Origin of the sequence: Rhodovulum sp. ES.010, assembly GCF_900142935.1 — a bacterium.
In the GTDB taxonomy this organism is placed as follows: Bacteria; Pseudomonadota; Alphaproteobacteria; order Rhodobacterales; family Rhodobacteraceae; genus Rhodovulum.
In genome coordinates, this window is the sequence record NZ_FSRS01000001.1 from 3,281,417 (window position 1) to 3,728,152 (window position 446,736).

Genomic DNA, 446,736 nt, shown 5'->3' on the forward strand with positions numbered 1-446,736 from the left:
CCTCCAGGACATTGCAGCCCTCCACGGGGCCGATATCCTTCTTGCCACGGTGGGCACGCGCGTTTCGCCTGCATTGGCGCTCGCGGTGATCGGGGTGGAGAGCGGCGGCCGATCTGCCGCGGTCAGCCCCAAGGGCGCGACCGGCCTTATGCAACTGATGCCGGAGACCGCGACCCGGTTCGGCGTCGCCGACGCGACCGATGCGGCGGCGAATATTCGCGGCGGCGTGGCCTATCTCGACTGGCTGATGGGGACGTTCGGCAATGACCCGGTTCTGGTGCTGGCGGCCTACAATTCGGGCGAAGGCGCGGTGCGCCGCCACGGCGGGGTGCCGCCCTTCGCCGAGACGCGCGACTACGTGCCCCGCGTTCTGGCCGCGTGGGCCGTGGCGCGCGGCCTGTGCCAGACCCCGCCGGAGCTGATCAGCGACGGCTGCGTGTTCCGGGTGATGGGGGCGGGGTAGGCGCATGGGGCCGGGCGAGCCGCTGGTTCTGGACGTCGAGCGCTCCTTTCTGGCCACGGAGCTGGCCCTCGAGGCGTTCTGGAGCGGCCTGCACCGGGCGCCGCGCGCGACGCTCGTGGCTCTCCTGCGCCATGCCGGGCAGCCCGCGGCGCTGCGCCGGGCGCTGACGCGTATCGCTCCGCCAAGGGTCGACCTGCTACCGGTGCGCCCGGAGGCCGCCGCACGGGCGCGCGCGGCGCGCGCAGCGGGGTGCGAGGTGGTTCTGGTGTCGGATGCCGATCCGGCCCTGCTGGCCGCGTTGGCGGCGCACCACGGGCTGTCCTGCCCGTTCTGGCCTGCCCAAGGGCGCGGCGGCCGGTGCGGGGATGCGCCCAAGGTCCCGGCGCGGCCCGCGGCCCGGGAAGGCCGACCGCGCTGGTCCCGGCGCGCGTTGCTCCACGCCCTTCGTCCGCATCAATGGGTCAAGAATCTCCTGTTGCTGCTGCCGGTTCTCGCGGCCCATGCCTTCTCGACGCCGATCCTGTTGCTTGCGCTGGCCGGGATCGTTGCCTTCTCGGCTGCGGCTTCGTCGATCTACATCGTCAACGACCTGCTCGATCTCGAGGCCGACCGGCTGCACCCGGTCAAGCGCAACCGTCCCTTCGCGGCCGGCGCCGTGCCGATCGGCACGGGTATGGCCGCAAGCCTGGGCCTCGCGTTTGTGGCCTTCGCGCTTGGGGCGGCATTGGGCCCCGCCTTTCTCGGGGTGTTGGGCCTCTACATGGTGCTCTCGCTTGCCTATTCGCTGCGGCTCAAGCGGATGCGCTGGGTCGACGTGGCGACGCTGGCCGCGCTCTATACTCTCCGGGTTGTGGCGGGTGCGGCGGCCACCGGGGTCGGGGCCTCGGTGCTGATGCTGGTCTTCGTCTTTCCCGTCTTCCTGGCGCTTGGCTGCGTGAAACGGATGACCGAGCTTGCGCTTGCCGAGGATGGGCGCAGGCTGCCGGGGCGGGGCTACGGACGGGCCGACCGGGACGATCTTCTGAACATGGCTGGGCTGGGCGTGGTGGCCGCCCTCCTGGTGTTCTTCGGGTACAGCTTCACAGACCAGGCCCGCGCCCTCTATCCGTCCCGGTGGATGCTCTGGGTCGCGCTGCTGCCGCTCGCGGCTTGGCTTGTTCGCATGGTCGTCTTGGGCTATCGCGGTGCGCAGGATTACGACCCGATCCTGTTTGCGGTGCGCGACCGCGTCGGGCTGGGCCTGATATTTCTGGCGCTGTGCTGCATGTTCCACGGCGCCGGGCTGTGGCAGCGCGGGCTTGGCGTCTAGATCGACATCTTCTTGAAGAACCGTTCCGGGATCGCCCGGATGATCGACATGATCCCCAGCCAGAACACCGGCGTGTAGATCACGTTACGCTTCTTCTCGACGGCGCGCAGGATATCGTCCGCGATCCGCTCGGGGTGCGCGACCAGGAACATGCCGCTGACGCCCCAGGTCATGGCCGTGTCGGTGAAGCCGGGCTTGACGGTCACCACATGCCCCCCGGCCCGCGTCAGACGGTTGCGCAGGCCCGACAGGTAGGTGGCGAAGCCGGCCTTGGCGGCCCCATAGACATAGTTGCCGATGCGCCCGCGATCGCCCGCGACCGAGCCGACGCCGACGACGGTGCTGTCGCCGCGCTGCTCCATCAACGGCGCGAGCATCTGCAGGATGTGCGCCGGGCCGGTGAAGTTGTCGACCACCATGCCCTCGATGAGCGACGGGTCGGCGTCGATCTCCGCTTGCGAGGGCATCGAGCCCACGAAAACCGCGGCCGAGATCGTGCCGCCGCAGGCGGCCATGCGCCCGACGAGCGGGGCAAAGCCCGCCGGGTCGCGGGCGTCGAAGCGGGCGACCTCGGCCAGCGCTGCGCCACGGATGCAGGCATCGGCCGCGTCGCGTTCCAGGTCGTCCATGTCCCGGCCCGCGAGGATCAGGCCGTCGCCGCGTGCGGCCAGCTTGCGTGCGAATGCTCGCGCCATCGCGGACGAGGCCCCGAGAATGATCCAGGTGTCGCTCATTCCTCCGCCCTCAGTTTGAGCCGCCGCACGAGGTCCGTTGCCAGCGCGCCCTCCGGGTCTGCCCTTTCGATCTCGGCCCGCCACGCGTCCAGTTCGGGGTACATTCCGCCCACGACCCCGGGCCGTGCAAGCCCGTCCTTGGCGAGGTAGAGTCGGCCCCCGGCGTCAAGCACCATCTCTTCCAGCCGTGAGTAAAGCGCCGGCAGCTTTTGGCGCGCGGGGAAATCGACCGCGAGCGTGTAGCCTTCCATGGGAAAGGACAGGTGCCCGGCGCGTCCGTGCCCCAAGCGCTTCAGCACGGCAAGCGGCGCGGCGACGCCGGCCTTGGCGATGGCCACGAGGATCTCCTTGAGCCGGGGCGCCGCCTCGGTTGGCACCACGCATTGGAACTGGTGGAAGCCCCTCTTGCCGTAGAGCCGGTTCCAGTCGTGCAAGCCGTCAAGCGGGAAGAAGAACGCATCCAGCGGCCGTGTGCGCTTGCGCCCGGTGTCGGGCACCCGCGACAGATACCAGCGATTGAACAGCGTCACGACCGGCCGGGAGAGGACGAGGCCCGGTGCGTTGAAGGGCACGGTTTTGGAGGTGCGTGGTGGCCCCGGGCGCGTCCCCTCCCGCAATGCGCCTTCCTCGAGGATGCCTCGGCCAAGGCATTTGCGCCTGGCGGTGGCGTCGACCCAGCCGACGGCGAACTCCGCCTTGGAGGCATTGAGCGCGGCGATGAAGGCGTCGAAATCGGGGATTCGGGTTTCGACGACATGGATGCGCTGGCCGGGGATCGGTTTCAGCTGCAGCCGCGCCGCGAGGATCGAGCCGGTCTGGCCAAGTCCGCCCATCGTTGCACGGAAAAGGCCGCGGTCGCTCTCGGGCGTGACCTCGCGCGGTCCGTTCCTCGTCATCAGCGTGATGGCCAGGACGTGCTGGCCAAAGCTGCCGGCCACATGGTGGTTCTTGCCGTGCACATCGTTAGCGATGCAGCCGCCGACGGTTGCGAAGCCGGTGCCGGGCATCACGGCCGGCATCCATCCCCTCGGGGCGAGCACGTCCAGCAGCGCGCCGATCGTGGCGCCGGCCTCCACCTCCAGCACGCCGGTCTCGGCGTCGAAGGCCAGCAGCCGGTCCATCCGCGTCATCTCGATCGCCGCGCCGCCCGAGTTCAGCGCCGCATCGCCGTAGGACCTGCGGTTGCCGATGGCCGGCCCCCCGCCCGCAAGCGCCGCCACAAGGGTGGAAACCCTTTCGGGCCGGGCCAGCGCCCCGCGTGCGGTCAGCGCCCGCCCCCAGCCGGAATACTCAGAGGTCTTCCATTGCATGCCGCGTCCTTCCTGCAAGCCGTTCCGCGAAGGGAAAGACCGCCGCCCCGACCGCGATCGCGAACCACAGCGTCGTGACGCGGATGATGGCGGTCGCGGCGATCGAGGTCTCGGGCGGCAGGCCCTCGAGCGTGAGAAGCGCGATCATCGCCGCTTCGGCCCCGCCGAGCCCCCCCGGCGCGCCGGTCAGCCCGCCCGCGAGCGTGGCGAAGACGAAGATCGCCGTTGCCGTCCAGAACCCGGTCTCCGCCCCGAGCCAGGCCAACAGCAGGTAAAAGGCGTAGCCTTCGGCCAGCCAACCGGCCACGCCAAGCGCCACAGCTCCCGCGATCGCGCCCGAACGGCCGGCCTGGCCCAGCATCCGGGCTATCCCGCGCAGGCGGCCGAAAAGGCGCGGCCAGCGTCCGAGGGTGCGGTACGCGAGGGTCGCCAGTGCCCCAAGCAGCCGCGCACGGGTCGCGAGAATCGCCGTTGCGAAAGCGATAGCAGCCACGGGGGCGGCGCCCGCGATGCCGCTTGTCGAAAGCGCGATCGCGGCCGCGAGGATCACCGCCATCGCCACCAGGTCGGCCGCGCGGTCCATGAGGAACAGCGGCGCGCAGCGTTCCAGCGGCATGCCCGTCTCGCGCCGGAGCCAGCGGATGCGCACCATCTCGCCCACGCGTCCGGGGGTGACGGACATGACGAGGCCGCCGAGGAAATGCCGCAGGTCGCGCCAGAGGTTCGCCGGCAGGCCGAGGCGGCGGGCGAAAAGGTGCCAGCGCAGCCCCCGCATCAGGTAGTTGACCAGCGATAGGGCAAGCAGAACGCCGATCTGGGCCAGCCCCAGCCGCATCATCTGCGCTCGCGTTTCGGCCCAACCCGTGGCCGCTGCAAGCGCGCCCAGCCCCGCCACCACCAGCAGCAAGAGGCCCGCCATCAAGGCCGTGTCCCGCGCCCGGTGCAGGGGGGCGGTCCGGGCCGGGGCGGAAGCGCGGTTCGTCATCATGTCATTGGCAATGCCAGCACATCGGGACAGGATTATGAAGCCTTTTCCGCGCCGGGGACCGTGTCCCCGCGCCGCCGCGTGCGCCCCTTATGTCGATTCGGTTCGGCGCGCGGCATGGTCCGCGCTGCCGTTTTCCGGTCGCGCGCTACTGCGTCCCGAGGGCAGATGCGCGCCGCAAGCCGGTGGGGCCACGCCCGATACGCAGGGAACCGGCAGCCGGGGTGCGTCTCAGGCCGGCCCGGCCACGCCCGCATCCTCGAAGCTGGCCATATCGTTGAGCATGGCCGTGGCGGCTTTCAGCAGCGGCCAGGCGAGCAGAGCGCCCGTGCCTTCGCCGAGGCGAAGGTTCAGGGAGAGCAGAGGATCGGCCCCGAGCGCCTCGAGCAACGCCGCGTGGCCCCGTTCAGCGGAGCGGTGGGCGAACACCATTGCGCCACGCGTTTCGGGCGACAGGCGCACCGCGGCCAGCGCCGCGGACGTCGCGATGAACCCGTCCACGATCACCACGCGGCCCGCCGTCGCCGCGCCCAGCATGGCGCCGGCCATCATCACGATCTCGAACCCGCCATACTCGGCCAGCGCCGCCTCCGGGGCGAGGTCGCCGGTGCGGGCGGCGGCGCGTTCCAGAACGGCCTGCTTGTGGGCCAGCCGACCGTCGTCAAGGCCAGTGCCGGGACCGGTCAGGATATCGAGCCCCACGCCGGTCAGCTTGTGGCCGAGCGCCGCGGCCGCCGCCGTGTTGCCAATGCCCATTTCGCCGAAGGCCACCGCATCCCAGTCGCCATCGGCGCCGAGCGTGCGGCCCTTTTCCAAGGCGTCGGTACATTGCTCCGCCGACATCGCGGGCGCTTCGAGGAAGCTTCGCGTGCCGGCCGCGACTCGCCGATCAATGAGTTCCTTCGCGTCGAAGGCCGGCCCGGCCACGCCTGCATCAACCACGCGCAGATCGGCGCCGACACTGCGGGCGAACACGTTGGCCGCCGCCCCGCCGGACAGGAAGTTCAGCACCATCTGCCGGGTGACCTCTTGCGGGAACGCCGACACGCCTTCGGTAGCGATCCCGTGATCGGCGGCGAAGATCGTCAACTGGCAGCGTTCCATCCGCGGTGTCAGCGTGCCCTGCACGGTGGCGATCTGGGCCGCCAGCGCCTCGATCCGGCCAAGCGCGCCGGGCGGCTTGGTCTTGAGGTCGATCTTGCGTTGCAGGGCGGTGGGGAAGCTGTCGGGTGCGTTCATGGGTCTCCTCGCGGGAATGGGTGGGCCGGTCTTAGGGTGCCCCCAGCGCAGCCGCAAGCCGCCGCGCCCGCCGATTGGAGGATTGCGACACCGGGGCCGGGGACCGGCCCACACCCAGCGCTACGGGGGGCGCGGTTCGAAGCCGGTCAATCTTGTCACCGGCGGCGCGGTCGGGCAATCGCCGCCACACCGAGGCGCGCGCTGCTCGGTGCCCCCGTCCATATCGTCATGGCCCAGCCGGGGGACGCGGGGTCACGCAGCGCGCATGACCGGGCGCAGCGGTGTGCGGGCTGGCTGACCCCCGAAGCTCCGCTCGACCGTACGGACGGGCAGGGCCCGCCGCGGGTCAATGGCCTTTCATGCCGGCTGTCGAACCTGATGCCAAAGGGGCTTGCATGCGCGCCAACGGTCAAGTCATTGGTCGCCGCTTTCGCGCACCAGCGCAGCCCGGTCGTGCTGGTCAGCAAAGCGGCGGATATGGGGCTCGTGCCGGAAACCGCGCTGGGCCGAACCTTTCGCGACATCAGGGCTGGTTGACCGGCGCGGCGCGCAGGTAGCCTTCGCGAGTCATTCGTCTTTTCCGGCCCTGCCGGTGTGGGTGAATTGCCGTCTCTTCAGGCCGACGGCTCCCGGCCCGCGCCGATGCGGCCGCGATGCGGGCCGAACAGGCAGGCGATCCCCAGAATAACGCCCGCGACGACAGCGATCATGCCCGCCGCGCTGACGGCGTTCTGGGCGCCGAACCACAGCGGACCGTAACCTGCCAGCACGTAGCCGAGGACCGCCGAGATCACGGCGAAGGCCACGCTCCACCCGATCTGCGTCTCCAGCCGGTTGGTCATCAGCCGCGCCGCCGCGGGCGGGCAGATGAACATCGCGATCACGATGATCGAGCCCACCGCGTCAAAGGCCGCCACCGCCGCGATGGCGGCGACGATCACCAGCCCGATGCCGAGCGCTCCCGCGGGAATGCCGAGGGTGCGCGCGAAGGAGTCGTCGAAGGTGGCGATCTTGAGCCAGCGCCAGAACAGCGCGGTGAGCACGCAGATCAGCGCACAGACCGCCGCGATGCGGCCGAGTTCGTCGGGCAGGGCCGCCAGCGCGGCAGGATCTGCGAGCGAGGACCACCCGTCGGCCTTGAACCAGATCAGCGACTCCAGGTTGCCCATCAGCGCGTGTTCGACGTCGAGATGCACGGTGGAGGTGTCGGACTGCTCCAGCAGCAGCACGCCGGCGGCGAAGAGTGTGGTGAAGACCACGCCCATCGCCGCGCCCGGTTCGATCCGGCCGAGCCTGCGCACGGCCTCGATCAGGATCACCGCGACGACGGCGGCGCCCGCCGCCCCCAGCAGCATCGGGACCGCCGCGACGACCCCGGTCAAGAGGAAGGCCACGACGATGCCTGGCAGCACGACATGGCTGATCGCGTCGCCGATCAGCGCCTGGCGGCGCAGGATCAGGAAGTTGCCCGGCAGGGCGCAGGCGACGGCCGCGAGGCTTCCGATCAGGATCGGCGTCAGGGAAAACTGTACGAATTCCGCCCCCATCAGGCCGGCCCTCCGACCGGCGCCGGGCCGCCGAGGCGGCGGTCGAACTCGGCGATCTCGTCGCGGGTGAACACGTCTTCGATGGGGGTGAGCCCGTCATAGCGCCCCGTCAGGCCGCTGTCCTGGTGGATATCGCGGGCGATGTACCAGCGGCGTTCGTCGCGGGCGACCTTGGCGGCCTGCGCCCGTCCGGCCTCGGTCGCCACGCCGTCGGCACGCGCCAGGCCCTCGGCGCGCAGCAGGCGCAGGGTGAAAGGTTCGCGAATCGGTTCGCCATGGGCAAGCGCCAGCAGCCCCTGGCGGCGATGCACCCGGCGCTGGAAGGCCCGGTGCCGGATCAGCGCGGCGGCGACCCCGCGTCCGGGGGCAAACAGGAGCGACGCCGCGAAAAGCGTGGCGGCCACAAGCACGATGATCGGCCCGGTGGGCAGGGCGGGCGCCGAGGCCGAAAGCGCCGCGCCCACGTAGCCGGCAAGACCTCCAAGGAACCCGGCGATCCAGATCACGTGTGCGCTCGTCTCGGTCCAGAACCGCGCCGTCACGGGGGGTATGATCAGCATGGCGACGATCAGGATCAGGCCAACCAGCTTCAGTCCGATCACGGTCACGGCCATCACCAGCCCCATCATCAAAAGGTCGATCCGCCGCACGTCGTAGCCGCAGGCCGCGGCGTATTCGGGATCGAACGCGACCAGCGTCATCGGCCGCCGCAGCAGCCATGTGGCCGCCACCGCGAGCGACCCGCCGATCGCGATCACTACTGCGTCCTGGAACAGCATCCCCGCCGTAGAACCCAACAGAAAACTCTCCAGCCCGGCCTGGCGGCCCGCGCTCATCGTCTGGATCACGGTCAGCAGGACGATGCCGAGTCCGAAGAACACCGACAGCACCGCCCCGATCGCCGCGTCCTCGGCCAGCCGCGTGCGCCGGGCGATCCATTCGACCAGCAGCAATCCGATCCAGGCCGTCAGGGCGGAGCCTGCGAGAAGTCCGATCAGGTTGCGCCCGTCGCCGCCCATCAGGACCATCACGATGAAGGCCAGCCCCACGCCGGGCAGTGTGGCATGGGCCACCGCGTCGGAGACGAGCGCGCGCTTGCGCAAGAACAGGAAGGTGCCCGAGGCGCCGGCGGCGAATCCAAGCAGCGCCGCGCCGGTCCCGACGAGCGCCGCGTTGTAGCCTGCCTGCAGGAAAAGGGCGTCGAGAAATGCGCTCACGCGAGGGCCAACTGGTCGATATGGGTCGCCGCGAGCCGACCGCCATAAGTGGCGTGAAGCGTTTCGGCGGTGAACGCCTCGGCCACCGGGCCTTCGGCGATCCGGCGCACATTGATCAGGAAGACATGGTCGAAATAGTCGGCTACGGTCGACAGGTCGTGGTGTACCGCCACCACCGCCTTGCCTTCCGATTTCAACAGCTTGAGCACGTCGATGATCGCCCGCTCGGTTGCCGCGTCGACACCGGCGAATGGCTCGTCGAGCAGGTAGAGGTCAGCGTCCTGCGCCAGCGCGCGTGCGAGGAACACCCGCTGCTGCTGCCCGCCCGACAGCTGGCCAATCTGGCGGTCGGCGAAATCGGCCATGCCGACCCGATCAAGGCAGTCAAGCGTCTGGTCGGTCATCGCGCCCGTGAGCCGACCGAACAAGCCCACCTTGCGGTAGAGCCCCATGCGCACGACATCGATGACCGTCGTCGGGAAATCCCAGTCCACGCTCGCGCGCTGCGGGACGTAGGCGATGCGGTCGCGCGCTCTTTCCAGCGGCGTGCCAAACACAGTGACCTCGCCCGACAACCGCGGAATCACCCCGAGCGTGGCTTTCAGAAGCGTGGACTTGCCCGCGCCGTTCGGCCCGATGATGGCCGACATCGCATCGGCCGGGAAGGTCGCGTCGACGGAGAAGACCGCCGGCTTTTCCGCGTAGGAGACCGTCAGCCCCCGGATCGCGAGGGCGGCATCCGCCGGGTCCGGTTCGGGCCGAAGCGTCCGGCCGTTCGCGGCCGCAAGGTTGACGGGCGTCTGCATCAGTTGAGCAATCCCTTCATGCCGCCGTCTGGGGCCTCGCCACCCAGGGCAGCGGCGATCGTGGTGGTGTTATGGTCGATCATGCCGAGATAGGTGCCCTCGTAGGTGTCGGGCGCGCCCATCGCGTCCGAAAACAACTCGCCGCCGATGGCCACCTCGTGGCCCCGCGCCGCTGCGCCTTCGATCAGCGCTCGGATGTTTCGGTCGGAGACCGAGCTTTCGACGAAGACGGCACGGATATCGCGGTCTGCCAGCAGCTCCACGAGATCGGCGATCCGCCTCAAACCCGCTTCGCTTTCGGTCGAGATGCCCTGGATGCCCACGACCTCGAACCCGTAGGCCGAGCCGAAATAGTTGAACGCGTCATGGGCGGTCACAAGCACCCGCGCCTCGGCCGGGACCGAGGACAGGACTCCCGCGGTGTAGCGCGCGAGCGCGTAGAGTTCGGCCAGATGCGCCTCGGCATTGGCGCGGAAGGTCGCCTCGGCCTCGGGCGCAGTCGCGATCAGCGCGTCGCGCACGTTCAGCACGACCCGCGCCCAGAGATTGGGGTTCATCCACACATGGGGGTCGAACTTGTCGTCGTAATCGTCGTGCCCGATCAGCAGGTTGCGCGGCAGGCTTTCGGCCACGGCGACGACGTTGTTGTCGTTGGCCAGCTCCAGCAGGAAGTTCTCCATCTGCGCTTCGAGATAAAGACCGTGCCACAGCACGAGATCGGCGCGCGCCAGTGCAACGATGTCGGACCGGGTCTGACGGTAAGAATGCGGATCGACCCCGGGACCCATCAGCGCGCGCACCTCGACGAGATCGCCCCCGACCTTGCGGGCGGCATCGGCGATCATGCCAGTGGTCGCGACGACACTGGCCCGCTCTTGGGCCGCGACCGGGCCAGGCCAGGCCATGCAGAGCGCAGCAATGGCCGCGAGAACGCTTCGTCTGGTCGCATGCATCGGCCGTGTTCCCCCGTGCGGTCGGAAATCCATACCTGCCCAATATTGCGACGCATTCGCAAAAGTCAACGCTAATGCGAGGCATTCGCAAATTTGTGTGCGCCATTGCACGTCCTTTGCTCGAAAACCAGGCGCTCTGGTCGCAAACCGGCCTAATCGGCGGCCCCGCCGCGAAACCGGTTCTCGCGATCATAGGCGCAGGGCGCGTCCTGCATCTCGAGGTGTAGCCGGTCGCCGGTATAGGGATGGGCGCGCGCAAGCGCTTCGTCGACCGCGATACCGAGGCCGGGTTCCTCGGACAGCAGGACATGCCCGCCCTCGACCCGGATCGCGCCGCCGATCAGCGCGTCGTGGAACGGGGTTTCGATGGTCTCGGCGATCAGCAGGTTCGGAAGCGTCGCGGCGAGGTGCAGGTTCGCGGCCCATTCCACCGGCCCGGCATAGAGATGCGGGGCAATCTGCGCGCCGTGGGCCTGGGCCAGCGCCGCGATCTTGACGCCCTGCCACAGCCCGCCCGCGCGCCCCAACGCCGGCTGCAGGATCGCGGCGGCGCCGGCTCTCAGCACCGCGGCGAATTCGGCAAGCGTCGTCAGTCGCTCGCCGGTCGCCACCGGGATCGAGGTGGCCCGGGCGACCCGGGCGAGGCCGGGAATGTCGTCGGGCGGCACCGGTTCCTCGAACCATAGAGGATCATAGGGTTCGAGGGTGCGGCCCAGCCGGATCGCGCCTTCGGGGGTGAACTGCCCGTGGGTTCCGATCAGGAGGTCCGCCCGGTCGCCCATGGCGTCCTCGACAGCTGCGCAGAACGCCTCGGAGCGGGCGATGTCGCTGCGCGAGGGTTGGTGGCCGCCGCGCACCGTGTAGGGGCCGGCCGGGTCGAATTTCACCGCCGTGTAACCGCGGCGCACCGAATCGGCCGCGGCCTCCGCCGCCATGTCCGGCGAGGTCCAGAAGGCATCGGGATCGTGCCGGGGCAGGGGATAGAGGTAGGAATAGCACCGGATGCGTTCGTTGACGCGGCCGCCGAGCATGGCCCAGACGGGCCGGTCCCGCGCCTTGCCGAGGATGTCCCAACAGGCGATCTCCAGCCCAGAGAAGGCGCCCATCACCGTCGGGTCGGGCCGCTGGGTGAACCCGGACGAATAGGCCCGGCGGAACATCCATTCCACGTTTTCCGGGCTCTCGCCCGCCATGTGGCGGGCGAATACGTCCGCGATGACCGCCCGCATCGCGTCCGGGCCGACCGAGGTCGCATAGCATTCCCCGTAGCCGACAATACCGCAAGCGGTGGTCAGCTTCACCACGATCCAGTAACGGCCGCCCCAACCCGGCGCGGGGGGCGCGATGACGAAGATTTCGAGGTCGGCCAGCCGCATCAGAATAGGATCACGTTGCGCCGCGCCGCGCCGGTCGCGGTATCGGCGATGGCCTCGTTGATCCGGTCGAGCGTCCAGCGCCCCGAAACCAGCTCGTCGAGCTTGACGCGCCCCTGCGCATATAGATCCACGATCCAAGGGATATCCCGTGCCAGCACGGTGTCGCCCATCATCGAGCCAAGCATGGCCTGGCCGGTCAGCGCCGCCACCACCGGCTCGTATCGCGCCGTCTGGCCCGAATGGGTCATGCCCACCATGACGAGACGCCCGCCGGCGCCCAGATACCGGGGGGCGGTATCGTAGGCCGGGGCCGCGCCCACAGTGACCAGCACCGCGTCCGCGCCCCGCCCCGCGATCTTGCGCACGCGGCGCCATGGCTTCTCCTCGGTCGCCAATACCGTGTCGGTCGCGCCGAACGCTCGCGCGCTTTCCAGCTTGTCGGGCAACATGTCCACCGCGATGACGCGCGCCGCGCCGGCCAGCCGTGCGCCCTGGATCGCGTTCAAACCGACGCCGCCCGCGCCGATCACCACCGCGACCTCGCCCGGACGGATACGAGCCGTGTTGATCGCCGCACCCATGCCGGTGATGACCCCGCAGGACAGCAGGCAGGCCACCTCCAGCGGCATGTTCCGCGGGACCTTTGCCACCTGGCTGTGATGGACGACGACCGCCTCGGCGAAGGCGCCGCAATCCAGCCCCTGTTTCAGGATGCCCCCCTCGGCGGTGCGCAGGGGGCCTGCGTCCTCGTAGGGTCGCACCTGGCAGAGCGAAGGCCGACCGCTGCCGCAGCTTGCGCAGGTCCCGCAGGCACGGATCAGCGTCACGATCACCGGGTCGCCGGCCGCGAGGTCATGCACGCCGTCGCCGATGCTGCGCACGCGCCCCGCGGCTTCGTGCCCATAGACCGCGGGTAAGGTGCCGCCCCAGGCGCCCTCGGCCAGCGAGATGTCGGAATGGCAGACCGCGCAGGCGGCAAGGTCCACTTCGACCTCGCCCGCGTGGGGCGCGCGCAGTTGCACTTCCTCGATGGTCAGCGGGGCTCCGAATTCGTGGCAGACGGCGGCGTGAATGGTTCTCATGGGGGCTCTGGGGCGGTCAGGCGGGCGCGCCGGCCGGCCGGCGCGCGGTAAAGACAAGGGCGCAGACGACCATCGTTGCCGCAGCCAGCACGAAGGGGGCGCCGGGCACGTTCGCAGGGGCACCGTCGCCCGTGAACAGGGCGAAGAGCTGCGTCATCACCAGGGGCGAGAGCACCATCGCGACGGACCGCGTGGAACTGACCACGCCCTGCAACTCCCCTTGCTGGTCGTCGCCCGCGGCCTTGGACATGATGCCGAGGATCGCCGGGGTCACGACGGCGCCCAGGGCCAGCGCCGGGGTCAGAACGAGGATGGCCGTGGAATTGTCGAGAAAGCCGATCACGAGGAAGGCGAAGAAATTGTAGGTTAGCCCGTACCAGACGGTGTTCCGCTCGCCGAGGGTGCGCAGGATCACCCGGATCAGCCCGCCCTGCACCGCGGCCACCCCGATCCCGAACATCGCCAGCGAGGCCCCGATCATCCCCGGCGTCCAGCCGAAGCGATACTGGGTGAAATAGGCCCAGATCGCGGGATAGATGAACATTGCGAACTCGTAGAGGAAGAACAGCAGCAGGAGCGGCCGCACCCCGGGCAACAGGCTCATCTGCCGGAACGCGCCGAGGGGATTGGCCCGTCGCCATTCGAACCGGCGGCGGATGCGGTCGGTCACCGTTTCGGGCAGCACCAGCCAGCCGAAGACCAGGTTCGCGGTGGCGAGCGCCGCAGCCGCCCAGAACGGCGCGCGGGGGCCAAGCTCACCAAGCAGCCCGCCGATGATCGGCCCGATCACGAACCCGACCCCGAAGGCCGCCCCCACCATGCCGAAGCGCGCGGCCTTCTGCTCGGGCGGCGAGATGTCGGCCAGGAACGCGCTAGCGGTCGCCTGGGTCGAGGCGGTGACCCCGCCGACGATGCGCGCGGCCAGAAGCAGCCAGATCGACCCCGCCACCGCCATCACGACGTAGTCGAGCGCCATCGTGGCCAGCGAGATCAGCAGCACCGGCCGCCGCCCGAACCGGTCCGACAGGTTGCCGATCAGCGGCCCGCAGAGGAACTGCATCACCGCGAAACTGGTCATCAGGATGCCGCCCCAGACCGCGGCATCCGAGACGCCCACGCCCTCCACGTCGCGGATCAGTTCGGGCATCACCGGCAGGATCAGCCCGATCCCGATCGCGTCGAGCACCAGCGTGATCAGGATGAAGAGGATCGGCAGGCGATTGCTGGGCTCGGTCATGGGGCGTCCGCAGGCTTCCGGTCATCAAAGGCTTAGCCGTTGAGAGGGGCGCGTTCAAACTCCAATCGCGGCCGTCGCGAAGCGGCGCGCATGTGCCGGCGCTTCGCCCATCTGCGCCGCCGGGGTGAAATGCGCGGCCCAGTCGGTGCCCGGCCAATCGCGCGCGGCCAGATCGGCCAGCGGCCGGCCGGCGTCCATCGCCTCGCGGCAGAGCGCCTCCACCGCCGCCTTGGCCTCCGGGCGCGGCATACGGTCGGCCAGCGCGAAACTCAGGGCTTCCGCATAGGCCAGCCCCAGCCCGCCGTCGATGTTGCGTGCCATGGCATCCGGCAGCGGTGCGATCCGGGGCACCAACGCCTCGGCCACCGTCAGCGCGCGCCCCGCACCCATCACGATCTCGGGCAGCGCCAGCCACTCAACCATCCAGGCCGCCGCGTCGCGCTGCTGCCGGTGCGCCGCCGCGCCCTGGATATTGGCGTCCAGCCCCGCCAGGTGGCGCGCCAGCGACGTCAGGAGCAGGGGATCGACCGGGTTCTGTTTGTGCGGCAGGGTGGAGGAGGCACCGCCAACGCCCAGCCGCACCTCGCCCACCTCGCTTTGCGCCATCAGAACCAAATCCTCGCCCGTCTTGGCCAGCGAACCGGCCACGCCCGTCAGCCAGCCCGACAACTCGGCAACGCCGTCGCGCGCCGCATGCCAGGGATCGCCCGCATTCCCCAGCCCCAGCGCCTCGGCCAGCCCTTTGCGCACCTCCGGCCCCTGCGGCCCCATCGCCGACAGCGTGCCGGCCGCGCCGAAAAGGCTGACGCGCAGCAGCCGCAGCTTCAGCGCCGCCAGCCGGTCAAGGTGCCGGATCAGGGGCCAGCCCCAGCCCGCCACCACCGCCCCGAACGAGGTCGGCGTGGCCACCTGTGCCAGCGTCCGCGCGGCCATCGGCAGGTCCGCATTGGTCTCGGCCTGCGCCCCCAGCGCGCGGATCACGCCGCGCAGCCGCCCCTCCAGGATCGTGATCGCCTGGCGCAGCCGCAGCACCAAGGCGGTATCCACGATGTCCTGGCTGGTGGCGCCCCAATGCACGTATTGCGCATGTTCCGGCGCCTCCATCGCCTTGCGGAAGGCGGCGACCAGCGCGGGCACCGGCACCGCGTTCTTCCCCGTCTCAGCGGCCATGCCGGCGGGGTCGAGCTGGAATTCCATCGCCGCGCGGTGGATGAAAGCACCCGAAACCTCGGGAATCACCCCCAGCTGCCCCTGCACCTTCGCCAGGGCGCCTTCGACCAGCAGCATGGCGCGCACTTCCGCGCTGTCGGTGAACAGTTTCCCGACCTCTTCATCGTGGAAAAGCCCGCGGTAAAGCGCGCTGTCGAACGGGCTGACGGCCATCAGGCGGCCCCCAGGCCGAGAATCTCTCGCGCCTGGGCGCAGGTGGCGACGGGGCGCTTGTACTTTTCGCACATTTCCACCGCACGCCGCACCAGCGCCGCGTTCGACGGCGCCAGCGTCTCGCGGTCCCACCGCACGTTGTCTTCCAGCCCGGTGCGGGTGTGGCCCCCGGCGGCGATCGCCCATTCGTTCACCTCGATCTGGTGCCGCCCGATACCCGCACCGCACCATTCCGCGTCCGGCGCGATCCGCGCCAGCGTCTCGACGTAGAACTCGAAGCTGGGCCTGTCCGCCGGCATCGCGTTCTTCACCCCCATCACGAACTGCACGTAAAGCGGCCGCCTCAACCGCCCGTCCGCACTCATCTTCACCGCCTGGAAGATATGGCTGAGGTCGAACGCCTCGATTTCCGGCTTCACATCGTATTTCTGCATTTCCGAAGCCAGCCAATCTACCAGATCAGGCGGATTCTCGTAGACCCGTGTGGGGAAATTGTTCGATCCGACGGACAGCGAGGCCATGTCGGGCCTCAGCGGCAGCATCCCGCCCCGCTCCTTGCCCGCGCCCGACCGTCCCCCGGTCGAGAGCTGAACGATCATGCCGGGGCAATGCGCGCGGATGCCGTCCATCAGCCGGGCGAAACGGTCGGGGTTCGAGGTCGGCGTCTGGTCCTCGTTGCGCACGTGGCAATGGGCGATGGACGCCCCCGCCTCGAAGCTCTCATGCACGCTTTCCACTTGTTCGGCGATCGAGATCGGGACGGCGGCGTTGTCCTCCTTGCGGGGGACGGAGCCGGTGATGGCGACGCAGATGATGCAGGGCTTGGTCATGTCTCTCCGGTCAGGGTGCGGTGGATCAGGCTGGCCAGCGCCTCGGGCGCGGTCAGTTGCGGCAGATGCCCGGTGGGCAGTTCGTCCAGCGTGGCGCAGGACGTTTCGGTCGCCATGGCGCGCTGCAACTCGGGGGTCACGGTCCGGTCGGCGCGGCACAGGATGTAGTGGCGCGGGACCCGGCCGAAGCGCTCGGCGGTCAAGGCAAGCGGGTCGACCTGCGCCTTGCTCGGCTGCGGGCCTAGCAGCGTCAGCGCCGCCTCCCGCTGCGCGGCCGAGGCGTCGTGGCAAAGGATTTCGTCGGCCAGGCTCGGGTCCAGCACCGTCGTCCCCTTGGCAGGCCCCGCGCGCACCGCCACCTGGATCGTCGCCGGCTCGCGCGACTTGAGCGAGACCAGGCTGTCGCCGTCCCGCGGCAGGAAGGCCGCGACATAGATCAGCCGCGTGACGCGCTCGGGCGCGGCCTCCGCCGCGGCCGAGATCGCCATGCCGCCCATCGAATGACCGATCAGCGCCGCGGGCGGGCCGCGTTCCAACTCCGCGACGATGCGGGCGGCATAGTCCTCCAGCCCCACGGTTTCGGGCGGTGTCGGATCCGCGCCGTGGCCCGGCAGGTCGATCGCTGCCGCGTCATGGCCCAGCGCGCACAGGCGGGCAGGAAGCTCGCCCCAGGCTTTCGCCTGGCCCCAGGCCCCGTGGGTCAGCAGCGCGCGGGCCATCAGAGATCGAAAAAGACGGTCTCGCCGTCGCCCTGCAGGCGGATGTCGAACCGGTACGCGCCCGCGTCGATGCGTCGGGCCAGCAGCGTCTCGATCCGCGCGCGATGTTCGATTCGTGCAAGAACGGGGCAGGCGGCATTGGCCTCTTCCTCGTCCTCGAAATAGATCCGCGTCTGCAAGCCGGTATTGATCCCGCGCGCCACGATCCAGAGCGCGATATGCGGCGCCATCATCCGCCCGTCCGGGGCCGGCGCGCGGCCCGGCTTGATCGTCTCCAGCCGCCATTCGCCGCTCTCGAAATCCGCCGCCATTCGCGCCCAGCCGGTCACGTTCGGGTCCGCCGGGCCACGCGGATCGCCGGGGTAGATCCCGTCCGCATCCGCCTGCCAGCTTTCCAGAAGCACGTCGCGCAGCACCATCCCCGCGCCATCCGTGACCGTACCGGTGAGCGTGATGCGCTCGCCCCGCGCGCCCTCGCGGATCGGCGCGGCGCCCAGGCCGCCCGGGTAAACCCCTGTTCTCAAGAGGTTGGGGGTCAGCCCGATATGGACGTAAGGCCCCGCGGTCTGCGACGGCGTTTCCTTCAGATAGGGCAGGTTCTGCATCACAGCCCCTCGGCGCGGTTCTCGAAAAAGGTCTGGCGGCGGCCGCGTAGCACGATGTCGAAGTGGTAGGCCAGTGCGTCCATCGGGATCGCCCGGTGCATGTCGAGCGGCGCCACCAGCGCGTCGCGTGCCTCCGGTGCGAGCGTGTTCGCGATGGGACAGCGGGCGATCAGCGGGTCGCCCTCGAAATACATCTGGGTGATCAGCCGCTGGCCGAAGCCCGTGCCGAAGATCGAGAAATGGATGTGCATCGGGCGCCAGTCGTTCACCTTGTTCGGCCACGGGTAGGCGCCGGGCCGGATCGTTCGAAATTCGTAAGTCCCATCCTCCCCGGTGACGGTCCGCCCGCAGCCACCGAAATTCGGGTCGAGCGGCGCGAGATAGCCGTCGTTCAGATGCCGGTAGCGCCCGCCCGCATTGGCCTGCCAGATCTCGATCAGCACGCCGGGCACGGGCCGCGCGTTCTCGTCCAGCACCCGCCCATGCACGACGATGCGTTCGCCGATGGCCGGCTCGCCGGTGAAGTTCAGCACGAGGTCGTTGTCGCGCGCCCCCAGCATGTCGCGGCCGAAGACCGGCCCGGTCTCCTCGCTGAGAGTCGAGCCCATCGCCACCAGGGGCCGCGACGGCGCCCGGGTCATCGAGGTCTTGTAGCCGGGCGTATAGGCCGGCGGGTGCCAGCCCCGGTCGCGCGGGTAAAGCGCGCCCCTATCCATCGCCCGCCTCCAGCTCGGCGAAGACCTCGCGAGCGATCCGGATCGCCGAATTGGCCCGCGGCACCCCGGCATAGATCGCGACATGCAGCATCACCTCCAGGATGTCCTCCTTGGTCGCGCCCGTGTTGGCGCAGGCCCTCAGGTGCAGCCGCAACTCATCGTGGTTCCCGAGCCCCGCCAGGAGCGCCACGGTCAGCATCGAGCGTTCGCGCGGCGGGATCGTGTCGCGCGACCAGACGCGGCCCCAAGCGGCCTCGGTGATCAGTTCCACGAAGGGCGGGTCGAGCACCGCGTCGCCCCGGCGCGAGCGGTTCACATGCGCGTCGCCCAAGGTGCGGCGGCGTGTGGCGTCGCCGGTGTCGAACAGGTCAGACATGGCCGATCTCCTTCAGGAAACTGCCCAGAACCTCGGCATATTCGCCGGGTTTCTCGACGCAGGGCAGGTGCCCCGCGCCCCGGATCAGGTGGAACCGCGATCCCTTGATCAGCGCCGCCGTCTCGCGCACGAGGTCGGGCGGGGTCGAACCGTCCTCGCTCCCTGCGATGGCCAGCGTCGGCAGGGTCAGTCCAGAGGTCGGCGTATAGAAATCCGTCCCCGAAATCGCCGCGCAACAGCCCAGGTAGCCCTCGACCGGCTGGCGGATCAGCATGTTGCGCCAGAGCGCGCAATCGGGGCTTTCGCGGAACGGGCGCGAGAACCAGCGCTCCATCGTGCCGTCGGCCAGCGCCTCGATGCCCCCTTCTCGCACCGCCGCGATACGGTCTTCCCACATCTCGCGGGTGCCGATCTTGGCCGCGGTGTTCGAGATCACCATGCCGCGCACAAGGTCCAGCCGCTTGACCGACAGCCCCTGCGCGATCAGCCCGCCGATCGAGAGCCCGACGAAGACGCAGTCCGATACGCCGAGAAAATCGAGGAGCCGCTCGGCGTCGGAAACCAGCGTGCCCATCGCGTAAGGCCCCCGCGGGCAGGCCGACAACCCGTGGCCGCGCTTGTCGTAGCGGATCGCGCGCACGCCCCCGGGCATCAGCGCCACCACCTCGTCCCAGAGCCGCAGATCGCAGCCCAGCGAATTCGAGAACACCACCGGCGCGCCGTCCGGGTCGCCGTCCTCGCGGTAATGCAGCGCCACGTCGCCCAGATCGGCGATCTTCATGCCCGTCCTCCTCAATAGGGCAGCCCGACGTAATTCTCGGCCAGCGCGGTCTGCGCCGCAACCGATGTCTCCAGCCAGGCCAGTTCGCTTTCCTGCATCCGCTGGTCGAACGGCGTCTGGTCGGGAAAGCGGTGCAGCATTTGCGTCATCGACCAGGAAAAGCGTTCGCATTTCCAGACCCGCGCCAGTGCGCGGTCCGAATAGCTGCCCAGCGCCGCATCCGACCCGTCGCGGTAGTGCGCGGCCAGCCCCTCGTGCAGGTAATGCACGTCGGAAAAGGCGAGGTTCAGCCCCTTGGCCCCGGTGGGCGGGACGATATGCGCCGCATCGCCAACCAGAAACAGCCGGCCCCAGCGCATCGGTTCGGCCACGTAGGACCTGAGCGGCGCGATGGATTTCTCGACCGCGGGGCCAGTGACCAGCCGGTCGGCCGCATCCTCGGGGATGCGTCGTTTCAGCTCGTCCCAAAAGGCGTGATCGGACCAGGCATCGACGGGCTCGCTCAGCGGCACCTGCAAGTAATAGCGGCTGAGGCCTGCGTTGCGCATCGAGCAGAGCGCAAAGCCGCGCGGGTGGTTGGCGTAGATCAGCTCCTCGGCCACGGGCGGGGTCTCGGACAGGACGCCGAGCCAGCCGAACGGATAGACCCGTTCGAATTCGCGCAGCACGTCCGGGGGAATACAGGTTCGGCTGACCCCGTGGAACCCGTCGCAGCCGACGACGAAATCGCAGGTCACGCGGTGCTCGCGCCCGTCCCGCAGATAGGTCACGGCGGGCGCCTTGCTGTCGAGCCCCCAGGGCGTCACCCGGTCGGCCCGGTCGATCACGGTGCCGCCCGCGGCGTCGCGTGCGTCGTAAAGATCCTGCGTGACCTCGGTCTGGCCATAGACCATGACCGACTTGCCGACGCGGGCCTCGAAGTCGATCCGGAAGCCGCGATTGGCGGCCGCGAGAAACGTGCCCGCATGGACGAACCCCTCGCGGTCCATCCGCGCGCCCACACCCGCCCGGCGCAGCAGCTCGACGCTGCCCTGTTCCAGCACGCCCGCCCGGATCCGCGCCAGCACATGGGCACGGTCGCGCTTTTCCAGCACGACGCTGTCGATTCCGTCGTTGTGAAGAAGCTGCGCAAGCAGCAGGCCCGACGGGCCGCCCCCGATGATGCAGACCTGCGTGCGCATGCCGTCCTCCCCCCGCGCGACAATGGCCCGCGCGGCGCGGGGCGTCAATCAGAGCAGCCGGATATGCGCCATGATCTGGCCGTGGTCCGAGGCGCGGATATTGCCGGGCGCCTCCGGGTAGGTGCCGTCGGCGATGTGGTCGTTGTAGACGCCAAGGTGGGTCATCTCGCCGATCCGGTCGGGCCAGTCCGGGTGGAAATGGCGCGACAGGAGGATCGCGTCGAAGGATTCGAAGTCGCTGCCGAAGGCATTGGTGTGGACCATGTCGCGCAAGGCCTTGCGGATGAAGAGGCGCTCGGCCGAGTGGAGCAGCACCCGCTCCACCTTCTCGCGGATCGCCGCGGCCTCCGCCTCGGTGTAGAGGTCGTCTGCGGATTTCGCCTGCGGTCGGCGCAGCCAAGTGTAGTCGGTGAAGGGGCGTTCGCCGACGATGATCGCCTGCGTGGCCGAGTGCAGCGTAGCGTTGAGATCGCCGAGCACGATGACCGGGTGCCCGGCCTCCAACTCGTCCACCACCAGCTTGCGCAGCACCCAGGCCTCGGCCATCCGCCGCACCGAGGCGCGCAGCACCCCCATCGCCCGGCCCGCGGCATCGTAGTTAAGTAGGTCGATTTCCGGCGAGTAGTGCATCTCCTTCGGCCGGACGAACTCGCCCATGCGCGATTTCAGGTGCACGTTGAAAACGGTGAGGATGTGCCCCCCCACCGGTATGCGGACCTTGAGGATCGGGCGGGTCACGCGGTTGAGCCGGTAACTGCCCGCATCTCCCCCACCGAGGTGAAGAAACGGGATCTCCAGCGGCGGGTCGAGCATCTGGATCGATTGCGGCTCGCCCTCGAAGCCGAAGCGCGACAGCACGGCCAGCCCAGGGCGCCGCCCGCCGGGCTCGGAATCGGCGAGGTTCGGGGCAAAGGCGAGGTCGGCCTCGGCATAGGGTGGCGCGCCGCCGGTGCCCCGCGCGTCCGCCGCCGCGATGATCTCGCGCAGCGGGTCGGGTTCGACGATCTCCTGGAAGCCCACGATATCGGGTTTCATCCGGTCGATCTGCCCGGCGATCCAGTCGCGCTTCGCCGCGTAATCCTCTGCAGAATAACGTTCGAAGCGCGAATAGTCCTCGTCGGGGCCAATCAGGTTCTGGGTGTTGAATGTCGCGATTCTGAAAGTCGTCACGGGGCGTCTCCGGCCCGGTCGAGGGCCATCCGGAAGGTCCCGGCGCCGACATTCCCGCCTGAGGCGATAGCGATGACCGTGTCGCCGCTTGCCGCCTGCGGATCGAACAGCGCGGCGGCCAGCGCGACCGCGCCGCCCGGTTCCAGCACGAGCCTCAGATGCGCGAACGCCGCCGCCATCGCGCGGAGCGCGGCGTCTTCGCCGACTGCCAGCCCCGGCCCGCACAGCCGCGCCATGATCGGGAAGGTCAGCGCGCCCGGCTGCGGGGTCAGGATCGCGTCGCAGATCGATCCCGCCCGCGCCGCGTTGCTCACGATCCGCCCCGCGGCCAGCGAGCGCGCGGTATCGTCGAAGCCCTCGGGCTCCACCGGCCGGGCGGTCAGCCCCGGCGCCCGTGCCGCCAGCGCGAGCGCCACGCCCGCGGTCAGCCCGCCGCCGCCGCAGGGGATCAGCACCTCGGCCCGTTCGACCCCGGCCGCTGCCGCCTGTGCGGCCAGTTCCAGCCCCACCGTGCCCTGGCCCGCGATCACCTGCGGATCGTCGAAGGGCCTGACCAGCGTCAGCCCGCGTTCCGCCGCAAGCGCCGCCACCAGCGCGTCGCGGTCCCCGGTCGCGCGGTCATAGGGCACGATTTCGGCGCCCCAGGCCCTTGTCGCCTCGATCTTTCCGCGCGGCGCATCGGACGGCATCACGATCACCGCCGGCACCCCGAACCGCGCAGCTGCGCGCGCCACGCCCTGCGCGTGGTTGCCCGACGAGACCGCGATCACGCCCTGCGCACGGGCCTCGGGCGCCATCGCCGAGAGCGCCGCCCAGCCGCCGCGCAGCTTGAAGCTGCCTGTTTCCTGCAGGCATTCGGCCTTGACCAGCACGCGGCGCCCGGCGATCCGGTCGAGCGCGGGCGAGGACAAAAGCGGCGAGACCAGCGCCTCGCCCCGCAGCCGCTCGGCGGCGGCCTCGATCATGTCGATGGTCACGCCGGCCTCGCCCCGGGCGCGTTCCGCCGCCTCGATGGTCATTCCAGCCGCTCCAGGAACGCCGCGATCGCCGCCACCGACTCGGGCTCGTCGAGAAACGGCACATGGCCCCGGTCGGCCACCTCGGCATAGATCATGTCCGGCCGCCGCCGGCGCATCTCGGCCGCGGTCCCGGGGGACAGGATGTCGGAATTCGCGCCCCGGATCAGCGCGAGCGGCAGCCCCTTCAGCGCGTCGAAAAGTGGCCAGAGATCGGGCATCGCCCCGGTGGCCGAGGCCTCGGCCACCGCGTTCCTCAGCCGCGGGTCGTAGCGCAGCGCCAGCCCGTCCTCCGCCTCGTCCCAGCAGCGCCGCGAAACGGCGCGCCACTGCGCGCGCGAGACGCCGGGGAAGCCTTCGGCCATCTTCGCCTGCAGCTTTTCGGCCGCCGCGTCGTGATCAGCCAGCCCGGGCCGGCGGCCCAGATAGCTCATGATATAGCCCATCCCCTTGGGGTCGATCATCGGCCCGATATCGTTCAGGCAGATGCCCGACAGCCGGTCCCGGTGGCCGGCGGCCAGCGTCATCGCGATTAGCCCGCCGCGCGAGGTGCCGAGGATCGCGGCGCGCGCCAGCCCCAGGTGATCCAGCAGGTTCAGCGCGTCGCGCCCCTCGCGGATCAGGTTGTAGTTCATGAAATCGGGATCGTGGTCCGAGCCCCCCCGCCCCCGCGTGTCCAGCCGGATGATCCGGGCGCGCTCGGCGAAGCGCTCCACCACCGGTTCGAAATCGTCCATGTTGCGGGTGAGCCCGGCAAGGCACAGAAGCGGCGTGCCCTCGCCCCGGTCGTCATAGGCCAGCCGCAACCCGTCATCGGCGGCGAAACGCTTCATCACCCGGCCTCCGCCAGCGCCGGGATGCCGGTCAGGTCGTCCAGCATGTGCGCCGGCCGCCAGGGCATCCGCTCGACTGGCGCGCCCGCGCGGTTCACCCAGGCGGTGACGAAGCCGTAGCCCGCCGCCGCCGCCGCGTCCCAGCCGTTCGAGGACACGAACAGCACCTCGCCCGGCGCCGCCCCGAAGCGCGCGCCGACCAGGTCGTAGACCTTCCGCGCGGGCTTGAACACGCCCACCGATTCCACCGACAGCACGTCGTCGAGCAGCGCCCCGATCCCCGCCGAGGCGACCGCGTCGGCCAGCATCCCCGGCGCCCCGTTCGACAGGATCGCCGTGCCCTTGCCCGATTGCTTCAGCGCCGAAAGGACCTCGGGCACCTCCGGATAGGCGGACAACTCGCGGTAAAGCGCCAGCAGCCGCGCCCGCAGCCCCTCGTCGCCCGCCAGCCCCGCCGCCTCCATCGCCCAGTCCAGCCCGTCGCCCGTGACCTGCCAGAAATCCGCATGCGCCCCGGTGATCGCGCGCAGCCAGCTGTATTCCAGCTGCTTGCGCCGCCAGTCCTGGGCCAGCCCCGGCCAGATTTCGGCCAGCCCCTCGTTGCCCGGCTCGGCCGCCGCCTCGCGCGCCGCGGCGGCGACGTCGAAGAGCGTGCCGTAGGCATCGAAGATGCAGGTCGTGATCGCCATGGACTCCTCCCTCCACAAAGACACTCGCACAGCCGCGCGGGGGCGGAAAGGCCACGCACGCTTTAGCATGTCACAGAACAGGGTTAACATGGCCACGACAGCAAAGGAGAGGCCCGCATGTCGCAACATCACGGCAAGGTCTGGTGGACCGAACTCATGACCCGGGACGTGCCCGGCGCACTGAAATACTACCGCGCCATCTGCGGCTGGCATTTCGAGCCGTTCCCGATGGGCGGAGCGGCCTATCACGTCGGCAGCCGCGGCGACCAGCCGGTGGTCGGCGTGATGGACCTGAACGACCTGCCCGGCACCGAGGACCTGCCGCCCCACTGGTTCAGCTATTTCGCGGTCAAGGACGTGGACCGCGCCGTCGAGGAAACGCTCGCCCGCGGCGGCGAGGCGATCCGCGCGCCCTTCGACATTCCCCATATCGGCCGGATCGCGATCCTGCGCGACCCCACCGGGGCGGCAATGGGGTTGATGACGCCCGCCTGACCGGGGCTTTACATCGTGGCCGTGGCCTTTAGGCTGTCCGGCACGTTGAGAGAACCCGCGCGCGCTGCGCGTGGCCTCTGCAAATCCACTCCCCGACACAATCGAAAGAGAGACGTATGACCCAGGTGAAGCCGGGCGACAAGGTTCGCATCCATTACACGGGCACGCTGGCCGACGGCACGACCTTCGACAGTTCCGAGGGACGCGATCCGCTGGAATTCACGGTCGGCGCGGGCGAGATCATCCCCGGGCTCGACGCGGCCCTGCCGGGCATGGAAGAAGGCGACAAGAAGACCGTCGAGATCCCCAGCGACGACGCCTATGGCGACCACAACCCCGAGGCCAAGCAGTCGATCCCGCGCGCCCAGGTACCCGAGAACACCCCGCTCGAGATCGGCACGCGGTTGCAGCTTCAGACGCCGCAGGGCCAGGTCGTGCCGGTGACCGTGGCCGCGGTGACCGATGAGGAGGTCGTGCTGGACGCCAACCACCCGCTCGCCGGCCAGGATCTGACCTTCGCGATCGAGCTGGTTTCGATCGACTGACCCGCCGGGGTGGCGCGCCGCCCGTTCCCATGCTCAACTGCCGGGAAAGAAGGAGCGCGCCATGCCCCAGGGGGTTGACCAAATGCTCGCGCGAATTCGCGAGCTGCAGCAGAGCCTCCGAGACGAACTCGAAGAGAAGCGGGACCGGTTTCGCTACAGTGTCGAGGCCGGCCGCGTTCGGTTCGAGGAAGAGGTTCTGACGCGCCATCGGGCGCTGCGCGTCAGCCTTCTGACCTTTTTCAAGCGCCCTCGGCCGCTCTTCATCCTGACGGCGCCGGCGATCTACGCGCTGATCCTTCCGCTTGCGCTGCTCGACCTGTTCGTGGCGATCTACCAGGCGGTCTGTTTCCCGGTCTACGGGATCGACAAGGTGAAACGGTCCGAGCATGTCGTGATCGACCGCCACCAGCTGGCCTATCTGAACGGGCTGCAGAAGCTGAACTGCGCCTATTGCGGCTATGCCAACGGCGTGCTCGCGCTCGCCCGCGAGGTGGCCGCCCGGACCGAACAGTACTGGTGTCCGATCAAGCACGCCCACCCGGTGCGCGAACCCCACGGTCTGTACGGCAATTTCACCGATTTCGGCGATGCCGACGGGTTCCTTGAGCGCCAGACGCAGCTGCGCGCCGACCTGCGCCGCATCAAGCGGCGATAGCGCTGCGGCGGCTCATGCCCGTTCCACGATAGTGGCGTCGCGCCCGGTTAGTTCCTGATCGACGAAGGCGTATTCGTCCCCCGTCAGCATCTGGTGGCGCTGGTAGATCGGGCGCGTCCGGTCGTTGAGGATGGGGGCGTCCCAGCCATCCGTCGTCTCGAAGAAGCGCCGCGCGCCGTCCTTGCCGAATTCGCGCAGATAGCCCTGCACGACCACGTCGATATAGCTCAACAGGATCGGGTGGCGGATGGTCGGCGCGGCGGCGTGGGTGCCGGGCACGGAATAGACCTGCACATACACCGGATGCCCGGCCTCGTGCTCGACGGTATGGCTGACGGCGTGGCGGTTATAGGCGCGCTCGCGTTCGTCCAGGGCGGCCCAGTCGTGGCCGGGCACCGAGGCGATCAGCCCATCGATGACGCCCCCCTCGGCGGGCACCGCCGAAAGGTAGGCCACGTCCCGCAGGGTGGTATGCGTCCAGGCGCGCCGCCAGCCGGTGAGGCGCGCGCGGGTGGCCCGCGGGTAATCGTGGGTGGCCCGGTTGACGAGCGAGCCGTAGCCGAAGAAGTACGGGTCGTGCATGCACCCCCAGATTGCGACACGGGGGCGCGATTGCAAGCCCTTGTAGCCAAGCGACGCATGATCTAGCGTCCGCGACATCCGCCCCCGGGAGAATCCGGCGCATGCGCCGGTGCCGAAGGAGCAACCGCCCCGGCAAACTCTCAGGCATCAGGACCGTGGGCGGAACACGAGCTCTGGAGAGAGGCGCGCGGGCCGCGCCCGCCGAAGGGATAGCGATCTCAGGCGAAAGGACAGAGGGGGCATCGGATCGGGCGGCGGGGCCGCCGCCTGCAAACGGTGCCCGGATGCGTGCGTGTCCGGCAATTTGAAAAGGGGCAGGATGTCGGAGCAGAGGCGCACGCCGCTATACGATCTGCATGTCGAACTGGGTGCCAAGATGGTGCCCTTCGCGGGCTACGAGATGCCCGTGCAATACCGGCTTGGCGTGCTGAAGGAACATTTGCAGTGCCGCGCCCGGGCGGGGCTGTTCGATGTGAGCCACATGGGCCAGGTGATCCTGCGGCCGCACTCGGGTGAGGTGGGCGATGTCGCGCGCGCGCTCGAGCGGTTGGTGCCGGTCGATGTGTCGAGCCTGAAACCGGGTCGCCAGCGTTACGCTATCTTCACGAACGCGGACGGGGGCATCCTCGATGATTTCATGGTGGCAAAGCGCGCGGGCGAGCTGTTTCTCGTGGTCAACGCGGCCCGCAAGGCGGACGATCTCGCCCATTTGCGGGCGCATCTGGCGGAGACATGCGTGGTCGATGAGATCACGGATCGCTGCCTTCTCGCGTTGCAGGGCCCCGAGGCCGAACGCGTGCTGGAGACGCTCGCCCCCGGGGTGGCCGCGATGCGGTTCATGGACAGCGCCGCCGTCGAAAGCGATTTCGGCCCGCTCTGGGTGTCGCGCTCGGGCTATACCGGCGAGGACGGGTTCGAGGTTTCGGTCGAGACCGGCCGGGCCGCGGCTCTGGCCCGCGCGCTGCTGGCCGACGAGGCGGTCGCGCCGATCGGCCTCGGCGCGCGCGACAGTCTGCGGCTCGAAGCCGGGCTCTGCCTTTACGGGCATGACATCGACACCGCCACGTCGCCGATAGAGGCCGGCCTTGCCTGGGCGATCCAGAAGGCCCGCCGCGCGGGTGGCGACCGGGCCGGGGGCTTCCCAGGGGCGGAGCGCATCTTGTGCGAGCTTGCCGAGGGGGCGGCGCGCCGCCGCGTCGGCCTTGCGCCCCAGACGCGTGCGCCGATGCGCGAGGGCACGCCGCTTTTCGCCGAGGAGCACGCGGAAACGCCCGTCGGCACCGTGACGTCAGGGGCCTTCGGACCCTCGGTCGGCGCCCCGGTCTCGATGGGGTACGTGCCCGTTGAACTCTGCCGGGAGGGGCGCCCCTTGTGGGGCGAAGTCCGGGGCAAGCGCCTGCCCGTCGCGGTCGCGGCCCTGCCGTTCATACCTGCGAACTACAAGCGTTGAAGGACAGCGAGATGAAATTCACCGAAGAACACGAATGGCTGCGCGTAGAGGATGACCTCGTCGTCGTGGGCATCACCGAGCACGCGGCAGAGCAGTTGGGCGACGTCGTCTTCGTGGAGCTTCCCGAGGCGGGCACGACCGTCTCGAAGGACGACGAGATCGTGGTGATCGAGAGCGTCAAGGCCGCCTCCGACATCCTGGCGCCGCTGGATGGCGAGATCGTCGAGGTGAACGACTCGCTCCCAGACAACCCCGGCCGCGTCAACGACGACCCGCTGGGCGAGGCGTGGTTCTTCAAGATGAAGATCGAGGACATGAGCGCGCTCGACGACTTCATGGACGAGAACGCCTACAAAGACTTCATCGGATAAGCGGGACCCACATGCCGTATACCCCCAGCACCTACCTGCCCTACGACTTCGCCAACCGCCGTCATATCGGCCCCTCGCCCGAGGAAATGGTCGAGATGCTGGACGTGCTGGGCCTGAAGACGCTCGAAGAACTGATCGACGAGGCGGTGCCGCAAAGCCTCCGCCAGGCCGCGCCGCTCGATTTCGGCAAGCCCAAATCCGAGCGCGAGATGCTGTGGTTCATGCGCCAGATCGCCAAGAAGAACCGCCCCTTCACCACGATGATCGGGCAGGGCTATTACGGCACGGTCACGCCCCCCGCGATCCAGCGCAACATCCTGGAAAACCCGGCCTGGTACACGGCCTACACTCCCTATCAGCCGGAAATCAGCCAAGGCCGGCTGGAGGCTCTGCTGAACTTCCAGACCATGGTCAGCGATCTGACGGGTCTGGAAATCGCCAATGCCTCGCTGCTGGACGAGGCGACCGCCTGCGCCGAGGCGATGACCATGGCGCAGCGCGTGGCGAAGTCCAAGGCGGGCGCGATCTTCGTGGACGAGAACTGCCACCCGCAGAACATCGCGGTGATCCGCACGCGGGCGGAGCCGCTGGGGATCGAGGTGATCGTGGGCGATCCCTTCGCCGATCTCGACCCCGAGAAGGTGTTCGCCGGGATCTTCCAGTATCCCGGCACCTATGGCCACCTGAACGACTTTTCCGACCCGATCGCGCGGCTGCACGAACACCGCGCGCTCGGCATCATGGTGGCCGACCCGATGGCGCTGGTGGTCCTGAAGGAGCCGGGCGCGATGGGCGCCGATATCGCCGTGGGCTCGACCCAGCGCTTCGGCGTGCCGATGGGCTATGGCGGCCCGCACGCCGCCTACATGACCTGCCGCGAGGCCTACAAGCGCGCCATGCCCGGCCGCATCGTGGGCGTCTCGGTCGATGCCCACGGGCACAAGGCCTATCGGCTGGCGCTGCAGACCCGCGAACAGCATATCCGGCGCGAGAAGGCCACCTCGAATGTCTGCACCGCGCAGGCGCTGTTGGCTGTCATGGCAGGGTTCTATGCGGTGTTTCACGGCCCCAAGGGCCTCAAGGCCATCGCCCAACGCATCCACCGCAAGGCGGTGCGCACCGCCCGCGGGCTGGAAGAGGCAGGGTTCAAGGTGGAGCCGGGCGAGTTCTTCGACACCTTCACTGTCGAGGTCGGTCCGATGCAGGGCGTGATCTTCAATGCCGCCCAGACCGAGCGGATCAACCTGCGCAAGGTGGGCGAGACCAGGCTGGGCATTTCGCTGGACGAGACCACGCGGCCGGCCAGCATCGAGGCGCTCTGGCGCGCCTTCGGGATCGAGCGCCGCGACGAGGGCGGCGACGGCCAGTACCGGTTCCCGGACGCGCTGGTGCGCCGGTCCGACTTCCTGACCCACCCGGTCTTCCACATGAACCGTGCCGAAACGGAAATGATGCGCTACATGCGGCGGCTGGCCGACCGCGACCTGGCGCTCGACCGGGCGATGATCCCGCTGGGATCGTGCACGATGAAGCTCAACGCCGCCGTGGAAATGGCGCCGATCACCTGGCCGGAATTTTCCAACATCCACCCGCTGGCACCGGCCGAGCAGGTCAAGGGCTATACCGAGATGCTGGCCGACCTCGCCGACAAGCTCTGCCAGATCACCGGCTACGACGCGATGTCGATGCAGCCCAATTCCGGCGCGTCGGGTGAATATGCGGGTCTGCTGACGATCGCCGCCTACCACCGCGCGCGCGGCGAGGCCGATCGGAACGTCTGCCTGATTCCGACCTCGGCGCACGGCACTAACCCGGCCTCGGCCCACATGGCCGGGATGAAGGTGATCGCCGTCAAATCCGCCGATAACGGCGATATCGACCTTGACGATTTCCGCGCCAAGGCCGAGGCGGCGGGCGACCGGCTGGCCGCCTGCATGATCACCTATCCCTCGACGCACGGCGTCTTCGAGGAAACCGTGCGCGAGGTCTGCGAGATCACGCACCGGTTCGGCGGGCAGGTCTACCTGGACGGTGCCAACCTCAACGCGCTGGTGGGGCTGGTGAAGCCGGGCGAGGTCGGCGCGGATGTCAGCCACCTGAACCTCCACAAGACCTTCTCCATCCCCCATGGGGGCGGCGGGCCCGGCATGGGGCCGATCGGGGTCAAGGCGCATCTGGCGCCTCATCTGCCGGACGATCCGATGGGAGGCGGGCAGGCGGCCGTGTCGGGGGCGATGCACGGCTCGGCCTCGATCCTGCCGATCAGCTACGCCTATATCCTGCTGATGGGGGGCGCGGGGCTGACCCAGGCCACCAAGGTCGCAATCCTGAACGCCAACTACATCGCCCGCCGGCTGGAGGGTGCCTATGACGTGCTTTACAAGGGCACGGGCGGCCGGGTCGCGCATGAATGCATCATCGACACCCGGCCCTTCGCCGACAGCGCGGGCGTCAGCGTCGACGACATCGCCAAGCGGCTGGTCGATTGCGGCTTCCACGCGCCGACGATGAGCTTTCCGGTCGCCGGTACCCTGATGATCGAGCCGACCGAGAGTGAGACCAAGGCCGAGCTCGACCGCTTCGTCACCGCGATGCTGGCGATCCGCGAGGAGATCCGCGAGATCGAGGAGGGCCGCGCCGACCCCGAGAACAACGTGCTCAAGCGTGCGCCCCACACGGTCGAGGACCTGGTCGCCGACTGGGACCGGCCCTACTCGCGCGAACAAGCCTGCTTCCCGCCCGGCGCCTTCCGCGTGGACAAGTACTGGCCGCCGGTCGGCCGGGTCGACAACGTTTATGGCGACCGCAACCTGGTGTGCACCTGTCCCCCGGTCGAGGAGATGGCGGCGGCCGCGGAATGACCCGGCCGTGACAGTTTCGCAACGCGCAGGTGCGGAGTTGCCGGGCGTTCAGGCGTCTCCCTGCACGTTTAGGTTCTGTTAACCCTGGTGGCGCTGTGGTGCCCGTGACGGTTAGCGGCCAGGGAGGCCGCCCGTCGGGACACACATCAGGGTAGTACCGTGACAAAGACACTCTTCATCGGAGCCGGCCTCGCCGCGCTCATCGCCACCGACGCCGCCGCACAATCCGCCGGCTGCGCCGATATCGACGGGGACACCATCGGTTTCGGCATCGGCAGCCAGGATTTCACCGCGCTTGCCTTCGATGCCGACGAAACGATCACCTTCAAGGCCGACAACGTGACCTCGGGCGCGCAAAACGCAAACGCGGCGGCGTTCGTCCTGCGCGATGGCGGTGGCAACCCTCTCTCGCCGGTCTTCGTGTATGCGATTTCCGGGCCATTCGCGCCTGACTCGGGCCCGGTCGCCGAAACCCTCGTGGTTCCGGACGGCGGCTTTACCGGCCTGGGTTGGCGGGAAGACGTTGGGGCCGGCGGTTCGGCCACGCAGTTCAACAACATTTCGCTTTCCTGCGCCGTCGCGGCCGTCGCCGCCACTTACCAGCCCCGCGAGGCGGCCCAGGTCACCACGGTCGGTCAGCAGCGCAGTATCGCGACGACCCTGGCGCGCAACAGTGCCGGCCGGCTCGGCGGGGGCGGCACCCCCGTCGCGACGCGGGATTCGGTTTTCCTGTCCACCCAGAACCTGTTCTCCGGCAGCGGAAGCGACCCGGACGCCAATCTCTGGGTGTCGCTCAGCGCCCGGTCCTATTTCGACGGCTACGAGGGCAATGCGGCCGACCTGCTGGCGGGGGTCGATTTCCGGCTGAACGGCGACACGCTGCTGGGTGTCATGGTCGGGGCCGGCGTGGCCGACCTGGAGGACGATGCCGCCGCCACCCGGACGGACGTGGATTCGCGGCTCTTCGGCCTTTACGGGGCGCATCGCTTCGGCGGCACCGTGCTGACCCTCGACGGGTACCTCGCCTATGCCGATCTGGATTACGACACCGGCGCGGACCGGTTCGGCACCGAGCGGGTGCTGGCCGGCCTGTCGCTGAGCGGCACGCACGAGATGGCCGCCGGCACCCTCACGCCGCGGGCGCGGCTCTGGGGCACCTGGGAGGATTTCCCCGCCGGTGCCGTGGCCGTGACCGGCGGCACGACGCGGCAGGTCCTTGCCTCGCTCGGCGCACGCTTCGACTGGGGAACCGCGATTGCGGGCACCGCCCTGACGCCGTTCGCCTCGTTCGACGTGGAATACGGCGCCCTGGACGAGATCGGGGGCACGACCGACGATTTCCTGGCGCCGCGGGTCGGACTGGGCCTTTCGGGCCGCGTCGGCGGCGGGGATCTGGCGCTGGCGCTCGATGCCGGCCGCTCGGCGTCGGACGTGCTCGATGCCGGACTCTCGGTGTCCTACGAAATGCGGTTCTAGATACCGCCGGGGCCGCGGCTCACCCCCCGCGGCCCTGTCGTCCGGGCGCGCCGACCCCGCCCGCCAGGGCGTGAAGGCGCTGACGGTCCTCCTCGAGCGCCAGCGCCCGTTCCGCGTGGTCGAGCGCGCGCGCGATCATGCGGTCGGCGCCCCGCGCGAAGCCGGCATCGTCGCCCGCGCGCAGCGTGTTCAGCGCCGCCACCAGCCGCCGCATCACCTCGATCATCCCGGCCCCGTCCCGGGCGATGGCGTCAAAGGCGTCCTCGACAAGGTCGTCGGAGCTTATGCTCGGTGCCCAGAGGGCGGGGTAGCGCACCTCGTCGTCGGGCGGGTCGCACTCGGCGAGCAGCCGTTCCAACCGGCTGATCACGTCGATCGCGGTGCCGGGATCGTTCAGCCCCGGCGACAACGCCCGAGAGGCGATTTCGGACAGGACGAGCAGGGCGAATCGTGCATCCTGGTCGAAGCTGCGGATCGCGTCGATCTCGTAGGCGCTCTGGATGGCCCCGGCGTCGGCCCCGTCGGCGGGGCGGACATGGGCGATCGGGGCGCCTTCGACCACGAAGGTGCCGGGCGCTGCGATCACGTAGATCTCGGCGCCCGCCGCCTCGGCGATCGCCGAAAGCCCGGCCATGTCGACGAATTGCACATAGCCGCCCCGCAGCGCCGGTACCGGTGCCGCATCCTCCGGGATCGTGGATGGGCCGGGCAGCGGGCGCGCGCCCAGGCTTGGGGCCGCCCTCTGGCGGCGCAGCGTGCTGCGCGTCCGGGCCTCGACGCGGGCGATGGTCTCGTCCACGCTGCCCAGGCGCGACAAGTGCTCGATCCATCGCAGGATCGCCAGCACCACCAGTGCGACGACGAACACGGTGAACAGGAAGACCACCACCGGCGCCGCGCCCCCGTGGAAGCCCGCGCGGAACAGGATGATCGAGACCAGCGCGAAGATGAAGGCGCCGAGGAAGGTGGCCAGCACTGTCTGGGTCGTCGTATCCTCCAGAAGCAGGCGGTGCGACCGGGGCGTGACCTGGGCCGAGGCCGCGCGGTGCGCCGAGACCATGACCGACAGCGAGAAGGTCGTGACCGCCAGCATCGAGGAGGCAAGCACGTTGAGGATCGGCATGACCGCGTCCTCGCCGATGCGCTCGGCCAGAAAGGCGGGGATGATCGGGTCGAGGATCACCGCGGCGATGGCCGCGAGAATTGCCAGAAGCGCGATCAGCGTGGCCCGGACCCACAGGCGCCGGGACAGGCGGATCAACTGCCAGAGGCGTTTGGAGCGCATTGCCGGAGCCTTTCCTGCGGGCGCGTCCAGCCTAGCACGCCGCGGGCCCGGGTCCAGCCGTGACGTCAGCTGTTTCGCGCGGGGTGCAGGTCCAAGTCCGATAATGCGATGCCGCGTTCGGCGCGCCAGTCGGCGAAATGCGCGGGCTTGGAGTCCAGCGAATAGGTCCCTGTGAGGCAGAGCGGTGTCCGCCGCGTAGGCTTCGCGCAGTTGCGTCTGCGGTTCCGGGGCGAGTGCGGCCCAGTGCGTCAGGGGTACGCCATTTGGTGTATCCATCGCGCAAGTTTGCCTTGCATTGCGAGGCGATCAAGGCGATATATTCAGAAAGCAGAATATGATAGGAAGACCGAGCCATGGGCGCTGTGCTGAAGCTGATCTGCCACGACTGCGGGACCGCGAACCGGGTGCCCGCCGACAAGCTGGACGCGGGGCCCAAATGCGGCACCTGCGGCGCAAGGTTGGCCGACGGCCGCGTACGCGAGATCGACTTCGCCACGTTGCAGAAGGCCGTGAAGGGCGACGATGTGCCGCTCTTGGTGGATTTCTGGGCGGCTTGGTGCGGGCCGTGCCGGATGATGGCGCCGCAATTCGCCAAGGCCGCCCAGGCGCTGGCGCCCCGGGTGCGGCTGGCCAAGGTTGACACCCAGGCCAATCCCGATGCCACGGTGCGTTACGACATTCGCGGCATCCCGCTGTTGATCCTGTTTCACCGGGGCCGCGAGGTCGCCCGGTTGTCGGGCGCGCGGCCCGCGGCGGATATCGAGGCCTTCGTGCGCAGCCATGTAGGCGAGACCGCTTGACAACCTCCCCGCCATGGGCCACATGGGCGCGCACCGGGGCCGTAGCTCAGTTGGGAGAGCGCGTCGTTCGCAATGACGAGGTCAGGGGTTCGATTCCCCTCGGCTCCACCATATCAAACTTCAGAACAAGAAATCCGTAAGCGCCTTGGGAAGAGGGCGGCTTGGGCGCGTCGTCCGCCGGTTTCACGGCCTGATGGCAAAGACTTCGGGGATGCCCTGTCCCGCACGGTCCTCTTCGGGGCTTTGCCGTTTTCTTGTCGATGGGCCAAAGGTTTGCCAAGAGCGTCAGCGCGTGGCCGGCACGGCAGGTGCCGCGCCCAGACCTTCTGACACGAGAGCAAGGATTGAACGGAAGGCCGCCTCGTGTGACCCTTGCAGCGGATGGAAACAAGGCCCGGCAGGCCGTCGCCGCGGCGCGTCCGTGTCGCGGCGACGGCCTGCGGCACCGGCGTCAACAGGAAGGATTGAAGATGTCCCTTGAGATCGAAACCGCAGCGGTCCTGGACAGGCTTGGCGTCGAGACCGCCGCAGGGGGCGGCATGCCCGTCTTCACCCCCCTGACCGGCGAACAGGTCGCCGATCTGCCGGCCGCGACCGCCGAAGACACGGCCGCCGCGGTCGCGCGTGCCCGCACGGCCTTCACGCGGTGGCGCGACGTTCCGGCGCCGCGGCGGGGGGAACTCGTGCGGCTCTTCGGCGCGGAACTGCGCGCGGCAAAGGACGATCTCGGTCGCCTCGTCTCCATCGAGGCCGGCAAGAGTCCCTCGGAAGGCGGCGGCGAAGTGCAGGAGATGATCGACATTTGCGATTTTGCCGTGGGGCTGTCGCGGCAGCTTTACGGGCTGACCATCGCTACCGAGCGCCCGGGCCACCGGATGATGGAGACCTGGCACCCACTCGGCGTGGTGGGCATCATCACCGCCTTCAACTTCCCCGTCGCGCCCTGGGCGTGGAACGCGGCGCTCGCGCTGGTCTGCGGCGACCCGACCCTCTGGAAACCTTCGGAAAAGACGCCGCTGACGGCGCTGGCCTGCAACGCGGTACTCGACCGCGCGCTGGCCCGGTTCGGGACGGACGCGCCGGCGCACCTGTCGCAGGTGCTGGTGGGCGGGCCCGAGGTCGGGGCGGCGATGGTCGACGATCCGGGCGTGTCGCTGGTCTCGGCGACCGGGTCCACCCGGATGGGCCGCATGGTCGGGCCGAAGGTCGCCGAACGCTTCGGGCGCTGCATCCTGGAACTCGGTGGCAACAACGCGGGCATCGTCTGCCCCTCGGCCGACCTTGACATGACGCTCCGCGCCGTCGCCTTCGCCGCGATGGGCACGGCGGGGCAGCGCTGCACCACGATGCGCCGGCTGATCGCGCATCGCGACGTCTACGACCAGATCGTGCCGGCGCTGAAGAAGGCTTATGCCTCGGTCAGCATCGGCAACCCGCTGGAGACCGACGCGCTGGTTGGCCCGCTGATCGACAAGGCGGCCTATGACGGGATGCAGGCCGCGTTGAAGGAGGCCGAGGCAGCGGGCGGCACGGTCCATGGCGGCGAGCGCGTGTCGGTCGGCCCGGAGGCGGCATATTACGTCAGGCCCGCGCTGGTCGAGATGCCGGACCAGACCGGGCCGGTCGCGCAGGAGACCTTCGCGCCGATCCTCTATGCTATGAAATACGACGATCTCGACGCGGCGCTCGCGATGCACAACGCGGTGGGCGGCGGGCTTTCGTCGTCGATCTTCACCACCGATCTGCGCGAGATGGAGCTGTTCCTGTCGGCGCGCGGGTCGGATTGCGGCATCGCCAATGTCAATATCGGCACCTCGGGGGCCGAGATCGGCGGGGCGTTCGGCGGTGAGAAAGAAACCGGTGGCGGGCGCGAAAGCGGCTCGGACGCGTGGAAGGGCTACATGCGGCGCGCGACCAACACCATCAATTATTCGCGCGAGTTGCCGCTGGCGCAGGGGGTCGTGTTCGACATCTGAGGCGCCCGGCCGGGGCTCAGAACTCCTGCGACGGCAGCCCCTTCAGCGCCGACTTCAGCGCATCGCCCCAGCGTTCGGAGATCGTCTGGAAATAGACATCGTCGGCCTCGATCCGCCCGGTGCGGCCGAGCCGGAGACTGTCGGTCTCATAAAGGTGATAGTCGAAGGGCGCCCCCACCGTCAGGTTCGCCTTCAGCGTGGAGTCGAAGCTGACGAGCAACAGCTTCATCGCGTCGGCGTAGCTGAGCGCGGGGTCATAGGCGCGCACCAGGATCGGCCGGCCGTATTTCATCTCGCCGATCTGGAAGAACGGCGTGTCCGCGCCGGCCTCGATGAAATTGCCCTCGGGGTAGATCAGGAACATCCTGGGCGGCCCGCCCTTGATCTGGCCGCCGAGAATCAGCGTGGCGTTGAAGGTCGATTCCGCCCGAGGGCCGCCATCGCGATGCCGGTCGATCACCTCGCGCAGCGTCTCGGCCACCAGCCGCGCGGCCTGGAATATCGAGGGCACGCCCAACAGGCTCGGCTCCCGCTCGTCGGGCGCCTTGGGGCGTTCGTTCAGAAGGCTGATCACCGCCTGCGTGGTAGCGAGGTTGCCCGCGCTCATCAGGGTGATCACCCGGTCGCCGGGGGTCGCCCAGTGGGTCATCTTGCGGAAGGTCGAGAAATTGTCGAGCCCGGCATTGGTGCGGGTGTCCGACATGAAGGCCAGCCCGCGCTCGAGCACCATTCCCACACAATAGGTCATCCGCCGGCCCTTACTGCTGCGCCACCTCGATCTCGACCGACAGCGCCTCGCCGGACCCGCCGTGGCGCAGCCCAGTCACCGGCGCGGCCTCGGCATAGTCGAGCCCGGTCGCCACGCGGATATACCGGATATCGGGCGAGATGCCATTGGACACGTCGAAGCCGACCCAACCCAGCCCCTCGACATGGGCCTCGGCCCAGGCATGCATCGCGTCCTGCTCCTCGCGGTCGTCGAGCCGCAGATAGCCCGAGACATAACGTGCCGGCAGGCCCAGCTCGCGGGCGCAGGTGATGAAGATATGCGTATGGTCCTGGCAAACCCCGCGCCCGGCGGCCAACGCCTCTTCGGTGCCCCACCCGGCGTCCGAGGTGCCGATCTCGTAGGCGACGCGCGCGCGGATCAGCGCCGAGAGGGCGTGAAGGCCGTCCAGATCGGTCGCGCCGTCGAGATCCCGCAGCAGGGCGCGCACGCCGGGGCCGGGTTTCGTGCGCGGCGTGTAGCGGCGGAACAGCCACAGCGGTGCGGGCCCGATATGGCGGCCGACGATGCCGTGGGTTTCCCGCATCTCCACTTCGCCCTCGCAGGTGACGGTCAGTTCGGGCGCCGCGCCGCCAAAGCTGATCAGGTCCACCCGGTTGTGGTGATGGTCGTCGAAGAACAATTCCTGCGTGCCGCCGGTCACGGTTGTGGTCCAGGAAAGCACCTCCTGCTGGCGGCCCGATTTCGGGGTCTTGCGGAGTTGCTGCAGGCCGAAGGTGACGGGGGCGTCGAACCGGTAGCGCGTGGTGTGGGCGATTCTCAGGCGCATGGGCTCACTCGTAGAACCGGTAATCGGCCTCGATCTGCCGTCCGATCACGACGAGCAGGCTCAAGAGCTTCTGGATGTATTCGTGCAGGCCGTAGTCGAAGATCGCGTCGATCTCGTGGCTGAGGTAGAATCGCTCCATGTGGTCCACCATCTCGAAGCTCTTGGGCCAGCAGCCGTAAGTGGAGCAGAGATAGCGCAGGTTGTCGCGGATCTTGCGCGTGCAGAACGCCAGGCTGCGCGGCATCCGCTTGTCCAGGATCAGGAAGCGCGCGATCTCGCGCGCGCCGCCGCCGCTGCCGTATTCCATGCGGAACCCGCCCCGCGCCGAGACCGAGCGCAGGATCGTTTCCCACTGCACGTTGTCGATGGAGGAGCCCACGGCCGCGATCGAGGGCAGCAGCACGTAGTATTTGACGTCGAGGATCCGCGCGGTGTTGTCGGCGCGTTCAAGGAAGGTGCCGATGCGGGCGAAATCGTAGATGTCGTTGCGCAGCATCGTGCCCATCGTGGCCCCCCTGACCAGCGCCGTGCGCTGGCGGACCGTGTCGAGCACATGGGGCAGGTCGCGCTCGTTCAGCTTGCGGGCCAGTAGGTCCGACACCGTCATGTAGGTGGCGTTGGTCGCCTCCCAGACATCGTTCGTCAGCGCGGTGCGCACGGTGCGGGCGTTCTGCCGCGCGGCGGCCACGCAGGACAGGACGGAGGAGGGGTTGCCCTTCGCCCGAAGCATCCAGTCGATGGCCTCCTCCTTCGTCACCTTCTCGTTTGCGGCGTCGAACCCGTCGCAGACGCCCGCGGTCTGCAGCACCGGACGCCATTCCTCGTCGCCGCCCGAATTGGTCAGCGCGATCCTCTGGCCGGTCTCGGTCAGGCGCGCGACATTCTCGGCCCGCTCCAGGTAGCGGTACATCCAGAACAGCCCGTTGGCGGTCTTGCCCAGCATGCGCTAATCCTCGAGCACCCAGGTGTCCTTGGTTCCGCCGCCCTGGGAGGAGTTCACCACCAGCGACCCTTTCTTGAGTGCGACCCGCGTCAGTCCCCCGGGCGTGATCGACACGCCTGCCGGGCTGACCAGCACGAAGGGGCGCAGGTCAACGTGGCGCGGCGCCAGCCCCTTGCGGGTGAAGATCGGCACGGTGGACAGCGACAGCGTGGGCTGCGCGATGTAGTTGCCGGGCCGCGCCTTCAGCTTGCGGCGGAAGGCGGCGATGTCCTTCTTGGTCGCGGTCGGGCCGATTAGCATGCCGTAGCCGCCCGAGCCGTGCACCTCCTTGACCACCAGATCCGCGAGATTGTCGAGCACATAGGCCAGCGCGCCGGGCTCCGAGCAGCGCCAGGTCGGCACGTTCTCCAGCAGCGGTCGCTCGCCGGTATAGAATTCCACGATCTCGGGCATGTAGCTGTAGATCGCCTTGTCGTCGGCGATCCCGGTGCCCGGCGCATTGGCGATGGTGATGCGTCCCGCGCGGTAGACATCCATGATGCCGGGCACGCCGAGCGTGCTGTCGGGGCTGAAGTTCAGCGGGTCGAGGAACTCGTCGTCCACCCGGCGGTAGAGCACGTCGATGGGCTTGTAACCCTGCGTCGTGCGCATCGCCACGCGGCCGTCGACCACGCGCAGGTCATGCCCCTCGACCAGGTCCACCCCCATCTCGTCGGCGAGGAAGGCGTGTTCGAAATAGGCGGAGTTGTAGAGCCCCGGCGTCAGCACCGCGACCGTGGGCGCACCCTCGGCGGCATCCGGCGCGCAGGCGGTCAGCGAGCGGTGCAGCCGTGCCGGGTAGGTCTGCACCGAGGCCACCCGGTTCCGCGCGAAAAGCTCGGGGAACATCTGCAGCATCGTTTCGCGGTTCTCCAGCATGTAGCTGACCCCGCTCGGCGTGCGCGCATTGTCCTCGAGCACGTAGAATTCGTTGTCCGAGGTCCGCACCAGGTCGATGCCGACGATATGGGTATAGACGCCACCCGGAGGACGCACCCCGATCATCTGCGGCAGGAAGGCGTCGTTGCGGTTGATCATCTCCTCGGGGATGCGGCCGGCGCGCACGATCTCCTGCCGACCGTAGATGTCGTGCAGAAAGGCGTTGATCGCACGCACCCGCTGCTCGATCCCTTTCGAGAGCTTCTGCCATTCCCGGCCCGAGATGATCCGCGGCACGAGGTCGAAGGGGATCAGCCGCTCCTCCGCCTCGGCGCGGCCGTAGACGTTGAAGGTGATGCCGGTCAGCCGGAACAGCTCTTCCGCCTCGCGCTGCTTGGCCCGAAGCCGCGCGGGCTCTTCGCCGTCGAACCAGGTCTTGAACGCGGCATAGGGCGCACGCAGCGTCCCCTCCCGCCCCCACATCTCGTCAAAGGTTGCTGCCTCACCCATGGCGCGATGCTATGTCCGGGTCGCCGCTCGGCAGACGAGATGCTGCGTTTGCGACCCGATGCGGGTCGATCATGCCTAAATGGCGGGCATAAAGCACATCTCATGGCCGCTTTCAGGGCGATTTGCGTATGGCGTGTCGGATGGGGCAGGGGCTAGTCTCGGCGCTTCGGAGGGGTACGGGGAGGACGCGATGAACCTGGCAGCATTGGCCGCCGAGGCGGCGGCGCGGGGCGCGCCGGTCAGGGCGGGGCTGATCGGCGCGGGCAAGTTCGGCTCGATGTTCCTGGCGCAGGTCCCGACGATTCCGGGTCTGGAAGTCACCGCGATCGCCGATCTGGACCTGGGCCGCGCGCGCGCCGCCTGCCGCACCGTGGGCTGGGACGACGCGCGGATCGCCGCCACGGTCTTCGACGGCGACGGCGACGGCACCCGGCTCGCCGCCCGCGACGACGTCGACGTGGTGATCGAGGCCACCGGCCACCCGCGCGCCGGCATCGCCCACGCCCGCGCGGCGATTGCGGCGGGCAAGCATGTCGTCATGGTCAATGTCGAGGCCGACGTGCTGGCCGGCCCGGCAATCGCGCGCGAGGCGGCGGCGGCCGGCGTGGTTTATTCCATGGCCTATGGCGACCAGCCGGCGCTGGTGGCCGAGATGGTCGACTGGGCGCGCGCCGCGGGGTTTCGCGTGACCGCCGCCGGTAAGGGCACGAAATACCTGCCCGCCTATCACCGCGTCACGCCGGACGACGTGTGGTCCCATTACGGGCTGACGCCCAAGGAAGCGGCGCGGGCGGGGATGAACCCGCAGATGTTCAACTCCTTCCTCGACGGCACGAAAAGCGCCATCGAGATGGTCGCCATCGCGAACGCATGCGGGCTGGATGTGCCCGCCGCGGGGCTGTCCTTCCCGGCCTGCGGGGTGGACGACCTCGCCCACGTGCTGCGCCCGCGCGACCTCGGTGGACAGCTCGAGGGGCGGGGCATGGTCGAGACCGTGTCCTCGCTGGAACGTGACGGCCGTCCGGTGTTTCGCGACCTGCGCTGGGGCGTCTACGTGGTGTTCGAGGCGCCCACAGATTATGCCGCCGCCTGTTTCTCCCAGTACGGGCTGCCGACGGATTCCACGGGCCGCTTCGCCGCGATGTACAAGCCCTTCCACCTGATCGGGCTGGAACTGTCGATCTCGGTTCTCAGCGCCGCGCTGCGGGGTGAGCCAACCGGATGCGCGCGCGAGATGCGCGGCACGGTCGTCGCGGTGGCCAAGCGCGACCTGAAGGCCGGCGAGGTGCTGGACGGCGAGGGCGGTCATACCGTCTGGGGCAAGGCGCAGCCGGTGGTGGCGGCACCTGACGCGCTGCCCATAGGGCTGGCCCACCGCGTGACGGTGAGGCGCAACATCGCGCGCGGCGAAGTGCTGGCCATGACGGACGTCATGCTCCCCGACGATCCGGCGGTCGCGCTCTACCGCGATCTCGTCGGGGCCGTCAGTCCGGGCTGACCCGGATGTCGAGCAGGGCCAGCCGGCCTTCAGCGACAGTTGCGAGTGCCTCTGCGATGTTTCCTTGCAGATCGTCGGCGCGCTCGACCCGCCGCGCCCAGGCCCGGCTCGCCTCGGCGACCTTGACGAAGTCCGGGCTGGGCGAAAGCCCCGTCAGCGGCATCGCGTTCGTCCGCGCCGCGACCCCGTCGGGGTAAAGCTGCGAGACCGAGCCGCGCACCGCGCCCCATTCGCCGTTGTTCAGCACGACGACCAGCAGGGCGAGCCCCAGCGCCTCGGCGATCTGGTGGCAGGCGGTGGGGTTGGAAAAGATGTAGCTGCCGTCGCCCATCGTCGCGACGATGGTGCGGCCCGGGGCCGCCAGCGTCGCCCCCATCGCCGCCGGAAAGGCCCAGCCGAGCCCGCCGGAATGAGGCTCCTGGAACCAGCTCAGATGCGCGCGGCGCGGCAGGTGCCAGAGCGGCACGCCGAGTTCCGAGAAGACCGTGGAGTCCGCGTCGCCGAGCGCCCGGCCCAGGGCCTCGGCGACATGCGCCTTGGTCAGTCGGCCCTCGGTCAGCGGCGGCGGCGCGGGACGGTCCTGCAGGGTTTGCCTGCGCGCGGCGAGGGCGTCGTCGGGCGCCGGGCCCATCGCCTCGATCAGCGCCATCAACGCGGCATCGGTTTCGCCGGTGAGGGCAAGGTCGGCGGGGAATGTGCGGACGGGCGCCCGCGCGAAAAGCGGATCGGGGCCAAGCTGGATGACCTTTGCGCCCGGGTTCAGCGGGTGTTCGTCCGGCCACCAGGGCGCGAGCGCATTGACCACCAGCACCACGTCGGCCTCGGCCAGCCACGGCCCCGGATCGGCGCCCACGTGGCACGGATGGTCCGTCGCGATGGCCAGATGCGTCGCCCACCACGAGGCGACCGGCATCGCCCAGTCCCACGCCCAGGCCCCGAACGCGTCGAAGGCCGCCGCGCTGCCGCAGCCGCGTTGGGCGATGACCAGCGGGCGTTCCGCCGCCGCCAGCCAGCGCGCCGCCTCGGCCACGGCGCCCGGGTCGGGCGCCGCCCGCGCGGGGCGCATCGACGGGCGCACGTCGAGGCCCTCCGCCGCCACCGGCGCGCACAGCACCTCGCGCGGCAGCGACAGGTAGACCGGCCCCTCGGGCGTGGAATTGGCGATGGCATGCGCCCGGTCCAGAAGCGGCCCGATCTGCTCGGGGAAGCGCAGCTCGTAGTCCCACTTGCAGGCCTCGCGCACCAGCGCGGCCTGGTCGAACATCTCCTGCCCCCAGCCGATGGGCACCGTCCGCGCGCCGAACCGGCCCGCCTCGGTCACCGGCGTCCGGCCCGACATCAGGATCATCGGCACATGTTCGCAGGCCGCGTTGATCGCGCCGATCGCCCCGTTCGCCAGCCCCACATTGGTGTGCAGCATCACCGCCTGCGCGCGCCCCGTCATCAGCCAGACGCCATGCGCCATGCTGACCGCGGCATGTTCATGCGGGCAGGTGATCGCCCGCGGCAGGGTCAGCCCCCGGGCCGCGGCTTCGGTCACCCCCTCGATCACCGGCGGGAAATCGGTGCCGGAATTGGCGAAGACATAGTCCACCCCCAGCGCCTTCAGCCGGGGAAAGATCGCGCCGCCTGCGGTCAGCCCGCCCATCTACCCGCTCAACAGATGCGGCAGCCAGAGCGTCAGCGCCGGAAACGCCAGCAGGATGCCCACCCGCACCAGCTCTGCCCCGAAGAAGGGCGCCACGCCCTTGAAGGTGTCCAGCATCGGGGTGTCCTTCGCAAGCGACGAGATGACGAAGACGTTCATCCCCACCGGCGGGGTGATCAGCCCAAGTTCCACCACGATCAGCGCGAGGATGCCGAACCAGATCTTCAAATCCTCGGTGCTCATTCCGAAGCCCGCGCCCTCGGCCCCCTGGTAGAGCCCGCCATTGATCTCGACCAGCACCGGCCAGAAGAACGGGATCACCAGGAGGATCATCGACAGGCTGTCCATCAGGCAGCCCAAGAGGATCAATGCGAGCAACAGGAGCAGCATCACCGTCATCGGTTCCATGCCCGCGGCGACGATCCACTCGGCCGTGGCCTGGGGCAGTCCGGCGCGCGACATGAAGATCTTCATCAACTCGGCGCCCAGCAGGATCAGGTAGATCATGCCGGTGATCGACGCGGTCTCCAGCAGCGAGTCCCGCAACTCGCCCAGCCGCAGCCGTCCCCGCAGCGTGCCGTAGAGCCAGACCAGCGCCACGCCCACCGCCGCGCCCGGCGTGGGGTTGTAGAACCCCGCGTAGATGCCGCCCAGGACGATCGCGAAGATGCCCAGCACCGGCATCACGCCGAGGGTGGCCGCGCGGAACTCCGCCCCGTCCAGTGCCCCTGCGGCCGGCCCCGCCTTGGGCCGGATCGTCACGTAGGCGGCGATGGTCAGCAGGAACAGCACGACCGCCAGCGCGCCCGGCAGCATCGCCGCCATGAACATGGTCACGATGTTCGCCTCGACGATGATGGCGTAGATGATCAGCACCACGGAAGGCGGGATCAGGATGCCGAGAACGCCGCCCGCGGCGAGCGTCCCGGTCGCCAGCGCGCCCGAGTAGTTGTAGCGTTTCAACTCGGGCAGCGCGACCTTGCCCATCGTCGACGCGGTCGCCAGCGACGACCCGCAGACCGCCCCGAACCCCGCGCAGGCCGCGATGGCCGCCATCGCCGTGCCGCCGCGCATCCAGCCGAGCCAGGCGTTGCCCGCCCGGAACAGCGCCGCCGACAGCCCCGCCCGCGCGGCAAAGGCCCCCATCAGCACGAACATCGGCACCACGCTGAGGTCGTAGATCGAGAACTGCCCGTAGGCCAGCGTCTTGAGCTGGTTGAGCATCAGCGCCGGCCCGTTCAGCGCCGTGATCCCCAGCCCGCCGACCAGGATCATCGCATAGGCGATGGGCATGCGCAGCGCGATCAGCACGACCAGCGCGGCAAGCCCTGCCAGCCCCACCGACAGGGCCTCAGCCATCGGCGGGTCCGCGCGCGGCCCGTGCGTCCTCGGCCAGCGTCACCGCGCTTGCCAGCACGAGCAGCACCAGCGAGACCAGGATTGGCAGGAAGGCCAGCCAGACCGGGAATTGCAGGATCGTGGTGGTGTAGCCGTATTGCCGCTGATCGGCCATGCCCTCGGACATCCGCCAGACCAACAGCGCCGCGAACAGCAACGCCACCGCCGAAGCGACCAGGCGCAGCCGCGCGATCCACCGGGGGGAGGCCCCCATGGTGAAGATGTCGGCGCTGACATTGGCGCGGGTGATCTGGCACCATGGCAGGAAGGCGAAGGCCGCGACGGCCACGCCCACCTGCGTCATCTCGAAATCGCCGGGAAAGGGCTTCCAGGCAACGCCGCCGATCACCGAGGCCACGTTCATCGCGACCACGGCGAGAAGGACCAGCCCGCCCAGAAGCGCCCAGCCGGTGACGAGGCCGGCCACCAGCGCGGCGGGGCCGCTCCGCCCGGCGAACGCGGCCTCCATCATCACATGGACCCGTGGGTGGCGATCAGGTCACGCGCCTTCTGCACCAGCGCCGCCCCGTCGATGCCCTTGGCCGTGACCTCCTCGATCCAGCGCTCCACCACCGGTTCCAGCGCCTGCCGGAACGCCTCGGTCTCTTCCTCGGTCAGCGTGACATGGGTGTTGCCGGACGCCACCGCCATGTTGATGCCGAACTCCTCGGTCCCGCGCCAGACCTCGCCGACCTCGCGCAGCCAGTCGGGGCCCGAGGCGTCGCGGAAGGCCTGCTGCACATCCGCGGGCAGGCTGTCCCATTTCGCCTTGTTCATCGATACCTGGAAGGTGGTCGTGCCCAGCCGTGTCTTGTCGGCCAGTTCGATCTGGACGTCGGTCTGCTCCTGGATCTTCAGGGGCGGGATGATCTCGAACGGGATCAGCGCGCCGTCCACCACGCCCTTCTGCAGCGCCTGCGGCAGGTCGGGCACCGGCATCGCCACCGGCGTCGCCCCCAGCGCCTCGAGCACCCAGGCGCCGGTGCGGGTGGGGATGCGGATCTTCTTGCCCTCCAGATCGGCGGGGCTGCGCACCTCGGTTTCGCGCATCTGGATCGCCTGGCCCGAATGCACATGCAGGAACATCACCTCGACGCCCTGGTAGTCCTCTTTCAGGTCGCTCTCGAACATCTCGTAGAGCGCGAGGTTGGTCGCCGCTGGGTCGTTCAGGTAGACGAAGGGCAGCTCCACCACCTCGGTTCGCGGGAACAGGCCCGGCGTGTAGCCGTTCACCGTCCAGATGATGTCCACCACCCCGTCACGCACCTGGTTGATGAGTTCCGGGGGGCGGCCGCCCAGGGTCATGGCGGGGAAGATCTCGATCTTGACCTTGCCGCCCGAGTTCTCCTCGACCGCGCGGGCCCAGGGCACCAGCATCTCGGTATGCGAGGGCGCCTTGGCGCTGAGGAAATGGTGCAGCTTGAAGGTGTAGTCCTGCGCCCAGGCGGCCCCGGCCCCAAGCGCGGCGATGCCCGCGGCCAGCGCGGCGGCATAGCGTTTCAGTCCCATGGTTTCCTCCCTGTCCGAGACCGGACCTGCGACAGGCCCGGCCCTCGTGACGGGGCGTTGGGGCGTGCGCGGTGTCCGTGTTCAACGCCCTCCGGGCGTACACCGAACCCCCCCGGACGGTCAACGAGAAGGGGCGTGCGCGAACGCGAAAAGGGCGCCCACCGGGGCGCCCTTCGTCAGCGATTTCAAGGGCTTGTCAGGCCAGCGCGAGGTTTGTCGCGGACTCGCGGCCGTCGCGGCCGGCTTCGATGTCGAAGGTCACCTTCTGGCCGTCGTTCAGGCCGGTCATGCCGGCGCGCTCGACGGCGGAGATGTGCACGAACACGTCGCGCTTGCCGCCTTCGGGCTCGATGAAGCCGTAGCCTTTGGTGGAATTGAACCATTTCACGGTGCCAGTGGCCATCCGTCTGTCTCCTATGGGTTTTTCCGCTCGCATCATGCAGCGGACCGGCGCAGTCAGGGGTCGATCGAGGGACTGCAGCCGTAAGGAAGACAGTGGTCGAAAGTCGTAACGTCGCTTGTTTCATATGGCCCATCGTCCGAGTCGTTGCAAGCGAATTCGGCGGATCGGAAAACCGTCGGACTTCCATCGGACTTCCATCGGACTTTCGTCGGACCGCTGCGCACGGCCCGGACTCGCGGCGTTAACCCGCGGCTGGCACCTTGCCCCGCATGTCAGATCCCGCCGATATGTTCGACCCCCGCCACCTGGGCGACCCGCACCCGATCCGCCCGCGGGCGGAGCGCAAGCTGACCAAGGGCGACCTCAAGCAACTGGCCGCCGCGCAAGAGGCGATCATGCGGCTGCACATGTTCGTCTATGGCCGCGAGATGGAGGCGCTGCACGTCCCCGAGGCCTGGCACCTGCTGCCCGAGATCTACCCGGCCAACCCGAAGAAGGTGAAGATCACCCTGCTGCTGGAAGAGCCGGTGGCGAAGTTCTACCGCGCCAACGGGAAGGGCTACCAGGCGCTGATTAACGACGTGCTGAAGGCCTATGCGCAGCTGCGGCTGGCCAAGGTGATCGAGGGGCTGGAGGACAAGGGGCCGAGCGGGGAGCCGGTGTGAGGATACATCGCCACGCCTTACTGAGGGCCTTCTATATGGTCCAAAATACATTCAGCATGTTTCTTGCAGCAAGATTTGTCTAACTCTTTAATCTCCCGGAGCAATTGACTAATGTCTTTCTCTATATCGGACCGCGTATAAGACTTTTGGATGCCAATTCTATGCGCGACACTTCCTCGCTTCTCTGCAAAAGAGTCTAGAAGGTCAGGCAGTTGTGCGCTAATGTCCCTAATATATACTCCAATCGGGAATAATAGCCTATTTTGATGTGCTTGCTTAATACCGTTGTTGTCGTTGATGAGCTTTTTGTGTTTCTCAAGTGTTTCGCGGGACGCAAAAAGCAAAGCCTCACGAAAAGCAGCCCCCCTATCGCTAGCCCGAAACTTTTCTGCAAGACTCGGCTTGTGATACGTTACAAGTGATAAAAGTGCAGCGTTAATGGAGTTGTTTTGTTGAAGGTCGCTGACAGCAGCTTCTGCAATTTCCCTACTTAATGACTCTAGGTATTCTTCAATCGCGGAGTGAGCAAGAAGGATAAGGGCGCGAATTTTGAGTTCGTGCAAGTCCGTTTTTACATCGTTCGCGGGAACTCTCGCAACGACCTTCTTGCACTTGAGAATGGATTTCTTTAGCTCCTTAAATGAGCGTGTTGGATGCCTCATGTCGGGATATTGGGAATCTCAAGCTTGATTTGACTTATTTCCTCGACTTTTTTATACCACGTGCTGAATCGCTTGTGGCTTGCCGTGATGCTTTTGGTTGTACTTTCCACGGATGTGACAAACTCAGAGTCGGTCTCGTACAGTTCGACAAAGGCATTCACGACAGCGTTCTTTCTCTGTTTGCTCGCTGTCGCCCATTCTCTGAAAGCACTGTTGCTCATCGAGCCAATTTGAATGTCGAAGATCGCGCGATTGAAGCGATTGTCAAACCTTTTTTCCGACCTCTGCCACCGGCGACAAACGGCTTGATGTCCCCAAACTTCCCTCGCGGCCGATACCGCGCGGAGTAGGTTTTCGAGCTTGCCTTGAACAATGTCTTCGTCATAGTTCGCATTCATGTGGGCACAATACTGGTCGAGGAAGTCTTTAAGATTGCCCTTGTACGGAATGGCCGAGTCCTGAAAGGCCAAATGCCGAACTGTCAACTCGACATCATTCATTCTTTTGTCTGGCATTTTTAGTCTAAGCAGTGAATGAAGTTCATTTAGGGTTTCAGTCCATTTGATTACCTTTTTCAGGAATGGCCCGCGGAAAAGAGCCATTCGCAGCTCCATTGGCGAAAGCTTGACCGATCCCGAGTTGAGGCGATAGAAGATTTCGTATAGGACTGACTCGTTTTTCCAGTTCTTCAATATTGCTGTACGGATTGTTGCTGATTCCAGGGCCCTTCTATAGTCCTCATTGGCGCTAAGGTCTTCCCAAGACCTGTTGTTGAGTTCAGTTAGATTATCGAGGCCTGAAAGGGTGAATGTACGCCCATCGTCGAGTCTACCATCTAAGAACTCACGTATTGTGGTGAGGCGTTGCTTTCCGTCGAGAACAATGTAAGCCCCCCTGCGTTTCTGTTCCTCTGAGAGCAATATTTGCGGAATTGGGATGCCGAGGAACAGAGATTCAATAAATCGTGACTTCGCTGTTTTGTTCCATACGCCGCGCCTCTGGAAGTCCGGATCAACGTTGATATCGCCTTTGAGATGCTGTGCAATTGTTGAGACTGTCCAATCCGATGGAATAATTACAAGATCCTCGAAGTCTTCTTGCGAGACCTTGTAATCATCAGTTCCTTCCGACTGATCCTCGTACTCAAACTGTTCGTCACGAAAATCCATTGTCTACCTCGCGAACTTCTTGTACTTCACCCGCTTCGGCTCCACCGAGTCCGGGCCGAGCCTCCGAATTTTGTCTTCCTCGTAGGCCTCGAAATTGCCCTCGAACCATTCCACATGGGCCTCGCCCTCGAAGGCCAGGATATGGGTGCAGAGGCGGTCGAGGAAGAAGCGATCGTGGGAGATGATGACGGCGCAGCCCGCGAAATCCTCGAGCGCCGCTTCCAGCGCCTGCAGGGTCTCCACGTCGAGGTCGTTGGTGGGCTCGTCCAGCAGCAGCACGTTGCCGCCGGATTTCAAGAGCTTCGCCATGTGGACGCGGTTGCGCTCGCCCCCCGACAGCAGCCCCACCTTCTTCTGCTGGTCGCCGCCCTTGAAGTTGAAGGCCGAGCAATAGGCGCGGGAGTTCACCTCGGCGTCGCCCAGCACCACGATGTCGAGCGCGTCGGTGATTTCCTCCCACACGGTCTTGTTCGGGTCGAGCGCGTCGCGCGACTGGTCGACGTAAGACAGCTTGACCGTGTCGCCATAGGTGATGCTGCCCTCGTCGGGCTGTTCCTGCCCGGTGAGCATGCGGAAGAGGGTGGACTTGCCCGCGCCGTTGGGGCCGATCACGCCGACGATGCCGCCTGGGGGGAGCGCGAAGGAGAGGTCCTCGATCAGCAACCGGTCGCCATAGCCCTTCTTCAGCCCCTCGACCTCGATCACGCGGCCGCCGAGGCGGGGGCCGTTGGGGATGATGATCTGCGCGCGGGAGAGTTTCTCGCGCTCGGACTGGTTGGCGAGGTCCTCATAGGCCTGGATCCGGGCCTTGGATTTCGCCTGGCGGGCCTTCTGGCCCGCGCGGATCCATTCCAGCTCGCGTTCCAGCGTCTTCTGCTTGGCCTTGTCCTCGCGGGCCTCCTGGGCGAGGCGCTTGGATTTCTGCTCCAGCCAGTCGGAATAGTTGCCCTCGTAGGGGATGCCCCGGCCGCGGTCGAGTTCGAGGATCCAGCCGGTGATGTCGTCGAGGAAATAGCGGTCGTGGGTGACGATCAGGATGGTGCCCTTGTAGTCGATCAGGTGCTGCTGCAGCCAGGCGACGGTTTCCGCGTCGAGGTGGTTGGTGGGCTCGTCGAGGAGCAGCATGTCGGGCGCTTCGAGCAGCAGCTTGCAGAGCGCGACGCGGCGGCGTTCGCCCCCCGAGAGGGTTTCCACGTCGGCGTCGTCGGGGGGGCAGCGCAGCGCCTCCATCGCGATGTCGATCTGCGCGTCGAGATCCCAGAGGTTTTCCGCGTCGATCTGGTCCTGCAGCGCGGTCATCTCCTCCATCAGTTCGTCGGAGTAGTTCTCGGCGACCTGCATCGCGATCTCGTTGAACCGGTCGAGCTTGGCCTTCTTGGCGGCCACGCCCTCCATCACGTTGCCGCGGACGTTCAGCGCGGGGTCGAGCTCGGGCTCCTGCGGCAGATAGCCGACGCGCGCGCCCTTGGCGGCCCAGGCCTCGCCGGAGAAGTCCTTGTCCCAGCCGGCCATGATGCGCAGCAGCGTGGACTTGCCCGCGCCGTTGACGCCGACGACCCCGATCTTGACCCCGGGCAGGAAGTTCAACCGTATGTTTTCAAAGCACTTCTTGCCGCCCGGATAGGTTTTCGAGACGCCGTCCATGTGGTAGACGAATTGGTAGGAAGCCATGCGGAACCGCCCTTGTGCGTGGGGTGTGAGGGTTGGGGCGTGACATAGCGAGTCCGGGGGGCGAGGGCAATGAGGGGGGAGGCGAGCGACTGGGGTATCGGGCCCTTTCGGCCCTAACCGGACTAATTTCGTCAGATAAGCAGCAAAATGACTAGATGTCGCGGTAGTGCAGATTAATGGTGACAGATTCCGCTATATATGTGAAGATTCGATGCGTGGGAAACGCCGGGATGCCCCCATGTTAGAGCGCATCAAGCGGCTCTGGCGGCTTTAGGTACGGTTGTCCAAATGGATGACAGCCTAGCAGACTTGAGGCAACTTGGGGCCGGGGCCCACGCGTCCTAAAACCGATAGCCATAATGTACGAAAACCAGCTTCTGTTCGTCGGTCAACTTGGCCTTCCACGGCGGGGACGGCTGCAATACTAGCCCATAGTCAGCTATGACACCGGCCTCGCGGCCCATTCTGGGCTCAAGCGCTAAGGCCGGCTCAACCGCCCATTTCGGCCCCAAGGCATCTGCAGCTTGGTAAAAGGAACTTGCCACGGCATCCGACAGTTGCAGGCCAGCGATACTGTAGTGCGGCACATACTCGACCAAACTAAATCTGAGCACCTGGTGTGCAATCTCGCGCTTGTTTAGGAATGTGGACCCACCCGCTGCCTGCGCTTTGATTACTTCCCAGTATGCCTTGGTCTGCCCGTAAGAGTGTCCACCGCGTGCACTGAATATCACCTTCACATAACGCGGCTCTCCGAAGCGCTTCACGCTATCCCTCAAGCAGAAGTCGGTAACGCGCTCCATCAAGAGCCTCACGCAATAGTTGTAGTACCACTGTTTCCCGTGACCTGCCACTGATCTTTCATCCAGCCGCGACCGGAGCCCGGTTGGTGTTTACGCCAAATGGCGCGGGTTGAGCAATCGCCCGACGCGCGGAGCTCTCATCTCGCGCAGCGGGTCGGGCGATTGCGGTGGTCAGGGTCTGCGCGTAGTCAGCCGGGGTCTGATAGCCCAAGGCCGAATGGGGGCGCTCGGTGTTGTAGTCGGCGACCCAGGCGGCGATCAGGTCGCGGGCATGGGCGAGGTTACGAAACAGCGTCTCGTTCAAGAACTCGTCCCGCATCCGGCCGTTGAAGCTCTCGACAAAGCCATTCTGCATCGGCTTGCCCGGCGCGATGTAGTGCCATTCGATCCGGTTCTCGGCGCACCACTTCAGGATCGCGTTCGAGGTCAGTTCCGTCCCGTTGTCCGACACGATCATTCCCGGCTTGCCGCGACGTTCGATCAGCGCCGTCAGCTCCCGCGCGACGCGCCGGCCGGAGATCGACGTGTCCGGGATCGCGGCGAGGCATTCGCGCGTGACGTCATCGACGATGTTCAGCACCCGGAACCGCCGCCCGCACGCGAACTGGTCATGGACGAAATCCAGTGACCAACGGGCATTTGCGCGCGCCTCGACCAGGATCGGGGCGCGGGTGCCGATGGCCTTGCGCCGCGCGCGCCGCTTGCGGACGGTCAGCCCTTCCTCGCGGTAAAGCCGGTAGATACGGTTGATCCCCGAGGGCTCGCCCTCCCGCCGGAGCAGGACGAAGAGCCGCCGGTAGCCGAACCGCCGACGCTCGTTGGCAAGCTCCCGCAATCGGCCGCGCAGTTCCGTGTCGGGTGCGCGTTGCGACCGGTAGCGGATCGTCTTCCGATCCGCGCCGGCAATCTGGCACGCCCGTCGTTCCGACAGCCCGAACCGGGCCTTCAGATGCGCGACCGCCTCGCGCTTCACGACGGGCGTCACCACTTTTTTGAAACCAGCTCGCGCATCGCGGCCAGATCCAGCATCTGCTCCGCCAGCAGCTTCTTCAACTTGGCGTTCTCGTCCTCGAGCGCCTTCAGCCGTTTGGCCTCTGACACCGTCATGCCGCCGTATTTGGCTTTCCAGTTGTAGAACGTCCCCTCCGACATGCCGTGCTTGCGGCACAGATCGGCACACTTCGCCCCGGCCTCATGCTCGGCCAGGATGCCGATAATCTGCTCTTCGCTGTATCTCGTTCGCTTCATTGTCCGTCCCCTCCTTGGGTCGGACTCTAATCGCAGGTGGAGGAAAAATCCCGTGGCAGGTCACCAGCCCCCGACAGGCTACTCCACCCCCATGCGGGCTGGGTTTCCGAAAGCGAGCGTGGGCCAGACGGTCGGCCTGTTGGGCGGGTCGTTCGACCCCGCCCATGAGGGGCATGCGCATATCACGCGGGCGGCGCGCGACCGCTTCGGGCTGGACCGGGCGTGAGGCGGGCCTGTATGGTCGCCACAGGTGATTTCACGCAGGCGAGGGTATTTCGAATATGTTGGGATTGGGTCTGAAGGGGCGCGTCCGCCGGGCGATGCGGCGGTCGGAGCAGCGCCTGCAGCATCTGGCGCGGCCGCGGCTGGTCTTGCGGCGGGGGCGCGAAAGGGTGGATGTCGTGTTCTCGGAACCCCAGCTCATGCCGATGGGCGACCGGATCGTGCTGTACGGGCTGATCCGCGGCCTGCAGCCGAAATCCTACCTGGAGATCGGCATCCGGTTCGGCGGGGCGGCGCGCATCGTGGCCAGCGCGATGGAGGCCAACGGCTTCGGCAAGGCGGTCGGGCTGGACCCGGACCTGAGCGAGTTCCGCCCCGGCCCGAAGGAGCTTTACGGCCGCTACTCGACGGTCCGCGGCTACTCCCCCGAGGATATCGGCAAGGCGGTCGCCCTGCTGGACGAGCCGGTCGATTTCGCCTTCATCGACGCGGTGCACACCTACAGCGCCGCGAAGCAGGACCTGGCCGGCGTGCTGCCCTACCTGGCGGACTCCGCCCATATCCTGTTCCATGACGCGTTCCACCAGGGGGTCAACCAGGTGGTCGAGGAATTCCTGGCCGAGAACGAGGGGTTCCACGATCACGGGATCGTCTCGCGCAACCCCAATGTCGGCCTGCCGGTGAGCTATGACGGGATGCGCCTGATCCGCAAGGGGCCGGTCGATTTCCGGGCCGCGCTGTCGGAGGCCCATGCCCGGGCGGGCCAGCCGGAGCCGACATTCGACCCCGCCACCTGGGATTACGACTCCTACGCCAACCGGGTCGGAAACCCGCTCGGCCGGCCGGGGCAGCAGGGTGCCGGCGCCGGGCCCGGCAGCTAGCGCGCCGGCCGTCGGCGGGCCTCTCGGGGGCGGCGGCCCGGCCCGGCCCGCCGGGCGATTGCCGCTTCGGGACTTCCCCCCCGCCCCGCGACAGGCTATGCGCGTGCCATGCGGGCGGGGTTTCCGAAAGCGAGCGTGGGCCAGAGGATCGGCCTGTTGGGCGGGTCCTTCGACCCCGCGCATGAGGGGCATGCGCATATCACGCGGGCGGCGCTGAAGCGGTTCGGGCTGGATGGCGTGTGGTGGCTGGTCTCGCCCGGCAACCCCCTGAAACCCGACGGCCCCGCGCCGATGGAGCGGCGGATCGCCGCCGCCGAGCGGGTGATTCACCATCCGCGCGTCGCCGTCACCGATATCGAGGCGCGGATCGGCACGCGTTACACGGCGCAGACGCTGGGCAAGCTGATGGCGCTTTACCCGGGCGTGCATTTCGTCTGGCTGATGGGGGCGGACAACCTGACGACGTTCCACCGCTGGGACAACTGGGAATGGATCCTCGACCATGTTCCCGTGGGCGTGCTGGCCCGGCCCGGCCAGGGCGTCGCGGCGCGGCAGTCGAAGGCGGCCATCGCCTATCGCGACCACCGGCTGCCGCAGGCCCGCGCCCGCGCGCTGGCCACCCATGCGCCCCCCGCCTGGTGCTACCTGAGCGTGCCGATGGTCGATATCTCGTCGTCCGAGATCCGCGCGCGGGGGGAGTGGCGCTAGGCGGGCGTTCCACACTTGCCCGCACGGGGGCATTTTGGTTCACTCCCGGTCATGGGAAAGCCCGCCTCGATCCTGACCCGGCGTTTCGTCCTGGGCGGCCTTCTGGCCGGCGCCGGGGCGCCGGGCCTTGCCGAGCCGCTGACGCGCAGCCTGCGCCCCGTGGCGCGCCCCGAGGCGGGGCGGCGTGTGGCCGAGGCCGAGATGCTGGTCGCCCGCGCCGGGCTGAGCGGCAAGATCGGCTACGCGGTGGCCGATGCGGCGACCGGCGAGGTGCTGGAGGTGAGGAACCCGCTCTTGGGCCTGCCGCCGGCCTCGGTCACCAAGGCGGTGACGGCCCTTTACGCGCTGGAGACGCTGGGGCCGGAGCATCGCTTCGTCACCCGGCTGCTGGCGACGGGGCCGGTGCGGGACGGGCGGCTGGACGGCGACCTGGTGCTGACGGGCAGCGGCGACCCGGTGCTGGACACCGACATGCTGGGCGCGCTGGTGGACCGGCTCGCCGAGGCCGGCGTGCGCGAGGTGACGGGGCGGTTCCTGTATCACGCCGGCGCGTTGCCGCGGCTGGCGGCGATCGATCCGCGCCAGCCCCCCCATGTCGGCTACAACCCGGCGATCTCGGGGCTGAACCTGAATTTCAACCGCGTGCATTTCGAGTGGAAGCGCGCGGGCGGCGGCTATGACGTGACGATGGATGCGCGCGCCCGGCTTTACGCGCCCACGGTCAGCGTGGCGCGAATGCAGGTCGTCGACCGCAAGGGGCCGGTCTACACCTATTCCTCGAAGGGCGGCGTGGACGAGTGGACGGTGGCCCAGGGGGCGCTGGGCAAGGGGGGCGCGCGCTGGCTGCCGGTCAGGCGGCCCGCGCTCTACTGTGCCGAGGTGTTCGAGACGCTGGCGTCCGCGGCCGGGATCGCGCTGCCGGGGGCGGAGGAGGTGGCGGCGATCCCCGGCGGCACCGCGCTGGCCGAGCATCGAAGCGCGCCCCTGCGCGACATCCTGCGCGGCATGCTGAAATACTCCACCAACATGACGGCCGAGGCGGTGGGGCTGGCCTCGACCATCGCGCGCGGCGGGCAGCCGGCGACGCTGGCGGAGTCGGCCGAGGCGATGTCGGGCTGGGTGGCCGGGCGGATGGGCGCGCGCAAGGCGCGTTTCGTCGACCATTCGGGGCTGGGCGACGCCTCGGAACTGTCGGCGATCGAGATGGTGCGGATGCTGGTCGCGGTGGCGCCCGAGGGCACCTTGCGCGGGTTGATGAAGCAGGTGCACCTGCGCGACGGGCGCGGGCGGCCGCTTTACGACCACCCGGTGGAGATCCGGGCCAAGACCGGAACGCTGAACTTCGTCTCGGCGCTGGCGGGCTATGTCACGCCGCCCGCGGGCCGCGAGCTGGCCTTCGCGATCTTCACCGCGGACATGGAGCGCCGGGCAAGTCTGAGCCCGCAGGAACTGGAACGCCCCGCGGGCGGGCGCAGCTGGATCACCCGGTCGCGGCGGCTGCAGATGGGTTTGCTGGAGCGCTGGATCGGGCTTTATGCGTGAGGGGTGGCGGAATGTCGGCTGAGCGGACGAAGCGGGCATTGACGTGCGCCAATTGAATGGCCGCTCTTTCATGTGCTACGAAACAGTCCGTCCTCAAAACCGACGTCGGAACCAAGGTAGCTTTTTGTCGCGGAATTCGTTTGGAAACTGGTCCCGTTTCCCTTCCAAAACCGACCAGATATGATCTGGGACAGAGAACGGAAATTCAAAGAGCCCGTAAGAATGACCATTCTGCGCGTCGGTCTGAATGAAGCCGCGCTTGTAAAGCGAAGACGCATGGCCACCGTCCATTTCCGCTGTAAAGCTCTTCTGACTATGCGTAAGCAGATAGCCGAAAATTGCCCGTTCGTTTTCTGTCATATAGGGAATGTGCTCCACAAATTTGCGTTGGTGTTCCTCTATTCTTCGCTTTCGCTCTATTGCTTCACGACGGTTGCTCATCGCAGCTGCCGCCCATTTTGTGACCTGTTCAACTAACGAAGCAAGTCCAAGTCCGGCTGTAGTCAGAATTGCTAAAGGCAGGCCGTAGACAACAATGGGAGATTCCGAAGGAGGGAGGATTTCAGCCCTTAGTAAGAGCCAAAACACGCTCAACGCAAGACTGAGTCCAAGTAGTTGCCAAGCACTTGCCTTAAGGATCGCCAACCAACCTGAGTCCAAATCATTTCCTCCTGACGCTTGAGTGCTTTGACAGTGGCTCTGCCTTGTTGTCTACCATGAACAACAAAGTAGGCGAATTCGATTTCCATCGTTCGCATTGCTGCCGTTGGCTCAGTGCGCAGCATCCGACACTTCGGGCTCAATCCGCCTTTCCGGGCCGACGCGAGCCGCCCGCTAAACCCCCTCCGGCCGCACGACCAGCGCCCCCGCCACCCAGTCGGCCTGGTTGTGGAAGGCGCGGATGGTTTCCATTTCGTCGGGGGTGCAGCCGAGCAAGAGCTTCAATTCGCCGTCGCGCTTGGTCAGGTCGAGCGACGCGATCACCCCGGTCACGCGCGCCCGGTCGCCCGAGCCGCACCAGACGTCCACGCCGTCGCCGTCGATCGCCCGCGTGCCGTCGAGATAGCCGTAATCCAGCGGATAGGCGATCTGCGGAAAGCGGGGATGGGCGGAGCCCTTGGGCCGGTCGATCACCAGCCGCGCCCCGGCGACGAAGCCGTCCGCGAAGGGCCAGAACCGCGCGTCGGGGCCGGTCACAGGGTCATGTGGCGGGCCCGCGCCGCGCGCTCGATGGCCGCGCCGGCCAGCCGGTCGATGTTCAGCTCGTAGCGGATTTCCTCGAGCAGGCGCAGCTCCGGCTCCTTCAGCAGCCCGTCGGCCGCGGCCACGTCGCAGGCCAGCACGTAGGCGGTTTCGAACAGCTTTTCCGGCAGCGCCTCGCGCACCAGCCCGAACAGCGCGTCCAGCCCCTCGTATTCCTCGAACAGGTCGAGCACGGTGCGCGCGACGACGGAAATGCGGTCCGCGTCGTAGTCGGCGAAGACCGGCAGGTGGTTCACCATGCGCTCGATCGTCACGAGTTCCGAGGTGCGGATATTCTCGTCCGAGGCGGAGACCGCGACCATGATCGCGACGAGCGCGTCCTGGGCGGTCAGGGGCATGTCCGGGCGCATGGGGCACTCCTTGGGGTGATGTCGCGGCGCACAATATTGACGCGGGCAGGTGCGGGCAATAGGACACGGCCCACGCTTGCCGGGCATGGGGTCCGGCACGCCGAAGAGAGTGCAGACGATGCCCGATCTCCGCGACGCCGCGATGACTTCCAAGGCCTGGCCCTTCGAGGAGGCGCGCAAGCTCGTCAAACGCTATGAAAAGGCGCCGCCCGAGAAGGGATACGTGCTGTTCGAGACCGGCTACGGCCCCAGCGGGCTGCCCCATATCGGCACCTTCGGCGAGGTGTTGCGCACCACGATGATCCGCCGCGCCTTCGAGGCGATCAGCGACATTCCCACCCGGCTGATCTGCTTTTCCGACGACATGGACGGGATGCGCAAGGTGCCGGGCAACGTGCCGAACCAGGAGGTCCTGGCCGAGCATCTGCAGAAGCCGCTGACCGCGGTGCCCGACCCGTTCGGCACCCATGAGAGTTTCGGCGCGCATAACAACGCGATGCTGCGGCGGTTCCTCGACACCTTCGGGTTCGAGTACGAGTTCTACTCGGCGACCGAGTTCTACCGCTCGGGGCAGTTCGACGAGGTGCTGTGCCGCGCCACCGAACGCTATGACGAGTTGATGGCGGTCATGCTGAAGAGCCTGCGCGAGGAACGCCAGCAGACCTATTCGGTGTTCCTGCCGCTGCACCCCGAGACCGGCCGCGTGCTCTATGTGCCGGTCAAGGAGGTGAACCCGCGCGACCACACCATCACCTTCGACGACGAGGACGGGCGCGAGTGGACGGTGCCGGTCGCGGGCGGCAACGTGAAGCTGCAGTGGAAGCCCGATTTCGGCGCCCGCTGGGCCGCGCTGGGCGTCGATTTCGAGATGTACGGCAAGGACCATTCCACCAACACGCCGATCTACGACCGGATCTGCGAGATCCTGGGCGGGAAGAAGCCCGAGCATTTCACCTACGAACTCTTCCTCGACGAGAACGGCGAGAAGATCTCCAAGTCCAAGGGCAACGGGCTGAGCATCGACGAGTGGCTGACCTATGCCGCGACCGAGAGCCTGTCCTACTTCATGTACCAGAAGCCCAAGACCGCCAAGCGGCTGTGGTGGGACGTGATCCCCAAGGCGGTGGACGAGTATCACCAGCAGCTGAGGGCGTTCCCCGGCCAGGACATCAAGGCGCAACTGGCGAACCCGGTCTGGCACATCCACCGGGGCGACCCGCCCGAGAGCCGCATGGTGGTGCCGTTTGCGATGCTTCTGAACCTCGCCTCGGTGGCGGGCGCCGAGGACAAGGACGGGCTCTGGGGCTTCATCAGGCGCTACGCGCCCGAGGCGTCGCCCGAAACGCACCCGGATCTCGACCAGGCGGCCGAGTTCGCGGTGCGCTATTTCCGCGATTTCGTGGCGCCGACGCGGGAATTCCGGGCGCCGGACGCCAAGGAACGCGCGGCGATGGAGGATCTGGTCGCGCGGCTGAAGGCCTGGGAGGGCGGCCAGGACGCCGAGGAGTTGCAGACGCTGGTCTTCGCCGTGGGCAAGGACCACGGGTTCGAGCCGCTCCGCGACTGGTTCAAGGCGCTTTACGAGGTGATCCTCGGCGCGAGCCAGGGGCCGCGCTTCGGCGGGTTCGTCGCGCTATACGGCGTGGACGAGACCGTGAAGCTGATCGAGGACGCGCTGGCGCGCGGGTGACGGGCGGGGGCGCCGCCCCCCGTCCTGCGGACTCCCCCCGGGATATTTCCGGCCAGAAGAAGGCCGGGGCGGCCGGGTGGGGGCGGCGTGGCATCTTGGCGCTGGACAGAGGGGGCCATCGCGGCTATGCCGCCGCCCATGACGCCCGGTTTCGATCAGCCCATCCGCCGACGCCGCCGCCGGTCCTGAGGACCGGCCGCCCGCGCGTGCGCCGACGCGTCCCCCTTTCCATTCGTTGACTTGACCCGCAGCCTGGGGCACCTCTCGGGCTTCCGACCGAAGGATTTTCACGATGATCCCCTCCGTCCTGCCGACCTACAACCGGGCGACCCTCAGCTTCGAGCGGGGCGAAGGCACCTGGCTGATCGCCACCGACGGCACGCGATACCTGGATTTCGGGGCGGGGATCGCGGTGAACGCGCTGGGCCATGCGCATCCGGCGCTGGTGGACGCGCTGACGCGCCAGGCCGGACGGCTGTGGCACCTGTCGAACCTCTACGAGATCCCCGAGCAGGTGGCGTTGGCCGATGCGCTGGTGGACAAGACCTTCGCCGACACGGTGTTCTTCACCAATTCCGGGACCGAGGCCTGCGAACTGGCGGTCAAGATGGCGCGGAAATACTGGCACGACAAGGGCGCGCCCGAGCGCGTCAAGATCGTCACCTTCGAGGGCAGTTTCCACGGCCGGTCCTCCGCGGCGATCGCCGCGGCGGGGTCGGAGAAGATGACCAGGGGGTTCGGCCCGCTGTTGCCGGGCTTCGTGCAGTTGCCGTTTCCGACCCATGGCGCGGCGCTGGAGGCGGCCATCGACGAGAGCGTGGCCGCGGTGCTGGTCGAGCCGGTGCAGGGCGAGGGCGGCATCCGGCCGCTGCCGGATGTCTGCCTGAAGGGGGTGCGCGCGCTTTGCGACGCGACCGGGGCGCTCCTGATCTATGACGAGGTGCAGTGCGGCATGGGGCGCACGGGGCGGCTTTTCGCCCATGAATGGGCCGGCGCCGCGCCCGACATCATGATGATCGCCAAGGGAATCGGCGGGGGCTTTCCTCTGGGCGCGGTGCTGGCCACCGAGGCGGCGGGCGCCTCTATGACCGCGGGCACCCATGGGTCCACCTATGGCGGCAACCCGCTGGCCTGTGCGGTCGGCAAGGCGGTGCTGGATATCGTGTCGGACCCGGCCTTCCTCGACGACGTCGCGCGCCGGGCGGGGCTGTTGCGCCAGCGGCTGGAGGGGCTGGTGGCGAGCCACCCCGACATGTTCGAGGAGGTGCGCGGGGCGGGGCTGATGCTGGGGCTGAAATGCCGGGTGCCGAACGCGGATCTGGTGGCGGCGGGCCATGCCGAGCACCTGCTGACGGTGCCGGCGGCCGACAACGTGGTGCGGCTGTTGCCGCCGCTCAACGTGAGCGAGGACGAGATCGCCGCGGCCTGCGCGCGGCTGGAGGCGGCCGCGGCGCGGCTGGCGGGCAAGGAGGTTCAGGCATGACCCATTTTCTCGACATCCACCGGACCGAGGCGGCGGCGCTCCGGGCGATCATCGACCAGGCCCGCGCGATGAAGGCGGCGCGGAACGGCCGGCCCAAGGGGGCGCCCGACGACGTGCGGCCCCTGGAGGGGCGGATGGTGGCGCTGATCTTCGAGAAGCCCTCCACGCGGACGCGGATCAGCTTTGACGTGGGCGTGCGGCAGATGGGCGGCGAGACGATGGTTCTGTCGGGCGCGGACATGCAGCTTGGCCATGGCGAGACCATCGCGGATACCGCCCGGGTGCTGTCGCGCTATGTCGATCTGATCATGATCCGCACCTTCGAGGAGGCGACGCTGCTGGAAATGGCGGAATATGCGGACGTGCCGGTGATCAACGGGCTGACCAACCGCACCCATCCCTGCCAGATCATGGCCGACGTGATGACCTATGAGGAGCACCGGGGACCGATCGCGGGGCGCAAGGTGGTCTGGTCGGGCGACGGCAACAATGTGTGCGCCTCCTTGATCCATGCGGCGGGGCAGTTCGGCTTCGACTTCACCTTCACCGGGCCGCCGACGCTGGACCCGGAGCCCGCCTTCGTCGCGGAGGCGCGGGACAAGGGCGTGCGGGTCGAGATCGAGCGCGATCCGATGCGCGCGGTGGAGGGGGCCGATCTGGTGGTGACCGACACATGGGTCAGCATGCACGACCCGCAATCGGCGCGCGAGCGGCGGCACAACCAGCTGCGCCCCTACCAGGTGAACGACCGCCTGATGGCGGCGGCGAAGCCCGACGCGCTCTTCATGCACTGTCTGCCGGCGCATCGCGACGACGAGGCGACGGGCGCGGTGATGGACGGGCCGCATTCGGTGATCTTCGACGAGGCGGAGAACCGGCTGCACGCGCAGAAGGCGATCATGCGGTATTGCCTCGGGGTCTGAGGCGGGCGCTCCCGCCCCCGGCCGGCGCGGGGCTGACGCCGCGCTTGTCCGGGGTTGGGCGTGGCCGCGCGCTGATGCGCGCGGCGCCTCCGGCGGGGATATTTCCGGCCAGAAGAAGACGATGGCGGCGTGCGCACTCGCCCCGCCCGAGGGGCCGGCCGCAGGGCCGGACCCGAGATGAAAGGTGTGCGCCGCAGGCGCGCCGCTGGATCACGCCTGCGTCTAGAGCGCGTCGCATTTAATCGGCCTCATAGCCGGCCGCCTTGAAGTAGTTGTAGCATTCTTGGTCTGAGACGAGGTCGCAGACATGGCCGACGGCCGCCCAAAGTTGATCGTAGGTTCGCGCGGCTGCCTTCCTTATGAGCGACTTCAGCTTTGAGAACGCCATTTCGATGGGGTTCAGGTCCGGGCTGTAAGGCGGCAAGAACAGGAACCAGGTGCCAATCGCACGCAGGGACGCCGCTGCGGCCGGGGCCTTATGGCTCGACAGGTTGTCGAGAATGACAACGTCGCCTTTGCGCAGCGTCGGCCCCAGCTGGGTTTCGATGTAGAGGGCGAACATCTCGGCGTTCATCGCCCCGTCGATGATCCATGGTGCGTCGAGCCGGTCGTGGCGCAGGGCCGCGACGAAGGTCTGGGTGCGCCAATGTCCGAACGGCGCGTGATCGACGAGGCGCTGCCCGAACGGGGCCCAGCCGGTCGTCTTGGCCATGTTGGTTTTGACCGAGGTCTCGTCCACAAAGGCCAGCCGGTCCAGATGGTTGGCCATGAAGGGCTGGCGTTTCGCGATCCAGATGCGCCGCAGATCGGCGACATCCTTGCGCTTCTGCTCAAGCGCCTGCAGGTCTTTTTTCGTGCGTCAGACCAAGCCCGCGCAGCACCCGCCAGATCGTGCCGCGATGGACCTCGATGCCATGGGTTTCGGCCAGCTCAACGGCCAATTCATCGAGCGTGATCTCGCCCTTGGCGGCGACGCGGGCTTCGATCCAGCCGGTCACGCCCGCAAGCTTGCCGTGCCCGCCGCCATTGCCTTGGGGCCGGGGCTTGAGTGATCCGGTCTCGCGACGCAGTTTGATCAGCTCGTTCACGAACTTCGGCGATACCCGGAAGTGCCGTGCCGCTTCGCGATGCCCATGACCTTCGTCCACGAACGCGACGACACGCTCGCGTAGCTCTATCGGATGTGGTTTGCCCATCTATGACCCCCATATCTACCTCAAAGAGACGGAATCACATCACGGCCAATCTGGGAATCCTGAATCCGAAAGCCGGCGACACGCTCTAGCAGGCCGCTGAAATTCTCTTGCGGCCGGACGGATTTCCCTGACCCTCACCCGTGAGGCCGGCGTCGTCTGTTCTGTGTGCTTGGTCTCGGCCCTGCCTTTGGCGTCAGGCGGCCAGCAGCTTCGGCAGTCTGGCGAGGTTGCAGGCGGCCATGGTGAAGGTGAAGCGGGCGGCGACGCGGTCGAGGCCGCGGTATACGGTCTGGGCCATGCCGCCGACGGTCTTGGCCCAGCCGAAGGGCTCTTCGATCTTCTTGCGGCGCGTCTGGGACAGGGCGTAGCCGGGGTGGCGGGTGGTTCTGCCGTCGATGGCGGAGTGTCGGGCCTTCTGGGCGACATGCGGCGTGACGTGGGCCTGTCGCAGATCGGCGACGAAATCTGCGCTGTCGTAGCCCTTGTCGGCGCCCAGCGTGAGGCGGCGGGTCGAGCCGGGGGAATGGCGGTGGATCATGTCGAGCGCGGCGCGGCGTTCGGCATGGCCATCGGCGCGGGTCAGGTCGGCCTGGACGACGAAGCCATTGCGGTTTTCCATCAGCGCATGCCCCATGTAACAGAGCAGCGCGCCCGTCCCCTGCGACTTGCGGAACAGCCGCGCGTCGGGGTCGGTGATCGAGGCATGGGTGGCGTTGGAGCGCTTCTCGCCGCGGAAGTCGACTTCGGCGTTGCGGTGGCGGCGGCTGGGGCTGGGCATCGGGACGGTCTCGGCTTCGGGCTGGGCAGGGGCGGTGTCGGGGCTGGTATCCTGATCGGTGTCCCCCGGCGGGTCACCCGGCCCGTCCGCGCCGGGCGGGCTGCCCTCGGTCTTCGGCTGGAAGCTCTTCATGGAAGCCCAGGCCTTGATCAGCGTGCCGTCCACCGAGAAGTGCTCGTCTGACAGCAGCGGTGCGACCTCCCGGTGAGCCAGGATCGCGCCCATCACCTTGCGCGCCATGTCGGTGGTCAGCAGCCGGTCACGGTTCTTCGTGAAGACGGTGGGGACCCAGACCGCGTCGTCGATCCCCAGGCCCACGAACCAGCGGAACATGAGGTTGTAATCCATCTGCTCCATCAACTGCCGCTCCGAGCGTACCGAGAACAGGATCTGTAGAAGGCTCGCCCGGATCAGCCGCTCCGGCGGGATCGAGGGCCGGCCCTCCGGGGCGTAGAGCGTCTCGAACTCGGCATCGAGGCTGGCCAAAGCCTCGTTCACGACCCGCCGGATCTGCCGCAACGGATGCCGCGCCGGGATCCGCGCCTCGATGTCAACATAGCTGAACAGCGACCCGCTCGTCTCGTCCGCGCCCCGCATCCCAACCCCTCCGGCAACCGCCCAAGGGGTGAATCACGTCCCTCAACCGACGTCCAGAGCGAGGTTTTTCAGCAGCCTGTTAGAGGCGGCGCTTGGCGCGGAGGGTCGGTGCGGCGGCGTTCGGATCCTCCGGCCAGGGGTGCTTGGGGTAGCGGCCGCGCATGTCCTTGCGGACCTCGGTATAGCTGGTGGCCCAGAAGCCCGGCAGGTCCTGCGTCACCTGCACCGGGCGGCCCGCGGGCGAGAGCAGGGTGATGCGGAGCGGCAGGCGGTTCGGGCCCACCGTGGGATGCGCGGTCACGCCGAAGAGTTCCTGCAGGCGCAGCGCGATTTCGGGGGCGTCGCCCGCATAGTCGATCGGCACCTGCCGGCCGAGCGGGGTTTCGAACGCGGGCGGGGCGAGGCGGTCGAGGGTCTGTTTCTGGTCCCGGGAGAGCATCGCGCGGAGCGCCAGCAGCGGGTCGACGCGTTTCAGGTCTTCCGCGGTGCGGGCCCCGGCCAGGTACGGCAGGAGCCAGTCCTCCAGCGCGGCCATGAGGCCCGCGTCCGAGAGGTCGGGCATGGCGGTGCCCTCGCCGCGCAGCAGCTCCACCCTTGACCGGAACCGGCGGGCGGCGTCGGTCCAGGGCAGGCCGAGCGCGCGCACCCCGTCGAGCGCGGCGCGGGCCAGGACATCGGAGGGGGCGTCGGTCCAGGCGCGGTCGTCGAGGACCAGGGCGCCGAAGCGTTCCTGTCGCCGGGCCACCACCCGGTTCTCGCGGCGCGACCATTCGCAGATCTCGTGCCAGCCGATGGCGTCGCCGTGGATCGCGCGCAGCTCGGCCTCGGCCAGCGGCGCGGCAAGTCGGACCTGCGCTTCGCGCGCGTCGCCGTCGAGGTCGAGGGCGACGGTCAGGCGCTGGCCGGCCAGCGGGTCGCCCGCGTCCAGCGCCGCGCCCTTGCCGCCCGAGAGCACATAGCGCGGCGCGTCGCCCTTGCGCCGGAGCCCGACCCGGTCGGGATAGGCGAGCGCGGCCATCTCGCCCGGCGACATCGGCCGAGGCGCGCGCGGCGCGCGGGCGGCGAGCCGTTTCGCCTCGGCCCGGATCCGGGCGAGCGCCGGCTTGGCGGGGGGCACGGGCAGGGGCGCGCGCGGGTCGGCGATGGCTTTCAGGCGCAGCGCCAGGTCGCTGCCGGCGCCGCGGAGCGGGTCGCGCTCTTCCAGGAGGGCGGCGAGGGGCGCGGCGGGTTTGCCCGCGCGCGTCAGCATGTGGGCGAGGCGCGGATGCAGCGGCAGCGCGGCCAGCGCCCGGCCGTGATCGGTGATCCGGCCCTTCGCGTCGAGCGCGCCGAGCGCGGCCAGGAGCGCGCGCGCCTCGGCGAAGGCGCCGGGGTTGGGCGGGGTGAGGAAGGCCATGTCGGCGGGGTCATCGGTGCCCCAGAGCGCGAGGTCGAGGGCGAGGCCGGTCAGGTCGCCCGCCGCGATCTCGGGGGGCGGGTAGGGCGCGAGGCCGCCTTCCTCGCCCTTCGTCCAGAGTCGGTAGCAGACCCCCGGCGCCACGCGGCCGGCGCGGCCGCGGCGCTGGTCGGCCTCGGCCTTTGTCACCCGGTCTGTCACCAGCCGCGACATGCCGGAATTGGGGTCGAAGCGGGCGCGGCGGGCGCGGCCGGCATCGACGACCACGCGGACATCCTCGATGGTCAGCGAGGTCTCGGCGATGGCGGTCGCGAGCACGATCTTGCGGGCATCGGGATCGGGGCGGATCGCCGCGCGCTGCTCGGCGAAGGGCAGCGCGCCGTAGAGCGGGCGGATCCGGGTGCCCGGGGGCAGGCGGGGGGCGAGGGTCGCGGCGGTGCGGCGAATCTCGCCCTCGCCGGGGAGGAAGACGAGCACGCCGCCCTGGGTTTCGCCGAGCGCCCCTGCCACCAGATCGGCGGTGGCCTCGGGGAGGCGCGTGCCCTTGGGCAGCGGGCGATCCAGCCATCGTGTGTCGACGGGGTACGCTTTCCCCTCGGACGTCACCACGGGCGCGTCGTCCATCAGTGCGGCGACGGGGGCGGCGTCGAGGGTGGCCGACATCACCAGGAGGATCAGGTCCTCGCGCAGCGCGCCGCGCAGTTCCCAGGTTAGCGCCAGGCCCAGATCGGCGTTCAGCGAGCGTTCGTGGAACTCGTCGAAGATGACCGCGCCGATGCCCTCGAGCGACGGGTCGGCCTGGATCATCCGGGTGAGAATCCCTTCTGTGACGACCTCGATCCGGGTCGCCGGGCCCACCTTCGCCTCGCCCCTTATGCGGTAGCCGACCGTCTCGCCCACCGCTTCGCCCAGCGTCTCGGCCATGCGTTCGGCGGCGGCGCGGGCGGCGAGGCGGCGGGGTTCCAGCATGACGATGCGGCCCGGCGCGAGGCCCGCGTCGAGCAGCGCCAGCGGCACGCGCGTCGTCTTGCCCGCGCCCGGCGGCGCCTGCAGCACGGCGCGGCCCGCGCGCCCCAGCGCGGCGATCAGATCGGGCAGGGCGGCGTCGATCGGAAGCGGCGTCATGGGCCGCGTTATGGGCGAATGCGCGCGGCTTCGCCAGAGGGGTGGACAGCCCCGCCCCGCCGGGGCAAGAGAGAGACCGCCCCTGACCGGAGCCGCAGATGGAGACCGACGAGCTTGCAGAGCGCATCCGCGCCGGCGAACGCCGGGCGCTCGCGCGCGCGATCACGCTGGTGGAGAGCGGCCGGGCCGATCACCGGGCGGCGGCCGAGGCGCTGCTGGAGCGGCTGACCGAGGCGCCCGGCGAGGCGCTGCGGCTGGGCCTGTCGGGCACGCCCGGGGTGGGAAAATCCACCTTCATCGAAAGCTTCGGCACGCTGCTGACGGGGCAGGGGCACCGGGTGGCGGTGCTGGCGGTCGATCCGTCCTCGGCGCGGTCGGGGGGCTCGATCCTCGGCGACAAGACCCGGATGGAGACGCTGAGCCGCGATCCGAACGCGTTCATACGGCCCTCGCCCAGCCAGTCGGCGCTGGGCGGTGTGGCGCGGCGCACGCGCGAGGCGGTCGGCCTCTGCGAGGCGGCCGGGTTCGACATCGTGCTGATCGAGACGGTCGGTGTGGGCCAGTCCGAGACGATGGTGGCCGAGATGACCGACCTCTTCGTGCTGCTGATGGCGCCGGGGGGCGGCGACGAGTTGCAGGGGGTCAAGCGCGGCATCATGGAGATGGCCGACCTGATCCTCGTCAACAAGGCCGATGGCGATCTGAAACCGGCGGCCGAACGCACAAGGAACGACTATGCCGGGGCGCTGCGCCTGTTGCGCCGGCGGCCGCAGGACCCGGAGGGATTCCCCAAGGCGATCTGCGTCTCGGCGCTGGCGCGCGACGGGCTGGAGGGCGCCTGGGACGAGATGCGGGCGCTGGCCGACTGGCGCCGGGAGCACGGCCATTTCGAGGCGCGCCGCGCGGCGCAGGCGCGCTACTGGTTCGGGGAGGAGGTGCGGCGCGGGCTCTTGGCCCGGCTGGAGCGCGACCCGGAGATGCGCGCGCGCATGGACGACCTGGGCGCGCAGGTGGCCGCGGGCGACGTCACCGTGGCGCGCGCCGTGGCCGAGATGCTGGACGCGCTGGGGGCGGCCCCGTGAAGCCGTTCCTGGTGCTGCAATTGCGCCCCGAGACCGAGGCCAGCGACGACGAGTTCGCGGCGATCCTGCGGAAAGGCGGGCTGGCGGAAGGGGACACCCACCGCATTCGGCTGGATTGCGAGGCGATCCCGGCGGACCTGTCGCTCGATGTCTATTCAGGGGTGATCGTGGGCGGAGGCCCCGGCTGCGTGTCGGACCCCGAGGCCGCGAAAACGCCGATGGAAAGGCGGATCGAGGCGGGGGTGATGGGGCTGATGCCCGAGATCACCGCGCGCGATCTGCCCTTCATGGGCTGCTGTTACGGCATCGGCATCCTCGCCCATCACCTGGGCGCCGAGGTCTCCAAGCGGCGCTTCTCGGAACCCGTGGGCGCCACGACCTGCGTGCAGACCGAGGCGGGCCGGGCCGACCCGCTGCTGGACGGCTTGCCGGGGATGTTCCGCGCCTTCGTCGGCCACAAGGAGGCGCTGCAGCACCTGCCGCCGGGCTGCGTGCACCTGCTGGCCTCCGAGCCCTGCCCGTTGCAGATGATCCGTTACGGCGAAAACGTCTATGCCACCCAGTTCCACCCCGAGGCCGACAGCGACGGGTTCGAGGTGCGCATCCGCATCTACAAGGACCGCGGCTATTTCCCGCCCGAGACAGCCGCCGACCTGGTGGCGATGTGCCGGGCCGAGGATGTGCATGTGCCCGAGACGATCCTGCGCCGCTTCGTGGAGCGCTACGCGCGTGATTGAGGCACGGGCGGGGCGCCGGGGCGTGCCATGAATCGCTTGACGCCCCGTGCGATTGCGCTTATGGCAGCGCGACGGAATTCGCGGCGCTGCGTCGGCGGCGCCGATTGCATTATCGAGACAAGGAAAATCCCCATGTCGCGCGTCTGCGAACTGACCGGAAAAGGGCCGATGGTCGGCAACAATGTCAGCCATGCCAACAACAAGACCAAGCGCCGGTTCCTGCCGAACCTGAACGACGTGACGCTGATCTCGGACGTCCTCGGCCGGCCGTTCAAGCTGCGCGTCTCGGCCTCGGCGCTGCGCACGGTGGACCACCGCGGCGGTCTCGACGCCTTCCTCGCCCGCGCGAGCGCCGACCAGCTCTCGGAAAAGGCGCTGAAGATCAAGAAGGACATCGAGAAGGCGCAGGCGAGCGCCTGAGCCCGTCCCGCCGGTGACCGGCTTCGACGGCCCTGCCAGCTGCGCGGGGCCGTTTCGCGTTTCCGGCATGCGATTTCGCTTTGCCGCCGGGGCCGGCGCGCCTAGGCTCGCGCCGATGCGACGCGTTCCCGGAGTCGCGCCCGCCCTCGTGCCGGCGCCCAGCACGCCGCGCCTCGCCGCCGCGCGGGGCGGGGCGGCGATCCGCCCCGGCCCGCCGCATCCCCGCCCGGACGGCCGCGCCGCGCGCGGCGCCCTGCCGGGCCTTCGCGAAATCGAGCAAGAGGAGGGATGGATGTCCCTGAAACCGATGATCCTGGCGGGCGCGCTGGCCCTCGCCTCCGCGCTGCCGGCGCTTGCCGGCGACATCGTGATCGAAGACCCCTATGCGCGCGCCTCGACGATGATGTCGAAATCGGGTGCGGCCTTCATGACGCTGGTCAATACCGGCGCGGAGGACGACAGGCTGGTGGCCGCGTCCTCGGACATCGCGGCCAAGGTCGAGCTGCACACCCACCGCGAGGATGCCGGCGGCGTGATGCGGATGGTGGAGGTCGAGGAGGGCTTTGCGGTGCCCGCGGGCGGCCGCCACGAGCTTGCGCGCGGGGGCGACCACGTGATGTTCCTGGGCCTGACCCGGCCGCTGGAGCAGGGCGACACGGTGACGGTGACGCTGCGCTTCGAGACGGCGGGCGAGATCGTCGTGGAGATGCCGGTCGACCTGGGGCGCGGCGCGATGGGCGGCGGCATGCAGATGGGCAACTGAGCGGGCCCGCGACGCGAGGCCGGGGTGGGGGGCTCGGCCCCCCGTCCTGCGGACTCCCCCCGGGATACTTGTCGCCAGAAGAAGAGGGGCCGAGGCGCGGGGCGGCTAGTCTCGCGCGGGGCGGGTGGCCAGGACCTGCTCGACCCAGGCGGGCACTAGGTCCGTGGCCGGCCCGTGGCGTGCCTCGGCGAAATCGCTGACGGTGTCGGAGGGCGCGAGGTTGAGCTCGATCGTGTGCGCGCCCGCCCGGGACGCGTCCTGCACGAAGGCCGCCGCCGGGTAGACGCTGCCCGAAGTGCCGATCGCGACGAAGAGCTCGGCGGCGCGCAGCGCGGCCCAGATCTCCTCCATGTGGTGGGGGAACTCGCCGAACCAGACGATGTCGGGGCGCGTCGCGGGGGCGCCGCAGGCCGGGCAGGGGGCCTCGGCGCGCATCTCGGGGGGCGCGTCCCAGCTGCCGGCGCAGGCCGCGCAGCGGGCGCGCGTGATCTGCCCGTGCATGTGCAGCACCGATCGGCTGCCGGCGCGTTCGTGCAGGTCGTCGATGTTCTGGGTGACGATCAGCACCTCGCCCGGCATCGCGCGTTCCAGCCGGGCCAGCGCGGCATGGGCCGCGTTGGGCAGCGCCTCGGCGGCGTTGCGGCGCCGCGCGTTGTAGAAGTCGTGCACCCGCGCGGGGTTGCGGGCGAAGCCCTCGGGCGTGGCCACCTCCGCGAGGTCGTGGTGCGCCCACAGCCCGCCCTCGTCGCGGAACGTCCCCAGCCCGCTTTCCGCCGAGATCCCGGCGCCGGTCAGAATCACGATCTTGGCCATCGCGTCCCCCTTCGCTATCACTCTGGACCAAAGGAGCCGTCGATGACCACCCGTATCCTGTTCGTCTGTCTCGGAAACATCTGCCGTTCGCCCACCGCGCAGGGCGTGGTCGCCCGGATGGCGGCCGAGGCGGGCGTCCCGGTCGAGCTGGACAGCGCGGGCACCGGCGGCTGGCATGTGGGCGAGCCGCCCGATGCGCGCGCCACGGGCGAGGCCGCGGCGCGGGGGTACGACCTCAGCGCGCAGCGCGCCCGGCAGGTCAGGGCGGCGGATTTCAAGGCGTTCGACCTGATCCTGGCGATGGACCGCTCGAACCTCGCGACCCTGGAGCGCCTGCGCCCGCCCGGGACCGCGACGCCGGTGCGGCTGTTGCTCGACTATGCCGACAGTTCCCGCGACGAGGTGCCGGACCCCTATTACGAAGGGGGGTTCGACCTGGTGCTGGACCTGGTCGAGGATGCCGCGCGCGGGCTGCTGAGAGAGATCGCGCGCTAGCGCGGCCGGCCATGGGCCGGGGCGCATGGCACCGTTTTCTGCGCGCGCGCCGCGCGCCGGAGGCGGCGGGTCCGGGTCAGCCGCAATAGGCCGCGGCGGTGTCGCCGAAGCGCTTGTAGCGCTGCCAGAAATCGGCGTCGCGGCGCCGGTCGGACTGGCGGATCACCTGGGCCTGGTGCGGGTCGCGGAAGAAGCGCGCGGCCTGCCGCTGGTCGCCGCGGGTCAGCGTCAGGTCGGCGGCGTTCTGGATGCAGCCGCACAGCCCGCGCGAGGTGCCCGGCCGGTCCGAGGACAGGCAGGCGCGCTCGATCGGGCCGGCCTGGGCCGGAAGGGAAAGAACGGCCAGCGCCGCCGCGAGTGCGAGAGTTTTCATGGGACTGTCCCGATCTGGTGCCACTGGCCGCGGCTTTCGGCCCTTCACGGGCTCTTCGCGTCCGCGACCTGCCGCAAATCATGCCAGATTTCCCGCGAAAACTCAATCGCCGGCGGTCGCCCCGGGCGCGGCGCGCCGGTCAGGCGGTCTGGACCACGTGGGTGGCGACGGCGGCGAAGAACAGGATCGAGGCGATCAGCACGAAGACATGCCAGATCGTGTTGTGATGGGGCAGGCTGCGCCAGAGGTAGAAGGCCATGCCGACCGTGTAGAGCACGCCGCCCGTCACCACGAGGCCCATGACGAGGGGCGAGAGCGTGGCGAACAGGCTCCAGCCCGCGACGGCGCCGGCCCAGCCCATGGCGGGGTAGAGCGCGAGGTTGACGGCGCGGAAGCGGTGGGGGGCGAGGATGCGCAGGCCGGTCCCGGCCATCGCCGCGGCCCAGAGCCCGGCCACCAGCCCCGCGCCATGGCCGCCCGAGAGCAGCGTGAAGGGCGTGTAGGTGCCGGCGATCTTCCAGTAGATCGCGGAATGGTCGAGCCGGCGGAAGATCGGCGTCCAGTCGGGGTGGTGGACCATGTGGTAGAGCGCCGAGAACCCGATCATCGCGAACAGCGCCGCGCCGTAGATCGTGATGCCAAGGATCGCCGCGCCGTCGCCGCGGAAGACGATGGCGAGCACGACCAGAACCGGCACGCCCACGGCGACCGCGGCCAGCCCGGTGACATGCACCACCGCGTCCGAGATCCGTTCGGCGCGCGTGTAGGGTGGGTAGAGATCGCTCATGACAGCCCCGACAGATTTCCCCAGAGGGCGATCAGGCTAGCACGGGTGCGGGCTTGCGTCAAAATGGCGCAAGCGGGCCGGCCGCTGCGCGCCTAGCGCTCGGAGGAGAAATGCGTGGTCAGGTAGTCGAGGATCGACGCCTTCAACTCCTCGCCGTAGTCGGGCATCCCCTGTTCGCGGATCATCCAGCCCCAGAGATAGCTCCAGCGTTCGTCGGTCAGGCGCTGCTGCGCGAAGGTCTGGGCCGAATGGCAGGCGGTGCAGGTGTAATAGGTGTCCTCCAGACCCGGCCCGATCGGCAGGTTGCCGAGTTCGGGGGCGCGCGCGACGCCGGTTTCGGGCTGCGCGCCGAGCCCGCCCAGCGGCTGCATCGGGGCCACGCTTAGCGGGCTCATCGGCTGGCCGGGATTGGGCATCATCGGGTTGGGGGTGGCCATCGGGTCGGGGATTTCGCCTTGCGCGCGGGCCGGGCCGTCCGTCGCGACGAGCAGCAGGAGGGCGGCCAGCGACGCGGGCGCGGCAAGGAACGGGGAGGGTCTCGACATGACTTCCGGGTTTCTCGCATGGGGCCGGGCGGCAGCGTCGCCCGGCCCGCGGGGTGCCTCAGCCGGCCAGCACCGCGATGCGGTGGACCATGTTGTTGCCATAGCCGCGCGGGTTCCAGCCCGGCGTGGTGACGGGCTGGGTGCGGCCCTGCGTGTCGGTCGCGCGCGACCAGATCTCGTAATAGCCCGCCTGGGGCAGGTCGACCGTGGCCGAGAAATGCTGCCAGGCATAGCGGTTGGCGGGCGCCTCAAGGTTCGCCTCGGCCCAGGTCTGGCCGAAATCGTGCGAGACATGCACCGCCGCGACATCGCCATCGGCCCAGGCATGGCCGCGTATGTCGAGGGTGAGGCCGTCCACCTGCGCGCGCGTGGCCGGGCTGGTGATCAGCGATTTCACCGGCATCGTCTCCATCACCACCATGTCGGACTCCGGCACCTCGGTGCCGGGCGCGACCGGGTAGGCGGGCAGGCGGTAGGAATAGCCGCCCATCTTTGGCCCGTCATGGACCTGGTCGCGCACCCGGATCCGCGTGAGCCATTTCTGCGAGGCCGAGCCGGGATAGCCGGGCACCACCAGCCGCAGCGGGAAGCCGTGGATCGCGGGCAGCGGCTCGCCGTTCATCGCCCAGGCGATCAGCGCGTCCTCCTCCAGCGCCTTGGCGATCGGGATCCCGCGCGAGATCGGCAGCTTTTCGGGATCGCCCGAGAGGTGCGGGTCGGTGCCGAAATGGCCGGTATAGACCGCCGTGTCCCTGACGCCGGCGGCGTTCAGCACGTCGCGCAGCCGCACGCCGGTCCATTCCGGGCAGCCCACCGCGCCTGTCGTCCACTGGTTGCCAGAGGCGCCGGGCACAAAGAAGGCGCGCCCGTTGCCGCCGCATTCCAGCGTGAGCTGGCGGGTGATCACCTCGAAGTCGCTCTCCAGCTGGTCGAGCGTCAGGTCCAGGGCCTGGTCCACCTCGCCATCCACGGTCAGCGTCCAGCCCGAGGCGTCCATCGCGAGGGCATGTTCCGGCACGCGGCCATTGTTGCGGATGAACAGCCGGTTGGCCGGCGTCACCTTGTCGTCGAGCAGGTGCGCCGGGGTTTCGGCGTTGATCGGCCGGTCGTTCAGCAGGGTCAGCCCGTCCTTGAACTGGTAGGCGTCCATGTCCGCGCCCGCCGCATGGGCCATGCCGATCGGCGCCATGCCCTCGGGCAGGAAGCGTGCGAAGGGCACGGCCACGGTTGCGCTCAGCGCCGCGAGGCCCGTCGTTCTCAGAAACCGGCGCCGGTCGCGATCGTTCGGTCCGCCCGCGCCGGCCGTGTCGTCAGTGAAGTTCCCGTCCATGACGTCTTGTTCCTCCCCAGGTTCAACGTCCTTGCGTCGATGCGTGCGCGAAAATGCCGCATCGGGGAGATTAGTTAGGCGGGGCGTTAACGATTTCCAGAGCGCGCCGTGCCGGGGTGCGGTGCGGCGTCAGGCGGTGCCGACGGGTGGCGGGTGTCCCTCGGGGTCGAGCCCGGAATCGGGCAGCCCGTCGCGGGACAGGAGCACCGCGACCGGCCGCAGCCCGCCGATATGCGAGCAGACGATCATGATCGACACCATGATCGGCACCGCCAGGAACATCCCCGGCACGCCCCAGACCGCCGCCCAGAAGGCCAGCGAGATCAGGATGCCGAAGGAGGACAGCCGCAACGTCTTGCCCAGCAGGAGCGGGTCGAGCACCTGCCCGATGGTGAACTGCACCGCGCTGACGATGGCCAGGACGCTGAGCGCGGTGATGTGATCGGAGGTCTGCACATATGCGACCAGCGCCACGACGAGGGTGGACACGATCGAGCCGATATTCGGGATGAAGTTCAGCACGAAGGCGAAGACGCCCATGGCGAAGGCCAGTTCCAGGCCGAACAGCTCCATCACCAGGTAGACCAGCGCGCCGGTGACGGTGCTGATCACCGCCTTGACCACGAGGTAGCGGTTCAGCCGGTGCCGGATCGAGGCGACGATCTGCTCGACCCGCGCGGCGCTGTCCTCGTCGCCCATGAGGCTTGTCAGCTTGGCCGAGAACCACAGCCGTTCGAGAAACAGGAAGCCGACGAACAGCGTGACCAGGACCGCGCCCGACGCGATGTTGCCGGCCTGCCCGGCCATCGTGGTGAGCCAGGGCCCGAGTTGCACGCCCTTGAGCCAGTCGAGCACGGCCTCCTCCACGTCGGCGCCCAGCCAGCCGAACATTTCGGCCACCGCGCGCTGGGCGGGTTCGGCATATTGCAGGGTGGTGAACACGACCGCGTTCGCCTGGCTCAGGATCACCGCCGAGACCGAGATCAGCACCGCCGCGATCAGCGCCACCGCCAGCGCCGAGGCCGCCCAGACCGAGAACCGCGCCTTACCGATGCGCAGCCGCAGCAGGTATTCGATCGCGTCCGAGGTCAGCGAGAACAGCATCACCGCGATCGCCAGCGAGATCAGCAGGAACTTGGCCTGCACCAGCAGGAACAGGATCACCGCGAAGGCGATGATCCCGAGAAACCAGACCTCGGGCCGCCTGGGGCCGAAGGGTCTCCCGTGCCGGGGCCGGTCGGGGGCGGTCGGGTCCGGCATGCGGCGCGGCGGGTCGTGCTTTTGCGGGACGGTCTGCATGGGCTCTCAGGTTAAGGACAGTGCGAAATCGCGGCAAGCCTTGGCGCGGCGGCGGGCGCAGGGGCCGGGCGGCGCGTGCTGCCGGGCCGGCCTTTGCGTGGTCTTGGACCGCTCCTATATCTTTCCCGATCGCCGGTCGAGGGCGGGCAACCCGAGGGTGGAGCGATGAGCTATTTCAAGACCGCACTGCTGATGGCGGCGCTGACGGCGCTGTTCATGGGGCTTGGGTATCTGCTGGCCGGAACGGGCGGCATCGCGATCGCCCTGGTCGTGGCCGCCGGGATGAACGGTCTGGCCTGGTGGAACTCCGACAAGATGGTGCTGCGGATGCACAACGCCCAGCCCCTGGGCGCGGGCGACCGGTTCGGCCTGACCGACATGGTGGCGGGGCTGGCGCGCAATGCGGGGCTGCCGATGCCGGCGGTCTACCTGATCGACACGCCGCAGCCCAACGCCTTCGCCACCGGGCGCAACCCGGAGAACGCCGCGGTCGCGGTCACCACGGGGCTCATGGGCAGCCTCTCGGGCGAGGAACTGGCCGGGGTGATCGCCCACGAGCTTGCCCATATCCGCAACCGCGACACCGCGATCATGACGGTGACGGCGACCTTCGCCGGGGCGATCTCGATGCTGGCGAATTTCGCGCTGTTCTTCGGCGGGCGGCGCGAGAACGGTCTTGGCGTTGTGGGGACCATCGCGATGATGATCCTCGCGCCCCTGGCCGCGGCGCTGGTGCAGATGGCGATCAGCCGGACCCGCGAATATGCCGCCGACCGGGCGGGGGCCGAGATCTGCGGCCAGCCGCTGTGGCTGGCCTCGGCGCTGGCGCGCATCCAGCAGGGCGCGGCGCGGATCGACAACGACGCGGCCGAACGGCATCCGGGCACGGCGCACATGTTCATCATCAACCCGCTGCACGCGCACAAGCGCGACAACCTCTTTGCCACGCACCCCGCGACGGAGAACCGGATCGCGGCGCTGCGCCAGTTGGCCGGGGCCGCGGGCGGCGCGCCGTCCGGCCCTGCCGCCTCCCGGATGCCGGCGGGCCGCGACGCGGGGCCGTGGGGCTGACGCCGCGCGGACGCGTCAGGCCCACATCCGGGCGACCACGCCGTCGCGCCGGATCGCGCCGTGGTAAAGCGCCGCGAGCAGGTGCAGGCCGATCAGGGCGCCGAGCGCGAGGGCGCCGTAGTAATGCACGCTCTTGGCAAAGGTCGCGAGCGCCTCGGATTCGGGCACGAGCGCGGGCACGCCCCAGGCATCGAGCGTCTCGATCGGGAAACCGCCCGCCTTGACGCGGACATAGCCCGCCACCGGCATGAGCACGAGCAGCAGGTAGAGCAGGCGGTGGTTGAGGTCGGCCACCCGGCGTTGCCAGCCCGGCACGCGGTCGGGCAGCGGCGGCGGCGGCGCGATCTGGCGCCAGACGAGCCGCAGGAGCACCAGCGCCAGCACCAGCAGGCCGGTATTCTTGTGAAGGATGAACAGGGTGTTCTGAACCGGCTGCGGCAGACCGTCCTGGATCATCACGGCGCCCGCCGGGATCATCAGCAGGACCAGCAGCGCCACACTCCAGTGGAACGCCCGCGAGAGAAAGGAATAGCGTATCGACCGGTCCGGCATGGCGCGCTCCCACCGTTGCGGGCAGCGTAGCATCCCTTCGCCGCAGGTCAAAGCCCGCGGCGGGCCGGCCCGGCGCGAAGGCGCCGGCGCACGCCGCCCCGCCTTGTTCACGGCGCCGCATCGCCTAAGATGAAGGCGGCAAGGGGAGAGCATGGATGACGCGAGGATTTCTGACCCGCCGGGCGGCGCTGGCCAGCGGAGCGGCGGGGCTGGGCGCCCTGGCCGCGGGGCTCGGGCCGCGCCCGGCGCGGGCGCAGACCGCCGTAACGCTGCAGCTGTCGTGGCTGCATTCGGTGCAGTTCGCGGGCAGCTACATCGCCCGGCACGAAGGCTGGTGGCAGGAACGCGGGCTGGAGGTGGTGCTGGCCCCCGGCGGACCGAACGCGCCGGTGGAACCGCCGGTCGTGTCGGGCAATGCCCTGGTGGGGATTTCGGCCGCCGACTACACCGCGGCGGCGGTGGCGCAGGGCGCGCCGTTCCGGATTCTCGCGGTGGCGATGCAGAAGAACCCGTTCGCGATCGCCTCGCTGCCGGGCAACCCGGTCGAGGCGCCGGCCGACCTGCGGGGCAAGCGCATCGGCATGGCCATCGCCAACACCCCCGTTCTGCGCGCGCTGTGCACGCTCAACGATGTCGATTTCGACGCGATCGAGATCGTGCCCACCCAGTATTCGGCCGCGCCGCTGCTGGCCGGCGAGGTCGATTGCCTGCTGTGCTGGGCCACCGACCTGCCCGTGGCGATGGCCATGCAGGGGGTGGAGAGCGTGACCATGCTGATGGCCGACCATGGCTATGCGCTGCATTCGCAGACCTACATCGCCACCGAGGACAGCCTCGTTCACCGGCGCGACGCCCTAGTGGCGCTGCTGGCGGGCGAGGTGCGGGGCTGGGAGACCTGCAGGCAGGACACCGACGCCGCCGCGGCGCTGACCGTCGAGATGTTTCCCGATGCCGGGCTCGACCTGGAGACGCAGAAGCTGCAGGCCGAACGCCAGGTGCCGCTGATGTTCTCGGACGTGACCGACCGGCACGGGTTCGGCTGGTGGACCGAAGAGGCCGTCGCGCGGAACATCGAGACCCTGGCGCTGCTGGGGCAGAGCGTGACGCCCGATCTGTGGGACCGCTCGATCCTCGAGGAGGTCCATGGCGGCTGAAACAGGCCCGCCGGAGGTGCGTTGCCGCGCGCTTGCCAAGACCTTTCCCGGCGGGGTCGAGGCGGTGCGCCCGCTTGATACGGCGTTTGCGGCAGGGCGGACCACGGCGCTGGTCGGCCCGTCGGGCTGCGGCAAGTCCACGATCCTGCGGATGATCGCCGGGCTGGAACCGCCCACGGGCGGCGAGGTGACCATCGGCGGCGCCCCGCCCGCCGCGATCCGCCGTCGGGCCGGGCTGGCCATCGCCTTTCAGGACGCCTCGCTCCTGCCCTGGCGCACGGTGCGCGGCAATATCCGCCTGGCGCGGCGCCTGGCGCGCCAGCCCGCCGATCCGGCGGCGGTGGACCAGCTGATCCGGCTGGTGGGGCTCGACGGCTTTGCCGAGACGCGGCCCGCGGCGCTGTCGGGCGGCATGCGCCAGCGCGCCGCCATCGCGCGCTGTCTCGTGACCGGGCCGGAACTTCTGCTCCTCGACGAACCCTTCGGCGCGGTGGACGAACTGACCCGCCGGCAGCTGGCCCAGGACCTGCCCCGCATCTGGCAGGCGCGCGGCACCACCACGCTGCTGGTGACGCATTCGGTTACCGAGGCGATCCTGCTGTCGGACCGGGTGCTGGTGTTTTCGCCCCGGCCCGCGAGGCTGGTCGCGGATATCGAGATCGACCTGCCGCATCCGCGGACGGATGCGATGACGACCGGCGCCGGGTTCCTGGATCCGGCGCACAGGGTGTCGGAGGCGTTGTCGCGCGGGATCGCCGGCGGGCGCGGCACGCTGGCGGCGCAATGACCGCCCGCGCGGACGCCCCGCCCGGCGCGCCGCGCACCGTCCTCGGCGTGCTCGTGCTGGTCCTGGGCTGGGAGCTTGCGGCCCGCGCGCTGGCCGGCGCCTACCTTCTGGCCGGGCCGAGCGATGTGCTGGCCTACCTGGCCGGGAATGCGGGGCTGATGGGGCGCGCGCTGCGGGTGACGCTGGCCGAGGCGGCGGCGGGCTTCGTCATCGGGAATCTCGCGGCCGTCGCGCTGGCCGCGCTCGCGCTGATCCTGCCGCGGGCCGAGCGCGCGATCTCGTGGCTGGCGCTGCTGGTTTTCTGCCTGCCCATCGTGGCGACCGGGCCGATCCTGCGGGTGGTGTTTGGCCCCGGCCCGGGGCCACAGATCACGCTGGCCGCGCTCGCGGTCTACTACACCACGCTGATCCCGCTTCTGGTGGGGCTGCGCGCCGCCCCCGCCACCTGGTTCGACCTGGTGCGCAGCTATGGCCGCGGGCGCGTGTCGACGCTGGTGCATGTGCGGGCGATGGCGGCGTTGCCCTACCTGTTCGCGGGGCTCCAGATCGCCGCGCCGGCGGCCGTTCTGGGCGCGATGGTGGGCGAGTTCACCGGGGCCGAGCGCGGCCTGGGCGTGCTAGCGATCCGGGCGATGCGCGCGCTCGACGTCGAGGCGACCTGGGCGCTGGCGACCGTGGCGACGGCGGCCTCGATCCTGGTCTACGCCGCGGTCGGCTGGATCGCGCGGCTGGTGTTGCGCGACCCGCCGCCGCTGATCCTCGCGCCGCCGCCGGCGGCCGCGGGGAAAGGCGGCTGGCGCGCCACGCTGGCCACTGTCGCCGCCGTTGGCGGGCTGGCGCTGCTGCTGTGGTGGGGCGCGCTGGAGCTTGCGGGTCTCTCGCCCTTCCTCGGCAAGCGGCCGGGCGATGTGCTGGCCTTCCTTTTCACCGATGCGCAAGCCGCGCTGCACCGGGCGACGCTGGGCACGGCGCTGGCCGAGACCGCGCTTTACGTCCTGCCGGGCTACCTTGCCGGGCTCGCCCTGGGGGCGGGGCTGGCCGCGGCGCTTGCGCTTTTGCCCGGTCTTGCCGGCGTCGCGATGCCCGTTGCCATCACGCTGCGCTCGGTGCCGATCGTGACCACCGCGCCGCTGATCGTGCTGCTGCTGGGGCGGGGCGCGGCGGGCACGGTGACGCTGGTGGCGATCATGGTGTTCTTCCCGACCTTCGTGGCCTGCCTGCACGGGATGCGGCAGGCGCCCGGACAGGTGCTTGACGTGCTCGACAGTTATGACGCGGGGCGCCTCGACCGGCTGGTGCATGTGCAGTTGCCCGCGATGCTGCCGGCCTTCTTCGCGGCGGCGCGCATGGCGGTTCCGGCGGCGGTGCTGGCGGTGACCGTGGTGGAATGGCTGGCGACCGGGGCGGGCATCGGGGCGCTGATGGCGCTGTCGGCGTCGGTGTCCGATTACGGCATGCTGTGGAGCGCGCTCGTCGTGCTCGCGCTGGTGTCCTGCGCGGGCTATGCGGCGGTGGCGGCCGTGGAACGCCGTGTCCTTGCCGTCTTCGCAAGCGAGCAACTGGCATGAGTGCGCCCGCTACCGGACCCGGCCGCGACCTGCGGATCGACCTGTTCCGCGGGCTCGCGATGTTCATCATCCTGATCGACCACATCCCCCGCAATCCGTGGTGGCACTGGATGATCGGCCGGTTCACCTTTTTCGACGCGGCCGAGATCTTCGTGTTCTGCTCGGGCATGGCCTCGGCGCTGTCCTTCGGCCGCACCTTCGAGCGGGCGGGCTGGGCGATGGGCACGGCGCGCACGGCCACACGGGTCTGGCAGCTTTACTGGGCGCATCTGGGCCTGTTCTTCTTCGTGGCGATGATGATGGTGGCGTTCGACATGCTCGGCGCGGTCGAGCGGTCCTATGTCGAGCGGCTGAACCTCGACCGGTTCTTCGACGGCCCCGGCCCGCCGCTGGTCGGCCTGTTCACCCTGACCTACGTGCCGAACTATTTCGACATCCTGCCGATGTATATCGCCATTCTCGCGCTGATCCCCCTGGCCGTGGCGCTGGCGCGGGTCGATCCCCGGCTGGCGATGGGGGCGAGCGTCGCGGTCTGGCTGGCCTGCAACGCCGGCCTGCTGGGCCTGCCGGCCGAACCCTGGTCGGACCGGGAATGGTTCTTCAACCCGTTCGGCTGGCAATTGCTGTTCTTCACCGGCTTCGCCTTCCTCGCCGGCTGGCTGCCTGCCCCCCCGGTGCGGCGGGGGCTGGTCCGGGGGGCGGTCGCGTTTCTGATCCTGACAAGCCCGCTGTCCTCGCCCCATGTCGTCACGCTGCTGAAACAGGTCTGGATGCCCGCTGCGGACTGGGCGATGGAGATCTATCCGCGCATCTTCGAACTCCGGCGCAAGACGGAATTCGGAATCCTGCGCTACCTTCATTTCCTGGCGGTGGCCTACCTGTGCTGGGTCGCGATGGGGCCGCGCGGCATCCGGCTCGTGCCGCAGGGCGCGGGCCTCGCCCGGCTTTGGCGCGGTGCCGTGAGGGTGACCGCGCGGGTGGGGCAGCAATCGCTGGCGATCTTCGTCTTCTCGATGGCGCTGGCGCCGCTGATCGGGTTCGGGCTCGACATCGCCGGGCGGAGCGCCGTCAGCGTCGCGCTGGCCAACCTGGGCGGGCTGGCGCTGCTGGTCGGGGCGGCCTACGGGATCGGCTGGGTCAAGTCGCAGCCGTGGAAGCCCCGGCCCGCCTGAGCGTGCCTGTTCACGCCGCCGTCTCCAGCACGCCGCGCGGCGCGGCCGGCGGATCGGGCTGGCGATCCTCGGGGATATCGAACAGCCCGACGGCGCGCGACCAGGTGCCGAGGCCGGGCAGCGTCGAGACCACCGCGAGCGGGATCGCGAAGCCCAGAGACAACAGGAACGGCGCGGCGAACCACAGCGTCCAGGGTGCGAACGCCCCGAGCCAGCCCGCCAGCGCAAGTCCGGCCAGCGTTTGGGGCCAGAGCGAGCGCGCCGCCTCGCCCCAGCCGAGCCGCGCCCGGCAGCGCTGCTGCGCGGGCCAGCCGATGCGCCGGCCGAGCGCGAGGCCCGCCATGAATCGCGCCGTCGCCAGCGCCACGGCGGGCGCGATCAGCATCGAGACGGCGATTTCCGCCATCCCGCCCAGCGCCACGCGCGCCCGGCCGCCATAGGCCGCGGCGCGATCGCCCCGGGCGAGGATCTGCGCCAGCCCCATGAGTTTCGGCGCGAGGTTGATGCTCATGATCAGCGCGAAGAAGCCGAGCCCCAGCCAGATCGACATGCCGGCGAATTGCTGCGGCCAGGCCGCGAGTCCGGCGCCCAGGAAGATGAACGCCATCCAGGCCGGGGCGGCCAGGTACATCTGGATCGCGAGGTAGAGTTGAAGCCGGCTCAGCGGCTTCAGCCCCGGCAGGCCGAGCAGGCGGAAATACTGCATGTTGCCCTGGCACCAGCGCAGGTCGCGCCGGATGAAATCCACAAGGCTGGGCGGGTTCTCCTCGTGGCTTTCGCTTTCTTCGGCGATCACCCGTACCTCGTAGCCCGCGCGCCGCATCAGCACCGCCTCGACCTGGTCGTGGCTGAGGATGTGCCCCCCCAGCGGACCGTCCCCGGGCAGGAGGGGCAGCATGCAGTGTGCGTGGAACGGTTCGGCCCGGATCAGCACGTTGTGCCCCCAGTTCGGCCCGCAATCGCCCTGCCACCAGGCCGAGCCCAGCGTGTAGGAGCGCATGCCGTGGCGCATTCCGAACTGGAAGGCGCGGGTGAAGAAGCTTTGCGACGGCAGGCCGGTGATCAGGCTTTGCAGGATGCCGATCTCGGGGCTTGCCTCCATCACGCGGACCATGCGCAGGATCGTGTCGGCGCCCATCGTGCTGTCGGCGTCGAGCGGCAGGAAGTAGTCGTACTCGCCCTCGGTCCGGTGCAGGAAGTCGGCGATGTTGCCGGCCTTGTAGCCCGCGTTGTCGGTGCGCCGGCGATAGGCGATGGCGACCCCTGGGGCGGCCTTGCGCCAGCGCGCCACCAGCGCCTCTTCGCGCAGGGCGGTTTCGGGGCAGTCGGTATCGCTGAGGACGTGGAAATCGAAGCGGCCAGCCCAGGGCGTGCGCGCCAGATCGGCCTGGATGGCGCGGAACCGGGCCAGCGCCGCGGCCGGGTCCTCGTTGCGCAGCGGCATGACGAGGGCGACGCGCGCGGCGATGGGCTCGTCCCCCGTCACGCGGGCGAGCGCCGGGGTGACGACCGCGGCGGCCCCGGTGCCGTGGCGCAGGTCGAGCGCGAACCCGATGATCGCGTTCCACAGCCCGATGGTCAGCCAGGGCAGGGTGACGGCGAAGGCCGCCAGCATGACCCACTCGGCCACCAGCAGGCCGCCATGGGACAGGATCGCCGCCATCCCCGCGATCAGCGCGCCCATCGTCACAAGGTTGAGCGCCAGAACCAGCCGGCGGCGCCGGGCCACGCGGCGGGGTTCCGGGCTGGACGCGGACGGCCCCGGGGGCCGGGCGGCGGCCGGGGCGTGCGGCGCGGGGCGGGGCAGGGTCGACGGCATTGGCTCGGGGCCTCTCGGTGGTCTACAAGCCACTGCAATTGGCTGCATTCCGGCGGAGGTCCAGTGAAAACTTCGTGTCCCGGCGCCCCGGCCCCCCGGTCGGCGGCCCCTCGCGCAGGGCGGCGGCGGAAATGAGCCGACGCGCGGTCTTTGCGATACCCGGCGACATCGACACCGTCACCGGGGGCTACGTCTACGAAAAGCAAGTGCTGCTGGGGCTGCGCCGCGCCGGGTGGGAGGTGGTGCACCTTCCCCTGCCGGGCAGTTTTCCAGACCCGACACCGGAGGACATGCGGGTGACGGGCGACGCCTTCGCGGCGCTCGACCCGGATGTCCCGGTGATCCTGGACGGGTTCCTTCCGGGCGCGACCGATCCGGGGCAGCTTGCCCGCCTGCGCCCGCCCTTCGTCGCGGTGACGCATCACCCGCTGGCGCTGGAAACCGGGCTACCGCCGGCCCGCGCGGGGCATCTTTACCGGGTGGAGCGGGCCAACCTGGCGCGGGCGGCCCATGTCCTGGTGCCGAGCCCCGAGACGGCCCGGACGCTGGTCGCGGAGTACGGCGTCGCCGCAGGGCGGATCACCGTGGCGCCGCCGGGGGTGACGCGGCCGCCCACGGATGCCCCGGGGCGCGCGACGGCGCCGCCGCTGATCGTCTCGGTCGGGCTGCTGGTGCCGCGCAAGGGGCATGACGTGCTGCTGCGCGCGCTGGCCGAGATCGCTGACCTGCCCTGGCGCGCGGTCATCGTGGGTGACGCCCCCGACCCGGCCTGCGCGGCCGATCTCGAAACCCTGCGCGCCCGCCTCGGGCTGGCGCGGCGGGTGCAGTTCGCCGGGCTGGTCGCGGAGGACGACCTGGCGCGGTATTTCGCGCAGGCTTCCGTCTTTGCCCTGGCGACCCGCTACGAAGGCTACGGCATGGTCTTTGCTGAGGCGCTGGCCCATGGCCTGCCGATCGTGGCCGCGCGCGGCGGGGCCGTGGCCGAGACGGTGCCGGCGGGGGCGGGCCTGCTGGTGCCGCCGGACGACGTGGCCGGCTTTGCCGCCGCGCTGCGCCGGGTGCTGGGCGACCCGGCCGCCCGCGCGGCGCTGGCGGCGGCCTCGGCGCGCCACGGCGCTGCGCTGCCCGGCTGGGACGACACCGCCGGGATCGCCGCCGGCGTGCTGGAGCGCATCGCCCCCGCGTGACCGCGCGGGGGGCGGGCGGGCCGCTCAGACGACCAGAACGGGGATGTCGGCGAGGCCCGTGACCTTGTGCGAGACGCTGCCCAGCAGGTAGTTCTCGATGGAGCCGAGCCCGCGGCTGCCGATCACGATCAGGTCGTTGCCGTGCTCTTCGGCGAAGCGGACGATGGTCCGGGCCGCGTGGCCGGACTTGACGAAGGCGCGCACGCCCTCCGCCCGCTCTTCCTGACAGATGCCCTTGGCATGCTCGGCCACCTCGCGGGCGTGTTCGCGCATCACGTCGTCGAGATTGCCGGGCTCCACCGAGCGCACCATCGACAGCGACGCCTCGAGCATCGAGTGATGGCGGTAGACCGTCAGGATCGAGAGATCGGCCTTGCACAGCCGCGCGAGGTCGATGGCCTTGCGCAGGGCTTGCTCGGCGCCCTTCGAGCCGTCGAACGGCACGAGGATCGACGTGAACATGTACGCTCCTTTCTCCGCTCAGTTGACGGGATCGGCGAAGGCGAGGTCGCGCAGGAACAGCGCGATCTGCGGGAAGAAGATCAGGGCGACCGACACGCCCAGCAGGATCACGATGAAGGGCGGCGTGCCGCGGATCACCTCCATGTAGGGCCGCTTGAACACCGCGATGGCGGTGAAGATGTCGCATCCGAAGGGGGGCGTGGCCGAGCCGATGGCCACCTGCAGGGTGATGACCACGCCGACCAGCACCGGGTCGAGCCCGACCTGGTCCACCACCGGGGCGAAGATCGGCACGAGGATCAGGATCACCACGATGGGGTCGACGAACATGCAGCCGATGAAGAAGGCGATGGAGATGACGAAGAGCACCCCGATCTGGCCCATCTGGTCGATGCCGACGCCCGACAGGATCGCCTGCGGGATCTGGGCGAACGAGATCACCCACGAGAACGCCGCCCCCGCGGCCACCAGGATGAACACCACGCCGGTGATCAGACCGGTGGATTTCGCCGTGTTGTAGACGCCCCTGAGGTCGAGTTCGCGGAACACGATCACCTCGAGGATCAGCGCATAGAGTACGCAGGCCGCCGCGGCCTCGGTCGGGCTAAAGATGCCGCCATAGATGCCGCCGATGATGATGACCGGAAAGCCCAGCGGCCAGAGCGCCGCGCGGGTGGCGCGGAAGCGTTCCTTCCAGCTCGACTTTTCCTCGACCGGCACGCCCATGCGCTTGGCGTAGATATAGGCGTAGATCGAGAACAGCAGCAGGATCAGCAGCCCCGGCCCGATGCCGGCGATGAAAAGCTCGGCGATCGAGGTGTTCGAGACCACGCCGTAGATGATCATCCCGATCGAGGGGGGGATCAGGAAGGCGATGTCCGAGGCGTTGACGATCAGCGCCAGGATGAAGCTGTCGCCGTAGCCCGCCTTCTGCATGCGCGGGCGCAGGGGCGACCCGATGGCCACGACGGTGGCCTGCGTCGACCCCGACACCGCGCCGAACATCGTGCAGGCCGAGGCGGTGGCGATGGCCAGCCCGCCCTTGAGGTGGCCGACGAAGGCCATGACCATGTCGATCAGCCGCGCCGCGGACTGGCCGCGGGTCATGATGTCGGCGGCGAAGATGAACATCGGCACCGCGATCAGCGAGGCGGGCCTGATGCCGGCCATCATCTGCTGGATCATGGTTTCAAGCTGCGAGAGTCCGCCGAACAGCGAGAAGAACCCCACGAAGGCCCCGACGATCAGCGGGATCATCATCGGAAAGCCCAGCAGCAGGAGGACGATCATGATGGAGAAGATCGTGACAGCCATGGCTCAGACCTCCATCTCGTCTTCCTCGTACCCTTCGAGCACGACGGTCGAGAGGTAGATATCCTTGGAAATGATGTTCTTCACCGCGGTCAGCAGGTACTGCACGCCGGTCATGAAGAACCCCACGGGCACGATCAGCAGCGTCGTCCAGACCGGAATCTGCAGCGACGGCAGCACCCGGCCGCGCCCGGCCTGGGTCAGGATGTACTGGAAGGAATACCAGCACAGGCCGAACATGAGGACCGCGGTGACCAGCGCGATCACGATCATCAGCCCCTTGCGCGCGCGGGCGGGCAGCGCGTCGTAGATCGCCGACATGCGGATGTGCCGGCCCTGGCGCGCGGCGTAGCTGATGCCGGCGAAGGTGATGACGATGATCAGGATGCGGTTCAGTTCCTCGCTGAAGAAAAGGCTTTCCTGAAACACGTAACGCCCGACCACGTTGGCGATGGTGTTCAGCGCCATCAACAGCACGCCCGCGGCCAGCAGGACCGCCTCCAGCCGCGCGATGATCACGTCGAACGTGCCGAGAACGCCGGGGAGGGTCGAGACATAGGCGGTTTCCGACCCGTCGTCGGTGGATGTCGTATCGGTCTGGGATTGCGTCTGGGAGGAATGCGGCTCTGACAATGGCGTGTTCCCTGGAAAGGCATAGAAGGGCGGGCGCGCCGCAACGCGCCCGCCGGACATGCGTGCCGCGTCAGCTCGAGGTCGCTTCCTGCGCTTCCTCGAGATCCTCCTTCATCTGGTCGAGGATCTTCTGGCCGCTCTCGCCGGTCATCTCGATGAAGGCGTCCTCGACCTCCTGCGCGGCCTCCTTGAAGGGCGCGCGTTCTTCCTCGCTCAGCGTGGTGAAGGTCATCGAGGGCTTGGCTTCCTTGATCTTCTCGATCGAGGCCTCGTGCAGGCCCTCCTGGTAGTCGATGATGTGGTCGAAGGCCACGTCGATGGCGTTCCGGATCACCTGCTGCTCGTCCTCCGACAGTCCGTCGAAAAACTCCTTGTTGGCCATCACCGCGGTGGTGAAGTTGTTGTGGCCGATCATCGTGACGTGGTCGGTGACCTCGTACATCTTGGTCGACTCGATGAAGAACATCGGGTTTTCCTGGCCCTGGATGATGTTGGTCTGCAACGCGCCGTAGACCTCGCCCCACGGCAGCGGCGTCGGCGTCGCGCCGAACGCCTTGTAGCTTTCCACCAGAAGCGGGTTGGTCATGGTGCGCACCTTGACCTCGTCCAGTTCACCGGGGCTGGCGAAGGGCTCCTTGGTGGTGATCGCCACCTCGCCCTCGGGGAACATGGTCAGCAGCTCCAGCCCCTGCTCGGCGTAAAGCTCGGGAAACATCTCGTTGATCGCCTCGGAATTCTCGAAGAAGCTGGCCAGCGTCTCGGTGTCGGTCGGCAGCAGGTAGGGCACGAAGAAAACCTGCGCCTCGGGGATCAGCGAGCCGGTGAAGCCGGGCGACTGGTCCACGAACTGCAGGATGCCGGCCTGCGCCTGTTCCATGATGTCGGCGGATTCGCCGAGCGTGCCATAGGGAAAGAGCTGGATCGTGTGGTCGGAATTGGCCTCCACCTCTTCCTTGAACTTCTGGGCGAAGACCCCCTGGACCTCGTCGATGGCCTCTTCGAAGGCATAGCGCCAGGTCTCGGCCTGCGCGGCCGTCGCCGTCAGGGCAAGGCCAAGCGCGGTCGTCGCCACAAGGCGGTGGAAGTTTCTCATGGGATGTCTCCTCTGGTTGCTTTCGCACGGACCAAGCAGGGTCCGAACCTTCGGGTGAAGCGTGCGGCCGCTCATGCGCCCGCGACCTCAGCCAAGCGCCACGGGGGCCGGGGTCAGGCCGAACGGACGCCCCGGCAAGGCTGCCGTGTCAGCGATTTCATGTGGTTAACGGTCGCAAGTCGCAGCCCCGCTGTCAAGGAAACCGGCGGGTGCGGGGTTTTCCGCTTGGGAATCAATGGACAAGCGCCGAGGCGGCTGCGGGCGCGCTCGCGGGCCGCTTTCGGGCCGGCCGGCATCCGCGGGGCGCGATTTTCGCAGAACGCGGCGCCGGTCGCCGGCTCGCCGGGGCCTGTGCGGCTTTGCCGGTTTGCGTCGCGCCCGTTTTTCGGTATGCGGGGGGCGACCCGCCCGGACCCGGCGTTGCGCCGGGTAGTGGCTTTCACCCCAGCCAGCCGGACCATCGCCAACCCAGACCGCCGCGCTGCCCTGCCAGAGCGCCGACGGCCCGCCATCGGAGTGACCATGAACGCACTCTACGCCTATCGCGACCAGTGGATCGGAAACGTCCGCGGCGACATTCTCGCCGGGCTCGTCGTGGCGCTGGCGCTGATCCCCGAGGCGATCGCGTTTTCGATCATCGCCGGCGTCGACCCCAAGGTGGGGCTCTACGCGTCCTTCTCGATCGCGGTGATCGTGGCGATCACCGGCGGGCGGCCCGGCATGATCTCGGCGGCGACGGCGGCGACCGCGGTCCTGATGGTGACGCTGGTCAAGGAGCACGGGCTGCAATACCTGCTGGCCGCGACGGTGCTGGCGGGGCTGATCCAGATCGGGGCGGGGTTCGCGAAGCTCGGGCACCTGATGCGCTTCGTTTCGCGCTCGGTCATCACCGGCTTCGTCAACGCGCTGGCGATCCTGATCTTCCTGGCGCAGGTGCCGGAGCTGACGGGCGTGACCTGGGTGACCTACGTGATGGTCGCGGCGGGGCTGGCGATCATCTACCTGTTTCCGATGCTCACGACGGCCGTGCCCTCGCCACTGGTCACGATCATCGTGCTGACCGCGGTGACGATGGCGCTGGGGCTCGACGTGCGCACGGTGTCGGACATGGGCGCGTTGCCCGACACGCTGCCGATGTTCCTGATCCCCGACATCCCGTTGACGTTGGAGACGCTGCAGATCATCCTGCCCTACTCGATCGGGGTGGCCGCGGTGGGCCTCCTGGAAAGCCTGATGACCCAGACCATCGTCGACGACCTGACCGACACCCCCTCCGACCGCAACCAGGAATGCATCGGGCAGGGGATCGCCAACACCGCGACCGGCTTCATCGGCGGCATGGCGGGCTGCGCGATGATCGGCCAGTCGATCATCAACGTGAAATCCGGCGGGCGCGGGCGGCTGTCGACCTTTACCGCGGGGGCGATGCTGCTGTTCCTGATCGTGGTGTTGGGCGACCTTGTGGGCCAGATCCCGATGCCGGCGCTGGTGGCGATCATGATCATGGTGTCCATAGGCACCTTCTCGTGGTCGTCGCTGAAGAACCTGCGCGAACATCCCCGGTCCTCGTCCATCGTGATGCTGGCGACGGTGTTCTTCGTGGTCTACACCCACAACCTCGCCATCGGGGTTCTGGTGGGCGTGCTGCTGTCGGGCATCTTCTTCTCGGCCAAGATCGCGCAGCTGTTCCGCGTGACTTCGGAGATTTCGGCCGACGGGCGCGAGCGGACCTACAAGGTCGAGGGGCAGCTGTTCTTCGCCTCGACCGAGGATTTCATGCGCGCCTTCGACTTCAAGGAGGCGCTGGAGCGCGTCACCATCGACGTCAGCGGCGCGCATATCTGGGACGTCTCGTCCGTTGCGGCGCTGGACATGGCCGTGCTGAAATTCCGACGCGAGGGCGCGGAGGTCGAGATCAAGGGCATGAACGCGGCCTCGGAAACGCTGGTCGACCGGCTGGCCGTCCATGACAAGCCCGGCGCGATGGACGCGCTGACGGATCACTGAGGGGAGAGAGATGTCCGGAATCCTGATGGCGCTGGTCGACGGATCGGCCTATTCCGAAAGCGTCTGCCACCACGCCGCCTGGATCGCGGGCCGCACCGGTGCGCAGGTCAAGCTCTACCATGTGCTCGACCCGCGCCGCGCGCAGGGGCAGCGCGACCTGTCGGGCTCGATCCGGCTGGGGGCGCGGTCGAACCTGCTGGAGAAGCTGAGCGCGCTGGACGAACAGCACGCGAAGCTCGCCCAGGCGCAGGGCCGCGCGATCCTGGAGGATGCCAAGGCGCTGATCGAGGCCGAGGGCGTGAGCGACGTGATCACCCGGTTGCGCCACGACGACATCGTCGCCACCGTGGAGGCCAAGGAAGGCGTGGCCGACATGATCCTGATCGGCAAGCGCGGCGAGGCGGCGGGCCTCGACAAGCCGCATCTCGGCTCGAATTTCGAGCGGATCGTGCGCGCCAGCCACAAGCCCGTCTTCGTCGCGAACCGCAGCTTTCGCCCGATCAACCGCGTGCTCATCGCCTATGACGGGGGCGTGTCCTCGATGAAGGCGGTCGACTACGTCGCCCGCGATCCGCTGTTCGCGGGGCTAAAGGTGGTCGTCGCCACGGTGGGCAGCGAGACGGCCGAACTGCGCAAGGCGCTGGAGAATGCCCGCGCGACGCTGAATGCCGGCGGGCACGAGGCCGAGGCGAAGGTGCTGAAGGGCGCGCCGGACAAGGCGCTGGCCGACCTCGTCGAGGCGGGCAATATCGACCTTCTGGTGATGGGCGCCTACGGCCATTCGCGCATCCGCACCCTGGTGATCGGGTCGACCACGACGGAGATGATCCGGTCGTGCAAGGTGCCCGTGGTGCTGATGCGCTAGCCCGGTCGGTCGGGCGCGCGATTTCCCCGTCCCGCCGGGTCCGCCCGGTCTTTCGCCCGTCGGGCGGCCTTGCCCGCGGACGATCACATCTTGGGTGTGGGGGATTGCTTGGGGGACCGCACGTCTGTTTCATGGAGGTCGGAGGAAAGCGCCCGGGACACATGTGGTGCGCGGACCCGATGCCGCCGCAGGGCCGGATCATGCCGGGGGGATGGCAGGCCGCGCATGGGAGACGGGAGGATCGCATGCCGGACAGGACCGACGCCGTTCGCTTCGCCGTGCTGCCGCTGGCCGGGAAGACCGCCGGCCCGAACGAGTTCGCGGGCACGATGGCGCCGCATCCGCTCGTCTACCAGGAGCTTGCCCACGACCCGGAATACACGGTCTACAATCGCCGGTTGACCGCCATGCGCATGTCCAACGGGTCGGCGGAGGATGCCTACTGGACGCTTCGCCGCCGGGCGATCCTGCGACATACCGGCGAATTGCCGATCGAGATCCGCGGCCCGGACGCCGAGAGGCTGCTGAACCGCGTCTTCACCCGCGACGTCTCGAAGACGAGGGTCGGGCGCTGCAGCTACCAGATCGCCTGCTACGCGGACGGCGGCATGATTCTCGACGGGGTTCTCGTCCGTCTGGCCGAGGACCGTTTCTGGTACGGGCAGGCCGATGGCGACCTGTCGGACTGGCTGCGGGCGCATGCGCGGGCCCTGGAGGTCGAGGTGTTCGACCCCGAGGTGTGGGTCAGCCAGGTGCAGGGACCCGACTCGCTCCGCATCCTGGAGGCCGCGGTGGACGGGGACGTCCCCGACCCGTTCCGCTATTTCGATGCGGCACGCGCCGCGATCGCCGGGCAGCGGGTCGTCGTCACGCGAACCGGCTTCACGAACGAACTGGGGTGGGAGGTGTATTTCGAGCCCGACACCGATGCGCGGGCCGTCGGCGAGCGCCTGCTGGAGGCGGGCAGGCCCTACGGGATGACCCCCGTGGCCGTGGGCGGCGCCCGCCGGATCGAGGCGGGGCTGCTCAACGCCGGGTCGGACTTCGACCGGACGGTGACGCCCTTCGCGGCCGGGCTGGGCGGCATGGTGGACCTGGACAAGCCGGAGTTCATCGGCAAGGCCGCGCTGCAAGACCGGGATCGGCGGCGGCGGACCTGGGGGCTTCGCGTCGCCGGGGGCGTGGCCCGGATCGGCTGCGGGCTGAGCAGGGACGGCAAGCCGGCCGGCCGCGTCTGCTCCTCGGCGTGGTCCCCGTTCCAGCGCTGCGGCGTGGCGATCGTGCGGCTCGACGACCCGGAGGCCGGGCCGGGCACGGTTGTCGATGTGGTTTGCCACGATGCGCAGGTGCGCCCGGCGGAAACCTGCGGGTTGCCGATGTACGACCGCAGGCGCCGGATTCCGAAGGGGGAGCTTGTCGATATCCCGGAGAAACCCGCGCCGGGCGAGGGCGGGTAGGGCCGGTCGCGCCGGTCCGGGCCCGCGGCCTCTCGTTCCGATAGACGACGCCCGCGATATCGAGAAGGACCCCACGGATCATGCGGTGGTCTTGCCCCAGTTCGCGCCGTTCGCCGACGACCCGCCCCCGAAACGCAACGGTTCGGCTTGACCCGGCAAGGCCCTTGGACTACGCACCATGTGCCTTCGCGGGTATAGCTTAATGGTAAAGCCCCTGCCTTCCAAGCAGGTGATGTCGGTTCGATTCCGTCTACCCGCTCCAGCCCTTCCCGCCTGACAAGACTCTGGCCAGAACGCCTGCGTGGCGTAACGATGCGTCGGGCGTGTCCGGCGACGACGTCGGATTTCCCGGCCCGAGCGCCTTGTTGCCTGCCACCCCAGGCCCTACAACACCCCCGAAAGCGGAGGACAACGCCATGCCGCCCAAGGCCCAGCCGGAGCAGGACCGCGCGAAGTCGAAGCGCATCGGGGCGCTGAAGGCGCTCTGGCCCTTCGTAACCCCCTACAGGGGCCTCCTGGCCGCGGCGCTGACCGCGCTGGTGCTGACGGCCATGGTCTCGCTTGTGCTGCCGATGGCGGTGCGCCGCGTCGTCGATGCGTTCGAGACCGAGGCCGCGCGCCTTCTGGACAGCTATTTCGCCGCCGCGCTGGGCATCGCGGCGCTGCTCGCGCTGGGCACGGCGCTGCGCTACTACCTCGTGACCCGCCTGGGCGAGCGGGTGGTGGCCGATATCCGCACCGCGGTCTTCGACCGCATGATCGGCATGAGCCCGGCCTTCTATGAACGCCTGATGACCGGCGAGGTTCTGAGCCGGATCACCACCGACACGACGCTGATCCTCTCGGTGATCGGATCGTCAGTCTCGGTGGCGCTCAGGAACGTGCTGATCTTCTTCGGCGGGCTTGTGCTGATGCTGGCGACTTCGCCCAAGCTGACCGGCGCGGTTCTGGTCCTGGTGCCCGCCGTGATCGTGCCGATCGTGCTGCTGGGGCGCCGGCTGAGGCGGTTGTCGCGCGAGAACCAGGACTGGATCGCGGCCTCGTCGGGCAACGCCTCGGAGGCGCTGCTGGCGGTGCAGACGGTGCAGGCCTTCACCCACGAGGCGGCGAGCCGGTCGACCTTTCACGAGGTCACCGAAAACAGCTTCGTGGCGGCGAGGCAGCGGATCGCCACGCGGTCGGTGATGACCGTCATCGTGATCTTCCTGGTCTTCGCCGGGATCGTCGGCGTGCTCTGGATGGGGGCGCGGGACGTGCGGTCGGACGCGATGACAGTGGGCGAACTGGTGCAGTTCGTGATCTACTCGGTGATGGTCGCCGGCGCGGTGGGGGCGATGACCGAGGTCTGGGGCGAGTTGCAGCGCGCGGCCGGCGCGACCGAGCGGCTGGTGGAACTGCTGACCGCCGAGGACACGGTGAACGACCCGCCCCGGCCCGCGGCGATGCCCGCACGGGTGCGCGGCGACATCCGGTTCGAGGAGGTGCGTTTCTTCTACCCCTCGCGGCCCGGCGTGGCGGCGCTCGACGGGGTCAGCCTGCATGTGAAGCCCGGAGAGACGGTCGCGCTCGTCGGTCCCTCCGGGGCGGGCAAGACGACGATCATCCAGTTGCTGCAGCGGTTCTACGACCCGCAGGAGGGGCGTATCCTGCTAGACGGGGTGGACCTGCGCGCGACGACGCGCGCCACCTTCCGCCACCATATCGCGCTGGTCCCGCAAGACCCGGTGATCTTCGCCGCCACCGCGCGCGAGAACATCCGCTTCGGCCGGCCCGAGGCGACCGATGCCGAGGTCGAGACCGCGGCCCGCGCCGCCGCCGCGCATGGCTTCCTGTCCGCGCTGCCCGACGGCTACGACACCTATGTGGGCGAGCGCGGCATCATGCTGTCGGGCGGGCAGAAGCAGCGCATCGCCATCGCCCGCGCGATTCTGCGCGATGCCCCGGTGCTTCTGCTGGACGAAGCGACCTCGGCGCTGGATGCCGAATCCGAGCGCGCCGTCCAGCATGCCGTCGACGAGATGGCCGCGACCCGCACCACGCTGATCGTGGCGCACCGGCTGGCCACGGTGAAGAAGGCCGACCGCATCCTGGTGTTCGACGAGGGTCGGATCGTGGCCGAGGGGACGCACGAGGCGCTGGTCGCCCAGGGCGGGCTCTACGCCCGGCTGGCACGGCTGCAATTCACTGAGGGTATCGAAAGCGCCGCCTGAGCGGCATCGTTTTCGTTCCCTCGTCGCAAAACCCGGTCTAGTCTGCGTCATCGTTAACGATTTTTCGCGGAGGAGAAAGATATGGGTCTTTGGAAGTTCATGAAGGATGCCGGCAAGAAGCTGACCGGCCGGGCCGAGGCCGCCGAGGCGCCGAGCGCCGAAGAATTGCAGAAGGAAATCGCCGATCTGGGCCTCGATGCCGAGGGACTGGAGATCGAGGTCGAGGGCGACAAGGTCAAGGTAAAGGGCACGCCAAAGAGCCAGGAGGCCAAGGAAAAGGTCATCGTCGCAGTCGGCAACATCGAGGGTATTGCCGAGGTCGAGGACGAGGCGGGAGGCACCGATCCGGTGTTCCACACCGTCGTCAAGGGCGACTCGCTGTGGAAGATCGCCGAGGCGACGCTGGGGGACGGCGCGCGCTATACGGAGATCTTCGAGGCGAACAAGCCGATGCTGTCCGACCCCGACAAGATCTATCCCGGCCAGGTGCTCCGCATCCCGCAAGGCTGAGCCGGCAGCGCCCGCCCGCGATGGGTGACCCGGGCTGACGCTGCGTTTCCCGGGCCAACCGGCTTGCCGCCGACGGCATTTCCCGTCATCCTCGTCTTCCGACGAAAGGCCCGGGAACGCGGGTCCGAGGGAGGAAAGACGATGGCAGGCTTTGCCTCACGCGCCGATCGCGACGCGATCGAGGCGGAATCGCACTGGCAGGGGCGCGAGGTGTCGCGCAGCGTCTACGGGTTTCTCAGCCGGACGGCGCAGGCCCATCCCGACCGGCCCGCCCTGTCGTTCCAGTTGCTTTCGGACCCGAAGGCGCGTGCCGAGACGCTGAGTTGGGGCGAATTCCACGGCCGCGTTACCCAGGCCGCCAATCTCTTTCGCCGGCTCGGCATCGGCGAGGACGATGTGGTCGCCTATGTGCTGCCGAATTGCACCGAAACGGCGGTCACGCTTCTGGGCGGCGCTGTCGCGGGGATCGTCAACCCGATCAACCCGCTTCTGGAGGCCGAGACGATCGCGGCGATCCTGCGCGAGACGAAGGCCAAGGTCGTCGTCACGCTGAAGACCTTCCCCAAGACCGACGTGGGCCAGAAGGTTGCCGAGGCGGTGCGACACGCGCCGAACGTCGACACCGTGCTGGAGGTCGACCTTCTGCGTTACCTGACCGGCGCGAAGAAGCTGATCGTGCCGCTGATCCGGCCGAAGAACCCCGACAACCACCACGCGGACCTGCTGGATTTCCACAAGGAACTGGCCAAGGAGCGCGCCGACGGCCTCGATTTTCCTGACCATTCCGACGACCGGATCGCCGCCTATTTCCATACCGGCGGCACCACCGGCCTGCCCAAGGTCGCCCAGCACAGGGTCTCGGGCATGGTCTACAACGGTTGGCTGGGGCATCGCCTGTTGTTCACCGAAGAGGACACGCTGATCTGCCCCTTGCCGCTGTTTCACGTCTTCGCGGCCTATCCGGTGCTGATGTCGGTGATCGCGGCGGGGGCGCATGTGGTGCTGCCGACGCCCGCGGGCTATCGCGGCGAGGGGGTGTTCGACAATTTCTGGAAGCTGATCGAACGCTGGGGCGTGACCTTCGTCATCACCGTGCCCACCGCCATCGCCGCCCTGATGCAGCGCAAGGTGGATGCCGATGTCTCGACGCTGCGCTATGCCTTCTCGGGCTCGGCGCCCTTGCCGATCGAGCTTTACAACCGCTTCGAGAAGGCCACCGGCGTCACGATCTGCGAGGGCTACGGGCTGACCGAGGCGACCTGCCTGGTGTCGATCAACCCGCCCGAAGGCGGCAAGAAGATCGGCTCGGTGGGCATTCCCTTCCCCTACACCGATGTGCGCATCCTGAAATGCGACGCCGAGGGCAACGTGATCGCCGAATGCGACGTGGACGAGGTGGGCGAGATTTGCGTGGCCAATCCCGGCGTGCTGGAAGGCGCGACCTACACCGATGCCACCAAGAATCTCGGGCTCTACGCCGAGGGGCGGTTCCTGCGCACGGGCGACCTGGGCCGGCTGGATGCGGACGGGTATCTCTACATCACCGGGCGGGCCAAGGACATCATCATCCGCGGCGGCCACAATATCGACCCCGCCGAGATCGAGCAGGCGCTGGCGGGCCACCGCGACGTGGCCTTCGTGGGCGCCATCGGGCAGCCCGACAGTTTCGCGGGCGAACTGCCCTGCGCCTATGTCGAACTGGTCGAGGGGGCAATCGCGACCTCTGACGAGCTTCTGGACTATGCCCGTGTGCATATCCACGAGCGTGCGGCAATCCCGAAGCATCTGGAAATCCTGGACGAACTGCCGAAGACCGCGGTCGGCAAGGTGTTCAAGCCCGAACTGCGCAAGCGTGCGATCCGGCGCGTCTATGACCGTGCGCTGGCCGAGGCGGGGCTGGAGGCGCGGGTGGACGACGTGGTCGAGGACCGCAAGCGCGGCCTCGTCGCGCGGCTTGCCCGGCAGGACGGCACCGACGCGGAGTCGGTTCGCCATGTGCTTGGTAATTTCGCCGTGCCCTGGGAGTGGGCGGACTAGAAAAGCGGTGACGCGCCACCGGACGGAACCGGCGCCGATGGCGGCGGGCTGTGGCTGAACGCGCGCCCCGGGGCGCGGCGTGCAGTGGTTGCCGCGCGTCACCGTGCACGGGCGGCGGCGGGAGATGGGGCTGGCGGGCGCTCCAATGCGCATGGCTTCCGGTGCAACGTCCCCGACTGGTGCGTGGGGGCACCCAGGGCGCATTGCAACCGCGCCGAGCGGATACCACGCCGGTCACGGCGCTTGCGCGTCGTCTCCGGCGGAAGCGGACGCTGGGGTCGGACGTATTCGCCGCCATGGCGCGGGACGGCATGCCGATACCCCCGTCACAGATCGCATTCCGCCTTGAGCGCGGGCGCGAGCCCGCGCTCAAGCAGGATCGCCGGGCCAAGGCGAAGAGCGGCTTCGGCGTCCGACGTGACGATCAAGACCGCGGCCCCAAGGGAGGTCAGGTGATCAAGCAGTCGGCCAAGCTCCTTCCGTCCAAGTCCGATCTCGTCGGCATCGACGAGAGCGAGCTTCGGACGCGCCAGAAGCCCGCGCGCCAGGAGCAGTCCGGCCTGTTCCGACGCGGTGAGGTTGCGCCTGCCCTCGGCGACCTTGCCGGCCAGGCCGCCGATGCGGGCGACCGCCGCGCCAAGCGCCGCCGCCTCCAGGGCGCCTTGGATCTCCGCATCGTCCGGCCTTCGGCCTATCCCGAGGGTGGCCTCCCGCCTCAGCGATCCTGCAAGCCCTGGCGCCGGCCGGCCCAGGTAAAGAACCTCTCCCGGAGCAAGCGCGCCAGGCGCCCGGCCGAACACCTGGATGCGTCGCGCCGGGATCGGTGCGTCGAACCCGGCGAGGGTAAGCAGCAGCGCGCTTTTTCCGCTTCCCTGGGGGCCGGCGAGCCTGCGGCAGCCGCCCTGCTCCAGAACGAAGTCCAGCCGTGTGCCCCCCGGCATTTCCGCCGCGTCCACACGGATCGCGGGCGCATTCGGACGCCCGCCGGGGCGGCCCAAGGCCGGCATGCGCGGCGCGTCGAGCAGCCGGTCCAGTTTGGCCGACGCCACCAAGAAACCGCGCCGGCGGTCGGCGACGTCGGCCAACTGGCGCAACGGCCAGGCGACGAGCGTGAGCGCGGTCAAGGCGGCCACGGCCTCGGGGATGCCGAGGCCCAGATGCACGCAGGCGCCGAGGCACAGCGCGCCAGCCAGCCCCGCGCCCGCGTCGGGCAGCGCGCGCACCGCCGCGGCAAGCGATTCGCGCCGCACCCCTGCCTTCGCGACCTCGCCCGACCAGCCCTTCAGCGCCCGGAGTTCGGTGCGTAGCCGGCCGGAGCGGCGGAGTTGGATGCCCTGCGGCAACCGCTCGGCCATGGCGGCCGCGAGCCGCGCGCGCCGGCTGCGCAGGTCCGAATGAGCATGCCCCAGCGGAGCGCTCATCACGAGGATTCCGGCCATAACCGCGCAGAGCGGTCCGATTGCGGCAACCAGCAGCAGCGGCTCCAGAAGGTAGAGCACGACCAGCGCGGAGGGGATCGTGATCAAGGCCGAGATCAACCGTGACAGGCCGCGCGCGATCCAGCCCTTGAAAGCGGCAAGATCGCCGACATAGCGCAAGGCCAATGCCCCGGAGCGGCGGCGCGCCACGGCGCTGAGCGGCATCTGTGAGACGTGCAGGAACAGCGCGCGACGGATCTCGGCGGCATAGCTCTGGCCCGCACGCTCGCCCACCCGCCCCTCGAGCGCGCGGCAGGCAAAGAGCGTGAGACCGCCCGCCGCGATCGAGATCAGCGCACCGATCGGCATGGCCTCGCCTCCCCCGCGCAGCACGACGAACACGTCTCGGGTCGCGAAGGCCGTTGCGACCATCGCGCCCGCCTGCCCGAAGGACAATGCCACCAGCACGGCCAGGTCGCGCCGGCGCTCTCCTCCGAGGATTTTCGGCCGCCGGCTCATGCCGCGCCGCGGTCAAGGTCGGCGAACCTCGCCTCGACAGCCGATGCGGTGGCCGGGTCCGCCAGGGTCGTGCGGCACAGCACGGGCAGCCCGGTCGCCTCCGTGGCGTCCTGCGCGGCCAGCGGCGCGCGCGTCATCACACCGGTGAGCGCGAGGGGCGCGATGCCGCGTTCGGCCAGCCAGGCCAGGGCGCCGTGTGCGGTCAGCGCCTCGGGCGCGGCGAGGAGCGTCCCGTCGAAGCGGTCGACGAAGTCGGGCCGTGACAGCAGCGCGGCGGTTTCGACCTGCGCGACGCCGTCTGCCAGTTCCACCACGGCCACGTCGCATTCCGCGGCATGAGAGAGCAGCAGGTCGGTCGACGCGATCAGTCGCTCTGGCGCCTGGCGGTGGGTCGATGCCATTCCGGCGTCGGTGAAGTCCAGCACCTGCGCGGCGCCGGCCGCCTCGTATTCGTGCAGGTCCCCGAAGGATCCGGTGCCGGTGGCCTTGATCGCCGCCACGCGCCGCCCCAACCGGGCGAAGCCGTTGACCAGCCCGGCGGCGGCGGCTGTCTTGCCGGCATTCATGCCGGTGCCCAGCACCGCCAGCACGAGCGCCGGCCGGCGCGGCGCCGCCTGTGGCAGGGCGTAGCGGTTGACATTGATCGCCGCACCGTCGCCGTCGGCGAGCCGGCCCAGTACCGCCAGGCGTGTCCCGCGCGCGACACGGTTGTTGCGCGACAGGATTTCGCCGGCGATCCCGCCACCGGCCAGAAGGTCGGCGCCCTCGGGGGACAGGCGCGCGACGCCGTGGAACTGGTCCACGGCGTAGCGGTCAGCGCAGGCAACGACGATCCGGTCTCCGGGCCAGAGCGGCGAGAAACGGCCGTCCGCCAGTTGCAGGCGCTTGTGATTGCCGATGCGAGTGACTTCGGCCAGCACGAGGTCGCCCGGGCGTGCGGCGGCAAGATCGCCGTCCAGCGTCGTGGCGTCGGCACGCTGGACACGGCGGGTGGCGAAGCTCCACTTGGCGCCCAGGGTTGGGCAGGCGCGGAAGGTCCGGTTCGGGGTGAAGGCGGTCATGCGGAAATCCTTTCGATGGTGCGCGGGGCCTTCCCGCCGGCGCAGGTCAGTGCGTGCTGGCAGCCCGCGCAGCATGCGAGCGGCCGGATGAAATCGCGGTCGAGCCCGCCGCGGGCGACGCAATCGACGAAGCTGTGTCCGCAACCCTGGAGAAGCCGCAGCGAGATCGCGGGCGTGAGGCCCTCGTCACGGGCGCGGGCCTCGGCCGCGGCGCACCAGCGCCGGGCCCGTTCCACCCGGTTCGCACCCTGGCGTGCATCGATCGACGCGCCCTGGCGCAGGTTTGCATCGCGCGCGACATCGTCGCTGCCGACGCAGACAACGATCCGGCGATCGAGGAGTCGCCGCAGGTTCGCCCGCATCTGGAAGCCGTGACTGCTCTTCCGCGGCGCGGTGGCGATGCCCTCCGGCCAGGCCATGTCAGCATGGGGAAAGGTCCACCAGCCGGGCGCGGTGATGCAGAGCCGCTCCACCATGGAGGGGTAGAGCCAGGCAAAGCGGTGCGCGAACTGCGCGCCGCCGGAAAACCCCGACAGGTCGAAGGGCCCGGCATCGATCCGCCCTTCGCTGCGCAGGGCCGCCATCAGGCGAAGCAGCGCCCAGTCGGCCCGGTTTCGGCAGGCGGCGCGCTGGTAACGGGGCCAGTGCGCCGCGTCGAAATGGGGCACCACCAGCGCGCGGCCGGTCGCACGGGCGCGGGGAAGCAGATGCGACACCATTTCTTTAACGCCGCGGGTGATGCCGTGCACCGCGACGACGGCAGGGGCCGCCGGGCCGCAGTCGGACTCCACGATCCAGGCGTCCGGGATCAGGCCGGGCACGCCCGGCCGGAAGACGGGACAGGTCCTTTTCATGGCTCAGGCCGCCGCCTGCGCGGCCCGCCGGGCGCGTTCCGTCGCCGCCGCCGCCTTTTCCCGCATGCCGGCGGCCAGCAGGTCGAAGATGACGTGGATGCGGTCCTCGTCCCCGTCGTTATGGGCTTCGTGCATCTGGTCGTTGTCGAACCACCACAACTCGCCCTCGCGCATGCGGACCTCTTCGTCGCCCGCCTTCATCCAGGACCCGGCCGAGGATTTCAGCACCATGTGGTAGCGCCCGCGGAAGCGGTAGTATTCGCCGCGGTCGATATGGGGATAGACGGTGTTGCCGGCCGGCAGGCAGACGATCTTGGCCCGGCCGAGATCGGCATCGAGCCGCGTCGCCACGTCGGTGAGGAAGGCACGCGCCAGCGGGAAATCGGCCGAGGCGGTGGTCCAGCGGCTCTCGTGCACGTCGCGGCGCTTGCGGCCGAAGATCATCGACTTGCGCAGGCCGCGAAGCGGGATCGCCAGCGCCTCGCGCTGGACGGCGATCTTGTCCTGCCGGCCGGTCGCCTGCGCCCAGGCGTCATCGACCGAGGCGATCTCTTCGAGAAGCGGCTCGGTCGGGATATCGTGCAGGATGCGCTTGAAATACTTCATCTCTGGGTCCTCTTGTGGACGGCTTCGGATGAACCCAGTGGTAAGGCACCAGTCTGAGACGGTCCTTTCGCGATCATGAACCGGAGATGAACAGGCCGTTAAGCTGCGTTCATGATCGCCCGACAGGCTGGACTTGGCACGGTCCGGCAGGGCATCAAGATGCAGGGAGCCGCGCGCGGTCACGCGTCCGCGGACCGGTCGCCATGGAGGGTCGTCCAACGTGATTGCTTTCGGCGCCGCTGCACTGGCGCTTCTGGTCTTGGTTGCGGCCCCGACGTCTGCCGATGCCGGGCCGATCGCGCCGCGCGGCTGGGTGCCGGAACTGGCCGGACCGCCGGTGATCTCCGTTCAGCAGGACATTCCGGACGTCGTGCGGCTGCTGGCGCAGCGTGCCGTCCGTGCGGAACGCCGCGGTGACATGGAGACGGCGCAGGAACTCTACGACACCATACGCGAGTTCGGTTACGTGGTGCGCAGGCCGTCTCGGACATCGCGTCCGCAGGAGGGCGACGACAACCGGAGCGGCGGATCGTTCGGCGGCGGCCGGACCGACGAGGGTCGGGACGATGATGACGACGACCGGGACGGCGACGATGGTGACGACGGCGGCGGTGGCGACGATGGGGATGACGGTGGCGGCGGCGACGATGGCGGCGGCGATGACGACGACTGAGACCGCCGCGGCCCCGGCACGGACCTGAGCGATGCAGTTCCGCACCAAGATCGTGACCTTCGCCGTCCTGCTGGCCTGCGGTGCCGCAGTCTGCGCCACGCTCACTCTGGCCCTTGCGCGCGGCATCGAGCGCGATCTCGCCTCGGTCACGCTGGCCGAGGATCAGCTTGCCCTCTACCTGACGATGGAGACGAATATCAGCGACATGCTGCGGCTCCAGATCACGGCCGCCGCGGCGCAGTCGCCGGACACGATGGCCCGCCTGGCCGAAACGAAGTCCGCCGTCCGGCAGGACGTGGCAACGATCCGCGATATCGTCCAGCAGGAGATCGCCCTGCGCGGCGAAGAGGAAGCGCGCGAGTTGCTGACACTCGACCGGATCGAGCTTGTGCTGGACGATATCGAAGCCGCGTTCAACAGGATTGCGCCCGCCGCTATCGGCCCCCAACCGATCGACGCGCTGGCCGTGCCGCTGCTGGAAGTGGTCGAAGCCCTCGATGACAGGCTTGCGCCCCTGGTGGACCGGGCCGTGGCGGACGAGGCCGCCGAGGTGATCGCCGCGCGCAACGACATTGCCGAACTCAGCCGCCGCAGCGCGCAGGCGGGCACGGTGGCCGGAGCGCTGACGCTGCTGGCCGCGCTGGTCGGGACGCTGACCCTGTTGTCCTCGTTCATGCGCCCGTTCGGCGCGCTGATCGAGGGCGCCTCGCGCCTGGCGCAGGGGGACCTGTCGTTCCGCATCCCGGAAGGCGGGCGGGACGAATTGGGCCGGCTGAGCCGCGACTTCAACCAGATGGCCGTCCAGATCGAACGCTCGGACCGGGCATTGCGCGCGGAGGAGGAAGAGCTGCAGCACCGCGTCGCGGAGCGCACGGCGGAACTGGAGGAGGCCAACGCGCGGCTGGCTGCGCAGGACGCGACCCGGCGGCGCTTCTTGGCCGATGTCAGCCACGAGTTGCGCACGCCGCTGACCGTGATGCGCGGCGAGGCCGAGGTTGCGCTGCGTGCCCGCGACGCGTCGCTCGGTGACGGGGCCCGCGACGCGTTGGCCGCCGTGGTCGAGCAGAGCGAACACATGAGCCGGCTGGTCGACGACCTGCTGTTCGTTGCGCGCCGCGACGCGGGCGAAGCGCCCCTGCGGCTCTCGCGCCTCGCCCTTGGTGACCTGCTGGAACGGACCGTCACCATTGCCCGGCAGCTTGCGCCGGCCCCGACGATCACGCTCCAGGGCGAAGCGGACGCGCTTGCCACGCCGATCGAGGTCGACCGCGGACGCTTGCACCAGCTTCTGATGGTATTGCTGGACAACGCCCTGCGGTATTCGCCGGAGGGCGGCACCATTTCCATCGAGACCGAACGCGTGGGTCCGCAGGTCACCGTCGCCGTCCGCGATAGCGGCATCGGCATCCCGAGGGCGGACCTGCCGCATGTCTTCGATCGCTTTGTGCGCGGGTCGAACGCACTGCCCGGCGGCACCGGGCTGGGCCTGCCCGTCGCGAAGGCCATCGCCGAAGCGCATGGCGGCCAGCTGACCATCGACAGCCGTGAAGGCCGAGGGACCTGCGTCACGCTCACGTTGCCCATCACCGAGGAAGGAACAGCCCAATGATTCCCCTGCTGATGTTGGAGGACGAAGCCCGCATCGCGTCCTTCGTCAGGCGTGGCCTTGCCGCCGAGGGCTATGACGTGACCTGCCTGGCGACCGGCGCCGAGGCGCTCGAGGCGGGGCTCTCGGGCGATTTCGCGTTGATCGTGCTCGACGTCATGGTGCCGGACATGAGCGGCATGGATGTGTGCGAGCGGCTGCGCGCTGGCGGGGTGTCCGCGCCGATCCTGATGCTCACGGCGCGCGACGCGGATGAAGACGTGGTCGAGGGGCTGGAGCGCGGTGCCGACGACTACCTTGCCAAACCCTTCGCCTTCGACGTCCTTCTGGCGCGTCTGTCCGCGCTGCTGCGCCGCGGCAACGGCGCGGGTGTGGGCAAGCCTGCGGAAAGCGCGGGGATCGGCTCCCTGACACTGGACCGCAGCCGGCGGCAAGGATGCCTGCACGGAAAGGACCTGGCCCTGACGCGGCTTGAATTCGATGTCCTGTGGCTGTTCGTGGCCAACCCGGATCGGGTCCACAGCCGGGAAAGGATCCTGTCCCATGCCTGGGGCGCCGATGCCGACCCCCTGACCAACGTGGTCGACGTCTACGTGGCCCGCCTGCGGAAGAAGCTGGATCATCCCGGCGCACCGAAACTGGTCACGGTGCGCGGCGTGGGTTACCGATTGGATGTCGGGACAAAAGAAGCCTCGTGAGCGGCCGCGGCATGTCCTGCGACATGCCAGTTCGAAGGTCGGCGCTAGGCGCGAATGGCAGGGAGGTCGGCGGTGGGCATGGCGTATCCTTGCATCCGCCACGCCGCGCCACGACGCCAACGCGACGCTGGTGCGCTGCGCACAGCGGGTCGGCAAGGCCGCGAGGAGGGCTGCGTCTTCACCCGGCAAGACGCAGGAGCACCGACCCCAATCATCCCTGTCCTCCTCCAATGCGGCGAGCCTTCGAGCGTGATCTGGTCGCCGGCGCCAACGCCCCCTGGAAGATCGCAGTTGCGGAGGCGGTCTGGATGATCGGGATCGGCCCGCGTTTGGCTGGTTCGCCGGTACCGACGACCAGGCCGGCACCGGCGATCCTGTGGACCGGCGGCAGTCCGTTCGAACGACCTTGGCGTCACAAACGACCTAGACCGTTTCGCCGACATCCCGCGTCGCGCCAGAAGGTGCGAGGCACGCCTCGATCACCTTGAGCCAGGTCGCCCTGGTCTCGCCCGGCAAGGCCTCCGGGCCGCGCGCCAGCAGGCGGTCCCGCATGCGGCGGGCGAGGTCGAGCCGCCAGTCGGGGCGCAGGGGAACGCCGGCCGCCGAAGCCCAGGCCTCGACTTGCGAGACGAACGGAATGTCGGGGCGGAGCGTGTCGCTCAGCATGGTCTCGGGGCGCCGTTCCAGGCGGTCGACGATCTCTGCCAGCATGTCGGGCGGCATCAGGTCCTCGACGGTCGCACCGGGTCGACCGACCAGATCGGCAAGGCTGAGCACCCGGTCGCCAGCGCCGGCGGCGGGATGGTCCTGCACCAGGGTGGGGCGCCGATCCTTGCGCCCCGTCAGGACTTCGGCCATGCGCAGCGCAATGCCTGGATCGCCGGCCGGGGCGAAGAGGATGTCGCGGGCCGGTTTGAAGTCGCCGGCCCCGATCAGCATGGTCTTCATCGCCGTGAGGTAGATCTGTTCGACCACGCCCGGCACCAGCACGGTGTCCGCGCCGCCGAAGCTGGCCTCGGCCACGGCCATGTTGACCGCCGAGCGCACGGCGTAAGCGGCCCCGCCATCGCGCGCGCGGCCCTCCGGTGCGCAGAGATCCGAGGTGACCCGCGTCGAGCCGTCCTCGCCGACGAAGACCTTGCGCGCGCGTTCAAGCCGGTCGGCGTCGACAAGGAAGGGGGAATGGGCCGTGTAGACGATCTGGTGGTTGCGGGCGATCTCGTCGAAAAAGGTCGACAGGTCGCGCTGGGCGAGCGGGTGGAGCGACAGCCCCGGTTCGTCCAGCAGCAGCACCGCGCGCCGGTGCAGCCCCGCGCTTTCATGCAGGAACACGAGGAAGAAGCTCAGGAACCACTGCAGGCCGGTCGACCGCTCTTCCAGTTCGACCTCCTGCGCGCGCTCGGAATCCGACACCCAGATGCGGAAATGGTTGCCGTCGGCCTCGAAGCGGAATCGGTAATCGCGCACGCGCCACCACTCTCCGAACCGTTCGCTCAGCCGGTTGCCGGCCGATTGCAGCAGGATCGACCGTGTGCGCTTGGCCTCGGCGATCCGGGCCATGGGGTCCGGGCCGAGATCGGGTGAATTCGTCGACCGTATCAGATCGATCAGGCTTTCGAGCGGGTTGCGTTCCGCCTTCGCCCTGGCAAGCCGCCGACGCGCTTCGTCGCGGGTTTCGCTGAAATCACGGCCGAGCTCCAGGATCTCGGTCGGTTCGAGCCCGACGAAGCCGAACAGCACCCGAAGCGTGCGTGCCTTTGATGCCTCCTTCGGCCCGAGATCGCCGCGGCCAAGGTTGTCGACCACATGCGGCAGGTAGATTTCCGAGTCGAGGTTGCCCCAGCTGGAGTAGTAGACGAAGCGCGGCAATCGCGAGAGCACCGCGTCCCGCACCGTGTCGATCTGCCCCGGGTCGGGTGCGAGCATGTCGGTCATCCAGGCGCCGAGGTCGCGGCGCAGGGCGCGAAGCTCGGCCACGGTCGCGCTGACGATGCGGATCTCTTCTGGGATCATCGCGCTGACGCGGTTGCGCAGCCGCATCATGTCATTGCCCGTCAGCACCGGCTCGGCCTCGATCTCGGCCAGCATCGCAGAGATCCCGTCCAGAACGCTGGCGTGCAGCTCGTCCTCGCCGGGCTGCGTCTCGGCGGCCTCGATCCTGGCATGCGCGGACCGCAGGCGCTCGGCGGCGCGGCGCGCGTCGGTTTGGCGGGGGCGGGCGTAGTCCGGGAAATCGACGGTATAGCTGCCGTCGAAGAGCCGGCCGACCGCAACGCGCCGGGCCGCGTCCACGGGGATGTTGGCGCGTTCGGCGATTACGTCAGCCGCTTGCCCGGTGTCGAACTCGGCCAGGATGAAGCGATAGGCGTCAGGCGCGTTGCGGATTTCCGCGAACATCGCCTTGGGGTAGTCCGACACCGGATCGAGAAGACCGTCGGCGACCGGGTTCAGTTTCCAGAGCGGCAAGAGGAGGTTGGTCTTGCCGGATTCGTTCACCCCGACAAGGGCGGTGATACGGCCGAGATCGAGCCAATCGCTGTCCTTCACCGAGCGGAAGTTCGTGACGCGGTATCGCAGCAACGTCAACTGGTCCGACGACGTCGGTCCGGGCTCCGGCGGTGTCACGGCCTCGGGGGCGGGCGTGTGCGGAATGGAATCGTGGCGCATGGTCAGTCTCCTTCCTGATGGGTCGGTGTGAGCGTGGTGTGGGTCAGGGGCCGCGCTGTAAGGCGGGCGGCGCGGCGGTCGCCGGGTCGGCGGCGACGAGATGCTGGATCCCGTCCATCGCAAGGATGGCGAGCAGAAGCGCCGCGATGCCGGTCTGGCCGAGCCGCCGCGCACCGATCCAGGCGTCGAGGGCGGGGGGCAGGCCGTTTGCCTGCCGCACAAGGGCGCGTCGCCGGCGGGCCAGCGCGTCGCTGCCCCGTGCCGCGGCACGCTGGGCCGGGGCGGTCAGCGAGGCCAGGAAGGCGCTCCACCCGACGCGGCGCGTGTGCGCGATGACCGCCGCCGAAACGGCAAGGACGGCTCCGGCCAGGAGCGGCCAGGCCGGGCCCGGCGCAGCCCCGGCGATCGGCTGGGCGAGGCTGCCCGCAAGGGGCGGCCAGACCGCGGGGAGCGCCGCGACCCCGAGCGCCAGGAGACCGACGGGCAGCACCAGCGCCTCGGCCTCGACGCGCGCGGGCGCGGCCGGCGGTGCGCACCAGAGTCGCACGAAAAACCGCGCCATCAGCAGCGTCGTGGCTACGCCCGAGAGCGTCAGCGCAAGCGTCATCCAGGGCAGCCACAGGGCGGGCCCGGCCCCAAGGGCCGATTTCAACGCATCCTTGCCGAGCCCGCCGGAGAACCCCGGCAGTCCCGCTAGGATCAGGGCGGGCAGGAGAAGCGCCGCCGTCACCGTGATCCGCCCGGTGCGGCTGCGCTGTGTCGCGAAGGCGCCCGTGCCCAGGAACAACCCCGCCTTGGCAAGCGCGTGATGGGCGGCCAGGAATGCCAGAACCGGCAGCACGGCGCCCCAGGCGTCCGGTGCCATCAGCGCCATGCCCAGGCCAAGGGCGACGATCCCCATCTGGCTCACGCTCGAGAATCCGAGCACCGTCTTCGGGCAAGGCTCGCGCGCGCCCAGCAGCAGCGCCGCGAAGATCGTCACAAGCCCCGCCGTGGTCACTACCACACCGAGATCCGCATAGGCCGCGCCGCCCACCGGCACCGTCACCGCAATCCCGAAAAGCCCGGCTTTGATCATCGCCCCGGAGAGAACGGCCGAAGCCGGCGCCGGTGCGGCGCCATGGGCGGGCGGAAGCCAGAAGTGCAGCGGCATCACACCGAGCTTGATGCCGAACCCCGCCAGCAGCAGCGCGACGGTCCCCTCCGAGAGCGTGGCCCCGCGGAGATCGGCCAGCATCAATGAGCCGGTCTCGGCCGCGGCGAGCGCCAGCCCGGCGAAAAGCGCCAGTTCGCCGGCCATGACGAACCCGATGTAAAGCCGCGCCGCGACCAGAGCCGCCCTGCTGCGCGCGTGCAGCACGAGGCCGTAGGACGAAAAGCTCATCAAAGCGAAAAACGAGTAGAAGCTCGGGGCATCCAGGGCGAGAAAGAGGCTCAGATTGCCCGTCATGGCCAAGAGAAAGCACAGGCCGAAGCCGGTGGCGCGCGGATCATCGGCCATCCACACGCGCGCCGCCGCGGCCGCTGCCGTCCAGACCAGCGCCGCCGGGATCAGGAAGAGCCGCGCCGTCGGATCCAGGCCCAGGACGGCCCCCAGGATCAGCCATTTCTCCTCGACAGCAACCGTCTCTGGTGCGAACAGCGCCAGCGCAAGTGCGGGCAGGGGCGCGAAGGGCATGGCCCTCCAGACCACCCCGCGGGCGGGCGCGATCGTGAGCGCAGCCGCAAGAAGCAGCGGCGTTCCGATCGCGGCGGTCAGGGCAAGCGCGGGCATCAGAGACCTCCGGTGAATTCGCGGGCGACGATGAAGCGCGTCCATTCCAGCGTGCTCAACGGCGAGCCCGCCAGAAGGCCGATGGCCACGACGAATCCGGCGGTGATCATCGGAGGCGCGGCCAGCCATGGACTGATCCGCGGCCGGGCCGGGGCGCTGGCGGCCTCGGCGGGCGGGTCGCAGAACCAGGCGCGGTGCAGGAGCGGCAGGAAATACGCCGCGTTGAGCAAGCTGGAGCCAAGCAGCAGGGCGATCACCCAGTCCTGCCCCGCCGCTATGCCTCCCTGCGCGAGATACCATTTCGAGATGAACCCCGCGAAGGGCGGCAGCCCGATCATCGCCAGCGCGGCCAGCGAAAACGCCGCCAGGGTGCCGGGCATGGCGCGGCCGACCCCGTCCATCTGGCTGACCTTCTTGACGCCCAGCCCTTCGGCCAGGTTGCCCGCCGCCATGAACATGGTGATCTTCATCACGCCCTGGTGGATCAGGTGCGCCAGCGCCCCGATCGCGGCGACGGGCCCCGCCAGCGCCACGCCCAGCGTGATGTAGCTGACCTGGCTGACGGTCGAATAGGCGAGGCGCGCCTTGATGTCGTCCTGCGACAGCGCCCGCAGCGAGCCGTAGATGATGGTCACCGCCGCGGCCGCGATCAGCGGCCCGGTAACGTTGAGGCTTTGCGCGAGCTCGATGCCGAACACCTCGTAGACGACACGGATGATCCCGAAGGCCCCCGCCTTGACCACGGCGACGGCGTGCAAGAGCGCAGAGACCGGCGCGGGCGCGACCATCGCGATCGGCAGCCAGCCGTGGAACGGCACCAGCGCCGCCTTCACGCCGAGCGCTGCGATCAGCAGCACGAAGAGCGCCTGTGCGGCCCCGGGTCGTTCGGCCGCGACGTCGGCCATCACGCCGCCGGGCACGAAATCCGTCGTGCCCGCAAGGCCCCAAAGCGCCAGCGTGCCCAAGAGCAGCGCCAACCCGCCCGCCAGCGTGTAGATCAGATAGATCCGCCCCGCGCGCAGCGCCGCCGCGGTGCCGCGATGGATGACCAGCGGATAGGTCGCGATCGTCAGCAGTTCGTAGAACAGCAGGAATGTGAACAGGTTGCCGGCCATGGCGATGCCCACGGTCGCGGCGACGCAGAGGCTGAAGAAGCCGAAGAACCGCGCCCGGTGCGGCCCGCGCTCCAGGTAGCCGACCGAGTAGACCGTGGTGATCAGCCACAGCACCGCCGACAGCGCCACGAACATCAGCGCCAGCGGATCGGCCTGCAGATGCAGGTCGAGACCCGGCAGAACGCTCAGGCGCAGGTCGTAGACGACGCCATGGGTGGCCTTCCAGGCCAGCCAGAACACCAGCGCCACCTTTACCCCGGCGACGGCAAGGTTCAGCCCGGTGCGCAACCGCGCGCTGCGCTCGGGCAGGGCCAGCAGCACCGGCGCGGCGCCCAGCGAGGTCAGGAGGATGACGAGGGGCAGAAGCGGCATGTCGATCATGGAGTCACTCCGAACGGGCGGCCGAGGTCGAGGACGGCAAGGATGGGACCGGCGGCGAGGCCGAGGCCCACGGCCAGGCCCGCCAGCGCGAAAGGCGGCGCATCGGCCAGCGCCCAGCCGCGATGCTCGTCGAGCGGCGCGCGCACCCGGTCGAAGCGCAGGAAGCCGGTGAGTGCGCGGGTGAAATAGGCGACGCTGAGCAGCGTTCCGGCCATCGTCACCGCGACCCAGTGCCAGTTCCCGGCCATCATCGCGCCTTCCATCAGCGACCACTTGCCGATGAAGCCCAGCGAGGGCGGCAAGCCGATCAAGCTGATCGCGGCCAGCGCGAAGGCGAGCTGCGCCAGCGCCGGGCGCACCGCGCTCCGGTCAAGCTCGCTGATGCGGTCATGGCCGATCACGTCCTTGATCCGGCCGGCGGCAAGGAACATCGCCGCCTTGGCGATCCCGTGGGCGAGGATCAGGAGGGTCGCGGCGCGCCAGCTTTCGGACAGCCCCTCGGGGCCGGCGCGGGCCAGCGCGATGAAGATCAACCCCATCTGCGCCACCGTCGACCAGGCGACCAGCAGTTTCAGCCGATCGGCCCGAAGCGCCTGAATGCCGCCCCAAAGCACCGCGCCGGTGCCGAGAACGCCCAGCAGCGTCAGCAACGTCTCGTCGGGAAATGGCCCGGCCTCGGCCAGCCGCAGCAGGATGTAGAGCCCGGCCTTGACGACCAGCGCCGACAGCAGCGCGCTGGCGGGCGCGGTGGCGTTGGCATGCGCCTCCGGCAGCCAGAAATGCAGCGGGAACAGCGCGGCCTTCAGCGCGAGTCCGACAAGCAGCAGCGCAAAGGCCGCCGATAGCGCCACCGATGGCTGTGCATCGGCGAGTCCGGCGAAATCGAGCCGCCCGGTCTGGAGGTAGACGAAGCCGACACCCAACAGCATCATCAGAGCGCCGAGAAGGCTCGCATACATGTAGGCCAGCCCCGCGCGCAGCGCCGCAACCGTGCCGCCCAGCACCGCCAGCCCCACGGCGGCCAGCGAGATCACCTCGAGCATGACGTAGAGGTTGAAGAGATCGGCGCTGAGATAGACTCCGTTCATCCCCGTGAGCAGCAGCAGGCAGAGCGGCCAGAAAAACGCCCGCTGGCGCGACATCGGCTGACCCTCGGCGCCGGGATCGTCCGCAGGGCCGTCCTTGCCCGCAAAGGCGGCCAACGCGCCGAGGCCCACGGCTAGGGCGATCAGCGCGGTCAGGCCCAGCATCGCCAGTGCCAGACCGTCGGCCCGCAACTCGATCCCGAGCGGCGCCCCCCAGCCGCCGAGCGGCACGGAAACCGCCCCGGCCTGCACCACGGCGTGGCCCACCGCCGCGATCGCCGCCGCGGTGGCGACCACCGTCCCCAACCCGATCCCGGGCGCGCCGCGCGGGAGCAGGAAGGCCGCGATCGCGCCGAAGAGCGGCAGCAGGATCGCAAGCGTCATCGGGTCCGGCAGGACATCAGTCATCGGTTCTGGCCTCGAGGCTGTGCAGACGGCGGATCAGGGCGAGCGCCACGGCTGTGGCGCTGACCATCACGACGATGCCGGTGATCACCAGGGCGTGCGGCACCGGGTCGGCGGCGGCTGCGGGGCCGCGCCAGGCGGCGGCGACCAGCACCATCCCGGCGCCGACCGAGCAGAGTTGCAGCGCGATCACGCGGCGCATCCGGTCGATTGCGCCCAGCACGCCCATCAGCCCCAGGCCGAACACGGCAAGACCCGCAAGTCCGTATATCGTGGCTTCCGTCATCTCTTGCTCTCCACCTGGGCAACCGCGACCGGCTCGCGGCCATGGAACAGCGCGGCCAGGGTCGCGGCGATCGAGATGGTCACCATTGCTTCGATCAGCAGGATCAGGGTCTTGGCGTGCGCAGGCGGATATTCGAATGCCGCCCGTCCCGCCCCCGCGATGCCCAGCGCGACGACGGCAAAGACGGCCGTGCCCGCGACGAAGGCGCCGCGCGCCAGCGGGCGGTGGCCGGGCACGGGCCGGTATTGGCGCGACAGCAGCGCCAGCACGGCGACCGCGGCCAGCACCGCGCCGGCCTGGAAGGCGCCGCCGGGCACCTCGGCCCCGATCCAGAGCAGATAGCCGCCTGCGATCACGGCGACCGGCAGCGCGACGCGGGCAAAGCCCTGGTAGACGTCCCCCAGCGCCGGCACAGGCGCATCTGCCAGCCCGCGTTCCACCTGCCAGACGACGATCACGGCGGAGAGCAGCACTACCACCTCCATCAGCGTGTCATAGGCGCGGAAGTTCAGCAGGACCGCCGTCACCGGATGCGAAACCCCGCTTTCGGGCATGGCTGCGGCAACCTGCGCCTCCAGCCCCGCCCCGCCCTGCGGCGCGCCGAGAAAGGCGAGCCCCAGCGCAGCCGTGGCAAGCCCGGCGAGCACGGCGTTCATGCCAAGCGTGGGGCGGTGGGCGGCCGCGGCAACGGGCGCGTCGGCCTTCGCGGACAGGGCCCCGCCCCGCAGATGGGCAAGCGTCCGCAACAGGATCGCGCCCGTGATACCGGCGCCGATGGCGGCCTCCGCCAGCGCCACGTCGGGCGCCACGAGCCGCGCCCAGGCGAGCGCCACCAGCATGCCGAACACGACGAAGGCGACGATCATCGCGAAGGCATCGCGCACCAGAAGCGTGGCGGCGGCAAGCCCGACGATGGCCGTAGCCAGCATCAGGTCGAAGGCGAGGAACAGGCCGGTCATGCGCGCACCTTGAGCACCAGAGCCCCGGCCCGGCGCGCATGACGGGCCACGAGATGTCCGCCCGTGGCGCTGGCCAGGGCGACGAAGGCCCAGATCAGAACAATGCGCAGCGTCTCGCCCCAATCCGGCGCGGCGATGGCGGCGCCCAGGCAGATCAGCGCAAGACCCATCCCGTCGGCCTTGGTCAGGGCGTGCAGACGGCAGAACACGTCGGGAAAGCGCAGCAGCCCGATGGTGCCGGCGACGAAAAAGCCCGCGCCAAGGGTCATGAGGACGGTTCCGGCAAGCTCGAGCATCACCGCCCCCTCCGTGCCGAAAGCGCAACGTAGGCGACGAGCGTGACTGCGGCGAGCAGCGCCATCACAAGCGCCACGTCCAGCAACGCGGGCATCTCCTGTATCCGTGCCAGGACAATCGTGATCGCCACTGCGGCTGTTCCCAGAAGTTGCGCCGAAAGCATCCGGTCGGCGTCCGAGGGGCCGCGGATCACGCGCCATAGGCCGCCGAGCAGGCTGGCCAGGAGAACGAACAGAATTGCTGCAAGGATTTGGCTCATTTCGCGGTCTCCGTCAGATTGCGACTGTCGGTGGGGACATCGGGCAGCGCGAAAAGGGCGCGCACCCGCGCCTCGAGCGGAGCGAGTTCGGCCTCGAGATCGCTGTGCTTGTCGAGCATGTGCACCTCGATGCGATCATCGACGATCTCGGCCGAGAGCGTGCCCGGCAGAAGCGTGATCGCGTTGACGAAGACGAGGCGGGCGGCGCCGGGCGGCAGATCGGTTTCGTAGCTGCGAAACCCGGGCGCGAGCGGCATCCGCCACGCCAGCGCACGGCCGGCCACGTCGACCGACCCGCGCGCCGAGGCCACGGCGAACCACACGACGAAGTCCAGTGCCCCCTTGATCGAAAGGCGCCACGCGGGTGCCGCCGGAAAGCTCATCGCGAGCGCCGTCGCCGTGGCGACGGCAGGACCGCCGAAGACCCAACTGGCAAGGTCCGAACCGGTCAGCATGCCCCAGATCAGGGCAAGGGTCCCGGCCGTCAGGAACAGCTTGCGCCAGCCGCGGCTCCCTGTCCGGTCCGGCATCCCATCGGGGTCGGCCATGGCGGGCACGGCCTCCTGCGGACGCGCCGTGAAGGGCAATACGGGTGTTGACGAGACCACGTCCCGCGCGTCGCGAATGGCAGTCGGCATATCCTCGGCCCGGCGCAAACGGTCTGGCTCGCGCATGTCGTCCTCTCCATCGGCGGGAAGCGTTCCCGATACGCTGCGGCGGTGGCGGGGCTTGCGCGCGTCGCGCCGTGAGCGTGGGTGTCCCTGTTGTCGCGCCGACATCCCGTCGCCGCAATCCACCAAAGAACGCGCGAGGCAGCCGCTTAATCCCCGCAAAACGACGACAATCGGACCCGCGGCCTGGCAATTCGTGCCAGATCGGACCTGCCTTGCAATTTGTTCGGCGCGCGGGATTAAACCGGCGCCGAAGGCGTTTGTCGGACATCCAGTGAAGGAGGATGCCATGACGCACACCGAAACGACTCCCGAGAAGACCGAAGCGCCGGCGCAGGACCGGCTGGCCAAGCTGCGCGGGTTCTGGCGCGGCAGCCTCATCGAATCCGTCGCCGCGCTGCACTATCGCGATCCGGCGGCCTATGACGAATGGCTGGAGTCGCGTGACATTGTCGTGATAACGGCGGCGCTTTCGCGCCTGTCCGATCGGCAACTCGACCGGATCGGGCTCAATCGCGAGACCCTCGTTCTCGACGTCGAGAAGATGATGGAGATCAGCGCGCGGAACAGTTCGATCGTCAGCGAGGCGCTGGAGATCGTGGAGAAGAGCAATAACGCGCGGGATCAGCGCGAGATGGCTCACCAGGTGGCGGCCGAATAAGGCAGAGGCCCGAGCCGACTTGCGACGGGAGCCAGTGCCCGGCCCCTTGCAGACGAACCCGAGGAATGCGCGCCCGGTCACAGAAGCGCGCATTTCTTTTGTCTTGCTCTCGCGGTACCTGCATTTGAGGGATCCCCGGCGAGGGAAAACGTTGCTTCAAGACCGGAAACGGTGGTGACGCGGAACACATTCCCGCTCACGGAGGCGCACCGGAGGAGGATCGACCGGCGGGTTCCGCTTCGGTTTCCCGACTGCGGTCTGGGCGGTGCGGACACGCTTTGTTCCGTCGGTGCGATGGTCTGCTGACCCGCAAGGCTCAGGCCTTGAGTGACCTTCCGGCGGAGTTTGGGCCCGGGAAGGCCACGCTCGGCCGGTTCCGCGGCGCGCGCCTGACCGGACCATCAGAGAGGCTGTCACGGCTTTGAACGCGACGCCGGCCTCGAACGCGCGCCCGTCGACCGGACATCTCGAAAAAGCCCTGAAGGCCAAACGACCGGCCGCGCCCGTGGCGGATTGATGATCCGGGTTGGCGCGCCCGTTCGCGATGCGACGTGAACGAAACGGAGGGCCGAATAGCGGCCTGGGTCTTTCACGGGCCTCAAATGCACGCGCGGTCTCACTGCGAGGTTCCGGCAGACTTTGGTTGGCCGCGCGACGGGGTGTCTCCATGCAAGAAGACGCCGCCCCGGCCATGGCTCGGGGCGGCTCAAGGCGAATACGCCTCATCAACCGGCTTAGCGCGTGTTACGCAGCACGCGCACCACTTCGTCGAGCTGCAGGAGCGCGCGTTTCATGTAGAATCCCTGCAGGTGCAGGTGGTTCGCGAAGATGCTGCTCTCGCCCGAGGAATTCAGCACCGCGAGCGGACGTTGTGTCGCCGCCTGCCGCAGACTGTCCAGTGTCTGCGCCCAGACCGCCTCGATCCCGACGGTCGAGATCACGCGGTCGAAATCTCGGCCCAGTTCCCGAACCAGCAGATAGGTCGCGTAGCTGAGCCCCTTGTTGAAATAGAAGATGTCGTCGGACATCCCGTCGATGAGACCCGCGCCCTGCTGCGTGTGCTGTTCGATGACAGCTGCCCGTGAGCCGAGTTCGCCGATCATGCGCTCCAGGGTCAGAACGAGCGCGTCCGGCCGCGTCTCGAACGCGGCATGACCGGCCGCCACGCGCGCGTTGTAGGCGCGCAACGCCTCCGCCGCCGCGCGATACTGGCTGTCGGCCGGCTGAACCGGCAGGAAGGACTGCTGGAAATCGAACAGCCAGATATCGGTCGGGAATTGGAGCAGGCCGGCCGCCCGCTGGAGGTCGAGATCGATGGCCGAGGTGCCGTTAAGCCGGCCGATCTGGGTTTCGAGTTCGAGCGTGAAGCGGCTGACCGCCCGCATCACGCCGCGTTGGTAGTTGGCCATGTTGTCGTGAAAGGCGGTCGGGTAGAAGACCGGATCGTTCGGCGCCCAGCGCAGCGTATCCACCTCGCGCTCGATCAGGGAGGCGAGCATGTCGACGGCGTGGCTGCCATTCTCCGCCTGGACCGTCGGCATGAAGTCCGGGTCCGCATCGATGCGCTGCAAGGCCGTCCCGAAGACCCCGAAATAGAGTACGACCGCCGTGACTATCATCAGCGAAGTGCGCTTCAAGATGGTCTTGGGCTTCCTGCCGAAGACGATGCCCGAAAACGAGCCGTGCGCTCCGTCTTCGCGTCTCTCCGAGCGAATGATCAGGTCGTTTGCCATCTGGTCCTCCTTGATTGGCAAGGGCTGGGGCAAGGCGTTGCACCGGCGCAATCTGTTCACCGCTAACGACGCGCCACCCGGCGATTTCATCCCGGCGGCAACGAAAGATGCGTCTCCGGACGATTTCTTTCGACCGCGGGGGATGAAATCTGCCGCTCGCGCGTATGTGGTTCGAAAAGATGGAGGACCACGTGCTGCCAGGATCACCGAAGTCGGAAATTCGGACACACATCGCCAGCTTGCGCCGCTACGCGCTGGTTCTGACACGCGACCATCACGAGGCGGAAGACCTCGTGCAGGAAACGCTGGTCAAGGCGATCGCCAAGGCAGACACGCTGCATCCCTCGAGCGACCTGCGCCCTTGGCTGTTCCGCATCATGCACAACACGCATGTCAGCGGGCTTAGGCGCGCCCAGGTGCGCAAGGCCGCCGAACCCGACCTGCCCGAACCTGTAACGCCCGAGCGCCAGCACCGGCATCTCGAGCTTCAGCAGGTGCTCGATGCGCTTGAACAACTGCCCGAGGCGCAGCGCAGGCCGATCATCCTCGTGGCCCTGGAGGACATGAGCTACGCGGAGGCCGCCCGGAGCCTGGACGTGCCGCTGGGCACCTTCATGTCCCGGCTCGGCCGCGGCCGGCAGGCGCTGCGCAACCTGCTCGGCGAGGTGAAGCGCAGCAAGATAAGTCTTGTTTCATGAGGGACGATGACATGAACACCGACCAAGATATCCATTCCGAGGCCGAACTGGCGCTCGATCCCGAACTGCATGCCTTCGTCGATGGGAAACTGTCACCCGAGCGCATGGCCGCGGTCGAAGCGCGTTTGGTTGGAAACGCGGCCGATCGAGACGCAGTCGCCGGATGGGCGCGCGACCGCGACCTGATCCGCGAAGCGGCGGCCGCGGCCGACGACCGTCCGTCCGACATGCGCACCGAGTTGCTGGGCCGCGAACTCGAGCGCCGTATCCGCACGGCCCGGCTGCGCGGGTTCGTCATGCGGCCGGCGCTGCGGCAGGTCGCGGCAAGCGTTGCGATCTTCGTCGCGGGCTGGGGCGGTCACGCGCTCTACGTGTCCGATGGGGGGCCGTCGGCTGCGGGCCAGCCCGGCTTTGTCACGCAAGCCGCCATGCTGCACACGGTCTATGACCAGAGGGGCATCGAGGAATTCGATGTTTCGGAAGACAGGATGCAGGCCTCGCTTGCCTGGTTGTCCGACCAGATGCAGCGCAAGATCGAAAGTCCACGGCTCGAAGAGCTGGGCTTGCGTGTGATTGGCGGGCGCCTTGTGGAGGGCGAGAACGGCCCGCTCGCGCAGTTCACCTACGAGGAGATCGATGGCGGTGGCCAGATCACCGTGGCGATGAGTCCGCATCCCGAAAGCCAACCGTTTTATCCATATGCCGTGCAGTCGGTCTCCGGGCGATCCGTGGCTTATTGGACCAGCGACGGCATGGACTTCGCGGTCATCGGAGAAAGCGAACCCGCGCGTCTTGCCACGTTGGCCGGTGCAATACGCTGAGCGTGCAGCGCTGCACGTCCAGGGATCGCAATGCGGCCTCACCGGGTGGGCTCATTCGCCCGCTGCGGCCGGCGCAGAAAGTGCGCGGCCTTTCGGAGCCCACGCCCGGGGCGGCGGACGCGATGAACCGGGTCTCGGCGGGGCGATCCACGAAACGGGGTGGACGGCCGCGCACCGGGGTGCGCGGCCGTCTGTGGTATCCCAGGCGCACGGTTTTCTTCGACAGGGCGGTCGCGGCTTTCTAACATCGCCCAAGATGGTGCGCGGGCCCCGTGCTGCGGATGGGCGCGTGAAAAGGGAACGCGGTAGGGCACCTGTCCCGAAGCCGCGGCTGACCCCGCAACTGTATATGGCGCGCGGGTCCGGAGATGCCACTGGGCGATATGCCCGGCAAGGTCCGGACAGGCGACGACCCACGAGCCAGGAGACCTGCGATCTGCTTGGTGTCGAGAACGGGCGGGGTGCCCCGGGGGACACGGTGCAGATCGACCCCGGCCACCGGAACCATCCGCTGCACCATGCCACGGCCCCCCGCCGCCCAAGACGGAGACCGCGTGGATGCTCTCGACCGAAGTCCTTCCCGCACGGCGCGATGAAACGGGCGTTTTCAGGCTGGCGTATGTCAGCCGGTCCTGTTGCGACCTGAGCCGGTCCGAGGTGGAGCAGCTCGCCGCCGCATCGGCCGACGCCGGTTTTCCGACTGGTCGATGCGGGGCGGTCCTCCTGGGCCCGATGGCTGCCGGCGGTTCCGGTGGCCCCGGCGCACAGGAGGTCGCGCGCGCCTTTGGCGCCGCCGCCCGGCTCCACCTGGCGGACGGGCTCGGCGGCCCGGTCGCCGCAGACGTTCTCGCGGGCGTTCTCGAGAGCATTCGGTCAGACCCCCTCGGCATACCGGGCGAACACATCTCGTCAGCATTAGCAGGCTGCTGAAAAACCTCGCTCTGGACGTCGGTTGAGGGACGTGATTCACCCCTTGGGCGGTTGCCGGAGGGGTTGGGATGCGGGGCGCGGACGAGACGGGCGGGTCGCTGTTCAGCTATGTTGACATCGAGGCGCGGATCCCGGCGCGGCATCCGTTGCGGCAGATCCGGCGGGTCGTGAACGAGGCTTTGGCCAGCCTCGATGCCGAGTTCGAGACGCTCTACGCCCCGGAGGGCCGGCCCTCGATCCCGCCGGAGCGGCTGATCCGGGCGAGCCTTCTACAGATCCTGTTCTCGGTACGCTCGGAGCGGCAGTTGATGGAGCAGATGGATTACAACCTCATGTTCCGCTGGTTCGTGGGCCTGGGGATCGACGACGCGGTCTGGGTCCCCACCGTCTTCACGAAGAACCGTGACTGGCTGCTGACCACCGACATGGCGCGCAAGGTGATGGGCGCGATCCTGGCTCACCGGGAGGTCGCACCGCTGCTGTCAGACGAGCACTTCTCGGTGGACGGCACGCTGATCAAGGCCTGGGCTTCCATGAAGAGCTTCCAGCCGAAGACCGAGGGCAGCCCGCCCGGCGCGGACGGGCCGGGTGACCCGCCGGGGGACACCGATCAGGATACCAGCCCCGACACCGCCCCTGCCCAGCCCGAAGCCGAGACCGTCCCGATGCCCAGCCCCAGCCGCCGCCACCGCAACGCCGAAGTCGACTTCCGCGGCGAGAAGCGCTCCAACGCCACCCATGCCTCGATCACCGACCCCGACGCGCGGCTGTTCCGCAAGTCGCAGGGGACGGGCGCGCTGCTCTGTTACATGGGGCATGCGCTGATGGAAAACCGCAATGGCTTCGTCGTCCAGGCCGACCTGACCCGCGCCGATGGCCATGCCGAACGCCGCGCCGCGCTCGACATGATCCACCGCCATTCCCCCGGCTCGACCCGCCGCCTCACGCTGGGCGCCGACAAGGGCTACGACAGCGCAGATTTCGTCGCCGATCTGCGACAGGCCCACGTCACGCCGCATGTCGCCCAGAAGGCCCGACACTCCGCCATCGACGGCAGAACCACCCGCCACCCCGGCTACGCCCTGTCCCAGACGCGCCGCAAGAAGATCGAAGAGCCCTTCGGCTGGGCCAAGACCGTCGGCGGCATGGCCCAGACCGTATACCGCGGCCTCGACCGCGTCGCCGCCCGCTTCACCTTCACCATGGCCGCCTGCAACCTCGCCAGACTGCCGAAGCTGCTGGCCGCCTGACGCCAAAGGCAGGGCCGAGACCAAGCACACAGAACAGACGACGCCGGCCTCACGGGTGAGGGTCAGGGAAATCCGTCCGGCCGCAAGAGAATTTCAGCGGCCTGTTAGGCCCGTCGCTCGGAGCCGTTGGACTGAAAGGCGCTCAATGCCGCGCTCTGAGACCCAGCGGGGACGGAAGAGCGCGAAGCCGTGGCTTTTCTGCCGGTTGGGCCCGCCGAGGCTGACGCGCCTTACCAACGCCGGGTGTCGCCGCCGCACCGAGATGAACGTTGCACGCTTCCGGCAAGCCCGGCTCGATTGTCGAGGGCGCCCAATTCAGCGATTGCCGCGGCCGTCGCTGTCGGTCGGGGCGACGTCAGAGCAGCCCCTCCACCCAGTTCGCCACGATCAGCGCCGGCACGCTGTCATGCGCACGCTTGGCGTCGCGGTCGCCGTAGCACTGACGCGGCAGAACGGGCGAAGGAAGCGCTTTGCAGGTACTTCTGTTCGTTGAAGTCGCACTTTCGTTGCGGGTCTCGATTGCGGCACGTAGGCTATAAAAACCTCTCAATCGCGCAGCTTAAAAATACATCAAAATCAAGCATTTAATAGGGAGGCCGCCGAGGTGCGGCCAATAGGTCTGGAAAATACCAGCCCTGAGAGACCGTTTTCGCCCCTCCTGGCATCAAGGCCAATTAACGGCCCCATTCGCATAACCCTCGAAAACAATGAGAAAATCCGGCCGCAGCCGGACGGGAGAACGCTTTCGCGGGGGCAAGTGGCGGAGGGGACGGGATTCGAAGACCAGGGCTCTGTCCGGAGGCGGACCGGCCCGCGCGCAGGCGATGGTCGAGTTGCAGGCAAACATACTGTCCGGCCAAAGTCATACAGGTGAGCGGTAGGGTGGACAGGCCTCACCCTTGTTCGGCCATCACTTCTAATTTGAAGTGCTTTCCGAATTTCTGGTGGTGCCGCAGGGGAGGATTGAACTCCCGACCTCACCCTTACCAAGGGTGCGCTCTACCACTGAGCTACTGCGGCCTTCGCGTGGGCGGCTGATTAGACGCAATCGCCCCCCGACGCAAGCGCTATCTGGACGCAATTTTCCCCCTGCGCTAGACAGGACGCCATGAGTGAAAAACCCCCGAAAACCAGCGCGGGCAAGGGGGGCGAGACCCGCGAAGACCGCCTGAAAAAGGCGCTCAAGGCGAACCTCGCCCGGCGCAAGGCGCAGGCAAGGGCGCGCGGGCACAAGGCCGACGGGCAGAAAGAGCAGGGCTGATGGACCAGATCATGATCCGCGGGGGCGCGCCGCTTCACGGCGAGATTCCAATCGCGGGGGCGAAGAACGCCTGCCTTGCGCTGATGCCCGCGACGCTGCTGACCGATGCGCCGCTGACGCTTACCAACGCGCCGCGGCTGTCCGACATCCGCACGATGACGGCGCTTCTGCAATCGCTGGGCGTCGAGGTCTCGTCGCTGCACCGGGGCAAGGTGCTGGCGCTGTCCAGCCACGACCTGACCGGGCAGCGCGCCGATTACGACATCGTGCGCAAGATGCGCGCCTCGATTCTGGTGCTGGGGCCGCTGCTGGCGCGCTGCGGCCGGGCCGAGGTCTCGCTGCCGGGCGGCTGCGCCATCGGCGCGCGGCCGGTGGACCTGCACCTCAGGGCGCTGGAGGCGATGGGGGCCGAGCTGGAGTTGCGCGACGGTTACGTGCATGCGCGAACGCCCGGCGGGTTGAAGGGGGCGGTTGTGGAGTTCGAGAAGATCTCGGTCGGCGCCACCGAGAACGCGCTGATGGCCGCGACGCTGGCAAAGGGCACCACGGTTCTGAAGAACGCCGCGCGCGAGCCCGAGATCGTGGATCTCGCCCGCTGCCTGCGCGCCATGGGCGCCCAGATCGCCGGCGAGGGCACCGGGGAGATCGAGGTTCAAGGCGTCGAGCGCCTGGGCGGCGCGACCCACCAGGTGGTCGCCGACCGGATCGAACTGGGCACCTACATGCTGGCCCCGGCGATCACCGGGGGCGACGTCACCTGTCTGGGCGGCAAGCTGGAACTGGTGGCGTCCTTCGCCGAGAAGCTGGAGGAGGCCGGCGTGTCCTGCGAGGAGACCGCGCACGGCATCCGCGTGACCCGCAGGAACGGCCGCGTGGCGGGTGTGGACGTGGCCACGGCGCCCTTCCCGGGCTTTCCCACCGACCTGCAGGCGCAGATCATGGCGCTGCTTTGCACCGCCGAGGGCGAGAGCCGGCTGGAAGAAACGATCTTCGAGAACCGCTTCATGCATGCCCCCGAACTGATGCGGATGGGCGCGCGGATCGACGTGCAGGGCGGCGTGGCGACGGTGACGGGCGTCGAGCGGCTGAAGGGCGCGCCGGTGATGGCGACCGACCTGCGCGCCAGCGTCTCGCTCATCCTCGCGGGGCTCGCAGCCGAGGGCGAAACCATGGTGAGCCGGGTCTATCACCTGGATCGCGGCTATGAGAAGGTTGAGCAGAAACTTGGCGCCTGCGGCGCGCATATCGAGCGGGTGAGCGGAGAATGAGCCAGGACGCACGTTTCGAGGACGGGGCCGACCGGCCGCTGCACCTGCTGGCGCTGGGCGAAGACGATCTCGCCGTGATCTCGGCGCTCACGCAGGACGCGGTGTTGCCCGTGACCGAGATGCGCTGGGACCGCCGCGGCCGGCGCTTTGCGATGCTTCTCAACCGCTTCCGCTGGGAGGACCGCGCCACCGCGGACCGCCGCGACCGGCCCTATCAGCGCGTCCAGTCGGTGTTGACGGTCGAGGACGTGCTGGGCGTGGCGGTGCAGGGTGTCGACCGCAGCGACTCCGAACTGGTCCTGTCGCTCCTGTCCGTCGGCTTCGAACCCGGCGCCGAGGGCACCGGCCGGGTGCTGCTGACTCTGGCCGGCGACGGGGCCCTGGCGATCGACGTGGAATGCCTCGAGGTCACGCTTCACGACGTGACGCAGCCCTACGAGGCGCCGTCGGGCCGGGCGCCGCGCCACCCAGAGGGCTGACACCGGCCGCCGTCTGTCACTTCTGGATCGACTGCAGGTATTGCGCCAGCGCGAGGACGCGTCCGCGCACCACCAACTCGGCCCCGTAGTCTCCGGCCTCCGGTGCGGCCTTGGCCTTGAACCGGTCGCCCCAGATCGGCATGGGTTCGCCATGGCCGCGCACGCCGGTCCGCCCGTCGATGATCTGGATCACCTCCAGCATCGGGAACGCGCCGTCATTGGCGGCCGCAAGCCCCGTGAGGTCCGGCATCGGCACGTTGATCAACTCGGCCAGCGGCCCGTCGCCGAGGCCGGAGTCGCCGTGACAGGACGCACAGGCCTGCACGTATTCCTCCTTGCCCACGTCCTGGGCCAGTGCCGGGCCCAGCGTCAGCGGCACGGCAGCCAAGGCTGTATATATGAATCCGGTGCGGGTCATCTCGTTTCCTCCTTCCCCTGCGCCGCGACGATACTGTCAAGACGGCGCACTTGTCGTGCTTCTGGCAACGATCCGAGTCTACAGGGACCGGACGTCCCCACGCATTGACGGCGCACAACGGCCGCGCCGCGCGCGGCCGTTTGGGGTGTTTCCCCTGCGGGCAATTGCCGCTACACAATCCGCGACACGCGTATGAGGGACGACATGCCCCAATTTCTCGACAGCAGCTCCGCGACGTTCGAGGCCGAGTTCGAGGCCCTCCTGGGCGCCAAGCGCGAGGACAGCCCGGATGTCGACGAGGCGGTGGCCGCGATCATCGCCGATGTGCGCGCGCGCGGCGACGCCGCGGTGATCGAGTTGACCCAACGGTTCGACCGGCTGGCGCTGACGCCCGAGACGCTGGCGTTTTCCGAGGACGAGATCGCGGCGGAATGCGCCAAGGTGCCCGCCGCCGAGCGCGACGCGCTGGAACTCGCGGCCGAGCGGATCCGGGCCTATCACGTCCGCCAGATGCCCGAGAACGCGCAATGGACCGACCCGGAGGGCGCGACGCTGGGCTGGCGCTGGACGCCGGTCTCGGCGGCGGGGCTTTACGTGCCGGGAGGGCTGGCGAGCTACCCATCCTCGGTGCTGATGAATGCGCTACCCGCGCAGGTCGCCGGCGTCGAGCGGCTTGTGATCTGCGCGCCCACGCCCGACGGCAAGGCCAATCCGCTGGTCCTGCTGGCGGCAAAGCTGGCGGGGGTGAAGACGGTCTACCGGATCGGCGGCGCGCAGGCGATCGCCGCGCTGGCCTACGGGACGGAAACGATCCGGCCCGTGGACAAGATCACCGGCCCCGGGAATGCCTATGTGGCGGCGGCCAAGCGCCGGGTCTTCGGGCGCGTGGGCATCGACATGATCGCCGGTCCCTCGGAAATCCTGGTGATCGCAGATGGCGACAACGACCCCGATTGGGTTGCACTGGACCTTCTCAGCCAGGCCGAGCATGACGAAAGCGCCCAGGCGATCCTCGTCACCGACGATGCCGGGTTCGGCACAGCGGTGGCAAAGGCCGTGGAGCGGCGGCTGGACACGCTGGAGCGCCGCGCAATCGCGGGGGCGAGCTGGCGCGATTTCGGCGCGGTCATCAAGGTGCGCGACCTGGGCGAGGCGGCCGAGCTGTCGAACCGGGTCGCCCCCGAGCACCTGGAATTGTGCGTGGCCGATCCCGAGGCGCTGGCCTCGCGGATCACCCATGCCGGCGCGATCTTTCTGGGCCAATGGACGCCCGAGGCCATCGGCGACTATATCGGCGGGCCGAACCACGTGCTGCCGACCGCCCGCTCGGCCCGGTTCTCCTCCGGCCTCAGCGTCCTCGATTTCATGAAACGAACAACCGTGGCGCAGATGACGCCAGCGGCGCTGAAGGCGATCGGCGCCGCGGCCGAGACGCTTGCCATCTCGGAAAGCCTTGAAGCGCATGGCCTTTCGGTTCGCGCCCGGCTGGACCACCTGAACGAGGACGCGTCATGAGCACCGCCCGTCTTGTCCATGTCGAGTTGGACGATTCCAACCTTCCGCCGCCGACGCCGGAGATCGAGCAGGAGCGCAAGGTCGCGCTGTTCGACCTGCTGGAGGACAATTCCTTCGCCCTGCCGGGGCGCGAGGGGCGGCCGGCGCCCGAGGGGCCCTATCGGCTGACGCTCTCGATCCGCGAGAAGCGGCTGGTGTTCGATGTCCGCACCGACGCGGGAGAGCCCGCGGCCGAGTTCCACCTTGCGCTGTCGCCGTTCCGGCAGGCGGTCAAGGATTACTGGCAGATCTGCGAAAGCTATTTCGACGCGGTCAAGCGCCTGCCGCCCAGCCAGATCGAGGCGATCGACATGGCCCGGCGCGGCATCCACAACGAGGGCGCGCGCATCCTGCAGGAACGTCTCGACGGCAAGGCGGAGCTCGACATCGATACCGCCCGCCGGCTCTTCACCCTGGTATGCGTCCTGCATTACGGGGGGTGAGGTGCCGGGGCCGCTTCCCTCGTCGGTGCTGTTCTGCTGCGACCAGAATTCCGTCCGCTCGCCGATGGCCGAAGGGCTCATGAAGAAATTCTACGGCCAGCAGGCCTATGTGCAGTCGGTGGGCGTGCACAGCGACCGCGAGATCGACGGTTTCGCCGTCGCGGTCTGCGACGAGATGGGGGTGCAGCTGCACCGTCATCGCGCGCGGTCCTTCGACGAGATGGAGGACTGGGGCGACGACCTGTCGGGGTTCGACCTGATCGTCGCGCTGAGCCCGGCGAGCCTGCGCCGGGCGCAGGAACTCACCCGCTACTACCATCTCGACGTCGAATACTGGCCGGTGCTCGACCCCACCGGCCTCGGCGAGACGCGGGCCGACAAGCTGTCGGCCTATCGCCAGGCCCGCGACCAGATCGTCGAGCGGCTGCTCGACCGCTTCGGCCCGCCAACCCAGGGAGACGCCCATGTCTCGTGAGGTGATCCAACGCTATTTCGCCGCCTTCAACGCTGGCGACACCGCCGCCATGCTGGCAGAACTGGCAGACGACGTTGAACACCACGTCAACGAGGGCGTGATCCGGCACGGAAAGCCCGCCTTCGCCGAGTTCTGTGCGCACATGTCGCGATGCTACCGCGAGGAGTTGACCGACATGGTGATCTTCGCGACCGAGGACGGCACGCGAGCTGCCGCCGAATATGTCGTGGACGGCACCTATCTGGAGACCGACGCGGGCCTGCCCGAGGCGAAGGGGCAGACCTACCGGCTACCGGCCGGGTCATTCTTCACGCTGCGCGGCGGCAAGATCGCCCGCGTCACCACCTATTACAACCTCGCCGATTGGTTGAGGCAGGTGCAATGAGCCTCGATTACCGTGTCCTGACCGGAGCGGAGGTCGAGGCCGCGCTCGACGACCTGGCCGCGCTGCGCATCCGCGTGTTCCGCGACTGGCCCTATCTTTACGACGGCGACCCCGAGTACGAGCGCCGCTACATGGCCGGCTACCGCGACAACCCGCGCGCGATCCTGGTCGCGGCCTTCGACGGCGCGCGTCTGGTCGGGGCCTCGACCGGCACCCCGCTCGAGGACCATGCGGACGATTTCGCCGCCGCCTTCGCCGACACCGGGCACGATCTGGTGGACATTTTCTACTGCGCCGAAAGCGTCCTGCTGCCGGAGTATCGCGGGCAGGGCGCGGGCCATGCCTTCTTCGAGGCACGCGAGGCGCATGGCCGCCAGCTTGGCCGCCGGTTCTGCACCTTCTGCGGCGTGGTGCGGCCCGAGGATCACCCTTTGCGCCCGGCGGAATACCGCCCGCTCGACGCGTTCTGGCGCAAGCGCGGCTATGAAAAGCTGGCCGGGGTTGTTGCCGAGTTCGAGTGGAAGGATATCGACCAGCCCGCCGCCACCGCGCACACGCTTCAGTTCTGGATGAAACCGCTGTGAAGCTCGCCGCCGCCGCCTATCCTATCGACTGGCACGACAGCTGGGCCAGCTATGAGGACAAGATCTCGGGCTGGGTCGCTGAGGCGGCCGAAGAGGGCGCCGACCTTCTGGTGTTTCCCGAATACGGCACGATGGAACTGGCCTCGCTCGCCGGGCCCGCCGTGGCGGGGGACCTTGAACAGGCGCTCCGCACCGTGTCCGACCTGGCCGAGCCGGCCGATGCGCTGCACGCGCGCCTTGCCACCTCGCACGGCGTTCACATCCTGGGCGCCAGCGCGCCGGTCTGGTACGGGGAACGCCCGGTCAACCGCGCCCGGCTGTTCTGCCCCGACGGGCAGACCGCGTTCCAGGACAAGCAGATCATGACCCGCTTCGAGCGCGAGACCTGGGATGTACGCTCGGGCGGGCCGCTGACGCTGATCGAGACCGCGCTGGGCCGGATCGGCGTGCTGATCTGCTACGACGCCGAGTTTCCGCTGCTAGCGCGCGCCCTTGTGGCGGCCGGTGCGGAGATCCTGCTGGTGCCGTCCTGCACGGATGCGCTTTCGGGCTATTGGCGGGTGCGTGTCGGCGCGATGGCCCGGGCGCTCGAGGGTCAGTGCATCGTGGTGCAGGCGCCCACCGTGGGCCCCGCGGTCTGGTGCCCGGCGGTCGACGAAAATGTCGGCGCTGCGGCAATTTACGGCCCGCCCGATCAGGGATTTCCCGACACGGGCGTCCTGGCCGAAGGCGCGCTGAATGTGCGCGGCTGGGTGCACGCCGGGGTCGACCGGGCGGCGCTTGCCCATGTGCGGTCGGCGGGGCAGGTGCTCAACATGGCCCACTGGCCGGAACAGGACAGCCGCGCGGTGAAGGTTGTCTCTGTGGCATTCCACGCATTTAAGCCTTGAAATAGAGGTTAATCGGGCGCATCTACTAGCCCGCCTGCGCTCTGGCAGGCGACTCAACACGGAGTGACCATGGCCAAGGAAGAAATGCTCGAATTTCCCGGCGTCGTGAAGGAACTCCTGCCGAACGCGACATTCCGGGTCGAGCTGGATAACGGCCATGAGATCATCGCGCACACGGCGGGCAAGATGCGAAAGAACCGCATTCGGGTTCTGGCCGGCGACCGGGTTCAGGTGGAGATGACCCCCTACGATCTGACCAAGGGTCGGATCAATTACCGCTTCAAGTAAGCGTTGCGGCTGATTCTCGGATCGGCGAGCCCGCGCCGCAGGGACCTGCTGGCGCAAATCGGCGTCGTGCCCGACGCTGTGTGCCCGGCCGATATCGACGAAACCCCCGAAAAGAGCGAACTGCCGCGCCCCTACTGTGCGCGGATGGCGATGGAAAAGGCGCGCGCCGTCAGTGTGGCGGCCGACGAGCTGGTGCTTTGCGCCGACACCACCGTCGCGATGGGGCGGCGCATTCTCGGCAAGCCCGCCGATGCGGCCGAAGCGGCGGAGTTCCTTTTCGCGCTCTCGGGGCGGCGGCACCGGGTGATCACCGCCGTCGCGCTGCGGCTGGGCGATCATGTCTGGGAGCGCGACGTCGTCACCACCGTCAGGTTCAAGCAGCTTTCCGACGACGAGGTGAACGCTTATCTCGCCTCGGGCGACTGGCAGGGCAAGGCCGGCGGCTACGGCATCCAGGGGATGGCCGGGGCGTTCGTGCCCTGGATCAACGGATCGTTCTCGGCCGTGGTCGGCCTGCCGCTGGCCGAGACGGCCGCGCTTCTTTCGGGCGCGGGTTACCCGCTCTATGGCGCCGCGCCATGAAGGGGCGCAGCGTCATCCTGGACCGGCTCGGCGGCTGCAAGGCCGCGGCGCTGATGGTGGACGGGCGCCTCGACGACCTGCTCGTCGACCCGCCCGACGACCGGCCAGCCCCCGGGGCGATCTTCCGGGCGGTCGTGGACCGGCAGGTGAAGGGGCAGGGCGGCGTGTTCCTGCGTCTGCCCGAGGGCCGCGCCTTCCTGCGGCAGGCCAAGGGGTTGCGCCCGGGCCAGGGCCTACTGGTGCAAGTGACGGGCTATGCCGAGGAAGGCAAGGCGGCGCCGGTCACGCCGCGCCTGCTGTTCAAGGGCCGCTACGCGATTGTCACGCCTGACGCGCCGGGCCTTAACGTGTCGCGCAGCGTGCGGGACGACGCCGAGCGCGACCGGTTGCTGGAGATCGCCCATGACGCCATGGCGGGCGCGGTCGACCATCTGGGCGTGATCCTGCGCTCGGCCTGTGCGGGCGTCGACGCAGCGGCCATCGCCGGGGACATCGCGGTCATGCGCGGCCTGGCGGAGGACATCCTCGGAGAACCGTCCGAAGGCGCCGCCGAACTTCTGCTGGACGCCCCCGACGCCCATACCCGCGCCTGGCGCGACTGGGCGGAGGCCGACCCCGACGAGGTGATCGACCGGCCCGGCGGTTTTTCCGACACCGGCGTGCGCGAGGCGATCGACGCGCTTGCGGGTCCGGCGCCGCTGCCGGGGGGCGGGCGGCTGTTCGTGGAACCGACCCGTGCGCTGGTTGCCGTCGACGTGAATACCGGCCCCGACACTTCGCCGGCCGCGGGCCTCAAGGCCAATATCGCCGCCGCCCGCGCGCTGCCGCGTCTGTTGCGCCTCAGGGGGCTGGCCGGCCAGGTCGTCATCGACTTCGCGCCGATGCCCAAGAAGGATCGGACCTCTCTCGAACAGGTGCTGAAATCGGCGCTTCGCGGCGACCCGGTCGAGACGACCCTTGTGGGCTGGAGCCCGCTGGGGCACGCTGAACTGACACGGAAACGCGAACGCCTGCCCCTTGCCGACATTCTTCCTGCATGAGCTGCCCGATCTGCAAGAAACCCGCCGACCCGGCCTACCGTCCGTTCTGCTCGCGCCGCTGCGCGGATGTGGACCTGGGCCGCTGGCTCGGCGGCCGCTACGCGATCCCGGCCGACAGCCCGGAGGACCTCGAGGAGGCGGCCGACGAACTCTCCCGCAACCCGCCGAAGCCGCACTGAAATTCTGCCCGGAATCCTCTGGACAGTCCCGCCCCCTGCGTCTAAAACCTCGCCACCCGAAGCGGTCTCCGCTTCCCCGTGCCCGGGTAGCTCAGGGGTAGAGCAGTGGATTGAAAATCCTCGTGTCGGTGGTTCGATTCCGCCCCCGGGCACCATAAAAATCAATAACTTAGACCCCATTCAGCTCAAAGCGCTCAAGCGCACATGTAATTCGTGTGTAATCAGGCCAAACTTTTTGGCTCTAGCTTGCGGATGTTGTCTTCCCAGGTGCCGCTGACCCGGCCTTCAAGCCGATCCATTGCCGCTTCTATGTGCGACCCGCTTTGGTGCGCATAGCGCGCAACCATGGACAACGTCTTGTGACCGGAAATGCGCTGGACTGTGGGCAGATCGACGCCCGCCTGCACCAGATGTGTCACCGCTGTATGCCGAAGCGTGTGAGGCGTGATCTGGTCGGGATCAAGCCCAGCGCGTTCAGCGGAGCGACGAAAAGCCTTGCGGATCGTATGGACATGGCCGGTGGCGCCTCCCGGCGAAGGGAACACCCAATCGCAGCCCGGCGGCAACATGTCCATGCGTCTTTCCAGATACTCAGCCAGTTCGCGCGTGATCGGTTGCTCGCGAGACCCCGCCTTGGCCTGCGGAACCCAGATCACTCGCTTTCCGACATCGACATCTTCGCGACGGATCGCGAGGATTTCTGCATGACGCATCCCTGTGTGCAGTCCGACCATGACGAAAGCGTGGACGTTTTCGTTGTGATCCGATGCTGCCGCTTCCAGCAACGCGACGCACTGATCATCGGTCAGGTACACTATTCGCTGGTTGTCTTCTTTGAAGCGAGCGATTTTGACCGACTTGCTCTTGATCCACTTCCACTCGACAGCTTGGTTCAGCAGGTGGGAAAGCGTGGCTAGTTCTCGATTTACGGTCGCCTTTGCGGCGCCCGCAGAGCGGCGGGCCTTTTTGTAGCGTTCAACGTCGAAGGACTCGATGGCACTCAACTGACCTGCCACTGATCTTTCATCCAGCCGCGACCGGAGCCCGGTTGGTGTTTACGCCAAATGGCGCGGGTTGAGCAATCGCCCGACGCGCGGAGCTCTCATCTCGCGCAGCGGGTCGGGCGATTGCGGTGGTCAGGGTCTGCGCGTAGTCAGCCGGGGTCTGATAGCCCAAGGCCGAATGGGGGCGCTCGGTGTTGTAGTCGGCGACCCAAGCGGCGATCAGGTCGCGGGCATGAGCGAGGTTACGAAACAGCGTCTCGTTCAAGAACTCGTCCCGCATCCGGCCGTTGAAGCTCTCGACAAAGCCATTCTGCATCGGCTTGCCCGGCGCGATGTAGTGCCATTCGATCCGGTTCTCGGCGCACCACTTCAGGATCGCGTTCGAGGTCAGTTCCGTCCCGTTGTCCGACACGATCATTCCCGGCTTGCCGCGACGTTCGATCAGCGCCGTCAGCTCCCGCGCGACGCGCCGGCCGGAGATCGACGTGTCCGGGATCGCGGCGAGGCATTCGCGCGTGACGTCATCGACGATGTTCAGCACCCGGAACCGCCGCCCGCACGCGAACTGGTCATGGACGAAATCCAGTGACCAACGGGCATTTGCGCGCGCCTCGACCAGGATCGGGGCGCGGGTGCCGATGGCCTTGCGCCGCGCGCGCCGCTTGCGGACGGTCAGCCCTTCCTCGCGGTAAAGCCGGTAGATACGGTTGATCCCCGAGGGCTCGCCCTCCCGCCGGAGCAGGACGAAGAGCCGCCGGTAGCCGAACCGCCGACGCTCGTTGGCAAGCTCCCGCAATCGGCCGCGCAGTTCCGTGTCGGGTGCGCGTTGCGACCGGTAGCGGATCGTCTTCCGATCCGCGCCGGCAATCTGGCACGCCCGTCGTTCCGACAGCCCGAACCGGGCCTTCAGATGCGCGACCGCCTCGCGCTTCACGACGGGCGTCACCACTTTTTTGAAACCAGCTCGCGCATCGCGGCCAGATCCAGCATCTGCTCCGCCAGCAGCTTCTTCAACTTGGCGTTCTCGTCCTCGAGCGCCTTCAGCCGTTTGGCCTCTGACACCGTCATGCCGCCGTATTTGGCTTTCCAGTTGTAGAACGTCCCCTCCGACATGCCGTGCTTGCGGCACAGATCGGCACACTTCGCCCCGGCCTCATGCTCGGCCAGGATGCCGATAATCTGCTCTTCGCTGTATCTCGTTCGCTTCATTGTCCGTCCCCTCCTTGGGTCGGACTCTAATCGCAGGTGGAGGAAAAATCCCGTGGCAGGTCAATGACATCGACCTTCTGGTCGATGTTGAACAGGATTGACTTGGACGGGATCGAGACGGCCTTTTGTAAGGCCCCATTCAACATCGGCTGTCCTTGGCAACCGCATGCTCCAAGTCAGCGAGCGGCACGGTAAGCGTTCGGTCGAGCACGGGACGCGCGGCGCGCGGATGGAGGCGTACGAGAACCGAAGACGTCCATGTGCCCCGTTCAATCCAGTCCACGGGCTCGAGCAGCTGGGTCTCGATCTCGTATTCGCCCGGCGGCAGGGTCTCGTTGAAGCTCGGAAGCTGGAAGGGGCGGAAAAAAAAAGGCGGTCGTCTTGATCGAGGCGGTCATCTCGGTTCTCTAGGAGAATTGGTGACTTGGGATGCCATGACGGAAAATCGGCAGAGCGGCCGGCCTCGCGAGCCGACAACGTACGAACACATCCGTCCTGCGATGGGACGCTACAGTTTAATTGCTAGACACAGGCGACGTCTCGGCTGCGTCGTGTCTTGCGTCCCAGGTCCAGACGTCGAATTGCGTCAGGGTACTCGGCCCGAAAGTCTGGGTTAGCGGCACATCGGCTGCATCCCGGCCACGGGCGATCAGGATACGTCCCATGCGTCTTGAGTTGTTGCGCGGATCGAAAACCCACCAACGGCCGTCGAGATAGACTTCCAGCCAGGCCGCGAAATCGTTGGGCACATGCGGCTCGGGTTCGCCGAATTCGCTCAGATAGCCAGTGCAATAGCGGGCCGGAATGTTCATGCAACGGCAGAGAGCGATAGCGAGATGGGCGAAATCCCGGCAGACACCCTTCCGTCCGGCCAGCGTGTCAGACGCCGTGCGCGTTGCGCTTGCCTCCATGTAGTCGAATGAGACGGTAGTGTGCACGAAATCGCAGATCGCCTTCACGCGCGCCCAGCCCGGCGGTGTGTTCTCGAAAAGGCGCCAGGCTTCCGTCGACAGAAGATCGGTATCGCAATAGCGACTGCCGAGAACATAGACCAGCGTTTCGACGGGCAGGTCCTGAACGGCGTGCTGTGCGGCATCGGGTGCTGTCGGATCAGGCATTCCGCTGTCGCGGAATATCCCGTCAGTCGACAGGGTGAAGTCCCCCGCCGGGGCCATCATCCGCGTGCACCGGTTGCCGGAGCCGTCGCGATAGCTTTCCAGCGGGACGCTCGGCTGCGTCACGAGATCGTCGGCCCGTTCCAGGTCACCGAAACGCGAGTAGTGCACATTCAGCATGGCGATGAAGGGCGTCGGCTGGGTTAGCCGGTAGCGCAGGCGGCAACCGATCCGCATCCGTATGCCGGGCACGTCGTCACGCAATGCTTGTGGCGCGCTATCGTCCAAGAACGCACTCCCCGTCGGAGAGCTGAAAGCTGCGGTCGCAGCGCCAACGGTTTCCGGATCGATCGAGATGGGCGTTTGCGGGCAGGTCGATTGCGACGCAGGCATCGTCCACCGCCTCGAAGCCCCGTTTGCAACGCCATCCCGGTCCATAGGAATCCTGGTCCACAAAGGCATTCGCGGGAAGCGCTACAGGATTACAGCGGCCATCGACTTCGACGAAGCCCCGTTCACAGGCCCATTCGGCACCTTAGTCCGCATTGGTGAGATAGCCGTTTTCGGGAACCGCAATCGGAACGCAGGCGGCTTCACTCGCGGTGAAGCCGCGGTCGCATGCCCAGCCGGAACCCGAGGGATCGTCGGTAAGGTAGGCGTTCTCGGGAAGGACGATCAGAACGCATGTCTCCCGATCTTGCCGATATCCACGATCACACTGCCAGTCGAAGCCCGATGATCGGAGGAAGGCATTTTCGGGGACGGGGATCGCCTCGCAGGATGCACCGCCCACTTCTTGGTAGCCCCGCTTGCACGCCCACCCCGCGCCGTAAGACCGGCCAGTTGCGTAGGCGTTGTCGGGGACGTCGATGGCAACGCAATCCCCGGCATTGACGCGGTAACCGAGCGTACAGTGCCAGCCTCCGCCATAGCTCCGTACCTCTGCATTCTCCGGCAGAGGTCCTGTACCGTCCTGTGCGAGGACCGGAAACGCCCAGACGGTAAGCAAGGCGGTAATGGCGGCGCCGATCACCGCGCCGCAGCGGCCGGGTTTGAGCCACTCGGGGGTGTTCATGCTGTATCCTCCTGCGGAGAAAGCGCCGCCTCGCCATGAAAACATGTCCGGAGCGGCGTCAGCCGCCGACCCAGCACCTTCTTCCGCGTCAGGCGCGAAGCCGCCTGCCGTGTGCCGTCAAGCGGCCATCCGTTCCGGGCGTTGCGAAGACCGGCGGCGGCGACGGCGCCCTTTTTTCGCTTTCGGAGCGTTTCCGATCCCTTCCCAGGCTCGGCCTCCGGCGACTTCCACGCGCATGCCGAGCACCTTCTCGATGGCCTTGAGTTCCGACACTTCGTCGGCGGCGCAGAACGCGACCGCGCGTCCGTCGCGGCCGGCACGGGCGGTGCGCCCGATCCGGTGCACGTAGTTTTCCGGGACGTTCGGCAGATCGTAATTGTAGACATGGCCCACGCCGGGAATGTCGATCCCACGTGCCGCGACATCCGTCGCGACGAGGACGCGCACCGATCCGCCCTTGAAGGCGGCGATGGCCCGGTCGCGCTGACCCTGACTCTTGTTGCCGTGGATCGAGGTGGCCGCGAAACCGGCCCGCTCGAGCTGTTTCATCAGCCGCTCGGCCCCATGCTTCGTGCGCGAAAAAACCACCGCGCGGTCGTCGCGGTGCCCGTTCAGAAGGTTTATCAGTAGAGCCTGCTTCTGCTCCTTGGCGACGAAATGCACCGAATGGGCAACCTTGTCCGCGACTTTGCCCGGCGTCGAGACCTCCACGCGGATGGGCTTGTCCAGGTACTGGCGGGAAAGGTCTGCCATCGCCTTCGGCATCGTGGCCGAAAACATCATGGTCTGCCGATCCTTGCCCAGCATCGGCGCGATGCGGCGCAGCGCATGGACGAAGCCGATGTCGAGCATCTGATCCGCCTCATCGAGAACGAGGAACCGTGTTTCGCCCAGGTCGATGGCCCGGCGATCCATCAGATCGATCAAGCGGCCCGGCGTTGCCACGAGGATGTCCGTCCCGCGGGCGAGCTTCTGGGCCTGCGCATTGATCGACTTGCCGCCCACGACAAGCGTGATGCGGAGATCGGCCGTCAGCCCCTGCAGGCTCTGGACGATCTGGCCCGCGAGTTCCCGGGTCGGGGCGAGGATCAATCCCCGGGCCGAGCGGGGCACGGGGCGTTCCTGCTTCTTCGACAGCGATACGACCAGCGGGATGCCGAAGGCGGCGGTCTTGCCGGTCCCGGTCTGGGCGATACCCAGAATGTCACGGCCTTGCAGCGCCTGCGGGATCGCCTGTTCCTGGATAGGGGTCGGTTGAGTCAGCCCGAGGGCGTCGAGCCGCGAGACCATGCGGGCATTGAGCCCAAGTTCTTTGAAAGTCATGTCAATCCTTGACCGGACCTTTCGTCCGGTATCACCGACGAACGCAAATGCGTGCGGTCGGTCGGGGTGCACCCAAGCGAACACTCCGGCACCGCATTGTGTCCGGAACCGCGTTGGGCGGCGTCCCCCCTTCGTGATGTGGGAAAACGATGCGTCAAGGCCGGGGGCGGGAGTGAACCCGCCTGCTCACGCGGCAGGGCGATGGCGCCGTCGGTATATGGAAGGCCGTCGATGGCTTGTCAATGCCGTGCCGTCAGCGGTCATCGCCTGTGAAGCAATTTCGCGACGTCGCACGACAAACCTTGTAAGTCGCGATGGGAAGGCGCATGTTGATTGGGTAATCGTTTTTCTCTGCGACCTTCTGCTTCCGTTCATCCGGCTTCAGTGGATCTCTCAGTCTGACTTTGCCGGGTTGCCGCATCCTGCGGGCAGCACCTGAACAGGAGACCACGGATATGGCCAATGGCACCGTGAAGTTTTTCAATACCCAAAAAGGCTTCGGCTTCATCGAGACGGAGACGGGCGGCAAGGACGTCTTTGTCCACATCTCCGCCGTCGAACGTGCGGGTCTGACCGGCCTTTCGGACGCCCAGAAGGTGACGTTCGATGTGGAAACCGGCCGCGATGGCCGCGAAAGCGCCACCAATCTGGCGCTTGCCTGACCGCGCTGGGCGGGTGCTCCTTACGGAGCGCCCGGGCACCGTGACCGATCCCCGCTCCGGCACCGAAAATCCGGTCGATGCTCGCCAATGGTCCCGTGTTCCGACGCAGTATCGTGCGCCCGACTCCTTGCGCAGCGTCCTGGAACTGATCGTACCGCTTGCGCCGTTTCTCGCGACATGGGTCGTGGCCTGGTGGCTGCTGTCCTGCAGCACGGCGCTGGCGATGTTGCTCGCTTTAGGCAATTTCGCCGTCCTCGTGCGCCTGTTCATGATTCGGCATGATTGCGGCCACGGATCGTTCTTCCGCAACAAGCGAGTGTGCAACTGGCTTGGTCGCGTGATCGGCGTGGTGACGCTGACGCCATACCACATCTGGGGCGAGACGCACGCCATCCATCATCCCACCACCGGTAACCTCGACCGGCGCGGAATCGGTGACCTGCCGACCCTGACGGTCGCCGAGTATCGCGCGAAGGGGCCTTGCGCGCGGCCTCTATGGCCTTGTCCGTCATCCGCTGTTCCTGTGCGGTGTCGTGCCCTTCTACGGCTTTTTCCTCCGGAACCGGCTTCCGGTCGGTCTCATGCGGTCGGAATGGAGATACTGGGGCAGCGCCATGGCGACGAATGCCGCAATCGCCGCAATGCTGACCACGCTGGTCTGGTCCGGCGGATGGAACGTGGTTGTCTTGATCTTCTTTCCCACCGTGCTCCTCGCGGCCGGCACGGGGCTTTGGTTCTTCTACGTCCAGCACCGGTTCCAGCACACCAGCTGGAACAAAGAGGCGGATTGGGACATCCGAGACGCGGTCCTCGAAGGCAGTTCGCACGACGATCTTCCCTCGATCCTGCGCTGGATCACCGGAAACATCGGCGTCCAACACGCCCAGCCCCTGGCAAGCCCGATCCCGTTCTAGCGCCTGCCCGAAGTGCTTCGTGACCGTGGCGCACTTGCGAATTTCAGCCGAGTCACCTCGCGCGAAAGCCTCGGCTGCGCACGCCTCGCTCTATGGAATGAATCCGCAGGGCGGCTCGTGACATGCGCCGAGGCGCAGCGGTTGCCGACTTGACCCGGAATCGCACCCATTTCGCCAATCACCATTTTCGGAGAACACCACCATGACGCGTTTCAACACGGAAGTTCGAACGGCCACTGGCCGTAACCTGTTTAAGGACAAAAAGAAAAAGAAGGGCGCCGAACGCTCGTCGGATACGCCGTCCGCGGTCCGGCTGGGCGAACACGGCCGGTACCAGATCAAGTCCGGGCGCCTTTCCGGAGAATACGTGGCCCGCGCCTTTCCGAAACCGCCGACGAACGCGCGCGGGATGATCGCGGAAGCTAGAGGCGCGACGGAAGAGGCTGCCATCGCCGCCTTGCATGACGTGATCGATGCACGGGAAATCCGAAGAACCGACGATCGCCGGGCTGATCCGAAAACGGGTTTTCCTGTTCCGAGCACCGAGGAATTTGTCGAAGCGGTCGCCCAGGTAACCCTGTCGCGCCCGCAACGCGCCATGCTGACCGCGCTTGCCCTGGCTGATAATGAAGGGTTGTCCGAGGGGCGGCTTGCAAGCGAGGCCGGTTACAAGTCGAAAGCCTCGGCCAATCGCGCCTTGGCATCCGCCGGACTGTTGATCGCCAGTTACCTCTCCCTGGAAGCAAACCCCGGCGCGCTGACCAGCGAACACGACGGAATGATGTTTCTGGGTTGCCGAGGCCAGCAAACAAGCGATGACGACCCGGGAAACTGGATACTTCACACTGAACTGCGCGAGGCTGTTCTGACTGCCGGATGACCGAATCGCCATTCGCAGGCGGCCCGTCGCCTTCAGCTCTCTACGCTCTCCGAGACCGCGAGCGCATCTTCCAGTTCGACGCCGAGGTGGCGGACGGTGCTGTCCATCCTGGTGTGTCCGAGCAGACGTTGGACGGACCGCAGGTTGCCCGTCTTCCGGTAGATTTGCACGACTTTCGTGCGGCGCATGGAATGCGTGCCGTAGGAGGTCGGGTCGAGGCCGATGGAACGCACCCATTCCCTGACGAGGCGGGCGTATTTGCGGGGAGAGACATGCAGGCGTTCATGGAACCGTCCATGCCAGAGGTATTCGGATACGGTCATCAAGGCTCTTCCCTCCGGCGCGCCAGAGAGTTGCGCGTGCCCTCGGTGATCTCGAACCGGACCGGTCGCCGGGTCTTGCTCTGGAGGGGCGGGGCGCGCGCCTTGACCTGGCCCGCCGCGTAGACATCCGCGACCTTGAGTTTCACGAGGTCGCAGGCGCGGAGCTTGGCTCGTCGATGGCGAGGTTGAACAGGACGAGGTCGCGGTGGTTCTCGGCGATTTCCAGGCGGACGCGAATGGCCCAGACGTGTTTCGGCTGTGAACGGAGATGGAAAACTGATCCCGTAGCGGGGTGATCGGCGTCCCAAAGAGCCATGGCCGAAAATGTGTGATGCGGCCTGAGAAAGGTGGCGTATCGAGGCGACTGCCAAAGCCTGCCAGCACCTCCGAAGGGAGCGATACGCCGTCACGGAAGATGCAGGGATCATCCCGCTTCGTCGGCCGCATTCGGTGGACGACCCGTTGACCGAGATTGCCCGGGAGGGCGCGCGCCGGATGCTGGCGGCGGCGTTACGGGCAGAGGCAGATGCTTTCGTCGCAGACCTGGCCGGGGAGCGATTGCCCGACGGACGCCAGCGGGTGGTCCGACAAGGTCACGGGCCGGAGCGCGAAATTCGGACCGGGATCGGCGCTCCGACCGTACGGCGGCCGAAGCTTCGCGATCTGGGCAAGGGATCGTCAGAGACCGGGGTGATCGTGATATCGCCGCACATGGCGTATCGCTCGTTCGGGAGGTCCTGGCAGGCTTCAGCTCCCGCCACGATACGCCGCCTTCTCAAACACCGTCACCCGAGTTCACCCATAGCTCGACGCTCGTACCCACCGTTCCGTCCCCTCGGTTATTGCCGATGGACCGGAGGCCTTAGCCGCGCTTACAGTTTTGGCGGGAGCGGGCGGGAGAATCCCGGCCGGGGCATAGCGAGAGCTTGCCCGAACGAACAAAGGGAAACGTCATGCGTCCGGTATTCGGTGTCATCCTTGCCTGTCTTGCCGGGGGCGCCTCCGCGCCGGTATCGGCCGACTTGGCGTTCCAGCAGGCCGACCTGGCCGGTGTTTCCTCGGAGCGGTTGCTCGAAACCGGCACGGCGGAGATCGCGCGCAGGCTTGGCGTTCCAGAGGCCGACCTGGCCGGGCTCAAGGCGGGACGCGCGCGTGTCCTTGAAGGGATGAGCCGCACGGAACAGGCGGCCTACGACTATTTCAAGCGGTTCTACCCGGGCGATTTCGAGGCCGATTTCGTCGCCGATTTCACGCCGTCCTTCGCGACCAATTACGAGGCGGCGTGGTCGAAGATCAATCTCGAAGGGGACAGCGTCACCATGGGCACCGGGTTTTCCCATGCCGACCTGTCGACGCGGGTCCCCTCCGGAGAGCGTCTGCCCCAGAGCGTCCGGCTGGTTATCGACCCGCGCAGCGATTTTGCCCCGCGCGGCCTCCGGAGGGGCGCCGACCGGTCGATGCCGGTCGTGTTCTTCACCGATGACGGGCAACGCTGGTCGCTCGATCTAAGCGACGGCGGCCGCAACGAGTGGCAGGTGGACACCCCGACCGTCGCCGGGACCAGCGACGCGCTGGCGGTTGCGCCGGCGAGCATCGCCCGCGCGGGCGACCGCCTTGTCGGGGTATCGCAGGACGGCACGGCGATCTGGCTTTCGGAGGACGACGGCGCCCGGTGGCGCCGCATCGCCCGGAACGACCCTGCCTTCGACGAGGCGCGAAAGGACGTGCTGAGGGACAAGGGGTTCGACGATGCGGCGCTGCGCCGGCGGATCGTCGCGATGTTCGAGGCGGCCGAGGACCGGGAGATGCCGAGCGCCGAGGAGATCGAGGACCTCATCTGGAACCGGCGCCGGGAGGTGCGCAGCATCGTTTCCTTCCGGCCACACCTCGCCGATCCGGATCGGGTCTACGTGGCCTTCGCCAGGGGCGGGCTCGGCCTCCTGCGTCTCGACGACCTGGCCGAAGCCGGCGACACCTTCGCCACCGAGACCACCTTCATCTCCGTGCCGTTCGCGGAGGACTGGAACGGGGAAGACGCGCCGGTTGCCGATTTCGCGGTCCGGGAAGTGGACGGCACAGTCCCCGGCCGCGGCGCGGCCACCATGCAGCGGACCGCGGCGGTGTTGCCCGAACATGTCCGGCCGCGCAACATCGCCCGCCGCGACGCCGACGAGTTCGCCGCCTGGCAACGCGACGTTCTCGACAACTGGGGTCCGTCCACCGTCGCGATCTTCAACGACGACGATTCGTTCGGCGCCCTCGACCGCACCACCGCGCCGGAGTTCAAGCCGCGGTTCACCGGCGTCTTCCACGGCGGCGACGGGCAGATCGTCTTCGCGCTGGGCGATGCCGGACGGCTCTACTACGCGGTCGACGTGAACGCGCGCGCGTTCGATTTCGACGCCTACGACCTGGCCCGCGCCCGCGCGTCGGGGGAGGTCGAGCGCGCCCGCGAGGCGTTCAACGCCGGCGTCGCCGCGGCGAAGGAGGCCGGGCGCGCGTTGCCGACCTTCCGGTCGGGATTCGCCGAGATGCGGACCTATGCCGCGATCAGCCGGCTGCACTGGACGCAGCTCGACCGGGACATCATGGCCGCGGCGGGCACGAGGTCGGGGGCCTGGGTCCTGCTGCATTCCGGCCGGATGCGCCACTACCAGGCGCCGGAGCTGGCCGCGGCCGCCCCGGGAAGCCTGCGACCCTCGGCCGACGAACTGCTCGACCTCAAGGCCATGCTGGGGGATGCGATCCAGGAGCGCGACCTCCTCGGCGACCAGATGCGCGTGCATCTCGCGGCGATCGAGGATGCGCGTCGGCTGGCGCTTGCGGATGCGCAGAAATACCGCCTCGCGCTGCGGCTCGAGTCGGGCGGGTTCACCAGCAAGACCACGACCGTCGGGGGAAGCGATACGGCCACCGGGGATGCGATTCTCGGCGGGGTCGCGGCGCTCGCCTCCGAGGCTCCCTTTGCGGCGACCTTTCTCAACTTGGCCAATTTCGCCCTCGGCCAGGCCCGGCAGGCGGCCGACACGCCCCGCGTCATCGAAAACCCGCAGGCGGCCGGCTTCACCGCGCTCCAGGCCCTCTCCGCGCTCGCGACCGAGCTCAAGACGGCCTACACCGAGCAGGAACAAGCGATCCGCTTCAGCCGCCAGGTGTGTCTCTCGACCCCGCGGACCCGCGCGGCGTGCCTCGATCCCGGCGGAATGACGTCGCAGCCTGCTGAACCTCTCAGGGCCAGCGGATACGCCACCCAGTACCTGCCTGCCGCCTTTCCCCAGAACATAATGCAGGCCCGCTATGTCTCGATGGTCCGCCAGGCCCGCCACCGCGCCCGCTGCCTGATGTGGACCGAGCTGCTGCCGCGCGTGGGGTTTCTCTATGGCGGCGCGTTGACGCCCGGCTACCGCAATAACGAGGTCGACGATCGCGACACGTTCACCGGTACGGATGACGGAACGCCGTTCCGCTTCGGCCTTCTCGGCAGCGACACGAAATCCCTCCCGATCCTTGCCACGATCGCGACGCCCGACATTCTTAACAAAATCACGGTCGCCACCGCCTGGTCCCTGAGGATCGGAACGAAGGACATCAACGACACCCTTGTACGGACCGAGATCGATGGCGACGGGTTCGCCGGCGACTTCGCCGAAGGCCCGGTGGTGCTGCCGCTCGAAGGGCCCGGAACGCTCTCGCTGGGCGATATCTTCTTAACCTGCGGGAGGGAGGCGGGGCGGGCGCTGTTCCTGTCTCTCGACCGCCTGACGACCGGCGTCCGGGCAATCGAGTCCTTCACGGTCAACGGGGGAAAGAGCTGGTCCTTGCCACTCCTGGCCGAGGATTACGGGTTCCCGACGCGGGAGAATGTGCGCGAGAACCTGTTCTCTCCGGATTCCCTGACAGGGTTCCAGCGGGCCAGCAAGGGGATCGCGATTCCGGTTGCAGAGCACAGGTTCTATTTCGGGGGCGACCCGGTCTGGCTCGACGACTGGCAGCGCCTCGCGGCCTTCGAGGACCTCCTGTAAGGCCCGGTGTTCGGCAGCCGGAGAAGGGACACCGGGCACATGCCTGCTGCTGGGTCGGCCACATTGGACGAGGCGACAGAGGCGCTCCAAACGCGTCATGGCGCATCGCCGGTGGCCGTGTCGTCGAAGTCCGGGACGCTGGCCCGCGCCCGAAGCGCTGGGCTGCCGGGAAGCGTTCACGGGCTGCCCAGCCCGCGCAAACGGAGCCTCGCGGCCCAGGGCTCATCCGCCCCGGCAGGGAATATGGGGCCTTCTGTCCGGAGCGAAACGCGCCCAAGCGAGAGATTCTGCGGACCGTGCGGCCCGGGCCCGCCAGCCCTTCCCCACGAGCAGGATCGGGGTCTTCCCCGGGGTAAGCCCCTTGCCAAATGTGTTGATAGTCGCCGACGGGCTGCGATCGCGATCATCGACGGGGCGGTCGTCCGCTATGTACCTCTCCTGCCAATGACGATCGGGAAACTGGCCGGGATGGCGGCGTAAAATCCAGCCAGTCCCGATAATGCATCGATTGGGTGCAAGGGCCACGCGCCTTCCGGGATGCTCTGCTGTTACGGTCGTGTTTCGAGAGCGTGATCTGGCCCTGGTCGTCGACGGCCTTCTGCGCGGTGTCTTCGCCCTCGTCATCGACCGTGCCGTTGAGGTTCATGCTCTCGACCCAGCTCAGGATCGCCTCGAACCGGTGCATGATGAAGCTGTCCTTGCGGTTGGCGTCGTCGCGGGTCAGCGTCGGGTAGGTCAGCCAGATCGGCACCGGCCGGAACGGCATGTAGACGCGCGGCGCGGCGATCTCGGGCAGGCCGGCCTCGACCTGCCCCTCCAGATGCGCGCGCACCGCCCGTTCGATATCGACTTCCGCCGGCGGCAGGATCGGGCGCTTCCGCGCGGTGGCGTTGGCCGCGATGGCCGCAAGGTCGCGCACGGCCGCGGTTTCGGCCGGCTCCGGCAGATCGGTGAGCGCGGCCACCGCGGCGAGCCAGAGACAGGCCGCCCGGCTCAGCCGGATTTCGGGGAAGGTGTCGATCACCGGCGGAAGGCGCCGGCGCTGGCCGTCGAAACGGGGGAGGTATCCCGAGGCGCTCCGCGATCGCAACAGAACCGCGCTCGAGGCCCTCGCCTCCGAGGAACAGGAGAACAAGGACGGCCGCCACGAGCAGGAGGTCGTAGAGCATCGAAGATCCTGTTGTTCTGCAAGCGTGCCCGCTGACCCGGCGTCGGCGCGGCCATCCCTCGAATCCGGGTTTTGGTTCAAGAAAACGGACGGCTGGCAGAGACTTGCGCTGAAATTCTCGCTGTTTGTTCTTCGCCAGAGCCTGCCCTGCGATTGCAAAAGCCGGCGCGCGACATGATATCCGTGATACCGATGTGAAAGGAGTTTGATGAAGCGCGAAGATGGAACACGACGACGGCCGTCTCTGTCGCTGCCGATCCTGCGAACCTCCCGAAGCCAGCACAGGGCGGGCACGCTGACCGTCGGCAACCTGCTGACCGAGCTTGGCGAGACATCATTCGGCTGGGCCATCGTGGTCTTTTCGTTACTCACGCTGCTCCCGCTGCCGCCCGGATCATCGTTGATCACGGCCTTGCCCCTTCTCGTGACGACGGGTCAGATGGCGCTCGGCTATCCGCATGTGAAGCTGCCGGGGCGGCTTGCACGCCTGCGGCTCGATCAATCCAAACTGCGACGGACTGTTTTGGGCCTGAGGCCCGTCACGCGCAGGCTCGAGCGCGTGCTGACACCGCGCTATGCGCTGCTCTTTGCACGCCGAAACGACCGAGTGCTTGGTCTCGCACTGTTCGTGATCGCCTTCGCGCTGTTCCTGCCGGTGCCACTCAGCGGCTGGTTCCCTGCCATCTCGCTCTTCGTGTTCGGTGTCGGGCTTGTAGAGCGGGATGGTCTTGTCGCTGCGATTGGCCTGATCTTCGGCGGCGCCTCCGTGCTCCTGACCGCAGGGATTCTGACCTCTCTCGCTGCAGGAGCGGAGGCCATGATCTGATGGCCGAGTATGGACCCGATGCAAGGACGTTCAGCGACCCAGGATCAGGACTTCGGTAACGGGGCGGCGCCCCAGATGACGCCGCCCGTGGTTGGTGCAAGGAACGCCTGCACATCTCGACCCGGCAATGCGCCCGGCTCGCGCGGGACTGTGTTCGTTTCATCGGGCTGGGCCCACCTGCTATGGCACGCATTCCATGCGCCGGTCCAAGGTCGCCCGGATCTACCGGAAGACGGGCAACCCGCGGGCCGTGCAACTCCTGCTCGGCCACACCAGGATGGACAGCACCGTCCGCTACCTCGGCGTCGATCTGGCGGACGCGCTGGCGATCTCGGAAAGCGTCGAGAACTGCAGGGGACGGGCCGCCCTCACAGGTGGCGCGAACCGGCCATTCGTGCATGGCGCAGCATTTGTCGCGATTGATGGGCAGCCGTGCAGATCGGGTGGATGGACTCTGTTGCACAAATCGGGTGATGGCCGAGGTTACTGTCGATCAGCAGGGGCGGTGGTCCCTTGGAGCCACGATGCGGGATGTTCACGGCCAGCGTCTTCTGGCGGTGCGAGAGCGTACTGAAGTCGGGCACCGACCAGCCAGGCCCGACCAGACGCAACAAGCTTTCAACAAACCCGGTCGTCTGCCGCAGTGCCATCCCGAACTTGCCCGGGGCGCCGCCGGTTCAGGGCCGAAACAGGCCACTGGCCTGTTTCCGGGACGCCCGTCACCCTTCATCGTCATGCAGATCTGGATGGCGGTATCGCTGTAGGTCTGCTGTCGGCCACGCCGGCCTGTCGGCGCCGCGTCCCAGCTCATCTCGGGATCGACCCAGATCGTCAGTGAGCCGCGGCGCTTGAGCGCTTCGTTGTAGGCCGGCCAGTTCCTGATCTTGTAGGCGGGGGCGGGGCTGCTCATGTCTTCCAGCTACCACGCTGGATTCACGAGATGAATCCCCCACGCAATTTCTGCAACGGAACCGGGACCGGTGTCGGACTGTCCCTTGCCGTTCTATACCAGTGGCTTCGTGAGAGAATTGGCTGGGGTGGTAGGATTCGAACCTACGATACACGGTACCAAAAACCGCTGCCTTACCACTTGGCTACACCCCAACGGTGCGCGCGTAGATACGCCGGGCGCGCGCCGGCTTCAAGCCCCATCGGGCGAAAAATCGCACCGTGCCGCGCCGGCGTGGGGCCGCGTCACGGTGCCAGCGGATTGGCCTTCGCCAGCCGGTCGAAGGCCATCAGCGTCGCGACCAGCGCGGGCATCTCGGCGAGCGGCACCATGTTGGGACCGTCCGAGGGGGCGGTGTCCGGGGCCTCGTGCGTCTCGATGAAGACCGCCGCGATCCCCAGCGCCACCGCCGCGCGCGCCATCACGGGGGCGAATTCGCGCTGCCCGCCGCTGGCGCCGCCCAGGCCGCCGGGTTGCTGGACCGAGTGGGTCGCGTCCATCACCACCGGGTAGCCGGTGCGCGCCATGATCGGCAGCGCGCGCATGTCGGCCACCAGCGCGTTGTAGCCGAACGAGGTGCCGCGCTCGGTGAGCAGGAGGCGGCTGTTGCCCGTGGCCTCGACCTTGGAGATCACGTTCGCCATGTCCCAGGGCGCGAGGAACTGGCCCTTCTTGACGTTGATCGCGGCGCCGGTCTCGCCGGCGGCGAGCAGCAGGTCGGTCTGGCGGCACAGGAAGGCCGGGATTTGCAGGATGTCGACGGCCCGGGCCGCGGGGGCGCATTGTTCGGGCGCGTGCACGTCGGTCAGCACCGGGACGCCCAGGCTTTCGCGCAACGTGGCCAGGATCTCCAGCCCCTTGTCCATGCCGACCCCGCGCCGGCCCGAGAGCGAGGTGCGGTTCGCCTTGTCGAAACTCGCCTTGAACACGTAGCCCGCGCCCGCCGCGTCGCACGCGGTTTTCATCTCGCGGCCGATCGCCAGGGCGTGGTCCAGGCTTTCCAGCTGGCAGGGCCCCGCGATGACGGTCAGCGGGCGGCCGTTTCCGACGGTGAGCCCGCCGATATGCACGTCTTTCATGTCAGGCAGAGACCTGTTCGCGGAGGATCGAGAGCGTCAGCGAGACCATCAGGTAGATGCCGCCGAAGATCAAGAGCGCGAGCGCGGTGTTCTCGAAGGCGCGGGGATAGGTCGCCTCGTCGGGGGCGACGGGGCTGACCCCGAGCGAAAGGTATCGCACCTGCCGGTTCGCCTCGATGCGCGCGGTCTCCAGTTGCTGCAGGCCCTGCTGGAGCAGAAGCTGGCGGTTGGCGAGATCGGCCTCGGCGATGCGCAGTTCGGCCGAGATGCGGGCGAGCGACTCGCCGCGCGTGCCGTCCTCGGTCATCGAGGCGCGCAGGCTCGCCACCAGATCCTCGAGCCGCTGCATCTCGCCCTCGACGCCACGCACCCTGGCCTCGTTCGGGCGGGGATTGTCCATCAGTTGCAGGAGTTGCAGCCGTTTTTCGCGAAGCTGGGTCTCGAAGGTCGCGATCTGGCCCATCAGCGCCCTGGTCTCGCTGGCCGGGTCGATCACGCCCAGCTTTTCCTGCAGCGCCAGAACGCGTTGCTGCGCCTCCGCGACGCGGGCCTCGGCCTCGGTGTAGCTTTGCCGCGCCCCGGCCATCTGGTCCTCGCGCAGCCGCGTCGTCATCCCGTCGATGCGCTGCTCGGCATAGGAGATCAGCGCCTCGGAGAAGGACGCGCTCGTCGCCGGGTCGGCGGCGCGCACCTCCATCCTGAGGATGCCCTCGGTCGGGTCGTAGCCGATCTTGACCGCCTTCTTGTACAGCTTGTACGCGGCCTCGTTCGAGGCGTCGGTGGCCAGCCTCTGGATCGGGTCGATGTGCGCCTGGCTGAAATGCGTGCGGAAGCCGAGGTCGGAGTCGAGCCGGAGCATCGCGTCGCGCGATTGCAGGTAACTCTGGACGTTGATCGAATCCTGCTGCGCCGCGAGGCCGGCGCCCTGGAACAGGCTGCCGAGCCCGCCGCCGGCCTGGCCGTCGGCCTGCTGGATGACGAATTCGGAATTGGTGGCGTAGATCGGCGTGGCGAGCTTGAAGTAGTAGAGGCCCGCGATGGCGGTGGGCAACAGAACGAAGGCGGCCAGCCGCGCCAACATCATCGCGAGGGAGCGGCGCCGGCGCCGGGCGATGTCGCGCTGGATCTCGCGCACCTCGCGCAGCCGCGTCTCGCCGGGGGTGTTGGCGGGCCGTGCCGGCATGCCGCCGCCCGCGGGCATCGTGCGCGGCAGCTGGATTTGGCGCGGCGCGCCCCCGCCGTCCGCGACCTCGTTGCGGGCGATTTCCAGCATGTTGGCCCGCTGGAACGGATCGATGCCCTGCCCGCGCAAGAGCCGCACGGCGTCGTGGTCCGAGGCGGGGCTCAGCCCGTGCTTCTGGGCGACGCGGCGGGCCATGCGCAGCTGGCGTCCGGTCAGTTCCTCGGCGCGGATCGCCGCGATTTCCTGTTCGGGGGTCGCCGGTTCGCGGGGGGCGTGCTGGGGGGGCGTGGGCGCAGCGGCCGCCGGCGCCGCGGGGCGCGGCTCCGCAGCGGCGTTGGCGACGGGTTTGGGGCCGAAACCGTCCCCGGCGCCGGCCGCGGCGGACGGCCGGGCCGGTTGCGCCGCCGCAGCGCTGCGCCGGATGCGATACTTCTTAGCCGTTGGATTCATAGTCATAAAGCTGTCTTGCCTCGTCCAGGCTGTCGAACATCACGAGTTGGCCTTCCGTAAGCACCGCCGCGGAGCGGCAGAACTTTTCCAGCGTCGCGGGCTGGTGCGAGACGATCACCACCGTCGTGTCCTCCAGCCGTTCGCGCAGGATCGCGCCCGCCTTCCGGTTGAACTCGACATCGGTGGTGGACGGCATGCCTTCATCTATGAGGTAGATGTCGAAATTGAGCGCGAGCATCAGCGAGAAGCTGAAGCGCGCGCGCATGCCCTGGCTGTAGGTGCCGATCGGCATGTCGTAGTATTCCTCGATGCCGCACAGCCAGCGCGAGAACGCCTCGACATAGTCGGGATCGAGCCCGTAGAGCCGCGCGATGTAGCGGGCGTTCTCGGTTCCGGTGTGGCGGTTCACGACACCGCCCATGAAGCCCAGCGGGAAGGAAATGCGGCAATTGCGCCGGATTTTTCCCTCTTCGGGCTTCTCCAGGCCGGCCATCATGTTGATCAGCGTCGTCTTGCCTGTGCCGTTGGGGGCGAGGATGCCCAACGAATTGCCAAGCTCCACCCGGAAGGAGGCCCGGTCCAGGATCACCTTGCGCTGCTTCCCCGTCCAGAAGCTCTTGCTGACATCGATGAATTCCAGCATTGCCTGCCCGTTCCGCGTGCGCGCCTCGTCGCCATCTTGCCGTTGAACCTTTGTTTCCAGGCTGGAACCTAACGGCGATTTGCGGCGATATTATGGTCGGTGCCGGCTCTTCGCGACGCGAGAGCGCAACGGGGCAGAACATATGGACGTGCCGGCCGCGCGGCCGCGTCAGGCGGGGCGCCTGTTCACCTTCATCAGGCGGGCGGCGGCCAGGGCGACGGGGGCGGCCGCGAGGCTGAACAGCGTGCCGAGCCGGGCCGCGCCCTGCAGGTCCACCGCCTCCAGCGTCGCGCCGCCCGAGAAGGCCGCCCCGGCGATGACGAGCGGCACGGTGAAGCCGACGCCCGCGACGCAGCCGAGGATGACGAGATCGGACAGGCGCATGCCCCGCGGCAGGCCCAGCCGCAGGACACGCGCGGCGAGCCAGCCGAACAGCGTCACGCCCAGGGGCTTGCCGATCACGAGTCCCGCCAGCACCAGCCAGGTCGGCGCGGCGATGGCCGAGACCTCGGCGCCCGCGTTGCACAGCCCGAACAGGAACAGGGCGGCCCCGGCGGGGCGCCTGAGCAGCGCCTCGGCCCGGTTCAGCAGGTCCGACAGATAGCGCTCGGCCTCGGCGAAAAGGCCGAAGGCGCGGTCGGCATGGGGGATCGCCGGGATCACCGGCAACAGCCCCAGCGCCGGCGGCAGGCCCGCCTGCTGGACGCCGAACCAGCTCGCCGCGCCCGCCGCCGCGTAGGGCCAGAGGCCAAGCCGCCGCCGCATCCTGGTCGAATTGGGGCGCATCCGCTTGCCCCGGTCGAGCCGCCGGGGCAGCCAGTTGAACAGCACGAAGGCGCCCGCGCCGGCCCCCGCGGACAGCAGAAGCCACCCGGGGGCAAGGCCGGCCGGCGGGTAGGCGACCGCCAGGATCGCCAGCGCCGCCGCATCGTCGGCGATGGCGAGCAGCAGCAGAAACCGCAGCGCCGGATGCCCCGCGCCGAACACCATCCGCCCCACCGCATAGGCCAGGGCGATGTCGGTCGCGACGGGAATGGCCCAGCCGCCGGCCAGCACGTCGTAGGTGTCCGGGCCCGTCAGCGCGGCGAGGCCCAGATAGACCGCCGCCGGCGCCAGCATGCCGCCCGCGGCCGCGACAAGCGGCGTCGCGGCCTTGCGCCCCCGGAGCGCGCCGCGGTCCAGCACGAGCGCCTCCCAAAGTTCCTTGGCCATCACCGCGAAGAAGAGCGCCATGGCCACGTCGTTGACCAGGTATCGCAGCGTCAGTCGGCGCGCGACGCCGTCGTCCGCCTCATAGGCGTGACCGATCACGAAATCCTCGACGAGGACGGCCTCGACGAAGTCGTGATAGGAGGGCGGGTGCAGGTTGGCCCAGACAAGCGCCACGCAGGCGCCCGCGATCAGCAGGCCCGCGTAGGTCGTCACGAACTCCCGGACGCGGTACATGGCCCGCGATGCTCCCCCGCTGCGTCACGCCTTGGCTAGCGCAAGCGGGGCAGGGCGGCAAGCGGGCGCCCGTGCGGTCAGGCGATGGCCCCCCAGGCCAGCCCCGCCAGCACCGCGCCGAGGCTCGCGAAGCCGATATAGCCGGCGAAGACCCTGGGGCGGACCAGCGCCCAGACGGCCACGGCGGCGGGGATGCAGCTCACGCCCCCCGCGATCACGAAGGACATCGCCGCGCCGTCGCTCATCCCCTGGCGCAGCAGGCTGTCGACCAGCGGCACCGCGGCGTAGCCGTTCAGATAGGCCGGCCCGCCCACCAGCGCGCCCAGCAGCACCGGTTTCAGCCCCTCGCCGCCCAGCACCGCGGCCACCGCCTCGGCGGGGATGTATTCCAGCATCAAGGCCTCGATCATGTAGGCGAGCAGCAGCCACTTGCCGAGGAACAGCGCGTTTTCCAGCGCCGCCTCGCGGAAACTGGCGCGGCGCGGGGCCTCGGACCAGAACCGCCAGACCGGGCGCCCCTCGAAGGCGGGCCCGCTGCCACAGCCGCAGCCGCCCGCGCCGCAGGCCGATTTCCGCGGCCGGAGCGGGTCGGCAAAGACCCTGCTGTCGGCCAGCGCATAGGTCAGAAACCCGCCCATCATGCCGATGAAAATCGCCGACACCGTCTTGGCCACGGCGAAATCGGTGCCCAGCGTCCCGGCGGTGATCAGGAACATCGCCGGGTCCATCAGCGGCGAGGCCAGCCAGAAAGCCATCACCGCGGCCAGCGGCGCGCCGACGGCCAGAAGGGCGGCGATGAACGGAATCACCTCGCAGGAGCAGAACGGCGACAGCCCGCCCAGGAGCGCGGCCAGCACAATCATCCGCACGGTCCGGCCCTCGAAGGCGCGCGCCAGGAGCGTCTCCGCCCCGGTGGCCTTCAGATAGGCGACCGCCAGAACCGCGAAGACGATGAAGGGTGCGGTATGGCCCAGCGCCCCCAGCGCGAAGCGTACGGTCGGCCAGACCTGGGCCGGATCGAACAGCCCCAGCACCGCCGGCAGCAGCAGGATCGCCAGCCACGCCTTGTCGATCCGCCGCCACAGCGCGGGCAGGCGGGCCGGGGATTGCGTCAGGTCAGCCATGATCGTGCTCCGCATGGGGGGCCGCGGCATCGGCGCAGCATTCCGACAGAAGGAAATCCGACAGCGCCCGCATCTCCGGGTAGGCGGCTGCGGCACAGATGATCGACCGGCCGCGCCGCTCCTGCGAGACCAGCCCGGCCTGGGCCAGCACCCGCACATGATGGGTCAGCGTCGAGCCGGTGACACCCGCCCGCGCCCCCAGCTCGCCGATCGACAGCCCCTCGGGCCCCGCGCGCACCAGCGTTTTCAGCACCGACAGGCGATGCTCCGAGCCGAGCGCGGCAAAGGCCGTGGCCATGCGCGTGAGGGTGAGATCCGGGTCGGGCCGCGTGTTCATGCATGGACATTACTAGAAATATCGAAATGAGTGCAAGCCTCCATTTGCGCCCGCCGGCGAATGGCCCTAGATCGGGGCCATGACCGCCACCCCCCGGATCGGCCCCCTGCGCGACGAGATCGCCGCCTGCCGCCTCTGCGCCGGCCGGTTCGCGGCCACCGCGACGGCCCACGCGCCGCGCCCGGTGCCGTGGTTCGCGCCCGGCGCCCGCATCCTCGTCTGCGGCCAGGCGCCGGGAATGCGCGTCCACGAGGAAGGGCGGCCCTTCTTCGACCCCTCGGGCGACCGGCTGCGCGCGTGGATGGGGATCGACGCCGCCACCTTCTACGACCTCGCCCGCATCGCGGTGCTGCCCATGGCGTTCTGCTTCCCCGGCTACGATGCGAAGGGCGCGGACCTGCCCCCGCCGCGCCTCTGCGCCGACACCTGGCACGCCGGCGTGATGCGCGCCCTCGGCCCGGTGCCGCTGACCCTGCTGATCGGCGGCTACGCGCAGAAATGGCATCTCGGCCCGGCGGCACGGCCCGGCGTCACCGCCACCGTGGCGGCCTGGCGCGACCACGCCCCCGACGTCTTCCCGCTGCCGCACCCGTCCTGGCGCAACACCGCCTGGCTGAAACGCAACCCCTGGTTCGAGGCCGAGCTCGTCCCCGCCCTCCGGACCCGTGTCGCCGAGGTTCTGCAATGACCGAGCCCACGCCCCTCGACCGCGCCCACGCCGCCATGGCCGCCGCGCCCGACGACCCCGCGGCCCGGCTGCGCTACCTGGGCCTTCTCGCGGCCAGCGAACTGGTCCTGCTGCTCGACCGCGAGGCCGAGGAGGACCGGATCGTGCCGGCGGTGTTCCCGCTCGACGAGGGGCGCTTCGTGCTCGCCTTCGACCGCGAGACCCGCCTGACCGCGTTCACCGGCGCGCCCGCGCCCTATGCCGCGATGCCGGGCCGCGCGCTGGCGGACCTGCTGGCCGGGCAGGGGCTCGGGCTCGCGGTCAATCCCGGCGCGGCGGCGCATGACCTGCTGCCGCCCGATGCGGTGGCCTGGTGGGCCGAGACGCTCGCCCCGGCCCCCGCGCCCCTCCAGCTGGACCCCGAAGCGCTGACCGCGCCGGGCGCGCTGCCCGAAGCGCTGCTTGCCGCGCTCGACTGCCATCTCGCCAAGGCGGGCGCCCTGGCCCCCCGCGCCTGGCTCGCCGGGATCCGCTACGCGGGCGGCGGCAGCGGCCTGCTGCTCGCCTTCGAGGAGGCCCGCCCCGGCGCCGAGGCCGCGCTCGCCCGGCTGGTCGCCGAGGCGCTGCGCTTCAGCGGGCTCGAGGCCGGCGCGCTCGACGTCACCTTCATCGCCAGGGACGGCAAGCTCGCCGGCGCGCTGGCGCGCCGCGGCCTGCGGATCGACCTTGCCGCCCCGGGCCCAGCCGCCGCCGCGCCACGGCCGGCCCGCGCCGCCGACGCGCCGCCGCGGCTGCGCTGACCGGCCGCTTCTTCTTGGCCCAAATACTCCCGCCGGAGGCGCCGCGCGCGCCAGCGCGCGGCCACCTCGAGCCGGCGGGCGGCTAGAGCGCGTCGCATTTAATCGGCCTCATAGCCGGCCACCTTGAAGTAGTTGTAGCATTCTTGGTCTGAGAAGAGGTCGCAGACATGGCCGACGGCCGCCCAAAGTTGATCGTAGGTTCGCGCGGCTGCCTTCCTTATGAGCGACTTCAGCTTTGAGAACGCCATTTCGATGGGGTTCAGGTCCGGGCTGTAAGGCGGCAAGAACAGGAACCAGGTGCCAATCGCACGCAGGGACGCCGCTGCGGCCGGGGCCTTATGGCTCGACAGGTTGTCGAGAATGACAACGTCGCCTTTGCGCAGCGTCGGCCCCAGCTGGGTTTCGATGTAGAGGGCGAACATCTCGGCGTTCATCGCCCCGTCGATGATCCATGGTGCGTCGAGCCGGTCGTGGCGCAGGGCCGCGACGAAGGTCTGGGTGCGCCAATGTCCGAACGGCGCGTGATCGACGAGGCGCTGCCCGAACGGGGCCCAGCCGGTCGTCTTGGCCATGTTGGTTTTGACCGAGGTCTCGTCCACAAAGGCCAGCCGGTCCAGATGGTTGGCCATGAAGGGCTGGCGTTTCGCGATCCAGATGCGCCGCAGATCGGCGACATCCTTGCGCTTCTGCTCAAGCGCCTGCAGGTCTTTTTTCGTGCGTCAGACCAAGCCCGCGCAGCACCCGCCAGATCGTGCCGCGATGGACCTCGATGCCATGGGTTTCGGCCAGCTCAACGGCCAATTCATCGAGCGTGATCTCGCCCTTGGCGGCGACGCGGGCTTCGATCCAGCCGGTCACGCCCGCAAGCTTGCCGTGCCCGCCGCCATTGCCTTGGGGCCGGGGCTTGAGTGATCCGGTCTCGCGACGCAGTTTGATCAGCTCGTTCACGAACTTCGGCGATACCCGGAAGTGCCGTGCCGCTTCGCGATGCCCATGACCTTCGTCCACGAACGCGACGACACGCTCGCGTAGCTCTATCGGATGTGGTTTGCCCATCTATGACCCCCATATCTACCTCAAAGAGACGGAATCACATCACGGCCAATCTGGGAATCCTGAATCCGAAAGCCGGCGACACGCTCTAGCAGGCCGCTGAAATTCTCTTGCGGCCGGACGGATTTCCCTGACCCTCACCCGTGAGGCCGGCGTCGTCTGTTCTGTGTGCTTGGTCTCGGCCCTGCCTTTGGCGTCAGGCGGCCAGCAGCTTCGGCAGTCTGGCGAGGTTGCAGGCGGCCATGGTGAAGGTGAAGCGGGCGGCGACGCGGTCGAGGCCGCGGTATACGGTCTGGGCCATGCCGCCGACGGTCTTGGCCCAGCCGAAGGGCTCTTCGATCTTCTTGCGGCGCGTCTGGGACAGGGCGTAGCCGGGGTGGCGGGTGGTTCTGCCGTCGATGGCGGAGTGTCGGGCCTTCTGGGCGACATGCGGCGTGACGTGGGCCTGTCGCAGATCGGCGACGAAATCTGCGCTGTCGTAGCCCTTGTCGGCGCCCAGCGTGAGGCGGCGGGTCGAGCCGGGGGAATGGCGGTGGATCATGTCGAGCGCGGCGCGGCGTTCGGCATGGCCATCGGCGCGGGTCAGGTCGGCCTAGACGACGAAGCCATTGCGGTTTTCCATCAGCGCATGCCCCATGTAACAGAGCAGCGCGCCCGTCCCCTGCGACTTGCGGAACAGCCGCGCGTCGGGGTCGGTGATCGAGGCATGGGTGGCGTTGGAGCGCTTCTCGCCGCGGAAGTCGACTTCGGCGTTGCGGTGGCGGCGGCTGGGGCTGGGCATCGGGACGGTCTCGGCTTCGGGCTGGGCAGGGGCGGTGTCGGGGCTGGTATCCTGATCGGTGTCCCCCGGCGGGTCACCCGGCCCGTCCGCGCCGGGCGGGCTGCCCTCGGTCTTCGGCTGGAAGCTCTTCATGGAAGCCCAGGCCTTGATCAGCGTGCCGTCCACCGAGAAGTGCTCGTCTGACAGCAGCGGTGCGACCTCCCGGTGAGCCAGGATCGCGCCCATCACCTTGCGCGCCATGTCGGTGGTCAGCAGCCGGTCACGGTTCTTCGTGAAGACGGTGGGGACCCAGACCGCGTCGTCGATCCCCAGGCCCACGAACCAGCGGAACATGAGGTTGTAATCCATCTGCTCCATCAACTGCCGCTCCGAGCGTACCGAGAACAGGATCTGTAGAAGGCTCGCCCGGATCAGCCGCTCCGGCGGGATCGAGGGCCGGCCCTCCGGGGCGTAGAGCGTCTCGAACTCGGCATCGAGGCTGGCCAAAGCCTCGTTCACGACCCGCCGGATCTGCCGCAACGGATGCCGCGCCGGGATCCGCGCCTCGATGTCAACATAGCTGAACAGCGACCCGCTCGTCTCGTCCGCGCCCCGCATCCCAACCCCTCCGGCAACCGCCCAAGGGGTGAATCACGTCCCTCAACCGACGTCCAGAGCGAGGTTTTTCAGCAGCCTGCTAGCAGCCATCTATCTCGATCATCGACGCGGCAGTGCGCCTTGTCAAGAACGGCCATTCGCCGCAGTCACATGAACGGCCCTCTGCTGATGGTCCAGTGCGCCAAAGCTTTTGCCGTTCTTCGTTTCCCTGATCGGCGGCGGCAGCCCCAAGTGGACGGTAGTGCCGATGTCTCCGGAAAACTCTGACGACGGACAGTCGTCGTTCCCCGAGGGACGCACTGCAATACGGGGGCAGTCTTTCATCTCCGTTGTCCGCTCTGGACTGGCCTGATCAGTCCGCTCCGCCTGTTCCAGCGCCATACGGCGAGACGCATTCGCGGCGCAGTTTATTGTCGGTGAGGAAGGTGTTTGTCCCGACATCGTAGGTGTCGTACCGACCAAGGCACCACGCGGCATGAAGCGACTGCGGCGGCTCTTCCGTGGGGCCGGGCGGATCTTCGCCGAGGCTCTGTAGCGGCAGGTAATCTTCCTGCGGCGCCGGCGCCGCGTTCTGCTCGAATCCGAGTGCCACGCTGCCGAGACCGGGAAGCATCAGAACGCCCGCAGACAGGCACACCAATGCGTGGGCGGCCGTGACCCTGGCACCGCCCCGTCGGCGGGCAGCGCGTTCAGGACACCGGGTCGGAGAAGACGAGAACATCGGGAAGCTCTCCTTCGAATTTTTCGATTTCGACAAGGGCGGTCTGGCCGCAATTGGCCTGGGCGAGCTTGGAGGTCGCGATGCCCGTCGTCAGGTTGTTGACGTCGCCATAACGGCACAGGCTGCCGATCTCACGCGGGTTCAACGGATCGAACCAGCCGCCCTCGTCGATGCGGACCACGCCGGGGCGGATCTCGTCGGTCACGACGACGCCGGCCAGGATCTGGCCGCGGTCATTGAACACCCGCACGACATCGCCATCCGCCAGTCCCCGCGCCTCGGCATCGGCGGGGTTCATCCAGCACGGCTCGCGGTCCTGCACGGCGTATTTTTCGCGGAGCGACGTGCCGCAAAGCTGCGAATGAAGCCGCATGCGCGGGTGGTTCGAGGCGACGTGCAGCGGGTAGGTCTGCCCCTCCATACCCAGCCGCTCGATCGGCTCCATCCAGGTCGGATGCGGCGGGCAGTCGTCATAGGCCATCTTCTCTATATTGCGCGAGAAGATCTCGATCCGGCCCGATGGCGTGCCGAGCGCGTTCAACAGCGGGTCGGCGCGGAAATCGGCATAGCGGACGAAGTTGCGGCTCTCCTCGGGCAACGGGAAGGCAAGCGGTTCGTTGCTGTCCCAGAACGCCTCGAAGGTCGGCATTTCCATGCCCTTCGCGCGCGCCTCGATCCGTGCGGTTTCGTAGAACCCGCGGATCCAGTCCATCTCGGTCTTGCCCTCGGTATAGGCGTAGCCGTGGCCGAGTTTCTGCGCGATCCCGGTGAAGATCTCGTAGTCCGACCGCGCCTCGAAGACCGGGTCGATCAGCTTCTTCATCGGGACGATGTGGCTAAGCGCGTAATCGCCCACCTGCGAGATGTCGTTGCGCTCGTAGGACGTGGTGGCCGGCAGCACGATATCGGCATGCCGCGCGGTCGCCGTCCACTGAAAGTCGTTGGCGATGAAGGTCTCCAGGTTCCGCCAGGCGCGCAGCATCTCGTTGCGGTCCTGGTGATGGGCGAAGGGGTTGCCGCCGGCCCAGTAGGCCAGCTTGATCTCGGGCAGTTCGATCTCGTGGCCGTTGAACTGCATCGTCGCGCCGGGGTTCAAGAGCGTCTCGACCAGGCGCGAGACCGGGATCGTCAGCGAGCCGCCCCCGGCAAGCCAGGCCGGCCCGCCCACGCCGCCCACGCCGCCCGGCGTGTCCGACACCGCCGTCAGGATCGGCGAATTGTGTGTCGGCGCCCCGCCCGAGGCGTAGTGATAGCTCAACCCGTAGCCGCCGCCGGGCAACCCGATCTGCCCCAGCATCGAGGCCAGCGTGACCAGCATCCAGTGGACCTGCTCGCCATGGTGCTGGCGCTGGGTGGAATAGCCGAGCGCCAGCATGGTGCGCGCCGAGGCGAAGCGCCGTGCGAGGTCGCGGATCTGTTCGGCCGGAACCTCGCAGATCTCCGCCGCCCATTCGGGTGTCTTGGGCTGGCCGTCGCTCTCTCCCAGAAGATAGGGCAGGAACCGGTCGAAACCGCTGGTGTAGCGGTCGAGGAACTCCTGATCGTGCAGACCCTCGGTATAGAGCGTATGCGCGATGCCCAGCATCAGGGGGACATCAGTCATCGGCCGCGGCGCGATCCATTCCGAATCCAGGCGCTGCGCCGTCTCGGTGCGGATCGGGTCGATGCAGATGGTCTCGATTCCGGCGTCGCGGATCAGGTCGACCCCGGCGAATGAGCCGTGATCGGCGACCTGCCAGCATATCTCGGAGTTGCGCAGCGGATTGGCACCCCAGAACACCATCAGCTCGCAATCCTCGGCGAGCACGGGCCAAGTGGTGCACTGTTCATACACCTCGATCGAGCCCACGACATGGGTCAGGATGACCTGCGCCGCGCCCGTGGAATAGTCGCCCGCCGAGTTCGTGAAGCCGCCCTCCAGCTTCAGCAGCCGGCGCAGCAGCGTCTGGCAGTTGTGCATCTTGCCCGGGCTCTTCCAGCCGTAGGAGCCGCCGAAGATGCTGGTCGAGCCGTGTTCCTCGCGCACGCGGACAAGCTCGTTGGCGACAAGCTCCAGCGCCTCGTCCCAGCTCACCCTGACGAAATCGCCCGTGCCGCGGCCGTCGGGGTCGGCGCCGGGGCCCTGTTCCAGCCAGGCCCGGCGGACCATCGGGTACTTGATCCGCGACGGCGAATAGATCGAGTCCATCACGCCCGCGAGCTGGGGCGAGGGCGCGGGATCCTCCTCCCACGGGATCATCTCGGTCACGCGCCCGTCGGCGACGCGGCCCCGGAACACGCCCCAGTGGCAGGCCGAGAGGATATCGGCGCTGGCGGTCTGGGCCGCGGCGCCGGGGGAGAGCAGCGGGCCGCCCGCGGTGCCAAGCGCCCCGAGCGCCGCGGCGCCCTGCAGGAAGCTGCGGCGGGAGACGGCCGGAAAGGCCCCTTTTGGCTCGATCGTCATGTCGCGCGCGCTCCTTCTTGCTGGAGGGGGGAGGTATGGGCGGGGATGCGGTGCCGGACCAGCGCGGCGAGCAGGCGCGCCGCCGCGCCGTATACCCCTCGCGGATCGGCCTCGGCCACCTTGGCGCAGAACGCGGGCACCCAGCCGGCGAGCCGGTCCAGCATGGCCGCCGCCGCCGCCCCGTCGCCGCTGCGCAGCGCGGTGCCATAGATCGTCAGTTCCAGCGACAGGTGATCGACCGGCTCGGCGCAGTCCTCGGCCACATGCAGGTCAAGACGACGGAGGACCGCCTGCAAGTCGGCAAAGGTCTCGGCCGCGTGCCGACCCCCGCCGGTATAGGCGCTTTCATAGATCGGGATGGTGCGCGGGCCGCGCACGCCCGAGAACAGCGCCACATGCCGCCGCGCAAGGTCCGCGGCGACCGCTTCGGGCGGGCCCCGGGTCAGCGCCGTGCACATGGTGTCGGCCGCGTCCTCCTCCGCAAGGCTGGCCGCGATCTCGCGCAACAGCCGCGCCGCCTCGGGCGCGGCCATGCTGGCCACCGCCGCGTCGTCCGGGGGCGCGAGGAACGCGCGGCCCAAAAACTCCGCGACGAATGCCTCGATCTCCGTCGGGTCCGGGGCGCGGGACAGGCCGGCGCTTGCGCTCATAGGTCGGCGCGCTCCTTCGCGCCGGAATCCTTGGCATTGTTCTGCAGATAGACGAGCAGCAGGCGATATGCATCCGGTTCGAGGGAGGTGAAGCGCTTCATCGAGCCCAGCGTGCCGATCCACTGGTTCGCCAGGAAATGATCCGCTTCCGGCGGGCTGTGGCACGCGGCGCAGGCCGAATTGAACATCTCGGCGGTAAAGGACCACAGCGCGTCGCCGTCGACCAGCATCCCGGTCTTGTCGACCCAGCCCTCCAAACTGACCGATACCCAGTCCTGCCCGGTATCGGGGTCGGTCACGGTCTCGCCCGCCTCCAGCGCGCCGATCGCCGGTTCGCCGAGGACGGCCTGCAGGATGCGCTGGCCCTGCTTGGCGTAAAGCACCGCCTCGGCCCCGACAAGCTGCCAGCCCTCCAGCCGCACGCGCAGCAGATCGCCGTCTTCCCCGACCACGGCGACCTCGGTCCCGCTCAGCAGCTTGCCGTCCTCGTCGTCGGACCCGGAGTCGAGCGAGAACGCCTTGGTATGCACGACGAAGGCGGTGTTCGCCGTGCCGACCTCCTCGGCCGGCGATGTCGGCAACTCGCGGGCGCTCTCGCCCGATTGCTCCAGCATGACCAACTGCGAGGTCCGGTTCGGCTCGGGCAGGCCCGGCGCGGGATGGTCGACCGGCGCCACCGTCTTGAGATAACGCGCCATGGCCAGCCGGTCGGCGTCGCTCAGCTGCGAGGTGTTGGCGACCACCTCTTCCATGTCGCCGCCCGCGCGCTTGCCGATCGGGCTGACCCCGGTCTTGAGGTAGTTGGCAATGGCGTTGGCCGACCAGAAGCCGATACCGGTCTCGTCCGGCGAGATGTTCGGGAAATGGCCGTGCCCGTCGGGCGTCGGCCCTCCGCCGAAGCGCATGCCCTCCTCGATCGTGCCCAGCATGGTCCGGGGTGAGTGGCATTCGGCGCAATGGCCCGGCCCTTCCACAAGGTATTTGCCGCGCGCCAGGATCACGTCGTCGGGCGCGTCGATGGTCACCGGCGAGAACGGGTCGTTCGTGTCTTCGACCACGGGCAGCGGGCCGGGATTGCCCTCGGGCAGGCGCTCGCCGTCGAGGAACACGAGCCGCCACACCCCCACGCCCCGGCGCAGGTTGAAGGGAAACTTCAGGTCGTGGTCGTCGGCCCGGCCGGCGACGGGCTCCAGCGATTGAATGAACGCGTACATGTCGCGGACGTCCTCGGCGGTCATCCGCTGATAGGAGGTGTAGGGGAAGGACGGGTAGAAGTTCTGCCCGTCGATGCCCCCGGGGCCGACCCCCTCGCGCACTGCGCGGTCGAACTCGGCCAGCGTCCAGCCGCCGATGCCGTCCTCGTCATGGGGCGAGATGTTGGGCATCCGGAACAGGCCGAACTCGGTATCGAGCTCGCGCCCGCCGCCGAGCATCAGCGGGTTCTCCTGACCGGGCGTTGCATGGCACGTCGCGCAGTCGCTCGCCACGAAGATCAACTCGCCGTTTTCCAGATCGGGCCCTTCGAGAGTCGCGACGTCGCGTGAAGGATGCACGAGGGACCAAGTCCAGGGCGAGGTGAGGACGAAGAAACCCAGAACGGCTAGCACGAAACCGCCGAGAAAGAGACGCAAGAACAGGTTTCCGGGGCGGTCATCGGCCCGAGTCATGCCAAATTTCCCTTCTAGGAACAGCCGCGCACATTGAGATCAATTGTAAAGATATGGGCAAGAAATGTCGACCGGGGACGCTGATGTGTTTTCCCGTCGCGTCCGACGTGGACCGTCTGTCGGTTCTTTCAGCAGCGATGCGGGGCTTTGATGCCGTGATGATCGTACATCGTTGAAGGTCGAAAAGCGTTGGACAGCGGGACCTGCCTCCCGCAGTTACATGGCGAGGCGATAATTCCCTATTTCCGCGCCATCTTCCGCCACTACGAGAGCGGCCTCGTGGGGCCGAACAGAACCGGAAATACGATAGCAACATCCAAAATCTCGGCTGGGGCTGATAGGCTTTCGCTATCCGGCCAGCGCGAACGCATTCGCCGAAAAAAGGTCTTTGGAAGCCGCCTGGCGGCGGCGCAGAAATAAGCTGGCTTCCCGACAGTCGGAATGTCGGCTCCCATATCGCCAGTGTGTCCGTCTCGCGATTGCAGCGAATGACCGCCCCCCGCCTAACCGAAGGATCATCCCTTGGCGACCATCTCCGGCCGATCGGGGCACGATGAGGTGTCGGTCTCACGCGTTGCCAACCCTGCTCCAGAAGCTCGATTTTCGGGGGTGGTCTCGCCGCAGCGCCTCCAGGAAGGACGCATGGTCCGGGTGCCCATGGTAGTCGCGGATTTCCTGATCGGCGGTGGCGCAGTCCAGCAGGTGGCGCACGGCGTGGCCGTATCGTTTCGATCGACCCTTTTCGAGGGCGAAGAGGATCATCGCCCGGCGGGCGAGGGTGGCGGCCAGCGGATGCTCAGCCTGCAGGGCATCGGCCGCCGGGGTCAGAACCTCGTATCTGTCGCCATCCAGATCGGCGGCACGCGCCTCGATCAGTCCTGCGGCCTCGGCATGGTCGGGCCAATCGAGGAAGAAACACAGCGCCAGCATCCAATCAGCATGGGACCGGGCGACCGCCTTTGCGCGGTCTTCGGCCTCGATATCCTCGAAATCCGGCAAGGCCTTTAGGTGGCGTCGCAGGCTGTCGGCATTCAGGGTCTGGCAGAAATCCTCCCACAGAAAGGCCTGCAATTCGGCGTCGCGGCCAAGGGCCGCCAGGCAGTCGGCAGAGGCCGCATCGAGCGGCGACGGGCCGAACCAGGGGTCATGGCCGCGATCCCTGGCGCGCGCGTTTTCGACGATCCGTAGCGCCTCTTCAGCGCGGCCGGCCGCCAGAAGGCGCGCGGCGACTTCGGGCGCGATCGTGTGATAGGTCAGTTGCTCGGCGCTGTAGCGGGCCATGTAGGCATCGACATCGCCCTGCAGGTCGGCCACATCCTGCAGGATCATCCCCGCGGTCCGGTCGCGCCCCTCCTGCGCGAGGGTGCTGCGGCGAGCCTCATCTGCGACGAAATCGTAGCGGGCCAGGTCGGCACCGGTCAGCGTCGCGACCTCGGCGGCCTTGGCCAGCGTTTTCAACCGCTCCAGGCCAGAGGACCCGAGCGCCTCGGCAAGCGCCGGGATCGCGCCGTCGAATTCGCCGTACCCGTTGTCCCGCAGCGCCTCGAAGATCCGGTCGGCCAGCGCCCCCGGGTCGAGATCGAGGCGCGGGGCCAGATCGGCGATCGCGGCCATGGCATCGTCCATGACGCCGCCGATCACGCCGTTGCTGTCATCGGTGCGCTCGTGAATGTTCGGGGCAAGCTGGAGAAAGGTCCAGAGCAGGTCGAACGCCTCGCCCGGTGCGTCGGGCGCGACACGCGTGGCGATCAGATCGACCAGATCGGACAATTCCCGGGCGAAGGCCCTTTGCCTTTGCCACGAGATGAACCCGCTTGCCCGCCGGAGCTGGGCAAACCGCTTGCGGATGTCCCGGGCGACATCCATGGGCCCGGCGCGCGCGCTCAGTTCCAGCCTCAGGCGCTGCTGACGGGCGCGGTTGCCCCGTGTGACCTCCAGCAGCAGATCGGCCAGCGTCTCGGCGCCAAGGGCCGCAAGGTTCTCCTTGTTGAGCGTCTTCCTGGCCACCGTCTCCGCCCCGTATCCGTGGACGGCGATGCCGCAGGCGGAGGTGGTCATGCAAGTCCGGCGGACGGCATGAGGGCGGTCGCGGCAAGGTCCGGATGGATGAACCGTGGTTTCAGGAAGAGAAAGCTTTTCCGGCTGAATTCAATCGTTCCATATCCTCCGTATGACGGACCGGCATGAGAATGCCGTCGAGGACTGTACGATGAGCGAAGAGAAAGGAGGCAGCACGACTGGACGCTCGTGACCATTGTCGCGCATCACCGAGAACGCAGCGCGGTGCGGGGACCTGATCATTCCCCGAAGGTGGTGGAGCCCGCTTGAGCAGCGGCGACAACGTGCATCCCGGACGAAATCCCATGACGTCTGTCAAAGAAGGCTGTCCTTGGCGGTCTTCGAAGTCCCGGCCACCGACGGGAAACGACCACGAGCGCGGTGGCGCTCGTTCCATTTTCAAAGGAATTCCCGCCACCCTGACATCGGCAACCGGCTTTGTTGCGCAAAGAGCGTGAAGCCCGGACCTCCCCTTTCCCCAGACGCACTTACCCCATGGGCTCTGTGACTGGTATGCCGAGCGCGGTGTAGCCGTTCAGGACGGCGGCGCGGACCTGGAGTTCGGCGACCTGACGATCGAAGTCGCACGCCATGAGGCTCTGCCCCAGCAGCTTCACGCAATGCATCTTCGTCTCGACCCGGCTTCGGCGGTGGTATCCGCTCCACTTTCGCCAGATGGCGCGGCCGAGGTATTTCGATGCGCGCAGCGCCTCGTTCCGGGCGATCGCGCCGGCCGTCGAGGGCTTCCAAGGCTTGGCGTTCTTGCGTGGCGGTATGACAGCATCGGCGCCGCGGTCGGCGACGGCGTCGTGGCACCTGCGCGTGTCATAAGCTCCGTCTGCCGTGACTGAGCCGATCTCCACATCAGCGGGGATCTGGTCGAGAAGCTCGGGCAGCATGGGCGCGTCACCGATGTGGCTTCCGGTGACCTCGATGGCGCGGATCTCCAGCGTCTGTTCATCGACGCCGATGTGGATCTTGCGCCACAGACGGCGTTTCGCGCCGCCATGCTTGCGGGCGTGCCACTCGCCTTCGCCCTCCGCCTTGATGCCGGTGCTGTCGATCAGCAGGTTCAGCGGGCCCTGCGAGCCCCGGTAGGGAATACTCACGGCCAGGGATTTCTGGCGCCGGCTCAGCGTGCTGAAATCCGGCACCGCCCAGTCGAGGCCGACCAGCCGTAGAAGGCTTTCGACGAACCCCGTCGTCTGCCGGAGGGCCATGCCGAAGAGGACTTTCATCGTCAGGCACGTCTGGATCGCGGCATCGCTATACTGTGGCTGCCGGCCTCGCTTGCCGGTCGGCCGCGGCACCCAGACAATGTCCGGATCGAACCAGATCGTCAGGGAGCCGCGCTGCTTCAGCGCTTCGTTGTAGGCCGGCCGGTTCCTGGTCTTGTAGCTCGGCGGGATGGGGCTGCTCATGCAGGCCAGCTACCACGCTGGATTCACAAGATGAATCCCTCGCTCGACCTTTGCGCAACAAAGCCTCGGCAACCGGAAAGCCCAACATGACAGCATTGCACGGGACGGCGCCCGCCTTGGGCGACGATCCGGGATCGTCGCGCGCGCGGTGCCGTGAGAGGAGGTGCCCAGATGTTTCTTGGCCAACCCCTACGAGCGCCTTGGGGCAGGGCGCTACGTCGGAAGCCCAAGCAGCTGGAAGGAGTGCTCCGTCCGCATAGACCGCGTCAGGTTGCCAAAGCGCCGCGGGTCTACGCTTCAGGCGGCGTGGGGCGGGTTTGCCATGACAAGGTCGAGTAGCGTTGCGGGAGGCATGTCGAACCTCGGATGCGGGGTGGCAAATTATGAGTCAGATAGGCAGCTTTTGGGGTGCGCCAAGGCGTGCCGCGTAACAAGCGTTGCCGGGCCGCCGTTTTCGGTGGTGCGTCCGTGGGCGTGTCGGCCTTGGACGGCGCGTCAGACCGTTAGCCGTGCGCGGCGGGACGTACGGTGTCGGCCGCCGGTTTCAGGCAGCGGGCGAGCTCGGCAATATGGGCGGGCCCGATCTCGCAACAGTCACCTACGGTACGCGCGCCCTCCGCGACCCAGGTCGCGATGAAGAACAACGGGTGTGCGCCGCTGATCTGGCCGAAGGTCGCGGCCATGGCCCCGGGAAACAGGATGTAGCTGCCGACGATGCCCCAGGTCAGGACGAATGTTTCAAACGCGAAGGGCAACGCCCATCGCCAGAAGCGCGGCGATCAGCGGGATCACCCCGCAGGAGCAGAAGGGCGAGATCCCGCCCGCCAGCGCGCCCAGTCCAATCATCAGCAGTGGCGCGCCGGTGAAGGCCTTGGCGATCAGGTTGTCGGCGCCGGTGGCATTCGCCCACGCGGCAATTGCGATCGACAGGATCAGGAACGGCGCCGTGTTCAGGAGCGCGGTGCCCGCGAAGAGGCTGACACGCTCGGCGGTCAGCGAGCCGCGGCGAGCAGGCGGTCGAGATCGAGATCGGCCTCGATCTCCTCGGCAAAGGCGTTCAGCGCGGCGTCGAGCCGTGCGGCATGGTCCGTCCCGGCCGCCACTCCGCCCATCCGTGCCAGCCAATGGCCGCGAAATCCGTCAGACCCGAACAGCCCGTGCAGATAGGTGCCCATCACCCGGCCGTCCTGCGAAACGGCGCCCTCGGCCCGCCCATCGAGCCGCAGCCAGGGGCGGTCGAGGCCCGGCCCTTCGGTCCGGCCCATATGCATCTCGTAACCGGCGACTCGCGCGCCACTCATTGTGTCCTCGGTCTCGATCTCGACCAGCCGCTTGTCGCCCGTCAGCGTCGTTTCGATGTCGAGCAGGCCCAGCCCTTCGGTTGCTCCCGCCGGTCCCTCGATGCCATCGGGGTCGCGCACCGCGCGCCCCAGCATCTGGAACCCCGCGCACAGGCCGACCACCCGGCCGCCACGCCGCAGATGGGCGCGGATGTCGATGTCCCAGCCTTCGGACCGGACCGCCCGGAGCGCCGCCCGCGTCGCCTTGGAGCCCAGCAGCAGGACCACATCCGCGTCGCCCGGAATGGGCCGGCCCGGACGGACCCAGCGCAGATCGACGCCCGGTTCGGCCGCCAGCGGGTCGAGATCGTCGAAATTCGCCAGGCGGGGCAGTTCCGGCACGGCCACGACCAGACCGGCCCCGGCGCCCCGCTTGCGCCCGTAACCCAGCGAATCCTCCTCGGGCAGCGCCCGCGCGGCGTCGGACCAGCGCAGCAGCCCCAGCACCGGCCAGCCGGTTTCGGCGCGGATATCCTCGGCCGCGGGGGCGAAGACGCCCGGATCGCCGCGGAACTTGGTGACGATCACGCCGGCGACGCGGGCGCGTTCCGACGCGGTCCACAGCCGGTGATGCCCGATCGCCGCCGCCGTGACGCCGCCGCGCGACTCGTCGCCCACCAGCACCACGGGCAGGTCGGCGGCCTCGGCCAATCCCATGTTCGAGATGTCCTGCGGCCGCAAATACCGCTCGGCTCCGCTGCCCGCCCCTTCGATCAGGACAAGGTCATGGGCGGCGGACAGAATGTCGAGGCTATCACAGACCGCCCCGCGCAGTTCGGGCTTCAGCCGCTGATAGGCGCTGGCCGAATAGCGGCCCAGCACGCGGCCCTGCACCACCACCTGCGCGTCCACATCGGTTTCGGGCTTCAGCAGCACCGGGTTCATGTGCACCGTCGGCGGCACGCACGCGGCACGGGCCTGCAAGGCCTGCGCCCGGCCGATCTCGCCGCCATCGGCCGTGACGGCGGCGTTGTTCGACATGTTCTGCGCCTTGAACGGCGCGACCTTCAGCCCCTGGCGGGTATAGGCGCGGCACAGGCCCGCAACGAGCAGGCTCTTGCCCACGTCGGAGCCGGTGCCCAGCACCATAAGCCGCCTTGCGGTCATCGCGCCAGCGCCAGCAGCGCGTCGAGGTCGAGGTCGTGTTCCAACTGGTCGGCCAGCGCGTTCAGCGCGGCGTCCACCTGCGCCTCGTAGTCGAGGCCGGAGGCACGGCCCCCCATTGCGGTCAGCCAATGGCGGCGGAAGCTGTCCGCGCCGAAAAGCCCGTGCAGATAGGCGCCCATCACGCGGCCATCGGCGGACACCGCGCCCTCATCGACCCCGTCCAGCCGAAGCCAGGGCCGGTCGAGGCTCGCGCCTTCCGTCCGCCCCATATGCATCTCATAGCCGGTGACGCGGGCGCCGCTGAGCGCGTCCCGGGCGTCAATCTCGACCAGCCGCTTCTCGGGTGTCATGGTCGTTTCGATATCCAGAAGGCCAAGGCCCGGCGTCTCGCCCGCCGGCCCCTCGATCCCGTCGGGGTCGCGCACCACACGGCCCAGCATCTGGAACCCCGCGCAGATGCCGACCACCCGGCCGCCCCGGCGCACATGGGCCAGGATGTCGACATCCCAGCCCTGCGCGCGCAGGGATTCCAGCGCGGGGCGGGTCGTCTTGGAGCCGGGCAGCAGCACCACATCGGTTTCGGCCGGGATCGGCTGGCCGGACTTGACCCAGCGCAGATCGACGCCGGGTTCCGAGGACAGCGGGTCCAGATCGTCGAAATTCGCTGTGCGCGCGATCTGCGGCACGGCGATCACAAGGCCCGCCCCGCCGGGGGCCTGCGGCCGTTCCAGCGCCAACGCGTCCTCGGCGGGCAGGTGAGCGGCCAGGTCGAACCAGCGCGCCACGCCCAGAAGCGGCCAGCCGGTGGTTTCGGTCATCGTCCGGCAGGCGGGTTCGTAAAGCGAGAAATAGCCGCGGAACTTGTTGAGCAGAAAGCCCTTGATCCGCGCGCGCTCATCCTCCGTGTGCAACAGCCACGAGCCGACCACGGCGGCCATCGCGCCACCCCGGTCATTGTCGGTCAGCAGGACCACCGGCAGGTCGGCCTCTTCGGCCAGGCGCATGTTGGTGATGTCGCAGTGCCGCAGCCAGGTCTCGGTGCCCGCGCCCGCCCCCTCGACCAGCACCAGATCGGCCTCGGCGGCCATCCGGCGATAGCTGTCGGTCACGGCGGGCAGCAGGAGCGGCTTGAGGTTGTGATAGTGCCGGGCGGGCCAGTTCCCCAGGGCGCGGCCCCGCAGCACGACCTGCGAGCCAACCATCGCCTGCGGTTTCAGCAGGACCGGGTTCATGTGAATCGATGGCGGCAGACCCGCCGCGCGTGCCTGCAACGCTTGCGCGCGGCCGATCTCGCCCCGCCGCACCTGCCCATCCGGACCGAGGGGCAGGTCGCTGTCCACCGTCACCGCCGCGTTGTTCGACATGTTCTGCGCCTTGAACGGCGCGACCTTCAGCCCGCGCCGTGCATACGCACGCGCCAGCCCCGCGACCAACAGGCTCTTGCCCACGTCCGAACTGGTGCCTTGGATCATCAGCGATCGACCCCGCCGAGGCGGCGCGGGGTCGAGCATCGGCACGTCGATCACGGGCATCGGCGGCGGGGCATCGTCGGGCGGCAGGTCGAAGGTCATGGCAAATCGCGCGTCATTCCGGCGCCGGGTGATGCGCCCGCGCCGCGCGCCTTGTCAAGCCGCGGCTCAGAACTCCACCCCCGGCTGTCCCTTGATGCCGGCGCGGAACGGATGCTTGACCAGCGTCATCTCGGTCACGAGATCGGCCGCCTCGATCAGCGCCTCGGGGGCATTTCGCCCGGTCAGCAAGACATGGGTCAGCGGCGGTTTCTCGGCCTCCAGAAACGCGACGACCTCGGCGGCATCCAGATAGACGTAGCGCAGCGCGATGTTGATCTCGTCCAGGAGGACCCATCCGGATCGCGGATAATTTCCTGTGCCTTGCGTCACCCGTTCTCGGCGGCGGCGATGTCGCGGGCCCGGTCCTGCGTTTCCCAGGCAAAGCCCTCGCCCATGGCGTGGAACTGGCACAGAACCCCGAACCGCCGGCCCATTGCTGCCGTCCACCTACCATGCCGGATGCCGCGGTGCGGCCCGTGAGAGCTGCCATTCGCTGCAACTGCGAAATCCCGCAGCCGGAACACCGCACATCGCAGTGTATTGCTAGCAGGCCGCTGAAATTCTCTTGCGGCCGGACGGATTTCCCTGACCCTCACCCGTGAGGCCGGCGTCGTCTGTTCTGTGTGCTTGGTCTCGGCCCTGCCTTTGGCGTCAGGCGGCCAGCAGCTTCGGCAGTCTGGCGAGGTTGCAGGCGGCCATGGTGAAGGTGAAGCGGGCGGCGACGCGGTCGAGGCCGCGGTATACGGTCTGGGCCATGCCGCCGACGGTCTTGGCCCAGCCGAAGGGCTCTTCGATCTTCTTGCGGCGCGTCTGGGACAGGGCGTAGCCGGGGTGGCGGGTGGTTCTGCCGTCGATGGCGGAGTGTCGGGCCTTCTGGGCGACATGCGGCGTGACGTGGGCCTGTCGCAGATCGGCGACGAAATCTGCGCTGTCGTAGCCCTTGTCGGCGCCCAGCGTGAGGCGGCGGGTCGAGCCGGGGGAATGGCGGTGGATCATGTCGAGCGCGGCGCGGCGTTCGGCATGGCCATCGGCGCGGGTCAGGTCGGCCTAGACGACGAAGCCATTGCGGTTTTCCATCAGCGCATGCCCCATGTAACAGAGCAGCGCGCCCGTCCCCTGCGACTTGCGGAACAGCCGCGCGTCGGGGTCGGTGATCGAGGCATGGGTGGCGTTGGAGCGCTTCTCGCCGCGGAAGTCGACTTCGGCGTTGCGGTGGCGGCGGCTGGGGCTGGGCATCGGGACGGTCTCGGCTTCGGGCTGGGCAGGGGCGGTGTCGGGGCTGGTATCCTGATCGGTGTCCCCCGGCGGGTCACCCGGCCCGTCCGCGCCGGGCGGGCTGCCCTCGGTCTTCGGCTGGAAGCTCTTCATGGAAGCCCAGGCCTTGATCAGCGTGCCGTCCACCGAGAAGTGCTCGTCTGACAGCAGCGGTGCGACCTCCCGGTGAGCCAGGATCGCGCCCATCACCTTGCGCGCCATGTCGGTGGTCAGCAGCCGGTCACGGTTCTTCGTGAAGACGGTGGGGACCCAGACCGCGTCGTCGATCCCCAGGCCCACGAACCAGCGGAACATGAGGTTGTAATCCATCTGCTCCATCAACTGCCGCTCCGAGCGTACCGAGAACAGGATCTGTAGAAGGCTCGCCCGGATCAGCCGCTCCGGCGGGATCGAGGGCCGGCCCTCCGGGGCGTAGAGCGTCTCGAACTCGGCATCGAGGCTGGCCAAAGCCTCGTTCACGACCCGCCGGATCTGCCGCAACGGATGCCGCGCCGGGATCCGCGCCTCGATGTCAACATAGCTGAACAGCGACCCGCTCGTCTCGTCCGCGCCCCGCATCCCAACCCCTCCGGCAACCGCCCAAGGGGTGAATCACGTCCCTCAACCGACGTCCAGAGCGAGGTTTTTCAGCAGCCTGCTAATACCTGAAACAAACCATCAGATGACTTGGGCCAGCACAGCCCTTCTCGGTCGTTCGGGCACGCCGGAGCGCAGGCCCGCGATCAGTAGCGGAGGGCGGTCACCGGACCTTCACCGCGGGCGCGAGCCATGAATGCGGCAACCGATGGAGCGGACATCCGGAAGATGCCGCTACCGTCCTTCTTTCTGCACAGCCGCAGTTCGGCTTCGAGCCACTTTGACCGATGCTGCGCGCTGGACAAATGGCAGGTTCGGAGAGGCGCGATATTTCCAGCCGAAGCGGTAGATTAGAATCTGGGACTGCTCATTGGCGTGTCACAGAAGGCAATATCGACCAGGTTCAAACGGTCGCGTCATTCTATCCCGTTTCGCCGAATTGATGCCACGAGGCATGTAATGAAGCTTTCTTGCCCGAGCTCAATACGGTCGGGCGACTTGGCGGTGACGACGGCATTTTCAATGCGTTGATGTCACCAACCGCAATCTGAACTTGACGAGCCTGCGTGATCGAATCGCCTATTTGTGATAGTCTCATATTATAGAATTTCCGTCCGGCATTTTGGAGCAAGCTATGGAGCTTCTTTCCCGCCTTTTCACCATGACGGCGTTTTTCATGGCGGGGCTCGCGGCGCCATCGATGGCACAGGAGCTGAACCGGACGCAGTACCTCTATCCCGCCCGGTTCCAGTGTGGCGCCTCGATCGAGGAGTTTCAGGAGGGCGTAGTTAACGGCCGCCATGCCACAGTGATTTCGGTCTACAACCCGTCCGATAAGCCCGTGACGCTCGAAAAGTCGGTTGCGCGCGGCCTGCCGTTTCAGCGGTCGGAAGCGGTGACCAAACATCAGGAGGATAGTATCGCAGGCCTGTCGGCCATCGAGATCGAGTGCGACGAGATCCGGATGATGCTGCCGCAATCCATGACGGCGCAGTTCCGGTCGGGGTTCCTCAGGCTTCTGTCGGACACGGCGTTGACCGTGGTCGTGACCTATTCCTCGCGCCCGGGCGACGGCGGCGTCTCGACCATCGACGTCGAGACGGTCCAGGGAATCGAGATCACGCGTGAGCGCAACCCCGAGCCCCCGCCGCCGAAGGTGCCGATGTGCGATCCGTCCAGTGCCGAAAGCTGCGGCAACGGCGGAAAGTGCGTGCGCCGGCCCGAAACCGACCAGACGTACTGCGAATGCCGCGACGGCTTCGCTGGGCCGCTGTGTGAGGCCAACCTCAGGCCGCTTCGAAAACGCCTAAACGCGAGCCCGGCGGAGTTTCCGACGCTCCGCCTGCCGGAACCCGAGCGCACCGGCAGCCGGTCGCGCAGCCTGGTCATCGACGTTGATCTCGACAGCCAATGCGCGTGGGAAGAGACGCTACCGATCGACCGGGCTGGCGTCGCGCAGCTGATGGTCGGCACCGGGGGGGGAGGCACCGGAGACGGCTGGACTTTGGAGCTGACCGACCCCGACGGCGCGCCGCACGCCCTGTCCCCGCCCTTCACCGACGACGAGGCGCTGAACGAAATGCCGTCGGTCGCCTGGCGCGTATCCTTCGACGTGACCGGCGCCTGGACCGCGGCGATATCTTCCCCCGCCGGCTGCGCGCCGGGAGAAAAGGGGTTCTTCGGCCTGCACCTGACGCCCGACCCGGATCAGGCGGATGCGGGAACGGGGCTTTATGCCTATCCGAACCGGCTGGATCTGGTCGAGGATCAGCCTGTGTTCCTGGCAGCGTACGCCTATGATTTGACTGCGTTTCCCGATTCCGTCCTGCCCGAGAACGGCCCCGCGCCCGACCCGTCCTTCCTCTCCGCGCCGGAGGCGCTTCCCGCCGTCGTCGAGGAGGCGACACTAACCGTGCGTCAACCCGACGGCACGCTGTTGGCGCCGCAGCCGATGCAGGACAACGGCGCGGTGGGCGACGGCGCGCCCGCCGACGGGATCTTCGGGGGGCCCATCGCAGTGCCCGAACCGGGCATCTATACCGCGCTCGTCGAGATCGCGGGAGAGCGCGACGACGGCACGCCCTTCCGCCGCAGCCTCGAGATTGCAGTGCCGGTCGCCCAGCGCTCCATTTCGATCGACCGAACCGCGACGTTCGTCGACGGGGGCCCGAGCGGTCGGCGGCTGAGGGTGCTCGTCCCCATCGAGATCGTCGGCGACGTGACCGAGGACGATGTCAACGATAGCGAATACTTCGTCGCCTCCGAGATCTGGGGAGAAGACCAGGACGGCAGGCGCCTGCCCGTCGCCTGGAGCGGCTCGCTCCGCGTGCCGTTCATCGGCCCGGTAGCGGATGGGCCTGTGGTCAGCCAGACCGAGGTCGACCTCGATGGACAGTGGATCTCTAACCTGCGTTTTCTCGGCCACGACATCAAGCGGCTGTTCTTCGAGCGCACCCGGATCCACGAGACAGACACCGGCATCCCGATCTCGGTGATCCCGGTCGGCGAGCAGGAAGAGATCTCTCTGTCGGAGGACGCGGAGGCTTGGCTCGCGTCGCAGAACGACGGGTTCGTCGACCCGCTCGACGACCGCGAGATGACCGAGGGCGCGTCACCCGAGTTTCTCGCCGAGTTGGCCGACCTGGCCGCGGCCGGCGTTCTCTTGAGCGAGGGTCGGATCGTCACGGTGCATGGCTGGTGCGGGCGCTTCGACGACTGGAACGGCGAGAGCTTCGGCGGCGCAGCGCGGCATCTACCGTTCGCGGCGTGGTACACCGGCCGCGAAGACATCGATTTCGGCGGCGGCGCGCCGACGATCCGGCCTGCGCAGATCCGGGTGAACACGATGGCCGATGATCTAGCGGCGTTCATCAACGATCCGTCGCGGACGGTGCCCGTCGCTGCGGTCGTGGGGTATAATCAGGGCGGCGTCGCACTTCTTCACATGATGGCGAACACCTGGACCGGCCTCGACAACGCGTTCGAGGCGGTTGAGAACGAAATCGTCGGGGCGTATCTGCCCGCGCAGGCCCATGCCGGGCCGTTCCACGGTACCGGCTTCATGAGTTTCGGTCCGATCCGCCGGTTGGTGGCCGAGGCGGTGCGGGCGGATCAGTACGACTGCACCTTCGGCCAGTATCCGGTGCGGCTAGCGCCGATCGGCTCGTCATTTCATATGTCGAGCATCCCCGCGGGTGCGAAGCGTAAGATGCAGGTCTACCGCCAGCACCACACCTCCCGGAAGTTCAAGCGGCGCTGGTGCAAGTTCGGGCGCAGCACGCTGATTATTTCGGGCACTGACGACGGCTTCGTGGATTTCGAGCGCCAAGACCACCGGGCGGAACTGAAGCGGTCTGAGGCGGAGTCGGAGGAGAATTTTTGCGAGCTGCAGGACGCGCCAGGGGAGCTCTGCGCAGGGCAGCTCTTCTCGGCTCTCGAGCCGTATCTGGGCACGCCCACTGGGGTAGTAGAGCCAGAGGCCCGCAACCGCGATCGCTGCTTCGCGGGCAGGATGCGTCACGGCGTGATCACGGGCCCGATAAGCGGCAGCGAGGGCGCGGACCATACGGCGTTCTGCAGGGCAACATTCATGGGACTGATCGACTTCGGAGCGGACTGTTGAAATGCCGTCTCGACGATGACCTGCCACTGATCTTTCATCCAGCCGCGACCGGAGCCCGGTTGGTGTTTACGCCAAATGGCGCGGGTTGAGCAATCGCCCGACGCGCGGAGCTCTCATCTCGCGCAGCGGGTCGGGCGATTGCGGTGGTCAGGGTCTGCGCGTAGTCAGCCGGGGTCTGATAGCCCAAGGCCGAATGGGGGCGCTCGGTGTTGTAGTCGGCGACCCAAGCGGCGATCAGGTCGCGGGCATGAGCGAGGTTACGAAACAGCGTCTCGTTCAAGAACTCGTCCCGCATCCGGCCGTTGAAGCTCTCGACAAAGCCATTCTGCATCGGCTTGCCCGGCGCGATGTAGTGCCATTCGATCCGGTTCTCGGCGCACCACTTCAGGATCGCGTTCGAGGTCAGTTCCGTCCCGTTGTCCGACACGATCATTCCCGGCTTGCCGCGACGTTCGATCAGCGCCGTCAGCTCCCGCGCGACGCGCCGGCCGGAGATCGACGTGTCCGGGATCGCGGCGAGGCATTCGCGCGTGACGTCATCGACGATGTTCAGCACCCGGAACCGCCGCCCGCACGCGAACTGGTCATGGACGAAATCCAGTGACCAACGGGCATTTGCGCGCGCCTCGACCAGGATCGGGGCGCGGGTGCCGATGGCCTTGCGCCGCGCGCGCCGCTTGCGGACGGTCAGCCCTTCCTCGCGGTAAAGCCGGTAGATACGGTTGATCCCCGAGGGCTCGCCCTCCCGCCGGAGCAGGACGAAGAGCCGCCGGTAGCCGAACCGCCGACGCTCGTTGGCAAGCTCCCGCAACCGGCCGCGCAGTTCCGTGTCGGGTGCGCGTTGCGACCGGTAGCGGATCGTCTTCCGATCCGCGCCGGCAATCTGGCACGCCCGTCGTTCCGACAGCCCGAACCGGGCCTTCAGATGCGCGACCGCCTCGCGCTTCACGACGGGCGTCACCACTTTTTTGAAACCAGCTCGCGCATCGCGGCCAGATCCAGCATCTGCTCCGCCAGCAGCTTCTTCAACTTGGCGTTCTCGTCCTCGAGCGCCTTCAGCCGTTTGGCCTCTGACACCGTCATGCCGCCGTATTTGGCTTTCCAGTTGTAGAACGTCCCCTCCGACATGCCGTGCTTGCGGCACAGATCGGCACACTTCGCCCCGGCCTCATGCTCGGCCAGGATGCCGATAATCTGCTCTTCGCTGTATCTCGTTCGCTTCATTGTCCGTCCCCTCCTTGGGTCGGACTCTAATCGCAGGTGGAGGAAAAATCCCGTGGCAGGTCACGTCGAGCCGGTCGTGGCGCAGGGCCGCGACGAAGGTCTGGGTGCGCCAATGTCCGAACGGCGCGTGATCGACGAGGCGCTGCCCGAACGGGGCCCAGCCGGTCGTCCTGGCCATGTTGGTTTTGACCGAGGTCTCGTCCACAAAGGCCAGCCGGTCCAGATGGTTGGCCATGAAGGGCTGGCGTTTCGCGATCCAGATGCGCCGCAGATCGGCGACATCCTTGCGCTTCTGCTCAAGCGCCTGCAGGTCTTTTTTCGTGCGTCAGACCAAGCCCGCGCAGCACCCGCCAGATCGTGCCGCGATGGACCTCGATGCCATGGGTTTCGGCCAGCTCAACGGCCAATTCATCGAGCGTGATCTCGCCATTGGCGGCGACGCGGGCTTCGATCCAGCCGGTCACGCCCGCAAGCTTGCCGTGCCCGCCGCCATTGCCTTGGGGCCGGGGCTTGAGTGATCCGGTCTCGCGACGCAGTTTGATCAGCTCGTTCACGAACTTCGGCGATACCCGGAAGTGCCGTGCCGCTTCGCGATGCCCATGACCTTCGTCCACGAACGCGACGACACGCTCGCGTAGCTCTATCGGATGTGGTTTGCCCATCTATGACCCCCATATCTACCTCAAAGAGACGGAATCACATCACGGCCAATCTGGGAATCCTGAATCCGAAAGCCGGCGACACGCTCTAATAGCCGAGCCCGCGGTCGACCAGGAACAGGAACGGCTCGCCCGCCTCGCCGCGGCGGATGTTCTCGGCGATCACCCGCGCGGCGCTGGCGGGCCGGGTTTCCGAGGCGATATGGGGCGTGACGGTCACCTTGGGATGCGTCCAGAACGGGTGATCCGCAGCCAGCGGCTCCTCGCGGAACACGTCCAGCGTGGCGTGCCCCAGCCGTCCGCCATCCAGCGCGGCCAGCAGCGCCTGCTCGTCGACCAGCGCACCGCGGCCGGGGTTGATCAGAACGGCCCCCTCGGGCAGCCAGCCCAGCCGCGCGGCATCCATCAGCCCCTCGGTCGCCCCGGTCAGCGGCAACAGCGTCACCACGATCTCGGCGCGTTCCAGCGCCGGGCGCAGGCCCGCGTCCCCGTGGAAACAGGCGATCCCGTCGATCGCGCGCGGGCTGCGGCTCCAGCCGGTCACCGGAAAGCGCAGCGCGGCCAGCGCGCGGGCGCAGGCCGCCCCCAGCGCGCCCAGCCCCAGCACCGCCACCTGCCGGTCGCGCGCGAGCGGCGGCACCACTCGGGTCCAGCCCGGGGCCTCGGGCGCGACGTAGCGGTCCATGCCGAGGTGATGGCGCAGCACATGGCCGGTGACGTATTCCACCATCCCCTCTTCCAGGCCGGAATCCACCATCCGGCAGAGCGGCTGGGTCAGGGTCCGGTTGGTCACGATGGTCTCGACGCCCGCCCAGAGGCTGAGCACCGCCTTCGCCCCGGTGAAGGGCGTGAAATCCGACAGCCCGCCGTTCGGCGCGTAGACGATGTAATCCACCGTTTCGGGGGCGTCGGTGTCGGTGACGATCCGCGCCTCGACGCCGGCCTCGCGCAGGGCGCGGGTCAGCGGTCCCTCGTAATCCGTCCAGCGCCCCGCGGGCGCGGAGAACAGCACCGTCAGCATCCTAACGTCCCCTCGGCCTGTGAATATGCGCGCTCTGCACCAGGCCGAAGGCCGCCATCAGCACCAGCATCGCCGACCCCCCGTAGGAGACCAGCGGCAGCGGCACGCCCACGACCGGCGCCAGCCCCATCACCATCGACATGTTGAGCGCGAAGAACAGGAAGAACGTCGCCGCGATCCCGAGCGTCAAGAGCGACGAGAACCGGTCCTTGTTCTTCAGGGCGGAACTCACGCAGAACACCAGGATCAGCACGTAAAGCGCCAGAAGCGACACCCCCCCGAGAAAGCCGAACTCCTCGGCCAGCGTGGTGAAGATGAAGTCGGTATGCTTCTCGGGCAGGAAGTTCAGCCGCGATTGGGTGCCTTGCATGAAGCCGCGCCCCGACCAGCCGCCCGAGCCCAGAGCGATCTTGGACTGGGTGATGTGATAGCCGGCGCCCAGGGGGTCGGTGCTCGGGTCTAGGAAGGTGTCGATCCGGCGATACTGGTAGTCTTTCAGAAGCTGCCAGTCGGTGCCGCGGCTCAGGAACACCGCGGTCACCAGCCCGCCGCCCAGCGCCCCGACCACCGCGAAATAGAGCCAGTGGACCCCGGCGAGGAACATCAGGATCCCGCCCCCGGCCATCAGCAGCAGCGCGGTGCCGAGATCGGGCTGTTTCAGCACCAGGACGGTCGGGATCAGGATCAGCACCACCGGCATCAGCACGAACACCGGGCGCGAGACCTTGTGGATGTCGAGCCAGTCGTAATAGGCGGCCAGCATCATCACGAGGGTGATCTTGGTCACCTCCGAGGGTTGCAGCCGGAGGAACCCGAGGTCGATCCAGCGCTGCGCCCCCATGCCGACAGCGCCGAACAGCTCCACCCCCACCAGCAGCAGCACCGACAGCGCGTAGGCCAGCGCCGCCATGTTGCGCCAGAACCAGATCGGCACGAAGGCGACGGCGAACATCGCCACGAGGCCCAGCGCGAAGCGTTCCGCCTGCGGCTCGGCCCAGCGGGCGACATTGCCGCCCGCGACCGAGGTCAGCATCAGCAAGCCGATGCCCGCCGCCGCGCAGAGCAGCAACACCAGCGCCCAGTTGACATAGAGCACCTTGGACAGCCCCGTGGGCACCCGCTTGACGGTATACTCCAGGTAGCTCACGCGCGGCTCCGTCCGCCCGAGGCGGGCGTGCCGGGATCGCGCAGCGGCAGGTCGCGCAGCCTCTCCTCGATCTGCCAGCGCTGCCGGTCGGGATAGGCGTCGAGCGGCGGCACCTCGCCGTAGAGCGCGCGCAGCGTGATGTCGCGGGCCACCGGCGCGGCCGCGCTCGACCCGCCGCCGCCATGTTCGACCACGACCGCGACGGCGATCTTCGGGTTGTCGGCCGGCGCATAGGCCACGAAAAGCGCGTGGTCGCGCCGCTCCCAGGGCAGGTCCTCGTTGCGGAACACCCCCGCGGCGCGTTCGGCGGCGGTGATGTTGCGGACCTGGCTGGTGCCGGTCTTGCCCGCCATCGCCATCCCCTCGGCCACCACGCGCGACCGGCGCGCGGTGCCGCGGCGCGAGTTCACCACCGCGTCCATCGCGCGCCGGATGCGGGCGAGGTTGGCGGGGGTGATGTCCAGCGGCTCGGCCGGCGCGGGGGGCTGTTCGATCCCGTCGATGGATTTCACCAGCCGGGGGCTGATCCTGCGCCCCGTCGCGATCCGCGCGCTCATCACCGCCAGTTGCAGCGGCGTGGCCAGCACGTAGCCCTGGCCGATCGAGGCGTTCAGCGTGTCGCCGATCCGCCAGTCCTCGCCGTAGCGCGCGCGCTTCCACGCCTTGTCGGGCGCGATGCCGGTGCCCACCGCCGACAGCGGCAGGTCGTGACGCTCGCCGAGGCCCAGCTTGCGCGCCATCTCGGCGATCCTGTCGATCCCGACGCGCTGGCCGACATCGTAATAGTAGACGTCGCAGCTCTGCTGGAGGCTCTCCAGAAGGTTCATGTGGCCGTGGCCGCCGCGCTTCCAGCAATGGAACCGCCGCGCGCCGAGCTTGAGGAATCCCGGGCACCAGACGGTTTCGTCGGGCGTCACCTCGCCCGCCTCCAGCGCCGCCAGCGCGGTGATCATCTTGAAGGTGGAGCCCGGCGGGTAGGCGCCCTGCACCGCCTTGTTCGACAGCGGCCGGTAGGGCGTGTCGGTCAGCGCGCGGTAATCGGCGACCGAGATGCCGCGGACGAACTTGTTGGGATCGAAGCTCGGCGAGGACGCGATGCCCAGAAGGTCGCCGTGCTCCAGGTCCATGACCACGACCGCCGCGCTGTCCTCGCCCAGCCGCGCCTGGATGAAGTTCTGCAGCCCCGCATCCACGGTCAGCTGCAGATCGCTGCCCGGTTCGCCCTCGACCCGGTCGAGTTCCCGGATGACGCGGCCGGCGGCGTTCACCTCGATCCGGCGGGTGCCCGCGCTGCCGCGCAGCTGGGCCTCGTGCTTGGCCTCGACCCCGGTCTTGCCGATCTGGAAGCGCGGGATCTGCAGCACCGGGTCTGGGTCCTCCAGCCGGTCGAGGTCGTAATCCGACACCGGCCCAACATAGCCGACGACATGGGCGAAATCGGGCCCCAGCGGATAGTGCCGCGACAGCCCCACCTCGGGCGTGATGCCGGGCAAGACAGGCGCGTTCACGGCCACCCGCGCCACGTCCTCCCACCGCATCCGGTCGGCGATGGTCACCGGCACGAAGGGGCTGTGGCGGTTGATCTCCTTGATCGCGCGCTCGATGGTTTCCGCGTCCAGCGGCACCAGGCGCACCAGCCGCGCCAGCGCCTCTTCCGGGGCGCCGGCATCCTCGCGCACCACGACGATGCGGTAATTCTGCTCGTTCCCGGCCACGACGTGACCCACGCGGTCGTAGATCAGCCCGCGCGCCGGCGGGATCAGCCGGATGTTGATCCGGTTCTCCTCGGCCAGCAGGCGGAACTCGTCGGCCTGCGTCACCTGCAGATGCCGCATCCGCAGCGCCAGCGCGGTGACGAAGATCGCCTGCGCCCCGCCCAGGATCAGGGCGCGGCGCCCGACCCGGCGCCCGCTTTCCTCGGTGTCCTTGGGCGAGCGTTTCATCCGGCCAGCCCCCGCGGGTCCAGCTCGCCCGGCGTCACCCGGCGCACCCCGATCAGGTAGCGCGAGGCGGCGGCCACCAGCGGGTAGGCCAGCACCGTCATCACCGCCTGCACCGCCAGCAGTCCGAAATGCGCCTCGGGCACGCCGGACAGCACGAGAACCGTCCACGCGCCGAGGAAGATCGCGACGATGGTGGCCGTCGTCAGCATCCATTCCGAGCCGAAGGCGGTCTCGACCGACACGTTCTGGCGGGCGCGCAGGAACTCCGCGCCGATCAGCACCAGCGCGGTCAGGAGGCCGGGGGGGCGCATCAGCAGCATGTCCAGCATCAGGAAGACCGCCGCGATCAGCCAGGGCGGCAGGTAGTCCGGCCGGCGCTGGATCCAGGCCAGCGTCAGGCACAGCATCCATTCCGGGCCCGGCAGCAGCCCCGCGCGCGTCTCCAGCGGCAGGATCTGCACGAAGACGACCGTCGCGGCGAGCCCGACATAGACCGCGCGGTAGAACCAGCGGTCGAGCGTCAGCGGATCAACCATCGCCCGCCTCCCCGCCAAGCGCGGCCGCGGGCAGGGCGGGGGCCGGCCCGATGGGCGCGGGCGCCACCAGCGCGCCGGGGTCGCGGATCACCTCGTTGGCATGGCTGCGCAGCACGCGCAGGAATTCCAGCCGGTCGTATTCCGCCGCCAGCCGGGCGCGCAGCCGCTGATCGCGGCCCATCGCGACATGGCCGACCAGCAGCCCCGCCGGGAACACGCCCCCGTCGCCCGAGGACACCACCCGGTCGCCGGGGCGCACCTGCTCGGGGTCCTCCACGAAGTCGAGCACCGGCGCGGCGGAATTGTCGCCGGCCAGCACCGCGCGCTGGCCCGAGGGCTGCACCGTCACCGGCACCCGGCTGTTGGAATCGGTCAGCAGGATCACCCGCGAGGTGCTGTGCCCCACGCCCGAGATGCGGCCCACCAGCCCCAGCCCGTCGGTGGTGGCCCAGCCGTCGAGGATGCCGTCGCGGGCGCCCACGTTCAAGAGCACCGACTGCCGGAAGGGCGAGCCGCTATCGGCCAGCACCACGCCGGTGACATAGGTCAGCTCGGGGTCGAGCCGCACCTTGTTCAAGTCCAGCAGCTTGGCGTTCTCCTGTTCCAGCTGCAGCGCCGCCTCCTTCCACGCCTTCATCTGGCGGAGTTCCCGGCGCAGCTCCTGGTTCTGCTCGGCGAGGCGGGCGTAGGACTGGAACCCCTCGATCAGTTCCGCGGTCTTGGTCACCGGCACCAGCGCCCAGTCGAAGCTGGGCACCACCGCGTCGACCAGCGCCGCGCGAAACCGTTCCACCCGCGGGCTGTCGATCCGCCACAGCACGAACAGCGCCAGCAGGCAGACCACCGTGCCGCCGATCAGGATGCGCCGGATCGGGCGGGCATAATCGAGCTGTGCATTGCGGTCTGCGGCCAAGTCTGCCTCTCTCAGGGCGCGCGGCCTGCCCGGGCTCTAGCTTTCGTAATCTATCACATGCCGGAGCTGTTTTTCATATTCCAGCGCCTTGCCCGTGCCCAGCGCCACACAATTGAGTGACTCGTCGGCGACCGAGATGCCCAGGCCGGTCTGCTCGCGCAGCGCGAGGTCGAGTTCGCCCAGCAGCGCGCCGCCGCCCGTCAGCATCACGCCGCGGTCCACGATGTCGGCGGCGAGGTCGGGCGGCGTCGCCTCCAGCGCGACCATCACCGCCTCGCAGATTTGCTGCACCGGCTCGGCCAGCGCCTCGGCCACTTGCGCCTGGTTGATCTCGATCTCCTTCGGCACGCCGTTCAGCAGGTCGCGGCCGCGGATATGCATGCTGGCGCCGCGCCCGTCATCGGGCATCCGGGCCGAGCCGATCGAGGTCTTGATGCGTTCGGCGGTCGCCTCGCCGATCAGGATGTTCTGCTGGCGCCGCAGGTAGTTGATGATGCCGTCATCCATCCGGTCGCCGCCCACCCGGATCGAGCGGGCATAGACGATGTCGCCGAGCGACAGCACCGCGACCTCGGTGGTGCCGCCGCCGATATCGACGACCATGCTGCCGGTCGGGTCGGTGATCGGCATGCCGGCCCCGATGGCCGCGGCGATGGGTTCGGGGATCAGACCCGCACGCCTTGCGCCCGCGCTCAGCACCGACTGGCGGATCGCGCGTTTCTCGACCGGGGTCGCGCCGTGGGGCACGCAGACGATGATCTTGGGCTTGGTGAAGGTGGTGCGCTTGTGGACCTTGCGGATGAAATACTTGATCATCTCCTCGGCCACGTCGAAATCGGCGATCACGCCCTCGCGCATCGGCCGGATCGCTTCGATGCTGCCGGGGGTCCGGCCCAGCATCAGCTTGGCGTCCTCGCCCACCGCCAGCACCTGCTTGCGGCCGTCCTTGACGTGGAAGGCCACGACCGACGGTTCGTTCAGGATGATGCCGCGCCCCTTGACGTAGACCAGCGTGTTCGCCGTCCCGAGGTCGATCGCCATGTCCGACGAAAACAAACCGCCAAGTCCTGCCATGTCCGGGTCACCTGCACTGCATTTCAGGCCCCCGATTCCCCCACGCGGGCCGAAAGCCGTTATAGGCGCATGGGGGGCAGGCGGTAAAGGGCGCAACGGTTAAAGAACAGCGCCTTTCCGCCGCTTTCACTTTTGCGACTTATCCGCCGGGTAGCCTGCCGAAATCACCGCCTGGAATTGCATTTTTCCGACAATCACCCCCGGCGCCGTCCGCGCCGGGGGCAAGCGGGCGGCCTCACCCGGCGGCGCGTGCCTCGTCCGGCCGCGTCTTCTCGCGCCGCACCGCCAGGCGGTTCAGCGCGTTCACATAGGCCTTGGCGCTGGCCACAACGGTATCGGTATCGGACGCCTGGCCGGTCGCGATATGGCCGTCTTCCTGCAGCCGCACGCTGACGGTGGCCTGCGCGTCGGTGCCCCCCGTCACCGCGTGCACCTGGTAAAGCTCCAGATGCGCGTTGTGGGGCACCAGTTGCTTGACGGCGTTGAAGGTCGCGTCCACCGGGCCGTCGCCCTGGGCCGTCACCCGGTGTTCCTTGCCGTCGATCGACAGGATCAGGTCGGCCGATTGCGGCGCCTCGGTGCCGCAGATCACCCGCAGGAACTTGACCTGCACCCGGTCGTGTTCGGCATCCAGGTCGCTGTCGCGCATCAGCGCGATCAGGTCGTCGTCATAGACCTCCTTCTTGCGGTCGGCGAGCGCCTTGAACCGCACGAACACGTCCTTGAGCTGGTTGTCGCCCAGGTCGTAGCCCAGCTCCTTCATCTTCGCGCGCAGCGCCGCGCGGCCCGAATGCTTGCCCATCACCAGGTTGGTGGCGGTCAGGCCGATATCCTCGGGCTTCATGATCTCGAAGGTCTCGGCGTTCTTCAGCACGCCGTCCTGGTGGATGCCGGATTCGTGGGCAAAGGCGTTCTTGCCGACCACCGCCTTGTTGTACTGCACCGCAAAGCCCGACACCGTCGCCACCTTGCGCGACAGTCCCATGATCTTCGTCGTGTCGATGCCGGTGGTGAAGGGCATGATGTCGTTGCGCACCTTCAGCGCCATCACCACCTCTTCCAGCGCGGTGTTGCCGGCCCGTTCGCCCAGCCCGTTGATCGTGCATTCGATCTGGCGCGCACCCGCCTCGACCGCGGCCAGCGCGTTCGCCGTCGCCATGCCGAGGTCGTTGTGGCAATGGGTGGCGAACACGATCTCGTCGGCGCCCGGCACCCGCTCCAGCAGCATGGCGATCAGATCGGCGCTTTCGCGGGGCGCGGTATAGCCGACCGTGTCGGGGATGTTGATCGTGGTCGCGCCGCAGCGGATCGCGGTTTCCACCACCCGGCACAGGTAATCGCGCTCGGTCCGCGTGGCGTCCATCGGCGACCACTGCACGTTGTCGCAGAGGTTGCGCGCATGCGTCACCGTCTGTTCGATCCGCGCGACCATCTCGTCCTGCGTCAGCTTGGTGATGTCGCGGTGCAAGGGCGAGGTGCCGATGAAGGTGTGGATGCGCGGACGGCGCGCGTGGCTGACGGCCTCCCAGGCGCGGTCGATATCGGTTGGGTTCGCGCGGGCGAGGCCGCAGATTACCGAGGTCTGCGCCAGCCGGGCGATGTCGCGCACCGCCTCGAAATCGCCCTCCGAGGCGATCGGGAAGCCCGCCTCGATGATGTCGACGCCCATCTCGTCGAGCATCGCGGCGATTTCCAGCTTCTCGTCATGGGTCATGGTCGCGCCGGGGCTCTGTTCGCCGTCGCGCAGGGTGGTGTCGAAGATCAGGACGCGGTCCTGGTCGGATGCATTGGTCATGGCTGAATCTCTCGTCTGAACCTTAGCCGTAGGGGGTGATGGCGCTTTGGGCGTGATCCTCTGAGCGGTCGCGCCGGAACGGCACGCTCAGAGGCGGCTAAGGAGAAGCAGAAGGCCAAGGGGCAGGGCGCGCGGCAGGCGCGCGGCGGCCGGGGCGATATGGGCTTGGCGTTGCATCGCGGCGCAGTATAGGGGCAGCGGGGGGCGAGGAAAAGGCCCTTTCGTCGCGGGGCGCGGGACGCGGCGTGCGCCTCCGGCGGGGATGTTTTTGGCCAGAAGAAGATTGCTGGGCCTGCGCGCGGCCCTAGCTGGGAGCCGGGATGGAACGGACCTTGGTCATAGGGGCGAGCGGCGGGATCGGCGCCGCGCTGCGGGACGCGCTGGCCGCGCGGCCGGGCGCGGTGGTGGCCCTGTCGCGGTCGGGCGACGGGCTGGACGTGACGGACGAGGCGAGCGTGACGCGGGTGCTGGGCGCGCTGGAGGGGCCGTTCGACCTTGTTTTCGTGGCGACGGGGGTGCTGGAGGGCGCGGGCCGCCCGCCCGAGAAGGCGCTGAAGGAGCTTTCGCCGGAGGCGCTGGTCGACCAGTTCCGGGTGAACGCGGTCGGGCCGCTGATCCTGCTCAAGCATCTCACCCGCCTGCTTCCGCGCGACCGGCGCGCGGTGGTCGCCGCGCTCTCGGCGCGGGTGGGATCCATCGGCGACAACCGGCTGGGCGGCTGGTATTCCTATCGCATGGCGAAGGCGGCGCTGAACCAGGGGCTGCATTCGGCGGCGATCGAACTCAAGCGCACGCATGAACGGGCGATCTGCGTCGCGCTGCACCCGGGCACGGTCGCCACGCCCTTCACCGCGGCCTATGCCGGGCGCCACAGGACCGTGCCGCCCGAAGAGGCCGCGGCGAACCTCCTGCGCGTCATCGACGGGTTGAGCCCCGCCGACACGGGCGGTTTCTTCGACTGGGCGGGCGAACGGGTGGTGTGGTGAGCCGCCTGGTCCTGGTGCTGGGCGATCAGCTCTCGCCCGGCCTCTCGGCGCTGGCCGAGGCGGACAAGGCGCGCGATCTGGTGGTGATGGCCGAGGTGATGGACGAGGCCACCTATGTCCGCCACCACCCCAAGAAGATCGCCTTCTGTTTCGCCGCCATGCGCAAGTTCGCCGCCCGGCTGGAGGCGGAGGGCTGGCGTGTCGCCTATACCCGCCTCGACGAGGACGACAACCGCCAGTCCATCGTCGGCGAGCTTTTGCGCCGGGCCGAGGCCGAGGGCGCCGACGAGGTGCTGGCCACCGAGCCCGGCGAATGGCGGCTGATCGAGGCGCTGAGCCACGCGCCGCTGCGGGTGCGCCAGCTTTCCGACACCCGGTTCATCGCCTCCCATGCCGAGTTCGACGCCTGGGCCGACGGGCGGAAATCGCTGCGGATGGAGTATTTCTACCGCGAGATGCGGCGCAAGACCGGTCTGTTGATGGCGGGCGACGACCCCGCGGGCGGCAAGTGGAACTTCGACCACGAGAACCGCAAGCCCGCCTCGGACGACCTGTTCCGCAAGGGGCCGCCGCGTTTCGCGCCCGACGAAACCGTGGACGCGGTGCTCGACCTCGTCGAGAAACGCTTCCCCGACAATTTCGGCCGGCTCCGCCCGTTCTGGTTCGCGACCGATGCGGAGCAGGCGGGCCAGGCGCTCGACCATTTCCTGGCCCATGCGCTGCCCTCGTTCGGCGACTACCAGGACGCGATGCTGGAAGACGACCGCTTCCTCTATCACGCGGTCATTTCGGTCTACCTGAACGCGGGGCTGCTCGACCCGCTGGAGGTCTGCAAGCGGGCGGAACGGGAATACGAAGAGGGCACCGCCCCGATCAACGCCGTCGAAGGCTTCATCCGCCAGATCCTCGGCTGGCGCGAATATGTCCGCGGCATCTATTTCCGCGAAGGCCCGGACTATCCGCGCCGCAACGCGCTGAACCACCAGCGCAAGCTCCCCGGCCTCTACTGGGGCGCCGAGACCAGGATGAACTGCCTCGCCCACGCCGTCGCCCAGACGCGCGACGAGGCCTATGCCCACCACATCCAGCGGCTGATGGTGACCGGCAATTTCGCGCTGCTCGCGGGCATCGACCCCGCCGAGGTCCATGACTGGTACCTGTCGGTCTATGCCGACGCTTATGAATGGGTCGAGGCGCCGAACACGGTGGGCATGAGCCAGTTCGCCGACGGGGGCATCATCGCGTCGAAACCCTACGTCTCGTCGGGCAATTACATCTCCAAGATGTCCGACTATTGCGGCGGCTGCGCCTACAAGGTGACGCAGAAGACGGGGGAGGGGGCCTGCCCGTTCAACCTGCTTTACTGGTACTTCCTCGACCGCCACCGCGCGCGGTTCGAGGGCAATCCGCGCATGGCGCAGATGTACCGGACCTGGGACCGGATGGATGCCGACAGGCGGCGCGCGGTGCTGGACGGGGCGTCGGACGTGCTCGACCGGCTGGACCGGGGCGCGACGGTCTGAGCGCCGCGCCCGCCTATTCCGTCGCGGCCGCCTCGGCCCCGGTGGTCAGCACGCCGTTCTGCCAGTTCCCGGCCCGCACCTCGCCGTCGGAATAGCGCATCACGCCCTCGCCCTCGTACTTGCCGTCGGCGAACATGCCCTCGTAGACATCGCCATTGGCATAGGTGGCCTCGCCGGGGCCGTCGAACTTGCCCGCCTTCCAGCCGCCGGTATAGCTGAACCCGTCGGGCATGGTGATCGTGCCCTGGCCGTCGCGCTGGCCCTTCACGAACCGGCCGGTATAGACCGAGCGGTCGGCGTAGGTCGCCGTGCCCTCGCCGTGGCGCAACCCGTTCTGCCACGCGCCGGTATAGGTATAGCCGCCCTCGTGGGTCATCGTGCCCTGCCCGTGATAGGCGGCGTCCTTGAACTGTCCCTCGTAGACGAGCCCGTTGGGAAAGGTGGCGCGGCCCTCGCCCTCGATCACGCCGGCCTTCCAGTCGCCCTCGTAGGTGGACCCGTCCGCATAGGTGACCTTGCCCTGCCCATGGGGCAGGTCGTCCAGGAACTGGCCCGTATAGACCGACCCGTCGGGATAGGTCAGCCGGCCCTCGCCCTCGATCCGGCCCGCGACCCAGTCGCCTTCGTAGCGGTAGCCGTCGGCGCCGATGAAGGTGCCCGTTCCGTGGCGCTTGTCGCTTTGATACGCGCCTTCGTAGACGTCGCCATTGGCATAGGTGACCTTGCCGGTCCCGTGCCGCTCGCCATCGACGAAGAGCCCTGCGTAGGTGTCGCCGTTGGGCTGGGTGAGCGTGCCGAGCCCGTTCATCTCGCCGTTCTTCCAGGCGCCGGAATAGGTCAGCCCCTCGGGCGTGGTCAGCGTGCCCTTGCCCTCGCGCTGGTTGGCCTTCATCTCGCCTTCGTAGACGCGCCCGCCGGGATAGGTGATCTTGCCCTTGCCCTCCTTGGCGCCGTTCACCCAGGTGCCCTCGTAGACATAGCCGTTGGGGCTTTTCATGGTGCCGACGCCGTGGTGCACGGCATTGCGGAACTCGCCCTCGTAGCGCACCCCGTTGGCATAGACGGCGACCCCGGTGCCGGTGATCTTGCCGTCCTCCCATTCGCCCTCGTAGGTGCCGCCGTCGGCGAAGGTGATCTTGCCGATCCCGTGCGGCTTGCCGTCCAGGAATTCGCCCTCGTAGACCGAGCCGTTGACCAGCCGGGCGACGCCCTCGCCCTCGATCCGGCCCTCGACCCAGTCGCCGGTATATTCGTAGCCGTTCGGCAGCCGGTAGGTGCCGCGCCCGTGCTGCTTGCCGTCCTTGAAGGTGCCTTCGTAGATACCGCCGTCGTCGTATTGACGGGTGACGACGTCTTCGGTCTGCTGGGCGGCGACCACGCCCGCCCCCGTCAGGACGCCCGCCAGCGCCAAGCACGCGATTGCCTTGCCAGCCTTCTGCACCTGAGCCCCCTTCGCCCAATCCTGCCCGGACCTCGTGAAAGCGGGGAAACCGTAATTGAGGGGCGCAGGGCTTACAACGGTTTTCGGGTCCCCGGCGGCTTTCACTTCCGCGTCAGTCTGCTAAGACGCGGGCAGGACAAGACGGGGAGGCCCATGGCCGAGAGGTTCCGCCTGACGCTCGCGCAGCTCAACCCCACGATGGGGGCGCTCGCCGACAATGCGGCCAAGGCCCGCGCCGCCTGGGACGAGGCGCGCCGCGCCGGCGCCGACATGGTGGCGCTGCCCGAGATGTTCCTGACCGGCTACCAGGTGCAGGACATCGTGATGAAGCCCGCCTTCACCGCCGATGCCATGGCCCATGTGGAACGTCTGGCGCGCGACTGCGCCGACGGCCCCGCGCTGGGGATCGGCGCGCCCTACGCGGCCCACGGACACCTCTACAACGCCTATTTTTTCTGCCAGGGCGGCGCGGTCACCGCGCGCATCTTCAAGCACCACCTGCCCAATGACGGGGTGTTCGACGAAAAGCGCGTCTACGACAGCGGCCCGATCAACGGCCCCTATTCGGTCGGCCCGGTGCGGATCGGCACGCCGGTCTGCGAGGATTCGTGGTTCGACGACGTGGCCGAGGCGCTGGCCGAAACCGGCGCCGAGATCCTGCTGGTGCCCAACGGCTCGCCCTATTTCCGCGACAAGTTCGACATCCGGCTGAACCTGATGGTCAAGCGCGTGACCGAGACCGGGCTGCCGCTGATCTATCTCAACCTCGTGGGCGCGCAGGACGACCAGGTGTTCGACGGGGCGAGCTTCGTGCTCAACCCCGGCGGCGCGCTGACCCACCTGCTGCCCGCCTTCGACCAGACGCTGGCCCATGTCGATTTCACCCGCACGCCCGAGGGCTGGCGCGCCGAGACCGGCAAGCGCGCGATCAACCCCGATGCGTGGGAACAGGACTATCGCGCCATGGTCGAGGCGCTGCGCGACTACGTGTGGAAAACCGGTTTCGCGAAGGTGCTGCTGGGCCTCTCGGGCGGCGTCGATTCCGCGCTGGTCGCCGCCATCGCCGCCGACGCGCTGGGCCCCGACAACGTCCGCTGCGTGATGCTGCCCTCGGAATACACCTCCGAGACCTCGCTGGAGGATGCCGCCGCCGTCGCCCGCGCGCTGGGCTGCCACCTCGACGAGGTGCCGATCGCCGACCCCCGCGCCGCGGTGGCCGAGGCGCTGGCCCCGTTCTTTGCCGGCACCGATCCCGGCATCGCCGAGGAGAACATCCAGTCGCGCCTGCGCGGGCTGATCCTGATGGCGCTGTCGAACAAGTTCGGCGAGATGCTCCTGACCACCGGCAACAAGTCCGAGGTGGCGGTGGGCTACGCCACGATCTACGGCGACATGGCCGGCGGCTACAACCCGATCAAGGACCTCTACAAGACCCGCGTCTTCGAAACCTGCCGCTGGCGCAACGCCAACCATCGCGACTGGATGAAAGGGCCGGCCGGCGCGGTGATCCCGCCCCGCGTCATCGACAAGCCGCCCTCGGCGGAACTGCGCGAAGACCAGAAGGACGAGGACAGCCTGCCGCCCTACGACCTGCTCGACCGCATCCTCGAAGGGCTGATCGACAAGGAACGGTCGGTCGCCGATCTGGTGGCCGAAGGCTTCGACCGCGACACCGTGAAAAAGGTCGAGCACCTGATCTATATCAGCGAATACAAGCGCTTCCAGTCCGCCCCCGGCCCCCGCCTGACGCCGCGCGCGTTCTGGCTCGACCGCCGCTATCCCATCGTCAACCGCTGGCGCGACCCGGGCTGAGGGGCGGCGGCGCTAGCGCGGCGCGAACGGCACGACCGCGCGCCGCCCGCCCTGCCACGCGCGGAAGGCGCGCGCCTCGGTGTCCAGGATGTCGGGCATCCCCTCGGTCCGGGCGCGGGCGATATCCCCCCGCAGCGTCGCCAGCGGCACGCGCCATTTGCGCGCGACCTGTCGGGCGAGGCTGTCGCCGTCGATCTCGTAGCCGCGCTCCTCCGCGCGCGCCGCGATCCGCAGGTAGTTGGCCGCCGCCGTGTCGCGGCGAATCTCTTCCGGCGCCAGGACGTGGTCGCCGGTGCGCGCGCCCGGCGCGCGGGCCTGCCCGAAGGCGCCCGACAGCCAGGCCGCCAGCGCATGCCGGGTGCGCCGCGGCAACGCCCCGCCCGCGATCAGCAGCGCGACCAGCGGCGACGGGTCGCCCATGGCCGCCAGCCACACCTCGACCGGGTCGGCGAAGTCCACATCTTCCATGGTTCGCTCCCTTCGCGGACGGAAGCATACAACACCATCGCCGTGCGGCGAATTGACCGCAGTTAAGGCATCGCCGGGCGGGCGCGCGGACGACGCGCGCCCCGCGCTCAGCCGAGCGCGCTGACCGGGCAGCGCTCCAGCAGCGCCTCGGTCTCCTCGCGGGTGCACAGCGCGGTCGCGTCGGTCATCACCGCCGCGCTCGCCGCCGCCGCGCCCCATTGCAGCGCAGAGGCCAGGTCGCCGCCGCTGGCCAGCGTCATCGTGAAGGCGCCGACGAAACTGTCGCCCGCCCCCACCTTGGAGCGCACCGGCACCTCGGCCGCCGCGGCGTGCAGGCGCAGGCCCTCGGCGGCCAGCACCGACCCGTCCGCGCCGCGGGCGATCACCACGACAGAGGCGATGCCGTCGGCCACCAGGTCGGCCGCGAAATCGGCGCTGTCCTCGCGGCTCGTCAGGGGGCGCCCGGCCAGGGCCTCGGCTTCGGAGCGGTCCATCCGCAGCGCGAAGGGCGCCGCCTCCAGCCCCCGCACGAGGCGCTCCAGCGCGGGGCCCGATGTGTCCACCACCAGCCGGGCGCCGCGCGCGCGCAGCTTGGCGCCGAGGCGGGCGGGCATGTCGTCGGGCAGCCCGCGCGGCACGCTGCCCGAGATCACCACATAGCCGTCCTCGGGCACCGCCGTCGTGATCGCGGCGAGGATCGCCTTCAGCCCCGCCGCGTTCCAGACCGGCCCCGGCAGCACGAAGCGGAACTGCTCGCCGGTGGCGCGGTCGGTCACCGCAAGGCTCAGCCGCGTCTCGCCCGGCGCCTTGAGCGGGATGAGACGGATACCCTCGCGTTCCAGCAGCGCCTTGAGCTTGTCGCCGTTATGCCCGTCGAGCGCGACCAGCGCCCGGCTTTCGCCGCCGAGCAGTCGGATCGCGCGCGACACGTTGATCCCGCCCCCGCCCGGATCGGTGACCGCGGGGGCACAGCGCAGCTTCTCGTTCGCCACCACATGCGGGACCGAGCTCGAGAGATCCACGGTCGGGTTCAGGGTAACGGTCAGAATGTCCTGCATGGGGCGGGCCGGTCCTTTGGCAGTCGCCGCGGGAGAGTGCCACCCGACGCCGCCCGCGCCAAGCCCCGATCCGATGGCGGCGCAGGGGCAGGGGGCTCTGCCCCCCGTCCTTCGGACGTCCCCCGGGATATTTCCGGCCAGAAGAAGTCAGAGATCGTGACCGGTCTTCTTCTGGCCGGAAATATCCCGGGGGGTCTCGGGGGGCGGCGCCCCCCGGCGGGTCGCCCCGGCGCAGCCGGGGCGAAACCCGACATCGCCGGACGCGGCCCCTCTAGTTCCCCTGGATCGAGGACAGGTATTCGATCCGCGCCAGGATGCGGGTGCGCGCATAGACGTCCTGTTGCTCCGGTGTACGGGCGATGGTCCGGTCGTCGGCCCCGATCCGCGCCTGGTAGCGCGCGCCCCAGACCGGCATGTCGCGCATGCCATGCGCCGGGACATCCGCCGTTCCGTCGATGGTCGCGTAGACGCTTTCGACCGGGAACACGCCGCCGTTTCTCTCCGTCAGCGCCGTGAGGTCGGCGGCCCGATCTCCAGCATGCCCGCCATCGGCCGTTGCCGTCGCCCTCCGCGCCGTGGCAGGCCGCACAGCCGTTGCGGTATTCGAACGCCCCGAGGCTCATCCGTTGCGCCTGCGCCGCTCCGCCGAAACAGATCGCCGCATCGCAGGACAGTGCAAGACAGGTTTTCATCGCCCCCTCCCGGACCCCGGTCCGGGGGGCAGGCCTGTCGACGCGGCTGCCGCGTGTCAGTGACGGTCCCCTGATCCCGCGACGTGGCGGGCCGGCCGCCCCCCCCCCCCGCGCGGCCGGGCGGGGCAGGGCGGGGCGTCAGCCCAGCATCATCTGGTAGCTCGCCGGCACGTAGCGGTAGCCCGCGTCGCGCGGCTCGACGAAGCCGTAGCCCGGGAACGGCATGTGGTAGCCGATGAAGGGCGTCCTGTCGGCGGCCAGCATGTCGAGCATCCGCTTGCGGGTCGCCGCCGCCGCCGCCTTGTCGCGGTCGTACAGCACCTCCCACTCGGGATGCGCCAGCGACCAGACGTAGTGGTTGGCGAAATCCGCCGCGATCACCAGCTGCTTGCCCTCGCTTTCCAGCATGTAGGCCATGTGCCCCGGCGTGTGGCCGAAGGCCGCCATCGCGGTCACGCCGCCGGCGACCGCGCCGCCGTCGTCGAGGAAGGTCATCCGCTCGGCCAGCGGGCGCACCTTGGCCTCGAAGGTTTCGTCGCCCGACATGTCCCAGGCGTCGAACTCGGCCGCGCCGGTGTAGTGGGCGGCGTTCGCGAAGGTCTGGCCGGCCGCGCCCGACAGCCCCCCGACATGGTCGCCATGCATGTGGGTGATGACCACCTTGTCGACCTGGTCGGCGCTGTAGCCCGCCGCCTCCAGCGCCGCCGTGATCCCTTCGGGGTTCAGCCCGGTGTCGAACAGGATCAGCTCCGCGCCCGTGTTCACCACCGTCGGCGTGAAGAAGAACTGCGCCTTGTCCGCGGGGATCAGGTTCGCCTCCGAGACCGCGGCGAACCGCTCGGGCGCGACGTTCAGCCCGAAGATGTTCTGCGGGTCCTCGACGGTCCGGGTGCCGGCCAGAAGCGTCGTCACCTCGAACCCGCCCAGGGCGAAGCGGTGGAACTGCGGCATCGTCGCGCCCATCATCGGCGCGCCGGCCCGCACCGGCGCGGCCGCGGCCAGCGGCAGGGCGGCGCCGGCCAGCATGGCCTGGCGGCGGGTCAGCTTGGTCATGGAACGGTCTCCCTCTCTGTCTCCCGCTGCAAGGATAGCGGCGCCGCGCGGCCTTTCCACATTCGGCCCCCGCGAAAGCCGCGCCGCCGCCCCCGCACCGGCGCACAGGCGCCCTGCGCTCATTCCCACCAGGGATCGATGCGGGCGATGTCGTTGTCGGACCAGCCGAAGTGATGCGCGAACTCGTGCACCAGCACATGGGCGACCAGCACCTGCAGCGTCACCTCCTCGCGCTCCACCCATTCGTCCAGGATCGGCCGGCGGAACAGCCAGATCGTGTCGGGGCGGTCGGGCTGGTCCATCACCGATTTCTCGGTCAGCGGGATGCCGTCGTAGAGGCCGGTCAACTCGAACGCGTCGTCGATCCCCATCTCGGCCAGCACGTCGTCGGGCGCGAAATCCTCTACCCGGATGGCCACCGCGCGCGCGGGCCCCCGGAACGGGTCGGGCAGCGCCTCGCGCGCCTCGTGCGCAAGCGCGGCGATCTCGTCGAGGCTGGGCGGCGTGCGGTGGCGAAACGGGTCGGTCATCGGGGCGGGCTCCGGGTCTCCGCCCTCATATGGACAAAACCGCCCGTCTGTGAAAGAGCGTCGGCGCAACAGGAGAGACCCATGACCACCGTCACCCGCTTCGCCCCCTCGCCGACCGGCTACCTGCATGTCGGCAACCTGCGCACGGCGCTGTTCAACTTCCTGATCGCGCGCAAGCGCGGCGGAACCTTCATCCTGCGCCTCGACGACACCGACCCCGAGCGCTCGAAGGAGGAATATGTCGACGCGATCAAGTACGATCTCGAATGGCTGGGCCTGACCTGGGACCGGGTCGAGCGGCAGTCCGAGCGGCTCGACCGCTATGCCGAGGCCGCCGACCGGCTGCGCGCGGCGGGCCGGTTCTACGAGTGCTTCGAGACCCCGACCGAGCTGGACCTCAAGCGCAAGAAGCAGCTCAACATGGGGCGTCCCCCGGTCTATGACCGCGCCGCGCTGTCCCTGTCCGACGCCGAGAAGGACGCGCTCCGGGCCGAGCGGTCGGGCCACTGGCGGTTCCTGCTGAACCACGACCGCATCGCGTGGGAGGACGGCATCCTGGGCGCGGTGTCCATCGACGCGGCCAGCGTGTCGGACCCGGTGCTGATCCGGGGCGACGGGCAGGTGCTCTACACGCTGGCCTCGGTGGTGGACGATACCGAGATGGGCGTGACGGACGTGGTGCGCGGCTCGGACCACGTCACCAACACCGCGACCCAGATCCAGATCATCGAGGCGCTGGGGGGCCATGTGCCGCGTTTCGCCCACCATTCGCTGCTGACCGGCCCGCAGGGCGAGGCGCTGTCGAAACGCCTCGGCACGCTGTCCCTGCGCGACCTGCGCGCACGCGGGGTGGAGCCGCTGGCGCTCCTGTCGCTGATGGCGCGGCTCGGGTCGTCGCAGCCGGTGGAGCTGGCCGAAAGCATCGACGAGCTGGCCGAGGGCTTCGACCTTGCGCAGTTCGGCGCCGCGCCCACCAAATTCGACGAGAACGACCTGTTCCCGCTGACCGCGCGCCACCTGCACGGCCTGCCGCTGGAGGCCGTGCGCGCCGAGATCGCCGCGCTGGGCGTGCCGGACGAGATCGCCGGCCGCTTCTGGTCGGTGGTGCGCGAGAATATCGGCACCCGCGGCGAGATCGCAGAGTGGTGGGCGCTTTGCCGCGACGGGGCGACGCCGGTGGTGGACGACGAGGACCGCGCGTTCGTGGACGAGGCGCTGGCGATGCTGGGCGAACCGCCCTACGACGCCGATACCTGGGGCGCGTGGACCGGCGCGGTCAAGGACAAGACCGGGCGCAAGGGCAAGGCGCTGTTCATGCCGCTCAGGAAAGCCGTCACCGGCCGCGCCCGCGGCCCCGAGATGGCCGACCTGATGCCGTTGTTGCAGAAGAAGCCGGGCTAGAGGGCACGAGGTCCGGCCCCGGTCCGGGGCCGGTCCCTAGATGTTCTCGACGCGCGGCATGCCCAGCACGTGATAGCCGCCGTCCACGGTGATGATCTCGCCCGTGGTGCAGGCGCCATGGTCGGACGCCAGGTAGACCGCCGTCCCCCCGATGCAGTCCAGCGTCGCGTTCTGCCGCAGGGGCGCGTTCATCTCGGTATGGCGGAAGGTCTTGCGCCCGCCGCCGATGGCCGCGCCCGCCAGCGTCTTCATCGGGCCGGGCGAGATGGCGTTGACCCGGATCCCCTCGGGGCCGAGGTCGGAGGCCAGATAGCGCACCGTCGATTCCAGCGCCGCCTTGGCCACGCCCATCACGTTGTAGAACGGCGTCACCCGGTTCGAGCCCTGGTAGGTCATCGTCAGGATCGTGCCGCCGTTCGGCATCAGCGGCTGGGCGCGCCGCGCCACGTCGATCAGCGAGTAGCAGGAGATCGCCAGCGAATTCTTGAAGTTCTCGCGCGTGGTGTTGATGAACCGGCCCGTCAGCTCGTTCTTGTCGGAATAGGCGATGGCGTGCACCACGAAGTCGAGCGTGCCCCATTCGTTCTCAAGCCGGTCGAAGGCCCGCTCCAGCGAGGCGTCGTCGGTCACATCCACATCGACCAGCAAGGACGACCCGACGCTTTCGGCCAGGGGCGCCACCCGCTTGCCGAAATTCTCGCCCTGGTAGGAAAACGCCAGTTCCGCCCCTTCCTCGGCCAGCGCCTTGGCAATGCCCCAGGCGATCGATCGGTCATTGGCGACACCCATGACGAGGCCGCGCTTTCCCTTCATCAGTTCCGGCATCGGCCCTACCCCTGATACTTGCTCATCACCAGGGTGGCGTTGGTACCGCCGAACCCGAAGCTGTTGGACAGCACGCTGTCGATTTCCAGGCCCTCGCGCAGCTCGGTCACGATCTCGCCCTCGCGAATCTCGGGGTCGAGCTCGGTGATGTTGGCCGAGGCCGCGATGAAGCCCTTTTCCATCATGATCAGCGAATAGATCGCCTCGTGCACGCCGGTCGCGCCCAGGCTGTGGCCGGTCAGCGACTTGGTCGAGGCGATGGGCGGCATCGCGTCCTCGCCGAAGACATCGCGCACCGCCTTCACCTCCACCACGTCGCCTGCCACCGTCGAGGTGCCATGGGCGTTGATGTAGTCGATCCTGCGGCCCTCGGGCAGGGTGTCCACCGCCAGCCGCATCGAGCGTTCGCCGCCCTCGCCCGAGGGCGCGACCATGTCGTAGCCGTCCGAGGTCGCGCCATAGCCCGTGACCTCCGCGTAAATCTTGGCCCCGCGCGCCTTGGCGTGCTCCAGCTCCTCCAGCACGACCGTGCCGCCGCCGCCGGCGATCACGAAGCCGTCGCGCGTGGCGTCGAACGGGCGCGAGGCGGTCTCGGGCGTGTCGTTGTATTTCGACGACATCGCGTTCATCGCGTCGAACAGGCACGACAGCGTCCAGTCCACCTCTTCGCCGCCGCCGGCGAAGATGATGTCCTGCTTGCCCATCTGGATCAGTTCGGCGGCGTTGCCGATGCAATGCGCCGAGGTCGAGCAGGCCGAGGTGATCGAGTAGTTCACCCCCTTGATCCTGAACGGCGTCGCCAGGCAGGCCGAGTTCGTCGAGGACATGCAGCGCGTCACCATGAACGGGCCCATCCGTTTCGGGCTGCCCTTTTCCTTGACGATCTGGTGCGCGGTGAAGAAGTTCGAGGTCGACGGCCCGCCCGAACCCATGATCAGCCCGGTGCGGGGGTTCGAGACGTCCGCCTCTTCCAGCCCCGAGTCGGCGATGGCCTGGTCCATCGCGATGTAGTTGTAGGCCGCCCCCGATCCCATGAAGCGCAACTGGCGCTTGTCGATCAGCGCCTCCAGGTCGATCTGCGGAATGCCCGCGACCTGGCTGCGGAACCCGTTCTCGGCATAGTTCTCCTCGAAACGGATGCCGGACCGGCCGGCGCGCAGGGACGCTTCGACTTCGGCGACGGTGTTTCCGATGGGCGAGACGATGCCCAGCCCCGTGATGACGACCCGGCGCATGGCGTTCTCCTTTCCCTCTGACTCAGCTTTCCGACAGGGCGACCTTCATGTCGCGCACCTGGTAGATGGTTTCGCCGTCGGCCTCGACCCGGCCATCGGCCACCCCCATGGTCAGGCGGCGCGTCTGCACGGCCTTGGTGAAATCCACGTAATAGGTCAGCATCTTGCGATCCGGCCGCACCATGCCCGTCAGCTTCACCTCGCCCACGCCCAGGGCATAGCCGCGCCCCGGCCAGCCGCGCCAGCCCAGGTTGAAGCCGCTCAGTTGCCACAGCCCGTCGAGGCCGAGACAGCCCGGCATGATCGGGTTGCCGGGAAAGTGGCACTGGAAGAACCACAGGTCCGGGTGGATGTCGAACTCGGCCACGACATGGCCCTTGCCATGCGGCCCGCCATCGCCCGAGATGTCGGTGATGCGGTCCACCATCAGCATCGGCGGCTCGGGCAGCTGCGCGTTGCCGGGGCCGAACAGCTCGCCCCGCGCGCATTGCAGAAGCGCTTCCTTGTCGAAGCTGGTGGGATAGTCGGTCATGCGGGCTCTGCCCCCTGGATACGGCGGTTTTCGCGTCACGCCCCCTGTAGCACCGGCCCTCGGAGAGTGGCAATAGCGCCAGCATGCCGCGCCAAACGGCCGCTGGCAGTTCGGAATCATTTGAATTCTCAACGCGCGGGGCGCATATAAGGGGCGTTATGGTACATCTGAACGAGCATCCCACGCACCCCGACGCGATCCAACGCAGCAGCCACTGGTTGTCCAGGGCCGGTCTGCGTCCCACGCGCCAACGTGTCAGCCTCGCCGCCCTGTTGATCGGCGACGGGCAGAACCGGCACGTCACGGCCGAGAGCCTTTACGCCGCGTCCTGCGGGACCGGCGAGAAAGTGTCGCTCGCGACCGTCTACAACACGCTCCGGGCCTTCTGCGAGGCGGGCCTGATGCAGGAAGTCGTGGTCGACGGCACGAAAAGCTATTTCGACACCCGCGTCGACGACCACCCGCATTTCTTCTGGGAGGACGAAGGCCGCCTGACCGACGCCCCCTCCGGAGAAATGGAGATCGCCCGCCTGCCCGAACCGCCCGCGGGGTCCGAGATTTCCAAGGTCGACGTGGTCATCCGGCTTCGCCGGGTCTGACGGCCCGTCACCGGGGGCGGAACGCCGCGATCGCCACGACCGCGATGACCGCCCCCGCCGCGTTGAACACCAGGTCCAGCGCCGTGTTGTAATACCCCCCGACATTCGTGTCGGGAAAGGCCAGCACGGCGATGAATTCCACGATCTCGTTCAGCGCCCCCAGCCCCATCGCCCCGAAGGCCGGGTAGGCCAGCGCCGTCCAGCTGCCCCGCGTCGCCGGGTAGTGGCGGGTCATCAGGTGCCAGAGCAGCCAGGCCGTCACCCCGAACCCGTAGGCATGCACGACCTGGTCGTATTTCAGGACGGTCATCTCGCCGGTGCCGACCAGCGGCCAGATCACCCAGTTGTAGAGCACGCTTTCGCCCACCGGCACGCCGCCGCCGGCCATGTGCGCCAGCCCCCACAGGCTCAGCGCCCACAGCAGCGCCGGCGGCAACTCCGCCCGCCGGAGGCCGAGCCCGATCAGCCCGATCACCGCCAGCATGGTCAGCACGTACCAGATGAACTCGACGTTGCCCTGGGCGAAGAACCACGCCGCGAAGCCCGCGATATAGGCCAGCGTGAAGCCGAGCACCGCCCATTCGGCGGGTTTGACGTTCAGAACCATTGGCCGGGCTCCATCAGGCCGAGATCGAGAAGCTGCCGCGAGGACCATTCGAACGGCACCGAGCCGCGCCACTTGAAATCGGCGATGTCGAAGGTCGAGCCGGCATTGGTCTTGAGCGCCTTGGCCGCCCGGAACGAACAGATCGCCGCCGTCAGGTTGTGATGCCAGGGGCAGGCATAGGTGTTCATCTCCTCGTCGTCGAAGACATGCCCCTCCAGCATCCTCAGCCCCCGTTTCGCGCGGAACAGCGCGATCCGGTCGATCCGGCGGCGGTCCCTGGGCACATGCTCCTCGAACCGCCACCGAAGCCCGCCGTGGAAATCCAGCTGCCGCTCCCGGGGATGCCCGGTCGCCGGGTCGGGCCGGGCGAGCGCGTAATAGCCGGTCCGGTCGATCATCGCCGTCTCGCGCGAGACCGCGTCGGGGAACCGGCCGAGATCGGCGGCGTAGAGGTCGACGACATAGGCCAGCATCGCCTCGCGGCGTTCCTCGGCGTGGAAGGCCAGCATCTCGCCCACGCTGCGCGTCTCGCAGAACGGGTAGAACAGGTATTCGGCGTTGTAGCAGGTATAGAGCCAGACCCCCGGCGCCGCCCCGATCACCGCGTTCACCGCCGCCGTCACCGCGCCCTCGGCGCGGGTGTCCCAGTCCACCCGGTGCACCAGTTCGGCGGCTTCCCCGGCCAGCGCCAGCGCCTCGGGCGCGAACAGCACGATCGCCCGGAAGCCCAGCCCGGCATGGTGGCGGATCGTGCTCTCGACCTCCACCTCGTCCTCGGCGAAGATCAGCGCCACGGGACCGGCCGCCAGCGCCCCGCGCCCGCGTTTCACGAAATCGGCGAGGCCCTCGTAGCGCTCGGCCGCCATGCCCTTGTTCCTTCTGCGCCCCGTCCGAACCGTCCGAACCGTCCGAACCGTCCGACAATCGCCGCGCGGATGCAAGCGTTGCGGGCGGGCCCGCCTTTCGTGTAGGAGAGCGGGTCAGGATCCGGGAAACGCGCCATGACCACGCCGAAAAAGCTCTACGTCAAAACCTATGGCTGTCAGATGAACGTCTATGACAGCGAACGCATGGCCGAGGCGCTGGGCGCGTCGGGCTACGTCACGACCGACACGCCCGAAGCCGCCGACATGATCCTGCTCAACACCTGCCACATCCGCGAGAAGGCCGCCGAAAAGGTCTATTCCGAACTCGGCCGGCTCAAGGGGCTGAAATCCGCGAACCCCGATCTGAAGATCGGCGTGGCGGGCTGCGTCGCCCAGGCCGAGGGCGCGGAAATCCTGCGCCGCCAGCCGCTGGTCGACCTGGTGGTCGGCCCGCAAAGCTACCACCGCCTGCCCGAGATGGAGGCGAAGGCGCGGTCGGGCGAAAAGGCGCTGGATACCGATTTCCCCGAAGAGGACAAGTTCGACCGGCTGGGCGGGCGGCGGAAAGCGCCCCGCGGCCCGACCGCGTTCCTGACGGTGCAGGAGGGCTGCGACAAGTTCTGCGCCTTCTGCGTCGTGCCCTATACCCGCGGCGCCGAGGTCTCGCGCCCCGCGTCCCGCATCCTCGACGAGGCGCGCGATCTGGTGGACCGCGGCGTGCGCGAGATCACGCTCCTGGGCCAGAACGTCAACGCCTATCACGGGGACGGGCCGGACGGCACCTGGGGCCTTGCCCGGCTGATCCGGGAACTGGCGAAGATCGACGGGCTGGACCGGCTGCGCTACACCACCTCGCACCCCAACGACATGGAGGACGACCTGATCGCCGCCCATGGCGATTGCCCGGAGCTGATGCCCTACCTGCACCTGCCGGTGCAGTCGGGCAGCGACCGCATCCTCAAGGCGATGAACCGCAAGCACACGGCGGATCAGTATCTGCGCCTGATCGAACGCATCCGCGCCGCGCGCCCCGACATCCTGTTGTCCGGCGATTTCATCGTCGGCTTTCCGGGCGAGACCGCGGAGGATTTCGAGGCCACGATGGCGCTGGTCCGCGCGGTCGGTTACGGGCAGTGCTATTCCTTCAAGTATTCGCCCCGCCCCGGCACCCCCGCGGCCGAGCGCGACCAGCTTGCCGAGGACGTGAAATCCGACCGCCTCGCCCGCCTGCAGGCGCTGCTCAACGCCCAGCAGGAGGCCGCCCAGCAGGCGATGGTCGGCCGCAGCGTCGGCGTGCTGTTCGAAAAGCCGGGCCGGATGCCGGGCCAGCTCGTGGGCAAGTCCGACCACCTGCAGGCGGTCCATGTCGAGGCGCCCGAGGAGTGGCTCGGCCGCATCGCGCGCGTCGAGATCACGGCGGCCGCGCCCAACTCGCTCGCCGGCCGGCTGGCGGGCTGAGGGGCAGGGCGGGGGCCCCGCGCCCGCGGCGTCACCCCGATCGACCGGGCCGCGGCGCCGGTGCCCGGACCTGCGATGCGGACGGGGAGGGGGCGCGCGCCGGGGATCGGCGGCGCCCGTCTGCCCGACGAAAGTCCGATGAAAGTCCGATGGAATTCCGATGCAATTCCGATTGCACACAAGACGGGCAAACGACCCGCCCACGGCGCCCGCGCCGGGCCCCGCCGACGGCCTGGATGCCGGGCAGGGCGCGGGCCGGACGGCGGTTTTTGTATCACCTGCGTGAAACATCGCAGCTATTGCTTGCGTTGTAACAGGGTGGTTGGCACCATATCTGTGCGAGGCTTTTACTGACGGAGTCGTTTTTGGGCATCAGCGCTCTGACCCCCCCGACGGACTCGGACGGCGTGCACGAGACGCTTCTCGAGTTCCCCGACAACCGCCTTCTGATCGACCTCTGCGGCGAATTCGACCGCAACCTCGCCCAGATCGAGCACAAGCTCGGCGTGCATATTCTGAGGCGTGGCAACCAGTTGGCCGTCGTCGGCGAGGGCGGGCCGCGGGGGCATGCGGCGACCGTGCTCCAGCAGCTTTACGCCCGGCTCGAAGCGGGCAAGGAGCTGGATGCCGGCGACGTGGACGGGGCGATCCGGCTGGGCGATTCCGGCGACGGGACCGGCTCGCATCCCGGCGACCAGCTGGAGATGTTCCAGGGCGGGCGGGTCGAGATCCACACCCGCAAGAAGCTGATCGAGCCGCGCACCGAGGCACAAAAGGCTTACGTCCGAGCGCTTTACGAAAACGAGCTCGCCTTCGGCATCGGCCCGGCGGGCACCGGCAAGACCTATCTCGCGGTCGCCGTCGCGGTGAACATGTTCATCGGCGGCCATGTCGACCGGATCGTCCTCAGCCGTCCCGCGGTCGAGGCGGGGGAGCGCCTCGGCTTCCTGCCCGGCGACATGAAGGACAAGGTCGATCCCTACATGCAGCCGCTCTACGATGCGCTGAACGATTTCCTGCCCGGCAAGCAGGTCACCAAGCTGATCGAGGAAAAGCGCATCGAGATCGCGCCCCTGGCCTTCATGCGCGGGCGGACGCTGGCGAACGCCTTCGTGGTGCTGGACGAGGCGCAGAACGCGACCACGATGCAGATGAAGATGTTCCTCACCCGGCTGGGCGAAGGCTCGCGCATGGTGGTGACGGGGGACCGCAGCCAGGTGGACCTGCCGCGCGGCGTGGCCAGCGGCCTGAGCGATGCGGAGCGGCTGCTGTCGGGGATCGAGAACATCTCGTTCAACTACTTCACTTCGCGGGACGTGGTGCGCCACCCGCTGGTGGCGAAGATCATCGAAGCCTACGACGCCGACGAGGCCGGCGGCTAGCGCCGGCAGCCGTCCGGGGCGCGCAAGGCGGGCTCCGGCCGGCAGGCGGCCGGTCTGTCACGCCTCGCCAAGCCAGCCCCGCGGATTCGTCTCGGCGATCTGGCGGAAATGCGCCTCGCCCAAGGCGTCGCGCAGCCCGATCGACACCGCCTTTTCGGACAGTTTCTCCTGGCGGGTCATGTAGAAGTCCGAGCCGAAGAGAATCCGGGTGCGCAACACCGGGTCCTCCATGAACAGCCGCAGGAGTGGCAGGTAGGCGGCGAACTTGAAGATCGTGTAGGAGATGTCGGTGTAGAGGTTGGGGTAGTCTCCGCTTCGGATCATGTCGACGATCAGCGAGAGCCAGTTCGTGGTGCGGGCCTCGGGGTCCTCGGGGTCGAAGCCGTCGGTCAGGTAGGCTTTCCAGTCCTGGTCGCCGCCGAAATGCGCGAGGCACAGCTTCAACCCGGGAAAGGCTTCCATCACGGGGATGTAGGCGCGCGGGTCGGTCACGCGGTCGGCCCGTGCCTGGGACCAGCGCTTGTGGCGCACGCCACCCCTGGAGCAGTGCGTCATCACCGGCAGGCCCCGCTCGGTGCAGAGCGGATAGACCTCGCGCATCAGCACGTCGTCCGTCGGTGCATAGCCGAGCTTGGTATAGAGTTTCACGCCGCGGAAGCCGTAGTCGTCGATGCAGCGCCGCAGCTCGTCCACCGCGCCGCCGCGGCCGGGGAAGATCGTTGCGAAAGGGATCACGCGGTGGCCGTAATCGGGGTCCTGCGTCAGCTCGAAGAGTTCGCGGTGCTGGGCATGGATGTCGGCGTCCACCGGGCCGTGGCCGCTCTGCGCCATGTCCATCGGCAGCACGACGAAGCGGGTGCTGCGCGGATAGTAGCGCAGCACTTCGAGGAAGACGTCACGCTGGGTCAGCCGGCGGCCGGTCCGGTGGAAGTTCTCCAGCCGGACCACGCTGTCGTAAAGACCTTGCCAAGGTTGAAGCCGCGCGGCCCGGCGCAGCGCCGTCAGCAGCACCGGCATCGCCCGGAACAGCGCGACGACGCCGACCGGGTAGTAGCGCGGCGCATGCGCGGTGGTGAAGGTGTGGATGTGGCAGTTGGTGATCTCGATCCCGGCCATGGCCTGTCCTCTGTGGCGGCGTCGGCCGGTGCCCGACGACGCGCCGGGCCGGCCCATGCGTCGCCCCTTACTCGCGCAGATCGCCGAATCCCGCCTTACCGCAGCGTGCGCTTCAGCGGCGGCGGAAGGTCAGGTAATGCGGCACGCGGCCCTCGCGCAGGGCCTTGCGTTCATAGCGCGTGGACAGCCAGTCGTCCCACGGCTCCCGCCAGTCGCGCGGCGTCTCGGCCAGCCAGTCGAACCCCGCCCGCGGCACCTCGATCAGGGTCTGGCGCACATAGTCGGGAATGTCGGTCGCCACCCGCAGCACGGCGCCGGGCGCCATCACGCGGGCGAGCGGGCCGAGGAATTCCGGCGTGACGAAGCGGCGGCGGTGGTGCTTCTTCTTGGGCCAGGGGTCGGGATAAAGCAGGAAGGCGCGCGCGATGCTCGCGTCGGGCAGAACGTCGAACAGGTCGCGCACGTCGCCCGGATGCACGGCGACGTTCTCCACCCCGGCCTCGCGGATCTTGCCCAGCAGCATCGCGACGCCGTTGATGAAGGGCTCGCAGCCGATGATCCCGACCTCCGGGTGCAGCGCGGCCTGGTGGACCATGTGCTCACCCCCGCCGAAGCCGATCTCCAGCCAGACCTCGCGCCGGCCGAAACGCGCGGCCAGGTCCAGCGGCTGGCGCTCGGGGTTGGCGTCCCAGTCCACCGGCCCCGGCGCGAGCGCCGCGAGGTCCTCGTCGAGGTATTCCTTCTGCCTGCGGCGCAGCGCCTTGCCGTGGCGTCGGCCGTAGAAATTGCGCCAGGGCGCCCGGGGCGTGGACTTGTCACAGGTCATTGCGGGGCTCTACCGAGCCGCCGGGCCGGGTGCAAGCGCCGCGCGGTATCGCTGCGGATGATATCCCGCCCCCGGGTTCGGGAGGGCAAGACGCCGGTGTTGGAAGGCGCACCGGCATGGGGCCGCGCCTGCAGCGATGCGCCGCGGCCCGCGCATGGTGCGGGTCATGGTCCGCGCCGCGGCCGGCGAAGTCGTGAATTCTGGCGGTGCGCGGCCGCTGCCATGCTGGACTGTCGCCTGCGGTCTGGCCGTGCCTCTCCGCACGACAGTGCCGCAGATGCGCAAGGGGGGCGCGCCGCAAGGCGCGCCCCCCCCGGGGCGACGGGCGTCAGCCCGGCGCAATCCCTCAGACGGAGGCTTTCAGCTCGGCCGCCAGATCGGTGCGTTCCCAGGAAAACCCGCCATCGGCCTCCGGCGCCCGTCCGAAATGGCCATAGGCCGCGGTCCGCGCATAGATCGGCCGGTTCAGCGCCAGGTGCTCGCGGATGCCGCGCGGCGTCAGGTCCATGGCCTTGCCCACGGCCTGCTCGATCACCTCGTCGGGCACCTCGCCGGTGCCGTAGGTGTCGATATAGATCGACAGGGGCTTTGCCACCCCGATCGCGTAGGACAGCTGCAGGCAGCATTTCTTCGCCAGCCCTGCGGCCACCACGTTCTTGGCGAGATATCGCGCGGCATAGGCGGCCGAGCGGTCCACCTTGGTGGGGTCCTTGCCCGAGAACGCGCCGCCGCCATGGGGCGCCGCGCCGCCATAGGTATCGACGATGATCTTGCGGCCCGTCAGCCCCGCGTCGCCGTCCGGGCCCCCGATGACAAAGGTGCCGGTGGGGTTCACATGCCACTCGGTCCCGTCATGCAGCCAGCCCTCGGGCAGGACCTCGCGAATATAGGGCTCGACGATCTGCCGGATGTCGTCGGAGGTCTGGCTCTCGTGCTCGTGCTGTGTGGACAGCACCACCGAGTCGACCGCTACCGGCTTGCCGCCCTCGTAGCGCACGGTCAGCTGCGACTTCGCGTCGGGGCGCAGCGTGGGTTCGGCGCCGGATTTGCGCGCCTCGGCCAGTCGGCGCAGGATCGCGTGGGAATACTGGATCGGTGCCGGCATCAGGTCGGGCGTCTCGTCGGTGGCGAAGCCGAACATGATGCCCTGGTCGCCCGCGCCGTCCTTGTCGACGCCCTGGGCGATATGGGCCGATTGTTCGTGCAGGAAGTTCAGCACGTGGCAGGTGTTCCAGTGGAACTTCTCCTGCTCGTAGCCGATATCCTTGATGCAGTCGCGTGCGATCTCGGCGATGCGGCCCATGTAGTTCTTGAGCTTGTCGCGATCCGACAATCCCACCTCGCCGCCGATCACCACCATGCCGGTGGTGGCGAAGGTCTCGCAGGCGACGCGGGCGTTCGCCTCCTCGGCGAGGAAGGCGTCGAGGATCGCGTCGGAGATCCGGTCGCAGACCTTGTCGGGATGGCCCTCCGAAACGGATTCGGAGGTGAAGAGGTAGTTGTTGCGGCTCATGGAAAGTGCTCCGTTGTGAAATCCCCGCCACGCCAGGAAGCCGTTGTGGCGGTTCGACCGGCACCGCTTACGCCGCGACCGCGGTGGAATCAATGTCTATTTCGTCGCCCCCCCGCGCCGAGCCCGATCATCGCAACGGCAAGAACAGCCAGCACGGGCCAGTCGCCCGTTTCCGCGTAGATCGTTTCGGCAAGCGCGGGGGGCAGCGGTGCGGTGACATGGCCGGCGGTGTTCAGCGGCAGGCTGTCGGTGACGCGGCCCAGCGGGTCGATCATCGCCGAGACGCCCGTATTGGCCGCCCGCGCCATCGGCAGCCCGGTCTCCACCGCGCGCAGTTGCGCCAGGGCGAGGTGCTGGTAGGGGCCGGTCCTTGTGCCGAACCAGGCGTCGTTGGTGATCTGCACAAGCCAGCGCGGCCGCTCGGGCGTGCGCAGGTCCTGCGGAAAAACCGCCTCGTAGCAGATGAGCGGCAGGGCGGCGCCGAGCCGCGGCCCGAGGTCCAGCAGCCGCGGCCCCGGCCCCGGCGCATAGCCGTAGATGTCGTTCGCCGCGAGCCCCTTGATGCCGAACCGCCCCAGCACCGAGCCCAGCGGGATGTACTCGCCGAACGGCACCAGGTGGTGCTTGTCGTAAAGATGGCCGACCCGGCCGCGGGGGCCGATCACCACCAGGCTGTTATGCGTGCGCGGGCCGTCGCGGCGCTGGATGCCGACCATCACGGGCGTGCCGCCGGCATGATCCGCAATCACGCCGAGCGCGCCGCCTGCGCGGTCCAGCAGGTAGGGCACCGCGGTTTCGGGCCAGACGACCAGGTCGGGCGCAGGGGCGGAGGGGGCGGCGGTGAAGGCGAGCTGGCGTTCCCAGAACACCGGGATCATGTCGCGGCGCCATTTCAGGTGCTGGGCGGCGTTGGGCTGGACGAGGCGGATCTGCGGCGCGTCCGGCGCGGGGGCGACCGGGGTTTCCAGCCGCAGCGCGCCCCAGACCCCGGTTCCGGTCAGCAGGATCGCCGCGGCGAGGGCGCCGGCCGCGCGGCCCGGCCCGAAGGGCAAGGCCAGGGGCAGCGCGGCGGCGAGCGTGGTGACAAGGGTCAACCCGTACTGGCCGGTCACGGCGGCCAGCTGCATGTGCGGCGTGCCGATCCAGATGTGGCCCGGCAGCGCCCAGGGAAAGCCGGTGAGCACATAGCCGCGCGCGAGCTCGGCGGCCGGCAGCGCCACGGCGAAGGCCAGCGCACGGGTGCGCGGCCCTTGGCCGGCCCAGCCCGCAAACGCCCCGGCCGCGCCCCAGAACAGGGCGAGCCCCCCCGCCATCGCAAGAAGCGCGAAGGGCGCCATCCAGCCATGTGTGCGGATGTCGACGAGAAAGGGCTCGACGATCCACGACAGCGCCAGGGCGAACTGCCCCGCCCCGCCGGCCCAGGCGCAGATGGCGGCGGCGCGCATACCAGGCGCGCGGGCGACCAGCCAGGTCAGCCCGACGAGCGCGGCGAAGGCCACGGGCCACAGCCCGAAGGGCGCTTGCCCCAGCGCGATCAGCGCACCAAGGGCGAAGGCCGGCACCGCGGGCCGCGACAGCATGCGCAGAACCTTCGGGCGGGACGCCGCCCGCATTGGCTCAGGCGCCCTCCGCCGCGGGCACGCGCACCCGGAGGCGCTTGATCCGGCGCGGGTCCGCGTCGATCACCTCGAACTCGGCACCGGCCTCGTGGCGGATCACCTCGCCGCGGGTCGGCACCCGGCCGATCATCATGAAGACGAGGCCGCCCAGCGTGTCGACCTCTTCCTCGTCCTCGCCCTCGACCAGCCGCAGGCCGATCTCGTCCTCGAACGCATCGAGCGGTGCGCGCGCCTGGGCGAGGTAGACCCCGGGCTTCTCGACGGTCCAGAGCGCGCCCTCGTCGATATCGTGCTCGTCCTCGATCTCGCCCACGACCTGTTCGATCAGGTCCTCGATCGTCACCAGCCCGTCGACACCGCCGTATTCGTCGATCACCAGCGCCATGTGCATCCGCTGGGACTGCATCTTCTGCAGAAGAACGCCGATCGGCATCGACGGCGGCGCATAGAGCAGCGGCCGCACCATGTCCTTCATGGCGAAGGCCGCGCCGCCGCCGTTGAACCCGTGGCGCAGCGCGAAATCCTTCAGGTGGATCAGGCCCACCGGCGTGTCCAGCGTGCCGTCATAGACCGGCAGCCGGGTCATGCCCGTTTCGCGGAACACCCGGACCAGTTCGTCCTTGTCGAGGTCGAGCGGCACCGCCTCGATCTCGGCCTTCGGGATGGCCACGTCCTCGACCCGCATGCGGCTGAGGTTGCCGATTCCAAGGGTCAGGTGCACGCGCCCGCCATTTGCGACCGCGCCGTCGGGTCCGTCCTCGTCGGGAACGTCGGTGGTCGCCGGCCTTATCGCCGCCACGAGCCGGCCCAGGATGCCGCGGCTCTCCAGATTGTCGGTCTCCAGCGCGCCCTGCGCGGCGCTAGACGACCCGTCGGTCTCGTCGCCCATCAATCCTTACCGAAATGCACGGGCTCTGGGCCCGTTCTCAGCCATATGGGTCCGCCACCCCGAGTTTGGCAAGTATTTCCACCTCGCGCCGCTCCATGAGGGCGGCATCTTGCGGACGGGTGTGGTCGTAACCCAACAGGTGCAGACAGCCATGGACCACGAGATGCGTGACATGGGCGTCGAAGGAAATGCCCTGCGCCTCGGCCTCGCGTGCACAGGTGTCATAGGCGATCGCGATGTCGCCGAGAGCGATGTCCATGCCCGGCAGTTCGGGCGAGGGCGGGAGCGGGGCCGCGCCGTCCTCTTCCGGGGCAAGCTCCTCGGCGGGCCAGGACAGCACGTTTGTGGGGGCGGGCTTGCCGCGGAACTCGGCGTTGAGCACGGCGATGCGCGCGTCGTCGCAGGCGAGCACGGCGATCTCGCACGCGTCCGGGTCGAGCCCCAGATACGCAAGCGCCGCCTCCGCCGCGCGCCCGGCAACGGCCTCAAGCCCGGCCGCTTCCCACCGGGGGTCCTCGCAGACAATCTCCACAATCATGCCTTGCCTTTAGCCGGGATCGCCGCCCGGAAAAAGGGGCGCCGGAACGGCCCGCAGGACAGTGCCCTGCGGGCCTGGACCCCGCCTCCGGCAAGTGGCCGAACGGCCCAAGGTCGGCGAAAGGGCCGCGCGGGATCGTTCTGGGGGCGCTCAGGCCCCGGCCGGCCACGCGAAATCGGGCCTGAGCCCCGCGTGGACGGGGCGCCCGTCATCGGGCTTGGGTTCGCCCGTCGCCGGGTCGTAGAAGGCGTGATAGGTCGCCGGCATCGCGGTTGGCTGGTAGCCCATCAGGTTCGGCACGATCACCCGGATCCGGTGCTGCTTGTCGTCCAGCATCACCGGCGCGGCGCAGGTCTTGCAGGTGCACAGCTCCAGCGGGCCGTCCGGGTTCTCGCTGTTGAACGGCTGGCGGTTCATGTTGTGCTCGTTCACGCCGTGCAGATCGCCGTGCTTGAAGAACACCACGTGGGTCGTGGGCTGGCCGGTCACGCGCTTGCAGACCGAGCAGTGGCAGGTGTGGTTGTCGATCGGGTCCCCGTCCGACCAGGTGCGCACATGTTCGCAGCCGCCGACATACTTGTGAGCCATCGTTTCCCTCCCTCGCTCGGGCGGCGGGCCTGCCGCCCGTGGCCCGGGGCGCGGACGCCACCGGTGGTGCAGGATACCGCCCTTGTCGGGGTCCGGTCGATTCAGACTTCCGTCTGCGGTCGCGCGGGACCTCCGGCGATCCGCCGCGGCGCCCTTCGGCGGGCGAGTCTGGACGCCCTTCCGCGCATTCGCTAAGCCGCTTGCGACTGTCCGAGAGGAGCCTGCACTCATGTCCGCCCATGGCGACCCGATCCCGATGACCGCGCGCCGCGCCGGGCCGCTTCGAGGCACCGCCGAGGTGCCCGGCGACAAGTCGATCAGCCACCGCGCCCTGATCCTGGGCGCGCTTTCGGTGGGCGAGACGCGGATTTCCGGGCTGCTCGAAGGGCAGGACGTGCTCGACACGGGCCGGGCGATGCGGGCTTTCGGGGCTGAAGTCACGCATCTGGGCCCCGGCGAGTGGTCTGTCCATGGCGTGGGCGTCGGCGGGTTCGCCGAGCCCGAAGACGTGATCGATTGCGGCAATTCCGGCACCGGCGTGCGGCTGATCATGGGCGCGATGGCGACCTCGCCGATCAGCGCGACGTTCACGGGCGATGCGTCCCTCAGAAAACGCCCGATGGGGCGCGTGACCGACCCCCTGGCGCTGTTCGGGGCGGCGGCCTACGGGCGCGCCGGCGGGCGCTTGCCGATGACCGTTGTGGGCGCGGCGGAGCCCGTGCCGGTGCGCTACGCGGTGCCCGTGCCCTCGGCGCAGGTGAAATCGGCCGTGCTTCTGGCGGGGCTCAACGCGCCGGGCGAGACCGTGGTGATCGAGCGCGAGGCGACGCGCGACCATACCGAGCGGATGCTGGCGGGCTTCGGCGCGGACCTGCGGGTCGAGGACACCGCCGAGGGCCGCGTCATCGCCCTGACCGGCCAGCCGGAACTGGCCCCCCAGACCATCGCCGTGCCCCGCGATCCCAGCTCCGCCGCCTTCCCGGTCTGCGCGGCGCTGATCGTGGAAGGGTCCGAAGTGCTGGTGCCCGGCATCGGGCTGAACCCGACGCGGGCGGGGCTGTTCACCACGCTGCGAGAGATGGGGGCCGATCTGACGTACGAGAACGAACGCGAGGAGGGGGGCGAGCCGGTGGCCGACCTGCGCGCCCGGTTTTCTCCGGACATGAAGGGGATCGAGGTGCCGGCCGAACGCGCGCCCAGCATGATCGACGAATACCCGATCCTGTCGGTGGTGGCCTGTTTCGCCGAGGGCGTGACGACCATGCGCGGCGTCAAGGAATTGCGCGTCAAGGAAAGCGACCGGATCGCGGCGATGGCCGATGGGCTGACCGCCTGCGGCGCGAAGGTCGAGACGGGAGAGGACTGGATGGCGGTCCACGGGACGGGGCCGGACGGGCTGCCGGGGGGCGCCACCTGCGCCACCCATCTGGACCACCGGATCGCGATGTCGTTCCTCTGTGCCGGGATGGCCGCGCGCGATTTCGTCACCATCGACGACGCCGGGCCCGTCGCCACCTCGTTCCCGGTCTTCGAGCCGCTGATGGAGCGGCTCGGCGCCTTGTTCGCGAGGGCGCAGGCATGAGCTTCACGGTCGCTATCGACGGGCCCGCCGCCTCGGGCAAGGGCACGATCAGCCGGGCCGTCGCGGCCCATTTCGGCTTCGCCCATCTCGATACCGGTCTGCTCTACCGCGCGGTGGGGGGGCGGATGCTGGACGGGCTCGACCCGGTCGAGGCGGCAGAACGCCTCGACCCCGCCGATCTGGAACGCGGAGACCTGCGCCGCCCCGAGGTGGCCCAGGCCGCCAGCCGGGTCGCCGCCATTCCCGAGGTGCGGGCAGCGCTCGTGGACTTCCAGCGCGCCTTCGCGGCGCGCGCGGGCGGGGCGGTTCTGGACGGGCGCGACATCGGCACGGTGATCTGCCCGGAGGCGCCCGCCAAGCTGTTCGTGACCGCCTCCGACACCATTCGCGCGGAACGCCGCTACCGGGAACTGGCGGCGAAGGGCGTGGAGACGACCTTCGACGCTGTGCTGGCCGAAATGCGCGAGCGCGACGCGCGTGACAGCGACCGTGCGGCCGCGCCCCTCAAGCCGGCGGAGGATGCGGTGATCCTCGACACCTCGCAGATGTCGATCGACGAGGCCGTGGCCGAGGCGGTCGCCGCCATCGAGGCGCGGCGGTCCTGAGCGGGCGGGCCGCGCCGGACCCGCTGGCGGCAGCGCCCTCTTGATTCCCGGCCCGCACCCCTTTATGACACGCGCGTCAACAAGGCGACGAACGCCGCAGAACGGACGTGATCGGGCAGGGTCGGCACTTCACCGGCCCTTCTTGTTTTGCATCCCCTGCAGCACGGCGGGCGGCACCTGACCAACCCCACAGACCGGCGGAGACAACCGCGCGGCCGGAAAAAGCGTAAGTAAAGGAAACCAGAGACCGCATGGCTCAGAACGCATCCATGGAGGAATTCGAAGCCCTCCTGAACGAAAGCTTCGAAATCGACACGCCTGCCGAGGGCAGCGTCGTCAGGGGCAAGGTCATCGCCGTCGAGGCGGGCCAGGCCATCGTCGATGTCGGCTACAAGATGGAAGGCCGCGTCGATCTGAAAGAATTCGCCAACCCGGGCGAGGCCCCGGAAATCGCCGTCGGCGACGAGGTCGAGGTTTATCTCGACCGGGTCGAGAACGCCCGCGGCGAGGCCGTCATCAGCCGCGACAAGGCCCGCCGCGAAGAGGCGTGGGACCGTCTGGAAAAGGCCTATGCCGACGACGCACGCGTCGAGGGCGCGATCTTCGGCCGGGTCAAGGGCGGCTTCACCGTCGATCTGGGCGGCGCCGTGGCGTTCCTGCCGGGCTCCCAGGTGGACGTGCGCCCGGTGCGTGACGCTGGTCCGCTGATGGGGCTGAAACAGCCCTTCCAGATCCTCAAGATGGACCGCCGCCGCGGCAACATCGTGGTCTCGCGCCGCGCCATCCTGGAAGAGTCCCGCGCCGAGCAGCGCGCCGAGATCATCTCCAAGCTCTCCGAGGGCGACGTGGTCGACGGCGTGGTCAAGAACATCACCGAATACGGCGCCTTCGTCGATCTCGGCGGTGTCGACGGCCTGCTGCACGTCACCGACATGGCCTGGCGCCGGGTCAGTCACCCGTCGGAAATCGTGTCGATCGGCGAGACCATCAAGGTGCAGGTCATCAAGATCAACAAGGAAACCCACCGCATCAGCCTGGGCATGAAGCAGCTTCAGGAAGATCCGTGGGATACGGTGCAGGCCAAGTTCCCGATCGGCACGGTGCACAAGGGCCGCGTGACCAACATAACCGACTACGGCGCCTTCGTCGAACTGGAGCCCGGTGTCGAAGGTCTGGTCCACGTCTCGGAAATGTCCTGGACCAAGAAGAACGTCCATCCCGGAAAGATCGTCTCGACCTCTCAGGAAGTCGAAGTCATGGTGCTGGAGATCGACACCGCCAAGCGCCGTGTGTCGCTGGGCCTCAAGCAGACCATGCGCAACCCGTGGGAAGTCTTCGCGGAAACGCATCCCGTGGGCACCGAGGTCGAGGGCGAAGTCAAGAACATCACCGAGTTCGGTCTGTTCATCGGCCTGGAACACGACATCGACGGCATGGTGCACCTTTCCGATCTCAGCTGGGACCAGCGCGGCGAGGAGGCGATCCAGAACTACCGCAAGGGCGACGTCGTCAAGGCCGTGGTCACCGAGGTGGATGTCGACAAGGAGCGTATCTCGCTTTCGGTCAAGGCGCTGGAGGGCGACCCCTTCCAGGAGGCCGTGGGCGGCGTCAAGCGCGGCTCGGTCATCACCGTGGCCGTCACCGCGATCGAGGATGGCGGGATCGAGGTGGAATACGAGGGCATGAAGTCCTTCATCCGCCGGTCCGACCTGTCGCGTGACCGGTCCGAACAGCGGCCCGAACGCTTCCAGGTGGGCGATAAGGTGGACGTGCGCGTCACCAATATCGACCCCAAGTCGCGCCGTCTCGGCCTGTCGATCAAGGCCCGCGAGATTGCCGAGGAGAAAGAGGCGGTCGAACAGTATGGCAGCTCGGACTCGGGCGCCTCGCTGGGCGACATCCTCGGTGCCGCGCTCAAGGGCGAGGACAAGTAGACCCTGCCGGACTAGACCGGCCCCGGACGGCCCCGCACGCGGGGCCGTCCTACGCGGGGCGAATCACGAAAATGCGAGCGACCCCGAGGCGGGGTCGGTGGGGCGCTGCTATCCGGTTGCACGATGGGAAACGTTCCCCAAAGGGTGGCCTCAACGCGGCTTTCCGACGCCCGAGCCCGCTTTTTCAAAGGCTTTCTGTTTCTCCGGCGGGCAAAACATGCCTATAGTCCGCAAGCCCCCGCAGCGCGAGCCAGAAGGGCAAAGAACAGGGACACAGAACGATGATCCGATCGGAATTGATCCAGAAGATTGCCGAAGAGAATCCCCATCTCTACCAGCGCGATGTCGAGCGGATCGTGAACACCATCTTCGAAGAGGTCATTGCGGCCATGGCGCGGGGCGACCGGGTGGAACTGCGCGGCTTCGGCGCGTTCTCCGTCAAGAAGCGGGACGCCCGCACCGGCCGCAACCCCCGCACCGGCGAGTCGGTCCAGGTCGAGGAGAAATACGTGCCCTTCTTCAAGACCGGCAAGCTGCTGCGGGACCGACTGAACGGAAAATAACCGAGCGAACAGAACATGCGTGCCATCCGCTACCTTCTTCTCGTCCTTCTGGCCATCGTTCTCGTCGTCGTCGCCATGGCGAACGGGCAGGTGGTCACCGTCCACCTCCTGCCCCAGGAACTCGCCACCTTCACGGGCCTGGTGCAATCGGCGGAGGTGCCGCTTTATGTCGTGGGCTTCGGGGGTATCCTCGTCGGCCTGCTGATCGGGTTCTTCTGGGAGTGGCTGCGCGAGAGCAAGCATCGCGCCACCGCCAATCAGAAGCGGCGCGAGGCGGCCAAGCTCAAGCGTGAACTCGACCGGGTGAAGGCCGACAAGCACAAGGGCGAAGGCCGCGACGAGATCCTCGCCTTGCTCGACAATGGCGGCAAGGCCGGCTGAGCGTCGCGATGACCGGGGGCATCCGGGTCAAGATCTGCGGGCTGACCGATGCGGGCGCGGTGGCTGCGGCCGCGCGCCTGGGAGCGGCCTATCTCGGCTTCGTGTTTTTCCCGAAATCGCCGCGCAACCTTGATCTGGAGACCGCTGCGGCGCTGGCGGCCGACGTGCCGCCCGGGCTTGCCAAGGTGGCGCTGACCGTCGATGCGGACGACACGGCGCTGGAGGCGCTGGTCGATCGCGTGCCGGTCGACATCCTCCAGCTTCACGGGCGCGAACCCCCCGAACGGGTGGCCGCCATCCGCGCGCGCTTCGGCCTGCCGGTGATGAAGGCCGTGGGCGTCGCCGGCGAGGCGGACCTTCCGGCCCTGGCCGAGCATGCGCGCGTCGCAGACCAGTTGCTGGTGGACGCAAAGCCGCCGAAAGGCGCCGCGCTTCCGGGGGGCAACGGGCTCGCCTTCGACTGGCGTCTCATCGCGAACCGGCGCTGGCCCGTGCCCTGGATGCTGGCGGGCGGGCTGACGCCCGGCAACGTTGCCGAGGCCATTCGCCTGACCGGGGCGCGGCAGGTCGACGTGTCCTCTGGCATGGAAACGGCGCCCGGCATCAAGGATGCGGCGAAGATCGCGCGGTTCATCGCCGCGACGCGGCTGGAGGAGGTCGAATGAAAGGGATCGTCGGGATCGTCGCGGTGCTGGCCATGCTGGGGCTTGCGCTTGCGTTCACCAAGCCGACCGAGGCTGATTTCGAGGCCGCGCTCGAGGCGCAGCTTCTGGAACGGATCGACGCGGCCGACCCCGAGGCGACCGCGGACCCGGTGGAGGCGCTCCTGACCGCGACCTGCAAGATGGGCCGCGAGGAATGCGCCCGGATCATCCGCTCGCTGATCTCGCTCGACTATGAGGATCGGGTGCTCTACTCGCGCGCCCGCGTCTCGCTGGGCGAGGAGGCGGGCGCCAGCTGCACCGGCGTTCTGACCCGCATCTTTTGCAGCGAGTTCTGAGGCCGCGCGCGCCGCTTTACCGCGCCCGGCGCGGGCTGTAGACAGGGCGTCAGCCAGCCGGGGAGGGAGCCATGGCCGAAGACCTGATCAATTCCTTCATGACGGGACCCGACGACAAGGGCCGCTTCGGCGATTTCGGCGGGCGCTTCGTGTCGGAAACGCTGATGCCGCTGATCCTCGAACTCGAGGCGCAGTATGAACACGCCAAGACCGACCAGAGTTTCTGGGACGAGATGGACTTCCTGTGGAAGCACTATGTCGGTCGGCCCTCGCCGCTCTATTTCGCCGAACGCCTGACTGAACGGCTGGGCGGGGCCAAGGTCTACATGAAGCGCGACGAGTTGAACCACACCGGCGCGCACAAGATCAACAACGTGCTGGGCCAGATCATCCTGGCCCGCCGCATGGGCAAGACGCGGATCATCGCCGAGACGGGCGCGGGCCAGCACGGCGTGGCCACCGCCACCGTCTGCGCCAAGTTCGGGCTGAAATGTGTGGTCTACATGGGCGCGACGGATGTCGAGCGGCAGAAGCCGAACGTGTTCCGCATGCGCCTTCTGGGCGCCGAGGTGGTGCCGGTGACCTCAGGCCGCGGCACGCTCAAGGACGCGATGAACGACGCGCTGCGCGACTGGGTGACGAACGTGCGCGACACGTTCTACTGCATCGGCACGGTGGCGGGCCCGCATCCCTACCCGGCGATGGTGCGCGATTTCCAGGCGATCATCGGCAAGGAAGCCAAGGAACAGATGCTCGATGCCGAGGGCCGGCTGCCCGACACGATCATCGCCGCGATCGGCGGCGGGTCGAACGCGATGGGCCTGTTCTACCCGTTCCTCGACGATAAGGACGTGCGGATCATCGGGGTCGAGGCTGGCGGCCACGGCGTCGACGAGAAGGTGGAACATTGCGCCAGCCTGACCGGCGGGCGGCCCGGCGTGCTGCACGGCAACCGCACCTACCTGTTGCAGGACGACGACGGCCAGATCCTCGAAGGGCACTCGATCTCGGCCGGACTCGACTATCCGGGCATCGGTCCGGAGCATTCCTGGCTGCACGACATCGGCCGCGCGGAATACGTCTCGATCACCGACACCGAGGCGCTGGAGGCGTTCCAGCTTTCTTGCGAGACCGAGGGCATCATCCCCGCCTTGGAGCCCAGCCACGCGCTCGCCCATGTCGCCAAGATCGCGCCCGACCTGCCCGCCGATCACGTCATCTGCATGAACATGTGCGGCCGGGGCGACAAGGACATCTTCACCGTGGCCCGGCATCTCGGCCACGACATGGGCGGGGCCTGAGCCGGCTCAGCCCGCGGGCACCTTGTCCTTTTCGACCGCGTCCAAGACTGCCTGCATCAGCCTGGGCTCGAGGATCTGGACAAGCCTGCTGGCAGCCTCTCCCGCAGGCGGCGGTGGCGGGACGACGGCGGAGACGTAGGCCGGTTTCCTGGCCACCGCGATCAGGCAGGTGAAGGTTTCGTCCTCGCGGAGTTCGATGCCCGCGTCGGCAAGCACCTGCGCGATGGTCTGGCTGATCGTCATGGCGTGCCCGGGTTTCGCGAAGAGGTCGTTCCAGAGCCTTGCGCTCTCTTCGAGTTCGGGGGGCAACATGGGCTCCAGCGTTTCCTGCAGCGCGGCCGCATGAAGGCGGCGTTCTGCCAACACGCGCATCGCGTGGCAGGCGCGCCGCGCCCGATGGCCGGCGGCCTGGCAGTCCGCGCCGCTGCCGCCTTCGTCGAGGCAGCGTTGGATCGCATTGCGGCGCGCGCGTTCGCAGGGGTCGCGCGCCTCGTCGAGGCTCGATTCGACATCCAGAACGGTGCAAAGAAGGTATTCCCGATCCGCGGCCGCACGGCATCCCGCTTCGCTGCGGCCCTCCGCGATGCAATCCCGATAGGCGCGGTCGCGCGCCCTGCGACAGGGATTGCGCAGGATGTCCAGGATGCGTTCGGCATCCATCGACAGGTGCATATCGCCGAATCTGTCCGTAGGCATGTCACTGTTCCTTCCGAGAAATCCGTGACGGAAGCCTGACAGAGACCGGGAGGCCCGCAATGATCGCCGTCATCGCGGGGCCGCGTTCGCGTTCAGGTCATCGCGTATTGCCGCAACACTTCCAGCGGCACGATGTCGGTTGCCGCCTTGTGGGTGGCGGACATGTCCACGCGCGGCGCGCAGCCTTCGTCATGCGCCTGCAGGAAGCGGCTTGCGCAGAGGCACCAGCGGTCGCCGGGCTGCAGCCCCGGAAAGCCGAATTCCGGGCGCGGGGTCGACAGGTCGTTGCCGACATACTTCGAGTAGGCGAGAAACTCGGCGGTCATAACCGCGCAGACGGTGTGGCTCCCCGCGTCGTCCGGCCCGGTGTCGCAGCAGCCGTTGCGGTAAAAGCCGGTCAGCGGCGCCGACGAGCACGGGGTGAGCTTGCCGCCCAGGACGTTCACGGAAGGGGCCTTCGGGATCGGCATGGTTCACCCTCTATCGGAATCGGTGGACGAGTTTCTGCAGGGGCGAGCGGGGGTCCTCCTGCGGGGCGGGCGGTTCAGCGCGGGCGGCCTTGGCGGGATCGGCCTCTGCGCGCGGGCCCCCCGAACTGCGCGGCGGCGCCACCCGCAGGGCGACCGCGTTCAGGAACCGCGCGCTGTCGCCGCGCGCAAGCTCCGGCGCGCCGTCCGAGATGCCGCGCATCAGGTCGTCGAGCCAGTCGCTGTCGGCCTTGGCGAAATCGCTGAGGACGTAGGGGGAAACGCGGTCCTTGTGCCCCGGGTGGCCAATGCCCAGGCGCACCCGCTGAAAGTCGGGACCGAGATGCGTCTGGATCGAGCGCAGCCCGTTATGCCCGGCATGCCCGCCCCCCTGCTTGACCCGGCACTTACCGGGCGCGAGGTCCAGCTCGTCATGGAACACGGTCACGTCCCCGGTGGCGAGCTTGTAGAACTGCACCGCCGCCTGCACCGAATCGCCGGAGCGGTTCATGTAGGTCTCGGGCTTGAGCAGGATCACCTTTTCGGTGCCGAGCCGCCCGTCCGCGACCTGGCCCTGGAACTTCGCGCGCCAGGGGGCGAAGCCGTGATCGGCGGCGATCCGGTCCACCGCCATGAACCCGATATTGTGCCGGTTGCCCGTGTATTTCGGACCCGGATTGCCGAGCCCCACGAAAAGCCGCATGCCTTGCCTCGCGCCGCTTGAACCTGTCCCCTTGATGCCGTGAACTGCCCGCAGATTCCAGTGTTGTGCGCGGCGAACGGAGGAAGACACGATGTATCTGACGATGAACCGGTTCAAGGTGAAGCCCGGAGCCGAGGACGCGTTCGAGGCGGTGTGGAAGAACCGCGACAGCCATCTGAAATCCGTGCCGGGGTTCGTCGCCTTTCATCTGCTGAAGGGCCCCGAGAGGGATGGGTATCGCCTCTACGCCTCGCACACGTTCTGGGAAAGCGAGGACGCCTTCACCGCCTGGACGAAATCCGAGGCGTTCCGGGCCGCTCACAAGGGGGCCAAGGGGCCGTCGGAGCTGTATCTCGAGCCGCCGGAGCTGGAGATTTTCGAGTCGGTGCAGGAACTGAGCTGAACGGCGCGGTCGGCTTTCTGTCCGAGGATGCGGCAGTGGCGTGCGGCGACGCCCGGTTCGCGGGCATCTTACGCTGCGCTGCGGCGTGATGGAACGTTGCAAGAACGATTTAGAAACCTTGTGGGGTCTAGGCTGAGCCGAAAGTGAGGCAAAGCCGATGCACACGATCCTGACCGCTCTTGTTCGCATGACCCGCGCCGCCGCGCTGGGCCTCTGCCTTGCCGCGCCGGCCGCCGGGTCCGAGGCGGGGTTCGAGCCCGCGCCGGTGCTCAACGAACTTTCCGATGTCACCTGGCCCGCGCGGGCCGGCGCGGACGGGCCGGGCGCCGAGACGCTCCGGCTCAAGGCGGGGCTGCTTTGCGTTGCCTGGGCACGGGACATGATCGGTCAGCACTGGCGCGTACTGGACGCGCTGGAAGGGCCGGCGACCTGGTCGCATGCCCGTCAACTGTTGTGGCAGCAGGTGGGCTGGGTCGATGCGTTCGAGCGCCGCCAGTTGCGCCCGGTGATCGACGAAGACAGCCAGCGCGCCCTGTTGCGGGTCTGGTGGCCCGAGGGCATTTCGACAGAGGCCGGAAGCGCGGCGGCGGCCGAGATGCACCGTTTCTGCCTTCGCTTGCCCGGGCTTCTGGGCACGGTCGATCCCGACGGGCCGTTGGGGCTCTAGCCACCCGGGCTGGCCTCGGCCGGCACCGAACGCGCGCATCAAGGACACGAACGCGCATGTGCCGGCGGCGGAAACTCGCCGCGCGCCGCTGCGCGGGGACGTTTCATACGAAAACGGGGCCCCGCAGGGCCCCGCTCGTATCGCCGATGGCGGCGCGAGTCAGTCCTCGCCGTTCTCTTCAGTGACGTCTTCGCCTTCCTCGCCTTCGTCTTCGGCCGAACGCAGGCCGGACGGCGCCGAGATGTTGGCGATCACGAAGTCGCGGTCGGTGATCGTCGGCCGCGCGCCTGCGGGCAGCGTCACGTCCGAGATGTGCACGATGTCGCCGATATCGAGGCCCGACAGGTCCACGGTGATCTTCTCGGGGATGTCGCCCGCGGTAACCACCAATTCAACCTCGGGGCGCACGACGGTCAGCACGCCGCCACGCTTGATCCCGGGGGCCGTGTCCTCGTTGATGAACTCCACCGGGATGAACAGGTTGATCCGCGAGGTCCGCTTCAGCCGCATCAGGTCGACATGGATCGGCAGGTCCTTGACCACGTCGCGCTGCACGCCGCGGCAGATGACCCGCACGTCGTCCTGCCCCTCGACCTTGAGGTTGAACAGGGTGGACAGGAAGCGGCCGTCCTTCAGGCGCTTGAAGAGTTCGTTATACTTGATGTCGATCGGCTGCGGGTCGATGCCGCCGCCATAGACGATGCCCGGTACGAGATGGTCGCGGCGCGACTGACGGGCGGCCCCCTTGCCTGTCCCCGTCCGTACCGTGGCGTGAAGATCAGGGATCTCGCCAGCCATGGGTAATTCTCCTCAGGTTATGGGCATCCTCCAAGGGTGTATGCCCGCGTGAAGCCGTGCCCATAGCCGAGAGCGGGCCGATTGGGAAGGGAAAAAACGGCGCTCAGGCCCAGTCGCCCTCGAAATCCTTCGGCACCAGCAGGATGTCGCGGTCGATCTCCTCGATCCGTCGCCGTCCGCACAGCGCCATCGAGGTATCGAGCTCCTTGTGGATGATCTCCAGCACCCGGGTCACCCCGGCCTCGCCCATCGCGCCCAGCCCATAGGCGAAGGCGCGGCCGATATAGGTGCCGTTCGCGCCCAGCGCGAGCGCCTTGAGCACATCCTGCCCGGTGCGGATGCCGCCGTCGAGATGGATTTCCACCGTGTCGCCCACAGCGTCGGCGATGGCGGGCAGGGCGCGGATCGACGAGATCGCGCCGTCGAGCTGCCGCCCGCCGTGATTCGACACCACGATGGCGTCGCAGCCGACCTCGGCCGCCTTGCGCGCATCTTCCACGTCGAGGATGCCCTTCAGGATCAGCGGTCCGTCCCACCAGCGGCGGAATTCGCGGATCCTGTCCCAGTCGAGCGAGGGGTCGAAGGCCTCGGCCGTCCAGGTCGCCAGCGAGCCGGGATCGGTCACGCCCTCGGCATGGCCCACGATGTTGCCGAAGAATCGGCGCTTGGTGCCCAGCATCTCGAGCCCCCAGCCCCATTTGGTCGAGAGGTCGAGCAGCGAGGCGGCGGTGAATTTCGGCGGCGCCGACAGCCCGTTCTTCAGGTCGCGGTGGCGCTGGCCCATGATCTGCAGATCGACAGTGATCACCAGCGCCGAGCAGGCCGCCGCCTTGGCCCGCTGGAACAGCCGCTTCATGAAGTCGTCGTCCTTGAGCGTGTAGACCTGAAACCAGAACGGCTTGGTGGTATGCGCGGCCACGTCCTCGATCGAACAGATCGACATGGTCGACAGCGTGAAGGGCACGCCGAAATCTTCGGCCGCCCGCGCCGCCTTGATCTCGCCATCGGCGGCCTGCATGCCGGTCAGTCCCACCGGGGCGAGCCCCACCGGCATCGCCACGTCCTGGCCGATCATCCGTGTCGCGGTCGAGCGGCCCGCCATGTCGACCGCCACGCGCTGGCGCAGGTAGAGCTTGCTGAAGTCGCTGACGTTCTCGCGCAGCGTCTGCTCGGTCCAGCTGCCCGACTCGCAGTAGTCGCGGAACATCCGGGGCACGCGGCGCGCATAGATGCGGCGCAGATCCTCGACGGTGGTGATGACGGGCATCGGGCGGCTCCCTCAATCTGGTCAGGTTCCTTTACCAATCGGGCCGGTTCGCCGCAACGGCCTTGCCACTTGCCCGGGCCGCGTCATTCGGCCATGCAAGAGCCATGAGCATCGTACTTCTCGGCCTCCTGGCGTCGCTGGCCGCCGGTCTGATGACCGGGGTCGGCGCGCTGCCGGTGCTGGCGGGGCGCACGGTGTCGCGCCGGGCGAACGACACGATGCTGGGCTTCGCGGCGGGGGTGATGCTGTCGGCCTCGTTCTTCTCGCTGATCCTGCCGGGAATCGACGCGGCCGAGGGGATGTATGGCAGCGTCCTGATCGCGGCGCTGATCTCGGCGGCGGGGCTGGCGCTGGGGGCGCTGGCGGTCGCGGGCCTGAATGAGGCGCTGCCGCACGAACATTTCGTCGAGGGCCGCGAGGGGGCAGAGGCGGCGGCGCTGGCCAAGATCTGGCTCTTCGTGTTCGCGATCACGATCCACAACTTCCCCGAGGGCATGGCCGTGGGCGTCGGCTTCGGCGGCGGGAACGTGACGAACGGGATTTCGCTGGCCACCGGCATCGGGCTGCAGAACGCGCCCGAGGGGCTGGCGGTGGCCGTGGCGCTGAGGGGGCAGGGCTACCGGCGGCTGAGCGCCTTCCTGATCGCGCTGGCGACGGGGCTGATCGAACCCGTTGGCGGGGTGCTGGGTGCGGCCGCGGTGTCGGTCTCGGCGCATCTGCTGCCCTGGGGGCTGGCCTTCGCGGCGGGGGCGATGATCTACATCATCAGCCACGAGATCATCCCCGAGACCCATCGCCACGGCCACCAGAACCGCGCGACCACGGGGCTGACCGCGGGGCTGATCCTGATGATGGTGCTCGACGTGACGCTGGGGTAAGCCGCCCCGCAAGGGGGGCGTGCCGTCACGCCTGCAGGCTGGCGACCGTGAGCTCGCCCTCCTCCCGCGATTTCATCGCGAGGGCGGCGGCATGGGCGGCGGCGGCGGTGGTGAAATAGGGGATCCGGTCCCACAGCGCCACCGCCCGCATCGAGCGGCTGTCCTCCACCGCCTGCGCGCCCTCGGTGGTGTTCATCACCAGATGCACCAGCCCGTCCTTCATCACGTCGACGATGGTCCGGCCGCCCTCATAGGCCTTGTTCACCACCTCCGCCTCGATCCCGTTCTCGGCGAGGAACTTGGCCGTGCCGCGCGTCGCCAGCAGGGTGAAGCCCAGGTCGGTCAGGATGCGCGCGGTTTCCACCAGCTCCGGGGTCTTGTCGGCATCCTTGATCGAGAAGAACACCCGGCCCTCGTGCGGCAGGTCGGTGCCCGCGCCCATCTGCGCCTTGAGAAACGCCCGCGGGAACGACCGGTCCCAGCCCATCACCTCGCCGGTCGAGCGCATCTCGGGGCCGAGCAGCGTGTCGACCCCGGGGAAGCGGGCAAACGGCATCACCGCCTCCTTGACCGAGAACCAGGGCATCGCCGGGTCCGCCAGCGACAGCGGATCGGCCAGCGGCAGCGGCGTGCCGGGCGCCGCGTCGGCGGGGTAGGGCGGGCGCATCGGGAAGGCCGACAGCTTCTCGCCCGCCATCAGCCGCGCCGCGATCGAGGCGATGGCGCTGTCGGTCGCCTTGGCGACGAAGGGCACGGTGCGGCTGGCGCGCGGGTTCACTTCGATCAGGTAGACCTTGCCGTCCTTGACCGCGAACTGCACGTTCATCAGCCCAACGACACCCAGCCCCAGCGCCAGCGCCTCGGTCTGGCGCTTCAGCTCCTCGACGATGTCGGCCGGCAGCGAGTAGGGCGGCAGCGAACAGGCGCTGTCGCCGGAATGGACGCCCGCCTCCTCGATATGCTGCATGATGCCGGCGACATGGACCTGCTCCCCGTCGCACAGCGCGTCCACATCCACCTCGGTCGCGCCCGCGAGATAGCTGTCGAGCAGCACCGGCGAGCGGCCCGAGACCACCACCGCCTCGGAGATGTAGCGTTCCAGATGGGCGGTGTCGCGGACGATCTCCATCGCGCGGCCGCCCAGCACGTAGGAGGGGCGGATCACCAGCGGATAGCCGATCTCCTCGGCCAGCCGCAGCGCTGCCTCGGCCGAGGCGGCGATGGCGTTCTTCGGCTGCTTCAGCCCCAGCTTGTTGACCAGCGCCTGGAACCGTTCGCGATCCTCGGCCAGGTCGATGGCGTCGGGCGTGGTGCCGAGGATCGGGATGCCCTCGGCCTCCAGGTCGTTGGCCAGCTTCAGCGGCGTCTGGCCGCCGAACTGCACGATCACCCCGTGCAGCGTGCCGTTCGACTGCTCGACGCGCAGGATCTCCATGACGTGTTCCAGGCTCAGCGGCTCGAAATAGAGGCGGTCCGAGGTGTCGTAGTCGGTCGAGACGGTCTCCGGGTTGCAGTTGATCATGATCGTCTCGTAGCCCGCATCGGTCAGCGCGAAACAGGCGTGACAACAGCAATAGTCGAACTCGATGCCCTGGCCGATCCGGTTGGGGCCCCCGCCCAGGATCACCACCTTCTTCCGGGTCGAGGGGCGCGCCTCGCATTCGACCTCGCCCATCACCGGGGTCTCGTAGGTCGAATACATGTAGGGCGTCTGCGCCTCGAACTCGGCGGCGCAGGTGTCGATCCGCTTGAACACGGCGGTGACGCCCAGGTTCTGCCGCGCGCGGCGCACCTGCGCCTCGTCCCGGCCGGTCAGCGTGGCGAGCCGGGCATCGGTGAAGCCCATCATCTTGAGCCGCCGCAACGCGTCCTCGGTCACGGGTAGGCCATAGCGGCGGATGCGGTCCTCTGCCTCGACGATTTCGCGGATGCGGGCGAGGAACCAGGGATCGAAGCTGGTGACGGCCCGAATCTCGTCGTCCTCCAGCCCCAGCCGCATGGCTTGCGCAATGATCCGAAGCCGGTCCGGCGTCTGCCTCGACAGGGCGGCGACGATGGCCGCGCGGTCCGGTGCGCCGTCGATCTCGACCTCGTCGAACCCGGTCAGCCCGGTTTCCAGCGAGGCGAGCGCCTTTTGCAGGCTTTCATGGATCGTCCGCCCGATCGCCATCGCCTCGCCCACGGACTTCATCGCGGTGGTCAGTTCGGGTTTCGCGCCGGGGAATTTCTCGAAAGCAAAGCGCGGGATCTTGGTCACGACATAGTCGATGGTCGGCTCGAAGCTGGCCGGCGTCACCTTGGTGATGTCGTTGTCCAGCTCGTCCAGCGTGTAGCCCACGGCCAGCTTCGCGGCGATCTTGGCGATGGGGAATCCCGTGGCCTTGGACGCCAGCGCCGAGGACCGCGACACCCGCGGGTTCATCTCGATCACCACCATGCGGCCGTCCTCGGGGTTGACCGCCCATTGCACGTTGGACCCGCCGGTCTCGACCCCGATCTCGCGCAGGACGGCAATGCTGCCGTTGCGCATGATCTGGTATTCCTTGTCGGTCAGCGTCAGCGCAGGGGCCACGGTGATGGAATCGCCCGTATGCACCCCCATGGGGTCCACGTTCTCGATGGAACAGACGATGATCGCGTTGTCCGCCTTGTCGCGGACCACCTCCATCTCGAATTCCTTCCAGCCGAGCAGGCTCTCGTCGATCAGGATCTGCCCCACGGGCGAGGCATCGAGCCCCGTCTTGCAGTAATGGACGAATTCCTCGCGGTTATAGGCCACGCCGCCGCCGGTGCCGCCCAGCGTGTAGGCGGGGCGGATGATCGCGGGCAGGCCGACATGTTCCAGCGCGGCCAGGCACTCGTCCATGCTGTTGGCGATGGTGGCCTTGGGGTTTTCCAGCCCGATCCGGTCCATCGCCTCGCGGAACAGCTTGCGGTCCTCGGCCATCTCGATGGCCGCGCGGTTGGCGCCGATCAACTCCACCCCGAACTTGTGCAGCACGCCCATGTCGGCCAGCTTCAGCGAGGTGTTGAGCCCGGTCTGCCCGCCCATCGTCGGCAACAGCGCGTCGGGGCGTTCCTTCTCGATGATCTTGGCGACAACCTCGGGCGTGATCGGCTCGATATAGGTGGCGTCTGCCAGCCCCGGATCGGTCATGATCGTGGCGGGGTTGGAGTTGACCAGGATCACCCGGTAGCCCTCCTCGCGCAGCGCCTTGCAGGCCTGGGCGCCGGAATAGTCGAACTCGCAGGCCTGCCCGATCACGATGGGGCCGGCGCCGATGATCATGATGGAGCTGATATCGGTTCTCTTCGGCATGGGCCGTTCCTTCGAGGCTGGCAAATTGCTGGGGGTTATAGACAAGCGGGATGGCGGTGCAAGGGCCGCGAGGCGGATTCCGGGAACGCGCCAGATCCCGTACCGGCCCGGCGGTCTGGCGCATCGATGCGGCACGGTCCGAAAGGGACCGTGCGGCCATGGCAAGGGTGCGCGCGGTGTCTAGATGAATGGGGGACGCGATCTGCCTCGCCACGGACGAAAGACCCATGCAGGAGAGCTTTGCCCTCGAGACGCGCCCGCCGCCCCGCCTGCGGCTGTGGCTAGAATTCGCGCTGTTCTATCTCGGCGCGCCGCTTGCCATGGCCGTTCTGCTGCCGCCATCGGCGCTGTTTCCGGTGCTTTTCGGCTTTACCGTGCTGGGCCTGGGGCTGCTGCACGTCACCGAGGGGTTCCATTGGCACGACCTGACGCGCGGCGCCGGCCGGATCGCGTGGGGGGCGGTTGCGCTGTTCGCGGCCGCCACCGTCGCGGTCGCCGGCACAGTGGTGACGCTGACCGCGCCCGACCAGGCGCTGATCCTGGTGCGCGAGCATCCGGCGCTTCTCGCGATGATCGCGCTGCTCTATCCGCCGCTTTCGGCGCTGCCGCAGGAAATCGTGTTCCGCCCGCTCTTCTTCCGCCGCTACGGGGCGCTCCTGCCCGGGCTCTGGCCGGCGATCCTGCTCAACGCCGCGCTGTTCTCGCTGGCGCATCTGATGTTCTGGAACTGGATCGTGGCGGCGATGACCTTTTCGGGTGGAATCGCCTTCGCCTGGGCCTATGAGGCGCGGAGGAATTTCCCCATGGCGGTCGTGCTGCACAGCGTTGCGGGCTGGATCGTGTTTGCCGCTGGGCTTGGAATATTCTTTTATTCCGGCAATATAGAGCGCCCGTTCTGACCCGTTAACGCGCGGCAAACAAAGCTGACACCGATTTGACTTGTGTCAAGTTGAGTTGACAGAAGATGTGTCATGTTGCCTCGCGAAACACGGGGAGTCGATCCATGCGAATTGTCTTTTTGCATCCCAACTACAAGTCCGGTGGCGCCGAGATCGCGGGCAACTGGCCGCCGGCCTGGGTGGCCTATCTGACGGGCTCGCTGCGGATTGCAGGATATGACGACATCACCTTCATCGACGCGATGACGAACAACCTGTCCGAGGATGACGTCCGCGCCCAGCTGAAGGAACTGAAACCCGACGTGGTCGCCACCACCTCGATCACGCCGTCGATCTACGCCGCCGAACGGCTCTTGGAAATCTCCAAGGAAGAGGTGCCGAACGCGGTGCGCGTCCTGGGCGGTATCCACGCCACCTTCATGTTCAAGCAGGTGCTGTCCGAGGCGCCCTGGGTCGATGTGATCTGCCGCGGCGAGGGCGAAGAGATCATCGTCGAGCTGATGAACGCGATCCGCGACAAGCGCTGGCCGGAATGCCGCCGCGAGATCAAGGGGCTGGCCTTCCTCGACGGCGATGAAATCGTCGCCACCCCCGCCGCGCCGACGATCAAGAACATCGACTCGCTGAAGCCCGACTGGGACATTCTCGACTGGGAAAAATACATCTACATCCCGCTGAACTGCAAGGTGGCCATCCCGAACATGGCGCGTGGCTGCCCGTTCACCTGCTCGTTCTGCTCGCAGTGGAAATTCTGGCGCGACTACCGCATCCGCGACCCGAAACTGGTGGTCGACGAGATCGAGGAGCTGGTCGAGCGGCATGGCGTCGGCTTCTTCATCCTCGCGGACGAGGAACCGACCATCAACCGCAAGAAGTTCATCGCCTTCTGCCAGGAGCTGATCGACCGCGGCCTGCCCGACAAGGTCAAGTGGGGCATAAACACCCGCGTGACCGACATCCTGCGCGACGAGGAATACCTGTCCTTCTACCGCAAGGCCGGTCTCGTCCACATCTCGCTGGGCACCGAGGCCGCGGCGCAGCTGAAACTCGACCAGTTCAACAAGGAAACCCGCGTCGATGACAACAAGCGCGCGATCCAGTTGCTGCGCGAGGCCGACATCCTGACCGAGGCGCAGTTCATCGTGGGGCTCGACAACGAAACCCCCGAGACGCTGGAAGAAACCTTCAAGCTGTGCTGGGACTGGCAGCCTGATCTGGCGAACTGGGCGATGTATACGCCCTGGCCGTTCACGCCGCTCTTCCAGGAGTTGCACAACAAGGTCGAGGTGTTCGACTACTCGCGCTACAACTTCGTGAACCCGATCATGAAGCCCGAGGCGATGGACCGTGCCGAGCTTCTGGACCGGGTGATGAACAACTACCGCCGGTTCTACATGCGCAAGGCGCTGTTCCACTACCCGTGGCGCGGCACCGGGTTCCGCCGTCGTTACTTGCTGGGCTGCCTCAAGGCGTTCCTCAAGGCCGGCGTGCAGCGCTCGTTCTACGACCTCGGCAAGAACAACTACTGGGGTCCGCAGTCCAAGGACAAGGTCAAGTTCGACTTCGACATGACCCGCCAGCCCGCCCAGGCGCAGATCGACGACTGGGTGTCGAATGCCGACAAGGCGGCGCAGGCCGCGGCCAAGCGCAAGTCCAAGGATGCCAGCTTCAAGATGCCGGCTGAAGGCGCGGCGGCGAAACAGGCGGCCGAGGCCAAGGTCTGCGGCGGCGGCGACCAGCAGATGGAAGACGCCTGATGAAAGACACCCTGTCCGGCCACACCGGCCGGATCGGACCGAATGCCGTGCTCCAGCTTCTCCCTGTGCTGGAGACGGCGGGCGGGGCGGCGCTCCGCGACGAGATGCTCGAGGCGGCGGGCCTGAATGAAGTCCCGTCGGACACCGGCCTTATGGACGAGGGACCGGCCGCCGCCATGCATCGCGCGCTGCGCCGCCGCCTGCCCGGACGCGCGCCCGACCTCCTGCGGGAGGCGGGCGCGCGCACCGGGGACTATATCCTGGCCCACCGAATCCCGCCGCTCGCGCAGAAGGTGCTGAAGGCCCTGCCGCCCGCGCTGTCGGGCCCGATGCTGGCCAAGGCCATCGCCAAGCACAGCTGGACCTTCGCTGGATCGGGCGCATTCCGCGTCGTCTCGACCCGGCCGCTGGTCTTCGAACTGGCGGACAACCCGCTGATCCGGGGCGAGAGCGCGCCGCACCCGATCTGCGGCTGGCACGAGGCGGTGTTCGACCGGCTGTTCCAGACGCTGGTCGATTCGCGGCTGAGCACGCGCGAGACGAAGTGCAGCGCGAGCGGCTGCGCGGTGTGCCGCTTCGAGATCGCCCGCCGCTAGGCTACTGCGCCGCGATCAGCGCGCGTTCCTCGGCCGGCGCGATGTAGTCGCGGGTCAGCGGCACGGTCTGGGCGTCGCGCGCGAACTGCATCTGTAACACGCCCTGCCGCGTCACCTCGAAGGTCGCTTGGCAGGCCACGAGGTAATAGCGCCACATCCGGATGAAGCGGTCGTCGTACATCGCGCGCACCGCGTCCAGCCGATCCTCGAAGCGCATCCGCCATTCTTCCAGCGTCCGCGCATAGTGGTGCCGCCAAATCTCCAGATCGGTCAGCCACATGCCGGTCTTTTCGATCGGCGCGGCCACCTCGGACACCGATGGCACGTAACCGCCCGGAAAGATGTACTTGCCCAGCCAGCCCGACGGGTTGATCGGCCCGTCCACGCGGCCGATGGTATGGATCAGCGCCACACCCTCGGGCGTCAGCAGGCGTTCGACCTGGCCGAAATACGCGTCGTATTGCGGCACGCCCACATGCTCGAACATCCCTACGCTCACGATCCGGTCGAAGGGGCCGTCGAGCGTGCGGTAGTCCTGCAGGCGCAGGTCGATCCGGTCGGACAGCCCCGCCGCGGCCACCCGCGCGCGCCCGAGCTCCAGCTGGTTCTGCGACAGCGTCACGCCGGTCACCCGCGCGCCCCAGTCGCGCGCCATCGTGATCGCCATCCCGCCCCAGCCGCAGCCGATGTCGAGCACATGCATGTCCGGCTCGATCAGCAGCTTTGCCGCGATATGTGCCTTCTTCGCCGCCTGTGCCTCTTCCAGGGTCATGCCTTCGCGCGCGAAATAGGCGCAGCTGTACTGCATGTCGGAATCGAGGAACAGCCGGTAGAAGTCGTTCGAGATGTCGTAGTGATGCGCGACGTTGGCCCGCGCCTTGTTGGGCGTGTTGCGCTGGATCCAGTCCCTCAGCGCAAAGCGCGCGCCATCCGCCGCCCGTGCCCAGCGCGGCAACCCGTCCCGCCGCCTGTTGCGCAGCAGAAGCGTCATGAACTCGTGCAGCCGGTCGCCCTCGACCGTGATCCGGCCGTCCATGTAGCCTTCGCCCAGGCCCATTTCCGGATCGAGGCAGATCGCCTTCAGCGTCGCCTCGTCGGCGATCGCGACGCGCGCGGCCAGCCCGTCCCCGGGCCCGTAGCGGCGATGCGTGCCGTCGGGGTAGTCGATGCCAAGTTCCCCCTCGCGAACGAAGCGCGAGAGCATGCCGTCGATGAGTTTCTGCCACATCGCAAGTCCCACCCTGTTTGCAAAGCCCGTGGCGTTCCCGGCCGTTAATATACCTTAAAACGCACCATCCCCCAAATTTGCTCCCGCCCCCTCCCTTGACTTCGCGCCGCATCAAGGGTGTATCGGCGCGGACCTGCCGTCAGCCGTAAGGACCCGCCCCATGCATCCCTTCCGCAGCCACACCTGCGCAGACCTCACCAAAGCCAACGTGGGCGAAACCGTTCGCCTGTCGGGCTGGGTGCACCGCGTGCGCGACCACGGGGGTGTTCTGTTCATCGACTTGCGCGACCATTACGGCATGACCCAGGTGCTGGCCGACCCCGACAGCCCGGTGTTCGCCGAGGTGGAGAAGGTCCGCAGCGAGTGGTGCGTCCGCATCGACGGCGCGGTGAAGGCGCGCGACGAATCCCTCATCAATCCGAAACTCCCCACCGGCGAGATCGAGGTCTATATCCGCGACATCGAGGTGCTTGGATCGGCCGAGGAACTGCCGCTGATGGTTTTCGGCGACCAGGACTACCCCGAGGAAACGCGCCTGCGCTATCGCTATCTCGACCTGCGGCGCGAGGCGATGCAGGACAACATGAAGCTGCGTTCCGACGTCGTGGCCTCGATCCGCCGCCGGATGTGGGACACGGGCTTCCGCGAGTTCCAGACCCCGATCATCACGGCCAGTTCCCCCGAAGGCGCGCGCGACTTCCTCGTGCCCTCGCGCCTGCATCCGGGCCGGTTCTACGCGCTGCCCCAGGCGCCCCAGATCTTCAAGCAGCTGATCATGGTCTCGGGCTTCGACCGCTATTTCCAGATCGCGCCCTGTTTCCGCGACGAGGACCCCCGCGCCGACCGCTCGCCCACCGATTTCTACCAGCTCGACATGGAAATGAGCTTTGCCACGCAAGCGGACGTGTTCGACACGATCCAGCCGGTGATCGAAGGCGTGTTCGAGGAATTCGGCGGCGGCCACACGGTCGACAAGCACTGGCCGCAGATCGCATTCGCCGACGCGATGCGCTGGTACGGCACCGACAAGCCCGACCTGCGCAACCCGATCAAGATGCAGGACGTGTCCGATCATTTCCGCGGCTCGGGCTTCGCGATCTTCGCCAAGCTGCTGGAACAGGACGGCACCGAGATCCGCGCGATCCCCGCGCCCGGCGGTGGCTCGCGCAAGTTCTGTGACCGGATGAACAGCTACGCCCAGAACGAGGGCCTGCCGGGGATGGGCTATATCTTCTGGCGCGACGGCGAAAACGGGATGGAGGCCGCCGGCCCCCTGGCGAAAAACATCGGCCCCGAACGCACAGAGGCGATCCGCCTGCAACTGGGCCTTGGCAAGGGCGACGCCGCCTTCTTCCTCGGCGGCAAGCCCGCGAGCTTCGAGGCCGTCGCAGGCCGGGCGCGCAATGTGATCGGCGAGGAGTTGAACCTTACCGACAAGAATCGCTTCGCCTTCTGCTGGGTCGTCGACTTCCCGATGTATGAAAAGGACGACGAAACCGGCGTCATCGACTTTTCCCACAACCCGTTCTCGATGCCCCAGGGCGGCATGGCGGCGCTGGAAGGCGATCCCCTTCAGGTGCTGGGCTACCAGTATGACCTCGCCTGCAACGGCTACGAACTGGTCTCGGGCGCGATCCGCAACCACCGGCTGGATACCATGTTCAAGGCGTTCAGCCTGGCCGGTTACACCGAGGACGAGGTGCGCGCCCGTTTCCCCAGCCTGGTCAACGCCTTCCGCTTCGGCGCGCCGCCCCACGGCGGCTGTGCGGCGGGCATCGACCGTATCGTGATGCTGCTGGCCGATCAGGCGAACATCCGCGAGGTCATCATGTTCCCGATGAACCAGCGCGCCGAAGACCTGATGATGGGCGCCCCCACGCTGCCCAGCAACGAGCAACTGCGCGAATTGCGGCTGAGGGTCATTCCCGAGGAGGAGTGATGCTCCGCCCGCTGGAGGAGCTGGGCTACGATGTGCTGGCGAAGAACCACGCGCTGGCCATACTGACCCAGGATTTTCCCGCGGAACTCGGCGAACTCGTCTCCGTTCTGGCGGAGTTCCGCATCGCCATCCCCGAGATCATCGGCGGCGGCGGCGGCGAGGCGCGCTTTACCCAGCGCCTGCGCAAATCCCTGGCCGAAACGGGCTGGCCGAAGCACGTGTTCCACGTCCAGACCATCGTCGACGGCGTCGAACGCGAAGGCATCAGCCACGAGATCGACCATGTCCGCCGCGCCCCGTCCGGCACGCTCGCCCTTGAAATCGAGTGGAACAACAAGGATCCGTTCTACGACCGCGACCTTGAGAATTTCCAGCGGCTGCATGCCCAGTCGGCGGTCAGCGTGGGCGTGATCGTCACCCGCGGCGCCACGATGCAGGCGGCGTTCCGCGCCCGGATCGCCGCGCGGCTGGCCGCCGATGGCGTGGCCTCCGAGGCCGATCTGGCCCGCTACGGCATCGCCGAACGCACCGGTGCCCAGCGCAAGGCTGTCGCGCGGCTGGTCGACCAGGGCCTGCCCTTCGCCGAGGCCTTCACCCGCAATTTCGTATCCAGCAAGTTCGGCCAGGCCACCACCCATTGGGACAAGCTGGTGGCGCGGCTGGACCGGGGCGTCGGCAATCCGTGCCCGCTGTTGCTGCTTGGGCTGCCCGACCGCGTTCTGGTCGACTGACTACTCCGCCGCCATTCCCGAATTGTAGGCGTAGGTCTTCCAGCTGGGCTTGTAATCCGCATCCGCCTGGTTGCCCCAGACCGTCCAGCCCTCGCGCACGCCGCGGCCGAACAACTCCAGGTAGGGCCCCCAGGAACAGCCCTCGATCAGCTCGTATTGCTCGTCGGGCTTGCGCGAATGTTCGCGCTTGCGGGTCTGCAGCATGTTCACCTGCCGCCGCCCCGGCGCCAGCGTGCGGGCGTTCTTGCCCCGCGTGCCGAACAACAGCAATTCGGTCACGTTGCGGAAATAGAACCCCACCCCGCGCCCGTCCGACCCGCCATCCTTGCGCACCTTGTGCCAGACGATGTTCGACTTGTACTCGAACCCCCAGGCCGAGAGCACCTGCAACCCCTCCGGCAGAAGGGCGTTCGGCACCCACAAATAGCAATGCGCCCGGTCTTCGAGATGCGCGGCGACGGGAAGCGCGCAAATCTCGTCCACCGTGAGCGTCGGATAGCGTGACAGGCGCTTGTGTTCGGGCGCGACCTTGCCGGTGCGGTTGATGAAACGCCACGGCGGGTCCGCCAACACGGTTCCGAACCGGTCGCCGTCCAGGAAATCCTGCAGGTCTTGTGCTGCCGAACGCGTCATATCCAACATCTTGGCGGAATTCCCCCGAAGCTCCAATGGGAACAATAAGAGAACATGCGCACGTTGACAAACTCTTTCTCCGGCCGGGCTGCGGTCTGTCCGCCGCAGCCATGGCGGGCGCATGTGGGCCGCGCCACGCGGCGGCATCGCCTTCCCGGCGCGCGCCGGCCCGGGGGCCTTGCGCCGCGCCGTTCGAGGCCCGATAACCGCAAGACCCAGTCTCAGCGAGGAGTGCAAGATGATCGGCCGCCTGAACCATGTCGCCATCGCCGTCCCGGACCTCGACGCCGCCGCGGCGCAATATGCCGACACGCTCGGCGCCAAGGTGGGCGCGCCCCAGGACGAGCCCGATCACGGCGTGCGGGTGGTGTTCATCGAGTTGCCCAATACCAAGGTGGAGCTGCTCTACCCGCTGGGCGAGGACAGCCCGATCAAGGGGTTCCTCGACAAGAACCCGGCGGGCGGCATCCATCACATCTGCTATGAGGTGGACGACATCCTGGCCGCGCGCGACCGGCTGAAAGAGGGCGGCGCGCGGGTGCTGGGCGCCGGCGAACCCAAGATCGGCGCCCATGGCAAGCCGGTGCTCTTCCTGCACCCCAAGGATTTCAACGGGACGCTGATCGAGCTGGAACAGGTCTGAGCGACGATCAGACAGCCGGGGGCCGGGCGAGGCGGTTCACCAGGTGGGTGAACACGGCCGCGCCGAGGATCGGGATCATCAGGTTGACCAGCGGCACGCTCAGCGGGACCGCCATCAACAGCCCGGCCACGAACACCGTCAGCCCGTGGCGCTTGCGCAGCGCCACGGCGCCCTTGCGCCCCAGCCGCCGCATCGCCGCCATCTGGAAGAATTCCCGCCCCAGCAGAAACCCGTTCACCGCCCAGAACAGAAGCGGCGCGAAGGGGCCGACGAAGAAATAGAGGACCAGCGCAACCAGGTTCACCCCGACCACCACCGCGAAGAACCCCAGCGCGTCGCGGACCTGGTCGAGGACGGGAATCGGCGCGACCTTCGGCAGGTCGGGGTAGTGCTTGCGCTCCACCGCCTCGGCCACGTCGTCGAGAAACAGCCCGATGAAGGCCGAGGCGACCGGCACCATCAAGAAGACAGAGAGCACCAGCATCAGGATCAGCGAGGTGCCCGAGATCAGCTCGTCCACCCAGTTGACCTCGCCGATCCAGGGCAGGGTGAAGGTTTCGGGCAGCAGCCAGCCGATCAGCACGAAGATCGCGGCGTAAAGCAGCGCGAGCAGCAGGATCGAGAGGCCGACCCCGAGCAACAGCACCCGCCGGAACGCGCGGTCGCCGATCTGGCCGAGGGTCTTGAGAAAGGCGGTCAGGATCATGCGCGCACCCATGTGGTGATGGCGTCCACGTCCGGGCGGGGGCGGTCGGGCGGCGTGACGGTCTCGGTGCCGATATGGATGACACCGGCGACTTGCTCATGGGGCGCAAGCTCGAGCCCGTCCTCCAGGAACCCGCGGTCGTAGACCGGCCAGCCGGTCAGCCAGTTGGCCCCCCAGCCTGCGGCCAGGGCCGCGTTCAGCAGCGCCAGGCACACCGCGCCGGCCGACAGTAACTGCTCGCTCTCGGGGATTTTCTCCGACGGCTTCGGCGAGGCGATCACCGCGACGGCAAGCGGGCTGTCGGCATAGGCCGCGGCGGCCTTGGCTATGGTTTCCTCCGCCTCGCCCAGGGCCGCCCCCCGCGCGCGCACCAGCCCGGCCAGCCGGTCGAGCGCAAGGCGTTCCAGCACGACGAAGCGCCAGGGTTCGAGCTTGCCGTGATCGGGGCTGCGGGCCGCCGCGGTCAGCAGCGGTATCAGGTCCTCGCGCGCCGGTGCGGGCGCGGCCAGCGTCTTGGCAGGGCGCGAGCGCCGGGTCAGCAGGAAGTCGAGCACCTCGGGGCGCGGGTCGGGCATCGGCATCTCCGTTCCGTTCTATCCCATGTCGGCCATCGGCACGTCCGGATCAAGCCCGGCTTGACGCGCGCCCCGGCCGGTGGGACAGCGGCGGCCATGGATCTGTCGCACCTCTCCGCCCCCGGCACCGAGATCGCGGTTCGCGTGACGCCCAAGGCATCGCGGGCGCGGATCGTGGAGGAGGCCGGCGTGCTCCGGATCTACGTGACCCAGCCGCCCGAGAACGGCAAGGCGAACGCGGCGGTCACGAAACTGCTGGCCAAGGCGCTGGGCGTGGCGAAATCCCGGCTGGAACTTGTGCGCGGCCAGACCGCGCGGGACAAGCTGTTTCGCCTGTCCGACTGAGGGGCGGGGCCCGGCGCCCGTTCGCAACCGTGGCCGGAACGATGGTCCCGGACCTTTTGGCCGCAGCGGCGGTATCTTTGTGAAAGACTGATTTCATGATATAATATATCTGTTTTCGGCGCATGTGTCAGGAGGGGGACATGACGCGGACATATCTCAACATCTTCGGTTTTGGCTTGCCGCTTGCGGTTCTGGCAGGGTGCACGGACCTCGTCGTGAGGGAGGTCGACGTCACCTGGAACGCCGCGGAAAAGCAGGCAACGGCGGAGGTCGCCAACCAGGGCACGCGGGCGGCGGGGCCGTTTCTGGTTTATTTCGATGCGGATGAGGACCCGATCTCACCGAACCACAGGCCGCAGCTGCGGTTCTCGGTGCCGGGGCTGGACGGTGGCGAGACGGTGATCCTGAGCGGTGACTTCGCCCCGCTTGCGCATCCCGACAACGGCTATCTTGGCAATGTCTACCGGATCACCGTGACCGCGGACCCCAAGAACACGGTCGAAGAATCCAATGAAGGGAACAATACCAAGTCGGCGGCGGCCGGCGCCGGCGGAAGCTGTATCGGGTTCGGGCCGCCCCCGGCGGCGGGCACCCAGTACGGCACGCCCGCGGGGCAGGGGCCAGGCACGGTTGTGCTGGCCACGTCCGACGGCATCGAGATGTCGGTGGAGACGTTCCGCTGGACGAATGGCGGGACGACCTTCAACCGCGGTCGGGTCGAAGTGCCGCCGGTGGCGTTCGGGTCGGGCCAGGCCCTGCGGTCCAACAACCTGAATTTCGAGTTCGACTTCACCGGCCTCGATTTCCCGGTGTCCCGCGTGACGTTCGATTTCCTGGACATGGGCGGCTCTGAGGACCTGAGCGTCAACGGCCAGCCGGTGCCGGTCTATGCCGGCGACCTCACCGGCGCGCCGTCGCCGATCGGCGGGGTCGTCGTTCAGGTGACCTCGACCGCCGTGCCCGGCGGCAAGCGTGGTACGGTGACACTGACCGGCACGATAGAACGAATCAGGATCGGCGGGCAGGAGTTCTGGCTCGACAACGTCTGCGCCCAATAGGCGTGTCAGGCCCCCCGCGTGCGGTTTCAGCGCGGCGGGCCGATCCGGTAGACGCCTTCGGGCAGGTCCAGCGCGGCGCCGAGTTCGTGGAGTTGGGCGAGCGACAGGGTGATCTTCTGCACGCGGTCGGTGCGCGGGTCCAGTTGCTCGACGGTCACGCAATCCTCGAAGGCGGTGATCGTGACGTCTTCCTGCAAGGCACCGCGTCCCTCGTCGACGAGGGTCACAACGGTCGCGTCGAATTCGTGCTCGATGGTGAACATGATGCCACGCTAGCCCGCCCGATCCGCCTTGTGAAGCGTCCGGGCCTGCCGGCGGCGGTGAAGGGCGTAAAGCAGCGGGGCGGCGCCGCGGTCATAGGCGACGCCGGCCAGGGTCCGCAGCCCGGGCAGCCCCAGCACACGGGCGAGCCAGCGCAGGCGGGGCAATTCCGACCAGAGGGCGAGAAAAGCCGGAAAGCCGGCGATCACGCGCCCGTCGCGCACCACGTGCAGCCGGCGCGCGGCAGTGTCGCCATCCAGCCCGCGCCCGGACAGATCGGACGCGGAGAGATCGGTGAAGGTCACCGGGCGGCCCGCCTTCTCGCTCATCCGCTGATAGCCCGCGATCTCGCGCGCGCAGATCGGGCAACTGCCGTTGTATATGACTTCCACCTCGGCCATGGACGAGGCACATAGGGCGGCCCTGCGCTCGAAAAAGCCCTCCGTGCCGATTTGACACGTATCAAGGTGTTAATCCGCGCCTTGCGGTTTAGTGGGCCCATCCGAAGGCAACGGGAGACGGCGATGTCCGGCGAAAGCAAATACGACGAGCATGCCGAACTGGTCGAGAAGATGGCCGAGGTGCTCGGCATCGACCTCACCGAGGAAATGATGGCCGGCCGCTGGACGCCCGAGGACATGCAGGCGACCGTGTCGCGCTGCCTGGGCTGCACCGATCCGGGCCAGTGCAAGGGCTGGATCGGCGAGCATGTGTCCGGCACGGGCGAAACCCCCGCCTATTGCCGCAACAAGGATCTTCTGGAGGCGATGCGGGTGCGCCTCGTGTCCGCCTGAGAAACGATGCAGGACCAAGGCAGTCTCTCCAAGCATTTCTGGCTGACCCAGGGCATGGCGCGCACCATCGGGGTGAACGTCAACGGCGCCCTCAAGGCGGGGCAGCTCGGCCGGGGCGAGTTCGCCGAACTGGTCGCCACCTGCTGCCATTGCGACCGGACCGACCGCTGCATCCCGTGGCTCGGCCGGCAGGGGGCGGGCGCGGAGACCGTGCCGGACTGGTGTCCGCTCAAGTTGCGTCTTGAATCGCTGAAGGAATTCGCCTGAACGCCGGGGCCGGGCCGCTCACTTCGGTCCGGTCTCTTCGGCTAGCCAGGCGGCGGCCTCGGCGGTGGTCTCGACCGCTTCCCAGGTGATGACGGGCAGGTCGTAGGGGTGCTCGGCCTCGATCAGCGCGACGAGGTCGGCGCGCGTGGCCGCGCTGGCCTTGAAGGTGATCTGCACTTCGGGCTCGTCTTCGACCTTGCCCTGCCAGTGGAACACGCTCAGAAGCCCTGGCGTGATATTGGCGCAGGCGGCCAGGCGCCGGGAAATGGCGGCTCCCGCCAGCAGGCGGGCGGTTTCGATGTCGGGGCAGGTCGTGGTGACGTGGATCATGGCGGGCCTTTCCGGACGGGTCGCGCACCCGGACCCTAACGCAGGAAACAGCGGCAGAAAACGCCGCGCACGATCCTACAGCGTGAGGATCAGGATGAGGACCGACGCCGTCAGCAGCCCCATGGCGATCAGCTCCCGCGGTGTCGTCTTTTCGCGGAAGACGAAGGTCGCCGCGAGGAAGCTGAAGATCAGTTCCACCTGGCCCAGCGCCTTGACATAGGCGGCCTTCTGCAGCGTGAAGGCGAGAAACCAGGCGCCCGAGCCCAGCATCGAGGTCACGCCCACCAGCCCCGCCACGCGCCAGTGGCGCAGCACCCGCCCGAGTTCGCCCGGTTCGCGCCAGGCCAGCCAGGCGGCCATGGCGAGGCTTTGCGCGGCGGTGACCACCGCCAGCGTGAGTGCCGCGCGCAGCACCGGGTCGTCGAGGCCAAGCGCCAGCGTCGCGCCCCGGTAGCCGGTGGCCGAGATCGCGAAGAGCACGCCCGAGGCAAGCCCCAGCCCCGCCGCGCGGTTGACCAGGCGCCGGTGCCACCGGCCGCCCCGCGCCAAGGGCGTGTCCGACAACAGCACCACCCCCGCGAATCCCACGAGGATCGCGGCGAGCCCGCCCGGCGAGACCCCCTCGCCGAGGACCAGAAAGCTCACCAGCGCGGTCTGCAGGACCTCGGTCTTCTTGAAGGTGATGCCGACGGCGAAGTTGCGGTGTGAAAACAGCGCGACCACGCACATGGTGGCGAGGATCTGCGCCAGCCCGCCCACCAGGGCGAAGGCCCAGAACGCCCCCGTGAACGCGGGCAGCACCTGCCCGGTGGCGGCCAGGTAGGCGCCGACGAGCAGCCCGACCAGCGGCGCGGAAAAGACGAAGCGGGCGAAGGTGGTCCCGGCCGTGGAAAGGCGCGTCGCCTTCAGGTGCCGCTGCAGCATGAAGCGCAGGTTCTGCACGAGCGCGGCGAAGAGCGTGATCGGAATCCAGGCGGCCATGGGGTCACTAGCCACCTTGCCTGCGGTCTGTCGAGCGGTTCGCGCTCAGCCCCAGCGCCGCCCCCAGCGGATACGCGACCAGACGCGTTCGTAGAGGATGTAGCAGACGAGCCCCACCGCCGTGTTCGCGATCGCCATCACGCCGCCGAGCGCGGCCGAGCCGGTCAGCGCGAGCCCGACGAGCGACATCGTCAGAAGCCCGAGCACGTTCCATAAAATCGCTTTGACAACAGTGCGTTGCTGCGTCTCCATGGTGCCTCCGATGGGTTGAACGCGACCGCTTTAGCGCGCCCCGTCGGCCTTGACCATTCGGAATGTTGTTAACGTAAAGAGCGTATGGTGATATACGTCACATATGATGCCTGTTTCGGACAAACGTTTGCGCGCCGAACGGTTCCGGGCGCGGCTGGCGGAAGCGATGGACCGCACCGGCCAGAGCCAGAGCGCGCTCGCGCGGGCGGCGGGCGTGGACCGTTCGACGGTGTCGCAGATCCTCACCGATGCCGGGGCCCGGCTGCCGAACGCCCATGTCGCCGCGGCCTGCGCCCAGGCGCTGGGCGTGTCGGCGGACTGGCTTCTGGGGCTCAGCGACCGGCCCGAGCGTGCGGCCGACCTGATGGCGGCAAGCCTCAGCATGCCCGAGGCCGCCCGCGCGCCGGTGGACGAACAGATCTTCGCGTGGCACCGCGAGGCGGCGGGCTACAAGATCCGCCACGTGCCGGCGGGCTTGCCGGACATGCTCAAGACGCCGGAGATGTTGGACTGGGAATACGCCCCCCATCTCGGCCGGACGGCCGCCCAGGCGATCGGCGCGGCGCGCGACCGGCTGGACTGGATGCGCGGGCTCAAATCCGATTACGAGATCGCCCTGCCGCTTCACGAGGTCGAGAGCTTCGCGCGGGCCGAGGGCTATTACCGCGACCTGCCACAGGACCTGCGGCGTGCGCAGATGGCCCGGCTGGCAGGCATCCACCGCCAGCTTTATCCCACGCTGCGGCTGCATATCTACGACGCGCGGCGGGTCTATTCCGCCCCGATCACGGTGTTCGGGCCGCTGCTGGCGGTGCTTTACCTGGGGCACAACTACCTCGCCTTCCGCGACTCCGAACGAATCGAGGCCTTCACCCGGCATTTCGACGCGCTCGTGCGTGAGGCCACGGTGTCCGATCGCGAGGTGGCGGACTATCTGGACCGTCTTGCCGACGGCATCGACTAGGGGGCGGCCGGACGGACGCGCCCGGTGCCCCCGCCGGGCGCTCGATGCCTAGCCCGGCTTTTGCCCCACCGCGCGGCCGATGCCCTCGGGGCGCGGCAGCGCCGCATGGGCATGGGCGATCTCGGCCAGCCGGCGGGCGACCTCGGGGCCCGGCGGCGTCGTTCGGCGGGTGTCCAGGCTGACATGCAGCAGCAGGTGCTCGCCGGTGGCCAGAAGCGTCTCGCCCGACAGCATCCGGTGGAACAGGTGCATCTTCTTGCCGGCGCCCTCGATCACCGTGGTCTCGACGCGGAAGCGCTGACCGGCATGGGCCTCGGCGAGGTGCCGGATATGGGTCTCGGCGGTGAAGAAGCTGCTGCCCTGTGCGATATAGTCGGCATCGCACCCGATCATCTCCATGAACCGGTCGGTCGCATCGGCAAAGGCGAATAGGTAGCGCGACTCGGTCATGTGGCCGTTGTAGTCGGTCCAGTCGAGCGGCACCGCCCGGTCCTGCGTGACGACGGGGCGGGTGATGTCGTCGAGGTCCGGTTGCCGCGCCGCGTCGAGCGTGCGCAGATGCGCCCCGGCGCCGCCGCCCGTCCATTTCAGGGCCCGCAGAAGGCCGACGAGGTTGGTGTCGCGCTGCCGCTCGAGGTCGGCGGCGGACCTGTCGCCGCTCTGCGCGTCCGACTGGTCGGCGATCCGGCGCACGAGGCTGTCGGTCAGGTCGGGCACATCGGTCAGGTGGCTGCGCGGCGCCGCGAGGTCGGGCGCGGCCTTGGCCAGGACATCCGCCATGCCCGCCTCGCCGGCCGCGATCCGCGCCGTCTCGAACGGCCCCATCTGTGCCCAGACCAGGCCCGCACCCAGCCGGAGCGCCGCGTCGATCTGCGCGGTGGTGGCGATGCCGTCGTTCACCAGCCACAGCGCCTCGCGCCAGAGCGATTCCATCAGCCGCCCCGCGATGTGGCCGTCGCTCTCGTGGCGCATCTGCAGGGGCACCATGCCGATCCCGCGCAGCATCTCGCCCGCCCGCTCCAGCGTGGCCTTCGGCGCATCGGGTGCGCCGACGAGTTCGACCAGCGGCAGCAGGTAGACCGGCCGGACCGGATGCGCGACCAGGATCGGGCAGCGCCGGGCGGCCTGCCCCTGCAGCGCGGAGGGCGTGAAACCGGAGGTCGAGGAGGCGAGGATCGCCTCGTCGGCGCAATGCTCCTGGACCTTCTGGTAGAGGGTGCGCTTGAGGTCGAGCCGGTCGGGCACGCTTTCCTGGATCCAGTCCGCCGCCCGCACCGCCTCCGATATCCGCGCGGCAAAGATCACCTCGCCCTCGGGCGGCAGGCCCGTGTCGAGCAGCCCCGGCAGCGCGCGGCGCCCCCGCGCGAGCACCGCCTCCACGCGCTCGGCCACCGCCGGATCGGGGTCGAAGACGCGCACCTCCCAGCCCATCAGGGCAAAGCGCGCGGCCCAGCCCGCGCCGGTCGCGCCCGCCCCGAGGATCGCCGCCACCGCGCTCATGCGGCGGGCCGGACAGGCGAACGGGACGGGTCGGCAACCGGCCCGTCGAAGGTCGCGCAAACCTCTCGGTTCGTCTCGCGCAGCATGAACATCCCCATGTCCCCGGGTCCATAATGTCCCGGAAGGGGAGCACCGCAAGCCCCGGCCGCCGGCGGCCGGCATGCCCGGCCCGCGGCGTGCCAGAGATGCAACGCCTGGGCTGCCGGACTGCACCCCGCCGTCAGAACGGCATCGGGTGCGCCCGGTGGGCCAGCGCGATCTCCGCCAGCACGTCGTCGGGCAGCTGCAGGTCGGCGGCGCGCAGCACGCTCCTGAGCTGGTCGGTGGAGGTCGCCCCCACGATCGGGATGACCGGGAACGGCCGTTGCAGCACGAAGGCGATCGCCATCTGCACCGGGTCGAGCCCGTGCGCGTTCGCCACGCCCAGATAGGCCGAGACGGCCTCCCAGACCTGCGGCGTGATCCGGCCGTTGAGATCGGGCTGGCGTTCGCGCCGCGTGCCTTCGGGGGTCACGTCGCCGGCATACTTGCCCGTCAGCAACCCCGCGGCCAACGGCGCCCAGGCCAGCAGCGTGACATCCTCGTTCACGCCGAGTTCGGCAAGGTCGGTGTCGTAGAGCCGGCAGAGCAGCGAGTATTCGTTCTGGATCGACTGCACTCGCGGCAGGCCCTTTTCCTCGGCAAGCCGCAGCCATTGGCAGGTGCCCCAGGCGGTTTCGTTCGACAGGCCGAAATGGCGGATCTTGCCCTCGGTCACCAGCGCGTCCAGCGTTTCGAGGCACTCTTGCATGTGGGCGAGCGTGGCCGCCCGGTCCTGTCCGGACGGGTCGTAGCCCCACTGCTGGCGGAAATGGTAGGAGCCGCGGTTCGGCCAGTGGAACTGGTAGAGGTCGATATAGTCGGTGCGCAGGCGCCGCAGCGAGGCCTCCACCGCGGCGCGGATCGTCTCGGGCGAGATGCCTGCGCCCTCGCGGGCGAAGCCGCCATTGGGGCCGGTGATCTTGGTCGCCACGATCCACTCGTGCCGGCGCCCGCTGTGCTGGAACCAATTGCCGATGATCCGCTCGGTGCGCCCCACGGTCTCTTCCCGAACCGGGGCGACGGGGTACATCTCGGCGGTGTCCATGAAGTTCACGCCCTGGTCGATGGCCATGTCGATCTGGGCATGGCCTTCTTCCTGCGAGTTCTGGCTGCCCCAGGTCATCGTGCCGAGGCACAGGCAGGACACGTTCAGGCCCGTCCGGCCCAGCGCGACTTTCCTCATCTTGGTCCCCCGTTCTTGCGGTCGGGCGCAGAGTGGTCTGCCGCGGCGGCGAGGACAACCCTTCGCGTTTCGAAAGGCGTTGAGAACGTTAAGCGAACATTGTATCTTTTGCGGCATGGCTGCACCGCCGCTCACCCGCGTGCCCCAGCGCGCCCGCCCGGCCCTGACCGCCCTGGGCGAACTCGCCTTGCCGCTCGCCCGCGTGCACGAGCTTTGCGGGCCGGCGCGGCACATGCTGGCGCTGGTGCTGGCGGCCGCCGCCGAGGGGCCGGTGATGTGGATCGTGCCGGGCTGGGCCCCGGCGCGGCTTTATCCCGATACGGTGGCCGAACGCCTCGCGCCCGGCCGGCTGATCCTGGCGGCGCCGAAACGGGCCGAGGACCTGCTCTGGTCGATGGAAGAGGCGCTGCGCTCGGGCGTGGTGCCGGTGGTGGTCGCCGAGCTGCCCGCGCCGCCGCCGCTCACCCCGGTCCGCCGGCTGCACCTCGCCGCCGAGGCCGGGGCCGCCGCGGGGCATGGGGCGCCGCTGGGGCTGATCCTGACGCCGGGGCCGGGGGGCGCGGCCGGGGTCGAGACCCGCTGGCACATGGCGCCGCGCCACACCCCCGGTCTCAGTGCATGGCACCTCGAACGCCGCCGCGCCCGGATGGCGCCGCCCAGGGCCTGGCAGCTTCGGGAAACCGATGGGCGGCTGGCGCTCTCGGCCGCCACCCTCGCGCTGGCAGAGGGCGCCTGAGACGCGCCGCCGGTGCGGACCTTCGCGCCAAACACGCGCGGTCCCGTCTTCTTCTTGGCCCAAATACTCACGCGGCTGCCATCGAGCGCCGCTGCCGCCTCGCCCGGGCGCGGGCCGCGGCGGCGTGAACGTCGCGTCGCGGGATGAAATCGAGGCTTTTCAAGTCCGATTTAACCTGATAAAAATCGTCGGAAATAGACCCGGCCGCCGCGCCGGTCGGGTCGGTATCGAAACGGCATGTCAGGCCCCAGCTTTCCGCCCGGTCCCCTGCGCTCATTGCTCGCCAGAGGTGTGAATGAACGTTCAGAGATCAGACGCGGGGGACCGCCTGTGCGAGCCCGACGCCCATTTCGCCCGCCTTTCGACCGATCCCCTTGCCGACGCGTTTTCCGGCCGCGCGGGCGCGCATGCGCAGGGCGGCGGGGCGCCGGTCGGGGCGCAGGAGGTCGCCGGCCTGTGGGATCGGTTGGCGGGCACCCCGCGCGCCGGCGCCTCGGTCGCCTATGTGCATGTGCCCTTTTGCGAGAACCATTGCCTGTTCTGCGGCTTCTACCAGAATCCCTGGCGGCGCGAACTCGGGGCACCCTATGTCGACGCGGTGCTGGCCCAGCTTGCGGCCGGGGCGGAGACGGCGGTGCAGCGGGGCCATCCGCTCCGCGCGGTCTACCTGGGCGGCGGCACGCCCACGGCGCTGGCCGCGCGCGATCTCGCCCGCCTGGTCGAGGGGCTGCGCCGCCACCTGCCGCTGGCCCCCGATTGCGAGATCACGCTGGAGGGCCGGATCGTCAGCTTCGGCCTGGAAAAGGCGCGCGCGGCCTTCGACGCGGGCGTGAACCGCGTATCGCTGGGGGTGCAGACCTTCGATGACGGCGTGCGCCGGCGCATGGGGCGCAAGTCGACCCGGGCCGAGACGCGGCGCTTTCTCGAGGGGCTGGTGGCGCTCGATCGCGGCGCGGTGGTGATCGACCTGATCTACGGGCTGCCCGGACAGGACCGCGCGACCTTCCGCGCGGATGTGCGACAGGCCGCGGCGCTGGGGCTCGACGGGCTCGACCTCTATTCGCTGAAGGCGATCCCCGGCACGCCGCTCCTGATCGCGCAGGACAAGGGCAAGCTGACCCCGGCCGCGCCCACGGAACTGGGCCACTATTACGCCGACGGGGCCGAAGAGATGGACCGCGCCGGCTGGGCGGCGATTTCCACGACCCACTGGCGGCGCGGCACCCGCGAGCGCAGCATCTACAATTTCGAGGTCAAGGCCGGGGCGCAGTGCCTGGCCTTCGGCGCGGGCGCGGGCGGCACCCTGCACGGCCACGGCTACCGGATCACGCCCGATCTGGACGCCTATCTTGCCGGGGCGGGGCAGGGCGGCGCGCGGCTGATCGCCGGCATGATGCGCCCCGCGCCGCTGGCCCCGGTGCATGCCGCGATCAAGGCGGGCATGGAGCGCGGGCGCCTGGCGTTCGCCCCGGTCGACCGCGCGCTGACCGCCTGCGGCCGGCCCGCCGGGTTCGAAAACCTCGCCGCGCCGCTGGTGGCGCAATGGCAGCGCGCCGGGCTGCTGACGGCGCGGCCCGCGGCGTGCGACCTCACGCTGGCCGGCCGGTTCTGGCAGGTCGCGATGACCGCGCGCCTGATCGCCTGGACCGATGCCTGCCTGGCCGACGCCAATCAAAAGGAGACCGCATGATGACCCCGACACCCGACACCGCCGCCGCGATCGGCGCCGTTCTCGCCGATCATCCCGGCGCCGCGCTGGAGGACGTCGCCCAAAAGGCGGGGGCCAGCGTCGCCGCGGTTCTGGCCTGCCTGCCGGACGGCGAAGCCACGCTCGTGCCCGGCGCGGCCTTCGAGGACGCGATGGCCGAGATCGCCCGCTGGGGCGAGATCACGCTGGTCGTGAACACCGGCGACGTGATCTTCGAGGCGAAGGGGCAATTGCCCGAGGGGCAGGTGGCGCAGGGCTTCTTCAACCTGCACGGCAAACCGATCGGCGGGCATATCCGGGCGGGTGCCTGCGCGCAGATGGCCTTCGTGGCGCGGCCGCTGTTCGGGATGGAAACCCGCTCGGTGCAGTTCCTCGACGCGCAAGGCGGGTGCCTGTTCAAGGTCTATCTCGGCCGGGATGAGACGCGCGCCCTGATCCCCGCCCAGGTCGCCGCGTTCGAGGCGCTGCGCGACCGGCTGGCCGACGGGGTGGCGGCATGACCGGGGGGCTGCACGGGCGGCATCTCTTCGTCTTCGGGGCAGGCTATGCGGGCGCCCGCGCCGCCGCGCTCGCCCATGCTGCGGGCGCGTGCGTGTCGGTCACGACGCGCGATCCGGTCCGTGCCGCCGATCTGGCCGGGTCGGGCGTGCGGGCGCATCTCTTCGACGCCGGGCGGCCGCCCGCCGCGGCCACGCTGCGCGACTGGCTCGGCGGCGCGACCGACCTGCTGGTCTCGATCCCGCCCGACAGCCGCGCCGCGCCCGAGGCCGCCTGTCCGGCGCTGGCCGCGCTGCAGGCGGCCAGCGTCGACCTGCCGACGCTGCGCTGGATCGGCTACCTGTCCTCGACCGGGGTCTACGGCGATTGCGGCGGGGCGTGGATCGACGAGACCCGCGCGCCCGCCCCGGCCACGCCGGACGCCCGCGCCCGCATCGGGGCCGAGATCGGCTGGCGCGCGTTGGCCGGGCGGACCGGGGCGGCGCTCGACATCCTGCGTATCGCCGGGATCTACGGCCCCGGCCGGCGCAACGCGCTGGCGCAGGTCCGCGCGGGCCGGGCGCGGGCGGTCGACAAGCCCGGACAGGTCTTCAACCGCATCCATGTCGACGATATCGCCGCGGCCATCGTCGCCGCGATGGCCCGGCCCGACGGGACCCGGATTCTGAATCTGGCCGACGACCTGCCCGCGGCCAGCGCCGATGTGCTGGACCATGCCGCGGTGCTTCTGGGGCAGCCGGCGCCGCCGCGCGTGCCCGTCGACCGGGCCGACCTGCCCCCGATGGCCGCCGCCTTCTGGGCGGAAAACCGCAGGCTGCGCAATGACCGGCTGACGGCGCTGCCGGGTTTCGCGCTGCGTTATCCGAGCTATCGCGAGGGACTGGCCGCGATCCTTGCCGAGGAGACCGGAGAAAGGGAACTGGCCGATGCGATGTGACCGGGAACAACGGGCCTGGCCGGACGAGGGACCGCGTCAGCGGCCCGGGTGCGGGAAACGAGGAAGACAGGAGGGAGACCATGAAACGGCACAACACGGCACAGGCGGACGCGGCAACGGCAGGCGGGCCGGCGGCGGACCGGTGGGACATCTGGCAGGAGGCGCTGTCGGCCGCGGGAACCGGTCCGGCGGCGGATGCGGCGGCGCTGGAACCCCTGCTGGACCGGGTGGCGCGGCGGGCGGTCGCGGAATGAGCCGGCCCGAGACCATGCGCGAACCCGAGGCCCTGCCGGTCCACGACGCGCGCGTCCTGACGGTCGGGGGCACGACCGCGGTGATCGTTCTGGACGGCATGGCCTACACCCTGCGCATCACCCGCGCGGGCAAGCTGATCCTGACGAAATGAGCGCTGCGCTGCGCAGCCGGGGCGCCGCGCCCGTCGCGTATCTCGATGCGCTCGCGCCGGTCGAGCGTGCGGCGATCCGCTGCCTGCGCGGCTGGACCGCCGGACCGGCGGCGCGCGCGCGGATGCGCCGCAACTTCGCCCATGTCTTCGGCCCCGGCGCCGAGGCACGGGAGGAGGTGCTCGACGCCCTGATGGAACTGGCGCTCACGCAGGGGCGCCGGCCGATCGTCCGCAACCCGCCGGAGCATCGCGAGGTCAGCGGCGACGAAAACGCCTTTGCCGAAATGGTCGCGGCCGCCATCGGCGGCGAACGCGACGACGCGCTGGTCTTTGCGCTGGCGCTTCTGGGGCCGCAGGGGGCCTTCCACGCCGTGCAGCTGGCCGAGGATCTGGGCCTGGCGCTTCTCGGCCTCGTCCGCGCCCGACAGGACGACGCGCGGGTTTCGGGGCTGCACTGACACCTGCGCGGCGGCCATGCCGCGACGGCGCACCGTCTTTGGCGCGCCGGTCTTCCGGCCTCAGCGCGACTGCACCGGCAGCGTGAAGCTCTGCTGGCTGAGGCCGAGTTGCGCGGGGGCGGCGGGAAACCGGCCCGCGCGGCGCACGGCCTGAAGCGCAAGCGCGTCGATCCGCGGGTTGCCCGACGATTTCGCAAGCCCCACGGCCACCAGGCCGCCATCGGCCGACACCGTCAGCCGCACGACCGCCGTTCCCGACCCCGCACCCCGCGGCACACCCCGCGCGATCCGGGTCCGGATCTGCCCGCCCCATTCCGCCATCAGGTTGCGCGCCCTGGCCGGCGACAATGTCGCGCTTTGCGCCGGGGCCGCCCGGCCGCGGGCGGTCCCGCCGTCGCCAGCGGCCCGGCGGGCGACCTGCGCCGCCGAGGCCCGGGAGGGGGCCGGGGACGGCTCCGCCTGCGGGGGCGGCGTGTCCGTGTTCCGCTTCGTCGGCGTTCGTGCCGGGCGCGGCGGCGGCCGGGGCGTGTCCGGTGTGGCCGGTTTCGCCTCCACTCGGCGCGCAGTCGGCGCCCGGTCCGGCGGTTTCGGTATGGCCGGCGGGGGGGAAAGCGCCGCAGGCCGCGTCGGGGACCGGGGCAACGCCGCGTGCCGGGGCGGGGCCGTGTCGGCGATGGGCGATGGCGCGGCGCTGTGGGGCAGGGCGGGGGGCGCCGGGGCGGCGGGCGCGTCCATCGCGGGGGCAGGGGGGCGCTCCCATTCGGCGACCGCGCGCGCCACGGCGGCGGAGGCGGCCGACATCGTCACCAGGTCCGCCCCGCCACCGCCGGCCGACTCCGCCCCACGGGGCGTGTCGGCCGGCCAGGCCACGAGGTGCAGCGCCAGCGCCGCGCCGCCGAAGATCAGGGTTTCGGCCATGGCCCGCATCGTCTCAGCCCCCCGTCGCGACCAGGTCGACCCGCGCGATGCCCGCCGCGGCCAGCCGTGCCAGGAGCCGCGCGATCTCGGCCCCCGGCACCGCCCGGTCGGCCCGGACCAGAAGCGGCCCGTCGCGCGCTTCCGCCGCCACAAGGGCGACCGCGTCCGCGCCCCGCGCCGCGCGATAGGCCAGGCCGCCGTCGGCCCCGACATAGAGCACGTCGCGCCCCTCCGCCGCGCGCTCGGCCGTCGTTGCCTCGGGCAGGGCGATCTCGAACGGCTCGGGCGGGGTCAGCTGGGCGCTGATCAGGAAGAACACCAGCAGCAGGAACACCACGTTGATCATGGGGACCACGCTTTCGCGTTGCGGTCTCGGGGGCGGTGCGGACAGGCGCATGGCTCACTCCACCAGAACAAGGCGCTGGAACCCCGCCGCGGCCAGGGCGTCCGACACCGCGATCACCCGTTGCAACGCCGCCCCGTCGCGCGCGCGCAGCACCACCGGGTCGTCGGGCGCCCCGGTCAGCGGCCGCACCGCGTCCGCAAGTTCCGCCAGCGGTGTCTCCACCCCGTTCAGGGCCACCGCCTCCGGGCCGATGTCGACCAGCCTGGGCGGGCCGGACCATGGCTCGCCCGCGCCGCCGCCCGCCGCCAGCGGGATCGCCGTGTCCTGGCCGAAGCGCGCGGCCAGCATGAAGAACACCAGGAGCAGGAACACCACGTCGATCATCGGCGTCAGGCTGGGCCGGCGCCGGGGCAGGGCGGGGGCGAGGCCGAGGCTCATTCCGCGGCTGCCCGGAACGCCGCGCGGGACGGCCCGCCGCGGGTCAGGATGCGCGTCGCGGCATCCTCGATGTCCAGCCGCACGCCCTCGGTCACGCTTTCGAACCAGGACAGCGCCACCGAGGCCGGGATCGCCACGGCCATGCCGGCGGCGGTGGTCAGAAGCGCCTCCCATATGCCGCCCGCCAGCGCCGCCGGATCAGCGCGCGCCCCGGTCGCCTGGAGCGTCTGGAACGCGGCGATCATGCCCAGGACGGTACCCAGAAGGCCCAGCAGCGGCGCGATGGTCGCGATCAGTTCCAGCGCCCGCAGGCCCGAGCGCGCCCGCGCCAGGTCGCCGGTCGCGACCCGCGCCACCTCTTCGCGGGCGGTCGCGCCGTCAAGTTCGGGATCGAGCCGGGCCTCGATCGCGGCGGCCACGGCGCGCGCGCGCAGCCCGCCTGCGCCTTCCAGCGTGCTGCGCGCCCCTGGCACGTCCCCCGCCAGCCACAACTCCACCGCGCGGGCCGGCCGGCGCCGCGACCAGGCGCCCGCGACGGCCAGCCGCCAGCATTTCCACAGGATCAGCGCCAGCGTGGCGACCGACAGCGCGGCGATGGCCCAGATGGCCGGGCCGCCCTTGTCCAGAAAGGCGGCGATCTCGTCGGTTCGGGTTGCGAAATCCATCCCTGTCTCCTTCATTCCGCGGCGATGCGCCCCGCCGCGTGGGGCAAGAGGAAGGTGCCGCCCGCGGGTGGGGTGTTGACCCGGATCGGGCAGCGGTAGGCGCGGCTCAGCAGGTCGTCGCACAGCACCTCGGCCGGTGCGCCCCGGCCCAGCACGCGCCCCTCGGCCAGAAGCGTGACGCGGTCGGCGAACATCGCGGTGAGGTTCAGGTCGTGCATCACCGCGACCACTCCGCCGCCCTGGTCGGCATAGTCGCGGGCGACCTGCATCACCTGCAGCTGGTGGCCGATGTCGAGGCTGGACACCGGTTCGTCGAGAAACAGCCAGCGCGGTTGCCCGTGGGGCGTCGGGTGCCATACCTGCGCCAATGCGCGCGCCAGTTGCACGCGCTGCTGCTCGCCGCCGGAAAGCTCCTGGTAGTAGCGTCCCTCGAAGCCCGCCAGCCCGACGCGGGCCAGCGCCTTGGGCACGAGGTCGGTCTCGGCCGCCTCGGTCCCGCCCATCAGGCCCAGCCGCACGACCTCGGCGGCGGTGAACGGAAAGGCCAGCGGGGTCGCCTGCGGCAGCACCGCCCGAAGGCCCGCGAGCACCCAGGGGCGAAGGGTGGCGAGGTCCTGGCCGTTCAGCCGGACCCGCCCCCCCCGGGAGAGATCGCCCGTGAGCGCCCGCAGAAGCGTCGTCTTGCCCGATCCGTTCGGGCCGACGATGGCGGTGAGTTCGCCCGGCCGGGCGCGGAAATCGACCCCGTGAAGGATTGCGCGCCGGCCGAGGCGGACGTGGATATGGGTGGCGTCGAGCATCGGTCAGAGGTCCAGCACGCCGCGCTTGCGCAGCAGGATCCACAGGAAGAACGGCCCGCCCAGGACGGCGGTGACGATGCCGATGGGCAGTTCGGCGGGCGCGATCACGACGCGCGCGACGATATCGGCAAGGATCAGCAGCGCCGCGCCCAGAAGGCCGGCGTTGACCAGGAGCGACCGGTGGTCGGGCCCGGTGGCCAGCCGCAACAGGTGGGGCACCACGATGCCGACGAAGCCGATCCCGCCCGAGACCGCCACCGCGGCCCCGGTGGCGCCCGCCACGGTCAGGATCGCGACGGTCTTCAGGCGCTGGACGGGGATGCCGATATGAAACGCCGCGGTTTCGCCGAGCGCCAGCCCGTTCAGCCCCCGCGCCAGCATCGGCGCACAGGCCAGCGCCAGCACCATCAGCGGCGCGGCGGCGGCGAGTTTCGCCCAGGTCGCGCCCGCCAGCGAGCCGAGCCCCCAGAAGGTCAGGTCGCGCAGTTGCGCGTCGTCGGCCATGTAGACGAGGATCCCGGACAAGGCCCCCGCCAGCGCCCCGAGCGCGATCCCGCCCAGAAGCATCGTGGCGACCGAGGTGCGCCCGCGCCGCGTGGCGATCCCGTAGAGCACCAGGGTCGAGGCCCAGCCGCCGAAGAAGGCCGCCACCGGCACGGCGTAATAGCCCAGCGCTGCGGCGAGCCCCGCCGGCAGCAGCCCGCCCAGCACGATCGCGGCGATCGCGCCCAGCCCGGCCCCCGCGCTGACGCCCACCAGCCCCGGATCGGCCAGCGGGTTGCGGAACAGCCCCTGCATCACCGCCCCGGAAACCGCCAGCGAGGCGCCCACCAACGCCCCCATCGCCAGCCGCGGCAGGCGGATGTCCAGAAGAACGATCCGGTCGGCCAGCGCCACCTCGCGGCCCGCCAGAAGGTCGGCCAGAACCGCCCAGGGCGAGGTGCCCGCCGCGCCCACGGTCAGGCCGAGCAGCGCGATCGCGGCCAGCGCGACGGCCAGCGCCAGCGTGGTGCGGCGGGCGCGCGGCCGGCGGTCCCAGTCTGGCGCGGCGATCTCGGGATCGAGCGCGACCATCGGCTCAGCTCCCCGCCCGCGCCAGCGCGTCCGACAGGTCGCGCACCGCCTGGGCCGTCCGCGGGCCGAAGCCCAGCAGATACAGCCCGTCCATCCGGACGACGGCCTCCGCCTTCGCCGCGGGCGTGGTGCGGATCGCGGGGTGGGCCAGAACCTGGTCGGCGGTGTCGTCCGCGCCCTCGCGCGCCATCATCAGGATCACCTCGGGCGCGGCTTGCGTCACGGCCTCGTCGGTCAGCGGCTTGTAGCCCTCGAAGGCGGTCACGGCGTTCTCGCCGCCCGCAAGCCGGATGATTCCGTCCGCGGCGGTGTCCCGCCCGGCGGCCAGGATACGCCCGCCCTGCACCGACATGACGAACATCACCCGGCGTCCGGGTCCCCCGGCGGCCTCGGCGGCGGCCGCATCCAGTGCCGCGCCGACCTCTTCGGCCAGGGCCGCGCCCTTGCCGGGCACCTCCAGCGCCTCGGCCACGGCGGCGATCTTGGCCAGCACCGCGGCGCGGTCGTAGCCGTCGGGGATCTCGACGAAGGGGATCGCGGCGTCCTGCAACAGGTCGACCGTCTCGGGCGGGCCCGCGCCCTCTTCGGCGAGGATCAGGTCGGGGTCCACCGACAGCACGCCCTCGGGAGAGAGCCGGCGCACATAGCCGACGTCGGGCAGGTCGCGCACGGAGCCGGGCCAGGTCGAGGTGGTGTCGCGGGCCACCAGGCGGTCCGCCTCGCCCAACGCGACGACGATTTCGGTGATCGACCCGCCGACCGAGACCACCCGCTCGGCCGCATGGGCCGGCAGGGCGGTCGCCAGGGCGAGTGCGGCAACGAGGGGCCGGATCATGCCGTCACCTCCTGCGCAAGGCTCGGCAGGGCGGCCACCAAGGCGTTCCACGCCGGCGTGTGGTCCACCTCGCCCACGCGCTGGCCGAAGGCTTGCAGGATCAGCCCGCCCGTCGCGTCGAACGCCTCGACCGAGATCGCCGGGCCGCGTTTCGTCGGTTTCGCGACCGCCCAGACCTCGGCGACGTGATCGCCGCGCAGGTGCAGGTTGAAATCGGGGTCGAGGATGTTCAGCCAGGGGCCGGTCGGCTTGACCGTGCGGATCGGGCCGCCATGGATCTCGATGCAGCCCCGGTTGCCCACGAACAGCATGAAGGGCAGCGCGTCGGCGGCGAGCGCCTCCAGCAGCCCGCCCATGCAGCCGGGATCGAGCGCGCGCACGTAGGGCGCCCCGGCGATGCGGTAGGCGCCCAGCCGGTTCATGCGCAGCTTGCGCACCATCTGCAGGAACTGGTGGGTGTCGCTCAGCCTGTCCCACTCCGAGCGCAGCCGGTCGGCCTTGGCCGGGCCGGATTTCGCGGGCTCGGCCGGGGCGCGCGGCGCCAGCGCAAGGGTTTGGGACTGGTCCCCGAGCCGGAGCCCGGCCACCAGGTCGTCCCATTTCGCCGCGATCCCGTCTGCCTGCGGGAACACCTTGTGCACCGCATCCCCCGCCGCGTCGAACACCTGGATCGAGCGGCGGAGCCGGCCGCCCTTCTCCTCCTCGACGGCGAAGGCATGCACCCAGTGTTTCGGGAAAATCCGCAGGTCGATCGCGGGGCCGAGGACCATCGCCGCATGGGCGCCGGGGGTGTAGTCGCCGTAATCCCCGGTCTTCTCGATCACCGCGCTTTCGTTCCGCGTCAGCGCCATCGCCGTGCCGAACCCCGGCATCGCCCGCATCAGCGCGTCCGGGTGCGCCGCGATCCGCGTGACGCCCCGGCCCGTCTGCGCGGCCAGCACGTCGGCCTCGGCGATCCCGAGACTGTCGGCCAGGTCGCGGCTGCGCATGGTGGACTTTTCCTGCCGGACGGCCCTGATCCGCTCCGGCGACAGTGCAGTGCCCTCTCCCATGGGAGGCTCCCTTCACATCGGTTGTCGTGGAATGCGGCCTGGCTGTCCGGGGCGCGGCCCCGGCCTTGCTGGATCGCTGGGCCGTTCGCGCGGCCTTCAATGTTGACAGAAACTATCAGATTAACTAGCCGATGCAACAGCCCCGTTCGGCCGAACGGGGCGATCATCGAGAACATCACGCGCCAGCCTTCCGCCAGCCACGTCAAATTCGTGTTCTGACAAGGGGATAGGTATGAACGCGCGATCCAAGATCATGTGCCTGCTGCTGGGCGGCACGGCCCTTACGCTTGCCCTGCCGGCCGCGGCGCAGGACAGCTTCACCCTCGATCCGGTCTTCCTCGCCAAGAGCAAGCGCGAGGTCCTGACCGATACCGCCACCGCCGAGACCGTCGTCGACCAGGAGGAAATCGAGGACCGTCAGGCCTCGACCGTGGCCGAGCTGGTCGATTCGGTGCCCGGCGTGACGCTGATCAACGGCACCACGCCGCAGGGCTCGGGCATCAACATCCGCGGTTTCGGCGCGAATGCCACCTACGGGTCCGACCAGAAGGTGGCGATCCAGGTGGACGGCGCCAGCGTGGGCTCGGAGGAGCTCTACCGGATCGGCACCCAGCTGTTCACCGACCCCGAGCTCTACGAGGAGGTGACGGTGATCCGCGGCATCGCGGGCACCTTCGAATACGGCTCTGGCATCGTCGGCGGGCTGGTGCGGCTGGACAGCAAGGACGCCTCGGATTTCACCGGGGGCGAGCCCGGCTTCAAGTTGCGCCAGACCCTGCAATACGGGACCAACGGCGATGCGTGGGCGTCCTCGACGATCCTGGCCTGGCAACCGACCGAGCGGCTGGAGTTCCTGGGCAATTACACCTGGCGCAGCCAGGACGTGCAGCAGGACGGATCGGGCGACGATATCGGCGCAGACGGGTTCGACCTGCCGTCCTGGCTGGTGAAGGGGAAATACACCTTCGGCGCGGGCGACGCGCATTCCGTCAGCCTGAGCTTCTCGGACACCAGTTCCGACGAGACCGACGTGCCCTACGACACCTTCGGCACGGCCCCCGGCTCGTTCGGCAATGTCGACCGCGAGACCCGGTCGCGCACCGCGGTGCTGGAATACCGCTTCGATCCGGCCGACAACCCGCTGGTGAACCTTACCGCGACGCTGTCCTATGCCGACCAGAAGATCGACCAGCAATACGTGCCCGGCAGTTCGTCCTGCGAGGGCGGGGGCTGCGGCTTTCCCTTCCCGCCGGGCGGCTTTCCGACGACCAATGCCGACCACCGCTACGAGACGGCCAAGCTGACGGTGAAGAACCAGGCGCTGTTCGACCTGGGCGCGGTCGGCCACGACCTGCGCACCGGCATCGAACTGGTCCGCAAGGACCGGCTCGACGCGAACTCGGCGCCCGGCGGCACCGACGAACGGCTGGCCCTTTTCGTGGTGGACGACATGACGATGGGCGGGCTGACCCTGACGCCCGCCCTGCGGTTCGAGACGCAGGAGATCGGCGGGTCGGCCTATGGCGACTACGACAACGACGCGCTGATGGGCGGGATTTCGGCGCGCTACGCCTTCGGCAATGGCTGGGCCGTGTTCGGCAGCGCGGCCTATACCGAGAACCTGCCGATCCTCGACGATCTCGGCACGCCCGCCTACATGACCCGGAGCGAAAAGGCCCGCAGCTACGAGATCGGGCTGTCCTACGACCGCGCGGGGGTGGTCCGCGACGGCGACGATTTCGCCCTCAAGGCCAATCTTTATCACACCGATATCTGGGACATCACCTCCTACACGACGTCCATGATGACCCCGATCACCGAGGCGCGGATGGAGGGGCTGGAACTGGAAGCCGCCTACAGCCTGTCTACGGGCCACTACGTCGACGTGAACGCCAATATCGCGCGCGGCGAGAACCGCACGCCGGGCCTCGGGGACGACTGGGAGGGCACGCCGGCCGACCAGCTGCGCGTGACGCTGGGGCGCAAGTGGGGCGACCGCCTCGACCTGAGTTGGGAGGTGGTGCACGACGCCCGGATGGACCGGTCGGCGACCCCGACGCCGTCCAGCACCGTGCACAACCTCCGCGCCACCTGGCGGCCCGGGACGGGCCCCTTCGAGGGCACCGAAATCCGGCTCGGCATGGAGAACGCCTTCGACCTGGACTACACGCCGCATCTGGCCACGCGGCGCGCCCCGGGGCGGACGATCAAGCTCACCCTGGCGCGCACCTTCTGAGGCCGCCCCGCCCGTGACGCAGGGCCTGTCGGCGACCCGCGGGGGCGAGAGCCCGCCCCCGCGGGGTCCCGGCGGCCGGGCGATGGCGCGCATTCTACGGGCATTGTCGATATCTTGCGGGGGTATGTTAAACCGGCGTTGACGCCTTGCGACGACACATGTGCCCAAGTCAACCAGCACACAGGGCGCATCGGCCATGCAGGAACTTCTGAGGACCGTGACGGGGAAACTCGTCCTCGCAGCCGGAATCGCGATCACGTTGATCGTTTCGGGCTATATCGGATACAGCGGCTGGCGCGCGTCGCATCGGGCCGACCACCAGGTGATGGAGCTTGCCACCGAAAAGGCGGGCGCGATCGCGCAGACGATCGCGGCTCAGGTGACCGAGGCGACATCGGCGGGCGCGGCGCTGAGCGGCGGGTTGGCCGGCTACATGGCCACCGGCGACGCAACGGCATCGGACGTCATCGAGATTCTCAAGGGCGTTCCGACGCAGTACGACACGGTCTTTTCGGCCTGGATGGCCGGGCTGCCCGATGGCGCGACGGACGACTTCATCGCGGGCGGCGAAGGCCGGAACGACAACGGGGTGTTTACCCCCTACTGGACCAAGTCGACAGCGGGCGGGCTGGAGTTCCAGACCTTCCCGATCGAAACCGACGCCCAGTGGTTCGCGCTGCCCGTCAGGGGCGGCAAGAGCATCATCACCGAGCCCTACCTGTCGACCGAGAATCGCCTGCTGACCTCGGTCGCGGTTCCCGTGCGGGTCGAGGGCCGCATCGCCGGTGTCGCCGGCGTCGACATCGTGCTGACCGACCTGACCACGATGCTCGGCGGTCTCAAGACGTTCGAGGGCGGGCGCGTCACGCTGGTCGACAGCGGCGGCAAGTGGCTGGCCAACCCGGACGAGACCGATCTCACGCAACCTTACGACGAGGCCGGCGCGGACCTCATCATGGCGGCGCTGTCCGATGGCGAGCCGCGGGTGATCGAGGGCCTGCCGGGCGGCGCGACGCGCCTGGTCTACCCGTTCACGGCGCCGGGCATGAACACCACCTGGGCGACGCTGCTGGACGTGCCCGCGGCGGTCTTCACCGCGCCGGTCCGAAGCGCCGTCGTCGAAGCGGTTTTCAGCGGCGTGCTCATTCTTCTCATGGCGCTTGCCACGATCTACCTGACCGCGCGCTCTCTGGTCGGGCGCCCGCTCAGCGACATGCTCGCCTCGGTCAACAAGCTCGCCTCCGGGCAGTACGGCGAGCAGGTGCGCGGCACCGAAAGAACCGACGACGTCGGCACGATGGCGGCCTCCGTCGAAGCGTTGCGGGAGGGTCTGCTCCAGAAAGAGGAGCTTGAGAAAGACCAGGAGCGGCAGCAGGAAGAACAGGCCCGGGTGGTCGAGACACTGGCCTCCAGCCTCCGGGCCCTGGCCGCGGGCGATCTGTCGCGGACCATCGACGACAGGTTCTCGGGATCGTACGAGGCGCTGCGCGAGGACTTCAACGCCACCATCAACACGCTGAACGACATGATGGCCACCCTGTCCGAAAGCATCCGCGAGATTCGGGCGCGGTCGGACGAGATCAGCGCCGGCTCCGACGAGCTTGCGCGGCGCACCGAAAGCCAGGCCGCAACCCTCGAGGAAACGGTCGCGGCCCTCGATGAGTTGACCACCTCCGTGCGGTCGGCCGCGGAGGCCGCGGCGAATGTCGAGCGGTCGATGGCCGACACCCGGCAGGATGCGCAGAGCTCCGGGGCGATCGTGCGCGATGCGATCGGCGCGATGTCGGAAATCGAGAAGTCCTCCGACGAGATCACGCAGATCATCGGGGTGATCGACGACATCGCCTTCCAGACCAACCTGCTGGCCCTGAACGCGGGGGTCGAGGCCGCGCGCGCGGGCGAGGCCGGCCGCGGCTTTGCCGTCGTGGCGTCCGAGGTCCGGGCGCTGGCGCAACGCTCCTCCGAGGCGGCGAAGGACATCAAGCAGCTGATCGATTCGAGTTCCGTTCAGGTCGAGAAGGGGGTCGGGCTGGTCAACCGCGGCGGCGAATCCCTCACCGGCATCGTCGAGCGGGTCGCGAAGGTGGCCGACCAGATGTCGGCGATCGCCACCGGTGCGAACGAACAATCCGTCGGCCTCGGCGAGATCAACGTGGGCGCGACGGAACTCGACAAGGTCACCCAGCAGAACGCGGCGATGGTCGAGGAAACCTCCGCCGCCGCGGTGAACCTGCAGCAGGAGGCGACGGCGCTTGAACGGCAGGTCGAGCGTTTCACGCTCCGGGGCGGTGGCGGTCGGTCGACCGCGGCGCCGGGCGTGGTCCCCCGGCCGCAGGCCGCTGCGCCCGCGCCGCGAAAGGCCGTGGTCAACGGCGATGGCTGGCAGGACTTCTGAACGCCGGCGGCGCTGCGGTCTTTCGGGCAGTCCGCCCGCGGCGTGAGTGCGCGACGCGTGTCGCGCCCCTGCGCCGACGCGGCGGGCCGCCCGCCGCGGCCCCGGCCGGCCGCCGGCGTCATTGGGGCCCACAGCGTCGGACGATGGCGGCGCAGCGCTTGATGCGTCCGCCGCCCCAGCCGCCGCGGTTCTCGACATCCATGGCGCGGATGCGCCCGTCCGCGACGGCGAATTCGATCACGCAGGCCGTTGCGCGGCTTTCGGCCTTTGGCCTTGGCGCCGCGCGCAATGTCCCGTCCGCGCCACGTGCCTGGGCCGAGGAAAAGGCATGGACCTTCCCCACGCCGTCCGGGGCGTCGCGGACGGCAACGGGTGCGCCGATGCATGCCGCGAGCACGGAGGCGTCTTCGCCGATGAGGGCGGTCTCGGCCTGCCGGAGGGTCTTCATCTGCTCGGGCCCGCAACTGGCCAGGACCCCCGCGCCGAGCAGGACGGCGAGACCGCCAGGTTTGAAGGGGAACATTCGGTCGGGTCCTTTCGCTGTCGGTGTTTATCGCCGCGCGGGCTTTCCGGCCCGAAGCCGCCCCGTCATGCGAAGGCCGTCGCGCATGTTCAGGCCCAGCAGGACGATGTTGATCCCGCCCACCAGGAGTTCGAGCGCCTGGACGGTGTAGAACGCGCTGTCGAACGCGCCGGCCCGCGCCTTCTGGGCCAGGAACAGAGCAGCCGGAATCAGGACGACGACGCCGTTGAACGCCACCGTCGGCATCCGGTTGCGCTTCACCCGGGCCAGCCCGGCCTTGGCGCCGTGCGACAGCGCGACCCCGCTGCCGCCAGCCGCGATCAGGGCCGGAACCAGCAACAGAAAGCCCCAGGGGATTGCGGTCTTGACCGCCACGACGGCCTCCGCCGAGCCGACCGTTTCCGTGACGGCGGTGGAGATCCAGAAGGTTGTGATCGTCGCCAGTGCAAGTGTTCCGGCAACGGGGTGGAGGGTTTTCGCGATCATGGGGTGCCTCGTTCGGTGATTCCATAGCGGGCTATATAGCATAAAGATAGCGCGCTATGCAATACGGCGATCGGGGCGCGCCCGGGAGGGACGCCTGCGCGCGCCTGGGGCCAGGAGGCCCGGCAGGACGCGTCGGCGCCCGTTTCGGTTGTGCCTGGCAGGATAGCGGGCTATTCAAAAAGCGTGCGGCGCGGAGGAGTCCCGCATCCCCGCCGGGTCGCCGATGCGCAACGAGGGCTTTCACGGATGACAGAGACCGGGACTTCCAAAAGCGATGACGGCAAGGCCGCCGCAACAGGCCCCGGCGCGACCGCGCGGTTCCGGAAGGACGCCTCGGCCGGATATCTCGCCAACCACATGGCACGGCTGTTCTTTCACGGGCTTCACCGGCGCATTCATCCCATGGGCCTGGCGCCGGCGCAGTTCATGACGCTCCTGGAGCTTTGGCAGGAGGACGGGCTCACGCAGCGCCAACTCGTCGACCGCCTCGATGTCGAGCAGGCCACGATGGCGAACACGCTGCGGCGCATGGAGCGCGACGGCCTTGTCGAACGCCGCCCGCATCCCGACGACGCGCGGTCGCAACAGGCCTGGCTCACCCCGGCCGCCCTCGCGCTCCGCGCCCCGGCGACGACGTCGGCCAAGGACCAGAACGACGCGGCCCTCGCGGCCCTTTCGGAGGAGGAGAAAGCCATCTTCCTCGACCTCATGCGCCGGGTCATTCACACGATGCGGAGCAACCGGGACGCGTGAATCGCCCCGCGGCAAGCCCGGCGATCCGGGGCCAGTGCCCGCCGCCTGCGGCCCTTTGCGGGGCGACCGTCTCGGGGAATAGGCTGAGACCGCCGGATGCTGCGGGCGCGCCACGATCTCGCGCCGGATCGCGGAACGCAGGCGGCGCCCGCGGACCGGGCAGGGCGCGCGCATCGGCCATACCCGCCCGCGCGTTCACCGCGGCTTTCAGGGCCGTGCATGGCTGAGGAGCACCCGCCGGGGTGCCTCGGATAAACTCGTGCCTGATGGGAAGTGGCAGCCCGTAGGGGAATCGAACCCCTCTTTCCAGGTTGAAAACCTGGCGTCCTAACCGATAGACGAACGGGCCATGCCGGTGCGTGCGGCGTTACCTAGAAAAAACCGGCGCCCTGCGCAAGAGGATTCTTGCCGGTTTTTTCGCGTCCCGCTCAGACCGCCCGCGCGGCGTCCTCGAGCCGCAGTTGCACCTGCCGCCGGCCGCCCCAGTCGTTGACCTCCAGCCGGCCGGCCAGGTGGAACCGCGCGTCGCCATGGCTCTCCAGCAGGGGGCCGAGCGGTCCGTCGAACGCGCCGAAGGCGATGGCGTCCAGCCGCGGCCCGATTCCGTCGCCGAATCCGATCTTGAGGTGGCTCTCGCCCACCCGCCGGGCGAATCCTATGGCCATCCCGGGGAAGGCGAAGCGCGGGGCAGGGGCGCCCGCGCCGAACGGCCCCGCGGCGTCGATCTGCTCGACCAGCTCCACCGTGGCCGCGCCCGGCATCAAGACCCCGTCGAGCGGCAGGTCCGCCGGGCCGCGGTCGCCCGCGCCCTGTTTCGCCAGCAGCGCGCCGAGCCGTTCCATCGCCGCCTCCAGCCGGTCGCGCGCCACGGTCAGCCCCGCCGCCATCCGGTGCCCGCCGCCCTTCACCAGCAGGCCCTCGGCGGCCAGCCTTTGCACCGCGGCGCCCAGGTCCACGCCCGACACCGACCGGCCCGAGCCCTTGCCCTCGTCGCCATCGAATCCGATCACGATGGCGGGGCGGTTCGTCGCCTCCTTCAGCCGGCTCGCGACGATGCCCACCACGCCCGGGTGCCAGCCCTCGCCCGCGGCCCAGACCAGCGGCCCGTCCAGCCCCCGCGCCTCGGCCTGCTCCAGCGCGGCGGCGCGCACCGCGGCCTCGATCTCGCGCCGCTCGGTGTTCAGCTGGTCCAGCTTCTCGGCCAGCGCGGCGGCCTCGTCCGGGTCGCCGGTGGCCAGCAGCCGCGCGCCCAGGTCGGCCTGCCCGATGCGCCCGCCCGCGTTGACCCGCGGGCCCAGAAGGAACCCCAGGTGATAGGGCGTCGGCGCGCTGTTCATCCGCGCCACGTCGCCCAGCGCCACCAGCCCGGGCCGCTTGCGCCCCGCCATCACCTTCAGCCCCTGGCGCACCAGCGCGCGGTTCACGCCCGTCAGCGGCGCCACATCGGCCACGGTGGCCAGCGCGACGAGGTCGAGGAAGCCCAGCAGGTTCGGCCCCGCGCGCCCCGCCACGCGCATCTGGCGGTTGACCTCCACCAGCATCAGGAACACCACGCCCGCGGCGCAGAGATGGGCCAGCTCGCCGGTCTCGTCCTGCCGGTTGGGGTTCACGACCGCGCGCGCGGGCGGCAGGGTCTCGGCCCCCAGGTGGTGGTCCAGCACGATCACGTCGGCGCCCTCGGCGGCGGCGATCGCGTCATGCGACAGCGTCCCGCAATCGACGCAGACGATCAGGTCGTGGTCGCGGGCGAGCGCGGCCATGGCGGGTTCGTTCGGCCCGTAGCCCTCGTCGATCCGGTCGGGGATGTAGAGCGTGGCCGCATGCCCCATCTCGCGCAGCCAGGTCAGCAGCAGCGCCGCCGAGGCGCCCCCGTCCACGTCGTAATCGGCAAAGACCGCGATCCGCTCGCGCCCGGTGACCGCGGCGAGGAACCGTTCGGCCGCCGCTCCCATGTCGCGCAGGGACAGCGGGTCGGGCAGCAGGTCCTTCAGCGTCGGGTCCAGGAAGGCCGGCACGCCCTCGGGGGCGATCCCGCGGCGGGCGAGGATCGCGGCCACCGGCGCGGGCAGCCGCGCGGCCTGGGTCAGCGCCTCGGCCTGCCTGGCCGTCTCGGCATCGGGGCCCACCCAGCGGCGGCCCGTCGCCGAACAGTCGACGTCGAGAAACGCCCGCGTCATACCCTGTTTTCAGGGGTGCGGTAGACCATTCGCCGGACCGAGCCGGTCTTTGACCGCATCAGCAGCGTCTCGGCGGTCAGCCAGCCCACCTCGCGCTTGATCCCCGGCAACAGCGAGCCGTCGGTGACACCCGTCGCGGCGAAGATCACGTCGGCGCGCACCAGGTCGTCGCGGCCGTAAACCCGGTCGCGGTCCTCGATCCCGGCGCGGTCGGCGCGGGCGCGTTCGTCGTCGTTGCGGAACAGAAGCCGGCCGAACATCTGCCCGCCCATGCATTTCAGCGCGGCCGCCGCCAGCACCCCCTCGGGCGCGCCGCCCGCGCCCATGTACATGTCGATCCCCGTCCGCTCGGCCTCGGCGCAATGCATGATCCCGGCCACGTCGCCATCGGTGATCAGCCGGATCGCCGCGCCGGTGGACCGCACCTCGGCGATGATCTTCTCGTGCCGGGGACGTTCCAGGATGCAGACGGTGATGTCGTCGGGGTCGCCGCCCTTGGCCTCGGCCAGCTTGCGCACGCGCTCCGCCGCGGGCATGTCCAGCGTCACGATGCCCTCCGGGTAGCCCGGCCCGATGGCCAGCTTTTCCATGTAGACGTCAGGGGCGTGCAGCATCGTGCCGCGCGGCCCCATGGCGATCACCGCCAGCGCGTTCGGCATGTCCTTGGCGGTCAGCGTCGTGCCCTCCAGCGGGTCGAGCGCGATGTCCACCGCGGGCCCGGTGCCCAGCCCCACCTCCTCGCCGATAAAGAGCATCGGCGCCTCGTCGCGCTCGCCCTCGCCGATCACGATCACGCCCGAGATGTCCAGCTTGTTGAGCTCGCTGCGCATGCCGTCGACGGCGGCCTGGTCGGCGGCCTTCTCGTCGCCATGGCCGATCAGCTTGGCCGAGGCCAGCGCGGCCTTTTCCGAGACGCGGGCAAGGCCCAGCGACAGCATGCGGTCGTTGAAATCGGTGGGGTGGGCGTCGGGCATCGTATGTCCTTTGGGGCAAATCCGTCGGGTGCGCGCATCTAGCCCCCGGGGCCGGGGCAAGACAAGAGGACGCAGGGCCGCGCCGGGCCGCCTGCGCCGCCCGCTCAGGCGAAATCGACCGACCGGTTCAGCGGCATCTCGCGGACGCGCCGGCCGGTCGCCGCGAAAATCGCGTTGGCCAGCGCGGGCGCGGCGGGCGGCACGGTGGGCTCGCCGATCCCGCGGATCGCCTCCCCGGTTTCCAGCGCGCGCACGGTGATCTCGGGGCACCGGTCGATGCGCATCGCGGCATAGCTGTCGAAATTCTCCTGCGCGGGCCGGCCGTCCGCATAGGTCAGTTCCGCGCCGATGGCGTGGCCCAGCCCCCAGACCACGCCGCCCTGCATCTGGTTCTCGATGTTGACGGGGTCGAGCACCCGGCCCACCTCCGCCGCCGCGAAGACCCGGTCGATGCGGATGCCCCGGCCGGTCGCCGTCACCTCCACCACCTCGGCGCACGGCACCCCGAAGGACAGCGTGAAGGCCAGCCCCCGGCCGCGCCCGGGGCCCGTATCGCTGCCCCAGCCCGCCATCTCGCCTACCGCCTCCAGCACGCGGGCCGAGGGCGCGTGGGTGCAGAGCCTGAGCCGCTCGTCCAGCGGGTCGGCCCCGGCGGCGCGGATCAGCTCGTCCAGCAGGCATTCGTGGAAGAACCCGTTGCCCGACGCGCCCACCGAGCGCCAGGAACTGACCGGCACCGTCTCGGGCGCGCGATAGCCCGTCACCCGGTAGGCGGGAATCGCGAAGGGCTGGTCCCAGGCGCCGTCGACGATGGACAAATCCGGCCCCGGCACGCCCAGCCCCAGCCGCCCCATCTGCGAGGCCGCGACCGAGGGGCAGGCGATGGACAGGTCGAACGCCGTCACCCGCCCGCCTTCGACCCGGCCCCGCCCCCGCGCGATGGCCGCGGGGCGCGGGAAGTCGTGCGTCATGTCTTCCTCGCGCGACCAGGTCAGCTTCACCGGCCGCCCCTCGGCCGCCATCGCGAGTTCCACCGCCTGGGCGAGAAAATCGTCCTCCAGCCGCCGCCCGAAGCTGCCCCCGATGGGCAGCGCGTTCAGCGTGATCGCGTCCTCCGGCAGCCCGCTGACCCGGGCCGCGGTCTTGACCGCGAAGCGCGGGATCTGGGTGCCCGCGCGGATCTCCATTTCCCCGTCGCGCAGCCAGACGAAGGCGCTCATCGGCTCCAGCGGCGCATGCGCCAGGAAGGGCACGCGGTACTCCGCCGCCACATCCGCGCCGCCCGCCAGCGTCGCCTCCACGTCGCTCGCGTCCTTCAGCCGGCTGTCGCGGGCGTCCTCGGCAAAGGCCCCGGCGATGGCCTCGAACAGGCCCGCGCTGTCGGGCGGGTAGGGCGCCGGACCCCAGTCGAAGGAAATCGCGCGGACCGCCTCGAAGGCGCGCCAGGTGTTGTCGGCCAGCACGCCTGCGCCGCCCGTCACCGGCACCACCTTGACGACGCCCCGCATCGCCTCGGCCGCCCGCGCGTCGAAGCCCCGGACGCCGCCGCCCCGGCGCGGGTTGGTGCGCACCGCGGCATACAGCATCCCCGGCGCGGTCTGGTCGATGCCATAGCGTTCCGTGCCGGTCGATTTCGCCACGATATCCAGCCGGCGCATCGGTTTCCCCAGATAGCGCCAGTCCGAGGGGTCCTTCAGCGCCACGTCGCGCGGCGGGTCGATCTCCGCCGCCTCCCCGGCAAGCTCGGTATAGGCCAGGCGCGTGCCGTCCGGCGCGATCACCGCGCCGTCCTCCGTCGACAGGCGCTCGGCCGGCACCCCCAGCCGCGCCGCCGCCGCGCCGACCAGCATCGCCCGCGCCGTCGCGCCCGCCCGGCGCAGCCGGTCATAGGCGTCGGGCACGCTGGACGAGCCCCCGGTGATCTGCAGGCCCATCACCTTGCTCAGCGTCCGGCCGAAGGCGCGCGTCGCGTCGGCCTGCCAGCTTGCGTCGGTGGCCGCCGCCATGCCCTGGGCCACGACGTACCGGTTGTAATAGGCCGGGGCCGGGGGGCCGGGGTCGGTGCGGATGTCGTCCCAGGCGACATCCAGTTCCTCTGCGATCAGCGCCGCCTGGACCGAGGTCGCGCCCTGGCCCATCTCGGCCCGCGGGGTGATGAGCGTCACGCCCGCCCCGTCGATCAGCACGTAGGGGGTGAGCGCGGCGCCCCCCGACGCCGCGCCGGCGCCGAGCGGGTTCGGATGGGGGCGGCGCATGTGGACATAGCCCACCGCGAAGCCGCCCGCGACCGCGGCCGTGCCGATCAGGAAGTCCCGCCGCGCGATCCGGCCCCAGCGTGCCATCGTCTCAGCCCTCCCGCATCCGGGAAGCGGCCCGCGCCACTGCGGCCCGGATCCGCGGATAGGTGCCGCAGCGGCAGAGATTGCCCTGAAGTGCCGCGTCGATCTCGGCGTCCGAGGGCGCGGGGGTCCCGGCCAGAAGTGCCGCGGCCGCCATGACCTGGCCCGACTGGCAATAGCCGCATTGCGCGACCTGGGTCTCGATCCAGGCCGCCTGCACCGGGTGCGGCGACGCGGGGGTGCCCAGCCCCTCGATGGTGGTCACCGGCCCCCATAGATCGCCCACCGCGATCTGGCAGGACCGTTCGGCCACCCCGTCCACATGGACGGTGCAGGCGCCGCATTGCGCGATGCCGCAACCGTATTTCGTGCCCGTCAGGCCCAGCACGTCGCGCAGCACCCACAACAGCGGCATCGCGGGCTCCACATCGACGTCATGGGCGACTCCGTTCACGGTGAGCCTCATCTGCCTTGCCCCTCCGGCTGCCGGGTTCCTGTGTGCCATACTAGTTCCATGACGTCGTCAATCACCCCGTTCCGTGGGGTCTGATCGCGCCGCGGGGCGCCTTTGCGGCGACAACCGGGCGCGGGGCGTCACCGCGGTTGTGGTCGGGGGCGGCGTCGCTATGCTCGGATCGCGCAGGCAGATCAACGGAGTGCGGGGCCAGGCAGCGATGGAGAAACTGACGATCCAGACCCACCCGATCGCGGGTCAGAAGCCGGGCACCTCCGGGCTGCGCAAGAAGACGCGGGAGTTCATGTCCCCGCATTACCTGGAGAATTTCATCCAGGCGCTCTGGGCGGCGATCGGCGGGGTCGCGGGCAAGACGCTGGTCCTGGGCGGCGACGGGCGCTATTTCAACGACCGCGCGGCGCAGGTGATCCTGCGCATGGCCGCCGCCGGCGGCGCGGCCAAGGTGATCGTGGGGCAGAACGCGCTCCTGTCGACGCCCGCGGCCTCGAACCTCATTCGCCAGCGCAAGACCGATGGCGGGATCATCCTCTCGGCCAGCCACAATCCCGGCGGCCCGGACGCGGATTTCGGGGTGAAGTTCAACACCCCCAATGGCGGCCCGGCCCCCGAGGAGGTGACCGCCCGCATCCATCAGGAGACGCAACGGGTCACGTCCTATTCGATCCTGGAGACCCGGGACATCGACCTCTCGCGCCTCGGCGCCACGCGGCTGGGCCGGACGGTGATCGAGATCGTCGATCCGGTCGCCGATTACGCCGCCCTGATGGCGCGGCTGTTCGATTTCGACGCGATCCGGCGGCTGTTTTCGGGCGGCTTCACGCTCCGCTACGACGCGATGCACGCGGTCACGGGGCCTTACGCGAAGGCGATCCTCGAAGACACGCTGGGCGCCGCGCCGGGCAGCGTGATCAACGCCGAGCCGCAGCCCGATTTCGGCGGCGGCCATCCCGACCCGAACCCGATCCGTGCGAAACCTCTGGTGGACCTGGTGATGGGACCGGACGCCCCCGATTTCGCCGCCGCCTCGGATGGCGACGGCGACCGCAACATGATCCTCGGCCGCGGCATCGTGGTCACGCCGTCCGACAGCCTGGCGGTGCTGGCCGCCAACGCGCATCTCGCGCCGGGCTACAAGGGCGGGCTGGCCGGCGTCGCGCGGTCGATGCCGACCTCGCGCGCGGTCGACCGGGTGGCGGCCGCCCGCGGCATGGACGCCTACGAGACGCCCACGGGATGGAAGTTCTTCGGCAATCTGCTGGACGCCGGCCGGGTGACGCTCTGCGGCGAGGAAAGCGCGGGCACCGGCTCGGACCACGTGCGCGAGAAGGACGGGCTCTGGGCGGTGCTCCTGTGGCTCAACATCCTCGGCGAGACCGGGCTGTCGGTCGCCGACACGATGCGCGCCCACTGGCGGGCCTTCGGGCGCGATTTCTACACCCGCCACGATTACGAGGCGCTGGACAAGGCGCTGGCCGAGGAAATGCTGGACGACCTGCGCGCGCGGCTGCCCGCGCTGGCGGGGCAGAGCTTCGCCGGGCGGCGCGTCACCTCCGCCGACGAGTTCGCCTATGTCGACCCGGTGGATGGCAGCCGGGCCGAGCGCCAGGGGCTGCGCGTCCATTTCGAGGGCGGCGCGCGGGCGGTCTACCGCCTGTCCGGGACCGGCACCGAGGGGGCGACCCTGCGGGTCTATCTCGAGGACCATGTCGACGCCCCGGACCGGCTGGAGGCGCCGGTGGCCGAGGTGCTGGCCGACGTGATCGCGGCCGCCGGCGAGATCGCCGGGATCGCAGCGCGCACCGGCCGCCGCGCGCCCGACGTGAAGACCTAGCCCTCCCGCCCCCGGCCCGCGCGCGGCTGCGCCGCGCTTGTCCGGCATTGGGGGGGGGGGCGCCCGGCTGCGCCGGGCGCGCCTCCGGCGGGGATATTTCGGGCCAGAAGAAGGCCCGCCGGCGGCCTCCTGGTCCGGATGCCCGAAAAGTCCGCGATCAGGGCCCGGCGAACGGGTCGGGGTCGTATCCCGCTCCCGCGAGGTAGAGCCCCCCGGGCGGGCAGACCGGCCCGCAGGCGGCGCGGTCGCGGGCCTCCAGCGCGGATTTCACGTCGTCGGGCGCCCAGGCGCCCGCGCCGACCCGTTCCAGCGTGCCCACGAAGCTGCGCACCTGGTTGTGCAGGAAGCTGCGGGCGCGGACGTGGAAGCGGAATTCGCGCCCGCCGGGGAAGCCCGTCTCCTCGATCTCCAGCGCGTCCAGCGTCCTGACCGGCGAGTCGGCCTGGCAGATCGACGCCCGGAAGGTGGTGAAGTCGTGCCGGCCCAGGAGGTGCCGCGCCGCCGCCTGCATCGGGGCCAGCTCCAGCGGGTGGGGCACGCGCCAGACGCGGCCCCGCTCCAGCGTCATCGGCGCGCGGCGGCTGACGAGGCGGAACAGGTAGCGCCGGTCGGTGGCCGAGAACCGAGCGTGGAAGTCGTCCGCGACCCGCGCGCAGGCCACCACCGCCACCGGGGCGGGCTTCAGGTGGTGGTTCAGCGCCTCCGACAGGCGGAACGGGTCCCAGTCGCGGGCCATGTCGCAATGGGCGACCTGGCCCAGCGCATGCACGCCCGCATCCGTCCGGCCGGCGGCCGCGATCGAGGGGATGTCGCGCTCCAGCCGGGCCAGCGCCGCCTCGACCGCCCCCTGCACCGAGGGGCGGTCGGCCTGGCGTTGCCAGCCGGAAAACGGCGTGCCGTCATACTCGATCTTCAGCGCGTAACGGGACATGGGGCGGGGCCTACCGCGACAATCCTTCCTTGGCAATCGCGCGTCTTGGGGGCTGGCACGGGCCCCGCGCCGTGCTTAACTGTGCCCGAGCCGAGTGAGGAACGATGGTGCGCATTGGCGACATTGCCGACGGGATGACGCGCGGGGTCGAGGGCTTCGCCGCCTCGGTCTCGGAGACCTTCATGGAGCCGGTGGTCCGGCTCGGCGTGACCGGCCTGTCGCGGGCCGGCAAGACGGTCTTCATCACCTCTCTGGTGGCCAACCTGATGGAGCGGGGGCGGATGCCGCAACTGCGCGCCGCGGCCTCGGGCGCGATCCAGTCGGCCTATCTCAGGCCCCAGCCCGACAACACCGTGCCGCGATTCGACTACGAATCGCATCTCGCGGCGATGGTCGGCAGCAGCCCGCACTGGCCCGACTCGACCCGCGCGGTGTCGGAACTGCGGCTGTCGATGCGGGTGCGGCCGGGCGGTTTCGGGGGCCTGCTCGGCGCGGTGACCGGGCCCCGCACCGTGCATCTCGACATCGTCGACTATCCCGGCGAGTGGCTTCTGGACCTCGCGCTGCTCGAGAAATCCTACACCGCCTGGTCGCGCGAGACCCTCGCGCGGATGGAGGAACGCCCCGGCAGCGCGGCGTTCCGCGCCGCGCTGGAGGGCGTCGACCCGGCGGTGCCGCTGGACGAGCCGCAGGCGCAGCGGCTTGCGGCGGCCTTCACCGCCTATCTCAGGACCGCGCGCGAGGCGGGGTTCTCGGACTGCACGCCGGGGCGGTTCCTGTTGCCCGGCGACCTCGCGGGCTCGCCCGCGCTGACCTTCGCGCCGCTGCCCGACCCCTCCGGGTCCACGCCCCGCGGCAGTCTCTGGCGCGAGATGGACCGGCGCTACGAGGCCTACAAGGCCGAGGTGGTCAAGCCGTTCTTCCGCGAGCATTTCGCGCGGATCGACCGGCAGGTGGTGCTGGTGGACGCGCTGGGCGCGATCCATGCCGGCCCCCGCGCGGTCGAGGATCTGCGCCGCGCGATGACCGAGATCCTCGGCGCGTTCCGGCCGGGGCGCAATGCCTGGCTCACCTCGCTGCTGCTGGGCAGGCGGGTGGAGAAGATTCTCTTCGCCGCGACCAAGGCCGACCACGTCCACCACACCCAGCATCCGCGGCTGACCGCGATCATGCAGGCGCTGATGAAGGACGCCCGGCGGCGGGCCGATTTCGCCGGGGCGGAGACCTCGGCGATGGCGATCGCCGCGCTCCGCGCCACGGTCGAGGAAACGCGCAGCCAGGGCGGCGAAAGCTATGACTGCGTGCGCGGCACGTTGTTGGGCACGGGCCGCGAGGCCGCGCTTTACCCCGGCGACCTGCCCGAGGACCCGGCGCTGTTGCTGGAGCCCGCGCGGGACGGGGCGGAGGCCTGGCTCGACGCGGAATACGAGGTGATGCGCTTCGCCCCGGCGCGGCTGACGCTCAAGCCCGGCGAGGGGCCGCCGCATATCCGGCTCGACAAGGCGGCGGAATTCCTGATCGGGGATCGCCTGACATGACCCGGCGGCCCGTCATCTTCGATCTCGGCGGCGAGGACGGGAAGACGCCGGAGGGCGGCAAGGACGACAGCGCGCGCAAGGCGGCAGAGGCGCGCGAGGCCGAGCGCCGGGCGGCGGAAAAGGCCCGGGCTGCGCGCGAGAAGGCGGAGGCGGAAAAGGCCGCCCGAGAGGCTGCGGCGCGGGAAAAGGCCGAGCGCGAAAAAGCCGGGCGGGCGCGCGCCGAACGCGAACGGGCGGACCGGGCGCGCAAGGCGCAGGCCGAACGTGAAGCGGCCCGCGCGGCGGCCGAACGCGCGCAGGCCGAACGCGCGCGGGCCGAACGGGAAAAGGCCGAACGGGAAAAGGCCGCGCGCGACGCGGCCGAACGCGATAGGCTGGCCCGCGAAATGGCAGAACGCGAAGCGGTCGAACGGGAGAAGGCCGAGCGCCAGGCCGCGCAGGCGGCAGAGCGCGAGAGGGCAGAGCGCGACAGCATGGAACGCGACAGGGCAGAGCAGGACCGCGCGGCGCGCGCCGGGCACGCGGCCGCCGCCGGCAAGGCGAAATCGCCGCGCGTCTTCGACACCGAGGACGGCGCCCGGGCGCAGCCCAGCCCGGCCACCGCGCCGCCCGTGCCCGACCTGGAGGCCGACGGCGCGCCGCCGCCCGAGGGCCGGGCGATGCAGACCCTTGCCGCGCTCGGCGCGCGCCGCCCCTCGCGGCTCGCCCGGCTGTTCTGGTCGTCGCTGCTGGCGCTCGTGGGCTTCATGGTCTCGGTGGCCGCGTGGGACTTCGTCACCGGCCTGCTGCAGCGCAACACGATCCTCGGCGGCATCGCGCTGACCCTGGTCGGGCTGGTGCTGCTGGCGCTGCTGCTGGTGATGATCCGCGAACTCGCGGCCTTCGCGCGCCTGCGCCGGCTCGACGCGCTGCACCAGGAGGCGAACGCCGCCATCGCCTCGCACGACCTGGCCCAGGCGCGGGCGGTGTTCGACCATCTCATGGGCTTCTACGCGCATCGCGACGACACCGCCTGGGCGCGCGAGCGGCTGGCCGAACGGCGCGACGAGGTGCTCGACGCGGACGCGCTGCTGGGCCTGTTCGAGCGCGAGCTGCTGCGCCCGCTCGACGCCGCCGCCACCCGCGAGATCGAGACCGCCGCCCGCACCGTCGCCGCGGTGACCGCCATCGTGCCGATCACCCTGGCCGATCTCGTCGGCGCGCTGACCGCGAACCTGCGGATGATCCGCCGCGTGGCCGAGATTTATGGCGGGCGCGGCGGGCTTCTGGGCAGCATCCGGCTGGCGCGCGCGGTGCTCACCCATCTCGTCGCGACCGGGGCGGTCGCGGTCGGCGACGACATGATCGGCTCCATCGCCGGGGGCGGCATGCTGGCCCGCGTCTCGCGCCGCTTCGGCGAGGGCATCGTGAACGGCGCGCTCACCGCGCGCGTCGGCGTCGCCGCGATGGAGGTCTGCCGCCCGCTGCCCTTCCGCGAGGGCCGCCGCCCCTCGGTCAGCGCGCTGGTCAAGCGGGCCCTGACCGGCGTGTTCTCCAAGCCCGAGAGCTGAGCGCCCGGCGGCTGTGGCCGCGCCGCATCAGTCGCGGGGAAACAGTCAGTTTCCACCGGATCGTCTTTAGCGCGAGTCCGAAAAGTGGCAGAAATCCGCCGAAACGTTGACGAGTTTTCGAGGAGAGGCACCATGACGCGGACGGTATTCGGGCTCTTGACCGGCGCGGCGCTCGCGCTGGGCGGCGCCACCGCATCGGCCACCACATGGCAGTGGCAGGACGACTTCCCCGGCGGGGCCTCGTCCTTCGCCGACCGCGTCGCCTACACCTGGATCGATTACGACACCTTCTCGGGCTCCGGCGCGCCCTGCGTGTCGCTCAACGACATGCTCGGCCCGCCCGACGCCGCGGGCGGCGATTGCAACGGCTACGCCTCGATCGGGGAAGACGGCGTCGCGGTGCTGGAATTCACCGACAACCGCCTGGTCGGGGACGGCGACATCTCCTCGCCCGACCTCGCGGTGTTCGAGGGCGGGCACATCCCCGAAGCCTACTGGGTCTGGATCGCGGAAACCTTCGATCCGTCCGACCCGCTGAACATGTCGGACTGGACCTTCGTCGGCCGGCAACCGGGCTCCGACGAGGATAACTGGGACGCGTTCGCCGGCTATCTCGACATCGACTGGGCGACCGGCGGCGCGACCGACCGCCGCTTCCGCTACGTCATGCTTTGGGACGACCCCGAGGCCGAGGCCTTCGACCAGGGCCCTCACGCCGGCATCGACATCGACGCGGTCGGCGCGATCAATTCCACCGTGGTGCCGCTGCCCGCCGGCGGGGTGCTGCTGCTGGCCGGCCTGGGCGCCCTCGCGGCGTTGCGTCGCCGTCCGCGCTGAGCCGGGTTTACCTTGCGGGCGCCCCTGACTATAGAGGCGCCATGACCGCCACGCCCCGGCAGATCATCCGAATTACCGGCCCGGCGCTCTGAACCAGAGCCGCCGGGACAAGGCGCTTGACCCGTCGCGCCGCCGCTTTCACACACAGTCCGAACCCGTTTGCCCGAGGACCCCGTCCCATGTGTGCCGACACGCCCGACTACAAAGACACCCTGTTCCTGCCCGAGACCGAGTTTCCGATGCGCGCGGGGCTGCCGAAGCGCGAGCCCGGCTGGCTGGAGCGCTGGGAAGAGCTCGGCGTCTACGACCGCCTGCGCGAGAAGGAGGGCCGCCCGCCCTTCATCCTCCATGACGGCCCGCCCTATGCCAACGGCCACCTGCATATCGGCCACGCGCTGAACAAGATCCTCAAGGATTTCATCGTGCGCAGCCAGCAGATGATGGGCCGCGACGCGCGCTATGTGCCCGGCTGGGACTGCCACGGGTTGCCGATCGAGTGGAAGATCGAGGAGCAGTACCGCGCCAAGGGCCTCGACAAGGACAAGGTCGAAATCGTCGATTTCCGCCAGGAATGCCGCCGCTTCGCCGAGGGCTGGATCGACATCCAACGCGACGAGTTCAAGCGCCTCGGCATCACCGGCAACTGGGCCGATCCCTACCTGACGATGGACTACCACGCGGAAGCCGTGATCGCGCAGGAATTCATGAAATTCCTGATGAACGGCACGCTTTACCAGGGGTCGAAGCCGGTAATGTGGTCGCCCGTGGAAAAGACCGCGCTGGCCGAGGCCGAGGTCGAATACCACGACCACCAAAGCCACACGATCTGGGTGAAATTCCGAGTGGTCGATGTTGAATCGACGGGTGTCGTCGGGGATGGCGCTACCCTTTCCGGGCCGCAAGGCGCGAAAACGAAGATCGAGGAACTGAAATCTGCGCAGGTCGTGATCTGGACCACCACCCCCTGGACCATCCCGCAAAACCGCGCGGTCTGCTTTGGCCCCTCCATCGCCTATGGCCTCTACCAGGTCACCGGCACGCCCGAGGAAAGCTGGGCCAAGGTGGGCGACACGTACCTCTTGGCCGATGCGCTGGCCGAGGACGTGATGCGCAACGCGCGCCTCGAACCCTCGATGTATACCCGCCTGCGCGACGTCTCGGCCGATGAACTCAACGGCGTGACCTGTGCCCATCCCCTGCGCGGCGTCGAGAACGGCAATGGCGAATGGGACTTCGACGTGCCGCTCCTGCCCGGCGATCACGTCACCGACGAGGCCGGCACCGGTTTCGTCCACACCGCGCCCAGCCATGGCGACGACGACTACCAGATCGGCCTGAAATACGGCCTGCCGATGACCTATAACGTCATGGAAGACGGCTCCTACCGCGCCGACCTGCCGCTCTTCGGCGGCGCCGTCATCACCAAGCCCAACGGCAAGGAGGGCGACGCCAACCGCCGCGTCATCGACGCCCTCGTCGCGGCGGGTGCCCTGATCGCCCGGGGCCGCCTGAAACACAGCTACCCCCATAGCTGGCGCTCCAAGGCGCCGCTGATCTATCGCAACACGCCGCAATGGTTCGCCGCCATCGACGCGCAACTCGACGACGGCATGGGCGAGTATGGCGTCACGATCCGCAGCCGCGCCCTGACCTCCATCGACCAGCTGGTGAAATGGACCCCGCAAACCGGCCGCAACCGCCTCTATTCCATGATCGAGAGCCGCCCGGACTGGGTGCTCTCGCGCCAGCGCGCCTGGGGCGTGCCGCTCACCTGTTTCGTGAAAAAGGGCGCGCAACCGACCGACCCCGACTTCCTGCTGCGGGACGAAACGGTCAACGCCCGCATCGTCGCCGCCTTCGAGGCGGAAGGCGCCGACGCCTGGTACAAGCCCGGCGCCAAGGAACGCTTCCTCGGCAACGACCACAACCCGGACGATTACGAACAGGTCTTCGACATCCTCGACGTCTGGTTCGATAGCGGCTCCACCCATGCCTTCGTGCTGCGCGACCGCGAGGACGGGTCCGAGGACGGTATCGCCGACCTCTACCTCGAAGGCACCGACCAGCACCGCGGCTGGTTCCATTCCTCGATGCTCCAGGCCTGCGGCACCATCGGCCGGGCCCCCTATCGCGGCGTGCTGACCCACGGCTTCACGCTCGACGAGAAGGGCAACAAGATGTCCAAGTCGCTCGGCAACACCGTGGCGCCAGAGGACGTGACCAAGCAATACGGCGCCGACATCCTGCGGCTCTGGGTGGCGCAGTCGGACTATACCGCCGACCTCCGGATCGGGCCGGAAATCCTGAAGGGCGTGGCCGACAGCTATCGCCGCCTGCGCAATACCCTGCGCTTCATGCTGGGCAACCTCGCGGGCTTCTCCGAGGACGAGAAGGTCGCGCCTGCCGAGATGCCCGAACTGGAACGCTGGGTGCTGCACCGGCTGGCCGAACTGGACGAGACCGTGCGCCAGGGCTTCGACGAATACGATTTCCAGGGCGTGTTCCAGGCGCTGTTCAACTTCTGCACGGTGGACCTGTCGTCCTTCTATTTCGACATCCGCAAGGACGCGCTCTATTGCGACGGGGCCGGCTCGCTGCGCCGGAAATCCGCGCGCACGGTGCTCGACATCCTGTTCCACCGGCTGACGACCTGGCTCGCCCCCGTCCTCGTCTTCACGATGGAGGAGGTCTGGCTCGACCGCTTCCCCGGCGAGGACAGCTCCGTCCACCTCCGGGACATCCCCGAGACGCCGCAAGGCTGGCGCGACGACGCGCTGGCGGAAAAATGGGCGGGCGTGCGCCGGGTGCGTCGCGTGGTCACCGCGGCCCTCGAAATCCAGCGCCGCGACAAGGTGATCGGCGCCAGCCTCGAGGCCGCCCCGGTGGTGCATGTGCGCGACGCCGAGGTGCTCAAGGCGCTGAAAACCGTCGATTTCGCCGATATCTGCATCACCTCCGGCATCCAGCTCACCGGCGACCCCCGCCCGAACGAGGCATTCCGCCTGCCGGAAGTGGACGGCGTCGGCGTGGTCTTCGAAAAGGCCGACGGCCGGAAATGCCAGCGCTGCTGGAAGATCCTGCCCGATGTCGGTCACCACGCCCATGCCGCGACCTGCGCGCGCTGCAATGCGGCGCTGGGGTAAGCCGCGCTGGACGCGCGGCTGCCTCCGGCGGGGATATTTGAGGCCAGAAGAAGCGGGGTCTTCTTCTGGCTGAAAATATCCAGAATGCGGCCCGGTAGGGGCCGCCTCAAGAAGGCGTGCGCGCGACGGCGCGCACCGATGGGTCACGCCTTGGGGTGGGCGGCCGCGTAGACCTCCATCAGCCGGGCGGTATCCACGGCCGTGTAGGCCTGCGTCGTCGACAGGGACGCGTGCCCCAGCAATTCCTGGATCGCGCGCAGATCGCCGCCCGCGGCCAGCAGATGCGTGGCGAAGCTGTGGCGCAGCGCATGCGGCGTGGCCGTGGCCGGCAGGCCCAGTTGCGCGCGGGCCCGTTCCATCGTCTTCGCGATCAGACGCGGGTTCAGCGCCCCTCCGCGCAGGCCGCGGAACAGCGCCGCGTCCGGGGCCAGCTCGTAGGGGCAGAGCGCCAGATAGGCGTCGACCGCGTCGCGTGCGGGGACGATCACCGGCACGATGCGTTCCTTGCCGCCCTTGCCGCGGATGCGCAGCACGTCGGGCAGCGGCGCGTCGCGCCCCCGCAGCCCCAGTGCCTCGGAAATCCGCAGCCCGCAGCCGTAGAGCAGCGTCACCACCGCCACGTCGCGGGCCGCGATCCAGGGCGTGTCCGGCGTCTCGCCCACCACGTCCAGCACCGCGCGCGCCGCGTCCTCGGCCAGCGGGCGGGGCAGCTTGCGGTGGAATTTCGGCGCCCGGGCCGACAGCGCCGCGGTCGGCTCGAACCCTTCGCGCCGGCCATACCAGCGAAAGAACGCCTTGACCGCCGACACCGCCCGCGCGAGCGAGCGCGCCGACAGCCCGCGCCCGCGCGCATGCGCCATCCATGCCCGCATGTCGCGCAGCTCGATCCCGGCCAGCCGCGCCGGGCCGGCCGGAGTCCCGTCATAGCCCGCCAGGAACTCGAGGAACCCCGCCACATCCGCGCCATAGGCCCGGAGCGTCGCCTCCGCCGCGCCGTTGAGCGCGCGTTCCTCGTCCAGCCAGCGCGCAAGCGCGTCGCGCGCGGCCGGCGAAATCGCGAGGCTCATCCCAGGTGCCGGCGCAGCACCCGCTCGAACACGCCGGCGAAGAAGGTCAGAAGGTCGGTGCCCTGGTTCGGCGCGAATTGCTGCGGGTCGTCGGACCCCATCGCCAGCAGCGCCGGCAGGCGCCCTTCGCCGAGGTCCAGCCGCAGCAGGGCCTCGGACCGGATGGTGGCGGATTTCGCCCCGTAAAGCGCGTCGCTGCCCGGCACCATCTGGCGCAGCGTCACCGCGCGCGCGCCGCGGCCATGGGCGCCGGCGGCATAGGCATCGGCAAAGCCCGCGGGCACCACCGTCACCGCCTCGTCCAGCGCGTTCAGCGCCTCCTCGTCCTCGGGGCGGCGCGTCTCCAGCACCAGGCGCAGGCAGTCCACCCGCAGGATCGCCGCGGCCTCGCCCGAGAGCGCGCCGAGGAAGCCGGGGAAGTCCTGCGGCTCCAGCAGCGCCAGCACCGCGCGGTGGATCTGGTTGGTGCCGGCGAGATTCTCGTAGGCCGCCGCGATCACCGAGCGGTGGGTCTCTTCCAGCCGGTCGAGCCGGGTCTCCAGCCGCTCCATCGCGATGCCGCGCAGGTCGACGATATTGGCGCCGAGCTTCTTCTCGTTCTCGGCGACGAGCGCGCGCATCACGTCGACATCGTCCAGGATCAGCGCGGGGTCGTCGATGATGCGCGCGCGAAGGTCGTCGGCCATGGAAACGGGCCGGGGGGCCGGGGAACTGCTCATGTCTGCCTCGTGGTTTCTTGTCTTTGCCCCGGACCTTACAGCAAACTCACATGATTTTCTGCCCCGTTTTTTCCCAATCGGCGAGGAATGCGGCCAGGCCCTTGTCGGTCAGCGGGTGCGCGGCCATCTTCTTCAGCACCTCGGGCGGCGCGGTGGCCACGTCGGCGCCGATCTTGGCGGCCTCGGCGATGTGGTTGACCGACCGGATCGAGGCGGCCAGTATCTCGGTCCCGAAGCCGTAATTGTCATAGATCGTCCGGATGTCGGCGATCAGGTCCATGCCGTCGAGATTGATGTCGTCCAGCCGCCCGATGAAGGGCGAGATGAAGCTCGCCCCCGCCTTGGCGGCCAGAAGCGCCTGCGCCGCCGAGAAGCACAGCGTGACGTTGACCATGCGGCCTTCGCGCGCCAGTTGCTTGCAGGCTTTCAGCCCGTCCCAGGTCAGCGGCACCTTGACCGCGATGTTGGGCGCGATCTGGGCCAGCTTGCGGCCCTCCTCGATCATCGCGTCGGCCTCCAGCGCCACGACCTCGGCCGAGACGGGGCCTTCGACCATCTCGCAGATTTCGCGGGTCACCTCGGTGATGTCGCGCCCCGATTTGAGGATCAGCGAGGGGTTGGTGGTCACGCCGTCGACCATGCCCAGTTCGGCCAGGTCGCGGATCGCGTCCACATCTGCGGAATCGACGAAGAACTTCATGGCAGGGGCCCCGCGGCTTGATGCGTTTTGTCGCGCCGGTGATAGCCGATGCCGGAAGGTGCCGAAACCCCGTCTTTCCGGCGCCTTCGCATGAGCCCCGGTTTCGCCCCGGGCGCGCGCGTGGGCGTGCTGACGACCGAGCCGCTGGACCGCATCCTCGATTACCGCGCGCCCGAGGGCGGCTGCGCGACGGGCGATTTCGTCGAGGTGCCGCTGGGCCCGCGCCGGGTGCTGGGCGTGGTCTGGGGGCCGGGCGCGGGCGATTTCGACGCCGCGAAACTCCGCCCCGTCGCCCGCGTGCTCGACGCCGCCCCGATGCGCGACGAGATGCGCGGCTTCCTCGAACGCGCGGCCGATTACACGCTGACGCCGCTCTCCGCGATGCTGCGGCTGGCCACCCGCGCGCCGGGCCTCGGCGACGCGCCCTCGATGCAGAAGGTCTACCGCCGCGGCCCGGGCGCGCCCGACCGGATGACACCCGCCCGCACCCGCGTGCTGGACACGCTCGACGCCTATGGCGGGCTCGCCTTCACGCTGGGCGAACTGGCGGGCGAGGCCGGCGTCTCGCCCTCGGTGGTCAAGGGCCTCCTCCCCTCCGGCGCGGTGCTGGAGGAGGACACGCCCCGCGACCGCCCCTATCCCCGGCTCGATCCCGCGCGCCCCGGCGTGGCGCTGGCCGACGACCAGGCCGAGGCCGCCGGGCGGCTCTGCGCGGGCGTGGCGGCGGGCGACTACGCCACCACGCTGCTCAAGGGCGTGACCGGGTCGGGCAAGACCGAGGTCTACCTGGAGGCGGTCGCGGAATGCCTCGGGAAAGGCCGGCAGGCCCTTGTCCTGCTGCCGGAAATCGCGCTGACGGCCGAGTTTCTCGCCCGCGTCGAGGCGCGGTTCGGCGCGCGGCCCGCCGAGTGGCATTCGGGCGTCACCATGGTCGAACGCCGCCGGCTCTGGCGGATGGTGGGCGAGGGCGGCGCGCAGCTTGTCGTCGGCGCGCGCTCGGCGCTGTTTTTGCCGTTCCGCGATCTCGGCCTGATCGTCGTCGACGAGGAACACGACAGCTCCTACAAGCAGGAAGAGGGCGCGCTTTACAACGCCCGCGACATGGCCGTGCTGCGGGCGTCCTTGTGTTCCGCGCAGGTGGTGCTGGCCTCGGCCACGCCGTCCTTGGAAAGCTGGGCCAATGCCGAGGCGGGGAAATACGCGCGCATCGACCTGACCTCGCGCTTCGGCGAGGCCGAGATGCCCGACATGGCCGCGCTCGACATGCGGGCCGAGGATGTGCCCGCCGGGCGGTGGATTTCGCCAGGCCTGCAGCGCGCGGTCGGGGAACGCCTGACCGCCGGGCGTCAGTCGCTCCTGTTCCTCAACCGCCGGGGCTATGCGCCGGTCACCGTCTGCCGGGCCTGCGGGCACATGATCGGCTGCGAGAATTGCGACGCGCGGATGGTGGAACACCGGTTCCTGAAACGCCTCGTCTGCCACCAGTGCGGCGAGACCCGACCGATCCCCGACGCCTGCCCGTCCTGCCAGGCGGCGGGCAAGCTGGCCCCGGTGGGCCCGGGGGTGGAGCGGCTGGCCGAGGAGACCGCCGCACTCTTCCCCGAGGCGCGGGTGGCCGTCCTGTCCTCCGACCTCTTCACAACCGCCCGCGCGCTCAAGTCAAGTATCGAGGCCATCGCGGGCGGCGGGGCGGACATCATCATCGGCACGCAGATCGTGGCGAAGGGGCACAACTTCCCGCTGCTGACGCTGGTCGGCGTGATCGACGCCGATCTGGGGCTTCAGGGCTCCGACCTGCGCGCGGCCGAGCGCACCTTCCAGTTGATGCGCCAGGTGGCGGGGCGCGCGGGCCGGGGCGCCGAACGCGGTGTGGCGCTGTTGCAGACCTTCCAGCCCGAGCACCCGGTGATCCGCGCGATCCTGACCGGCGACGAGGAAGGCTTCTGGCGCGCCGAGGCGGCCGAACGCCGCGCCGCCGGCGTGCCGCCCTATGGACGGATGGCCGGGATCGTCCTCTCCGCGCCCGAGGCGAAACCGGCCTTCGAGCTTGGCACCCATCTCGCCCGGAACGACGCGCCCCTGCGCCGGATCGGGGCGCAGCTTTACGGCCCCGCGCCCGCGCCCATCGCGCGGATCCGCGGCCGCCACCGGGTGCGGCTGCTGATCAAGGCCGCCAAGGGCACGCCCCTGCAATCGGCGATCCGCGAGTGGCTCGCGCCGGTCAAGCTGCCGGCGAATGTGCGGCTCGCCGTCGATATCGACCCGCAGAGCTTTCTCTGACGGCGCGGCCGGCCCGCCGGGAAAGGTCCGACAAAAGTCCGATGAAAGTCCGATGGAAGTCCGATGGAATTCCGATCGCGGAAATCGCGCCTCAGACCGGCTTCGCCGCGCCCTTGGGCTGGTCGATCAGGTAGTCGGTCGCGATCCCCCCGATCCACATCGAGACCAGCGCAAGCCACATCGTGCCCGCGAAGATCGACGCCCCGGTGACGCCCGCGCCGATGGAACATCCGCCCGCCAGCATGCCGCCGAACCCCATCAGCGCCGCCCCGATCATCGCCTTGCGCATGTCGACTTCCTTCTCGAAGCCCTGGAATTTCAGCTCGCGCGTGACCCAGGCGGCGAGGAACGAGCCCAGGAACACGCCGGGCACGAGGCCGATGTCGAAATGCAGAAGCGCCGGCCTTTCCAGGAAGAACATCAAGGTGTTGGCCGACGGTCCGGTGAAGGTGATGCTCTCGATCGTGACCGGGTCGAAGCTGACCTGGGACAGCCCGAAGGTCAGCACCCAGCCCACCGCGACGGCAAAGCCCACGCCCGCGCCGAAGAACAGCTTGCGGAACGAGATGCGGTTGCGCCGCGCCATCCACAGCGCGACCGCGGCGAAGCCGACGCCCAGCAGCAGCCCGGCATGGTCCGGCAGGCCCGCCGCCGAGATCAGGTTCACGTTGCGCCCGCCCTCGGTGATCCAGAGCGCCGCCAGCGTGTCGCGCAGCGGCGACAGCCAGCCATGCAGGCTCATCTGCGCCAGGACCGCGAAGATCAGCCCCGACACGACCGACCGCAGGTTCCCCGTGGCCGCCAGCACCAGCAGCCGCCCCGGACAGCCGCGGGCCAGCACCATGCCCGCGCCGAAGATCAGCCCGCCGATGATCGCCCCGGAATAGGAGCCCGTCACCGCCATCATCCGCGCCTCGTCCGACCGCATGAGTCCGCCGAGTTCGGCGCCCTGCACCCAGACCAGCGCGGTGGAAAAGCACAACAGCCACACCGCCATGCGCGGGCCCAGCGATCCGCGGGCGAATTCGACCGTCGAGGCGCGCAGGCAGAAGGCCGACCGTTGCGCCGCGACGCCGAAGATCACCCCGGTCATCAGACCGAACAGCGCCGCGCTCGGCGCCTCGCCGATACGCTCCACGATCGCCAGGATGTCCATGACGCGTGTCTCCCATGCTCCCTGAGGCGTGGTCTTGCCCGTCATGCCGCGCCGGTGCATTGATCTGGATCAGTGAAGACCGTGCGCATCCGGCGCGCGCCCTGTGCGCAGAATGCCCTCGCCAAGGCCCGGGGCCGGGGCTATGGGAAGGCGATGCGCCCCCAGTTCCGCCTCGTGCCCATGGCGCTTGACGACGCCCGCGACCTGCCTTTCTGGCGGCGGCCTGTCGCGCTGCTGTTCGTGATGGCCTTCGCGATGCCGGTGGCGTTCGCCACCTGGTCGGCGCTTCTGAACAACTTCGTCATCGAGGTCGCGGATTTCGACGGGGTCGATATCGGCTGGCTGCACACCGTGCGCGAGGTGCCCGGCTTCCTCGCCGTGGGGGTGATCGCGCTGATCATCTTCATCCGCGAGCAGGTGCTTGGCATCGTGTCGCTGATGATGCTTGGGGTGGCGACGGCGGTGACCGCCTTCTTTCCCAGCCTTGGCGGGCTGTTGGCGGTTACGCTGCTCAGTTCGATCGGCTTCCACTATTTCGAGACGGTCAACCAGTCGCTGCAACTGCAATGGATCGACAAGGACCGCGCGCCCCAGACGCTGGGCTGGCTGGTGGCGGCGGGGTCCGCCGCCTCGCTCCTGGCCTATGGGCTCTTGGTGGTGACGTGGAAGGCGTTCGACCTTTCCTATGCCTTTGTCTACCTGGCCGCGGGCGGGTTCACGGCGCTCGTCGCGCTCATCTGCCTGTTCGCCTATCCGCAGTTCGAGGCGCCGAACCCGCAGGTCAAGCGGCTGATCCTGCGCCGGCGCTACTGGCTGTATTACCTGCTGCAGTTCATGTCGGGCGCCCGGCGGCAGATCTTCGTGGTCTTCGCCGCCTTCATGATGGTCGAGAGGTTCGGCTTCGAAGTCCATGAAGTCACGGCGCTTTTCCTCATCAACTTCCTGGCCAACATGGCCTTCGCCCCGCTGATGGGCCGGGCGGTGGCGAAATGGGGCGAACGCCGGGCGCTGGCCTTCGAGTATGTCGGGCTGATCGTCGTCTTCCTGGCCTATGGGGGCATCTATTTCTTCGGCTGGGGCGTCGTGCTGGCCGCCTCGCTCTACGTGATCGATCACCTGTTCTTCGCGCTGGCCTTCGCGCTGAAAACCTATTTCCAGAAGATCGCCGACCCCGGCGACATCGCGCCCACCGCCGCCGTCGCCTTCACCATCAACCATATCGCCGCGGTCTTTTTGCCTGCGCTGTTGGGCTATCTCTGGGTGAGCTCGCCCGGTGCGGTCTTCACACTGGCCGCGGCGATGGCAGGCGCCTCGCTGATGCTGGCCCTGATGATCCCGCGCCACCCAGCGCCCGGCAACGAGACGATCCTCGCCGGTCTCGTCGCCACGCCGGCGGAATAGGGCGCCGCGCCCCTGTGCAAGGCGGCCGCGCGCCCTAGCTTTCGGGCCAAAGCACAAGGAGTGATGCATGTTTTCCTTTCTCACGTCGCGCAAGACCGACATGGTGGCCGAGTCCGAGGCCCTGCCGGGCCGTCCCGATCCGATGCCGACCGCCGAGACGCATCACGTCTTCGACCGGCCGCTGAAGGCGCCGGTGCCCGAGGGCATGGAGGAGGCGGTGTTCGGCATGGGCTGTTTCTGGGGCGTCGAGCGGCTGTTCTGGAAACTGCCGGGCGTCTGGATGACGGCGGCGGGCTATGCCGGGGGCTACACGCCGAACCCCACCTACGAGGAGGTCTGTTCGGGGCGCACCGGCCACACCGAGGCGGTGCATGTCGTCTACGATCCGTCCGAAATATCCTATGACCGTCTGCTGCGCACCTTCTGGGAGGGGCACGACCCCACCCAGGGCATGCGCCAGGGCAACGACCGGGGCACGCAGTACCGCTCGGCGATCTACACCTACACCGAGGCCCAGCAGGCGGCCGCGGAGAGCAGCCGCGCCGCCTATCAGGAGCGGCTGGAGGCCGCGGCGCGCGGCAAGATCACCACCGAGATCCGGCCGGCGCCGCCGTTCTACTACGCGGAAGGCTATCACCAGCAGTATCTTGCGAAGAATCCGGGCGGCTATTGCGGGCTCGGCGGCACCGGGGTCAGTTGTCCGACCGGCGCCAACGCTTGACCGGGGCCGGGGCGGGGGCTATCGCCGGGCCAGCCCAGCAGGAGCCCGCCCCATGCCCACCTTTACCGCGCTCACGACCCTGACCGGCAAGACCCCTGCCGAGGCACTGGGTGCGGCCATGGAACGGCTGGACCCCGCACCGACCGGCGTGGGCGTGTTCGAGATCGAGGACGGCTCGGGCCTGTGGGAGGTGGGCGGCTATTTCACCGAGGCGCCCGATGCCGCCGGGCTCGCGCTGCTGGCCGCGATGCACGGGGCGGCAGATTTCGCGGTGTCCGAACTGCCCGAGACCGACTGGGTCGCAAAGGTCCGGCGCGAGCTTGCGCCGGTCGAGGCGGGCCGTTTCTTCGTCTATGGCAGCCATGATGCCGACCGCGTGCCCGAGGGCCGTCTCGCGCTGCTGATCGAGGCGTCGATGGCCTTCGGAACGGGACATCACGGCACGACGCAGGGGTGTCTCACCGCGCTCGACCGGCTGGCGGAAGAGGGCGTCGCCCCGCGCGCCGTCGCCGATATCGGCTGCGGGACGGCGGTGCTGGCCATGGCGGCCGCGCGGCTCTGGGACGTGCCGGTGTTGGCCTCCGACATCGACCCGGTCGCGGTCGAGGTGGCCGAGGCCAACGCCGCCGCGAACGGTCTTCGGGGACGGGTGCGGTGCCTCGAGGCCGCGGGCTTCGACCATCCCGACCTGGAAGATGCGGCCCCCTACGACCTCGTCTTCGCGAACATCCTCAAGGCGCCGCTGCTTGCGCTGGCCCCCGACATGGCGGCGCGAATCACCCCCGGCGGGCACGCGATCCTGTCTGGCCTCCTGATCGACCAAGGCGCCGAGGTGACGGCGCGCTATGCCGAAAACGGCCTGATTGTCCGCGAGGCGATCGAAATCGGCGAATGGATGACGCTCTGTCTCCGGAAAACCGCCGGTTAGGCCGCAATTTCGCCCTTTTTTCCCCGCATTATCGACACAGTGGGGAAGGAAGAGGGCCATGTACGATCCTCAGTACGAACAGTTCCGCGGCCGCCTGGAAAGGCTTGAGCGCATGCATCGCCGCGGCTACGGCTTCGAGGCGACGGGTACGATCGGCCGGTCCTATTACCGGAGCCGCTCGACCCTTCGCCTGCCGCTGTGGCGCTCGCTCGGAATGATCGCTCTGGCGGTGATCGTGGTGAAGGCGCTGATCCTCGCGCAGATCGGCCCGGCGGATTACACCCTGCGCCTCGAACGGGCTGCCGGCGATTCGCTCGTGCAGCAGGTCTCGACCTACATCATGCAGATCGACCCGATTACCGAATGGATGGCGGGCGAGTTGCGCACGCTGTTCGGTGCGCTGGGCTGAACCGCGCAACCGCCGGCTTTCGCGAGGTCGGCGTGGTCTCCGAACAGACAAAAGCGGCCGTGCCCGTCCGGGGGGCGCGGCCTTTTCCGTGGTCACGGCGTCGGCCGGCCCGGCACTCGAGGGGGATGCGCCGGGCCGGGCCGAACTTAGCCGGCAATACGCTCGATATCGCCGCGCGACAGCCCGATATCGTCGAGCTCCCGGTCGCTGAGCCGGGACAGGGCGTGGCGCGTGACGCGGGCATCGTTCCAGGCGGCAAGCCGTCCGAGCAGGTCGGGCAGGATGCGGTGCAGATGTCCTTCGAAGACGCGGCAGTCGAGGTCGGGGCGGGTCATGTTCTGAACGGCCATCTCAGGGGTCCTTCTGCGGTCGGGCAATGGGGTTTTATCGTCTCATGATCTCGCAGCTAGGCTTCGGATTCGTGTATCGCAAGGCAGTTATTTCGCATGGAACTCATGCACCGGGCGCATGTCGCGCCGATCCGCTAACGCTCTGTTACCGAATGAAAAACTATGCACGCGGAGATGTCGTTTTCAGGCTTCTGCGTGACGGATTCAGGCACCTTTCCCCCGCCCGCCGCCGTTCCGGCTTCCGCGCCGCATCGGCGGATTGATGCTGGTCGGTGTTCGCTTTTCGTGCTACTGCGTCCGAAAAGACACAAATGAGCGGGGCGCGCATGCGTGTTCTGGGGGTCGATCCCGGTCTTCGCAGCACCGGCTGGGGCGTGATCGAGCAGGAAAACGGGCGACTCGCCCATGTCGCGAACGGGATATGCGCCTCGACGGGGGCGACCCTGGCCGAGCGCCTGCTGTCTCTCCACGACCAGTTGGCAGAGATCGTCGCGCGCCACGCGCCCGATGCCGCGGCGGTCGAGCAGACCTTCGTGAACCGGGACGGGGCAGGGACCCTCAAGCTCGGCCAGGCACGGGGGATCGCGCTTCTGGTGCCGGCGCGGGCGGGACTCGCGGTCGGCGAATACGCCCCCAATGCGGTCAAGAAGGCGGTGGTCGGGGTCGGCCATGCCGACAAGTGCCAAATCGACCACATGGTGCGCCTGCAATTTCCCGGCATCGAGATCGCGGGTGCGGACGCGGCCGATGCGCTGGCGGTCGCGCTGTGTCACGCGTTTCACCTGTCCGCGGGCGGGCGGCTGGCGGCGGCGCTGGCAAGGGCGGGCGCATGATCGGGCGGATCGCGGGGCGGCTGGTCCATCGCGGTCCCGACCACGTGATGGTCGACGTGGGCGGGGTTGGCTACATCGTCCACGTCTCGGACCGCACCCTGGCCGCGTTGCCCGGCCCGGGAGAGGCGGTGGCGCTGTTCACCGACCTGCTGGTGCGCGAGGACCTGCTCCAACTCTACGGGTTTCCCACGCTCATGGAGCGGGAATGGCACCGGCTGTTGATGGGCGTGCAGGGGATCGGCGCCAAGGCGTCGATGGCGATCCTTGGCACGCTGGGGGCCGAGGGGGTCGGCCGCGCGGTGGCGCTGGGCGACTGGGCGGCGATCAAGGCCGCGCCCGGGGTGGGCCCGAAGATCGCCCAGCGCGTCGTGAACGAACTGAAGGGCAAGGCGCCGGCGGTGATGGCGGCGGGCGCCAGCCTCGACGAGGTCGTGACCGAGACGCCGGTCTCGCAGGACGCCGCGGCGGACACATCGCGCCGGTCCGCCCCGCGGCCGGCGCCCTCGGCGACCGCCCAGGCCGAGGCCCTGTCGGCGCTGGGCAACCTCGGCTATGCTCCGGGCGAGGCCGCCGAAGCGGTGGCCCGCGCCGCCGGCGAGGCGCCGGAGGCCGAGACGCCGGCGCTGATCCGCGCCGCCCTGAAACTGCTGGCGCCAAAGGGCTAGACCATGACAGAGCCCGATCCGACCCTGCGCCCGGACAAGCGCCCCGAGGATGCGGACCGGGCGCTGCGGCCCGAGACCCTGGACGAGTTCATCGGCCAGGCCGAGGCGCGCGCCAATCTGCGCGTCTTCCTGCAAAGCGCCCGCCAGCGGGGCGAGGCGATGGATCACGCACTGTTCCACGGCCCCCCGGGCCTCGGCAAGACCACGCTCGCCCAGATCGTCGCGCGCGAATTGGGCGTGAATTTCCGCATGACCTCCGGCCCGGTTCTGGCCAAGGCGGGCGATCTGGCCGCGATCCTGACCAACCTGGAGGCGCGCGACGTTCTCTTCATCGATGAGATCCACCGGCTGAACCCGGCGGTCGAGGAGGTGCTTTATCCCGCGCTCGAGGATTTCGAACTGGACCTCGTGATCGGCGAGGGGCCGGCGGCGCGTACCGTGCGGATCGAGCTGCAACCCTTCACGCTGGTCGGTGCCACCACGCGGCTCGGCCTGCTGACAACGCCCTTGCGCGACCGGTTCGGCATTCCCGTGCGGCTGCAATTCTACACCGACGCGGAACTGGAACAGATCGTCTCGCGCGGGGCGCGTCTGATGGGCGTGCCCGCCGATGCGGACGGGCTGGCCGAGATTGCGCGGCGCGCGCGCGGCACGCCCAGAATCGCCGGGCGGCTGTTGCGCCGGGTGGTCGATTTCGCGCTGGTCGAGGGCGACGGTCGGATCACCCGTGCGGTGGCCGACCACGCGCTGACCCGGATGGAGGTGGACGCGATGGGCCTGGACGGGGCGGACCGCCGCTACCTGCGGCTGATCGCCGAGAACTACGTGGGCGGCCCGGTCGGCATCGAGACGCTGTCGGCGGCGCTGTCGGAAGCGCGCGATGCGCTGGAGGAGGTGATCGAGCCCTACCTGTTGCAACAGGGGCTGATCCAGCGCACGCCGCGCGGGCGGATGCTGGCGCCGAAGGCCTGGACGCATCTCGGCCTTGCCCCGCCGCGCCCGCCGGGGCAGGGCACCCTGTTCGACGGATGACCTCATTGCTCTCGTCCGGCCGCGCCGCTAAGGCGGTGCCATGAGTATTTGGGCCAAGAAGAAGGTGCCGGGATGACGTCCGACGCGGTCGAGGCCCTGTTCACGCGCGCGGACGGCGCCTATCTGTTCGCGCGCTGGGGCCGGCCCATCGCGCCGGTGGTCTTCGGCGTGACCGACGAGACGCTCGCCACCGTCAAGGGCGCCTGCGAGGCGGTGGCGGCGCTGGCGAGCCACGAGCTTGCCGAAACCGACCCGGAACTGGGCGCGAACCTGATGGTCTTCTTCTTCCGCGACTGGGCGGAGCTTGCGCAGGTGCCCGATCTCGACCGGCTGGTGCCAGACCTTGGGCCACTGGTCGACCGGCTCGGGGCGGCGGGGGCCAACCAGTACCGCTTCTTCCGGTTCGACGCGGCGGGCGGCATCAAGGCGGCCTTCGTCTTTGTCCGCATGGATGACGAACTGGCCGGGCTGCCGGCCGAGACCATCGCGCTGAACCAGATGGTCCAGACGATCCTGCTGTGGTCCGACACCGCCTTCACCGATCAGAGCCCGCTCGCCCGCACGCCGGAGGGCACGCTGGTCCTGCGCCCGGAGATCGCGGACGTGATCCGAGCGGGCTATGACCCGGTGATGCCGGTGATGGCGGACGATCGGGCCCATGCGCTGCGGCTGGCGGCGCGGATGAGGGGTGTGCAATGACCCACCGTTTCCAGTGCCGCGTTTATTACGAAGACACCGACCTCGCCGGGATCGTCTATTACGCCAACTACCTGAAATTCATCGAGCGCGCGCGCAGCGAGTGGGTGCGGGAGCTGGGAGTGGACCAGGTGCGGCTCAAGGCCGAGCACGGCCTCGTCTTCGCCGTGCGCCGGGTCGAGGCGGATTACTTGGCTCCCGCGCGGTTCGACGACCTTCTGACGGTCGAGACCGATGTCGCGCAGGTCACGCCCGCGCGGCTCATTCTCGACCAGCGGGTGCTGCGCGCGGGGGCCGTGCTGTTCACCGCCGGCGTGACCGTCGTCGCCCTCGGGGCGGCCGGGCGGCCCGTGCGGCTTCCGGCAGAGTTCCGCCAATCGCTGCAGACCGACTGAGCGCCGCCGCGCGCTGACGCGGTTGTGTTGGCAATCCCCCTAAAAACCGCGTAAACTCCGGTGTAACAAGGGCCGGAGAACAACGGCCACCACAGGCGAGCAGGCATAATGGAACCCGACACCCTTGCGATGGCGCAGGAGATCGACTTCTCCTTGCTGGCGCTTTTTGCGCGCGCCACCTTCACCGTCCAGATCGTGATGATCCTGTTGATCGTGGCCTCTTTCTGGTCCTGGGCGATCATCATCCAGAAGCTGATCAACTATCGCACCGCACGCGCCGAGGCGCAGGGATTCGACGAGGCGTTCTGGTCGGGCGAGCCGCTGGACGAGTTGTTCGACAAGATCGGGCCCGAGCCCGCCGCGGCGCCGGCGCGTATCTTCGCCGCCGGCATGATGGAGTGGCGCCGCAGCCACCGTCAGGATGGCGGGCTGATCCCCGGCGCGGCGGCGCGGATCGACCGGTCGATGGACGTGGCCATCGCCAAGGAGGCGGACGAGCTGAACGGCGGGCTGTCCTTCCTGGCCACGGTGGGCTCGACCGCGCCCTTCGTCGGGCTGTTCGGCACGGTCTGGGGCATCAAGCACGCGTTCGAGCAGATCGCGCTCCAGCAGAACACCAACCTGGCGGTCGTGGCGCCGGGCATCGCCGAGGCGCTGCTGGCCACCGGTCTCGGGCTTCTGGCCGCGATCCCGGCGGTGATCTTCTACAACAAGCTCTCGTCGGACAGCGACCGGATCGTCGGCGGCTACGAGTCCTTCGCCGACGAGTTCTCGACCATCCTCTCGCGCCAGCTGGATTCCTGAGATGGGCGCCACCCTGACCCCCCGGCAGAACTCGGGCGGCAAGCGGGTGCGCCGGCACCGCCGCCACCCCCCCGCCATGTCCGAGATCAACGTCACGCCCTTCGTCGACGTGATGCTGGTGCTGCTGATCATCTTCATGGTCGCCGCGCCGCTGTTGACCGTGGGCGTGCCCGTCGAACTGCCCGAGACGGCCGCCGAGTCCCTGCCCGCGGCCCAGGAAGAGCCGCTCGCCGTGACGCTGACCGCCGATGGCCGCGTGATGCTGCAGGAAACCGAGGTGGCGGCGGAGGTGCTGATCCCCCGGTTGCGTGCGGTCGCGGCCGAGCGCGAGGATGACAAAGTCTATCTGCGCGCGGACGGGTCGATCGCATATGAACGCGTGGCGCAGGTGATGGGCGCGCTCAACGCCGCGGGGTTCCGCGATATCGGGCTTGTGACGGACACCGGCGGACCGACGCTGGACGGCACCGAATAGGGCGGGTGATGACCACCGGCATCTATATCTCGGGGGCGGGGCACCTGATGCTGATCGCGTGGGTGCTGTTCGGCGGGCTGTTCTGGGCGCCGAAGCCGCGACCGATGGAGGTGACGGACGTGACGATCCTGTCGGGCGAGGAATTCGCGGCCCTGACCGCACCGGCCGCGGCACCGCAGGCCCCCGCCCAGGATGTCCAGGCGCCCGATCCGCCCGAGGTGGCCGCCTCTCCGCGCCCCGCGCCGGCGCCCGAGAACCGCCCCGAACGGCCCGCGCCTCCCGCGCCGCAGGAAACGCCGGCCCCCGATGCCGCGCCCGACACCAGCGGCATCCAGCCGCTGCCGGACACCGAGGTGACCGAGACGGTGCCTCCGCTCGCCCCGCCGCCGCCCGAGGAGACCGACGCGCCGGAGGGGCCGGTGGTCGACACCGCCCCGCCCCGCCCCGCGCCGCGCGTGGCCCCCGAGGCGGCGCCCGCCCCGCCCGAGGACGCGGTCGTGGCCCTGCAGCCGCGCGAGGCGGTGCGCCCCGACGAAAGTGCCGACGCGCCGGCGACCGAGGAGGTCGAGGAAGCCGCGCCCGAGGAGGCGACGACCGAGATCGTGACCGAGGCCGAGGAACGGCCCGAAACCGGCCTTGCCATGGCGTCCTCGCCCCGTCCGCGGGGCCGGCCCGCGCGCCCCGACCCGCTGCCGGAGGCCGCATCCGAAACGGACACCGCCGAGACCTCCGCCCCGGAGGACGGTCCTGCCGAGGACCCGCTGGCCGACGCGGTCGCGGGTGCCGTGGCCGATGCCCTGTCCGACAGCCCCGCCGACGAGGCCCGCGCGGGCCGCGGGACCGCGGCCGTGGGGCCGCCGATCACCGCCGGCGAGCGCGATGCGCTGCGCGTCGCGGTTTCGCGCTGCTGGAACGTGGGATCGCTGTCGACAGAGGCGCTGGGCACGTCCGTCGTCGTCGGTGTCGACATGGAGGAGACCGGCCGCCCGCGGATCGACACGATCCGGCTCATCTCCTGGGAGGGTGGCTCGGAGGCCGCGGCGCGGCAAACCTACGAATCCGCCCGCCGCGCCATCGTGCGCTGCGGCGCGTCGGGATTTCCGCTGCCGGTCGAGAAATACGACCAATGGCGCGAGATCGAGATGACGTTTAATCCAGAGAACATGAGGATTCGATAGATGCTGCGCGTTTTGACCCTGGCCTTCGCCCTTGTTCTTGGGACGCTTCCGGCGTTCGCCCAGTCCGGACCGCTGCGGATCGAGATCGACGAGGGCGTGATCGAGCCCTTGCCCTTCGCGATCCCCGGTTTCGTGGCCGAGAACGCCGCGGCCGCGGACTACGCGCAGAACCTCGCCCGCGTGGTCGCCGCCGACCTTGCCGGCACCGGGCTGTTCCGGGAAATCCCGGCCGAGGCGCATATCTCCTCGGTCACCAGCTTCGACAGCCCGGTGCAATATGCCGACTGGAAGGCGATCAACGCGCAGGCGCTCATCACCGGCGCGGTGGCGGTCGACGGCAACGGGCGGCTGACCGTCAAGTTCCGGCTCTTCGATGTCTTTTCCAACGCTCAGCTCGGCGACGGTCTGCAATTCGGCGGCTCGGCCTCCAGTTGGCGGCGCGTCGCCCACAAGGTCGCAGACCAGGTCTATGCGCGGATCACTGGCGAAGGCGGCTATTTCGACAGCCGCGTGGTCTTCGTGGCCGTTTCCGGGCCGAAGGGGGCGCGCCAGAAGCGGCTGGCGATCATGGATTACGACGGGGCGAACGCGCAATACCTGACGGATGCCTCGGCGCTGGTGCTGGCGCCGCGCTTTTCGCCAACGGGCGATCGGGTGCTCTACACGAGCTACGAGACCGGGTTTCCGCGGATCTACCTGCTCGACCTGACCACCGCCGCGCGGCGCGCGCTCGACGAGCAGCCCGGCACCATGACCTTCGCGCCACGCTTCGCGCCGAACGGCCGGCAGGTGGTGTTCTCGCTCGCCCAGGGCGGCAATACCGACCTTTACATGCTGGACCTCGGCAGCGGCCGGCGCACGCGGCTGACCCAGGCGCCCTCGATCGAGACGGCGCCCAGCTTCTCGCCGGACGGGCGCCAGGTCGTGTTCGAAAGCGACCGTTCGGGCACCCAGCAACTTTACATCATGCCCGCCTCGGGCGGCGAGGCGCGGCGCATCTCCTTCGGGCAGGGCCGCTACAGCACGCCCGTGTGGTCGCCGCGCGGCGACCTCATCGCATTCACCAAGCAGAACCGGGGGCGGTTCCATATCGGCGTGATGCGCACCGACGGCTCCGAGGAGCGGCTTCTGACCTCGTCCTTCCTGGACGAGGGGCCTACATGGTCGCCCAACGGTCGTGTCATCATGTTCACCCGCGAAACCGCCGGGGCCGAGGGCGCCCCCGCGCTCTATTCCGTCGACATCACCGGGCGCAACCTGCGTCGCGTGCCCTACCAAGGCGCGGCCTCGGACCCGGCCTGGTCGCCCCTGTTGCCCTGACGCCCGCGTTTTCAAACCCGGGCCGCGCTGGTAGGATACGCCTGACGCGGCCCCGACAAGAGGAAGAGCAGAATGACACCGATTTCCAGGACCGTTCTCGTGCTGGCCGCGCTGGCCGTTTCCGCCTGTTCGAACCCCGACCGGTTCGGCATGGGGACCGGCCCGGGCGCCGGGGCCGGGGCGCCCGGCATGGGGGCCGGCGCCGCGTCCGACCCGACCACGGTCGCCTATTTCAACCAGACCATTGGCGACCGCGTGCTTTTCGCCGTCGACCAGTCGACCCTGTCGGACGCTGCGCGCGCCACGCTGGAGCAGCAGGCGCGCTGGCTGATCGAGAACACCGGCTACAGCGCCACGATCGAGGGCCACGCCGACGAGCAGGGCACCACGCAATACAACCTCGCCTTGGGCGAGCGCCGGGCCAATGCCGCCAAGGAATACCTTGTCTCGCGCGGCGTCAGTCCCGCGCGGCTGCGCACCGTGAGCTACGGCAAGGAGCGGCCCATCGCCATCTGTTCCGAGGAATCCTGCTACGCCAAGAACCGCCGCGCCGTGACCGTGGTCGCCGCCGGCGGGCTGAGTTCGTAAGGGGGCGGGGATGGCCGCGCGTCTGCTTGTCCTGATCCTTGCGCTGGGGCTGGCGCTGCCCGCCGCGGCCCAGTCGCGCGACGAGACGCTGGCCGATATCCGGCAGGAATTGTCGGTCCTGTTCGTCGAGATCCAGAAGCTCAAGCGCGAGTTGTCGACCACCGGCGCGCCCAACACCCCGCAACTGGGCGGTTCGGCGCTGCAACGCATCGACTCGATCGAGCAGGAGGTGCAGCGTCTGACCGCCCAGATCGAGGAGATGGAATTCCGCATACAGAAGATCGTCGAGGACGGCACGCGCCGGATCGGCGACCTGGAATTCCGCCTGGTCGAGTTGGAAGGGGGCGACGTGAGCGAACTGGGCGAGACCACCACGCTGGGCGGCGCCGACATCGCCGCCGCCCCGGCGCCCGCCCCGGCTGTGCCGCCCGAAAGCGCGGGCGGGGTGGAACTCGCCGTGGGCGAGCGGGCGGATTTCGACGCCGCCAAGGCGGCCTTCGAGGCGGGTGACACCGCGCAGGCCGCCGACCTCTTCGCGGCCTTCACCGAGACCTATCCCGGCAGCCCGCTGTCGGGCGAGGCGCATTTCCTGCGGGGCGAGGCGCTGTCGGCGGAGGGCGCGACCTCGGCCGCCGCCCGCGCCTATCTGGAGAGCTTTTCCGGCAGCCCGTCCGGCGACCGCGCACCCCAGTCGCTCTTGAAGCTCGGGCTTGCGCTGGACGCGCTGGGCCAGACCCGCGAGGCCTGCGTGACGCTGGGCGAGGTCGGCACGCGGTTTCCCGAGGCGGCCGAGGCGCAGGAGGCCGATGCCGCGATGGACTCCATCGGGTGCAACTGACCGGCGGCGCCGCCGGCCCGGACGCGGCGCTGGCCGCGGCCTGCGCCGGTGATGCGCCGCTCGGGGTGGCGGTGTCGGGCGGCGGGGATTCGGTAGCCTTGCTTCTTGCGGCGGCCGGCCGGGCGGCGGATGGCGGCCCCCCGGTGCACGCGGTCACCGTCGATCACGGGCTGCGCGCCGAGGCGCCGGGGGAGGCGCGGTTCGTTGCCGATCTTTGCGCGGGTCTCGGCGTGCCCCATGCGACGCTCCGGTGGCAGGGGTGGGACGGGCGCGGCAATCTGCAGGACGCCGCGCGCCGCGCCCGCCAGGCGCTGATCGCCGACTGGGCGCATGCCCGGGGCATCGGGCGCGTGGCGCTTGGCCATACCCGCGACGACCAGGCAGAAACCGTGTTGATGCGGTTGGCGCGCGGGGCGGGGCTCGACGGCCTGTCGGCGATGGCCCCCGACCGGCAGGCGGGTGGCCTGACCTGGTTGCGGCCCTTTCTTGATCTGTCGCGGGCGGACCTGCGGGCCTACCTGACCGCGCGGGGCCAGCGCTGGATCGATGATCCCACCAACGAGGACGAGGGCTTCGACCGGGTGCGTATCCGGCAGGCGCTCGCGGTGCTCGGCCCGCTCGGGGTCACCGCCGAGGGCCTGGCCGCGACGGCTCGGCGTCTGGCCTCGGCCCGCGCGGCGCTTGCGCATTGCACCGCCGACGCGGCCGCTCGCGTGGCCGAGGAGGACCGGGGCGACGTGCTCTTGTCGGAGGTCGGGCTCGACGCGCTGCCCGAGGAAATCGCCCGGCGCCTGCTGAACGCCGCCCTGACCTGGGTGGCCTCGGCCGACTATCCGCCGCGGGCCGAGGCGCTGCTCGAGATGCGCGCAACCCTTGCCCATGCCCCGCGCGCGACTCTTCACGGATGCTTGATCGCGCGCGGGGGCGGGCAGCTGCGTATCTCGCGCGAGCCTGCCGCCGTCGTGCGGGCCGTCGCCGCTCCCGGTGCGCTCTGGGACGGGCGCTGGTGCGTTGACGGTTCCGTCGAGGGCGGAGAGGAGGTGCGCGCGCTCGGGGAGAGCGGCCTTGCCCAGTGCCCGGACTGGCGCGAGAGCGGCCTGCCGCGCGCCTCGCTGTTGGCCTCTCCGGCGGTCTGGCGCGGCGACCGCCTCGTCGCGGCCCCGCTGGCGGGGCGTGCGGAGGGGTGGCGGGCCTGGCCCGCCACCGCCTTCACCGACCGGATAGTCTCGCATTGAACATGTGCGCCCAGTCGCTATCTTAGGCCAACGGCCGGACGCCATGCACCGGCTGCCCCGAATCCAAGGAGACCGCTTTGGGCAACGCGCGACAAATCGCTTTCTGGGTCGTTCTCTTTCTTCTGATCCTGGCGCTCTTCAATCTCTTCAGCGGCGGGCAGGGGACGATGTCCTCGCGCTCGATCAGCTATTCCGAATTCCTGCAAAGCGTCGACAACGGCGAAGTGCAAAGCGTGACGCTGGACGGCGAACGCGCCGTGATCCGCGAAACCGATGGTTCCACGGCGACGGCCATCGTGCCGGAAGGCGCGGACATTACCGACCGGCTGGTGGCGAACAACGTCGAGGTGCGCGCCGAGCCGCAGGAGCAGAACGGCATCCTGGCCTATATCGGCACGCTGTTGCCCTTCATCATCCTGATCGGCATCTGGATCTTCCTGATGAACCGCATGCAGGGGGGCGGCCGCGGTGGCGCGATGGGCTTTGGCAAGTCCAAGGCCAAGCTGCTGACCGAGAAGCACGGCCGTGTCACCTTCGACGACGTGGCCGGCATCGACGAGGCCAAGGACGAACTGGAAGAGATCGTGGAATTCCTGCGCAACCCGCAGAAATTTTCGCGCCTCGGCGGCAAGATCCCGAAAGGCGCGCTTCTGGTGGGCCCCCCGGGCACCGGTAAGACGCTGCTCGCGCGCGCCATCGCGGGCGAGGCGGGCGTGCCGTTCTTCACCATCTCGGGCTCGGACTTCGTGGAAATGTTCGTGGGTGTCGGCGCGTCCCGCGTGCGCGACATGTTCGAACAGGCCAAGAAGAATGCGCCCTGCATCGTGTTCATCGACGAGATCGACGCCGTGGGGCGCTCGCGCGGTGTGGGCTATGGCGGCGGCAATGACGAGCGCGAGCAGACGCTGAACCAGCTGCTGGTGGAAATGGACGGGTTCGAGGCCAACGAGGGCATCATCATCGTGGCCGCCACCAACCGGCCCGACGTTCTGGACCCCGCGCTGCTGCGCCCCGGCCGGTTCGACCGGCAGGTGCAGGTGCCGAACCCCGACATCAAGGGCCGCGAGAAGATCCTGGGCGTGCATGCCCGCAAGGTGCCGCTGGGCCCGGATGTGGACCTGCGCATCATCGCGCGCGGCACGCCGGGCTTTTCCGGCGCGGATCTGGCGAACCTCGTGAACGAGGCGGCGCTGATGGCCGCGCGCGTGGGCCGGCGGTTCGTCACGATGGAGGATTTCGAGAACGCCAAGGACAAGGTCATGATGGGCGCCGAGCGCCGGTCGATGGTGATGACCGACGACGAGAAGAAGCTGACCGCCTATCACGAGGCGGGGCACGCCATCGTCGGCCTGAACGTCCCCCAGCACGACCCGATCCACAAGGCGACGATCATCCCGCGCGGCCGCGCGCTGGGGCTGGTTCTGTCGCTGCCGGAACGCGACCAACTGTCGGTGACCTACACCAAGTACAAGTCCAAGATCGCCATGGCGATGGGCGGGCGCGTGGCCGAAGAACTGGTCTTCGGCAAGGAGAACGTCACCTCCGGCGCGGCCTCCGACATCCAGCAAGTCTCGAAGATCGCCCGCGCGATGGTCACCCAGTTCGGCTTTGCCGACGACGAGTTGGGCTATGTCGACTATGCCAATGAGCAGGAAAGCTATCTCGGCCCCTACGGCGCGGGCAGCAATCACTCGGCCGCGACCCAGAAGGTGATCGACGACAAGGTGAAGGAGATCATCGACGAGGGTTACGAGACCGCCAAGCGCATCCTGACCGAGAAGCGCGACGACCTAGAGCGGCTGGCCCAGGGGCTTCTGGAATACGAGACGCTGACCGGGCCCGAGATCACCAAGGTGATCAATGGCGAGCCGCTGAACCGCGGCGACGATGAGGATACGCCGCCGCAAAGCGGCAACACCCCCTCGGTCACCGCCATTCCCAAGACCAAGCCGCGGCCGAAACCCGGCGGCCTCGAGCCCGAGCCCACCTGAGCGGGCCGCGATCGCGATACAGACCCGCCGCGCAGAACGCGGCGGGTTTTCTCTTGCGGTGCCATGCCGTGGCCGACCGCGAGCGACCTGCATCGCGCCATTGCGGTGGGCGCACCGCAACAATGTGGGAGAATATCGGAAAAATGACTGTCCGAACGCGCGGACATGGCTAATTCTGCGACGGGAAACGCCCGGGGGAGCGGGCGAAGCAGGGAGGAGTGAATGGCCCCGAAGACGGATATCGAAATCGCGCGCGCCGCCGAAAAACGCCCGATCCAGGAGATCGGCGCCAAGCTGGGCATCCCCGACGGCGACCTGTTGCCCTACGGCCACGACAAGGCCAAGGTCAGCGCCGACTTCATCGCCGGGTTGAAGGACCGCCCGGACGGCAAGCTGATCCTGGTGACCGCGATCAATCCCACCCCCGCGGGCGAAGGCAAGACCACGACCACCGTGGGCCTGGGCGACGGGTTGGCGCGGATCGGCAAGAAATCGGCGATCTGCATCCGCGAGGCGAGCCTTGGCCCCTGTTTCGGGATGAAGGGGGGCGCGGCGGGCGGCGGTTATGCGCAGGTCGTGCCGATGGAGGACATGAACCTCCACTTCACCGGCGATTTCCACGCGATCACATCCGCCCACAACCTGCTCTCGGCGATGATCGACAACCACATCTACTGGGGCAATGCGCTGGGCATCGATCAGCGCCGAGTCGCGTGGCGCCGGGTGATGGACATGAACGACCGCGCGCTGCGCGACGTCGTGACGTCGCTCGGCGGCGTTGCAAACGGTTTCCCTCGTCAGACCGGGTTCGACATCACCGTGGCCTCCGAGGTAATGGCGATCCTGTGCCTTGCGACCGACATCCACGACCTGCAGCGGCGCCTGGGCGATATAATCATCGGCTATACTCGCGATCGCGAGGCGGTCTATGCGCGCGACATCAAGGCCGACGGGGCGATGACCGTGCTGCTGAAGGATGCGCTGCAGCCGAACCTCGTGCAGTCGCTGGAGAACACGCCGGCCTTCGTTCATGGCGGGCCGTTCGCCAATATCGCGCATGGCTGCAACTCGGTGATGGCGACGACAGCCGCGCTGAAGCTGGCCGATTACGTGGTGACCGAGGCGGGCTTCGGCGCCGACCTCGGGGCCGAGAAGTTCATGAACATCAAGTGCCGCAAGGCGGGCCTGTCGCCGGCGGCGGTGGTCATCGTCGCGACGGTGCGCGCGCTCAAGATGAACGGCGGCTTGGCCAAGGGCGATCTGGGCGCCGAGAACGTGGACGCGGTCAAGGCGGGCTGCGCGAACCTGGGGCGCCATATCGAGAACGTCAAATCCTTTGGCGTGCCGGCGGTCGTGGCGATCAACCATTTCGCGGGCGATACAGAGGCCGAGATCGCCGCGGTGCAGGACTTCGTGGCCCACCAGGGCAGCGAGGCGATCCTGTGCAAGCACTGGGCCGACGGCAGCGCGGGCACGGAAGCGCTGGCGCATCGCGTTGTGGAACTGGCCGAGGCCGACCACCACACCTTCGCGCCGCTCTATCCCGACGAGATGGGGCTCTTCGAGAAGATCGAGACCATTGCCAAGCGCATCTACCGCGCCGGCGAGGTGGTGGCCGACAAGAAAATCCGCGACCAGCTGGCGGCTTGGGAAGCGGCCGGCTATGGCAGCCTGCCGATCTGCATGGCCAAGACGCAGTATTCCTTCACCACCGACCCGAACCAACGCGGCGCGCCGGAAGGCCATTCCCTGCCGATCCGCGAGGTGCGCCTGTCGGCCGGCGCTGGCTTCGTCGTCGCCATCTGCGGCGAGATCATGACCATGCCCGGCCTGCCCAGTAAGCCCGCGGCCGAGACCATCGGTCTCAACGAAGCCGGCCAGATCGAGGGCCTGTTCTGACGGCCGCATTGCAGGCCCCGGGGACGCGGTCTAACAGGAACGCAACATCGCAACCGACAAGAGGAAGGTGCCCGATGACCCCGCCTGAAGACTGCCGGACCATGGCCGAACTGCGCGCGCAGATCGACGCGCTGGATGCAGACCTGGTGGCGCGCCTGGGCCTGCGCGCGCGCTATATCGACAGGGCGGCGGAGTTGAAGCCCGCCGAGGGCCTTCCCGCCCGGATCGGCCCCCGCGTCGAAGAGGTGGTCGGCAAGGTGCGTGCGCGAGCGGCTGAAACCGGGCTCGACCCGGATCTGGTCGAGCGGCTCTGGCGCGAACTGATAGAGTGGTCGATCCGCCGCGAAGAGGTGGCGATGGGACAGAGAGAGGAGCGGGTATGAGTGCAGACATCATCGACGGCAAGGCCTTTGCCGCCACGATTCGCGGCAAGGTGGCCGAGCATGTCAAAAGCCTGCATGCCGAGCACGGGCTTACGCCCGGGCTGGCCGTTGTGCTGGTTGGCGAGGACCCGGCCAGCCAGGTCTATGTGCGCAACAAGAACAAGCAGACCGAGGAGGCCGGAATGGCCTCTTTCGAACACCGGCTGCCCGCCGAGACCTCGGAAGCGGAACTGCTGGCGCTGATCGCGCGGCTGAACGCGGCGCCTGCGGTGCATGGCATCCTGGTGCAACTCCCGCTGCCCGACCATATTGACCAGGCCAAGGTCATCAACGCGATCGACGTGGCCAAGGACGTGGACGGCTTTCACATTTCGAACGTGGGCCTGCTGGCGACGGGGCAAGAGGCGCTGGTGCCCTGCACGCCGCTCGGCTGCCTCATGCTGCTGCGCGACCGGCACGGGGCGCTGTCGGGGATGGATGCCGTCGTGGTCGGCCGCTCGAACATCGTGGGCAAGCCTATGGCGCATCTGCTTCTCCGCGACAGTTGCACCGTGACCATCGCCCATTCCCGCACGCGCGACCTGCCCGAGGTCTGCCGCCGCGCCGATATCCTGGTCGCCGCCGTGGGCCGGCCCGAGATGATCCCGGGCGACTGGGTCAAGCCCGGCGCCACGGTGATCGACGTGGGCATCAATCGCATTCCCGCCCCCGAACGTGGCGAGGGCAAGACACGGTTGGTGGGGGACGTGGATTTCGACAGCGCCGCGCAGGTCGCAGGCGCCATCACGCCGGTGCCCGGCGGCGTCGGCCCGATGACCATCGCCTGCCTCCTGGCGAACACGGTCACCGCCTGCTGTCGAGCCAATGGCCTGGCCGAGCCCGAGGGGCTGACCGCCTGAGCCCTCAGGGCGACACCGGCACCATGGTGCCCAAGAGCGTCGCCACGTTGCGACGCTCGCCCCCGTCCTCGGCATGGACATCGGCGCGGACCACCGTCAGCCGACGCCCAGGACGCACCACTTCGCCGCGCGCGACCAGCCGCTGCCCGCGCGCGGGCGCCAGAAGCTGGATCTTCATCTCTGCGGTCACGAACTCGACTCTCGGCTCCATGAGGCTCAGCGCGGCATAGCCCGCCGCGCTGTCGCCGAGCGCGAAGCTGACGGCGGCGTGGGCCATGCCCTGCTGCTGGCCGAAGGTCGGCAGGATGGGCGCCGCGATCTCGACCATGCCGGGGGCAAGGGACCGGATGTCCGCCTGCAGGCTCTGCATCATGGCCTGCCGCGCGAAACTCTCGGCCACGGTTTCGGCGAAATCGGGATTGCGCGGCGCGTGCGACATGGGTTCCACGGGGGCGGGGGCAAGACGGCTTCCACCCTAGCCGTCGCGCCTGCCGGGAGACAAGTGCCCCGTTTTTCAGGGGGTTGCATGACAGATTGTGGCGATGCAAGTTGCTGGGTGCACGATAAACGTTTGGCACGGAACTTCTTGCGCTTTTTCGATTGTTGCTTGTTTTGTCGGTATTCGAGTGTGATCCGGTGGTGAGAGATTTCAAGGCAGCGCTTTTTCATCCCGCGACCCTTGTTCAGTGGGCGGTCCTGTCGGTCCTGCTGACCGTGTCCGGCCCGTTCGCCACCTATATCGCACCGTTGGCCGACCGGCTGGTCTTTTGGTCGTCCCTGACCGCGGCGGGCCTTTGCCTCGGCATCGCCGCGCGCCTGGCGATCCGGCGGCGGTTTCCCGATTTCACCTATTGGCAGCGCGCGGGCCTGAGTTCCGCCGTTGTCGCTGGCCTGCTGGCCCTTCCGGCCCAGCGCGTGACAGCGCTTATGGCGGGGCGCGCGTCGATGGATGACGCCGCTTCCGGCCTCGCCGAGGCGGGGGCCGCGGTGTTCCTCTGCGCCATGGGGCTTCACGCGCTCCGGTATGCCCTGATCCCGCGCGAGCCGGCGTCGGACACCCCGCGGCCGGCCCTGCTCGCGCGACTGCCCGAGGTCAGCCGCGGGCACGTGATCCGTCTCAGTTCGCGCGACCATTACGTTCGGGTCGTGACCGATGCGGGCCACGCCGAGATCCTGATGCGTTTTGCGGACGCCATCGCCGAGCTTGAGGGTATCGACGGGCTGCAGGTGCATCGCTCGCACTGGGTGGCGGCCGACGCCGTGACGGGCCATCGGCACGCCGACGGCCGCCTGTTTCTCGTGCTGCGCGACGGGACCGAGGTGCCGGTCAGCCGACGCTACCGGCCCGACGTCGAGGCGCGCGTGCTCGCGCCGGACGCATAGGCACCGCCACGGCCCGCGGGCCGGTCAGGATCGCGGAGGCCCCGCCCTGCATCAGCCCGTCGAGTGCTGGCGCATCCGCGTCGAGCCCGCCGGTATAGGCGCCGTAGGCGGGCAGGATCACTCGCGCGTCGTCGACCAGAAAGCAGGGCCGCGAGAGTTGCCGCCCGCCGAGGCGGAGCCGTGCCTTGGGGTGGTAATGGCCAGACACCTCGCCCGTGGCGCCGGGCTCAGCGATATGGCGGAAGGTGAGCGGCCCCTCGACCAGCACGCCGAGATGGCTGCCGGGCAGATCGGCCGGGCCCGGGTCATGATTGCCGGCGATCCACACCCAGCGCCGCCCCGCCATCAGGCGCAGGAGCCGTTCCCGGGCTGCCGGCGGCAGCGCGCGCGCCGCGGCCTCGTCGTCGAAGCTGTCGCCGAGGCAGATCACCGTGCGGGCCGCGGTCGCCGCCACGTCCGCCTCGAGCCGCGCGAGCGTTTCGGCCGTGTCGTAGGGCGGCAGCAGCGTGCCGCCGCGGCGCGCCATCCGCTCGGACTTGCCGAGATGCAGGTCCGACACCGTCAGCACCTGGGGCGCGGCCCACCACAGCGCGCCCGAGGGCAGCGCGGCGAGCGACGTGCCCACGAGGGTGAAGTCATGGCCGTTCATGCTTTGTTTTCACCCGAACCGGGGCCGCTATGCAAGGGGTCAGGCAAGGCCCGCTTCGGCCATCAGGCGGTCCGCGGCCTCGTCGATCAGCCGTTGTTCGGCCGCGCCCTGGACGGGGATGCGCCCCGCCTCCAGGAAGAGCGGCGCGGCCAGCGGCGTGACCCGCGGGCGGCGGACGTGGTCGATACCGCGGATGCGGGCCAGCATACCTTCGATCCGGCCGAAATCGACCAGGCCCTTCATCGCCTCTTCCCGCGTGATCTCGAGCATCAGGTGCCCAGGGTCGTATTTCATCAGCGTGTCATAAAGGATGTCCGAGGAAAACGTTGCCTGACGCCCGGTCTTGCGGCCGCCGGGCAGGTTCCGCTCGATCAGGCCCGCGATTACCGCGGATGTTCGAAACGTGCGCTTCATGACCGCGTTGCCTGCCAGCCAATGCTCGAAAGCGACCCGCAGCCCGTTCGAATCCAGCAAGTCCGCGGGCGCCGTCACCTCGTCCAGACCCCAGATCAGCGTGGCGTAATCGGTCGAGACGAAGCCCAGCGGCGCAAGCCCCGCGGCCTCCATCCGCTGCGTCACCAGAAGGCCGAGCGTCTGTTGCGCGTTGCGCCCCGCGAAACCGTAGATGCAAAGGTACGCCCGCCCCTCGTGCGGGAAGGTCTCGACCAGCAGCCGGTCGCGCTCGGGCAGGCGCGAGACCTCGCGCTGCAATGCCAGCCATTCGGCGGTGTGTGTGGGCAACTCCGGCCAGCTTTCGCGGCGGAACATGCCGAGGATGCGGTCGGAGAGCCGGGTGGAGGTTGCGAACTTGGTGCCCGCGAAGACGGCGATCCTGGGCTCGCGGCCGGGCGTGCGACTGACCTCGACCACCATCTCGCGCAGGCCCTCGTAGCGGACCACCTGCCCGCCGATCAGGAACGTGTCGCCGGGGGTGAGTGTCGCGGCGAAGGCCTCTTCCACCTCGCCCAGGGGCGCGCCGCCGCGGGCGGGTTTCATGCGTACCTTGAGCGTTTCCTCCTCGACGATCGTGCCGAGGTTCATGCGAATCCGGCGCGCCGCACGGGGGTCGCGCAGGCCCCAGCGGCCGTCCGGCTCCCGTTTGAGCCGCTGCCAGCGGTCATAGGCCCGAAGCGCGTAGCCGCCCGTCGCCGCGAAGTCGAGGCAGGCATCGAAGCGCGCGCGGTCGAGCGCGGCATAGGGGCCCGCTGTCGTCGCCTCGGCATAGAGCGTGTCGGCCTCGAACGGGCCCGCGCAGGCGGTGGCCAGGATGTGCTGACACAGCACATCCCCGGGGCCGGGTCCGCGCGGCTCGCCGTCGAGATCGTGCGCGTGCACCGCCTCCAGCGCGGCGACGCATTCCACCACCTCGAAGCGGTTGGCCGGCACCAGCAAAGCCTTCGACGGCGCGTTGTAGCGGTGGTTCGCGCGCCCGATGCGCTGGACCAGGCGCTTGACGTTCTTCGGCGCGCCGACCTGAATCACCAGGTCCACGTCGCCCCAGTCGATGCCAAGGTCGAGCGAGCCGGTGCACACCACCGCGCGCAGGCGGCCCGCCGCCATCGCCGCCTCCACCTTCGCGCGGGCCGCGCGCGACAGGCTGCCGTGGTGGATGGCGATGGGCAGGCCATCGGCGTTCGCCAGCCAAAGGTCGTGAAAGAACAACTCCGCCTGGGCGCGCGTGTTGTGAAAGATCAGCGTGGTGCGATGGCGGGCGACTTCCTGCAGCACCGCCGGAATCGCGTAGCGCCCGCCGCCGCCGGCCCAGGGGGGCGGGGCATCGGTCTGCAGCATCGCGATGTCGGGGGCGGGGCCGGGATCGGCGGTGAGGATCTCGCAAGTGTCGGGGTGGCGGGCGACGAAGCGCGCGAGCGCGGGCGGGTCCTCGACGGTGGCCGACAGCCCCACGCGGCGAAGCCCCGGACAAAGCGTGGAAAGCCGCGCCAGCCCCAGCATCAACTGATCGCCCCGCTTCGATTCCGCCAGCGCGTGGACCTCGTCGACGATGACGCGTTGCAGCCCGGCGAAGATGCGGGGCGCGTCCTCGTAGCTGAGCAGCAGCGCCAGGCTTTCGGGGGTGGTCAGCAGGATATGCGGCGGGTCGGCCCGTTGCCGCCGCCGGGCGGTGTAAGAGGTGTCGCCGGTGCGGTCCTCGATCCGCACCGGTAGGCCCATCTCGTCGACCGGGGCACGCAGGTTGCGGCCGATGTCGGCGGTGAGCGCCTTGAGCGGGGAGATGTAGAGCGTGTGCAAGCCCGGCGCCGGATTCGCGGCGATTTCGGCCAGGGACGGCAGGAATCCTGCAAGCGTCTTGCCCCCGCCCGTGGGCGCGATGAGCAGCAGCGCGGGCGCGTCCGCGCGCTCCAGCATCGCCTTCTGATGCGGATGAACCGACCAGCCGCGGGCGGCGAACCAGGTAGCGAAGGAATCGGGCAAGTCCATGGGCCGGATGTAGCGCGGCCGCCCGGCGTTTGCATCCGCCAGAAGCGGAACCGCGATGGCAGCCCTGCGCGGCTAGGCCTCGATCCAGATGGTCACTGGCCCGTCATTGGTCAGCGCGACCTTCATGTCGGCCCCGAACCGCCCTGTCGCGACCTCGACCCCTTGGGCGGCGAGCGCCGCGGCGAACCGCTCGTAAAGCCTTTCGCCCTCGGCCGGGGGCGCCGCGGCCGAGAATCCGGGGCGGTTGCCGCGCGAGGTGTCGGCGGCCAGCGTGAACTGGCTGACCACCAGCGCCGCGCAGCCCGTGTCGAGCAACGCAAGATTCATCTTGCCGGCCTCGTCCGGAAAGATGCGCATCCGGGCGATCCGGGCGGCAAGCTTCTCGGCCTGCGCGTCGGTATCGCCCGCCATTGCGCAAACGAGGATCATCAGCCCCGGTCCGATCTCGCCGACGGTCTCGCCCTCGGTTCGTACTGCGGCCTCGGTGACTCTCTGGATCAGTGCCCTCATGCCAGATCCTTTTCCCGGGGTGGGTTGGCGCCGGCGCGGCTGACCGTGATCGCCGCGGCGCGGGTGGCGAAGCCCAGCGCCTCGGTCAGGTCGTCTCCGGTCAGCGCTTCAAGCCGCCCTTTCGACAGAGCGCCCATCCGGTGCAGCGCGGCGAGGATGCCGCCGTTGAAGGTGTCGCCCGCGCCGACCGTGTCGACCACGCGGACCGGGCGGGCGGCCACCCGGGCCTCGGCCGCCGCGCCGAAGGCTTGCGCCCCGGCGGCACCGCGGGTCAGCAGCACCAGCCGTGGCCCCCGGTCGAGCAGGGCGCGGGCCTGCGCCTCGGGCGCGCCCGGCCCCTCGACCCAGCGCAGGTCCTCTTCGGAGAGCTTGACGATATCGGCCGCCGCGATCATCCGTGCCAGTCGCGCGCGATAGGCGGTTTCGTCGGCGGCGAAGCCGCGCCGGATGTTCGGGTCGATCATGGTCGGCGCAGATCCCGCCGCCCGCAGCATCAGCGCCTCGTAGGCGCTGCCGCACGGCTCGACCGCGAGCGAGATGCCGCCGCAGAACAGCGCCGCGACCGTGTCGGGCAGGGGGGGCAGGTCGGCCTCGGTCAGCATCCGCCCCGCCGTGTTCTCGTCGTAGAAGGCATAGTCCGCCTGCCCGTCGCAAAGGTGGACGAAAGCGAGCGTCGTAGGGCGGGCGGAGCGTGCGCACAGGCGGGTATCGACAGTCGCCTCGGCCAGGCCCGCCGCGAGCCGTTCTCCGAACAGGTCCGTCGAAAGACCCGAGAAAAAGCCCGTGGGCGCTCCGAGCCTGCCCAGCGCGACGGCGGTGTTGAACACCGCGCCGCCCGGGTGCGGAACGAAGGCCTCCGCGCCTGCCCCGGTGCGGCCGGGCAGCATGTCGATCAGGGCCTCTCCTGCGCAGAGGATCATGTTGTCGGCCTCTTCCCTCCGGGTCACGCAGGCTTACCCCTGCCGGGCACCGGCTGCAAACCCCGTCGGCGCGGGCGTGCCTTGACGGGCGTCAACGACGCGCGGGGCGAACCGCGCCAGACTGACGGGCGTTGCCAAACGCAGCAAGGAGAGTCGATCATGGTCGAGAAATCGCACAGCACCGGCTTCTGGCCGTCGCTCTACGATCCGCTCCGCGGGCTCGGGACGCGGGTCGCGGACTGGTTCGCCCCGGCCTCGGAGGCGTCGCACGACGATGGCGGCTACAGCATCCGGATGGAGTTGCCGGGCGTGGAGGAAAAGGACATCGAGGTATCGCTCGACGACGGGGTGGTGACCGTTTCGGGCGAGAAACAGTCCTCGCGCGAGGAAAAGGGCGAGACCTGGTATTTCAGCGAGCGCGAATACGGGTCGTTCTCGCGCAGCTTCCGGCTTCCGCCGGACGCGGATGGCGAGGCGGTGAAGGCATCGCTGAAGGATGGCGTGCTGACGATCAGCGCGGGCAGGAAGGCACCGTCGGAGGCGAAAGGGGGCAGTTCGATCCCGATCGAGAAGGGCTGAAACACCGCGCGACGCAGGCGGGCCGCAGGGCGGTGCCCCGCGGCCCGGAGCCGGGTCAGGCGTGTTTTTCGCGGAAGCTGAGTTCGCGCAGCAGGGCCTTGGCGGCCAGGCTCATCCCGGCATCCTGCAGATCGTCGATCCGGCGTTTCAGTTCGTCGTCGCTCATCGTCGGGCGCATTCGCTACTCCTTCGTTCCGTTTCGGATCGGATGCCGGAACGCGGCCCGGCGGTGCCGGAACAACCGTTCAGGCGAAAGGCGCGGGGGTCCCTGACATCGAAGCCGGGGCGGCGCGACAGGCGCGACAGCAAGCCCCGGGACCGGGATTGTGCGCCTTGGGCGGCGGTTCCCGATCAACGGAGTGATATATCGCAATTCCGGGGCGCGGATTCAACCCCCGCGCCGCGCCGCGCGCTCTACCGGATCTCGATCACCGCGCCCTGGCCCTGTTGCCCGGTCGCCACGAGATAGCCCACCGCTCCGGCGAGGAGCAGTCCGACGATCACCGCCAGCGCGATCTTCCAGGCCGACCAAGGGCGTTCGCCCTGCACCCGCCCTGTGCGCCCGTTGACGACGAAGCGGTAGGTCCGGCCCCGATACTTGTAGGCGGCCAGCCAGACCGGCAGCAGCACGTGCTTGAAGGTCACGTCCGAGACCTGCGTCTCGAGCGCGCCGATCTGCTGGCGGTCGCCGCCGATGTCGAATTTCACGTCGCGGCGGATCACCCGGTCCATATAGGCGCGCGCCTCGCGAAAGCCGTCCTCCAGCCCCACGGTGTAGCCCTCGGCGCGGAACCCGGCGAGATATTCCGGCCGGTAGGGGTCCAGTTCCGAGAGGTCCCAGGGCTGCAGCCCGTCGGTGAAGCGTTTGGGCAGACTGGCCGAGGCCAGTACCAGGATGTCGTCGAAGAACCGCGCCACGCGGCCGGACACCGGCGTCCAGCGTACCTTCTGCACCTTAACCCGTTGGCGCTTGCCGTTCCGCACCACCGTATGCGTTTCGTAGTAGACCGTGCCGCGGGCCCCGCTGTAGCGCGAGCGGGTGTCGGCGTCGAAGGTCCAGTAGGGCACGTAGATGCCGTCCATCTTGCGGCCCTTGCGGGCATAGTCGCGCAGGCGCGAGGGGGCGAACCACAGCCGGCCCAGCCAGTCGGTCATCGCCTTGTGGGCGTCGCGTTCCTCGAGCGCGAAGGGCAGAACGCCTTTCGGCTTGATGCGGCGCCGGGTGCCCGTGTCGGTGACGACAGGGGTGGCGCAGAACGGGCACGCCCCGGCATGGGAATCGCTGCCCATCTCGAACTCCGCCCCGCAATTGGGGCATTTCAGCTGCCGGGCCTCCTCCATCTCCGCGTTCGGCAAGGCCGTCGCAAGCCCGGCCCGGAAATCGAGTTCGTAGATGCCGCCCGACCACGGCCCCTCGTCGCCGATCGTTTGCGCATTCCCGCAATGGTCGCAGGCAAGCCGCCCCGCGCCGGGGGCAAAGCGCAGGTCCGCCCCGCATTGGCCGCAGGGAAATCGGTGTTCCGGGGGCAGGGGCGCGACGCGTTCGGACATGCGGATCCGCCTCCGGCGGCGGGGCTCAGGCGCCGGCGGGCGGGGGCGGCGGGGCCACGGTGAAAAGCTGGGCCAGTTCGCGCACGTCCTCGGCGCGCATCCAGCCGTCCTGGCCGGCGGTCCAGACCCAGCTTTGCCGCTTTAGCGCGCCCTCGCTCGCCATCCGTCCGAGATCGGCCTTGGAATAGGGGCCGCGGGTCTCGCCCTTTTCGGCGATGTGCCAGACATGCTCGACCGGGGGCGGCGGCGGGGTTGGCTGGGCCTGCGCAGCGACGGGCCCCCAGGGCCCCGGCTGCGCCATCTGCGTGCCCATCGCCATGCCCATCCCGGCGCCAAGCCCCGCGGCCATGCCGCCGCCCGCAGGGTTCGCGGCGGCCTCGGTCATCGCCTCTGCCGCGGAATAGCGGGTATACTCGCCCAGATCGCCCGCCAGCCCCATCGAGGTGCGCTTGTCGAGCGCCTTTTCTACCGCCGGCGGCAGCGAGATGTTCTCGATGTAGAATTCCGGCATCGTCAGGCCGTAGGCGGCGAGCGGCTTGGACACCTCCGCCGCGATCAGGCGGCCCAGATCGGCGGTGTTGGCGGCCATGTCGAGCACAGGAATCCCCGATTGCGCGATCGCGCGCGAAAACTCCTGCACGATGATGTTGCGGATCTGGAAGCTGATCTCATCCATCGTGAACTCGCCGTCGGTCCCGACGATCTCGACCAGGAACTTCGCGGGATCGGTGACGCGGATCGAGTAGGTGCCGAAGGCGCGCAGCCGGGTCGGGCCGAATTCCGGGTCGCGCAGCATGATCGGGTTCTTGGTGCCCCATTTCAGGTCGGTGAAGCGGGTGGTGTTGACGAAGTAGATTTCCGACTTGAAGGGCGATTTGAAGCCGTGATCCCAGTGCTGGAGCGTGGTCAGCACGGGCATGTTGTTGGTCTCCAGCATGTAGAGACCGGGGGTGAAGACGTCGGCCAGTTGCCCTTCGTGGACGAAGACCGCGGCCTGGCCCTCGCGCACCGTCAGCTTGGCGCCGTACTTGATCTCGTGGCCCTCGCGCTCGAAGCGCCAGACCATCGTGTCGCGGGTATCGTTGGTCCAGTGGATGACGTCGATGAACTCGCCGGACAGGAAGTCGAAGATGCCCATGGCTCTGGTCCTCTCAGGGAAACTCGGTGAGATTATAGTCGGCTTTGGCGGGCGCGGGAACGAAAAGGCCCGTCAGCTTTCACCTCCCACCAGTCCGGCGGCGATGCTCTCGACCAGGGGGCGGGCCTGGCGCGGGGTCATGCCGGGGCGCAGGCGTCGGTCGTAGAGGATCGTCAGCAGCAACTCGTCATGGCGCGTCAGCAGCGCGAACTCCTCGTCGTCGTTGAAGATCGACGGGCGTGCGGCCGGGCTGTCATTGGCCAGCCCCATGCCCTGGGCCAGTTCCTCGTGGATGCAGGATTGGCGCAGCCGCGGGGGATGCTCGGCCCGGATCACGGCGACCGCGCGGGAATAGGTGCTGGTATCGCCCCGCGAAAACGCCAGGACCAGGCAGAAGGTCGAGCGCGGGATCGTCTCGATCGTGCGGATCGCGGTCCCGTCGATGCCGGGAACCAGCGTGCGCAGCCGCGGGCCGATGGCGCGGCGCTCGTCCTCGTCGACGATGAAGACATGGAAATTGGCCTGCTCCGGCGGAGACATGCGGATCGGCAACCCGGTCAGCCCGGCCAACCGCCGGGAATAGGCCGAAATCTCGGCCCGGTCCTCCTCGCGCTGCTCAGGCGAGACGCTTTCGCCGAACACGATTCCCAGCCGGATCGGCTGCTCCCAGCGCCTGAGCCGGCTCTCTGTCTCGCGCGCCAGAAGCTGGCCCGCCCGCGAGACGTATTCGTCGTAAAGCGCGATGCGGACGAAGTTCTCCACCAATGTCCGCCGCGAAAACGGCACGTCCGGCCCGCCCGAATCCGTCCGCAGCAGCCCGCGCGCCACAAGATCGGCCTCGACGCGTGCGAAGTGCCGGGCGATCGCGCGGCTCTCCTCCGACGGCCCGGGCGCGGGGGCCGTGGCCTCCGGGCGCGGCGCGGGCCGGAGCGACGTCTGTTGCGGCGCGATCTGGCACGCGCTCAGTGCCCCGAGAAGCGGCGCTATCGTCAGGAAGGCACGGAGGCGGGGTCTCACGGTGCGTTCAGACCCCCGGCACGGCGCCCGCGCCGTCCGCGCGGGACTTGGCGGAGGCCAGCGTGTCGCGCAGGTCCGCCTCCATCTTCTTGAGGTCTTCCTCGGCCTTGGCGCGCCGGGCCTTGCCTTCGTCGGCGATCTGCAGGCTTTCCTCGATCGTGGCGATGAGTTCGGCATTGGCCTGTTTCACGGCATCGATGTCGAACACGCCCCGCTCCATCTCCTCGCGGACCACCTTGTTCGCCTCGCGCAGGTTCTTGGCATTCGCCGTCAGAAGGTCGTTGGTCAGGTCCGACGCCTCGCGCACCGCCTCGGCTGCCTCCTTCGAACGCTGGATGGTGACCGCCTGCGCCAGTTGGGTCTCCCAAAGCGGCACGGTGTTCACGAGCGTGGAGTTGATCTTGGTGACCAGCGACTTGTCGTTCTCCTGCACCAGCCGGATCGAGGGCAGCGACTGCATCGTGACCTGGCGGGTCAGCTTGAGATCGTGCACACGGCGTTCCAGGTCGTCACGCGCCGCGCGCAGGTCGCGCAGCTCCTGCGCCTTGATGACCTGGTCCGCCTCCGGCGCCTCCTTGACCGCGGCGTCCATCGCCGGGATTTCCGTGTCGTCCAGCTCCCGCAGCTTGGCCTCGCCGGCGGCGATGTAGAGCGCGAGTTCGTCGTAGAACGACAGGGTCTTCTCGTAGAGCTTGTCGAGCGACTTGATGTCCTTGAGAAGCGTATGTTCGTGGGTCAGCAGGGTGTCTGTGATCCTGTCGATCTGGCCCTGTACGTCCTCGAACTTTGCGACGAAATTGGCGAAGGGCGCGGCGCGGCCCAGCAGCCTTTCCCACCAGCTGCGCTCGCGCCGCACGTCGAGTTCCGACACCGAGAAGCCCCGGATGGTGGTCACGATGTCGCGCAAGCCGTCGCCGGCGGGGCCCACATCCTTGTTGCGCACGTCCGAGAGCATCGCCTGGCTGATTTCTTGCAGTTCGGCCTGGGCCGACGAGCCGAAGGAGATGATCGAGTTGGTGTCGGACATGTCGATCTCGTCCATGCGGGTGCGGATGCCGAGCGCGACATTGGCGTCGGCCGCCTCCAGCGGGACGACATCCTGCGCCGGTTCGGGCAGGATGACGGAGGTCAGGTGTTCCACGTCTTTCAGCGTGGCCTCGGCCTTCTGACGAATGAGTTCGGACATAATGATCAGTCTCCCAAATTCTGCGCGGCCGGATCCGGGCGCACGCCTTCACGCTGCAACCGGTCGCGCAACACTTCAATCTCCACGTCGAGATCGGCGCGGTCATCGAGCATGAGCGCGCGGGTTCTCGCCGAAAAGTTCTCTTCCAGGTCTTTCAGCAGGGCGTCGTAATCCGCCCGCGCCTTGGGGTCCCGGGTGCGGGCGTAGAGGTCGGCGAACTTCACCGTCGCGTCGCGCGCGCCCATCAGGTAGACGACCAGGTATTTTCGCGCCGCGGTCAGGTCGCGGGGGTCCTCCTCGACGGTACGGAACATCTCGCGCACCGTGGCCTGGAACCGGTCCACCCGCGCTTCCAGCGGGCGGTCGCCGGCCCGCCTTATCGCCTCGGACATCGTCTTGAGGTGCTTCTCGGCCTCGTCCACCACGCGCGCGACGCGGTCCTGCTGAAAGCTGTCGATGCCCTCCATGCCCTTGTCCTTCAGAGGGTCGAGCCCGAAGGCGAAGCTGTGCAGCACGATGCCCAGCACGGCGTAGATCGCCGGCCCCAGGAACCCGTAGCCGCTGCCCAGCGCGGCCACGAAGAGCCCTGCGCCCGTCAGCCCCGAACCCATGATCTTGCGCGGGATCGCGGGGCGTCGGGCGACCTTGCGCGCGGCCCAGGCGTCCTCGGCCTTGAGCCCCTCACGAGTCATCCAGGCGGCTAGGATCAGCAAGCCGAAGGCGATCAGTTCAAGCGCCATTTCCGCCGGCCCGCCCGCGAAGGCGCGGATCGCCAGCGGCATCGGCACGAAGAACATGATGTTCGACCGGCTTGCCGCGCGGCGCGGCCGGCGCCCGTGAAACGGATGCCGTGGCGGTGCCGCGCTCTCGTCGGCCCGCGGGGCAGGGCTGAATTTCCCGCCATAGCGCTGCGCCATCACCCGCCCCCCGTCGCCGCGACGTAGAAGACGAGGAACATGAGCAGCATGAACGCCAGTTTTTGCAGCCCGCTTTCGGACATCCGCCCCCCTGCAGTCGCTCTCTGACTATACATGGGATGCGACAGCGCGGTGAAAAGCAAGCGTAATGGTTAATCCGTGCGGCGGCGCGGGGAGGGCTGCCTACGCGGTACGCGTGTCTTGCGCGGGCCGGCGCCGGGGCGGTCGTCCTTGTCGAGTCCCAGTTGGTCGCGCACCACGCGCGGGCGCACCTCCTCGACCTCGCCCGGTTTCAGCTCGCCCAGCCGGAAGGGGCCGTAGCCCACGCGGATCAGCCGGTTCACGCTCAGCCCGACCGCCTCCATCGCGCGGCGGATTTCGCGGTTCTTGCCCTCGCGAAGGCCCATGGTCAGCCAGGCGTTGGCCCCCTGCTGGCGGTCGAGCGTCACCTCCATCGGTTGGAACCGCTCGCCCTCGATGGTGATCCCGGCGCGCAGCGGGGCGAGCGTCTCGTCCTTGGGCGCGCCCTTGACCCGGACGCGGTATTTACGCAGCCAGCCGGTCGAAGGCAATTCCAGACGCCGCTTGATCCCGCCATCGTTGGTCAGCAGCAGGAGCCCCTCGGAATTGAGGTCCAGCCGGCCGATGGTCATCACCCGCGGCATGCCCTCGGGCATCTTGTCGAAGACCGTCTCGCGGCCCTTCTCGTCCCGGGCCGTGGTCACCAGCCCCGCGGGCTTGTGATACAGCCACAGCCGCACCGGGTCGCGCACGGGCAGCGGGGTGCCATCCACCTCGATCCGGTCACGCCCGGTCACGTTCAGCGCCGGGCTGTCGATCCGGCGCCCGTTGACCGCCACGCGGCCGGCCGCGATCATGCGTTCGGCCTCGCGGCGCGAGGCCAGCCCCGCCCGCGCAAGCACCTTGGCGATCCGCTCGCCCTCGTTCGACCTGTCGCTCATGGCTCCCGTCTACGCCGGATTCGCGCTGGCGAAAAGCGGGTTGCGCGGGCGGGCGCGGCGGGCGAAGTCTAGGCGATGAGCCCGTTCCGAAGCCATATGGAGGACGCCTTGCAAGAGGCCCGCGCCGCCGGACTCCGCGGCGAGGTGCCGGTGGGGGCCGTCGTGGTCGCGCCCGACGGAGAAGTGGTGGCGCGGGCCGGCAACCGCATGCGGGAATTGTGCGATCCGACGGCGCATGCCGAAATCCTCGCGATCCGGGCAGCGGCGGCGCAGATCGGTTCGCAACGGCTTGTCGGGCATGGTCTTTATGTGACTCTGGAGCCTTGTCCGATGTGTGCTTCGGCGATTTCGCAGGCGCGGATCGCGCGGCTGTATTACGGGGCGGCGGACCCGAAATCGGGCGGCGTGGCGCAGGGGGCGCGCGTCTTCGATCATCCGCAAAGCCACCATGTGCCCGAAATATATGACGGAATCGGCGCGGCAGAGGCCGAGCGGCTGCTCAAGTCGTTCTTCGCCGACCGCCGCGGGGCGGCGGAGATGTCGGGCGGTTAACGGGGCGTGCGGCTGGACGTGCGGTATCGGAATTCCATCGGAATTCCATCGGACTTTCATATGGCAAATCGTCGGACCGCGCGCCCGCCGCCCGCGGCAACAGCCCGCTCGCACATGCGCCATCGAGCGGGTGCGGCCGCCCGTCGGCGCGTGTCCTGCCAGCCCGCAGACCGCCCGGACCCGCGCCCGTCCGGCCGGGCCGCCCGACCGTCCGTCCGTCGCGTGGGCCCTGCAAGCCTTGCGGGAGTTTCCCTTTGAGGAACTCTCGTTTCGTGTTAACTTATTTTAAATTCAAAAGCCATCTCGGGTGCGCTTTGTCTTTTCTCCGCCGATTCCTCGTCGCTTCGACCGCGCTTTTCGCCGCGTCCGGCCTTCGTGCGGAGGAAATGGCCGATTGTTCGCGCCTCGTGCAGGCGGCGGCCAAGCTGCCGGTCGGCTCCGTGGCGGTCACCCTTGCCCCGACGCAGGCCTTCAGCATCGACTGCACGCTGGGGCTTTCGCGCGGCATCGTCCTGCCGCCGGGCGCGCAGCTTGGGGAGTTCTACGCCTTCGACCACCTGGGCGAGCGGTTCGCCCTGGTCGAAACCGAAGGGCGCAGCGTCTTCGCGGTCCGGCGGAACGACCTTTCGCGCGAACGGTCCTCGGCCCCCCTTGTCTTCGCGTGGGATACCGAGCGCCGCGCGTTGTGCCCGCCGGGCCAGCCCGACTGCGGCCATGTGGCGGACAAGCTGGTGTCGCTGTCCGCCGATCCGGGCCTGAACGGCCCGAGCCTGTGGCGCAGGACCGACCCTGCGGCGCAAGACGCGGTCTGCGGGCGCCTTGCCGCGGGCGGGACGGAAATCTGTCTCTCTCCGATCTCGTCGCCCTCGGCGGCGGCGGTGCGCGCGGTCACGTCCGGCAGCGCGGTCCGCATTCTGCCCGCCGGGTTTTCCGCGCCGCGCCCGTCGATCGGCTGGCGCAGCGTCGCCTTGCGCTCGCTCGCGGATGTGCACGCCACCATGTCCCGCATCGGCTTCGATGGCGGGCTGTTCAAGGCCAAGCAACCGCCCGTGATCAATGCGAAGGATTGCGGCATTTCCCATCGGATCGACGGCAGCAGGTTCGCGCGGATCGGCGAGTCGGTGGACAAGCTGGCCCGGGTCGACGCGCCGGCGACCGGCTGGCCCCCCGACGCCGCGCAGGACTGGGCCGAGATCCGGCGCCCTGACGAGCGCCCGCTGATGCAGCGCCTGGTGCAGACGGCCCATGAGGAGGAGCCGTTCGACGCGGGCCTGGCCCAGGCCCCCTACAGCCTTGCGTTCCACGACGAGGATGTCGGGATGAGCGGCGGGCCGGACCGGTCCCCGCCCGCCCCCCGGCCGGTCGCGCGCGACGGCTTGCCCGACGATGTCGAAAGCCCCGGGACCGAGATGCTGCATGTCTTCGGGGTTCTGGTCCTCGACCAGGTCTCGCCGGGGCGGGGCGGGGCGCTGGCGCCCACGGTGATGCGGGTTCTTTGCACGGAGGACAGCCTGCCTCTGCGTGCGGATGCGATGGTCATCGACCATCCCGGCTTTGCCGAGCCGGTGAGCATTTCGGCACGAAAGGTCGTGGACGCGTTCGAGGCGGAAATCGAGGGCTACGAATACCGCAGCGACTACTTTCGCAAGCAGGGCCTTTACGCCGGCTACAGCATGGACGTGAAGGACGAAGCCGAACTCTTCATGTGGCATGCGATCATCGCGGCCGTCTTCAACGACGATCCGGTGCTCAGGGACCGCTTCGCGGACCCGCGGCGGCGCGCCGAGGCGGCGCGGGGGCTGCGCGACAGCGTGATGGCGCTGGCCGTCGAGTTTTCGCTCGATGCGCCGGGCGCGTCGGGCCGCAGCCTGCCCGAGGTCGAAGCGCCGACATGGCGGGACGAGTGATGCGGCCGGGCCGCCTTGCCGCCGCGCTCGTGCTTGCGCTGGCCGGGTTTTCCCTTCCGAACGCGGCCTTCGCGGTGCAGGACACGTCGCTGACCTGCGCGCAGATCGTGCGGGCGACGATCCGCGCCAACGAGGGCGCCGATCCCACGCAGGCGAGCGTTTACCGGCTGGGCGACCTCTGGCGGGGGGTCTTCGGGTCGTCGGACACGCCGGAAGACGACCCTATCCGCGATGAGCCGGACACCTTCTACGTCACCGCCACGAGCGGCAACGCGCTTTTCATCGATTGCACCTCGGGGTTGCAGCGGCTCGTCTACTTCCCGGTCGGGCAGGTGGTCGACTCGCAGTTCGCCTTCGTGCACGAGGGCGACGACTACGTGATGGGCCAGACCGAACACGGGCTGAACCTGATCTTCGACCGCGACTGGCTGGCCCGCATCGGGCCGCAGGACGTGTTTTTCGCGTGGACGGGCTTCGGGCGCATGCCGTTGTGCCACAGCGGAAAGATCAGCAGCGGCGAGTGCAACCCCTATCTGCGCCAGCGCGACAGCGAGCCGTTGATGGACGGGGCGACGGGCTATACCCACGCGACCTTCGACGAGCTTGCGCAATACGATGTCTCGGCGGAGCAGATCGAGTGGCTGCGCCGCCAGGCCGAGTTGAGCGCGGTGATGTATTTCAACCCGCTGATCTCGCAATCCCGGCGCGAGACGTTCCTGGAGCGCCGCTTCGGCGGCCATACCCCCGACACGAAGCGCTGGCGCGACGGCTTCTGCGACCCGCTGAACGCCGGCGCGCTCTACCAGAACGGCGCCCTGCCGACCGAGGCGCCGGTGCTGGAGGCGGTTTCGTTGACGATGTGTCAGCTCAACCTGGCCGCCGATCACCTGGAGCCGCGGCCCCTGCGGATCGTGACGCTGGAAGGGGCCCGGCAGATGCATTCGCCCTCGGTGTCGGTGGTGTTCCCGAACGCCTCGGACGTGAGCTTCTCGATACTGCTGGAGGCGCAGAGCCTTCCCGAGGACATCGTCTTCGGGCAAGACCTGCACACCAAGGAATGCCGCGAGCTTTACGAGGCCAAGCTTCAGCGGCATCTCGAGAACGTCAACAGCCTCGCGGTCAACATCGGCCCCGACGCCATCGCCTCGCTGAAATCCAAGCTGGAGGGGATCATCAAGAACAGCGCCATCGTGTCGGAGAACTACGAGGCCGACGAGATGTTCCACACCTCCGCCGTGCTGATCCTGCAGGACCGGTCGTCGGTGAGCTTCGACAAGGTGCGCGACATCCGCATGGTGGCGAATTGCGAGGACGAAACGCCGGTGAGCCTGCGCACGATCATCCTCGAGCATCCGCAGGTCGAACGGCAGCGGATCGAGTTGCCGGTCGAGGACCTGCTCGAGATCTACAGCGAGGTCGCGGAGGCCAGGGGCAGGGAGGGTGTGCCGGGTCTCGTCGAGAATTACGGCCAGCAGTCCGATTCCCAACGCGCCGAGGATGCGCAGATCGGCGTCTTCTGGCAGATCAAGGACCCCAACGAATACATGCTGTGGCGCGAGACCCTCGGCATATTCCTCGCCAACGAGAGGCGGGTCGCCTCGGTCTACTATGGCGAAGACTACGAGGACGAGCGGACCCAGATGCGCATGCTCGGCCACCTGACGCATCTGCTCATGGCAGCGATCTTCCGCAGCACCTACCAGGTCGAGAGCGGCGGGATCGACATCGAGTTGCCGCCGGAATGACCCCCCGCGCGCTCCTGCCGGGCGTGACCGGGGCGGTGGCGCTCGTCGTGTTCGGTCTCGGCGCGCGGGCGGCCGCCGCGCAGGACGTGCTGCGGGCCATCGAGCAGACCGGCATCGTGCGGCTGGCGGTGCGCCCCGACGTGGAGCCGTTTTCGCATCTCGACGAACGGTCGGGGCGCTACGAAGGATACTCGGTCGATCTGTGCCGCGCGGTCGTGCGCCATCTCGGGGCGGCGCTGGAGCGCGATCTTCGGGTCGAGCCGGTCGAGGTGACCGCGCTCAACCGCTTCGCGGCGTTGCGCGAGGGGCAGGCGGACCTTCTGTGCGAGGCGACCACCGTCACGGTCGAACGGCCGATCTCGGAGAATGTCGACTTCAGCATGATGACCTTTGTGACCGGGGGCACCTTCCTCTATCGCGAAGGCACGTTGGAGAAGGGCCAGGCGGGGACCGGGAAGATCGGTGCGGTGACCGGGACGACCGCCTCGGACGCGATGCGGGCGCAGAACGCGTCCGCGTCCGGGGGCGGGCCGGGGGAGCCGCAGGTCTACTTCCGCGATTACGACCAGGCGGCCGAGGCGCTGGCCGCCGGCCGCATCGATCTGCTCCTGGGGGACCGGCTGGTGCTGGAGCGGCTGTTGAAGGCGCAGGACGGGCTCGGCGAAGACGTGGCGCTGTCCGAACGCTTCCTCAGTTACGAGCCTTACGCGCTGGCGCTGCCGGCGGGCGCGCGCGAGCTGCGCTACCATGTGGATCGGACCCTGGCCGACCTCTACCGGAGCGGAGAGATCGGCAAGCTCGTGCTGCGCCATTTCAGTATCGCCGAGGTGCCGCGCGATCTGGCGACCATGTTCCGGCTCAACGCGCTTCCCTGAGCGGGCGCGGGATCGAGGCCGCGCTGGCGGGCACGTCGTGGCGCCGAGGCGCGCGGTCCGGACCGTCCGCGGCCTCGGGTCGGCGGCGATGCCGGGCTACACCTCGATCGGCACCAGCACCTCGGGCTCCACCACGTTCACCTCGGGCAGTTCGTTCTTCAGCACGTCGGCGGATTGTTCGAGCAGGGGGAAGGTCTTGTAGTGGCAGGGGATCACCGTCTTGAAGTTGAAGAAGGTCCGCGCCGCGTAGGCCGCGCGCTTCATGTCCATGGTGAAATGCCCGCCCGCGCAGAGGATGCCGATATCGGGGGCGTGGAGGTCGTTGAAGATCTCCATGTCGGCCATCACGTCGGTGTCGCCGGTGACGTAGATCGTGTGGCCCTCGCCCGCGATCATGAAGCCCGACTCGGTGCCGGTATAGACCGGCCCGTCCGGCCCGGCGACCGAGGCGGAGTGGACCGCGTTGACCAGGGTCACCGCGACCTCGCCCAGCTTGACCGTGCCGCCCTTGTTGAAGCCGATCACCTCGATCCCCTCCTTCTCTTCCCACCAGCTCATCAGGTCGAAGATGCCGACGCAGGGGATGCCGAGCTCGCGCGAGATCGCGACGGCGTCGGAGATGTGGTCGAAATGGCCGTGGGTGACCAGCACATGGGTCGCGCCCCCGATCGCCTCGGCGCGGCGGTCCTCGGGGAACATCGGGTTGCCGGTGAGCCAGGGGTCGACGAGCAGGATCTGGTCCGCAATCTCGAGGCGGAAGCCGGAATGCCCGAGCCAGGTGATTTTCATCGCGTTCTCCTTATCTTTACGGCCATGGGGGCCGGCCGTCGCCACAGTCGGCCTTGATCGTAACAGAGGAGCCGCCGCAGTCCATGGAGTGGATGCGCCAGATAGATGCGTATTGCGAACGCACCGACTTCACCTACTGGTCGGAGCCGGTGAACGCGGTGACCAACGCCGCCTTCCTGGTCGCCGCGCTGGTGATGTGGCGGCGCACCGAGGGGCTGCCGCTGGGCCGGGCGCTGTGTGTCGTGCTCGCGGCGATCGGGGTGGGGAGCTATCTGTTCCACACGCTGGCCACGGCCTGGGCGGCGATGGCGGATGTCCTGCCGATCCTGGGGTTCATCCTGCTTTACCTGTTCGCGGCGAACCGCGCCTATTGGGGGCTGGGGCCCTGGGCGGCGCTGGGGGCGACGGCGCTGTTCTTTCCCTATGCGGCGGTGGCCGGCTTGGCCTTCGGACAGTTGGCCTTTCTCGGCTCATCGGCGGGCTATGCGCCGGTGGCGCTGCTGATCCTGGCCTATGCGGCGCTGCTGGCCCGCCGCGCGCCCGCGACCGCGCGGGGCCTGGCCGTCGGCGGGGGGCTGCTGGTCGCCTCGCTGACCTTCCGCACGCTGGACGAACCGCTTTGCGCGGGGTTTCCCCTGGGCACGCATTTCATGTGGCACATCCTCAACGGCGCGATGCTGGGCTGGATGATCGAGGTCTACCGCCGGCATGTGCGGGGTGCCGGCGCCCTTGCAGCGGGCGCGGCGCGGGGCTAAAGGCGGGGGGACTTTCCAAGGCAGCGAGGGACGGCCCCATGTCCATCGACATCGACACCGCGCGCCGGGTGGCGCATCTGGCCCGGATCGCCGTGGCCGAGGACGACCTGCCCGGGTTGGCCGAGCAGCTTTCGGGCATCCTGACCTTCATGGAACAGCTGGGCGAGGTCGATGTCGAGGGCGTCGAGCCGATGACCTCGGTCACGCCGATGCGGCTGAAGCGGCGCGAGGACGTGGTGACCGACGGCGGCATGCCGGAGAAGATCCTGTCGAACGCGCCCGATGCGCGCGAGGGGTTCTTTGCCGTGCCCAAGGTGGTGGAGTGAGCGCGATGGGGGAGTTGACCACTCTGACGCTGGCCGGGGCGCGCGACGCGCTGCGCAAGGGCGAGACCAGCGCGCTGGCGCTGACCGAGGCGAGCCTCTCCGAGATCGAGGGGGCGGGGGCGCTGAACGCGTTCGTGCACATCACGCCCGAGATCGCGCTGGAGCAGGCCAAGGCCGCCGATGCCCGGATCGCCGCGGGCGACGCGCCGGCGATGTGCGGGCTGCCGCTGGGGATCAAGGATCTGTTCTGCACGCGCGGCGTGCCCAGCCAGGCCGCCTCGCACATCCTCGACGGGTTCCGCCCCGAATACGAATCCTCCGTTACGCAGAACCTGTGGGACGCGGGCGCGGTGATGCTCGGCAAGCTCAACATGGACGAATTCGCCATGGGCTCGTCGAACGAGACCAGCACCTATGGCGACGTGGTCAACCCCTGGAAGGTGGATGACCGCAAGCTGACGCCGGGCGGGTCCTCGGGCGGCTCGGCCAGTGCCGTGGCGGCCGATCTCTGCCTTGCGGCGACCGGCACCGATACCGGCGGGTCGATCCGGCAACCGGCGGCGTTCACCGGGATCGTGGGGCTCAAGCCCACCTATGGGCGGGTCTCGCGCTGGGGCATCGTCGCCTTCGCCTCGTCGCTGGATCAGGCCGGCCCGATGACCAAGACGGTGCAGGACTGCGCGATCATGCTGGGCGCGATGGCCGGGCACGATCCGAAGGATTCGACCAGCGCGGACCTGCCCGTCCCGGATTTCGAGGCGATGCTGACCGGCGACATTCGCGGCAAGAAGATCGGCATCCCGAAGGAATACCGCATGGAGGGGATGCCCGAGGAGATCGAGGCGCTGTGGTCCAGGGGCGCCGAGATGCTCAAGGACGCGGGCGCCGAGATCGTGGACATCTCGCTGCCGCACACGAAATACGCGCTGCCGGCCTATTACGTGATCGCGCCGGCCGAGGCGTCCTCGAACCTCGCGCGCTATGACGGGGTGCGTTACGGCCACCGGGCGAAACTCGCGCAGGGCGACGGCATCGTCGAGATGTACGAGAAGACCCGCGCCGAGGGCTTCGGCCCGGAAGTGCAGCGCCGGGTGATGATCGGCACCTATGTGCTGTCGGCGGGGTTCTACGACGCCTATTACAACCGCGCGCGCAAGGTGCGCACCCTGATCAAGCGCGACTTCGAGGCGGTCTTTGCCGAGGGGGTGGAGGCGATCCTGACACCGGCCACGCCGTCCGCCGCCTTCGGGCTGGGCGAGATGGCCGAGGCCGACCCGATCGCGATGTATCTCAACGACGTGTTCACGGTGACGGTGAACCTCGCCGGGCTGCCGGGCATCGCGGTGCCCGCGGGGGCCGACCGGCAGGGGCTGCCGCTGGGGCTGCAGCTGATCGGCCGGCCCTGGGAAGAGGGCGATCTGATGAACACCGCACAAGTCCTTGAGCGCGCCGCGGGCTTTGTTTCCAAGCCCGGGAAATGGTGGTAAACAAACCCGCCCGTGGATCGAGAGCAGGATGACCCCGATGCGAGTTGGCCTTCCGGTGCTGGCGCTTCTGGCGCTGGCGGCGTGCGCGCCCGAAATCCCCGATTCCGCTGCCGGCGTGGGGTTTGACGACTACGCCGAGTACACTGCCGGGCGCGAGGCGCAGCTGCGCGGCGAGGTCGCGGTTCTGTCGCCGCAGGACCTGGCGCAGGCCGACGAGGGCAGCGCGGTCGCGGCACAGACCATGGCCGCCCTCGGCCCCGCGGGCGAAGCCGCGCCGCAACCGTCTGCCCGGACCAACAATCCCGGGATTTCCGACGAGCAGGACTTTTCCGCCGTCACCGCGCGCGAGTCGATCCAGAGCGACCGCCAGCGCCTCGAGGCGCAGCGCCAGCAATACCGCGTGATCGAGCCCGAGCCGCTGCCGGGCCGCGCCGCGGCGGGCGGGCCGAACATCGTGCAATACGCGATCAACGCGCCCAACGCCGTCGGCCAGCCGGTCTACAGCCGTCCGGGCCGCGTGAGCCAGGACCGGTTCCTGCGCAACTGCGCGAAATACGCCTCGTCCGACCTCGCGCAAGAGGCGCTCCTCAAGGCCGGCGGGCCCCAGCGCGACAGGCTGGGCGTCGACCCCGACGGCGACGGCTTTGCCTGCTACTGGGACCCGACCCCGTTCCGGGCGGCGCTGCGCTAGCGCCGATGGGCGCGCTCTGGCGCCCCTCGCCCAATTGCGGGCCAAGGCGCGGCGGCGCGCGGCCCGACATGATCGTGCTGCACTACACCGCGATGGCCGATGCCGAGGCGGCGCTGGCGCGCCTGTGCGACCCCGGGGCCGAGGTGTCGGCGCATTACCTGGTCGCGCGGGACGGCCGGCTGTTTCACCTGGTGGACGAGGCGGCGCGGGCCTGGCATGCCGGGGCGGGCCGTTGGGGCGACGTGACCGACGTGAATTCGCGCTCGATCGGAATCGAGCTGGACAATCCCGGCGACCGGCCGTTTTCCGCGCCGCTGATGACGACGCTCGAGGCGCTGTTGCGGGAGGTGATGGCGCGCCGGGCGGTGCCGCCCGAGCGGGTGATCGGCCATTCCGACATGGCGCCGGGGCGGAAAGGCGACCCCGGCCGGCGCTTCGACTGGCGCCGCCTCGCGCGGCAGGGGCTGGCGGTCTGGCCCGCGCCGGGGCAGGGCGGCCGGCCCGATACCGGCGCCTTTCGCGCGGCGGCCGCGCGTTTCGGCTACGGGGCCGACTGGCCTGCCGAGACGGTGCTCGACGCCTTTCGCCTGCGGTTCCGGCCGCATGCGTCGGGGCCTCTGGAGGCGGCCGACATGGCCGCGGCCGAAGACCTCGCCCGGCGCTTCCCCGTTGACCGGGGCGGTGCGGGCGCCTAACTACGGAACGCGCGGATGGCCGGATGGCCGCGGGCGGCAGCGCCCGAGGAAAGTCCGGACTCCACGGAGCGACGGTGCCGGGTAACGCCCGGCGGGGGCAACCCCAGGGAAAGCGCCACAGAGAACAGACCGCCCCCGTCCGCGGGGGTAAGGGTGAAACGGTGGGGTAAGAGCCCACCGCGGCCCTGGCAACAGGGACGGCACGGCAAGCCCCACCGGGAGCAATGCCGAATAGGGACCCCGCGCGACGCGCTCGCAGGGCGGCTTCGGCCCAGGGGTCCGGGTTGGCAGCTCGAGCGCACCGGCAACGGTGCGCCCAGAGGAATGGTCATCCGGGGGCGCGAGCCCCCGACAGAATCCGGCTTACAGGCCATCCGCGCATCACGCCCCAAGCAAAACCGTCGTGAGAGAGCTCGATTCCCTGTAGGATGGCGCCCGCGCTTCACGCGCTCGATTTCAAATGCGGGAGGATTTCGATGAGTTTCGTTCGGACATTGGCGACGCTGGCGGCGGGTTTCGCCGCGGCCAAGGGTGTGGACCAGTACCGGAAAATGGGCGGCATGGCGGGCCTTCAGGAAAAGCTCAGGTCGAACGAGCAGCTCGGCCAGATGACCGCCCAGGTCGGCGAGATGATGGAGCGGATGGGCGTCAAGGACGGCCAGGCGAGGCTCGAGGAGACGCTGAAGCGCATGGGCGAGGGCAGCCGGAAGGCCGGCGAGACCGCGACGGCCGGGTTCGGCAGCCTGATGACCGCGATCAGCGGCGCGGCGGCCGCGGGCACCCATCAGGCCACGCAGATGCTCGACGCGATCACCGGCACTACGGCGGCGACCGCGACGACCGAGGAGAACGCCAAGCTGATGATCCGCGCGATGATCCAGGCGGCCAAGGCCGACGGCGAGATCGACGCCGAGGAGCGCGCGCGCATCTTCGACCATCTCGGCGACGTCTCCGACGCGGAGCGCGCCTTCGTCGAGGCGCAGATGGATGCCCCGGTCGATCCGGTCGGCCTGGCCGAGGACACCTCCGAGGCGATGCGGGCGCAGGTCTACGCCGCCGCGGCGACGACCGTGCGGCTGGACAACCCCGCCGAAACGGCCTTCCTGCAGAACCTCGCCACCGCGCTGGGCCTCGAGGCGGAGACGGTCGCGCGGATTCGCAGCGGGATGGGGCTGTCGCCCTGAGCCGGCCGGCCGCCGCGCCGCCTGGTCTTCTTCTTGGCGGAAATCCTCCGGGGGGTCCGGGGGGCAGCGCCCCCCCGGCGGGTCGCCCGGGCGTCGGCCCGGGCGAAACCCGGCGGCCCGGCGGGCGTCGCGGGCGCGGCGCCGACGGGGCGCACCGCGGCGCGACAACGGGGCCGTTGGGCGCGGCGCGCGGCCCCGCTACTCTGGCCCCGGCGACCTTGCCGGAAACGCGCGCCAACCAGCGGGGCGGAACGACGATGAGCTTTGTCAGAACGATGGCCACCCTCGCCGTGGGCTTTGCCGCGGCGCGGGGGCCGGAGAAATTCCAGCGGATGGGCGGCGGCGCCGGGCTGGCCGACTCGCTGCGCTCGGCGGCCTCGAAGGCCGGGATCGGCAGCCAGGTCGGCGCGCTGCTGGAGCGGATGCAGGTGCCCGGCGGCGCCTCGGCGCTGAGGGACAATCTCGACTGGCTGGGGGGGCGGGCCGCGGCCACCGGCGACAGCGCGCCGATGGGGCTTGCCGGGCTGATGGCGGCGCTGTCCGGCGCGTCCTGGGCGGGCTCGACCAACGCCCGCGACCTGGTCTCGGCGATGGGCGACGGGACGCCGCCCGGCGGCACGCTGGAACGCAATGCGCGCCTGGTGATCCGCGCGATGATCCAGGCCGCCAAGTCCGACGGCGAGATCGACCCCGGCGAACGGGCGCGGCTGATGGAGGTTCTGGGCGACCTCTCCCCGCAGGAACGCGATTTCGTCGCGGACGAGATCGCCCGGCCCGTGGATATCGAGGCGCTCGCCGCCGAGACCGGCAGCTACCAGCGGACCATGGTCTATGCCGCCTCGGTGGTGGCGATCGATGTCGGCAACCCCGCCGAGACCGCCTATCTCGACCGGCTGGCCACGGCGCTGCACATGGGCCGGGCCGCACGGCAGCGGATTCACAAGGCGATGCGGCTGAAACAGGTCCTGGGCTGAGGCGCTTCGCGCTTGACTCGGCGCCCCGGATCGCTAAAACGCGGGCTTCATGGAATTCAGCGGGGCGGCCCCCGACCGGGCCCACGCATCCCGCGCGACGGAGATGAGACATGGCGAAGCCGACGACCATCAAGATCCGCCTGAACTCGACCGCGGGGACCGGGCATTTCTACGTGACCAAGAAGAATGCCCGCACCATGACCGAGAAGATGGTGATCAAGAAATACGATCCCGTGGCCCGCAAGCACGTGGATTACAAGGAAGGCAAGATCAAGTAAGCCTGCCCTTCGAACGATTTGCGACAAAGGCCGTACCCGCCGGGTGCGGCCTTTCTCTTTGCGGCGGGCAGGCCGGCCAGGGCGCTGGCCGGGCGCCCGTAGGTCGCGGTCAGCGAGGCGCTGTCCAGCGCGCCGGTATGGGCGAAGAAGCCGACGCCCGCGCCCGAGGCGGTCTCGTCGACCGGCAGGCTTTCCTGCGGCATCGCCCAGATCGTGAAGACATAGCGGTGCGGGTCATCCCCCTCCGGCGGGCGGGTTCCGCCACAGGCGTTCTGCGAGTAGTCGTTGCGCGCCCGACCCGCCCCCTCGGGCAGGTCGGCCGCCGTGCCGACCCCCTGCGGCAGCGCGGTCGTGCCGGCGGGCAGGTTGAACAGCGACCAGGGCCAGAAGCCCGAGCCGGTCGGCGCGTCGGGGGCGTAGACGGTCAGGATGTCGCTGTTCGTCCCCTCGGGCGCCCCGGACCATTCCAGCGCCGGCGACAGGTTGGGGCCGGCGCAGCCGAACCCGTCGAAGACATGGGCCGCGGGAACGGGCGCCTCGGCCGACAGGTCGGGCGAGGTCAGCGTCATCTCGGCAGCTGCGGGAAGGGAGCTGAGCGCCAGGAAAAGGGCGGCACGGACCAGGGCCGCCAGCGGTTCGGGAGATGTGTAATCTCCGATCGTCGAACGCACGTGCCGGGGGCGCCGGTACGGCGCCAGCCTGCCGTGTCGAAACGACGATTCCATGTCCCTTTCGTCGACGTGCGGCGCTGCGCCGCCGATCGGCGCCGGCGATGCGCTGCCGCTTGCCGATCCGGCCGGCCGGCCCGCGTCCGGTGCCGGTTTTTCGGGCAGAGCGGCGGCGGGAAACGAAAAAGGGGCCGGCGTCGCCGCCGGCCCCCGAACCCGGATGGTCCCGTCAGATCACTCGCGGTTGCCGAGGAACTGCAGCAGGAACATGAACAGGTTGATGAAGTCGAGATAGAGCGCCAGCGCGCCCATGATCGCCGACTTGCCCAGCCATTCGCTGTCCGCCGCCTGCGCGTGCTGGATGTACTCGGTCTTGATCCGCTGGGTGTCGTAGGCGGTCAGGCCGGCGAAGATCAGCACGCCGAGCGCCGACACCGCGAACATCACCGCGGGCGATTGCAGGAAGATGTTCACGATCGAGGCGACGATCAGGCCGATCACCCCCATGATCAGGAACGAGCCCCAGCCCGAGATGTCCTTCTTGGTGGTGTAGCCCCAGAGCGAGAGACCGGCGAAGGCGATCGCGGTGATCAGGAAGGTCTGCACGATCGACATGCCGGTGAACACCAGGAAGATCGAACTGATGGACACGCCCATCACCGCGGCGAAGGCGTAGAACACCGTCTGTGCCGTGGCCGCCGACATGCGGTTGATGCCCGCGGAAAAGCCGAAGACGAAGATCAGCGGCGCGAACATGATCAGCCATTTCAGCGGCGAGGCGTAGATCGCCTGGCCGAAGCCGGTCAGATACGTGTCCGCGCCGATCTGCGCCACCGCGCCCGACGGGTCGCTGGTCACCGCCAGCCCGGAAATCGACCAGGCGGCCAGCGCCGTGATCAGCATGCCCACGGACATCGTGCCGTAGACCTTGTTCATGTGGGCGCGCAGGCCCTCGTCAATCTGCGCGGTGGTGCGCACACCAGCCGTTTGGCCCGCGCGGATCGTGTTGTAGTCAGCCATTGACTGTCTCCCTGAGATCACAACTGGCGGGCAAGCCAGACTATCCCGCCTCTGGCGGGAATATTGGCAGACATCGGGCGCTTTTCAAGGCGAACCGGGCCTTGGGCGCATCGAAACATTAACGTTTCTGTCAGGCTTGGCGCCGCGTCAGCCCAGCCAGCTCGGCGGCACGTCCCAGATCGGGCGCCGCGCCTCGGCGCGGGCTTGCTCGCGGGTGAGGCCGATGTCGCGCAGAAGCGCGTCGTCGAGTTCGGCCAGGCGGCGCCGCTGGCGCGCGGCGCCGAGCCCGAGCAGGAACCGGTGGAAAAGCCCCGAGAGGTCCACTCTGCGGGCGGTCTGGCGGGTGTAGGTGCCGATATGTGCCATGGTCTGCCTCTTGCGAATCCGTGATCGCCGACGCCCCGTGCATCAACGCTCTTGATATTTATGGAGGCTCGTGTTCCATTCTTCAAACGAATGATGGTTATGGATTGAATCAATCTCTGTGATATGCCGCGACACTTGGACCTGACCGCGTTGCGCTCCTTCGTCGCCGTGTCCGAGGCGGGGGGCGTCACCCGGGCGGCCGGCTTCCTGAACCTCACGCAATCGGCCGTCTCGATGCAGCTCAAACGGCTGGAGGAAGCGCTTGAGATGCAGCTTCTGGACCGGTCGGAACGGCGGGTGAAGCTGACCGCCGCGGGCGAGCAGCTCCTCGGCTATGCCCGCCGCATGCTGGCGCTGAACGACGAGGTCTATGCCCGGATGACGGCGCAGGAATTCGAGGGCGAGATCACCCTCGGCGTGCCCCACGACATCGTCTATCCTGCGATCCCGCAGGTGTTGAACCGGCTCAACGCCGAGTATCCGCGGGTGAAGGTGCAACTGCTGTCCTCCTACACGACGCGGCTGCGCGAGCTTTTCGCCCGCGGCGGCGTGGACATCATCCTGACCACCGAGGACCGGGCCGGCGAGGGCGGCGAGACGCTGACCGAACTGCCGCTGGTCTGGGTGGGCGCGATCGGCGGGCAGGCCTGGCGGCAGCGCCCCCTGCGGCTGGCCTACGAACATGCCTGCATCTTCCGCCAGGGCGTGCAGGGGGCGCTGGACGCGGCGGGCATCCCCTGGGAAATGGCGGTGGAGAGCGAGTCGATCCGCACGGTGGAGGCCAGCGTCAGCGCCGACCTTGCGGTGCACACGGTCGTCGAAGGGGCGTTGCCCCCCTATGTCGAGCGCATCCAGCATGGCGGCGCGCTGCCCGAACTCACCACGACCAAGATCAATCTCTACGTCTCGGAAATCGCGTCGGGCCCGGTGACCGAGGAGTTGGCGGCTCTGATCCGGCAGGCGTACCGCGCGCGATAGGATGGGCCGGGGAGCCGCGAGGCGGGCCGGGCTAGCCGGCGGTTGCGGCGCCCATTTCGATCACCACCTTGCCGGTCGCCTTGCGGGCGCGCAGCAATTCCAGCCCGTCGAGGGCCCGCTCCAGCGGCAGGACATGGCTGACATGCGGCGACAGGCCGCCCTCGGCATACCAGCCGAACAGGGTGGCGAGGCTGCCGGTCAGGACCTCGGGCCGGAAGGCGAGATAGCCGCCCCAGTAAAGCCCCATCACCGTAAGGTTCTTCACCAACAGGTGGTTGGCCTTGATCTGCGGCACGTCCCCGCTGGCGAAGCCGATGACGAGGATCCGCGCCTCGGGCCGGCAGGCGCGCATCGCCGCGGTGAACACGTCCCCGCCGACCGGGTCGTAGACGACATCCGCGCCGCCCAGCGCCTTGACCTCGGCGCGCAGGTCGGCGGTGTCGCTGTCGATCAGGTGGTCGGCCCCGGCGGCGCGGGCCACCGCAAGCCGCTCTGCCCCGCGCGCGACGGCGATCACCCGCGCGCCCATGCGCTTGCCGATCTCGACGGCGGTCAGACCCACGCCGCCCGCCGCGCCCAGCACCAGCAGCGTCTCGCCCGGCGCAAGCCCGGCCTTGTGGTCGAGCGCGACATGGGAGGTGCCGTAGGCCACCTGGAACGCCGCGGCATCGGCTAAGGGCATGGCATCGGGCAGGGGCACGCAGCGCTCCGCCGGAAAGACGCCCGTCTCGGCCAGCCCGCCCGAGCCCGCGAACACCGCCACCCGGCGCCCGCGCAGCGCGTCATCCACGCCCGGCCCGAGCGCCTCGACCGTGCCGGCCAGTTCCATGCCGAGCGTGACCGGCGGGTCGGGGCGTTCCTGGTAGCGGCCCTCGGCCATCAGCAGGTCGGCGAAGTTGAGCCCGCAGGCGGCGATCCGCACGCGCACCTCGCCGGGGCCGGGTTCCGGCAGGGCGGTCTCCACCAGTGTCGGGTCGGCGCCGAACTCGGCGATCTGAAGGGCGCGCATCGGCGGCGGACTCCTCGCGAGGGTGATTCCGTGCCGACGTTAGCCGGGCATGGGGGAGGAGGCCAGATGCGGTGAATTTCGCGTTCTGCAAACGATCGGGCGCCGCGCGCTTTGCGTTTTGCAAAGCGCCTCAGCGGGTCTTTGCTAACTGCAACCCTTGCGCGAGCGTGAGTCGGCCTATATTACCTCCGATTTGCACGTTTTCGGCCCGGCTGTGAAAATAAGTTTCTTTCCCTCGCAACGGTTTGATGGAAAAATGCGCGCAGTGGCTGCCAGACGGGGATATTTGGCACGCAACTTGCTTTATGATCCAGTGAAAGAGGAGTGCGGCTATGAAACACCCCGTAGATGTCCATGTGGGCAAACGTATCCGACACCGCCGGTGGATGGTCGGCATGACCCAGCAGCAGCTGGCCGAACGGGTCGGGATCAAGTTCCAGCAGATCCAGAAATACGAGACGGGCATGAACCGTGTCAGCGCATCGCGGCTGTGGGATATCGCCGACGCGCTCGACGTGGCTGTGAGCTTCTTCTTCGAGGGGCTCGACAGCAAGCCGGACGCGCCCGTCCTGGGCGTGCCCGACGATATCCTGTCGGACAAGGAGGCGCTCGAACTGGTGCGCTCCTACTACGCGATCCCCGAGAACCAGCGGCGCCGGCTGTTCGAGTTGGCGCGGGTGCTGAGCGACGTCGCCTGACGTGGGGCTTGCTTGACGAGGAACGGCTGCGCGGTTAGCGCCCTGGCGAGGGTGCGCCCGCCCGCACCGCCAAGCAAGCCCGGAGGCAGAATGCCCCATCCCGAAGCCGAGGACCTTATCGCGACCGCGCATGCGCTGGCCGATGCCGCGCGTGCGGCGACGCTTGCGCATTTCCGCGACGGTGCGCTTGGCGTCGAGAACAAGGCCGGCGAGGGCTTCGACCCGGTGACGCTGGCCGACCGCGAGGCCGAGGAGGCGATGCGCGCGGTTCTGGCGCAGCGCCGCCCCGCGGATGCGATCCTCGGCGAGGAACTCGCGCACAGGCCGGGAACCAGCGGTCTGACCTGGGTGCTCGACCCGATCGACGGGACCCGGGGCTTTGTCTGCGGCACGCCCACCTGGGGCGTCCTGATCGCGGTGGCCGACGCAAGCGGCCCGATCCTCGGCGTGATCGACCAACCCTATATCGGCGAGCGGTTCATCGGCGGGCTAGGCTGCGCGGCGCTGCAGGCGCGGGCGGGCACCCGGCCGCTGGCCACCCGGCCGCCGCGCCCGCTGTCCGAGGCGGCGGTGTTCACCACCTATCCCGAGGTGGGCAGCGCCGTCGAAGGGCGCGCCTTCGCCGACCTGGCGCGGCGGGCCCGGCTCACCCGGTACGGGATGGATTGCTACGCCTACGCGCTGGTGGCGCTGGGCCAGGTGGACCTGGTGGTCGAGGCGGGGCTCGGCGCGCATGACATCCAGGCCCCCATCGCGGTGATCGAGGCGGCCGGCGGCCTCGTGACCGACTGGCAGGGCGGCCCGGCGCATGGCGGCGGGCGGGCGCTTGCCGCGGCCAACCCCGCGATCCATGCCGAGGCGCTCGACCTGCTGTCGAAGGTCGAGGCCTAGACCGGTGTCGCATATCCTGATCCGCGCGGCCGATCTGATCGTCACCATGGACGACGACCGGCGCGAACTGGCCGGGGCCGATCTGCGCCTGCGCGAGGGCGTCGTGGCCGAGATCGGCCAGGGGCTCGCGCCCGAGGGGGCCGAGATCGTGCGGGGCGAGGGCTGCCTGGTCACGCCCGGGCTGGTGAACACCCATCACCACCTGTCGCAATCGCTCACGCGCGCGGTGCCGGGCGCACAGGATGCGCTGCTGTTCGGCTGGCTCAAGACGCTTTACCCGATCTGGTCGGGCTTCGGCCCCGAGGAGTTTCGCGTCTCGGCCCAGGTGGCGCTGGCGGAACTGGCGCTGTCGGGCTGTTCCATGAGTTCCGACCATCAATACCTGTTCCCGAACGGCGCGCGGCTTGACGACACCATCGGCGCGGCGGTCGAGGTCGGCCTGCGGTTCCACGCCACGCGCGGCGCGATGAGCATCGGCGAGTCCAGGGGCGGGCTGCCGCCGGACAGCCTCGTGGAGGACGAGGCGGCGATCCTGGAGGACTGCCTCCGCGTGATCGACGCCTTTCACGATTCGCAAGATGGCGCGATGGTGCGGGTCGGCGTCGCCCCCTGTTCGCCCTTCACCGTCAGCCGTGAATTGATGCGCGACGCGGCGCTGCTGGCGCGCGACAAGGGGGTGCGCTTGCACACGCACCTGGCCGAAAACGAAGAGGATATCGCCTATTCTCTGGAGATGTTCGGGTGCCGCCCGGGGCAGTATGCCGAGGATCTGGGCTGGACCGGCGACGATGTCTGGCACGCCCATTGCGTGAAGCTGGACGCGGCCGAAATTTCACTTTTCGCGCATTCGGGCACGGGCGTGGCCCATTGTCCCTGTTCGAACTGCCGGCTGGGATCGGGAATCGCCCCGGTCCGCGCGATGCGCGACGCGGGCGTGGCGGTGGGCCTGGGCGTCGACGGCTCGGCCAGCAACGACAGCGGCAACCTGGTGTCCGAGGCGCGGCAGGCGCTGTTGTTGCAGCGCGTCTCCCGCGGTGCCGACGCGATGAGCGCGCGCGAGGCGCTGGAAATCGCCACCCGCGGCGGCGCCGACGTGCTGGGCCGGCCAGACTGCGGCCGGCTGGCGGTGGGCAAGCGCGCCGATGTGGCGATCTGGGACATGTGCGGGATCGAGGCCGCCGGGACGTGGGACCCGGCCGCGCTCTTGCTGGCCGGGCCGACGCGGGTGCGTGACCTGTTCGTCGAGGGGCGGCAGGTCGTGCGCGACGGCCATCCGACCACGCTCGATCTGCCCCGCGTGATCGCGGCCCAGAATCGGCTTGCGCGCCGGCACGCGCGCGGCTGAGACCGGCCCCGCCCGGCCGAGAAAGCCGCCGCGCCCGCGTTTCCGGCCCTGTTGCCCGGCAAAGCCTTTGGGTATGGTGCTCGCGACATAGCGGGCAGGGTCGCCATGGACGAGCAGGTCATCGACGAGACGGAGGCCGAGGGCGCGGGCTACGCCCTGGACGACCGCCTTGTGTCGTCCGTGCTTCTGGCCGTGGCGGCGGGGGATTCCGACCGGATCGGCGAACTTCTCGCGCCGCTCCATCCGGCGGATATCGCCGACCTTCTGGAGCAGATCGACAGCGGCCGGCGGCGCGAGTTGCTGCTGCTGGGCGGGCGTTACTTCGACGGCAGCGTGCTGTCGGAACTCGAAGAGGGCCTGCGCGAGGAGGTGATCGCCTTCCTGCCGCCCGACGTCCTGGCCGACGCGGTGCGCGAACTCGAGTCGGACGACGTGGTCGACCTGCTGGAGGACCTGGAAAAGCCGCAGCAGGACGCGATTCTCGGCGCGCTGGAAAGCGCCGACCGGATGGCGGTGCAGCAGGCGCTGACCTACCCGGAATACTCCGCCGGCCGGCTGATGCAGCGCGAGGTGGTGCGCGCGCCCGAACACTGGAGCGTGGGCGAGACCATCGACTACCTGCGCGCCAACAAGAAGACGCTGCCCGACCAGTTCTACCACGTGATCGTGGTCGACCCCGGCATCCGGCCCGTGGGCTACGTCACGCTGGGCAAGCTCTTGTCCTCCAAGCGGTCGGTGAAGCTGAAGACGCTGTTCGAGGAAAGCTTCCGCACGATCCCCGTCTCCCAGCCGGAATCGGAGGTGGCCTACGCGTTCAACCAGTATCACCTGATCTCGGCGCCCGTGGTGGACGATGCCGGCCGCCTGGTCGGTGTCATCACCATCGACGACGCGATGAACGTGCTCGACGAGGAACACGAGGAGGACATCCTGCGGCTGGCCGGCGTCAGCGAGGAATCGAGCCTCAGCGACCGGGTGTCCGAGACGACGCGGCAGCGGTTCCCCTGGCTTTTCGTCAATCTGATGACCGCGATCGTCGCCTCGATCGTGATCGCCCAGTTCGAGGACGCGATCGCCCAGGTCGTCGCGCTGGCCGTGCTGATGCCGATCATCGCCTCGATGGGCGGCAACGCGGGCACGCAGTCGCTGACCGTGGCGGTCCGGGCGCTGGCGACCAAGGACCTGACGGGGGCGAACGTCTGGCGCGTGGTGCGGCGCGAATTCGCGGTGGGGCTGATCAACGGCGCGATCTTCGCGCTGGTGATGGGGGTCGTGGGGCTGATCTGGTTCGGCTCGGGCCAGCTTGGCCTGGTGATCGCGGCGGCGATGATCATCAATCTCGGCGTTGCGGCGCTGGCCGGGATCCTCATCCCCGTCGCGCTCGACAGGCTGGGGGTGGACCCCGCGCTCGCCTCGGGCACCTTCGTGACCACCGTGACCGACGTCGTCGGGTTCTTCGCCTTTCTCGGGCTCGCCTCCATGGTGCTGCTGTGACCGGCGCCAAGGCCGAGATGCGGGCCGCGGCGCAGCGGCGCCGGGCCGACCTGCACGACCCGGCGCGGGGGACGGCGGCGGCCGGGCGGCTTGTCGGGTTCCTGGCGCCGCAGACGGGCCGCCCGGCCGCGGGCTACATGCCGATGCGCAGCGAAACCGACCCGCTGCCCGCGATGGCGGCGCTGGCGGCGCAGGGGCCCGTCGGCGTGCCGATCATCGAGCGGAAGGCCGCGCCGCTGGCCTTTCACCTCTGGACGCCCGACGGCGCGCTGGTGCCGGGCCCGTTCGGTGCGCGCGTGCCGGCGGAGGGGGTGGCGATGGTGCCCGAGGTGCTGATCGTCCCGCTCCTGGCATTCGACCGGACGGGGGCGCGGCTGGGCTATGGCGGGGGGTTCTACGACCGGACGCTGCAGGCGCTGCGCGCGCGCGGCCCGGTGCTTGCGGTCGGCTATGCCTATGCCGGCCAGGAAGTGCCGCGCGTGCCGGTCGAGCCGACCGACCAGTTGCTCGATGCCATCGTGACCGAGGACGAGGTCATTCGCATGGGCGCGCCGGCATAGGCGGCCGCCGGCCACGCGACAGGGGGGCGTCTGCCGACTTGCCCTTCCTCCCGCCGCGGCATAGGGCTTGGGCGCATGAAACTGTTGTTCCTCGGAGATGTCATGGGCCGGGCGGGCCGCGACGCGGTGGCCGAGCGCCTGCCCGCCCTGCGTCGCGACTGGGCGCTGGATTTCGTCGTGGTGAACGGCGAGAACGCGACCTCCGGCGCGGGGCTCACGCCCGCCCATGCCCGCGCGCTGCTGGAGGCGGGCGCCGATTGCGTGACCCTGGGCGACCATGCCTTCGACCAGAAGGAGATGCTCACCCATATCGAGGGCGAACCGCGCATCCTGCGCCCGCTGAACTATGCCAAGGGCGCGCCGGGCAAGGGCGCGCGGCTGTTCGAGGCGGCCGGCGGGCGCAAGGTGCTGGTCGCGCAGGTGCTGGGCCAGGTGTTCATGAAGCGGCCTTTCGACGACCCGTTCTCGGCCATCGAGCCGGTGCTGAAGGCGCACCCGCTGGGCGGGCTCGCGCAGGCGGTGATCGTCGACATGCATTGCGAGGCCACGTCCGAAAAGATGGCGATGGGCCATTTCTGCGACGGCCGCGCCAGCCTGGTGGTCGGCACCCATACCCATGTCCCGACGGCGGATGCGCAGGTGTTGCCGGGCGGCACCGGCTACCTGACCGATGCGGGGATGTGCGGCGATTACGATTCGGTGATCGGCATGGACAAGGCCGAACCGATGCGCCGGTTCATCACCGGCATGGCGCGCGGCCGGTTCAGCCCGGCGCTGGGCGAGGCGACCCTGTCGGGCGTCTATCTGGAGACGGACGACCGCACCGGGCGGGCGACCCGGGTTCGCATGGTGCGGATCGGCGGCCGGCTGGAGCACGCGGCCCCATGATCCGGCCGCGCGCGAGGCGTCTTGTTCCCGGCCTCGCGCGGGCCCATCATGGGCGGCGGGGCCAATCGAGGGTTCGCCGATGATCGACCTGCCGCTGCCGCCCACCGGCATGGCCGTGCTGTCGCTTCTGGTCGTCGCCGCGATGTTCGTCTTCTTCGTGCGCGAGCGGTACCCCGCCGAGGTCATCGGCATCGCGGGGGCCACGGTGATGCTGGTGACCGGCATCCTGCCCTATGACGCCGCGCTCGACGTGCTGTCGAACCCGGCGCCCTGGACCATCGCGGCGATGTTCCTGGTGATGGGCGCGCTGGTGCGCACCGGGGCGCTCGACTGGGTGACGCAATCGGCCGAACGCAACCTCCGCAGCCGCCCGCGGCGGGCGATGGCCTCGCTCGTGGCCTTCGTCGTCGCCGCCTCGGCCGTGGTATCGAACACGCCGGTCGTGGTGGTGATGATCCCGGTCTTCGTGCAACTGGCGCGCAGCCTCGGGGTGTCGGCCTCCAAGCTGCTGATCCCGCTGTCCTATGCCGCGATCCTGGGCGGCACGCTGACGCTGATCGGCACCTCGACCAACCTGCTGGTCGACGGCGTGGCGCGCACGCACGGGCTGGCGCCGTTCACGATCTTCGAGGTCACGCCGCTGGCGCTGGTGCTGGTGGCCTGGGGCATGGTCTATCTCTACCTCGTCGGCCGCCACCTGCTGCCCGCCCGCGACAGCATGGCCGACCTGCTGTCCGACAAGTCGCGGATGAAGTTCTTCACCGAGGCGGTCATCCCCCCCGACAGCAACCTGATCGGCCGCGAGGTGCTGGGCGTGCAGTTGTTCAAGCGCGAGGGCGTGCGCCTGATCGACGTGATCCGCGGCAACGAATCGCTGCGGCGCGAGCTGGAGGGCGTGACGCTTCAGGTGGGCGACCGGGTGGTGCTGCGCACCGCGGTGACCGAGCTGCTCTCGCTCCAGCGCAACAAGTCGCTGCGGCGGGTGGAGCAGCTGTCCTCGATCGAGACCCAGACCGTCGAGGTGCTGATTTCGCCCGGCTGCAAGATGATCGGCCAGACGCTCGGCGCGCTTCGGCTGCGGCGGAAATACGGGGTCTACGTGCTGGCCGCGCACCGGCGGAACCAGAATATCGGCCGGCAGCTCGACGACCTCGTGGTCAAGGTCGGCGACACGCTGCTGCTGGAAGGGGCGCCCGGCGACATCAAGCGGCTGGCGGCCGAACAGGGGCTGGTGGACATCTCGCACCCTTCGGGCCGGGCCTATCGCCGGGCGCATGCCCCGATCGCCATCGCGGCGGTCTTCGGCATCGTGGCGCTCGCGGCGCTGGGCGTGGCGCCGATCCTGATGCTGGCGGTTCTGGCGGTCGCGGTGGTGCTGCTGACGCGCTGCGTCGATGCCGAAGAGGCGTTCTCCTTCATCGACGGGCGTCTGCTCGCGCTGATCTTCTCGATGCTGACGGTGGGCGCGGCGCTGGAAAGCTCGGGCGCGGTGCGCCTGATCGTCGAGGGCGTGGCGCCGGCGCTGACGGACCTGCCGCCCTTCTTCGTGGTCTGGGCGATCTACCTGCTCACCTCGCTGCTGACGGAACTGGTGTCGAACAACGCGGTGGCGGTGGTGGTGACGCCCATCGCGATCGGGCTGGCCCAGGCGCTGGGGGTCGATCCCAGGCCGCTGGTCGTGGCCGTGATGATCGCGGCCTCGGCCAGCTTCGCCACGCCCATCGGCTACCAGACCAACATGATGGTCTACGGCCCCGGCGGCTACCGCTTCACCGATTTCCTGCGGGTCGGCATCCCGCTGAACCTGAGTATCGGCTTGCTGGCCTCGGCGCTGATCCCGTTTCTCTGGCCGCTGTAGCGGGGCGGGGGGCTCTGCCCCCCGTCCTTCGGACTCCCCCCGGGATATTTCTCGCCAGAAGATGGGAGGGGCCGGGGGGGCGGTCGGCGTGGCTCAGCCCTTGTCGGCGAGGGACTTGCACCACGCCTCCATCTCCTTCGTGGCGACCTCCATCGGGGGTTCCATGAACGAGATGTGGAAGCGGTCGCCGAGATCGGCCACGCCGATGGAGCGCGGCCGGACCGCCAGCACATGGGCATTGGGCAGCGCCACGCCGAAGCAGAAGACGATGTTGCGCGCGTCCTTGATCGCGGGCGCCACGGTGCCTTCGATCGCGCAGGTGTGGCTGTAATGGTCGAAGGTGGCGATATAGGCGACCTTGGGGTGGGCGTCGATCCGCGCCTTCAGCCGCGCGAGGATGTCATCGACGCTTTGGCAGGAGGTCTCGGTCTTCGGCAGGTCGAGGTCGAAGACGGGGTACTTTTCCATCAGAAGGGTCTGTTTCATCGGCTGTCCTGCTTGCAGTGGGGAAGGGCCGGATGGCCCCGCGGAAAATAGATGCATTGTCCGTGCAGGTTAAGCGATGAGGCATTGGGCCCGATCACGCGGTTGTGAGACGGGGCCGGCACGGGCGAAGGGGTCAGGACCGGGTCCCGTCACGCGCCGCCGCGAGCGCGCGGGGCAGTTCCTGGGCCAGCACCCCGAGCTGGTCCTCGGGGCCGACCGAGATGCGGATACAGCGGTCCAGCGGCGCCACGCCGGGCATCCGCACGAAGACGTCGCGCGCGGCCAGTTCGGTCAGCACCGCGCGGGCGAACGCGCCGTCCGCGCCGCAATCCATGGCCACGAAATTGGTCGCCGAGGGCAGGGCGCACAGCCCGTTTTCTTCGGCGATGCGGGCGATCCGGCTGCGCCCGGCCACGACCTGGGCGGTGACCTCGGCCAGCCAGGCGCGGTCGCCCAGCGAGGCGAGGGCGCCCGCCTGGCTGATCCGGCACATGCCGAAATGGTTGCGCACCGTGTCGAAGGCGGCGATCAGCGGCGCGGCGGCGATGGCATAGCCGACCCTTGCCCCCGCCATGCCGTGCGCCTTGGAGAAGGTCCGGAAGCGGATCACGCGCGGGTCGTCCGGGTCGATCGGGGGCGCCGTGCCCCGGGGCGCGAACTCGATATAGGCTTCGTCGAGGATCATCAGCGTGCCGTCGGGCACCGCCTCGATCATCCGTTGCACCCGCTCGGCGGCATGCCAGCTGCCCATCGGGTTGTTCGGGTTCGACAGGTAGACGAGCTTTGCCCCCGTGCCGCGGGCCTTGGCGATGAGCGCCTCGGCATCCTCGCGGTCGCCGGCGAAGGGCACCTTGTGCAGCACCCCGCCATAGCCGTCGACATGGTAGTTGAAGGTCGGATAGGCGCCCGCCGAGGTCACCACCGGGTCGCCCGGGGCCACCAGCATCCGCACCAGGTAGCCCAGCAGCCCGTCGATCCCCTCGCCGACGATGACGTTTTCCGGCCCGACGCCCAGCTCGTCGGCCAGCGCGTGGCGCAGGTCGTGATTCTGCGCGTCCCCGTATTTCCAGGCCTCCTGCGCGGCGGCCTTCATCGCGGCGAGCGCGCGCGGCGAGGGGCCGAACAGGCTTTCGTTGGCGCCAAGCCGGGCGCGAAACGGCCGGCCGCGGGCGCGCTCCTGCGTCTCGGGGCCGACGAATGGCACGCTGGCGGGCAGGCTGGCGACGAGATCGGTGTAACGGGGTCCGGTCATGGCCGGACCAAAGCCGAAAACGCCCCTCGCGGCAAGGGGCGGGGGTTGCCCGGTCGCACCTTCCTGCCTAGGCTCGCGCCGGTTCGTACGGAGATGCCAGATGGCCGAAAGGCCCGACTTCCTGACCACGCCGGAGGGCCGCAGGCTCGCCTATCACCGCACGCCGGGCCGCGGCCCCGGCGTCGTGTTCCTGGGCGGCTTCATGTCCGACATGGAAGGCACCAAGGCGCGGCATCTGGAGGCCTGGGCGCGCGGCCAGGGCCGCGCCTTCCTGCGTTTCGACTATTCGGGGCACGGGCAAAGCGCGGGCGCATTCGCCGACGGCTGCATCGGCGACTGGACCGCGGATGCCGCCGCGGCCATTGCCCGGCTGACCGAGGGGCCGCAGGTCCTGGTCGGCTCGTCGATGGGCGGCTGGATCGCGCTCTTGCTGGCGCGGTCGATTCCGGAACGGGTGGCGGGCCTCGTCGGCATCGCCGCGGCGCCCGACTTCACCGAGGACAGCATGTGGGCCGGGTTCTCCGAGCCCGAGCGCGCCGCGCTGATGGACACCGGACGGATCGAGATCCCGACCGACTACGGCGACACGCCCTACACGATCACCCGCCGGCTGATCGAGGACGGGCGCCGGAACCTCGTGCTGCGCACGCCGCTCGCGCTGCCCTTCCCGGTGCGCCTGTTACAGAGCACGGCGGACGCGGACGTGGCGCTTTCGGTGCCGCTCAGGCTGATCGAGCATGCCGAGGGCGCGGATATCCGGCTGACGCTCGTCAAGGGCGCTGACCACCGCTTTTCCGAGCCCGACAATCTCGCGCTGATCGACGCCGCCCTCGCCGAGGTGCTGGCGCGCTGAACGGGCGCGTGCCGGGGCGGCCGCAAGGCTTCGGGGCTTCTTCTTGGTCCAAATACTCATGCGCCGCAGGCGCAGCCCGCGGCCCGTTCAGACGGACCGCAACTGCGCGCGCTGCGGTCGCGGTCGGCCGGAATTCGCGTCGATGAATTCAAGCACCAGCGGGCGGATGTTGTTGCGCCAGCTCTTGCCCGCGAAGATGCCGTAATGGCCCGCGCCGGGCTCCAGGTGGCTCGCCTTCTTCTCGTCGGGCAGGCCGGTCAGCAGGTCCAGCGCGGCGATGCACTGGCCCGGCGCCGAGATGTCGTCATTCGCGCCTTCGACGGTCTTGACCGCGACATCGGTGATCGCGGCGATATCCACCGGGCGGCCGGCGACCTTGAATTCGTTCTGCGCGATTTCGCGGCGCTTGAAGACGCGCTCGACGGTGCTCAGGTAGAACTCGGCGGTCATGTCCATCACCGCGAGGTATTCGTCGTAGAACCGGTTGTGCTTGTCGTGATCGGCGGCCTCTTCCTTGGCGACCTTGAGGATCTGCTCGGTGAAGGCGCGGCTGTGCCGCTCGGCGTTCATCGACATGAAGGAGGCGAGCTGCAGAAGCCCCGGATAGACCAGGCGGCCCACTCCGGCATACTTGAACCCGACCCGCTGGATGGCGATCTGCTCGAGCTGGCCCATGGTGACGCGGCGGCCGAAATCGGTGACGTCGGTCTTGGCGGCATCGGGGTCGATCGGCCCGCCGATCAGCGTCAGCGAGCGGGGCTGGGCATCGGGGTCTTCGGCGGCAAGGTAGGCCGTGGCGGCCAGCGCCAGCGGTGCCGGCTGGCAGACCGCGATCACATGCGTGTCCGGTCCCAGGAAGCGCATGAACTCGACGAGGTAGTGGGTGTAATCCTCGACGTCGAACTTGCCGGCGGAGACGGGAATGTCGCGGGCGTTGTGCCAGTCGGTGATGAACACCTCGCAGTCGGGCAGCAGGCTGGCGACGGTCGAGCGCAGCAGCGTCGCGTAATGGCCCGACATCGGCGCGACCAGCATCACGCGGCGGCGTTTCTGCGGCCGGCCGTGCACCTGGAACTGGATCAGGTCGCCGAAGGGACGCTCGACCGCCTTCTCGACCGACACGATATGGTCGCGCCCGTCCGCGCCCACCACGGTGTTGATGTTCCAGTCGGGCTTGGCGACCATGCGCGCGAAGGTCCGTTCGGTCACCTCGCCCCAGGCGGCGACCATCTTGAAGAACGGGTTCGGAAACATGCTGACCGCGGGGTAGGACCCCAGCGCCTGCGCCGTCGCGCCCAGCCACTGGTTGGTGGTGCGCAGCGTTTCCATCAGGTCGTAGGTCGCCATATGTTTCATTCGCCACTCCTTTTCCGATAGGGTATCGGAGATGCAGGGGCAGCGGAAGCCGGCCGTGACGGCAATGCTGCAGCCGCGAAGTTAGAGGGGAAACCGCGCCGTGACAACTGAGGAAGACGCGCCCGTTAGGAATCTCGAGCGCCTGAACGAGAACCTCGCCAAGCTGGAGGAGCTGTCCGAACGGCTCATGACGGCCGTCTCGCAGAAGCGCCGGATCGACCCGAACCTGCAGGGGCCGGGGCATGACCTCTACATGAAGGCGGCCGCCGCCTACATGGTCGAGGTGATGCGCAACCCCTCCAAGCTGATCGAGCACCAGGTCGCCTATTGGGGCAAGTCGCTCAAGCATTTCGTCGAGGCGCAGGAGGCTCTGGCCAAGGGGCGGCTCGAGGCGCCGGAGGACCATACGCCGTCCGACCCGCGGTTTTCCAACCCGCTGTGGCAGACGCATCCCTATTTCAACTTCGTCAAGCAGCAATACCTGATGAACGCCGAGGCGATCTCGAACGCGGTGAAGAACGTGGAGGGGCTGTCGCCCAAGGACGCCAAGCGCCTCGAATACTTCACCCAGCAGATCGTCGACCTGTTCTCGCCGGCGAATTTCCTGGGCACCAATCCCGAGGCGCTGGAACGCGCGGTCGAGACCGACGGGCGGTCGCTGGTAGACGGGCTGGAGAACCTGGTCCGCGACATCGAGGCGAACGAGGGCGAGATCCTGGTGACGCTGGCCGACCGCAACGCCTTCAGGGTGGGCGAGAACCTCGGCACCACGCCGGGCAAGGTTGTGTTCCGCAACCGCATGCTGGAGCTGCTCCAGTACACGCCGACGACCGAGACGGTGCATGCCACGCCGCTCATCATCTTTCCGCCCTGGATCAACAAGTTCTACATTCTCGATCTCAACGCGCAGAAATCCTTCATCAAGTGGATGGTCGATCAGGGCTACACCGTGTTCGTGGTGTCCTGGGTGAACCCCGATGCAGGTTACGCCGATGTCGGCATGGAGACCTATGTCGAGGAAGGGTATCTAGAGGCCATCGCCCAGGCCAAGGCGATTACCGGCGAGGACAAGGTCAACGTCATCGGCTATTGCATCGCGGGCACCACGCTGGCGCTGGTGCTGGCGCTGATGCACAAGCGCGGCGACAAGTCGATCCGCTCGGCCACCTTCTTCACCACGCTCACCGATTTCTCCGACCAGGGCGAGGTCGGCGTGTTCCTCGACGACGATTTCGTCGACGGGATCGAGCGCGAGGTGAACGAGAACGGCTATCTCGACAGCTTCTTCATGTCGCGGACCTTCTCGTTCCTGCGCTCGAACGACCTGATCTATCGGCCGGCGATCCGCAACTACATGATGGGTGAACGCCCGCCGGCCTTCGACCTTCTCTACTGGAACGGGGATTCCACGAACCTGCCGGGGCGGATGGTGGTCGAGTACCTGCGCGGGCTCTGCCAGCAGGACCGCTTCGCCACCGAAGGGTTCGAGATCTGCGGCGAGCGGGTGAAGATCTCGGACGTCAAGCTGCCGCTCGCGGCGGTGGCGTGCGAGACCGATCACATCGCGGCCTGGGCGTCCTCCTACGAAGGCATTCGCAAGATGGGCAGCCGCGACAAGACCTTCATCCTGGCGCAGTCGGGCCATATCGCCGGGATCGTCAACCCGCCCAGCAAGAAGAAATACGGCCACTACACCAATGACGCGCCGATGAAGGACCTGTCTGCCGCGGAATGGCGCGAGAGCGCGGAGTTCCATGACGGCTCGTGGTGGCCGCGCTGGGAGGCGTGGCTCAAGCGGCGATCCGGCAAGCAGGTGGCCGCCCGCGTCCCCGGCGACGGGGCGGGCGGGGCGCTGTGCGATGCGCCGGGCACCTACGTCCTGGGACAGGGTTCGGCCTGACGGCCAACCTCAGCCGATTCTTCGCTGCACTGCAGCAAGAGGGGTTGAAATGCTGCGCTGCAGCATGTATGTATCTGTGCAGGATCAGCAAGCACGGGCACGGATGCCCGGTCGAAAGGAGACCCCCGATGGCCGATACGCAAGACTTCACCAAGATGATGCAAGACATGATGTCGTCGTTCTCGATGGACCCGAGCGCGATGCAGGATGCCTTCAAGACCCAGGCCGCGCTGGCCGAGAAGATGTCGAAGGTCGCCCTCGAGGCTGCCGAGAAATCGACCGAGATTTCCGCCAAGTGGACGAAGGACACCCTGTCGAGGTTCGGCGAGGTGGCCACCATCAAGGAAGAGCCGACCGAATACGGCAAGGCGATGACCGACTTCGCCTCGGCCTCCGCCGAAATGGCCGCCGAGAACATGGCCGCCTTCGCCGAGGTCGCCAAGAAGGTGCAGATGGAAACCGTCGAGCTGATGCTGGCCGCCGGCAAGGACTTCAGCCAGGACGCCACCTCGGCGATGAAGAAGGCCACCACCAAGGCCGCCAGCACCGCCAAGAAGGCGACCGCCGCGGCGAGCTGAACGATTTCGAATTGACCTCGACTCCTCCTCCCTGTCGATAGGTCAATGACTGGGCGGGCCTCGTGCCCGCCCTTTCTTTTTGCGCACGCAGCGCCTAAAGTCGGCCCGCTGCACCTGCGGCATGGATATCGAGGGAGGCCCGCCCGTGACCGACGCGAAACCGCCGTTGCTGATCAAGCGCTATGCCAGCCGCCGTCTCTACAACACCGAGACGAGCGACTACGTCACGCTGGAGGACATCGCCAAGGTCATCCGCGAGGGGCGCGAGGTGCAGATCGTCGACCTGAAAAGCGGCGACGACCTGACTCGGCAATACCTGCTGCAGATCATCGCCGAGCACGAGGCCAAGGGCGAGAGCGTGCTGCCGATCAACGTGCTCACCGACCTGGTGCGCAGCTACACGACCTCGGCCCATTCGATCGTGCCGCAATTCCTGGCCCAGAGCTTCGAGATGCTGCGCGAGAGCCAGTCCAAGATGATGGAGAACATGGGCCGCATGAACCCGATGGCGGTGGCCGCGATGCCGGGCTTCGAGGCGATGAAGGTGCAGCAGGAAGCGTTCCTGAAGGCGATGACCGGCGGCTGGGCGGCCGGGTCCGCCCCCTCTCCCGACGCGGACGCGGGCGAGGATGCGCCGGACCGGGACGAACTCATCGAGATCCGCAAGCAGCTTGCCGAGTTGCAGGAAAAGCTGTCGAAGCTGAACGAGTGAGCGCGGGCCGCACGGCGGCCCCCGTCACCCGGACAGTCCGTCAAAGACCCCGGTCAGCGCCCGTTCGAGCTTGTCGAACATCTCGTCCGTCTGGTCCTCGGTCAGGATGAAGGGCGGGCAGAGCACGACGGACTGCCCCAGCGGGCGGCAGATCAGTCCTTGGTCGGTGCAGGCATTGGCGATGCGCTCGCTGACCGACAGTTCCGCGGGGAAGGGCGTTTTCGTGGCCTTGTCGGCCACCGCCTCCAGCGCCCCCATCAGGCCCTTGCCGCGCCATTCGCCGATATTCGGATGCTCGGCCAGCCGCGCAAGGCCCGCCTCGAAGCGCGGGGTCAGCGCGCGGACATTGTCCAGAAGCCCCTCGTTCAGGATCACGTCGATGGCCTTGAGGGCGATCGCGCAGCCCACCGGGTGCCCCGAGGCGGTGAAGCCATGGGGGAATTCCTCGACCTCTTCGACCGCCGCCTGCAAGCGGTCGGCCAGGGCCGGGCCAAGGATCACCGCGCCCATCGGGAAATAGCCCGCGGTCAACGCCTTGGACGAGATGATCGCGTCGGGCGCGAAATCGTAGGTGTCGCAGCCCCAGACCGCGCCCGTCCGTCCGAAGCCGCAGATGACCTCGTCGGCGATCAGCGGGATGCCGTGGCGTTTCAGGATCGGCTGGATCGCCTGGAAGTAACCTGCGCTGGGCGGGATGACCCCGCCCGCGCCCATCACCGGCTCGGCGAAGAAGCCGGCGATGGTTTCGGCCCCCTCGCGGGCGATGACGTCTTCCAGTTCGGCCGCCATCCGCGCGGTGAACGCCGTCTCGGTTTCACCCGCGCGCGCCTCGCGCCAGTAATGCGGACAGGTGAGGTGGATGAAGCCGGGCAGGGGCAGGCCAAAGAGGGCGTTGTAGGGCTTGCCGGTCATCGAGGAGGCCGCGACCGTGACCCCGTGATAGGCGTTGACCCGCGTCAGGATCTTGCGCCGCTCCGGTGTGCCCTCGGCGCGGGCGAGGAACCAAAGCATCTTGAGCGCAGTGTCGTTCGCCTCGGAGCCGGAATTGGTGTAGAACACCCTGCCGCGGTCGAAGGGGGAGACCTCGACCAGCCGCTCGCTCAGCCGGACCGTCTGGTCCGACATCCGCCCGAAGAAGGCGTGGTAGCCGGGCAGGCGGTCGTATTGCGCCTTTGCCGCCTCGGCCAGGCCCGGGTGGTCGAACCCCGCCACCATGTTCCACAGGCCCGAATTCGCGTCGAGATAGCGCCGGCCCCCGGTGTCGATGACATAGGGGCCCTCGCCATGGGTGACGACGACCGTGCCGCGCGCCTTGACGGTGGGCAGGTCGGTGAAGCCGTAGAAGCTTGCGGCCGCGGCGCGGGCCTGCCACGTGTCGGGCGCGGTGTCGGGCATGGCGTGTCTCCTGGTCGGGCGGGTCGGACGGAGGCTATCGCCGCGCCCGACGGGGCGCAATCGCGCGTTGCGCGCGGGGCGCCCGGGCCCTAGCGTGGCGCCTGTCGCAGCAGGGGAGGGGATGGTGGGGCAGCAGCCGCCGGGCCGGATCACGCTTTGGGGCACCGAGGTGTTCGTCGCCGCGGCCGAGGAAGGCACGCTGTCGGCCGCCGCGCGCCGCCTCGGGGCGAGCGTGTCGGCCGTTTCCCAGCAGCTCTCGGCGCTGGAGGCCGCGCTGGGGGCGGCGCTGCTCGACCGGACTGCGCGCCCGCTGGCGCTGACCCCCGCCGGCGAGATGTTCCTGCGCCGCGCGCGGGCGATGCTGGCCGAAGCAGGCGCGGCCCGCGCCGAGATCGCCGCGCGCGATCTATCGGCGCTGCCGCTCATGCGGCTCGGGATGATCGAGGACCTGGAGGCGGACGTGACGCCGCGGCTGTTGTCCGAGATGGCGGGCGAGTTGACGCGGTCTCGGTTCCAGCTTGAAACCGGGCCGAGCCACCGATTGCTCGGGCTGCTCGACGCGCGCGCCCTCGACATGGTCGTGGCGGCCGACCCCGGCCAGGCGGCCGACTGGATGGAACTGCACCCGCTGTTGACCGAACCGTTCCTGGTCGCCGCGCCGCAGGGCCGACTGGACCGGGCCGGCGACGTGCTGGCGCAACTCATGGCGCTGCCCTTCGTGCAGTATACCCAGCGCCACCAGATGGGCCGGCAGATCGCCGAACACCTGGCCCGGCATGATCTGCGGCCCGCCGGGCGGTTCGAACTCGACAGTTACAACGCGATCCTCGCGATGGTCGCGGGCGGCGCGGGCTGGACGATCCTGACGCCGCTGGGGCTGTTGCACGCGCGGCGTTTCCGCACCGAGGTGGACGTGCTGCCCCTGCCGCTTGCGCCGTTGTCACGGCGGATCGCGCTGATCGCGCGGGCGGGGGTCCTTGGCGACATGCCCTTGCGCATGGCCGACCGGCTGCGGCCGCTGCTCCGCGATCTCGTGGTGGAGGCGGCGGTCGGGCGGCAGCCCTGGTTGCAGGATGCGCTGCGGGTCCTTTGACGCGCGAGGTCAGGTGCCGTAGGCGCGCATCTCGGGCGTCTTGACCGCCTCGGCCGCGTCGACCACGGCCCCCGCGATATGGTCGAGCTCCGCGCGTGTCAGCCGGGCCGGCAGCCGCGTGTCGCAGGCGCGCATCAGCATCGCCCGCGTCTTCGGCAACTCGGGCAGCGGGCCTTCGATGAACTGCCAGTTCCAGAAGGCGCGCGCGTTGTCCCGGCTCAGGCCGAACACCTGCACCGACACACCCCGCGCCTTGGCCTCCTCCTGGAAGGCCAGCGCCTCGTCGTCGCTGTCGAAGCCCACGAGGTTGAACTGGATCGAGTCCGGCGCGCGGGATTCGGGAGGCAGGGGCGGCGGGACGTCGAGGAAGGCGCAGGCGTTCAGCTTTTCGGCCACGTAATCGTGGTTCGCCCGGCCGTGATTGACGCGACGCTCGACCTCGGCCAGTTGCGGGCGGATCACCGCAGCCGACAGGTTCTGCATCCGCATGTTGTAAAGCGGCAGCTTGTTCTGCCAGCGGGCAAAGCTGTCCTGCAGCCCGTCGTGTTTTTTCCAGTTGTGCTCGTAGGCGCCCGACATGATGACCGCGCGGGCCGCCAGCTCGGGGTCGTCGGTGATGAGGATACCGCCTTCGCCCGCGTTCACCAGCTTGTAGGACTGGAAGGAAAAGCAGCCGATCGCGCCCAGCGTGCCGATGTTGCGCCCGTGCCAGAGCGTGCCCAGGGAATGGGCGGCGTCCTCGATCACCGGGATGTCGCGCTCCGCGCACAGCGCCATGATCGCGTCCATGTCCGAGGTATGGCCGCGCATGTGGCTGATGATGACGGCGGAGATGTCGTCTTCGAGTTTCGCGGCGAAGTCGTCGATGTCGAGCCGGTAATTGGCGCCGACCTCGGCCAGCACCGGCTGGCAATCGGCATGCACGACCGCCGAGGGCACCGCCGCGAAGGTGAAGGCCGGGATCAGGACGCGCGCGCCCCGCGGCAGGTCCAGCGCCTTGAGCGACAGGAACAGCGCCGCCGAACAGGACGACACCGCGACCGCGTAGCGCGCGCCCATGAAGTCGGCGAATTCCCGTTCGAGCAGCGTGACCGGCGCATCCGCCGGCGCGGTATAGCGGAACAGGTCGCCCGAGCGCAGAAGCCGTTCGATTTCGGCGCGGGCCGCGTCGGGAATCGGCTCGGCATCGTAGACATTGGGCGCAAGAGGCATGGGGTTTCGCCTTTCCTGAACATCCTTTTCAGGTTTCCTGTAAGCGAAATCCGTAGACCCGGCAACGGTGTTGCGGTCCCTGGGCCGGTCAGAGCCCCAGCGTGTCGCGCAGGCCATACCACGCCATCGCAAGCGCGAGCAGCGGCTGCCGCATGCGCGCACCGCCGGGGAAGGGCGGGCAGGGCAGGCGCGCGAGCGTCTCGAACGCGGCGCTTTCGCCGCGCGCGGCCTCGGCCAGCACCCGGCCCGCCAGCGTGGCAAACGCCAGGCCATGGCCGGAATAGCCCCCCGCCGACAGGATGCCCGGCGCGGGGGCGGCCACATGGGGCAGGCGCGTGCGGGTAATCGCCAGCGTGCCGCCCCAGCCATGGGTCAGCCGCACATCGGCGAGCTGCGGGAAGACCTGTGTCAGGGGCTTGCGCACCTTGGCGCGGATATCCTCGGGGAAGCGGTAGCCGTAGCTCTCGCCCCCGCCGAACAAGAGCCGTCCGTCCGGGGTCAGCCGGAAGTAGTTGACCACGAACCGGCTGTCGGCCACCGCGATCTCCTTGGCGAGGACCTTTGCGGCACGCTCGCCCAACGGTTCGGTCGCGACGATGAAGGTGTTGATCGGCATGACCCGCGCGGCGACCTGACCGTCCAGCCCGCCGAGATAGCCGTTCGCGGCGAGGATCACCCGGTCGGCGGTGATGCGGCCCCGGTCGGTGACGACGACCGGTTTCGTCCCCGGCTCGATCCGCGCCACCAGCGTATCCTCGTGCAGGCGCGCGCCCGCCCCCGCGGCGGCCCGGGCCAGCCCGAAGGCGAAGGCAAGCGGGTTCAGGTGGCCCGCGCCCCAGTCGATCGTCCCGCCCTTGTAGACCGGCGACCCGACAAGGGCGCGCATCTCCGCGCCGGTCAGCGGTTCGACGAGATCGTATTCGTAGTCGCGCAGCAGCTTCTCGGCATAGGCATGGGCGCGGGCCACGCCGCGCTCGGTCCATTCCGCCTGGACGACGCCGGGGCGGTAATCGCAGTCGATCCCGTGCCCGGCGATGAGCCGGGCGACCAGCGCCTTCGCGTCCTCGGCGAGGTGCCAGAGCCGGGCGGCGTCGGCGTCGCCCAGCATGTCTTCCAACTCGTCCTGGTGGAGCCGATGGCCCGAGCCGACCTGCCCGCCGTTCCGCCCCGAGGCGCCGAAGCCCACCCGGTGCGCCTCGACCAGCACCACGTCGGCGCCCGCCCGTGCCGCGTGGAGCGCCGCCGAAAGGCCGGTGTAGCCCCCGCCCACCACGCAGATATCCGCCCGCAGGTCGCCCTGAACCGGCGGGAACGGGGCGAGCGGCGGCGTGACCTCGGCATACCAGCTGGCCGGATAGGCCGCGCGGCGGTCGTTGGCGAACAGCAGGTTCATACGTTCAACAACAGGTGTTCGCGTTCCCACGGGCTGATAACCTGGAGGAACTCCTTGTATTCCAGCGCCTTGACCGTGGAGTAGATGGTGCAGAACTCTTCGCCCAGCACCGCGCGCACGGCGGGCGCGTCGTCGAAGAGATCGAGCGCCTCGCCCACGTTGCGCGGGATCGATTCGTCGCCCGAATAGGCGTCGCCCTTGAATTCGTCCTTGGGATAGGCGCCCTCGATCAGCCCCAGGTAGCCGCAGGCCAGCGAGGCGGCGATGCCCAGATAGGGGTTGCAATCCATCCCCGCCAGCCGGTTCTCGACCCGCCGCCCGGCCGGGTCCGAGACCGGCACGCGCAGCCCCGTGGTGCGGTTGTCGCGCCCCCATTCCAGGTTGATCGGCGCGGCGAAGTCGGGGACGTAGCGGCGATAGCTGTTCACGTAGGGCGCCAGCAGCGCGACGACCGAGGGGATGTGCGTCTGCAGCCCCGCGATGAAATGCAGGAAGGCGTGGCTTTCCGGCCCGTCCGCTTCGGAGAAGATGTTGCGCCCGGTTTCCGCGTCGACCACCGAGTGGTGCATATGCATGGCCGATCCGGGCTCGTCCTCGATCGGCTTGGCCATGAAGGTGGCATAGCAGTCGTGGCGCAGCGCCGCCTCGCGGATCAGCCGCTTGAAATAGAAGATCTCGTCGGCAAGCTTCACCGGGTCGCCGTGGCGCAGGTTCATCTCGATCTGGCCGGCGCCGCCCTCCTGCAGGATGCCGTCGATCTCCAGCCCCTGCGCCTCGGCGAAATCGTAGATGTCGTCGATGACCGGGCCGTGCTCGTCCACGGCGCTCATCGAATAGGCCTGCCGCGCGGCGGCCTTGCGGCCCGACCGGCCCACGGGGGCCTCGACGGGTTCGGCGGGGTTCACGTTGCGCGCGACGAGGAAGAATTCCATCTCGGGCGCGACGATCGGTTTCCAGCCGCGGGCGTTGTAAAGCGCCACCACCCGCCTGAGCACGTTGCGCGGCGCGATCTGCACCGGATTGCCGGACTGGTCGGCGATGTCATGGATCACCTGCAGCGTGTAATCCGCCGTCCAGGGCGCGGCGGTCGCGGTGCTGAAGTCGGGGGTCAGGATCATGTCGGGCTCGGTGAAGGCCTGGCCCTCGATCTGCGCCCAGTCGCCGGTGATCGTCTGCAAGAAGATCGAGTTCGGCAGGTAGAACCGGCTTTGCGTGGCGAACTTGGCCGCCGGCATCGCCTTGCCGCGGGCGACGCCCGCGATATCGGCGACGATGCATTCCACCTCGTCGGGTTTGCGCCCGCCGAGATAGGCGCGGGCGGCATCGGGAAGCTGGTCGAGCCAGTCGGACATCTCAGCGTCTTTCGGTGAAGAAGCGCGCGATGCGGTCGGCCATCGCCCCGTTGTCTGTGGGCGTGCCGAGGCGCGCGCGCGCCTCGGCCAGCCGGTCCTCGGGCACCACGCCGGGCGCGCGATGCGTCATCAGCCCCTCGATGAACCCGGCCCCGTATTCGGGATGCGGCTGCACCGACCACGCCCGGTTGCCGTAGACCAGCGCGGCATGGGCGCAGCGTGTGCCGTGGCCCACCGTTTCCGCCGCCTCGGGGGGGCGGATCACCTGGTCCTGGTGCCAGGCGTTGAGCGTGTAGGTCTGCCCGTCGATCTCGTAGTCGCGGGGGCCCACGGACCAGCCGCCCTCGAACTTCTCGACATGGCCGCCGAGGGCCTGGGCGATGATCTGGTGGCCGAAGCAGATACCTACGATGGCAATCTCGGCGCCGTAAGCGTCACGAATGAAGGTCTCCAGCGGCGGGATGAAATCGTGGTCTTCGTAGGTGCCGTGCTTCGACCCGGTGATGAGCCAGCCCTCGGCGGCATGGACCGAGGCGGGAAACTCCATATGCTCGACATCGTAGGTCTGGAACGTGAAGCCGCGCCCGGCCAGCAGGCGTTCGACCATGTCGGGATAGTCGCCATACGTGTCCCGAAGCGCGTCGGGCGCATGGCCGGTCTGCAGGATGCCGATCCGCATGGGAAATCCGTGGGTTGTGCGCGTGGAGGGTAGTCCCGCGCGCGGGCACGGGCAAGGGCCTGCCCGCGCGGCCCGGCGATGTCGGATGGTCGCGGGGCGGCGGGCAGATCGAGGCGTCGTTGCGCGCCGTTCCGTGATCGCGGTGCCTACACCGTGTCGAGATAGAGCGCGAGCCGCGCCTCGGCGTCGAGCGCCGCGATCCGGCGGGCCTCCTGCCGCTTGGTCATCACCAGGTTGCGGATCAGCCCGCGCGGGAAGACCCGCGCCATGCGGGGGCTGGTCTCGAACGCATCGATCGCGCCGAGCCAGCAGGTGGGAATCTGCGGCAGGCTCTGGTCATAGGCGTTGCCGGTGATCGGGAGCGGCGGCGAAAGCTGTTCCTCGATGCCCTGCAGCGCCGTGCCGAGGACCGCCGCGATGACCAGGTAGGGGTTGATGTCGCCCCCCGCCACCCGGTGCTCGATCCGCCGGGCGCGGGGGGAGCCGCCGGGAATGCGGATGGCCGCCGTCCGGTTCTCGCGCGCCCAGCAGATGCCGGTGGGCGCATGCGCGCCGGGCACCATGCGGTCATAGCTGTTGCCATGCGGCGCCAGGATCAGCGTCATGTCGGGCAGGGCGGCGAGGCAGCCCGCCACCGCCTGGTGCAGGAAGCCCGAGCCCCCGGTGCTGCCATCGTCGAAGACGTTGTTGCCATTTGCGTCGAGGACCGAGAAATGGACGTGCAGCCCGTTGCCGGCATGTTCTTCGTAGGGCTTGGCCATGAAGCTTCCGGCCAAGCCGTGGCGGCGGGCCATGCCCTTGACGAGCAGCTTGAACAGCCAGGCGTCGTCGGCGGCCTTCATCGCCTCGCCATGGATGAGATTGACCTCGAACTGGCCCATCCCGGCCTCCGAGATCGCCGCATCGGCGGGAATGTCCATCGCCTCGCAGGCGTCGTAGAGGTCGGTGAAGAAGGCGTCGAAGGCGTCGAGCGTGCGCAGCGACAGGATTTCCGCCGCCTCCCGCCGCTTGCCCGAGCGGGGCGAGCGGGGGGCGTGGATGCCCGGCTCGGAATCGTCGACGAGATAGAATTCCAGCTCCGTCGCCACCTGCGGCCGCCAGCCCCGCGCCGCGTAGGCCTCCAGCACCCGGGCCAACGCCTGGCGCGGGCAGCCTTCGAAGGGGGCGCCGCCCTCGGTGAACATCCAGAGCGGCAAGAGCGCGGTCGGCGCTTCGAGCCAGGGCATCGGCACGAAGCCCCGTCCGGTGGGCCGCAGCACGCCGTCGGCATCGCCGGTCTCGAAGACCAGCGGGCTGTCCTCGATATCCTCGCCCCAGATGTCGAGGTTCAGCACCGAAAGCGGGAACCGCGTGCCCTCCTCGGCGACCTTGCCGGCGAAGCGCGAGGGCAGCCGCTTGCCGCGCGCCTGCCCGTTCAGGTCGCAGGCGGCCACGCGGATCGTGCGCACATGGGGATTTTCGGCCAGCCAGTCGGTCATCTCAGAAGGTTGGGGCGGAACCGGATGCGCTGCCGCGCGGTGGGCGCGATGTGGCGGTTGAGGCGGCGGTTGATCAGGCCGAAGACGAAGATGATCACCAGCGTCAAGAGGATGAAATAGACCGCCGCGATCGGGTAGGGAACGAACGGGTTGAAGGTCTTGTCGGCGAAATAGTTGGCGTAGTAGAGCGCGTCGCCCTTCTGCTGCCAGGCCGGGAAGCCCGAGAAATACACGAGCGCCGTGGCGTGGAACAGGAAGATCGCCTCGTTGGTATAGGCCGGCCAGCCGAGCCGCAGCATCGTGGGCCAGACCACGCGTCGGAACTTGGCCCAGCCCGACAGGCCGTAGGCATCGGCCGCCTCGATGTCGCCCTTGGGCACGGAGCGCAGCGCACCGTAGAAGATCTCGGCCGAATAGGCGGCGGTGTTGAGGAACAGCACGATCAGCGCCCCCGCCCAGGCTCGCGTCAGCCAGCGGGTGTCGGCGGTGATCTCGACGAAGAGAAGGTTCAGCTCGATGCCCGATTTCGGCAGCAGAACGAAGGCCTCGTAGAACAGGAAGAACTGGATGAAGAGCGGCGAGCCCCGAAACAGGAAGATGAACCACTCGGCGGGCTTGCGCACCGCCCAGAGATGGCTCGACCGGGCGAGCGCCACGGCGGTGGCGAGGAAGAAGCCGAACAAAAGCGCGAGTGCCCCGAAATAGACGTTCCAGATCAGCCCCGAGCCGATCAGCGTGACCTGTTCGCACAGCGTGAAGTCGGATCGCGGCAGCAGCCGTTCGCCGATGCCGACCGAGCGCAGCGCGTAGTCCTGGATCGTTTGCAGGCAGCTCATGCGTCCGCCTTCCTGAGCGCCTCGCCGCCGAGCGTCGCCTGGCCGTGGCTCAGCCGCACGGTCAGCCGCGCCAGAACGATCTCGGAAACCTTGGTGAGCGCGAGGTAGAAGACCAGCAGCGCGAGGAAATAGTAGAGCCGCCAGTCGGGATGCGGGTAGGCGTAGATCCGGGTCTTGGACCCGCCGAGTTCCCGCGCCCAGTAGACGATGTCCTCGACCCCGAGCAGGAACAGAAGCGGCGTGGCCTTGATCAGGATCATCCAGAGGTTTGACAGCCCCGGCAGCGCATAGACCCACATTTGCGGCACGAGGATGCGCCAGAACGACTGGCGCGGAGTCATGCCGTAGGCCTCGGCGGTCTCGATCTGCGCCCGCGGCACGGCGCGCATCGCGCCGTAAAGGACGTTCGCCGCGAAGGCCCCGAAGACAACGGCGAAGGCCAGCACGGCCAGGACGAAGCCGTAGCTCTCATGCACCCATTGCGGTGCGGTCGAGAGCGGCAGCTTGGCCTCGGTGCAGACCACGAAATCGTTGCCGCGGCGGATCGGTTCGGTCCAGTCGGGGCATTTCGCGTGGTGGCGCAGCCATTCCAGCCCCTGATCCAGCGCGATGGGCACGAACAGGAAGAAGATGATGTCGGGCACGCCGCGCACCATCGAAGTGTAGATGCGGCCTACCGCCTGCAGCGGCAGCAGGCGCGACCGCGTGGCCATGGCGCCGGCAAAGCCGAAGAACAGCGCGACCGGCGCGGTGATCGCCAGCAGCAGCAGCACCGTGCCGAAGGAGGCATAGAACGCCATGTGCTTGCCGCTGGTCAGGTAACAGGCAAACCAGGCAAGGCCCTCGATCGTGCTGGGGTCTTCGCAGAACGCGAACATCGGCGGTCAGACCGGGGCGGACCGGGCTGCGCGACGGCGCCCGGTCCGCGTGCCGCTCAGAAGCGCGGCGAGTCTTCGCCGAGCCATTTGATGATCAGTTCGTTCAGGCTGCCGTCATCCTTCATCGACTGGATCACCGTGTCGAACTTGCCCCGCAGCTCGGGGTCGGACTCGCGCAACGCCATGCCGATGCCGCCGCCCAGCGGGATGTCCTCGCCGACGAAGACCATGTCGCCCTCGTTCACGAAGGGCACCAGGAAATCCTTGTCGGCCATCACCGCGTCGGCCTCGCCGTTGCGCACGGCCGCGACGGTGTCGTCGGGGTTGGGGAACTCGAGAAGGGTCGCGCCGGTATCGACCACGTGGTTGGCCTGGATCGTGCCGGTCTGGGCCGCGACCACGCCGCCCTCGATATCCGCGTCATCGCTGAGCGCGGCATAGGACGAGGGCGAAGGGGGCGTGTAGTTCTGGGTGAAATCCACGACCTCGTCGCGCTCGGGCGTGATGCTCATGCCCGCGATGATCGCGTCGTAGTTGCCCGAGACGAGGTTCGGGATGATCGAATCCCAGTCGTTCGTCACCCATTCGCAGTTGAGTTCGGCGCGTGCGCACAGCTCATCCCCGAGTTCGCGCTCGAACCCGTCGACCTCGCCATTGTCGTTGATGAAGTTGTACGGAGGATAGGCACCCTCGGTGCCCAGGCGCACGACGTCCTGCGCCAGCGCCATGCCGGCCGACAGCGCCAGGGCGGCGGTGCCAAGAATCAGTCGGTTCATCTTACTCTCCCGTTGGTTGGTTCGGCGGTCAGGCCGCCACGGTTGCACTGAGAAACTGTTGCAGACGCTCGGATTCCGGGCTGCCGAACAGCCGGTCGGGCGGGCCCTCCTCCTCGATCAGGCCCTGGTGCAGGAACACCACATGGTCCGACACGTCGGCGGCCAGCCGCATGTCGTGGGTGACCAGCATCATGGTGCGCCCTTCCTCGGCCAGCGCCTTGATGACGCGCACGACCTCCTGTTCCAGTTCGGGGTCGAGCGCCGAGGTCGGCTCGTCGAACAACAACGCGCGGGGCTGCATCGCCAGCGCGCGGGCGATCGCGGCGCGCTGCTGCTGGCCGCCCGAAAGCTGCGCGGGGTAGACGTCGCACTTGTCGCCGATGCCCACCTTGTCGAGCAGGGCGCGGGCGCGGCTCTCGACCTCGTCCTTGTCCTCGCCGAGCACGGTGACCGGCGCCTCCATCACGTTCTGCAGGATCGTCATGTGCGCCCAGAGATTGAACTGCTGGAACACCATGGAAAGGTTGGTGCGGATACGGATGACCTGGCGGCGGTCGGCCGGGTGGCGGTTTGGGCCGCGGCCGCGCCAGGCGACGGGTTCGCCCTCGAAGATCACCTCCCCTTGCTGGCTGTCCTCCAGCAGGTTGGCGCAGCGCAGAAGCGTCGACTTGCCCGAGCCGGACGAGCCGATCAGCGAGACCACGTCGCCCTTCTTCGCGGCGATCGAGACGCCCTTGAGCACCTCAAGCGCGCCGTAGCTCTTGTGGAGATCGCGGATTTCGAGGACGGGCGCGGTGGACTCGGTCACGTCGGGTTGCCGGTTGCGGGTCGTTCGGCCCCGAAGTAGGGCGTAAATCATTAAGGATTGCAACGGGGAAGTGACGGCAGCGCGGGCGGTTGCACAGGATTTGGGCATCGCTGGCGGCGGTGCGCGCGCAGAGGGGGTGCGAATGCCGCCATGGCCGGGGGCCACATGGCGAAGCGCGGGGAAATGCAGGATCTCCGCGAGGTGCCGACCGAGACTTCGTCAGCCGTCGCGCTTGGCCTCGGCGCGATGGCGGGCCAGCGCACTGTCGCGGTCGTTCACGCCCAGCAGGCTCGCCACCAGCCGGAGCAGACCGTCTTCCTCTTGGTCGCGGATCCCGTCGGCCAAGACGACCTCCCACAGTGCCTCGATCACGGCTTCGCGGTCCTCGTAGGCCACCGCGTCCTTGATCGCGCGGGTGAAGCGCACCGTGTCGGGCGCCTCGCCCTCCAGAGCCTCGGCCCGGCGCCGGAGGTCCGTCGCCTCCCAGGGCGACAGCTCGTAGCGGGTCGCGAGAATGCGGTCGATCCGCTCGGCTTCTTCGCGGGCGTATTCCCCGTCCGACCGGGCAAGTCGCACCAGCAGCGCGCCAAGCGCCAGCCGCGCATCGGCGTCGGGCAGGACCTCGGGCTCGGGCTGGATCAGGCGGTTCAGGAAATCGGCGAACATGGGCTTTATATAAATCCCGGCGGCCGTGTGGAAAAGCCGGAACTGCACGCATGTACCGTCACGACCGCGTGGCCGGTCGGGCCCGCCGCGTTCAGCCGATGGCCGGGGCGCAGCCGAAGCGCAGGTCGTCCATCGATACGCCGCCCGGGTCGAGATTGGTCAACAGCAGCCCCGCGATGTCGGCCCGCCCGCCTGCGCGCAGGAAGCCGAAGCTCGAAATGCCGGGGCCGAGCCAGAGCGCGCGGTCCGCGATCAGCGTCGCGTCGCGGGCGTAGAGGCGGACGCGGATCAGGCCGCGATGGTCCGCGCGGCTGCCGAGGTCGTCGCGGTACTCGGTGTGCACGCGCAGCGCGACCGCGCAGCCGTCATCGTCGAACAGGAAGGCGGCCGCGCCCTCGCCGCGGGCTTCGGGGGCAGGCCAGCGCAGCGGTCCGACGGGATAGAGCGCGTTCGACCCGAACGCGCGGTGGAACGAAACCGACAGGCCCGCCTGCGGGGCGCCCGAAAGCAGCGCCAGCGGCGCCGCCGGGGCGGTGGTATCGGGGATGGTGTCGTGCCGCCCGCCCCGCGCGCGTTCCTCGATCAGGGGCTGCCCGGCGAACCGTTCGCCCGCGCGCCCGCCGGCGAAGGCGTAGCCGTGGTCGAGCGCGTGCCCTGGCTCGGGCAGCGACGGCAGGGTTTCGAAATCGACGAGCCCCGTGGTCAGGGCCGCCGCGCGGTCGTAGCCGACGACCTCGACCGGCTCCGCCGCCGCCGCGAGAGGCAGGGCGGCGAGCGCGGCCAGGCCGAGGCGCATTACACCAGCCGCGAGGTTTCGACCGCCGCGCGGATGAAATCGGCGAAAAGCGGGTGGGGGGCGAAGGGTTTGGACTTCAGCTCGGGATGGAACTGCACGCCGATGAACCAGCGATGGTCCTGCCACTCCACGATCTCGGGCAGGCGGCCGTCGGGCGACATGCCCGAGAACACCAGCCCCTGCGCCTCGAGCTGTTCGCGATACTTGGTGTCGACCTCGTAGCGGTGGCGGTGGCGTTCCTCGATCACGTTGGCCCCGTAGATCTGCGCCACGCGCGAGCCCTCCTTGAGATGCGCGGTGTAGCTGCCCAGCCGCATCGTGCCGCCCTTGTCGTCGTCGACCCGGCGCTGGACGGTCGCGTTGCCCTGCACCCATTCCTTGAGATGGTAGACGACGGGGGTGAAGCGTTTCTTGCCCGCTTCGTGGTCGAACTCCTCGGAGCCCGCATCCGACAGAGAGGCGACGTTCCGCGCCGCCTCGATCACTGCCATCTGCATGCCGAGGCAGATGCCCAGATAGGGCACGTCGCGGGTGCGGGCGAACGCGGCGGCCTTGATCTTGCCTTCGGTCCCGCGCTCGCCGAAGCCGCCGGGCACCAGGATCGCGTGGAACCCCTCGAGCCAGGGCGCGGGGTCCTCGCGTTCAAATATCTCGGCGTCGATCCACTCGGCCTTGACGCGGACGCGGTTCGCCATCCCGCCATGGGTCAGCGCCTCGGCGATGGATTTGTAGGCGTCCTCAAGCTGCGTGTACTTGCCGACGATGGCGATGCGCACCTCGCCCTCCGCCTTGAAGATTCGGTCCGACACGTCCTCCCAGCGCGCAAGGTGCGGCTTGGGCGCGGGGCTGATCTGGAAGGCGTCGAGCACCGCCTGGTCGAGCCCCTCGCGGTGGTAGGCCAGCGGGGCCTCGTAGATCGATTTCAGGTCCTGCGCGGCGATCACGCTGTCGGGGCGGACGTTGCAGAACAGTGCGAGCTTCTCGCGCTCCTTCTCGGGGATCGGCCCTTCCGAACGGCAGACCAGCACGTCGGGGGCGATGCCGATGGAGCGCAGTTCCTTGACCGAGTGCTGCGTGGGCTTGGTCTTCAACTCGCCCGACGCGCGGATATAGGGCAAGAGCGTCAGGTGCATGAAGATGCACTGGCCGCGCGGCTTGTCCTGGCTGAACTGGCGGATCGCCTCGAAGAAGGGCAGCCCCTCGATGTCGCCCACGGTGCCGCCGATCTCGCACAGCATGAAATCGACCTCGTCCTCGCCGACGCGGATGAAGTCCTTGATCTCGTTGGTGACGTGCGGGATCACCTGGATCGTCTTGCCGAGGTAGTCGCCGCGCCGCTCCTTCTCCAGCACGTTGGAATAGATCCGGCCCGACGAGACGGAATCGGTGGCCCGCGCCGCGACCCCGGTGAAGCGTTCGTAATGGCCCAGGTCGAGATCGGTCTCGGCCCCGTCATCGGTGACGAACACCTCGCCATGTTCGAAGGGGCTCATCGTGCCCGGGTCGACGTTCAGGTAGGGGTCGAGCTTGCGCAGCCGCACCGAGAAGCCGCGCGCCTGCAGCAGCGCGCCCAAGGCGGCTGACGCAAGGCCCTTGCCAAGCGACGACACCACGCCGCCCGTGATGAAAATGAACCGTGCCATGGAGAGGACGACCCCCGTGAATGCTGCTCGTGCGTTGGTGATTCGGCGCCGGAACGCCGCGGCATCACGGGGGTCGAGATATAGAGGATTCTGTCCCGCCCCGCAACCTGACCGCTAGATGCTGTTAAGGATTTCGCCGTTGCCGCAAATGGTTGTGGGTCTTGCGTGTCGGCGGGCGCGGCGGCGCGTTATCTTGTGTCAAGCTCGGCACGGCCGCGACGCGCTTTTTCGCGTGGCCTGCCACGGATGACGGATACCATGTGCGCATGTTCGGTGCTGACGGGCTCACTCGGCCCGCGGCGGCAGAAGCGGGGCGTCGCCTTCCGGCGCGACGGGCGCCGGCGGCAGCAGGTCCTCGCCGTCCGGCAGGGCTGGGGCGGACCCCTCCGCGCCGGTGTCCTCGACAGGGGCGGGGGTGCGGCCGATCTGGTCGACCACCGAGGTGCCGGCCGTGTCCCGCGCGGCGAGGATCGTGAGGGTCATCGACGTCGCGATGAAGCAGATGGCGAAGAACCAGGTCAGCTTCCCGAGCGGCGTCGCGGGGGCGCGGCCGGTGATCGCGCCGCCGCCGCCCATGCCGAGTCCGCCGCCCTCGTTGCGCTGCAACAGCACGATGCCGATCAGGCACAGCGCGAGAACGAGGTGAACGATGAGGATGACGTTTTCCATGACGGACGGCCCCGGGCTTGGTCTGGCGGTTTACCTAAGCCCAACGGGCCGCCCCCGCAACCCCTCAGGCCTTGGCCGGTTTGCCCGACTTGGCCTTCGTCGCTTCCTTGGCCGCGCGGCTGCTGGCGCGCGTCGAGCTGCGCCAGCTCAGCGCACCGGCCATGACCAGCGACAAGACCGCGAGCCCGGCCCAGGTGTTTGTGTCGTTGACCGCGTAGGTGATGATGCCTTCGCCCTCGAGGATGTAGCTCAGCAGGCCGATGATGACGAGGAACAGGATGAGCCCGACAAGGCCCATCGTGCGCAGCGTCCCGGCCAGCAGCACGAGGAGCACGAGGCCCAGCATCACGCCGATCCCGATCACGAGCGGTCTTTGATCGGCGTAGTTTGCCTGGGCCCAATCGACGTAGTTGTAACCTTCGATCGGGTTGTAGAGGGCGGCGAGCGCAAGGAAGGCGATCACCCAGCGAAGCAGGAATCCGGACATGGCGTGTCCCCCCAAGGTTATTGTCAGGTGCCGACTCTGCGGCAGAGTCTAACCTTGGATACGCCTGTTGCGTCGGATTTCGCGCTGTCGCATCGTCGCATCCCCCCGGAATTGGGGCGTTCTGTCGCAGCTTGGGGTGCTATTCGTCCACGTCGTCGACATCGGCCTGACCCGACAGCCGCCGGCGGATCAGGCTCCAGGACAGCCCCACGCCGAGCACGACCGAGAGCGCGACGAGACCGATCCAGGTGTTCCGCCCCGGATCGTCGAGGCGGAGCATCCCCCAGTCGACCATGACCCAGAGCAGCGCCGCGACGAGGGCGGCGACGAGGATCATCCCGAAGACCCCGATCGAGCGCAGGGTCGCGCGCAGGTAGACGACATAGCCCGTGAGCAGCAACAGCCCCGCCAGCACCACGAGCGACGTCGCCTCGCCCCAGGCCGCCCGCGACCAGCCCACGTAGTTCCAGTCGGTCGGGTTGTAGGTCAGCGCCAGCAGAACGAAGGCGACGAGGCAGCGCAGGATCAGTCCGGGCATGGGCGGCAGGTCTCCGATGGGCCGTCGAATCGACGGTGACTGTAGCGCCGGCGCCGCCGCGTGGGGCGAAAAACGGCTTGTCTCGGCGTCGCAGCCCGATATACCGGCGCGGGTTTGCAACGCCTAGCGCAAGGGGATCCGCCATGGCCAACGTTGTCGTCGTCGGCGCCCAGTGGGGTGACGAGGGGAAGGGCAAGATCGTCGACTGGCTGTCCGAGCGCGCCGATGTCGTCGCGCGCTTCCAGGGCGGGCACAATGCGGGCCACACGCTCGTGATCGAGGGCACCACCTACAAGCTGCACGCGCTGCCGTCGGGCGTGGTGCGCGGCGGCAAGCTGTCGGTGATCGGCAATGGCGTCGTGCTCGACCCCTGGCACCTGCTGCAAGAGATCGAGACGCTGCGCGGTCAGGGCGTGGACATCACGCCCGAGACGCTGATGATCGCCGAGAACACGCCGCTCATCATGCCGTTCCACGGCGAACTCGACCGGGCGCGCGAGGGTCAGGCCGCGGTGGCCAAGATCGGCACCACCGGGCGCGGGATCGGCCCGTGCTACGAGGACAAGGTGGGCCGGCGGGTGATCCGGGTGGCCGACCTGGCCGATGACGCCACGCTGGAGCTGCGGGTGGACCGGGCGCTGGTGCATCACAACGCGCTGCGCAGCGGCCTCGGGCTGGACGAGATCGACCGCGACGCCCTGCTGGCCGAACTGCGCACCATCGCGCCCGAGGTGCTGCGCTATGCCGCGCCGGTCTGGAAGGTGATGACCGAGGCGCGCCGTGCCGGGCGCCGCATCCTGTTCGAAGGCGCGCAGGGCGCGCTGCTCGACATCGATTTCGGCACCTACCCGTATGTCACCTCGTCGAACACCATCGCCGGGCAGGCCGCGACCGGCACCGGCATCGGGCCCGGCGCGGTCGACTTCGTGCTGGGAATCGTCAAGGCCTACACCACGCGGGTGGGCGAAGGGCCGTTCCCGACCGAACTCGACGACGAGGACGGCCAGCGCCTGGGCGAGCGCGGCCACGAGTTCGGCACCACGACCGGGCGCAAGCGGCGCTGCGGCTGGTTCGATGCGGTTCTGGTGCGCCAGACCTGCGCGACTTCGGGCGTCAACGGCATCGCGCTGACCAAGCTCGACGTCCTCGACGGGTTCGACACGCTGAGGATCTGCACCGGTTACGCGCTTGACGGCGAAACGCTCGACTACCTGCCCACGGCGGCCGACCAGCAGGCGCGCTGCGTGCCGGTCTACGAGGAACTGCCGGGCTGGTCGGACTCGACCGAGGGCGCGCGCAGCTGGGCCGACCTGCCCGCGAATGCGATCAAGTATGTCCGTCGGGTCGAGGAGTTGATCCAGTGCCCGGTGGCGCTACTATCCACCTCGCCCGAACGCGACGATACAATCCTTGTAACGGACCCCTTCGCCGACTGATGCCCCTGTCCTGGAAAGCCCGCCGCCGCTGGTCGCTCGTGATCCTCTTGATCGGGCTGCCGGCCTATATCGTGGTGGCCATCACCGTGGTCAACCTGTTCGACCGGCCGTCCTTCGTGGTGGAGTTGCTGATCTACGTCGCCTTGGGGGTCGTCTGGGCGCTGCCGTTCCGCTTCGTCTTTCGCGGGATCGGACAGCCCGATCCCGAGGCGGGAGAGCAGGACGCTCGAAAGGACGACAAGCCGAGGCGCTAGTCCCCGCCGTATCTGCTGCCCGCTGCGCCGCCCTCTCAGGCGTGCCGGCGTTCGGGTCCGTCAAGGCCGCAGCCGGTCGTGAGGCCGGGCATCACGAACATGCCGCGGCGGACCTTCTTGAAGGTCCCCACGCGCAGGAGGCTTCCGAAGGCGCGTAGAACCTCCTCGCGCTTGGTGTCCTGCCCGAGATGGCTCATCGCGAGGCGGATCACCTGGGGGCGCGAGACGCAGTCATGCCCCTCGTGCTTCAGCAGGTAGGCGGCGGCGGCTTCCAGGGTGTCGGCCATGCCGGAGACGCCGCGCTCGGCGACGAATTCCGAAAAATCGGGCTCATCTGCGAAGATGTTGCCGACGGGGCGTGGCGCCTCGTCCTCTGCGCCGGCGTCGGGCACCACCCGGCGCGGCCTGATCGCCCCGGCCGTGTCGCGCGGGGCGGTGCGGGGGCGGTCGACGCGCTGTTCGCAGACCAGCATCAGCGGTGCGAGGCGTTGCCGCTCCTCGGGTCGGGGCGTCTCGCGGTTGCCGCGGACGACCTTGGCCAGCACCTGGCGGTAGGGGCGGCGCGCGTTCTCCTCGTCCGGGCGGCGGCCCGCGCCATCGGTCTTGCGATCGGCGAAGGTGGCGGCGACGGCGGCCTTCAGATGCGCGATGGAGGCGCGGCGACGCTGCTGCTCGGCACCGTCGAGCTTGGTATTGGTTTCATCCCAGAGCCGTTGCAGCGCGGTTTCGACGGCCTTCGGATCGGGCCGGGGGGTGGTCGGCGCGTCGTCGGCCGGTTGCGGCGCGGTCTCACCGGCCGGCTTTGTCGCCTCGGGCGCGCGGGGTTCGTCGGCGCCTTCGGCCTTCGTTTCGGCGTCCTCGGCGGCGGCCGGCGCGGCGTTTTCCGCGCGCTCGGGCATCGTCCGGCCACTGTCCGTCGTGGGCTGCGCCGGGGCCGGCGTTGTCTGCCACTCGGCCTCGAATTCCGCGCGGGCTGCGGCGAGATCGGCCTGAAGCTCGGCCTCGAGGGCCTCGGGCAACCGGCCGTCCTCGGCGACGGGCGGGGGGTGCGGCACGGCGGCCGGCGGGGTTTCCGGCGCCGGTGCCACGGGATCGGGAGCGCGGGCGGCGAGATCGGCGCGCTTGAGCTTCAGAACCCGGGCGCGCGGTCGCGGCGCTGGTGGGGTCGCCTGAACCGTGTCGGCCGTCGGCCCAGCTGTGAGTGTCGGAGGCGCGTGCGCGGCGCCCCGGCCCGCCCTGGCGTCGTCCGCGTTCCCATGCGCGTCGGCGGCGGTGGGTTGACCGGCCTCGGGTGGGGGCGACGCGGCTTCGTTTATCGGTGCGCCGTGTCCGGGCACGGGCGGCGTGGGGCCGGTCGCGGCTTCTGCCGACGGCTCCGCAATGGGGGTATCCGGCGCTTCTGCTGCCGGATCAGGCCACTTTGGGTCGGGGGAGCCCTCCGTATCGGGCGCGGGCGCGTCCTCTTCGGGCCCGGTGTCGTCCCAGGCCATGGGCGGCGCTGCGTCCGTCGGCATCGCGGGCGCCGCGGCGCGGGCGTTCTCGACCACCGCGCGGATTCGCGCCAGCTTGGCGGCAACCGATTCCGTTTCGTCATCGCTGCGCGGGCCGGACACGGGCGCGTCCTCGGCGGCGGGCGGCGCGGCGCCCCGGGCCGGGGGCGACCGCATCTCGCTCGAGGCGCCGGGCAGGCGCGCGGGACGCAGCACGATGCCGTCCTCGCCGATCTGCGTCTCGACCCGCTTGCGGATTTCGCGCTCGGCAATCCGCTGCAGCATCTCGGCATCAGGGGTGGGCGGTTCCGCCCCGAAGTAACGATCATCCGCCGCGAGGTCGCGGAAATACTCGGCAATCGCCTTCATCGTGTCGAAGGAGTCGTCGAACCCTTCCAGGGTGCACGAGAAGGTGCCGTAGGACACCGTCAGTATCTTGCTCGCACCGACCATACGTCGCTCGCTTTCTCCCTGCACCGATGGCTCACATGTTTACCATAGTGTGGTTCCCAAAGATGAACGGAAAGGGTTTTTTTATTGGATTTTTCAGTGTTTCTCTTGTGTTGGCTCTAATCGTGCCGCATCGGTGCCACCATGTCGCCCCATTTGCTTCAGGCTTCCGCTCCAATCACCCTTCTTGGTGGCGGAAAGGTTAACGCGAATCACTTGTCGCGCGCGCTTGCGCTGGCGCCCGAGATCGTGGCGGCCGACAGCGGAGCGGATGCGGCGCTGGCGGCGGGACACCGGCCCGGCCGCGTCATCGGCGATCTCGACTCGGTGTCCGAGGCGGCGCTCGCAGTGCTTCCGCCCGGCTGCTTGCACCGCATCTCCGAACAGGAGAGCACCGACTTCGAGAAATGCCTGCGCGTGGTGGACGCGCCGCTGATCCTGGGGCTCGGTTTCCTGGAACCCCGGCTGGACCATGCGCTTGCGGCGATGAACGTGCTCGCCCGCTTCCCCGGCCGGCGGTGCATCCTGCTGGGCGAAACCGACCTTTGCTTTCTCTGTCCGCCGGACTTGCGCCTCGCGCCGCCGGAGGGCGCGCGCCTGTCGCTGTTTCCGCTGAGCCCGGTCGCCGCGACCAGCGAGGGGCTGCGCTGGCCCATCGCCGGGATCGACTTCGCCCCGGGCGGCCGGATCGGCACCTCGAACGAGGTCACGGGGCCGGTGCGGATAACCGTCGCCTCGGGGGCGCTGGCGGTGATCCTGCCGGTCGGGGAACTGGAGGCGACGGCCGCGGCGCTCATGGCGGGGGCGGCGGCGGGCGGCTGAGGTGGCGCTCGCGCAGGAAGACGTAGAGCCCCGCGCCCATGATGATCGCGATCCCGAGGAGCGACTGCGCATCCGGCAGGTCCTGGAAGATCAGGTAGCCCAGGACCGTCGCCGCGACGATCTCAAGATATTGCAGCGGCGCGATCACCGGCGTGGGTGCGAGGCTGACGGCGGCGCTGATGAAGAGATGTGCGATTGTGGCGGCGATGCCGACGCCCAGCAGCCACAGCCAGAAGATGCCGTGAGGCATCACCGGGTCGAGGGGCGCGACGCCGGAGCCTTCGAACAGGACCAGCGCCGGCAGGATCAGGATGCAGGCGGCCAGCGCCGTCCAGGCCTGCAGGGCCACCGGGTGCAGGCGCCGCGCGACATGGCGCGTCAGCACCACGTAGTTGGCGAAGCAGAACGCGGTGACGAGCGGCAGAAGTGCGATCGGGCCGAACGCGGCAAAGCTCGGCCGGATCACCAGGAGCGCGCCCCCGAACCCCACTACGCAGGCTAGGATGCGGCGCCAGCCGACGGCCTCGCGCAGGAAAAGCGCGCCGAGCAGCGTCAGGATGAAGGGTTCGACAAAGAAGATCGCGATGGCGTCGGCGAGCGGCATCGCGCGCAGCGCGGCGAAGAAGGCCGAGGTCGCGACGAGGATCAGCCCGGCGCGGGCGAAATGCAGGGCCGCCTCTGCGGGCGTCGGGCGGGCGAGGGTGGCAAGCGCCGCGGCGACCGGGAAAAGCAGCAGGACCTGGAGCGTGAAGCGCGCGGCCACGATCTGGCCCACCGGGATCTCCGCGGCGGCGAGCTTTGCGAAACTGTCCATCACCGGGGCGGTGACGGTGAAGCCGATCATCAGGAGGATGCCGGGAACGATGCGGTCCTGCGTGGCGCTCATGTGCCCCGTTTGCCCGCTCGGCCGCGTTTCGTCCAGTGGCTTTCGGCGCGCCGCCGGCACGAAAAAAGGCGCGCGGGACGTCCCGCGCGCCGGCATGGTTCAGGCGTCGGGCGGCGTCAGACCGCCGCTGCGTCGGCGTGCTTCGCGGTGTTGCCTGTCGCCTCTTTCTCCTTCGCCTCGATCGCCTGCGGCCCACCCGTGGCGATTTCGATCCGGCGGGGCTTCAGCGATTCCGGCACCTCGCGCACCAGGTCAAGGTGCAGCATGCCGTCGACATGCGTCGCGCCGGTCACGCGCACATGGTCGGCCAGCGCGAAGCGCCGCTCGAAGGCGCGGGTGGCGATGCCGCGGTGCAGGTAGGCGCGTTCGGTCTCTTCCGGCGCCTTGCGCGCGGCGACGACCAGTTCGTTCTCCTTCACCTCGACGGACAATTCGTCGGCGGCGAAGCCCGCCACGGCGATCGAGATGCGATAGCCGTTCTCGCCGGTCTTCTCGATGTTGTAGGGCGGGTAGCTCGGCTGGGTCACGTCATTGGCCAGCAGCCGGTCCATCATGTCGGCCACCCGGTCGAAGCCCACGGTGGCGCGGTAGAGCGGTCCGAAATCGTAGTGTCGCATGTCAGTCATCCTCCTTGGAGCGATGTGAAGAGTGCCCTCCCGGCGTGGGACGGGCGATTGCGCGGACCCGTCTGGCGCCCGCGAGCCGACATCTGGGAAAGACCGGGGCCGCTTTCAAGGGGGTCAGGGCCGCACGAAACGCGCCCCGATCTCGCGGTTTGCATCGGCCGCCGGGAGGCGTCGCGCCGCGAACCCCTCCTTGGGGAAAACGCCGCGGCCTGCCCGCAGCGCGTCGGTGAGATCGCCCAGCACGCGGCCCGCGTCGAGCCCGAAGGCGAGGCTTTCGCCCTCTTCGCGGTGGCCGCCCGACACGATCGAGACGATCCGCGCCCGTCCCGACGAGGTCTCGAAGACCGGCGCCCCGGAAGAGCCGAACCAGACGTCGCAGGACAGCGCATAAGTGGCCTCGCCGCGGTCCAGCACCGTGCAGCCCCGCTGCCAGGACAGGGCCGCCGCGCGCCCGCGGGCATAGGAGACGACGCTGACCGTGCCCCCGCGGGGCACCGGGCGGCCAACCGCGAACGGGGCGGCGGTGGCGGCGGGGATCGGGGCCGCCAGTTGCACGAGCGCCGCATCCGCTTCGAGGCGGGCGAGAGCGTTCTCGCTTCGGTCGCGGTAGTCTTCGTGGATCACGGCGCGGCGGCCCCGGACCTCGGCGATGGCTTGTCCGTCGCGCAACCCGGCGCGGAAGGTCAGCCGGCCGGGGTCCACCCGGGCGCCCTCGGGCCCGAACAGGCAATGGGCGGCGGTCAGCACGAGGTCGGGCGCGACGAGGACGCCGGTGCAGAACGCGCCGTCGGTATGGTCGAGGCGTCCGACCGCCTCCCATCCGAGGAGGTCCGCCCGCTGGCCAAGCCGGCGCAGGCCGGTATCGGCGCCGGCCGCCAGCGCGGAGAGCGCGAGCCCGGCGACAAGGCAGAGGCCGAACGCGCGCATCCGCTCAGGGCCGTAGGAACTTGGCGCCGCCATCGGCGCGCGCGCCACCTTGGCCGAAGCGATGCAGGGGCGGCGCGGTGGCCCCCAGAACGCCCTCGCCGATGGCGAGCCGTTCCCGCAGCAGGTCGAGATCGTCGCCGAGCGCGGTGCCGAGCGACACCTTGCGATGCGCCAGTTCGGCCTTGGCCGAGACCACCGAAACGACCCGCGGCACCCCGTTTTCCAGCCGGAAGACCGGCGCGCCCGAGGCCCCGAACTCGACATCGCAGGACAGCACCAGCATCTTGGGCCGGCGGGCGAGGACGTGGCAGACCTCTTGCAGAGAGGGCGCCTCGGCCCGGTCCTGGGCATAGGAGACCACGCCCACCTCGTCGCCCTTGCGCGGCCCGGCCGCGATGGCGAAAGGCACCAATCCCGGCAGACTGATATCCCGGTCGAGTTGCAACAGGGCGAGGTCATGTGCCACGCGCTTCAGCGCCCCGTCGTCGGCATATTCGTAATCGGGATGGACGATGCCCCGGCGCACCCGCCGATAGGCCTCGGCCCGGCCGTTGCGCCACCCCGCGCGGAATTCCACTTCGCTTACGGTCAGCGGCTGGCCGGTGCGCCTGTCGAACAGGCAATGGGCGGCGGTCAGCACGAGGTCGGGCGCGATCAGCGCCCCGGTGCAGAAGCCGGACCGGCCGAGTTCGAGCCGCCCCACCGCCTCCCAGCCGCGGGAGTCGTCCCCGGTCGCCAGCGCGCGCAGCGGCATGTCCTTGGCGGTCACGCTGCCTGCGCCGAGGCAGGACAGCATCCAGGCGAGCGCCGCGATCAGACGGAGGTTGCGTGCCATGGACGTGCGATAGCAGGCCCGCGCGGCAAGATTGTGGCCGCGCCGTGTGCGAGGTCAGGCCGTCAGCGCCCGCGGGCGCGGCCCGCCCGTGGCCCAGTCGAGCAGTTCGACCGTATGCACCACCGGGATCTCCGTTCCCGACCCGATCTGCATCATGCAGCCGATGTTCCCCGTGGCGATGACCTCGGGCGCCTTGGCTTCCAGCGTCCGCACCTTGCGCGCCTTCAGCTTGGCCGAAATCTCGGGCTGGAGCAGGTTGTAGGTGCCGGCCGATCCGCAGCAGAGATGGGCGTCGGCAGGCTCCACGACCTCGAAGCCCGCGCGTTTAAGCAAATCCTTCGGCGCGGTCTTGATCTGCTGGCCATGCTGCAGGGAGCATGCCGCGTGATAGGCCACCCGCATTCCGACTGCGCCCGCGGGCATCTCCAGCGTCGCCAGCAGTTCCGAGACGTCAATGGCGCGGTCCGACACCGCCTGGGCCGCTTCGGCCAGGGGCTCGTTCCGGAACATGTGGCCGTAATCCTTGACCGTCGTTCCGCAGCCGCTGGTGTTGATGACGATGGCGTCGAGCCCTTCGCCCGCGATCTCCGCGCCCCAGGCGCGGATGTTCCGTGCGGCCAGGGCGTGGCTGTCGGCCTCGCGCCCCATGTGATGCGTCAGCGCCCCGCAACAGCCCGCGCCGCGGGCCACCACCACCTCGCAGCCCAGCCGACGCAGGAGCCGGATCGTGGCGTCGTTGATATCGGTGTCGAGCGCCCGCTGCGCACAGCCCGTCAAAAGCGCCACCCTCTTTTTTCGCGCCCCCTGCGCCGGGAACACCTGCGGCGCGTCGTTGGGGCTGGGCTTCGGCAGGGTCTCGGGCACCATCACCAGCATCGCCCTGATCCGCGCGTCGGGCATCAGCGCGGCCACCGGCCGGCCCAGCTTGGCCAGTCGCATCGCCAGCCGGAACCGGGCAGGGTAGGGCAGAACATGCGCGAGCACCCAGCGCAGCGCGCGGTCGCGGAACGGTCGGCGGTAGGTCTTCTCGATATGGGCGCGGGCGTGGTCGACGAGATGCATGTAATGCACGCCCGAGGGGCAGGTCGTCATGCAGGCGAGGCAACTGAGGCACCGGTCGATATGCTTGACGGTCTTTTCGTCCGCCGGCCGGTCGTTCTCCAGCATGTCCTTGATCAGGTAGATGCGCCCCCGCGGGGAATCGAGTTCGTCGCCCAGCACCTGGTAGGTCGGGCAGGTCGCCGTGCAGAACCCGCAATGGACGCAGGCGCGCAGGATCTCGTTCGACCGCGCGATGGCGGGGTCCTGCAACTGCTGTTCGGAGAAGTTCGTCTGCATCCCTTCCTCGTGTCCCTTGCGCGCAGGTACCGATCAGCCGGCCACTGCGATGTGTTCCTCGACGAAGCGCAACAGGTCGGTGCCCGAGGTCGTCACCGCCTTGACCCCGGCCGCCTGCAACTCCTCGCGCCGGCGCAAAGCCCGTACCGACGCGAAAACCAGCATGGGCACGTCGATCTCCGCGCTCCGGAGCTGCTGCGCCAGATCCCGGCCCGCCATCGGACGGCTGACGCCCGCCTCCGTTCGACCGAGATCGCTGATGACGACGCCGAAGGCATCGGGTCCGGTCCCGAGAAGCTGCATCGCTTCCTCGGTCGAGCGCGCTGTTTCGACCCGAATGCCACGGTCCCGCAGGGCCGCGACCAGGAAGCTGTTGTTCTCCGGGTGGTCGTCCACCCACAGCACCCCCGCCGGACGGGCGCGCCCGGCGGGGGTCGTGCGCTCCGCCTCTCGTGCGCTTTGCGCCTTGGGCGCCGCTCGCCCCTCGAGGACCTGCGACACTTGCCGTTCCAGACGAACAATCTTGTCGGCGGAGTCCTTGAGTTGCTTTTCGAATTGCGTGGTCGCGTTCTGGACGCTCAACTCCGCTCCGCCCATCCTGACGGTGAAACCCCGCGATTTGAGCACGGCCACGAGATAGGGCCACAACCGCCAGACAAGAACGAGCACCGCGGCCGGCAAAAGCACTGCGCCGAGGGCTTCAAGCAGCCGCGCAAGGCCTTCGGCCGACGCGCCCTGGCCGGATTGGCTTTCCATCGCTGCTGCCGCGGTCCGCATCGCCTCGGCCGCCAGGCAGGTCTGCTGCTCGAGCGAGTTGGCCGGAAAGCTGCAATCCGCCATCCCCATGCTCCTTCGGTCAGGGGCCCATCAGCCCGGGGTTGAGGATGCCGCGCGGGTCGAATTGCGCGCGCAGGCCGCGGGCCAGCGCGGCCAGCGGCGCCGCGTCGGGCTGAAAGACCGGCACCGTCGCTCGCAACGCCTCCGGTGCCTTGACCAGGGTGGCATGACCGCCGCCGAGTTCGGGATCGGCCATGGCCTCCTGCAGGTCCCTGTGAAAGCGGGCGGCGCCCGACATCGGGTCGTCGGCACCGTAGAGCGGCGCGTAGGCGGCGGCCTGCGCCTCGCTCATCCCGATCCAGCACAGCCCGCCTGCCCAGTCGAACAGGCGGTCGAGATCGGCCGTCCGGTCGAGATCGGCCATCAGCCCCGCGGGCATCGCCCCAGGCGCCATCGAGACCCGCCAGACATAGGCGCAGCCCGCCAGCGCCGTGGCATCGCGGATCGCCCGCCACAGGCCCGCGGTCTCCTCCGCCCCACGCTCCACCGTTACCTCGCCAAGGTCGCGCAGAAGCGCGGTCATCCGCTCTGCACGGTATGCCACCGAGCCCGCAAAGCCCTCGATCCGAAGGTGGACCCGTTTCTCGGCCGGGACCCAGGCCGCGCCCGACACTTCGAATGGGCTCTTCATCGCACGGGTCATCGCGTCGAAGGCGCGCCCGCTCGGGGCGCCGTGCAGCGTCACGGTCGCCACGCTCTCGGGCGCGGGCAACACCTTGAAGGCGACCTCGGTCAGCAGGCCGAGGGTGCCGCGGCTGCCGGCCATGAGCTTGACCAGGTCATAGCCGGTGACGTTCTTCATCACCCGCCCGCCGTTGCGGATCACTTGGCCGCGCCCGTCGACGAACCGCACGCCCAGCAGCGCGTCGCGGCAGGCACCCGCCTGCAGGCGCCGCGGCCCGGACACGTTCGCGGCCACCACGCCGCCGATCGTCGGAATGCCCGCGGTTCCCAGAAGCCTCCGATGGTCCATCGGCTCGAAGGCCAGCCGCTGGCCCTCGGCGGCGAGCAGCCGTTCGACCTCGGCCAGCGGCGTGCCCGCCCTGACCACCAGGGTCAGCGCGCCGGGCTCGTAGAGTTCGACCCCCGCGAGCCCGGCCACCGACAGATCGTCGCCCTCGACCGGCGCGCCGACCGGCCGCGTGCCGCCCCCCAGGATCCTGAGCGGCCCCCTGGCGCCCGCCACCGCTTCGGCCAGTTTGGCCTCCGTTCCGGGTGTCATCATTCTTCTTGGTCCAAATACTCCGGGGGTGAATTGCCCGCAGGGCAAGAGGGGGCAGCGCCCCCTCAGCCTGCCCGCCGCGCCGCGGTCGCCTCCAGCGGAAAGACCTTCGCCGGGTTCAACAACCAGCCCGGGTCGAACACGTCCTTCACCCGCAATTGCGCCTCGATATCCGGCCGCTCGAACTGCACGGCCATCAGGTCGCGCTTCTCGATGCCCACGCCGTGCTCGCCGGTCAGGCAGCCGCCCGCCTTGACGCAGAGCTTGAGAATTTCCGCTCCGAACGCCTCGCAGCGTTCCAGGTCGCCGGGCTTGTTCGCGTCGAACAGGATCAGCGGGTGCATGTTGCCGTCGCCGGCGTGGAACACGTTGGCGACATCCAGCCCGAACTCGCCCGACATCTCGCCGATACGCTTCAGCACGAAGGGCAGGGACGAGACCGGGATCGTCCCATCGAGACACATGTAGTCGTTGATCTGCCCCATCGCGCCGAAGGCCGACTTGCGGCCCAGCCAGATCCGTGCGCTTTCCTCCTCGGACCCGCTTTCGCGCAGTTCGACGGGATCATGCTTGCGCGCGATCTGCGTGATCAGGCCCAACTGCTCGTCGATCTCGGCCGCGCTGCCCTCGACCTCGACGATCAGGAGCGCCTCGCAATCTGGATAGCCCGCGCCAGCGAAGGCCTCGGTCGCGCGGATGCAGGGCCGGTCCATGAACTCGATCGCCACGGGCAGCACGCCGGCCTTGATGATGTCCGCCACGCAGGCGCCCGCGACCTCGGACGACTCGAACCCCATCAGGACGGGCCTTGCGCCCTCGGGTTTCGGCAGGATGCGCAGGGTCGCCTCGGTGACGACGCCCAACTGCCCCTCGGACCCGCAGATCAGGCCCAGCCAGTCATAGCCGCCCGCGTCGAGATAGGGGCCGCCGATCTCGACGACGGTGCCGTCCATCATGACCAGGGTCACGCCCAGCAGGTTGTTGGTCGTGACCCCGTATTTCAGACAATGCGCCCCGCCCGAATTCATCGCGATGTTGCCAGCGATGGCGCAGGCCAGTTGCGAGGACGGGTCGGGGGCGTAGAAGAAGCCGTCCTCCTCCACGGCGCCGGTGACGCTCAGGTTGGTGCGGCCCGCCTGCACCCGGATGAAGCGGTTGTCGTGATCGACCTCGCGCACCTCGTTCAGCCGCGCCACGCCCAGGATCACGCTGTCGGCGGTGGGCAGCGCGCCGCCGGCAAGCGAGGTGCCCGAGCCGCGCGGGACGACCGGTACCCGCTCCTCGTGACAGATGCGCAGGATGTCCGAGACCTCCTGCGTCGAGGCCGGAAGCACCGCGGCCAGCGGCGGGCAGCGATAGGCGGTCAGCGCGTCGCATTCATAGGCCCGCGTTTCGGCCGGGTCGTGGATCACCGCATCTGCGGGCAGCACCTCTTGCAGCCGGCGCACCACGTGATCCTTCTTGGCCATCACCGCGGCGTCCGGGGCGGGCATCTCCATGGCGCTCTCCTCGCTGAATTGGTCAGGAAATATAACCAATATTCCGCGCTGACAAGCGTTTTCCCCCGGGGATAGGCTGGCGGCCATGGAGCTTATCGACCGGATCGCCCTGTTCACGCCGCTCGACGCCGTCGCCCTGGGCCTTTGGGTGGGGGCGTGGGTCGGGATCGGCTGGCTGATCGAAAGTCCGCCGGCCCGGCATCCGTCGGTCTCGGTGCTGATGACGCGGTTCCGGCGGGAGTGGATGCGACAGATGTGCGCCCGCCAGTCGCGGATCTTCGATTCCAACATCCTGTCGACGCTGCGGCAGGGCACGACCTTCTTCGCCTCCGCCTCGATGATCATCATCGGCGGCGGTCTGGCGCTGATCGGCAATACCGAGCGGCTGCTGGGGCTGGCCGAGGACCTGACGCTGAGCGCGGCGCCGGCGGTGGTCTGGGAACTCAAGATCATGGCGTTGCTCCTCTTCGTGGCCAACGCCTTCCTGAAATTCGTCTGGTCGCACCGGTTGTTCGGCTATTGTGCGGTGATCATGGCGGCCGTGCCGAACGACGCCGCGGACCCGCAGGCCGATCGTCGCGCCGCCCAGGCTGCAGAGCTCAACAGCACCGCCGCGCGCAGTTTCAACCGCGGCATGCGCTCGCTCTATTTCGCGCTGGGCGGGCTGGCCTGGCTGCTGGGCGCGGTGCCGCTCATCCTGGCCACGGGGATCACGCTCTTCGTGTTGCTGCGGCGGGAGTTCGCGTCGAGGTCGCGGCGCGCGCTGATCGGGGAGACGGGGGTTTGAGCCGACGGCGCGCCGTTCCCGCGACCGGCTGACAGGGACGCGCTCGCTGGCACGCGCCTCGGTCTGCGCGAACTGCTCCACACGCATGCGGACGAACAGCCCTTCACCCGCAGCCTGCCGGACGTCACGAGCCGGTGCCGCCGGGCGGAGACGGTTGGCCCCCGGTCCGCAGATCAGCAGTTCGGGACATTGACGGCGAGCCCGCCAAGGGCGGTTTCCTTGTAGCGCTCGTTCATGTCCGCGCCGGTCTGGCGCATCGTCTCGATGCAGGCGTCGAGTGGCACGAAATGCTCTCCGGTGCCGCGCAGGGAGAGCGAGGCCGCCGAAACCGCCTTGATCGCGCCGAGGCCGTTGCGCTCGATGCAGGGCACCTGAACCAGCCCCTTCACCGGGTCGCAGGTCATGCCGAGGTGATGCTCCAGCGCAATCTCGGCGGCGTTTTCCACCTGTTCTGGCGTGCCGCCCAGCACGGCGGCCAGCCCCGCGGCGGCCATGGCGCTGGCCGAGCCCACCTCCGCCTGGCAGCCGCATTCCGCCCCCGAGATCGATGCGTTGCGCTTGATGATGCTGCCGATCGCCGCCGCGGTCAGCAGGAACTCTCCGACCTGGCCTGAATGGGCGCCGGGGACATGGTCGAGCCAGTAGCGGATCGTGGCCGGGACCACGCCCGCCGCGCCATTGGTGGGCGCGGTCACCACCTGGCCGCCGGCGGCATTCTCCTCGTTCACCGCCATCGCATAGACGCTCATCCAGTCGTTGATCGTGTGCGGCGGCGTCAGGTTCAGTCCGCGTTCGGCCCTCAGCGCCTCTTGGATGCCGTGCGCGCGGCGCCGGATGTTCAGCCCGCCGGGCAGCGTGCCGTCGGTGGTCAGCCCGCGGTCGATGCAGTCCGACATCACCGCCCAGATCGTGCCGAGGCCCTTCTCGATCTCGGCCGCGCTGCGCAGGGTCCGTTCGTTGGCGTGCTTCATCGCGGCGACCGACAGGCCGGCGCGCGCGGCCATCTCCAGCATCTCGGCGGCACTGCGGAACGGGTAGGGGACGGAGGCGGCCGGCTGGGTGGCGGGCTCGCCCTCGGCAAGTTCGGCCTCGGTGCGCACGAAGCCGCCGCCGATGGAATAATACGTCTCCGACAGGATCACGTCGCCCTGCGCATCGGTCGCGCTGAGGATCATGCCGTTGGCATGCCCGGGCAGCGGCCGGTCGTAGTCGAAGTGCAGGTCCCGCGCGGGATCGAAGGCCAGCGGCTTCAGCCCCTCGGGCGCCACGCGAGCCTCGCGGCGGATGCGGGCAAGTGCTGCCTCGGCGGCCTCGGCGTCGTAGGCCTCGGGGGTGAAGCCGTCGAGCCCGAGGATTACCGCCCGGTCGGTGGCATGGCCCACCCCCGTGAAGGCGAGCGAGCCGTGCAGCGAGGCCTTCACGCCGTGCGGATGGAACGGCGAGTTGCGCAGCAGGTCGAGAAATCGCGCGGCTGCCACCATCGGCCCCATCGTGTGCGAGGACGAGGGGCCGATGCCGACCTTGAAGATGTCGAAGACGGACAGATACATGCGCGCTCCTCCCTTGTCATAAGGTGGTGTCGGTGCGCTGGCTTTCCATCCCGAAAGCGACGCACCATGTGTCCTCGGCGCTCCCGCGCAGATTCACGAGTCGCGGCCGCGCAGGGGAGAGGCGGCCGCCGGCCAGCCGCTTCCGCGCCTTGGGTCCCGTGGCCGGCGAGGGCGACATCCGGCCCCCGGTGCGGCCCATGCCATGCGGTATCCGATTGCCCCTCGCGGCTCCGGGCCATCTTGCCTATAAGGGCCGGGACCGGACAGAGGAGACCTGCCATGCAAGGAGAATTGTCCCCCATCGACAGGGCCAAGTTCGCCGCGGCCAAGCGGTCCTGCGCCTTCGTGGAAAGCGGGATGCGCGTGGGGCTGGGCACCGGCTCGACGGCGGCCTGGATGGTGCGCGGCCTGGGCGAGCGGGTGCGCGAGGAAGGGCTGAAGATTCGCGGCGTTCCGACGTCGAGCCGCACGGCGGCCCTGGCCCGCGAGATGGGGATCGAGGTGGTCACGCTCGACGAGGCGAGGTGGCTGGACGTCACCATCGACGGGGCCGACGAGTTCGACGCCGACCTCAACCTCATCAAGGGCGGCGGTGGGGCGCATCTGCAGGAGAAGATCGTCGCCACCGCGTCCGACCAGATGATCGTGATCGCCGACCCGGCCAAGGAGGTCGCGCATCTGGGTGCCTTCCCGCTGCCGCTGGAGGTGATTCCCTTCGGCCTGAACGCCACCAGGGCGCTGGTCGAGGAGGCGCTGGAAAGCCTGGACGTGTTTGGCCGCGAGACGGTGCTGCGGATGGACGGCGACACGCCCTTCGTCACCGACGAGGGCAATCACGTTCTCGACCTGCATCTCAAGCGCATCGGCAATCCGCGCCAACTCTCGCTGGTGGTCAACCAGATTCCCGGCGTTGTCGAGAACGGGCTGTTCATCGACATCTGCGACGTGGTCGTGATCGGCGAGGGCGACGGCCGGGTCGAGGTGCGCGACATCAATGCCGGCACGATCACTCACGACCGGGTCGAGATCCCCGAGAACGACAACCTCTTTTCCGATATCTGAGCAGACAGCGATGGCCTTCGACTACGATCTTTTCGTCATCGGCGGCGGTTCGGGCGGTGTGCGCGCGGCCCGGCTTGCGGCCTCCGAGGCGGGTGCGAAAGTGGCGCTCGCCGAGGAATACCGCATGGGCGGCACCTGCGTTATCCGCGGCTGCGTGCCCAAGAAGCTGATGGTCTTCGCCTCGGGCTATGCCGGCGCGATGGACGATGCCCGCGCCTTCGGCTGGGAGGTGGCGGCCGGCGGGTTCGACTGGCCGCTGTTCCGCGGGAAGCTCGATGCCGAGCTCGACCGGCTGGAGGGCATCTATCGGACCAACCTGCAAAAGGCCGGGGTGGACATCTTCGATGCCCGCGCCACGCTTGCCGACCCCCACACCGTGCGGCTGGCCGACGGCACCGAGAAGACCGCGCGCCATATCCTGGTCGCGACCGGCGGGCGGCCCTTCGTGCCCGAGTTTCCGGGCGCCGAGCACGTCATCACCTCGAACGAGGTGTTCCGGTTTGAGGCGCTCCCGAAAAGGGTCCTGATCGTCGGCGGGGGCTACATTGCCTGCGAATTCGCGTGCATCCTCAACGGGCTGGGCGTCGAGGTCACGCAATATTACCGCGGCGCGCAAATCCTGCGCGGCTTCGACGAGGAGGCGCGCGGCCATATCGCGGGGGCGATGTGTGACAACGGCATCGATTTGCGCGTCGGCACGGTGGTTCAGCGGATCGACCGCGTGGAGGAGGGGCTCTGGGTCAAGTCCACCGACGGCCATGATGCCGTCTACGATGAGGTGCTTTACGCCACGGGCCGGGTGCCGAACACCGAGGGGCTCGGGCTCGAACAGGCCGGCGTGAAGCTGCGCCAGAACGGTGCCGTCGAGGTCGACGCCTATTCGCAGACATCCGTGCCCTCGATCTATGCCGTGGGCGACGTGACCGACCGGGTCAACCTCACGCCCGTGGCGATCCGCGAGGGCGCGGCCTTCGTCGAGACGGTGTTCAAGGGCAACGCGACCAGGGCGGATCATGCGCTGGTGCCGGGGGCGGTCTTCACCCAGCCCGAGTTCGGAACGGTGGGGATGACCGAGGAAGAGGCCAGCGCGCACGGGCCGATCGAGGTCTACGCCACCGCGTTCCGGCCGATGCAGACGGGTTTTGCCGGGCGCGAGGACAGGGTGCTGATGAAGCTGATCGTCTGTGCCCGCAGCCGCAAGGTGCTGGGCTGCCATATCGTGGCCGACCATGCCGGCGAAATGATCCAGCTTGCGGCCATCGCCATCAAGATGGGCGCGACCAAGGAAGATTTCGACCGCACGGTCGCGGTGCACCCGACGATGGCCGAGGAACTGGTGACGCTGAAAGCCCCCGTGAGGACGGGTTGAATTCGGTCGCGCGGCGACCAGTTAGAGCACACGGAAAGCGTGCCGAGCGAGACGAGAAACAAAAGAAGGTAAGACCTGCATGGCTGGACAAAGTGGAGGTCCCTGGGGGGGCGGAGGCTCGGGCCAGGGCGGCGGAGGCAACCGCGGCTCTGGCGGCGGCAACGGAGGCCGTGGCCCCGGGGGCGAGCCGCCCCAGATCCCCGAGATCGACGAGTTGATGCGCCGCGGGCAGGAGCAGCTGCGCGTGCTGATGGGCGGCAAGGGTGGCCCGGGTGGCGGCGGTGGCCCCAAGCTGACGCGGGGGGGCATCATTCTCGGCCTTCTGGCCGCGATCGGGGTCTGGCTCTTCGCGTCGTTCTACACCGTGAAGCCCGAAGAGCAGTCGGTTGAACTGTTCCTCGGCCGCTATCTCGAGACCGGCCAGTCGGGTCTGAACTTCGCGCCGTGGCCGCTTGTCAGGGCCGAGGTCATCAACGTCACCAGCGAGCGCATCGAGGATATCGGCGTCGGCCGCGCCGGCGGCGATGCCGGGCTGATGCTGACCGGAGATGAGAACATCGTCGATATCGACTTCCAGGTGGTCTGGAACGTCAACGACCCCACGGAATTCCTGTTCAATCTGCGCGATCCGCGGCAGACGATCCGCGCCGTGTCGGAATCGGCGATGCGCGAGATCATCGCCCAGTCGCAACTCGCGCCGATCCTGAACCGCGACCGCGGCCTGATCGCCGCCCGGCTGCAGGATCTGATCCAGTCGACCCTGGACAGCTACGACGCCGGGATGAACGTGATCCGGGTGAACTTCGACAAGGCCGACCCGCCGCAGGAGGTGATCGACGCCTTCCGCGAGGTCCAGGCCGCCGAGCAGGAACGCGACCGGCTCGAGAAACAGGCCGACGCCTATGCCAACCGCGTGGTCGCCGGGGCAAGGGGCGAGGCCGCGCAGGTTCTCGAAGAGGCCGAGGGTTACCGCGCCCGGGTCGTCAACGAGGCCCAGGGTGAGGCGAGCCGTTTCACCGCCGTTCTTGACGAGTATCGCAAGGCGCCGGAGGTCACCCGCAAGCGCCTTTACCTCGAGACGATGGAGCAGGTGCTGGGCGATGTCGACAAGATCATCCTCGACGAGGGCAGCACCGGCACGAGCGGCGTGGTGCCCTACCTTCCGCTGAACGAACTGCGCCGGCAGAGCGGCGCCCAGACCCAGGGGAACTGAGCCATGAAGAAGACCGCATTCCTGCTTCCGATCCTCTTCGTTGCCTTGATCGTTCTCCTGTCCTCGGTCTTCATCGTGGACGAGCGCGAGCGGGCGCTGGTGCTGCAGTTCGGTCAGGTCAAGGCCGTCAAGCAGGACCCGGGGCTCGCCTTCAAGGTGCCGCTGATCCAGGAGGTCGTGCGCTACGACGACCGAATTCTCAGCCGTGACATCGACCCGCTCGAGGTCACGCCGCTGGACGACCGGCGCCTCGTGGTCGATGCCTTCGCGCGCTACCGTATCACCGATGTCGTCCAGTTCCGTCAGGCGGTCGGCGTGGGTGGCATCGCCGCGGCCGAGACCCGGCTCGACAGCCTGCTGCGCGCGGCGACCAGAGAGGTGCTGGGCTCGGTCTCGTCGAACGACATCCTGTCGTCCGACCGGGCCGCGCTGATGCAGCGCATCCGCAATGCCGCCGCCGAGGAAGCGAACAGCCTGGGGCTGGACATCGTCGACGTGCGGCTGAAGCGCACCGACCTGCCCGTGCAGAACCTGGAGGCGACCTTCGCCCGGATGCGGGCCGAGCGCGAACGCGAGGCCGCCGACGAGATCGCGCGCGGTGAGGAAGCCGCCCAGCGGATTCGCGCCCAGGCCGACCGGACCGTGGTGGAACTCGTCTCCGAGGCCCAGCGGGAGTCCGAGATCACCCGCGGCCAGGCCGATGCCGAACGCAACAACATCTTTGCCGAGGCCTATGGCGCGGATGAGGAGTTCTTCGAGTTCTACCGCTCGCTGACCGCCTATACCCGGTCGCTCAAGGGCGGCAATTCCTCGATGGTGCTGTCGCCCGACAGCGAGTTCTTCGAGTATCTCAAGCAGGCCGAGCGGCCGTTGCGGCCGGGCGAGGAAGCGGCCGGGCAATGAGCTTCGTGATCCTGGCCATAGGCTTGGTTCTGGTTGTGGAGGGGCTGGTGTTCGCACTGGCCCCTTCGCGTCTCGACGAGGTGGTGGAACTCATCCGCCAGATTCCGCCCGAAACCCGCCGGCTGATCGGGCTGGCGGCGGTGGCGCTGGGTACCGGTCTCGTTTGGCTTGCCCAAAGCCTCGGGGGGTGAAACACTGTTGGCTCACGCCCTGTTGACGTCCCGCGACGGGCGTCGGCTTGCACCGCCGCAGCGCGAGTCGCATATCGCGGATCAAGGGGAGCGCCGGCTAGCGCCCCACGTTGCAGGAAGTCAGGAGGAACCATCGGTGACACCGCAGGCCATTTCCATTCCCGCCCAAGAGGGCCGGGCGCGCCTGAACCCGGTCTGGGCGCTCATGCTCGGTCTCGTGCTGCTGTTCGCGCAAACGAGCCTCGCGTTGGCGCGGGCCGCGCCAGAGAGTTTCGCAGACCTGGCCGAAAAGGTCAGCCCGGCCGTGGTCAACATCACCACGCGCACGACCATCGCGGGGCACACGGGTGCCAGCCCGATGGTACCCGAGGGCTCGCCGCTGGAGGATTTCTTCCGCGACTTCATGAATCCGCCCGAAGGGCAGGAGGGGCCGCGTCCGCCGCGGCGCAGCCAGGCGCTGGGCTCGGGCTTCGTGATCTCCGAGGACGGGTTCATCGTCACAAACAACCATGTCATCGAGAAGGCCGACGAGATCGAGATCGAGTTCTTCTCGGGCCGGACCCTGGATGCCGAGGTGGTCGGCACCGACCCCAACACCGACATCGCGCTGCTGAAGGTCGAGAGCGACGAGCCGCTTCCTTATGTCGATTTCGGCGACTCCGAGACGATGCGCGTGGGCGACTGGGTGATGGCGATGGGCAACCCGCTGGGCCAGGGCTTCTCGGTTTCCGCGGGCATCGTCTCGGCCAGCGGCCGGGCGCTGTCTGGCACCTACGACGACTACATCCAGACCGATGCCGCCATCAACCGCGGCAACTCCGGCGGGCCGCTGTTCAACATGGACGGCGACGTGGTCGGCGTGAACACCGCGATCCTGTCGCCCACCGGCGGTTCGATCGGCATCGGCTTCGCGATGTCCTCGTCGGTGGTCACGAACGTGGTCGAACAGCTCAAGGAATATGGCGAGACGCGGCGCGGCTGGCTTGGCGTGCGCATTCAGGACGTCACACCCGATATGGCCGAGGCCATGGGCCTTGGCGACGCGCGCGGCGCGGCCATCACCGACGTGCCGGAAGGCCCGGCAGCGGAAGCGGGCCTGAAATCGGGCGACGTCATCCTCAGCTTCGACGGGGTCGACGTGGATGACACGCGCGGACTGGTGCGTCAGGTCGGCGAGACCGCGGTCGGCAAGACCGTGGATGTGACCGTGTTCCGCGATGGCGAGACCCGCAGAATCGATGTGACGCTGGGCCGCCGCGAAACCGCGGAGGGTGCCGTGCCCGCCGCCGCCACGCCCGAAGAGGCTGCACCGCAGGAACAGGAACTGCTCGGCATGACGCTTGTCCCGCTCAACGACGAGTTTCGCAAACAGCTGGAATTGGGCGGCAACACCGAGGGTCTGGTGGTCAAGGATATCGACGAGGTGGGCGAGGCCTACGAAAAGGGCTTGCGCGCGGGCGACGTCATCACCGAGGCCGGCCAGCGCAAGGTGACGAGCGTCGAGAACCTGGAGGAGCGGATCGAGGAGGCGCGCGAGGCCGGCCGCAAATCGCTCCTGCTGCTGGTGCGCCGCCAGGGCGAGCCGCGCTTCGTGGCGCTCTCGGTGCTGGAAGAATAGCGCCGCGCTACCGCCGCTATGACGCCGGACCGGGTGACCCGGTCCGGAACGGGCCTGCCAGCCTTCCCGCCGGCAGGCCCGTTCCCGTTGCACACTTCTATAGCCCGGCCCGCGATGCAGGCAAAGGGACCGGTTCGGCTGGAACGGGGGAACTGCCGTCGGTCGCAGGGCGGCGGTTCGCGACCCCTGACGACAGCCGGGTGTTGCCCGCCGCCGCGCTCGCCGCAGGCCCGGCCATGTCGGCCCGCGCGACAATTTCCGCGAGACCGCGCGGGCGGGTTCAGTACAGACCGGCCACCTTCGCGCGCAGCGTCACCAGCGCCAGCACCGCGTCTATGGTCGGCGTCGGCGTCTCGGTGACGCGGCCCAACTCCTGCACCGCGGCCACCAGCGCGTCGATCTCCATCGGCCGGCCCTGGTCGAGGTCTTGCAGCATCGAGGTGCGGTGCGGCCCCACGGCCGCGCCCCCCTCGATCCGGCGGTCCACGTCGACGGGAAACTTCACGCCCAGCTTCTCGGCGATTTCCTGCGCCTCCAGCATCATATTCCGCGCCACCGACCGCGTGCCCGGATCGGTGCAGAGCACGTCGAGGGTGGCATGGGTCAGCGCCGAGATCGGGTTGAACGACAGGTTCCCCCAAAGCTTCACCCAGATCTCGTCGCGCAACTTCGGCCGCACCGGGGCGCGCAAGCCCGCCTCGCTCAGCGCCCTCGACAGCGCGATGGCGCGATCCGACTTGGACCCGTCGGGCTCCCCCAGCGAAAAGCGGTTGCCCTCGATATGCTTGACGACACCCGGCTGGATCACTTCGGCGGCCGGGTAGACCACGCAGCCCAGCATCCGGTCCGGTCCGAACCCGTTCCACTGCACGTCGCCCGGGTCGAGCGTTTCCAGCCGCGTGCCCTCGTAGGCGCCGCCGATCTTGTGGAAATACCACCACGGCACCCCGTTCACGCCCCAGACGATCGTGGTGTTCTCGCCGATCAGCGGCTGCATCTTGTCGACCACCGGCGGTACGGAATGCGCCTTCAGCGTGACGATGACGTAGTCCTGCGGGCCGAGATCGGTGGCATCGTCCGAGGCGGTGACCTCGACCGTGGTATCGGTCCCGCTCTCCTCCTCGATCAGTCGCAGGCCGTTCTCCTTCATCGCCGCCAGGTGCGGCCCGCGCGCCACCAGGCTCAGATCGGCGCCCGCCTGCGCCAGTTTCGCGCCCATGTAACCACCGATGGCGCCCGCCCCGAACACACAGATCTTCATTGGACAATCCCTCGCTTCGCCGCGGACCCGCGCCCGCCGCCCTCTGCTTCTTCTGGCTTCAAATATCCCCGCCGGAGGCAGCCCGGCCCCCGGGCCGGGCTCTCGCTCAGGCCGCGCCCTCGACGAGGCCCAGCTTTTCGGCGAGCCCGATCCGCTGCATCTTGCCGGTCGCACCCTTCGGGATCTCGTCGAGGATCACCACCTTGCGGGGCACCTTGAAATCCGCCACGCGCTCGGCGGCGAACTCGCGGATCTCGCGCTCGGTTGACTCCGCACCCTCCTTCAGTACCACCGCCGCGGCGACTTCCTCGCCGAGCTTGGGGTGGGGCAGGGCGAAGGTCACGCACTGCGCGATGGCCGGGTGGTCCATCAGAACGCCGTCGACCTCCAGGGGGCTCACTTTCTCGCCGCCGCGGTTGATGATCTCCTTGAGCCGGCCCGTCAGGTGCAGATAGCCGTCGCCGTCGAACCGCCCCTGGTCGCCGGTGCGAAACCAGCGCTTGCCCTCGGCCTCGAAGAAACTCTTGGCGTTGGCCTCGGGGTTGCCCTCGTAGCCCGGTGTCACGTTCGGCCCCGAAATCACCACCTCGCCGGTGCCGTCCACCAACAGGTCCTCGGTTTCATGCGCGATGCGTACCAGGGGGCCCGAAGCGACACCGACCGAGCCGGGCTTCTGCGTGCCCTTGCCCAGCGGGTTCGAACACATCTGGTGGGTGGCCTCGGTCATGCCGTAGCCCTCGACCACCGGGGCGTCGAAGGTTTCCTCGAGCTGGGTCATCACCTGCGCCGGCAGCGAGGCCGAGGACGAGCGCAGGAAGCGCAGCCTGGTGGCCTCGATGATGTCCTTGTTGCGGCCCGCGCGGCTCAGGATCGCCTGGTGCATGGTCGGCACGGCCGTGTACCAGGTGGGCTGGGCGTCCTTCATCCAGCCAAAGAATTTCAGCGCGTCGAAGCCCGGCGCGCACCAGATCGAGGCGCCGGCGGCCAGCGAGGCCGACACCGCCGCGATCAGCCCGTGGATATGGAACAGCGGCATCACGTTCATGCAGCGATCCGCCGCCGTCAGCGCCAGCGAGTCCTTGATGATGTTCGCAGAGGCATAGACGTTGGACTGCAGCAGCGGCACGATCTTGGGCCGCGAGGTGGTGCCCGAGGTATGCAGGATCAGCGCGACGTCATCGGGTTCGGGCTCGGCCCGGTCGCAGCCGTCGCCGCCGCCCTCGGCCGAGAGGTCGAATACGCCTGCGGGGGCGGACTCGTCGTATGTCAGGCGCAGGATCGTCAGCCCGGCGCGATTGGCCGCGGCGAGCGCCGGGCCGTCATAGCCCTCGGCCAGAACGATGGCCTTGGCTTTCAGGTCCTCAAGATAGAAGGCGTATTCGTCTTCGCGATAGGCCGGATTCAGGGGCGCGGTCGTCGCGGTCTGCGCGATGGTCACGAAGGCCGTCGCCATCTCGGGCCCGTTCGGCAACACGATCGCCACCCGGTCGCCGCGGCCGACGCCCGCATGGTGAAGCTGTGCCGCCACCTTGTCGGCGAGGATGCGCAGCCCCCCATAGCTCAGCCAGTCGCGCCCCGGCGCGCCGATGGCGCGGCTGGCGTCGTCATGTCCCTCGATCAGTGCCTTGATGGTCGTCACTTGGTCGTCCTTTCCTGTCCGTCTCGTCGGCCCGGCCGTCATTCGGCCGGGGCCGGTTTCTTGGTCTTGCCCCGCCGCAGCATCTTGATCAGCGGCAGCACGAAGAAGATTGCCGCGATCCCGAGGAACACCGCCGAGAGGGGGCGTTCAACGAAGACCATCACGTCGCCTTGCGACCCGATCAGAGTCTGGCGGAAGCTTTTCTCCATCAACGGTCCGAGCACAAGCGCCAGAACCAGCGGCGCAAGCGGGTAGTCGGCCTTGCGCAGGATGTAGCCGGCGATGCCGAATGCCGCGATCAGCCAGACATCGTGCAGCTTCTGGCTGGGCGCGAACCCGCCGACGATGCAAAGGATGAGCACGACCGAGCAGAGCACGGTGAACGGCATCCGCAGTGCCCAGACGAAGAGCGGAATGAGCGCGATGTTGATCAGAACGGCGGCCGCGTTCGCGGTGTAAAGCGAGGAAATCAGCCCCCAGACGAAGTCGGGCTCCTCGATGAACAGCATCGGCCCGGGCACGAGCCCCCACATCACCATGCCGCCCAGCAGCAGCGCGGTGGTGGGCGAGCCGGGAATGCCCAGCGTCAGCATCGGCAGGAGCGAGCCGGTCGAGGCCGCGTTGTTGGCCGTCTCGGGCGCGGCGACGCCCTCGATATTGCCGCGTCCGAAGGTCTCGGGCTTCTTCGAGAAGGTCTTGGCCATGCCGTAGCTCATCAGCGAGGCGGGCGTCGCCCCGGCCGCCGGCAACATGCCCACGAAGAAGCCCATCGTCGAGCCGAAGGTCATCGTCCTCCAGAGCTTGTTCATTTCCCGAAAGCCCTGTCCCAGGGCGGCGAAGGTCAGCCGTGCGGGGGTGACCGATGGCGCGCTGCGCGAGGTCTCGATGGTGTAGAGCACCTCGCCCACGCCGTAGACGCCGATGGCGAGCACCAGGAAGGAGATGCCGGAATAGAACCCCGGCAGGTCGCCGAAGATCATCCGCGGCTGGCCCGAGATCAGGTCGAGCCCCACGGTGGAGAGCACCAGCCCGAGGCAGATCATCACGATGGTCTTGAGCACGTCGTCGCCGCCGAGCCCGACGAAGGTGGTGAAGGCCAGCAGGACGAGCGCGAATTCCTCGGTCGGGCCGAAGGCCAGGGCGAGGTCGGCCAGCGGGGCGGCGAAGATCGTGAACAGGATCACCGAGATCGTGCCGCCCACGAAGGACGCCACCGCCGCGGCGATCAGCGCGAGCCCTGCCTTGCCCTGCCGCGCCATCGGCCGGCCGTCGAAGGTGGTGGCCACCGCGGTCGAGGCGCCGGGGATGCCGAGCAGGATCGAACTGACCGCGCCGCCATACATCGCGCCGTAATAGATCGCGGCGAGCAGGATGATCGCCGAGGAGGGCGGCACGATGAAGGTCAGCGGCAGCACGATGGCCACGCCGTTGACCGAGCCGAGGCCCGGCATCGCGCCGATGAAGAGCCCCGCGGTCACGCCCAGAAGGACGATCATCAGGTTGAACGGCGACAGCGAGGTGGCGAATCCGTCCGCCAGAAGGGCGAGCATTTCCATGGATCGGCCCTCCTTACATGAAGCGTGCGTAGAGCGGGATGAAGAGCGGCTCCGTGATCCCCTTGGGCAGCAGGATCTTCAGCGTCACCTCGAAGAAGAAGAACAGGAACACCGGCATCGCCAGCGCCAGCGGCGCGATCAGTTTCCAGCCGTGGTGTCCGAAGACCCGAAGATAGACCACCATGAAGGCTACCAGCGCAACATAGGACCCAACGAGTGGGATCAGCGCGATGGTCGCGATCAGCAGGCCCGCGACGCCGGCCACTTGCGGGATCGCGTCTGGGTCGGGGAAGAACCTTGCGCCCTCGTGGGGATGGCTGATGAAGCTCCGCACCAGGATCAGCGCCGCGGCGGTCAGCATGATCGCCGAGAGCCAGAACGGGAACGATCCGCCGCCCGGACCCGATCCCTTGACCCACCCGATCGGCAGAACGGTGGCGTGCCACATGAAGTAAAGCGAAAGGCCCATCAGGGCCAAGGCGATGATGCGGTCGGCGGCCAGCATGGAGGCTCCATAGCGTTAGACGGAACACGGATCGCCGGGCGAGCCCGAAAGCCCGCCCGGCGGCAACAGGTCAGGGCAGGCTCAGGAGCCGAGTTCGCCCATGCTGTCGAGGATCTTCCGGTGCGTCTCGCGGCCCTGCAGCAGGAACTCCTGCAGATCGTCGCCGGTCAGAAGCTGGGCGTCCAGCGCCTCGTCGGCGGCGTATGTCTGCCATTCCTCGGTCTCGGAGACCTGGCGGAACATCTCGGTGTAGAAGTCCACGGCCTCCTGCGGCATGTCCGCGGGGCCCACGAAGCTGCGCTGCATCGTGTAGGTCAGGTCGTGGCCGAGTTCACGCATGGTCGGCACGTCGGGGAACGCCTCCAGCCGCTCTTCCGAGAAGGTGGCTATGGGGCGCGACTTGCCCGCCTTGTAGAAGCCCATCTGCTCGGCGGGGTTGTTCACCGTGGAGTCGATGTGGTTGCCGATCAGGTTCTTGGCCACGGTGCCGCCGCCGTCGAAGGGCACGTAGGTGTATTCGAGGCCGAATTCGTCCTCCAGCATCGCGGTCACCAGGCTGTCCTCCTGGCCCGAGCCGGTGCCGCCCATCTTCCACGTGCCGCCGGCGTCCTTCACCGCGGCGACGTAGTCGTCGAGGTTCTGGATGTCGCTGTCGGCGTTGACCCAGAGGATGAAGTTGTCGTTCGCCATCCGGGCTATGGGCGTGAATTCCTCTATGTCGACGCCGATATCGGTGCGCAGCGGCGTGGTGTAATAGCTGTTCAGCGTCGCCATGATCGTGGTGGCGTCGCCTTCCTTGTCCTTGAGATAGCGCAACGCCTCGGCGCCGGACCCGCCGCCCTTGTTCACTGGCAGGATCGGCATCGGCGAGAAGTTGTTCTTCTGGATGATCGACTGGAACAGGCGCGCCAGGCGGTCGGCGCCGCCGCCCTGGCCGGCCATTATGACCATCTCGACCGGCTTGTTGGGCTTCCAGCCTTCGGCCAGCGCCGGAGCGCCGAGCGCCAGCGTGGCTGCCGCCATCGTCGCCATCGCGGACCGGCGCGTGAATGTCTTGAGCATGTGAGACCTCCCTTTTCTCAATTCCCGCCGAACGGTCCTCTCGGTGGGGGCGCACCTCCACCACCGCCCGGTTTCCGATAGGTGAACTACGCCCGGCCCTTGAAAATCCACCGGTAAACGGGTTTGCATGCTAAAGTCGGAATTGACATGTCGGCAGTTTTGTAAATCTGTAAAGGCATGCGCAAGGCTCTGATCGGTTCCCAACTCCGGCAGTTGCGCCGGGACCATGGCCACACCCAGGCGGAGATGGCGCGGCGGCTCAACATAAGCCCCGCCTATGTCAACCTGCTGGAGAACAACCAGCGCGCGCTGTCCGTCCCGGTGCTCATGGCGCTGAGCGAGGCGTATGGCGTCGACATGCGCGAATTGCTGAGCGACCGCGATGCCGCGCGCCTGGCCGAATTGCGTTCGGCGGTCGCCGACCCGGCCTTCGCCAGGGACCGGCCCGACTTGCCCGAACTGCGCGGAGCGGTGGACCATGCCCCCAGGCTTGCCGACCTGTTCCTGCACCTCTACCGCAGCCACCGCAGCGCGATGGAGAACCTGGCCCGTCTCGGCGGCGCCGGCTCGGCCGAGGATCTCCTCGTCACGTCGCCGGAGACGGCGATTCACGACTTCTTCCGTGACAATTCAAACTATTTCGACGCGCTCGAAGCCGCGGCCGAGGACATCCGTCACCAACTGGTCGGCGCGCCCGACGACATGTATGCGCTGCTCAAGCGTTACCTGCGGATGAAATGCCAGATCGACGTCCGCCAGGTGGGGCTGGACGAAATGCCTGACAGCCTGCGCCTGTTCGACGCGAAGGCGGGCCAGGTGCTGTTGTCGGAGGCGCTGGATCACCCGAACCGCATGTTCCAGCTGGCCCATGTGCTGGCGCTGGTGGAGCTTCCCCAGGTTCTCGACCGCCTGACCGACGACAGCGGCATCGAGAGCGAGGCCGCGCGGGCGCGCTGCCGGGTGGAGCTTGCCAACTACTTCGCGGCAGCGCTCCTGATGCCCTACGAGCCGTTCCTGGACCTGGCGGAGCAGACCGCCTACGATCTCGACCGGCTGGGCGCAGCCTTCGGCACCAGCTTCGAACAGGTGGGGCACCGCCTCACCACGCTACAGCGCGACGGGGCGCGCGGCATCGGGTTCTTCCTCCTGCGGATCGACAAGGCCGGCAACGTCACAAAGCGGGTCAATGCGACGCCCTTCGCGCTGGCCGAGAAGGGCGGCTCCTGCCCGGTCTGGAATATCCACGACGCGTTCTCCGCGCCCGATGTGATCCTGCCGCAACTGGTCGAGATGCCGGACGGCGCGCAGTTCTTCACGCTTAGCCGGACCACGCCGCGGCCGGTCTTCAGCCGCCACCAGCAGGCCAGCCGGCTTGTCGTCGCGCTGGGCTGCGAGCGGGGCGACGCGCACAAGCTGGGCTATGCGCGCGAGGTCAACCTGGACCGGGACGGTGGCGCCGTGGCGCGCATCGGCATCGCCTGCCGGCTGTGCCCGCGCCAGGCGTGCGGCCATCGCGCCCATCAGCCCTTGCACATGAACCTGCCGATCGACGCGAATCGCCGCGGCCGGACGCGTTACGAGAGTTGAAGCGCCGCGCCCGCGGGGCCTGGTCGTCCGGCGTCGGCAACGTGCTCGGCCGGGCGGACCGACATGCGGCCCGCCGGGAAAGACGAGCGGCGTCCGAGGCATGGCCGCCTTCTGTCAGTGCTTGGCCGGCGTCCGCGGTAAAGCCGCGCGCCGAATTATGGCGGATTTGTGGCGTTGTTCCGCTGCCGCCGGTTCTGTAAGGTTGCAGGGGGAGAGGTTGGGCTCAATTTCCCGGGGCCGTGCCGGGCCTTTCGGCACGACAGTTTTTTTGAGGTGATCGTTTGAGTCCCACTTTTTGGGGGGTGGGGAAATGGCCAACAGGACGGATGCAGGGGCATCGCCGTCGGCGCCGGCGCAACCCGGAGACGACCAAGCAAGGGTGATGGAACTGCTGAACTCCGAGGCGTGGGAGAAACGCCTCGAGGAAGCGCGTGCCCGGCGTCGCCAGGCGCTCGCCGACAAGGAGTCCCGTAAACGGCACCTGCCGGGCGACCGGGCGACCGGGGCACGCACGGGGACGGTCGGTACCGCTTTCGATACTGAACGGCATGATCAGCCCGGAGCCGGGACCCGGACGGTCGGCCGCGAGGAGCATGGCCCAGCCCTTGGTCCGCTGACGGCTGGTCGCGTGCCGCAAGGCAGCCCGCGACCGCGCCCGCCCGAGGGGCGTGCGCGCGATGCCCAACCGCAGACCGGTGAACAGCCGCAAGACGCCCGCCCGGCCGGGCCGTGCCGGGCGTCCCTTCCGAAATCTCTTCCCGATGGGCCGGCTCCCGCCGCGAGTGCGGGTCCGTCTGCCGACCCGACGCCGCCCCGGCTGGAGACGGCGCTGGCCCGGGCGCGGCGTGAATCGGCGGCGGCCGTCCCAAGCCCCGAGCAGGGGCGCGGCCGCAAGCAGCTTGTCGCCGCCGCGTTCGCTCTGGGGATTACGGTGGGTGTGGGCGCGATGCAGCTTCCGGCGCTCCTCGCGGGCCTCGGCACTTCCGCGCCGCCGGATCTGGCCGGCCTGCCGGAGCCGCGAAGCGGTTCGTCCGGGCCGGTGCCCGAGACCGGCCATGCGCCGTCGCCCGCCGGGCGTGCGCCAGCAAGCGGTGCCCTGCCGGCCCCTGCACCCGTCCATCCGGTCCGTGACATGCGGCCCGCCACCGGCGCAGCGCAGGGTGTGGGAGCGTTCGAGATCGCCGGGCTTGGCACTCCGTCGCCAGACGCGGCACCGCCCGGCGCCCCGTACGCCTCGATCCCGCGGGCCGCACCGGCGCGGCCGGGCCCCGGCGAGCGCCCCCTCGCCGTTGAGCATGCGCCCGAGATGCCGCAGGTGCCGGGCACGGCTCAGGCGCCGGCCGCCGACGCGGATTTCGGGGGCGTGAGGTTCAAGGCCATGGCACCTGCGGACATGTCGGCGAGCCTTGGGGAATTGCCCATGGCCGACTCGCGGCCGGAACTCGTGGTGGCGCTCTCGACCAAGGGCGCGCCGGCCGAGGAATGGGGCGCCGGTCCCGCGGCGCCGCGCCCGGTCGCGCCCCGCGTGACGACCGCCTCGGAACGGCCAGTTGCCCCCATGGCGGCGCCTGCCGAACCGACGCTCATCGCGGCCCTGGCCGCGCCGCCGGCCCGCGCAACGGCCGCCGCGCGCCCTGTTGCCATGCCGCCGGAGCCGGGGCCGGAGGCGCGCGCGCGGGCCGGGACGAGGTCGCCGCGCCATGCTGCCGCGCTGCGGCCGGAACTGGCGCCCGTGCCGGCATTCGTCGGCGTCACGGCCCGGCCTGTTCCTTCGGAGGCTCCGCCCGTGCGGTCCCCGGCCGGGGACCGCCCTGCGGTGCTCTTTACCGGCGACGGCGCTTCCGCCCACCTTGCGCCGCGCGCCGTGCGTCCCGCGCCGGTCGCCGCGATCATGCCGCCCGCGGTCCCGGCAGAGGCGTCGGCCCGCGGCATCAGGGTCGCCCCCCTCGCGGCGATCGCTCGACCCGACGTGGCGCGCGCGCCGGTCGTCCCCGGCGTGGCGACCCCGATGGGGCTTGTCCGGCCGGCGCGCCTCGACCGGCCGGCGCTCGCGCCGGTATCGCCGCCAATGGCGCCTGCCGCGGGCGAGCGCCTTGCCATTGCGCTGCCGGGTCCCGAGGCGCCGCCTTTCGCTGCCGTGCGTCCCGTCGTCCCGGACGGCCGCCTGGGGTCCGACCACCCGCTGGCCGGTGCCGCCGCCGTCCCGCCAGAGCGCCTGCCGCCGCCGGTGCCACCGGCGACGGTTCAGCTTTACGTTCCCAGCACGGTGCCTGAGGACACCGTATCAAGGATCGCCGGAAACCTGAGCGCTGCGGGCTTCGACATGCGTGAGCCGGCGCGGGTCGGCTTCGATGTCGCGCGGACGAATGTGCGCTACTATTTTCGCTCCGATGCCGAGGCCGCGGCCGCGCTGGCCGACCGAGTCGATGGAATCGCGCGCGACTTCAGCGGTGCGAACCGGCGGCCGCCGCCGGGACGGCTGGAGCTTTGGGTCGCGGGCGACGGGACAGGGGCGGTGCGCGCCACGCCCACGGCCCGCCGCGCCGCGGGTCCGACACGAGAGCAGATCGCCGCGCGCCTCCGGCAGCAGGTCGTTCAGAAACTCAGGGCGGCGGGCAGCCAATGACGCGCATCCTGCATACCGTTTCGGGCGGCGGCCTTTCGCGGGAGGATGCGCATGCCCGATAGGAGACTGGTCGCCATCGTTACCGGGCTGATGCTGGTCATGGGCGGGCTCGGCGCCGGCGCCGAGCCGACGCTGCAGCAGTTGCGGACCATCGACAGCCTGCTCACGCGCAACGACACCGCGGGGCTTCTGGACTACCTGCTGGAAAACCCCCAGGTCATGGCAGGCGACGACGAACTCGGCAGGGAATTGAGGCAGTTCGTCTCCGACGCCAGCAATGGCCGGCTGCGGGTCGACTACGTGTCGCCAACCGCGCCGGGCCAGGCCGCTGCCGTCGTCGGCCGGAGCGCCGGCGCGGCGCCGGGAACCTACTGAGCCCCGTGCCGGACCTTCGCCCGCCCGATCGCGCCGCGCTGCCCCGTGTCGCCTACGTCATCGACCCGCGCTTTGCCGGGGGCACCTCGGCGGCGGTCGCGGCGGAATTGCGCGTCGCCGCGCGCCACGCGTGCGTCACGGTCCATGCGCGCGCCTCGGCGATGTTCGGCCCCGGCCGGCACGTCGCCCCCAGCCTGCGGGCCGCGCTTGACGACCTTGGTCTGCCGTTGACCTGGGACGCGGGCGAGATCGCGGCAGACATCGTCATCCTGCACAACCCGGCCTTCCTGAAGCACCAGTCGCACCTGGGCGCCCGGATCGTGGCGCGGCACCTGATCGTGGTCGCGCACGAGAACTTTCTGCGGCCGGGCGGGGCCGAAGGTTTCGACGTCGGCGGCTGTCTTTCGGTGATCGACCGCGCCTCGCTTGCGGTGAGAAAATCCATCGCGCCGGTGTCCGGCCACAACCGTGCGACCGCGACCGACTGGCTGGCGGCCAGCCGGCCGCTCGGGGCGTGGGATGTGCTGGCGGACGACTGGTTCAACATATGCGACATGCCGCGGGTCGCCCCGACGGCGGCGCCGCGCGACCGTCGCGGCCGTCATTCCCGCCCGGGGTTCGAGAAATTCCCCCCGCTTGAGGCGCTCGACCATTGCTTTCCGTCCCATGCCGAGGCCAACGTGCTGCTCGGGGCGGATATGCTGATCGCCTCGGGGCTGGCGCGGCCGCATTGGCAGATGCTGCCCTTCGGTGCGCTCGACGTTGGGACGTATTTCGGAATGATCGATTTTCTGGTGTATTTCACGGCTCCCACCTGGCGCGAAAGCTTCGGGCGCGTGATCGCCGAGGCGCTGGCAGCGGGCAAGGTCGTTCTGACCGATCCCGAGACCGCCGCGCCGTTCGGCAAGGGCGTCCTCGCCTGCGCGCCGGCGGAAGTGGATGCGGCGATCGCCCGCCTCGTCGCGAGCGCGCCGGCCTATGCGGCCCAGGCGCGCGCCGGGCAGGCGGCGCTGGATGCGTTTTCAGCCGGGGCGTTCGAAGCGCGGTTCGCGGCCGTGCTTGCCGCGGGTGGGGACGCTGCGCGGGAGGCGGCATGATCCTCGTCGAAGCGGGCCGCCGCGATCTGCGCGGCCTGGACGCGCAGCTTACCTTCGCGGCCCAACTGGCCGCCCGCGGGCATTGCGTGGCGCTCGATGCCGCCGGCCTGCCTGGCGCGCTCGACCGGGGGCGCACCTACGAGGCCGCCCCCTTCCTCGTCGATTCCGAGGATCTGTCGGTCGAGGCGCTGTTCCTGCTTGGCGCGGAGGACATCGAGGAGGCGGCGCTCGCCGCGCTGCGCAACCGCGCGCTCGCCGATGCTGTGCCCGTCGTCGCCATCGGCCGGTTCGAGGATCACCAGGGCTATCTCGGCGCGCGCGCGCGGATCGCCTATGCGTTGGGGCGTGAGCCGCGGATGTTCGACCTGTCCGAGAGCCAGCCGCGCCCGCTGGTCGCCCGCGCGGCGACGCCGCTGGTGGCCGAGCTTGCGCCGCGCCCGCGGCCGCTGGGGGCGGTTCCGGTCCTGACCGTGGCGCTCGGCGCAAAGGCGCTCGACAAGGGCGATGTGCTGGGATGCTTCGCCGCGATGTCCCATCGCGCCGGGGTCAGGCTTCGGATCATCGCGAATGCCAAGCAGAAAGAGCGCGTTAAGGCCTCGCGCCACCACGACCTGCCGGTCGTGACCTTCACCGATCTGTCGCCGGTCACGCTGGCCGCCCGCACCGATGTCTTCGCGGTTTACGGCCAGGGCGTTCCGGGCGAGCGCATGGCCGCGCTGTCCGTCTGCCTGCTGGGCGCGGGCGGTGTGGTGGTCGATTGCACGGAGGACGGCGCGTTCCTTGCGCTGGGGGCCCCGGCGCTGCGTGGACCGGTCGACCCGGCGGCGCTGGAAGCCTATCTGACCGACACCGTCCTTGTGAACCTTGGCCCAATCGGCGCGCAACTCGCGGCGTCGCCCTGGATCGCCGGGGCCGACATCGCCCGTCTGGAGGCAGCCGCCGGGCTTGCCTCCGGATCGGCGGCCCCGGCGCGGGGCAGGGCTGCGCGCGCGCGCGGGCGCACCGTGTTCATGCCGACGAACGGCGTGGGGCTTGGCCATGCCCAGCGTTGCTCGGTGATCGCCGACGCGACGGAGACCTCCGAGCGCCCGGTCTTCGCCGCGTTCCCCTCCTGCGTGCCGATGATCCGCGATCGCGGTTTCGATTGCCTGCCCCTGGTGCAGAAAAGCGGCGATCACCCGCAGCCCTATGCCAATGACGTGCTGACCTACCTGCGGCTGGGGCGTCTGCTTGGGAGGGCCGACAGGCTGGTCTTCGACGGCGGCTACGTGTTCGACTCGATCTTCCGCACCGTTCTGGAGCGCGGCACCCGCGCGATATGGATCAGGCGGGGGCTATGGCCGGAGGGCGACGCCAGCAAGGAGGCGCTCGACCGAGAGCGCATCTTCGAACGGGTCATCGTGCCCTCGGAAGCTTTCCCGGAACTCAACGACGTCTACAGCCAGACGCCGCGGGTCCGTAACGTGGGGCCGATCCTGCGCCAGCGAGAGCAAACCGAAGAGGAATGCGCGGCGCTGCGGGCGCGTGTGGCGGCTCATCTCGGGCAGCCCTTCGAACGTCTGGTGGTGTCGATGCTGGGCGGCGGCGTCGCTTCCGACCGCAGCGCCCAGTTGCAGGCGATCTCCGGGCTTTTGGCGGGGCGGACAGACACGCTGCATCTCGTCGTGGTCTGGCCTGGAGCACTGGTCGATCCGGCGTTGCATGCGTGGCCGAACACCCGCGTCGTGCAGACTTACGAGGCGCTGTCGCTCTGCCTCGCGGCCGACCTCGTGACCTCGGCCGCGGGCTATAATTCGGTGCACGAGGTGCTTTATCACGCGATCCCGGCGATCCTTATCCCGCAAAGCGCGCCCTATCTCGACGATCAGACCCGGCGGGCAGAGGCGCTGGCGAGCCGCGGCTTGGCCGAGATGATCGAGGCCGGCGATCTGTTGCGGCTCTCGTCGGTTTTGACGGAGTGCCTGGAGGGCGGGGGGGCGTGCCGCCTGCGGGCCTCGCTGGCCGGGGCGGACCTGCCCGCGCCGGGCGCGGCCGAGGCCGCGCGCCTGATCGCCGAAGTGGGGGAGGAGAACTGATGGACCGGGTATGGAGCGCGATCGTCGGCCGGATCACCCCGGCCCGCCCGGTGGAGCTCGACGCGGTGATCCGCGGCGATGCCGCGCCCCGACCGCGCGGCGCGATGCTTGCCCCCGCCCCCGCCCCCGCCCCCGCCGTGCCGGTCTCTGCGGCGCTTTGGCGGCAGGAGGACGAGACGCTGTCGCGCATCGGCATCCGCATCACGGCGCCGCTCGACGACCCGGCCCGGGCGGCGCTGCATCTGGCCTCGGCCGTGATCGAGCGCCGGGTGATCCCCATCATCCTGAGCCGTCTCGACCATTCGGGCTTCGAACGTTTCGGGTTCCGGGTCGAACGGGTGCCGGACGGCGCGGGCGCGGCGGCCGTCGAGGCCGAACTCCGGAAGTTCTGGAACCTCGCCATCATCGTCGACGGGGGCGACATCGGCCGGCTGGGCTAGCAGCGGGCAGGGGCGGCGGCCGGGCACGTCTGTGCGATCCGGTTCCCGTCCGATTCAGGAGTTACGCAAAGTACCTTCTTCCACCGACGTCGCCTCGCCTGCCATACCGGCCGCGATCCGAACCCGTCACCCTCCAAGACCGAGAGAGGACCGCGCGGTGGCGTCGGGGGTGCGCGATCGCCAAAGGAACCGGCCCTTGCGTCGCCGGTCACCTGTTCCATGCCGACAGCCCAAGCCCGGGGCCGACGGCTTGAGGAGGTGCGACGAATATGGCGGTATGCGCTGGCAATTCACGCAAGCACCTCGGCCCATGGTGTGCCATATACTGTGACGCGCTGTGCCGAACAGACATGCGGGTGTGGCGAAACTGGTAAACGCACGAGACTTAAAATCTTGCGCCGTCAATGGCTTACGGGTTCGAGTCCCGTCACCCGCACCACCTCTTGCAGGCCCTGCAGTCCCCTGACATATCCTGCCGGGGGGGGGCCATAACGGCCCCGCGCGCTCAGACGACCTGGGCGAGGGCGGTGCCGAGCTTGTCGACGATCTCGTCGATATGGGCGTCCTCGAGGATGAAGGGGGGCGCGAGCAGGACATGATCGCCTTGCCGTCCGTCGATCGTGCCGCCCATAGGGTAGCAGATAAGCCCGGCTTCCAGAGCCGCGGCCTTGAGCGCCTTGTGCAGCCCCCGCTCGGGGGCAAAGGGGCGCTTGGTCTCGCGGTCCTCGACCAGTTCGAGCGCACGGAACAGGCCACGCCCGCGGATGTCGCCGACATGGGGGTGCTGGCCGAAGGCCGCCTCCAGCGCCGCCTGCAACCTCTCGCCCATGGTTTGGGCGCGTGCGGCCAGCCCACCATCGGTCAGCTTTCGCAGCACCGTCAGCGCGGCGGCGGCCGCGACGGGATGGCCCATATAAGTGTGCCCGTGCTGGAAGAAGCCCGAACCGGCTGCGATCGCGTCATGGATCGTGGCGGTGCACAGCATTGCACCGATCGGCTGGTAGCCGGCGCCCAGGCCCTTGGCGATCGCAGTGATGTCGGGCACCACGCCGTCCTGCTCGCAGGCGAAAAGCGTGCCGGTCCGGCCCATGCCGCACATCACCTCGTCGAGGATCAACAACACCCCGTAACGGTCGCAGATCTCGCGGACTTTGCGGAAATACCCCTCGACCGGCGGCACCGCGCCCGCCGTCGCGCCCACCACCGGTTCGGCGACGAAGGCCATCACCGTTTCCGGGCCGAGTCGCTCGATCTCGGCCTCCAATTCGTTCGCCACGCGCTGGCCGTAGTCCCATTCGGATTCGCCTGGCTCCTGCCCGCGATAGGCGTAGCAGGGCGAGATGTGGGTGGTCTCGATCATCAGGGGCGCGAAGGGCGCGCGGCGCCACATGTTGCCGCCGGTGGCCAGCGCGCCCAGCGTGTTGCCGTGATAGCTCTGCCGCCGGGCGATCACCCGGTGACGGGCGGGCTGCCCGGTCTCGATGAAATACTGCCGGGCGAGTTTCAGCGCCGCCTCCATCGCCTCGGACCCGCCCGAGACGAGATAGACCCGGTCGAGCCCGGCGGGGGCGTTTGCGATCAGCGTGTCGGCCAGTGTCTCGGCCGGTTCCGAGGTGAAGAAGCCGGTATGGGCGAACGCCACCTTTTCGAGCTGGTCGCGGATCGCGCGGGCGACGTCCGGGTCGGAATGGCCGAGGCAGGACACGGCCGCGCCCCCCGAGCCGTCGAAATAGCGTTTCCCTTCCCTGTCAATGAGATAGACGCCCTCGCCCCGGTCCACCAAGGGCGGCGTGGCGCGGCAGTTGCGGGCAAAGACATGGGACATGGGACAACCTTCCGGCGCGACTCGCGCCTGCGAAACTCTAGCCCAAATTGAAACAGACGTTTCAGGAATTGACAACGGCTAAAACGGATGAAACGCTCCGTTTCAACGAATCTGTCACAAGGTTCGACAGGGAGACACATGCCGGACACGCCCTCCATCGAGGACAAGATCGCGGCGGAATACGGCGCGCTCAGCGCCAAGCTGCGCGACGCTGCCGACTACGTGGCCGCGCATCCCGTGGACGTCGCGACGCGGTCTTTGCGGTCGATTTCGTCCTCGTCCGGGTTGGCGCCGGCCACCTTCTCGCGGCTGGCCCGGGCGCTGGGCTTCGACAGCTACGAGGAAATGCGCGAGCTCAGCCGCAACGCGGTCGGTCGGCGCTATGTCAGCTTTTCCGAACGGGTACGCCGTCTGCAGGCCGAGGCCGAATCCGGCACGCAGCCCCCGTTTCTCACCCGTCACGCCAGTGCTTGCGCGGCCAACATCGAGGCGATGACCCGTCTGATCGATCCCTCCCGGCTGGAGGCGGTGGTCGACCGGCTGCACCGGGCCGAGAACGTGGTGCTGCTGGGTGCGCTAGGGTCGACCGGCATCGTCGAGTACATGGCCTACATGGGCAATTACTTCGCCGCGAACTGGCGGCTCGCGGGCCGCATGGGCGCGTCCCTGGCCACCGCGATGACCGACTTGACAGAGCGGGATGCGCTGGTCGTGCTGACCAAGCCGCCCTTCGCGCGCCGCGCGATCCTGGCCGCCGAGATGGGGCGCGAGCGTGGCGCCTACGTGGTGGTCATCACCGACACCCATGCCTGTCCGGCGCTGAAATGGGTCGATGCCGGCTTCATCCTGCCGTCGGACAGTCCGCAGTTCTTCTCCTCCTACGCCGCGAGCCTCGTGTTTGCCGAAAGCATCATGGGTATGCTGGCGGCCCGGGCGGGCCCCGACGCCAAGGCCCGGATCGAGGAGGTGGAGGCGCGCAATCACGGCCTGGAGGAATTCTGGAGCGCGTGATTGACCCCGTAACGACGACCCAACCCAACAGAGGAGCAACCACATGTTTGCAAAGCTGAAACTGACCGTCGCCGCCACCGCGCTGACGGCCGTCGCCGCGCCCGTCGCGGCGCAGGAGTTCATCACCATCGGCACCGGCGGCGTAACCGGCGTCTACTACCCGACGGGCGGCGCGATCTGCCGGCTGGTGAACAAGGGCCGCAAGGATCACGGCATCCGCTGTTCGGTCGAATCCACCGGCGGCTCGGTCTACAACCTCAACACCATCCGTGCGGGCGAGCTGGAATTCGGCGTTGCCCAGTCCGACTGGCAGTATCACGCCTATAACGGCTCCTCGCGGTTCGAGGAGCAGGGCGCCTTCGAGGGGCTGCGCGCGGTATTCTCGGTCCACCCCGAGCCCTTCACCGTGGTGGCCCGCGCCGATGCCGGCATCGAGACCTTCGACGACCTGAAGGGCAAGCGGGTGAACATCGGCAACCCCGGCTCGGGCCAGCGCGGCACCATGGAGGTCGTAATGGAGGCTAAGGGCTGGACGACCGACGATTTCGAACTGGCCACCGAACTGAAGGCCGCCGAACAGTCCGCCGCGCTCTGCGACAATCAGATCGACGCGATGATCTACACGGTCGGCCACCCCTCGGGCTCGATCCAGGAGGCGACGACTTCGTGCGATTCCGTGCTGGTGGAAGTGGCTGGCCCGGTCATCGACGAGCTGATCGAGGAGAATTCCTACTACCGCAAGGCCACCATCCCCGGCGGCATGTATCGCGGTAATGACGAGGACACCACCACCTTCGGCGTTGGCGCGACCTTCGTCACCTCGGCCGATGTGTCCGACGATGCGGTCTACACCGTGGTCAGCGCGGTCTTCGAGAACTTCGAGGATTTCAAGGGGCTGCACCCGGCCTTCGCCAATCTCAAGCCCGAAGAGATGATCGCCGACGGCTTGTCGGCGCCGCTGCATGACGGCGCGGCCAAGTACTACCGCGAAAAGGGCTGGATCGAGTAGGCCCCTGCGCGCATGATACCGGGCGGGGCGTGCCTGCGCCCCGTCCGACCAAGGCGCGGCAACGGCGCCGGGTGAACGACAAGGCCGCGCGCCCCGCGCGCCCCAGCCGGGAGAAGACCGATGTCCGAGCGCAGCGAGCGGGGCGGCGCCCTGTCCGAAGAGGAACTGCAGGAACTGGTGGCCGCCTCGGATTCGGGCGCCCGCAACCCCGCCGGCGCGGTGGGCCTGTTCCTGGCCGTCGTCGCGGTGGTCTGGTCGGTGTTCCAGGTGCTGCTGGCCTCGCCCGTCGCCAATTACGTGCTTCCGGGCGACATCATCAACAATTCACGCCAGATCCACCTGGCCTTCGCGATCTTCCTGGCGTTCTGCGCCTATCCCGCTTTCCGGTCGAGCCCCAGGCGACACATCCCCGTTCAGGACTGGTTCTTCGCCGTCGCCGGCGCCTTCATCGCGATGTACGGCTTCTTCTTCTACGAAAAGATCGTGCAATCCGGCGGGCTGGCCGACGATACCGACAAGTGGTTCGCGCTGGCGGGCCTGATCCTTCTGTTCGAAGCCGCACGCCGCGCGCTCGGCCCCGCGATGGCGATCATCGCGACGATCTTCCTGATCTACGTCTTCTTCGGCTCGGGCGCCTGGGTGCCAGAGGTGATCCGCTGGAAGGGCGCGAGCCTGCAGAAGGCCATGAGCCACATGTGGATCACCTCCGAAGGCGTGTTCGGCATCGCGCTGGGCGTCTCCACCAAGTTCGTGTTCCTGTTCGTCCTCTTCGGTGCGCTGCTGGAAAAGGCCGGCGCGGGAAACTACTTCATCAAGATGGCTTTCGGGGCGCTCGGCCACCTGCGCGGCGGCCCGGCCAAGGCGGCGGTCGTCGGCTCGGCCGCCACCGGCCTGATCTCGGGCTCCTCCATCGCCAACGTGGTGACCACCGGCACCTTCACGATCCCGCTGATGAAGCGCGTGGGCTTCACCTCGGAACAGGCGGGGTCGGTCGAGGTGGCGTCCTCGGTCAACGGCCAGATCATGCCGCCGGTGATGGGCGCCGCGGCCTTCCTGATGGTCGAGTATGTCGGCATTTCCTATGTCGAGGTGATTACCCACGCCTTCCTGCCCGCGATGATCTCCTACATCGCGCTGGTCTATATCGTGCATCTGGAGGCGGTGAAGCGGAACATGCCGACGCTCGGTGACCGCGTGGTGTCGTTGGGCCGTACGGTGGGCGGCATGTTCGCCTTCTTTGCGGGCTTCGCGGCGCTCTGCTACCTCGTGCAATATCCCGTTGCCTGGGTCGTGGCGCTGGTGCCCGAGGGGGCCGGCTGGATTCTCGCGGGCCTCGTCTTCGTCGCCTACATCGCGCTCCTCGCGCTGGCCGCTACCGTGGCGGATCTGGAACCCGACGACCCCAATGCCGAGGACGTGCGCCTGCCGGTGGTCGGCGAGATCTACAAGTCGGGGCTCTATTTCCTGCTGCCGATCATCGTGCTGGTCTACTTCCTGATGATCGAGCAGAAATCGCCCGGCCTCTCGGCGTTCTGGGCGACCGCGCTGTTGTTCGCCATCCTGGTCACGCAACGCCCGCTCAAGGCGCTGTTCCGCGGCGGCCGCGAAATCGGGCAGGCGGCGCGGGCCGGGGTGGTGGACCTTGTCGCGGGCCTGATCGCGGGGGCCCGCAACATGATCGGCATCGGCCTGGCGACCGCGACCGCCGGGGTGATCGTCGGCACCGTGACGCTGACCGGCATCGGGCAGGTGATGGCCGACCTCGTGGAATTCGTCTCGGGCGGCAACCTGATCCTGATGCTGGTATTCGTGGGTATCCTGTCGCTGATCCTCGGGATGGGCCTGCCGACCACGGCCAACTACATCGTGGTCAGCTCGCTGATGGCCGGTGTCGTCGTGGAACTCGGCGCGCAATCGGGGCTGATCGTGCCGCTGATCGCGGTGCACCTCTTCGTGTTCTATTTCGGAATCATGGCGGATGTGACGCCCCCGGTGGGGCTGGCCAGTTTCGCTGCTGCGGCCGTCTCGGGCGGCGACGCGATCCGCACCGGCTTCACCGCTTTCTTCTATTCGCTCAGGACCGTGGCGTTGCCCTTCGTCTTCATCTTCAACACAGATCTGTTGCTGATCGACGTGACCTGGCTCCAGGGCATCATCGTCTTCATGGTCTCGACGGTCGCGATCCTGGTCTTCACCGCCGGCACGATGGGGTGGTTCCTGACCCGCAACCGCATCTACGAAAGCGTGGCGCTGATCTTCATCGCCTTCCTGCTGTTCCGGCCGGACTACCTTATGGACCGGCTCGTGCCGCCGTTCGCCGAGGTGCCGCCCGCGCAGTTCGAACAGGCGCTGGCCGAGGCCGAGCCGGGCGACCGCATCCGGGTGGTGGTTTCCGGGCCCGATTTCGACACGCTAGAACCGAAGGACATGTCGCTGGTCATCGAGGTCGGCGGGGAAGAGGGCGCACAGGCACGGCTGGACGCGACCGGCCTGATGCCGATGGAGGAGGCCGGAGAGGTGCGGCTCGATGAGCCGATGTTCGGCACGCCCTTCTCCGAGCAGTTGCAGAGCTTCGACTTCTACGGCGACGATCCGGTGGTGATCTCGCAGGTCCGGGCGCGGCAGCCCCAGCCGCCGCAGGAGTTGATGTACATCCCGGCGCTGCTGCTTCTGGCCGGCGTCGGCTACCTGCAATATGCCCGCAGCCAGCGGCAGGAGGTTCCGGCATGAGTTCGTCGATTCTCTGCGCCATCGATGTCAGCCAGCCCGAGGTGGACCGCGAGGTCCTGCGCGTGGCCCACGAGCTCGCCCGTCTCGACGGCGCCCAACTCGACGTGATCACCGTGGTCCCCGATTTCGGGATGAGCGTGGTGGGCCAGTTTTTCGATCAGGATTTCCACGACAAGGCGGTGGCCAAAGCGCGCGGCATTCTCAACGACTTCGTGGTCGACGTCATCGGCGACGCGGCCAACGCCCGGATCCGCCACATCGTGGCCACCGGCAAGGCTTATGAAGAAATCCTCCACGCCGCGCAGGAGGCGGGCAGCGACCTGATCGTGATCGGTTCGCACAAGCCCGAGCTGCGCGACTACCTGCTCGGCCCCAACGCCGCGCGGGTCGTGCGCCATTCCGACTGCTCGGTCTACGTGGTGCGCCAGCCGGCCTGAGGCGCGCACTCGAAGGCCCAGGCACCGACCGGCGCGTCTGCTTGGCCCCAATACTCCCGCCGGAGGCGCGCCCGGCTGCGCCGGGCGCCACGCCCAACCCCGGACAAGCGGCTCAGCCGCGCGGGCCGGGGGCGGGAGCGCTCCCGGGTCAGCCGCGCTGGCCGGAAAACCGCGCCTGCCAACCCTCGCGCTCGTCGTCCGTGATTTTGCGAAACAGCATTTCCGGCGTGTCGAACCCGTGACCGGGGGCCAGCCGCGCCATCTCCGCCGGCAGGTCCTCGCCGGGCCAGCCGGAGTCCCCGGTCTTCAGCGCCGCGAGCATCGCCGCGCTCGCATCCGGGATGAAGGGGGCGGAGAGGGCGGCGTAGAACCGGATCAGGTTGAGCGAGAACCGGATGGTCGCGGCCGCGGCGTCCGGGTCCGTTTTGTATTCCGACCAAGGCGCGGCCGCCTGCAGGTATTCGTTCCCCGCCACCCAGATCGCACGCAGCTCCGCCGCTGCCTTGCGGATCTCGATCGCCTCCATGTGATCCTGGTAGGCCCGCAGCCGGATGTAGAGGTCGTCGATCAACTCGTTCTCGCGGTCGCCGTAGTCCCCGCCCGCCGGCACCGCCTCGCCGAACTTGGATCTGCAGAACTTGGTTACGCGAGACACGAAATTTCCCAGAACATCCGCGAGGTCCTTGTTCACACTGGCCTGGAAGTTCTCCCAGGTGAACTCACTGTCCGAGTTCTCGGGCGCGTGGCTCAGCAGCCACCAGCGCCAGTAATCGCTTGGCAGGATCTCCAGCGCCTGGTCCATGAACACCCCGCGGCCCTGGGAGGTCGAGAACTGGCCGCCGTCGTAATTGAGGTAGTTGAACGACTTGATGTAGTCCACGAGCTTCCACGGATCGCCCGAGCCCATGATCGTGGCGGGGAAGGACAGGGTGTGGAAGGGCACGTTGTCCTTGCCCATGAATTGCACGTAGCGCACGTCTTCGGCCCCTTCGTCCGTGCGCCACCAGCGCCGCCAGTCGGTCTCGGCCCGCCCGTTGGCCTCGGCCCATTCCGCGGCCGCCGCGATATACTCGATGGGGGCGTCGAACCACACGTAGAAGACCTTGCCTTCCATCCCCGGCCAGTCGTCTTCGCCGCGCTTGACCGGGATGCCCCAGTCGAGGTCGCGCGTGATGCCGCGGTCCTGCAGCCCGTCGCCGTCATGCAGCCATTTTTTTGCGATCGAGGTGGTCAGGACCGGCCAATCGGTCTTGCTGTCGATCCAGGCTTCGAGACCGTGTTTCAGAGCCGACTGCCGCAGGTAGAGATGCTTGGTCTCGCGCACCTCCAGATCGGTGGAGCCCGAGATCGCCGAGCGCGGCTCGATCAGGTCGGTCGGGTCGAGCTGCTTGGTGCAGTTCTCGCACTGGTCGCCACGCGCCCTGTCGTAGCCGCAGTTCGGGCAGGTGCCCTCGATGTAGCGGTCGGGCAGGAAGCGCTTGTCCGCCTTGGAATAGACCTGCCGTTCGGTCCGTTCCTCGATATAGCCGTTCTCGGCCAGCCGTCCGGCGAAATACTGGGTCAGCCTGTGGTTCTGCGGGCTCGACGACCGGCCGAAATGGTCGAAGGAAAGCCGGAAACCCCGCGCCAGTTCCGCCTGAACCTCGTGCATCCGCGCGCAATACGCTGCGACCGGCTCTCCCGTTTTGGCGGCGGCCAGTTCAGCGGGCGTGCCGTGCTCGTCGGTGGCGCAAAGGAACATCACCTCGTGTCCGCGGGCCCGGCAGTAGCGGGCATAGAGGTCGGCCGGCAGCTGGCTGCCGACGAGATTGCCCAGGTGCTTGATCCCGTTGATATAGGGAATCGCCGAGGTGATGAGGGTGCGTTGCATCCGGGGTCTTGCCTTCCTGCCTTGGTTGACGCTCCCTTTAGCGCAGCGCAGATACGAAGGCTAGCGGCTGTCGTCGCCGTCCCCCTCGCGGCTTGGCTTGGTCAGCCGGCCGATGGTGAACGAGGTGCGCGGCGCCCAGACATAGCGGGTGCGCCGCCTGCGGCTGGGGCGGATGCGCATCCGGGCGAGCCCGAACAGCAACAGCGCGCCGTGCCCCGCCGCGATCATCCAGAACAGCGCCGGCGGCCCGAACCGTTCGATCACGCCGGAAGCGGCCAGCGGCGAGGCGATGGCGCCCAGCGCGAAGAAGAACATCAGCGCGGCCGACAGCTCCACCCGGTCCTGGCTGTCGGCCCAGTCATGGGCATGCGCCGCGGCGACGGAATAGACCGGGAAGCTCGCCGCGCCGAACAGGGCCGCGGCGAGGAACACGGCGGCGGATCCCGCGTCGCTGAGCGCGACGGTCACGCCGCAGGCCGCGATCGCGGCAAGCGACAGGCCGATCAGGACGGCGCGACGGTCGATCTTGTCGGCAAGCCATCCCACCGGGTATTGCGCGAGCGCGCCGCCGCCCACGAAAGCCGCGAGGAAAAGCCCGATCTGGTCGGCGCCAAGCCCCACCTCCTGCCCGTAGACCGGCCCCACCATGCGGAAGGCGGCCGCCGTCAGCCCCGCGACCACCACGCCCATCGTGGCAAGCGGCGACAGGCGGTAGGCGAGGCCCGGCCGCAGACGCGGCGCGGCGGGCGTTTCCGGCTGGGGCAGCGTGGAGAGCGTCAGAGGCAGCAATGCGGCAATGCAGATCAGCGCGAGCAGGTTGTAGGAGACATAGGCCGCCGGGGGCAGCACCGCGATCAGAAGTTGCGCGGCCAGCGAGGCCCCCATGTCGACGATCCGGTAACTGCCCATGGTGCGGCCGCGGGTCACGTTGGTGAGCCGCGCGTTGAGCCAGGCCTCGATGACGGTGTGCGCGCCCGCGACACACAGTCCGATCGCGACCCGCATCGCCGCCCAGGCCAGTGGCTCGACCACCATCATGTGGGCGATCAGCCCCATCGCGCCGAGCGCCGTGAAGGCGGCGAAGGCGCGGGTATGGCCGACCGAACCCATCAGCCGCGGGGCCCACCAGCAGCCGATGAAGAAGCCGACATAGTGGGCCGAGCCCAGCAGCCCGACCTGGGCCGTGGAGAAGCCGAGCCAAAGGCCCGAAAGTGCGTCGAGGGGACCGACGCCGCCCGAGGCGAGTTGCAGCAGGGCGACCGAAAGGAACAGGGCGGCAAGCGAGATCAGGACAGGCATGACAGGGTCTTGTTAGTCCGGTGCGGGTGGGGCCGCAGCCGGAAATGCGACATCCTCCGCCGTTTCCGGGCCGGCCGTCGCCGAGGCCGGGGGCCGCGCGGGGCCGTTGCGAGGGTTTCGCCTCGCTGCGCGAGGCGACCGTCCGGGGGCTCCGCCCCCCGAACCCCCCGGAGTATTTGGGCCAAGAAGAAGGCTACGGGCTGCGCGCGTCGCGACGGGGTGGTTCCGGGTGGTGCAACCCCGGCCGGGCGCCCGCCCTAACGCAGTCGCTGGAACTCGGAGCGCGGGCCGCGGTTGTCGAAGAAGGGCACGCTTTCGGGCGGCAGCCCCTGGCGCAGGAGGCCCGCGACCTCAGCCAGCACGACCTCGGTGATGAAGGGGAGGTCGAAGCCGCGCACCGCGGCGAGCGGGATCCATTGCAGGTGGCTGAGCTCGTCCTCGGCGCCCGAGAAATCGTCTAGGTCGCCGGCGATCGCCTCGGCCTCGACCAGGAAGAACCGCGCGTCGAACCGGCGCGGGCGACCCGGGGGCGTGATCGCGCGGAAGATGAAGTGCAGCCCTTCGGCCGTGGGCAGGTGGCCCGTGCGGGAGAATCCGCGCCAGCCCTGCGGGGCCGGGCTGTCCCAGGCGCCCGGCCGGCCGAGGATCAGCCCGGTCTCTTCCCACAATTCGCGGATGGCGGCGGTGACGAGGGCGGTCGCCAGCGCCGGATCGGCGTCGGCGCATAGCCGCGCGGCGCATCCGGACGCGAGCGGCGCGGCCAGCGGCACGGTGGCGTCCGCCGCATCCACCGCGCCGCCCGGGAAGACGAACTTGTTCGGCATGAAGGCGGCCGCCGCCCCCCGCTGGCCCATAAGGACCTTCGGCGCGCTTGCCGCATCACGCAGGACGATGACCGTCGCGGCGTTCCGGATCGGCGGGTCGGCTATGGGTCGTTCCCGAATCCGTGCATCCTCCTGGCCCACTGCAGCGCTACCATCACCCCTTTCAACCGTGGCAGAAGGTACAGTGCGAGCCCGACGGAGCCAATGGAGAAGAACGAGGTCAGCACCAGGGGGTCGGGGTCGAAAAGCAGCACGACCCACAGCAGCAGCGGCGACATCACGAACCCGACGATCAGCACCGTCAGATAGGCCGGGCCGTCATCCGATTGATGATGGTTCAGATCTTCGCGACAGACCGGGCAATGCTCGCGCACGGACAGGTAATCCGACATCATCGGGCCCGCCCCGCAATTGGGGCATCGCTTGCACCAGCCGCGCAGCAGCGCGGCACCAAGGGGCCTTGGCCGCCTCTCGATCATGTGGTGGTCCATCGCCGTCATGTGGGCACGCCTCCGGCTTGCGTGCATCTTCCAAGGTAGGGAGCGCGCCGGTCCTTAGAAGATGACGCACTGTCCTTGCGGCGGGATGTCGCAAGACTTTCGCGAGGGGCGGCGACGGAAGTTCCCGGCCGCTGCGTACCATGTTCAGATGGCTGCGGGGAGGCGCCCCGGGGCTGGTGAACGTCGACAAGGAAAGGAGAAAGAGGATGACATATGGCAAGGGTCTGATGACCGGATCGGCGCTGGCGATGGCAGTGGCGACAATGCTTGCGGCGACGCTGCCCGCGGGCGCCCAAGGGGCTCAGGGCAGCCGGAGCGATGCGCTGTTCGACCGGCTCGACTCCGATGGCAGCGGCACGATCAGCCTAGAGGAGTTCACCGCGCGTTCGACCGCGCGGTTCCAGCAACTCGACACCGATGGCGACGGCGCGATATCGGCCGAGGAGGCGCAGAACCTCGGTCCGGCCCGCGACGGCCAGGGCCGTCGCGGCATGCAGCCCCGCGCGGGCGGCTACGGCATGGGCGGCGGACAGCCGATGGGACAGGGTTATCAGATGGGGCCCGGCGCCGGAATGGGCCAAGGTTACGGCATGGGCCGTGGCCATGCCATGGGGCAGGGCTATGGAATGGCACCGGGATACATGATGGGCCATGGCGGCTGCATGCGGTCCGGCCAGAGCATGGGGTCCGGCTGCGCCATGGGGCAAGGCTATGGCATGGGCGACGGTCGCGGTATGGGGCAGGGTATGGGATCTGCCCAGGGCATGGGGCCACGCGGCGGCGGTTACGGCATGTTCGGCGGGATGCAGGGCGACGGTCCGATGGGCTATGGCGGCTTCGGAGACCCGAGCCTGAGCGACGAGGACCGCGCCGAGCGCGCCCGAGCGCTGGTCGAGATGCTCGACGCCGATGGCGACGGCATGCTGAATGCCGAGGAAATGGCCGCGCGCCCAGGCCCGCAGATGATCTTCGACCGGGTCGATGCCGATGGCGATGGCACGATCTCCAAGGACGAGTTCGACGCCGCGGCCGAACGGTTCGGCGGCCGGTTCGGGCCCGGCCGCGGCAACCGGTGATGCGTGCGGGCGGCGGGGGGAGGCCCCCGCCGTCCTTGCCGGCTGGGCGGCGACGGGATAGGCCGGAGACGGATGGAGATGCCTTTCGATGCTTCCGGGCACGAGGAAAGCGACGAGGCGCTGCTCGCCGCCTGCGGGCGGGGCGACGCGAGAGCCGCGCGTTTCCTGACGCTGCGGTTCACGCCGCGCGCGTTCGGCTATGCGGCGCAGCTCTTGGGCGACAGGGCCGAGGCCGAGGACGTGGCGCAAGAGGCAATGCTGCGGCTCTGGCGGATTGCGCCGGACTGGCGTGCCGGAGAGGCGAAGGTGACGACATGGCTCTACCGTGTGGTCACCAATCTCTGCACCGACCGGCTGCGTCGGCGGCGGGGCGAAAGGCTCGACACGATCCCCGAGCCGGAGGACGGGGCGCCCCCGGCGGAATTGCGGCTGTTGCAGGCGGCGCGGGCCGAGGCGCTGACGGCGGGGCTGTCCGGGTTGCCCGAGCGGCAGCGACAGGCGGTGATCCTCAGGCATCTGGAGGGGCTATCGAACCCCGCGATTGCCGAGATCATGGAGATCAGCACCGAGGCGGTGGAAAGCCTGACGGCCCGGGGCAAGAGGGCTCTCGCGGCCGGGCTGGTCGTGCGCCGAAAGGAGTTGGGGTTCGAAGATGACTGACAGGCGACTGACCGACGAGGACCTCGAGACCCTGTTCGAGGCGGGCCGCGCGGCGCGTCCTGCGCCGCCGGACGCGCTGCTCGCGCGGGTAATGGATGACGCGATAACAGAGGCCGGTGGTCGGTCGGCGGGCGTGATCGGGCCGGTCCCGCGCCGGGGCGTGCTGGCGGGGCTGGTCACCGGCCTCGGCGGTTGGCCGGCTTTGGGCGGTCTGGCGACCGCCGGCGTGGTCGGCCTCTGGATCGGGTATGTCGCGCCGGGCGGGATCGACACCGTGCGCGCGGCGATGCTGGGCGGGGGCTACGGCATCGCCGATATGATGCCGAGCCTGGACGGATATCTGGCGGAGGGATGAGCGTGGCGGAAACGGACAAGACCGGGGCGGCCCCGCGCACGCGGGCATGGGTGCGCATCGCGCTGGTGGCGAGCCTCGCGCTGAACCTTCTGGTTCTCGGCATGATCGGCGGCGCGATGCTCGGTCACCGGCATGACGGCCCGCGCGGGGCGTCCTTCGGGCCGGGGGAACTGGGACCCTACGGCCGGGCCTTCAGCGCGCCGGATCGCGATGCGCTGCGCGCGGCGCTGCGGGCCGAGGCGCCGCGGCTCCGCGCCAATCGCGAGGGGGTGCGGGCCGGGTTTCGCGACGTCCTTGCCGCGCTGCGGGCCGAACCTTTCGACCAGGCCCGCGTCGAAGCCGCGCTCCAGGCGCAACAGGCGCGCCTGCGCGATCAGATGGGCCTGACGCGCAGGCTGATGCTGGAGCGGGTCGCTGCGATGAGCCCGGAGGAACGGTCGGCCTTTGCCGACCGGCTAGAGGAGGTGTTGCGACGCGGCCCGCCCCGCGACCGCGGCCACCGCGGCCCGTAGGGACGCGCCCGCCGTCGCGCGCATTCGAGCCAACGGCCTTGCCGGACGGCGGCGGCCACGGGGCCGGCGCAGCGCCTCGGCGGGGCGTCCCGGGGGGAACGGGCGTCGCGCATTAGGAGACATCGGCGTTTCGACGGGTCCGTCAGCGTCGTTGCGGACCGTCATTAGGTGGCATCCTGGAAGGACATGGCCCCGTCGCCAAGGCGCGGTGCCTGAGGCGGCCCTGCGTCAGGCGGCGGAGCGGCTGATCTCGACGGTGTTGCGCCCCGACGCCTTGGCGCCGTAAAGCGCGCGGTCGGCCTGCTCCATGAGCGCGTTGATCTCGGCCTCCACGTCGGCGCTGCCGGCCGCCGGTGTCTTGTCCCGCCCGAAGGCGAGGCCGACGCTGATCGTCACGCCGATCTCACCCGCCCCGCCGGGCAGCGTCACGGGGCGTTGCTCGATCAGCGTGCGCAGACGTTCGGCCGTGGCGCAGGCCTGTTCGAAGCCCGTTTCGGGCAGGGCCACCAGGAATTCCTCGCCGCCGATCCGTGCGACGAGGTCCACTGGGCGCAGGCTGTCCTTCACCCGGCGCGCCACCTCGACCAGGACTGCGTCGCCCGCCGCGTGACCGTAACGGTCGTTCACCCGCTTGAACCGGTCGAGATCGAGCAGCATCACCGCGTAGCCGCGTCCGGTCTCGGCCGCGCGCTCGGCGATCCGCGCCAGGTGCGGCAGCGCGTAGCGGCGGTTGAACAGCCCGGTCAACGGGTCGATCACCGCAAGCCTGAGCCCGTCCTCCAGCGTCGCCCGCAGCCGGTCGGCCTGCTGCTTGCGGCGCAGTTGCGTGCGGATGCGGATGGCCAGTTCCTCGGGGGCGACCGGGGTCGCGATCAGGTCGTTCGCGCCGAGGTCGAGCGCCATGGCGGCGGTCTGCGGTGCGCCGTCGGGCACCACCACGAGGATCGCCGCGTTCCGTGTATTGGCATTGGCGCGCAACTCGCTGACCAGCCGGAGCCCGGCCCCGTCCGGCGAAAGTTCCGCGTCGATCACGAACAAATCCGGTGCGGGCGCGTCCGCGGGCGGGGTCAGGGCCTCCGCCCGGGTCATCGCCGAAAGGGTATCCGAGATGCGCGGGGCAAGCGCGCCGCGCAACGCAAGCGCCTTGCGCGGGGTTGCAGCGATCAGCGCCACGCGGGCCGGCGGCATGAAGCCCTCGGTCGCCTCAGCGAAGCCGAGCGCGCGATGGGTGCCGTTGCGCAGCGCCAGTTCCTCGGCCGTTTCGCGGGCGCGCAGAAGGTTGCGGACTCGGGCCAACAGGATCATCTCGTCGAGAGGCTTCGACAGGAACTCGTCGGCGCCGGCTTCGAGGGCGCGCATCTTCGTCTCTGTCGAGCAGGCCCCGGTCACCACGATCAGCGGGATTCCGGCGGTTTCGGGATGCGCCTTGAGCCGCCGGCAGAGTTCGGTCCCGTCCATGTCGGGCAGCGTCATGTCCATCAGGATCAGGTCGGGCCGGTCCCGGCGTGCGGCGGTGATCGCCCCTGCGGCATCGCGGGCTTGGACGACGTCGTAATGCGCCTCGCTCAGCCGCACCTTCAGCACGATGCGGTTGGTGGCGACGTCGTCAACGATCAGGATGCGCCGGGACATCGGCGGAACTCCTCTACGGGGAATAAGGAGAACTTTTTACTGGCATTTTCCATGTTCACTCTTGGGCCGTAAGTGTTAACAAACCCTTTAACGCGGATCGCGAGGATAGGGGGCATGCGGGAAACCGCCGATATCGTCGCGCTCAAGGCGCTGGCCTGGCTCGTGGGCAATGACGAGCTCTTGCCGGTCTTCCTGGGCGCAACGGGCGCATCGGAGGCGGATCTCAGGGCGCGCGCGGACGATCCCGACTTCCTCGCGGCGGTGCTCGATTTCCTGCTGATGGACGATGCGTGGGTACGGGCCTTTTGTGAGGCCGAGCGGTTGCCGGGTGAAGCGGTGATGCAGGCGCGCGCCGCGTTTCCGGGCGGCGCCGACCCTCACTGGACGTGAGCGGGCGCTTGTGCGTCGGACCCGCGGGCGGCATGACGCGCGCGGCAGCTTGAGGAGCGGTAGCATGGGACGCATCACGGCGATTCTCTTCGACAAGGACGGCACACTTTTCGATTTCCACGCGAGCTGGGGCGCGTGGGCGGCGGGCGTGCTGGAGACGCTCGCGCAGGGGGATGCCGGCCGGCGCGGGGCGCTCGCCGCGGCGGTCGGTTTCGATGAGGGGGCCGGACGGTTCCGTCCCGAAAGCCCCGCGATCGCCGGTACGGCCGAGCAGATCGTGGCCGAGATGCTGCCGCATTTGCCTGGGGTTGGCGCCGAAGAGCTGTTGGTGTGGCTGAATGCGGAAGCCGCGCGGGCGACGATGCGCCCGGCGGTGCCCCTTGCGCCGCTGATGGACGAACTGCGGGCGCGGGGGCTGGCGCTCGGGGTGGCCACGAACGAGGCCGAGGGACCGGCGCACGCGCATCTTGCCGCGGCCAGCATCGCCGGCCGGTTCGCTTTCGTTGCGGGCTGCGACAGTGGGCACGGGGCCAAGCCGGCGCCAGGGCAGCTTCTGGCCTTTGCCGCCGCGACCGGGCGGGTCCCGGACGAGGTGATGATGGTGGGCGACAGCCGGCACGACCTGGCCGCGGGGCGTGCCGCCGGAATGGCGGCGGTCGGTGTGCTGACCGGCCCCGCGACCCGGCAAGAGCTGGCCGACCTCGCCGATGCGATACTCGACGATATCGGCGGCTTGCCGGACCTGCTCGACCGGCACGCGGCGGACTGAGCGGCGCGGCGTGAACTGACAGCTGCTGCAGGGTCCGGCCCGAGCACATCGGGCGGCCGAGGGTGTGACATCCCATCGAACCGGGCGCGCTGCGCCGCGCACGGGCGCATGGCCCTCGGCTGCCGGGCGGATTGAGGGGCGCCCGCGGCGGGCACCGGTAACGCCTTTGAAAACCATGCGAAAAGGATCAGGGAGAGGTCTGCCCTCCCCTGTGACCCTTTTGGCGGTCCGCCCCTCTGGCCGCGCCATGGGCGTGCGGGCTATGGTGGCGCCGGACTCGGATCGGGAGGCTGGCGATGGATGAAGCGGGTACACGCCCCGCGCCTGGGCGGATCGCGCTCGGCGTCCTGGGGTTCCTTGCCGGGGTCGCGGCGTGGGTGCTGTTCGAGGTGCTGCCCGATCCCCTGGCCGGCGCCCCGCGCGTCCTTCTGGCGCTGACGGCGCTGGGAGCGGCCTTCTTCCCCGCCGCCCTGGCCCTGTCTGGCCCCCTGCGCCTTGGTCCGGCGCTCGGGGGCGCGCTTGTGCTGGCCCTGCCGCTTTCCATGCTGATGGTCTGGGCGAGCTTCCGCTTTGACTCGGTGCCGGCCTATCTCGCCACGGATCATCCATGGGTCGCCTTCGCGCTGTTGCTGTTTCTCGCACTTCCCTTCCTGATCACGCTGATTGGGCGCGGTATCCGGCCCGGCGACTACGAGGTGCTCTTTACCCAGTCGTGGCTGATCGTCGTGCGCCTTGCTGCGGCCTGGCTCTTCGTCGGGCTGGTCTGGGGGGTCCTGTTCCTGTCGAACGCCTTTCTGGAACTGGTCGGGATCGACATCATCGAGCGCCTGATCGATGCCGAGCCGGTGCCCTACCTGCTGAGCGGCCTCACCCTCGGCGTGGCCCTCGCGGTTGTGGGGGAGTTGTCCGACTACGTGTCTCCCGATCTCGTTCTGCAGCTCTTGCGCCTGCTGCTGCCGGTGGTTTTGGTCGTGTTGGCGGTGTTTCTCGTGGCGCTGCCCGTCCAGGGGCTGTCCAACCTGTTCGGGCAGTTTTCGGCCGCCGCGACGCTGCTGGCCATGGCGTTCGGCGCAGCGACCCTGATCTCGACGGGGCTGGACGCCACCGAAGAACGTCGCGTGCCCGGCGGGTTCACCTGCTGGTGCTGCCGGCTGATGGCGTTGCTGCTGCCCGCGGTCGCGGGCCTGGCGGCCTTCGCGGTCTGGTTGCGCATCGACCAATACGGCCTGAGTCCCGACCGCATCGTCGCGGCCGCGCTCGCGGTGCTCGCCCTCGGCTACGGCGTGGCCTATGCGGGTGCCGTCCTGGTGGGGCCCGGCTGGGCGGCGCGGATCCGGCGCGCCAATGTCTGGATGGCTGCGGCGGCGATGACCCTTGTCGCTGCCTTCTTCACGCCGTTGCTCGATCTGCAGCGCCTGTCGGCGGAGAACCAGGTAACGCGTTACCGCAGCGGGGCTGCGGCCGATGACCTCGACCTCTGGTCGATCGGGCGGGAGTGGGGGCACGCGGGCCAGACGGCCCTTGACCGTCTTGCCGGCATGACCGACCGGCCCGATGCGGCGCGTCTGGCCGAACGGCTTGCGGCGCTCGAGGTGGCCGAGAGCCGCTATGCCTTCGAGCGTAGCGGCGAAACCGGGGACGTCGCTGCGCTGGCCACCGACCTCGCAACGCGGCTCGTGGTGCGTCCCGAGGGCCGGACGCTTCCCAAGGGCCTGCTGTCCAGCCTTCGGCTCTGGGAGCTTCAGCAAATCGCGCGGGCCTGTGACTATCGCACCGAAGGCGGGAACCCTGGCTGCGTCGCGCTGGTCGCGGATTTCTCGGAACCCCGACCGGGTGAGGAGGTGCTGATCGTCGCGCACAACCCGGTCGGCACGCTGCTTGTGCGTGCCTATTTCCCCACCGAGGATGGAGCCGGCTTTGCGATGCGAACGCCCGACTTCTTGTCGGGGGGCGATTTCTACAGCGCTGCGGACGAGGCCATCGACGCCCTGATCGCGGGCGAGTTCCGGCTCACCCCGCTGACGCTCAACGCGCTCGAGGTGTCGGGACGCACCCTCTTCTTCGGTCGCTAGAGCCGGCGGGTTTTGCCATTTCTTAAGTCCTTCCCGCCACTCTGACGCCGTATTTCAATGCGGGAACCGGCAGGAGCCGCCGAATATGCAAGGTCTCATCAATCGCGCGATCGAGTGTTTTCTGCGCGATACATATGGCAACGACTCTTGGGCCTGCGTGGCGCGGGCCGCCGGTGCGGACCCAGGCGGGTTCGAGCCGATGATGACCTATGACGACTCGGTGACCGAGGCCCTGATCGCGGCCGCATGTCGCCAGGTCGACGTGCCCCGCGACATGCTGCTGGAGGATCTCGGCACCTTCCTCGTTTCGGGCGGGTCACTGGAGGCTGTGCGACGATTGATGCGTTTCGGCGGCGAGACCTTCGAGGAATTCCTGTTCTCTCTCGACGACTTGCCCGACCGCGTGCGCCTTGCCGTACCCGATCTGCACCTGCCGGACCTGGAACTGGCCGAGGGTGCGGACTCGGGGTACCGGCTGTTCTGTCTCGGCGGCTGGCCGGGGGTGGAACTCGTGCTGCTGGGCATGCTGCGCGCCATGGCCGACGATTACGGTGCGCTCGCCGTTCTCGACCTGGTCGACCGCGCGCCCGGTCGCGCGACCCTGAAGATCGCGCTGCTCGACGCGCGCTTTCACGAGGGGCGCAGCTTCTCGCTGGCGGTGCAGGGCTGATGGTGTCGCTGCCGAATCCGGCGGCTGGCCAGCCGGTGGTCGCACTGGACGCCGCGGCGCTCGACCGGCTGATGCCGATGCATCTGCGCCTCGACCGCCAAGGGGTGGTGCGCCAATGCGGCCCCACAATCGCGCGGTTCGCCGGCGGCGCCGTGCTGGGACGGCCGTTCGCCGAGGTGGTATGCCTGCGCCGGCCACGCCCGGCCTGCGACATGGACGCGCTGTTGGCATTCGAAGGCATGCCGCTGAAGGGGGCGTTCGTCGCGGCGCCGACCTTCCCGCTCAAAGGGCTGGTCGTAGGCCTGCCTGAGGGCGAGGGGGCCTTGCTCAACCTGTCGATGGGCATTTCCCTGATCGAGGCGGTGGGCCGCTTCGATCTGACGCTTCGCGATTTCGCGCCCACCGACCTGGCGGTGGAACTGCTCTACCTGGCAGAGGCCAAATCCGCCGTGACCGCCGAGTTGCACCGCCTCGCGCAGCGGCTCAACGGCGCGCGGGTCACGGCCGAGGCCGAGGCGGCGACCGACACGCTGACGGGGCTGGCCAACCGCCGTCGGCTCGACGCCATGCTCGCCCGCTTCCTGCGTGACGGGCAGGACTTCTCGGTGATGCAGGTGGACCTCGACTATTTCAAGGACGTCAACGATACCTACGGTCATGCAACCGGGGATGAGGTGCTGCGCGTGGTCGCCGAGGTGCTGGCCGCGCAGTTCAGGCCTCACGATCTCGTGGCGCGGATGGGCGGCGACGAGTTCACCGTTCTCATCGCGGGTATCGTCGACCCGGTCATGTTGGACGGGATGGCGCGGCGGGTGATCGCGCGGCTGGAACAGCCGATCAATGTGGACGGCATCACCGCCCGCGTGTCGGCAAGCATCGGGATCGCACAGTCGAACCGCTGCGATCGGTCCGATGCGGCGGAAATGCTGTACGAGGCCGATGTCGCGCTCTACGAGTCCAAGCGGCAGGGCCGGGGCCGGTCTACCATCGCCTCCGCGGCGTTGCTCGGGGGGCCGTGCTGCGGTTGACCTAGCGGGCCATCTTGCCCCGCGCCAGCCGCCGGATCGCCACGTAGAACAGCGGCACGAAAAGCACCCCAAGCACGGTGGCCGACAAGGTGCCGCCCAGGACGCCGGAGCCGATGGCGGTGCGCCCGCCCGAGCCTGCGCCCGAACTCAGCACCAGCGGCAACACGCCCAGCGAGAACGCCATCGAGGTCATCACGATGGGCCGGAAACGCTGGCGCGCCGCCTCGCGGACCGCGGTGAAAAGGTCCTCGCCGCCGACCTGCCGGTCGCGCGCGAATTCCACGATCAGGATCGCGTTCTTGCCGGTCAGCCCGATCACGGTGAGGATCGCCACCTGGAAGAACACCCCGTTCTCGAACCCGCCGAGCCAGGCACCCAACAGCGCGCCCAGCACCCCGATCGGCATGGCCAGCATCACCGCGAAGGGGATCGCCCAGCTTTCGTAGAGCGCGGCAAGGCAGAGGAAGACGGCGGCCAGCGACAGCGCGTAGAGCAGCGGCGCCTGGTTGCCGGATTCGCGTTCTTCGAGTGACAGCCCGGTCCAGGCCACGTCGAAACCCGGCGGCAATTGGCCGGCGAGCCGCTCGATTTCCGCCATGGCTTCACCCGTCGTCACGCCGGGGGAGGGGCTGCCTTGCAACTGCATCGCAGGAACCCCGTTGTAGCGGTTCAGCCCCTGCGGCCCGAACTCCCAGTTTGCCTCGGTGAAGTTGGAGAAGGGCACGAGGCCGCCGGACGCGTTCCGCACCCGCCAGAGCTCGATATCCTCGGGCGTCGCGCGGGCCTCGGGCTCGCCTTGCACGTAGACCCGCTTGATCCGCCCGCGGTCGACGAAATCGTTCACGTAGCGCCCCGCCCAGGCGATCGACAGCAACTGCCCCACATCCGAGGCCGAGAGCCCCATCGCCCCGGCCGCCCGCCAGTCGATGTCCAGCTTGAACTGTGCCGCGTCCTCCAGCCCGCTGGGCCGGATCGAGCCGATCAAATCGCTTTGCGAGGCCATGCCAAGCATCTGGTTGCGGGCGGCCAGAAGGTCTTCGTGGCTCTGCCCGCCGCGCGCCTGCAGGTAGAAGTCGAAGCCAGAGACGTTGCCCAGTTCGATCACCGAGGGCGGCACGATGGGAAACACCATCGCGTCGCGGATCTGGCTAAACGTCCCGAAAGCCCGGCCCGCGACCGCCTGAACGCTTTGGGCCGGGCTCTTGCGTTCGTCCCAGTCCTTGAGCTGGACAAAGGCGATCCCGACATTTTGGCCGCGCCCGGCAAAGCTGAACCCGACGACGCCGAACATCGAATTCACGGCCTCGGACTCGGCCTCAAGGTAATGATCTTCGACCTGCCGGACCACGTCGAGCGTGCGCTCGGCCGTGGCGCCGGTGGGCGCCTGGATCAGGGTGAAGAGGATGCCCTGGTCCTCTTCGGGCAGGAAGCCGGTTGGCGTCTTGACGTAGAGCCAGCCCATCGTGGCGGCGAGCAGCAGGTAGATGAGCCCGATCCGCACGGGGCGGCGCACGATCCAGCCGACCGAGCCGGCATAGCCGCCCGTCAGCTTTTCGAAGAAGCGGTTGAACCAGCCGAAGGGGCCGCGCTTGGAATGCACCGCGTCCTTGGAGCGCAGGATGGAGGCGCAAAGCGCGGGCGTCAGCGTCAGCGCCACCAGCACCGAGAGCGCCATCGCCGAGACGATGGTGATGGAGAATTGCTGATAGATCACGCCGGTCGAGCCGCCGAAGAACGCCATCGGAACGAACACCGCCGAGAGCACCAGCGCGATGCCCACCAGCGCCCCTGTGATCTGCCCCATGGACTTCCGTGTCGCCTCGCGGGGGCTCAGCCCCTCTTCCTCGATGATCCGCTCGACGTTCTCGACGACCACGATGGCGTCGTCCACCAGCAGGCCGATCGCCAGGACCATGGCCAGCATCGTCAACGTGTTGATCGAGAAGCCGAAGGCCGCCATGATTCCGAAGGTGCCCAGCAGGACCACCGGAACCGCCAGCGTCGGGATCAGCGTGGCGCGCAGATTCTGCAGGAAGAGCAGCATCACCAAGAAGACCAGGAGAATCGCCTCGAATAGCGTCTTGACCACTTCCTTGATCGAGATCTCGATGAAGGGCGTGGTGTCATAGGGGATCACGTAGTCGACATTCTCGGGGAAGAACGCCGACGCCTCTTCCAGCCGGTCCTTGACCCGCTCGGCGGTGTCGAGCGCGTTCGCGCCGGGCGCCAGCCGGATCGCCATGCCCGCGGCCGGCTGGCGGTTGAACCGCGCGATCGTGCTGTAATTCTCGGCCCCGATCTCGACGCGGGCGACGTCCTTCAAGAGAACGAGCCCGCCATCGGTCTCGGCGCGCAGCACGATCTGCTCGAAATCCTCGGGGCTTGTCAGGAGCGATTGCGCGGTGATCGTGGCGTTGAGCTGCTGGCCCTCGGGGGCAGGCAGGGCGCCGAAGGAGCCGGCCGAGATCTGCGCGTTTTCCTCGGACACGGCGGCCACAACGTCCGACGGTGTCAGTTCGAAGGCCGCGAGCTTGGACGGGTCGAGCCATATCCGCATCGCGTATTGTGCGCCGAAGACCTGCACCTCGCCCACGCCCTCGATCCTGGCGAATTCGTCGACGAGGTTGGAGACCATGTAGTCGGAGAGGTCGACCTGTTCGAGCGCACCGTCGGTGGAGATCAGACCGATCACCATCAGGAAGCCGGCGGATGATTTGCGCACCGTAACGCCCTGACGTTGGACGGTTTCCGGCAAGAGCGCGGTTGCCTGGGCCAGCTTGTTCTGGACCTGGACCTGGGCGATGTCGGGATCGGTGCCGGTCTCGAAGGTCAGCGTGATCGAGGCCTGGCCTGCCGAGGTCGAGGAGGACGAGATGTAGCGCAACCCGTCCAGCCCGGTCATCTGCTGCTCGATCACCTGGGTGACGGTGTTGGCAACCGTCTCGGCCGAGGCGCCGGGGTAGGAGGCCTGCACGCTGACCGAGGGCGGCGCGATCTGCGGGTATTGCGCGACCGGCAGGGTGAGGATCGACAACAGGCCCACGCCCATGATGAGGATCGAGATGACCCAGGCGAAAACCGGGCGGTCGATGAAGAAACGGGCCATGCGCGGGCGCTCCGGGACTTAGTTTGCGGCTTGCGTGGGCTGGCGTTCCTCGGGCGTGACGGTCGCGCCGGGCTGCACCTTCTGCAGCCCGGCGACGATCAACCGGTCGCCGTCCGAGAGCCCATCGGTCACGATCCAGTCCGTGCCGCGATCGCCAATCACCGTCAGCACGCGTTCCTCCACCACGTTCTCGGGCGTCACCACAAGCGCGGTCGGCCGGCCGCGGCGGTCGCGGCTGACCCCTTCCTGGGGGACGAGGACCGCATCCCCGACCACGCCCTGCGGCATCTCGACCTGAACATACATTCCGGGCAGCAAGAGTTTGTCCGGGTTCGGAAATTCCATTCTCAGCACGACCACGCCGGTCTGCTCGTCTACATGCGGCTCGGCCGCGGTCAGGGTGCCGGTATGGTCGTAGCCGCCGCCGTCCGGCAGGCCCAGGCTGACCGTCCGGTCGGCGTCTTCCAAACTGGCCTGCATATGGCCGCGCCGCCATGCGACGAGTTCGGCGGCGGACATCGTGACGTCGACATAGACCGGGTCGAGCGTGCGGATCACAGCCAAGGGCTCGGCCTGGCCGGCCGTGACCAGCGCTCCTCGGGTCGTGAGCGAGCGACCGACGACCCCCGCCAGCGGCGCCTTGATCGTGGTGCGTTCCAGTTCGATCTCCGCGGCCAATAGCTGCGCCTCGGCGACTTTCAGCCCGGCCTCGGCGGCGTCGCGGGCGGCGACCGCGTCGTCCACCGCCTGTTCGCTGCTGACGTTGCGGTCGCGCAATGCCTGCAGGCGTTCGGCCTCCTTGCGCGCGGCTTTCAGCGTGGCGTTCGCCTGGGAGACGGCGGCCTCGGCCGCGGCCACCTGGGCCTCGTAGCTTGCCGCGTCGATCCGGTAGAGCGCATCGCCGGGGGCGACCTCGGCACCTTCCTCGAAGAGCCGCTCGGTGATGATGCCGGCGACCTGCGGGCGCACCTCGGCGACGCCCGAGGCGACGACGCGGCCGGGCAGCGTGGCGGTCACCGTCACGTCCTGTGCGTCAAGGGTGACCACGCTGACCGCGGGCGGCCGACGGTCCTGTCCCGAACCGGGGGCTTGGGCGCCGGCGACCGGGGCCAGGAGCGCGAGGATCATCAGGACGGCGAGGGGCCGGATCGGGCGGGGCATGGCGGGGGCTCCTGCGGCGGCGAAAAGCGCTGGCAAAGTCGGCGCTCGCTATTTATAAAACCATAAAGTTTCGTTATTCGCTTCCGGACCTGCGCGCAAGGCGGAATCGGTGCGCCGGGAGCGCTGAGTGGCCATGAAGGGGGCGATGCAGACATGGTGTGCAGTAACGCACCGCGCAGGGGCCGTCCGCCGCAGATGGCCCCCGAGGACCGTGAGAAGGTGATTCTCGATGCGGCCGAGCGCGTTCTTATGGCCCGCGGGGTTCGGGGCCCGACGATGGCGGCCGTCGCGTGCGAGGCGGGCATGTCCAAGCGCACGCTCTACGCCGTGTTCGACGGGCGCACTGCGCTGTTCTCGGCGCTGATCCGCCGGCATCGGGAGACCTTCGTCGCGCCGCTCGGCCCGGAGCAGCACGCCTTGCCGCTGGCGCGCAGGCTCAGGCTGCTGCTGGCGCCCGAACGTCTGGCGTCGTCGGGCGCCGCGCCGCTCGAGGTGCTGCGCGTCGCGCTGGCCGAGGCGCCCGAGCATCCCGAGCTTGCCCGCAGCGTGTTGGACGAAGGGCCGCGCGCTATCCGGCGCCTCATCCGGGACGAACTCGATCACGCGGTGGCCATGGGCGAAATCGCGCTCGACGACACCGGAACGGCGGCCGCGCTCCTGCAGGAGATGGCGTTGCCCTGCCCGGTGGAGCGGTTGCTGGCGCCGGATGGCGCGCCGCCCGATCCGGCCGCGTTCGCCCGCCGGATCGATACCGCGATCGCGGTCTTCGTTGCCGGGGCCGGGGCACTTGCGCCGGCGGCAACCGCGCGGTGCTGACGCAGAGGGGGCTCGGGGCGCGGCCGTCGCTGTGACCGGCCGGGATTGAAATGAACGTGCGTTCATATACCCTCGGAATCATGGCACGCACTTCCGGTTCCCATTCCGAAATCACCGGACCACGGTTGCGCAAAGCAGCGCAGCGCCTGTTCGCGCAGCAGGGCTATGCCGCAGTGTCGATGCGCCAGATCGCGGCCGAGGTGGGGGTGCAGGCCGGTGCGCTCTACAACTACATTCCCGACAAGCAGGGGCTGCTCTTCGACCTGATGGAGAGCCATCTGGAGGAACTGCTCGCGGCTTGGTCGGTCGAGCCCCGCGGCGACGGCCCCCTCGCCGCGTTGGAGGCCTTTACCCGGTTTCATATCCGGTTCCATCTCGACCGGCCCGATGCCGTCTTCATCGCCTACATGGAGCTGAGAAACCTCGAGCGCGGGAATTTCGCGGTGATCGAAGCGCTTCGGAAGCGGTACGAGACCGAACTGGAGGACATCCTGAAGGCCGGAAAGGCGGCTGGGGTGTTTCGCCTTGCCGACAGCAAGCTTGCCACACTGGCGGTTATCGCGATGCTGACAGGGGTGACGACGTGGTATCGCGACGACGGGCGGCTTAGCCGCGCCCGCGTTGAGGAGGTGTATTGGGACATCGTGCGCCAGGCGGTGGGCGCCTAGGTGCCGACGGCCCAAAAGCAAACGCCCGGCGAACGCCGCCGGGCGTCAGACGTAGGGCGCTTGTGCGCCCGTCACTTCTGCGGTTCACCGGTCATGACGCTCCGGATGAACTTGTTGAAGCCGCTGTCGCTCGAGTTCGAGCTGCTGCCCGGGGTCGACAGTTCGGTATCGAACATGGTCTTCTTGTCGCTCAGAAGCGGCCATTTCATCATGCGCGAGAACGGGGTCGGGTCATCGGTCTTGAGTTCCACGTTCGTCGCACGACCACTGAGCAGCGACCAGTTCAGCATGTTCGACAGCGGCGTGGGGTTGTCCGTGCTGAGCTGCGGATTGGTCATGGTCTTGGTTTCGACCTGCGGGTTCGTGAAGGTCTTGGTCTCGACCACCGGGTTGGTGAATGTCTTGGTTTCGACCTGCGGATTCGTGAAGGTCTTGGTCTCGACTTCGGGGTTCGTGAAGGTCTTGGGATTGTCAGTCATGATCCACCTGTCCTGATCCTGTCCACCAAACGAATTGGCTTCCCCTCAAACATGGCGTGTTATACGCGACGGGCAAGGTGATTTTTCGCCGCGTCTCGCCAGCGCGGACTTGACGCGCGCCGGCGCGAATCGTCGTCGACGCCTGTCGCGCGCGCGGCGGTCAAGCCACTTGGATGCGGCCTGCAGGACCGCTAGACGAGCGGCACACGTTGTCTTTCCGGGGGATCCATGTCCGAGACGCTCGCCATCCTGTCCGTGTCCGCGCCGCGGCGGCTCTTCGGGCTTTCGGTGACGCTTGGGCTGGGGGCGCTGCTACTATTCATCGCAGGGATGCGCCCGCCGGCCGAGCCGTTCTGGCGGTTCTTCCTCGCCCTGCTGGGGCTCGCGATGCTGGGACTCGCCGAGGCGATGCGGCGTGCGACGGCGCAATCACTCCGTCTCACCCACGAGGGGCTGTTCGACACTGCCGGACGGCGCCTGGCCGGGATCGGCGAGATCGAGGGGATCGACCGTGGGATGTTCGCTCTCAAGCCGTCCAACGGATTCACCCTCCGCCTGGCGCGGCCCGCGCCGCGGGCCTGGGCGCCGGGAGTCTGGTGGCGCCTTTGGCGTCGGCTGGGCGTGGGCGGCGTGACCTCGGCGGCGCAGGCCCGCGCCATGGCCGAGGTGTTGAGCGCGCTCCTGGCGGAGCGGGCGGAATCCGACGGTGGCGGCGACGACTCCTGACGCATAGACCGTCAACGGTCCTAGCAGGCTGCTGAATAACCTCGCTCTGGACGTCGGTTGAGGGACGTGATTCACCCCTTGGGCGGTTGCCGGAGGGGTTGGGATGCGGGGCGCGGACGAGACGGGCGGGTCGCTGTTCAGCTATGTTGACATCGAGGCGCGGATCCCGGCGCGGCATCCGTTGCGGCAGATCCGGCGGGTCGTGAACGAGGCTTTGGCCAGCCTCGATGCCGAGTTCGAGACGCTCTACGCCCCGGAGGGCCGGCCCTCGATCCCGCCGGAGCGGCTGATCCGGGCGAGCCTTCTACAGATCCTGTTCTCGGTACGCTCGGAGCGGCAGTTGATGGAGCAGATGGATTACAACCTCATGTTCCGCTGGTTCGTGGGCCTGGGGATCGACGACGCGGTCTGGGTCCCCACCGTCTTCACGAAGAACCGTGACCGGCTGCTGACCACCGACATGGCGCGCAAGGTGATGGGCGCGATCCTGGCTCACCGGGAGGTCGCACCGCTGCTGTCAGACGAGCACTTCTCGGTGGACGGCACGCTGATCAAGGCCTGGGCTTCCATGAAGAGCTTCCAGCCGAAGACCGAGGGCAGCCCGCCCGGCGCGGACGGGCCGGGTGACCCGCCGGGGGACACCGATCAGGATACCAGCCCCGACACCGCCCCTGCCCAGCCCGAAGCCGAGACCGTCCCGATGCCCAGCCCCAGCCGCCGCCACCGCAACGCCGAAGTCGACTTCCGCGGCGAGAAGCGCTCCAACGCCACCCATGCCTCGATCACCGACCCCGACGCGCGGCTGTTCCGCAAGTCGCAGGGGACGGGCGCGCTGCTCTGTTACATGGGGCATGCGCTGATGGAAAACCGCAATGGCTTCGTCGTCCAGGCCGACCTGACCCGCGCCGATGGCCATGCCGAACGCCGCGCCGCGCTCGACATGATCCACCGCCATTCCCCCGGCTCGACCCGCCGCCTCACGCTGGGCGCCGACAAGGGCTACGACAGCGCAGATTTCGTCGCCGATCTGCGACAGGCCCACGTCACGCCGCATGTCGCCCAGAAGGCCCGACACTCCGCCATCGACGGCAGAACCACCCGCCACCCCGGCTACGCCCTGTCCCAGACGCGCCGCAAGAAGATCGAAGAGCCCTTCGGCTGGGCCAAGACCGTCGGCGGCATGGCCCAGACCGTATACCGCGGCCTCGACCGCGTCGCCGCCCGCTTCACCTTCACCATGGCCGCCTGCAACCTCGCCAGACTGCCGAAGCTGCTGGCCGCCTGACGCCAAAGGCAGGGCCGAGACCAAGCACACAGAACAGACGACGCCGGCCTCACGGGTGAGGGTCAGGGAAATCCGTCCGGCCGCAAGAGAATTTCAGCGGCCTGCTAGGCGTCTCCGGCGACGTAGCAGAGTCCACCCTCGTCCTCGACCGCCAGTCCGTTCACGAAGCGCGGGCGCGTGGCGATGAAGCTGCGCATTGTCTGGGGAGCCATGGCGTATGCGAACGGGGGATTGAAGATGACCTCGGTCTCGACGAGAATCACGCGCTCGGTCTGCGGCATGAGCGGAACCTGCGCTTCGAAGGTGCTCGACAGGTCGGTTTCCGTCATCGGCAAGAGGTCGTCGGTGGGGCAGGACCAGACGATATCGAGTTCGCGCCCGCTGTCGTCCGGGTCGCAATTCGCGCTGCACTTGACCAAGGTCACCCGAATCCGGCTCAACGCGTCGGGCGTATCCGTGAGAAAGCCGAAAACCTCGTCCATGTTCTCGAAATCGTCGGCCGGGATCGGTCCCTCGCGCTGGCGACTGATCAGGTCCGCGATGGTGTTGGAGCCGGTCACGTTCAGCGTGCGTAGCTGGAACCCGTAGAAAAAGACGATGATGCCGAGAATCGCCCAGATCAGGAAGGGCATCACGAGTACCAGCTCGGCCACCATGCTGCCGCGCGTATCCAGGGTGAAGCGGGTGAACGGGGTCTTGAAGCGGAGTGGCATGGCTCAGATCCCCGCGCCGGGTTCGTTGACGAAGGCCGATGCGGCTATCAGCTGATAGCCGTCGCGCGGATGCTGCTCGAGTCGCAGGCCGAGGCCGACACCGGGGAAGAACGGATCGACCGTGACGCAGGCGCGCACGATCATGAGCTGGTTTTGCGGCCCCTGTGCGAAATGGTCGTCCGGGTTCAGCGGCGTCGTCGAGCGCCGGTCGACGCAAACCGGCGAAATGTCGGGCAGTTCCCAGGTTGAGGGCGGCACCGGCGTCAGTTCGATCGCCACCACGTTCTGGCAGTCGGGAAACAGATGCGCCTGCGAGCAGAGGATGTCCTTGAACATGTCGTGGTCGAGCCCGGGGTAGTGGCCTAGCCGGATACCCCGCATCGACTTGTCCAGCGCATGCTCCAGCAGCATCTGCCTTGTCATGAGGATCGTGCTTTCGAGGCTCATCAGGAACATCGAGAACACGATGGGCAGCGTCAGCACCACCTCGATACTGGCGGTCCCGTCCTCGCGGCGGAAGGCTCGGGAGAGGCGGGAGAAAAGGCGTCGTCCGGGGATCATTCGGTGAGCCTCAACTGATTGATGGACGACGCGATGGCCCCGAACACGTCAGAGAGGTTCATCCCGTCGGCGCGGAAGAAGTGATTCACTGTGGTCGCGCAATTGCGCATCACCTGTTCTTCGTAGCTGTCCTTCGCCACCTCGAAGCCGATCGTGTAGACGAGGATGTCTTCGTTCTTGGCGGCATCGCAGACCGACTGCAGGCGCGCGTTCTTGACGGCGGTGCCGTCTTCGCCCGCGGGGTTGTCCAGCCAGTAGAACTGGTCATACCAGCGGGTCGTGAATTTCGCCCAGACTTCGGGGTAGGTCATCTGGTCGGGTTCGCCGGAGGGGCCCACGCAAGTTCGCGACGCGCCCCAGCCGGAGCACTCTTCCTCGCCGACGAAGACCGACTCGTGCCAGACGTCATACCTGTCGTAGTCGCGACCGTCCTCGTCGACCCAACGGTACTGGTCACGGTCTGCATTGTAGACCGAGTAGACATCGAGAACGCTCTTGCCGGAGTCGGGTTCGTTGTAATGCCAGACCTCGGACGGGCCGGCGCGATAGCCGGGCTTCAGGTAATGCTGCTCCCGGTTTTCGCCGTCCGTCATCAGGATCACGGCCTTCATGTTGCGGGCCTGGCCGAAATCGTAGGGCCGGCCCTCGAAGACCGCGTCGATCACCGTCTCGGTCGAGCCCTCGGCAACCGGCTTGGCGATCAGGTTGTCCACCACGCCGCGGGTGCCGGGGTCCAACAGGACGGTGCCCCATTTCATGCCGAGGTCGATGGAGGTGTTTCCGCGCGGCTCCAGCGCGTCGATCACGTCGTAAAGTTCCGTGTACTCGTCCTCCAACGGCCTGATCCAGCGCGAGGATTCCACCTTGCAAGGGAACTCGTCCGGGGTTGAGGTCCGGCCGTACCACGGGTCGAAATGGCCGGTGCGCTGCAGGAGGCTGGTGGTCGACAGGCCGGTTTCGGTGAAATCGCTGGAGGCGAAGTTCACGCAGAACGATGTGTTGTGCTCGTTCGTCACGTTGTATTCCCCAAGGAGGTCCGGTCCGACGGACACCTGCTCGGCATAGGGGATGACGGAGATCGAGACCTTGCCGTACTTGACCTCGCAAGCCTCGCCCGAGCCGCGGGTCGCGTTGGGGTTGCACTGCATGTGATAGACGAAATCCTTCGCCGCCCTGCGCAGTTCCCGGATTTTCGTGTCGCCGGATGCTGACGGGTCGCCCATCGACCCCGACAGGTCGAGCACCATGGAGATCTCGAGATCGCTGATGCCCTCCTCGGCGGTGCTGACGGCGAGGATCGGCATGCTGTCGAAGCGGTGTTCGGGACCCAGGGCCTCATCGCTCCACCGCATCGGGCGGAAGACATCTTCCATGAGGTTCAGGAAGATCGGTTCGACCGTGGCGCCGGCCACGGCGCGGACCTTTCGGAAGGAGGCGGTGCCCGAAGACTTTTCCTCCTCGATCTTCACGGCGCCCACGTAGTCGCCAAGGCCCGCCTTTTCGAAATAGTCCCGCACCACCGCCTCGGGATCCTGCTTCTGTTCGAGGCTGGCGGCGGCCAGGACCGCGCGGTCCATCGTGTGCTGCAGTTGCGCGCGGGTCGATTCGTAGCGCATGAAATCGATGGCGAGCCCGGCCGCGAAGAGCATGGCCACGAAGAGCATGAGCGAGAAGATCATCAGGCTTCCGGACTCGTCGGATCGAAACCGGGCCAGGTGTCCTTGCGCTGCCGTGCGGGAGGCGGCGTCGGCGATGCGGTCGCGGGGAATGGGAGAAATCAACATCGAAATCGTCCTCGGTTTCCGGCCCCTCGGGCCGCACTCGGCGCACATTCCGGCGCGGCATTATTAGGCCCCGGACCTGTGGCGAAAATGAGGCGCGAAAGGCCGGGTTTTCCTAAAATGCCGCGCTTTCCTTCGACGCAGGGGCGGCGTCGCGTCGGATTGTCCGACAGCGCGAAACGCCCGGCGCCCGTCGGCCTCGGGCCCGGGCCCCGCGCAGGGGTGGCAATGCGCCGCGCGTCGCGTAGGGTGGAGGGACGGTCAAGGCGAAGGGAGGCACACCATGGGGGAGTTGCCCGAACCGGGATTTCGCGACTCGGTCGACCTGATGTTCGGCCGGGCGGTGGCCCTCACGGACCTGCCGCCGGGGCTGGCCGAGAAGATCCGGGTCTGCAACGCGACATATACGGTGCGTTTCGGCGTTCGGCTGCGGGGCAAGATCGAGACCTTTACCGGCTACCGATCAGTTCATTCCGAGCATATGGAGCCAGTCAAGGGCGGCATCCGTTATGCGATGGCGGTCGACCAGGACGAGGTCGAGGCGCTGGCCGCGCTGATGACCTACAAATGCGCCGTGGTCGAGGCCCCGTTCGGGGGCTCCAAGGGCGGGCTCTGCATCGACCCCCGCGAGTGGGACGTGCACGAGTTGGAGCAGATCACCCGGCGCTTCGCCTACGAACTGGTCAAGCGCGACCTGATCACGCCGAGCCAGAACGTGCCCGCCCCGGACATGGGCACCGGCGAGCGCGAGATGGCCTGGATCGCCGACCAGTACCAGCGCATGAACACCACCGACATCAACGCGCGCGCCTGCGTCACCGGCAAGCCGCCGCATGCGGGCGGCATCGCGGGCCGGGTCGAGGCGACGGGCCGCGGCGTGCAATACGCGCTGCGCGAGTTCTTCCGCCATCCCGCGGACCTTGCCCATGCCGGTCTCGATGGCACGCTCGAGGGCAAGCGGGTGATCGTGCAGGGGCTCGGCAACGTGGGCTACCACGCGGCGAAGTTCCTGTCCAACGAGGACGGTGTCCGTGTCATTGGCGTCGGGGAACGGGACGGCGCGATCTGGAACCCTCAGGGCGTCGATATCGACGAGTTGCGCCACTGGATCGTAACCAATGGCGGGGTGCAGGGATTCCCGGGCGGGCAGCATGTCGGCGACGGGGCGGCGCTTCTGGAGGAGGAATGCGACATCCTCATCCCGGCGGCACTGGAAGGCGTGATCTCGCGCGAGAATGCCGGCCGCATCCGCGCGCCGCTGATCGTGGAGGCGGCGAACGGGCCGATCACGGCAGGCGCCGACGAGATCCTGTCGAAGCGCGGCACGGTGATCATTCCCGACCTATACGCCAATGCCGGCGGGGTGACGGTATCGTATTTCGAATGGGTCAAGAACCTCAGCCATATCCGCTTCGGCCGGATGCAGCGCCGGCAGGAGGAGGCGCGCCACCAGCTGGTGGTGGACGAGCTTGAGCGGCTCTCGGCGCATCTCGGCAGCACCTGGACGCCTCGGCCCGATTTCAAGGAGAAGTACCTGCGCGGCGCGGACGAGCTGGAACTGGTGCGCTCGGGGCTCGACGACACGATGCGCACCGCTTACCAGGCGATGCGCGAGGTCTGGCATGCACGGCCCGACGTGCCCGATCTGCGCATGGCGGCCTACCTGGTCGCGATCGAGCGGGTCGCGGCGAGCTACCAGGCGAAGGGGCTGTGACCGGGGAGGGGGGCGCTCCCGCCCCTTTCGGCCGCCCATTCGGGCGACCCAAAGCGTTGGGCTCGGCGCGCCCGTACCGGGCGCGCGGCACGCGCCTCCGTTGGCGTCAGGGCGGTTCCGATGACTCGACAGCAAGACGCCTGCAGCCGATACTTGCGCCCATGAGTCTGCCTCCCGGTTTCCTCGACGAATTGCGCAATCGCCTCTCGCTTTCGCAGGTGGTGGGGCGCAAGGTCATGTGGGATCAGCGCAAGTCGAACCAGGCCAAGGGCGACATGTGGGCCCCGTGCCCGTTCCACCAGGAAAAGACCGCATCCTTCCATGTCGACGACCGCAAGGGGTTCTATTACTGCTTCGGCTGCCACGCGAAGGGCGACGCGATTTCCTTCGTGCGCGAGACCGAGAATGTCGGTTTCATGGAGGCGGTGGAGATTCTGGCCTGCGAGGCCGGGATGCAGGTACCTGCCCGCGATCCCAAGGCGCAGGAAAAGGCCGACGGTCGCACCCGGCTGGCCGAGGTGATGGAACAGGCGGTGCATCACTACCGGCTCCAACTCCAGACCGGGTGGGCGGCCGAGGCGCGGGCCTATCTCGAGCGGCGGGGGCTTGCAGAGGTGGCGCTCGAACAGTGGGAGATCGGCTTTGCGCCGCCGGGCTGGCGCGGACTTTGGGAGCATCTGCGGGGCAAGGGCGTGGCCGAGGACCTGATCCTCGGTGCGGGGCTCGCGCGGCGGTCGGACAAGGGCGGCGAGCCTTATGACGTGTTCCGCAACCGCATCCTGTTCCCGATCCGCGATGCGCGCGGCCGCGCCATCGCTTTCGGCGGGCGCGCTATGGACCCGAACGACAGCGCGAAATACCTCAACTCGCCGCAGACCGAGCTGTTTGACAAGGGGGTGAACCTCTACAACCACGGCCCGGCGCGCGAGGCTGCAGGCAAGGGCCAGCCGCTCGTCGTGGCCGAGGGCTATATGGACGTGATCGCGCTGGTCGAGGCGGGATTCGGGGCCGCGGTCGCCCCGCTTGGCACTGCGATCACCGAGGATCAACTGCGCCTGCTCTGGCGGATTCACCCCGAGCCGGTGATCGCGCTCGACGGTGATCGGGCCGGTATAGGGGCGGCGCGGCGGCTCATGGACCTGGCGCTGCCGGAGCTGGAAGCGGGCCACGCGCTTCGCTTCGCCTTGATGCCGCCCGGCCAGGACCCCGACGACGTCATCCGGGGCGGCGGCTCCGGCGCGATGAAGGCGCTGATCGAGGGCGCCCGTCCGATGGTGCAGTTGCTGTGGGAACGCGAGACCGAGGGACGCGTCTTCGACAGCCCCGAACGCAAGGCCGCGCTCGACCGCGACTTGCGCCAGGCGTTGTCGCGGATCAAGGACCCCTCGTTGCGCCGCCATTACGGTGAAGAGATCAACCGGTTGCGTTGGGCGCTGTTCCGCCCGGCCCCGGGGTCGTCGCGCAAGGGGGGCTGGCGGGGGCGTGACGTACCGGCCGCGCCCCGACCGGCGACCAAGGTTTCCGCGCTTGTCGCGGGGCCGGACCGGTTCGAGGAAGAATTGCGCGAGGCCGTGATTCTCGCGACGCTCATCACGCACCCGCAGCTCCTTTCAGAATTCGAGTCCGATCTCGAGCAACTCGACTGCGCCGGGCCGGCGCATGCCGCTGTGCAAGGCGCGCTCTTGGCCGCGGTCCATCGCACCGACGCCGGCGACCTGCGCGCGGCGCTGGAAGAGCGGCTTGGCCCGGCCGCCCTTGAACGGCTTTTCGTCTGGAACGAGGTCGGGATGTCGCTGGCGGCTTGCGGCAGTGATCCCAAGCGAAACGCGCTGGCCGTGCGTCAGGCCTTCGAGTGCCTGCAATCCATCCGGGGCTGGCGGATCGAGAACCAGCATGCGCAGGACGACATCCACCACTGGGCGGATGAATCGCTGACCTACCGGATCGACGAACGGAACCGCGCGCGCGAGGCAGCGCTCAAGCTGAGCGACGAGGAAGACGGTGAGATCGAGATCGCGCCGAACGGCGCGCCGTTGCCCAAGGACGAGCTCAGGGTTTGGAGAGAATTGTCGGAGTCGCTGCTTGGGCGGAAAGTCTCGAAAAACAACGGCAAGCCTTGAAAGCGATGCCGTGTAGCCTTCATATGCAGGGTCAGTTCCGGAGACGGAGGGCATATGCGCTTCCGCACGGACACAACCGACTTGGAATCGTCGGGAAAAACCGGCCCGACGGGTGGCCTTCCCGACGATTCGCGCTATTGATTCGGATCACACTGCCGGGCGAATCAGCCTCCCCTGCAAGGAGCACTTCATGGCCGCCAAAGACGCCGACGACACCAAGACCGACGAGCAGGACGCCGAGATTTCGCTCGACATGAGCCAGGCGGCCGTCAAGAAGATGATCGCCGAGGCCAAGGAGCGCGGCTTTCTCACCTACGACCAGCTCAACCAGGTCCTGCCGCCTGACCAGGTGTCGTCCGAGCAGATCGAAGACGTGATGTCCATGCTCTCGGAGATGGGCATCAACATCATCGATTCTGACGAGGACGCGGAAGAGGCCGAGGAGGGCTCCACCGAGGTGGTCGAAACCTCGACCTCGCGCGAGGTGGCGGTCGCCCAGACCCAGTCGGAAACGCTCGACCGAACCGACGACCCCGTGCGCATGTATCTGCGCGAGATGGGTTCGGTCGAACTGCTGAGCCGCGAGGGCGAGATCGCCATCGCCAAGCGGATCGAGGCGGGTCGGAACACGATGATCGCTGGGCTGTGCGAAAGCCCGCTGACCTTCCAGGCGATCACGATCTGGCGCGACGAGCTTTTGAACGAAGACATCCTGCTGCGCGACGTCATCGACCTCGACGCCACCTTCGGCCGGTCGATGGAGGGCGAGGAGGACGAGCCGGTGGTGCAGGGCCTCGATGTGGCGGCCGCCGCCGGCACCGCGGCCAACACGAACGCGCCCAAGGCCGAGGAGGCCGAGCCCGAACTCGACGCCGACGGCAACCCGATCAAGCGCGAGGAAGAGGACGAGGACGAGGAGCAGGCCAACATGAGCCTCGCGGCCATGGAGGCCGCGCTCAAGCCCCGCGTTCTGGAACTGCTCGACCGCATCGCCGAGGATTACACGCGGCTCTCCGAAATCCAGGACAAGCGGATTCACGCCACGATCACCAAGACGCACCGGTTCTCGGACAAGGACGAGGCCGAGTACCAGAAGCTGCGCGCCGAGATCGTCGTGCTGGTGAACGAGTTGCACCTGCACAACAACCGGATCGAGGCGCTGATCGACCAGCTTTACGGGATCAACCGCAAGATCATGTCGATCGACAGCGCCATGGTGAAGCTCGCCGACGAGGCGCGGATCAACCGGCGCGAATTCATCGACGCCTATCGCGGTCACGAACTCGATCCGCACTGGATGGAGCAGATGGCGCAGAAGCCCGGCCGCGGCTGGGGCGCCTTCACCTCGCGCTCGGGCCACAAGGTCGCCGAGTTGCGCGCCGAGATGGCTCAGGTCGGCCAGTATGTCGGCGTCGACATCCAGGAATTCCGCCGCATCGTGAGCCAGGTGCAGAAGGGCGAGAAGGAGGCCCGCCAGGCCAAGAAGGAGATGGTCGAGGCGAACCTGCGGCTGGTGATCTCGATCGCCAAGAAATACACCAACCGGGGCCTGCAATTCCTTGATCTCATTCAGGAAGGCAATATCGGCCTGATGAAGGCGGTGGACAAGTTCGAATACCGCCGCGGCTACAAGTTCTCGACCTACGCGACGTGGTGGATTCGCCAGGCGATCACCCGGTCCATCGCCGACCAGGCCCGCACGATCCGCATCCCCGTCCACATGATCGAGACGATCAACAAACTGGTCCGGACGGGCCGGCAGATGCTGCACGAGATCGGCCGCGAGCCCACGCCCGAGGAACTGGCCGACAAGCTGCAGATGCCGCTGGAGAAGGTCCGCAAGGTGATGAAGATCGCCAAGGAACCGATCTCCCTCGAGACGCCCATCGGCGACGAGGAAGATTCGCAACTCGGCGATTTCATCGAGGACAAGAACGCGGTGCTGCCACTGGACTCTGCGATCCAGGAGAACCTGAAGGAGACGACCACCCGCGTGCTGGCCTCGCTCACGCCGCGCGAGGAACGCGTCCTGCGCATGCGCTTCGGCATCGGCATGAACACCGACCACACGCTGGAAGAGGTCGGCCAGCAGTTCAGCGTCACGCGCGAACGCATCCGCCAGATCGAGGCGAAGGCGCTGCGCAAGCTGAAACACCCGAGCCGGAGCCGGAAGCTGAGGAGCTTCCTGGATCAGTAATCGTCCCGCGAGAACGAGGCCGCGGTCGATCCAGCGATCTCAGTTCTTGCCGCTGACGTAGTCAATGCAGTTCTCGAGCATGTCTTTGAATTCGGAAATCAAATCGGCGAGGCCAGCGGTTGCGGTCGAGATGGAACCGAGGATCGAGTTGATCTGTGCGAGTAGGTAGCGCAGAGCGTCCGCGATCGCGTCTCGAACCCGTTGTCCCAAGGTCACCAACGCTGCCAGTTTGGCGCGTAAACTCGCGCCAGTCAGTCCAACTCTTTGGAGCTTCTCGATCTCGACGTCTTTAACGGCGCCTTCAAGAATCCGGAAGTGTGGTTGTGTGTCTTCGAGGTAGGCCTCGCGCAGGTAGCCGCGCATATTGCCGACGAAGTGGATAGGGCGTCCCTCCACCGTTTGCTCCAGCACCATGTTTTGAAGAAGCTGTTCAAGTTGCTGAAGAAAGCGGATCAGTTGGCTATGCGGGTCAGATGTATCTTCTATGTTGAATTCAAATGGCACTACTTCCTCCATCGGTTTGTTCGTAGTTGGTTCAGTAAGCGCAAGCTGGCTTCGAGCCCGCTACAGCCCCGGAAGCGGGGGGTGATCGAGCCACCGCGTTGAGCGCACAGCGCCCCGCCATTACCTTTCCTACGTTGCCGGGGTGTTCTCGTGCAGATTTATCAGAAACACGGTGGCGCCAATATACTCGGCGTCGTGCCCATCGGAGACCCGCCTATGCGCCTTGCCCTCACGCTTTCCGCTGCGCTCCTGCTGGCGGCCTGCGTTCCGCAGGGGCCGACCGCGGCCCCCGATGCGCTTCGCACCTATCGCGGGAATCTCGTGGTGCCGGACCCGACCGTTCCCGGCCAGTTCGAGGTGTTCACCGTGCCGGGGGATGCGGGGCGCGATCTGTGGTGCGCCGCGGGGATCTATGCCATCGACGAACTCAACGTCCCCGCGACGCGGCGTATACATCTCGTCCGCCCGCTGGGTTCGAGCGATACCCGCCCAGGGCGCAAGAGCGCCGTCTTCACCGTTTCGCCCGACGCCGAGATCCGCGTGGCGGCCGAGGCGCTGCCCGACGACCTGCTCACCTTGGGCGTGACGCGGCCGGGGCGGAACTTCCTGCCGATGCATGCCCGCAACTCCTGCCGTCCGGTAATCCGGTTCCCTTTCGGCGGCTAGCGCGCGCCTCACGCGGATGTGACTCGGCCGGGGCCCCGCCAAAACAGGGCGTGGGTGCACGCGCCCCGGTGCCTGTGACATTTCGTTCCGCGCGGAGCCGGGGATTTTGACGTAAGTCAAGTCCTTCCCATTGCCATGCGAGTAACCACAGCGTCATGACAACCGAACCCCAGTCTTCACGCGCCGCCGGCGGGACGGGCGGGTTTCCCTTCGCGCCGCCCCTGCCGCTCTTCCTGCTCACTCCGATCCTTGGCCGCGTCGTGCACCGGATCGCCCGGCAGAACCCCGACATGTTCGACCGCCTGGGCCCGCACCGGCATGCCTATTTCCTGATCGACCCGGTCGACATGCCGTTCATGCTGTACCTGCGCCCCGACCCCGAGGCGCTGGAGTTCCGCGCGGTGAACCGGCGCAACCCGCCGCCCGCGGCCGCGCGCATCTCTGGCACGTTCCTCGACCTGCTCACGCTGATGGATACCGAGCAGGACGGCGATGCCCTCTTTTTCTCGCGCGACCTGATCGTGACCGGCGATACCGAGGCGGTGGTTTGCCTCAGGAACGCGCTCGACGACGTGGACGACCCGATCGCCGAAAGCGTGGCCGACATGTTCGGCCCGCCCGGCCGCGCCGCGCTCAACGCGCTGCGCCGTGCCGCCGAAAACGCCCAGAAACGGAAAGGGGCCTGAGCCATGATGCTCCCCAACAAGCCCGAACTGATCTGCCCCGCCGGCACGCCCGCCGCTCTGCGCTCGGCCGTCGATGCCAGGGCCGACGCGGTCTATTGCGGCTACCAGAACGCCACCAATGCGCGGAACTTCGTCGGGCTGAACTTCACGCCCGAGGAGATGGAGAAATCCATCCGCTATGCCCATGAGGGCGGCACCAAGGTGCTGATCACGTTGAACACCTTCCCGCCGGGGGGCAACGTGCAGCTCTGGAAGGATATGGCCGACCTCTCGGCGCGGCTGGGCGCGGATGCCTGCATCGTGGCCGATATCGCGGTCGCGGCGCATATCCAGAAGCACCACCCCGACATGCGCATCCACCTCTCTGTGCAGGCCGCGGCGTCGAGCCCGGAGTCGATCGAGTATTACGTCCGCGAATTCGGGGTGAAGCGCGTGGTCCTGCCGCGGATCATGACGGTAAGCGAGATTCGCGGGCTGGTCGAGGAGATCCCCTGCGAGGTCGAGACCTTCATCTTCGGCAACCACGGCCTGATGGTCGAGGGGCGGTGCTCGCTGACGAACTACGTCACCGGCCAGTCGACCAACATGGACGGCGCCTGCTCGCCGGCCGCTTGCGTGCAGTACGAACGCGCCGACGATGGCAGCATGTCGACGAAGCTCGGCGATTACATGATCGACCGCTTCGGCCCGGAGGAGACCGCCGGCTATCCCACCATCTGCAAGGGCCGCTACAAGTGCGACGCGCGCGACGGCGGGTACTACGCCTTCGAAGAGCCGATCAGCCTGAACGCCTCGACCATGCTGCCCGAACTGATCAAGGCCGGGGTGCATGCCTTCAAGATCGAGGGCCGGCAGCGGTCGCGCGCCTATGTCAAGAAGGTCGTCGCCGCCTTCCGCGAAGCGGTCGATTCGATCATGGCGGGCGAAGAGCCGAAACTCGCAGACCTCGTCGCTCTGACCGAGGGTCAGAAACAGACCGAGGGCGCGCTGAAAACGAAGAAGTGGAGGTAACCTCCCATGACCGAACTGACCCTGGGGCCGAACCTTTTTCACTGGCCCGCCGAGCAGAAGATCGACTTCTACAACCGCATCGCCGACGAAAGCCCGGTCTCGACCGTCTACCTGGGCGAGGTGATCTGTTCCAAGCGGACCCCCTTCTTCGACGACAAGCATCTCGACCAGGTGGCCGAGCGGCTGACGCGCGCCGGCAAGAAGGTCGTTTACTGCTCATTCTCGGAAGTGGTGATCAAGCGTGAGCGTAACATCCTAATGGACTGGTCCAAGCAGGAGGGGCGCGATCTGGAGGTGAACAACACCGCCGCGCTTCTGCATCTGAAGGACCGGCCGCACCGGATCGGGGCGCTGCTGAACGTCTACAACGAAGAGACGATGGCCTATCTTGCGGGGCAGGGCGCCAATCATTTCGCCCTGCTGCCCGAACTGCCGCGCGAGGTGGTCGCGACGCTGGGCGCGAAGGCGGCCGAGTTGGGCGTCGGGCTCGAGGTGCAGGTCTTCGGCCGCGCCTCGCTGGCGCTGTCGGCGCGGTGCTACCACGCGCGCGCTCATGACCGGACCAAGGACAATTGCCAGTTCGTCTGCGGCGAAGACCCCGATGGAATGGTGCTGCGCACGATGGACGACAAGCCGTTCCTTACGGTCAACGGCATCCAGACGCTTAGCTACGGCTATCTCGACCTGCTGGCCGATCTTGACGACATGAAGTCGATCGGCGTGACCCATTTCCGGGTGATGCCGCATACCTGCGACATGATCGCGGTGACCACGCTTTTCGACGCGGTTCTGCACGGCCGCATGGATATCGCGGAGGGTGAGGCCAAGCTGCGCGAACTCGGGATCGACGCGCCCTTCGTCAACGGCTTCTACCGCGGCCGGGCCGGGCATGACTGGGTGCCGCGGGTGGCGGAACTGGTCTGACATTCGGGCGGGCCGGCGATTCCGCCGGCCCCTCTGCGCCAGCCTGCCGCGGTCCCGCTTCACCCCACGGCGCGCGCGGCTTGCCCGCCTTCCGAGCATCGCCTAGCCTGACCGCACCAGGGGCATGGCGGACAATGCAGACGACCTTTACCATCCAGACACGGGGCCGGGACTCTACGAGTTCACCGGCTAGGTGTGGCGCTGGATCGCTGTCTAGGGCGACGGCCTGCTCACGCTCTTTGTCCGCCACACCTGCTGTTCCCTGCTGATTCAGGAAAACGCCGTCCCGGACGTGCAGCGCGACCTCGACGCCTATTTCGCCCGGCTGGTGCCGCCCGCCGACGCGCCTTCGATGTCCGATCTCCGTCAGACGCTTGAAGGCCCCGACGACATGCCCGCCCATATCAAGGCCGCGCTCCTGCCGGTGTCGCTGTTAGGAGACACTGAACATTGCAGTATCCGGAAGAGGGCCGAAGAAGGCGGAAGACCTCGGACGGAGTGCGCAAAAACAATGTGTTAGAGGCTCCGGTCGCGGCTGGATGAAAGATCAGTGGCAGGTCACTACCTACCTCGCCAGCTACTCGGGCACACCGAACGTCCATAGCGACAATCACCGCCGGAACTGGTCGCAGATCGGCTACACCTACAACTGGCCGAACGTCTCCGACGAGAACCTGCGCGTCTCCGCGGCGGTAGCGGATACGATCACGATCCAGCGGTGGGTGGACGCCGAGAAAGGCGACCCGGCCGACACCCACGGGACGCGCGACTGCATCGACTATCTCAAGACGGTCGATTTCGACAAGATCGCGGAAATCCTGGAGTTCTTCCACAGCGGGTTTGACACCGATCTGGCGTGGTCGAGCACCCCGGCAACGCTGACCTTCACGCCGGACACTAGGTCGGACGGGTTCCGCTGGGACGGGCCCTACAACTGGACGCCCAAACGCGTGCCGCAGGGCGGCGACAGCGTGGCGCTGAACGGCGCGGACCCGGTGGCGGGCTGGCAGAACATCCATCTCGCCGCGCTCGACTTGGGGGCGAACGCCAACCTGATCCGCTTCGGCGGGCGGATGGTGCTGGACGCGCTCAGCGGGTCGGGCACGATCACGGTCAGGGACAGCGCGGAAATCTACCTCGGCGCGGTTTCAAGCAGCGGGATCGCGATGACGCTGGAGGATGGCGGCCTGCTGCTGACCGGCAGCGTCGCCGACAACCTGTCGCTGACCTGCGAGGGGCTATGCGAGGCGATCATCCAGCCCGGCGCGGCCCTGACCATCGCCCCCGGCCAGACGCTCACCATCGACGGCGACGCCGGCAAGGTCGGCTTCGACGGCGCGGGCGGCGGCACGGCGACCCTGACGCTGGCCGGCAGCTTGCAGTTCGTGGCCGGCCCGACGGCGTTTTCCGTGATCCGGGAATGGGACACCGGGCTGCCCGGGCTCGACGCCTACAACCGGCCGGTCCCCCGCTCGGTGGCCTCGACTGTCGTTCTCGGCGGCGACCTGATCGTGGACGTGACGGGGCTGGCCCCGAACGTCTACACCCTGATTGCCGCGGACAGCCTGTCGGGCGACTTCGCCAGCACGCAAGTCACCGGCGGGACCGGCACCGTGAGCGTCGACACCGGTGCCGGCACCGTAACGGTGGATGTGGCCTAATGGCCCGCGCGGTCGCACTCCTCACAGACACCCTCAATGCGGTCGCACGGGCGGCCGCAGACGGCGCAGCGGTCGCGCACCGCCCAAGCGAGTGCCGCGATCAGCGCGGCCAGGAGCAACAAGCCGGTCAGCACGGCCGCGGTTGTCGCTGTCGTCGGAATCGGAATAAACCCCATCATGGGCGTGGCCTCCTGTACAGGCTGCGTCGGTCGCCGACCATCGGCGGCCCCCGGGGGTCGGTGGTGCCAACACCGCCCTCGGGCACCCGGAGCATGATCCGGCACCTGCCGTCGCGCAAGCCGGGGCAGTCGTATTCGAGCCGACAAGGGGCGCGGGATGACCAGGGCGTTCCTCGCGATCGGCCGTGAGCTGGTCTGGGCTCTGCGCGAGATCGCGCGCGCCGCGGCCGGCCATTCCGAGGAGGACGAGCCCCCGTACCAGTCGCTCCTGATCGACGGAATGCACATGTGGCTCGCGCTCGTGCTGGGCGCCGTGGCCGCGCCGCTGCTGTCCTGGCGATGGATGGCCCGCGCCTACCTGGTGCTGAAGGAGGGCCGGGACTGGCGCCGGGGCGCGCTCGCCTTCGACAGCTTCGCGATCGACGCGCCGATCATGGTCGCCAGCCTGGCGCTCGCGGGCGCGATCGACGGCACCTGGGCGATCACCGGCGCCGTGACCTACGGCCTGCTGGCCCGCGCCGCTTGGCGCGCCTGGCGGGTGACGTGATCGGCCCCGCCGAGCAAGCCCCCGCACATCGCTGTTCGAACACCATTTTAACGGAGCTTGAACGACCCCGCCTAAAACCGCTCTGCTGCAACATTCAGTGTTTCACACTGCAAAACTCACCGTCGCGCTACAACTGGCAGGGCATTTACCTTTATGAACATCGCGCCGCGCCGCATGACCGGCAGGTCGCGGCGCATCTGGAGTAACCCCATATCTAGCCGGGCAAGAGTCCTCTACCCAAATCCTTGAGGCTCCCCTATAGTGGCTGTGGATAACTGGAACGCAGCACCGAGGGGGAGGCCATGCGCTGCCCGTTTTGCGGAAACATCGATACGCAGGTGAAGGACTCGCGGCCCGCCGAGGACCATGTCGCGATTCGGCGCCGCCGCTTCTGCCCGGCCTGTTCCGGGCGCTTCACGACCTATGAACGGGTGCAGTTGCGCGACCTCGTGGTGATCAAGTCCAACGGGCGGCGCGAGGATTTCGACCGCGACAAGCTGGAACGGTCGGTCCGCATCGCGCTGCAGAAACGCCCGGTGGACCCCGAGCGCGTCGACCAGATGATTTCGGGCATCGTGCGGCGCCTGGAAAGCATGGGCGAGACCGACATTGCGTCCAAGACGATCGGCGAGATCGTGATGGAGGCGCTGGCGCGGATCGACACCGTGGCCTACGTCCGTTTCGCCAGCGTTTACAAGAACTTCCAGGAAGCGGGCGATTTCGACAAGTTCGTAAGCGAGCTGCGCCCGCCGGCCCCGGCGACCGAGGAGTGAGTCCCGACGCCGACGCGCGCTACATGGCGCTCGCGCTGTCGCTCGGCGCGCGGGGACAGGGATGTGTATGGCCGAACCCGGCCGTGGGCTGCGTGATCGTCAAGGACGGCCGGATCGTCAGCCGCGGCTGGACGGCGCCCGGCGGACGTCCGCATGCCGAGCCGCTGGCGCTGGCGCGGGCCGGGGCGGCGGCGCGCGGCGCGACCGTCTATGTCAGCCTTGAACCCTGCGCCCATCACGGCGCGACACCGCCCTGCGCCGAGGCACTGGTCGCGGCAGGCGTGGGGCGCGTGGTCACGGCACTCGAGGATCCCGATCCCCGCGTGGCGGGGCGCGGCCATGCGATCCTGCGCGCCGGCGGCGTCGAGGTGGTGTCGGGCGTGCTGGAAGACGCGGCGCGGCGCGCCCATCGCGGCTTCCTGCTGAACCGAGCCGAGGGGCGCCCGGCCCTAATGCTGAAGCTTGCGACCTCGTTCGACGGCCGCATCGCGACGGCGACGGGGGAAAGCCAGTGGATCACCGGCCCGGAGGCGCGGCGCGCGGTGCATGCGCTGCGCGCGCGCCACGATGCGGTGATGGTGGGGGCGGGCACCGCGCGCGCGGACGATCCCGAACTTACCGTCCGCGGCATCGGTGCGCCCCGGCAGCCCGTGCGCGTGGTCTGTTCGCGGCGTCTGGACCTGCCGTGCGACGGCCGTCTTGCGCAGACGGCCTCAGAGGTGCCGCTGTGGCTGTGCCACGGCCCCGACGCCGAGCCCGAGCGCATCGCCGCGTGGCAGGACCTGGGAGCCCGCCCGATGACGGTGCCGGTCGGGCCGGGGGGGCAGCTCGATGCGCCTGCGCTCCTCCGCGCGCTTGGCGCGGCCGGGCTGACGCGGGTGTTCTGCGAGGGCGGCGGAAGCCTCGCGGCTACGCTTCTGTCGGCGGGTCTCGTGGACGAACTGGTGGGGTTCACCGCGGGGCTTGCGCTCGGTGCCGAGGGGCAACCGGGGCTGGGCGCCCTGGGGCTCGACCGCCTCGCCGCGGCGCCGCGCTTCCGGCTGGTCGAAGCGCGCGCGGTCGGCGGGGACGTGATGCATCGGTGGGACCGGGTGACTGGCGCGATCGAGCGCTAACGCCAGAGCCAAGCGTACCCAGCCAGCAGGCCCTGCAGGCGTGCAAGCGCCCGCAGCGCCGGCCCCGGGCGCGGCAGGCGCCCCTCGGCGAGACGCTCGGCCACGACCTCGGCGGGGCAGGGGCGGCCCGTGACCGGG

The 446,736-nt window shown here is 68.9% G+C and carries 430 protein-coding genes, 7 tRNA genes, 1 other RNA gene, 11 pseudogenes and 3 riboswitches (2 of these 452 only partly in view); of the genes and pseudogenes, 213 read left to right on the forward strand and 236 right to left on the reverse strand.

What is annotated here, in order from left to right; translation table 11 throughout:
• Both BUR28_RS16200 and BUR28_RS16205 read left to right on the forward strand, forming a co-directional pair.
• Positions 1–463: the 3' portion of a lytic transglycosylase domain-containing protein gene (locus BUR28_RS16200; RefSeq protein WP_371441622.1), read on the forward strand. Its footprint begins 347 nt before the window's first position; 463 of the gene's 810 nt are visible here — the last part of the coding sequence; its start codon lies beyond the left edge, outside the window; its stop codon occupies positions 461–463.
• Between the two features lie 4 nt (positions 464–467).
• Entirely contained in the window at positions 468–1,772 is a 1,305-nt protein-coding gene (locus BUR28_RS16205) for a UbiA family prenyltransferase (RefSeq protein ID WP_074221072.1), read from the forward strand.
• Here BUR28_RS16205 and BUR28_RS16210 read toward each other — a convergent pair.
• From BUR28_RS16210 to cobT, 4 genes are all read right to left on the reverse strand, one after another.
• Entirely contained in the window at positions 1,769–2,506 is a 738-nt protein-coding gene (locus BUR28_RS16210; protein WP_074221073.1) for an SDR family NAD(P)-dependent oxidoreductase, read from the reverse strand. The genes BUR28_RS16205 and BUR28_RS16210 overlap by 4 nt on opposite strands.
• Positions 2,503–3,816, reverse strand: coding sequence for an FAD-binding oxidoreductase (locus BUR28_RS16215; protein WP_074221074.1), 1,314 nt, complete (start codon positions 3,814–3,816; stop codon positions 2,503–2,505). Before BUR28_RS16215 ends, BUR28_RS16210 begins: the two co-directional genes overlap by 4 nt.
• A complete protein-coding gene (locus BUR28_RS16220; RefSeq protein WP_074221075.1) occupies positions 3,797–4,804 on the reverse strand; it encodes a lysylphosphatidylglycerol synthase transmembrane domain-containing protein in 1,008 nt (335 codons plus the stop codon). The genes BUR28_RS16215 and BUR28_RS16220 overlap by 20 nt, the downstream gene beginning before the upstream one ends.
• A gap of 228 nt (positions 4,805–5,032) precedes the next feature.
• Positions 5,033–6,040 carry a nicotinate-nucleotide--dimethylbenzimidazole phosphoribosyltransferase gene (gene cobT, locus BUR28_RS16225; protein WP_074221076.1) on the reverse strand — a complete coding sequence of 336 codons (1,008 nt, stop codon included), beginning with the start codon at positions 6,038–6,040 and terminating at the stop codon, positions 5,033–5,035.
• Positions 6,041–6,268: 228 nt separating this feature from the next.
• On the opposite strand from cobT, the gene BUR28_RS20840 reads away from it, so the two are divergent.
• Complete coding sequence (locus tag BUR28_RS20840; RefSeq protein WP_074221077.1) at positions 6,269–6,577, forward strand: bifunctional adenosylcobinamide kinase/adenosylcobinamide-phosphate guanylyltransferase; 309 nt, start codon at positions 6,269–6,271, stop codon at positions 6,575–6,577.
• Positions 6,578–6,654: 77 nt separating this feature from the next.
• Here BUR28_RS20840 and BUR28_RS16235 read toward each other — a convergent pair whose 3' ends face one another.
• From BUR28_RS16235 to BUR28_RS16325, 19 genes are all read right to left on the reverse strand, one after another.
• Positions 6,655–7,587: a metal ABC transporter permease gene (locus BUR28_RS16235; protein ID WP_074221078.1), complete on the reverse strand. Its 933-nt coding sequence runs from the start codon at positions 7,585–7,587 to the stop codon at positions 6,655–6,657.
• Positions 7,587–8,804, reverse strand: a complete 1,218-nt coding sequence (locus tag BUR28_RS16240; protein WP_074221079.1) for a metal ABC transporter permease — start codon at positions 8,802–8,804, stop codon at positions 7,587–7,589. The genes BUR28_RS16235 and BUR28_RS16240 overlap by 1 nt, the downstream gene beginning before the upstream one ends.
• The gene (locus BUR28_RS16245) at positions 8,801–9,610 is read right to left on the reverse strand and encodes a metal ABC transporter ATP-binding protein (protein WP_074221080.1); all 810 of its coding nucleotides are present in this window, start codon (positions 9,608–9,610) and stop codon (positions 8,801–8,803) included. Before BUR28_RS16245 ends, BUR28_RS16240 begins: the two co-directional genes overlap by 4 nt.
• The gene (locus BUR28_RS16250) at positions 9,610–10,563 is read right to left on the reverse strand and encodes a metal ABC transporter solute-binding protein, Zn/Mn family (RefSeq protein ID WP_139307594.1); all 954 of its coding nucleotides are present in this window, start codon (positions 10,561–10,563) and stop codon (positions 9,610–9,612) included. The genes BUR28_RS16245 and BUR28_RS16250 overlap by 1 nt, the downstream gene beginning before the upstream one ends.
• A gap of 152 nt (positions 10,564–10,715) precedes the next feature.
• Positions 10,716–11,939: a mandelate racemase/muconate lactonizing enzyme family protein gene (locus tag BUR28_RS16255; RefSeq protein ID WP_074221082.1), complete on the reverse strand. Its 1,224-nt coding sequence runs from the start codon at positions 11,937–11,939 to the stop codon at positions 10,716–10,718.
• Positions 11,939–13,021, reverse strand: coding sequence for a Zn-dependent alcohol dehydrogenase (locus BUR28_RS16260; protein ID WP_074221083.1), 1,083 nt, complete (start codon positions 13,019–13,021; stop codon positions 11,939–11,941). Before BUR28_RS16260 ends, BUR28_RS16255 begins: the two co-directional genes overlap by 1 nt.
• 16 nt (positions 13,022–13,037) lie before the next feature.
• Positions 13,038–14,258, reverse strand: a complete 1,221-nt coding sequence (locus BUR28_RS16265; RefSeq protein ID WP_074221084.1) for a TCR/Tet family MFS transporter — start codon at positions 14,256–14,258, stop codon at positions 13,038–13,040.
• A 54-nt stretch (positions 14,259–14,312) separates the two neighbouring features.
• Positions 14,313–15,641, reverse strand: coding sequence for a class-II fumarase/aspartase family protein (locus BUR28_RS16270; RefSeq protein WP_074221085.1), 1,329 nt, complete (start codon positions 15,639–15,641; stop codon positions 14,313–14,315).
• Entirely contained in the window at positions 15,641–16,471 is an 831-nt protein-coding gene (locus BUR28_RS16275; protein ID WP_074221086.1) for a 3-oxoadipate:acetyl-CoA acetyltransferase, read from the reverse strand. The genes BUR28_RS16270 and BUR28_RS16275 overlap by 1 nt, the downstream gene beginning before the upstream one ends.
• On the reverse strand, positions 16,468–17,190 hold the full coding sequence (locus BUR28_RS16280; protein WP_074221087.1) for an alpha/beta fold hydrolase: 723 nt from the start codon (positions 17,188–17,190) through the stop codon (positions 16,468–16,470). The genes BUR28_RS16275 and BUR28_RS16280 overlap by 4 nt, the downstream gene beginning before the upstream one ends.
• Positions 17,190–17,795, reverse strand: a complete 606-nt coding sequence (pcaG, locus tag BUR28_RS16285; RefSeq protein WP_217693531.1) for a protocatechuate 3,4-dioxygenase subunit alpha — start codon at positions 17,793–17,795, stop codon at positions 17,190–17,192. Before pcaG ends, BUR28_RS16280 begins: the two co-directional genes overlap by 1 nt.
• Entirely contained in the window at positions 17,795–18,511 is a 717-nt protein-coding gene (gene pcaH / locus BUR28_RS16290) for a protocatechuate 3,4-dioxygenase subunit beta (protein WP_074221089.1), read from the reverse strand. The genes pcaG and pcaH overlap by 1 nt, the downstream gene beginning before the upstream one ends.
• Complete coding sequence (gene pcaC / locus BUR28_RS16295; protein WP_074221090.1) at positions 18,504–18,887, reverse strand: 4-carboxymuconolactone decarboxylase; 384 nt, start codon at positions 18,885–18,887, stop codon at positions 18,504–18,506. Before pcaC ends, pcaH begins: the two co-directional genes overlap by 8 nt.
• Positions 18,880–19,668 carry a 3-oxoadipate enol-lactonase gene (pcaD, locus tag BUR28_RS16300; protein WP_074221091.1) on the reverse strand — a complete coding sequence of 263 codons (789 nt, stop codon included), beginning with the start codon at positions 19,666–19,668 and terminating at the stop codon, positions 18,880–18,882. The genes pcaC and pcaD overlap by 8 nt, the downstream gene beginning before the upstream one ends.
• A gap of 11 nt (positions 19,669–19,679) precedes the next feature.
• Positions 19,680–20,849, reverse strand: coding sequence for a 4-hydroxybenzoate 3-monooxygenase (pobA, locus tag BUR28_RS16305; protein WP_074221092.1), 1,170 nt, complete (start codon positions 20,847–20,849; stop codon positions 19,680–19,682).
• A gap of 48 nt (positions 20,850–20,897) precedes the next feature.
• Positions 20,898–22,019: an endonuclease/exonuclease/phosphatase family protein gene (locus BUR28_RS16310; RefSeq protein WP_074221093.1), complete on the reverse strand. Its 1,122-nt coding sequence runs from the start codon at positions 22,017–22,019 to the stop codon at positions 20,898–20,900.
• Positions 22,016–23,038 (reverse strand): threonine ammonia-lyase, encoded by a 1,023-nt coding sequence (locus BUR28_RS16315; protein ID WP_074221094.1) that lies wholly within the window; start codon positions 23,036–23,038, stop codon positions 22,016–22,018. Before BUR28_RS16315 ends, BUR28_RS16310 begins: the two co-directional genes overlap by 4 nt.
• Positions 23,035–23,868, reverse strand: a complete 834-nt coding sequence (locus BUR28_RS16320; RefSeq protein ID WP_074221095.1) for an alpha/beta fold hydrolase — start codon at positions 23,866–23,868, stop codon at positions 23,035–23,037. The genes BUR28_RS16315 and BUR28_RS16320 overlap by 4 nt, the downstream gene beginning before the upstream one ends.
• On the reverse strand, positions 23,868–24,557 hold the full coding sequence (locus BUR28_RS16325; protein ID WP_074221096.1) for a haloacid dehalogenase type II: 690 nt from the start codon (positions 24,555–24,557) through the stop codon (positions 23,868–23,870). The genes BUR28_RS16320 and BUR28_RS16325 overlap by 1 nt, the downstream gene beginning before the upstream one ends.
• Positions 24,558–24,674: 117 nt before the next feature.
• Here BUR28_RS16325 and BUR28_RS16330 point away from each other — a divergent pair, with 117 nt between their 5' ends.
• The 3 genes from BUR28_RS16330 (at position 24,675) to BUR28_RS16340 (ending at position 26,252) form a co-directional block, all read left to right on the forward strand.
• Positions 24,675–25,052 (forward strand): VOC family protein, encoded by a 378-nt coding sequence (locus BUR28_RS16330; RefSeq protein ID WP_074221097.1) that lies wholly within the window; start codon positions 24,675–24,677, stop codon positions 25,050–25,052.
• A 116-nt stretch (positions 25,053–25,168) separates the two neighbouring features.
• Positions 25,169–25,597, forward strand: coding sequence for an FKBP-type peptidyl-prolyl cis-trans isomerase (locus BUR28_RS16335; RefSeq protein WP_074221098.1), 429 nt, complete (start codon positions 25,169–25,171; stop codon positions 25,595–25,597).
• A 61-nt stretch (positions 25,598–25,658) separates the two neighbouring features.
• Positions 25,659–26,252, forward strand: coding sequence for a hypothetical protein (locus BUR28_RS16340; protein WP_074221099.1), 594 nt, complete (start codon positions 25,659–25,661; stop codon positions 26,250–26,252).
• 12 nt (positions 26,253–26,264) lie between these two features.
• Here the strand turns inward: BUR28_RS16340 and BUR28_RS16345 are convergent, their stop codons facing one another.
• A complete protein-coding gene (locus tag BUR28_RS16345) occupies positions 26,265–26,834 on the reverse strand; it encodes a gamma-glutamylcyclotransferase family protein (protein ID WP_074221697.1) in 570 nt (189 codons plus the stop codon).
• A gap of 75 nt (positions 26,835–26,909) precedes the next feature.
• Positions 26,910–27,000, forward strand: a riboswitch (glycine riboswitch).
• A 153-nt stretch (positions 27,001–27,153) separates the two neighbouring features.
• On the opposite strand from BUR28_RS16345, the gene gcvT reads away from it, so the two are divergent.
• The 4 genes from gcvT (at position 27,154) to BUR28_RS16365 (ending at position 32,992) form a co-directional block, all read left to right on the forward strand.
• Positions 27,154–28,284: a glycine cleavage system aminomethyltransferase GcvT gene (gene gcvT, locus BUR28_RS16350; RefSeq protein ID WP_074221100.1), complete on the forward strand. Its 1,131-nt coding sequence runs from the start codon at positions 27,154–27,156 to the stop codon at positions 28,282–28,284.
• An 11-nt stretch (positions 28,285–28,295) separates the two neighbouring features.
• A complete protein-coding gene (gene gcvH / locus BUR28_RS16355; RefSeq protein ID WP_074221101.1) occupies positions 28,296–28,655 on the forward strand; it encodes a glycine cleavage system protein GcvH in 360 nt (119 codons plus the stop codon).
• 11 nt (positions 28,656–28,666) lie between these two features.
• Positions 28,667–31,516 carry an aminomethyl-transferring glycine dehydrogenase gene (gene gcvP, locus BUR28_RS16360; protein ID WP_074221102.1) on the forward strand — a complete coding sequence of 950 codons (2,850 nt, stop codon included), beginning with the start codon at positions 28,667–28,669 and terminating at the stop codon, positions 31,514–31,516.
• A 159-nt stretch (positions 31,517–31,675) separates the two neighbouring features.
• Positions 31,676–32,992, forward strand: a complete 1,317-nt coding sequence (locus BUR28_RS16365) for an autotransporter outer membrane beta-barrel domain-containing protein (protein ID WP_074221103.1) — start codon at positions 31,676–31,678, stop codon at positions 32,990–32,992.
• Between the two features lie 19 nt (positions 32,993–33,011).
• Here the strand turns inward: BUR28_RS16365 and BUR28_RS16370 are convergent, their stop codons facing one another.
• Positions 33,012–34,277: a DUF2254 domain-containing protein gene (locus tag BUR28_RS16370; RefSeq protein WP_074221104.1), complete on the reverse strand. Its 1,266-nt coding sequence runs from the start codon at positions 34,275–34,277 to the stop codon at positions 33,012–33,014.
• Between the two features lie 353 nt (positions 34,278–34,630).
• On the opposite strand from BUR28_RS16370, the gene trxC reads away from it, so the two are divergent.
• The 3 genes from trxC to BUR28_RS16385 all read left to right on the forward strand — a co-directional run bounded on the left by trxC (position 34,631) and on the right by BUR28_RS16385 (position 37,053).
• Positions 34,631–35,077, forward strand: a complete 447-nt coding sequence (gene trxC, locus BUR28_RS16375) for a thioredoxin TrxC (protein WP_074221105.1) — start codon at positions 34,631–34,633, stop codon at positions 35,075–35,077.
• Positions 35,078–35,112: 35 nt separating this feature from the next.
• Positions 35,113–35,188 (forward strand) — tRNA-Ala (locus BUR28_RS16380).
• A 359-nt stretch (positions 35,189–35,547) separates the two neighbouring features.
• Complete coding sequence (locus BUR28_RS16385; protein WP_074221106.1) at positions 35,548–37,053, forward strand: L-piperidine-6-carboxylate dehydrogenase; 1,506 nt, start codon at positions 35,548–35,550, stop codon at positions 37,051–37,053.
• 16 nt (positions 37,054–37,069) lie between these two features.
• Here BUR28_RS16385 and BUR28_RS16390 read toward each other — a convergent pair whose 3' ends face one another.
• From BUR28_RS16390 to BUR28_RS16405, 4 genes are read right to left on the reverse strand one after another with little or no spacing between them, the layout of a single operon-like run.
• On the reverse strand, positions 37,070–37,801 hold the full coding sequence (locus BUR28_RS16390) for a proteasome-type protease (protein WP_074221107.1): 732 nt from the start codon (positions 37,799–37,801) through the stop codon (positions 37,070–37,072).
• Between the two features lie 10 nt (positions 37,802–37,811).
• A complete protein-coding gene (locus tag BUR28_RS16395) occupies positions 37,812–38,609 on the reverse strand; it encodes a transglutaminase family protein (protein ID WP_074221108.1) in 798 nt (265 codons plus the stop codon).
• 4 nt (positions 38,610–38,613) lie between these two features.
• Positions 38,614–39,552, reverse strand: a complete 939-nt coding sequence (locus BUR28_RS16400) for an alpha-E domain-containing protein (protein ID WP_074221109.1) — start codon at positions 39,550–39,552, stop codon at positions 38,614–38,616.
• Positions 39,553–39,555: 3 nt separating this feature from the next.
• Positions 39,556–40,980, reverse strand: coding sequence for a circularly permuted type 2 ATP-grasp protein (locus BUR28_RS16405; RefSeq protein ID WP_074221110.1), 1,425 nt, complete (start codon positions 40,978–40,980; stop codon positions 39,556–39,558).
• 190 nt (positions 40,981–41,170) lie between these two features.
• On the opposite strand from BUR28_RS16405, the gene BUR28_RS16410 reads away from it, so the two are divergent.
• Positions 41,171–42,478, forward strand: coding sequence for an NAD(P)H-dependent oxidoreductase (locus BUR28_RS16410; RefSeq protein WP_074221111.1), 1,308 nt, complete (start codon positions 41,171–41,173; stop codon positions 42,476–42,478).
• Here the strand turns inward: BUR28_RS16410 and BUR28_RS16415 are convergent.
• From BUR28_RS16415 to BUR28_RS16435, 5 genes are all read right to left on the reverse strand, one after another.
• Positions 42,465–44,126, reverse strand: coding sequence for a thiamine pyrophosphate-requiring protein (locus BUR28_RS16415; RefSeq protein ID WP_074221112.1), 1,662 nt, complete (start codon positions 44,124–44,126; stop codon positions 42,465–42,467). The genes BUR28_RS16410 and BUR28_RS16415 overlap by 14 nt on opposite strands.
• Entirely contained in the window at positions 44,127–45,485 is a 1,359-nt protein-coding gene (locus BUR28_RS16420) for a TRAP transporter large permease (RefSeq protein ID WP_074221113.1), read from the reverse strand. It lies immediately after the preceding gene.
• Positions 45,478–45,996 (reverse strand): TRAP transporter small permease subunit, encoded by a 519-nt coding sequence (locus BUR28_RS16425; protein ID WP_074221114.1) that lies wholly within the window; start codon positions 45,994–45,996, stop codon positions 45,478–45,480. The genes BUR28_RS16420 and BUR28_RS16425 overlap by 8 nt, the downstream gene beginning before the upstream one ends.
• Positions 45,996–47,033, reverse strand: coding sequence for a TRAP transporter substrate-binding protein (locus BUR28_RS16430; protein ID WP_074221115.1), 1,038 nt, complete (start codon positions 47,031–47,033; stop codon positions 45,996–45,998). Before BUR28_RS16430 ends, BUR28_RS16425 begins: the two co-directional genes overlap by 1 nt.
• A gap of 196 nt (positions 47,034–47,229) precedes the next feature.
• Complete coding sequence (locus BUR28_RS16435) at positions 47,230–47,436, reverse strand: cold-shock protein (RefSeq protein WP_074221116.1); 207 nt, start codon at positions 47,434–47,436, stop codon at positions 47,230–47,232.
• Positions 47,437–47,723: 287 nt separating this feature from the next.
• On the opposite strand from BUR28_RS16435, the gene BUR28_RS16440 reads away from it, so the two are divergent.
• Positions 47,724–48,101: a BrnA antitoxin family protein gene (locus BUR28_RS16440; protein WP_175566966.1), complete on the forward strand. Its 378-nt coding sequence runs from the start codon at positions 47,724–47,726 to the stop codon at positions 48,099–48,101.
• 17 nt (positions 48,102–48,118) lie between these two features.
• On the opposite strand, the gene BUR28_RS19600 is transcribed toward BUR28_RS16440, so the two are convergent.
• The 5 genes from BUR28_RS19600 to BUR28_RS16460 form a co-directional block, all read right to left on the reverse strand.
• A complete protein-coding gene (locus tag BUR28_RS19600; protein WP_175566967.1) occupies positions 48,119–48,763 on the reverse strand; it encodes a HEPN domain-containing protein in 645 nt (214 codons plus the stop codon).
• Entirely contained in the window at positions 48,760–49,932 is a 1,173-nt protein-coding gene (locus tag BUR28_RS16445; protein WP_074221118.1) for a DUF262 domain-containing protein, read from the reverse strand. The genes BUR28_RS19600 and BUR28_RS16445 overlap by 4 nt, the downstream gene beginning before the upstream one ends.
• Before the next feature lie 3 nt (positions 49,933–49,935).
• Positions 49,936–51,603, reverse strand: a complete 1,668-nt coding sequence (ettA, locus tag BUR28_RS16450; protein WP_074221119.1) for an energy-dependent translational throttle protein EttA — start codon at positions 51,601–51,603, stop codon at positions 49,936–49,938.
• Positions 51,604–51,944: 341 nt separating this feature from the next.
• Positions 51,945–52,406 (reverse strand): hypothetical protein, encoded by a 462-nt coding sequence (locus BUR28_RS16455; RefSeq protein ID WP_139307596.1) that lies wholly within the window; start codon positions 52,404–52,406, stop codon positions 51,945–51,947.
• 58 nt (positions 52,407–52,464) lie between these two features.
• A protein-coding gene (locus BUR28_RS16460) for an IS3 family transposase (RefSeq protein ID WP_139307446.1) occupies positions 52,465–53,654 on the reverse strand; the annotation gives its coding sequence in 2 pieces (ribosomal slippage) (positions 52,465–53,402 and positions 53,402–53,654; 1,191 coding nt in all).
• Positions 53,655–53,745: 91 nt separating this feature from the next.
• On the opposite strand from BUR28_RS16460, the pseudogene BUR28_RS16470 reads away from it, so the two are divergent.
• The 4 genes and pseudogenes from BUR28_RS16470 to dacB all read left to right on the forward strand — a co-directional run.
• A pseudogene (locus BUR28_RS16470) lies at positions 53,746–53,874 on the forward strand (nicotinic acid mononucleotide adenylyltransferase); the annotation flags it as partial.
• 61 nt (positions 53,875–53,935) lie between these two features.
• A complete protein-coding gene (locus BUR28_RS16475; protein WP_083626688.1) occupies positions 53,936–54,757 on the forward strand; it encodes a class I SAM-dependent methyltransferase in 822 nt (273 codons plus the stop codon).
• 108 nt (positions 54,758–54,865) lie between these two features.
• Complete coding sequence (locus BUR28_RS16480; RefSeq protein ID WP_074221122.1) at positions 54,866–55,465, forward strand: nicotinate-nucleotide adenylyltransferase; 600 nt, start codon at positions 54,866–54,868, stop codon at positions 55,463–55,465.
• A gap of 51 nt (positions 55,466–55,516) precedes the next feature.
• Entirely contained in the window at positions 55,517–57,007 is a 1,491-nt protein-coding gene (dacB, locus tag BUR28_RS16485) for a D-alanyl-D-alanine carboxypeptidase/D-alanyl-D-alanine endopeptidase (protein ID WP_074221123.1), read from the forward strand.
• Positions 57,008–57,100: 93 nt separating this feature from the next.
• On the opposite strand, the gene BUR28_RS19605 is transcribed toward dacB, so the two are convergent.
• The 3 genes from BUR28_RS19605 to BUR28_RS16495 all read right to left on the reverse strand — a co-directional run bounded on the left by BUR28_RS19605 (position 57,101) and on the right by BUR28_RS16495 (position 58,620).
• Positions 57,101–57,652: a hypothetical protein gene (locus tag BUR28_RS19605; protein ID WP_139307597.1), complete on the reverse strand. Its 552-nt coding sequence runs from the start codon at positions 57,650–57,652 to the stop codon at positions 57,101–57,103.
• A gap of 189 nt (positions 57,653–57,841) precedes the next feature.
• Positions 57,842–58,204: a hypothetical protein gene (locus BUR28_RS16490; protein WP_074221124.1), complete on the reverse strand. Its 363-nt coding sequence runs from the start codon at positions 58,202–58,204 to the stop codon at positions 57,842–57,844.
• On the reverse strand, positions 58,201–58,620 hold the full coding sequence (locus BUR28_RS16495) for a tellurite resistance TerB family protein (protein WP_074221125.1): 420 nt from the start codon (positions 58,618–58,620) through the stop codon (positions 58,201–58,203). The genes BUR28_RS16490 and BUR28_RS16495 overlap by 4 nt, the downstream gene beginning before the upstream one ends.
• 118 nt (positions 58,621–58,738) lie before the next feature.
• Here BUR28_RS16495 and BUR28_RS16500 point away from each other — a divergent pair, with 118 nt between their 5' ends.
• The 3 genes from BUR28_RS16500 (at position 58,739) to argF (ending at position 62,716) form a co-directional block, all read left to right on the forward strand.
• Positions 58,739–60,310 (forward strand): lysine--tRNA ligase, encoded by a 1,572-nt coding sequence (locus tag BUR28_RS16500; protein WP_074221126.1) that lies wholly within the window; start codon positions 58,739–58,741, stop codon positions 60,308–60,310.
• Between the two features lie 292 nt (positions 60,311–60,602).
• Positions 60,603–61,793, forward strand: coding sequence for an aspartate aminotransferase family protein (locus BUR28_RS16505; protein WP_074221127.1), 1,191 nt, complete (start codon positions 60,603–60,605; stop codon positions 61,791–61,793).
• On the forward strand, positions 61,790–62,716 hold the full coding sequence (gene argF, locus BUR28_RS16510; RefSeq protein ID WP_074221128.1) for an ornithine carbamoyltransferase: 927 nt from the start codon (positions 61,790–61,792) through the stop codon (positions 62,714–62,716). The genes BUR28_RS16505 and argF overlap by 4 nt, the downstream gene beginning before the upstream one ends.
• 238 nt (positions 62,717–62,954) lie before the next feature.
• Here argF and BUR28_RS20475 read toward each other — a convergent pair whose 3' ends face one another.
• The 4 genes from BUR28_RS20475 to hrpB form a co-directional block, all read right to left on the reverse strand.
• Positions 62,955–63,560, reverse strand: coding sequence for an IS630 family transposase (locus BUR28_RS20475; protein ID WP_139307493.1), 606 nt, complete (start codon positions 63,558–63,560; stop codon positions 62,955–62,957).
• Positions 63,547–63,912: a helix-turn-helix domain-containing protein gene (locus BUR28_RS20480; RefSeq protein WP_074218878.1), complete on the reverse strand. Its 366-nt coding sequence runs from the start codon at positions 63,910–63,912 to the stop codon at positions 63,547–63,549. Before BUR28_RS20480 ends, BUR28_RS20475 begins: the two co-directional genes overlap by 14 nt.
• Before the next feature lie 193 nt (positions 63,913–64,105).
• Entirely contained in the window at positions 64,106–65,287 is a 1,182-nt protein-coding gene (locus BUR28_RS16525; protein WP_074218829.1) for an IS5 family transposase, read from the reverse strand.
• Between the two features lie 79 nt (positions 65,288–65,366).
• The gene (gene hrpB / locus BUR28_RS16530) at positions 65,367–67,808 is read right to left on the reverse strand and encodes an ATP-dependent helicase HrpB (RefSeq protein WP_074221129.1); all 2,442 of its coding nucleotides are present in this window, start codon (positions 67,806–67,808) and stop codon (positions 65,367–65,369) included.
• A gap of 98 nt (positions 67,809–67,906) precedes the next feature.
• Here hrpB and meaB point away from each other — a divergent pair, with 98 nt between their 5' ends.
• The 4 genes from meaB to BUR28_RS16550 all read left to right on the forward strand — a co-directional run bounded on the left by meaB (position 67,907) and on the right by BUR28_RS16550 (position 70,810).
• A complete protein-coding gene (gene meaB, locus BUR28_RS16535; RefSeq protein WP_074221130.1) occupies positions 67,907–68,890 on the forward strand; it encodes a methylmalonyl Co-A mutase-associated GTPase MeaB in 984 nt (327 codons plus the stop codon).
• Positions 68,887–69,627 (forward strand): glutamine amidotransferase, encoded by a 741-nt coding sequence (locus BUR28_RS16540; RefSeq protein WP_074221131.1) that lies wholly within the window; start codon positions 68,887–68,889, stop codon positions 69,625–69,627. The genes meaB and BUR28_RS16540 overlap by 4 nt, the downstream gene beginning before the upstream one ends.
• A gap of 132 nt (positions 69,628–69,759) precedes the next feature.
• Positions 69,760–70,047, forward strand: a complete 288-nt coding sequence (rpmB, locus tag BUR28_RS16545) for a 50S ribosomal protein L28 (RefSeq protein ID WP_074221132.1) — start codon at positions 69,760–69,762, stop codon at positions 70,045–70,047.
• 292 nt (positions 70,048–70,339) lie between these two features.
• Positions 70,340–70,810: a copper chaperone PCu(A)C gene (locus BUR28_RS16550; RefSeq protein WP_074221698.1), complete on the forward strand. Its 471-nt coding sequence runs from the start codon at positions 70,340–70,342 to the stop codon at positions 70,808–70,810.
• Between the two features lie 105 nt (positions 70,811–70,915).
• Here the strand turns inward: BUR28_RS16550 and BUR28_RS16555 are convergent, their stop codons facing one another.
• The gene (locus tag BUR28_RS16555; protein ID WP_074221133.1) at positions 70,916–71,623 is read right to left on the reverse strand and encodes an NAD-dependent deacylase; all 708 of its coding nucleotides are present in this window, start codon (positions 71,621–71,623) and stop codon (positions 70,916–70,918) included.
• A gap of 42 nt (positions 71,624–71,665) precedes the next feature.
• Here BUR28_RS16555 and BUR28_RS16560 point away from each other — a divergent pair, with 42 nt between their 5' ends.
• Positions 71,666–72,118 (forward strand): low molecular weight protein-tyrosine-phosphatase, encoded by a 453-nt coding sequence (locus BUR28_RS16560; RefSeq protein ID WP_074221134.1) that lies wholly within the window; start codon positions 71,666–71,668, stop codon positions 72,116–72,118.
• A gap of 76 nt (positions 72,119–72,194) precedes the next feature.
• Here BUR28_RS16560 and BUR28_RS16565 read toward each other — a convergent pair whose 3' ends face one another.
• From BUR28_RS16565 to BUR28_RS16585, 5 genes are all read right to left on the reverse strand, one after another.
• The gene (locus BUR28_RS16565; protein WP_074221135.1) at positions 72,195–72,491 is read right to left on the reverse strand and encodes a hypothetical protein; all 297 of its coding nucleotides are present in this window, start codon (positions 72,489–72,491) and stop codon (positions 72,195–72,197) included.
• Between the two features lie 139 nt (positions 72,492–72,630).
• Positions 72,631–73,278 (reverse strand): PAQR family membrane homeostasis protein TrhA, encoded by a 648-nt coding sequence (locus tag BUR28_RS16570; RefSeq protein ID WP_074221136.1) that lies wholly within the window; start codon positions 73,276–73,278, stop codon positions 72,631–72,633.
• A 92-nt stretch (positions 73,279–73,370) separates the two neighbouring features.
• Complete coding sequence (locus BUR28_RS16575; RefSeq protein WP_074221137.1) at positions 73,371–73,823, reverse strand: hypothetical protein; 453 nt, start codon at positions 73,821–73,823, stop codon at positions 73,371–73,373.
• A gap of 58 nt (positions 73,824–73,881) precedes the next feature.
• Positions 73,882–75,153, reverse strand: coding sequence for a sulfite oxidase (locus tag BUR28_RS16580; RefSeq protein ID WP_074221138.1), 1,272 nt, complete (start codon positions 75,151–75,153; stop codon positions 73,882–73,884).
• Positions 75,154–75,282: 129 nt separating this feature from the next.
• A complete protein-coding gene (locus BUR28_RS16585) occupies positions 75,283–76,452 on the reverse strand; it encodes an AI-2E family transporter (RefSeq protein ID WP_254813763.1) in 1,170 nt (389 codons plus the stop codon).
• 165 nt (positions 76,453–76,617) lie between these two features.
• On the opposite strand from BUR28_RS16585, the gene htpX reads away from it, so the two are divergent.
• A complete protein-coding gene (gene htpX / locus BUR28_RS16590; protein ID WP_074221139.1) occupies positions 76,618–77,523 on the forward strand; it encodes a zinc metalloprotease HtpX in 906 nt (301 codons plus the stop codon).
• Positions 77,524–77,538: 15 nt separating this feature from the next.
• Here the strand turns inward: htpX and BUR28_RS16595 are convergent, their stop codons facing one another.
• On the reverse strand, positions 77,539–78,075 hold the full coding sequence (locus BUR28_RS16595; protein ID WP_074221140.1) for a cytochrome b: 537 nt from the start codon (positions 78,073–78,075) through the stop codon (positions 77,539–77,541).
• Between the two features lie 155 nt (positions 78,076–78,230).
• Here BUR28_RS16595 and BUR28_RS16600 point away from each other — a divergent pair, with 155 nt between their 5' ends.
• The 4 genes from BUR28_RS16600 to BUR28_RS16615 are packed head-to-tail and all read left to right on the forward strand — an operon-like array spanning position 78,231 to position 82,756.
• A complete protein-coding gene (locus BUR28_RS16600; protein ID WP_139307598.1) occupies positions 78,231–79,229 on the forward strand; it encodes an ABC transporter substrate-binding protein in 999 nt (332 codons plus the stop codon).
• Positions 79,219–80,016, forward strand: coding sequence for an ABC transporter ATP-binding protein (locus BUR28_RS16605; RefSeq protein ID WP_074221141.1), 798 nt, complete (start codon positions 79,219–79,221; stop codon positions 80,014–80,016). Before BUR28_RS16600 ends, BUR28_RS16605 begins: the two co-directional genes overlap by 11 nt.
• Positions 80,013–81,584 (forward strand): ABC transporter permease, encoded by a 1,572-nt coding sequence (locus BUR28_RS16610; RefSeq protein ID WP_074221142.1) that lies wholly within the window; start codon positions 80,013–80,015, stop codon positions 81,582–81,584. The genes BUR28_RS16605 and BUR28_RS16610 overlap by 4 nt, the downstream gene beginning before the upstream one ends.
• Positions 81,581–82,756: an OpgC family protein gene (locus tag BUR28_RS16615; protein WP_074221143.1), complete on the forward strand. Its 1,176-nt coding sequence runs from the start codon at positions 81,581–81,583 to the stop codon at positions 82,754–82,756. The genes BUR28_RS16610 and BUR28_RS16615 overlap by 4 nt, the downstream gene beginning before the upstream one ends.
• A gap of 10 nt (positions 82,757–82,766) precedes the next feature.
• Here the strand turns inward: BUR28_RS16615 and mdoH are convergent, their stop codons facing one another.
• Positions 82,767–84,623 carry a glucans biosynthesis glucosyltransferase MdoH gene (gene mdoH / locus BUR28_RS16620; RefSeq protein WP_371441602.1) on the reverse strand — a complete coding sequence of 619 codons (1,857 nt, stop codon included), beginning with the start codon at positions 84,621–84,623 and terminating at the stop codon, positions 82,767–82,769.
• An 83-nt stretch (positions 84,624–84,706) separates the two neighbouring features.
• Here mdoH and BUR28_RS16625 point away from each other — a divergent pair, with 83 nt between their 5' ends.
• The gene (locus BUR28_RS16625) at positions 84,707–85,762 is read left to right on the forward strand and encodes a glycosyltransferase family 4 protein (protein WP_074221145.1); all 1,056 of its coding nucleotides are present in this window, start codon (positions 84,707–84,709) and stop codon (positions 85,760–85,762) included.
• Between the two features lie 24 nt (positions 85,763–85,786).
• On the opposite strand, the gene BUR28_RS16630 is transcribed toward BUR28_RS16625, so the two are convergent.
• The 4 genes from BUR28_RS16630 to dctP form a co-directional block, all read right to left on the reverse strand.
• On the reverse strand, positions 85,787–86,224 hold the full coding sequence (locus BUR28_RS16630) for a universal stress protein (protein WP_074221146.1): 438 nt from the start codon (positions 86,222–86,224) through the stop codon (positions 85,787–85,789).
• Between the two features lie 18 nt (positions 86,225–86,242).
• The gene (locus BUR28_RS16635) at positions 86,243–87,538 is read right to left on the reverse strand and encodes a TRAP transporter large permease (RefSeq protein WP_074221147.1); all 1,296 of its coding nucleotides are present in this window, start codon (positions 87,536–87,538) and stop codon (positions 86,243–86,245) included.
• 3 nt (positions 87,539–87,541) lie between these two features.
• Complete coding sequence (locus tag BUR28_RS16640; protein ID WP_074221701.1) at positions 87,542–88,168, reverse strand: TRAP transporter small permease; 627 nt, start codon at positions 88,166–88,168, stop codon at positions 87,542–87,544.
• A 70-nt stretch (positions 88,169–88,238) separates the two neighbouring features.
• Complete coding sequence (dctP, locus tag BUR28_RS16645) at positions 88,239–89,261, reverse strand: TRAP transporter substrate-binding protein (protein ID WP_074221148.1); 1,023 nt, start codon at positions 89,259–89,261, stop codon at positions 88,239–88,241.
• A gap of 522 nt (positions 89,262–89,783) precedes the next feature.
• Between dctP and BUR28_RS16650 the strand changes: the two genes are divergently transcribed.
• The 7 genes from BUR28_RS16650 (at position 89,784) to BUR28_RS16680 (ending at position 98,347) form a co-directional block, all read left to right on the forward strand.
• On the forward strand, positions 89,784–91,268 hold the full coding sequence (locus BUR28_RS16650; protein WP_074221149.1) for a SulP family inorganic anion transporter: 1,485 nt from the start codon (positions 89,784–89,786) through the stop codon (positions 91,266–91,268).
• A gap of 10 nt (positions 91,269–91,278) precedes the next feature.
• The gene (locus tag BUR28_RS16655; RefSeq protein ID WP_074221150.1) at positions 91,279–92,133 is read left to right on the forward strand and encodes a universal stress protein; all 855 of its coding nucleotides are present in this window, start codon (positions 91,279–91,281) and stop codon (positions 92,131–92,133) included.
• A 245-nt stretch (positions 92,134–92,378) separates the two neighbouring features.
• The gene (locus tag BUR28_RS16660) at positions 92,379–93,590 is read left to right on the forward strand and encodes an aminomethyl transferase family protein (RefSeq protein ID WP_074221151.1); all 1,212 of its coding nucleotides are present in this window, start codon (positions 92,379–92,381) and stop codon (positions 93,588–93,590) included.
• Between the two features lie 188 nt (positions 93,591–93,778).
• Positions 93,779–93,852: transfer RNA gene (locus tag BUR28_RS16665), tRNA-Gly, on the forward strand.
• A 154-nt stretch (positions 93,853–94,006) separates the two neighbouring features.
• Positions 94,007–95,800, forward strand: coding sequence for an ABC transporter transmembrane domain-containing protein (locus BUR28_RS16670; protein WP_074221152.1), 1,794 nt, complete (start codon positions 94,007–94,009; stop codon positions 95,798–95,800).
• Between the two features lie 81 nt (positions 95,801–95,881).
• A complete protein-coding gene (gene lysM, locus BUR28_RS16675) occupies positions 95,882–96,310 on the forward strand; it encodes a peptidoglycan-binding protein LysM (protein ID WP_074221153.1) in 429 nt (142 codons plus the stop codon).
• Positions 96,311–96,451: 141 nt separating this feature from the next.
• A complete protein-coding gene (locus BUR28_RS16680) occupies positions 96,452–98,347 on the forward strand; it encodes an acyl-CoA synthetase (RefSeq protein WP_074221154.1) in 1,896 nt (631 codons plus the stop codon).
• 326 nt (positions 98,348–98,673) lie between these two features.
• Here BUR28_RS16680 and BUR28_RS16685 read toward each other — a convergent pair whose 3' ends face one another.
• Genes BUR28_RS16685 through BUR28_RS16700 form a run of 4 tightly spaced genes read right to left on the reverse strand, consistent with a single transcriptional unit; the run spans position 98,674 to position 102,805 of the window.
• Positions 98,674–100,284 (reverse strand): ABC transporter transmembrane domain-containing protein, encoded by a 1,611-nt coding sequence (locus BUR28_RS16685; protein WP_074221155.1) that lies wholly within the window; start codon positions 100,282–100,284, stop codon positions 98,674–98,676.
• The gene (locus BUR28_RS16690; protein ID WP_074221156.1) at positions 100,281–101,345 is read right to left on the reverse strand and encodes a P-loop NTPase family protein; all 1,065 of its coding nucleotides are present in this window, start codon (positions 101,343–101,345) and stop codon (positions 100,281–100,283) included. Before BUR28_RS16690 ends, BUR28_RS16685 begins: the two co-directional genes overlap by 4 nt.
• Positions 101,342–102,199 (reverse strand): alpha/beta fold hydrolase, encoded by an 858-nt coding sequence (locus BUR28_RS16695; protein ID WP_139307599.1) that lies wholly within the window; start codon positions 102,197–102,199, stop codon positions 101,342–101,344. The genes BUR28_RS16690 and BUR28_RS16695 overlap by 4 nt, the downstream gene beginning before the upstream one ends.
• 3 nt (positions 102,200–102,202) lie before the next feature.
• A complete protein-coding gene (locus BUR28_RS16700) occupies positions 102,203–102,805 on the reverse strand; it encodes an aspartyl/asparaginyl beta-hydroxylase domain-containing protein (RefSeq protein WP_074221158.1) in 603 nt (200 codons plus the stop codon).
• Positions 102,806–103,025: 220 nt separating this feature from the next.
• Between BUR28_RS16700 and BUR28_RS20200 the strand changes: the two genes are divergently transcribed.
• Genes BUR28_RS20200 through BUR28_RS16715 form a run of 3 tightly spaced genes read left to right on the forward strand, consistent with a single transcriptional unit; the run spans position 103,026 to position 105,782 of the window.
• On the forward strand, positions 103,026–103,478 hold the full coding sequence (locus BUR28_RS20200) for a hypothetical protein (protein WP_074221159.1): 453 nt from the start codon (positions 103,026–103,028) through the stop codon (positions 103,476–103,478).
• A 31-nt stretch (positions 103,479–103,509) separates the two neighbouring features.
• Positions 103,510–105,087, forward strand: a complete 1,578-nt coding sequence (locus BUR28_RS16710) for a sensor histidine kinase (protein ID WP_074221160.1) — start codon at positions 103,510–103,512, stop codon at positions 105,085–105,087.
• Positions 105,084–105,782 (forward strand): response regulator transcription factor, encoded by a 699-nt coding sequence (locus BUR28_RS16715; RefSeq protein ID WP_217693532.1) that lies wholly within the window; start codon positions 105,084–105,086, stop codon positions 105,780–105,782. The genes BUR28_RS16710 and BUR28_RS16715 overlap by 4 nt, the downstream gene beginning before the upstream one ends.
• 423 nt (positions 105,783–106,205) lie before the next feature.
• Here the strand turns inward: BUR28_RS16715 and BUR28_RS16720 are convergent, their stop codons facing one another.
• Genes BUR28_RS16720 through BUR28_RS20205 form a run of 9 tightly spaced genes read right to left on the reverse strand, consistent with a single transcriptional unit; the run spans position 106,206 to position 115,684 of the window.
• Positions 106,206–108,449 (reverse strand): AAA family ATPase, encoded by a 2,244-nt coding sequence (locus BUR28_RS16720; RefSeq protein WP_254813765.1) that lies wholly within the window; start codon positions 108,447–108,449, stop codon positions 106,206–106,208.
• Between the two features lie 43 nt (positions 108,450–108,492).
• Positions 108,493–110,223, reverse strand: coding sequence for a proton-conducting transporter transmembrane domain-containing protein (locus BUR28_RS16725; protein WP_074221161.1), 1,731 nt, complete (start codon positions 110,221–110,223; stop codon positions 108,493–108,495).
• Complete coding sequence (locus tag BUR28_RS16730; RefSeq protein WP_074221162.1) at positions 110,223–111,719, reverse strand: complex I subunit 5 family protein; 1,497 nt, start codon at positions 111,717–111,719, stop codon at positions 110,223–110,225. The genes BUR28_RS16725 and BUR28_RS16730 overlap by 1 nt, the downstream gene beginning before the upstream one ends.
• Positions 111,716–113,212: a complex I subunit 5 family protein gene (locus BUR28_RS16735; protein ID WP_074221163.1), complete on the reverse strand. Its 1,497-nt coding sequence runs from the start codon at positions 113,210–113,212 to the stop codon at positions 111,716–111,718. The genes BUR28_RS16730 and BUR28_RS16735 overlap by 4 nt, the downstream gene beginning before the upstream one ends.
• Positions 113,205–113,495, reverse strand: coding sequence for an NADH-quinone oxidoreductase subunit K (locus tag BUR28_RS16740; RefSeq protein ID WP_074221164.1), 291 nt, complete (start codon positions 113,493–113,495; stop codon positions 113,205–113,207). The genes BUR28_RS16735 and BUR28_RS16740 overlap by 8 nt, the downstream gene beginning before the upstream one ends.
• Positions 113,492–114,454, reverse strand: a complete 963-nt coding sequence (gene mbhE / locus BUR28_RS16745; RefSeq protein ID WP_074221165.1) for a hydrogen gas-evolving membrane-bound hydrogenase subunit E — start codon at positions 114,452–114,454, stop codon at positions 113,492–113,494. Before mbhE ends, BUR28_RS16740 begins: the two co-directional genes overlap by 4 nt.
• Entirely contained in the window at positions 114,451–114,750 is a 300-nt protein-coding gene (gene mnhG, locus BUR28_RS16750; protein WP_074221166.1) for a monovalent cation/H(+) antiporter subunit G, read from the reverse strand. The genes mbhE and mnhG overlap by 4 nt, the downstream gene beginning before the upstream one ends.
• Positions 114,750–115,010: an MrpF/PhaF family protein gene (locus BUR28_RS16755; protein WP_074221167.1), complete on the reverse strand. Its 261-nt coding sequence runs from the start codon at positions 115,008–115,010 to the stop codon at positions 114,750–114,752. The genes mnhG and BUR28_RS16755 overlap by 1 nt, the downstream gene beginning before the upstream one ends.
• Positions 115,007–115,684: a Na+/H+ antiporter subunit E gene (locus BUR28_RS20205; protein WP_175566968.1), complete on the reverse strand. Its 678-nt coding sequence runs from the start codon at positions 115,682–115,684 to the stop codon at positions 115,007–115,009. The genes BUR28_RS16755 and BUR28_RS20205 overlap by 4 nt, the downstream gene beginning before the upstream one ends.
• Positions 115,685–115,970: 286 nt before the next feature.
• Between BUR28_RS20205 and BUR28_RS19630 the strand changes: the two genes are divergently transcribed.
• On the forward strand, positions 115,971–116,342 hold the full coding sequence (locus tag BUR28_RS19630) for a hypothetical protein (RefSeq protein WP_074221168.1): 372 nt from the start codon (positions 115,971–115,973) through the stop codon (positions 116,340–116,342).
• Positions 116,343–117,076: 734 nt separating this feature from the next.
• On the opposite strand, the gene BUR28_RS16770 is transcribed toward BUR28_RS19630, so the two are convergent.
• A complete protein-coding gene (locus BUR28_RS16770) occupies positions 117,077–118,075 on the reverse strand; it encodes a DUF2333 family protein (protein WP_074221169.1) in 999 nt (332 codons plus the stop codon).
• 179 nt (positions 118,076–118,254) lie between these two features.
• Here BUR28_RS16770 and BUR28_RS16775 point away from each other — a divergent pair, with 179 nt between their 5' ends.
• From BUR28_RS16775 to BUR28_RS16790, 4 genes are all read left to right on the forward strand, one after another.
• Positions 118,255–118,773, forward strand: coding sequence for a sigma-70 family RNA polymerase sigma factor (locus tag BUR28_RS16775; RefSeq protein WP_074221705.1), 519 nt, complete (start codon positions 118,255–118,257; stop codon positions 118,771–118,773).
• An 11-nt stretch (positions 118,774–118,784) separates the two neighbouring features.
• Entirely contained in the window at positions 118,785–119,594 is an 810-nt protein-coding gene (locus BUR28_RS16780; protein ID WP_074221170.1) for an anti-sigma factor family protein, read from the forward strand.
• A 240-nt stretch (positions 119,595–119,834) separates the two neighbouring features.
• A riboswitch (cobalamin riboswitch) is annotated at positions 119,835–120,046 on the forward strand.
• 299 nt (positions 120,047–120,345) lie between these two features.
• On the forward strand, positions 120,346–120,513 hold the full coding sequence (locus tag BUR28_RS20845) for an AraC family transcriptional regulator (RefSeq protein ID WP_371441603.1): 168 nt from the start codon (positions 120,346–120,348) through the stop codon (positions 120,511–120,513).
• Between the two features lie 79 nt (positions 120,514–120,592).
• Positions 120,593–121,774, forward strand: a complete 1,182-nt coding sequence (locus tag BUR28_RS16790; protein WP_074221171.1) for an IS5 family transposase — start codon at positions 120,593–120,595, stop codon at positions 121,772–121,774.
• A 945-nt stretch (positions 121,775–122,719) separates the two neighbouring features.
• Here BUR28_RS16790 and BUR28_RS16795 read toward each other — a convergent pair.
• Positions 122,720–122,794 (reverse strand) — tRNA-Thr (locus BUR28_RS16795).
• Between the two features lie 88 nt (positions 122,795–122,882).
• On the opposite strand from BUR28_RS16795, the gene BUR28_RS20215 reads away from it, so the two are divergent.
• From BUR28_RS20215 to BUR28_RS16805, 3 genes are read left to right on the forward strand one after another with little or no spacing between them, the layout of a single operon-like run.
• A complete protein-coding gene (locus BUR28_RS20215; RefSeq protein WP_175566970.1) occupies positions 122,883–123,035 on the forward strand; it encodes a hypothetical protein in 153 nt (50 codons plus the stop codon).
• Positions 123,035–124,303 carry a UDP-N-acetylglucosamine 1-carboxyvinyltransferase gene (murA, locus tag BUR28_RS16800; protein ID WP_074221172.1) on the forward strand — a complete coding sequence of 423 codons (1,269 nt, stop codon included), beginning with the start codon at positions 123,035–123,037 and terminating at the stop codon, positions 124,301–124,303. Before BUR28_RS20215 ends, murA begins: the two co-directional genes overlap by 1 nt.
• Entirely contained in the window at positions 124,300–124,782 is a 483-nt protein-coding gene (locus tag BUR28_RS16805) for a DUF2948 family protein (RefSeq protein WP_074221173.1), read from the forward strand. The genes murA and BUR28_RS16805 overlap by 4 nt, the downstream gene beginning before the upstream one ends.
• Positions 124,783–124,798: 16 nt before the next feature.
• Here the strand turns inward: BUR28_RS16805 and BUR28_RS16810 are convergent, their stop codons facing one another.
• Complete coding sequence (locus BUR28_RS16810; protein ID WP_074221174.1) at positions 124,799–125,200, reverse strand: c-type cytochrome; 402 nt, start codon at positions 125,198–125,200, stop codon at positions 124,799–124,801.
• A gap of 204 nt (positions 125,201–125,404) precedes the next feature.
• Here BUR28_RS16810 and hisD point away from each other — a divergent pair, with 204 nt between their 5' ends.
• The 11 genes from hisD (at position 125,405) to BUR28_RS16865 (ending at position 131,775) form a co-directional block, all read left to right on the forward strand.
• The gene (gene hisD / locus BUR28_RS16815; protein WP_074221175.1) at positions 125,405–126,715 is read left to right on the forward strand and encodes a histidinol dehydrogenase; all 1,311 of its coding nucleotides are present in this window, start codon (positions 125,405–125,407) and stop codon (positions 126,713–126,715) included.
• Complete coding sequence (locus tag BUR28_RS16820; protein ID WP_074221176.1) at positions 126,712–127,197, forward strand: UPF0262 family protein; 486 nt, start codon at positions 126,712–126,714, stop codon at positions 127,195–127,197. The genes hisD and BUR28_RS16820 overlap by 4 nt, the downstream gene beginning before the upstream one ends.
• Position 127,198: 1 nt before the next feature.
• Positions 127,199–127,672, forward strand: a complete 474-nt coding sequence (locus BUR28_RS16825) for an arsenate-mycothiol transferase ArsC (protein WP_074221177.1) — start codon at positions 127,199–127,201, stop codon at positions 127,670–127,672.
• Positions 127,662–128,057 carry a ketosteroid isomerase-related protein gene (locus BUR28_RS16830; RefSeq protein WP_074221178.1) on the forward strand — a complete coding sequence of 132 codons (396 nt, stop codon included), beginning with the start codon at positions 127,662–127,664 and terminating at the stop codon, positions 128,055–128,057. The genes BUR28_RS16825 and BUR28_RS16830 overlap by 11 nt, the downstream gene beginning before the upstream one ends.
• The gene (locus tag BUR28_RS16835) at positions 128,054–128,641 is read left to right on the forward strand and encodes a GNAT family N-acetyltransferase (RefSeq protein WP_074221179.1); all 588 of its coding nucleotides are present in this window, start codon (positions 128,054–128,056) and stop codon (positions 128,639–128,641) included. The genes BUR28_RS16830 and BUR28_RS16835 overlap by 4 nt, the downstream gene beginning before the upstream one ends.
• Complete coding sequence (locus BUR28_RS16840) at positions 128,638–129,531, forward strand: carbon-nitrogen hydrolase family protein (RefSeq protein WP_074221180.1); 894 nt, start codon at positions 128,638–128,640, stop codon at positions 129,529–129,531. The genes BUR28_RS16835 and BUR28_RS16840 overlap by 4 nt, the downstream gene beginning before the upstream one ends.
• A gap of 69 nt (positions 129,532–129,600) precedes the next feature.
• Positions 129,601–129,819: a translation initiation factor IF-1 gene (gene infA, locus BUR28_RS16845; RefSeq protein WP_043918791.1), complete on the forward strand. Its 219-nt coding sequence runs from the start codon at positions 129,601–129,603 to the stop codon at positions 129,817–129,819.
• A 3-nt stretch (positions 129,820–129,822) separates the two neighbouring features.
• Complete coding sequence (locus BUR28_RS16850) at positions 129,823–130,401, forward strand: Maf family protein (RefSeq protein WP_074221181.1); 579 nt, start codon at positions 129,823–129,825, stop codon at positions 130,399–130,401.
• A complete protein-coding gene (locus BUR28_RS16855) occupies positions 130,398–131,441 on the forward strand; it encodes a ribonuclease E/G (RefSeq protein ID WP_074221182.1) in 1,044 nt (347 codons plus the stop codon). The genes BUR28_RS16850 and BUR28_RS16855 overlap by 4 nt, the downstream gene beginning before the upstream one ends.
• Positions 131,438–131,620: a DNA gyrase inhibitor YacG gene (locus tag BUR28_RS16860; RefSeq protein ID WP_074221183.1), complete on the forward strand. Its 183-nt coding sequence runs from the start codon at positions 131,438–131,440 to the stop codon at positions 131,618–131,620. Before BUR28_RS16855 ends, BUR28_RS16860 begins: the two co-directional genes overlap by 4 nt.
• 80 nt (positions 131,621–131,700) lie before the next feature.
• A tRNA-Phe gene (locus BUR28_RS16865) sits at positions 131,701–131,775 on the forward strand.
• A gap of 66 nt (positions 131,776–131,841) precedes the next feature.
• On the opposite strand, the gene BUR28_RS16870 is transcribed toward BUR28_RS16865, so the two are convergent.
• The 5 genes from BUR28_RS16870 to BUR28_RS16890 form a co-directional block, all read right to left on the reverse strand.
• Positions 131,842–132,624, reverse strand: a complete 783-nt coding sequence (locus BUR28_RS16870) for a tyrosine-type recombinase/integrase (protein WP_175566971.1) — start codon at positions 132,622–132,624, stop codon at positions 131,842–131,844.
• A 19-nt stretch (positions 132,625–132,643) separates the two neighbouring features.
• Positions 132,644–133,833 (reverse strand): IS3 family transposase gene (locus tag BUR28_RS16875; protein ID WP_139307446.1). Its coding sequence is split into 2 segments (ribosomal slippage): positions 132,644–133,581 and positions 133,581–133,833, totalling 1,191 coding nucleotides; the frame shifts between segments, so codons are not numbered across the junction.
• Between the two features lie 515 nt (positions 133,834–134,348).
• The gene (locus BUR28_RS16885) at positions 134,349–135,191 is read right to left on the reverse strand and encodes a transglutaminase-like domain-containing protein (protein ID WP_074221706.1); all 843 of its coding nucleotides are present in this window, start codon (positions 135,189–135,191) and stop codon (positions 134,349–134,351) included.
• A gap of 292 nt (positions 135,192–135,483) precedes the next feature.
• Positions 135,484–136,023: a hypothetical protein gene (locus BUR28_RS19645; protein WP_139307603.1), complete on the reverse strand. Its 540-nt coding sequence runs from the start codon at positions 136,021–136,023 to the stop codon at positions 135,484–135,486.
• Positions 136,024–136,140: 117 nt separating this feature from the next.
• The gene (locus BUR28_RS16890; protein WP_074221185.1) at positions 136,141–137,346 is read right to left on the reverse strand and encodes a DEAD/DEAH box helicase; all 1,206 of its coding nucleotides are present in this window, start codon (positions 137,344–137,346) and stop codon (positions 136,141–136,143) included.
• Positions 137,347–137,801: 455 nt separating this feature from the next.
• Between BUR28_RS16890 and BUR28_RS16895 the strand changes: the two genes are divergently transcribed.
• From BUR28_RS16895 to BUR28_RS16905, 4 genes and pseudogenes are all read left to right on the forward strand, one after another.
• A complete protein-coding gene (locus tag BUR28_RS16895; RefSeq protein ID WP_042463316.1) occupies positions 137,802–138,008 on the forward strand; it encodes a cold-shock protein in 207 nt (68 codons plus the stop codon).
• A gap of 268 nt (positions 138,009–138,276) precedes the next feature.
• Positions 138,277–138,366: pseudogene (locus tag BUR28_RS20850) on the forward strand (hypothetical protein); the annotation flags it as partial.
• A 175-nt stretch (positions 138,367–138,541) separates the two neighbouring features.
• On the forward strand, positions 138,542–138,922 hold the full coding sequence (locus BUR28_RS20855) for a fatty acid desaturase (RefSeq protein WP_371441604.1): 381 nt from the start codon (positions 138,542–138,544) through the stop codon (positions 138,920–138,922).
• Positions 138,923–139,124: 202 nt separating this feature from the next.
• Positions 139,125–139,802, forward strand: a complete 678-nt coding sequence (locus tag BUR28_RS16905; protein ID WP_074221186.1) for a hypothetical protein — start codon at positions 139,125–139,127, stop codon at positions 139,800–139,802.
• A 32-nt stretch (positions 139,803–139,834) separates the two neighbouring features.
• Here the strand turns inward: BUR28_RS16905 and BUR28_RS16910 are convergent.
• Positions 139,835–140,441, reverse strand: a pseudogene (locus BUR28_RS16910) (tyrosine-type recombinase/integrase).
• Positions 140,442–140,548: 107 nt separating this feature from the next.
• Between BUR28_RS16910 and BUR28_RS20645 the strand changes: the two are divergent.
• Positions 140,549–140,788, forward strand: a pseudogene (locus tag BUR28_RS20645) (IS256 family transposase); the annotation flags it as partial.
• Between the two features lie 290 nt (positions 140,789–141,078).
• Positions 141,079–144,147, forward strand: coding sequence for a hypothetical protein (locus BUR28_RS16920; RefSeq protein WP_139307604.1), 3,069 nt, complete (start codon positions 141,079–141,081; stop codon positions 144,145–144,147).
• A gap of 403 nt (positions 144,148–144,550) precedes the next feature.
• On the opposite strand, the gene BUR28_RS20220 is transcribed toward BUR28_RS16920, so the two are convergent.
• The gene (locus tag BUR28_RS20220; protein WP_175566972.1) at positions 144,551–145,171 is read right to left on the reverse strand and encodes a hypothetical protein; all 621 of its coding nucleotides are present in this window, start codon (positions 145,169–145,171) and stop codon (positions 144,551–144,553) included.
• Between BUR28_RS20220 and BUR28_RS20225 the strand changes: the two genes are divergently transcribed.
• The 3 genes and pseudogenes from BUR28_RS20225 to BUR28_RS20650 form a co-directional block, all read left to right on the forward strand.
• Positions 145,161–145,493 carry a hypothetical protein gene (locus tag BUR28_RS20225; protein WP_175566973.1) on the forward strand — a complete coding sequence of 111 codons (333 nt, stop codon included), beginning with the start codon at positions 145,161–145,163 and terminating at the stop codon, positions 145,491–145,493. The genes BUR28_RS20220 and BUR28_RS20225 overlap by 11 nt on opposite strands.
• A 30-nt stretch (positions 145,494–145,523) precedes the next feature.
• The gene (locus BUR28_RS16930; protein ID WP_074221189.1) at positions 145,524–146,141 is read left to right on the forward strand and encodes an exopolysaccharide biosynthesis protein; all 618 of its coding nucleotides are present in this window, start codon (positions 145,524–145,526) and stop codon (positions 146,139–146,141) included.
• Between the two features lie 101 nt (positions 146,142–146,242).
• Positions 146,243–146,487, forward strand: a pseudogene (locus BUR28_RS20650) (integrase); the annotation flags it as partial.
• A gap of 139 nt (positions 146,488–146,626) precedes the next feature.
• On the opposite strand, the pseudogene BUR28_RS16940 reads toward BUR28_RS20650, so the two are convergent.
• From BUR28_RS16940 to BUR28_RS16975, 8 genes and pseudogenes are all read right to left on the reverse strand, one after another.
• Positions 146,627–147,051, reverse strand: a pseudogene (locus tag BUR28_RS16940) (transposase); the annotation flags it as partial.
• A gap of 119 nt (positions 147,052–147,170) precedes the next feature.
• A tRNA-Gln gene (locus BUR28_RS16945) sits at positions 147,171–147,245 on the reverse strand.
• A gap of 90 nt (positions 147,246–147,335) precedes the next feature.
• Positions 147,336–148,169: a 3-deoxy-8-phosphooctulonate synthase gene (gene kdsA / locus BUR28_RS16950; RefSeq protein ID WP_074221190.1), complete on the reverse strand. Its 834-nt coding sequence runs from the start codon at positions 148,167–148,169 to the stop codon at positions 147,336–147,338.
• A 1-nt stretch (position 148,170) separates the two neighbouring features.
• Positions 148,171–149,802 carry a KpsE/RkpR family capsule polysaccharide export protein gene (locus tag BUR28_RS20230; RefSeq protein ID WP_083626701.1) on the reverse strand — a complete coding sequence of 544 codons (1,632 nt, stop codon included), beginning with the start codon at positions 149,800–149,802 and terminating at the stop codon, positions 148,171–148,173.
• Positions 149,786–150,445, reverse strand: coding sequence for an ABC transporter ATP-binding protein (locus tag BUR28_RS16960; protein WP_074221192.1), 660 nt, complete (start codon positions 150,443–150,445; stop codon positions 149,786–149,788). Before BUR28_RS16960 ends, BUR28_RS20230 begins: the two co-directional genes overlap by 17 nt.
• Before the next feature lie 168 nt (positions 150,446–150,613).
• Positions 150,614–151,891, reverse strand: coding sequence for a Na+/H+ antiporter NhaA (locus tag BUR28_RS16965; RefSeq protein ID WP_074221193.1), 1,278 nt, complete (start codon positions 151,889–151,891; stop codon positions 150,614–150,616).
• Between the two features lie 77 nt (positions 151,892–151,968).
• Positions 151,969–153,015 (reverse strand): permease, encoded by a 1,047-nt coding sequence (locus BUR28_RS16970; protein ID WP_074221194.1) that lies wholly within the window; start codon positions 153,013–153,015, stop codon positions 151,969–151,971.
• Positions 153,008–153,352, reverse strand: coding sequence for an ArsR/SmtB family transcription factor (locus tag BUR28_RS16975; RefSeq protein ID WP_074221195.1), 345 nt, complete (start codon positions 153,350–153,352; stop codon positions 153,008–153,010). The genes BUR28_RS16970 and BUR28_RS16975 overlap by 8 nt, the downstream gene beginning before the upstream one ends.
• Positions 153,353–153,431: 79 nt before the next feature.
• Between BUR28_RS16975 and BUR28_RS16980 the strand changes: the two genes are divergently transcribed.
• Both BUR28_RS16980 and BUR28_RS16985 read left to right on the forward strand, forming a co-directional pair.
• Complete coding sequence (locus BUR28_RS16980; protein WP_074221196.1) at positions 153,432–154,040, forward strand: uracil-DNA glycosylase family protein; 609 nt, start codon at positions 153,432–153,434, stop codon at positions 154,038–154,040.
• Positions 154,037–154,819, forward strand: a complete 783-nt coding sequence (locus BUR28_RS16985; RefSeq protein WP_074221197.1) for an SseB family protein — start codon at positions 154,037–154,039, stop codon at positions 154,817–154,819. The genes BUR28_RS16980 and BUR28_RS16985 overlap by 4 nt, the downstream gene beginning before the upstream one ends.
• Before the next feature lie 98 nt (positions 154,820–154,917).
• On the opposite strand, the gene BUR28_RS20485 is transcribed toward BUR28_RS16985, so the two are convergent.
• The 15 genes and pseudogenes from BUR28_RS20485 to BUR28_RS17060 form a co-directional block, all read right to left on the reverse strand.
• Entirely contained in the window at positions 154,918–155,523 is a 606-nt protein-coding gene (locus BUR28_RS20485; RefSeq protein ID WP_139307605.1) for an IS630 family transposase, read from the reverse strand.
• Complete coding sequence (locus BUR28_RS20490; RefSeq protein ID WP_074218878.1) at positions 155,510–155,875, reverse strand: helix-turn-helix domain-containing protein; 366 nt, start codon at positions 155,873–155,875, stop codon at positions 155,510–155,512. The genes BUR28_RS20485 and BUR28_RS20490 overlap by 14 nt, the downstream gene beginning before the upstream one ends.
• Before the next feature lie 193 nt (positions 155,876–156,068).
• Positions 156,069–157,250: pseudogene (locus BUR28_RS17000) on the reverse strand (IS5 family transposase).
• Positions 157,251–157,602: 352 nt separating this feature from the next.
• Positions 157,603–157,863, reverse strand: coding sequence for a BA14K family protein (locus BUR28_RS19670; RefSeq protein ID WP_074221199.1), 261 nt, complete (start codon positions 157,861–157,863; stop codon positions 157,603–157,605).
• A gap of 76 nt (positions 157,864–157,939) precedes the next feature.
• A complete protein-coding gene (torA, locus tag BUR28_RS17010) occupies positions 157,940–160,414 on the reverse strand; it encodes a trimethylamine-N-oxide reductase TorA (RefSeq protein ID WP_074221200.1) in 2,475 nt (824 codons plus the stop codon).
• Positions 160,411–161,064, reverse strand: coding sequence for a TorD/DmsD family molecular chaperone (locus BUR28_RS17015; RefSeq protein ID WP_083626702.1), 654 nt, complete (start codon positions 161,062–161,064; stop codon positions 160,411–160,413). The genes torA and BUR28_RS17015 overlap by 4 nt, the downstream gene beginning before the upstream one ends.
• Complete coding sequence (locus tag BUR28_RS17020; RefSeq protein ID WP_074221201.1) at positions 161,061–162,731, reverse strand: c-type cytochrome; 1,671 nt, start codon at positions 162,729–162,731, stop codon at positions 161,061–161,063. Before BUR28_RS17020 ends, BUR28_RS17015 begins: the two co-directional genes overlap by 4 nt.
• Before the next feature lie 567 nt (positions 162,732–163,298).
• The gene (locus tag BUR28_RS17025; protein ID WP_254813766.1) at positions 163,299–164,789 is read right to left on the reverse strand and encodes a DUF6880 family protein; all 1,491 of its coding nucleotides are present in this window, start codon (positions 164,787–164,789) and stop codon (positions 163,299–163,301) included.
• 488 nt (positions 164,790–165,277) lie between these two features.
• Positions 165,278–166,210: an IS5 family transposase gene (locus tag BUR28_RS17030; protein WP_074221202.1), complete on the reverse strand. Its 933-nt coding sequence runs from the start codon at positions 166,208–166,210 to the stop codon at positions 165,278–165,280.
• Positions 166,211–166,713: 503 nt separating this feature from the next.
• Positions 166,714–166,893 carry a homocysteine S-methyltransferase family protein gene (locus BUR28_RS17035; RefSeq protein WP_139307652.1) on the reverse strand — a complete coding sequence of 60 codons (180 nt, stop codon included), beginning with the start codon at positions 166,891–166,893 and terminating at the stop codon, positions 166,714–166,716.
• A 64-nt stretch (positions 166,894–166,957) separates the two neighbouring features.
• Positions 166,958–167,182 (reverse strand): annotated as a pseudogene (locus BUR28_RS17040) (permease); the annotation flags it as partial.
• A gap of 20 nt (positions 167,183–167,202) precedes the next feature.
• Positions 167,203–168,657, reverse strand: a complete 1,455-nt coding sequence (locus BUR28_RS17045; protein WP_074221204.1) for a cobyric acid synthase — start codon at positions 168,655–168,657, stop codon at positions 167,203–167,205.
• Positions 168,654–170,168 carry a cobyric acid synthase gene (locus BUR28_RS17050; RefSeq protein WP_083626831.1) on the reverse strand — a complete coding sequence of 505 codons (1,515 nt, stop codon included), beginning with the start codon at positions 170,166–170,168 and terminating at the stop codon, positions 168,654–168,656. Before BUR28_RS17050 ends, BUR28_RS17045 begins: the two co-directional genes overlap by 4 nt.
• Positions 170,169–170,294: 126 nt before the next feature.
• A pseudogene (locus tag BUR28_RS17055) lies at positions 170,295–170,650 on the reverse strand (cob(I)yrinic acid a,c-diamide adenosyltransferase); the annotation flags it as partial.
• A gap of 229 nt (positions 170,651–170,879) precedes the next feature.
• Positions 170,880–172,061: pseudogene (locus BUR28_RS17060) on the reverse strand (IS5 family transposase).
• Positions 172,062–172,713: 652 nt separating this feature from the next.
• Between BUR28_RS17060 and BUR28_RS17065 the strand changes: the two are divergent.
• Positions 172,714–175,701, forward strand: coding sequence for a calcium-binding EGF-like domain-containing protein (locus tag BUR28_RS17065; RefSeq protein WP_074221206.1), 2,988 nt, complete (start codon positions 172,714–172,716; stop codon positions 175,699–175,701).
• 34 nt (positions 175,702–175,735) lie between these two features.
• Here BUR28_RS17065 and BUR28_RS17070 read toward each other — a convergent pair.
• The 10 genes from BUR28_RS17070 to BUR28_RS17120 form a co-directional block, all read right to left on the reverse strand.
• Positions 175,736–176,925, reverse strand: a protein-coding gene (locus BUR28_RS17070) for an IS3 family transposase (RefSeq protein WP_139307446.1) whose coding sequence is annotated in 2 segments (ribosomal slippage) — positions 175,736–176,673 and positions 176,673–176,925 — 1,191 coding nt in all. Because the reading frame shifts where the segments join, the coding sequence is not laid out codon by codon here.
• Positions 176,870–177,160, reverse strand: a complete 291-nt coding sequence (locus BUR28_RS19675; protein ID WP_139307607.1) for a transposase — start codon at positions 177,158–177,160, stop codon at positions 176,870–176,872. Before BUR28_RS19675 ends, BUR28_RS17070 begins: the two co-directional genes overlap by 56 nt.
• A gap of 61 nt (positions 177,161–177,221) precedes the next feature.
• Positions 177,222–177,587 (reverse strand): helix-turn-helix domain-containing protein, encoded by a 366-nt coding sequence (locus BUR28_RS17085; protein WP_074218885.1) that lies wholly within the window; start codon positions 177,585–177,587, stop codon positions 177,222–177,224.
• An 85-nt stretch (positions 177,588–177,672) separates the two neighbouring features.
• Complete coding sequence (locus BUR28_RS17090) at positions 177,673–178,605, reverse strand: 2-hydroxyacid dehydrogenase (RefSeq protein WP_074221207.1); 933 nt, start codon at positions 178,603–178,605, stop codon at positions 177,673–177,675.
• A gap of 1 nt (position 178,606) precedes the next feature.
• Positions 178,607–179,752, reverse strand: a complete 1,146-nt coding sequence (gene rodA / locus BUR28_RS17095; RefSeq protein ID WP_074221208.1) for a rod shape-determining protein RodA — start codon at positions 179,750–179,752, stop codon at positions 178,607–178,609.
• A complete protein-coding gene (gene mrdA / locus BUR28_RS17100; RefSeq protein ID WP_074221209.1) occupies positions 179,749–181,695 on the reverse strand; it encodes a penicillin-binding protein 2 in 1,947 nt (648 codons plus the stop codon). Before mrdA ends, rodA begins: the two co-directional genes overlap by 4 nt.
• Positions 181,692–182,231, reverse strand: a complete 540-nt coding sequence (locus BUR28_RS17105) for a hypothetical protein (RefSeq protein WP_074221210.1) — start codon at positions 182,229–182,231, stop codon at positions 181,692–181,694. The genes mrdA and BUR28_RS17105 overlap by 4 nt, the downstream gene beginning before the upstream one ends.
• A complete protein-coding gene (gene mreC / locus BUR28_RS17110) occupies positions 182,224–183,144 on the reverse strand; it encodes a rod shape-determining protein MreC (protein WP_074221211.1) in 921 nt (306 codons plus the stop codon). The genes BUR28_RS17105 and mreC overlap by 8 nt, the downstream gene beginning before the upstream one ends.
• Before the next feature lie 36 nt (positions 183,145–183,180).
• Positions 183,181–184,218: a rod shape-determining protein gene (locus BUR28_RS17115; RefSeq protein ID WP_074221212.1), complete on the reverse strand. Its 1,038-nt coding sequence runs from the start codon at positions 184,216–184,218 to the stop codon at positions 183,181–183,183.
• Between the two features lie 235 nt (positions 184,219–184,453).
• The gene (locus tag BUR28_RS17120; RefSeq protein WP_074221213.1) at positions 184,454–186,013 is read right to left on the reverse strand and encodes a 2-isopropylmalate synthase; all 1,560 of its coding nucleotides are present in this window, start codon (positions 186,011–186,013) and stop codon (positions 184,454–184,456) included.
• 320 nt (positions 186,014–186,333) lie between these two features.
• Between BUR28_RS17120 and BUR28_RS17125 the strand changes: the two genes are divergently transcribed.
• Positions 186,334–186,999, forward strand: a complete 666-nt coding sequence (locus BUR28_RS17125; protein ID WP_074221214.1) for an SDR family NAD(P)-dependent oxidoreductase — start codon at positions 186,334–186,336, stop codon at positions 186,997–186,999.
• Positions 186,993–188,522 carry a cryptochrome/photolyase family protein gene (locus BUR28_RS17130; protein ID WP_074221215.1) on the forward strand — a complete coding sequence of 510 codons (1,530 nt, stop codon included), beginning with the start codon at positions 186,993–186,995 and terminating at the stop codon, positions 188,520–188,522. The genes BUR28_RS17125 and BUR28_RS17130 overlap by 7 nt, the downstream gene beginning before the upstream one ends.
• A gap of 13 nt (positions 188,523–188,535) precedes the next feature.
• On the opposite strand, the gene BUR28_RS17135 is transcribed toward BUR28_RS17130, so the two are convergent.
• The gene (locus BUR28_RS17135; protein WP_083626704.1) at positions 188,536–189,963 is read right to left on the reverse strand and encodes an MORN repeat-containing protein; all 1,428 of its coding nucleotides are present in this window, start codon (positions 189,961–189,963) and stop codon (positions 188,536–188,538) included.
• Positions 189,964–190,116: 153 nt separating this feature from the next.
• Between BUR28_RS17135 and BUR28_RS17140 the strand changes: the two genes are divergently transcribed.
• Entirely contained in the window at positions 190,117–191,775 is a 1,659-nt protein-coding gene (locus BUR28_RS17140; protein WP_074221216.1) for an NAD+ synthase, read from the forward strand.
• A 12-nt stretch (positions 191,776–191,787) separates the two neighbouring features.
• Here BUR28_RS17140 and BUR28_RS17145 read toward each other — a convergent pair whose 3' ends face one another.
• From BUR28_RS17145 to BUR28_RS17165, 5 genes are all read right to left on the reverse strand, one after another.
• Positions 191,788–192,243: a hypothetical protein gene (locus BUR28_RS17145; RefSeq protein WP_074221217.1), complete on the reverse strand. Its 456-nt coding sequence runs from the start codon at positions 192,241–192,243 to the stop codon at positions 191,788–191,790.
• Between the two features lie 107 nt (positions 192,244–192,350).
• Positions 192,351–193,301, reverse strand: a complete 951-nt coding sequence (locus tag BUR28_RS17150) for a 1-phosphofructokinase family hexose kinase (protein WP_074221218.1) — start codon at positions 193,299–193,301, stop codon at positions 192,351–192,353.
• A gap of 271 nt (positions 193,302–193,572) precedes the next feature.
• Positions 193,573–193,788 (reverse strand): hypothetical protein, encoded by a 216-nt coding sequence (locus BUR28_RS19680; RefSeq protein WP_074221219.1) that lies wholly within the window; start codon positions 193,786–193,788, stop codon positions 193,573–193,575.
• Between the two features lie 343 nt (positions 193,789–194,131).
• Complete coding sequence (locus BUR28_RS17160; RefSeq protein WP_074221220.1) at positions 194,132–195,046, reverse strand: MBL fold metallo-hydrolase; 915 nt, start codon at positions 195,044–195,046, stop codon at positions 194,132–194,134.
• Between the two features lie 119 nt (positions 195,047–195,165).
• A complete protein-coding gene (locus BUR28_RS17165; protein ID WP_074221221.1) occupies positions 195,166–195,576 on the reverse strand; it encodes a metallopeptidase family protein in 411 nt (136 codons plus the stop codon).
• A gap of 81 nt (positions 195,577–195,657) precedes the next feature.
• Here BUR28_RS17165 and gltX point away from each other — a divergent pair, with 81 nt between their 5' ends.
• Entirely contained in the window at positions 195,658–196,977 is a 1,320-nt protein-coding gene (gene gltX / locus BUR28_RS17170) for a glutamate--tRNA ligase (RefSeq protein WP_074221222.1), read from the forward strand.
• 36 nt (positions 196,978–197,013) lie between these two features.
• Here the strand turns inward: gltX and BUR28_RS17175 are convergent, their stop codons facing one another.
• The 3 genes from BUR28_RS17175 to fabA are packed head-to-tail and all read right to left on the reverse strand — an operon-like array spanning position 197,014 to position 199,569.
• Positions 197,014–197,802: an enoyl-ACP reductase FabI gene (locus BUR28_RS17175; protein ID WP_074221223.1), complete on the reverse strand. Its 789-nt coding sequence runs from the start codon at positions 197,800–197,802 to the stop codon at positions 197,014–197,016.
• A gap of 5 nt (positions 197,803–197,807) precedes the next feature.
• Complete coding sequence (gene fabB, locus BUR28_RS17180; RefSeq protein WP_074221224.1) at positions 197,808–199,037, reverse strand: beta-ketoacyl-ACP synthase I; 1,230 nt, start codon at positions 199,035–199,037, stop codon at positions 197,808–197,810.
• A gap of 22 nt (positions 199,038–199,059) precedes the next feature.
• On the reverse strand, positions 199,060–199,569 hold the full coding sequence (gene fabA, locus BUR28_RS17185) for a bifunctional 3-hydroxydecanoyl-ACP dehydratase/trans-2-decenoyl-ACP isomerase (protein WP_074221225.1): 510 nt from the start codon (positions 199,567–199,569) through the stop codon (positions 199,060–199,062).
• 158 nt (positions 199,570–199,727) lie between these two features.
• On the opposite strand from fabA, the gene irr reads away from it, so the two are divergent.
• Positions 199,728–200,168 (forward strand): Fur family transcriptional regulator Irr, encoded by a 441-nt coding sequence (irr, locus tag BUR28_RS17190; protein WP_074221226.1) that lies wholly within the window; start codon positions 199,728–199,730, stop codon positions 200,166–200,168.
• Positions 200,169–200,175: 7 nt separating this feature from the next.
• On the opposite strand, the gene BUR28_RS17195 is transcribed toward irr, so the two are convergent.
• On the reverse strand, positions 200,176–200,775 hold the full coding sequence (locus BUR28_RS17195; protein WP_083626707.1) for a DUF2238 domain-containing protein: 600 nt from the start codon (positions 200,773–200,775) through the stop codon (positions 200,176–200,178).
• The gene (locus tag BUR28_RS17200; RefSeq protein ID WP_074221227.1) at positions 200,766–201,641 is read right to left on the reverse strand and encodes a hypothetical protein; all 876 of its coding nucleotides are present in this window, start codon (positions 201,639–201,641) and stop codon (positions 200,766–200,768) included. Before BUR28_RS17200 ends, BUR28_RS17195 begins: the two co-directional genes overlap by 10 nt.
• Positions 201,642–201,776: 135 nt before the next feature.
• On the opposite strand from BUR28_RS17200, the gene miaB reads away from it, so the two are divergent.
• A complete protein-coding gene (gene miaB / locus BUR28_RS17205) occupies positions 201,777–203,099 on the forward strand; it encodes a tRNA (N6-isopentenyl adenosine(37)-C2)-methylthiotransferase MiaB (protein ID WP_074221228.1) in 1,323 nt (440 codons plus the stop codon).
• 365 nt (positions 203,100–203,464) lie between these two features.
• Complete coding sequence (locus BUR28_RS17210; RefSeq protein WP_074221229.1) at positions 203,465–204,481, forward strand: PhoH family protein; 1,017 nt, start codon at positions 203,465–203,467, stop codon at positions 204,479–204,481.
• A 57-nt stretch (positions 204,482–204,538) separates the two neighbouring features.
• On the opposite strand, the gene BUR28_RS17215 is transcribed toward BUR28_RS17210, so the two are convergent.
• The 7 genes from BUR28_RS17215 to BUR28_RS17245 form a co-directional block, all read right to left on the reverse strand.
• Positions 204,539–205,597: an amidohydrolase family protein gene (locus tag BUR28_RS17215; RefSeq protein ID WP_074221230.1), complete on the reverse strand. Its 1,059-nt coding sequence runs from the start codon at positions 205,595–205,597 to the stop codon at positions 204,539–204,541.
• Positions 205,598–205,709: 112 nt separating this feature from the next.
• On the reverse strand, positions 205,710–206,423 hold the full coding sequence (locus BUR28_RS17220) for a tRNA (guanine(46)-N(7))-methyltransferase TrmB (protein ID WP_074221231.1): 714 nt from the start codon (positions 206,421–206,423) through the stop codon (positions 205,710–205,712).
• A gap of 346 nt (positions 206,424–206,769) precedes the next feature.
• Positions 206,770–207,936, reverse strand: a complete 1,167-nt coding sequence (metK, locus tag BUR28_RS17225; RefSeq protein WP_074221232.1) for a methionine adenosyltransferase — start codon at positions 207,934–207,936, stop codon at positions 206,770–206,772.
• 6 nt (positions 207,937–207,942) lie between these two features.
• Positions 207,943–207,991: riboswitch (SAM-SAH riboswitch) on the reverse strand.
• 34 nt (positions 207,992–208,025) lie between these two features.
• Positions 208,026–209,516, reverse strand: a complete 1,491-nt coding sequence (gene lnt, locus BUR28_RS17230; protein WP_083626833.1) for an apolipoprotein N-acyltransferase — start codon at positions 209,514–209,516, stop codon at positions 208,026–208,028.
• Between the two features lie 37 nt (positions 209,517–209,553).
• Positions 209,554–210,444: a transporter associated domain-containing protein gene (locus BUR28_RS17235; RefSeq protein ID WP_074221234.1), complete on the reverse strand. Its 891-nt coding sequence runs from the start codon at positions 210,442–210,444 to the stop codon at positions 209,554–209,556.
• 37 nt (positions 210,445–210,481) lie between these two features.
• The gene (gene ybeY / locus BUR28_RS17240; protein ID WP_074221235.1) at positions 210,482–210,982 is read right to left on the reverse strand and encodes an rRNA maturation RNase YbeY; all 501 of its coding nucleotides are present in this window, start codon (positions 210,980–210,982) and stop codon (positions 210,482–210,484) included.
• A gap of 150 nt (positions 210,983–211,132) precedes the next feature.
• Positions 211,133–211,570 (reverse strand): GFA family protein, encoded by a 438-nt coding sequence (locus BUR28_RS17245; protein ID WP_074221236.1) that lies wholly within the window; start codon positions 211,568–211,570, stop codon positions 211,133–211,135.
• Positions 211,571–211,799: 229 nt separating this feature from the next.
• Here BUR28_RS17245 and aroA point away from each other — a divergent pair, with 229 nt between their 5' ends.
• The 8 genes from aroA (at position 211,800) to trpB (ending at position 218,936) form a co-directional block, all read left to right on the forward strand.
• A complete protein-coding gene (aroA, locus tag BUR28_RS17250; protein WP_074221237.1) occupies positions 211,800–213,152 on the forward strand; it encodes a 3-phosphoshikimate 1-carboxyvinyltransferase in 1,353 nt (450 codons plus the stop codon).
• A complete protein-coding gene (cmk, locus tag BUR28_RS17255) occupies positions 213,149–213,757 on the forward strand; it encodes a (d)CMP kinase (RefSeq protein ID WP_074221238.1) in 609 nt (202 codons plus the stop codon). Before aroA ends, cmk begins: the two co-directional genes overlap by 4 nt.
• Before the next feature lie 251 nt (positions 213,758–214,008).
• The gene (rpsA, locus tag BUR28_RS17260) at positions 214,009–215,691 is read left to right on the forward strand and encodes a 30S ribosomal protein S1 (protein ID WP_074221239.1); all 1,683 of its coding nucleotides are present in this window, start codon (positions 214,009–214,011) and stop codon (positions 215,689–215,691) included.
• Between the two features lie 281 nt (positions 215,692–215,972).
• Positions 215,973–216,254 (forward strand): integration host factor subunit beta, encoded by a 282-nt coding sequence (ihfB, locus tag BUR28_RS17265; protein ID WP_074221240.1) that lies wholly within the window; start codon positions 215,973–215,975, stop codon positions 216,252–216,254.
• Positions 216,255–216,269: 15 nt separating this feature from the next.
• Entirely contained in the window at positions 216,270–216,635 is a 366-nt protein-coding gene (locus BUR28_RS17270; RefSeq protein WP_074221241.1) for a LapA family protein, read from the forward strand.
• Positions 216,636–216,643: 8 nt separating this feature from the next.
• Positions 216,644–217,300, forward strand: a complete 657-nt coding sequence (locus BUR28_RS17275; protein ID WP_074221242.1) for a phosphoribosylanthranilate isomerase — start codon at positions 216,644–216,646, stop codon at positions 217,298–217,300.
• Positions 217,297–217,635 (forward strand): hypothetical protein, encoded by a 339-nt coding sequence (locus BUR28_RS17280; RefSeq protein WP_074221243.1) that lies wholly within the window; start codon positions 217,297–217,299, stop codon positions 217,633–217,635. Before BUR28_RS17275 ends, BUR28_RS17280 begins: the two co-directional genes overlap by 4 nt.
• A gap of 71 nt (positions 217,636–217,706) precedes the next feature.
• Entirely contained in the window at positions 217,707–218,936 is a 1,230-nt protein-coding gene (trpB, locus tag BUR28_RS17285) for a tryptophan synthase subunit beta (RefSeq protein WP_074221244.1), read from the forward strand.
• 6 nt (positions 218,937–218,942) lie between these two features.
• Here trpB and BUR28_RS17290 read toward each other — a convergent pair whose 3' ends face one another.
• The 3 genes from BUR28_RS17290 to pth form a co-directional block, all read right to left on the reverse strand.
• Positions 218,943–219,632 carry a hypothetical protein gene (locus BUR28_RS17290; protein WP_074221245.1) on the reverse strand — a complete coding sequence of 230 codons (690 nt, stop codon included), beginning with the start codon at positions 219,630–219,632 and terminating at the stop codon, positions 218,943–218,945.
• A 92-nt stretch (positions 219,633–219,724) separates the two neighbouring features.
• The gene (locus tag BUR28_RS17295; protein ID WP_074221246.1) at positions 219,725–220,102 is read right to left on the reverse strand and encodes a DUF2237 family protein; all 378 of its coding nucleotides are present in this window, start codon (positions 220,100–220,102) and stop codon (positions 219,725–219,727) included.
• A 10-nt stretch (positions 220,103–220,112) separates the two neighbouring features.
• On the reverse strand, positions 220,113–220,802 hold the full coding sequence (gene pth, locus BUR28_RS17300) for an aminoacyl-tRNA hydrolase (protein ID WP_074221247.1): 690 nt from the start codon (positions 220,800–220,802) through the stop codon (positions 220,113–220,115).
• Positions 220,803–220,893: 91 nt separating this feature from the next.
• On the opposite strand from pth, the gene BUR28_RS17305 reads away from it, so the two are divergent.
• On the forward strand, positions 220,894–221,205 hold the full coding sequence (locus BUR28_RS17305) for an antibiotic biosynthesis monooxygenase family protein (protein ID WP_074221248.1): 312 nt from the start codon (positions 220,894–220,896) through the stop codon (positions 221,203–221,205).
• Positions 221,206–221,392: 187 nt separating this feature from the next.
• A complete protein-coding gene (locus tag BUR28_RS17310) occupies positions 221,393–221,872 on the forward strand; it encodes a hypothetical protein (RefSeq protein ID WP_175566974.1) in 480 nt (159 codons plus the stop codon).
• Positions 221,873–222,031: 159 nt separating this feature from the next.
• Here the strand turns inward: BUR28_RS17310 and BUR28_RS17315 are convergent, their stop codons facing one another.
• Together BUR28_RS17315 and BUR28_RS17320 are read right to left on the reverse strand one after the other, a co-directional pair.
• Positions 222,032–222,670: a 50S ribosomal protein L25/general stress protein Ctc gene (locus tag BUR28_RS17315; RefSeq protein WP_074221250.1), complete on the reverse strand. Its 639-nt coding sequence runs from the start codon at positions 222,668–222,670 to the stop codon at positions 222,032–222,034.
• Between the two features lie 103 nt (positions 222,671–222,773).
• Positions 222,774–223,937 (reverse strand): alpha-hydroxy acid oxidase, encoded by a 1,164-nt coding sequence (locus BUR28_RS17320; protein WP_074221251.1) that lies wholly within the window; start codon positions 223,935–223,937, stop codon positions 222,774–222,776.
• A gap of 104 nt (positions 223,938–224,041) precedes the next feature.
• Between BUR28_RS17320 and BUR28_RS17325 the strand changes: the two genes are divergently transcribed.
• The gene (locus BUR28_RS17325; RefSeq protein ID WP_074221252.1) at positions 224,042–224,815 is read left to right on the forward strand and encodes a ZIP family metal transporter; all 774 of its coding nucleotides are present in this window, start codon (positions 224,042–224,044) and stop codon (positions 224,813–224,815) included.
• Positions 224,816–224,840: 25 nt separating this feature from the next.
• On the opposite strand, the gene carB is transcribed toward BUR28_RS17325, so the two are convergent.
• Complete coding sequence (gene carB, locus BUR28_RS17330; RefSeq protein ID WP_074221253.1) at positions 224,841–228,134, reverse strand: carbamoyl-phosphate synthase large subunit; 3,294 nt, start codon at positions 228,132–228,134, stop codon at positions 224,841–224,843.
• Between the two features lie 188 nt (positions 228,135–228,322).
• Between carB and BUR28_RS17335 the strand changes: the two genes are divergently transcribed.
• From BUR28_RS17335 to bchJ, 3 genes are all read left to right on the forward strand, one after another.
• Positions 228,323–229,033, forward strand: a complete 711-nt coding sequence (locus BUR28_RS17335) for a CPBP family intramembrane glutamic endopeptidase (protein WP_254813767.1) — start codon at positions 228,323–228,325, stop codon at positions 229,031–229,033.
• A gap of 104 nt (positions 229,034–229,137) precedes the next feature.
• The gene (bchE, locus tag BUR28_RS17340; protein ID WP_074221255.1) at positions 229,138–230,790 is read left to right on the forward strand and encodes a magnesium-protoporphyrin IX monomethyl ester anaerobic oxidative cyclase; all 1,653 of its coding nucleotides are present in this window, start codon (positions 229,138–229,140) and stop codon (positions 230,788–230,790) included.
• Positions 230,790–231,386, forward strand: a complete 597-nt coding sequence (gene bchJ, locus BUR28_RS17345; protein WP_074221256.1) for a bacteriochlorophyll 4-vinyl reductase — start codon at positions 230,790–230,792, stop codon at positions 231,384–231,386. Before bchE ends, bchJ begins: the two co-directional genes overlap by 1 nt.
• A gap of 1 nt (position 231,387) precedes the next feature.
• On the opposite strand, the gene BUR28_RS17350 is transcribed toward bchJ, so the two are convergent.
• Complete coding sequence (locus BUR28_RS17350; protein WP_074221257.1) at positions 231,388–232,614, reverse strand: SAM-dependent methyltransferase; 1,227 nt, start codon at positions 232,612–232,614, stop codon at positions 231,388–231,390.
• Between the two features lie 160 nt (positions 232,615–232,774).
• Between BUR28_RS17350 and aspS the strand changes: the two genes are divergently transcribed.
• A complete protein-coding gene (aspS, locus tag BUR28_RS17355) occupies positions 232,775–234,553 on the forward strand; it encodes an aspartate--tRNA ligase (protein ID WP_074221258.1) in 1,779 nt (592 codons plus the stop codon).
• On the forward strand, positions 234,553–235,284 hold the full coding sequence (locus BUR28_RS17360; protein WP_074221259.1) for a BglII/BstYI family type II restriction endonuclease: 732 nt from the start codon (positions 234,553–234,555) through the stop codon (positions 235,282–235,284). The genes aspS and BUR28_RS17360 overlap by 1 nt, the downstream gene beginning before the upstream one ends.
• On the opposite strand, the gene BUR28_RS17365 is transcribed toward BUR28_RS17360, so the two are convergent.
• Complete coding sequence (locus BUR28_RS17365; RefSeq protein WP_074221260.1) at positions 235,285–235,917, reverse strand: MT-A70 family methyltransferase; 633 nt, start codon at positions 235,915–235,917, stop codon at positions 235,285–235,287.
• Between the two features lie 238 nt (positions 235,918–236,155).
• Between BUR28_RS17365 and mce the strand changes: the two genes are divergently transcribed.
• Positions 236,156–236,560: a methylmalonyl-CoA epimerase gene (gene mce, locus BUR28_RS17370; RefSeq protein ID WP_074221261.1), complete on the forward strand. Its 405-nt coding sequence runs from the start codon at positions 236,156–236,158 to the stop codon at positions 236,558–236,560.
• A 7-nt stretch (positions 236,561–236,567) separates the two neighbouring features.
• Here mce and BUR28_RS17375 read toward each other — a convergent pair whose 3' ends face one another.
• Positions 236,568–237,266 carry an EI24 domain-containing protein gene (locus BUR28_RS17375; RefSeq protein ID WP_139307608.1) on the reverse strand — a complete coding sequence of 233 codons (699 nt, stop codon included), beginning with the start codon at positions 237,264–237,266 and terminating at the stop codon, positions 236,568–236,570.
• Positions 237,263–237,841 carry a nitroreductase family protein gene (locus BUR28_RS17380; RefSeq protein WP_074221711.1) on the reverse strand — a complete coding sequence of 193 codons (579 nt, stop codon included), beginning with the start codon at positions 237,839–237,841 and terminating at the stop codon, positions 237,263–237,265. Before BUR28_RS17380 ends, BUR28_RS17375 begins: the two co-directional genes overlap by 4 nt.
• Positions 237,842–237,937: 96 nt before the next feature.
• On the opposite strand from BUR28_RS17380, the gene BUR28_RS17385 reads away from it, so the two are divergent.
• Together BUR28_RS17385 and BUR28_RS17390 are read left to right on the forward strand one after the other, a co-directional pair.
• Positions 237,938–238,186, forward strand: coding sequence for a DUF167 domain-containing protein (locus BUR28_RS17385; RefSeq protein WP_074221263.1), 249 nt, complete (start codon positions 237,938–237,940; stop codon positions 238,184–238,186).
• A gap of 140 nt (positions 238,187–238,326) precedes the next feature.
• The gene (locus tag BUR28_RS17390; RefSeq protein ID WP_074221264.1) at positions 238,327–239,244 is read left to right on the forward strand and encodes a CARDB domain-containing protein; all 918 of its coding nucleotides are present in this window, start codon (positions 238,327–238,329) and stop codon (positions 239,242–239,244) included.
• 26 nt (positions 239,245–239,270) lie between these two features.
• On the opposite strand, the gene BUR28_RS17395 is transcribed toward BUR28_RS17390, so the two are convergent.
• Positions 239,271–239,507, reverse strand: a complete 237-nt coding sequence (locus tag BUR28_RS17395; RefSeq protein ID WP_074221265.1) for a hypothetical protein — start codon at positions 239,505–239,507, stop codon at positions 239,271–239,273.
• Between the two features lie 9 nt (positions 239,508–239,516).
• A complete protein-coding gene (locus BUR28_RS17400; RefSeq protein ID WP_074221266.1) occupies positions 239,517–239,906 on the reverse strand; it encodes a thiol-disulfide oxidoreductase DCC family protein in 390 nt (129 codons plus the stop codon).
• 123 nt (positions 239,907–240,029) lie between these two features.
• On the opposite strand from BUR28_RS17400, the gene BUR28_RS17405 reads away from it, so the two are divergent.
• Together BUR28_RS17405 and BUR28_RS17410 are read left to right on the forward strand one after the other, a co-directional pair.
• Positions 240,030–240,299, forward strand: coding sequence for a DUF6455 family protein (locus BUR28_RS17405; RefSeq protein ID WP_074221267.1), 270 nt, complete (start codon positions 240,030–240,032; stop codon positions 240,297–240,299).
• A gap of 6 nt (positions 240,300–240,305) precedes the next feature.
• Positions 240,306–240,566: a DUF6455 family protein gene (locus tag BUR28_RS17410; protein WP_074221268.1), complete on the forward strand. Its 261-nt coding sequence runs from the start codon at positions 240,306–240,308 to the stop codon at positions 240,564–240,566.
• 18 nt (positions 240,567–240,584) lie between these two features.
• Here BUR28_RS17410 and cutA read toward each other — a convergent pair whose 3' ends face one another.
• From cutA to BUR28_RS17425, 3 genes are all read right to left on the reverse strand, one after another.
• Positions 240,585–240,896 (reverse strand): divalent-cation tolerance protein CutA, encoded by a 312-nt coding sequence (gene cutA, locus BUR28_RS17415; RefSeq protein ID WP_074221269.1) that lies wholly within the window; start codon positions 240,894–240,896, stop codon positions 240,585–240,587.
• Positions 240,897–240,971: 75 nt separating this feature from the next.
• On the reverse strand, positions 240,972–241,877 hold the full coding sequence (locus BUR28_RS17420) for a DMT family transporter (RefSeq protein WP_074221270.1): 906 nt from the start codon (positions 241,875–241,877) through the stop codon (positions 240,972–240,974).
• Between the two features lie 45 nt (positions 241,878–241,922).
• Positions 241,923–242,129 (reverse strand): DUF2061 domain-containing protein, encoded by a 207-nt coding sequence (locus BUR28_RS17425; protein WP_074221271.1) that lies wholly within the window; start codon positions 242,127–242,129, stop codon positions 241,923–241,925.
• Between the two features lie 103 nt (positions 242,130–242,232).
• On the opposite strand from BUR28_RS17425, the gene BUR28_RS17430 reads away from it, so the two are divergent.
• The gene (locus BUR28_RS17430) at positions 242,233–243,093 is read left to right on the forward strand and encodes a helix-turn-helix domain-containing protein (RefSeq protein ID WP_074221272.1); all 861 of its coding nucleotides are present in this window, start codon (positions 242,233–242,235) and stop codon (positions 243,091–243,093) included.
• A 48-nt stretch (positions 243,094–243,141) separates the two neighbouring features.
• On the opposite strand, the gene BUR28_RS17435 is transcribed toward BUR28_RS17430, so the two are convergent.
• Together BUR28_RS17435 and BUR28_RS17440 are read right to left on the reverse strand one after the other, a co-directional pair.
• Positions 243,142–244,593 (reverse strand): carnitine 3-dehydrogenase, encoded by a 1,452-nt coding sequence (locus tag BUR28_RS17435; RefSeq protein WP_074221273.1) that lies wholly within the window; start codon positions 244,591–244,593, stop codon positions 243,142–243,144.
• A 220-nt stretch (positions 244,594–244,813) separates the two neighbouring features.
• Positions 244,814–245,857, reverse strand: coding sequence for an aldo/keto reductase (locus BUR28_RS17440; RefSeq protein WP_074221274.1), 1,044 nt, complete (start codon positions 245,855–245,857; stop codon positions 244,814–244,816).
• A 115-nt stretch (positions 245,858–245,972) separates the two neighbouring features.
• Here BUR28_RS17440 and BUR28_RS17445 point away from each other — a divergent pair, with 115 nt between their 5' ends.
• Positions 245,973–246,593 (forward strand): hypothetical protein, encoded by a 621-nt coding sequence (locus tag BUR28_RS17445; RefSeq protein WP_074221275.1) that lies wholly within the window; start codon positions 245,973–245,975, stop codon positions 246,591–246,593.
• A gap of 67 nt (positions 246,594–246,660) precedes the next feature.
• Here BUR28_RS17445 and BUR28_RS19685 read toward each other — a convergent pair whose 3' ends face one another.
• Entirely contained in the window at positions 246,661–246,870 is a 210-nt protein-coding gene (locus tag BUR28_RS19685; protein ID WP_139307609.1) for a hypothetical protein, read from the reverse strand.
• A gap of 18 nt (positions 246,871–246,888) precedes the next feature.
• Here BUR28_RS19685 and hutW point away from each other — a divergent pair, with 18 nt between their 5' ends.
• The 6 genes from hutW (at position 246,889) to BUR28_RS17470 (ending at position 250,600) form a co-directional block, all read left to right on the forward strand.
• Positions 246,889–248,283 (forward strand): heme anaerobic degradation radical SAM methyltransferase ChuW/HutW, encoded by a 1,395-nt coding sequence (gene hutW, locus BUR28_RS17450; RefSeq protein ID WP_074221276.1) that lies wholly within the window; start codon positions 246,889–246,891, stop codon positions 248,281–248,283.
• A complete protein-coding gene (gene hutX / locus BUR28_RS17455) occupies positions 248,280–248,801 on the forward strand; it encodes a heme utilization cystosolic carrier protein HutX (RefSeq protein WP_254813768.1) in 522 nt (173 codons plus the stop codon). The genes hutW and hutX overlap by 4 nt, the downstream gene beginning before the upstream one ends.
• Positions 248,798–249,736: an NAD-dependent epimerase/dehydratase family protein gene (locus tag BUR28_RS17460; RefSeq protein ID WP_074221277.1), complete on the forward strand. Its 939-nt coding sequence runs from the start codon at positions 248,798–248,800 to the stop codon at positions 249,734–249,736. Before hutX ends, BUR28_RS17460 begins: the two co-directional genes overlap by 4 nt.
• 80 nt (positions 249,737–249,816) lie before the next feature.
• Positions 249,817–249,990: a hypothetical protein gene (locus BUR28_RS20755; protein ID WP_175566975.1), complete on the forward strand. Its 174-nt coding sequence runs from the start codon at positions 249,817–249,819 to the stop codon at positions 249,988–249,990.
• A complete protein-coding gene (hemP, locus tag BUR28_RS17465) occupies positions 249,987–250,142 on the forward strand; it encodes a hemin uptake protein HemP (RefSeq protein ID WP_074221278.1) in 156 nt (51 codons plus the stop codon). The genes BUR28_RS20755 and hemP overlap by 4 nt, the downstream gene beginning before the upstream one ends.
• Positions 250,139–250,600, forward strand: coding sequence for a hypothetical protein (locus tag BUR28_RS17470; RefSeq protein ID WP_074221279.1), 462 nt, complete (start codon positions 250,139–250,141; stop codon positions 250,598–250,600). The genes hemP and BUR28_RS17470 overlap by 4 nt, the downstream gene beginning before the upstream one ends.
• A 60-nt stretch (positions 250,601–250,660) precedes the next feature.
• Here BUR28_RS17470 and BUR28_RS17475 read toward each other — a convergent pair whose 3' ends face one another.
• The 8 genes from BUR28_RS17475 to BUR28_RS17510 are packed head-to-tail and all read right to left on the reverse strand — an operon-like array spanning position 250,661 to position 256,728.
• A complete protein-coding gene (locus tag BUR28_RS17475; RefSeq protein ID WP_074221280.1) occupies positions 250,661–251,518 on the reverse strand; it encodes an energy transducer TonB in 858 nt (285 codons plus the stop codon).
• A gap of 13 nt (positions 251,519–251,531) precedes the next feature.
• On the reverse strand, positions 251,532–251,873 hold the full coding sequence (locus BUR28_RS17480) for a biopolymer transporter ExbD (protein ID WP_371441605.1): 342 nt from the start codon (positions 251,871–251,873) through the stop codon (positions 251,532–251,534).
• A gap of 45 nt (positions 251,874–251,918) precedes the next feature.
• Positions 251,919–252,302 (reverse strand): ExbD/TolR family protein, encoded by a 384-nt coding sequence (locus BUR28_RS17485; RefSeq protein ID WP_074221282.1) that lies wholly within the window; start codon positions 252,300–252,302, stop codon positions 251,919–251,921.
• Positions 252,299–252,967, reverse strand: coding sequence for a MotA/TolQ/ExbB proton channel family protein (locus BUR28_RS17490; protein ID WP_254813769.1), 669 nt, complete (start codon positions 252,965–252,967; stop codon positions 252,299–252,301). The genes BUR28_RS17485 and BUR28_RS17490 overlap by 4 nt, the downstream gene beginning before the upstream one ends.
• A gap of 11 nt (positions 252,968–252,978) precedes the next feature.
• Entirely contained in the window at positions 252,979–253,767 is a 789-nt protein-coding gene (locus tag BUR28_RS17495) for a heme ABC transporter ATP-binding protein (RefSeq protein ID WP_074221284.1), read from the reverse strand.
• Between the two features lie 3 nt (positions 253,768–253,770).
• The gene (locus BUR28_RS17500; protein ID WP_074221285.1) at positions 253,771–254,841 is read right to left on the reverse strand and encodes a FecCD family ABC transporter permease; all 1,071 of its coding nucleotides are present in this window, start codon (positions 254,839–254,841) and stop codon (positions 253,771–253,773) included.
• 4 nt (positions 254,842–254,845) lie between these two features.
• Entirely contained in the window at positions 254,846–255,676 is an 831-nt protein-coding gene (locus BUR28_RS17505; RefSeq protein ID WP_139307611.1) for a heme/hemin ABC transporter substrate-binding protein, read from the reverse strand.
• A complete protein-coding gene (locus BUR28_RS17510) occupies positions 255,673–256,728 on the reverse strand; it encodes a hemin-degrading factor (protein ID WP_074221286.1) in 1,056 nt (351 codons plus the stop codon). Before BUR28_RS17510 ends, BUR28_RS17505 begins: the two co-directional genes overlap by 4 nt.
• A gap of 232 nt (positions 256,729–256,960) precedes the next feature.
• Here BUR28_RS17510 and BUR28_RS17515 point away from each other — a divergent pair, with 232 nt between their 5' ends.
• Positions 256,961–258,964, forward strand: a complete 2,004-nt coding sequence (locus BUR28_RS17515) for a TonB-dependent receptor plug domain-containing protein (RefSeq protein ID WP_139307612.1) — start codon at positions 256,961–256,963, stop codon at positions 258,962–258,964.
• Positions 258,965–259,160: 196 nt separating this feature from the next.
• The gene (locus tag BUR28_RS17520) at positions 259,161–261,359 is read left to right on the forward strand and encodes a methyl-accepting chemotaxis protein (RefSeq protein WP_074221287.1); all 2,199 of its coding nucleotides are present in this window, start codon (positions 259,161–259,163) and stop codon (positions 261,357–261,359) included.
• A gap of 118 nt (positions 261,360–261,477) precedes the next feature.
• Here the strand turns inward: BUR28_RS17520 and BUR28_RS17525 are convergent, their stop codons facing one another.
• Entirely contained in the window at positions 261,478–261,882 is a 405-nt protein-coding gene (locus tag BUR28_RS17525) for a PNPOx family protein (protein ID WP_074221288.1), read from the reverse strand.
• Positions 261,883–261,909: 27 nt separating this feature from the next.
• Positions 261,910–262,368 (reverse strand): hypothetical protein, encoded by a 459-nt coding sequence (locus tag BUR28_RS17530; RefSeq protein WP_254813770.1) that lies wholly within the window; start codon positions 262,366–262,368, stop codon positions 261,910–261,912.
• A 246-nt stretch (positions 262,369–262,614) separates the two neighbouring features.
• On the opposite strand from BUR28_RS17530, the gene BUR28_RS17535 reads away from it, so the two are divergent.
• Positions 262,615–263,121, forward strand: a complete 507-nt coding sequence (locus BUR28_RS17535) for a MarR family winged helix-turn-helix transcriptional regulator (RefSeq protein ID WP_083626712.1) — start codon at positions 262,615–262,617, stop codon at positions 263,119–263,121.
• A 274-nt stretch (positions 263,122–263,395) separates the two neighbouring features.
• Here BUR28_RS17535 and BUR28_RS17540 read toward each other — a convergent pair.
• The 5 genes from BUR28_RS17540 to BUR28_RS17560 form a co-directional block, all read right to left on the reverse strand.
• Positions 263,396–263,470 (reverse strand) — tRNA-Glu (locus BUR28_RS17540).
• Positions 263,471–263,549: 79 nt separating this feature from the next.
• Positions 263,550–265,298: a single-stranded-DNA-specific exonuclease RecJ gene (gene recJ, locus BUR28_RS17545; RefSeq protein ID WP_074221289.1), complete on the reverse strand. Its 1,749-nt coding sequence runs from the start codon at positions 265,296–265,298 to the stop codon at positions 263,550–263,552.
• The gene (glpX, locus tag BUR28_RS17550; protein ID WP_074221290.1) at positions 265,295–266,272 is read right to left on the reverse strand and encodes a class II fructose-bisphosphatase; all 978 of its coding nucleotides are present in this window, start codon (positions 266,270–266,272) and stop codon (positions 265,295–265,297) included. The genes recJ and glpX overlap by 4 nt, the downstream gene beginning before the upstream one ends.
• A gap of 104 nt (positions 266,273–266,376) precedes the next feature.
• On the reverse strand, positions 266,377–268,614 hold the full coding sequence (locus tag BUR28_RS17555) for a xanthine dehydrogenase family protein molybdopterin-binding subunit (protein WP_074221291.1): 2,238 nt from the start codon (positions 268,612–268,614) through the stop codon (positions 266,377–266,379).
• A gap of 4 nt (positions 268,615–268,618) precedes the next feature.
• Positions 268,619–269,077, reverse strand: coding sequence for a (2Fe-2S)-binding protein (locus BUR28_RS17560; RefSeq protein WP_074221292.1), 459 nt, complete (start codon positions 269,075–269,077; stop codon positions 268,619–268,621).
• A 208-nt stretch (positions 269,078–269,285) separates the two neighbouring features.
• On the opposite strand from BUR28_RS17560, the gene BUR28_RS17565 reads away from it, so the two are divergent.
• A complete protein-coding gene (locus BUR28_RS17565; protein WP_074221293.1) occupies positions 269,286–270,917 on the forward strand; it encodes an alpha-D-glucose phosphate-specific phosphoglucomutase in 1,632 nt (543 codons plus the stop codon).
• Positions 270,918–271,074: 157 nt separating this feature from the next.
• On the opposite strand, the gene truA is transcribed toward BUR28_RS17565, so the two are convergent.
• The gene (truA, locus tag BUR28_RS17570; RefSeq protein ID WP_074221294.1) at positions 271,075–271,848 is read right to left on the reverse strand and encodes a tRNA pseudouridine(38-40) synthase TruA; all 774 of its coding nucleotides are present in this window, start codon (positions 271,846–271,848) and stop codon (positions 271,075–271,077) included.
• A 104-nt stretch (positions 271,849–271,952) separates the two neighbouring features.
• Between truA and BUR28_RS17575 the strand changes: the two genes are divergently transcribed.
• The 4 genes from BUR28_RS17575 to ileS all read left to right on the forward strand — a co-directional run bounded on the left by BUR28_RS17575 (position 271,953) and on the right by ileS (position 278,916).
• The gene (locus BUR28_RS17575) at positions 271,953–273,386 is read left to right on the forward strand and encodes a YcjX family GTP-binding protein (RefSeq protein ID WP_074221295.1); all 1,434 of its coding nucleotides are present in this window, start codon (positions 271,953–271,955) and stop codon (positions 273,384–273,386) included.
• Positions 273,383–274,936, forward strand: coding sequence for a YcjF family protein (locus BUR28_RS17580; RefSeq protein WP_371441606.1), 1,554 nt, complete (start codon positions 273,383–273,385; stop codon positions 274,934–274,936). The genes BUR28_RS17575 and BUR28_RS17580 overlap by 4 nt, the downstream gene beginning before the upstream one ends.
• 132 nt (positions 274,937–275,068) lie before the next feature.
• On the forward strand, positions 275,069–275,773 hold the full coding sequence (locus BUR28_RS17585; RefSeq protein ID WP_074221296.1) for a VPLPA-CTERM sorting domain-containing protein: 705 nt from the start codon (positions 275,069–275,071) through the stop codon (positions 275,771–275,773).
• Between the two features lie 179 nt (positions 275,774–275,952).
• On the forward strand, positions 275,953–278,916 hold the full coding sequence (gene ileS, locus BUR28_RS17590; protein ID WP_074221297.1) for an isoleucine--tRNA ligase: 2,964 nt from the start codon (positions 275,953–275,955) through the stop codon (positions 278,914–278,916).
• Between the two features lie 143 nt (positions 278,917–279,059).
• Here ileS and BUR28_RS17595 read toward each other — a convergent pair whose 3' ends face one another.
• The 3 genes from BUR28_RS17595 to fsa are packed head-to-tail and all read right to left on the reverse strand — an operon-like array spanning position 279,060 to position 281,402.
• Positions 279,060–279,983, reverse strand: coding sequence for a tyrosine recombinase XerC (locus tag BUR28_RS17595; protein WP_074221298.1), 924 nt, complete (start codon positions 279,981–279,983; stop codon positions 279,060–279,062).
• Positions 279,980–280,702, reverse strand: coding sequence for a DUF484 family protein (locus BUR28_RS17600; protein WP_074221299.1), 723 nt, complete (start codon positions 280,700–280,702; stop codon positions 279,980–279,982). The genes BUR28_RS17595 and BUR28_RS17600 overlap by 4 nt, the downstream gene beginning before the upstream one ends.
• A gap of 46 nt (positions 280,703–280,748) precedes the next feature.
• Positions 280,749–281,402 (reverse strand): fructose-6-phosphate aldolase, encoded by a 654-nt coding sequence (gene fsa / locus BUR28_RS17605; RefSeq protein WP_074221300.1) that lies wholly within the window; start codon positions 281,400–281,402, stop codon positions 280,749–280,751.
• A 90-nt stretch (positions 281,403–281,492) separates the two neighbouring features.
• On the opposite strand from fsa, the gene BUR28_RS17610 reads away from it, so the two are divergent.
• Positions 281,493–283,682, forward strand: a complete 2,190-nt coding sequence (locus BUR28_RS17610) for a primosomal protein N' (protein WP_074221301.1) — start codon at positions 281,493–281,495, stop codon at positions 283,680–283,682.
• Between the two features lie 91 nt (positions 283,683–283,773).
• Here BUR28_RS17610 and BUR28_RS17615 read toward each other — a convergent pair whose 3' ends face one another.
• The gene (locus BUR28_RS17615; protein ID WP_074221302.1) at positions 283,774–284,838 is read right to left on the reverse strand and encodes a YeeE/YedE family protein; all 1,065 of its coding nucleotides are present in this window, start codon (positions 284,836–284,838) and stop codon (positions 283,774–283,776) included.
• 180 nt (positions 284,839–285,018) lie between these two features.
• Here BUR28_RS17615 and BUR28_RS17620 point away from each other — a divergent pair, with 180 nt between their 5' ends.
• The 4 genes from BUR28_RS17620 (at position 285,019) to BUR28_RS17635 (ending at position 288,297) form a co-directional block, all read left to right on the forward strand.
• Positions 285,019–286,239 (forward strand): MFS transporter, encoded by a 1,221-nt coding sequence (locus BUR28_RS17620; protein ID WP_083626840.1) that lies wholly within the window; start codon positions 285,019–285,021, stop codon positions 286,237–286,239.
• Between the two features lie 67 nt (positions 286,240–286,306).
• The gene (gene msrA / locus BUR28_RS17625; RefSeq protein ID WP_074221303.1) at positions 286,307–286,960 is read left to right on the forward strand and encodes a peptide-methionine (S)-S-oxide reductase MsrA; all 654 of its coding nucleotides are present in this window, start codon (positions 286,307–286,309) and stop codon (positions 286,958–286,960) included.
• Positions 286,961–287,012: 52 nt separating this feature from the next.
• Positions 287,013–287,888, forward strand: coding sequence for a 50S ribosomal protein L11 methyltransferase (locus BUR28_RS17630; RefSeq protein WP_074221304.1), 876 nt, complete (start codon positions 287,013–287,015; stop codon positions 287,886–287,888).
• A 58-nt stretch (positions 287,889–287,946) separates the two neighbouring features.
• Complete coding sequence (locus tag BUR28_RS17635) at positions 287,947–288,297, forward strand: hypothetical protein (RefSeq protein WP_074221305.1); 351 nt, start codon at positions 287,947–287,949, stop codon at positions 288,295–288,297.
• 146 nt (positions 288,298–288,443) lie between these two features.
• Here BUR28_RS17635 and BUR28_RS17640 read toward each other — a convergent pair whose 3' ends face one another.
• The gene (locus tag BUR28_RS17640) at positions 288,444–288,647 is read right to left on the reverse strand and encodes a DUF1127 domain-containing protein (protein WP_175566976.1); all 204 of its coding nucleotides are present in this window, start codon (positions 288,645–288,647) and stop codon (positions 288,444–288,446) included.
• 326 nt (positions 288,648–288,973) lie between these two features.
• On the opposite strand from BUR28_RS17640, the gene ruvC reads away from it, so the two are divergent.
• The 16 genes from ruvC to folD all read left to right on the forward strand — a co-directional run bounded on the left by ruvC (position 288,974) and on the right by folD (position 303,878).
• Entirely contained in the window at positions 288,974–289,480 is a 507-nt protein-coding gene (gene ruvC, locus BUR28_RS17645) for a crossover junction endodeoxyribonuclease RuvC (protein ID WP_074221720.1), read from the forward strand.
• Positions 289,477–290,145, forward strand: a complete 669-nt coding sequence (ruvA, locus tag BUR28_RS17650) for a Holliday junction branch migration protein RuvA (protein ID WP_074221306.1) — start codon at positions 289,477–289,479, stop codon at positions 290,143–290,145. The genes ruvC and ruvA overlap by 4 nt, the downstream gene beginning before the upstream one ends.
• Positions 290,146–290,148: 3 nt before the next feature.
• The gene (ruvB, locus tag BUR28_RS17655; RefSeq protein ID WP_074221307.1) at positions 290,149–291,177 is read left to right on the forward strand and encodes a Holliday junction branch migration DNA helicase RuvB; all 1,029 of its coding nucleotides are present in this window, start codon (positions 290,149–290,151) and stop codon (positions 291,175–291,177) included.
• A 72-nt stretch (positions 291,178–291,249) separates the two neighbouring features.
• On the forward strand, positions 291,250–291,876 hold the full coding sequence (locus tag BUR28_RS17660; RefSeq protein ID WP_074221308.1) for a hypothetical protein: 627 nt from the start codon (positions 291,250–291,252) through the stop codon (positions 291,874–291,876).
• Positions 291,873–292,268, forward strand: a complete 396-nt coding sequence (gene ybgC, locus BUR28_RS17665) for a tol-pal system-associated acyl-CoA thioesterase (protein WP_074221309.1) — start codon at positions 291,873–291,875, stop codon at positions 292,266–292,268. Before BUR28_RS17660 ends, ybgC begins: the two co-directional genes overlap by 4 nt.
• A gap of 108 nt (positions 292,269–292,376) precedes the next feature.
• On the forward strand, positions 292,377–293,072 hold the full coding sequence (gene tolQ, locus BUR28_RS17670; RefSeq protein ID WP_074221310.1) for a protein TolQ: 696 nt from the start codon (positions 292,377–292,379) through the stop codon (positions 293,070–293,072).
• A gap of 1 nt (position 293,073) precedes the next feature.
• Positions 293,074–293,547, forward strand: coding sequence for a protein TolR (tolR, locus tag BUR28_RS17675; RefSeq protein WP_074221311.1), 474 nt, complete (start codon positions 293,074–293,076; stop codon positions 293,545–293,547).
• An 8-nt stretch (positions 293,548–293,555) separates the two neighbouring features.
• Positions 293,556–294,725, forward strand: coding sequence for a hypothetical protein (locus BUR28_RS20245; protein WP_074221312.1), 1,170 nt, complete (start codon positions 293,556–293,558; stop codon positions 294,723–294,725).
• Positions 294,726–296,045, forward strand: coding sequence for a Tol-Pal system beta propeller repeat protein TolB (gene tolB, locus BUR28_RS17685; protein ID WP_074221313.1), 1,320 nt, complete (start codon positions 294,726–294,728; stop codon positions 296,043–296,045).
• 72 nt (positions 296,046–296,117) lie between these two features.
• The gene (gene pal / locus BUR28_RS17690; RefSeq protein WP_074221314.1) at positions 296,118–296,633 is read left to right on the forward strand and encodes a peptidoglycan-associated lipoprotein Pal; all 516 of its coding nucleotides are present in this window, start codon (positions 296,118–296,120) and stop codon (positions 296,631–296,633) included.
• Positions 296,634–296,643: 10 nt separating this feature from the next.
• Entirely contained in the window at positions 296,644–297,471 is an 828-nt protein-coding gene (gene ybgF / locus BUR28_RS17695) for a tol-pal system protein YbgF (protein ID WP_074221315.1), read from the forward strand.
• A 29-nt stretch (positions 297,472–297,500) separates the two neighbouring features.
• The gene (gene tilS, locus BUR28_RS17700) at positions 297,501–298,706 is read left to right on the forward strand and encodes a tRNA lysidine(34) synthetase TilS (protein ID WP_074221721.1); all 1,206 of its coding nucleotides are present in this window, start codon (positions 297,501–297,503) and stop codon (positions 298,704–298,706) included.
• A gap of 77 nt (positions 298,707–298,783) precedes the next feature.
• Positions 298,784–300,697: an ATP-dependent zinc metalloprotease FtsH gene (gene ftsH / locus BUR28_RS17705; RefSeq protein WP_074221316.1), complete on the forward strand. Its 1,914-nt coding sequence runs from the start codon at positions 298,784–298,786 to the stop codon at positions 300,695–300,697.
• 222 nt (positions 300,698–300,919) lie between these two features.
• Positions 300,920–302,596, forward strand: a complete 1,677-nt coding sequence (locus BUR28_RS17710) for a formate--tetrahydrofolate ligase (protein WP_074221317.1) — start codon at positions 300,920–300,922, stop codon at positions 302,594–302,596.
• A gap of 74 nt (positions 302,597–302,670) precedes the next feature.
• Positions 302,671–302,979, forward strand: coding sequence for a chorismate mutase (locus tag BUR28_RS17715; RefSeq protein ID WP_074221318.1), 309 nt, complete (start codon positions 302,671–302,673; stop codon positions 302,977–302,979).
• On the forward strand, positions 302,976–303,878 hold the full coding sequence (gene folD / locus BUR28_RS17720) for a bifunctional methylenetetrahydrofolate dehydrogenase/methenyltetrahydrofolate cyclohydrolase FolD (RefSeq protein WP_074221319.1): 903 nt from the start codon (positions 302,976–302,978) through the stop codon (positions 303,876–303,878). Before BUR28_RS17715 ends, folD begins: the two co-directional genes overlap by 4 nt.
• A gap of 4 nt (positions 303,879–303,882) precedes the next feature.
• On the opposite strand, the gene BUR28_RS17725 is transcribed toward folD, so the two are convergent.
• The gene (locus tag BUR28_RS17725; protein ID WP_074221320.1) at positions 303,883–304,317 is read right to left on the reverse strand and encodes a PaaI family thioesterase; all 435 of its coding nucleotides are present in this window, start codon (positions 304,315–304,317) and stop codon (positions 303,883–303,885) included.
• 200 nt (positions 304,318–304,517) lie between these two features.
• On the opposite strand from BUR28_RS17725, the gene BUR28_RS17730 reads away from it, so the two are divergent.
• The gene (locus BUR28_RS17730) at positions 304,518–305,261 is read left to right on the forward strand and encodes a LytTR family DNA-binding domain-containing protein (RefSeq protein ID WP_139307614.1); all 744 of its coding nucleotides are present in this window, start codon (positions 304,518–304,520) and stop codon (positions 305,259–305,261) included.
• Here BUR28_RS17730 and pdeM read toward each other — a convergent pair.
• The 4 genes from pdeM to BUR28_RS17750 all read right to left on the reverse strand — a co-directional run bounded on the left by pdeM (position 305,206) and on the right by BUR28_RS17750 (position 309,779).
• Entirely contained in the window at positions 305,206–305,910 is a 705-nt protein-coding gene (gene pdeM, locus BUR28_RS17735; RefSeq protein ID WP_074221321.1) for a ligase-associated DNA damage response endonuclease PdeM, read from the reverse strand. The two genes, BUR28_RS17730 and pdeM, sit on opposite strands and share 56 nt — an antisense overlap.
• Positions 305,911–305,949: 39 nt before the next feature.
• Positions 305,950–308,349 carry a ligase-associated DNA damage response DEXH box helicase gene (locus tag BUR28_RS17740; protein ID WP_074221322.1) on the reverse strand — a complete coding sequence of 800 codons (2,400 nt, stop codon included), beginning with the start codon at positions 308,347–308,349 and terminating at the stop codon, positions 305,950–305,952.
• 72 nt (positions 308,350–308,421) lie between these two features.
• Positions 308,422–308,859, reverse strand: coding sequence for a D-aminoacyl-tRNA deacylase (gene dtd / locus BUR28_RS17745; RefSeq protein WP_074221323.1), 438 nt, complete (start codon positions 308,857–308,859; stop codon positions 308,422–308,424).
• Positions 308,856–309,779, reverse strand: coding sequence for a carbohydrate kinase family protein (locus tag BUR28_RS17750; RefSeq protein WP_074221324.1), 924 nt, complete (start codon positions 309,777–309,779; stop codon positions 308,856–308,858). The genes dtd and BUR28_RS17750 overlap by 4 nt, the downstream gene beginning before the upstream one ends.
• 159 nt (positions 309,780–309,938) lie before the next feature.
• On the opposite strand from BUR28_RS17750, the gene BUR28_RS17755 reads away from it, so the two are divergent.
• Positions 309,939–310,358 (forward strand): Hsp20/alpha crystallin family protein, encoded by a 420-nt coding sequence (locus BUR28_RS17755; RefSeq protein ID WP_074221325.1) that lies wholly within the window; start codon positions 309,939–309,941, stop codon positions 310,356–310,358.
• Positions 310,359–310,413: 55 nt separating this feature from the next.
• Here BUR28_RS17755 and BUR28_RS20720 read toward each other — a convergent pair whose 3' ends face one another.
• The 7 genes from BUR28_RS20720 to BUR28_RS17785 all read right to left on the reverse strand — a co-directional run bounded on the left by BUR28_RS20720 (position 310,414) and on the right by BUR28_RS17785 (position 317,129).
• Positions 310,414–310,536 carry a hypothetical protein gene (locus BUR28_RS20720; protein WP_256370893.1) on the reverse strand — a complete coding sequence of 41 codons (123 nt, stop codon included), beginning with the start codon at positions 310,534–310,536 and terminating at the stop codon, positions 310,414–310,416.
• A gap of 236 nt (positions 310,537–310,772) precedes the next feature.
• Positions 310,773–311,909: a TFIIB-type zinc finger domain-containing protein gene (locus BUR28_RS17760; RefSeq protein ID WP_074221326.1), complete on the reverse strand. Its 1,137-nt coding sequence runs from the start codon at positions 311,907–311,909 to the stop codon at positions 310,773–310,775.
• Positions 311,910–311,934: 25 nt separating this feature from the next.
• A complete protein-coding gene (locus tag BUR28_RS17765; protein WP_074221327.1) occupies positions 311,935–313,047 on the reverse strand; it encodes an SPFH domain-containing protein in 1,113 nt (370 codons plus the stop codon).
• A gap of 72 nt (positions 313,048–313,119) precedes the next feature.
• Positions 313,120–314,064, reverse strand: coding sequence for a DUF2927 domain-containing protein (locus BUR28_RS17770; RefSeq protein WP_074221328.1), 945 nt, complete (start codon positions 314,062–314,064; stop codon positions 313,120–313,122).
• Positions 314,065–314,071: 7 nt separating this feature from the next.
• Positions 314,072–315,250, reverse strand: a complete 1,179-nt coding sequence (locus BUR28_RS17775) for a toxic anion resistance protein (RefSeq protein ID WP_074221329.1) — start codon at positions 315,248–315,250, stop codon at positions 314,072–314,074.
• A gap of 5 nt (positions 315,251–315,255) precedes the next feature.
• Positions 315,256–316,167: a 5-bromo-4-chloroindolyl phosphate hydrolysis family protein gene (locus BUR28_RS17780; RefSeq protein WP_074221330.1), complete on the reverse strand. Its 912-nt coding sequence runs from the start codon at positions 316,165–316,167 to the stop codon at positions 315,256–315,258.
• A gap of 152 nt (positions 316,168–316,319) precedes the next feature.
• Positions 316,320–317,129 carry a pseudouridine synthase gene (locus tag BUR28_RS17785; protein ID WP_074221331.1) on the reverse strand — a complete coding sequence of 270 codons (810 nt, stop codon included), beginning with the start codon at positions 317,127–317,129 and terminating at the stop codon, positions 316,320–316,322.
• Between the two features lie 75 nt (positions 317,130–317,204).
• On the opposite strand from BUR28_RS17785, the gene BUR28_RS17790 reads away from it, so the two are divergent.
• The 4 genes from BUR28_RS17790 to BUR28_RS20255 all read left to right on the forward strand — a co-directional run bounded on the left by BUR28_RS17790 (position 317,205) and on the right by BUR28_RS20255 (position 322,208).
• Complete coding sequence (locus tag BUR28_RS17790) at positions 317,205–317,681, forward strand: nucleoside deaminase (RefSeq protein ID WP_074221332.1); 477 nt, start codon at positions 317,205–317,207, stop codon at positions 317,679–317,681.
• 386 nt (positions 317,682–318,067) lie between these two features.
• Positions 318,068–319,588 (forward strand): hypothetical protein, encoded by a 1,521-nt coding sequence (locus BUR28_RS17795; protein ID WP_074221333.1) that lies wholly within the window; start codon positions 318,068–318,070, stop codon positions 319,586–319,588.
• Complete coding sequence (locus tag BUR28_RS20250) at positions 319,588–321,333, forward strand: hypothetical protein (protein ID WP_074221334.1); 1,746 nt, start codon at positions 319,588–319,590, stop codon at positions 321,331–321,333. Before BUR28_RS17795 ends, BUR28_RS20250 begins: the two co-directional genes overlap by 1 nt.
• A complete protein-coding gene (locus tag BUR28_RS20255; RefSeq protein WP_074221335.1) occupies positions 321,330–322,208 on the forward strand; it encodes a transporter substrate-binding domain-containing protein in 879 nt (292 codons plus the stop codon). The genes BUR28_RS20250 and BUR28_RS20255 overlap by 4 nt, the downstream gene beginning before the upstream one ends.
• Before the next feature lie 96 nt (positions 322,209–322,304).
• Here the strand turns inward: BUR28_RS20255 and BUR28_RS17810 are convergent, their stop codons facing one another.
• Positions 322,305–322,997 (reverse strand): metal-dependent hydrolase, encoded by a 693-nt coding sequence (locus BUR28_RS17810; protein ID WP_074221336.1) that lies wholly within the window; start codon positions 322,995–322,997, stop codon positions 322,305–322,307.
• 83 nt (positions 322,998–323,080) lie between these two features.
• On the opposite strand from BUR28_RS17810, the gene BUR28_RS17815 reads away from it, so the two are divergent.
• The 9 genes from BUR28_RS17815 (at position 323,081) to rpmG (ending at position 329,387) form a co-directional block, all read left to right on the forward strand.
• On the forward strand, positions 323,081–323,752 hold the full coding sequence (locus tag BUR28_RS17815; protein ID WP_074221337.1) for a ceramidase domain-containing protein: 672 nt from the start codon (positions 323,081–323,083) through the stop codon (positions 323,750–323,752).
• Positions 323,753–323,790: 38 nt separating this feature from the next.
• Positions 323,791–324,078 carry an Asp-tRNA(Asn)/Glu-tRNA(Gln) amidotransferase subunit GatC gene (gene gatC, locus BUR28_RS17820; protein ID WP_074221338.1) on the forward strand — a complete coding sequence of 96 codons (288 nt, stop codon included), beginning with the start codon at positions 323,791–323,793 and terminating at the stop codon, positions 324,076–324,078.
• 5 nt (positions 324,079–324,083) lie between these two features.
• A complete protein-coding gene (gene gatA / locus BUR28_RS17825) occupies positions 324,084–325,565 on the forward strand; it encodes an Asp-tRNA(Asn)/Glu-tRNA(Gln) amidotransferase subunit GatA (protein ID WP_074221339.1) in 1,482 nt (493 codons plus the stop codon).
• Positions 325,566–325,602: 37 nt separating this feature from the next.
• Positions 325,603–326,256 (forward strand): hypothetical protein, encoded by a 654-nt coding sequence (locus tag BUR28_RS17830; RefSeq protein ID WP_074221340.1) that lies wholly within the window; start codon positions 325,603–325,605, stop codon positions 326,254–326,256.
• 5 nt (positions 326,257–326,261) lie between these two features.
• On the forward strand, positions 326,262–326,951 hold the full coding sequence (locus tag BUR28_RS17835; RefSeq protein WP_074221341.1) for an N-acetylmuramoyl-L-alanine amidase: 690 nt from the start codon (positions 326,262–326,264) through the stop codon (positions 326,949–326,951).
• An 11-nt stretch (positions 326,952–326,962) separates the two neighbouring features.
• Positions 326,963–327,333, forward strand: an RNA gene (gene rnpB, locus BUR28_RS17840) — RNase P RNA component class A.
• A 94-nt stretch (positions 327,334–327,427) separates the two neighbouring features.
• Positions 327,428–328,135, forward strand: coding sequence for a DUF533 domain-containing protein (locus BUR28_RS17845; RefSeq protein WP_074221723.1), 708 nt, complete (start codon positions 327,428–327,430; stop codon positions 328,133–328,135).
• A gap of 257 nt (positions 328,136–328,392) precedes the next feature.
• Positions 328,393–329,109: a DUF533 domain-containing protein gene (locus tag BUR28_RS17850; protein WP_074221342.1), complete on the forward strand. Its 717-nt coding sequence runs from the start codon at positions 328,393–328,395 to the stop codon at positions 329,107–329,109.
• A gap of 110 nt (positions 329,110–329,219) precedes the next feature.
• Positions 329,220–329,387 carry a 50S ribosomal protein L33 gene (gene rpmG, locus BUR28_RS17855; RefSeq protein ID WP_045995705.1) on the forward strand — a complete coding sequence of 56 codons (168 nt, stop codon included), beginning with the start codon at positions 329,220–329,222 and terminating at the stop codon, positions 329,385–329,387.
• Here the strand turns inward: rpmG and BUR28_RS17860 are convergent.
• The 3 genes from BUR28_RS17860 to BUR28_RS17870 all read right to left on the reverse strand — a co-directional run bounded on the left by BUR28_RS17860 (position 329,363) and on the right by BUR28_RS17870 (position 331,441).
• On the reverse strand, positions 329,363–330,058 hold the full coding sequence (locus BUR28_RS17860) for a YbhB/YbcL family Raf kinase inhibitor-like protein (RefSeq protein ID WP_254813772.1): 696 nt from the start codon (positions 330,056–330,058) through the stop codon (positions 329,363–329,365). The genes rpmG and BUR28_RS17860 overlap by 25 nt on opposite strands.
• Positions 330,059–330,289: 231 nt before the next feature.
• Positions 330,290–331,075 carry a Bax inhibitor-1/YccA family protein gene (locus tag BUR28_RS17865; RefSeq protein ID WP_074221344.1) on the reverse strand — a complete coding sequence of 262 codons (786 nt, stop codon included), beginning with the start codon at positions 331,073–331,075 and terminating at the stop codon, positions 330,290–330,292.
• A 147-nt stretch (positions 331,076–331,222) separates the two neighbouring features.
• The gene (locus BUR28_RS17870) at positions 331,223–331,441 is read right to left on the reverse strand and encodes a DUF1127 domain-containing protein (RefSeq protein WP_074221345.1); all 219 of its coding nucleotides are present in this window, start codon (positions 331,439–331,441) and stop codon (positions 331,223–331,225) included.
• Positions 331,442–331,564: 123 nt separating this feature from the next.
• Here BUR28_RS17870 and BUR28_RS17875 point away from each other — a divergent pair, with 123 nt between their 5' ends.
• Positions 331,565–332,419, forward strand: a complete 855-nt coding sequence (locus tag BUR28_RS17875; RefSeq protein WP_074221346.1) for a LysR family transcriptional regulator — start codon at positions 331,565–331,567, stop codon at positions 332,417–332,419.
• A 31-nt stretch (positions 332,420–332,450) separates the two neighbouring features.
• On the opposite strand, the gene BUR28_RS17880 is transcribed toward BUR28_RS17875, so the two are convergent.
• Entirely contained in the window at positions 332,451–333,428 is a 978-nt protein-coding gene (locus tag BUR28_RS17880) for an NADPH:quinone oxidoreductase family protein (RefSeq protein WP_074221347.1), read from the reverse strand.
• A gap of 332 nt (positions 333,429–333,760) precedes the next feature.
• On the opposite strand from BUR28_RS17880, the gene BUR28_RS17885 reads away from it, so the two are divergent.
• The 7 genes from BUR28_RS17885 (at position 333,761) to BUR28_RS17915 (ending at position 341,162) form a co-directional block, all read left to right on the forward strand.
• The gene (locus BUR28_RS17885; RefSeq protein ID WP_074221348.1) at positions 333,761–334,126 is read left to right on the forward strand and encodes a helix-turn-helix domain-containing protein; all 366 of its coding nucleotides are present in this window, start codon (positions 333,761–333,763) and stop codon (positions 334,124–334,126) included.
• A gap of 90 nt (positions 334,127–334,216) precedes the next feature.
• A complete protein-coding gene (locus BUR28_RS17890) occupies positions 334,217–335,017 on the forward strand; it encodes an inositol monophosphatase family protein (RefSeq protein ID WP_074221349.1) in 801 nt (266 codons plus the stop codon).
• A gap of 4 nt (positions 335,018–335,021) precedes the next feature.
• On the forward strand, positions 335,022–336,362 hold the full coding sequence (locus tag BUR28_RS17895) for an 8-oxoguanine deaminase (protein ID WP_074221350.1): 1,341 nt from the start codon (positions 335,022–335,024) through the stop codon (positions 336,360–336,362).
• A 105-nt stretch (positions 336,363–336,467) separates the two neighbouring features.
• Positions 336,468–337,856 (forward strand): magnesium transporter, encoded by a 1,389-nt coding sequence (mgtE, locus tag BUR28_RS17900; protein WP_074221351.1) that lies wholly within the window; start codon positions 336,468–336,470, stop codon positions 337,854–337,856.
• Positions 337,853–338,416 (forward strand): 5-formyltetrahydrofolate cyclo-ligase, encoded by a 564-nt coding sequence (locus BUR28_RS17905; protein WP_254813773.1) that lies wholly within the window; start codon positions 337,853–337,855, stop codon positions 338,414–338,416. Before mgtE ends, BUR28_RS17905 begins: the two co-directional genes overlap by 4 nt.
• 75 nt (positions 338,417–338,491) lie before the next feature.
• A complete protein-coding gene (locus tag BUR28_RS17910) occupies positions 338,492–339,304 on the forward strand; it encodes a TIGR00282 family metallophosphoesterase (RefSeq protein ID WP_074221353.1) in 813 nt (270 codons plus the stop codon).
• 79 nt (positions 339,305–339,383) lie between these two features.
• On the forward strand, positions 339,384–341,162 hold the full coding sequence (locus BUR28_RS17915; protein WP_074221354.1) for an SLC13 family permease: 1,779 nt from the start codon (positions 339,384–339,386) through the stop codon (positions 341,160–341,162).
• Positions 341,163–341,255: 93 nt separating this feature from the next.
• Here the strand turns inward: BUR28_RS17915 and BUR28_RS17920 are convergent, their stop codons facing one another.
• Together BUR28_RS17920 and BUR28_RS17925 are read right to left on the reverse strand one after the other, a co-directional pair.
• Complete coding sequence (locus tag BUR28_RS17920) at positions 341,256–341,648, reverse strand: DUF6858 family protein (RefSeq protein ID WP_074221355.1); 393 nt, start codon at positions 341,646–341,648, stop codon at positions 341,256–341,258.
• 133 nt (positions 341,649–341,781) lie between these two features.
• A complete protein-coding gene (locus BUR28_RS17925) occupies positions 341,782–342,900 on the reverse strand; it encodes a pyridoxal phosphate-dependent aminotransferase (protein WP_074221356.1) in 1,119 nt (372 codons plus the stop codon).
• A gap of 100 nt (positions 342,901–343,000) precedes the next feature.
• Between BUR28_RS17925 and BUR28_RS17930 the strand changes: the two genes are divergently transcribed.
• Complete coding sequence (locus tag BUR28_RS17930) at positions 343,001–343,753, forward strand: alpha/beta hydrolase (protein ID WP_074221357.1); 753 nt, start codon at positions 343,001–343,003, stop codon at positions 343,751–343,753.
• 87 nt (positions 343,754–343,840) lie between these two features.
• On the opposite strand, the gene phaZ is transcribed toward BUR28_RS17930, so the two are convergent.
• Positions 343,841–345,109 (reverse strand): polyhydroxyalkanoate depolymerase, encoded by a 1,269-nt coding sequence (gene phaZ / locus BUR28_RS17935; protein ID WP_074221358.1) that lies wholly within the window; start codon positions 345,107–345,109, stop codon positions 343,841–343,843.
• Between the two features lie 100 nt (positions 345,110–345,209).
• On the opposite strand from phaZ, the gene BUR28_RS17940 reads away from it, so the two are divergent.
• The 3 genes from BUR28_RS17940 to phaR all read left to right on the forward strand — a co-directional run bounded on the left by BUR28_RS17940 (position 345,210) and on the right by phaR (position 348,299).
• Positions 345,210–347,009 (forward strand): PHA/PHB synthase family protein, encoded by a 1,800-nt coding sequence (locus tag BUR28_RS17940; protein WP_074221359.1) that lies wholly within the window; start codon positions 345,210–345,212, stop codon positions 347,007–347,009.
• A gap of 128 nt (positions 347,010–347,137) precedes the next feature.
• Positions 347,138–347,587 (forward strand): Phasin, encoded by a 450-nt coding sequence (locus BUR28_RS17945; RefSeq protein ID WP_074221360.1) that lies wholly within the window; start codon positions 347,138–347,140, stop codon positions 347,585–347,587.
• A 145-nt stretch (positions 347,588–347,732) separates the two neighbouring features.
• Positions 347,733–348,299 (forward strand): polyhydroxyalkanoate synthesis repressor PhaR, encoded by a 567-nt coding sequence (phaR, locus tag BUR28_RS17950; protein WP_074221361.1) that lies wholly within the window; start codon positions 347,733–347,735, stop codon positions 348,297–348,299.
• A gap of 24 nt (positions 348,300–348,323) precedes the next feature.
• On the opposite strand, the gene BUR28_RS17955 is transcribed toward phaR, so the two are convergent.
• On the reverse strand, positions 348,324–349,694 hold the full coding sequence (locus BUR28_RS17955; protein ID WP_074221362.1) for an aminotransferase: 1,371 nt from the start codon (positions 349,692–349,694) through the stop codon (positions 348,324–348,326).
• Positions 349,695–349,815: 121 nt separating this feature from the next.
• On the opposite strand from BUR28_RS17955, the gene BUR28_RS17960 reads away from it, so the two are divergent.
• On the forward strand, positions 349,816–350,787 hold the full coding sequence (locus BUR28_RS17960; RefSeq protein WP_074221363.1) for a LysR family transcriptional regulator: 972 nt from the start codon (positions 349,816–349,818) through the stop codon (positions 350,785–350,787).
• A gap of 9 nt (positions 350,788–350,796) precedes the next feature.
• On the opposite strand, the gene BUR28_RS17965 is transcribed toward BUR28_RS17960, so the two are convergent.
• From BUR28_RS17965 to BUR28_RS18035, 15 genes are all read right to left on the reverse strand, one after another.
• Positions 350,797–351,999, reverse strand: a complete 1,203-nt coding sequence (locus tag BUR28_RS17965; protein WP_074221364.1) for a DegT/DnrJ/EryC1/StrS family aminotransferase — start codon at positions 351,997–351,999, stop codon at positions 350,797–350,799.
• Positions 352,000–352,087: 88 nt separating this feature from the next.
• Positions 352,088–353,392: an NAD(P)/FAD-dependent oxidoreductase gene (locus tag BUR28_RS17970; protein WP_074221365.1), complete on the reverse strand. Its 1,305-nt coding sequence runs from the start codon at positions 353,390–353,392 to the stop codon at positions 352,088–352,090.
• Positions 353,389–354,744, reverse strand: a complete 1,356-nt coding sequence (locus BUR28_RS17975) for a glutamine synthetase family protein (protein WP_074221366.1) — start codon at positions 354,742–354,744, stop codon at positions 353,389–353,391. The genes BUR28_RS17970 and BUR28_RS17975 overlap by 4 nt, the downstream gene beginning before the upstream one ends.
• A gap of 1 nt (position 354,745) precedes the next feature.
• Positions 354,746–355,423, reverse strand: a complete 678-nt coding sequence (locus BUR28_RS17980) for a type 1 glutamine amidotransferase (RefSeq protein ID WP_074221367.1) — start codon at positions 355,421–355,423, stop codon at positions 354,746–354,748.
• A 146-nt stretch (positions 355,424–355,569) separates the two neighbouring features.
• Positions 355,570–356,901, reverse strand: coding sequence for a glutamine synthetase family protein (locus BUR28_RS17985; RefSeq protein ID WP_074221368.1), 1,332 nt, complete (start codon positions 356,899–356,901; stop codon positions 355,570–355,572).
• Positions 356,898–357,737 carry an ABC transporter permease gene (locus BUR28_RS17990; RefSeq protein WP_074221369.1) on the reverse strand — a complete coding sequence of 280 codons (840 nt, stop codon included), beginning with the start codon at positions 357,735–357,737 and terminating at the stop codon, positions 356,898–356,900. Before BUR28_RS17990 ends, BUR28_RS17985 begins: the two co-directional genes overlap by 4 nt.
• Positions 357,734–358,615 (reverse strand): ABC transporter permease, encoded by an 882-nt coding sequence (locus tag BUR28_RS17995; RefSeq protein ID WP_074221370.1) that lies wholly within the window; start codon positions 358,613–358,615, stop codon positions 357,734–357,736. Before BUR28_RS17995 ends, BUR28_RS17990 begins: the two co-directional genes overlap by 4 nt.
• A gap of 56 nt (positions 358,616–358,671) precedes the next feature.
• On the reverse strand, positions 358,672–359,391 hold the full coding sequence (locus tag BUR28_RS18000) for a transporter substrate-binding domain-containing protein (RefSeq protein ID WP_074221371.1): 720 nt from the start codon (positions 359,389–359,391) through the stop codon (positions 358,672–358,674).
• 28 nt (positions 359,392–359,419) lie between these two features.
• Positions 359,420–360,199, reverse strand: a complete 780-nt coding sequence (locus tag BUR28_RS18005) for an ABC transporter ATP-binding protein (RefSeq protein ID WP_074221372.1) — start codon at positions 360,197–360,199, stop codon at positions 359,420–359,422.
• A 219-nt stretch (positions 360,200–360,418) separates the two neighbouring features.
• Positions 360,419–360,865 (reverse strand): tellurite resistance TerB family protein, encoded by a 447-nt coding sequence (locus BUR28_RS18010; RefSeq protein WP_074221373.1) that lies wholly within the window; start codon positions 360,863–360,865, stop codon positions 360,419–360,421.
• 91 nt (positions 360,866–360,956) lie between these two features.
• Positions 360,957–361,661: a hypothetical protein gene (locus BUR28_RS18015; RefSeq protein WP_074221374.1), complete on the reverse strand. Its 705-nt coding sequence runs from the start codon at positions 361,659–361,661 to the stop codon at positions 360,957–360,959.
• Positions 361,661–363,304 (reverse strand): CTP synthase, encoded by a 1,644-nt coding sequence (locus BUR28_RS18020; protein ID WP_074221375.1) that lies wholly within the window; start codon positions 363,302–363,304, stop codon positions 361,661–361,663. The genes BUR28_RS18015 and BUR28_RS18020 overlap by 1 nt, the downstream gene beginning before the upstream one ends.
• Before the next feature lie 285 nt (positions 363,305–363,589).
• A complete protein-coding gene (secG, locus tag BUR28_RS18025; RefSeq protein ID WP_074221376.1) occupies positions 363,590–363,973 on the reverse strand; it encodes a preprotein translocase subunit SecG in 384 nt (127 codons plus the stop codon).
• A 64-nt stretch (positions 363,974–364,037) separates the two neighbouring features.
• Complete coding sequence (locus BUR28_RS18030; RefSeq protein ID WP_074221377.1) at positions 364,038–364,460, reverse strand: DUF6524 family protein; 423 nt, start codon at positions 364,458–364,460, stop codon at positions 364,038–364,040.
• 139 nt (positions 364,461–364,599) lie between these two features.
• Positions 364,600–364,998 (reverse strand): DUF6524 family protein, encoded by a 399-nt coding sequence (locus tag BUR28_RS18035; protein ID WP_074221378.1) that lies wholly within the window; start codon positions 364,996–364,998, stop codon positions 364,600–364,602.
• 143 nt (positions 364,999–365,141) lie between these two features.
• On the opposite strand from BUR28_RS18035, the gene BUR28_RS18040 reads away from it, so the two are divergent.
• The gene (locus BUR28_RS18040) at positions 365,142–366,434 is read left to right on the forward strand and encodes an adenylosuccinate synthase (protein ID WP_074221379.1); all 1,293 of its coding nucleotides are present in this window, start codon (positions 365,142–365,144) and stop codon (positions 366,432–366,434) included.
• A complete protein-coding gene (locus tag BUR28_RS18045; RefSeq protein ID WP_074221380.1) occupies positions 366,434–366,688 on the forward strand; it encodes a DUF2842 domain-containing protein in 255 nt (84 codons plus the stop codon). Before BUR28_RS18040 ends, BUR28_RS18045 begins: the two co-directional genes overlap by 1 nt.
• A gap of 35 nt (positions 366,689–366,723) precedes the next feature.
• Here BUR28_RS18045 and BUR28_RS18050 read toward each other — a convergent pair whose 3' ends face one another.
• The gene (locus BUR28_RS18050) at positions 366,724–368,631 is read right to left on the reverse strand and encodes a hypothetical protein (RefSeq protein ID WP_074221381.1); all 1,908 of its coding nucleotides are present in this window, start codon (positions 368,629–368,631) and stop codon (positions 366,724–366,726) included.
• A gap of 141 nt (positions 368,632–368,772) precedes the next feature.
• On the opposite strand from BUR28_RS18050, the gene BUR28_RS18055 reads away from it, so the two are divergent.
• Complete coding sequence (locus BUR28_RS18055) at positions 368,773–369,450, forward strand: thiamine diphosphokinase (protein WP_074221382.1); 678 nt, start codon at positions 368,773–368,775, stop codon at positions 369,448–369,450.
• Here the strand turns inward: BUR28_RS18055 and BUR28_RS18060 are convergent.
• The 8 genes from BUR28_RS18060 to BUR28_RS18095 all read right to left on the reverse strand — a co-directional run bounded on the left by BUR28_RS18060 (position 369,422) and on the right by BUR28_RS18095 (position 377,620).
• Complete coding sequence (locus BUR28_RS18060) at positions 369,422–370,336, reverse strand: DMT family transporter (protein ID WP_074221383.1); 915 nt, start codon at positions 370,334–370,336, stop codon at positions 369,422–369,424. The two genes, BUR28_RS18055 and BUR28_RS18060, sit on opposite strands and share 29 nt — an antisense overlap.
• Positions 370,337–370,452: 116 nt before the next feature.
• A complete protein-coding gene (locus BUR28_RS18065) occupies positions 370,453–370,953 on the reverse strand; it encodes an Hsp20 family protein (protein ID WP_074221384.1) in 501 nt (166 codons plus the stop codon).
• A 123-nt stretch (positions 370,954–371,076) separates the two neighbouring features.
• A complete protein-coding gene (locus BUR28_RS18070; protein WP_074221385.1) occupies positions 371,077–371,889 on the reverse strand; it encodes a trypsin-like serine peptidase in 813 nt (270 codons plus the stop codon).
• Between the two features lie 4 nt (positions 371,890–371,893).
• Positions 371,894–372,724 carry a trypsin-like serine peptidase gene (locus tag BUR28_RS18075; protein ID WP_083626720.1) on the reverse strand — a complete coding sequence of 277 codons (831 nt, stop codon included), beginning with the start codon at positions 372,722–372,724 and terminating at the stop codon, positions 371,894–371,896.
• A 54-nt stretch (positions 372,725–372,778) separates the two neighbouring features.
• A complete protein-coding gene (gene glcF / locus BUR28_RS18080) occupies positions 372,779–374,062 on the reverse strand; it encodes a glycolate oxidase subunit GlcF (RefSeq protein ID WP_074221386.1) in 1,284 nt (427 codons plus the stop codon).
• 33 nt (positions 374,063–374,095) lie between these two features.
• Positions 374,096–374,902, reverse strand: a complete 807-nt coding sequence (locus tag BUR28_RS18085; protein WP_074221387.1) for a response regulator — start codon at positions 374,900–374,902, stop codon at positions 374,096–374,098.
• Positions 374,903–374,918: 16 nt separating this feature from the next.
• Entirely contained in the window at positions 374,919–376,121 is a 1,203-nt protein-coding gene (locus BUR28_RS18090) for an FAD-binding protein (protein ID WP_074221725.1), read from the reverse strand.
• Positions 376,122–376,186: 65 nt separating this feature from the next.
• Positions 376,187–377,620: an FAD-linked oxidase C-terminal domain-containing protein gene (locus BUR28_RS18095; protein ID WP_074221388.1), complete on the reverse strand. Its 1,434-nt coding sequence runs from the start codon at positions 377,618–377,620 to the stop codon at positions 376,187–376,189.
• Positions 377,621–377,705: 85 nt separating this feature from the next.
• Between BUR28_RS18095 and BUR28_RS18100 the strand changes: the two genes are divergently transcribed.
• On the forward strand, positions 377,706–378,407 hold the full coding sequence (locus tag BUR28_RS18100; protein WP_074221389.1) for a DUF599 domain-containing protein: 702 nt from the start codon (positions 377,706–377,708) through the stop codon (positions 378,405–378,407).
• A 173-nt stretch (positions 378,408–378,580) separates the two neighbouring features.
• On the opposite strand, the gene BUR28_RS18105 is transcribed toward BUR28_RS18100, so the two are convergent.
• Positions 378,581–379,957 (reverse strand): L-serine ammonia-lyase, encoded by a 1,377-nt coding sequence (locus BUR28_RS18105; RefSeq protein ID WP_074221390.1) that lies wholly within the window; start codon positions 379,955–379,957, stop codon positions 378,581–378,583.
• A gap of 279 nt (positions 379,958–380,236) precedes the next feature.
• Here BUR28_RS18105 and rpiA point away from each other — a divergent pair, with 279 nt between their 5' ends.
• From rpiA to BUR28_RS18135, 6 genes are all read left to right on the forward strand, one after another.
• Complete coding sequence (rpiA, locus tag BUR28_RS18110; protein ID WP_074221391.1) at positions 380,237–381,019, forward strand: ribose-5-phosphate isomerase RpiA; 783 nt, start codon at positions 380,237–380,239, stop codon at positions 381,017–381,019.
• A gap of 10 nt (positions 381,020–381,029) precedes the next feature.
• Complete coding sequence (gor, locus tag BUR28_RS18115) at positions 381,030–382,388, forward strand: glutathione-disulfide reductase (RefSeq protein WP_074221392.1); 1,359 nt, start codon at positions 381,030–381,032, stop codon at positions 382,386–382,388.
• Between the two features lie 79 nt (positions 382,389–382,467).
• Positions 382,468–383,601 carry an FtsH protease activity modulator HflK gene (gene hflK / locus BUR28_RS18120; RefSeq protein ID WP_074221393.1) on the forward strand — a complete coding sequence of 378 codons (1,134 nt, stop codon included), beginning with the start codon at positions 382,468–382,470 and terminating at the stop codon, positions 383,599–383,601.
• Between the two features lie 3 nt (positions 383,602–383,604).
• A complete protein-coding gene (gene hflC / locus BUR28_RS18125) occupies positions 383,605–384,504 on the forward strand; it encodes a protease modulator HflC (protein WP_074221394.1) in 900 nt (299 codons plus the stop codon).
• Positions 384,501–384,695 (forward strand): DUF2065 domain-containing protein, encoded by a 195-nt coding sequence (locus BUR28_RS18130; protein ID WP_074221395.1) that lies wholly within the window; start codon positions 384,501–384,503, stop codon positions 384,693–384,695. The genes hflC and BUR28_RS18130 overlap by 4 nt, the downstream gene beginning before the upstream one ends.
• Positions 384,696–384,900: 205 nt before the next feature.
• A complete protein-coding gene (locus tag BUR28_RS18135; protein WP_175566988.1) occupies positions 384,901–386,313 on the forward strand; it encodes a Do family serine endopeptidase in 1,413 nt (470 codons plus the stop codon).
• A gap of 280 nt (positions 386,314–386,593) precedes the next feature.
• On the opposite strand, the gene BUR28_RS18140 is transcribed toward BUR28_RS18135, so the two are convergent.
• From BUR28_RS18140 to BUR28_RS18160, 5 genes are all read right to left on the reverse strand, one after another.
• Positions 386,594–387,574 (reverse strand): 2-dehydropantoate 2-reductase, encoded by a 981-nt coding sequence (locus tag BUR28_RS18140; protein WP_074221397.1) that lies wholly within the window; start codon positions 387,572–387,574, stop codon positions 386,594–386,596.
• Between the two features lie 106 nt (positions 387,575–387,680).
• Positions 387,681–389,213: an acyl--CoA ligase gene (locus BUR28_RS18145; RefSeq protein WP_254813775.1), complete on the reverse strand. Its 1,533-nt coding sequence runs from the start codon at positions 389,211–389,213 to the stop codon at positions 387,681–387,683.
• A 38-nt stretch (positions 389,214–389,251) separates the two neighbouring features.
• On the reverse strand, positions 389,252–390,769 hold the full coding sequence (locus tag BUR28_RS18150; RefSeq protein WP_074221399.1) for a tripartite tricarboxylate transporter permease: 1,518 nt from the start codon (positions 390,767–390,769) through the stop codon (positions 389,252–389,254).
• A gap of 13 nt (positions 390,770–390,782) precedes the next feature.
• Positions 390,783–391,274: a tripartite tricarboxylate transporter TctB family protein gene (locus BUR28_RS18155; RefSeq protein ID WP_074221400.1), complete on the reverse strand. Its 492-nt coding sequence runs from the start codon at positions 391,272–391,274 to the stop codon at positions 390,783–390,785.
• Between the two features lie 81 nt (positions 391,275–391,355).
• The gene (locus tag BUR28_RS18160; RefSeq protein WP_074221401.1) at positions 391,356–392,336 is read right to left on the reverse strand and encodes a Bug family tripartite tricarboxylate transporter substrate binding protein; all 981 of its coding nucleotides are present in this window, start codon (positions 392,334–392,336) and stop codon (positions 391,356–391,358) included.
• Positions 392,337–392,513: 177 nt separating this feature from the next.
• Between BUR28_RS18160 and BUR28_RS18165 the strand changes: the two genes are divergently transcribed.
• The 7 genes from BUR28_RS18165 to BUR28_RS18195 all read left to right on the forward strand — a co-directional run bounded on the left by BUR28_RS18165 (position 392,514) and on the right by BUR28_RS18195 (position 400,975).
• Positions 392,514–393,923 (forward strand): helix-turn-helix domain-containing protein, encoded by a 1,410-nt coding sequence (locus BUR28_RS18165; RefSeq protein ID WP_074221402.1) that lies wholly within the window; start codon positions 392,514–392,516, stop codon positions 393,921–393,923.
• 382 nt (positions 393,924–394,305) lie between these two features.
• Positions 394,306–396,549, forward strand: a complete 2,244-nt coding sequence (locus tag BUR28_RS18170) for a hypothetical protein (protein WP_139307616.1) — start codon at positions 394,306–394,308, stop codon at positions 396,547–396,549.
• 51 nt (positions 396,550–396,600) lie between these two features.
• Positions 396,601–396,924 (forward strand): hypothetical protein, encoded by a 324-nt coding sequence (locus BUR28_RS18175; RefSeq protein ID WP_074221404.1) that lies wholly within the window; start codon positions 396,601–396,603, stop codon positions 396,922–396,924.
• A 5-nt stretch (positions 396,925–396,929) separates the two neighbouring features.
• Positions 396,930–398,021: a glycosyltransferase family protein gene (locus tag BUR28_RS18180; RefSeq protein WP_074221405.1), complete on the forward strand. Its 1,092-nt coding sequence runs from the start codon at positions 396,930–396,932 to the stop codon at positions 398,019–398,021.
• Positions 398,018–400,096, forward strand: a complete 2,079-nt coding sequence (locus BUR28_RS18185) for a glycosyltransferase (protein WP_074221406.1) — start codon at positions 398,018–398,020, stop codon at positions 400,094–400,096. The genes BUR28_RS18180 and BUR28_RS18185 overlap by 4 nt, the downstream gene beginning before the upstream one ends.
• On the forward strand, positions 400,096–400,536 hold the full coding sequence (locus BUR28_RS18190; protein WP_074221407.1) for a hypothetical protein: 441 nt from the start codon (positions 400,096–400,098) through the stop codon (positions 400,534–400,536). The genes BUR28_RS18185 and BUR28_RS18190 overlap by 1 nt, the downstream gene beginning before the upstream one ends.
• 352 nt (positions 400,537–400,888) lie before the next feature.
• Positions 400,889–400,975: transfer RNA gene (locus BUR28_RS18195), tRNA-Leu, on the forward strand.
• A 66-nt stretch (positions 400,976–401,041) separates the two neighbouring features.
• On the opposite strand, the gene BUR28_RS18200 is transcribed toward BUR28_RS18195, so the two are convergent.
• Positions 401,042–402,361, reverse strand: a complete 1,320-nt coding sequence (locus BUR28_RS18200) for an aspartate aminotransferase family protein (protein ID WP_074221408.1) — start codon at positions 402,359–402,361, stop codon at positions 401,042–401,044.
• 138 nt (positions 402,362–402,499) lie between these two features.
• Here BUR28_RS18200 and BUR28_RS18205 point away from each other — a divergent pair, with 138 nt between their 5' ends.
• From BUR28_RS18205 to BUR28_RS18220, 4 genes are all read left to right on the forward strand, one after another.
• Entirely contained in the window at positions 402,500–403,372 is an 873-nt protein-coding gene (locus BUR28_RS18205; protein WP_074221409.1) for a MurR/RpiR family transcriptional regulator, read from the forward strand.
• Positions 403,373–403,415: 43 nt separating this feature from the next.
• Positions 403,416–404,381, forward strand: a complete 966-nt coding sequence (locus tag BUR28_RS18210) for a TAXI family TRAP transporter solute-binding subunit (RefSeq protein WP_074221410.1) — start codon at positions 403,416–403,418, stop codon at positions 404,379–404,381.
• Between the two features lie 120 nt (positions 404,382–404,501).
• Positions 404,502–407,111, forward strand: a complete 2,610-nt coding sequence (locus BUR28_RS18215) for a TRAP transporter permease (RefSeq protein ID WP_074221411.1) — start codon at positions 404,502–404,504, stop codon at positions 407,109–407,111.
• A complete protein-coding gene (locus BUR28_RS18220) occupies positions 407,108–407,548 on the forward strand; it encodes a universal stress protein (RefSeq protein ID WP_074221412.1) in 441 nt (146 codons plus the stop codon). Before BUR28_RS18215 ends, BUR28_RS18220 begins: the two co-directional genes overlap by 4 nt.
• A gap of 148 nt (positions 407,549–407,696) precedes the next feature.
• On the opposite strand, the gene metG is transcribed toward BUR28_RS18220, so the two are convergent.
• The 4 genes from metG to BUR28_RS18240 form a co-directional block, all read right to left on the reverse strand.
• Positions 407,697–409,418 carry a methionine--tRNA ligase gene (gene metG, locus BUR28_RS18225; protein ID WP_074221413.1) on the reverse strand — a complete coding sequence of 574 codons (1,722 nt, stop codon included), beginning with the start codon at positions 409,416–409,418 and terminating at the stop codon, positions 407,697–407,699.
• Between the two features lie 60 nt (positions 409,419–409,478).
• Positions 409,479–410,717 carry an MFS transporter gene (locus BUR28_RS18230; protein ID WP_074221414.1) on the reverse strand — a complete coding sequence of 413 codons (1,239 nt, stop codon included), beginning with the start codon at positions 410,715–410,717 and terminating at the stop codon, positions 409,479–409,481.
• A 257-nt stretch (positions 410,718–410,974) separates the two neighbouring features.
• Positions 410,975–411,682, reverse strand: a complete 708-nt coding sequence (locus BUR28_RS18235; protein ID WP_371441607.1) for an NUDIX hydrolase — start codon at positions 411,680–411,682, stop codon at positions 410,975–410,977.
• The gene (locus tag BUR28_RS18240) at positions 411,643–412,041 is read right to left on the reverse strand and encodes a DUF983 domain-containing protein (protein ID WP_074221415.1); all 399 of its coding nucleotides are present in this window, start codon (positions 412,039–412,041) and stop codon (positions 411,643–411,645) included. The genes BUR28_RS18235 and BUR28_RS18240 overlap by 40 nt, the downstream gene beginning before the upstream one ends.
• 206 nt (positions 412,042–412,247) lie before the next feature.
• Here BUR28_RS18240 and BUR28_RS18245 point away from each other — a divergent pair, with 206 nt between their 5' ends.
• From BUR28_RS18245 to BUR28_RS18260, 4 genes are all read left to right on the forward strand, one after another.
• Positions 412,248–413,117, forward strand: coding sequence for an EF-hand domain-containing protein (locus BUR28_RS18245; RefSeq protein ID WP_074221416.1), 870 nt, complete (start codon positions 412,248–412,250; stop codon positions 413,115–413,117).
• Between the two features lie 72 nt (positions 413,118–413,189).
• A complete protein-coding gene (locus BUR28_RS18250) occupies positions 413,190–413,777 on the forward strand; it encodes an RNA polymerase sigma factor (protein WP_074221417.1) in 588 nt (195 codons plus the stop codon).
• Complete coding sequence (locus BUR28_RS18255) at positions 413,770–414,132, forward strand: hypothetical protein (RefSeq protein WP_074221418.1); 363 nt, start codon at positions 413,770–413,772, stop codon at positions 414,130–414,132. Before BUR28_RS18250 ends, BUR28_RS18255 begins: the two co-directional genes overlap by 8 nt.
• Complete coding sequence (locus tag BUR28_RS18260; RefSeq protein WP_074221419.1) at positions 414,129–414,644, forward strand: periplasmic heavy metal sensor; 516 nt, start codon at positions 414,129–414,131, stop codon at positions 414,642–414,644. The genes BUR28_RS18255 and BUR28_RS18260 overlap by 4 nt, the downstream gene beginning before the upstream one ends.
• A 228-nt stretch (positions 414,645–414,872) precedes the next feature.
• On the opposite strand, the gene BUR28_RS18265 is transcribed toward BUR28_RS18260, so the two are convergent.
• Complete coding sequence (locus tag BUR28_RS18265; RefSeq protein ID WP_074221420.1) at positions 414,873–416,276, reverse strand: diguanylate cyclase; 1,404 nt, start codon at positions 416,274–416,276, stop codon at positions 414,873–414,875.
• Positions 416,277–416,390: 114 nt separating this feature from the next.
• Here BUR28_RS18265 and BUR28_RS18270 point away from each other — a divergent pair, with 114 nt between their 5' ends.
• From BUR28_RS18270 to BUR28_RS18290, 5 genes are all read left to right on the forward strand, one after another.
• On the forward strand, positions 416,391–416,666 hold the full coding sequence (locus BUR28_RS18270; protein WP_074221421.1) for a DUF3572 domain-containing protein: 276 nt from the start codon (positions 416,391–416,393) through the stop codon (positions 416,664–416,666).
• Positions 416,667–416,730: 64 nt separating this feature from the next.
• Positions 416,731–417,435 (forward strand): HAD family hydrolase, encoded by a 705-nt coding sequence (locus tag BUR28_RS18275; protein WP_074221422.1) that lies wholly within the window; start codon positions 416,731–416,733, stop codon positions 417,433–417,435.
• 296 nt (positions 417,436–417,731) lie between these two features.
• Positions 417,732–419,507, forward strand: a complete 1,776-nt coding sequence (locus tag BUR28_RS18280; RefSeq protein WP_074221423.1) for a DUF4153 domain-containing protein — start codon at positions 417,732–417,734, stop codon at positions 419,505–419,507.
• An 85-nt stretch (positions 419,508–419,592) separates the two neighbouring features.
• Complete coding sequence (locus tag BUR28_RS18285; protein WP_074221424.1) at positions 419,593–420,177, forward strand: heme NO-binding domain-containing protein; 585 nt, start codon at positions 419,593–419,595, stop codon at positions 420,175–420,177.
• Positions 420,177–421,205, forward strand: coding sequence for a GGDEF domain-containing protein (locus tag BUR28_RS18290; protein WP_074221425.1), 1,029 nt, complete (start codon positions 420,177–420,179; stop codon positions 421,203–421,205). The genes BUR28_RS18285 and BUR28_RS18290 overlap by 1 nt, the downstream gene beginning before the upstream one ends.
• 1 nt (position 421,206) lies before the next feature.
• Here BUR28_RS18290 and BUR28_RS18295 read toward each other — a convergent pair whose 3' ends face one another.
• Positions 421,207–424,311, reverse strand: coding sequence for an efflux RND transporter permease subunit (locus BUR28_RS18295; RefSeq protein WP_074221426.1), 3,105 nt, complete (start codon positions 424,309–424,311; stop codon positions 421,207–421,209).
• A gap of 18 nt (positions 424,312–424,329) precedes the next feature.
• Positions 424,330–425,472 (reverse strand): efflux RND transporter periplasmic adaptor subunit, encoded by a 1,143-nt coding sequence (locus tag BUR28_RS18300; RefSeq protein ID WP_074221427.1) that lies wholly within the window; start codon positions 425,470–425,472, stop codon positions 424,330–424,332.
• A gap of 195 nt (positions 425,473–425,667) precedes the next feature.
• Between BUR28_RS18300 and BUR28_RS18305 the strand changes: the two genes are divergently transcribed.
• Positions 425,668–426,288, forward strand: coding sequence for a TetR/AcrR family transcriptional regulator (locus BUR28_RS18305; protein WP_175566979.1), 621 nt, complete (start codon positions 425,668–425,670; stop codon positions 426,286–426,288).
• Between the two features lie 80 nt (positions 426,289–426,368).
• Positions 426,369–426,956 (forward strand): TetR/AcrR family transcriptional regulator, encoded by a 588-nt coding sequence (locus BUR28_RS18310; RefSeq protein ID WP_074221727.1) that lies wholly within the window; start codon positions 426,369–426,371, stop codon positions 426,954–426,956.
• Positions 426,957–427,027: 71 nt separating this feature from the next.
• Here the strand turns inward: BUR28_RS18310 and BUR28_RS18315 are convergent, their stop codons facing one another.
• Positions 427,028–427,435 (reverse strand): hypothetical protein, encoded by a 408-nt coding sequence (locus tag BUR28_RS18315; RefSeq protein ID WP_074221429.1) that lies wholly within the window; start codon positions 427,433–427,435, stop codon positions 427,028–427,030.
• Between the two features lie 228 nt (positions 427,436–427,663).
• Between BUR28_RS18315 and BUR28_RS18320 the strand changes: the two genes are divergently transcribed.
• On the forward strand, positions 427,664–428,161 hold the full coding sequence (locus BUR28_RS18320; RefSeq protein ID WP_074221430.1) for a hypothetical protein: 498 nt from the start codon (positions 427,664–427,666) through the stop codon (positions 428,159–428,161).
• Positions 428,162–428,264: 103 nt separating this feature from the next.
• The gene (locus tag BUR28_RS18325; RefSeq protein WP_074219678.1) at positions 428,265–429,446 is read left to right on the forward strand and encodes an IS5 family transposase; all 1,182 of its coding nucleotides are present in this window, start codon (positions 428,265–428,267) and stop codon (positions 429,444–429,446) included.
• A 104-nt stretch (positions 429,447–429,550) separates the two neighbouring features.
• Here BUR28_RS18325 and BUR28_RS18330 read toward each other — a convergent pair whose 3' ends face one another.
• The 3 genes from BUR28_RS18330 to BUR28_RS18340 are packed head-to-tail and all read right to left on the reverse strand — an operon-like array spanning position 429,551 to position 432,504.
• Positions 429,551–430,159, reverse strand: coding sequence for a TadE/TadG family type IV pilus assembly protein (locus BUR28_RS18330; RefSeq protein WP_074221431.1), 609 nt, complete (start codon positions 430,157–430,159; stop codon positions 429,551–429,553).
• A 3-nt stretch (positions 430,160–430,162) separates the two neighbouring features.
• Positions 430,163–430,720, reverse strand: a complete 558-nt coding sequence (locus BUR28_RS18335) for a TadE/TadG family type IV pilus assembly protein (RefSeq protein WP_074221432.1) — start codon at positions 430,718–430,720, stop codon at positions 430,163–430,165.
• Positions 430,717–432,504 (reverse strand): TadE/TadG family type IV pilus assembly protein, encoded by a 1,788-nt coding sequence (locus BUR28_RS18340; protein ID WP_074221433.1) that lies wholly within the window; start codon positions 432,502–432,504, stop codon positions 430,717–430,719. The genes BUR28_RS18335 and BUR28_RS18340 overlap by 4 nt, the downstream gene beginning before the upstream one ends.
• Before the next feature lie 280 nt (positions 432,505–432,784).
• On the opposite strand from BUR28_RS18340, the gene BUR28_RS18345 reads away from it, so the two are divergent.
• The 3 genes from BUR28_RS18345 (at position 432,785) to rpoD (ending at position 438,532) form a co-directional block, all read left to right on the forward strand.
• A complete protein-coding gene (locus BUR28_RS18345; protein WP_074221434.1) occupies positions 432,785–434,215 on the forward strand; it encodes a Glu/Leu/Phe/Val family dehydrogenase in 1,431 nt (476 codons plus the stop codon).
• Positions 434,216–434,376: 161 nt separating this feature from the next.
• On the forward strand, positions 434,377–436,335 hold the full coding sequence (gene dnaG, locus BUR28_RS18350) for a DNA primase (RefSeq protein WP_074221435.1): 1,959 nt from the start codon (positions 434,377–434,379) through the stop codon (positions 436,333–436,335).
• 190 nt (positions 436,336–436,525) lie between these two features.
• Entirely contained in the window at positions 436,526–438,532 is a 2,007-nt protein-coding gene (rpoD, locus tag BUR28_RS18355; RefSeq protein ID WP_074221436.1) for an RNA polymerase sigma factor RpoD, read from the forward strand.
• A 39-nt stretch (positions 438,533–438,571) separates the two neighbouring features.
• Here the strand turns inward: rpoD and BUR28_RS18360 are convergent, their stop codons facing one another.
• The gene (locus BUR28_RS18360; RefSeq protein ID WP_139307617.1) at positions 438,572–439,036 is read right to left on the reverse strand and encodes a hypothetical protein; all 465 of its coding nucleotides are present in this window, start codon (positions 439,034–439,036) and stop codon (positions 438,572–438,574) included.
• 216 nt (positions 439,037–439,252) lie between these two features.
• On the opposite strand from BUR28_RS18360, the gene BUR28_RS18365 reads away from it, so the two are divergent.
• From BUR28_RS18365 to ribD, 9 genes and pseudogenes are all read left to right on the forward strand, one after another.
• Positions 439,253–439,702, forward strand: a complete 450-nt coding sequence (locus BUR28_RS18365) for a hypothetical protein (protein WP_074221438.1) — start codon at positions 439,253–439,255, stop codon at positions 439,700–439,702.
• A gap of 155 nt (positions 439,703–439,857) precedes the next feature.
• Positions 439,858–440,388 carry a ubiquinone anaerobic biosynthesis accessory factor UbiT gene (locus BUR28_RS18370; RefSeq protein ID WP_139307618.1) on the forward strand — a complete coding sequence of 177 codons (531 nt, stop codon included), beginning with the start codon at positions 439,858–439,860 and terminating at the stop codon, positions 440,386–440,388.
• Between the two features lie 3 nt (positions 440,389–440,391).
• On the forward strand, positions 440,392–441,399 hold the full coding sequence (locus tag BUR28_RS18375) for a peptidase U32 family protein (protein ID WP_083626728.1): 1,008 nt from the start codon (positions 440,392–440,394) through the stop codon (positions 441,397–441,399).
• 6 nt (positions 441,400–441,405) lie between these two features.
• Positions 441,406–442,323, forward strand: a complete 918-nt coding sequence (locus BUR28_RS18380; RefSeq protein ID WP_074221439.1) for a ubiquinone anaerobic biosynthesis protein UbiV — start codon at positions 441,406–441,408, stop codon at positions 442,321–442,323.
• A gap of 134 nt (positions 442,324–442,457) precedes the next feature.
• Positions 442,458–442,756: pseudogene (locus tag BUR28_RS18385) on the forward strand (YjbQ family protein); the annotation flags it as partial.
• Positions 442,757–442,862: 106 nt separating this feature from the next.
• Positions 442,863–443,984, forward strand: a complete 1,122-nt coding sequence (locus tag BUR28_RS18390; RefSeq protein ID WP_074221440.1) for a hypothetical protein — start codon at positions 442,863–442,865, stop codon at positions 443,982–443,984.
• A gap of 336 nt (positions 443,985–444,320) precedes the next feature.
• Positions 444,321–444,710, forward strand: a complete 390-nt coding sequence (locus tag BUR28_RS18400) for a hypothetical protein (protein ID WP_074221442.1) — start codon at positions 444,321–444,323, stop codon at positions 444,708–444,710.
• Positions 444,711–445,012: 302 nt separating this feature from the next.
• Positions 445,013–445,483 (forward strand): transcriptional regulator NrdR, encoded by a 471-nt coding sequence (gene nrdR, locus BUR28_RS18405; RefSeq protein ID WP_074221443.1) that lies wholly within the window; start codon positions 445,013–445,015, stop codon positions 445,481–445,483.
• 23 nt (positions 445,484–445,506) lie between these two features.
• On the forward strand, positions 445,507–446,598 hold the full coding sequence (gene ribD / locus BUR28_RS18410; RefSeq protein ID WP_074221730.1) for a bifunctional diaminohydroxyphosphoribosylaminopyrimidine deaminase/5-amino-6-(5-phosphoribosylamino)uracil reductase RibD: 1,092 nt from the start codon (positions 445,507–445,509) through the stop codon (positions 446,596–446,598).
• Here the strand turns inward: ribD and BUR28_RS18415 are convergent.
• Positions 446,595–446,736: the 3' end of a capsular polysaccharide biosynthesis protein gene (locus BUR28_RS18415; protein WP_074221444.1), read on the reverse strand. The gene runs 1,910 nt beyond the window's last position; only the last 142 of its 2,052 coding nucleotides appear in the window; its start codon lies beyond the right edge, outside the window — the gene reads right to left on this strand; its stop codon occupies positions 446,595–446,597. The two genes, ribD and BUR28_RS18415, sit on opposite strands and share 4 nt — an antisense overlap.

Bases quoted from the DNA above. Each gene is read 5' to 3' on its own strand.
- mgtE (WP_074221351.1), top strand. From the start codon at position 336,468: ATGGACGAGCAGGTCATCGACGAGACGGAGGCCGAGGGCGCGGGCTAC.
- BUR28_RS17760 (WP_074221326.1), bottom strand. From the start codon at position 311,909: ATGTCCGAACGCGTCGCGCCCCTGCCCCCGGAACACCGATTTCCCTGC.
- BUR28_RS20490 (WP_074218878.1), bottom strand. From the start codon at position 155,875: ATGGGCAAACCACATCCGATAGAGCTACGCGAGCGTGTCGTCGCGTTC.
- BUR28_RS18030 (WP_074221377.1), bottom strand. From the start codon at position 364,460: ATGTCCGGATTCCTGCTTCGCTGGGTGATCGCCTTCCTTGCGCTCGCC.
- BUR28_RS17960 (WP_074221363.1), top strand. From the start codon at position 349,816: ATGGTGGGGCAGCAGCCGCCGGGCCGGATCACGCTTTGGGGCACCGAG.
- BUR28_RS16615 (WP_074221143.1), top strand. From the start codon at position 81,581: ATGAGTGCGCCCGCTACCGGACCCGGCCGCGACCTGCGGATCGACCTG.
- BUR28_RS16455 (WP_139307596.1), bottom strand. From the start codon at position 52,406: ATGGAGCGCGTTACCGACTTCTGCTTGAGGGATAGCGTGAAGCGCTTC.
- BUR28_RS17945 (WP_074221360.1), top strand. From the start codon at position 347,138: ATGGCCGATACGCAAGACTTCACCAAGATGATGCAAGACATGATGTCG.
- BUR28_RS16245 (WP_074221080.1), bottom strand. From the start codon at position 9,610: ATGCAGACGCCCGTCAACCTTGCGGCCGCGAACGGCCGGACGCTTCGG.
- fabA (WP_074221225.1), bottom strand. From the start codon at position 199,569: ATGACCGACTATCCCACCAGCTTCGACAAGGAAGCGCTTCTGCAATGC.
- BUR28_RS16775 (WP_074221705.1), top strand. From the start codon at position 118,255: ATGGAGGACCACGTGCTGCCAGGATCACCGAAGTCGGAAATTCGGACA.
- BUR28_RS17045 (WP_074221204.1), bottom strand. From the start codon at position 168,657: ATGACCGCAAGGCGGCTTATGGTGCTGGGCACCGGCTCCGACGTGGGC.
- tolQ (WP_074221310.1), top strand. From the start codon at position 292,377: ATGGAACCCGACACCCTTGCGATGGCGCAGGAGATCGACTTCTCCTTG.
- rpsA (WP_074221239.1), top strand. From the start codon at position 214,009: ATGGCTCAGAACGCATCCATGGAGGAATTCGAAGCCCTCCTGAACGAA.
- BUR28_RS17995 (WP_074221370.1), bottom strand. From the start codon at position 358,615: ATGTTCGCGTTCTGCGAAGACCCCAGCACGATCGAGGGCCTTGCCTGG.
- BUR28_RS18020 (WP_074221375.1), bottom strand. From the start codon at position 363,304: ATGGCACGGTTCATTTTCATCACGGGCGGCGTGGTGTCGTCGCTTGGC.
- BUR28_RS17410 (WP_074221268.1), top strand. From the start codon at position 240,306: ATGCAGGACCAAGGCAGTCTCTCCAAGCATTTCTGGCTGACCCAGGGC.
- BUR28_RS16265 (WP_074221084.1), bottom strand. From the start codon at position 14,258: ATGACCGAGCCCAGCAATCGCCTGCCGATCCTCTTCATCCTGATCACG.
- hutX (WP_254813768.1), top strand. From the start codon at position 248,280: ATGATGACCCCGACACCCGACACCGCCGCCGCGATCGGCGCCGTTCTC.
- BUR28_RS17630 (WP_074221304.1), top strand. From the start codon at position 287,013: ATGCCCACCTTTACCGCGCTCACGACCCTGACCGGCAAGACCCCTGCC.
- BUR28_RS18190 (WP_074221407.1), top strand. From the start codon at position 400,096: ATGGACCGGGTATGGAGCGCGATCGTCGGCCGGATCACCCCGGCCCGC.
- BUR28_RS16720 (WP_254813765.1), bottom strand. From the start codon at position 108,449: ATGCGCCACGATTCCATTCCGCACACGCCCGCCCCCGAGGCCGTGACA.
- BUR28_RS16960 (WP_074221192.1), bottom strand. From the start codon at position 150,445: ATGCTGGAATTCATCGATGTCAGCAAGAGCTTCTGGACGGGGAAGCAG.
- BUR28_RS20250 (WP_074221334.1), top strand. From the start codon at position 319,588: ATGCGGCCGGGCCGCCTTGCCGCCGCGCTCGTGCTTGCGCTGGCCGGG.
- BUR28_RS16685 (WP_074221155.1), bottom strand. From the start codon at position 100,284: ATGAGCCGGCGGCCGAAAATCCTCGGAGGAGAGCGCCGGCGCGACCTG.
- pth (WP_074221247.1), bottom strand. From the start codon at position 220,802: ATGCGGCTTTTCGTGGGGCTCGGCAATCCGGGTCCGAAATACACGGGC.
- ruvA (WP_074221306.1), top strand. From the start codon at position 289,477: ATGATCGGGCGGATCGCGGGGCGGCTGGTCCATCGCGGTCCCGACCAC.
- BUR28_RS17035 (WP_139307652.1), bottom strand. From the start codon at position 166,893: ATGGCCGCGACCTTCGGCCAGATCAGCGGCGCACACCCGTTGTTCTTC.
- BUR28_RS17380 (WP_074221711.1), bottom strand. From the start codon at position 237,841: ATGCCCGACCCGCGCCCCGAGGTGCTCGACTTCCTGCTGACCCGGCGC.
- BUR28_RS16400 (WP_074221109.1), bottom strand. From the start codon at position 39,552: ATGCTGGGCAAGACCGCCAACGGGCTGTTCTGGATGTACCGCTACCTG.
- BUR28_RS19600 (WP_175566967.1), bottom strand. From the start codon at position 48,763: ATGAGGCATCCAACACGCTCATTTAAGGAGCTAAAGAAATCCATTCTC.
- argF (WP_074221128.1), top strand. From the start codon at position 61,790: ATGACCCATTTTCTCGACATCCACCGGACCGAGGCGGCGGCGCTCCGG.
- pdeM (WP_074221321.1), bottom strand. From the start codon at position 305,910: ATGAACGGCCATGACTTCACCCTCGTGGGCACGTCGCTCGCCGCGCTG.
- BUR28_RS16585 (WP_254813763.1), bottom strand. From the start codon at position 76,452: ATGCAGACCGTCCCGCAAAAGCACGACCCGCCGCGCCGCATGCCGGAC.
- BUR28_RS17495 (WP_074221284.1), bottom strand. From the start codon at position 253,767: ATGCTCGACGCCACCCATATCCACGTCCGCCTCGGCCGGCGCGCAATC.
- BUR28_RS18340 (WP_074221433.1), bottom strand. From the start codon at position 432,504: ATGTTGATTTCTCCCATTCCCCGCGACCGCATCGCCGACGCCGCCTCC.
- ybgF (WP_074221315.1), top strand. From the start codon at position 296,644: ATGGCCGCGCGTCTGCTTGTCCTGATCCTTGCGCTGGGGCTGGCGCTG.
- BUR28_RS16695 (WP_139307599.1), bottom strand. From the start codon at position 102,199: ATGAAAAGGACCTGTCCCGTCTTCCGGCCGGGCGTGCCCGGCCTGATC.
- BUR28_RS16580 (WP_074221138.1), bottom strand. From the start codon at position 75,153: ATGGACGGGAACTTCACTGACGACACGGCCGGCGCGGGCGGACCGAAC.
- BUR28_RS17335 (WP_254813767.1), top strand. From the start codon at position 228,323: ATGGGGGACGCGATCTGCCTCGCCACGGACGAAAGACCCATGCAGGAG.
- BUR28_RS18135 (WP_175566988.1), top strand. From the start codon at position 384,901: ATGCTCGGTCTCGTGCTGCTGTTCGCGCAAACGAGCCTCGCGTTGGCG.
- ruvC (WP_074221720.1), top strand. From the start codon at position 288,974: ATGCGTGTTCTGGGGGTCGATCCCGGTCTTCGCAGCACCGGCTGGGGC.
- secG (WP_074221376.1), bottom strand. From the start codon at position 363,973: ATGGAAAACGTCATCCTCATCGTTCACCTCGTTCTCGCGCTGTGCCTG.
- BUR28_RS17115 (WP_074221212.1), bottom strand. From the start codon at position 184,218: ATGGCAGGACTTGGCGGTTTGTTTTCGTCGGACATGGCGATCGACCTC.
- BUR28_RS17390 (WP_074221264.1), top strand. From the start codon at position 238,327: ATGACGCGGACATATCTCAACATCTTCGGTTTTGGCTTGCCGCTTGCG.
- BUR28_RS18210 (WP_074221410.1), top strand. From the start codon at position 403,416: ATGTTTGCAAAGCTGAAACTGACCGTCGCCGCCACCGCGCTGACGGCC.
- BUR28_RS16435 (WP_074221116.1), bottom strand. From the start codon at position 47,436: ATGGCCACTGGCACCGTGAAATGGTTCAATTCCACCAAAGGCTACGGC.
- BUR28_RS16830 (WP_074221178.1), top strand. From the start codon at position 127,662: ATGTCTCGTGAGGTGATCCAACGCTATTTCGCCGCCTTCAACGCTGGC.
- BUR28_RS20720 (WP_256370893.1), bottom strand. From the start codon at position 310,536: ATGCGCCCGACGATGAGCGACGACGAACTGAAACGCCGGATCGACGAT.
- BUR28_RS16430 (WP_074221115.1), bottom strand. From the start codon at position 47,033: ATGGGACTGAAACGCTATGCCGCCGCGCTGGCCGCGGGCATCGCCGCG.
- BUR28_RS16570 (WP_074221136.1), bottom strand. From the start codon at position 73,278: ATGAGCGATCTCTACCCACCCTACACGCGCGCCGAACGGATCTCGGAC.
- BUR28_RS17435 (WP_074221273.1), bottom strand. From the start codon at position 244,593: ATGAGCGCGGTGGCGGCGATCCTCGGGGCGGGCGCGACCGGCGCGGGC.
- BUR28_RS17290 (WP_074221245.1), bottom strand. From the start codon at position 219,632: ATGCCTACGGACAGATTCGGCGATATGCACCTGTCGATGGATGCCGAA.
- BUR28_RS17305 (WP_074221248.1), top strand. From the start codon at position 220,894: ATGTATCTGACGATGAACCGGTTCAAGGTGAAGCCCGGAGCCGAGGAC.
- hflC (WP_074221394.1), top strand. From the start codon at position 383,605: ATGAAGAAGACCGCATTCCTGCTTCCGATCCTCTTCGTTGCCTTGATC.
- BUR28_RS17485 (WP_074221282.1), bottom strand. From the start codon at position 252,302: ATGAGCCTCGGCCTCGCCCCCGCCCTGCCCCGGCGCCGGCCCAGCCTG.
- BUR28_RS17710 (WP_074221317.1), top strand. From the start codon at position 300,920: ATGGCCCCGAAGACGGATATCGAAATCGCGCGCGCCGCCGAAAAACGC.
- BUR28_RS17525 (WP_074221288.1), bottom strand. From the start codon at position 261,882: ATGTTCCCCTTCAAACCTGGCGGTCTCGCCGTCCTGCTCGGCGCGGGG.
- msrA (WP_074221303.1), top strand. From the start codon at position 286,307: ATGTTTTCCTTTCTCACGTCGCGCAAGACCGACATGGTGGCCGAGTCC.
- BUR28_RS16655 (WP_074221150.1), top strand. From the start codon at position 91,279: ATGTCCGGAATCCTGATGGCGCTGGTCGACGGATCGGCCTATTCCGAA.
- lnt (WP_083626833.1), bottom strand. From the start codon at position 209,516: ATGCTGTCGCGGCCCGCGGTGCCGGCCTTCGCCCTTGGTGCGCTGATC.
- kdsA (WP_074221190.1), bottom strand. From the start codon at position 148,169: ATGAAAGACGTGCATATCGGCGGGCTCACCGTCGGAAACGGCCGCCCG.
- BUR28_RS18260 (WP_074221419.1), top strand. From the start codon at position 414,129: ATGAGCGTGGCGGAAACGGACAAGACCGGGGCGGCCCCGCGCACGCGG.
- BUR28_RS18375 (WP_083626728.1), top strand. From the start codon at position 440,392: ATGATGCTCCCCAACAAGCCCGAACTGATCTGCCCCGCCGGCACGCCC.
- BUR28_RS16480 (WP_074221122.1), top strand. From the start codon at position 54,866: ATGCGGGCGGGGTTTCCGAAAGCGAGCGTGGGCCAGAGGATCGGCCTG.
- dnaG (WP_074221435.1), top strand. From the start codon at position 434,377: ATGAGTCTGCCTCCCGGTTTCCTCGACGAATTGCGCAATCGCCTCTCG.
- BUR28_RS16320 (WP_074221095.1), bottom strand. From the start codon at position 23,868: ATGAAGCGTTTCGCCGCCGATGACGGGTTGCGGCTGGCCTATGACGAC.
- BUR28_RS16780 (WP_074221170.1), top strand. From the start codon at position 118,785: ATGAACACCGACCAAGATATCCATTCCGAGGCCGAACTGGCGCTCGAT.
- tolR (WP_074221311.1), top strand. From the start codon at position 293,074: ATGGGCGCCACCCTGACCCCCCGGCAGAACTCGGGCGGCAAGCGGGTG.
- irr (WP_074221226.1), top strand. From the start codon at position 199,728: ATGGTACATCTGAACGAGCATCCCACGCACCCCGACGCGATCCAACGC.
- BUR28_RS18290 (WP_074221425.1), top strand. From the start codon at position 420,177: ATGGTGTCGCTGCCGAATCCGGCGGCTGGCCAGCCGGTGGTCGCACTG.
- cutA (WP_074221269.1), bottom strand. From the start codon at position 240,896: ATGATCCACGTCACCACGACCTGCCCCGACATCGAAACCGCCCGCCTG.
- BUR28_RS17215 (WP_074221230.1), bottom strand. From the start codon at position 205,597: ATGGCCGGGATCGAGATCACCAACTGCCACATCCACACCTTCACCACC.
- BUR28_RS18330 (WP_074221431.1), bottom strand. From the start codon at position 430,159: ATGCCACTCCGCTTCAAGACCCCGTTCACCCGCTTCACCCTGGATACG.
- BUR28_RS17755 (WP_074221325.1), top strand. From the start codon at position 309,939: ATGGTCGAGAAATCGCACAGCACCGGCTTCTGGCCGTCGCTCTACGAT.
- BUR28_RS17470 (WP_074221279.1), top strand. From the start codon at position 250,139: ATGAGCGCTGCGCTGCGCAGCCGGGGCGCCGCGCCCGTCGCGTATCTC.
- BUR28_RS16975 (WP_074221195.1), bottom strand. From the start codon at position 153,352: ATGAACACGCGGCCCGACCCGGATCTCACCCTCACGCGCATGGCCACG.
- BUR28_RS17595 (WP_074221298.1), bottom strand. From the start codon at position 279,983: ATGAGCCTCGCGATTTCGCCGGCCGCGCGCGACGCGCTTGCGCGCTGG.
- BUR28_RS20480 (WP_074218878.1), bottom strand. From the start codon at position 63,912: ATGGGCAAACCACATCCGATAGAGCTACGCGAGCGTGTCGTCGCGTTC.
- BUR28_RS16855 (WP_074221182.1), top strand. From the start codon at position 130,398: ATGAAGGGGCGCAGCGTCATCCTGGACCGGCTCGGCGGCTGCAAGGCC.
- BUR28_RS16860 (WP_074221183.1), top strand. From the start codon at position 131,438: ATGAGCTGCCCGATCTGCAAGAAACCCGCCGACCCGGCCTACCGTCCG.
- BUR28_RS16440 (WP_175566966.1), top strand. From the start codon at position 47,724: ATGTTCGACCCCCGCCACCTGGGCGACCCGCACCCGATCCGCCCGCGG.
- BUR28_RS18055 (WP_074221382.1), top strand. From the start codon at position 368,773: ATGTCGCCCCATTTGCTTCAGGCTTCCGCTCCAATCACCCTTCTTGGT.
- BUR28_RS18060 (WP_074221383.1), bottom strand. From the start codon at position 370,336: ATGAGCGCCACGCAGGACCGCATCGTTCCCGGCATCCTCCTGATGATC.
- BUR28_RS16505 (WP_074221127.1), top strand. From the start codon at position 60,603: ATGATCCCCTCCGTCCTGCCGACCTACAACCGGGCGACCCTCAGCTTC.
- BUR28_RS17220 (WP_074221231.1), bottom strand. From the start codon at position 206,423: ATGACCTGTGACAAGTCCACGCCCCGGGCGCCCTGGCGCAATTTCTAC.
- BUR28_RS17195 (WP_083626707.1), bottom strand. From the start codon at position 200,775: ATGGTTCTGAACGTCAAACCCGCCGAATGGGCGGTGCTCGGCTTCACG.
- BUR28_RS17320 (WP_074221251.1), bottom strand. From the start codon at position 223,937: ATGCCCGTCATCACCACCGTCGAGGATCTGCGCCGCATCTATGCGCGC.
- BUR28_RS16220 (WP_074221075.1), bottom strand. From the start codon at position 4,804: ATGATGACGAACCGCGCTTCCGCCCCGGCCCGGACCGCCCCCCTGCAC.
- BUR28_RS17020 (WP_074221201.1), bottom strand. From the start codon at position 162,731: ATGACTCGGGCCGATGACCGCCCCGGAAACCTGTTCTTGCGTCTCTTT.
- BUR28_RS18275 (WP_074221422.1), top strand. From the start codon at position 416,731: ATGGGACGCATCACGGCGATTCTCTTCGACAAGGACGGCACACTTTTC.
- BUR28_RS16755 (WP_074221167.1), bottom strand. From the start codon at position 115,010: ATGAGCCAAATCCTTGCAGCAATTCTGTTCGTTCTCCTGGCCAGCCTG.
- BUR28_RS16330 (WP_074221097.1), top strand. From the start codon at position 24,675: ATGTCGCAACATCACGGCAAGGTCTGGTGGACCGAACTCATGACCCGG.
- BUR28_RS17530 (WP_254813770.1), bottom strand. From the start codon at position 262,368: ATGATCGCGAAAACCCTCCACCCCGTTGCCGGAACACTTGCACTGGCG.
- BUR28_RS16325 (WP_074221096.1), bottom strand. From the start codon at position 24,557: ATGGCGATCACGACCTGCATCTTCGATGCCTACGGCACGCTCTTCGAC.
- pal (WP_074221314.1), top strand. From the start codon at position 296,118: ATGACACCGATTTCCAGGACCGTTCTCGTGCTGGCCGCGCTGGCCGTT.
- BUR28_RS18300 (WP_074221427.1), bottom strand. From the start codon at position 425,472: ATGCCCCGCCCGATCCGGCCCCTCGCCGTCCTGATGATCCTCGCGCTC.
- BUR28_RS16770 (WP_074221169.1), bottom strand. From the start codon at position 118,075: ATGGCAAACGACCTGATCATTCGCTCGGAGAGACGCGAAGACGGAGCG.
- BUR28_RS18095 (WP_074221388.1), bottom strand. From the start codon at position 377,620: ATGGAGATGCCCGCCCCGGACGCCGCGGTGATGGCCAAGAAGGATCAC.
- BUR28_RS18130 (WP_074221395.1), top strand. From the start codon at position 384,501: ATGAGCTTCGTGATCCTGGCCATAGGCTTGGTTCTGGTTGTGGAGGGG.
- bchJ (WP_074221256.1), top strand. From the start codon at position 230,790: ATGAAAGACACCCTGTCCGGCCACACCGGCCGGATCGGACCGAATGCC.
- BUR28_RS18200 (WP_074221408.1), bottom strand. From the start codon at position 402,361: ATGTCCCATGTCTTTGCCCGCAACTGCCGCGCCACGCCGCCCTTGGTG.
- mnhG (WP_074221166.1), bottom strand. From the start codon at position 114,750: ATGCTCGAGCTTGCCGGAACCGTCCTCATGACCCTTGGCGCGGGCTTT.
- ybgC (WP_074221309.1), top strand. From the start codon at position 291,873: ATGACCCACCGTTTCCAGTGCCGCGTTTATTACGAAGACACCGACCTC.
- dacB (WP_074221123.1), top strand. From the start codon at position 55,517: ATGGGAAAGCCCGCCTCGATCCTGACCCGGCGTTTCGTCCTGGGCGGC.
- BUR28_RS17090 (WP_074221207.1), bottom strand. From the start codon at position 178,605: ATGCTGACGGTGCTGTTCTCCGCGCCCGCGGGGCGCTGGACGGATTAC.
- BUR28_RS16250 (WP_139307594.1), bottom strand. From the start codon at position 10,563: ATGCATGCGACCAGACGAAGCGTTCTCGCGGCCATTGCTGCGCTCTGC.
- BUR28_RS17120 (WP_074221213.1), bottom strand. From the start codon at position 186,013: ATGACCAATGCATCCGACCAGGACCGCGTCCTGATCTTCGACACCACC.
- BUR28_RS18165 (WP_074221402.1), top strand. From the start codon at position 392,514: ATGCGCAAGGCTCTGATCGGTTCCCAACTCCGGCAGTTGCGCCGGGAC.
- BUR28_RS17245 (WP_074221236.1), bottom strand. From the start codon at position 211,570: ATGGCTCACAAGTATGTCGGCGGCTGCGAACATGTGCGCACCTGGTCG.
- BUR28_RS18105 (WP_074221390.1), bottom strand. From the start codon at position 379,957: ATGTATCTGTCCGTCTTCGACATCTTCAAGGTCGGCATCGGCCCCTCG.
- gor (WP_074221392.1), top strand. From the start codon at position 381,030: ATGGCCTTCGACTACGATCTTTTCGTCATCGGCGGCGGTTCGGGCGGT.
- BUR28_RS17850 (WP_074221342.1), top strand. From the start codon at position 328,393: ATGAGCTTTGTCAGAACGATGGCCACCCTCGCCGTGGGCTTTGCCGCG.
- BUR28_RS16930 (WP_074221189.1), top strand. From the start codon at position 145,524: ATGAAGCGCGAAGATGGAACACGACGACGGCCGTCTCTGTCGCTGCCG.
- BUR28_RS16600 (WP_139307598.1), top strand. From the start codon at position 78,231: ATGACGCGAGGATTTCTGACCCGCCGGGCGGCGCTGGCCAGCGGAGCG.
- BUR28_RS16625 (WP_074221145.1), top strand. From the start codon at position 84,707: ATGAGCCGACGCGCGGTCTTTGCGATACCCGGCGACATCGACACCGTC.
- BUR28_RS20230 (WP_083626701.1), bottom strand. From the start codon at position 149,802: ATGAATCCAACGGCTAAGAAGTATCGCATCCGGCGCAGCGCTGCGGCG.
- BUR28_RS16610 (WP_074221142.1), top strand. From the start codon at position 80,013: ATGACCGCCCGCGCGGACGCCCCGCCCGGCGCGCCGCGCACCGTCCTC.
- BUR28_RS16500 (WP_074221126.1), top strand. From the start codon at position 58,739: ATGCCCGATCTCCGCGACGCCGCGATGACTTCCAAGGCCTGGCCCTTC.
- miaB (WP_074221228.1), top strand. From the start codon at position 201,777: ATGACCACGCCGAAAAAGCTCTACGTCAAAACCTATGGCTGTCAGATG.
- BUR28_RS19675 (WP_139307607.1), bottom strand. From the start codon at position 177,160: ATGGCCAACCATCTGGACCGGCTGGCCTTTGTGGACGAGACCTCGGTC.
- BUR28_RS16890 (WP_074221185.1), bottom strand. From the start codon at position 137,346: ATGACTTTCAAAGAACTTGGGCTCAATGCCCGCATGGTCTCGCGGCTC.
- BUR28_RS18040 (WP_074221379.1), top strand. From the start codon at position 365,142: ATGGCCAACGTTGTCGTCGTCGGCGCCCAGTGGGGTGACGAGGGGAAG.
- BUR28_RS17015 (WP_083626702.1), bottom strand. From the start codon at position 161,064: ATGAGCGCAAGCGCCGGCCTGTCCCGCGCCCCGGACCCGACGGAGATC.
- BUR28_RS17875 (WP_074221346.1), top strand. From the start codon at position 331,565: ATGCCGCGACACTTGGACCTGACCGCGTTGCGCTCCTTCGTCGCCGTG.
- gcvP (WP_074221102.1), top strand. From the start codon at position 28,667: ATGCCGTATACCCCCAGCACCTACCTGCCCTACGACTTCGCCAACCGC.
- BUR28_RS17200 (WP_074221227.1), bottom strand. From the start codon at position 201,641: ATGGCGGCCGAGCGCTACGAGGGCCTCGCCGATTTCGTGAAACGCGGG.
- fabB (WP_074221224.1), bottom strand. From the start codon at position 199,037: ATGCGCCGGGTCGTCATCACGGGGCTGGGCATCGTCTCGCCCATCGGA.
- BUR28_RS18325 (WP_074219678.1), top strand. From the start codon at position 428,265: ATGCGGGGCGCGGACGAGACGGGCGGGTCGCTGTTCAGCTATGTTGAC.
- BUR28_RS18215 (WP_074221411.1), top strand. From the start codon at position 404,502: ATGTCCGAGCGCAGCGAGCGGGGCGGCGCCCTGTCCGAAGAGGAACTG.
- BUR28_RS17915 (WP_074221354.1), top strand. From the start codon at position 339,384: ATGATCGACCTGCCGCTGCCGCCCACCGGCATGGCCGTGCTGTCGCTT.
- BUR28_RS16425 (WP_074221114.1), bottom strand. From the start codon at position 45,996: ATGATGGAGGCCGCGTTCGCCGGGCGGAGCGGCCCCGCCGCGCTGGTG.
- gatA (WP_074221339.1), top strand. From the start codon at position 324,084: ATGGGGGAGTTGACCACTCTGACGCTGGCCGGGGCGCGCGACGCGCTG.
- BUR28_RS18150 (WP_074221399.1), bottom strand. From the start codon at position 390,769: ATGGAAATGCTCGCCCTTCTGGCGGACGGATTCGCCACCTCGCTGTCG.
- BUR28_RS16445 (WP_074221118.1), bottom strand. From the start codon at position 49,932: ATGGATTTTCGTGACGAACAGTTTGAGTACGAGGATCAGTCGGAAGGA.
- BUR28_RS16895 (WP_042463316.1), top strand. From the start codon at position 137,802: ATGGCCAATGGCACCGTGAAGTTTTTCAATACCCAAAAAGGCTTCGGC.
- BUR28_RS17140 (WP_074221216.1), top strand. From the start codon at position 190,117: ATGGCCGAGAGGTTCCGCCTGACGCTCGCGCAGCTCAACCCCACGATG.
- BUR28_RS17715 (WP_074221318.1), top strand. From the start codon at position 302,671: ATGACCCCGCCTGAAGACTGCCGGACCATGGCCGAACTGCGCGCGCAG.
- BUR28_RS16660 (WP_074221151.1), top strand. From the start codon at position 92,379: ATGCCGGACAGGACCGACGCCGTTCGCTTCGCCGTGCTGCCGCTGGCC.
- BUR28_RS18285 (WP_074221424.1), top strand. From the start codon at position 419,593: ATGCAAGGTCTCATCAATCGCGCGATCGAGTGTTTTCTGCGCGATACA.
- BUR28_RS17870 (WP_074221345.1), bottom strand. From the start codon at position 331,441: ATGGCACATATCGGCACCTACACCCGCCAGACCGCCCGCAGAGTGGAC.
- BUR28_RS17385 (WP_074221263.1), top strand. From the start codon at position 237,938: ATGGATCTGTCGCACCTCTCCGCCCCCGGCACCGAGATCGCGGTTCGC.
- BUR28_RS17815 (WP_074221337.1), top strand. From the start codon at position 323,081: ATGGAGTGGATGCGCCAGATAGATGCGTATTGCGAACGCACCGACTTC.
- gcvT (WP_074221100.1), top strand. From the start codon at position 27,154: ATGTCGGAGCAGAGGCGCACGCCGCTATACGATCTGCATGTCGAACTG.
- BUR28_RS18365 (WP_074221438.1), top strand. From the start codon at position 439,253: ATGCGCCTTGCCCTCACGCTTTCCGCTGCGCTCCTGCTGGCGGCCTGC.
- BUR28_RS17430 (WP_074221272.1), top strand. From the start codon at position 242,233: ATGATGCCTGTTTCGGACAAACGTTTGCGCGCCGAACGGTTCCGGGCG.
- BUR28_RS18010 (WP_074221373.1), bottom strand. From the start codon at position 360,865: ATGTTCGCCGATTTCCTGAACCGCCTGATCCAGCCCGAGCCCGAGGTC.
- BUR28_RS18230 (WP_074221414.1), bottom strand. From the start codon at position 410,717: ATGCCTGTCCTGATCTCGCTTGCCGCCCTGTTCCTTTCGGTCGCCCTG.
- BUR28_RS17085 (WP_074218885.1), bottom strand. From the start codon at position 177,587: ATGGGCAAACCACATCCGATAGAGCTACGCGAGCGTGTCGTCGCGTTC.
- BUR28_RS17065 (WP_074221206.1), top strand. From the start codon at position 172,714: ATGGAGCTTCTTTCCCGCCTTTTCACCATGACGGCGTTTTTCATGGCG.
- BUR28_RS17315 (WP_074221250.1), bottom strand. From the start codon at position 222,670: ATGGCTGGCGAGATCCCTGATCTTCACGCCACGGTACGGACGGGGACA.
- BUR28_RS16205 (WP_074221072.1), top strand. From the start codon at position 468: ATGGGGCCGGGCGAGCCGCTGGTTCTGGACGTCGAGCGCTCCTTTCTG.
- BUR28_RS16920 (WP_139307604.1), top strand. From the start codon at position 141,079: ATGCGTCCGGTATTCGGTGTCATCCTTGCCTGTCTTGCCGGGGGCGCC.
- BUR28_RS20215 (WP_175566970.1), top strand. From the start codon at position 122,883: ATGAGTGAAAAACCCCCGAAAACCAGCGCGGGCAAGGGGGGCGAGACC.
- BUR28_RS17985 (WP_074221368.1), bottom strand. From the start codon at position 356,901: ATGACCGACTGGCTGGCCGAAAATCCCCATGTGCGCACGATCCGCGTG.
- BUR28_RS17785 (WP_074221331.1), bottom strand. From the start codon at position 317,129: ATGAGCGACAGGTCGAACGAGGGCGAGCGGATCGCCAAGGTGCTTGCG.
- BUR28_RS16255 (WP_074221082.1), bottom strand. From the start codon at position 11,939: ATGCGGCTGGCCGACCTCGAAATCTTCGTCATCGCGCCCCCCGCGCCG.
- BUR28_RS18270 (WP_074221421.1), top strand. From the start codon at position 416,391: ATGCGGGAAACCGCCGATATCGTCGCGCTCAAGGCGCTGGCCTGGCTC.
- BUR28_RS16275 (WP_074221086.1), bottom strand. From the start codon at position 16,471: ATGACCAAGCCCTGCATCATCTGCGTCGCCATCACCGGCTCCGTCCCC.
- BUR28_RS20755 (WP_175566975.1), top strand. From the start codon at position 249,817: ATGAAACGGCACAACACGGCACAGGCGGACGCGGCAACGGCAGGCGGG.
- BUR28_RS16575 (WP_074221137.1), bottom strand. From the start codon at position 73,823: ATGTCGAGACCCTCCCCGTTCCTTGCCGCGCCCGCGTCGCTGGCCGCC.
- BUR28_RS17395 (WP_074221265.1), bottom strand. From the start codon at position 239,507: ATGTTCACCATCGAGCACGAATTCGACGCGACCGTTGTGACCCTCGTC.
- BUR28_RS17740 (WP_074221322.1), bottom strand. From the start codon at position 308,349: ATGGACTTGCCCGATTCCTTCGCTACCTGGTTCGCCGCCCGCGGCTGG.
- BUR28_RS18220 (WP_074221412.1), top strand. From the start codon at position 407,108: ATGAGTTCGTCGATTCTCTGCGCCATCGATGTCAGCCAGCCCGAGGTG.
- BUR28_RS16970 (WP_074221194.1), bottom strand. From the start codon at position 153,015: ATGGCTGACCTGACGCAATCCCCGGCCCGCCTGCCCGCGCTGTGGCGG.
- BUR28_RS18140 (WP_074221397.1), bottom strand. From the start codon at position 387,574: ATGAAGATCTGTGTGTTCGGGGCGGGCGCCATCGGTGGTTACATGGGC.
- BUR28_RS17295 (WP_074221246.1), bottom strand. From the start codon at position 220,102: ATGCCGATCCCGAAGGCCCCTTCCGTGAACGTCCTGGGCGGCAAGCTC.
- BUR28_RS20255 (WP_074221335.1), top strand. From the start codon at position 321,330: ATGACCCCCCGCGCGCTCCTGCCGGGCGTGACCGGGGCGGTGGCGCTC.
- BUR28_RS16595 (WP_074221140.1), bottom strand. From the start codon at position 78,075: ATGCCGGACCGGTCGATACGCTATTCCTTTCTCTCGCGGGCGTTCCAC.
- BUR28_RS17925 (WP_074221356.1), bottom strand. From the start codon at position 342,900: ATGACCGGACCCCGTTACACCGATCTCGTCGCCAGCCTGCCCGCCAGC.
- BUR28_RS17050 (WP_083626831.1), bottom strand. From the start codon at position 170,168: ATGCTCGACCCCGCGCCGCCTCGGCGGGGTCGATCGCTGATGATCCAA.
- lysM (WP_074221153.1), top strand. From the start codon at position 95,882: ATGGGTCTTTGGAAGTTCATGAAGGATGCCGGCAAGAAGCTGACCGGC.
- dctP (WP_074221148.1), bottom strand. From the start codon at position 89,261: ATGAGAAACTTCCACCGCCTTGTGGCGACGACCGCGCTTGGCCTTGCC.
- BUR28_RS17835 (WP_074221341.1), top strand. From the start codon at position 326,262: ATGGGCGCGCTCTGGCGCCCCTCGCCCAATTGCGGGCCAAGGCGCGGC.
- BUR28_RS18160 (WP_074221401.1), bottom strand. From the start codon at position 392,336: ATGCTCAAGACATTCACGCGCCGGTCCGCGATGGCGACGATGGCGGCA.
- BUR28_RS17790 (WP_074221332.1), top strand. From the start codon at position 317,205: ATGAGCCCGTTCCGAAGCCATATGGAGGACGCCTTGCAAGAGGCCCGC.
- BUR28_RS17175 (WP_074221223.1), bottom strand. From the start codon at position 197,802: ATGCCGGAACTGATGAAGGGAAAGCGCGGCCTCGTCATGGGTGTCGCC.
- BUR28_RS16630 (WP_074221146.1), bottom strand. From the start codon at position 86,224: ATGTTCACGTCGATCCTCGTGCCGTTCGACGGCTCGAAGGGCGCCGAG.
- BUR28_RS18185 (WP_074221406.1), top strand. From the start codon at position 398,018: ATGATCCTCGTCGAAGCGGGCCGCCGCGATCTGCGCGGCCTGGACGCG.
- BUR28_RS17365 (WP_074221260.1), bottom strand. From the start codon at position 235,917: ATGACGCGTTCGGCAGCACAAGACCTGCAGGATTTCCTGGACGGCGAC.
- BUR28_RS16725 (WP_074221161.1), bottom strand. From the start codon at position 110,223: ATGCCCGCGCTTGCCCTGACCGCCGCGATCGGAACGCCGCTGCTTCTT.
- BUR28_RS16650 (WP_074221149.1), top strand. From the start codon at position 89,784: ATGAACGCACTCTACGCCTATCGCGACCAGTGGATCGGAAACGTCCGC.
- BUR28_RS17965 (WP_074221364.1), bottom strand. From the start codon at position 351,999: ATGCCTCTTGCGCCCAATGTCTACGATGCCGAGCCGATTCCCGACGCG.
- BUR28_RS18205 (WP_074221409.1), top strand. From the start codon at position 402,500: ATGCCGGACACGCCCTCCATCGAGGACAAGATCGCGGCGGAATACGGC.
- BUR28_RS17490 (WP_254813769.1), bottom strand. From the start codon at position 252,967: ATGGATTTCGCAACCCGAACCGACGAGATCGCCGCCTTTCTGGACAAG.
- cmk (WP_074221238.1), top strand. From the start codon at position 213,149: ATGAGCTTCACGGTCGCTATCGACGGGCCCGCCGCCTCGGGCAAGGGC.
- BUR28_RS16550 (WP_074221698.1), top strand. From the start codon at position 70,340: ATGTCCCTGAAACCGATGATCCTGGCGGGCGCGCTGGCCCTCGCCTCC.
- BUR28_RS17565 (WP_074221293.1), top strand. From the start codon at position 269,286: ATGGAGAAACTGACGATCCAGACCCACCCGATCGCGGGTCAGAAGCCG.
- gatC (WP_074221338.1), top strand. From the start codon at position 323,791: ATGTCCATCGACATCGACACCGCGCGCCGGGTGGCGCATCTGGCCCGG.
- BUR28_RS17515 (WP_139307612.1), top strand. From the start codon at position 256,961: ATGAACGCGCGATCCAAGATCATGTGCCTGCTGCTGGGCGGCACGGCC.
- BUR28_RS16270 (WP_074221085.1), bottom strand. From the start codon at position 15,641: ATGGCCGTCAGCCCGTTCGACAGCGCGCTTTACCGCGGGCTTTTCCAC.
- BUR28_RS17880 (WP_074221347.1), bottom strand. From the start codon at position 333,428: ATGCGCGCCCTTCAGATCGCCGAGTTCGGCGCCGACCCGACACTGGTG.
- BUR28_RS17145 (WP_074221217.1), bottom strand. From the start codon at position 192,243: ATGGAAGATGTGGACTTCGCCGACCCGGTCGAGGTGTGGCTGGCGGCC.
- BUR28_RS16345 (WP_074221697.1), bottom strand. From the start codon at position 26,834: ATGCACGACCCGTACTTCTTCGGCTACGGCTCGCTCGTCAACCGGGCC.
- rpmG (WP_045995705.1), top strand. From the start codon at position 329,220: ATGGCGAAGCCGACGACCATCAAGATCCGCCTGAACTCGACCGCGGGG.
- BUR28_RS18390 (WP_074221440.1), top strand. From the start codon at position 442,863: ATGAAAGATCAGTGGCAGGTCACTACCTACCTCGCCAGCTACTCGGGC.
- BUR28_RS17420 (WP_074221270.1), bottom strand. From the start codon at position 241,877: ATGGCCGCCTGGATTCCGATCACGCTCTTCGCCGCGCTCGTGCAGAAC.
- BUR28_RS17475 (WP_074221280.1), bottom strand. From the start codon at position 251,518: ATGGCCGAAACCCTGATCTTCGGCGGCGCGGCGCTGGCGCTGCACCTC.
- hutW (WP_074221276.1), top strand. From the start codon at position 246,889: ATGAACGTTCAGAGATCAGACGCGGGGGACCGCCTGTGCGAGCCCGAC.
- BUR28_RS18345 (WP_074221434.1), top strand. From the start codon at position 432,785: ATGGGGGAGTTGCCCGAACCGGGATTTCGCGACTCGGTCGACCTGATG.
- meaB (WP_074221130.1), top strand. From the start codon at position 67,907: ATGGAGACCGACGAGCTTGCAGAGCGCATCCGCGCCGGCGAACGCCGG.
- BUR28_RS17165 (WP_074221221.1), bottom strand. From the start codon at position 195,576: ATGACCGACCCGTTTCGCCACCGCACGCCGCCCAGCCTCGACGAGATC.
- BUR28_RS17615 (WP_074221302.1), bottom strand. From the start codon at position 284,838: ATGGACATCCTGGCGATCGTGGAGCGTATCGGCGAGGCGCCGAGCGCG.
- BUR28_RS16985 (WP_074221197.1), top strand. From the start codon at position 154,037: ATGACCGAGCCCACGCCCCTCGACCGCGCCCACGCCGCCATGGCCGCC.
- BUR28_RS17845 (WP_074221723.1), top strand. From the start codon at position 327,428: ATGAGTTTCGTTCGGACATTGGCGACGCTGGCGGCGGGTTTCGCCGCG.
- BUR28_RS16905 (WP_074221186.1), top strand. From the start codon at position 139,125: ATGACGCGTTTCAACACGGAAGTTCGAACGGCCACTGGCCGTAACCTG.
- BUR28_RS16210 (WP_074221073.1), bottom strand. From the start codon at position 2,506: ATGAGCGACACCTGGATCATTCTCGGGGCCTCGTCCGCGATGGCGCGA.
- BUR28_RS16565 (WP_074221135.1), bottom strand. From the start codon at position 72,491: ATGAAAACTCTCGCACTCGCGGCGGCGCTGGCCGTTCTTTCCCTTCCG.
- BUR28_RS16700 (WP_074221158.1), bottom strand. From the start codon at position 102,805: ATGAAGTATTTCAAGCGCATCCTGCACGATATCCCGACCGAGCCGCTT.
- pobA (WP_074221092.1), bottom strand. From the start codon at position 20,849: ATGCGCACGCAGGTCTGCATCATCGGGGGCGGCCCGTCGGGCCTGCTG.
- BUR28_RS16835 (WP_074221179.1), top strand. From the start codon at position 128,054: ATGAGCCTCGATTACCGTGTCCTGACCGGAGCGGAGGTCGAGGCCGCG.
- BUR28_RS16790 (WP_074221171.1), top strand. From the start codon at position 120,593: ATGCGGGGCGCGGACGAGACGGGCGGGTCGCTGTTCAGCTATGTTGAC.
- BUR28_RS19670 (WP_074221199.1), bottom strand. From the start codon at position 157,863: ATGCTTCCCGGTCTCGGCAGCGTGGCACTCGGATTCGAGCAGAACGCG.
- BUR28_RS16730 (WP_074221162.1), bottom strand. From the start codon at position 111,719: ATGATCGACATGCCGCTTCTGCCCCTCGTCATCCTCCTGACCTCGCTG.
- murA (WP_074221172.1), top strand. From the start codon at position 123,035: ATGGACCAGATCATGATCCGCGGGGGCGCGCCGCTTCACGGCGAGATT.
- BUR28_RS16965 (WP_074221193.1), bottom strand. From the start codon at position 151,891: ATGTACCGCGTCCGGGAGTTCGTGACGACCTACGCGGGCCTGCTGATC.
- BUR28_RS16635 (WP_074221147.1), bottom strand. From the start codon at position 87,538: ATGGCTGTCACGATCTTCTCCATCATGATCGTCCTCCTGCTGCTGGGC.
- BUR28_RS17930 (WP_074221357.1), top strand. From the start codon at position 343,001: ATGGCCGAAAGGCCCGACTTCCTGACCACGCCGGAGGGCCGCAGGCTC.
- BUR28_RS16805 (WP_074221173.1), top strand. From the start codon at position 124,300: ATGAGCCAGGACGCACGTTTCGAGGACGGGGCCGACCGGCCGCTGCAC.
- BUR28_RS16390 (WP_074221107.1), bottom strand. From the start codon at position 37,801: ATGACCTATTGTGTGGGAATGGTGCTCGAGCGCGGGCTGGCCTTCATG.
- BUR28_RS20840 (WP_074221077.1), top strand. From the start codon at position 6,269: ATGGCCCAGCCGGGGGACGCGGGGTCACGCAGCGCGCATGACCGGGCG.
- BUR28_RS17025 (WP_254813766.1), bottom strand. From the start codon at position 164,789: ATGACCACCTCCGCCTGCGGCATCGCCGTCCACGGATACGGGGCGGAG.
- BUR28_RS17580 (WP_371441606.1), top strand. From the start codon at position 273,383: ATGACCCGGCGGCCCGTCATCTTCGATCTCGGCGGCGAGGACGGGAAG.
- BUR28_RS17235 (WP_074221234.1), bottom strand. From the start codon at position 210,444: ATGGGCGACGAGACCGACGGGTCGTCTAGCGCCGCGCAGGGCGCGCTG.
- ribD (WP_074221730.1), top strand. From the start codon at position 445,507: ATGGCGCTCGCGCTGTCGCTCGGCGCGCGGGGACAGGGATGTGTATGG.
- BUR28_RS16420 (WP_074221113.1), bottom strand. From the start codon at position 45,485: ATGGCTGAGGCCCTGTCGGTGGGGCTGGCAGGGCTTGCCGCGCTGGTC.
- BUR28_RS17440 (WP_074221274.1), bottom strand. From the start codon at position 245,857: ATGAGGAAAGTCGCGCTGGGCCGGACGGGCCTGAACGTGTCCTGCCTG.
- BUR28_RS16555 (WP_074221133.1), bottom strand. From the start codon at position 71,623: ATGGCCAAGATCGTGATTCTGACCGGCGCCGGGATCTCGGCGGAAAGC.
- BUR28_RS16340 (WP_074221099.1), top strand. From the start codon at position 25,659: ATGCCCCAGGGGGTTGACCAAATGCTCGCGCGAATTCGCGAGCTGCAG.
- BUR28_RS17160 (WP_074221220.1), bottom strand. From the start codon at position 195,046: ATGACCAAGCTGACCCGCCGCCAGGCCATGCTGGCCGGCGCCGCCCTG.
- BUR28_RS17350 (WP_074221257.1), bottom strand. From the start codon at position 232,614: ATGTGGCAGAAACTCATCGACGGCATGCTCTCGCGCTTCGTTCGCGAG.
- BUR28_RS17575 (WP_074221295.1), top strand. From the start codon at position 271,953: ATGGTGCGCATTGGCGACATTGCCGACGGGATGACGCGCGGGGTCGAG.
- BUR28_RS18295 (WP_074221426.1), bottom strand. From the start codon at position 424,311: ATGGCCCGTTTCTTCATCGACCGCCCGGTTTTCGCCTGGGTCATCTCG.
- BUR28_RS16525 (WP_074218829.1), bottom strand. From the start codon at position 65,287: ATGCGGGGCGCGGACGAGACGAGCGGGTCGCTGTTCAGCTATGTTGAC.
- BUR28_RS17535 (WP_083626712.1), top strand. From the start codon at position 262,615: ATGACAGAGACCGGGACTTCCAAAAGCGATGACGGCAAGGCCGCCGCA.
- mbhE (WP_074221165.1), bottom strand. From the start codon at position 114,454: ATGACCGGCCTGTTCCTCGCCTTCGACCTGATGCTGGCTACGGCCATC.
- BUR28_RS16740 (WP_074221164.1), bottom strand. From the start codon at position 113,495: ATGACGGAAGCCACGATATACGGACTTGCGGGTCTTGCCGTGTTCGGC.
- BUR28_RS18015 (WP_074221374.1), bottom strand. From the start codon at position 361,661: ATGCGCCTCGGCCTGGCCGCGCTCGCCGCCCTGCCTCTCGCGGCGGCG.
- BUR28_RS18400 (WP_074221442.1), top strand. From the start codon at position 444,321: ATGACCAGGGCGTTCCTCGCGATCGGCCGTGAGCTGGTCTGGGCTCTG.
- BUR28_RS17460 (WP_074221277.1), top strand. From the start codon at position 248,798: ATGACCGGGGGGCTGCACGGGCGGCATCTCTTCGTCTTCGGGGCAGGC.
- trpB (WP_074221244.1), top strand. From the start codon at position 217,707: ATGGCCGAAGACCTGATCAATTCCTTCATGACGGGACCCGACGACAAG.
- BUR28_RS16690 (WP_074221156.1), bottom strand. From the start codon at position 101,345: ATGACCGCCTTCACCCCGAACCGGACCTTCCGCGCCTGCCCAACCCTG.
- hemP (WP_074221278.1), top strand. From the start codon at position 249,987: ATGAGCCGGCCCGAGACCATGCGCGAACCCGAGGCCCTGCCGGTCCAC.
- ettA (WP_074221119.1), bottom strand. From the start codon at position 51,603: ATGGCTTCCTACCAATTCGTCTACCACATGGACGGCGTCTCGAAAACC.
- metG (WP_074221413.1), bottom strand. From the start codon at position 409,418: ATGCAACGCACCCTCATCACCTCGGCGATTCCCTATATCAACGGGATC.
- BUR28_RS16680 (WP_074221154.1), top strand. From the start codon at position 96,452: ATGGCAGGCTTTGCCTCACGCGCCGATCGCGACGCGATCGAGGCGGAA.
- BUR28_RS17325 (WP_074221252.1), top strand. From the start codon at position 224,042: ATGAGCATCGTACTTCTCGGCCTCCTGGCGTCGCTGGCCGCCGGTCTG.
- ileS (WP_074221297.1), top strand. From the start codon at position 275,953: ATGTGTGCCGACACGCCCGACTACAAAGACACCCTGTTCCTGCCCGAG.
- aspS (WP_074221258.1), top strand. From the start codon at position 232,775: ATGCATCCCTTCCGCAGCCACACCTGCGCAGACCTCACCAAAGCCAAC.
- ruvB (WP_074221307.1), top strand. From the start codon at position 290,149: ATGACAGAGCCCGATCCGACCCTGCGCCCGGACAAGCGCCCCGAGGAT.
- BUR28_RS18085 (WP_074221387.1), bottom strand. From the start codon at position 374,902: ATGGCGGATTGCAGCTTTCCGGCCAACTCGCTCGAGCAGCAGACCTGC.
- BUR28_RS16315 (WP_074221094.1), bottom strand. From the start codon at position 23,038: ATGACCATCGAGGCGGCGGAACGCGCCCGGGGCGAGGCCGGCGTGACC.
- nrdR (WP_074221443.1), top strand. From the start codon at position 445,013: ATGCGCTGCCCGTTTTGCGGAAACATCGATACGCAGGTGAAGGACTCG.
- BUR28_RS17775 (WP_074221329.1), bottom strand. From the start codon at position 315,250: ATGTCCGAACTCATTCGTCAGAAGGCCGAGGCCACGCTGAAAGACGTG.
- rpmB (WP_074221132.1), top strand. From the start codon at position 69,760: ATGTCGCGCGTCTGCGAACTGACCGGAAAAGGGCCGATGGTCGGCAAC.
- mrdA (WP_074221209.1), bottom strand. From the start codon at position 181,695: ATGAAACGCTCGCCCAAGGACACCGAGGAAAGCGGGCGCCGGGTCGGG.
- BUR28_RS17890 (WP_074221349.1), top strand. From the start codon at position 334,217: ATGCCCCATCCCGAAGCCGAGGACCTTATCGCGACCGCGCATGCGCTG.
- BUR28_RS17560 (WP_074221292.1), bottom strand. From the start codon at position 269,077: ATGAGGCTCACCGTGAACGGAGTCGCCCATGACGTCGATGTGGAGCCC.
- BUR28_RS18175 (WP_074221404.1), top strand. From the start codon at position 396,601: ATGCCCGATAGGAGACTGGTCGCCATCGTTACCGGGCTGATGCTGGTC.
- BUR28_RS18370 (WP_139307618.1), top strand. From the start codon at position 439,858: ATGACAACCGAACCCCAGTCTTCACGCGCCGCCGGCGGGACGGGCGGG.
- ybeY (WP_074221235.1), bottom strand. From the start codon at position 210,982: ATGATTGTGGAGATTGTCTGCGAGGACCCCCGGTGGGAAGCGGCCGGG.
- BUR28_RS18320 (WP_074221430.1), top strand. From the start codon at position 427,664: ATGTCCGAGACGCTCGCCATCCTGTCCGTGTCCGCGCCGCGGCGGCTC.
- BUR28_RS17505 (WP_139307611.1), bottom strand. From the start codon at position 255,676: ATGATCCGGCCCCTCGTTGCCGCACTCGCCCTGGCGACCGCCCTGCCG.
- BUR28_RS18070 (WP_074221385.1), bottom strand. From the start codon at position 371,889: ATGCGCGCGTTCGGCCTCTGCCTTGTCGCCGGGCTCGCGCTCTCCGCG.
- BUR28_RS17585 (WP_074221296.1), top strand. From the start codon at position 275,069: ATGACGCGGACGGTATTCGGGCTCTTGACCGGCGCGGCGCTCGCGCTG.
- BUR28_RS16710 (WP_074221160.1), top strand. From the start codon at position 103,510: ATGCAGTTCCGCACCAAGATCGTGACCTTCGCCGTCCTGCTGGCCTGC.
- BUR28_RS18075 (WP_083626720.1), bottom strand. From the start codon at position 372,724: ATGGCACGCAACCTCCGTCTGATCGCGGCGCTCGCCTGGATGCTGTCC.
- truA (WP_074221294.1), bottom strand. From the start codon at position 271,848: ATGTCCCGTTACGCGCTGAAGATCGAGTATGACGGCACGCCGTTTTCC.
- gltX (WP_074221222.1), top strand. From the start codon at position 195,658: ATGACCACCGTCACCCGCTTCGCCCCCTCGCCGACCGGCTACCTGCAT.
- BUR28_RS18100 (WP_074221389.1), top strand. From the start codon at position 377,706: ATGGAGCTTATCGACCGGATCGCCCTGTTCACGCCGCTCGACGCCGTC.
- BUR28_RS18305 (WP_175566979.1), top strand. From the start codon at position 425,668: ATGGCCCCCGAGGACCGTGAGAAGGTGATTCTCGATGCGGCCGAGCGC.
- BUR28_RS20245 (WP_074221312.1), top strand. From the start codon at position 293,556: ATGACCACCGGCATCTATATCTCGGGGGCGGGGCACCTGATGCTGATC.
- BUR28_RS16820 (WP_074221176.1), top strand. From the start codon at position 126,712: ATGAGCACCGCCCGTCTTGTCCATGTCGAGTTGGACGATTCCAACCTT.
- BUR28_RS18050 (WP_074221381.1), bottom strand. From the start codon at position 368,631: ATGGTCGGTGCGAGCAAGATACTGACGGTGTCCTACGGCACCTTCTCG.
- glcF (WP_074221386.1), bottom strand. From the start codon at position 374,062: ATGCAGACGAACTTCTCCGAACAGCAGTTGCAGGACCCCGCCATCGCG.
- carB (WP_074221253.1), bottom strand. From the start codon at position 228,134: ATGCCGAAGAGAACCGATATCAGCTCCATCATGATCATCGGCGCCGGC.
- BUR28_RS17400 (WP_074221266.1), bottom strand. From the start codon at position 239,906: ATGGCCGAGGTGGAAGTCATATACAACGGCAGTTGCCCGATCTGCGCG.
- BUR28_RS19685 (WP_139307609.1), bottom strand. From the start codon at position 246,870: ATGAGCGCAGGGGACCGGGCGGAAAGCTGGGGCCTGACATGCCGTTTC.
- BUR28_RS17635 (WP_074221305.1), top strand. From the start codon at position 287,947: ATGTACGATCCTCAGTACGAACAGTTCCGCGGCCGCCTGGAAAGGCTT.
- BUR28_RS18090 (WP_074221725.1), bottom strand. From the start codon at position 376,121: ATGACACCCGGAACGGAGGCCAAACTGGCCGAAGCGGTGGCGGGCGCC.
- BUR28_RS16605 (WP_074221141.1), top strand. From the start codon at position 79,219: ATGGCGGCTGAAACAGGCCCGCCGGAGGTGCGTTGCCGCGCGCTTGCC.
- BUR28_RS16810 (WP_074221174.1), bottom strand. From the start codon at position 125,200: ATGACCCGCACCGGATTCATATATACAGCCTTGGCTGCCGTGCCGCTG.
- BUR28_RS16735 (WP_074221163.1), bottom strand. From the start codon at position 113,212: ATGACTGATGTCCTGCCGGACCCGATGACGCTTGCGATCCTGCTGCCG.
- BUR28_RS16395 (WP_074221108.1), bottom strand. From the start codon at position 38,609: ATGCGCCTGAGAATCGCCCACACCACGCGCTACCGGTTCGACGCCCCC.
- BUR28_RS17510 (WP_074221286.1), bottom strand. From the start codon at position 256,728: ATGGGAGAGGGCACTGCACTGTCGCCGGAGCGGATCAGGGCCGTCCGG.
- BUR28_RS18315 (WP_074221429.1), bottom strand. From the start codon at position 427,435: ATGACTGACAATCCCAAGACCTTCACGAACCCCGAAGTCGAGACCAAG.
- BUR28_RS18045 (WP_074221380.1), top strand. From the start codon at position 366,434: ATGCCCCTGTCCTGGAAAGCCCGCCGCCGCTGGTCGCTCGTGATCCTC.
- BUR28_RS18245 (WP_074221416.1), top strand. From the start codon at position 412,248: ATGACATATGGCAAGGGTCTGATGACCGGATCGGCGCTGGCGATGGCA.
- BUR28_RS16235 (WP_074221078.1), bottom strand. From the start codon at position 7,587: ATGGGGGCGGAATTCGTACAGTTTTCCCTGACGCCGATCCTGATCGGA.
- mdoH (WP_371441602.1), bottom strand. From the start codon at position 84,623: ATGCAGCCAATTGCAGTGGCTTGTAGACCACCGAGAGGCCCCGAGCCA.
- fsa (WP_074221300.1), bottom strand. From the start codon at position 281,402: ATGAAGTTCTTCGTCGATTCCGCAGATGTGGACGCGATCCGCGACCTG.
- BUR28_RS17955 (WP_074221362.1), bottom strand. From the start codon at position 349,694: ATGCCCGACACCGCGCCCGACACGTGGCAGGCCCGCGCCGCGGCCGCA.
- BUR28_RS18310 (WP_074221727.1), top strand. From the start codon at position 426,369: ATGGCACGCACTTCCGGTTCCCATTCCGAAATCACCGGACCACGGTTG.
- htpX (WP_074221139.1), top strand. From the start codon at position 76,618: ATGAGCTATTTCAAGACCGCACTGCTGATGGCGGCGCTGACGGCGCTG.
- BUR28_RS16335 (WP_074221098.1), top strand. From the start codon at position 25,169: ATGACCCAGGTGAAGCCGGGCGACAAGGTTCGCATCCATTACACGGGC.
- glpX (WP_074221290.1), bottom strand. From the start codon at position 266,272: ATGCCCGACGCCCACCCCACCGATTTCAACGACCGCATGCTGTCGCTG.
- BUR28_RS18035 (WP_074221378.1), bottom strand. From the start codon at position 364,998: ATGCCCGGACTGATCCTGCGCTGCCTCGTCGCCTTCGTTCTGCTGGCG.
- BUR28_RS16260 (WP_074221083.1), bottom strand. From the start codon at position 13,021: ATGAGAACCATTCACGCCGCCGTCTGCCACGAATTCGGAGCCCCGCTG.
- metK (WP_074221232.1), bottom strand. From the start codon at position 207,936: ATGAGCCGCAACAACTACCTCTTCACCTCCGAATCCGTTTCGGAGGGC.
- BUR28_RS16410 (WP_074221111.1), top strand. From the start codon at position 41,171: ATGAACCTGGCAGCATTGGCCGCCGAGGCGGCGGCGCGGGGCGCGCCG.
- folD (WP_074221319.1), top strand. From the start codon at position 302,976: ATGAGTGCAGACATCATCGACGGCAAGGCCTTTGCCGCCACGATTCGC.
- BUR28_RS16385 (WP_074221106.1), top strand. From the start codon at position 35,548: ATGTCCCTTGAGATCGAAACCGCAGCGGTCCTGGACAGGCTTGGCGTC.
- BUR28_RS18065 (WP_074221384.1), bottom strand. From the start codon at position 370,953: ATGCGACACTACGATTTCGGACCGCTCTACCGCGCCACCGTGGGCTTC.
- BUR28_RS17885 (WP_074221348.1), top strand. From the start codon at position 333,761: ATGAAACACCCCGTAGATGTCCATGTGGGCAAACGTATCCGACACCGC.
- BUR28_RS17150 (WP_074221218.1), bottom strand. From the start codon at position 193,301: ATGCAGGACATTCTGACCGTTACCCTGAACCCGACCGTGGATCTCTCG.
- BUR28_RS17600 (WP_074221299.1), bottom strand. From the start codon at position 280,702: ATGAGCAGTTCCCCGGCCCCCCGGCCCGTTTCCATGGCCGACGACCTT.
- tolB (WP_074221313.1), top strand. From the start codon at position 294,726: ATGCTGCGCGTTTTGACCCTGGCCTTCGCCCTTGTTCTTGGGACGCTT.
- BUR28_RS17810 (WP_074221336.1), bottom strand. From the start codon at position 322,997: ATGAAAATCACCTGGCTCGGGCATTCCGGCTTCCGCCTCGAGATTGCG.
- BUR28_RS17360 (WP_074221259.1), top strand. From the start codon at position 234,553: ATGCTCCGCCCGCTGGAGGAGCTGGGCTACGATGTGCTGGCGAAGAAC.
- BUR28_RS17750 (WP_074221324.1), bottom strand. From the start codon at position 309,779: ATGATCCTCTGCGCAGGAGAGGCCCTGATCGACATGCTGCCCGGCCGC.
- dtd (WP_074221323.1), bottom strand. From the start codon at position 308,859: ATGAGGGCACTGATCCAGAGAGTCACCGAGGCCGCAGTACGAACCGAG.
- BUR28_RS16415 (WP_074221112.1), bottom strand. From the start codon at position 44,126: ATGGGCGGGCTGACCGCAGGCGGCGCGATCTTTCCCCGGCTGAAGGCG.
- BUR28_RS17310 (WP_175566974.1), top strand. From the start codon at position 221,393: ATGACCCGCGCCGCCGCGCTGGGCCTCTGCCTTGCCGCGCCGGCCGCC.
- gcvH (WP_074221101.1), top strand. From the start codon at position 28,296: ATGAAATTCACCGAAGAACACGAATGGCTGCGCGTAGAGGATGACCTC.
- cobT (WP_074221076.1), bottom strand. From the start codon at position 6,040: ATGAACGCACCCGACAGCTTCCCCACCGCCCTGCAACGCAAGATCGAC.
- BUR28_RS18335 (WP_074221432.1), bottom strand. From the start codon at position 430,720: ATGATCCCCGGACGACGCCTTTTCTCCCGCCTCTCCCGAGCCTTCCGC.
- BUR28_RS16560 (WP_074221134.1), top strand. From the start codon at position 71,666: ATGACCACCCGTATCCTGTTCGTCTGTCTCGGAAACATCTGCCGTTCG.
- BUR28_RS19645 (WP_139307603.1), bottom strand. From the start codon at position 136,023: ATGAACACCCCCGAGTGGCTCAAACCCGGCCGCTGCGGCGCGGTGATC.
- BUR28_RS17990 (WP_074221369.1), bottom strand. From the start codon at position 357,737: ATGAGCTGCCTGCAAACGATCCAGGACTACGCGCTGCGCTCGGTCGGC.
- pcaD (WP_074221091.1), bottom strand. From the start codon at position 19,668: ATGAAGATCGCCGATCTGGGCGACGTGGCGCTGCATTACCGCGAGGAC.
- trxC (WP_074221105.1), top strand. From the start codon at position 34,631: ATGGGCGCTGTGCTGAAGCTGATCTGCCACGACTGCGGGACCGCGAAC.
- BUR28_RS17610 (WP_074221301.1), top strand. From the start codon at position 281,493: ATGAGCCCCGGTTTCGCCCCGGGCGCGCGCGTGGGCGTGCTGACGACC.
- hisD (WP_074221175.1), top strand. From the start codon at position 125,405: ATGCCCCAATTTCTCGACAGCAGCTCCGCGACGTTCGAGGCCGAGTTC.
- BUR28_RS17970 (WP_074221365.1), bottom strand. From the start codon at position 353,392: ATGAACCTGCTGTTCGCCAACGACCGCCGCGCGGCCTATCCGGCCAGC.
- BUR28_RS16280 (WP_074221087.1), bottom strand. From the start codon at position 17,190: ATGGCCCGCGCGCTGCTGACCCACGGGGCCTGGGGCCAGGCGAAAGCC.
- BUR28_RS16670 (WP_074221152.1), top strand. From the start codon at position 94,007: ATGCCGCCCAAGGCCCAGCCGGAGCAGGACCGCGCGAAGTCGAAGCGC.
- rpoD (WP_074221436.1), top strand. From the start codon at position 436,526: ATGGCCGCCAAAGACGCCGACGACACCAAGACCGACGAGCAGGACGCC.
- ihfB (WP_074221240.1), top strand. From the start codon at position 215,973: ATGATCCGATCGGAATTGATCCAGAAGATTGCCGAAGAGAATCCCCAT.
- BUR28_RS17920 (WP_074221355.1), bottom strand. From the start codon at position 341,648: ATGAAACAGACCCTTCTGATGGAAAAGTACCCCGTCTTCGACCTCGAC.
- BUR28_RS16370 (WP_074221104.1), bottom strand. From the start codon at position 34,277: ATGCGCTCCAAACGCCTCTGGCAGTTGATCCGCCTGTCCCGGCGCCTG.
- BUR28_RS18380 (WP_074221439.1), top strand. From the start codon at position 441,406: ATGACCGAACTGACCCTGGGGCCGAACCTTTTTCACTGGCCCGCCGAG.
- BUR28_RS17830 (WP_074221340.1), top strand. From the start codon at position 325,603: ATGCGAGTTGGCCTTCCGGTGCTGGCGCTTCTGGCGCTGGCGGCGTGC.
- BUR28_RS16475 (WP_083626688.1), top strand. From the start codon at position 53,936: ATGTTGGGATTGGGTCTGAAGGGGCGCGTCCGCCGGGCGATGCGGCGG.
- BUR28_RS16980 (WP_074221196.1), top strand. From the start codon at position 153,432: ATGACCGCCACCCCCCGGATCGGCCCCCTGCGCGACGAGATCGCCGCC.
- BUR28_RS17445 (WP_074221275.1), top strand. From the start codon at position 245,973: ATGGCTGCACCGCCGCTCACCCGCGTGCCCCAGCGCGCCCGCCCGGCC.
- BUR28_RS16495 (WP_074221125.1), bottom strand. From the start codon at position 58,620: ATGCGCCCGGACATGCCCCTGACCGCCCAGGACGCGCTCGTCGCGATC.
- BUR28_RS17725 (WP_074221320.1), bottom strand. From the start codon at position 304,317: ATGTCGCACGCGCCGCGCAATCCCGATTTCGCCGAAACCGTGGCCGAG.
- BUR28_RS17555 (WP_074221291.1), bottom strand. From the start codon at position 268,614: ATGGCACGCTGGGGCCGGATCGCGCGGCGGGACTTCCTGATCGGCACG.
- bchE (WP_074221255.1), top strand. From the start codon at position 229,138: ATGCGAATTGTCTTTTTGCATCCCAACTACAAGTCCGGTGGCGCCGAG.
- BUR28_RS18170 (WP_139307616.1), top strand. From the start codon at position 394,306: ATGGAACTGCTGAACTCCGAGGCGTGGGAGAAACGCCTCGAGGAAGCG.
- BUR28_RS18250 (WP_074221417.1), top strand. From the start codon at position 413,190: ATGGAGATGCCTTTCGATGCTTCCGGGCACGAGGAAAGCGACGAGGCG.
- hrpB (WP_074221129.1), bottom strand. From the start codon at position 67,808: ATGACGCCGCTTCCGATCGACGCCGCCCTGCCCGATCTGATCGCCGCG.
- BUR28_RS18265 (WP_074221420.1), bottom strand. From the start codon at position 416,276: ATGTCCCGGCGCATCCTGATCGTTGACGACGTCGCCACCAACCGCATC.
- BUR28_RS18240 (WP_074221415.1), bottom strand. From the start codon at position 412,041: ATGACGGCGATGGACCACCACATGATCGAGAGGCGGCCAAGGCCCCTT.
- BUR28_RS17765 (WP_074221327.1), bottom strand. From the start codon at position 313,047: ATGGGCATCTTCGACTTCCTGTCCGGCGAGTTCATCGACGTCATCCAC.
- BUR28_RS17780 (WP_074221330.1), bottom strand. From the start codon at position 316,167: ATGGCGCAGCGCTATGGCGGGAAATTCAGCCCTGCCCCGCGGGCCGAC.
- BUR28_RS18000 (WP_074221371.1), bottom strand. From the start codon at position 359,391: ATGAACCGACTGATTCTTGGCACCGCCGCCCTGGCGCTGTCGGCCGGC.
- BUR28_RS17030 (WP_074221202.1), bottom strand. From the start codon at position 166,210: ATGAGCAGCCCCATCCCGCCGAGCTACAAGACCAGGAACCGGCCGGCC.
- recJ (WP_074221289.1), bottom strand. From the start codon at position 265,298: ATGACGCGGGCGTTTCTCGACGTCGACTGTTCGGCGACGGGCCGCCGC.
- BUR28_RS17865 (WP_074221344.1), bottom strand. From the start codon at position 331,075: ATGGCTGACTACAACACGATCCGCGCGGGCCAAACGGCTGGTGTGCGC.
- BUR28_RS18280 (WP_074221423.1), top strand. From the start codon at position 417,732: ATGGATGAAGCGGGTACACGCCCCGCGCCTGGGCGGATCGCGCTCGGC.
- BUR28_RS20205 (WP_175566968.1), bottom strand. From the start codon at position 115,684: ATGCGCGAGCCAGACCGTTTGCGCCGGGCCGAGGATATGCCGACTGCC.
- BUR28_RS16405 (WP_074221110.1), bottom strand. From the start codon at position 40,980: ATGGGTGAGGCAGCAACCTTTGACGAGATGTGGGGGCGGGAGGGGACG.
- pcaC (WP_074221090.1), bottom strand. From the start codon at position 18,887: ATGTCTGACCTGTTCGACACCGGCGACGCCACACGCCGCCGCACCTTG.
- BUR28_RS17375 (WP_139307608.1), bottom strand. From the start codon at position 237,266: ATGATCCTGACCGCCTTTCTCAAGACCCTCGGCCAGATCGGCGACCGC.
- BUR28_RS17425 (WP_074221271.1), bottom strand. From the start codon at position 242,129: ATGGAGACGCAGCAACGCACTGTTGTCAAAGCGATTTTATGGAACGTG.
- BUR28_RS17405 (WP_074221267.1), top strand. From the start codon at position 240,030: ATGTCCGGCGAAAGCAAATACGACGAGCATGCCGAACTGGTCGAGAAG.
- BUR28_RS18155 (WP_074221400.1), bottom strand. From the start codon at position 391,274: ATGCTGGCCGCCGACCGCATCATCGCCTTGGCCCTGATGGGCCTTTCG.
- BUR28_RS17270 (WP_074221241.1), top strand. From the start codon at position 216,270: ATGCGTGCCATCCGCTACCTTCTTCTCGTCCTTCTGGCCATCGTTCTC.
- pcaG (WP_217693531.1), bottom strand. From the start codon at position 17,795: ATGCAGAACCTGCCCTATCTGAAGGAAACGCCGTCGCAGACCGCGGGG.
- BUR28_RS18255 (WP_074221418.1), top strand. From the start codon at position 413,770: ATGACTGACAGGCGACTGACCGACGAGGACCTCGAGACCCTGTTCGAG.
- BUR28_RS17125 (WP_074221214.1), top strand. From the start codon at position 186,334: ATGGAACGGACCTTGGTCATAGGGGCGAGCGGCGGGATCGGCGCCGCG.
- mce (WP_074221261.1), top strand. From the start codon at position 236,156: ATGATCGGCCGCCTGAACCATGTCGCCATCGCCGTCCCGGACCTCGAC.
- BUR28_RS17980 (WP_074221367.1), bottom strand. From the start codon at position 355,423: ATGCGGATCGGCATCCTGCAGACCGGCCATGCGCCCGACGCGCTTCGG.
- hflK (WP_074221393.1), top strand. From the start codon at position 382,468: ATGGCTGGACAAAGTGGAGGTCCCTGGGGGGGCGGAGGCTCGGGCCAG.
- BUR28_RS17975 (WP_074221366.1), bottom strand. From the start codon at position 354,744: ATGTCCGACTGGCTCGACCAGCTTCCCGATGCCGCCCGCGCCTATCTC.
- infA (WP_043918791.1), top strand. From the start codon at position 129,601: ATGGCCAAGGAAGAAATGCTCGAATTTCCCGGCGTCGTGAAGGAACTC.
- rpiA (WP_074221391.1), top strand. From the start codon at position 380,237: ATGCAAGGAGAATTGTCCCCCATCGACAGGGCCAAGTTCGCCGCGGCC.
- BUR28_RS16715 (WP_217693532.1), top strand. From the start codon at position 105,084: ATGATTCCCCTGCTGATGTTGGAGGACGAAGCCCGCATCGCGTCCTTC.
- BUR28_RS17795 (WP_074221333.1), top strand. From the start codon at position 318,068: ATGGCCGATTGTTCGCGCCTCGTGCAGGCGGCGGCCAAGCTGCCGGTC.
- BUR28_RS17275 (WP_074221242.1), top strand. From the start codon at position 216,644: ATGACCGGGGGCATCCGGGTCAAGATCTGCGGGCTGACCGATGCGGGC.
- phaZ (WP_074221358.1), bottom strand. From the start codon at position 345,109: ATGAAACATATGGCGACCTACGACCTGATGGAAACGCTGCGCACCACC.
- BUR28_RS17280 (WP_074221243.1), top strand. From the start codon at position 217,297: ATGAAAGGGATCGTCGGGATCGTCGCGGTGCTGGCCATGCTGGGGCTT.
- BUR28_RS17660 (WP_074221308.1), top strand. From the start codon at position 291,250: ATGACGTCCGACGCGGTCGAGGCCCTGTTCACGCGCGCGGACGGCGCC.
- aroA (WP_074221237.1), top strand. From the start codon at position 211,800: ATGTCCGCCCATGGCGACCCGATCCCGATGACCGCGCGCCGCGCCGGG.
- BUR28_RS16215 (WP_074221074.1), bottom strand. From the start codon at position 3,816: ATGCAATGGAAGACCTCTGAGTATTCCGGCTGGGGGCGGGCGCTGACC.
- BUR28_RS19630 (WP_074221168.1), top strand. From the start codon at position 115,971: ATGACGCACACCGAAACGACTCCCGAGAAGACCGAAGCGCCGGCGCAG.
- torA (WP_074221200.1), bottom strand. From the start codon at position 160,414: ATGACGATCGAGCCAAAAGGGGCCTTTCCGGCCGTCTCCCGCCGCAGC.
- BUR28_RS17910 (WP_074221353.1), top strand. From the start codon at position 338,492: ATGAAACTGTTGTTCCTCGGAGATGTCATGGGCCGGGCGGGCCGCGAC.
- BUR28_RS17620 (WP_083626840.1), top strand. From the start codon at position 285,019: ATGGCGCTTGACGACGCCCGCGACCTGCCTTTCTGGCGGCGGCCTGTC.
- BUR28_RS17640 (WP_175566976.1), bottom strand. From the start codon at position 288,647: ATGGCCGTTCAGAACATGACCCGCCCCGACCTCGACTGCCGCGTCTTC.
- BUR28_RS17520 (WP_074221287.1), top strand. From the start codon at position 259,161: ATGCAGGAACTTCTGAGGACCGTGACGGGGAAACTCGTCCTCGCAGCC.
- pcaH (WP_074221089.1), bottom strand. From the start codon at position 18,511: ATGGATAGGGGCGCGCTTTACCCGCGCGACCGGGGCTGGCACCCGCCG.
- BUR28_RS17500 (WP_074221285.1), bottom strand. From the start codon at position 254,841: ATGGTCGCGCTCGATCCCGAGATCGCCGCGCCAGACTGGGACCGCCGG.
- BUR28_RS17105 (WP_074221210.1), bottom strand. From the start codon at position 182,231: ATGGTTGATCCGCTGACGCTCGACCGCTGGTTCTACCGCGCGGTCTAT.